Source organism: Flavobacterium sp. CG_23.5 (genome assembly GCF_017875765.1).
Lineage (GTDB): Bacteria > Bacteroidota > Bacteroidia > Flavobacteriales > Flavobacteriaceae > Flavobacterium.
The window spans coordinates 1305172-1766544 of the sequence record NZ_JAGGNA010000001.1 but is presented as its reverse complement, the minus strand read 5'-3'; the positions used below and the strand labels follow the sequence as shown (position 1 = coordinate 1766544).

The 461373-nt window shown below is 34.0% G+C and carries 411 protein-coding genes, 6 tRNA genes and 1 riboswitch (1 of these 418 only partly in view); of the genes, 245 read left to right on the top strand and 172 right to left on the bottom strand.

Annotated elements, in window-relative coordinates; all coding sequences use genetic code 11:
- Both H4V97_RS07585 and H4V97_RS07580 read left to right on the top strand, forming a co-directional pair.
- Nucleotides 1-610: the 3' portion of a hypothetical protein gene (locus tag H4V97_RS07585; RefSeq protein WP_196849460.1), read on the top strand. 203 nt of this gene lie to the left of the window's left edge; the window shows 610 of its 813 coding nt (coding positions 204-813); its start codon lies off the left edge, out of view; its stop codon occupies nt 608-610.
- Between the two features lie 125 nt (nt 611-735).
- Nucleotides 736-1851, top strand: a complete 1116-nt coding sequence (locus tag H4V97_RS07580) for an ATP-binding protein (RefSeq protein ID WP_196849459.1) — start codon at nt 736-738, stop codon at nt 1849-1851.
- Nucleotides 1852-1891: 40 nt separating this feature from the next.
- Here H4V97_RS07580 and H4V97_RS07575 read toward each other — a convergent pair whose 3' ends face one another.
- Nucleotides 1892-3919: a M3 family metallopeptidase gene (locus H4V97_RS07575; RefSeq protein ID WP_196849458.1), complete on the bottom strand. Its 2028-nt coding sequence runs from the start codon at nt 3917-3919 to the stop codon at nt 1892-1894.
- A gap of 214 nt (nt 3920-4133) precedes the next feature.
- On the opposite strand from H4V97_RS07575, the gene H4V97_RS07570 reads away from it, so the two are divergent.
- On the top strand, nt 4134-4805 hold the full coding sequence (locus H4V97_RS07570) for a hypothetical protein (protein ID WP_196849457.1): 672 nt from the start codon (nt 4134-4136) through the stop codon (nt 4803-4805).
- A 53-nt stretch (nt 4806-4858) separates the two neighbouring features.
- On the opposite strand, the gene purE is transcribed toward H4V97_RS07570, so the two are convergent.
- The 4 genes from purE to H4V97_RS07550 all read right to left on the bottom strand — a co-directional run bounded on the left by purE (nt 4859) and on the right by H4V97_RS07550 (nt 10202).
- On the bottom strand, nt 4859-5344 hold the full coding sequence (purE, locus tag H4V97_RS07565) for a 5-(carboxyamino)imidazole ribonucleotide mutase (RefSeq protein WP_209550290.1): 486 nt from the start codon (nt 5342-5344) through the stop codon (nt 4859-4861).
- A 118-nt stretch (nt 5345-5462) separates the two neighbouring features.
- Nucleotides 5463-6629 (bottom strand): 5-(carboxyamino)imidazole ribonucleotide synthase, encoded by a 1167-nt coding sequence (locus H4V97_RS07560; protein ID WP_209549380.1) that lies wholly within the window; start codon nt 6627-6629, stop codon nt 5463-5465.
- Between the two features lie 114 nt (nt 6630-6743).
- Nucleotides 6744-8387, bottom strand: coding sequence for a DUF1501 domain-containing protein (locus tag H4V97_RS07555; protein WP_196849455.1), 1644 nt, complete (start codon nt 8385-8387; stop codon nt 6744-6746).
- Nucleotides 8388-8549: 162 nt separating this feature from the next.
- The gene (locus tag H4V97_RS07550; RefSeq protein WP_196849454.1) at nt 8550-10202 is read right to left on the bottom strand and encodes a DUF1800 family protein; all 1653 of its coding nucleotides are present in this window, start codon (nt 10200-10202) and stop codon (nt 8550-8552) included.
- Between the two features lie 267 nt (nt 10203-10469).
- On the opposite strand from H4V97_RS07550, the gene hpt reads away from it, so the two are divergent.
- The 4 genes from hpt to obgE all read left to right on the top strand — a co-directional run bounded on the left by hpt (nt 10470) and on the right by obgE (nt 14103).
- Complete coding sequence (gene hpt, locus H4V97_RS15850) at nt 10470-11000, top strand: hypoxanthine phosphoribosyltransferase (protein ID WP_231385407.1); 531 nt, start codon at nt 10470-10472, stop codon at nt 10998-11000.
- A gap of 15 nt (nt 11001-11015) precedes the next feature.
- Nucleotides 11016-11588, top strand: a complete 573-nt coding sequence (locus H4V97_RS15845; RefSeq protein WP_245345214.1) for an adenylate kinase — start codon at nt 11016-11018, stop codon at nt 11586-11588.
- 166 nt (nt 11589-11754) lie between these two features.
- Complete coding sequence (locus H4V97_RS07540) at nt 11755-13029, top strand: hemolysin family protein (RefSeq protein WP_209549379.1); 1275 nt, start codon at nt 11755-11757, stop codon at nt 13027-13029.
- Nucleotides 13030-13101: 72 nt separating this feature from the next.
- Entirely contained in the window at nt 13102-14103 is a 1002-nt protein-coding gene (gene obgE / locus H4V97_RS07535) for a GTPase ObgE (protein ID WP_209549378.1), read from the top strand.
- A 72-nt stretch (nt 14104-14175) separates the two neighbouring features.
- On the opposite strand, the gene lysM is transcribed toward obgE, so the two are convergent.
- Nucleotides 14176-14634: a peptidoglycan-binding protein LysM gene (lysM, locus tag H4V97_RS07530; RefSeq protein WP_209549377.1), complete on the bottom strand. Its 459-nt coding sequence runs from the start codon at nt 14632-14634 to the stop codon at nt 14176-14178.
- Nucleotides 14635-14869: 235 nt separating this feature from the next.
- Here lysM and H4V97_RS07525 point away from each other — a divergent pair, with 235 nt between their 5' ends.
- From H4V97_RS07525 to H4V97_RS07490, 8 genes are all read left to right on the top strand, one after another.
- A complete protein-coding gene (locus H4V97_RS07525; RefSeq protein ID WP_209549376.1) occupies nt 14870-15565 on the top strand; it encodes a tetratricopeptide repeat protein in 696 nt (231 codons plus the stop codon).
- Between the two features lie 62 nt (nt 15566-15627).
- Complete coding sequence (locus tag H4V97_RS07520) at nt 15628-16983, top strand: UDP-N-acetylmuramate--L-alanine ligase (protein WP_209549375.1); 1356 nt, start codon at nt 15628-15630, stop codon at nt 16981-16983.
- Between the two features lie 18 nt (nt 16984-17001).
- Nucleotides 17002-17460, top strand: a complete 459-nt coding sequence (locus H4V97_RS07515; RefSeq protein WP_209549374.1) for a GNAT family N-acetyltransferase — start codon at nt 17002-17004, stop codon at nt 17458-17460.
- Nucleotides 17461-17471: 11 nt separating this feature from the next.
- Nucleotides 17472-18167: a RadC family protein gene (gene radC, locus H4V97_RS07510; protein ID WP_196849447.1), complete on the top strand. Its 696-nt coding sequence runs from the start codon at nt 17472-17474 to the stop codon at nt 18165-18167.
- Between the two features lie 53 nt (nt 18168-18220).
- Entirely contained in the window at nt 18221-18724 is a 504-nt protein-coding gene (locus H4V97_RS07505; RefSeq protein WP_209549373.1) for an antitoxin Xre/MbcA/ParS toxin-binding domain-containing protein, read from the top strand.
- Nucleotides 18724-19182 (top strand): RES family NAD+ phosphorylase, encoded by a 459-nt coding sequence (locus H4V97_RS07500; RefSeq protein ID WP_209549372.1) that lies wholly within the window; start codon nt 18724-18726, stop codon nt 19180-19182. The genes H4V97_RS07505 and H4V97_RS07500 overlap by 1 nt, the downstream gene beginning before the upstream one ends.
- A gap of 11 nt (nt 19183-19193) precedes the next feature.
- The gene (locus H4V97_RS07495) at nt 19194-19880 is read left to right on the top strand and encodes a YjjG family noncanonical pyrimidine nucleotidase (protein ID WP_209550289.1); all 687 of its coding nucleotides are present in this window, start codon (nt 19194-19196) and stop codon (nt 19878-19880) included.
- A 2-nt stretch (nt 19881-19882) separates the two neighbouring features.
- A complete protein-coding gene (locus H4V97_RS07490) occupies nt 19883-20623 on the top strand; it encodes a hypothetical protein (protein ID WP_209549371.1) in 741 nt (246 codons plus the stop codon).
- 74 nt (nt 20624-20697) lie between these two features.
- Here the strand turns inward: H4V97_RS07490 and H4V97_RS07485 are convergent, their stop codons facing one another.
- Nucleotides 20698-21975 carry a replication-associated recombination protein A gene (locus tag H4V97_RS07485; RefSeq protein WP_209549370.1) on the bottom strand — a complete coding sequence of 426 codons (1278 nt, stop codon included), beginning with the start codon at nt 21973-21975 and terminating at the stop codon, nt 20698-20700.
- A gap of 263 nt (nt 21976-22238) precedes the next feature.
- Here H4V97_RS07485 and H4V97_RS07480 point away from each other — a divergent pair, with 263 nt between their 5' ends.
- A complete protein-coding gene (locus H4V97_RS07480; RefSeq protein ID WP_196849442.1) occupies nt 22239-23015 on the top strand; it encodes a rhomboid family intramembrane serine protease in 777 nt (258 codons plus the stop codon).
- Between the two features lie 42 nt (nt 23016-23057).
- Here H4V97_RS07480 and rlmB read toward each other — a convergent pair whose 3' ends face one another.
- The 8 genes from rlmB to H4V97_RS07440 form a co-directional block, all read right to left on the bottom strand.
- Nucleotides 23058-23792, bottom strand: a complete 735-nt coding sequence (gene rlmB, locus H4V97_RS07475) for a 23S rRNA (guanosine(2251)-2'-O)-methyltransferase RlmB (protein ID WP_196849441.1) — start codon at nt 23790-23792, stop codon at nt 23058-23060.
- A 72-nt stretch (nt 23793-23864) separates the two neighbouring features.
- A complete protein-coding gene (locus tag H4V97_RS07470; RefSeq protein WP_209549369.1) occupies nt 23865-25310 on the bottom strand; it encodes a SusD/RagB family nutrient-binding outer membrane lipoprotein in 1446 nt (481 codons plus the stop codon).
- A 4-nt stretch (nt 25311-25314) separates the two neighbouring features.
- Nucleotides 25315-28521, bottom strand: a complete 3207-nt coding sequence (locus H4V97_RS07465; protein WP_209549368.1) for a SusC/RagA family TonB-linked outer membrane protein — start codon at nt 28519-28521, stop codon at nt 25315-25317.
- Nucleotides 28522-29090: 569 nt separating this feature from the next.
- Nucleotides 29091-30542, bottom strand: a complete 1452-nt coding sequence (locus H4V97_RS07460) for a SusD/RagB family nutrient-binding outer membrane lipoprotein (RefSeq protein WP_231385405.1) — start codon at nt 30540-30542, stop codon at nt 29091-29093.
- Between the two features lie 3 nt (nt 30543-30545).
- Nucleotides 30546-33803, bottom strand: coding sequence for a SusC/RagA family TonB-linked outer membrane protein (locus H4V97_RS07455; protein WP_209549367.1), 3258 nt, complete (start codon nt 33801-33803; stop codon nt 30546-30548).
- Between the two features lie 1141 nt (nt 33804-34944).
- Entirely contained in the window at nt 34945-36585 is a 1641-nt protein-coding gene (locus tag H4V97_RS07450) for a SusD/RagB family nutrient-binding outer membrane lipoprotein (RefSeq protein WP_196849437.1), read from the bottom strand.
- 12 nt (nt 36586-36597) lie between these two features.
- Nucleotides 36598-39810: a SusC/RagA family TonB-linked outer membrane protein gene (locus H4V97_RS07445; RefSeq protein ID WP_209549366.1), complete on the bottom strand. Its 3213-nt coding sequence runs from the start codon at nt 39808-39810 to the stop codon at nt 36598-36600.
- A gap of 85 nt (nt 39811-39895) precedes the next feature.
- The gene (locus tag H4V97_RS07440; RefSeq protein WP_209549365.1) at nt 39896-41605 is read right to left on the bottom strand and encodes a hypothetical protein; all 1710 of its coding nucleotides are present in this window, start codon (nt 41603-41605) and stop codon (nt 39896-39898) included.
- A gap of 181 nt (nt 41606-41786) precedes the next feature.
- On the opposite strand from H4V97_RS07440, the gene rpsL reads away from it, so the two are divergent.
- The 33 genes from rpsL to carA all read left to right on the top strand — a co-directional run bounded on the left by rpsL (nt 41787) and on the right by carA (nt 60548).
- Nucleotides 41787-42170, top strand: a complete 384-nt coding sequence (gene rpsL / locus H4V97_RS07435) for a 30S ribosomal protein S12 (RefSeq protein ID WP_007136570.1) — start codon at nt 41787-41789, stop codon at nt 42168-42170.
- Nucleotides 42171-42243: 73 nt separating this feature from the next.
- Nucleotides 42244-42720, top strand: coding sequence for a 30S ribosomal protein S7 (gene rpsG / locus H4V97_RS07430; protein ID WP_035668130.1), 477 nt, complete (start codon nt 42244-42246; stop codon nt 42718-42720).
- A gap of 10 nt (nt 42721-42730) precedes the next feature.
- The gene (gene fusA, locus H4V97_RS07425; protein ID WP_196849434.1) at nt 42731-44887 is read left to right on the top strand and encodes an elongation factor G; all 2157 of its coding nucleotides are present in this window, start codon (nt 42731-42733) and stop codon (nt 44885-44887) included.
- Between the two features lie 11 nt (nt 44888-44898).
- Nucleotides 44899-45204: a 30S ribosomal protein S10 gene (rpsJ, locus tag H4V97_RS07420; RefSeq protein ID WP_011963470.1), complete on the top strand. Its 306-nt coding sequence runs from the start codon at nt 44899-44901 to the stop codon at nt 45202-45204.
- A 154-nt stretch (nt 45205-45358) separates the two neighbouring features.
- Nucleotides 45359-45976, top strand: a complete 618-nt coding sequence (rplC, locus tag H4V97_RS07415; RefSeq protein ID WP_196849433.1) for a 50S ribosomal protein L3 — start codon at nt 45359-45361, stop codon at nt 45974-45976.
- A complete protein-coding gene (rplD, locus tag H4V97_RS07410; protein ID WP_035668126.1) occupies nt 45976-46605 on the top strand; it encodes a 50S ribosomal protein L4 in 630 nt (209 codons plus the stop codon). Before rplC ends, rplD begins: the two co-directional genes overlap by 1 nt.
- Nucleotides 46606-46611: 6 nt before the next feature.
- Nucleotides 46612-46902 carry a 50S ribosomal protein L23 gene (rplW, locus tag H4V97_RS07405; protein ID WP_035668124.1) on the top strand — a complete coding sequence of 97 codons (291 nt, stop codon included), beginning with the start codon at nt 46612-46614 and terminating at the stop codon, nt 46900-46902.
- A 6-nt stretch (nt 46903-46908) separates the two neighbouring features.
- The gene (gene rplB, locus H4V97_RS07400) at nt 46909-47733 is read left to right on the top strand and encodes a 50S ribosomal protein L2 (protein WP_196849432.1); all 825 of its coding nucleotides are present in this window, start codon (nt 46909-46911) and stop codon (nt 47731-47733) included.
- A 6-nt stretch (nt 47734-47739) separates the two neighbouring features.
- The gene (gene rpsS / locus H4V97_RS07395) at nt 47740-48018 is read left to right on the top strand and encodes a 30S ribosomal protein S19 (RefSeq protein ID WP_196849431.1); all 279 of its coding nucleotides are present in this window, start codon (nt 47740-47742) and stop codon (nt 48016-48018) included.
- A 6-nt stretch (nt 48019-48024) separates the two neighbouring features.
- Complete coding sequence (gene rplV / locus H4V97_RS07390) at nt 48025-48435, top strand: 50S ribosomal protein L22 (RefSeq protein ID WP_007136561.1); 411 nt, start codon at nt 48025-48027, stop codon at nt 48433-48435.
- A gap of 6 nt (nt 48436-48441) precedes the next feature.
- Nucleotides 48442-49203, top strand: coding sequence for a 30S ribosomal protein S3 (gene rpsC / locus H4V97_RS07385; RefSeq protein ID WP_073210367.1), 762 nt, complete (start codon nt 48442-48444; stop codon nt 49201-49203).
- Between the two features lie 19 nt (nt 49204-49222).
- The gene (gene rplP / locus H4V97_RS07380) at nt 49223-49648 is read left to right on the top strand and encodes a 50S ribosomal protein L16 (protein WP_007803637.1); all 426 of its coding nucleotides are present in this window, start codon (nt 49223-49225) and stop codon (nt 49646-49648) included.
- Nucleotides 49649-49661: 13 nt separating this feature from the next.
- Nucleotides 49662-49853, top strand: coding sequence for a 50S ribosomal protein L29 (rpmC, locus tag H4V97_RS07375; protein WP_196849430.1), 192 nt, complete (start codon nt 49662-49664; stop codon nt 49851-49853).
- 17 nt (nt 49854-49870) lie between these two features.
- Nucleotides 49871-50131: a 30S ribosomal protein S17 gene (gene rpsQ / locus H4V97_RS07370; protein WP_066081027.1), complete on the top strand. Its 261-nt coding sequence runs from the start codon at nt 49871-49873 to the stop codon at nt 50129-50131.
- A 2-nt stretch (nt 50132-50133) separates the two neighbouring features.
- Nucleotides 50134-50502, top strand: coding sequence for a 50S ribosomal protein L14 (rplN, locus tag H4V97_RS07365; protein WP_026717863.1), 369 nt, complete (start codon nt 50134-50136; stop codon nt 50500-50502).
- A gap of 11 nt (nt 50503-50513) precedes the next feature.
- Nucleotides 50514-50828 carry a 50S ribosomal protein L24 gene (gene rplX, locus H4V97_RS07360; RefSeq protein ID WP_188049962.1) on the top strand — a complete coding sequence of 105 codons (315 nt, stop codon included), beginning with the start codon at nt 50514-50516 and terminating at the stop codon, nt 50826-50828.
- 2 nt (nt 50829-50830) lie between these two features.
- On the top strand, nt 50831-51382 hold the full coding sequence (rplE, locus tag H4V97_RS07355) for a 50S ribosomal protein L5 (protein ID WP_104000021.1): 552 nt from the start codon (nt 50831-50833) through the stop codon (nt 51380-51382).
- A 3-nt stretch (nt 51383-51385) separates the two neighbouring features.
- Nucleotides 51386-51655: a 30S ribosomal protein S14 gene (gene rpsN / locus H4V97_RS07350; protein ID WP_007136553.1), complete on the top strand. Its 270-nt coding sequence runs from the start codon at nt 51386-51388 to the stop codon at nt 51653-51655.
- A gap of 124 nt (nt 51656-51779) precedes the next feature.
- Nucleotides 51780-52178, top strand: coding sequence for a 30S ribosomal protein S8 (rpsH, locus tag H4V97_RS07345; protein ID WP_099713442.1), 399 nt, complete (start codon nt 51780-51782; stop codon nt 52176-52178).
- A 16-nt stretch (nt 52179-52194) separates the two neighbouring features.
- The gene (gene rplF / locus H4V97_RS07340) at nt 52195-52737 is read left to right on the top strand and encodes a 50S ribosomal protein L6 (protein WP_196849429.1); all 543 of its coding nucleotides are present in this window, start codon (nt 52195-52197) and stop codon (nt 52735-52737) included.
- A gap of 11 nt (nt 52738-52748) precedes the next feature.
- On the top strand, nt 52749-53099 hold the full coding sequence (gene rplR, locus H4V97_RS07335; protein ID WP_113636694.1) for a 50S ribosomal protein L18: 351 nt from the start codon (nt 52749-52751) through the stop codon (nt 53097-53099).
- A 6-nt stretch (nt 53100-53105) separates the two neighbouring features.
- Nucleotides 53106-53633 carry a 30S ribosomal protein S5 gene (rpsE, locus tag H4V97_RS07330; RefSeq protein ID WP_073210380.1) on the top strand — a complete coding sequence of 176 codons (528 nt, stop codon included), beginning with the start codon at nt 53106-53108 and terminating at the stop codon, nt 53631-53633.
- Between the two features lie 12 nt (nt 53634-53645).
- Nucleotides 53646-53828, top strand: a complete 183-nt coding sequence (gene rpmD / locus H4V97_RS07325; RefSeq protein WP_027310825.1) for a 50S ribosomal protein L30 — start codon at nt 53646-53648, stop codon at nt 53826-53828.
- 11 nt (nt 53829-53839) lie between these two features.
- Nucleotides 53840-54292, top strand: coding sequence for a 50S ribosomal protein L15 (rplO, locus tag H4V97_RS07320; protein ID WP_066081007.1), 453 nt, complete (start codon nt 53840-53842; stop codon nt 54290-54292).
- 13 nt (nt 54293-54305) lie between these two features.
- Entirely contained in the window at nt 54306-55652 is a 1347-nt protein-coding gene (gene secY / locus H4V97_RS07315) for a preprotein translocase subunit SecY (RefSeq protein WP_196849428.1), read from the top strand.
- Between the two features lie 3 nt (nt 55653-55655).
- A complete protein-coding gene (infA, locus tag H4V97_RS07310; protein ID WP_007136545.1) occupies nt 55656-55871 on the top strand; it encodes a translation initiation factor IF-1 in 216 nt (71 codons plus the stop codon).
- 12 nt (nt 55872-55883) lie between these two features.
- Nucleotides 55884-56000 carry a type B 50S ribosomal protein L36 gene (gene ykgO / locus H4V97_RS07305; protein WP_008992256.1) on the top strand — a complete coding sequence of 39 codons (117 nt, stop codon included), beginning with the start codon at nt 55884-55886 and terminating at the stop codon, nt 55998-56000.
- Nucleotides 56001-56002: 2 nt separating this feature from the next.
- Nucleotides 56003-56377: a 30S ribosomal protein S13 gene (gene rpsM, locus H4V97_RS07300; RefSeq protein ID WP_209549364.1), complete on the top strand. Its 375-nt coding sequence runs from the start codon at nt 56003-56005 to the stop codon at nt 56375-56377.
- Nucleotides 56378-56385: 8 nt separating this feature from the next.
- Nucleotides 56386-56769, top strand: coding sequence for a 30S ribosomal protein S11 (rpsK, locus tag H4V97_RS07295; protein ID WP_024981527.1), 384 nt, complete (start codon nt 56386-56388; stop codon nt 56767-56769).
- A 91-nt stretch (nt 56770-56860) separates the two neighbouring features.
- On the top strand, nt 56861-57466 hold the full coding sequence (gene rpsD / locus H4V97_RS07290; protein WP_196849427.1) for a 30S ribosomal protein S4: 606 nt from the start codon (nt 56861-56863) through the stop codon (nt 57464-57466).
- Between the two features lie 21 nt (nt 57467-57487).
- Nucleotides 57488-58480, top strand: coding sequence for a DNA-directed RNA polymerase subunit alpha (locus tag H4V97_RS07285; RefSeq protein WP_196849426.1), 993 nt, complete (start codon nt 57488-57490; stop codon nt 58478-58480).
- A gap of 63 nt (nt 58481-58543) precedes the next feature.
- Nucleotides 58544-59032 carry a 50S ribosomal protein L17 gene (rplQ, locus tag H4V97_RS07280; RefSeq protein WP_209549363.1) on the top strand — a complete coding sequence of 163 codons (489 nt, stop codon included), beginning with the start codon at nt 58544-58546 and terminating at the stop codon, nt 59030-59032.
- A gap of 415 nt (nt 59033-59447) precedes the next feature.
- Nucleotides 59448-60548, top strand: coding sequence for a glutamine-hydrolyzing carbamoyl-phosphate synthase small subunit (gene carA / locus H4V97_RS07275; protein WP_209549362.1), 1101 nt, complete (start codon nt 59448-59450; stop codon nt 60546-60548).
- A 103-nt stretch (nt 60549-60651) separates the two neighbouring features.
- Here carA and H4V97_RS07270 read toward each other — a convergent pair whose 3' ends face one another.
- Entirely contained in the window at nt 60652-61989 is a 1338-nt protein-coding gene (locus H4V97_RS07270; RefSeq protein WP_209549361.1) for an erythromycin esterase family protein, read from the bottom strand.
- Between the two features lie 401 nt (nt 61990-62390).
- On the opposite strand from H4V97_RS07270, the gene eno reads away from it, so the two are divergent.
- From eno to ctlX, 4 genes are all read left to right on the top strand, one after another.
- The gene (gene eno / locus H4V97_RS07265; protein WP_209549360.1) at nt 62391-63683 is read left to right on the top strand and encodes a phosphopyruvate hydratase; all 1293 of its coding nucleotides are present in this window, start codon (nt 62391-62393) and stop codon (nt 63681-63683) included.
- Nucleotides 63684-63837: 154 nt separating this feature from the next.
- Nucleotides 63838-65121: a citrate synthase gene (locus tag H4V97_RS07260; RefSeq protein ID WP_196849421.1), complete on the top strand. Its 1284-nt coding sequence runs from the start codon at nt 63838-63840 to the stop codon at nt 65119-65121.
- A gap of 63 nt (nt 65122-65184) precedes the next feature.
- Nucleotides 65185-66099 carry a dimethylarginine dimethylaminohydrolase family protein gene (locus H4V97_RS07255; protein ID WP_209549359.1) on the top strand — a complete coding sequence of 305 codons (915 nt, stop codon included), beginning with the start codon at nt 65185-65187 and terminating at the stop codon, nt 66097-66099.
- Between the two features lie 75 nt (nt 66100-66174).
- Entirely contained in the window at nt 66175-67110 is a 936-nt protein-coding gene (ctlX, locus tag H4V97_RS07250; RefSeq protein WP_209549358.1) for a citrulline utilization hydrolase CtlX, read from the top strand.
- 50 nt (nt 67111-67160) lie between these two features.
- On the opposite strand, the gene H4V97_RS07245 is transcribed toward ctlX, so the two are convergent.
- The gene (locus tag H4V97_RS07245) at nt 67161-67787 is read right to left on the bottom strand and encodes a MarC family NAAT transporter (RefSeq protein ID WP_209549357.1); all 627 of its coding nucleotides are present in this window, start codon (nt 67785-67787) and stop codon (nt 67161-67163) included.
- Between the two features lie 156 nt (nt 67788-67943).
- Between H4V97_RS07245 and H4V97_RS07240 the strand changes: the two genes are divergently transcribed.
- Nucleotides 67944-68309 carry a CoA-binding protein gene (locus H4V97_RS07240; RefSeq protein ID WP_209550288.1) on the top strand — a complete coding sequence of 122 codons (366 nt, stop codon included), beginning with the start codon at nt 67944-67946 and terminating at the stop codon, nt 68307-68309.
- Between the two features lie 346 nt (nt 68310-68655).
- Here the strand turns inward: H4V97_RS07240 and H4V97_RS07235 are convergent, their stop codons facing one another.
- A complete protein-coding gene (locus H4V97_RS07235; protein ID WP_209549356.1) occupies nt 68656-70164 on the bottom strand; it encodes a sodium:solute symporter in 1509 nt (502 codons plus the stop codon).
- Nucleotides 70165-70308: 144 nt separating this feature from the next.
- Between H4V97_RS07235 and recR the strand changes: the two genes are divergently transcribed.
- The 16 genes from recR (at nt 70309) to rffA (ending at nt 89663) form a co-directional block, all read left to right on the top strand.
- Nucleotides 70309-70929, top strand: a complete 621-nt coding sequence (gene recR, locus H4V97_RS07230; protein WP_209549355.1) for a recombination mediator RecR — start codon at nt 70309-70311, stop codon at nt 70927-70929.
- Between the two features lie 70 nt (nt 70930-70999).
- Nucleotides 71000-71791: a polysaccharide biosynthesis/export family protein gene (locus tag H4V97_RS07225; RefSeq protein WP_209549354.1), complete on the top strand. Its 792-nt coding sequence runs from the start codon at nt 71000-71002 to the stop codon at nt 71789-71791.
- A 15-nt stretch (nt 71792-71806) separates the two neighbouring features.
- The gene (locus tag H4V97_RS07220) at nt 71807-74275 is read left to right on the top strand and encodes a polysaccharide biosynthesis tyrosine autokinase (RefSeq protein WP_209549353.1); all 2469 of its coding nucleotides are present in this window, start codon (nt 71807-71809) and stop codon (nt 74273-74275) included.
- 26 nt (nt 74276-74301) lie between these two features.
- Nucleotides 74302-75285 carry an SDR family oxidoreductase gene (locus tag H4V97_RS07215; RefSeq protein WP_209549352.1) on the top strand — a complete coding sequence of 328 codons (984 nt, stop codon included), beginning with the start codon at nt 74302-74304 and terminating at the stop codon, nt 75283-75285.
- Nucleotides 75286-75766: 481 nt separating this feature from the next.
- Complete coding sequence (locus H4V97_RS07210; protein ID WP_196849412.1) at nt 75767-77158, top strand: UDP-glucose 6-dehydrogenase; 1392 nt, start codon at nt 75767-75769, stop codon at nt 77156-77158.
- A 92-nt stretch (nt 77159-77250) separates the two neighbouring features.
- The gene (locus H4V97_RS07205) at nt 77251-77715 is read left to right on the top strand and encodes a UpxY family transcription antiterminator (protein ID WP_209549351.1); all 465 of its coding nucleotides are present in this window, start codon (nt 77251-77253) and stop codon (nt 77713-77715) included.
- 534 nt (nt 77716-78249) lie between these two features.
- Complete coding sequence (locus H4V97_RS07200; RefSeq protein WP_209549350.1) at nt 78250-79533, top strand: nucleotide sugar dehydrogenase; 1284 nt, start codon at nt 78250-78252, stop codon at nt 79531-79533.
- Nucleotides 79534-79564: 31 nt separating this feature from the next.
- Entirely contained in the window at nt 79565-79990 is a 426-nt protein-coding gene (locus tag H4V97_RS07195; protein ID WP_209549349.1) for an adenylyltransferase/cytidyltransferase family protein, read from the top strand.
- Nucleotides 79991-80016: 26 nt separating this feature from the next.
- Nucleotides 80017-81021, top strand: coding sequence for a mannose-1-phosphate guanylyltransferase (locus H4V97_RS07190; RefSeq protein ID WP_209549348.1), 1005 nt, complete (start codon nt 80017-80019; stop codon nt 81019-81021).
- 458 nt (nt 81022-81479) lie between these two features.
- Nucleotides 81480-82439 (top strand): GDP-L-fucose synthase family protein, encoded by a 960-nt coding sequence (locus H4V97_RS07185; protein ID WP_209549347.1) that lies wholly within the window; start codon nt 81480-81482, stop codon nt 82437-82439.
- Between the two features lie 81 nt (nt 82440-82520).
- Nucleotides 82521-83609 carry a GDP-mannose 4,6-dehydratase gene (gene gmd, locus H4V97_RS07180; RefSeq protein ID WP_209549346.1) on the top strand — a complete coding sequence of 363 codons (1089 nt, stop codon included), beginning with the start codon at nt 82521-82523 and terminating at the stop codon, nt 83607-83609.
- 208 nt (nt 83610-83817) lie between these two features.
- Nucleotides 83818-84897, top strand: a complete 1080-nt coding sequence (locus H4V97_RS07175; RefSeq protein WP_209549345.1) for a hypothetical protein — start codon at nt 83818-83820, stop codon at nt 84895-84897.
- 255 nt (nt 84898-85152) lie between these two features.
- Nucleotides 85153-86517: a lipopolysaccharide biosynthesis protein gene (locus H4V97_RS07170; protein WP_196849404.1), complete on the top strand. Its 1365-nt coding sequence runs from the start codon at nt 85153-85155 to the stop codon at nt 86515-86517.
- The gene (locus H4V97_RS07165; protein ID WP_209549344.1) at nt 86486-87799 is read left to right on the top strand and encodes a glycosyltransferase; all 1314 of its coding nucleotides are present in this window, start codon (nt 86486-86488) and stop codon (nt 87797-87799) included. Before H4V97_RS07170 ends, H4V97_RS07165 begins: the two co-directional genes overlap by 32 nt.
- A 5-nt stretch (nt 87800-87804) precedes the next feature.
- Nucleotides 87805-88533: a GNAT family N-acetyltransferase gene (locus H4V97_RS07160; RefSeq protein WP_209549343.1), complete on the top strand. Its 729-nt coding sequence runs from the start codon at nt 87805-87807 to the stop codon at nt 88531-88533.
- The gene (gene rffA / locus H4V97_RS07155) at nt 88530-89663 is read left to right on the top strand and encodes a dTDP-4-amino-4,6-dideoxygalactose transaminase (protein WP_196849401.1); all 1134 of its coding nucleotides are present in this window, start codon (nt 88530-88532) and stop codon (nt 89661-89663) included. Before H4V97_RS07160 ends, rffA begins: the two co-directional genes overlap by 4 nt.
- A 241-nt stretch (nt 89664-89904) precedes the next feature.
- Here the strand turns inward: rffA and H4V97_RS07150 are convergent, their stop codons facing one another.
- Complete coding sequence (locus H4V97_RS07150; RefSeq protein WP_196851626.1) at nt 89905-91074, bottom strand: IS4 family transposase; 1170 nt, start codon at nt 91072-91074, stop codon at nt 89905-89907.
- A 438-nt stretch (nt 91075-91512) separates the two neighbouring features.
- Here H4V97_RS07150 and H4V97_RS07145 point away from each other — a divergent pair, with 438 nt between their 5' ends.
- From H4V97_RS07145 to H4V97_RS06960, 38 genes are all read left to right on the top strand, one after another.
- The gene (locus tag H4V97_RS07145) at nt 91513-91809 is read left to right on the top strand and encodes an acyltransferase (protein WP_209549342.1); all 297 of its coding nucleotides are present in this window, start codon (nt 91513-91515) and stop codon (nt 91807-91809) included.
- Between the two features lie 89 nt (nt 91810-91898).
- Nucleotides 91899-93152: a hypothetical protein gene (locus H4V97_RS07140; protein WP_209549341.1), complete on the top strand. Its 1254-nt coding sequence runs from the start codon at nt 91899-91901 to the stop codon at nt 93150-93152.
- Nucleotides 93134-93874 (top strand): glycosyltransferase family 2 protein, encoded by a 741-nt coding sequence (locus tag H4V97_RS07135; protein WP_196849398.1) that lies wholly within the window; start codon nt 93134-93136, stop codon nt 93872-93874. Before H4V97_RS07140 ends, H4V97_RS07135 begins: the two co-directional genes overlap by 19 nt.
- Nucleotides 93871-94752 (top strand): glycosyltransferase family 2 protein, encoded by an 882-nt coding sequence (locus tag H4V97_RS07130; protein WP_255549179.1) that lies wholly within the window; start codon nt 93871-93873, stop codon nt 94750-94752. Before H4V97_RS07135 ends, H4V97_RS07130 begins: the two co-directional genes overlap by 4 nt.
- 77 nt (nt 94753-94829) lie before the next feature.
- On the top strand, nt 94830-95738 hold the full coding sequence (locus tag H4V97_RS07125; RefSeq protein ID WP_196849396.1) for a sugar transferase: 909 nt from the start codon (nt 94830-94832) through the stop codon (nt 95736-95738).
- Nucleotides 95735-96892 carry a glycosyltransferase gene (locus tag H4V97_RS07120; protein ID WP_209549340.1) on the top strand — a complete coding sequence of 386 codons (1158 nt, stop codon included), beginning with the start codon at nt 95735-95737 and terminating at the stop codon, nt 96890-96892. Before H4V97_RS07125 ends, H4V97_RS07120 begins: the two co-directional genes overlap by 4 nt.
- 73 nt (nt 96893-96965) lie before the next feature.
- Nucleotides 96966-97715 (top strand): WecB/TagA/CpsF family glycosyltransferase, encoded by a 750-nt coding sequence (locus H4V97_RS07115; RefSeq protein WP_209549339.1) that lies wholly within the window; start codon nt 96966-96968, stop codon nt 97713-97715.
- A gap of 81 nt (nt 97716-97796) precedes the next feature.
- On the top strand, nt 97797-99215 hold the full coding sequence (locus tag H4V97_RS07110) for an undecaprenyl-phosphate glucose phosphotransferase (RefSeq protein ID WP_209549338.1): 1419 nt from the start codon (nt 97797-97799) through the stop codon (nt 99213-99215).
- 458 nt (nt 99216-99673) lie between these two features.
- Nucleotides 99674-100465 (top strand): polysaccharide biosynthesis/export family protein, encoded by a 792-nt coding sequence (locus tag H4V97_RS07105; RefSeq protein ID WP_209549337.1) that lies wholly within the window; start codon nt 99674-99676, stop codon nt 100463-100465.
- An 8-nt stretch (nt 100466-100473) separates the two neighbouring features.
- Complete coding sequence (locus tag H4V97_RS07100; RefSeq protein WP_209549336.1) at nt 100474-102849, top strand: GumC family protein; 2376 nt, start codon at nt 100474-100476, stop codon at nt 102847-102849.
- A gap of 629 nt (nt 102850-103478) precedes the next feature.
- The gene (locus H4V97_RS07095) at nt 103479-105920 is read left to right on the top strand and encodes an SLBB domain-containing protein (RefSeq protein ID WP_209549335.1); all 2442 of its coding nucleotides are present in this window, start codon (nt 103479-103481) and stop codon (nt 105918-105920) included.
- A gap of 242 nt (nt 105921-106162) precedes the next feature.
- Entirely contained in the window at nt 106163-107227 is a 1065-nt protein-coding gene (locus H4V97_RS07090) for a lipopolysaccharide biosynthesis protein (RefSeq protein WP_196849389.1), read from the top strand.
- 332 nt (nt 107228-107559) lie between these two features.
- Entirely contained in the window at nt 107560-107967 is a 408-nt protein-coding gene (locus tag H4V97_RS07085) for a sugar 3,4-ketoisomerase (RefSeq protein WP_209549334.1), read from the top strand.
- Nucleotides 107960-108388, top strand: coding sequence for a sugar 3,4-ketoisomerase (locus H4V97_RS07080; protein WP_196849387.1), 429 nt, complete (start codon nt 107960-107962; stop codon nt 108386-108388). The genes H4V97_RS07085 and H4V97_RS07080 overlap by 8 nt, the downstream gene beginning before the upstream one ends.
- The gene (locus H4V97_RS07075) at nt 108372-109364 is read left to right on the top strand and encodes a 3-oxoacyl-ACP synthase III family protein (protein ID WP_196849386.1); all 993 of its coding nucleotides are present in this window, start codon (nt 108372-108374) and stop codon (nt 109362-109364) included. Before H4V97_RS07080 ends, H4V97_RS07075 begins: the two co-directional genes overlap by 17 nt.
- Nucleotides 109365-109379: 15 nt before the next feature.
- Entirely contained in the window at nt 109380-110066 is a 687-nt protein-coding gene (locus H4V97_RS07070) for an SDR family oxidoreductase (RefSeq protein ID WP_196849385.1), read from the top strand.
- Nucleotides 110063-110995, top strand: coding sequence for a hypothetical protein (locus H4V97_RS07065; RefSeq protein ID WP_209549333.1), 933 nt, complete (start codon nt 110063-110065; stop codon nt 110993-110995). Before H4V97_RS07070 ends, H4V97_RS07065 begins: the two co-directional genes overlap by 4 nt.
- Nucleotides 110992-112098, top strand: a complete 1107-nt coding sequence (locus H4V97_RS07060; protein ID WP_209549332.1) for a DegT/DnrJ/EryC1/StrS family aminotransferase — start codon at nt 110992-110994, stop codon at nt 112096-112098. Before H4V97_RS07065 ends, H4V97_RS07060 begins: the two co-directional genes overlap by 4 nt.
- A 38-nt stretch (nt 112099-112136) precedes the next feature.
- Nucleotides 112137-113597 (top strand): O-antigen translocase, encoded by a 1461-nt coding sequence (locus H4V97_RS07055; RefSeq protein WP_209549331.1) that lies wholly within the window; start codon nt 112137-112139, stop codon nt 113595-113597.
- Nucleotides 113594-115096, top strand: coding sequence for a hypothetical protein (locus H4V97_RS07050; RefSeq protein WP_209549330.1), 1503 nt, complete (start codon nt 113594-113596; stop codon nt 115094-115096). Before H4V97_RS07055 ends, H4V97_RS07050 begins: the two co-directional genes overlap by 4 nt.
- Nucleotides 115097-115113: 17 nt before the next feature.
- Nucleotides 115114-115746 (top strand): acyltransferase, encoded by a 633-nt coding sequence (locus H4V97_RS07045; protein WP_245345212.1) that lies wholly within the window; start codon nt 115114-115116, stop codon nt 115744-115746.
- Nucleotides 115747-115914: 168 nt separating this feature from the next.
- Nucleotides 115915-116760, top strand: a complete 846-nt coding sequence (locus tag H4V97_RS07040; protein ID WP_209549329.1) for a hypothetical protein — start codon at nt 115915-115917, stop codon at nt 116758-116760.
- 28 nt (nt 116761-116788) lie between these two features.
- Nucleotides 116789-117712 (top strand): glycosyltransferase family 2 protein, encoded by a 924-nt coding sequence (locus H4V97_RS07035; RefSeq protein ID WP_209549328.1) that lies wholly within the window; start codon nt 116789-116791, stop codon nt 117710-117712.
- Nucleotides 117713-117912: 200 nt separating this feature from the next.
- Nucleotides 117913-119082 (top strand): glycosyltransferase family 4 protein, encoded by a 1170-nt coding sequence (locus H4V97_RS07030; RefSeq protein WP_209549327.1) that lies wholly within the window; start codon nt 117913-117915, stop codon nt 119080-119082.
- Nucleotides 119083-120270: an EpsG family protein gene (locus tag H4V97_RS16015; protein ID WP_209549326.1), complete on the top strand. Its 1188-nt coding sequence runs from the start codon at nt 119083-119085 to the stop codon at nt 120268-120270.
- A 19-nt stretch (nt 120271-120289) separates the two neighbouring features.
- Nucleotides 120290-121027, top strand: coding sequence for a glycosyltransferase family 2 protein (locus H4V97_RS07020; RefSeq protein WP_245345211.1), 738 nt, complete (start codon nt 120290-120292; stop codon nt 121025-121027).
- A gap of 225 nt (nt 121028-121252) precedes the next feature.
- Complete coding sequence (locus H4V97_RS07015) at nt 121253-122359, top strand: glycosyltransferase (protein ID WP_209549324.1); 1107 nt, start codon at nt 121253-121255, stop codon at nt 122357-122359.
- Entirely contained in the window at nt 122359-123258 is a 900-nt protein-coding gene (locus H4V97_RS07010) for an NAD-dependent epimerase/dehydratase family protein (protein WP_209549323.1), read from the top strand. Before H4V97_RS07015 ends, H4V97_RS07010 begins: the two co-directional genes overlap by 1 nt.
- A gap of 102 nt (nt 123259-123360) precedes the next feature.
- Complete coding sequence (rfbC, locus tag H4V97_RS07005; RefSeq protein ID WP_209549322.1) at nt 123361-123909, top strand: dTDP-4-dehydrorhamnose 3,5-epimerase; 549 nt, start codon at nt 123361-123363, stop codon at nt 123907-123909.
- 213 nt (nt 123910-124122) lie between these two features.
- Entirely contained in the window at nt 124123-124980 is an 858-nt protein-coding gene (gene rfbD / locus H4V97_RS07000; protein ID WP_209549321.1) for a dTDP-4-dehydrorhamnose reductase, read from the top strand.
- Nucleotides 124981-125133: 153 nt separating this feature from the next.
- Nucleotides 125134-126183, top strand: coding sequence for a dTDP-glucose 4,6-dehydratase (gene rfbB / locus H4V97_RS06995; protein ID WP_209549320.1), 1050 nt, complete (start codon nt 125134-125136; stop codon nt 126181-126183).
- Between the two features lie 24 nt (nt 126184-126207).
- Entirely contained in the window at nt 126208-126606 is a 399-nt protein-coding gene (locus tag H4V97_RS06990; protein ID WP_196849370.1) for a GxxExxY protein, read from the top strand.
- 20 nt (nt 126607-126626) lie between these two features.
- A complete protein-coding gene (gene rfbA / locus H4V97_RS06985) occupies nt 126627-127496 on the top strand; it encodes a glucose-1-phosphate thymidylyltransferase RfbA (protein WP_196849369.1) in 870 nt (289 codons plus the stop codon).
- Nucleotides 127497-127616: 120 nt separating this feature from the next.
- Entirely contained in the window at nt 127617-128570 is a 954-nt protein-coding gene (locus H4V97_RS06980; protein ID WP_196849368.1) for a UDP-GlcNAc--UDP-phosphate GlcNAc-1-phosphate transferase, read from the top strand.
- A 63-nt stretch (nt 128571-128633) separates the two neighbouring features.
- On the top strand, nt 128634-129209 hold the full coding sequence (locus H4V97_RS06975) for a sugar transferase (protein WP_196849367.1): 576 nt from the start codon (nt 128634-128636) through the stop codon (nt 129207-129209).
- Nucleotides 129210-130015: 806 nt separating this feature from the next.
- On the top strand, nt 130016-131155 hold the full coding sequence (locus H4V97_RS06970; protein WP_209549319.1) for a DegT/DnrJ/EryC1/StrS family aminotransferase: 1140 nt from the start codon (nt 130016-130018) through the stop codon (nt 131153-131155).
- A 288-nt stretch (nt 131156-131443) separates the two neighbouring features.
- Entirely contained in the window at nt 131444-133300 is a 1857-nt protein-coding gene (locus tag H4V97_RS06965; protein WP_410505219.1) for a polysaccharide biosynthesis protein, read from the top strand.
- Between the two features lie 4971 nt (nt 133301-138271).
- Nucleotides 138272-138562 carry a GIY-YIG nuclease family protein gene (locus tag H4V97_RS06960; protein ID WP_196849364.1) on the top strand — a complete coding sequence of 97 codons (291 nt, stop codon included), beginning with the start codon at nt 138272-138274 and terminating at the stop codon, nt 138560-138562.
- 853 nt (nt 138563-139415) lie between these two features.
- On the opposite strand, the gene H4V97_RS06955 is transcribed toward H4V97_RS06960, so the two are convergent.
- Complete coding sequence (locus H4V97_RS06955; RefSeq protein ID WP_209549318.1) at nt 139416-140153, bottom strand: tyrosine-protein phosphatase; 738 nt, start codon at nt 140151-140153, stop codon at nt 139416-139418.
- 907 nt (nt 140154-141060) lie between these two features.
- Between H4V97_RS06955 and H4V97_RS06950 the strand changes: the two genes are divergently transcribed.
- The 6 genes from H4V97_RS06950 (at nt 141061) to H4V97_RS06925 (ending at nt 146827) form a co-directional block, all read left to right on the top strand.
- Nucleotides 141061-142752 (top strand): hypothetical protein, encoded by a 1692-nt coding sequence (locus H4V97_RS06950; protein ID WP_231385402.1) that lies wholly within the window; start codon nt 141061-141063, stop codon nt 142750-142752.
- 815 nt (nt 142753-143567) lie between these two features.
- The gene (locus H4V97_RS06945; protein ID WP_196849361.1) at nt 143568-143717 is read left to right on the top strand and encodes a hypothetical protein; all 150 of its coding nucleotides are present in this window, start codon (nt 143568-143570) and stop codon (nt 143715-143717) included.
- Complete coding sequence (locus H4V97_RS06940) at nt 143701-144204, top strand: DUF6169 family protein (protein ID WP_196849360.1); 504 nt, start codon at nt 143701-143703, stop codon at nt 144202-144204. Before H4V97_RS06945 ends, H4V97_RS06940 begins: the two co-directional genes overlap by 17 nt.
- Before the next feature lie 1186 nt (nt 144205-145390).
- On the top strand, nt 145391-146146 hold the full coding sequence (locus tag H4V97_RS06935) for a hypothetical protein (protein WP_209549317.1): 756 nt from the start codon (nt 145391-145393) through the stop codon (nt 146144-146146).
- A 1-nt stretch (nt 146147) separates the two neighbouring features.
- Nucleotides 146148-146570 (top strand): DUF5675 family protein, encoded by a 423-nt coding sequence (locus H4V97_RS06930; protein WP_209549316.1) that lies wholly within the window; start codon nt 146148-146150, stop codon nt 146568-146570.
- A gap of 2 nt (nt 146571-146572) precedes the next feature.
- Nucleotides 146573-146827 (top strand): hypothetical protein, encoded by a 255-nt coding sequence (locus H4V97_RS06925; RefSeq protein WP_209549315.1) that lies wholly within the window; start codon nt 146573-146575, stop codon nt 146825-146827.
- A 609-nt stretch (nt 146828-147436) separates the two neighbouring features.
- Here the strand turns inward: H4V97_RS06925 and H4V97_RS06920 are convergent.
- From H4V97_RS06920 to H4V97_RS06910, 3 genes are read right to left on the bottom strand one after another with little or no spacing between them, the layout of a single operon-like run.
- Nucleotides 147437-148426 (bottom strand): HipA domain-containing protein, encoded by a 990-nt coding sequence (locus tag H4V97_RS06920; RefSeq protein ID WP_317196493.1) that lies wholly within the window; start codon nt 148424-148426, stop codon nt 147437-147439.
- A complete protein-coding gene (locus H4V97_RS06915; protein ID WP_196849356.1) occupies nt 148423-148749 on the bottom strand; it encodes a HipA N-terminal domain-containing protein in 327 nt (108 codons plus the stop codon). Before H4V97_RS06915 ends, H4V97_RS06920 begins: the two co-directional genes overlap by 4 nt.
- 12 nt (nt 148750-148761) lie before the next feature.
- On the bottom strand, nt 148762-148965 hold the full coding sequence (locus H4V97_RS06910) for a helix-turn-helix domain-containing protein (RefSeq protein ID WP_196849355.1): 204 nt from the start codon (nt 148963-148965) through the stop codon (nt 148762-148764).
- A gap of 744 nt (nt 148966-149709) precedes the next feature.
- Between H4V97_RS06910 and H4V97_RS06905 the strand changes: the two genes are divergently transcribed.
- Nucleotides 149710-150006: a hypothetical protein gene (locus H4V97_RS06905; RefSeq protein WP_196849354.1), complete on the top strand. Its 297-nt coding sequence runs from the start codon at nt 149710-149712 to the stop codon at nt 150004-150006.
- Between the two features lie 326 nt (nt 150007-150332).
- Here H4V97_RS06905 and H4V97_RS06900 read toward each other — a convergent pair whose 3' ends face one another.
- The 4 genes from H4V97_RS06900 to H4V97_RS06885 all read right to left on the bottom strand — a co-directional run bounded on the left by H4V97_RS06900 (nt 150333) and on the right by H4V97_RS06885 (nt 155467).
- Nucleotides 150333-150629: a hypothetical protein gene (locus tag H4V97_RS06900; RefSeq protein WP_245345210.1), complete on the bottom strand. Its 297-nt coding sequence runs from the start codon at nt 150627-150629 to the stop codon at nt 150333-150335.
- Between the two features lie 52 nt (nt 150630-150681).
- A complete protein-coding gene (locus H4V97_RS06895; protein ID WP_209549314.1) occupies nt 150682-151449 on the bottom strand; it encodes a hypothetical protein in 768 nt (255 codons plus the stop codon).
- A 72-nt stretch (nt 151450-151521) separates the two neighbouring features.
- A complete protein-coding gene (locus tag H4V97_RS06890) occupies nt 151522-151851 on the bottom strand; it encodes a hypothetical protein (protein WP_245345209.1) in 330 nt (109 codons plus the stop codon).
- Between the two features lie 1954 nt (nt 151852-153805).
- On the bottom strand, nt 153806-155467 hold the full coding sequence (locus H4V97_RS06885; RefSeq protein WP_209549313.1) for an AraC family transcriptional regulator: 1662 nt from the start codon (nt 155465-155467) through the stop codon (nt 153806-153808).
- A 381-nt stretch (nt 155468-155848) separates the two neighbouring features.
- Between H4V97_RS06885 and H4V97_RS06880 the strand changes: the two genes are divergently transcribed.
- Complete coding sequence (locus H4V97_RS06880) at nt 155849-156532, top strand: hypothetical protein (RefSeq protein ID WP_209549312.1); 684 nt, start codon at nt 155849-155851, stop codon at nt 156530-156532.
- 143 nt (nt 156533-156675) lie between these two features.
- On the opposite strand, the gene H4V97_RS06875 is transcribed toward H4V97_RS06880, so the two are convergent.
- The gene (locus H4V97_RS06875; protein ID WP_245345208.1) at nt 156676-157377 is read right to left on the bottom strand and encodes an RteC domain-containing protein; all 702 of its coding nucleotides are present in this window, start codon (nt 157375-157377) and stop codon (nt 156676-156678) included.
- On the opposite strand from H4V97_RS06875, the gene H4V97_RS15835 reads away from it, so the two are divergent.
- Complete coding sequence (locus tag H4V97_RS15835; protein WP_245345207.1) at nt 157376-157534, top strand: hypothetical protein; 159 nt, start codon at nt 157376-157378, stop codon at nt 157532-157534. The two genes, H4V97_RS06875 and H4V97_RS15835, sit on opposite strands and share 2 nt — an antisense overlap.
- Before the next feature lie 658 nt (nt 157535-158192).
- On the opposite strand, the gene H4V97_RS06870 is transcribed toward H4V97_RS15835, so the two are convergent.
- Nucleotides 158193-158480 (bottom strand): helix-turn-helix domain-containing protein, encoded by a 288-nt coding sequence (locus H4V97_RS06870; protein WP_209549310.1) that lies wholly within the window; start codon nt 158478-158480, stop codon nt 158193-158195.
- 1153 nt (nt 158481-159633) lie between these two features.
- Here H4V97_RS06870 and H4V97_RS06865 point away from each other — a divergent pair.
- Genes H4V97_RS06865 through H4V97_RS06855 form a run of 3 tightly spaced genes read left to right on the top strand, consistent with a single transcriptional unit; the run spans nt 159634 to nt 166704 of the window.
- A complete protein-coding gene (locus H4V97_RS06865) occupies nt 159634-162657 on the top strand; it encodes a SusC/RagA family TonB-linked outer membrane protein (protein WP_209549309.1) in 3024 nt (1007 codons plus the stop codon).
- A 10-nt stretch (nt 162658-162667) separates the two neighbouring features.
- Nucleotides 162668-164065: a RagB/SusD family nutrient uptake outer membrane protein gene (locus H4V97_RS06860; RefSeq protein ID WP_209549308.1), complete on the top strand. Its 1398-nt coding sequence runs from the start codon at nt 162668-162670 to the stop codon at nt 164063-164065.
- A 2-nt stretch (nt 164066-164067) separates the two neighbouring features.
- Nucleotides 164068-166704 (top strand): alpha/beta hydrolase family protein, encoded by a 2637-nt coding sequence (locus H4V97_RS06855; RefSeq protein ID WP_209549307.1) that lies wholly within the window; start codon nt 164068-164070, stop codon nt 166702-166704.
- Between the two features lie 65 nt (nt 166705-166769).
- Here H4V97_RS06855 and H4V97_RS06850 read toward each other — a convergent pair whose 3' ends face one another.
- The 3 genes from H4V97_RS06850 to H4V97_RS06840 form a co-directional block, all read right to left on the bottom strand.
- The gene (locus H4V97_RS06850) at nt 166770-167048 is read right to left on the bottom strand and encodes a DUF6520 family protein (protein ID WP_209549306.1); all 279 of its coding nucleotides are present in this window, start codon (nt 167046-167048) and stop codon (nt 166770-166772) included.
- Nucleotides 167049-167138: 90 nt separating this feature from the next.
- Nucleotides 167139-168635 carry a MauE/DoxX family redox-associated membrane protein gene (locus H4V97_RS06845; protein ID WP_209549305.1) on the bottom strand — a complete coding sequence of 499 codons (1497 nt, stop codon included), beginning with the start codon at nt 168633-168635 and terminating at the stop codon, nt 167139-167141.
- 96 nt (nt 168636-168731) lie between these two features.
- The gene (locus H4V97_RS06840; RefSeq protein WP_209549304.1) at nt 168732-169646 is read right to left on the bottom strand and encodes an AraC family transcriptional regulator; all 915 of its coding nucleotides are present in this window, start codon (nt 169644-169646) and stop codon (nt 168732-168734) included.
- An 849-nt stretch (nt 169647-170495) separates the two neighbouring features.
- Between H4V97_RS06840 and H4V97_RS06835 the strand changes: the two genes are divergently transcribed.
- From H4V97_RS06835 to H4V97_RS06645, 39 genes are all read left to right on the top strand, one after another.
- Entirely contained in the window at nt 170496-171365 is an 870-nt protein-coding gene (locus tag H4V97_RS06835; RefSeq protein ID WP_209549303.1) for an ABC transporter permease, read from the top strand.
- 258 nt (nt 171366-171623) lie between these two features.
- A complete protein-coding gene (locus H4V97_RS06830) occupies nt 171624-172889 on the top strand; it encodes a polysaccharide ABC transporter ATP-binding protein (protein WP_209549302.1) in 1266 nt (421 codons plus the stop codon).
- A gap of 20 nt (nt 172890-172909) precedes the next feature.
- Nucleotides 172910-173686: an FkbM family methyltransferase gene (locus H4V97_RS06825; RefSeq protein ID WP_245345206.1), complete on the top strand. Its 777-nt coding sequence runs from the start codon at nt 172910-172912 to the stop codon at nt 173684-173686.
- Complete coding sequence (locus H4V97_RS06820; protein ID WP_209549300.1) at nt 173686-174762, top strand: DegT/DnrJ/EryC1/StrS family aminotransferase; 1077 nt, start codon at nt 173686-173688, stop codon at nt 174760-174762. The genes H4V97_RS06825 and H4V97_RS06820 overlap by 1 nt, the downstream gene beginning before the upstream one ends.
- Nucleotides 174759-175463: a WbqC family protein gene (locus H4V97_RS06815; RefSeq protein WP_209549299.1), complete on the top strand. Its 705-nt coding sequence runs from the start codon at nt 174759-174761 to the stop codon at nt 175461-175463. Before H4V97_RS06820 ends, H4V97_RS06815 begins: the two co-directional genes overlap by 4 nt.
- A gap of 7 nt (nt 175464-175470) precedes the next feature.
- Complete coding sequence (locus tag H4V97_RS06810; RefSeq protein ID WP_209549298.1) at nt 175471-176430, top strand: hypothetical protein; 960 nt, start codon at nt 175471-175473, stop codon at nt 176428-176430.
- Entirely contained in the window at nt 176427-177401 is a 975-nt protein-coding gene (locus H4V97_RS06805; RefSeq protein ID WP_209549297.1) for a hypothetical protein, read from the top strand. Before H4V97_RS06810 ends, H4V97_RS06805 begins: the two co-directional genes overlap by 4 nt.
- Nucleotides 177394-177852 carry a GNAT family N-acetyltransferase gene (locus H4V97_RS06800; protein ID WP_209549296.1) on the top strand — a complete coding sequence of 153 codons (459 nt, stop codon included), beginning with the start codon at nt 177394-177396 and terminating at the stop codon, nt 177850-177852. Before H4V97_RS06805 ends, H4V97_RS06800 begins: the two co-directional genes overlap by 8 nt.
- Entirely contained in the window at nt 177842-178591 is a 750-nt protein-coding gene (locus H4V97_RS06795; RefSeq protein WP_209549295.1) for a class I SAM-dependent methyltransferase, read from the top strand. The genes H4V97_RS06800 and H4V97_RS06795 overlap by 11 nt, the downstream gene beginning before the upstream one ends.
- Entirely contained in the window at nt 178588-179574 is a 987-nt protein-coding gene (locus H4V97_RS06790; RefSeq protein WP_209549294.1) for a glycosyltransferase, read from the top strand. Before H4V97_RS06795 ends, H4V97_RS06790 begins: the two co-directional genes overlap by 4 nt.
- A gap of 140 nt (nt 179575-179714) precedes the next feature.
- Nucleotides 179715-180602 carry a glycosyltransferase gene (locus tag H4V97_RS06785; protein WP_209549293.1) on the top strand — a complete coding sequence of 296 codons (888 nt, stop codon included), beginning with the start codon at nt 179715-179717 and terminating at the stop codon, nt 180600-180602.
- A complete protein-coding gene (locus H4V97_RS06780; RefSeq protein ID WP_209549292.1) occupies nt 180599-181747 on the top strand; it encodes a glycosyltransferase in 1149 nt (382 codons plus the stop codon). Before H4V97_RS06785 ends, H4V97_RS06780 begins: the two co-directional genes overlap by 4 nt.
- Nucleotides 181744-182889, top strand: coding sequence for a glycosyltransferase family 4 protein (locus H4V97_RS06775; RefSeq protein WP_209549291.1), 1146 nt, complete (start codon nt 181744-181746; stop codon nt 182887-182889). Before H4V97_RS06780 ends, H4V97_RS06775 begins: the two co-directional genes overlap by 4 nt.
- A 15-nt stretch (nt 182890-182904) precedes the next feature.
- Nucleotides 182905-183846, top strand: coding sequence for a glycosyltransferase family 2 protein (locus H4V97_RS06770; RefSeq protein WP_209549290.1), 942 nt, complete (start codon nt 182905-182907; stop codon nt 183844-183846).
- A complete protein-coding gene (locus H4V97_RS06765) occupies nt 183830-184783 on the top strand; it encodes a glycosyltransferase family 2 protein (protein ID WP_209549289.1) in 954 nt (317 codons plus the stop codon). Before H4V97_RS06770 ends, H4V97_RS06765 begins: the two co-directional genes overlap by 17 nt.
- Nucleotides 184770-185801, top strand: a complete 1032-nt coding sequence (locus tag H4V97_RS06760; protein ID WP_209549288.1) for a glycosyltransferase family 2 protein — start codon at nt 184770-184772, stop codon at nt 185799-185801. The genes H4V97_RS06765 and H4V97_RS06760 overlap by 14 nt, the downstream gene beginning before the upstream one ends.
- Before the next feature lie 2 nt (nt 185802-185803).
- Nucleotides 185804-186736: a glycosyltransferase family 2 protein gene (locus tag H4V97_RS06755; protein ID WP_209549287.1), complete on the top strand. Its 933-nt coding sequence runs from the start codon at nt 185804-185806 to the stop codon at nt 186734-186736.
- Nucleotides 186737-186784: 48 nt separating this feature from the next.
- Nucleotides 186785-187834: an acyltransferase family protein gene (locus tag H4V97_RS06750; RefSeq protein WP_209549286.1), complete on the top strand. Its 1050-nt coding sequence runs from the start codon at nt 186785-186787 to the stop codon at nt 187832-187834.
- Nucleotides 187835-187914: 80 nt separating this feature from the next.
- Complete coding sequence (locus H4V97_RS06745; RefSeq protein WP_209549285.1) at nt 187915-189126, top strand: hypothetical protein; 1212 nt, start codon at nt 187915-187917, stop codon at nt 189124-189126.
- 6 nt (nt 189127-189132) lie between these two features.
- Nucleotides 189133-190170 (top strand): glycosyltransferase family A protein, encoded by a 1038-nt coding sequence (locus H4V97_RS06740; RefSeq protein WP_209549284.1) that lies wholly within the window; start codon nt 189133-189135, stop codon nt 190168-190170.
- 97 nt (nt 190171-190267) lie between these two features.
- Nucleotides 190268-191176, top strand: a complete 909-nt coding sequence (locus H4V97_RS06735; protein ID WP_245345205.1) for a glycosyltransferase — start codon at nt 190268-190270, stop codon at nt 191174-191176.
- A gap of 211 nt (nt 191177-191387) precedes the next feature.
- Nucleotides 191388-192377: a Gfo/Idh/MocA family protein gene (locus H4V97_RS06730; protein ID WP_209549283.1), complete on the top strand. Its 990-nt coding sequence runs from the start codon at nt 191388-191390 to the stop codon at nt 192375-192377.
- A complete protein-coding gene (locus tag H4V97_RS06725) occupies nt 192374-193066 on the top strand; it encodes a cytidylyltransferase domain-containing protein (RefSeq protein WP_209549282.1) in 693 nt (230 codons plus the stop codon). The genes H4V97_RS06730 and H4V97_RS06725 overlap by 4 nt, the downstream gene beginning before the upstream one ends.
- Nucleotides 193067-193068: 2 nt before the next feature.
- Entirely contained in the window at nt 193069-193866 is a 798-nt protein-coding gene (locus H4V97_RS06720) for an SDR family oxidoreductase (protein WP_209549281.1), read from the top strand.
- Between the two features lie 46 nt (nt 193867-193912).
- Nucleotides 193913-194953: an N-acetylneuraminate synthase family protein gene (locus tag H4V97_RS06715; RefSeq protein WP_209549280.1), complete on the top strand. Its 1041-nt coding sequence runs from the start codon at nt 193913-193915 to the stop codon at nt 194951-194953.
- A gap of 1 nt (nt 194954) precedes the next feature.
- Nucleotides 194955-196076 carry a UDP-N-acetylglucosamine 2-epimerase gene (gene neuC, locus H4V97_RS06710; protein ID WP_209550284.1) on the top strand — a complete coding sequence of 374 codons (1122 nt, stop codon included), beginning with the start codon at nt 194955-194957 and terminating at the stop codon, nt 196074-196076.
- 1 nt (nt 196077) lies between these two features.
- Nucleotides 196078-197478 (top strand): UDP-glycosyltransferase, encoded by a 1401-nt coding sequence (locus tag H4V97_RS06705; protein WP_209549279.1) that lies wholly within the window; start codon nt 196078-196080, stop codon nt 197476-197478.
- 2 nt (nt 197479-197480) lie between these two features.
- Complete coding sequence (locus tag H4V97_RS06700) at nt 197481-198041, top strand: serine O-acetyltransferase (protein ID WP_209549278.1); 561 nt, start codon at nt 197481-197483, stop codon at nt 198039-198041.
- A gap of 91 nt (nt 198042-198132) precedes the next feature.
- Nucleotides 198133-199566: an MBOAT family O-acyltransferase gene (locus H4V97_RS06695; RefSeq protein ID WP_209549277.1), complete on the top strand. Its 1434-nt coding sequence runs from the start codon at nt 198133-198135 to the stop codon at nt 199564-199566.
- A 154-nt stretch (nt 199567-199720) separates the two neighbouring features.
- A complete protein-coding gene (locus H4V97_RS06690; RefSeq protein WP_209549276.1) occupies nt 199721-200611 on the top strand; it encodes a hypothetical protein in 891 nt (296 codons plus the stop codon).
- Between the two features lie 64 nt (nt 200612-200675).
- A complete protein-coding gene (locus H4V97_RS06685; protein ID WP_209549275.1) occupies nt 200676-201878 on the top strand; it encodes a glycosyltransferase family 4 protein in 1203 nt (400 codons plus the stop codon).
- Nucleotides 201879-201881: 3 nt separating this feature from the next.
- On the top strand, nt 201882-203423 hold the full coding sequence (locus H4V97_RS06680; protein ID WP_209549274.1) for a glycosyltransferase family 2 protein: 1542 nt from the start codon (nt 201882-201884) through the stop codon (nt 203421-203423).
- Entirely contained in the window at nt 203420-204424 is a 1005-nt protein-coding gene (locus H4V97_RS06675) for a glycosyltransferase family 2 protein (protein WP_209549273.1), read from the top strand. Before H4V97_RS06680 ends, H4V97_RS06675 begins: the two co-directional genes overlap by 4 nt.
- The gene (locus H4V97_RS06670) at nt 204421-205539 is read left to right on the top strand and encodes a glycosyltransferase (RefSeq protein WP_209549272.1); all 1119 of its coding nucleotides are present in this window, start codon (nt 204421-204423) and stop codon (nt 205537-205539) included. The genes H4V97_RS06675 and H4V97_RS06670 overlap by 4 nt, the downstream gene beginning before the upstream one ends.
- A gap of 36 nt (nt 205540-205575) precedes the next feature.
- The gene (locus tag H4V97_RS06665) at nt 205576-206277 is read left to right on the top strand and encodes a class I SAM-dependent methyltransferase (protein WP_209549271.1); all 702 of its coding nucleotides are present in this window, start codon (nt 205576-205578) and stop codon (nt 206275-206277) included.
- Nucleotides 206278-206281: 4 nt separating this feature from the next.
- Nucleotides 206282-207376 (top strand): glycosyltransferase, encoded by a 1095-nt coding sequence (locus H4V97_RS06660; RefSeq protein WP_209549270.1) that lies wholly within the window; start codon nt 206282-206284, stop codon nt 207374-207376.
- 76 nt (nt 207377-207452) lie between these two features.
- Entirely contained in the window at nt 207453-208799 is a 1347-nt protein-coding gene (locus H4V97_RS06655; RefSeq protein ID WP_209549269.1) for an O-antigen ligase family protein, read from the top strand.
- 473 nt (nt 208800-209272) lie between these two features.
- Nucleotides 209273-210667, top strand: a complete 1395-nt coding sequence (locus H4V97_RS06650) for an exopolysaccharide biosynthesis polyprenyl glycosylphosphotransferase (RefSeq protein ID WP_209549268.1) — start codon at nt 209273-209275, stop codon at nt 210665-210667.
- A gap of 573 nt (nt 210668-211240) precedes the next feature.
- Nucleotides 211241-211690 (top strand): endonuclease domain-containing protein, encoded by a 450-nt coding sequence (locus H4V97_RS06645; RefSeq protein WP_209549267.1) that lies wholly within the window; start codon nt 211241-211243, stop codon nt 211688-211690.
- Nucleotides 211691-212141: 451 nt separating this feature from the next.
- Here H4V97_RS06645 and H4V97_RS06640 read toward each other — a convergent pair whose 3' ends face one another.
- Together H4V97_RS06640 and H4V97_RS06635 are read right to left on the bottom strand one after the other, a co-directional pair.
- Nucleotides 212142-213281 (bottom strand): DUF4105 domain-containing protein, encoded by a 1140-nt coding sequence (locus H4V97_RS06640; protein ID WP_209549266.1) that lies wholly within the window; start codon nt 213279-213281, stop codon nt 212142-212144.
- Nucleotides 213282-213842: 561 nt separating this feature from the next.
- Nucleotides 213843-214829: a PorV/PorQ family protein gene (locus H4V97_RS06635; protein WP_209550283.1), complete on the bottom strand. Its 987-nt coding sequence runs from the start codon at nt 214827-214829 to the stop codon at nt 213843-213845.
- A 277-nt stretch (nt 214830-215106) separates the two neighbouring features.
- On the opposite strand from H4V97_RS06635, the gene H4V97_RS06630 reads away from it, so the two are divergent.
- From H4V97_RS06630 to H4V97_RS06615, 4 genes are all read left to right on the top strand, one after another.
- Nucleotides 215107-215817, top strand: coding sequence for a CDP-alcohol phosphatidyltransferase family protein (locus H4V97_RS06630; protein WP_209549265.1), 711 nt, complete (start codon nt 215107-215109; stop codon nt 215815-215817).
- A gap of 858 nt (nt 215818-216675) precedes the next feature.
- A complete protein-coding gene (locus tag H4V97_RS06625; protein ID WP_209549264.1) occupies nt 216676-217008 on the top strand; it encodes a hypothetical protein in 333 nt (110 codons plus the stop codon).
- A gap of 129 nt (nt 217009-217137) precedes the next feature.
- A complete protein-coding gene (locus tag H4V97_RS06620) occupies nt 217138-218001 on the top strand; it encodes a glycoside hydrolase family 25 protein (protein ID WP_209549263.1) in 864 nt (287 codons plus the stop codon).
- A 102-nt stretch (nt 218002-218103) separates the two neighbouring features.
- Nucleotides 218104-218475 carry a four helix bundle protein gene (locus tag H4V97_RS06615; protein ID WP_209549262.1) on the top strand — a complete coding sequence of 124 codons (372 nt, stop codon included), beginning with the start codon at nt 218104-218106 and terminating at the stop codon, nt 218473-218475.
- A gap of 280 nt (nt 218476-218755) precedes the next feature.
- Here H4V97_RS06615 and lptB read toward each other — a convergent pair whose 3' ends face one another.
- From lptB to H4V97_RS06595, 4 genes are all read right to left on the bottom strand, one after another.
- The gene (gene lptB / locus H4V97_RS06610; RefSeq protein ID WP_209549261.1) at nt 218756-219496 is read right to left on the bottom strand and encodes an LPS export ABC transporter ATP-binding protein; all 741 of its coding nucleotides are present in this window, start codon (nt 219494-219496) and stop codon (nt 218756-218758) included.
- A gap of 161 nt (nt 219497-219657) precedes the next feature.
- Nucleotides 219658-220011, bottom strand: a complete 354-nt coding sequence (locus tag H4V97_RS06605) for a carboxymuconolactone decarboxylase family protein (RefSeq protein WP_209549260.1) — start codon at nt 220009-220011, stop codon at nt 219658-219660.
- Nucleotides 220004-220840 (bottom strand): twin-arginine translocase subunit TatC, encoded by an 837-nt coding sequence (gene tatC / locus H4V97_RS06600; protein ID WP_245345203.1) that lies wholly within the window; start codon nt 220838-220840, stop codon nt 220004-220006. Before tatC ends, H4V97_RS06605 begins: the two co-directional genes overlap by 8 nt.
- Complete coding sequence (locus tag H4V97_RS06595) at nt 220840-221805, bottom strand: SIS domain-containing protein (protein WP_209549259.1); 966 nt, start codon at nt 221803-221805, stop codon at nt 220840-220842. Before H4V97_RS06595 ends, tatC begins: the two co-directional genes overlap by 1 nt.
- A gap of 85 nt (nt 221806-221890) precedes the next feature.
- Between H4V97_RS06595 and recQ the strand changes: the two genes are divergently transcribed.
- Nucleotides 221891-224086 carry a DNA helicase RecQ gene (recQ, locus tag H4V97_RS06590; RefSeq protein WP_209549258.1) on the top strand — a complete coding sequence of 732 codons (2196 nt, stop codon included), beginning with the start codon at nt 221891-221893 and terminating at the stop codon, nt 224084-224086.
- Nucleotides 224087-224199: 113 nt separating this feature from the next.
- On the opposite strand, the gene H4V97_RS06585 is transcribed toward recQ, so the two are convergent.
- Nucleotides 224200-224433, bottom strand: coding sequence for a hypothetical protein (locus H4V97_RS06585; RefSeq protein WP_209549257.1), 234 nt, complete (start codon nt 224431-224433; stop codon nt 224200-224202).
- A gap of 207 nt (nt 224434-224640) precedes the next feature.
- Here H4V97_RS06585 and H4V97_RS06580 point away from each other — a divergent pair, with 207 nt between their 5' ends.
- Entirely contained in the window at nt 224641-226203 is a 1563-nt protein-coding gene (locus H4V97_RS06580; protein WP_196849297.1) for an NAD(P)/FAD-dependent oxidoreductase, read from the top strand.
- 83 nt (nt 226204-226286) lie between these two features.
- On the opposite strand, the gene H4V97_RS06575 is transcribed toward H4V97_RS06580, so the two are convergent.
- From H4V97_RS06575 to msrB, 8 genes are all read right to left on the bottom strand, one after another.
- A complete protein-coding gene (locus H4V97_RS06575; RefSeq protein ID WP_196849296.1) occupies nt 226287-226670 on the bottom strand; it encodes a cupin domain-containing protein in 384 nt (127 codons plus the stop codon).
- A gap of 571 nt (nt 226671-227241) precedes the next feature.
- Nucleotides 227242-228201, bottom strand: a complete 960-nt coding sequence (locus H4V97_RS06570; RefSeq protein WP_209549256.1) for a quinone oxidoreductase family protein — start codon at nt 228199-228201, stop codon at nt 227242-227244.
- A complete protein-coding gene (locus H4V97_RS06565) occupies nt 228201-230669 on the bottom strand; it encodes an ATP-binding protein (RefSeq protein ID WP_209549255.1) in 2469 nt (822 codons plus the stop codon). Before H4V97_RS06565 ends, H4V97_RS06570 begins: the two co-directional genes overlap by 1 nt.
- A 363-nt stretch (nt 230670-231032) precedes the next feature.
- Entirely contained in the window at nt 231033-231836 is an 804-nt protein-coding gene (locus H4V97_RS06560) for a CHAD domain-containing protein (protein WP_209549254.1), read from the bottom strand.
- Between the two features lie 117 nt (nt 231837-231953).
- Nucleotides 231954-232166 carry an SHOCT domain-containing protein gene (locus H4V97_RS06555; protein WP_209549253.1) on the bottom strand — a complete coding sequence of 71 codons (213 nt, stop codon included), beginning with the start codon at nt 232164-232166 and terminating at the stop codon, nt 231954-231956.
- Between the two features lie 316 nt (nt 232167-232482).
- The gene (locus H4V97_RS06550) at nt 232483-233802 is read right to left on the bottom strand and encodes an amidohydrolase (RefSeq protein ID WP_209549252.1); all 1320 of its coding nucleotides are present in this window, start codon (nt 233800-233802) and stop codon (nt 232483-232485) included.
- Nucleotides 233803-233998: 196 nt separating this feature from the next.
- Nucleotides 233999-234625, bottom strand: a complete 627-nt coding sequence (gene msrA, locus H4V97_RS06545; RefSeq protein WP_209549251.1) for a peptide-methionine (S)-S-oxide reductase MsrA — start codon at nt 234623-234625, stop codon at nt 233999-234001.
- Nucleotide 234626: 1 nt separating this feature from the next.
- A complete protein-coding gene (gene msrB / locus H4V97_RS06540; RefSeq protein ID WP_209549250.1) occupies nt 234627-235187 on the bottom strand; it encodes a peptide-methionine (R)-S-oxide reductase MsrB in 561 nt (186 codons plus the stop codon).
- Nucleotides 235188-235303: 116 nt separating this feature from the next.
- Here msrB and H4V97_RS06535 point away from each other — a divergent pair, with 116 nt between their 5' ends.
- Nucleotides 235304-236524: an IS4 family transposase gene (locus H4V97_RS06535; protein ID WP_196851623.1), complete on the top strand. Its 1221-nt coding sequence runs from the start codon at nt 235304-235306 to the stop codon at nt 236522-236524.
- Between the two features lie 286 nt (nt 236525-236810).
- Here H4V97_RS06535 and H4V97_RS06530 read toward each other — a convergent pair whose 3' ends face one another.
- Nucleotides 236811-237272, bottom strand: a complete 462-nt coding sequence (locus tag H4V97_RS06530; protein WP_209549249.1) for a GNAT family N-acetyltransferase — start codon at nt 237270-237272, stop codon at nt 236811-236813.
- A 168-nt stretch (nt 237273-237440) separates the two neighbouring features.
- Here H4V97_RS06530 and idi point away from each other — a divergent pair, with 168 nt between their 5' ends.
- From idi to H4V97_RS06495, 7 genes are all read left to right on the top strand, one after another.
- The gene (idi, locus tag H4V97_RS06525) at nt 237441-237968 is read left to right on the top strand and encodes an isopentenyl-diphosphate Delta-isomerase (RefSeq protein ID WP_209549248.1); all 528 of its coding nucleotides are present in this window, start codon (nt 237441-237443) and stop codon (nt 237966-237968) included.
- A 108-nt stretch (nt 237969-238076) separates the two neighbouring features.
- Nucleotides 238077-238496: a 6-pyruvoyl trahydropterin synthase family protein gene (locus tag H4V97_RS06520; RefSeq protein ID WP_196849286.1), complete on the top strand. Its 420-nt coding sequence runs from the start codon at nt 238077-238079 to the stop codon at nt 238494-238496.
- A complete protein-coding gene (locus H4V97_RS06515; RefSeq protein ID WP_209549247.1) occupies nt 238487-238945 on the top strand; it encodes a peroxiredoxin in 459 nt (152 codons plus the stop codon). Before H4V97_RS06520 ends, H4V97_RS06515 begins: the two co-directional genes overlap by 10 nt.
- 59 nt (nt 238946-239004) lie before the next feature.
- Entirely contained in the window at nt 239005-239973 is a 969-nt protein-coding gene (locus H4V97_RS06510) for a type I phosphomannose isomerase catalytic subunit (protein WP_209549246.1), read from the top strand.
- A gap of 68 nt (nt 239974-240041) precedes the next feature.
- Complete coding sequence (locus tag H4V97_RS06505; protein ID WP_196849283.1) at nt 240042-240308, top strand: hypothetical protein; 267 nt, start codon at nt 240042-240044, stop codon at nt 240306-240308.
- A 78-nt stretch (nt 240309-240386) separates the two neighbouring features.
- Nucleotides 240387-240460 (top strand) — tRNA-Thr (locus tag H4V97_RS06500).
- A 128-nt stretch (nt 240461-240588) separates the two neighbouring features.
- On the top strand, nt 240589-241053 hold the full coding sequence (locus H4V97_RS06495) for a hypothetical protein (protein ID WP_209549245.1): 465 nt from the start codon (nt 240589-240591) through the stop codon (nt 241051-241053).
- A gap of 141 nt (nt 241054-241194) precedes the next feature.
- Here the strand turns inward: H4V97_RS06495 and H4V97_RS06490 are convergent, their stop codons facing one another.
- The 8 genes from H4V97_RS06490 to H4V97_RS06455 form a co-directional block, all read right to left on the bottom strand.
- Entirely contained in the window at nt 241195-241905 is a 711-nt protein-coding gene (locus H4V97_RS06490; protein WP_209549244.1) for a DUF4369 domain-containing protein, read from the bottom strand.
- 123 nt (nt 241906-242028) lie between these two features.
- Entirely contained in the window at nt 242029-243891 is a 1863-nt protein-coding gene (locus H4V97_RS06485; protein WP_209549243.1) for a peptidase M61, read from the bottom strand.
- Between the two features lie 49 nt (nt 243892-243940).
- A complete protein-coding gene (locus tag H4V97_RS06480; protein ID WP_209549242.1) occupies nt 243941-244888 on the bottom strand; it encodes an alpha/beta hydrolase family protein in 948 nt (315 codons plus the stop codon).
- A gap of 403 nt (nt 244889-245291) precedes the next feature.
- Nucleotides 245292-245570: a DUF2805 domain-containing protein gene (locus tag H4V97_RS06475; protein WP_066081282.1), complete on the bottom strand. Its 279-nt coding sequence runs from the start codon at nt 245568-245570 to the stop codon at nt 245292-245294.
- A 111-nt stretch (nt 245571-245681) separates the two neighbouring features.
- Complete coding sequence (locus H4V97_RS06470) at nt 245682-246518, bottom strand: sterol desaturase family protein (RefSeq protein WP_209550281.1); 837 nt, start codon at nt 246516-246518, stop codon at nt 245682-245684.
- Between the two features lie 307 nt (nt 246519-246825).
- Nucleotides 246826-247434: an alpha-ketoglutarate-dependent dioxygenase AlkB family protein gene (locus tag H4V97_RS06465; protein WP_245345202.1), complete on the bottom strand. Its 609-nt coding sequence runs from the start codon at nt 247432-247434 to the stop codon at nt 246826-246828.
- A 4-nt stretch (nt 247435-247438) separates the two neighbouring features.
- A complete protein-coding gene (locus H4V97_RS06460) occupies nt 247439-247792 on the bottom strand; it encodes a DoxX family protein (RefSeq protein WP_209549241.1) in 354 nt (117 codons plus the stop codon).
- 352 nt (nt 247793-248144) lie between these two features.
- Complete coding sequence (locus tag H4V97_RS06455) at nt 248145-249041, bottom strand: EamA family transporter (protein ID WP_209549240.1); 897 nt, start codon at nt 249039-249041, stop codon at nt 248145-248147.
- A 134-nt stretch (nt 249042-249175) separates the two neighbouring features.
- On the opposite strand from H4V97_RS06455, the gene H4V97_RS06450 reads away from it, so the two are divergent.
- Nucleotides 249176-251293: a TonB-dependent receptor domain-containing protein gene (locus H4V97_RS06450; RefSeq protein ID WP_209549239.1), complete on the top strand. Its 2118-nt coding sequence runs from the start codon at nt 249176-249178 to the stop codon at nt 251291-251293.
- A 71-nt stretch (nt 251294-251364) separates the two neighbouring features.
- Here the strand turns inward: H4V97_RS06450 and H4V97_RS06445 are convergent, their stop codons facing one another.
- Nucleotides 251365-251757 carry a DUF2721 domain-containing protein gene (locus tag H4V97_RS06445; protein ID WP_196850089.1) on the bottom strand — a complete coding sequence of 131 codons (393 nt, stop codon included), beginning with the start codon at nt 251755-251757 and terminating at the stop codon, nt 251365-251367.
- A 153-nt stretch (nt 251758-251910) separates the two neighbouring features.
- Between H4V97_RS06445 and H4V97_RS06440 the strand changes: the two genes are divergently transcribed.
- The 3 genes from H4V97_RS06440 (at nt 251911) to H4V97_RS06430 (ending at nt 257404) form a co-directional block, all read left to right on the top strand.
- Nucleotides 251911-254085, top strand: coding sequence for a TonB-dependent receptor family protein (locus tag H4V97_RS06440; protein ID WP_209549238.1), 2175 nt, complete (start codon nt 251911-251913; stop codon nt 254083-254085).
- Between the two features lie 14 nt (nt 254086-254099).
- Entirely contained in the window at nt 254100-255215 is a 1116-nt protein-coding gene (locus tag H4V97_RS06435) for a cytochrome-c peroxidase (protein ID WP_209549237.1), read from the top strand.
- A 635-nt stretch (nt 255216-255850) separates the two neighbouring features.
- Nucleotides 255851-257404, top strand: coding sequence for a DUF2254 family protein (locus H4V97_RS06430; RefSeq protein ID WP_209549236.1), 1554 nt, complete (start codon nt 255851-255853; stop codon nt 257402-257404).
- 326 nt (nt 257405-257730) lie between these two features.
- Here H4V97_RS06430 and H4V97_RS06420 read toward each other — a convergent pair whose 3' ends face one another.
- The 4 genes from H4V97_RS06420 to H4V97_RS06405 all read right to left on the bottom strand — a co-directional run bounded on the left by H4V97_RS06420 (nt 257731) and on the right by H4V97_RS06405 (nt 261558).
- The gene (locus H4V97_RS06420) at nt 257731-258240 is read right to left on the bottom strand and encodes a hypothetical protein (protein ID WP_209549235.1); all 510 of its coding nucleotides are present in this window, start codon (nt 258238-258240) and stop codon (nt 257731-257733) included.
- A 70-nt stretch (nt 258241-258310) separates the two neighbouring features.
- Nucleotides 258311-259885 carry an IS1182 family transposase gene (locus H4V97_RS06415; RefSeq protein WP_245345201.1) on the bottom strand — a complete coding sequence of 525 codons (1575 nt, stop codon included), beginning with the start codon at nt 259883-259885 and terminating at the stop codon, nt 258311-258313.
- 227 nt (nt 259886-260112) lie between these two features.
- Nucleotides 260113-260850, bottom strand: a complete 738-nt coding sequence (locus tag H4V97_RS06410) for a toll/interleukin-1 receptor domain-containing protein (RefSeq protein WP_209549234.1) — start codon at nt 260848-260850, stop codon at nt 260113-260115.
- Nucleotides 260851-261165: 315 nt separating this feature from the next.
- Nucleotides 261166-261558, bottom strand: coding sequence for a hypothetical protein (locus tag H4V97_RS06405; RefSeq protein WP_209549233.1), 393 nt, complete (start codon nt 261556-261558; stop codon nt 261166-261168).
- A gap of 56 nt (nt 261559-261614) precedes the next feature.
- On the opposite strand from H4V97_RS06405, the gene H4V97_RS06400 reads away from it, so the two are divergent.
- Nucleotides 261615-261797, top strand: a complete 183-nt coding sequence (locus H4V97_RS06400) for a hypothetical protein (protein ID WP_209549232.1) — start codon at nt 261615-261617, stop codon at nt 261795-261797.
- A 237-nt stretch (nt 261798-262034) separates the two neighbouring features.
- Here the strand turns inward: H4V97_RS06400 and H4V97_RS06395 are convergent, their stop codons facing one another.
- A complete protein-coding gene (locus H4V97_RS06395) occupies nt 262035-262397 on the bottom strand; it encodes a hypothetical protein (protein ID WP_209549231.1) in 363 nt (120 codons plus the stop codon).
- Between the two features lie 73 nt (nt 262398-262470).
- Here H4V97_RS06395 and H4V97_RS06390 point away from each other — a divergent pair, with 73 nt between their 5' ends.
- The gene (locus tag H4V97_RS06390) at nt 262471-262644 is read left to right on the top strand and encodes a hypothetical protein (RefSeq protein ID WP_209549230.1); all 174 of its coding nucleotides are present in this window, start codon (nt 262471-262473) and stop codon (nt 262642-262644) included.
- A gap of 605 nt (nt 262645-263249) precedes the next feature.
- Here the strand turns inward: H4V97_RS06390 and htpG are convergent.
- Nucleotides 263250-265151, bottom strand: coding sequence for a molecular chaperone HtpG (htpG, locus tag H4V97_RS06385; RefSeq protein WP_209549229.1), 1902 nt, complete (start codon nt 265149-265151; stop codon nt 263250-263252).
- A gap of 173 nt (nt 265152-265324) precedes the next feature.
- On the opposite strand from htpG, the gene H4V97_RS06380 reads away from it, so the two are divergent.
- The 3 genes from H4V97_RS06380 (at nt 265325) to H4V97_RS06370 (ending at nt 267563) form a co-directional block, all read left to right on the top strand.
- Nucleotides 265325-265804, top strand: a complete 480-nt coding sequence (locus tag H4V97_RS06380; RefSeq protein WP_196850099.1) for a lipocalin family protein — start codon at nt 265325-265327, stop codon at nt 265802-265804.
- 11 nt (nt 265805-265815) lie between these two features.
- Nucleotides 265816-266511, top strand: a complete 696-nt coding sequence (locus H4V97_RS06375) for an OmpA family protein (protein WP_196850100.1) — start codon at nt 265816-265818, stop codon at nt 266509-266511.
- Nucleotides 266512-266615: 104 nt separating this feature from the next.
- The gene (locus H4V97_RS06370) at nt 266616-267563 is read left to right on the top strand and encodes an ABC transporter ATP-binding protein (protein ID WP_209549228.1); all 948 of its coding nucleotides are present in this window, start codon (nt 266616-266618) and stop codon (nt 267561-267563) included.
- 96 nt (nt 267564-267659) lie between these two features.
- Here the strand turns inward: H4V97_RS06370 and H4V97_RS06365 are convergent, their stop codons facing one another.
- Nucleotides 267660-270101, bottom strand: a complete 2442-nt coding sequence (locus H4V97_RS06365; protein ID WP_209549227.1) for an alpha/beta hydrolase family protein — start codon at nt 270099-270101, stop codon at nt 267660-267662.
- Nucleotides 270102-270401: 300 nt separating this feature from the next.
- Between H4V97_RS06365 and H4V97_RS06360 the strand changes: the two genes are divergently transcribed.
- Nucleotides 270402-271409: a 3-oxoacyl-ACP synthase III family protein gene (locus H4V97_RS06360; RefSeq protein ID WP_209549226.1), complete on the top strand. Its 1008-nt coding sequence runs from the start codon at nt 270402-270404 to the stop codon at nt 271407-271409.
- A gap of 85 nt (nt 271410-271494) precedes the next feature.
- On the opposite strand, the gene H4V97_RS06355 is transcribed toward H4V97_RS06360, so the two are convergent.
- Both H4V97_RS06355 and H4V97_RS06350 read right to left on the bottom strand, forming a co-directional pair.
- Nucleotides 271495-273864 carry a TonB-dependent receptor domain-containing protein gene (locus H4V97_RS06355; RefSeq protein WP_209549225.1) on the bottom strand — a complete coding sequence of 790 codons (2370 nt, stop codon included), beginning with the start codon at nt 273862-273864 and terminating at the stop codon, nt 271495-271497.
- 236 nt (nt 273865-274100) lie between these two features.
- On the bottom strand, nt 274101-278384 hold the full coding sequence (locus H4V97_RS06350; RefSeq protein ID WP_209549224.1) for a T9SS type B sorting domain-containing protein: 4284 nt from the start codon (nt 278382-278384) through the stop codon (nt 274101-274103).
- A gap of 234 nt (nt 278385-278618) precedes the next feature.
- Between H4V97_RS06350 and argS the strand changes: the two genes are divergently transcribed.
- The 5 genes from argS (at nt 278619) to H4V97_RS06325 (ending at nt 283952) form a co-directional block, all read left to right on the top strand.
- Nucleotides 278619-280397, top strand: a complete 1779-nt coding sequence (argS, locus tag H4V97_RS06345) for an arginine--tRNA ligase (RefSeq protein WP_209549223.1) — start codon at nt 278619-278621, stop codon at nt 280395-280397.
- Nucleotides 280398-280449: 52 nt separating this feature from the next.
- Entirely contained in the window at nt 280450-281169 is a 720-nt protein-coding gene (locus tag H4V97_RS06340) for a hypothetical protein (protein ID WP_231385441.1), read from the top strand.
- Nucleotides 281170-281299: 130 nt separating this feature from the next.
- Nucleotides 281300-282649, top strand: a complete 1350-nt coding sequence (gene ffh, locus H4V97_RS06335; RefSeq protein WP_196850107.1) for a signal recognition particle protein — start codon at nt 281300-281302, stop codon at nt 282647-282649.
- A gap of 77 nt (nt 282650-282726) precedes the next feature.
- A complete protein-coding gene (locus H4V97_RS06330; RefSeq protein WP_209549222.1) occupies nt 282727-283617 on the top strand; it encodes a bifunctional 5,10-methylenetetrahydrofolate dehydrogenase/5,10-methenyltetrahydrofolate cyclohydrolase in 891 nt (296 codons plus the stop codon).
- Between the two features lie 44 nt (nt 283618-283661).
- Nucleotides 283662-283952, top strand: coding sequence for a DUF1801 domain-containing protein (locus tag H4V97_RS06325; RefSeq protein ID WP_245345200.1), 291 nt, complete (start codon nt 283662-283664; stop codon nt 283950-283952).
- A gap of 413 nt (nt 283953-284365) precedes the next feature.
- On the opposite strand, the gene H4V97_RS06315 is transcribed toward H4V97_RS06325, so the two are convergent.
- The 7 genes from H4V97_RS06315 to H4V97_RS06285 form a co-directional block, all read right to left on the bottom strand.
- Nucleotides 284366-285100 (bottom strand): sterol desaturase family protein, encoded by a 735-nt coding sequence (locus H4V97_RS06315; RefSeq protein WP_209549221.1) that lies wholly within the window; start codon nt 285098-285100, stop codon nt 284366-284368.
- An 11-nt stretch (nt 285101-285111) separates the two neighbouring features.
- Complete coding sequence (locus H4V97_RS06310) at nt 285112-286356, bottom strand: radical SAM/SPASM domain-containing protein (protein ID WP_209549220.1); 1245 nt, start codon at nt 286354-286356, stop codon at nt 285112-285114.
- Nucleotides 286349-288034, bottom strand: coding sequence for a hypothetical protein (locus H4V97_RS06305; protein WP_209549219.1), 1686 nt, complete (start codon nt 288032-288034; stop codon nt 286349-286351). Before H4V97_RS06305 ends, H4V97_RS06310 begins: the two co-directional genes overlap by 8 nt.
- A 366-nt stretch (nt 288035-288400) precedes the next feature.
- The gene (gene rluF, locus H4V97_RS06300; RefSeq protein ID WP_209549218.1) at nt 288401-289213 is read right to left on the bottom strand and encodes a 23S rRNA pseudouridine(2604) synthase RluF; all 813 of its coding nucleotides are present in this window, start codon (nt 289211-289213) and stop codon (nt 288401-288403) included.
- 101 nt (nt 289214-289314) lie between these two features.
- On the bottom strand, nt 289315-290163 hold the full coding sequence (locus H4V97_RS06295; protein ID WP_209549217.1) for an alpha/beta hydrolase: 849 nt from the start codon (nt 290161-290163) through the stop codon (nt 289315-289317).
- A gap of 39 nt (nt 290164-290202) precedes the next feature.
- Entirely contained in the window at nt 290203-290982 is a 780-nt protein-coding gene (locus H4V97_RS06290) for a zinc ribbon domain-containing protein (RefSeq protein ID WP_196850112.1), read from the bottom strand.
- Nucleotides 290983-290985: 3 nt separating this feature from the next.
- Nucleotides 290986-292083, bottom strand: a complete 1098-nt coding sequence (locus tag H4V97_RS06285) for a Nif3-like dinuclear metal center hexameric protein (protein ID WP_209549216.1) — start codon at nt 292081-292083, stop codon at nt 290986-290988.
- Between the two features lie 135 nt (nt 292084-292218).
- Here H4V97_RS06285 and lpxK point away from each other — a divergent pair, with 135 nt between their 5' ends.
- A complete protein-coding gene (gene lpxK / locus H4V97_RS06280) occupies nt 292219-293256 on the top strand; it encodes a tetraacyldisaccharide 4'-kinase (protein WP_209549215.1) in 1038 nt (345 codons plus the stop codon).
- Complete coding sequence (locus tag H4V97_RS06275) at nt 293228-294040, top strand: purine-nucleoside phosphorylase (RefSeq protein ID WP_209549214.1); 813 nt, start codon at nt 293228-293230, stop codon at nt 294038-294040. Before lpxK ends, H4V97_RS06275 begins: the two co-directional genes overlap by 29 nt.
- Nucleotides 294041-294046: 6 nt before the next feature.
- Here the strand turns inward: H4V97_RS06275 and H4V97_RS06270 are convergent, their stop codons facing one another.
- The 13 genes from H4V97_RS06270 to recF form a co-directional block, all read right to left on the bottom strand.
- Nucleotides 294047-296221 (bottom strand): ATP-binding protein, encoded by a 2175-nt coding sequence (locus H4V97_RS06270; protein ID WP_209549213.1) that lies wholly within the window; start codon nt 296219-296221, stop codon nt 294047-294049.
- 16 nt (nt 296222-296237) lie between these two features.
- On the bottom strand, nt 296238-297242 hold the full coding sequence (gap, locus tag H4V97_RS06265) for a type I glyceraldehyde-3-phosphate dehydrogenase (protein ID WP_196850117.1): 1005 nt from the start codon (nt 297240-297242) through the stop codon (nt 296238-296240).
- Between the two features lie 79 nt (nt 297243-297321).
- Nucleotides 297322-298191, bottom strand: a complete 870-nt coding sequence (gene lipA / locus H4V97_RS06260) for a lipoyl synthase (protein WP_209549212.1) — start codon at nt 298189-298191, stop codon at nt 297322-297324.
- A 454-nt stretch (nt 298192-298645) separates the two neighbouring features.
- Nucleotides 298646-299470 carry an energy transducer TonB gene (locus tag H4V97_RS06255; protein WP_209549211.1) on the bottom strand — a complete coding sequence of 275 codons (825 nt, stop codon included), beginning with the start codon at nt 299468-299470 and terminating at the stop codon, nt 298646-298648.
- A gap of 210 nt (nt 299471-299680) precedes the next feature.
- Entirely contained in the window at nt 299681-300232 is a 552-nt protein-coding gene (locus H4V97_RS06250; RefSeq protein WP_121341089.1) for an RNA polymerase sigma factor, read from the bottom strand.
- Complete coding sequence (locus H4V97_RS06245; RefSeq protein ID WP_209549210.1) at nt 300223-301329, bottom strand: glycosyltransferase; 1107 nt, start codon at nt 301327-301329, stop codon at nt 300223-300225. The genes H4V97_RS06250 and H4V97_RS06245 overlap by 10 nt, the downstream gene beginning before the upstream one ends.
- Nucleotides 301330-301428: 99 nt before the next feature.
- Nucleotides 301429-302043, bottom strand: a complete 615-nt coding sequence (locus H4V97_RS06240) for an FMN-binding negative transcriptional regulator (protein ID WP_209549209.1) — start codon at nt 302041-302043, stop codon at nt 301429-301431.
- 127 nt (nt 302044-302170) lie between these two features.
- Complete coding sequence (gene murB / locus H4V97_RS06235) at nt 302171-303184, bottom strand: UDP-N-acetylmuramate dehydrogenase (protein ID WP_209549208.1); 1014 nt, start codon at nt 303182-303184, stop codon at nt 302171-302173.
- A gap of 42 nt (nt 303185-303226) precedes the next feature.
- Entirely contained in the window at nt 303227-305074 is a 1848-nt protein-coding gene (gene asnB / locus H4V97_RS06230; RefSeq protein ID WP_209549207.1) for an asparagine synthase (glutamine-hydrolyzing), read from the bottom strand.
- Nucleotides 305075-305076: 2 nt separating this feature from the next.
- The gene (locus H4V97_RS06225) at nt 305077-306144 is read right to left on the bottom strand and encodes a glycosyltransferase (RefSeq protein ID WP_209549206.1); all 1068 of its coding nucleotides are present in this window, start codon (nt 306142-306144) and stop codon (nt 305077-305079) included.
- A gap of 9 nt (nt 306145-306153) precedes the next feature.
- Nucleotides 306154-306828 carry a DUF2461 domain-containing protein gene (locus H4V97_RS06220; protein WP_196850125.1) on the bottom strand — a complete coding sequence of 225 codons (675 nt, stop codon included), beginning with the start codon at nt 306826-306828 and terminating at the stop codon, nt 306154-306156.
- Between the two features lie 7 nt (nt 306829-306835).
- Nucleotides 306836-307534, bottom strand: coding sequence for a thioredoxin domain-containing protein (locus tag H4V97_RS06215; RefSeq protein ID WP_196850126.1), 699 nt, complete (start codon nt 307532-307534; stop codon nt 306836-306838).
- Between the two features lie 79 nt (nt 307535-307613).
- Nucleotides 307614-308693 (bottom strand): DNA replication/repair protein RecF, encoded by a 1080-nt coding sequence (gene recF, locus H4V97_RS06210; protein WP_196850127.1) that lies wholly within the window; start codon nt 308691-308693, stop codon nt 307614-307616.
- 232 nt (nt 308694-308925) lie between these two features.
- Between recF and H4V97_RS06205 the strand changes: the two genes are divergently transcribed.
- The 6 genes from H4V97_RS06205 to H4V97_RS06180 all read left to right on the top strand — a co-directional run bounded on the left by H4V97_RS06205 (nt 308926) and on the right by H4V97_RS06180 (nt 315175).
- Nucleotides 308926-309699: a tetratricopeptide repeat protein gene (locus tag H4V97_RS06205; protein ID WP_209549205.1), complete on the top strand. Its 774-nt coding sequence runs from the start codon at nt 308926-308928 to the stop codon at nt 309697-309699.
- 82 nt (nt 309700-309781) lie between these two features.
- Nucleotides 309782-310357, top strand: a complete 576-nt coding sequence (gene ribH, locus H4V97_RS06200; RefSeq protein WP_209549204.1) for a 6,7-dimethyl-8-ribityllumazine synthase — start codon at nt 309782-309784, stop codon at nt 310355-310357.
- Between the two features lie 179 nt (nt 310358-310536).
- Entirely contained in the window at nt 310537-312378 is a 1842-nt protein-coding gene (gene mutL, locus H4V97_RS06195) for a DNA mismatch repair endonuclease MutL (RefSeq protein ID WP_209549203.1), read from the top strand.
- Nucleotides 312375-313118: a rhomboid family intramembrane serine protease gene (locus tag H4V97_RS06190; protein WP_209549202.1), complete on the top strand. Its 744-nt coding sequence runs from the start codon at nt 312375-312377 to the stop codon at nt 313116-313118. The genes mutL and H4V97_RS06190 overlap by 4 nt, the downstream gene beginning before the upstream one ends.
- Nucleotides 313119-313201: 83 nt before the next feature.
- Nucleotides 313202-314065 carry a rhomboid family intramembrane serine protease gene (locus H4V97_RS06185; protein ID WP_209549201.1) on the top strand — a complete coding sequence of 288 codons (864 nt, stop codon included), beginning with the start codon at nt 313202-313204 and terminating at the stop codon, nt 314063-314065.
- 57 nt (nt 314066-314122) lie between these two features.
- The gene (locus H4V97_RS06180) at nt 314123-315175 is read left to right on the top strand and encodes an endonuclease/exonuclease/phosphatase family protein (RefSeq protein ID WP_209549200.1); all 1053 of its coding nucleotides are present in this window, start codon (nt 314123-314125) and stop codon (nt 315173-315175) included.
- Between the two features lie 10 nt (nt 315176-315185).
- Here H4V97_RS06180 and H4V97_RS06175 read toward each other — a convergent pair whose 3' ends face one another.
- The 7 genes from H4V97_RS06175 to H4V97_RS06145 form a co-directional block, all read right to left on the bottom strand.
- Complete coding sequence (locus H4V97_RS06175) at nt 315186-315812, bottom strand: WbqC family protein (protein WP_209549199.1); 627 nt, start codon at nt 315810-315812, stop codon at nt 315186-315188.
- A 20-nt stretch (nt 315813-315832) separates the two neighbouring features.
- Nucleotides 315833-316213 carry a four helix bundle protein gene (locus H4V97_RS06170; RefSeq protein ID WP_209549198.1) on the bottom strand — a complete coding sequence of 127 codons (381 nt, stop codon included), beginning with the start codon at nt 316211-316213 and terminating at the stop codon, nt 315833-315835.
- Between the two features lie 126 nt (nt 316214-316339).
- On the bottom strand, nt 316340-317911 hold the full coding sequence (gene lepB, locus H4V97_RS06165) for a signal peptidase I (RefSeq protein WP_209549197.1): 1572 nt from the start codon (nt 317909-317911) through the stop codon (nt 316340-316342).
- A gap of 57 nt (nt 317912-317968) precedes the next feature.
- Nucleotides 317969-318670: a 4-hydroxy-tetrahydrodipicolinate reductase gene (gene dapB, locus H4V97_RS06160; RefSeq protein ID WP_209549196.1), complete on the bottom strand. Its 702-nt coding sequence runs from the start codon at nt 318668-318670 to the stop codon at nt 317969-317971.
- Between the two features lie 53 nt (nt 318671-318723).
- Complete coding sequence (locus H4V97_RS06155) at nt 318724-319284, bottom strand: DUF5683 domain-containing protein (RefSeq protein ID WP_209549195.1); 561 nt, start codon at nt 319282-319284, stop codon at nt 318724-318726.
- The gene (locus H4V97_RS06150; RefSeq protein WP_196850138.1) at nt 319284-320183 is read right to left on the bottom strand and encodes a ParB/RepB/Spo0J family partition protein; all 900 of its coding nucleotides are present in this window, start codon (nt 320181-320183) and stop codon (nt 319284-319286) included. The genes H4V97_RS06155 and H4V97_RS06150 overlap by 1 nt, the downstream gene beginning before the upstream one ends.
- Nucleotides 320184-320187: 4 nt before the next feature.
- Nucleotides 320188-320955, bottom strand: coding sequence for a ParA family protein (locus H4V97_RS06145; RefSeq protein WP_196850139.1), 768 nt, complete (start codon nt 320953-320955; stop codon nt 320188-320190).
- Between the two features lie 433 nt (nt 320956-321388).
- Between H4V97_RS06145 and H4V97_RS06140 the strand changes: the two genes are divergently transcribed.
- Both H4V97_RS06140 and trxB read left to right on the top strand, forming a co-directional pair.
- Nucleotides 321389-321463 (top strand) — tRNA-Pro (locus H4V97_RS06140).
- Between the two features lie 129 nt (nt 321464-321592).
- On the top strand, nt 321593-322540 hold the full coding sequence (gene trxB / locus H4V97_RS06135) for a thioredoxin-disulfide reductase (protein ID WP_209549194.1): 948 nt from the start codon (nt 321593-321595) through the stop codon (nt 322538-322540).
- Between the two features lie 65 nt (nt 322541-322605).
- Here trxB and H4V97_RS06130 read toward each other — a convergent pair whose 3' ends face one another.
- From H4V97_RS06130 to H4V97_RS06105, 6 genes are all read right to left on the bottom strand, one after another.
- Nucleotides 322606-323439 carry a GIN domain-containing protein gene (locus H4V97_RS06130; protein ID WP_209549193.1) on the bottom strand — a complete coding sequence of 278 codons (834 nt, stop codon included), beginning with the start codon at nt 323437-323439 and terminating at the stop codon, nt 322606-322608.
- 85 nt (nt 323440-323524) lie between these two features.
- Nucleotides 323525-324271 (bottom strand): head GIN domain-containing protein, encoded by a 747-nt coding sequence (locus H4V97_RS06125; protein WP_209549192.1) that lies wholly within the window; start codon nt 324269-324271, stop codon nt 323525-323527.
- A gap of 2 nt (nt 324272-324273) precedes the next feature.
- The gene (locus H4V97_RS06120; protein WP_209549191.1) at nt 324274-325998 is read right to left on the bottom strand and encodes a PspC domain-containing protein; all 1725 of its coding nucleotides are present in this window, start codon (nt 325996-325998) and stop codon (nt 324274-324276) included.
- Between the two features lie 5 nt (nt 325999-326003).
- Nucleotides 326004-326333, bottom strand: coding sequence for a PadR family transcriptional regulator (locus H4V97_RS06115; RefSeq protein ID WP_196850144.1), 330 nt, complete (start codon nt 326331-326333; stop codon nt 326004-326006).
- 56 nt (nt 326334-326389) lie between these two features.
- Entirely contained in the window at nt 326390-327466 is a 1077-nt protein-coding gene (locus H4V97_RS06110) for a M23 family metallopeptidase (RefSeq protein ID WP_209549190.1), read from the bottom strand.
- 17 nt (nt 327467-327483) lie between these two features.
- The gene (locus H4V97_RS06105; RefSeq protein WP_209549189.1) at nt 327484-327939 is read right to left on the bottom strand and encodes a DUF4870 domain-containing protein; all 456 of its coding nucleotides are present in this window, start codon (nt 327937-327939) and stop codon (nt 327484-327486) included.
- A 233-nt stretch (nt 327940-328172) separates the two neighbouring features.
- On the opposite strand from H4V97_RS06105, the gene H4V97_RS06100 reads away from it, so the two are divergent.
- On the top strand, nt 328173-328625 hold the full coding sequence (locus H4V97_RS06100) for a DUF4442 domain-containing protein (RefSeq protein ID WP_209549188.1): 453 nt from the start codon (nt 328173-328175) through the stop codon (nt 328623-328625).
- Between the two features lie 80 nt (nt 328626-328705).
- Here the strand turns inward: H4V97_RS06100 and H4V97_RS06095 are convergent, their stop codons facing one another.
- From H4V97_RS06095 to H4V97_RS06085, 3 genes are all read right to left on the bottom strand, one after another.
- Nucleotides 328706-328915, bottom strand: a complete 210-nt coding sequence (locus H4V97_RS06095) for a hypothetical protein (protein ID WP_196850148.1) — start codon at nt 328913-328915, stop codon at nt 328706-328708.
- A 133-nt stretch (nt 328916-329048) separates the two neighbouring features.
- Nucleotides 329049-340148 carry a PKD-like domain-containing protein gene (locus H4V97_RS06090; RefSeq protein WP_209549187.1) on the bottom strand — a complete coding sequence of 3700 codons (11100 nt, stop codon included), beginning with the start codon at nt 340146-340148 and terminating at the stop codon, nt 329049-329051.
- Nucleotides 340149-340544: 396 nt separating this feature from the next.
- A complete protein-coding gene (locus H4V97_RS06085; protein ID WP_196850150.1) occupies nt 340545-345110 on the bottom strand; it encodes a LamG-like jellyroll fold domain-containing protein in 4566 nt (1521 codons plus the stop codon).
- Nucleotides 345111-345584: 474 nt separating this feature from the next.
- Here H4V97_RS06085 and H4V97_RS06080 point away from each other — a divergent pair, with 474 nt between their 5' ends.
- The 5 genes from H4V97_RS06080 (at nt 345585) to H4V97_RS06060 (ending at nt 350161) form a co-directional block, all read left to right on the top strand.
- Nucleotides 345585-346676 (top strand): alkene reductase, encoded by a 1092-nt coding sequence (locus H4V97_RS06080; protein ID WP_196850151.1) that lies wholly within the window; start codon nt 345585-345587, stop codon nt 346674-346676.
- Between the two features lie 56 nt (nt 346677-346732).
- Nucleotides 346733-347794 carry a class I fructose-bisphosphate aldolase gene (locus tag H4V97_RS06075; protein ID WP_196850152.1) on the top strand — a complete coding sequence of 354 codons (1062 nt, stop codon included), beginning with the start codon at nt 346733-346735 and terminating at the stop codon, nt 347792-347794.
- 326 nt (nt 347795-348120) lie between these two features.
- On the top strand, nt 348121-348627 hold the full coding sequence (locus H4V97_RS06070; protein ID WP_196850153.1) for a hypothetical protein: 507 nt from the start codon (nt 348121-348123) through the stop codon (nt 348625-348627).
- A gap of 84 nt (nt 348628-348711) precedes the next feature.
- On the top strand, nt 348712-349317 hold the full coding sequence (locus H4V97_RS06065) for an HD domain-containing protein (RefSeq protein WP_196850154.1): 606 nt from the start codon (nt 348712-348714) through the stop codon (nt 349315-349317).
- Nucleotides 349292-350161 (top strand): YitT family protein, encoded by an 870-nt coding sequence (locus H4V97_RS06060; protein WP_196850155.1) that lies wholly within the window; start codon nt 349292-349294, stop codon nt 350159-350161. The genes H4V97_RS06065 and H4V97_RS06060 overlap by 26 nt, the downstream gene beginning before the upstream one ends.
- A gap of 324 nt (nt 350162-350485) precedes the next feature.
- Here H4V97_RS06060 and H4V97_RS06055 read toward each other — a convergent pair whose 3' ends face one another.
- On the bottom strand, nt 350486-352024 hold the full coding sequence (locus H4V97_RS06055; protein WP_196850156.1) for a Fic family protein: 1539 nt from the start codon (nt 352022-352024) through the stop codon (nt 350486-350488).
- A 559-nt stretch (nt 352025-352583) separates the two neighbouring features.
- Nucleotides 352584-352657, bottom strand: a tRNA-Met gene (locus tag H4V97_RS06050).
- Nucleotides 352658-352811: 154 nt separating this feature from the next.
- Here H4V97_RS06050 and H4V97_RS06045 point away from each other — a divergent pair.
- Complete coding sequence (locus tag H4V97_RS06045; RefSeq protein ID WP_196850157.1) at nt 352812-353204, top strand: START-like domain-containing protein; 393 nt, start codon at nt 352812-352814, stop codon at nt 353202-353204.
- A 55-nt stretch (nt 353205-353259) separates the two neighbouring features.
- Complete coding sequence (locus tag H4V97_RS06040; RefSeq protein ID WP_209549186.1) at nt 353260-354099, top strand: aminotransferase class IV; 840 nt, start codon at nt 353260-353262, stop codon at nt 354097-354099.
- Here the strand turns inward: H4V97_RS06040 and H4V97_RS06035 are convergent.
- The 5 genes from H4V97_RS06035 to H4V97_RS06015 all read right to left on the bottom strand — a co-directional run bounded on the left by H4V97_RS06035 (nt 354096) and on the right by H4V97_RS06015 (nt 358668).
- Complete coding sequence (locus H4V97_RS06035; RefSeq protein WP_196850159.1) at nt 354096-354656, bottom strand: YqgE/AlgH family protein; 561 nt, start codon at nt 354654-354656, stop codon at nt 354096-354098. The genes H4V97_RS06040 and H4V97_RS06035 overlap by 4 nt on opposite strands.
- Before the next feature lie 118 nt (nt 354657-354774).
- A complete protein-coding gene (locus tag H4V97_RS06030) occupies nt 354775-355047 on the bottom strand; it encodes an HU family DNA-binding protein (RefSeq protein WP_073210174.1) in 273 nt (90 codons plus the stop codon).
- A gap of 179 nt (nt 355048-355226) precedes the next feature.
- Entirely contained in the window at nt 355227-356174 is a 948-nt protein-coding gene (fmt, locus tag H4V97_RS06025; RefSeq protein ID WP_196850160.1) for a methionyl-tRNA formyltransferase, read from the bottom strand.
- Nucleotides 356174-358069 (bottom strand): ATP-dependent DNA helicase RecQ, encoded by a 1896-nt coding sequence (locus tag H4V97_RS06020; RefSeq protein WP_196850161.1) that lies wholly within the window; start codon nt 358067-358069, stop codon nt 356174-356176. The genes fmt and H4V97_RS06020 overlap by 1 nt, the downstream gene beginning before the upstream one ends.
- Nucleotides 358070-358128: 59 nt before the next feature.
- Nucleotides 358129-358668, bottom strand: coding sequence for an AAA family ATPase (locus H4V97_RS06015; protein WP_196850162.1), 540 nt, complete (start codon nt 358666-358668; stop codon nt 358129-358131).
- A gap of 146 nt (nt 358669-358814) precedes the next feature.
- Between H4V97_RS06015 and H4V97_RS06010 the strand changes: the two genes are divergently transcribed.
- From H4V97_RS06010 to H4V97_RS05995, 4 genes are all read left to right on the top strand, one after another.
- The gene (locus tag H4V97_RS06010) at nt 358815-359099 is read left to right on the top strand and encodes a DUF493 family protein (protein ID WP_209549185.1); all 285 of its coding nucleotides are present in this window, start codon (nt 358815-358817) and stop codon (nt 359097-359099) included.
- 90 nt (nt 359100-359189) lie between these two features.
- Entirely contained in the window at nt 359190-359915 is a 726-nt protein-coding gene (locus H4V97_RS06005) for a DUF4290 domain-containing protein (protein WP_209549184.1), read from the top strand.
- A gap of 107 nt (nt 359916-360022) precedes the next feature.
- The gene (gene murA / locus H4V97_RS06000; protein WP_196850165.1) at nt 360023-361333 is read left to right on the top strand and encodes a UDP-N-acetylglucosamine 1-carboxyvinyltransferase; all 1311 of its coding nucleotides are present in this window, start codon (nt 360023-360025) and stop codon (nt 361331-361333) included.
- Between the two features lie 110 nt (nt 361334-361443).
- A complete protein-coding gene (locus tag H4V97_RS05995; RefSeq protein WP_196850166.1) occupies nt 361444-362319 on the top strand; it encodes a cation diffusion facilitator family transporter in 876 nt (291 codons plus the stop codon).
- A gap of 99 nt (nt 362320-362418) precedes the next feature.
- Here the strand turns inward: H4V97_RS05995 and H4V97_RS05990 are convergent, their stop codons facing one another.
- The 3 genes from H4V97_RS05990 to H4V97_RS05980 form a co-directional block, all read right to left on the bottom strand.
- Nucleotides 362419-364905, bottom strand: a complete 2487-nt coding sequence (locus H4V97_RS05990; RefSeq protein WP_196850167.1) for a DUF5686 and carboxypeptidase regulatory-like domain-containing protein — start codon at nt 364903-364905, stop codon at nt 362419-362421.
- A 63-nt stretch (nt 364906-364968) separates the two neighbouring features.
- Entirely contained in the window at nt 364969-365382 is a 414-nt protein-coding gene (gene aroQ, locus H4V97_RS05985; RefSeq protein ID WP_196850168.1) for a type II 3-dehydroquinate dehydratase, read from the bottom strand.
- 73 nt (nt 365383-365455) lie between these two features.
- Complete coding sequence (locus H4V97_RS05980) at nt 365456-366019, bottom strand: porin family protein (RefSeq protein WP_196850169.1); 564 nt, start codon at nt 366017-366019, stop codon at nt 365456-365458.
- Between the two features lie 363 nt (nt 366020-366382).
- Between H4V97_RS05980 and H4V97_RS05975 the strand changes: the two genes are divergently transcribed.
- The 3 genes from H4V97_RS05975 to xerD all read left to right on the top strand — a co-directional run bounded on the left by H4V97_RS05975 (nt 366383) and on the right by xerD (nt 368939).
- The gene (locus H4V97_RS05975; protein WP_196850170.1) at nt 366383-366973 is read left to right on the top strand and encodes a porin family protein; all 591 of its coding nucleotides are present in this window, start codon (nt 366383-366385) and stop codon (nt 366971-366973) included.
- A 141-nt stretch (nt 366974-367114) separates the two neighbouring features.
- Entirely contained in the window at nt 367115-367705 is a 591-nt protein-coding gene (locus tag H4V97_RS05970; RefSeq protein WP_196850171.1) for an outer membrane beta-barrel protein, read from the top strand.
- A 304-nt stretch (nt 367706-368009) separates the two neighbouring features.
- Nucleotides 368010-368939 carry a site-specific tyrosine recombinase XerD gene (xerD, locus tag H4V97_RS05965; protein ID WP_196850172.1) on the top strand — a complete coding sequence of 310 codons (930 nt, stop codon included), beginning with the start codon at nt 368010-368012 and terminating at the stop codon, nt 368937-368939.
- An 84-nt stretch (nt 368940-369023) separates the two neighbouring features.
- On the opposite strand, the gene rny is transcribed toward xerD, so the two are convergent.
- The 3 genes from rny to H4V97_RS05950 form a co-directional block, all read right to left on the bottom strand.
- Nucleotides 369024-370586 carry a ribonuclease Y gene (rny, locus tag H4V97_RS05960; RefSeq protein ID WP_196850173.1) on the bottom strand — a complete coding sequence of 521 codons (1563 nt, stop codon included), beginning with the start codon at nt 370584-370586 and terminating at the stop codon, nt 369024-369026.
- Between the two features lie 209 nt (nt 370587-370795).
- Nucleotides 370796-371089 carry a cell division protein ZapA gene (locus H4V97_RS05955; RefSeq protein ID WP_196850174.1) on the bottom strand — a complete coding sequence of 98 codons (294 nt, stop codon included), beginning with the start codon at nt 371087-371089 and terminating at the stop codon, nt 370796-370798.
- A gap of 8 nt (nt 371090-371097) precedes the next feature.
- The gene (locus tag H4V97_RS05950; protein ID WP_209549183.1) at nt 371098-371388 is read right to left on the bottom strand and encodes a hypothetical protein; all 291 of its coding nucleotides are present in this window, start codon (nt 371386-371388) and stop codon (nt 371098-371100) included.
- A gap of 176 nt (nt 371389-371564) precedes the next feature.
- On the opposite strand from H4V97_RS05950, the gene H4V97_RS05945 reads away from it, so the two are divergent.
- The 3 genes from H4V97_RS05945 (at nt 371565) to H4V97_RS05935 (ending at nt 376588) form a co-directional block, all read left to right on the top strand.
- A complete protein-coding gene (locus H4V97_RS05945; RefSeq protein WP_209549182.1) occupies nt 371565-373262 on the top strand; it encodes a M23 family metallopeptidase in 1698 nt (565 codons plus the stop codon).
- Between the two features lie 12 nt (nt 373263-373274).
- Complete coding sequence (locus tag H4V97_RS05940) at nt 373275-375740, top strand: TonB-dependent receptor plug domain-containing protein (protein WP_209549181.1); 2466 nt, start codon at nt 373275-373277, stop codon at nt 375738-375740.
- Between the two features lie 125 nt (nt 375741-375865).
- Nucleotides 375866-376588 carry a hypothetical protein gene (locus H4V97_RS05935; RefSeq protein ID WP_209549180.1) on the top strand — a complete coding sequence of 241 codons (723 nt, stop codon included), beginning with the start codon at nt 375866-375868 and terminating at the stop codon, nt 376586-376588.
- 24 nt (nt 376589-376612) lie between these two features.
- On the opposite strand, the gene H4V97_RS05930 is transcribed toward H4V97_RS05935, so the two are convergent.
- From H4V97_RS05930 to H4V97_RS05910, 5 genes are all read right to left on the bottom strand, one after another.
- Nucleotides 376613-377314 carry a hypothetical protein gene (locus H4V97_RS05930; RefSeq protein ID WP_196850179.1) on the bottom strand — a complete coding sequence of 234 codons (702 nt, stop codon included), beginning with the start codon at nt 377312-377314 and terminating at the stop codon, nt 376613-376615.
- Nucleotides 377315-377411: 97 nt separating this feature from the next.
- Nucleotides 377412-379241 carry an ABC transporter ATP-binding protein gene (locus H4V97_RS05925; protein WP_209549179.1) on the bottom strand — a complete coding sequence of 610 codons (1830 nt, stop codon included), beginning with the start codon at nt 379239-379241 and terminating at the stop codon, nt 377412-377414.
- Nucleotides 379241-380968, bottom strand: coding sequence for a phospho-sugar mutase (locus H4V97_RS05920; protein ID WP_196850181.1), 1728 nt, complete (start codon nt 380966-380968; stop codon nt 379241-379243). Before H4V97_RS05920 ends, H4V97_RS05925 begins: the two co-directional genes overlap by 1 nt.
- Before the next feature lie 269 nt (nt 380969-381237).
- Nucleotides 381238-382197 (bottom strand): glycosyltransferase family 2 protein, encoded by a 960-nt coding sequence (locus H4V97_RS05915; RefSeq protein WP_209549178.1) that lies wholly within the window; start codon nt 382195-382197, stop codon nt 381238-381240.
- Nucleotides 382198-382201: 4 nt separating this feature from the next.
- Complete coding sequence (locus H4V97_RS05910) at nt 382202-382744, bottom strand: DUF4199 domain-containing protein (RefSeq protein ID WP_209549177.1); 543 nt, start codon at nt 382742-382744, stop codon at nt 382202-382204.
- Between the two features lie 238 nt (nt 382745-382982).
- Here H4V97_RS05910 and H4V97_RS05905 point away from each other — a divergent pair, with 238 nt between their 5' ends.
- The 3 genes from H4V97_RS05905 (at nt 382983) to H4V97_RS05895 (ending at nt 386461) form a co-directional block, all read left to right on the top strand.
- Nucleotides 382983-383234 carry a type B 50S ribosomal protein L31 gene (locus H4V97_RS05905; protein ID WP_039109118.1) on the top strand — a complete coding sequence of 84 codons (252 nt, stop codon included), beginning with the start codon at nt 382983-382985 and terminating at the stop codon, nt 383232-383234.
- Nucleotides 383235-383406: 172 nt separating this feature from the next.
- Entirely contained in the window at nt 383407-384582 is a 1176-nt protein-coding gene (locus H4V97_RS05900; RefSeq protein ID WP_209549176.1) for a GlmU family protein, read from the top strand.
- Nucleotides 384583-384826: 244 nt separating this feature from the next.
- A complete protein-coding gene (locus H4V97_RS05895; RefSeq protein WP_209549175.1) occupies nt 384827-386461 on the top strand; it encodes an ABC-F family ATP-binding cassette domain-containing protein in 1635 nt (544 codons plus the stop codon).
- A 93-nt stretch (nt 386462-386554) separates the two neighbouring features.
- Here the strand turns inward: H4V97_RS05895 and H4V97_RS05890 are convergent, their stop codons facing one another.
- The 5 genes from H4V97_RS05890 to H4V97_RS05870 all read right to left on the bottom strand — a co-directional run bounded on the left by H4V97_RS05890 (nt 386555) and on the right by H4V97_RS05870 (nt 391212).
- Nucleotides 386555-387712, bottom strand: a complete 1158-nt coding sequence (locus H4V97_RS05890; RefSeq protein WP_209549174.1) for an ABC transporter permease — start codon at nt 387710-387712, stop codon at nt 386555-386557.
- A gap of 3 nt (nt 387713-387715) precedes the next feature.
- A complete protein-coding gene (locus H4V97_RS05885) occupies nt 387716-388669 on the bottom strand; it encodes an HlyD family secretion protein (protein WP_209549173.1) in 954 nt (317 codons plus the stop codon).
- A gap of 12 nt (nt 388670-388681) precedes the next feature.
- Nucleotides 388682-390067, bottom strand: a complete 1386-nt coding sequence (locus H4V97_RS05880; protein ID WP_209549172.1) for a TolC family protein — start codon at nt 390065-390067, stop codon at nt 388682-388684.
- A gap of 1 nt (nt 390068) precedes the next feature.
- On the bottom strand, nt 390069-390515 hold the full coding sequence (locus tag H4V97_RS05875) for a MarR family winged helix-turn-helix transcriptional regulator (RefSeq protein WP_245345199.1): 447 nt from the start codon (nt 390513-390515) through the stop codon (nt 390069-390071).
- A 412-nt stretch (nt 390516-390927) separates the two neighbouring features.
- A complete protein-coding gene (locus tag H4V97_RS05870) occupies nt 390928-391212 on the bottom strand; it encodes a GNAT family N-acetyltransferase (protein WP_196850252.1) in 285 nt (94 codons plus the stop codon).
- Nucleotides 391213-391735: 523 nt separating this feature from the next.
- Between H4V97_RS05870 and H4V97_RS05865 the strand changes: the two genes are divergently transcribed.
- From H4V97_RS05865 to H4V97_RS05855, 3 genes are read left to right on the top strand one after another with little or no spacing between them, the layout of a single operon-like run.
- Nucleotides 391736-392398, top strand: coding sequence for an alpha/beta hydrolase (locus H4V97_RS05865; protein ID WP_209549171.1), 663 nt, complete (start codon nt 391736-391738; stop codon nt 392396-392398).
- A gap of 47 nt (nt 392399-392445) precedes the next feature.
- Complete coding sequence (locus H4V97_RS05860) at nt 392446-393339, top strand: lytic transglycosylase domain-containing protein (RefSeq protein WP_209549170.1); 894 nt, start codon at nt 392446-392448, stop codon at nt 393337-393339.
- A gap of 17 nt (nt 393340-393356) precedes the next feature.
- Complete coding sequence (locus H4V97_RS05855; protein ID WP_209549169.1) at nt 393357-393728, top strand: TSUP family transporter; 372 nt, start codon at nt 393357-393359, stop codon at nt 393726-393728.
- Between the two features lie 56 nt (nt 393729-393784).
- On the opposite strand, the gene H4V97_RS05850 is transcribed toward H4V97_RS05855, so the two are convergent.
- Nucleotides 393785-394300 (bottom strand): DUF2892 domain-containing protein, encoded by a 516-nt coding sequence (locus H4V97_RS05850; RefSeq protein ID WP_209549168.1) that lies wholly within the window; start codon nt 394298-394300, stop codon nt 393785-393787.
- Between the two features lie 163 nt (nt 394301-394463).
- Between H4V97_RS05850 and rpmH the strand changes: the two genes are divergently transcribed.
- Together rpmH and carB are read left to right on the top strand one after the other, a co-directional pair.
- Complete coding sequence (rpmH, locus tag H4V97_RS05845; protein WP_007136275.1) at nt 394464-394625, top strand: 50S ribosomal protein L34; 162 nt, start codon at nt 394464-394466, stop codon at nt 394623-394625.
- 156 nt (nt 394626-394781) lie between these two features.
- On the top strand, nt 394782-397634 hold the full coding sequence (gene carB, locus H4V97_RS05840; RefSeq protein ID WP_209549167.1) for a carbamoyl-phosphate synthase large subunit: 2853 nt from the start codon (nt 394782-394784) through the stop codon (nt 397632-397634).
- Nucleotides 397635-397854: 220 nt separating this feature from the next.
- Here carB and H4V97_RS05835 read toward each other — a convergent pair whose 3' ends face one another.
- The 7 genes from H4V97_RS05835 to H4V97_RS05805 all read right to left on the bottom strand — a co-directional run bounded on the left by H4V97_RS05835 (nt 397855) and on the right by H4V97_RS05805 (nt 404519).
- Nucleotides 397855-399306, bottom strand: a complete 1452-nt coding sequence (locus tag H4V97_RS05835) for an ATP-binding protein (RefSeq protein WP_196850193.1) — start codon at nt 399304-399306, stop codon at nt 397855-397857.
- A gap of 306 nt (nt 399307-399612) precedes the next feature.
- On the bottom strand, nt 399613-400506 hold the full coding sequence (locus H4V97_RS05830; RefSeq protein ID WP_196850194.1) for a dienelactone hydrolase family protein: 894 nt from the start codon (nt 400504-400506) through the stop codon (nt 399613-399615).
- Nucleotides 400507-400511: 5 nt separating this feature from the next.
- Nucleotides 400512-401681 (bottom strand): dipeptidase, encoded by a 1170-nt coding sequence (locus H4V97_RS05825; protein WP_196850195.1) that lies wholly within the window; start codon nt 401679-401681, stop codon nt 400512-400514.
- Nucleotides 401682-402183: 502 nt separating this feature from the next.
- Nucleotides 402184-402540, bottom strand: coding sequence for a hypothetical protein (locus tag H4V97_RS05820; RefSeq protein ID WP_196850196.1), 357 nt, complete (start codon nt 402538-402540; stop codon nt 402184-402186).
- A gap of 171 nt (nt 402541-402711) precedes the next feature.
- Nucleotides 402712-403149 (bottom strand): VOC family protein, encoded by a 438-nt coding sequence (locus H4V97_RS05815; RefSeq protein ID WP_196850197.1) that lies wholly within the window; start codon nt 403147-403149, stop codon nt 402712-402714.
- A gap of 13 nt (nt 403150-403162) precedes the next feature.
- On the bottom strand, nt 403163-403840 hold the full coding sequence (locus H4V97_RS05810) for a dienelactone hydrolase family protein (RefSeq protein ID WP_196850198.1): 678 nt from the start codon (nt 403838-403840) through the stop codon (nt 403163-403165).
- A gap of 43 nt (nt 403841-403883) precedes the next feature.
- On the bottom strand, nt 403884-404519 hold the full coding sequence (locus H4V97_RS05805) for a phosphoribosyltransferase (protein WP_196850199.1): 636 nt from the start codon (nt 404517-404519) through the stop codon (nt 403884-403886).
- Nucleotides 404520-404791: 272 nt separating this feature from the next.
- Here H4V97_RS05805 and H4V97_RS05800 point away from each other — a divergent pair, with 272 nt between their 5' ends.
- The 7 genes from H4V97_RS05800 (at nt 404792) to H4V97_RS05770 (ending at nt 411458) form a co-directional block, all read left to right on the top strand.
- Nucleotides 404792-405745, top strand: coding sequence for an ion channel (locus tag H4V97_RS05800; RefSeq protein WP_231385443.1), 954 nt, complete (start codon nt 404792-404794; stop codon nt 405743-405745).
- A 74-nt stretch (nt 405746-405819) separates the two neighbouring features.
- Nucleotides 405820-406716 (top strand): MerR family transcriptional regulator, encoded by an 897-nt coding sequence (locus tag H4V97_RS05795; protein WP_196850200.1) that lies wholly within the window; start codon nt 405820-405822, stop codon nt 406714-406716.
- Nucleotides 406717-406753: 37 nt separating this feature from the next.
- Nucleotides 406754-408223 carry a phytoene desaturase family protein gene (locus tag H4V97_RS05790; RefSeq protein WP_196850201.1) on the top strand — a complete coding sequence of 490 codons (1470 nt, stop codon included), beginning with the start codon at nt 406754-406756 and terminating at the stop codon, nt 408221-408223.
- Nucleotides 408224-408225: 2 nt separating this feature from the next.
- Complete coding sequence (locus tag H4V97_RS05785) at nt 408226-409065, top strand: phytoene/squalene synthase family protein (RefSeq protein ID WP_196850202.1); 840 nt, start codon at nt 408226-408228, stop codon at nt 409063-409065.
- Between the two features lie 28 nt (nt 409066-409093).
- Nucleotides 409094-409534: a sterol desaturase family protein gene (locus H4V97_RS05780; protein WP_209549166.1), complete on the top strand. Its 441-nt coding sequence runs from the start codon at nt 409094-409096 to the stop codon at nt 409532-409534.
- A 167-nt stretch (nt 409535-409701) separates the two neighbouring features.
- Nucleotides 409702-410166, top strand: coding sequence for an SRPBCC family protein (locus H4V97_RS05775; RefSeq protein WP_196850204.1), 465 nt, complete (start codon nt 409702-409704; stop codon nt 410164-410166).
- Nucleotides 410163-411458, top strand: a complete 1296-nt coding sequence (locus tag H4V97_RS05770; RefSeq protein ID WP_196850205.1) for a cryptochrome/photolyase family protein — start codon at nt 410163-410165, stop codon at nt 411456-411458. Before H4V97_RS05775 ends, H4V97_RS05770 begins: the two co-directional genes overlap by 4 nt.
- A gap of 479 nt (nt 411459-411937) precedes the next feature.
- Here H4V97_RS05770 and H4V97_RS05765 read toward each other — a convergent pair whose 3' ends face one another.
- From H4V97_RS05765 to H4V97_RS05735, 6 genes are all read right to left on the bottom strand, one after another.
- The gene (locus H4V97_RS05765) at nt 411938-413356 is read right to left on the bottom strand and encodes an SDR family oxidoreductase (protein ID WP_209549165.1); all 1419 of its coding nucleotides are present in this window, start codon (nt 413354-413356) and stop codon (nt 411938-411940) included.
- 35 nt (nt 413357-413391) lie between these two features.
- The gene (gene folE, locus H4V97_RS05760; RefSeq protein ID WP_196850207.1) at nt 413392-414006 is read right to left on the bottom strand and encodes a GTP cyclohydrolase I FolE; all 615 of its coding nucleotides are present in this window, start codon (nt 414004-414006) and stop codon (nt 413392-413394) included.
- Between the two features lie 38 nt (nt 414007-414044).
- Nucleotides 414045-414728 carry an SDR family NAD(P)-dependent oxidoreductase gene (locus tag H4V97_RS05755; protein WP_209549164.1) on the bottom strand — a complete coding sequence of 228 codons (684 nt, stop codon included), beginning with the start codon at nt 414726-414728 and terminating at the stop codon, nt 414045-414047.
- A 199-nt stretch (nt 414729-414927) separates the two neighbouring features.
- Entirely contained in the window at nt 414928-416412 is a 1485-nt protein-coding gene (locus tag H4V97_RS05750) for a cryptochrome/deoxyribodipyrimidine photo-lyase family protein (protein ID WP_209549163.1), read from the bottom strand.
- Between the two features lie 147 nt (nt 416413-416559).
- The gene (locus H4V97_RS05740; protein WP_209549162.1) at nt 416560-417867 is read right to left on the bottom strand and encodes an ABC1 kinase family protein; all 1308 of its coding nucleotides are present in this window, start codon (nt 417865-417867) and stop codon (nt 416560-416562) included.
- Nucleotides 417868-418527: a TetR family transcriptional regulator C-terminal domain-containing protein gene (locus tag H4V97_RS05735; protein ID WP_209549161.1), complete on the bottom strand. Its 660-nt coding sequence runs from the start codon at nt 418525-418527 to the stop codon at nt 417868-417870.
- Between the two features lie 115 nt (nt 418528-418642).
- Between H4V97_RS05735 and H4V97_RS05730 the strand changes: the two genes are divergently transcribed.
- The gene (locus H4V97_RS05730; protein ID WP_245345198.1) at nt 418643-419560 is read left to right on the top strand and encodes a TIGR01777 family oxidoreductase; all 918 of its coding nucleotides are present in this window, start codon (nt 418643-418645) and stop codon (nt 419558-419560) included.
- Between the two features lie 2 nt (nt 419561-419562).
- Here the strand turns inward: H4V97_RS05730 and H4V97_RS05725 are convergent, their stop codons facing one another.
- The 5 genes from H4V97_RS05725 to H4V97_RS05705 form a co-directional block, all read right to left on the bottom strand.
- Nucleotides 419563-420102, bottom strand: a complete 540-nt coding sequence (locus tag H4V97_RS05725) for a YceI family protein (RefSeq protein WP_196850212.1) — start codon at nt 420100-420102, stop codon at nt 419563-419565.
- Between the two features lie 169 nt (nt 420103-420271).
- Nucleotides 420272-420826, bottom strand: a complete 555-nt coding sequence (locus H4V97_RS05720; RefSeq protein WP_196850213.1) for an acyl-CoA thioesterase — start codon at nt 420824-420826, stop codon at nt 420272-420274.
- Between the two features lie 6 nt (nt 420827-420832).
- Nucleotides 420833-421198 (bottom strand): 6-phosphogluconate dehydrogenase, encoded by a 366-nt coding sequence (locus tag H4V97_RS05715; protein ID WP_196850214.1) that lies wholly within the window; start codon nt 421196-421198, stop codon nt 420833-420835.
- 6 nt (nt 421199-421204) lie between these two features.
- Nucleotides 421205-422575 carry a DNA recombination protein RmuC gene (rmuC, locus tag H4V97_RS05710; RefSeq protein ID WP_209549160.1) on the bottom strand — a complete coding sequence of 457 codons (1371 nt, stop codon included), beginning with the start codon at nt 422573-422575 and terminating at the stop codon, nt 421205-421207.
- A 175-nt stretch (nt 422576-422750) separates the two neighbouring features.
- The gene (locus tag H4V97_RS05705) at nt 422751-423128 is read right to left on the bottom strand and encodes a hypothetical protein (RefSeq protein WP_196850216.1); all 378 of its coding nucleotides are present in this window, start codon (nt 423126-423128) and stop codon (nt 422751-422753) included.
- 342 nt (nt 423129-423470) lie between these two features.
- On the opposite strand from H4V97_RS05705, the gene H4V97_RS05700 reads away from it, so the two are divergent.
- From H4V97_RS05700 to H4V97_RS05685, 4 genes are all read left to right on the top strand, one after another.
- Entirely contained in the window at nt 423471-424703 is a 1233-nt protein-coding gene (locus H4V97_RS05700; RefSeq protein ID WP_245345197.1) for an ectonucleotide pyrophosphatase/phosphodiesterase, read from the top strand.
- 106 nt (nt 424704-424809) lie between these two features.
- Nucleotides 424810-425376, top strand: a complete 567-nt coding sequence (locus H4V97_RS05695; RefSeq protein ID WP_209549159.1) for a pseudouridine synthase — start codon at nt 424810-424812, stop codon at nt 425374-425376.
- A 98-nt stretch (nt 425377-425474) separates the two neighbouring features.
- Nucleotides 425475-425930, top strand: coding sequence for a tRNA (cytidine(34)-2'-O)-methyltransferase (locus tag H4V97_RS05690; RefSeq protein ID WP_209549158.1), 456 nt, complete (start codon nt 425475-425477; stop codon nt 425928-425930).
- A gap of 111 nt (nt 425931-426041) precedes the next feature.
- Nucleotides 426042-427649, top strand: coding sequence for a class I SAM-dependent methyltransferase (locus H4V97_RS05685; RefSeq protein WP_209549157.1), 1608 nt, complete (start codon nt 426042-426044; stop codon nt 427647-427649).
- Nucleotides 427650-427738: 89 nt separating this feature from the next.
- Here H4V97_RS05685 and H4V97_RS05680 read toward each other — a convergent pair whose 3' ends face one another.
- From H4V97_RS05680 to H4V97_RS05665, 4 genes are all read right to left on the bottom strand, one after another.
- Nucleotides 427739-428650 carry a DUF5602 domain-containing protein gene (locus tag H4V97_RS05680; protein WP_209549156.1) on the bottom strand — a complete coding sequence of 304 codons (912 nt, stop codon included), beginning with the start codon at nt 428648-428650 and terminating at the stop codon, nt 427739-427741.
- Nucleotides 428651-428906: 256 nt separating this feature from the next.
- Complete coding sequence (locus tag H4V97_RS05675) at nt 428907-429689, bottom strand: ABC transporter ATP-binding protein (RefSeq protein ID WP_196850222.1); 783 nt, start codon at nt 429687-429689, stop codon at nt 428907-428909.
- The gene (locus H4V97_RS05670; RefSeq protein ID WP_196850223.1) at nt 429689-430720 is read right to left on the bottom strand and encodes a FecCD family ABC transporter permease; all 1032 of its coding nucleotides are present in this window, start codon (nt 430718-430720) and stop codon (nt 429689-429691) included. Before H4V97_RS05670 ends, H4V97_RS05675 begins: the two co-directional genes overlap by 1 nt.
- Before the next feature lies 1 nt (nt 430721).
- Nucleotides 430722-431864 (bottom strand): ABC transporter substrate-binding protein, encoded by a 1143-nt coding sequence (locus H4V97_RS05665; RefSeq protein WP_196850224.1) that lies wholly within the window; start codon nt 431862-431864, stop codon nt 430722-430724.
- Between the two features lie 82 nt (nt 431865-431946).
- Nucleotides 431947-432283, top strand: a riboswitch (cobalamin riboswitch).
- A gap of 106 nt (nt 432284-432389) precedes the next feature.
- Here H4V97_RS05665 and H4V97_RS05660 point away from each other — a divergent pair.
- Nucleotides 432390-434345, top strand: coding sequence for a TonB-dependent receptor plug domain-containing protein (locus H4V97_RS05660; RefSeq protein WP_209549155.1), 1956 nt, complete (start codon nt 432390-432392; stop codon nt 434343-434345).
- 65 nt (nt 434346-434410) lie between these two features.
- Here H4V97_RS05660 and H4V97_RS05655 read toward each other — a convergent pair whose 3' ends face one another.
- Together H4V97_RS05655 and H4V97_RS05650 are read right to left on the bottom strand one after the other, a co-directional pair.
- Nucleotides 434411-435025 carry an N-acetylmuramoyl-L-alanine amidase gene (locus H4V97_RS05655; protein WP_196850226.1) on the bottom strand — a complete coding sequence of 205 codons (615 nt, stop codon included), beginning with the start codon at nt 435023-435025 and terminating at the stop codon, nt 434411-434413.
- Between the two features lie 60 nt (nt 435026-435085).
- Nucleotides 435086-436531 carry a S41 family peptidase gene (locus tag H4V97_RS05650; RefSeq protein WP_196850227.1) on the bottom strand — a complete coding sequence of 482 codons (1446 nt, stop codon included), beginning with the start codon at nt 436529-436531 and terminating at the stop codon, nt 435086-435088.
- Nucleotides 436532-436654: 123 nt separating this feature from the next.
- Between H4V97_RS05650 and H4V97_RS05645 the strand changes: the two genes are divergently transcribed.
- From H4V97_RS05645 to H4V97_RS05625, 5 genes are all read left to right on the top strand, one after another.
- Nucleotides 436655-437164 carry an RNA polymerase sigma factor gene (locus tag H4V97_RS05645; RefSeq protein WP_196850228.1) on the top strand — a complete coding sequence of 170 codons (510 nt, stop codon included), beginning with the start codon at nt 436655-436657 and terminating at the stop codon, nt 437162-437164.
- Entirely contained in the window at nt 437151-437624 is a 474-nt protein-coding gene (locus H4V97_RS05640; RefSeq protein ID WP_196850229.1) for a hypothetical protein, read from the top strand. The genes H4V97_RS05645 and H4V97_RS05640 overlap by 14 nt, the downstream gene beginning before the upstream one ends.
- Before the next feature lie 16 nt (nt 437625-437640).
- On the top strand, nt 437641-438168 hold the full coding sequence (locus H4V97_RS05635; RefSeq protein WP_196850230.1) for a DUF4252 domain-containing protein: 528 nt from the start codon (nt 437641-437643) through the stop codon (nt 438166-438168).
- Between the two features lies 1 nt (nt 438169).
- On the top strand, nt 438170-438706 hold the full coding sequence (locus tag H4V97_RS05630) for a DUF4252 domain-containing protein (RefSeq protein ID WP_196850231.1): 537 nt from the start codon (nt 438170-438172) through the stop codon (nt 438704-438706).
- A gap of 340 nt (nt 438707-439046) precedes the next feature.
- Nucleotides 439047-439214 (top strand): hypothetical protein, encoded by a 168-nt coding sequence (locus H4V97_RS05625; protein WP_196850232.1) that lies wholly within the window; start codon nt 439047-439049, stop codon nt 439212-439214.
- A gap of 233 nt (nt 439215-439447) precedes the next feature.
- On the opposite strand, the gene H4V97_RS05620 is transcribed toward H4V97_RS05625, so the two are convergent.
- The 9 genes from H4V97_RS05620 to H4V97_RS05580 all read right to left on the bottom strand — a co-directional run bounded on the left by H4V97_RS05620 (nt 439448) and on the right by H4V97_RS05580 (nt 449664).
- Nucleotides 439448-439666: a hypothetical protein gene (locus tag H4V97_RS05620; protein ID WP_209549154.1), complete on the bottom strand. Its 219-nt coding sequence runs from the start codon at nt 439664-439666 to the stop codon at nt 439448-439450.
- 117 nt (nt 439667-439783) lie between these two features.
- Nucleotides 439784-441361 (bottom strand): serine hydrolase, encoded by a 1578-nt coding sequence (locus H4V97_RS05615; protein WP_196850234.1) that lies wholly within the window; start codon nt 441359-441361, stop codon nt 439784-439786.
- Nucleotides 441362-441723: 362 nt separating this feature from the next.
- Nucleotides 441724-442953 (bottom strand): MFS transporter, encoded by a 1230-nt coding sequence (locus tag H4V97_RS05610; protein WP_196850235.1) that lies wholly within the window; start codon nt 442951-442953, stop codon nt 441724-441726.
- 7 nt (nt 442954-442960) lie between these two features.
- Complete coding sequence (locus tag H4V97_RS05605) at nt 442961-444166, bottom strand: efflux RND transporter periplasmic adaptor subunit (protein WP_231385446.1); 1206 nt, start codon at nt 444164-444166, stop codon at nt 442961-442963.
- Nucleotide 444167: 1 nt separating this feature from the next.
- A complete protein-coding gene (locus H4V97_RS05600; RefSeq protein ID WP_209549153.1) occupies nt 444168-448499 on the bottom strand; it encodes a CusA/CzcA family heavy metal efflux RND transporter in 4332 nt (1443 codons plus the stop codon).
- Nucleotides 448500-448621: 122 nt separating this feature from the next.
- Nucleotides 448622-449020 carry a hypothetical protein gene (locus H4V97_RS05595; RefSeq protein ID WP_317196492.1) on the bottom strand — a complete coding sequence of 133 codons (399 nt, stop codon included), beginning with the start codon at nt 449018-449020 and terminating at the stop codon, nt 448622-448624.
- A 333-nt stretch (nt 449021-449353) separates the two neighbouring features.
- Nucleotides 449354-449436: transfer RNA gene (locus H4V97_RS05590), tRNA-Leu, on the bottom strand.
- A gap of 43 nt (nt 449437-449479) precedes the next feature.
- Nucleotides 449480-449552, bottom strand: a tRNA-Lys gene (locus tag H4V97_RS05585).
- Nucleotides 449553-449591: 39 nt separating this feature from the next.
- A tRNA-Lys gene (locus H4V97_RS05580) sits at nt 449592-449664 on the bottom strand.
- Between the two features lie 126 nt (nt 449665-449790).
- Here H4V97_RS05580 and H4V97_RS05575 point away from each other — a divergent pair.
- The gene (locus tag H4V97_RS05575; protein ID WP_209549152.1) at nt 449791-450309 is read left to right on the top strand and encodes a shikimate kinase; all 519 of its coding nucleotides are present in this window, start codon (nt 449791-449793) and stop codon (nt 450307-450309) included.
- On the opposite strand, the gene H4V97_RS05570 is transcribed toward H4V97_RS05575, so the two are convergent.
- Both H4V97_RS05570 and H4V97_RS05565 read right to left on the bottom strand, forming a co-directional pair.
- Nucleotides 450301-450801, bottom strand: coding sequence for a phosphoribosyltransferase domain-containing protein (locus H4V97_RS05570; RefSeq protein ID WP_196851500.1), 501 nt, complete (start codon nt 450799-450801; stop codon nt 450301-450303). The genes H4V97_RS05575 and H4V97_RS05570 overlap by 9 nt on opposite strands.
- Before the next feature lie 61 nt (nt 450802-450862).
- Nucleotides 450863-451249, bottom strand: coding sequence for an RNA-binding S4 domain-containing protein (locus H4V97_RS05565; protein WP_196851499.1), 387 nt, complete (start codon nt 451247-451249; stop codon nt 450863-450865).
- Nucleotides 451250-451327: 78 nt separating this feature from the next.
- Here H4V97_RS05565 and H4V97_RS05560 point away from each other — a divergent pair, with 78 nt between their 5' ends.
- Nucleotides 451328-452302, top strand: coding sequence for an FKBP-type peptidyl-prolyl cis-trans isomerase (locus tag H4V97_RS05560; protein ID WP_209549151.1), 975 nt, complete (start codon nt 451328-451330; stop codon nt 452300-452302).
- 73 nt (nt 452303-452375) lie between these two features.
- Here the strand turns inward: H4V97_RS05560 and H4V97_RS05555 are convergent, their stop codons facing one another.
- The 6 genes from H4V97_RS05555 to H4V97_RS05530 all read right to left on the bottom strand — a co-directional run bounded on the left by H4V97_RS05555 (nt 452376) and on the right by H4V97_RS05530 (nt 456490).
- The gene (locus tag H4V97_RS05555) at nt 452376-453329 is read right to left on the bottom strand and encodes a transketolase family protein (RefSeq protein ID WP_209549150.1); all 954 of its coding nucleotides are present in this window, start codon (nt 453327-453329) and stop codon (nt 452376-452378) included.
- Nucleotides 453330-453384: 55 nt separating this feature from the next.
- Entirely contained in the window at nt 453385-454239 is an 855-nt protein-coding gene (locus H4V97_RS05550; protein ID WP_196851496.1) for a transketolase, read from the bottom strand.
- 205 nt (nt 454240-454444) lie between these two features.
- Nucleotides 454445-455008, bottom strand: coding sequence for a ferritin-like domain-containing protein (locus H4V97_RS05545; protein WP_245345196.1), 564 nt, complete (start codon nt 455006-455008; stop codon nt 454445-454447).
- Nucleotides 455009-455239: 231 nt separating this feature from the next.
- On the bottom strand, nt 455240-455560 hold the full coding sequence (locus H4V97_RS05540; RefSeq protein ID WP_209549149.1) for a rhodanese-like domain-containing protein: 321 nt from the start codon (nt 455558-455560) through the stop codon (nt 455240-455242).
- 5 nt (nt 455561-455565) lie between these two features.
- Entirely contained in the window at nt 455566-455850 is a 285-nt protein-coding gene (locus tag H4V97_RS05535) for a rhodanese-like domain-containing protein (RefSeq protein ID WP_196851494.1), read from the bottom strand.
- Between the two features lie 340 nt (nt 455851-456190).
- Nucleotides 456191-456490, bottom strand: coding sequence for an HPF/RaiA family ribosome-associated protein (locus tag H4V97_RS05530; protein WP_209549148.1), 300 nt, complete (start codon nt 456488-456490; stop codon nt 456191-456193).
- A 401-nt stretch (nt 456491-456891) separates the two neighbouring features.
- Between H4V97_RS05530 and H4V97_RS05525 the strand changes: the two genes are divergently transcribed.
- A complete protein-coding gene (locus H4V97_RS05525; RefSeq protein WP_209549147.1) occupies nt 456892-457731 on the top strand; it encodes an alpha/beta hydrolase in 840 nt (279 codons plus the stop codon).
- A 69-nt stretch (nt 457732-457800) separates the two neighbouring features.
- Here the strand turns inward: H4V97_RS05525 and H4V97_RS05520 are convergent, their stop codons facing one another.
- From H4V97_RS05520 to H4V97_RS05500, 5 genes are all read right to left on the bottom strand, one after another.
- A complete protein-coding gene (locus tag H4V97_RS05520) occupies nt 457801-458160 on the bottom strand; it encodes a DUF4157 domain-containing protein (RefSeq protein ID WP_209549146.1) in 360 nt (119 codons plus the stop codon).
- Between the two features lie 39 nt (nt 458161-458199).
- The gene (locus H4V97_RS05515; protein ID WP_209549145.1) at nt 458200-458532 is read right to left on the bottom strand and encodes a hypothetical protein; all 333 of its coding nucleotides are present in this window, start codon (nt 458530-458532) and stop codon (nt 458200-458202) included.
- Nucleotides 458533-458576: 44 nt separating this feature from the next.
- The gene (locus H4V97_RS05510; RefSeq protein ID WP_209549144.1) at nt 458577-459662 is read right to left on the bottom strand and encodes an L-dopachrome tautomerase-related protein; all 1086 of its coding nucleotides are present in this window, start codon (nt 459660-459662) and stop codon (nt 458577-458579) included.
- A 194-nt stretch (nt 459663-459856) separates the two neighbouring features.
- The gene (locus H4V97_RS05505; protein ID WP_209549143.1) at nt 459857-460243 is read right to left on the bottom strand and encodes a YkvA family protein; all 387 of its coding nucleotides are present in this window, start codon (nt 460241-460243) and stop codon (nt 459857-459859) included.
- Between the two features lie 655 nt (nt 460244-460898).
- Entirely contained in the window at nt 460899-461318 is a 420-nt protein-coding gene (locus tag H4V97_RS05500; protein ID WP_196851487.1) for a hypothetical protein, read from the bottom strand.
- Nucleotides 461319-461373 lie beyond the last annotated feature (55 nt).

Genomic DNA, 461373 nt, shown 5'->3' with positions numbered 1-461373 from the left:
AATGCGAAAGGAATTAAAAATAATTGCTTTATTTAGTTTTTGTTCTCTTATAATGGTGGGCTATTATTTTTTTCAGTTGCATCGCATTACTCAAATTGTTGCAATTGCTTTTTTGAGTATCACTTTATTGTATACGCTTCCGTTTTTTCCAAATAAGAGGAATGCCAGAAACTGGGCTGGTGTGAAAATTTATATTGTGGCTTTGTGTTGGGTGGGTGTGACTTTAGGTTTGCCTGTTTTGAATGCTGAAATTGCCATTACTTCAGATTTTTACCTTAAATGTATTCAAAGGTTCATTCTTATTTTTGTGTTGGTCCTTATTTTTGAAATCATTGATTTGGCAAATGATGATCCGCATTTGCAAACCGTACCACAACAAATAGGAGTGAAGCGCACAAAAATATTAGGAATGTTACTTTTGATTCCGTTTTATTTTCTGGAATTTTTTAAAAGTAATTTTGATGAAAATCAATTAGTTGTCAACCTGATATTGGTGATTATGATTTCTCTATTTCTGCTTTTCTCCAATGAAAAACGTTCGAAATATTATACTTCTTTTTGGGTAGAAAGCGTGCCTATTGTCTGGTGGTTGTTGCTTCTATTGTTTTAAAAATATTGATATTGGTGAATACGTTCACCAAAAAATATACAAATTTGGTGAATACGTTCACCAAAAACAATATAAATTTGGTGAATAGGATTTTATTGTAGTATATTTGTTTAAAGTTTATTGCTATGATTATAAGAGATTTAACTTCAGTTGTTCAAAAAAATATAAATAAAGGAAAAGTTATTGTCTTGATAGGACCGCGCCAAGTGGGTAAAACGACATTAATCAATTCCTTATTGAAGGATATTCCGTTTCTATTTCTTGATGGCGATGATGCCGTCGTGTCGGATACTTTGGCAAGTGCAAATACAGAAACCTTAAAAAATATTATAGGAAATTATAAATACGTTTTTATAGATGAGGTACAGCGAATTCCAAATATTGGATTGAAATTAAAAATTATTGTTGATCAAATCAAAGACGTACAGGTGATCGTTAGCGGTTCTTCGGCTTTTGATATCAATCATGTCACCCAAGAACCTTTGACGGGCCGAAAATTTGAATACCATTTGTATGCTATTTCATGGAATGAATTTGAAAGTAATGTGGGTTACATCAAAGCGCAACAGCAATTAGAGTTGCGTTTACTTTATGGAATGTATCCGGATGTGATCAATAATTTTGGTAATGAATACGAGATTTTAAAAAATTTGGTTTCCAGTTATTTGTACAAAGATGTTTTGAGTTTGGCGGGTATCCGGAAATCAGAGGTTTTAGAGAAGATTCTTCAGGCTTTGGCATTGCAAGTGGGTAGCGAAGTGAGTTACAATGAAATTGCGCAATTAGTGGGTGTAGATAAAAACACGGTGAGTACTTATATTGATGTATTGGAGAAAGCTTTCGTAATTTTTAGATTGAATAGTTTTAGTAAAAACATTCGAAACGAAATCAAAGCCAACAGAAAAATTTATTTCTATGACAATGGAGTTCGCAATATGTTAATTGGTAATTTTAATACTTTAGAATTTCGTCAAGACAAAGGAGCGCTTTGGGAAAATTTTCTAGTTTCTGAACGAATAAAAATGCTTTCCTATACGGATAGTTTGGCGAAGCCGTATTTTTGGAGAACAACGCAGCAACAGGAAATAGATTACATCGAAACGAATGCTGATGTGATTAGTGCTTTTGAATTTAAATGGTCTTCGAATAAAAAAATCAAGTTGCCTAAATCATTTCAAGAGGCTTATCAGCCCAGTTTTTTAGTGGTAAGTAAAGAGAATTTCAGGGAGTTTTTGAAATAATAAAACCGAAGCAGGACTACTTCGGTTTTATATCTGAAATCTAAACCAATCCTGATCTTTTCAGCAAAGCGTCTGGAGAAGGTTCTTGCCCTCTAAAGCGTTTGTATAAAGTCATTGGTTGTTCCGTGCCACCTTTGGAAAGTATATTGTCTTTAAATTTTGTTGCCACTTCTTTATTAAAAATTCCTTTTTCTTGGAAATATGCAAAAGCATCTGCATCGAGTACTTCAGCCCATTTGTAACTATAATATCCAGACGAATATCCGCCTTGAAAAATATGGGAAAACGAAACACTCATGCAATTTTCGGCTACATCAGGATATAGAATGGTGTTTTCCATAGCTGCTTTTTCAAACGTTTTTACAGTGGTAATTCCATTAGGATTGTTACTGTGAAAGGCCATGTCCAATAATCCAAAACTAATTTGGCGTAAGGTTGCCATTCCTTCTTGGAAGCTTGAGCTTTCCTTGATTTTTTCCACGAATTCTTGCGGTATAATTTCTCCCGTTTGATAATGATTGGCGAATAAAGCCAAAGCTTCCGGCTCGTAACACCAGTTTTCCATAATCTGGCTTGGCAATTCCACAAAATCCCAATAAACTGAAGTCCCTGACAAACTAGGATATGTTGTATTGGCTAACATGCCGTGTAAGCCGTGGCCAAATTCATGAAACAAAGTCGTTACTTCATTAAATGTCAATAAAGATGGTTTGGTTTCTGTTGGTTTTGTAAAATTACAAACATTAGAAATATGTGGTCTTTCGTTTTTTCTGTCTTTAATGTATTGTGATTTAAAAGAAGTCATCCACGCGCCATTTCGTTTGCCTTTTCTTGGAAAAAAATCAGCATAAAAAATGGCAACCAGTTCATTCTTTTCATCTTTCACTTCGTAAGTGGTCACTTCATTGTGGTATTTATCGATGTCGAAAATTTCAGTAAAAGTGATTCCGTATAATTTTTGAGCAATCGTGAATGCGCCTTGCAGTACTTTTTCTAGTTGAAAATAAGGTTTTAATTTTTCATCATCCAAATTGAATAATTTCTGTTTCAATTTTTCTGAATAGTAAGCGCCATCCCATTTTTCTAAATGATCAATGCCGTCCAATGCTTTGGCGAAAGCGGTAAGCTCAGCAAATTCTCTTTCGGCAGCGGGTTTTGCTTTAACTAATAAATCATCCAAAAAGGATTTTACTTTGTCTGGATTTTGTGCCATTCTTTCTTCCAAAACAAAATGGGAATGTGTTTGATAACCCAGTAAATTAGCTCTTTCATGACGTAATTTGGCAATTTTGAGTACGTTTTCCTGATTGTCGAATTCGTTATTGTGAAATCCTTTCTTTCCTGCTGCTATGGCAATTTCTTTTCGTAGTTCCCTGTTATCAGCATAAGTTACGAACGGAATATAACTTGGGAAATCCAACGTAAAAATCCAACCTTCTATTTCTTTTGATTTTGCCAATGATTTTGCGGCTTCAATAGTTCCTTCCGGTAGGCCTTTTAAATTTTCTTCGTCTGTAATAATTAATTCGTAATTATTGGTTTCAGCCAAAACATTTTCACCGTAAGTCAGTTTCAGTTTGGCTAATTCCGTATCAATTTCGCGCAAGCGAACTTTTTTATCTTCAGAAAGTAGCGCTCCATTTCGAGAGAAATTTTTAAATTTTTTGTCTAATAATGTTGCTTGTTCTGGTGTTAAATTTAGACTGTCTTTTTGTTCAAAAACTGATTTGACCTTTTTGAATAAATCTGCGTTCAAAGTGATGTCATTGCTAAATTCTGTCAATAGCGGTGAAACTTCCTGTGCGATTTTTTGCATTTCGTCTGAGGTTTCTGCCGAGTTCAAATTGAAGAATATGCTCGATAATCGGTCCAGCGCATTTCCGGAAAAATCCAATTTTTCTATAGTGTTTTCGAATGTTGGTAATTCTGCATTGTTTATAATTGCATCGATTTCTGCTTTTGCGGAAGCAATATTTTCAATAAAAGAGGGTTTGTAATCGTCAAGTTTTATTTGGGAAAATGGCGCAGTATCGTATTTAGTATTGAAATGTTGAGTGAGAATATTCATTGTTGAGTCATTAATTTTCTGTTGGTGAAATATCGAATTTTGTATATACAAATGTAGGGATTTATTAAAAAAAAATGGAGTTTCTAATAGGATTGATTTATTGTTAAAATTTATAAAACGTCAGTCGATCTTATGATTAAAAACGCCTACATTGTAAAAAAATGTTAGTTCTCAAACTGACTAATTATAAAAAAGTTACTAAATTAAGTACGTTATGAACTATCATATTACAATAAAAAATGCCTTTAGTGTGGACCAAATTGAAGACTATTGGACTAATGAAGATTATGTGCAGTTGCTGGAAAAATTCGATTATCCAGATGCAGCTGGCGCTGATAAGGAAAGCTTAAGCGAATTGCTTGAAATGGCAATTACCGATTTTGAGCCTAAAGAAGCCGCTGTAATTGTATTGACTTATAAATTAGCAGAGCAATTAAATGAAGGGCAAATACAACAGATTTCTAACGACATGTTTTTAGATAAAGTTTGTGAAGAATATCCGGAAATTGGTCTACATGCAAAATTGTTTCACGTAAATCAATTGCTTTTCAAAGCATATAACGGTAAATTTCCAAATGCAAAAGCTACAATTGTAAAGTGTAGTTTTGCTCCTTTAGAAGAAGAAACTGTGAAGGAGTTAACAAAGGAAGATGTGTTGAAATTGTTAAGCAACGGATTGTCTGACAGCAATCTTATAAAAAGATTGTTTGATCACCAGATGAATCACAATGCTCCATTTCCGGAAGCTGACGACATTCTGTGGGATTTAACCACAACGAATAATGTTGATTTTACAGTAACCACGTCTGAATATTGGTTAAACAGAGATGATATAATTGCTTCAGAATTCGATGGAATTTTGGAAGAAGTGTTGACAGAAGATTAAAGAATTAATTAGAATAAAAATAAAGATAAAAAGCTCCGTCATGGAGCTTTTTATTATTTATTTAGACTTTCAGAGGCAATATCCACGGCTTCTTTTAATCCAGTTTTATATGATATTATTCTGTCTAAGACAATTTTATTGTGGCAACCAATAATTTGTGCCGCCAAAATACCTGCATTCTTGGCTCCGTTTAGCGCAACTGTTGCTACAGGAACACCACCAGGCATTTGTAGAATGGATAAAACACTATCCCAGCCATCAATAGAATTACTCGATTTTACCGGAACACCAATTACCGGAAGAGGAGTCATGGAGGCAACCATTCCAGGTAGATGTGCAGCACCCCCAGCTCCAGCAATAATAACCGAAATGCCACGAGTGTGAGCGTTTTTACTGAAATCAAATAATTTTTCGGGAGTTCTGTGAGCTGAAACGATATCAACTTCTGTTTCGATGTCAAATGCTTTTAAGATGTCTATTGCTTCCTGCATTACCGGCATATCAGATATGCTTCCCATTATTACGGCTACTTTCATTATTTTTTATTTAAAGATTACTACGTCCGTTCGCCCTAGGGCTCGGGTAAAAAATTCAAAGATTGAAAAATTATTTAAAACTCTATTTAGTGTATCACAATTTTTAAATCGCTTAAATCTTTTAATTATTCAATTTATCGCTGATTACTCTTATCGTATTCTTTACATCTTGCGCAATACGTCTTGCTTCTTTTATGTCCTCATTTACTATAGTTACATGTCCCATTTTTCTAAAAGGACGAGTTTGTTTTTTTCCGTAAATATGTGGTGTGACACCATTCCATCCTAATATTTTTTCGATATTTTCATAAACTACGTCTCCTGAAAATCCTTCAGCACCAACTAGATTCACCATAATTCCAGCTACTTTGCTATCGGTATTTCCTAAGGGTAAGTTAAGAATTGCTCTCAAATGATTTTCGAATTGTGAAGTATAGCTGGCTTCAATCGAATAATGACCTGAATTGTGTGGGCGAGGAGCAACTTCGTTTACAAGAATCTCGTCATCTTCTGTTTGGAACATTTCCACTGCCAAAAGTCCAACATGATTGAATTTTTCAGAAACATTCAAGGCAATTGCTCTCGCTTTTTCGGCAACTGTATCATCGATTCGAGCAGGACAAATAACATATTCTACCTGATTTGCTTCTGGATGGAATTCCATTTCAACCACAGGATATGTTTTTATGTCGCCTGATGGATTGCGACAAACGATTACTGCCAACTCATTTTTAAACGGAACCATTTCTTCAGCAATACATTCTACATTAGCTAAATTGTCTAAATCCGAGATTTGTCTAATTACTTTAACGCCATTTCCGTCGTAACCAAATTCCGTACATTTCCATATAAATGGTAATTTTATTTTGGAATCAAGAATTTCAATTATCAAACTTTTTAAATTACCAAAGCGTTTGTAACTTGCTGTAGGAATAGCGTGTTCAGTATAAAAATCTTTCTGAATTCCTTTATTTTGGATACGTTTTAGTGTTTTAGGTGAAGGATAAACTTTCAATCCTTCGTCTTCTAGTTTTACTAAAGCTTCAAGATTAACCAGTTCGATTTCAAAGGTTAAAACATCAACTAGTTTTCCAAAATTGTAAACGGTTTCAAAATTCATTAAGTCGCCTTTGAAAAATTGGTCACAGGCTATTTTGCAAGGTGCTTCATCACTTGGATCAAGTACATAAGTTTGTATATCGAATTTTCGGGTGTCAGATAACAGCATTTTGCCGAGTTGTCCGCCACCGAGAATTCCAAGTTTAAAATCAGAAGAAAAATAATTCATCGTTGTATTGAAATTTATCTGTAAAATTGATTTTACAAAGATACTTTTAAATGAGTAATAATAAAAAAATACGAGTTGTAAAATGGTCGGATAAGTATTTCAGTATTTCGAATATTATCTTCTCACAATTACTTTTTTGGAAAAATTCCCGTTGGTGGTCTCGATTTTTAAATTATAAAATCCTGTCGATAGATTTTCAACATTGATTGAAAGCTGACTGCCGTTTAAAGGATTTTTATATTTTCCAATAAATTTTCCGTCTATTGAGTAAATAGAAACCGAATAAATATCATTGTTGTTTGGCGAATTAATGGTAATCAGTTCCGAAGTTGGATTTGGATAAACGATAACTTCATAGGTATTTTTGAATTCGTTGACAGAAAGTAACTTGTCAGTATAACAGGTTGAATTAACTATATTTTGAGTTTTGATTAAATCCGCTATTTTATTATTTGAAAAGCCGGTATTAGTGGTTTGATTGTAAAAAGTCAAATCTAATGTTTGGTTGCTTGCTCCAAACCAATCTTGAAGAATTGTACTAAAAACTCTTCTGTTGTCATGCTGAACGGTTCGAACTTGATAGTTATTTGCCAAAACGGCTTCAGATAAATTAATATTTGTCCCGGAGATTCCAGGATTTATGGCGCTCCCAAAAACAAACATCGGGGCAATTTCTCCGTGATCCGTGCCTAAGCTTGCATTTTCTCCCGCTTTTCTCCCAAATTCTGAAAAGGTAACTGCTACAACATCATTGGCCATGTTCTGATTATTCAAGTCCGTGATGAAAGTGTTAATTGCCTCTGAAATTTGAGTCAAAAGAGTGGCATGATTGCCTAGATGAGTAGTATTATTTGCAGCTACTTGCATGTCATGAGTGTCAAATCCGCCAACTTTAACTAAATAGACTTTGGTCTGAAGGCCACCTGAAATAAATCGTGCGACTGTTTTTAACTGATTGGATAAGCTAGTGTTAGGATATGTTAATGAATTAGAGCCTGAATTAAAGGAGCTGGAAATAGTCTGCGCATAAGCATTTGTAGAAGCATCATTGTTAATGATATATTGAATTAATCCTCCATATTCGGAATCGGGTATGTTTGCTGGCGGTTGACCGCCTAAACCATTCACCACAGAATAAAATCCAGATAAATCCTGTCCACTAATGTTTAAAGACATACCATGTTCGACTTCTCCATGAAAACCTAATGAATTATCGCTACTGCCAAGTTGAATTCCTAAAGGGAAATTTGAATTTAAAAATTCAGCATAGTAATTCTCAAGAAAACGTCCCGTCCATCCGCTATCTAAATTATTGTTAGCCATGGTGCCATCTCCTCCTGTCAACCATAAATCAGTTGATTTGAAATGAGATTTGTCTTGGGCAGGATAGCCAACGCCTTGAATGATTCTCATAAATCCTTTGTCATATAAGCTTTTGAATCCTATAAGGGAAGGGTGTAATCCTACTTGATCGGTTAATGCCAAAGTTGAATCAAGATTAATGATGCCATTTGTCATTCCAACGTTATTAAGTTTAATGTTAGGACGCAACGTCGCATAAGTATCATACTGATTGATGGGTACAATGGTGTTTAGTCCATCATTAGCCCCAGCTAATTGAATTAAAACTATTTTTTTTGAGCTGGGATCAGGGCAGGATGTCATACCTGCTGATTTGAAAAGAGCAAACACTTCTGTGGGTAACAATGAAAGTACGCTAGCAGTTGAAGTTAGTTTAATAAAATTTCTTCTTTTCATGATATTTGTTGTTTTTGGAATTAAATGAATTAAACTAAAACAGTCGAGATTTGGGGTCTCCTAATATCTTGTACGCTATATGAATTGTTGGGTAATACCAAATGTATTTAAGGTTTAAATTCTCTTAAATATTTTGGATAATAATAAATTTTTTAAATAATACTAAAACATTTGAGATTCGGGGGCTCTTAATATTTTGGTTACTAACAGCTTTAATCGAGACTCGACTACTGAGTTATTATTGGTGCTAATAAAGTTATTCCACGCTTCAGTCCAATAATAATTAGATAGACCTTGCAGGAGGAAAGAATTCATAAAGTAGTTAATACGATCACTGTCTGTTTCTTGGGCGAAAAGTGCGTTGCACAGTTCGGAAGTTAATGTAAGAGGGTTCGAAGGATTTGATACGATTCCAGTGTTTTTTAAGACATCTGAAATGTTTATTTTAACAGCAATATTACTATTACCACTGATCCTATTTACTCCGTCGAGTAAAGATTCTCCTAATCTGTATTTTGCAATTAAGGTTGAAGATGAAATCCAAGTTTTATCAAAAGCAGGAGCTTGATAATAGGCAGCATGTCCGGCAACATTTTCAGGTTCAAATAGAATCATATTGGAACGCACAAAAAAGGTATTGTTGACGAAATACCACCAAAAAACATTATAGAAATTTAATGGATTCGAAGTAGGATCTGGAATTGCGGCTTTTAAATACGTGCATATTTCTGATAATTGCTGAAGGGGAGATTTTATTATTCCACCTATAATTTCATCAGTTGTGATACTATCATCTAAATCGTAAAAATGTTGGCTTTCTAATAATTTTCTAATAATTGGAACAATTTCATATCCATTGTTGTAAAGGTCTTGTGCTAATGGATTTATAATGTCGTTTTCTACTTCTGACGAAATGTTGCTTTTAACGAAATAAGTATATAATTTTCTGCAAATATTTTTTGCTGTAGCCGATTGGTCAAAAACCATCTCAATGTAATTGTCTAATTCGGTATCCATCGAAGAAGCATCACTTGAAGAAGTAATTATTTTGTTGTTAAAAGCACTACTAAATGTTTTAGGACTGGTATTGTGATCTGAGAATTGATTGTACCCTTTTGGAATTCCAGTTTCAGAATCAATTAGAGATCTGTCGGATTTTCTTTTGAATCCCGTTAATATTCTTGCTGTCTGCACAATATCTGATTCGGTATAATTCGTGTAATTTCCGGGTGTAACTTGTGCTCCTTTCCCAATAGTGAATAATTCTAGAAACTCGCGGGCATAATTTTCATTTGGAGAACTTTTCACATTTGAAGTATTATTCAAAAAACAAAGCATAGAATTATTGAGTGTCATCTTTTTTGCTAACTTTTTATAATTCCCATAGGAATAAAATAAAAGCAATCGGATGTAATCGTAGAATTCGGTGGAAGATCCAAAAACCTGTTCGTTTTTTATTACTGTAAAACGGGTAGATAGAAAATGAGAAAGTTTAAATTTTAATGTGGGAGTATTTATGGCATTATACCACCACCAACCAGCTACAAGTACACCTTTACCATATTGGTTAGCAATTGAGGTCGGTAAATTTGCGGATTCGGTCCAAAAACCATCTGGAGCAGTGGTTGGCAAAGGGTCATACGGTAGGTTTAACGCGAGGGGTTTATCAACCAATAATAGATCTAGCGCTTGGCTGGGGGCGAGCTTTGAATATTGGTCTATCAAGGCCTTGGTGTAAACAAAAGTTGCTCTTCGCAACAAATGTTTAGCGTTTTTTACACCTAAAACTGTGGTATTTGGATTTAGTGAAGCCATAATTATACGATTTTCATTATCCTATACTTAAAGTTAGGAATAAATAAATTTGATACACTATTTTTTCGATTAACAGATTGTAATAGTCGTCTAACTGATTGTTTTTTAGTAGATTATATGTTTTTTTTAGGGTTTCGGATACAGATTTTATAATTGCGTTATTAAGATAATTTGTGCATTCAATAAGCTAATTACAAATTAATGTCCAATTAGCAATTGTCAAATCCGAATTCTGTATCTTTGCACATTATTTTAAATAGGATAATAATGATACAACTTCACGATAAACAATTTGTTCCGTTTATTTCCGCTAAAGAAATTGAGTTTGCAATAGCAAAAATGGTTGCTCAAATAGAAGATGATTTTTTTGATGAAACGCCGGTGTTTGTTGGCGTTTTGAATGGCGCTTTCATGGTCGTTTCTGATTTCATGAAATTGTATAAAAAACCATGTGAAGTATCTTTCATAAAAATGGCTTCCTATGAAGGGACTTCGTCAACTGAAGAGGTGAAACAATTGATAGGATTGAACCAAGATTTGACCGGACGCACTGTCGTAATTATCGAAGATATTGTAGACACTGGAAATACAGTAGTTGAATTGAAAGAATTGTTCAAAAAACAAAATGTAAAACATTTTAAAATAGCAACACTTTTTTTTAAACCAGAAGCATATACAAAAGATGTCAAGATAGATTACGTTGGAATTAGAATTCCAAATAAATTTATTGTTGGTTATGGTTTGGACTATAATGGATTAGGAAGAAATTTACCCGAAGTATATAAACTAAAAGAATAACTACCCAACAACATTATGATCAACATTGTTTTATTTGGAAAGCCAGGAGCAGGAAAAGGAACTCAAGCAGAGTTTTTAAAAGAGAAATACAAATTAACGCACATATCCACTGGTGATGTATTTCGTTTTAATTTGAAAAACGATACTGAATTAGGGAAGCAAGCAAGAGTCTACATGGATTCGGGCGATTTAGTGCCTGATGAATTGACTACTAAAATGCTTATTGATGAGGTAAATAAACATCCAGATACAAATGGAATTTTATTTGACGGTTACCCAAGAACAATTTCACAAGCCGAAGACTTAGATGCGTTTCTTACTACAATTGGATCTAAAGTTGCTGCAACAGTAGCACTCGAAGCCGATGATGAAATCTTAATCCAAAGATTATTGGAAAGAGGAAAAACAAGTGGTAGAATAGACGATCAAGATGAAGATAAAATAAGAAATCGTTACCAGGAATACAATGAAAAAACGGCTCCTTTAATGGGGTATTATGAACAACAAGGAAAGTTTCACACCGTCAACGGAATAGGAACTATTCAAGAAATCACTGAACGGTTAAGTGCCGTTATTGATAATTTATAGGAGCAATTTCCAGTTGTACGTTACAATCCCGATAATTTTCGGGACTCGCTTAAAAAACTATTTTTCTAAGCCATAAAAGGTGCTTCCTCTGGTCGCTCTTTTCTGTCAAGAAAAATAAGTTATATAGGCTGCGGGCTTTTCACTACCATCTGGGCTAAAAAAAAACATGGAAATACTAATAATATTTTTTCTAATACTGTTAAACGGAGTTTTCTCCATGTCTGAAATCGCATTGATTTCGGCGAGAAAGAATAGATTAGAAACTGCTGCCAAAAAAGGAAATAAAAGTGCGAAAATCGCATTGGATTTGGCCAATTCACCAAATAAATTTTTATCAACTGTACAAATAGGAATAACCCTAATAGGAATTCTTACGGGTATATATAGCGGTGATAAAATAACAATAAATGTAGAAAATTTTGTAAAAGGATTTGAAATACTAACTCCTTATGCGCATACTGTAGCGGTAGGAATTGTAGTTGTGATTTTAACTTTTTTCTCATTAGTTTTAGGGGAATTGTTGCCTAAAAGAATAGGTTTAAATCATCCGGAAGCCATTGCTAAAGCTGTGGCGTTACCTATGAAAATCGTTTCGATTGTCACCGCACCATTTATTTGGTTGTTGACACATTCAACGGAATTTTTATTAAATGTTCTAAAAATAAAACCCACAGCAGACGGAAAAGTAACCGAGGAAGAAATAAAGGCTATTATCAAAGAAGGTACTGAAGGCGGGGAAGTACAGGAAATAGAGCAAGATATTGTAGAGCGTGTTTTTCATATTGGCGATAGAAAAATTAATTCTTTAATGACTCATAGAAAATCGGTGGTATTTTTACCATTGCATTCTGATAAGAATCAGGTTAAAGAATTTATGCTAAAAGAGCTACATTCCATTTATCCGGTTTATGGAGATAATTACGATGATATTGTTGGAGTGGTAAACCTAAAAAATATTTTCGCCCATTTTGAAAATGAGAATTTCAATTTGGCAGATATAATGACGGAAGCGCCTTTTATGATGGAGCAAACAACTGCTTATATCGCTCTTGAAAACTTCAAGAAAACAGGGATTCATTATGCATTTGTCTCAGATGAATATGGTGTTTTTCAAGGTGTAATTACTTTGAATGATATCCTGGAAGCTTTGGTAGGGGATGCTTCGGACTTTTATAAAGATGACTTTCAATTAGTTGAGAGAGAAGATGGCACTTGGTTAGTAGATGGGCACTATTCATTACATGATTTCTTGACATATTTTGAGTTAGATGAATTGATAAGTGATTATGAAGTGACAACGGTAAGCGGTTTAATAATGACGGAACTTTCTCATATTCCAAAACAAGGCGAAAAGCTGATTTGGCAAAAATTTGAGTTGGAAGTGATCGATATGGATGGCGTGAAGATTGATAAAGTAATGGTGAAAGCATTACAAATGTAAAAATAGTTTACAGGATTAAGGAGCTCAAAATGAGTTTTGAATGTTGTAGTTGAAAATTGAATATTAGAAAAGATGACTGAAGGGAATTTTGTAGATTACGTTAAAATATATGTTTCTTCTGGAAAAGGAGGAAAAGGATCTACGCATTTGCATAGAGAAAAATTTATTGAAAAAGGAGGTCCGGATGGTGGAGATGGTGGACGTGGAGGTCATGTTTTTTTAGTGGGAAACAAAGGTCTTTGGACATTGTTTCACCTAAAATTTGCGCGTCATATAAAAGCTGGTAACGGAGGCGATGGAAGTGGAGACAGAAGTACAGGTGCCGATGGTGATGATAAATACATCGAAGTTCCGTTAGGAACAGTTGTAAAAGATAAAGAAACTGGAGAAATATTATTTGAAATCACCGAAGATGGTGAAAAACAAATACTTTCAAGAGGAGGAAAGGGAGGTTTAGGAAACTGGCATTTTAGAAGTTCTACAAACCAAACGCCTAGATACTCTCAACCTGGATTACCAGGTGCAGAAATGGACGTGATATTGGAGCTAAAAGTGCTAGCTGACGTAGGTTTGGTAGGTTTTCCTAATGCTGGGAAATCAACTTTATTATCTGTGTTGACTTCTGCTAAGCCAAAAATTGCTGATTATCCATTTACAACCTTGAAACCTAATCTTGGGATTGTAGCGTACCGCGATTTTCAGTCTTTTGTAATCGCCGATATTCCTGGAATTATTGAAGGCGCTGCCGAAGGAAAAGGTCTTGGACATTATTTCCTACGTCACATTGAACGTAATTCAACTTTGTTGTTTTTAGTTCCAGTTGACGCACCAGACATTAAAGCAGAATATGATATTTTAGTAAATGAATTGACTAAATACAATCCTGAAATGCTCGATAAAGAGCGTATGGTTGTTATTTCTAAATGTGATATGCTGGATGATGAATTGAAAGTAGAACTGAAATCAGAATTAGATGTGGCTTTTAAAGGTATTCCCTATATGTTTATCTCATCTGTTGCCCAACAAGGATTGACAGAATTGAAAGATAAATTATGGAAAATGTTGAATGACTAAAATGGTTTAATGGTACTATATTTTATAGAAAAGGGCTTCGAATTTTTGAAGCCCTTTTTTTATTAATATTAATTACAAATTTGGTATTCTCAAAACTTGACCGGGATATATTTTGTCTGGATCGGAAAGCATCGGTTTGTTTGCCTCAAAAATCACATTAAATTTATTGGCATCTCCATAATATGTCTTTGCAATTTTTGACAACCAATCACCTTCAACTACTGTATGGTATTTTGCTTCTGGTTCTTTGATTGCAACTTCCATCTGATTATCCACCTCAGAAACTCCTTCTACATTACCCACAGCTAGAGCAATTTTTTCAGCATCAACTTGTTTGTCAACTTCTCCTTTCAGTGTAACCTTTTCCTCTTGTAAATAAACTTTTAAATTTTTGAAAGGCAATTTTAAAGATTGAACATGTGCTAATAAAACATTTGCTTTCAATGCTTCTTTTTCCGCAGCAGGAGCATCTTCTTCTTTTTTTCCAAATAATTTCGCCCCAGCGCCTTTAATAAATGATAATAGTCCCATTGTTTTGATTTTTAAATTAATTAACTACTAAATTAGTTAAAAATACGATTTCAAATTTTCTTTTAATTGATATTTTTAATGAATATTTTAGTTCAAAGTTGTTATAATTTATGTTGTTTAAATTGACTGGTTCATATACCACAAGATTTCTTCAAATTCTTTTTAGAATATATTGATTTTAAATTTCTTATTTTTGGCATAGTTATAAAACAAATGACAATTTAAATGCACTATCATGAAATACTTATTTTTAGTTCTGCTAATGTATTCTAACTCCATTTGGTCTCAATCCAATTTCGATAAAGCAGAAAAATTATTCAAAGAAAATAAATTTGAACAGGCGCAAGCTGTCTTTGAAACTGTTTTGAAAACGAATCCTGCGGATTTAAAAACTATTGAATATTTAGGAGACATTGCAGGTCGAAATAAATCTTGGGATAAGACTATCATTTATTATAAAAAACTTGTCCAGTTAAAACCATCAGAAGCCAATTATCATTATAAATATGGTGGAGCCTTAGGGATGAAAGCCAAGGAATCAAATAAGTTTAAAGCCCTAGGCATGATTGATGAGGTTAAAGGAGCATTTGAAAAGGCAATTGTGCTAAATCCAAAGCATATTGAAGCACGTTGGGCATTAATAGAACTCTATATTCAGTTACCTGGAATCGTGGGCGGAAGCCAATCTAAAGCTATAAAATATTCAAATGAATTATTCCGACTTTCTCCGGTAGACGGTTATTTGTCTAAGGGGCATATTGATGAATATTTTAAAAGATATGCGGTAGCTGAACAACAATATAAAAAGGGAATTGCAGTAGGGAATTCAAAAGTGGGCTATCAAATGCTTGCGAATTTGTATAAAAACAAAATGAAAGAACCTGAAAAAGCAAAATCAATTTTAGAAGAATATAAAAATAGAGAAAGGTAAATAAGTAAGAGTAATGACTTTTAATGTTTTGCAAATTCAACAATCATAAACTATAAACTAAAATGCGTACACATTTTATAGCTATTGGCGGGAGTGCCATGCACAATCTTGCTTTAGCATTACACAACAAAGGATATCAAGTTACAGGAAGCGACGATGCCATTTTTGAACCATCAAAATCAAGATTAGATAAAAAGGGAATTTTGCCTGCCGAATTAGGTTGGTTTCCGAAAAAAATCACAACTGATATTGAAGCGGTAATTCTTGGAATGCATGCAAAGGCCGATAATCCAGAACTGTTGAAAGCACAAGAATTACGTTTAAAGATATATTCATACCCAGAATTTCTATACGAACAATCCAAAAATAAAACACGTGTTGTTATTGGTGGTTCTCATGGAAAAACTACAATTACATCAATGATTTTACACGTGATGCACTATCACAATATTGCAGTTGATTATATGGTTGGAGCACAATTAGAAGGATTTGAAACGATGGTTCATCTAACTGAAGAGAATGACTTTATCGTTCTTGAAGGTGATGAATATTTGTCTTCGCCAATAGACAGAAGACCAAAATTTCATTTATATCAACCGAATATTGCTTTGATTTCCGGTATAGCTTGGGATCATATCAACGTGTTTCCTACTTATGAAAACTATGTGGAGCAGTTTGAAATATTTATTGGTAAAATTACCAATGGCGGAATTTTAGTTTACAATGAAGAGGACTCCGAAGTAAAAAGTGTTGCCGAAGCCGCTACAAATCCCATTCGAAAACTAGCATATCACACTCCTAAGTACACCGTAAGCGATGGTGTTACACTTCTCGAAACTCCCGAAGGTGATATGCCTATAGAGGTTTTTGGAGCACACAATCTCAATAATTTGGCTGGAGCCAAATGGATTTGTCAGAATATGGGTGTTGATGAAGCTGATTTTTACGAAGCAATTGCCAGTTTCAAGGGCGCTTCAAAACGATTGGAAAAAATTGCCGAAAGTAAAACCAAAGTAGCCTATAAAGATTTCGCGCATTCGCCAAGTAAAGTGGCTGCGACTACCAAGGCCGTAAAAGAACAATATCCAAGCAGGACTTTAGTGGCTTGTTTAGAATTGCATACTTATAGTAGCTTGAATGCGGAATTCCTAAAAGAATATGAAGGCTCATTAGAATTTGCAGACGTTGCAGTTGTTTTCTATTCGCCGGATGCGGTAAAAATAAAACAGCTTGAGGAAGTTACCTATGACCAAATTGCAACTGCTTTCAACAGGAAAGATTTAATTATTTATACGAATCCCATAGAGTTTAAAGATTTTTTATTTAAACAAAATCTTGAAAATTCAGCCTTATTATTGATGAGCTCCGGGAATTACGGTGGATTAAATTTTGACGAGGTAAAAGAATTAATTAAGTAATTATTCCATTTGATAAAAATGAATAATAAAATAAGAATCTGCAGAACCACCAGTGAAAATTTAGATTTTGTCAACTTGGTCGCCTCATTAGATCAAAGTTTATGGGAACGTTATCCTGAATTCACATCAGATTATTGGGATAATAATATTTTAGAAATAAATCCCAACGTTGTGATTATTTATTTTGAAGGAAATCCAATAGCTTGCGGATGCTTCAAAAAAAAGGATAAAAATACAATTGAAATAAAACGTATGTTTGTTTCACCAGATGCTCGGGGAATGGGTTTTGCTAAAAGAATATTACAAGAATTAGAAATTTGGGCAAGTGAATTAGGTTATACGATTTCAGTTTTGGAAACTTTATATAAACAAAAAGAGGCCATCGGTTTGTATCAAAAAGTTGGGTACCTAATAGTTGATAATTACGAGCCTTATGTTGGTTTGGAAAATAGTATTTGCATGCAAAAACAAATTTAAAGCGAAAATGAATGTCTGAAAATTCCTTTTTTCCTATAAAGAACTGGTCGGAAGACGACAAGCCACGTGAAAAACTGATGCTGAAAGGTAAAAGTTCTTTGAGTGATGCCGAGTTAATCGCGATTTTGATTGGGTCTGGGAGTCGCAACGAGTCTGCTGTAGGTTTGAGCAAAAGAATTTTGGCAAGTGTAGACAATAATTTGAATGCTTTGGGGAAATTATCCATTACCCAGTTGATTACTTTTAAAGGAATAGGTGAGGCCAAAGCCATTTCAATTATTTCCGCTTTAGAATTAGGGAGACGCAGAAGGGCAGAAGATGCAGTCGAATTGACAAAAATAACCTCCAGTAAAATGATTTTTGAAATCATGCAGCCAATAATTGGAGAATTACCACATGAGGAATTTTGGATTGTTTATTTGAATAATTCTAATAAAATTATTTCAAAATCACAGTTGAGCAAAGGGGGAATCACTGGAACGCTTGTTGACATTAGATTAGTATTTAAAACCGCGTTGGAAATGGGCGCAACAGGGTTAATTTTATGTCACAATCATCCTTCAGGAACTTTGGTTCCCAGTGATGCCGACAAGCAAATTACAAGAAAACTGAAGTTGGCTGGAGAGAGTTTAGAAATTAAGGTTTTGGATCATCTTATTGTGACGGAAGTCAGTTATTTTAGCTTTGTAGATGAAGGGATATTTTAAAAATTTGAATATTCAAGACATTTGACTTATATTTGAAGTCAAATGTCTTTTATATGGGGAATTTAAAAATTAAGTCTAGAGCAGCAATTGACATAGCCGTCAGGGTTTTTGTAGATAAAGTCGAGAAAGACAGAGGTTATAAGCTGATCAATAAAAACATTACCTATAACGAATTTTTAAAAAACAGAATGTTAATCGTTCATTCTATTCGTGAGGGAATTCCTTATCATTTTTTTGACCTTATAAAAGAAAGAACTCCTTTTAATGAAGAGGATTGGGCTACTTTTTTAGGAATTTCTGCAAAATCACTTCAAAGAAATAAAGCCAAAGAAAATTTTGTTTTTAAAGCATTGCAATCAGAAAAAATTTTCGAATTGGCTGAGGTGACCTCATTAGGGAAAGAAGTTTTTGATACAGATGAGCAGTTTTATTCGTGGCTGAAAACACCTTCTTTTGCGCTTGGAAATTTAAAACCAATAGAGTTGTTAAAAGATTCTTATGGCAAAGAAATGGTTGTTAATGAATTGAATAAAATAGATCAAGGAATTTTTGTGTAATGGAAGTTTTTAGATTGACTCGTATAAAATATCCGATTGTTCTATCCGGTAAAGGTGCCTCATTTACTGGAGCTCGCTGGAATTCTAAGGGAACGGAGATGATTTATTGCGCGCAAAGTAGAGCTTTAGCGATGGCCGAAGTCCTTGTTCATTTGTCATTAGCTACCTTACCAAGCGATTTTGTTATGTTGACAATTCATATTCCAGATACTATTTTAGTTGAAATCCTTAATACTAAGAATTTAAAAACGGATTGGAATGTTTTCCCTGGTACATTTGAAACGCCTTTATTAGGGGATGATTTTATTCGCAGAAACGAGGCTTGTGTGTTGAAAGTTCCGTCGGCAGTGGTGAAAGGAGATTTTAATTTTCTAATAAACCCCTTTCATAAAGATTTTGATAAAATTATAATTATAGCTCAAAATGACTTTCCTTTTGATAAAAGAATTTTTAAATAATAAAATTAATGATGCAAAATAATATAAAAGATGTCTTCTTTGATTTAGATCATACGCTTTGGGATTTTGACAAAAATTCTGAATTGACATTTGAGAATATATTCAATAAGAATCACCCAACAATTGAAACTAAAATTTTCATTGAAAAATATGTTCCAATAAATCAAGCCTGTTGGAAATTATACCAATATGATAAAATTACGCATGCGGAGTTGCGTTACAATAGGTTGAAACATTCTTTTGATGCAATCGATTATTTTATTTCTGACGAACAAATTGAAAGTATCGCACAAGAATACATCGATTTGCTGCCAGAAAATAATCATCTTTTCGATGGAACTTTTGAGGTTTTGGATTACCTGCAACAGAAATATAAACTTCATATTATTACCAATGGTTTTGCCGAAGTGCAATTTAAGAAAATAACTAATTCTAAGATTGGAAGTTATTTTCAAACGATTACAAATTCGGAAATGGCTGGCGTTAAAAAACCAAATCCAATTATTTTTGAATATGCGTTAGATTTAGCAAAGGCCAAAAAAGAAAATAGTATTATGATTGGTGACTGTCTTGAGGCTGATGTGCAAGGCGCTCTGGATGCGGGATTAGACGCTATTTTTTTTAACGAAAGTAACGGTCAAGTTCCGCAAAACATCAAACAAGTCAATCATTTATTAGAATTAAAGAAATACTTATAATTATGAAAAAAAGAATTTTATTGCTATTGTTATTTGTTGCGAGTTATGGCTTTTCACAATCGGTTAATGACTATCAAGGTGTGGTGATTCCATTAAAATTTGACTTTATGAAAACCGACAATCAATATCGTCTGGCAACTTTGTCTAAGTTTAATTTAAACAAAGCTGGTTTTGAAGCTTTTTATACAAATGAAGCTGTTTCAAAAGATTACAATGACCGATGTAGTTTGTTGTATTTGGATGTCATAAAAGAAAATGCCTTTTTAGCGACAAAACTGTATATAATTTTGAATGACTGTAACGGGAAAGTTGTATATAAATCTCAAAGTGCTTATACTAAAGAAAAAGATACCCAGCTTGCTTATACAGAAGTTTTGAATAAAGCTTTTCAAGGTATTTATGCTTTGCAGTATAAATATAACGGGACAAATACTAGTAATAAAGTAGCAGACGCACCTGTAGTTTCACAAGTTATTATGCCTACAACTGTTTTAAATGGTTCTAAAAATGTAGAAAATGTTACGAGTAATTTGTTATATGCCCAACAAACTTCTAACGGTTTTCAATTGATTGATAGTACACCAAAGGTGATAATGAAAGTTTTTAAAACGTCAAGTACGAATTGTTATATTGCTGTAAAAGGAAATGTGCAGGGTGTTTTACTTGCAAAAGAGAATCAATGGTTTTTTGAATATTATCAAAATGACAAATTAATCTCTGAGGAAATAGAAGTTAAGTTTTAATTTAGAAGGACGAGCATTAATAATCATTGTGTTTGAAATATAGTATCAATAATAGATAATTAAAGATCTACAATCTAATAACCATATTTATCTTTCCAACGATTTTTAAGAAATTCTCTTATCGAATTTTCTCTTGAATTAGTACCAGGAATATATAATGGTGTTTTACTGATGGCGTCTGGTAAAAATTCCTGTTCCGCAAAGTTATTAGCAAAATCGTGAGAATATTTATACTCATCGCCATATCCTAATTCTTTCATCAATTTGGTTGGTGCATTGCGTAAATGGATCGGGACAGGTAAATCTCCTGTTTGTTTTACTAATTGTTGTGCATTTCCTATCGCGAGATAAGAGGCATTACTCTTTGGTGAAGTGGCTAAGTACACGGCACATTGGCTTAATATAATGCGGCTTTCAGGATAGCCAATAGTGGTAACAGCCTGAAATGTGTTATTCGCCATAATAAATGCAGTAGGATTGGCATTTCCTATATCTTCGCTGGAAAGAATGAGCATACGTCTTGCTATAAATTTTACATCCTCGCCACCTTCAATCATTCTTGCTAACCAATACACTGCTCCATTTGGATCACTTCCTCGAATTGATTTTATAAAGGCAGAAACGATGTCATAATGTTGTTCGCCACTTTTGTCATACAAAACTGTGTTTTGTTGCAACAGTTCAAATACTCGCTCATTTGTGATGATTATTTCATCTTCATCGGATGCATTTACGACAAGTTCAAAAATATTTAATAGTTTACGTCCATCGCCTCCGGAAAGTCTTAACAGGGCCTCTGTTTCTTTAAGTTTTATGTTTTTGGTTGCTAAAAAAGCATCGGTTTTTAAAGCACGTTGTAATAACGTCTCCAAATCATGTTTGGTGAAAGCATTCAAAACGTATACTTGACATCGTGACAATAAAGCAGGAATCACTTCAAAACTTGGATTTTCGGTAGTGGCGCCAATTAATGTTATCCAACCTTTTTCTACTGCTGCTAATAACGAATCTTGTTGCGATTTGCTAAAACGATGAATTTCGTCAATGAAAAGGATAGGATTTCTTGTGGTAAAAAGTCCACCACTTTGTTTTGCTTTTTCAATAACATCGCGGATGTCTTTTACACCGGAATTTATTGCACTCAATATATAAAAAGGGCGCTTTGATTCTTGCGCAATTATTTGTGCCAAAGTCGTTTTTCCCGTTCCCGGTGGTCCCCAAAAAATCAAGGAAGGAATAATTCCTTTTGCAATTTGTTGCGTCAAAGAACCATTAGGACCTACTAAATGGGATTGACTGATGTATTCTTCTAATTTTTGTGGCCGAATGCGTTCTGCAAGTGGTGCTTCCATCTGTTTTTTAAATCTGAAATCTGGATTCGTTAATCATAAATCAAAAATATGACTTTGGTAAAGTTACTATTTTTATTTGGAGCTATTTCCAGCTGTTCACTATATCTTTTTATCTCGTTAAAAAAACGAGATAAAAAGGATGCCATTTCCATCTGGGCTAGGGTTGTATATTTTAAATGTCCTTTTGGTTTTAGTATGACAAAATAGCATTAAATTGCTTTTGGATAAATAATTGATTGTTATTTTTAAACCAAACAGCAAAAATGGATAAGCATTTTAAATTCACCAATTCCGTTATTGGATTACCACTTTTTTTTGTGTTATTCCTATGGTTTGTTTATTGGGTAGAAATTAGATTTGATTTTGATTTTGTTTCGAACGGAATTTTTCCGCGATCTTTTGCGGGTTTGCAAGGTGTTTTGTTTAGCCCTTTCATACATTCGGATATGAATCATCTATATAATAATTCCATACCGTTATTGGTTTTATTAGCTGCGTTGCAATTCTTTTATTCGAAACAAACTATAGCCGTGATATCGTATGGTATTCTGTTTTCAGGAATAATTACGTGGGTAATTGGAAGGGATAATTATCATATCGGTGCAAGTGGACTAATCTATGTGTTGGTTAGTTTCATTTTTTTTAAAGGGATACAAACAAAATATTATCGGTTGGTTGCTTTGTCACTAGCTGTGATCATTATGTATGGTGGGATGGTTTGGTACGTTTTTCCAAAAGTAGATGAAACCATTTCCTGGGAAGGTCATTTGGCAGGATTCATAACAGGTTTTGCGTTGTCACTGTTTTTTAAAACACCAGAGTATAAAAAGGTAATTAAATATGATTGGGAACATCCAAGTTTTAATCCTTTGGAAGATAAATTTATGCAACGTTTTGATACCAATGGAAATTTTGTAAATCTTCCAATAATTGAAGAAAATATAGAGCAAGAAGATCTAAATCCTTTTTTTACATCATGTAGGCCCGTTCAATATGAGGTTATCGCAAATGAAAAAAATGAATTAAAGCCGGAGTCTTAATTCATTTTTTAATTTTTATTAACTAATGGGAAGTGAGAATTTTTAACTTCTCTGTCTAACTGCTTCATATAAAAAAGCACCGCAAGCTACCGATACATTCAAAGAACCAATGGTTCCAAACATAGGAAGTTTTGCTTTTTCATCAACGATTTTAAGAACAGATGGATTTACTCCACGATCTTCCGAACCCATGATAATAGCAACGGGTTCATTTAGAGAAATATCATAAATATTTGTATCTGTTTTTTCTGTAGCGGCTACTGTTTTAATTCCACTAGCTTGTAAAAGAAAAATAGCATCTTTAATATGTTCCACTTTACAAATTGGAATATTGAAAACTGCTCCAGCAGAAGTTTTTACGGTATCTCCGTTTACTGGTGCTGAACCTGCTTTTTGCACGATTATTCCATTGACACCTGTACATTCGGCCGTTCTGATAATAGCACCAAAATTACGTGCATCAGATATTTGATCCAAGATTAAAAATAAAGGTTTTTTTCCGTTTTCAATCACTGATTCTATTAAGGATTCCAAATCAAAAAAGGAAATAGGAGAGATGGTTGCGACTGCTCCTTGATGGTTATTAGGAGTAAGTCTATTTAGTTTCTCAACCGGAACATAAGAAAAGTTTATATTACCACGCTTCATCACTTTCATTAAGTCTTTCATCAGTTCGCTGCTTGCTTCCTTTTGAATATAGACTTTGTCAACTGTGGCACCTGATTGTATTGCTTCAATAATTGCTCTAATCCCGAATATTTGATGTTCTTTTTCCATGGCGCAAAGATATAAAAAAAAACCATCCCGATATTGGGATGGTTTTCAATATAATTATTTAAATAGTTCGTCTTAATGAACAGGTGTTTTAGTTACAATTGTTGGAATCGGGTTTGGTGTATTCGGATTTGCATTGATCTCTACTTGTGGGTATAAAAATCTTTGTGGAGTCCCTGGTATCCCTGCCTTCAATTGAATTCCAGCTAAGTTGTTTGATCTTCCAAAGTCATTGTATGATTCGTAATTGCCCATAAAATAGATATATCTTTCTTGGAATATTTCTCTTAATAAGGCATTTTGATTCGTAATGCTTGGCGAAGGATTTTCAATTCCACCTGCGGCAAAATCGCCAGCAGCATAAGCGGAATAGTTGAAAGTTTCACTATCATAACCTGCATTGTCTATACCAATTGAATATCCAGTATTCAATAATGCTCTGTAGTTGTTGTAAGATGTTAATCCAGCGGCAAAAGAAGTTCTTGCATCTACTTCAGCAATAATTAACAACATTTCGCCATAAGTCACCATTGGCATTGCGGAATCACTTCCGAATTTACCATTAGTACCTCCATAATCTCCGCCATATATGTTTAAACCATATGGAGAAAAATATTCTTCATTGTATGTGAACGCGTATCTTGCTGATTCATCAGTTTTAGCATTTCCTCTATACAAAGGGGCTGAAGGATCTAATAATCTAGCAGCATAACTGTCTCCTGACATATAATCATCTCTGTCGTAAACTAAGAAAGAATAAAATGGGTTGAAACTTTGTAGATAACTGTTCGAAAATATTGCCTTCAAATCATCATCCGCATTGTTTATTCCTAATAATGCATTCGTTCTCGCTTTAGTATAATCTTTCACGTGAAGATAATATTTTGCTTTAAGCGAATAGGCTAATGTGATCCATTTTGACGCATTCCCGGCATAATAAATATCTTTGTCGGAAGGAATGCCTTTCCCTTTAGTGGATTGAAGATTAGTTATAGCATTATCTAGTAAAAGCTGAACACTATTGTATACCGTGGCTTGTGCATCATACTTTGGAGTAAGATTCTTGCCTGTAATATCCAATTCAGAATAAGGAACGTCTCCCCATAAAGAAGTCACAGTTCCAATACAATGCGCTTCAATCACCTGAGTGGCTCCCTTTAATCTAGGGTTTAATTCTTGGTCCGCTTTAGAAATTGCTATTTTAGCTTGAGTAATACAGTTTACATAAGCGTTGTTCCAACTATCATCAAATGTTGAAGCCGTTGATGCATTCCAGTTGTTTAAGGCAACATATTGTCTGTTTTCACCGTTCGCTTGATTCAACCAAATCATCATATCTCTGGTATTTGAACTGGTTTGAAAAAACTGGTCAGCCAGAAGCACACCTTGGAATATATTTCTTGCATCAGCATCAACCAAGTTGTCTGGGTCAACATTCATGTCCTCTACAAAACTTGTACAACTTAGTATTGTTGTAAAGATTAAGAATAGACTGGCTATTTTTATAATATTATTTTTCATGTTTTTAGAATTTTAAATTTACACTAAATATTATAGATTTAGTATTTGGACTGTTGAAATATTGTAATCCTCTACCATTTGATCCTCCCGTAAGATTAGTTTCGGGATCTTGACCAAGTGTTTTATCTTCTGTCCATAACCATAAATTTCTACCTGTTCCCGAAAAAGTCATGCTTTCAAATCCAATTTTTGCTTTTTCAAGTTTTAATACATAAGATAGAGTTAATTCTCTCCATTTTACCCATGAAGCAGATTTAACAAACTGTTCAGCAACTGGTCCAAAACCACCACCAAGTCCAGTATACCATGATTGATCTAGCAGCACATTACCGGCTCCAAAATCTCTAAGATTACCTCTCACAGTTCCTGCAGGAATTAATGAACCAACTGAATTAACTGTAGGTGTCGTTAGGGTTACTTCATTTGCAGTTTCCAATGGTCTACCAAAGTTATTTAAAGCTCCGTTCGTACCATCCCATAGTTGACCGCCAATTGAAGCGTCAAATAAAGTGCTTAATTTAATGTTCTTATAAGATATAGAAGTTCCAATAGCACCTCTCCAATCTGGATTAGGATTTCCTATAACTCCTTCAGCGTTTGCTACAGTTGGGAAGCCATTAGAATCCAATAGCAATGCTCCAGTTGTGTCTCTGTCAAATTTTCCTCCCCAAAGAACACCTAGTGGTTGTCCTAATACTGCACGGGAAGAAGATCCAGTGAATCCATTTAGGAATAAAGATTCGGTGCCTTCTAATTTAGTTACTTTATTAGTGTTTTTACTCCAGTTTCCAAATATATTCCATTTTAGTTCCGAAGAAGAAGAAAGTAGATTAGCATCAAATTCAACTTCTACACCTTTGTTTTGAATAGTAGCAAAATTACCATAAAGACTACTGAAAGTTGAGCTACCGTTTAAAGGAACATCCACTAATAAATCTTTAGTTTCATTGGAGTAATAGGTTCCAGAAAGTTTTATTCTCTTGAAAAATTCTAAATCGACTCCAACCTCAAACTCTGTTTTTATTTCAGGTTTTAAGTTAGGATTTCCCCCTGTTGCTGATCTTTGGAAAGAACCGTTGTAAACTCCTGAATCATATGCGCCACCATACCCTTCAACACCTACGGCCGAATTGAAATATGTTGTTCCAGCATAAGGTCTAGGTATTGAAGCTATTTGTCCAAACGTTAATCTTAATTTACCGTTAGTAAGAACTTCATTTTCGATGTTTTGGGTAAATTTATAAGCAAACTCTGCCGTAGGATAAAAATAGACTTTTAAATTTGGGCTATAAGATGAAGAAGTCTCTAAACGTCCACCCAAAGTCAAGAATAAATAGTCTTTATAATCAAATGCGGTAGAGAAATAAGCTCCGCTTAATTTGGAGTATGTTCGGTCTAAAAAAGTCGTTTTGTCATTGATCAATGCATTGTCGTATGAAAATGAATTATTGTCAAGCAAAAAGTTTTTATAGGTACCACCTCGTTGATCGTAATGAGTTTGAGCAAAATTGACACCAGCTAAATAATTTAGCCCAATATTGTCATTTACTTTTACATCTCCTAATGCCATAATATCAACATTATATTGTTGGAAGTCAGTAACGCTTTCGCTTGCATTACCATTTCCGCCATTTTCTGCAGAATTTTTTGGCCACATAGAAATTCTTTTATCACTATATCCGTCTAAACCAAGTCGGCCTAAAATCGACATCCAGCTAGCTACATCGTGTTTTATTTCAAAACCTGCAATATAGCGATCTATAGTATTTGGGTTTTTCTGAACATTTGTCGTCCATAGTGGGTTGTTGTAACTAGGAGTTAAATCACCTTCAAAAGTTCCAACATCTTGTCGGTATGCTCTTTGACTATTAAAAGAAGGGACGCCGCTTCTAAAATTTGTACCTTTATAATCTCTATTGTCAAAATCAGCAGGAGATCTATAAAGCCCTAAGAAAAGTCCTGCAAGATTAGAACCGGTTTGAACTCTGTTTGAATTTACTGATGAATAACCAAATTTACTTTTAAAACTTGTTTTCTCTCCAATTTTTGATTCAGAAGTGAAATCAATACTTGTTCTTTCATAGGTGGAACCTCTAACAACTCCTTCTTGCTTTGTACTTCCTAAACCAAGATAGAAATTAGTGTTTTCTCCTCCACCACTTATTCCAATATGATTGTCAACGTTTTGTCCGTTACCTATTACTGAATCGTAATTAGAATCATTGAAATTTGCAGTGCTATTCTTTTTCGTAATAGGATAAATAGTGTTTCCGTTATCAGAAACAAAGTACTGACCTGTAGTGTTAAATATGTCTGATCCGCCTATTCTGGTTGAAATTTTATCTCCAAAAGAAGTGGAAGCATTTCTTCGCCATACTCCGTTAGAACCTTGTCCAAAACGATCTTGAAGTTTCATCCTAACATTTACTTTATCAAAAGAAACGCTTGAATTGATATCAACCGATATTTTTCCTTTTTTTCCTTTTTTTGTTGTAATTAATACGACACCATTTGCAGCTCTATAACCCCAAAGTGCAGCTGCAGAGGCACCTTTTAATACTTGAACCGAAGCAATATCATTTGGGTTAATGTCATTCATTCTACTTTGTTGTCCTACTCCGTCTACTGTACTACCAATTTCATCACTCGAAATTGGAATACCATCAATTACAAATAAGGGTTGAGTAGAACCTGTAATAGAGTTTTGACCTCTAATTTGGATGTAGGCTCCAGATCCTGGATCTCCAGAATTCGAAACGATACTCACACTAGATGCTTTGGCAGAAAGTCCTTTTAAAACTGAGGTTTCACCTGAATTAGTTAGAACGTCACCTTTCACTTTAGAAAAAGCGGAAGCATTTTGGTTTTTCTTAACTTCAACTCCAAGTACGTTGATAACAACGCCTTCTAGTTCGATTGAATCATCTTTTAGATTTACATTCAGAGATGTAGAACTAGCAGATGCTTCTTGAGATTTCATTCCAATGTAGGAGAAAATTAGGACTTGACTTGCTGTTGCTTTGATGGAGTATTTTCCATCAAAATCAGTTTGTGTTCCAGATGTAGTTCCTTTCACTAACACACTTACGCCTGGTAAAGGCATACCTGCATTGTCAGAAACAGTTCCTGAAACAGCTCTCTCTTGCGCAAATGTTAATTGCGCCACTAGTACTACAAATAGTACTAAAAATCCATTGAACTTTAGTTTCATTTTCTATTTTTTTTGAATTAGCATAGTAAAAATGCTAATAATTTGTTAATTTTCCTAACATATTATCCTTTATTTTAACTTAGTAGTAATTATTATTGTGATTTTTTTGGGAATATAACTGAAAATAACATTAAAAAGCACAAAAGTTTTTGTTTTGTGATTTTAAAAAAAGTTCAAGTTTTTCGAATTTTTTTTGTAGCCGTTTGTATTGAATAAGTATAGTTTTGGGATTTTACATGGATTGACTGTATGTATAAAGTTGGTCAAAGCTATTTTTTAACGTTTCTCACTCTTCTAATAAGTTTTTGTTTTATGTATTCGCTAAAATAGCATTTGGATCAGCTCATCTTGCAATTTATAAAGTAATTGAACAAGTTTCCAAAAAGGTGGTTTCGTTTTTTAGTTGAATTATTTAAGCGATTGTTGTTAAATAATAATTATTTGAGGCGAGTCATTTTGCAACTATAAAATACCGTTTTAATTGCGTTGGTAATCTTTTGATAGAAAAATAATTGTATAAAAAAACCACCAGCTTTAGGCTGGTGGTTTTGATAAAAATTTCGAAATAATTAGAATTTATCCCAAAAGATTTTTGATGTTAATTTGTCTCCACCAGTAATTTTTGCAGCAGCAGCACTTACGTTAGTTGCGTTTACAGTTGCTTCACCAGCAGGATAAGTTAATCTTGTAGGAACTGATTTTATATCAGCGTAAGTTGTAGCAGGAACCACTAACGCAGGAAAATCTAATCTTCTCCATGTATTCCATGCCTCAAAACCTCTATTATATAAAGCAATCCAAGATTGTTCTCCAATACTTTTTTTCCAAGTTGCAGTTGAAGTTCCATTGTAAGGATTAGCAGCTAAATATACTACTGTCGCAGCTGGGTCAACACCCCAATCATTCATAGAAGCAGTAATTGCGTTATTGTAATGAGTTGCAGCTACACCAGCAGCAGCAATACCTCTTGCCGCAGCTTCAGCTAATAAAAATTCCGTTTCAGAGTTTGTAAGTATAGTCCCTGGGAAAGATGGAGCTAAAAGTGTACTGTTTACTGTAGAGAAATTAGTATAGCTATTAGATGCGCCATAAATACCACCTCTGTATATAGTTGTACCTGGAGCAAATGTGAAATATTTAGCTCTTCTAGGATCTGATAACGTGTTTAATTTGTCAACAAATGTATCAGCGATAACAAAATCTTTTCTACCACTTGCAACTAAATCCACATATAAAGGGTTAGCATTTGGCTGTGCACCTAAATAATTCAAATTAGCGTTGTCACTACTACTTGTTATAAGTCCTGCAGTAATAGCAGCAGTTGCTTGAGTAGAAGCATAAGCAGCATCTACGTCAGCCATATTTATGGCAAGTCTTAATCTAAGAGTATTTGCAAATTTTTTCCATTTTGCAGTATTACCATTATATATAAGATCAGCAGTACCAAAGCTAGATTCTGATGTATTCAATGCAGCTTGTGCTGCGGTTAATCTAGCAATAAGGTCTTTGTAAATGGTTTGCGCATCATCATACTTTGGTAGTGGATGACCTTCGATATCTAAAGCTTCAGAATAAGGTACATCACCAAAACTATCTACTAAAACACTAAAAGTGTAAACACTCATGATTTCAACGATTGCTTTTTTGTTAGCCACAATTGTAGCTTCACTAGCACCAGCAGTAACAACCTTAGTTAGTAAAATATTAGACTCTTTAAAATCTCTAAGAACATCTCTGTAAAGAGTTGTAAAGTGAGTGTCAGGAATAGGTCGTGTAGTCAAATTGTATTGACTTTCATCTGGATAAGTTGTTTCTGTCCATTGCTGAACTAACATTCTGAAAACGTTTCTGTTTACAGAAGAGTTTACCATTTGGTCTACTAAAGTTTTTTGAGCATTTGTAAATAAAAACTCGGGTTTAGCGGATGTTGGATTTTTCGTATCTGTATTTAGTCCGGTTATATCATCAGTACATGATATAGTCAGAGCTAAAAACGAGATTAATAAAACTATTTTTTTCATAATTTAAAATTTAAATGTTACGTTAACACCAACATTTCTTGTTGTTGGTAAAGAACCTACTGAATATCCTGCAGATGAAGCACTAGCACTTAATCCACTTTCTGGGTCAGCGTATGGAAGGTTTTTATCTATTATCCATAAATTTGAACCTACTACGCTAAACTTCATTTCTTGAAGTTTCATTCTTGAAACGAAAGTACTTGGTAAAGAATAAGTAATGTTTACTTCTCTTAACTTAATGAAAGATGCATCGTAAACGAAAGCTTTATTTGGTGCTCTTCTATATCCTGATACGTTACCGTATTGATTTGGAGAAGGCGTTCTTACAGTATTAGGAGCACCGGCAGCGGTAACACCTGGTAAGATTACACCACCACCATTGGCGATTGTATTTCTAATTGGGTTACCCAATTCATTATTACCTGCAGTAACATCATATAAACCAGTAGCTAAACCATAAGATTGGTCAAGAGAGAAAATATCTCCACCTTTTTTCATGTCAATTAAGAATCCAAAAGATATATTTTTATAAGTAAATTTGTTACGGATACCACCTAACCAATCAGGATTTACATCACCAATTACATTATTTGCAGTGGCGTTAATTACGTATCTACCGTTAGCGCCAACTATTCTTTCCCCATTTAAATAAGTAAAATCAGTTCCTTTAAGTACTCCATAAGGTTCTCCTAGTGAAGCATTTAAAGTTACACCACCTTGAAATGAGTTTAATCTTAAGTTTTCAATTCCTGGAGCTAACTTAGTAACTTCATTTTTGTTTTTAGACCAGTTTACAAAAATATCCCATGCGAAATCTTTTGTTTTGAAAGGTGTAACGTTAAGTTGAACCTCAATACCTCTATTTTCTACAGTTGCAGCATTAATATATCTTGCACTGTTACCAGTAGCGGTAGAAAAAGGAACTTGGAAAGCTTCTCCGTTATTTACGTTTTTGTAAGCACTTACTTCAAATCCTACTCTTCTGTTTAAAAATTGCATTTCTAAACCAATTTCTTGAGTGTTAGTTTTAACCGCTTCTAAGTTTGGATTGTTTTTAGTACCAGCAACTGAATATTGTTGATTTGAACCAAAAGGGTCATTCTTAACATAAGTATCTACCAAAGAAAGTCCTGGAGTACCCAATGGGCTTTCAGAATAACCTGCTCTAATCTTACCAAAACTTAACCATGGTTGGTTAATATGGTTAGTGAAAACATAACTTCCAGAAGCAGAGTAACTCCAAATTGCATTTTTTCCAACTGGTAAGCTAGAAAAAGCGTCTCTTCTTGCAGTCGCATCTAAGAAAAAGAAATCTTTAAATCCTAAAGATGCTGAACCGTAGTAACTGTTAACTCCTATGTTAGCTTCTTGCTCTAATGGGAAAGGAACAGTTTGAACAGAATTTGATAAACTGAATAAGTTTGGTACTATAAGTCCACCTTGTGTAGAATTTAAAGTAGAAATAATTCTAGTTCTTACTGCTGTACCTCCAGCAACACCATTAAAACTAATGCTTTCAGAAATGTCTTTTTTGAATGTCAAGATGAAATCATAATTTTGTTCAGAAAAAGATCTTTGGTATTTTTGGTATCCAGAAGTTTCGTCTAATCGGTTTATTCCAAAAAGACCAGCGATAGATCCTGTAGCTCTTCTTTCTTCGCGTAATTCACTATAGGAATCAGTAGATATTTTTGCTGTAGCAGTTAACCAGTCAGCAATTTTATAATCCAATTTAGAATAACCGATAAAACGGTTTCTTTCATCAGATTGGTAATTTTTATATCTGATGAAATACGGGTTATCCCAGTAAATTTGAGTTAAGTCACTTGGATCAGTAAAGTTCCAGTTGATATTTTGTCCACCTGATCTTTCGTAAACTTGTTTCAATTCTTGAACGTCTACGTTTGTTTGCCACCACTGACGGAAATTCGACATGATATTTTCATTATATCCAGTTGAGTTTCTACCTATAGTGCTTTGAGCATTGTAGTTAGCGAAAACACTAGCTGATAATTTATCAGAAAATTTGTGATTAATTTTAGCACTGAAGCTATTTTTCTTCATATCACTGTTTGGAAGAATTCCTGTTTGTTTTGAATTAGTATAATTCAAAACAAAATTTGTAGTGTCATTTCCATCTTCTAACGAAACAGAGTTGTTAAATGAAGTACCTGTTTGAAAGAAAGTTGTTGGATCATTCTTAGCCGCTACCCATGGTGTAGCTTTTCCGAAACTGTCTGACCAAGGTGTAAATGCGTTCCAATTGTACACCATTAATTTTGGATCGAACGCAGCTCCATAAGAAGCATCTTCTGATGTAGGAACAACCAAATCAGGAATACCGTCTCCATTTACATCTCTTTCTAAGAAATATCCAGAAGCATCTTCATAATATGGACCGTATCCAGCTCCATATTTATCTTGATATTTTACAAATGTAGATTTGTCAATAGTGCTTCCAACAAATTCAGAAGAAACTGTTATCCCTAATCCTTTTTTTGCTCTACCTTTTTTAGTTGTAATCATTACAACACCATTACCACCTAAGTAACCATATAATGCAGAAGCTGCTGCTCCTTTTAATATATTTACACTTTCGATGTCTTCAGGATTGATATCCATTGCATTATTACCGTAATCGTAAGTTCCTCCTGCTCCTCCGGTTTGATTTCCTGTACCACCAGTTGCATTAGAGTTGTTGATTGGCATTCCGTCAATAACAATAAGCATCTCATTACTACCAGTTAAACTTTTAACCCCTCTAGATACAATACTAGATGAACCACCAAAGTTGTTGTTTCTTTTGATGTTAACACCTGCTACTTTTCCTGAAAGTTCATTAATGAAATTTCCACTTCCTGCACCTGAATTTAAGTCTTCTGCTTTAACTTCTTGAGTAGCATAACCTAGAGATTTTTTTTCTCTTTTAATTCCTAAAGCTGTTACTACAACTCCTTCAAGTTCTAACGCTCCACTTTCTAATTTCACATTCACAGTTGAAGATGTTGCCATTACTTCGCGAGATTTCATGCCTATGTAGGTAAAAATCAAGACTTGACTTGGTGAAGCTTTGATAGAATATTTTCCGTCAAAATCAGTTTGTGTCCCAGATTTAGTTCCCTTTACTAATACACTCACACCTGGTAAAGGCAATCCTGCATTATCGGAAACAGTTCCTGAAACGGCTCTTTCTTGCGCAAAAGTTAGTTGCGCCACAAGTACTACTAATAGTACTAAGAATCCATTGAACTTTAGTTTCATTTTTAAATATTTTGAATTAGTGCGACAAAAATCTTAATAATTTGTTAACTTTCCTAATAAATGAAACTCTTATTTTACGAGGATGTTGAAATTTAACAGTATCCTTGATTTAATAATTCTAGCTATATAGATATCACAACGGTATTAAATATTTTTAAAATGCTTAATTTTTTTTTAAATTGAAAATCTAGAAATACTTAATTCGCTAATTTATTTTTAATACAAGAGATGTTTTTTATTTGTTAATTTTCTCGATTTTAAGTTTTCCATGGGATATTACGTCCTGCAAATACGCGATTCAAACTGATTATGATTATACGAGATTTGATTGATATAATAGGGACCGATATGGGTTACAGTATTTCACCGAAAGTAGTATTCTAAGAAAATAAGCGAATGTATACAATCCCTTGCAAAAGCATTGGGTAAATATGGGATTATGACCTGTTAAGTCAAAGTGTATTTCTTAGGAAAAATGGAAAAATCAAACCATTTCTAATTGCTCAAAAAACATTAAAACATATGATTTTGAACTTGACCCTAAAGTGAAGCTGTCAAGAAAGTATAATATTAAGTGGGGGAGGGAGTTTTTGCCTTAGTTAAAAAAAATTAATTATTTTTATTATAATAATTAAGCTACCCAAAAAGAGGTGTTAAATTGAAATATTATAACTCAATGTTAGTCTGCTCATTCTTATAAAGTATATATGTGGACAATCATAAGTGTTGTAGCGTTATATATGCGTTTTAGACTGGTAGGTTTATCATTGAAATTGCAGAAGGAATATATGTAAACATAGTGAAGCTAAATCGGCGTATTTTTCAACTGATCAATAAGATAAATTGAAGCTTTAAGTAGATAGTAGTTGGCCTTATAATTTTTCGTGTAACAAACTTTATACTATGAAATTGGAAAGAGAAGATTTTTTTTGTGCAACTTTCCATCCTTTGGTGATACAATTCAACCGTAATTATATGGGAACTTATAAAACAAAACTGCAGCAATGCCTTATTTCCTTTAGATTAAATATTCTGGTTTTGTTTTCTAATAATCCTCGGTAGTTTTTTCAATTTAGACTAGGATTGAAATAAAAAAGGACCGCCATTGCTGGCGGTCCTTTTTCTTGGAATTATTATTATGTTAGTTTCCTAAAGCAGGATCTCCTGATCTCCAGAATGGATTAGAAGGATCTGAATCAGCAAATATTTGTGCTGCTGTTAGCACTGGAACATTTGCTGCATTAGCAATGTACTCAGAAATTGGATAAATTAAACTTCTAGGTTTTCTTTTTTCAGTAGCTGTTGTAGCTAATGGAGTTAAAGGATAACCCGTACGGTTGTAATCAATAAATGATTCAATACCATGAATTCCAGCTAAACCAATCCATTTTTGATACATAATTGCATGTAAATTTTGAGCAAAAGTGTTAGCTACATTAAATCCAAAATTTGGTTTTGTAGCATTTACAGTTGTCAAATAAGTACCTACTGTAGAAGTTAAATATTTAAATGAAGCTTGAACTCCTAAATCAAAGTTTGCAGAGGCTCCTGTAAATAAAGTTGGGTAACGTAACGCAGCTTCAGCTCGCAAGAAATAAGCTTCTTGTAATGTCATTACATAACCATTACTAGATGCATAATCTGAAGTTGCGGAAGCAACAATTGCATTTTCAGGATTTAACAATCCAGTTCCTAGTCTTGCCGGTAAACCAGCGGCACCAGTAGTAGGGAATATATCAACTACATTACTTCCTTGGGTAACCGCTCTTTGATAAGTTTGACCAGCACCATTACCAAAAAGTCTTGTTCTTCTTGGATCCGCAACATTTGGGTAGAATATACCTGAACCAGCAATTATTTCTGGCGCTCCTGTTGTTGTGTAAACTGAGGCAGCATTTAATGCTTTGTATATGTGACCTGACTCCGTTATGAAAGTGCGGTTAGCTAGTGAATTAAGCGCAGAATCAAAGAAGAAAACTCCATAAGTTGGATTCAATTGATCATCATTAGAATCAGAATAACCAGGATTTATAGTAACTGAACTAGATATCAATGAAGCTGAGGCTAATTTAGTTAATCTTGCATTTCTGTAAGTTGCAATAGCACCAGTGTTATTTGACATTCTCAATAACATTCTTAATTCAATAGTATTTGCAAATTGTACCCAACGATTCATGTCACCGTGTAGCATAACATCAAAGCCAGCAATGTCTTCCGATACAGAAGGATCTGATTTTGCAATTAAAGCACGTGCTTCATCTAAACCAGTCAATAACTGACGGTAAATAAATTGATCGTCATTATAAGCTGGAGTTAAGTTTTCAAATCCTTTAAACGCTCCAGTGAAAGGCGCATTACCGTAAAGGTCAACTATGTACTGCATGTAATGAGCTTTCATTATTTTTGCAGCAGCAACTGAATAATTGTACTTTCCAGAAGTATTGGGGTAGTCAATAATTTTTTGAATGTTATTTAGATTCAAATATAGATTATTCCAAATTGGATTGTAAAAAGAGTTGTCAATAGTTAATTGAAATTCTTTACTATAACCTCCTGTGTACGATTGTACATTACTTGCCCACGTGTTCATAAAAACGTTACCTAATTGATTCATCGAAGTAGCTTGTACTCTATACGAACCAACCTGCGATGCGGGCATTAATTTCGCCGGATTTAATTGACTTTCAGACAGACGGTTAGGGTCTGTGTTGACATCTAAATAATCATTGCACGAATACATGACTAAGGCAAGAATCGGCAATATAAATTTTATTTTTTTCATTTTATTTATGTATTAGAATGTTAAGTTTATACTTGCTCCATAAGTTTTAGTTGTAGGATATTGACCAACGTTAGATATACCTAAACCATTTCCTGTAGTGTTTGAAGCTTCAGGATCAGTATATCCTTGGTTTTTAATACCATTACCGTTATTTATGAAAAAGATAAAAGGATCACGTGCGTTAACACCAAATTTGAAAGAAGTAAGTCCAGTGTTTTTCAAAAGTTTAGAAGGTAAATCATATGATAATGATAATTCTTTGATTTTAACAGCAGATGCATCTAAAAGCATAGCTTCTCCAGTTCTGTTATATTGACCTGAAAAATAATCCAAAGCACCTCTGTATGTTCCACCACCATAAGTTGTGTTAAAAGTAGGTGTAGCATTAGTTGTAAATACTCCAGGTGTAGTCTGTTGTACTGAATTTGGAACAATATAACCTGTTTCTCTAGGTTGAGAAGCTGACTCTAAAGTGTATCCTGCGAATGCCATTGTAGCATAGGCTTCAGAATAAATACTGTGTCCTGCGCGGTAATCAGCAACTGCAGTTAATGATAATCCTTTGTAGCTAAATGTGTTAGAAAAACCGATAATGTAATCAGGTGTAGATTTACCTAATTTTTTGAAATCAGTTGTTTTTAATGGTACACCATTAGAATTAACAATAATATGTCCTTGTGGATCTCTTTCGTAAGCAGTACCTTTAATTAAAGGAAATTCTTCTCCTACTTCTGCAAAAACACCAATGAAAGTGTTTGATTGTAAGTTCACGGAGTTTACTCCGTTAGATAATGCTTTAACTACAGTTTTGTAAGAAGAATAGTTAGCTTTTATATTCCAATTAAAGCCATTAGCATTACGGAATGGATTAAGACCTAAATCTATTTCATATCCTTTGTTTTGTAAATCTCCAACATTTTGTAATGAATTAACAAATCCAGAAGGAGTTGAAGCGGTAGCTCTTGTTATTAAGTCACTCGTGTCCGTAATATAATAAGTACCATCAAGTGTAACTCTGTCACCAAAGAAACCTAAATTAACACCGGCTTCTTTTGTAGTATAAAATTCTGGTTTGATATTAGCAGAGGTAGGTGCTTGGTTAAAGCCAAAACCAACTAAATCACCAAAAGGGAAACCAGCAGCTGAAACGCCTGTTGCATTAGTCGCATAAGGGTTAACTGATGTAGTATTTCCTAGTTTAGTAAAACTTGCTGATAACTTCACATAATTTAATACATCACCTTTTAAGTTTTCAAATGCTCTTGTTGGAACAAATGAAACACCTACTGAAGGATAGAAAACTCCATCAGCAACAGTAGAAGATTTGTCGTAACGCGCAGTAGCATTTAAAAACAAATATCCTTTATAATCTAAATCTAAGTTACCAAAACCAGATATACTTCTTCTTCTAGTGATTCCATTTGCTAAAGTAGATGGATTGGATGGACTTAAAACGTTGTTTACATGGTAGTAACCTGGAGTATCTAAATTTGTACCCCCTTGAGTTGAAACTCTTGTAAAGTTGTCTTGCATGTTGTTTCCAACATTAAATTTTAAATTCAAATCTTCAGTAAGATCATAATTAAAATTGAAGATTAAATCACCATAGAATTTTCTCCCAAACGATTGACTTACAAAGTATGAAGATGTTTGTGGTGTTCCTCCCAAAGCTTCATATGAAGAAGCTGTATCACCGAAATCTGAATACGGAGAAAAATCATAGTCTATACCAAGATTGTCAAATCCATCATCGTGAGAGGTTGATTGTGTGTAACGCAATTGTACATTGCTGGTGTAATTAACAGAGATGTTTTTGTTGAATTGATAATTTAAGGCTGCAATACCATTAAATACGTCACTTCCATCATCATTGCGGACTTGTTTTATTACTTGATATGGGTTTCTAGCATAAACAGAGTAGTTACCTTGATGCCCTGAATTTTTAAATTCGGCGATAGGTACATTAGTAGCTGTTTGTAGTAAATCATCAAATAGATCACTGTCAGTTTGTGTAACAGACTGGTTTATGTAATTGATGTTTGCGTCAACTGTGAAATTACCCATTTTTTTACCGCCTTTGAATAAAAAGCTGTTACGTTTCAAACCGTCTCCTTGAACTACGAAGTCAGTAGTTTGTCTGTTTACACTTAATAAAGAATATCCATCTTCATTACCGCCATTGATTGTTATACCGTTTTGTAAAATAGTACCAGTTCTAAAGAAATCCTTAATGTTATCAGAACCTAGTGATTTCCATTCTCTAATGATAAAACGTCCGTCTGCTTGCGGTAATCCAACCGGTACAATAGTTCCAGAGAAAGCAGGATTGTTAAACGCGGGACCCCAGGCTCCATTTTCATAAGGAGAAAATTGAACGCTATTATTTCTTGGATCTGTCGCAGTTGGAAATTTAAAATCGTAGCCATATGCCCACCCTTGTCCGTATTTCGTTTGTCTTTCTGGTAAAAAAGAAACTGTTTGAAAATCTACAGAAGAAGTTAGACTAACGGTCATTTTTGAATTCTGAGTTCCTTTTTTAGTAGTAACAACAATTACTCCATTTGAACCTTGTTCGCCATAAAGTGCAGAACCTTGTTGGCCTTTAATAACATTGACGCTTTCAATAACTTCTGGCGGCAATAGTGCCAAAATAGAAGCAGATGAAATAGCATTGTCGATAACGATTAAAGCTTGATTGCTTCCTGTAAGTGAGCGATTTCCTCTTAATACAATTTTTGTATTAGGGTTAGCGCCATTGCTTGCAGTGTTAATTTGTAATCCCGAAACTTTACCAGCAAGTGCTTGTATAACGTTAGGACTAGAAGCTTGAGTAAGTTCTTTTGCTTTAACTACTTGTTGAGTAGATGTTTGTGCATCTTTTCTCTTTTTAATACCCATTGCTCCAGTAATTAAAACTTCTTCTAATTTTACACTACTGTCTTGCAGTTTAATATTAATAGAATTTGAAGCTCCAACTGTAGCCCTAGACTCAGCCATACCGATGAAAGAGAATATTAAAACCTCTCCCGTTTTTGCTTTGATAGAATACTTTCCGTCAAAATCAGTTTGTACACCCCTTGTTGTTCCTTGAATAAGAACATTAGCACCTGGTAATGGTCCTGTAGCATCGGAAACTACCCCTGTAACAGTTTTCTCTTGTGCAAATGAAAGCTGCATTGTTAACACTACTAATAGCGTAAAAATCCATTTGAATTTTGATCTCATATTAAATTATATTGAATTAGTTATGCGACAAAAATCTTAATAATTTGTTAACTTTCCTAATAAATGAAAAATTTTATTTTTGTGACTAAAATTTTACATTATAACATATGTGAATAATGGTGTTATAAAATTTGAAGTTTTGATTTTTGGTAATCCCGTTAGCTAGCGCTATTTTTAGCCAACCGTTTTTCGTTTGTAAGCCTAATCCTGCGCCAATGCTGAATAAATTCTCTTTTTGCTTTTTTTCGTTTGTAATGGTTTTATCTGTATACATACCGTAATCTAGGATCGAGTGAATGTATAAACTAGGAGACAGTGTATGTCTGTACTCTGTTAATACTGATGATAAAAAATTGGCTTGCAGGCTATTTTCATCAAATCCTCTTATGGAATTTAAGCCTCCGAAACGAAATAGTTCGTTTAATATGTAATTTTCGCTATGCAAATAATAATTTTGAGTCGTTATGTTGATGTTGTTATTTTGGTTTATAGGAAAATTATGCATGGCTTGAAAACTGATATAAAACTGTGTGTTTGTGTCAAGTAAATTGGATGAGTTGTTTCGATTTCTTTTTCCTAGTCCAACGCCTAGGGAAAAAGTTGACTTTTTGTTAAAAGTTAAGCTGTTATTATCAGTTTTTGAATAAGCAAAATTTGAAGTTAAAAATGAATTGTTGTAATCACCTAACAATTGGGTTTTGGTATTTTGAATGTCACTTGATTCGGTAGATTCATAGCCTAAATAAAATCTGGAATTATAATTAATGTAATATCCCAAATCAATTGCTGTTTTTGTATTTTGATAGGTGCTGTCTTGTTTAAAAATATTGATAAGTGCTTTCAGTGCAATTGGCGTTTTGAATATATAGGGAAGTTCAAGATTGGCTCTAAAGGTTTTTTGTTTGTTGCCGTCGCTTTTCCAGTAGATAGAAAATTGTTCTCCAGTGTGTAACGTATTTTCTAAGGTGACATCCAAATATCCGGTAAAAGCTATTTTCTTATTTTCATTGTTTGAAAAACCAATAAATCCATCAAAAGCGTTTGATTTTTTTTTCTCAAGATATACGTAGACCTTAGTAGTGTCTTGGGAAAATAAAATTTCAGGATATTTTATTTGAGTTACAAATCCAAAGTTATCAAAATCATCATGAATTTGTTTTAAGATTTCTTGGTTGAAAGTTTTATCGTGGTATTTTTTGTTGATTTGTTCTAAATGTCCTTTTGGGAAATTGATTTTGTTTTCATTTTCAGAAGTTTTAATTACAATAGCGTTTAAGGTTCTCTGTTTGTTTGTTTCTAAAATCAAATCTGCAAAAAGTATTGTTTTTATATTTCGAATGTTATTGAGTTTTATATTTGCTAAAGAAAATCCTTTTTGTTCTAATTGGCGGATTGTATTATTCAAAAAATCTTCCGTTTCGTTGTATGGAATCACGATTGTGTCTGATTTTGTGTTAGTTGTAATTAATTTTTTTAATTCTGTATTTGTACCTATATATATATGTATAAATTTCACTCGTTTTCCTAAACTAATTTTTGCAGTATAGCTGGAGTCTTTAGTATTTATATTGTCAAGTATTTTGTTTTCGATATATCCTATTTTCGATAGTTTTTCAGATACTCGATTGATTTCGTCTTGCAAGAGCTTTAGGTTTGTTTGTGTAGAAGTGTACTGTAAAGAGTCTATTGTTTTTGTTTCAGAATCAGAAGTTCCTATGATATTTAATTTAAAATTTTGCGCAGAACAAGTCAGACCAAAATTAAAAAGCACAAAAAAAATAGCAAGATGTTTCAAATGAAAATATGTTTTAATAAAAGTAATGCAAATATCTATTGTTTGTAGTAAAAATCAAACTGTAAAATAATCTTGTTGAAAATTAATGGTTTAAGGTTTGTAGAGTAAAAAATATTTTCTACATTTGCAACCCCGTAAAAAGCGGGAATTATATATACATAATAAATTTTTAGTATTAATTATGCCAACAATTCAACAATTAGTAAGAACAGGAAGAACTCAGATAACTAAGAAGAGTAAATCGGTTGCTTTAGATTCTTGTCCTCAAAGAAGAGGGGTTTGTACGCGTGTTTACACTACAACACCAAAAAAACCAAACTCTGCAATGCGTAAAGTAGCGCGTGTACGTTTGACAAATGGTAATGAAGTAAATGCCTACATCCCTGGTGAAGGACACAATTTACAAGAGCACTCGATAGTATTAGTTAGGGGTGGAAGGGTAAAAGATTTACCAGGAGTTAGATATCACATCGTTCGTGGTGCACTTGATACGTCAGGAGTAGCAGGAAGAACGCAAAGAAGATCTAAGTATGGTGCTAAACGCCCAAAAGAAGCAAAAAAGTAATTTAAAAAGTTATTCTTGTGGAGACGTGATTCGTTGCGGGTAAATAAGTATGGCATTTTATTAAAAAAAAGACATGAGAAAAAGAGCGGCAAAGAAAAGACCACTTTTACCAGATCCAAGGTTTAATGACCAACTGGTAACACGTTTTGTGAACAACTTAATGTGGGATGGAAAAAAATCGACAGCGTTTAAAGTATTTTATGATGCAATTGACATCATTGAGTCTAAAAAGCAAGATGCGGAGAAACCATCATTAGAAATATGGAAAGATGCTTTAACTAACGTTATGCCTCACGTAGAAGTACGTAGTCGTAGAGTAGGTGGAGCTACGTTCCAAATTCCGATGCAAATTCGTCCAGACAGAAAGATTTCTATGGCAATGAAGTGGTTAATACTTTATTCTAGAAGAAGAAACGAAAAATCTATGGCTCAAAGGCTAGCGTCAGAATGTTTAGCTGCGGCTAAAGAAGAAGGTGCTGCTGTTAAGAAAAGAATGGATACTCACAAAATGGCAGAAGCTAATAAAGCATTCTCTCACTTTAGATTTTAATTCATAAGAAATGGCTAGAGATTTAAAATATACAAGAAACATTGGAATAGCTGCACACATTGATGCTGGTAAAACAACAACAACTGAGCGTATATTATTCTATACTGGAAAATCACACAAAATAGGTGAAGTACACGATGGTGCTGCAACTATGGACTGGATGGCACAAGAGCAAGAAAGAGGTATTACAATTACATCTGCTGCTACAACTTGTGAATGGAATTTTCCAACTGAACAAGGTAAAGTTTTACCAGAAACATTGCCTTATCACTTTAACATTATCGATACCCCGGGACACGTTGACTTTACAGTTGAAGTGAATCGTTCTTTACGTGTACTTGATGGTTTGGTTTTCTTATTTAGTGCTGTTGATGGTGTTGAGCCACAATCAGAAACTAACTGGAGATTGGCTGATCAATATAGAGTTCCGCGTATTGGATTTGTTAACAAAATGGACAGACAAGGGTCTAACTTTTTGATGGTATGTCAGCAAGTTAGAGACATGTTAAAATCTAATGCTGTTGCAATCACTTTGCCAATTGGTGAAGAAAATGATTTCAAAGGTGTTGTGGATTTAGTGAAAAATCAAGCTATTGTATGGCATGAAGAAGGACTTGGTGCTACATATGATATTGTGCCTATTCCTGAAGACATGATTGCAGAAGTGAAAGAATACAGATCGATTCTTATTGAAGCGGTAGCTGATTATGATGAGACTTTGTTAGAAAAGTTTATGGAAGATGAAGACTCTATTACTGAGGAAGAAATCAACATAGCTTTAAGAGCTGCTACTATGGATATGGCTATCATCCCTATGATTGCTGGATCTTCCTTTAAAAATAAAGGAGTTCAATTCATGTTAGATGCGGTTTGTAAATATTTGCCGTCTCCAATGGATAAAGAAGGTATTGAAGGGATTCATCCTGATGATGCTGATTTATTAGAAGAAGATCAAGTTAAAATATTGCGTAAGCCGGATGTTAAAGAGCCTTTTGCTGCTTTAGCATTTAAAATTGCTACTGACCCATTCGTAGGTCGTTTAGCTTTCTTCCGTGCTTATTCTGGGCGTTTAGATGCTGGTTCTTATGTTTTGAACACACGTTCAGGAAATAAAGAAAGAATCTCACGTATATATCAAATGCATGCGAACAAACAAAACCCAATCGATTATATCGAAGCAGGTGATATTGGAGCGGCTGTAGGATTTAAAGACATTAAAACTGGAGATACTTTGTGTGATGAAAAACACCCAATTATTCTTGAGTCAATGAAATTCCCTGCACCGGTAATTGGTATTGCAATTGAGCCTAAAACTAAAGCTGACGTTGATAAAATGGGTATGGCTTTGGCTAAATTAGCTGAAGAAGATCCAACATTTACCGTTAGAACTGATGAAGCTTCGGGTCAAACGATTATATCAGGTATGGGTGAGCTTCACTTAGATATCTTGGTAGATCGTATGAAACGTGAATTTAAAGTTGAAGTAAACCAAGGTGAGCCTCAAGTTGAATACAAAGAAGCTTTCACAAGAAGTGCAGTTCATAGAGAAACATACAAAAAACAATCAGGTGGTCGTGGTAAATTCGGTGATATCGTATTTAAATTAGAACCAGCAGATGAAGTTGAAGGAAAAGTTCCAAAAGGATTACAATTTGTTAACGCTGTAAAAGGTGGTAACGTTCCTAAAGAATATATTCCTTCTGTAGAAAAAGGTTTCAGAGAAGCTATGAAAACCGGTCCATTGGCAGGTTACCAAGTAGACAGTTTGAAAGTAACTTTAACAGACGGATCTTTTCACCCTGTCGATTCTGATGCGCTATCTTTTGAGTTAGCAGCGAGAATGGGGTATAGAGAAGTTGCTAAAGCTGCCGGAGCTGTTATTCTTGAGCCAATCATGAAAATGGAAGTTATTACACCAGAAGAAAACATGGGAGATATCGTAGGTGATATCAACCGTCGTAGAGGTCAGGTGAATGACATGGGTGACAGAGCAGGTGCTAAAACCATTAAAGCTGATGTGCCATTATCTGAAATGTTTGGATACGTTACAACGTTAAGAACACTTTCATCAGGTAGAGCAACATCTACAATGGAATTTTCACATTACGCTGAAACTCCTGCTAATATTTCAGAAGCAGTAATCAAAAAAGCAAAAGGAAACGCTTAATCTTTAAGAAAATGAGTCAAAAAATCAGAATAAAACTAAAATCTTACGATCACATGTTGGTAGACAAGTCTGCTGAAAAGATTGTAAAAACGGTTAAGAGTACCGGTGCAGTAGTAACAGGACCAATTCCATTACCAACTCATAAAAAACTTTTCACTGTACTACGTTCTCCACACGTTAACAAAAAAGCGAGAGAGCAATTTGAAGTAATGTCATACAAGAGATTAATTGACATTTACTCATCATCATCTAAAACTATTGATGCCTTGATGAAACTTGAATTGCCTAGCGGAGTTGAAGTAGAGATCAAAGTTTAAGTAGCTTACTAGTAAGAAAAGGGCACTTTATTTAAGCGAAAATTATTTTTTAAGATTAATGGAATAAATGTTATACATTTGCACCTCTTAAAAAATAGGATTCGCTTAAATGTTGTGTTCTATATTTATATTTAATAATTAATAATTAATAATTATGTCTGGGTTAATTGGTAGAAAAATCGGCATGACTAGCATTTTCGACGAGAACGGGAAGAATATTCCTTGTACAGTAATCGAAGCTGGACCATGCGTTGTTACCCAAGTCAGAACCAAAGGTGTTGACGGGTACGAAGCGTTGCAACTTGGTTTCGATGACAAAAACGAGAAACATTCCACAAAAGCGGCTTTAGGTCACTTTAAAAAAGCGGGAACTGTAGCTAAGAAAAAAGTCGTTGAATTCCGAGATTTCGCAACTGAACAAAATTTAGGAGATCTTATAGATGTTTCTATTTTTGAAGAAGGAGAATTTGTAGATGTACAAGGTGTATCTAAAGGTAAAGGTTTTCAAGGGGTTGTAAAACGTCACGGTTTTGGTGGTGTTGGTCAAGCAACTCACGGTCAACACAACCGTTTAAGAGCGCCAGGTTCTGTAGGAGCTTCTTCTTATCCATCTAGAGTATTCAAAGGAATGCGTATGGCTGGAAGAATGGGAGGAGACAATGTAAAAGTTCAAAACCTTAGAGTTTTAAAAGTAGTGGCTGAAAAGAACCTACTTGTTATTAAAGGATGTGTTCCTGGATGTAACAACTCTTATGTAATCATTCAGAAGTAATGGAAGCAAAAGTATTAGATTTCAACGGAAAAGATACTGGAAGAAAAGTTCAACTTTCTGATTCAGTATTCGGTATAGAACCAAACAATCACGCAGTATACCTTGATGTTAAGCAATATCTTGCTAATCAAAGACAAGGAACGCACAAAGCAAAAGAAAGAGCTGAAGTTGCGGGAAGTACGCGTAAGATTAAAAAACAAAAAGGAACTGGTACTGCTCGTGCGGGTAGTGCAAAGAATCCATTGTTTAAAGGTGGTGGAACAGTTTTCGGACCAAGACCAAGAAGTTATTCATTCAAATTGAATAAAAGCTTGAAACGTTTGGCTAGAAAATCTGCTTTCTCAATTAAAGCAAAAGAATCAAACATAATTGTACTTGAAGACTTTAATTTTGAAACGCCAAACACTAAAAATTTCATTAATGTTTTGAAAGCTTTAGAGTTAGAAAATAAAAAATCTCTATTTGTGTTGGGTGATACCAATAAAAATGTATATTTGTCCTCACGCAATTTAAAGGGTTCTAGTGTGGTAAGTAGCTTAGAATTAAGCACTTACGCTATCTTAAACGCTAATAATTTAGTGCTTTTAGAGAGTTCTTTAGAGATAATTGAAGAAAATTTAAGTAAATAATAGGATATGAGCATCATAATTAAGCCTATAGTAACGGAAAAAGTAACCAAAGAAAGTGAAGTTTTAAACCGCTTCGGATTCGTTGTTGACAAAAAAGCAAATAAAGTACAAATTAAGAAAGCTGTTGAAGCTGCTTATGGAGTAACGATTTTGAGTGTTAACACGATGAACGTAAGACCGGATAGAACTACAAAATACACTAAAAGTGGTTTAATCAGTGGAAAGACGAATGCAATTAAGAAAGCAATTGTTCAAGTACAAGAAGGAGAAACAATTGATTTTTACAACAATATCTAAGATAAAATGTCAGTAAGAAAATTAAAACCTATTACCCCAGGTCAGCGATTTAGAGTTGTGAATGGTTATGACGCCATTACAACTGATAAGCCGGAACGCTCTTTGATAGCGCCGATAAAAAACTCTGGTGGTAGAAATAGTCAAGGAAAGATGACCATGCGTTATACGGGTGGTGGTCACAAGCAGAGATATCGTATTATTGATTTCAAACGTACAAAAGAAGGAATTCCAGCTACAGTGAAATCGATCGAATATGATCCAAATCGTACTGCGTTTATCGCTTTATTAGCTTATGCTGATGGTGAGAAAACTTATGTTATTGCTCAAAACGGATTGAAAGTAGGTCAGAAATTAGTTTCTGGTCCTGATTCTCAACCTGAAATTGGAAATACATTACCTTTAAGTAGAGTTCCACTTGGAACTGTAATTTCTTGTATCGAATTGAGACCAGGACAAGGGGCTGTAATCGCTCGTTCTGCTGGAACATTTGCTCAATTGATGGCAAGAGATGGAAAATATGCAACAATTAAAATGCCTTCTGGGGAAACAAGATTAATCTTGTTGACTTGTTCGGCTACAATTGGAGCGGTTTCTAATTCAGACCACCAATTAGTTGTATCTGGTAAAGCAGGTAGAACAAGATGGTTAGGAAGAAGACCTAGAACAAGACCTGTTGCAATGAACCCTGTCGATCACCCAATGGGTGGTGGTGAAGGACGTTCTTCTGGTGGACATCCACGTTCAAGAAATGGAATACCAGCTAAAGGTTATAGAACTCGTTCTAAGAAAAACCCGAGTAACAAGTATATCGTAGAACGTAGAAAGAAATAATAAGATATGGCACGTTCATTAAAAAAAGGACCTTTCGTTCATTATAAGTTAGACAAGAAAGTTCAAGAAAACATTGAAAAAGGTGGTAAGGGAGTTATCAAGACATGGTCTAGAGCTTCCATGATTACTCCAGACTTTGTTGGGCAAACTATCGCAGTTCATAACGGTCGTCAATTTGTACCAGTTTACGTAACAGAAAACATGGTAGGTCACAAATTAGGAGAATTTTCACCAACTAGATCTTTTAGAGGTCATGCTGGAGCAAAAAATAAAGGTAAAAAATAAGAAGCAATGGGAGTTCGTAAAAGAGAAACAGCAGATGCGAGAAAAGAGGCTAATAAGTCTATAGCTTTCGCAAAATTGAATAACTGCCCTACTTCACCTAGAAAAATGCGCTTAGTAGCGGACTTGGTAAGAGGTCAGAAGGTAGAGAGAGCACTTAACATCTTAAGATTCAGTTCTAAAGAGGCTTCAAGAAAATTAGAAAAATTGGTTTTATCTGTAATTGCCAACTGGCAAGCAAAAAACCCTGACGCTAATATGGAAGAAGCTGGGTTATTTGTTAAAACGATTACGGTTGATGGTGGAATGATGTTGAAAAGACTTCGTCCAGCTCCACAGGGTCGTGCACACAGAATTAGAAAGCGTTCTAATCACGTAACAATCGTGTTAGGATCTATTAATAACACACAAGCAATTTAATACAAGATGGGACAAAAGACAAATCCAATTGGAAATAGACTTGGTATCATCAGAGGATGGGACTCAAACTGGTATGGTGGAAATGATTATGGTGATAAACTTGCCGAAGATCACAAAATCAGAAAGTATATCCATGCTCGTTTATCAAAAGCTAGTGTATCAAAAGTAATCATCGAGAGAACTTTGAAACTTGTAACCGTTACTATCACTACTGCTAGACCTGGTATCATTATCGGAAAAGGTGGCCAAGAGGTAGACAAGTTAAAAGAAGAACTTAAGAAAATTACTGACAAAGAGGTTCAAATCAACATCTTTGAAATCAAAAGACCTGAACTTGACGCGTATCTAGTTGCTACAAGCATCTGTCGTCAAATCGAAAGCAGAATTTCTTACAGACGTGCAATCAAAATGGCTATTGCTGCCTCTATGCGTATGAACGCAGAAGGTATCAAAGTTTTGATTTCTGGTCGTTTGAATGGTGCGGAGATGGCTCGTTCAGAAGGTTTCAAAGAAGGAAGAGTTCCTCTATCAACTTTCAGAGCTGACATTGATTATGCACTTGCTGAAGCACATACTACTTATGGTAGAATGGGTATCAAAGTGTGGATCATGAAAGGTGAAGTTTATGGAAAGAGAGATCTTTCTCCGCTTGCTGGAATGGACAAAAAACAATCTGGTACTGGTGGAGGTAAAGGTGGCGATTCTCCAAGAGGAGATAGAAAGCCTTTTAACAAAGGTGGAAAACCAGACGCTCGTAAAAGAAAGTAAATTTTTAAACTAAAGAAAAATGTTACAGCCTAAAAGAACAAAATACCGAAAGGTACAAAAAGGTAAAATGAAAGGAAACTCTCAAAGAGGGCATGAACTTTCTAATGGAATGTTTGGTATTAAATCTGTACATGAAGATGGAATGTTCTTAACCTCTCGTCAAATCGAAGCTGCGCGTATTGCTGCAACTCGTTTTATGAAAAGAGAAGGACAATTATGGATCAAAATATTTCCAGACAAACCAATTACTAAGAAACCTCTTGAGGTACGTATGGGTAAAGGTAAAGGAGCCGTTGAATATTGGGCTGCTGTTGTTAAACCCGGAAGAATTATGTTTGAAGTTGGAGGAGTACCTTTGTCAGTTGCAAAAGAGGCGTTACGTCTTGCAGCTCAAAAGCTTCCAGTAAAAACGAAGTTCGTTGTTGCTAGAGATTTCGAAGCATAATCTATATTATATTATGAAACAATCAGAAATAAAAGATCTTTCTGCAGCAGAGTTGCAAGAAAAGCTTAGCCAGACTAAGAAAACATATGCTGATCTAAAAATGGCTCACGCTATTTCGCCAATTGAAAACCCACTTCAAATTAGAAGTGTGAGAAGAGCGGTTGCTAGATTAGCTACAGAACTTACTAAAAGAGAGTTACAATAACTGTAGTCTGCTGAAAGATGGAAGAAAAAAGAAATTTAAGAAAAGAAAGAGTTGGTGTTGTTACTTCTGACAAAATGGATAAATCTATTGTTGTTGCTGAAGTGCGTAAAGTAAAACACCCATTATACGGTAAGTTCGTGTTGAAAACTAAAAAGTATCACGCACACGACGAAATGAACGACTGTAACATTGGAGATACGGTAAGGATTAGCGAAACGCGTCCTTTAAGTAAAACTAAATGTTGGAGGTTAGTTGAAATCTTAGAAAGAGCTAAATAATTATGGTACAACAAGAATCAAGACTAAAAGTAGCAGATAACACAGGAGCTAAAGAAGTTTTAACTATCCGTGTTTTAGGAGGTACCAAAAGAAGGTATGCCTCTGTTGGTGACAAGATTGTAGTTTCTATCAAAGATACAGCCCCTAACGGAAGCGTTAAAAAAGGAGCTGTTTCAACTGCAGTTGTTGTACGTACCAAAAAAGAAGTGAGAAGAGCCGATGGTTCTTATATCCGTTTCGATGACAATGCATGTGTTCTTTTGAATGCTGCAGGAGAAATGAGAGGAACTCGTGTTTTTGGTCCAGTAGCAAGAGAACTTCGTGAAAAACAATTCATGAAAATTGTATCATTAGCACCAGAAGTGCTTTAATTCGTTTTAAGATGATAAAGCTAAAAATAAAATCAGGTGACATCGTAAGAGTAATTGCTGGAGACCATAAAGGTGCTGAAGGTAAAGTATTACGTGTGTACAAAGAGAAAAACAAAGCGATTGTTGAAGGTGTAAACATGGTTTCAAAACATACGAAACCTAGTGCAAAAAGCCCTCAAGGTGGTATCGTAAAGAAAGAAGCTTCTATACAAATATCTAACATCTCTTTAATTGATCCTAAAACAAAGGAGACAACTAGAGTTGGTATTAGAGTAGAAGGAGATAAGAAAGTAAGATTTTCAAAAAAATCTAATCAAGTACTATAGTAATGGCGTATATACCTAGACTAAAAGAAGAATATAAGAGCAGAGTAATCGCTGCTCTTAAAGAGGAATTCGGATACGTAAACGTAATGCAAGTTCCAAAATTGGACAAAATCGTTTTAAGTAAAGGAGTTGGTGCAGCTGTATCTGATAAAAAATTAATCGACTATGCAGTTGATGAGTTAACAAAGATCACTGGACAGAAAGCAATATCTACTATTTCAAAGAAAGACGTTGCGTCTTTCAAATTGAGAAAAGGGATGCCTATTGGAGCAAAAGTTACTTTACGTGGAGAAAGAATGTATGAGTTTTTAGATAGACTTATCACTTCAGCTTTGCCACGTGTAAGAGATTTCAGTGGTATTAAAGCTACTGGTTTTGACGGAAGAGGAAATTATAACCTTGGTGTTTTGGAGCAAATCATTTTCCCAGAAATTGATATTGACAAAGTAAACAAAATATCAGGAATGGATATCTCTTTTGTAACTACTGCGAAAACAGATAAAGAAGCAAAGTCTCTATTGACAGAATTAGGATTACCTTTTAAAAAGAATTAAGACATGGCTAAAGAATCAATGAAAGCCCGCGAGGTTAAGAGAGAAAAAACAGTAGCGAAGTATGCTGAGAAAAGAAAAGCTTTGTTAGAAGCTGGAGATTTCGTAGGTTTGCAAAAGTTACCAAAAAATGCTTCGCCAGTTCGTTTGCACAATCGTTGCAAATTAACAGGTAGACCAAGAGGGTATATGCGTCAATTCGGTCTTTCACGTGTTACATTTCGTGAAATGGCAAATAATGGATTGATACCTGGTGTTAAAAAAGCATCTTGGTAAGACGTAATTTATTACGTACTGATACAGACTTAACATAGTTATGTCTGTATCATTAATATTTATAAATTGGTTTAAGGTTCAATAAGATAGTCTTAAAGAAAACCAAAACCGCAAATTAATACAAATGTATACAGATCCTATTGCCGATTATTTGACAAGAGTTCGTAACGCTGTGGCTGCAAACCATAAAGTTGTTGAAATTCCTGCATCTAATCTAAAAAAAGAAATAACAAAGATCTTATTTGATCAAGGTTATATCTTAAGTTACAAATTTGAAGACAACGCTGTTCAGGGTTCAATCAAAATTGCTTTGAAGTATGATAAAGATACTAAAGAGTCAGTAATTAAAGATATCCAAAGAATTAGTAAACCAGGTTTACGTAAGTATTCAGGTTCTTCTTCCATTCCAAGAATCCTTAATGGATTAGGGATTGCTATTGTTTCTACATCTAAAGGTTTGATGACAGGAAAACAAGCTAAGCAATTAAATGTAGGTGGTGAAGTAATTTGTTACGTATACTAATTAAAAGACTTATAAGATGTCAAGAATAGGTAAAAATCCAATTGTAGTCCCTGCTGGAGTAACTGTAGAAGTTAAAGACGGTATTATTACAGTAAAAGGAAAAAATGGTCAACTTACACAGGAGTTTTCGGACGTAACTGTAACAGTTGAAGACGGTATTGTTCAAGTAGACAGATCGTCTGATCACAAAGACCAAAGAGCAAAACATGGTTTGTACAGATCTTTAATCAATAATATGATTATCGGTGTGACGGATGGTTTTACTAAGTCATTAGAATTGGTAGGAGTTGGTTATAGAGCTTCGAATCAAGGACAAAAATTAGATTTAGCGCTTGGTTATTCTCACAATATAGTTTTACAAATTGCTCCAGAAGTAACTTTAGAAACTATATCTGAAAAAGGTAAGAACCCTATCGTTAAATTAACATCATTTGACAAACAACTTTTAGGTCAGGTAGCTGCGAAAATCAGAGGTTTCCGTAAGCCTGAGCCGTACAAAGGAAAAGGTGTTAAATTTGTGGGTGAAGTATTAAGAAGAAAAGCAGGTAAATCAGCTTAAAAAATAAGATTATGTCATTAACAAAACCTGAAAGAAGACAACGAATTAGATTCAGAATTAGAAAAACAATTAGTGGTACTGCTACTAATCCAAGACTTTCTGTATTTAGAAGTAACAAAGAAATTTACGCGCAACTTATTGATGACGTAAACGGAGTTACTATATTGGCGGCTTCTTCAAGAGAAAAAGAAATAGGTAACGGTACGAACATTGAAGTTGCTACAGCGGTTGGAAAACTAGTTGCTGAAAAAGCTTTGAAAGCTGGGATAGACGTGGTAACTTTCGATAGAGGAGGTTATTTATATCACGGTCGTATTAAATCATTAGCGGAAGGCGCAAGAGCGGCTGGACTTAAATTCTAATATAGTATGTCTAATAGTAAATACAAGAATGTAGAGTTAGTAAAACCAAGTGGTCTTGAATTAAAAGATCGTTTGGTAAGTGTAAATCGTGTTACTAAGGTTACAAAGGGTGGTAGAGCTTTTGGTTTTTCTGCTATTGTAGTTGTAGGTGATGAAAATGGAGTGGTTGGACATGGATTAGGAAAATCTAAAGACGTTTCTGAAGCAATTGCGAAAGCAGTAGAAGATGCTAAGAAAAATTTAGTTAAAATTCCTTTGAATGGAAAATCAGTTCCTCACGAACAAAAAGGTAAATTTGGTGGTGCACGTGTATTTTTAATTCCTGCCTCTCATGGTACAGGAGTTATTGCTGGTGGAGCTGTTCGTTCAGTTCTTGAATCAGTAGGTATTCATGATGTATTATCTAAATCTCAAGGATCTTCAAATCCTCACAACGTAGTGAAAGCAACTTTTGATGCTTTATTACAAATGAGAAGTGCTTATACTGTTGCAAAACAAAGAGGTGTTTCTTTAGAAAAAGTTTTTAAAGGTTAATTCAAGGAAATTATGGCTAAATTATTAGTAAAACAAGTAAGAAGCAAAATCAATTGTCCTCTTACTCAAAAAAGAGGTTTGGAAGCTTTAGGTCTACGTAAAATGGGACAAGTTGTAGAGCATGATTCAAATCCTACAATCCTTGGGATGATAAATAAAGTTAAACACTTAGTTTCTGTTGAAGAAGCTAAATAACAAATACTGTTATGAATTTAAGTAATTTACAACCTGCTGAAGGTTCTACTCACAATCAAAATAAAAGATTAGGTAGAGGTGAAGGTTCTGGAAAAGGTGGTACCTCTGCAAGAGGTCACAAAGGAGCTAAATCTCGTTCTGGTTATTCTAAAAAGATTGGTTTTGAAGGTGGTCAAATGCCACTTCAAAGACGTGTACCTAAGTTTGGTTTTACAAACATCAATCGTAAAGATTACGAAGGTGTTAATCTTGATACACTGCAACTTTTAGTTGACAATGGTGTTATTAAAGATACTGTTGATATGACAGTATATGTTGCTAATCGTTTGGCTACCAAAAATGAAATCGTTAAGATTTTAGGTAGAGGTGAATTGACTGCAAAATTAAAAGTAACCGCTCACAAATTTACTGCTACTGCAAAAGCTGCTATTGAAGCTGCTGGTGGAGAAGCTGTAACGATGTAATTTTTCAATTAATATGAAGAAAATTATAGAATCAATAAGTAATGTTTGGAAAATCGAGGAGCTAAAAAATAGAATCCTAATCACCTTAGGACTTCTTTTAGTTTATCGTTTTGGAGCACACGTTACACTTCCTGGAATTGATGCAACTCAATTAAACAGTTTAGCTGGTCAAACCAAAAATGGTATCGGATCTATTTTAGATATGTTTACCGGAGGTGCTTTTTCTAAAGCTTCAGTTTTTGCTTTAGGAATAATGCCATATATTTCTGCGTCTATTGTTGTTCAGTTAATGGGAATTGCGATTCCATATTTACAAAAGCTTCAAAGTGATGGAGAAAGTGGCAGAAAAAAGATTAATCAAATAACCCGTTGGTTAACGATAGGTATTACTTTAGTTCAAGGTCCAACTTACATTTATAATTTGTACCAAACCCTACCTAGTAGTGCTTTTTTGTTAGGATTTAATTCATTTGAATTCTTATTTTCATCAGTAGTAATCTTAGTGACAGGGACAATATTTGCCATGTGGTTGGGAGAAAAAATTACTGATAAAGGTATCGGAAACGGAATATCATTGTTGATTATGGTTGGTATTCTAGCTAGGTTTCCACAAGCTTTTATGCAAGAATTTACAACTAGAGTAACTAATAATAACGGTGGACCAATGCTATTGGTTATTGAAATTATTATTTGGCTTTTAGTTATTATTGCTTGTGTATTACTAGTAATGGCAGTTAGAAGAATACCTGTTCAGTATGCTCGTCGTACAACATCGGGAGATTACGAACAAGATTTAATGGGTGGAAATAGACAATGGATTCCATTGAAGCTTAACGCTTCTGGTGTTATGCCTATTATATTTGCTCAGGCAATTATGTTTATTCCTGCTGCTGTGGCAGGTTTATCAAAATCAGATGCATCACAATCAATTGTTGGCGCTTTTAGTAATATGTTTGGATTATGGTATAATGTAGTTTTTGCAACTTTAATAGTTGTATTTACCTTCTTTTATACTGCGATTACAGTTCCTACTAACAAAATGTCTGATGATTTAAAGAGAAGTGGTGGTTTTATTCCTGGGGTTAGACCTGGAGTTGAAACTTCTGATTATCTTGACAAGGTGATGTCTTTGATAACTTTTCCAGGTTCTTTATTTCTTGCTTTGATAGCTGTGTTCCCAGCAATTGTTGTAAGTCTTATGGATGTTCAACAATCTTGGGCAATGTTTTTTGGAGGTACTTCATTAATAATTATGGTTGGTGTTGCCATAGATACAATTCAACAAATCAATTCATACTTGTTAAACAAACATTATGACGGTTTAATGAAAAGTGGTAAAAATAGAAAGGCAGTAGCTTAACTTATGGCAAAACAATCAGCAATAGAACAAGACGGATCAATCATTGAAGCATTGTCAAATGCAATGTTCCGTGTAGAGTTAGAAAATGGACATATTGTAATCGCCCATATATCTGGAAAAATGCGTATGCATTACATCAAATTATTACCTGGTGATAAAGTGAAACTAGAAATGAGCCCTTACGATTTGTCAAAAGCAAGAATTACTTATAGATATTAAAGGATATTCACAATGAAAGTTAGAGCATCAGTAAAAAAGAGAAGTCCCGAGTGCAAAATTGTGCGTAGAAAAGGGAGATTGTACGTTATAAACAAAAAGAATCCTAGATTTAAACAAAGACAAGGATAGTTATGGCAAGAATAGCAGGGGTAGATATCCCGAAAAATAAGAGAGGTGTTGTAGCACTTACCTATATCTTCGGATTAGGAAATAGTAGAGCTATTGAGATTTTAGAAAAAGCTCAAGTTAGCCAAGATAAAAAAGTCCAAGATTGGAATGATGATGAGATCGGAGCAATTCGTGAAGCTGTATCAGCATTTAAAATTGAAGGAGAATTACGTTCTGAAGTTTCTTTAAACATCAAACGTTTAATGGATATTGGTTGTTACAGAGGTATCCGTCATAGAACTGGTCTTCCTTTAAGAGGACAAAGAACTAAAAACAACTCTAGAACAAGAAAAGGTAAAAGAAAAACTGTTGCCAACAAGAAAAAAGCAACTAAATAATAAGTAATATGGCTAAAGCAACTGCAAAAAAACGTAAAGTTATCGTTGAATCAACGGGAGAGGCTCATATTTCTGCTACCTTCAATAACATCATCATTTCTTTGACAAACAAAAAAGGTGAAGTTATTTCTTGGTCTTCAGCTGGTAAAATGGGTTTTAGAGGTTCTAAAAAGAATACTCCATACGCAGCCCAAATGGCAGCAGAAGATTGTAGTAAAGTAGCTCTTGAGGCAGGACTTAAAAAAGTAAAAGTTTATGTAAAAGGACCAGGAAACGGACGTGAGTCTGCTATCCGTTCTTTGCATAATGGTGGTATTGAAGTTACAGAGATTATCGATGTTACTCCAATGCCTCATAATGGATGTCGTCCTCCTAAAAGACGTAGAGTTTAATACTCAAATTAATTATAGTATAACATAGGTAGAACGTTGATTATCGAAGGATAAGACCTGAATTCATAATCTCTACCTTAAACAAATTAAAATGGCAAGATATACTGGTCCAAGTACAAGAATCGCTCGTAAATTTGGCGAAGCAATTTTCGGAGACGATAAAGCTTTCGAAAAAAGAAATTACCCACCCGGACAACACGGGATGGCAAAAAAAAGAGGAAAAAAATCTGAATATGCTGTCCAGTTAATGGAAAAGCAAAAAGCTAAATATTCTTATGGAATATTAGAAAAACAATTCAGAAATTTATTCGAAAAAGCATCAGCTACTAAAGGTGTTACTGGTGAAGTTTTATTACAATTGTGTGAAGCAAGATTAGACAATGTGGTTTTTAGAATGGGTATTGCTCCTTCTAGAAGAGGTGCTCGTCAAATCGTTTCTCACAGACACGTTACCGTAAATGGTGAGGTTGTTAATATTCCTTCTTACCACCTTAAACCTGGTGATAAAGTTGGTGTTCGTGAAAAATCTAAATCTTTAGAAGCTATCGAACGTTCTTTATCTAATTCAAGTCATGTTTATGAATGGATTACTTGGAATAACGACGTTAAAGAAGGTACTTTCGTTTCTGTACCTGCGAGACTTCAAATCCCAGAAAACATTAAAGAACAATTAATCGTAGAGTTGTACAACAAATAATAATTGACTTAGTCGAAATTTATGGCAATATTTAATTTTCAGAAGCCCGATAAAGTTATCATGATCGATTCAACCGATTTTGAAGGTAAATTTGAGTTTAGACCTTTAGAACCTGGTTACGGATTGACTGTTGGTAATGCACTTAGAAGAGTTTTGCTTTCAGCATTAGAAGGTTATGCAATTACATCTGTTCGCATTGAAGGTGTAGATCATGAATTTTCTACTATTCCTGGAGTTGTTGAAGACGTTACCGAAATTATCCTTAATCTTAAACAAGTGCGTTTCAAACGTCAAATTGAAGATGTCGATAATGAATCAGTTACTATATCTGTTTCTGGTAAAGATCAATTAACAGCTGGTGATTTTCAAAAATTCATTTCAGGTTTCCAAGTTTTGAATCCAGAACTAGTTATCTGTAATTTAGATAGTAAAATCAAACTGAATTTCGATTTAACTATCGAAAAAGGTAGAGGATATGTTCCTGCTGAGGAGAACAAAAAACAGAATGCTGCAATTGGTACTATTTTTACGGATTCTATTTTTACTCCGGTAAAAAACGTAAAATACGCAATTGAAAACTTCCGTGTAGAGCAAAAAACAGATTATGAAAAATTAGTTTTTGAAATAAAAACTGATGGTTCTATCAATCCAAAAGATGCACTTACTGAAGCTGCTAAAGTTTTAATTCACCATTTCATGTTGTTCTCTGACGAAAGAATTACACTCGAGGCTGACGAAATTGCACAAACAGAATCATATGATGAAGAGTCATTACATATGAGACAATTGCTTAAAACTAAGCTTGTTGATATGGATCTTTCTGTAAGAGCATTAAATTGTTTGAAAGCGGCTGAAGTTGATACACTTGGTGATTTAGTATCGTTCAATAAAAATGACCTAATGAAATTCCGTAATTTTGGTAAAAAATCTTTAACTGAACTTGATGAACTTGTTGCAGTTAAAAATTTAAACTTCGGTATGGATTTAGCAAAATACAAACTAGATAAAGAATAAATTACTTCATATTTTGATCTCCAAAATGGATAGCATCAAGATGAAAGTATAAAAAAACACGTCATGAGACACGGAAAAAAATTCAATCACTTAAGCAGACAGACTGCACATAGAAAATCTATGTTGGCTAATATGGCTTGTTCTCTTATTGAGCACAAACGTATTAACACTACAGTTGCTAAAGCGAAAGCGCTTAAACAATTCGTTGAGCCTTTAATAACAAAATCAAAACAAGATACGACTCACAATCGTCGTATCGTTTTTGCTTACTTACGTAGCAAATATGCCGTAACTGACTTGTTCAGAGACGTAGCAGCTAAAGTAGGTGACCGTCCAGGTGGATACACTCGTATCATTAAAGTTGGAAATCGTTTAGGAGATAATGCTGATATGGCAATGATCGAACTAGTAGATTTCAATGAACTTTACAATGGTGGTAAAAAAGAAGTTAAAAAAGCAAAAAGCCGTCGTGGTGGAAAAGCAAAGAAAGCAGATGAAGCTACTGAAGCTCCAGATGCCGAAACTGAAACTACAACTGACGCTGCTGAGTAATTATGAAAATAATCATTCAATAAAAATCAAGGATAAGCTATTATTAGTTTATCCTTTTTTTTTGACTTTTTTTTTAAATTTTAGGAGCACAACAATATATTTTTAAAAGAACATTTCACCTGTTTTTTGCTATATCTTTTTTGTAATTCTTCCTTTGTCAGAATTTCAAAAAAGGATGCCGCTTCAATCAGGGCTATTTAGAATAGATATTTTTCGTAAGAAGCTTTTCAAAAAGAAATGATCGAGTTCATTAATCCTTTTTTTTAATCCTAGCGTGAATCTGTTTAATAAATATAAATTTTAAAAACATTGCATCCATTGTTTTAATAAATTAAATTTGCACAATATTTAACTACACATGAAACGAGTTTTTCGAGTTTCATGAAACTATTAAAAAATTAATAGAAAACAACGAATGAAATATACAACACGACAAAGCGCCATTCTTCTATTAAGTGACGGAACCATATTCCATGGGAAATCTATTGGAATCAGTGGAACCACTTTTGGAGAAGTTTGCTTTAATACAGGGATGACAGGTTACCAAGAAATATTTACAGATCCATCTTATTTTGGTCAAATAATGGTAGCTACCAATGCACATATTGGAAATTATGGAGTAAATGATAAGGAAATTGAGTCTGAGAGTATTAAAATTTCAGGTTTAGTTTGTAAAAATTTTAGTTTTAACTATTCACGAGAAGATGCTTCGGGGAGTTTAGAAGAGTATTTTATAAAACAGAACCTTATTTGTATATCAGATGTTGATACACGTGCACTTGTAAGCTATATTCGTGACAACGGCGCTATGAATGCAGTTATTTGTACGGATGGAACTTCAATTGAGGAATTGAAAATAGCTTTAGCTAAAGTTCCAGATATGAATGGCTTAGAATTAGCTTCTAATGTATCTACAAAGGAGCCATATTTTTTTGGAGATGAAAATGCAACCTATAAGATATCTGCTCTTGATTTAGGAATTAAAATGAATATCCTTCGTAATCTTGCCAAAAGAGATTGTTTCATCAAAGTTTTTCCTTTCGATTCAACTTATGAAGACATGGCATCATTTAATCCTGATGGCTATTTTTTATCTAACGGACCTGGTGATCCAGAACCTTTGGCAAGTGCCATTCAAGTAGCAAAAGATATTCTTGAAAATAACAAACCTCTATTTGGAATTTGTTTAGGACATCAAGTAATTGGTTTGGCAAACGGAGTTTCGACTTATAAAATGTTTAATGGTCATAGAGGAATAAACCATCCTGTGAAAAATATAATTACAGGAAAAGGAGAAATTACTTCTCAAAACCATGGTTTTGCCGTAAACAAAGAAGAGTTGGACAATCATCCTGATTTAGAAATCACACATCTTCATCTTAACGATGGAACGGTTGCTGGTATGCGTATGAAAAACAAAAATTGTTTCTCTGTGCAATATCATCCGGAAGCAAGCCCTGGACCTCATGATTCTTCTTATTTATTTGATCAATTTATTGAGAATATTAAAGGGTAATAATGTTGTTGAGGATTATTTTATTAAATACAGAATAGTGAAATATTTAGGGATTGGCTTTTATTAAAAAGTCAATCCCTTTTTTTATATAGCTAATATCAGCTTACATACCGAATGGATATGTTTCTGGAATTTGAATTCGATCGGGCTTGATATTTATTGGGTGCAATGCGCTAGTTTCATCAAGAAATATAAAAGCATCGTATCGCTTTGGCAAAATTGTAGGAACATAATTTCCAAATCTTTCATGCTCTGGATTATAAACAACTCCTATTGCTCGATGTCCTATATAGGACGATAAACATTTTTCCTCTTTTATTTTATTCATTATTAGTAATTTGTTTTGTCCTTTGCTTGCAAGATGGAAGGAATGCTCCCAACTGCCTTCAACGGCTTCGGGGACTTTTATTTTTCGCATGGAATCTCCCCATTCTCTGCCTGCAATTACACTTCCTTTATAGGACCCAAACCCTACCGCTATTACTCCTTCAGTTGAATATTGTTCTCTCAATAATTGCCCAACATTTACCATGCCGTCAGCTGCCATATCCGTAGCACGAGCATCACCAATATGTGTGTTGTGTTCCCAAACTATTATTTTAGCTTCCTTTCCATGGAATTGCATAAGCCGTTCAATGGTGGAAACCATATGCTCGTCACGAATATTCCAAGAAGCTGAGCCTCTTTTTATCATGGCTCGATAGTATTTTTCAGCGTTTCTGGCAATGAATGCGTTTTGCTCCGTGCTCAAAACGTTTTCTGCATCATGATTATAATTGGGAACATTTTTTAATATTTCAGTAAGCAGATGAAGTATTTCCTTTTCACATAATTCTGGAACAAATGAGGAGGCTCTCGCATAAGATTGTCCTTCATCTTTGTTGTAAGGTTCGAAACATTCCATTGCTGCTTTTGCGATTGCGAGTGCTTTTGGATCATTTTTTTCTAAATATTGAACGATTGAATTCATGGATTCTCTAAAACTGTATACATCTAATCCGTAAAACCCGATTCTTTTATCAGCCGGAAGATCTACGTTATAGGCTTTGAGCCAATCTATGAATGCTGCTATTTCCCAATTTGCCCACATCCATGTTGGCCATCTTTTAAATTCATTAAGTACATTGTAAATATCTGTCCCTGAATTTGTATATCCTTTTGCAAAACGATTTAATCGATAACAGTCGGGCCAATCGCCTTCTACTCCTACGAAAGAAAATCCCTTTTCCTGAATGAGGCGTTGTGTTATTTTTGCTCTCCAAGTGTAATATTCATGTGTTCCATGAGAAGCATCACCTAGCAGAACATATTTTGCATCTCCAATAAGATCAATCAAAGGATCTAAATCGCTTAAATTTTCTAATGAAGTCGAATTTATTTTTAATAACTCTTCAATTTCCTCAGAATTGTTATGACTGTTTGGTTTTTTAGTTGTTTTCATGGCGAGTTCCTTTTCTAAGTTTATCTAATTTGATCTAAATCAAAAACTTTAGATAATATCCAAAAGAGTATGATTTTACGATCGTAAAAATGAACAACAAAAATAATATAAATTATTGATAATGAGGTATTAAAGTTTTAAATATAGTACTTTTGTAAAATAAAAAGAGATGCATTTAGTTCATTATTTTGCGGTTGCTCTATTGTTTTATTTTTGTGTATTTAATGACTTTGAAACAAGAAAAAGGTATTAAATTGTGTACGATTTTTTTTAAACAAAATATAAACTTTATGTTTTTTAAAAAAAATTACAACGTTTTCGTTAATAAGATTCATTATTTTCATTAAATGAATAGAAAAGATAGAATATATTTGTGTTTTAAAATTTTAAAATAAAATAGTATGAGTATAATTATCAAAATTCACGCAAGACAAATTTTCGATTCTAGAGGAAATCCTACTATAGAAGTAGATGTAATTACAGATAATGGTGTGTTAGGAAGAGCGGCAGTGCCATCTGGTGCTTCTACTGGAGAGCATGAAGCAGTTGAATTACGTGATGGAGGAAAAGCATTTCTTGGAAAAGGAGTTATGAATGCTGTGAATAATGTTAATAGCATAATCTCAGAAGAACTTTTGGGAGTTTCTGTTTTCGAACAAAATGTTATTGATCAAATGATGATTGATTTAGATGGTACGCCAAATAAATCCAACTTAGGAGCAAATGCCATCTTGGGAGTTTCTTTAGCTGTTGCAAAAGCGGCTGCTAATGAATTAGGATTGCCTTTATACAGATATATAGGAGGAGTTTCGGCTAATACATTGCCAGTACCAATGATGAATATCATCAATGGTGGATCTCATTCTGATGCGCCAATCGCATTTCAGGAATTTATGATTATACCAGTAAAGGCTACTACTTTTACTCAAGCGATGCAGATGGGGACAGAAATTTTTCATAGTCTTAAAAAAGTATTACATGACAGAGGACTTTCAACTGCCGTTGGGGATGAAGGTGGTTTTGCACCAAATCTTGCCGGTGGAACTGAAGATGCATTGGATACCATAAAAAAAGCGGTAGAATCTGCTGGATATAAATTTGGAGATGAAATTATGGTTGCTTTAGACTGTGCTGCTTCAGAATTTTATGTAAACGGAAAATACGATTATACTAAATTTGAAGGAGAAACAGGTAAAATAAGATCTTCGGAAGAACAAGCTGATTATTTAGCTGAATTAGCTGCCAAATATCCAATTATTTCTATCGAGGACGGAATGTACGAAGATGACTGGGATGGTTGGAAATACCTAACGGAAAAAATTGGAGACAAAGTGCAATTAGTAGGGGATGATTTATTTGTAACAAATGTGAAACGTTTATCTACAGGGATTGAAAAAGGAATTGCTAATTCAATATTAGTGAAAGTAAACCAAATAGGAACTTTAACAGAAACCATCGCAGCTGTAAATATGGCTAAAAATGCGGGTTATACTTCAGTAATGTCACACCGTTCTGGAGAAACTGAAGATAATACAATTGCAGATTTAGCAGTAGCTTTAAATTGTGGTCAAATTAAAACCGGTTCCGCTTCTCGTTCTGATCGTATGGCAAAATACAATCAATTATTAAGAATTGAAGAGGAACTTGGAAATACAGCTTATTTCCCAGGTAAAGACGCCTTTAAAATAAAATAATTTTCCCATATATTTTTTTCAAAAACCGTTCATCAATAATGAACGGTTTTTTTATTTTATTTAACATATTCATTGTGAAATTCTCTTTTTAATTAGTCTTAAATTCCCTAGATTTGGTAAATTATTATTTTTAAAAGTTTATTTCAATTATATTATGTCGAAAACAGCAATATTAGAGATTGATAGTAAGAAATTTGAACTGCCTATAATCACAGGAAGTGAAAATGAAGTTGCTATTGATATTAGTAAATTACGTGATTTGTCAGGAATAATTACTCTTGATCCAGGTTACAAAAATTCAGGTTCATGTACTAGCGAAATCACTTTCCTAGATGGAGAACTTGGAATTCTTCGTTACAGAGGATATTCAATTGAGGATTTAGCCGGAAAAGGACATTTTCTTGAAGTGTCTTATTTGGTTATTTTTGGTGAGTTGCCTACAGCGGCCCAATTGGAAGATTTTGAAACCCATATAAGAAAATACACTTTAGTCAATGAGGAAATGAAAAACATCATTGATGGATTTCCAAAAACGGCACACCCAATGGGTGTCTTGGCTGCATTGACAAGCGCTTTGACAGCTTTTAATCCGAAGTCAGTAAATGTTGAGAATGAAAAGGAAATGTATGAAGCTGTTTGTAAAACCATGGGTAAATTCTTGGTTATTGCAACTTGGACATATAGAAAAAGCATGGGCTATCCTTTAAATTATTACGATAATACTAAAGGTTATGTAGAGAATTTCATGCGATTAATGTTTGAATTACCTACCGAACCTTATACGCCAAATCCAGTAGTTGTAGATGCATTAGATAAATTGTTTATTCTTCACGCTGATCATGAACAAAACTGTTCTACATCAACGGTTAGAATGGTGGGTTCTTCTCACGCAGGTTTATTTGCTTCAATCTCAGCAGGAGTTTCTGCACTTTGGGGACCTTTACATGGAGGAGCTAACCAGGCAGTTCTTGAAATGCTGGAAGAAATTCACAGAACAGGTGGCGACGCTGATAAATATTTGGAGAAATCCAAAGATAAAAATGATCCATTCCGTTTAATGGGATTTGGTCACAGAGTATATAAAAATTTCGACCCAAGAGCAAAAATTATTAAAAAAGCGGCCGATGAAGTTTTAGCAACTTTGGGTGTTGATGATCCAATTCTTGCCATTGCCAAAAAATTAGAAGAATCTGCACTAGTTGATGAGTATTTTGTTTCAAGAAAATTATATCCAAACGTAGATTTTTATTCTGGAATTATATACAGAGCTTTAGGAATTCCTACTGATATGTTTACAGTAATGTTTGCTATCGGTCGTTTACCTGGCTGGATTGCACAGTGGAAAGAAATGCGTGAAAACAAAGAACCTATAGGAAGACCTAGACAGATTTACACAGGTCATCCTTTACGAGATTTCAAAACATCTGATAAAAGATAAATTCAATTTAAAAAGCTTCACTAATTTGTGAAGCTTTTTTTATATTTGTCAAAATGAAAAAAAATGCTTGAGTTAAATATAAAGAATGAAACTTCAAGACTGCGGGCTGTAGTTTTGGGTTCTGCAACACACAACGGCCCTACACCTAAAGCAGATGAAGCCTATGATCCAAAATCATTAGAGCATGTATTGGCAGGAACATATCCGGTTGAGGAAGATATGGTCAATGAAATTGAAGCATTCAGTACGGTTTTGAAGAAATATAATGTTACCGTTTTTCGTCCTGAAATGATTGAAAATTACAATCAAATATTTACGAGGGATATTGGATTCGTCATTGATGATGTTTTTATTAAGTCAAATATTTTACCAGAAAGAGAACGCGAATTAGATGCGATTCAATATGTGATTGACCAAATGGATCCTAAAAAAGTCGTGCGTCCTCCAGAAGAAGTCCATATTGAAGGTGGTGATGTGATTCTGTGGAATGACTATATTTTTATTGGAACATACAAAGGAAGCGATTACAAAGACTATATTACAGCACGGACAAATGTTCAAGGAGTACAATACATTAAAGATTTATTTCCAAATAAAATTGTCAAAGAATTCGATTTGGTTAAATCAAAAATAGAAGCTAGAGACAATGCCTTACATCTTGATTGTTGTTTTCAACCTGTTGGGAAGGCCAAAGGAATTATTTACAAAAGTGGATTTCGTGAAGAGGCAGATTATTTATTTCTTGTGAACCTTTTTGGAAAAGAGAATTTATTTCACATCACTCGAGAAGAAATGTATGATATGAATTCGAATGTTTTTTCTATTGATACTGATGTTGTCGTTTCAGAAAAGAACTTTACTCGATTAAACAATTGGTTTCGAACTAATGGTTTTACCGTTGAAGAAATTCCATATGCCGAAATTGCTAAACAAGAAGGATTATTGCGATGTTCTACTTTGCCTTTAATTAGAGATTAAATATTTGTTTAAGTTTTAAAGTTTAACGTTGCTCAACATTAAACTTTAAACTATTAAACTTTAAACTAAAAAAACATGAAACAAACTACAAATTCCATATTGATGATTCGCCCTGTTGCGTTTCGAATGAACGAACAAACCGCAGTGAATAATTATTACCAAAAAGTACTAGACGGACTTTTGCCGGCAACTGTAAACGCAAAGGCACAGCAGGAATTTGACGCTTTTGTTGAAAAATTGAGTGCTGTAGGTGTTGATGTAACGGTTGTTGATGATACTTTAAATCCTGATACGCCTGATAGTGTTTTTCCAAACAATTGGATTTCTTTTCACGAGAATGGTGATGTGGCATTATATCCTATGTTTGCCGAAAATCGTCGTGAAGAACGTCGGGAAGAAATTTTGGATATGCTGGAAGACAAAGGTTTTGTAATTAATAACATTGTGGATTACACTTCGGCGGAGGAAGATGGTTTTTTCTTGGAAGGAACAGGAAGTTTACTTTTGGATAGAGCCAATAGTAAAGCTTACTGTGCTTTGTCACCTCGTGCCGATGAAGAATTATTTATAGAATTCTGTGAGGATTTTGATTATGCACCAGTAATTTTTGAAGCTTTTCAAACGGTTGGCGGAGAACGAAAGCTAATTTATCATACTAATGTTATGATGTGTTTGGGAGAAACTTTTGCAGTGATTTGTTCGGATTGCATTGATGACAAGAAAGAGCGCAAAATGGTTTTGGATAATTTAAAAGAGAATGGGAAAGAGATTATTCTAATTACCGAAACTCAAGTGAATAATTTCGCTGGGAATATGCTTGAAGTTCGCGGTGCAAATGATAAAAGATATCTGGTTATGAGTACATCGGCACATCAAAGTTTGACGCCAAAACAAATTACGCAATTAGAACAACATGCTGAAATCTTGAGTTCGAGTTTAGATACAATTGAAGCTTGTGGTGGAGGAAGTGCCAGATGTATGATGGCAGAAATATTCTTGCCTAAAAAATAATTTATATCTCTGACAGGGTTTTGTGCCTTGTCAGAGTTAAATAAATACTACTAAAAATTCCCTTTGATAATATTGATTAGGGCACTCACTATATATTGAATCCCAATTGCAATTACAATAAAACCAACAATTCTGGATATAGCCACAATCCCTGACGCACCAAGTATTTTGGCCAAATAATGAGCACTTCTAAGAATTACAAAGATGGCAATCGCAATCGCTAGAATCGCCAATGAGGAAAATATAACATCACTCGTAGAATGATGTTCCTGATAAAATGCAATTAATAAAGAAATAGATCCGGGACCTGCAAGCATAGGAATGGCAAGCGGAGTCAATGCGATATCATTTCTTTTCTGAGCATCGGTTTCTATTTTTTTATTGATACCTCGTTTCTTATTGAATTTTCCAGAAAGCAATGAAAATCCAGAGCTCACGATGATAATTCCACCCGCTATTCGCAGCGCATCGATACTGATTCCAAAAAAAGTTAGTACATATTGACCTATGAAAAAGGAGATAATGAGAATGGCAAACACATTTATCGCTGTCCATAAAGAAATCCTGGAGCGTTCTTTTAACGAATCATCTTGCGTAAGTCCCACAAAAATAGGAACTGTCCCGATGGGATTTAAAACAGAAAAAAGCGCAGCAAAAAGGTAAATAAACAGATCCATATTGTTGTTGTTAAGATTGCAAAAATAGTCTTTTTTTAAAAGTTGACTCTCTTTTAATGTTAGCTTATTGTTTTCATTGCTTTTGCAACAAAAGCGGATAATTTCTAAATCCTGAACCTTTTTGATTACTTTTGCAAAATACAATTATAGAAAATGATAAAAAATAAAAAAACGCTGGTTCTTGGTGCTTCTACAAAACCCGCCAGATATGCTTTTATGGCGATTGAAAAATTGGTTGAAAAAGGCCATTCCGTTCTCGCTATAGGTCAAAATGCTGGTGAAGTGGCAGGAATTAAAATCCAAACCAAAGCCATTCCGTTAAAAAATATCGATACCGTTACTTTATATTTAAACCCTACGCGTCAACGTGATTATTACAATTATATCGTAGAGGCAAAGCCTAAACGTGTTATTTTCAACCCTGGAACAGAGAATCCTGAGTTTTATCAGTTGCTAAAATTGAATGACATAAAAGTGGAAGTGGCTTGTACATTGGTTTTGTTGTCAACAAATCAGTATTAGTTTTTTTAGAAGCTTTTCCTGCTATTCATTTCAATCTTTTGAACAAAACAGTATTTTTCTAAATATAAAAAGGAGCTTCCGTTGGTCGCTCTTTTTTTATAAGAAAAAATTACTGTTTTTTATCAAAACGATTTCCATTTTTATCAGGGCTAGGAATATTGGATTCAACCTAAAGATTTGGGATTAAAATGGTTTTTGTTTCGTAATTTAATGATTTCTATATTGAAAATTCCAAGTTGAACATTCAAAATTAAAAAACAAGTTTGTATAGTGCACTTGGTACAACCAATTTTTTCTCGAAGCTATGGTCGTAAAAAAATCTCTCTGTGAATCTCCATACAACATTTTAAAATCTAGTTTCCTCTACCGCTGGTTTGCTTATCAACAACAAACCAATAAAAGTAATCAGTCCGTTTACTATAATGAGTTCATTATCGAAAACATATCCAAAAAACAATACTTTTGAATTTTCGCTGATAAAGAAAGTAACCGCCGGAGATAATAAACATATGAACGGCACCAGTTTATCTTTAACGGTTTTCGTTTTTACAAATAATCCGAAACAATACAATCCCAAAAGCGGACCATACGTGTAGGAGGCAACTCTAAAAATCATTCCTACAACAGAGCTGTCATTGACAGAATTGAAAAACACAATAACTAAAAACATTAAAAACGAAAAACTGATGTGGACAAAATGTCTTTTTCGTACAATATTTGGTTTGTTTTGATTTTCTGCCTTGTCCATACCAAGGAAATCGACACAAAACGAAGTGGTCAATGCGGTTAATGCCGAATCAGTTGTAGCAAATGTAGCTGCTGTTAAACCCAACAAGAAAACTACCGAAGGAATCAACGTCAAGTGATGAAAAGCGATTTCAGGAAACAATAAATCCGTTCTTGGTTTTCCGGTAACTAAGTCAGTTGGGACTTCAATTCCGTTTTTATTGGCATAAATATAAAGGAGTGCTCCCACGCTCAAGAAAAATATATTGATAAGAACAAATATACCGGTAAAAGTGAACATGTTTTTCTGGGCTTCCCCAATGTTTTTGCAACTTAAATTTTTCTGCATTAAATCCTGGTCTAATCCCACCATCGCAATGGTTACAAACATTCCGCCCAGAATTTGTTTTACAAAATGGAATTTACTCGACACAAAATCTTCAAAAAAGAATATTTTAGAATAATTACTGTTTTTTACTTCCTCAAAAGCTTCAAAAATATTGAGGTTCAAACTTCTGCAAATAAAGAAAATAGTTAAAAAAACGGAAGTGACCAAAAAGAAAGTTTGTAAAGTATCTGTAATGATGATGGTTTTTAAACCGCCTCGATACGTATAAGCAAATATCAAGGCTAGTGAAATTAATACCGTAACTGCAAAGGGGATTCCATAATAATCAAAAACATAACGTTGCAAAACAATAACTACCAGATACAATCTAAAGGAAGAGCCAATAGTTCTGCTAATTAGAAAAATCGTTGCGGCGGTTTTATAAGAATAAGTTCCTAATCGGCGTTCTATATATCCGTAAATAGAAGTCAAATTCATGCGGTAATATAAAGGAAGTAAGACTTTAGCAATGATTATAAAACCAATGGCGTTTCCTAATACAAACTGAAAATACTTGAATTGTTCACCAGTTGGAGCTCCTACTTCCCCCGGAACCGATATAAATGTCACTCCGGAAAGTGCGGTTCCTATCATTCCAAAGGCTACTAAATACCATTTCGAATTTTTATTGGCTTTAAAAAAAGCATCATTTCCACTGTCTTTTTTACTAACGGCATGGGAAATGTAGAATAGTATTCCGAAGTAAATAGATACAAGTAGTAATATGGTGCCTGGAGTCATTTTGTTTTTTATTTGAAGCCAAAATACGATTTTTTGCTTAATCGGTTATTTGTTCCTTCATTTATTTAGAAATGTGGTAAATCGCAGCTTCGATATAGCAAATAACCGATGGAACAAATGAAGTAATTGATTACTTTTGCACTTATGGAATTTTCTTCAAAATTAATAGAAAAAGCAGTCAATGAGATGTCTCAGTTGCCCGGAATTGGCAAGAGAACGGCTTTGCGATTGGTGTTGCATTTATTGAAACAACCAAAGGAACAAACGGGTTTTTTGGCACAAGCATTAATGACCATGCGCGAAGATATCAAGTATTGCAACAGTTGTCATAATATCTCGGACAGTGTCCTTTGTGAAATATGTGCCAATAAAAACAGGAACCATCAAATTATCTGTGTTGTGGAAGATATTCGAGATGTGATGGCCATTGAAAATACAGGTCAATTCAGAGGGATTTATCATGTTTTAGGAGGTAAAATTTCGCCAATAGACGGAGTTGGCCCCAGTCAGTTAAATATAGCCACGCTTGTTGAAAAAGTAAAATCAGGCATTGTAAATGAAATTATTTTTGCTTTAAGCTCAACAATGGAAGGGGATACCACCAATTTTTATATTTTTAAGCAAATTGGTGATTGTGAAATAATTATATCAACAATTGCTAGAGGAATTTCAGTTGGCGATGAATTAGAATATGCTGATGAAGTTACCTTGGGAAGAAGTATATTACATAGAGTTCCGTTTGAAAAGTCTTTAAAAAATAATTAATGCATTTAATAAATAGCGATTCTTTTTAAATAGTAAATGAAAACCTATATTTGTCGTTAAAAATATTGAAATGAGCAAGACCCAACTCTATTTGTTGCTATGTATTAGTGTGTTATTTTCTTCTTGCATTCCAAGCAAAGATTTAATTTATCTTCAAAAAAAGGATAACTCAAGTGATGAAACGACTATTTCGGCGGTTGAATCAAAACCATACAGATTGCAAACGAATGATGTTTTGAGTATCAGCATAAAAGCAAATGATCCAAAATTAGTTTCTATTTTTAGTACTACAAATCAAGGTGAAACCGGTAAATCAGAAACGGGACTTTATTTTGATGGGTTTACCGTGGATGATCATGGAAATATTAGAATGCCTGTTTTGGGTGATTTAAATGTGATTGGTTTTACTTTGGATGAAATAAGAGTTAGAATAGAGAAACAATTATTAGCAGAGTATTTTAATGCAGCGGCTAATATTTTTGTTACCGTAAAATTAGCTGGATTTCGATATACCATCAATGGCGAAATAGGGAGCACGGGAACCAAAACTTTATTTCAAGAGCATGTAAATGTGATGGAAGCTATTGCAAATGCAGGTGACATAACCATCACAGGAAACAGAAAAGCAGTTACAATTATTAGAAAATCGCCTACAGGAGTCCAAATGCATGATATCGATCTTACGGATATAAACGTAATGAATTCGCCTTATTTTTATTTGCAACCAAATGACTATATTTATATAAAACCACTTAAGCAAAAGACTTGGGGAACTGGTAAAACAGGTATAGAATCGTTGGGGACTATCATAACATTATTATCATTGGCAACGACCACTTACTTTTTGCTATTTAAAAATTAAAACACAATTCAAAAAATGCTAGATATAAAAGATTTTTCAATTTTTGAAGACCAAGTAAGTTTTGACTTTAAAGGATTTTTAATAAAAATAGGAAGTTATTGGAAATGGTTTTTAATTAGTCTCTTAATTACCTTCACAATTGCTTACCAGGTTAACATTCGTAAAGAAAAAATTTATGGAATGGAGACACTTATTTCCGTAAAAGAAGAAACGAATCCCTTGTTTACCTCTACCACTAGCTTAGTTTTTAACTGGGGAGGAACTTCAGATCAGGTTCAAACTATTTCGACCACCTTGCAATCCAGATCGCATAATGAGTTGGTTGTTGATAAACTACAATATTACATCGGTTATTTGGTTCAAGGTAAATATAGAATGGAAGATGCGTATGGTGCAGTCCCTTTTTATGTAAATATTGATAAATCAAAAGGTCAACTAGCTGGAAATTTAATTGGGATTAAATTTTTGAGTGATAATGTTTACGAAATAAGAATACCTTTTGAAAATCAAAATGTCTCATTAATAACCTACTCAAATAATTCTTATAGCAATACTTCAGTCGCCCAAGGTGATTTTGTAAAAAGGTATAAGGTCGGGGAACAAGTATCATTGCCTTTTTTAAATTGGAAATTACAAATAAAAGACAACCCAGGTTTTTATAAAGGAAACGAATACTTTGTGCAGTTTAATAATTTTGACGGAACTGTTTCCGGCTATAGAGGAATAAATGTCAGATCAGATGACAAAGGAGGTTCCATAATTACGCTGGGGATGCAAGGCACCAACAAAGCAAGAATGGTTGAGTATTTGAATTCGACTGTAAAAATGCTGATAAAAAGACAATTAGACAGTAAAAATCAATTTGCGACAAATACCATTGCTTTTATTGATAGTACCTTAATTGCAATGGAATCCCAACTTAAGGAAACTGGAAATGAGCTTAAATCTTTTAGAAAAGGCAAAAATATTTATGACGTAGAAGCAGGTGGAGAAAAATTTTCGGATAAAATCCTTGAATTTGATGTAAAGAAAGATGAAGTAACCCGTAAAATGGCATATTACAATTCTTTAAAATCATATTTAAAAAACAGCGTAGATTATTCTAAACTTCCGGCACCATCAGTAGCGGGTATTGATGATCCCAATGTTGTAATGAATGTTTCCAAATTGATTTCGCTTTCTACTCAAAGATCTGAAATGGCTTATGCAGTTAAAAGTGATAAGATATTTAAAGATTTTGACAATCAAATGGAGGCTGTCAAAAAGGTGTTATTAGAAAACATATCGACAGCCAAAGCTTCTTTACAAGGCGATTTAGCAGTGGTGAGCAGTAAAATTAATGAAGCGGAAAGCACCATAAAACAACTTCCGGATGATCAGCAGGAATTGATTAAGATTAAAAGAAAATATGATTTAAGTGACAATATTTACAGCACGTTTCTTCAAAAACGAAGTGAGGCTGATATTGTTAAGGCGGCAAATTTATCGGATATTCATTTTATAGATCCTGCGAAGGATATTGGCGGAGGGCTTATGGGTCCAAAAACATCTGTGAACTATGTTTTAGCATTGTTCTTAGGAATACTTTTTCCTTTACTGTTTGTATTTATAATTTTCTTTATCAATAATTCTATCCAAAATACGGAAGACATTAGTAAACTAACAAAAATTCCTTTGATCGGAGTGATAGGACTGAATAAAGACACTTCCGATCTAGCAGTTTATGACAAACCTAAATCTGCCTTGTCGGAATCCTTTAGAGCTGTTCGTTCTTCACTTCAGTTTTTATATAAGCAACAACACCTAGATGGAGCCAAGACACTGATGATCACATCGTCAGTGAGTGGTGAAGGAAAAACATTTTGTTCAATAAATATCGCAACGGTATTTGCACTTAGCGGAAAAAAAACAGTTGTTATAGGTCTTGATTTAAGAAAACCAAAACTGTTTGCTGAATTTAATTTATCGAATGAAGTAGGGGTTGTCAATTATCTAATTAATCAAAAAACGGTTGATGAAATTATAAATCATACGCAAATTCCTTATCTGGATGTGATTCTTTCAGGGCCAGTTCCTCCCAATCCAGCGGAAATGATCATGAATGAAAGAATGAAAGATTTAATGAATGACTTAAAGAAAAAATACGATTATATCATTTTGGATACACCGCCGGTTGGACTGGTATCTGACACATTAGAGTTGGCACAATATTGCGATGTAACCCTATATATTGTAAGGCAGAACTTCACCAAAAAAGAAATGATTACGCTTTTAAATAATAGAGTTAAACGAGGAGAGTTAAATAATACCAGTATTATTTTGAATGGTTTTGAAAACAAAGCTAAATATGGAGCAGGTTATGGATATGGTTATGGCTACGGTTATGGTTATGGAACTTATTCAAATGGATATCATGAAGAAGACAAGCCAAAAAATCTTTATGAAAAAATCATTCAAAAATTACGTAAAAAAGCAACTAAATAAATTGATTGTTTTAAACTGAAAAAAAAATGGAAGAATTATCAAAAAGTACCATATTAATTACGGGTGGGGCAGGATTTATAGGCTCAAATCTTTGTGAATATTTTTTGTCCAAAGGACACCAAGTGGTTTGTTTTGATAATTTTGCAACGGGATACCGACATAATCTTAAAGATTTTATAAATAATGCTAACTTTCATTTAATTGAAGGAGATATACGTAATGCGACTGATTGTCAAAATGCAGTAAAAGGCGTCGATTATGTTTTACATCAAGCGGCTTTGGGATCAGTTCCCCGCTCTATAAATGATCCGATTACTACTAATGATGTTAATGTCTCTGGTTTTTTGAATATGCTTGTAGCTTCCCGAGATGCTGATGTGAAACGGTTTATATATGCGGCAAGTTCATCGACCTATGGAGATTCGGTGGGATTGCCAAAAGTGGAAGCCGTAATAGGGAATCCGCTTTCTCCTTATGCAATAACAAAATATGTAAACGAGTTGTATGCTGAGATTTTTAGCAAAACGTACGGAATGGAAACAATAGGTTTGCGTTATTTTAATGTTTTTGGACGAAAACAGGATCCTAACGGAGCTTATGCAGCAGTTATTCCTAAATTTGTAATGCAATTAATGCAGTTGGAAAGCCCTCAAATTAATGGCGATGGGAACTTTTCCCGTGATTTTACTTATATTGATAATGTGATTCAGATGAATGAGTTGGCGATGTCGACAAATAATACTGCGGCAGTGAATACTATTTATAATACGGCTTATGGCGATAGAAATACATTAAATGACTTAGTCCGTTATTTGAAGGAATTCTTGGCTAAGTATGACGAGAGAATCGCTAATGTTGAAGTCGTTTATGGACCCAATAGAGTGGGGGATATTCCTCATTCTTTGGCAAGTATTGACAAAGCAAAAGAACTATTAGGATATAATCCAAATTATTCTCTACAGGAAGGCTTAAAAGAAGCGGTTGACTGGTATTGGAATAATTTAAGATAGGCGGTTAGCAGTTAGTAGAAGATATTTCTATGAAATTGCTGGTTTCGGGATATAGGAGACAAAGAAGATAGAATAAAGAAAATTGACGAAAGAACAGAGAATAAAGAATAGCATCGGTAAAGATCTTACTTCCGCCCTTAAATTGAAAATGTCAAAAAACAACGAAAAAACATAGTGGTAGAGCTCCGCGAGTTGAGCCTAGAAGGCGAACGGCTCGGGGCTCGGAACAGAGTTTTGAGGTAGTTTTTAAGTTTTTAATTTTTAGGCAGTGATTTTTTTGTTACTTTTTTGATCTAGCAAAAAAGTAAAAACATAATTTTAGATTTAATTTGCAGTCGATATTGCTTTAATTAAAAATAACATTGGTGCTTTTTTATTTTGCAGAATTTGAAAATACAAAGCATAAAATAGGAGCGACCAGAAAACGTTGAACGAAGTACAAGAAATTAGAACAAGGAAAATAGAATAAAGTACAGAAGAAATGAAAATTACAAAAATATGTTGCATTGGGGCTGGATATGTTGGAGGCCCAACTATGGCAGTTATTGCCCAAAAATGCCCAGAGATACAAGTTACTGTTGTTGATTTAAATGAAGAGCGAATTGCCGCTTGGAATGATGAGAATATAGATAATATTCCTATTTATGAACCAGGTTTAGATAAAATTGTTGCAGAAGCGAGAGGGAGAAACTTGTTCTTTTCTACCAATGTGGAGAAAGCGATTGATGAAGCTCAAATCATTTTTATATCAGTGAATACGCCTACCAAAACCTATGGAAAAGGAAAAGGAATGGCAGCAGATTTGAAATATATTGAATTGTGTGCCAGACAAATTGCCAAAATTGCGAAAGACAACAAAATAGTAGTAGAGAAATCAACGCTGCCAGTGCGAACAGCGGAAGCAATCAAAAGTATTTTGGATAATACAGGAAATGGAGTTCAGTTTCAAATCCTTTCCAATCCAGAATTTTTAGCGGAAGGAACTGCCGTTCAGGATTTATTAAATCCAGACCGAATTTTAATAGGAGGCGACACAACTTTAGAAGGACAAAAAGCGATACAGGCGCTAGTTGAAGTATATTCGAATTGGGTAGCCGAAGATAAAATATTAACCACGAATGTTTGGTCATCTGAATTGTCAAAGTTGACTGCGAATGCTTTTTTAGCGCAACGAATTTCTTCTATTAATGCGATGTCTGAGCTTTGTGAAAAAACTGGAGCCGATGTTAACGAAGTGGCTAAAGCCATTGGAATGGATAGCAGAATAGGTTCAAAATTCTTAAAAGCCTCCGTTGGGTTTGGAGGTTCCTGTTTTCAGAAAGACATCTTGAATTTAGTTTACATAGCAAAATCGTATGGGTTAAACGAAGTGGCTGACTATTGGGAACAAGTGATTATCATGAACGACCATCAAAAAAGACGCTTTTCGAATAATATAGTGCAAACACTTTATAATACTGTTTCCGATAAAAAAATCACTTTTCTTGGATGGGCTTTCAAAAAAGACACTAATGATACTAGGGAATCGGCAGCAATTTATGTAGCGGATGATTTAATAAATGAACATGCAAAAATTGCCGTATATGATCCTAAAGTGTCCAGAAAGAAAGTACTGGCTGATTTAGATTATTTAGAAACAAGAACTGCCGAAAAGAATGCTGATTGTATACTGTCATTTCAAGATCCATATGAAGCTTGTGAAAATGCCCATGCTGTAGCTGTGCTGACGGAGTGGGATGAATTTGCTCAGTACGATTGGCAACGCATTTATGATGCTATGAAAAAGCCAGCATTTGTATTTGATGGAAGAAATATCTTGAATGGTCCAGCTTTGGAAAAAATTGGATTCGTGTATCAGGGAATTGGATCGTAAATTAGTGTAGAGTGATTCTTTTAGTTGGAACTATTAAAAACTAATAAGATGCAAGGGGTTAATTAAAAAAATATTTCAATATAAAACGCAAGATGAACTGGTACGTAGTATATACAAAACCTAAATGGGAGAAAAAAGTAGCGGAACAATTAAATAAAATTGGAATAGAATGCTATTGTCCATTAATTACTCAAGTACGTCAATGGTCGGATAGAAAAAAAAAGGTCGAAGTGCCTTTATTTAATTCGTATGTTTTTGTACAATTAGAAGAGACTGACAGGAATTTAGTTTTTCAATCAGCGGGTGCGGTTCGTTATTTGTTTTGGTTGGGAAAACCTGCTATTGTTAAGAATGAAGAGATTAGTGTTATAAAAAGTTGGCTTGAAACACCCGATACTTATGATATATCGATTGATTCTATAAAAGTTGGAGATAAAATCACTTTGGAATCAGGTCCTTTCTCCGCCCAAGAAGCTTTTGTTCGCGAGGTTAATAAAACGCATTATGTCCTTGTTTTAGAAACCTTAGGATGTGTTTTGAAAATGAAAATTAAATAAGCACGCTTTTAATTAAGAGATCTGTGAAGTGTCTTACTTCGATAACTTTCCGGTTATATGTCATGACGATGAGGTAAAATATAAAAAATAAGACTCAAATAGTTCAAGCCCTAAAGTTTACGAAATTGTATTTGTAGATTTTGGGCCTTTTGTATTATTTTGTGGGGATGGGCGTAGTCTTTATTTTTTTAAAAGAGGAATGTACTTACTTGGAAAGTGGATAAGAGAAGATTTATTTCTTCTGAATCAGAATTATTTTTATAAGAATATTCCCATCACCTATTTAGGTGATTTTTTTTGTGAAGGGGAAAATAATAATTGCTGTTAAATGCTGAAATACAATACCTTAGTATTTTTTAGGCTTTTTTAACTACGGCCGTAGTTGCTCGTTAAAAAATTATAATACAATAAACCGGCATATTGTAACTATATTTGCAAACTTAAAAAAAAACGATTTGAACCCATTAATGTGGTTTTGAATTGCGTAGCGGTGCATTATAATTAACAATCGTGTCAGATATTAGTTTAAAACAAATGAAATCTAATTTAAAAATAGCAGTAATAGGTCTTGGTTACGTGGGTTTGCCATTAGCACGCTTATTTGCCACAAAACATTCTGTTGTAGGATTTGATATAAATGAAACAAGGGTCGCCGAATTGAAATTAGGAACTGATGCAACACTTGAAATTGATTCGGAATCATTACAAAAAGTATTGCTTGGTAAACCGGGAAGTAATGTTGGACTGTATTGTACTACTAAGTGGGAGGAAATTGGCGACTGCAATTATTATATTGTGACTGTTCCAACACCTGTCGATAAAAATAATCGTCCAGATTTAACTCCGTTATATAAGTCAAGTGAGACCGTAGGTAAAGTATTAAAAAAAGGAGATATCGTTATTTACGAATCTACTGTTTATCCCGGAGTAACCGAGGAGGAATGCGTACCTGTATTAGAAAGAGTGTCCGGATTGAAATTTAATATAGATTTTTTTGCAGGTTATTCGCCAGAGCGAATTAATCCAGGCGATAAAGAACATACCGTAGATAAAATATTAAAAGTCACATCAGGCTCAACACCTGAAATAGGACAAAAAGTAAACGAATTATATCAATCGGTTATTAGTGCCGGAACCCATTTGGCGCCTTCGATAAAGGTTGCCGAGGCTGCCAAAGTAATTGAGAATTCACAGCGAGATATCAATATTGCTTTTGTAAATGAACTGGCTAAAATATTCAATCTAATGAATATTGATACTCAGGCCGTTTTAGAAGCTGCGGGAACCAAATGGAACTTTTTACCTTTCAAACCTGGATTAGTCGGTGGTCACTGTATAGGAGTCGATCCTTATTATTTGGCACAGCGCGCTCAGGAATTTGGATATCACCCCGAGATTATATTAGCCGGAAGGCGCTTGAATGATAGTATGGGGGAATATGTTGCGTCCCAAATTGTCAAATTAATGATTAAGAAAGGAATTTCAGTTAATGGTGCCACTGTTTTAATGCTGGGAATTACTTTTAAAGAAAACTGCCCTGATGTTCGCAATACAAAAATTGTCGATGTCATCGCTGCTTTAACAGATTACGGAATAGCAGTTACTATTTATGACCCTTTGGCTGATCCAGTTGCCGTTTATCACGAATATAAATTAGAAACGACTAAAGAGTTGCCCAATCAAAAATTTGATGCAATAGTTTTAGGTGTTGCACATAGCGAGTTTTTTGACCTTGACCTTACAAAATTGCAAAAGCCGAATGGTCTTTTGTACGATGTTAAAGGCGTTTTGGGAGATCTAGCGGATGGGCGGTTATAAATTTAGCAAAGAATTAAATTACATATCAAAAATGAAAATAGGAATTACTTTCAGTGCCTTCGACTTACTTCATGCCGGGCATGTTAAAATGTTAGAAGAAGCAAAAAGACAATGTGATTATTTGATTGTGGCTTTACAAACTGATCCAACAATTGACCGTCCCGAAAAAAACAGACCTACACAATCTGTTGTGGAGCGCTATATTCAACTAAAAGGGTGCGTGCATGTGGATGAAATTGTGCCTTATACAACAGAACAAGATTTGGAAGATATTTTACGCTCTTTCAAATTAGATGTCCGTATCATCGGAGATGAATACAGAGAAAAAAACTTCACTGGACGCGGCTATTGTGAGGAAAAAGGAATTGAATTGTATTTCAATGTCCGGGATCATCGTTTTTCAAGTAGCAGTTTGCGGAAAGAGGTAGCCGAGAAAGAATTAAGAAAAGTAATTTAGGGTTTTAAACCTTGTATAGATAGAATATGGAAAAGCATTCAATTACACACGTAATACTCACTGGAGGTGTTGGTAGTCGTTTATGGCCATTATCACGCAAAAGTCAACCCAAGCAATATCTTGATATTTTTGATGGTAAATCTTTATTTGAGATGACTGTAGATCGCAACAGTACGCTTGCTGATAAAGTAATGGTTGTTGGTAATATTGATAACTGCCATTTGAGTAAAAAAGTATTAGAGAAATCGAATACAAAATATGTAGATATAATTGAGTCTACCCCCAGAAATACGGCTGCTGCTATTGCTTTTGCGGCTTTTGCATCTGAACCGGATGAGATCTTAGTAGTGACTCCATCGGATCATATTATAGGTGAAATGGAACGCTATGAAGAAGCGATTCAAGAAGCTGTCGAAAAAGCAGTCAACGGTTACATAGTTACCTTTGGTATCGTTCCCACTAAACCGGAAACAGGATATGGTTACATTGAACGTAAAGGAGACAATGTAGTTTCCTTTAGGGAAAAACCAAACCAGGTTTCTGCACGCGATTTTATAGCCAAGGGAAATTTTCTTTGGAACAGCGGTATGTTTTGTTTTAAAGCAGGAGTGCTTTTGGAAGAGTTAAAAATTTATGCTCCAGAGGTTTATGAAAAATCAAAATTAGCTTGGGAAAATAACAGTGATGGAAATTTAGATTTAGCGATGTCTATGGATATTCCATCTATTAGCATTGATTATGCCGTCATGGAACGCTCTAAAAAGATCAAAGTAGTATCTTCTCAATTTGAATGGTCAGATTTAGGTTCTTTTGAATCTGTTTACGATTATCTGATTACTATTGGTCATCCGGTGGATGAAAATGGAAATATGGTGATTGGAACTAACAATTATACTGCTTTTATAGGAGTTAAGGACACTATTTTTGTTCACACCGATACCGCCAATTTAATTTTGAAGAAAGAATTTTCTCAGGATGTTAAAAACGTTTATAATGCTCTTGAACGAGACAATTCGGATTTGTTGAATTAACAAAGAGGTGTGATTTGTTATCTCGACGAGAGATCACAGAAGTAGCTAGATAAGTCAATCTACTTTTTTATTTGAAGATAATTTTTTCTTTTGTCTTGATACAAAAGAAACAAAAAATCAAGCCTCAATATTTTTACACCAAAAATCATCGAACGAATTTCCCTATCGCGACCCCAGCCGCTCGTGTTTCACACTCGACTCGGGGGTCACTCCCTACTGCCAGCGCTGAAATTCTTATCGTTATTTTTTAGAGTAAAAATATAAGGGCGAACAGAGCGAGTGGGTGCGATTAGTGTTTTTATGAAATTGGTATTTTTTTTTTGTCTTGATTGCTCATAAGTTGCTAATTTATTAAAGTTTGTGAATATTCGATTTCAAAAGAAAAAAATATTAAGGGTCATTATTTTTGTTCCCGGTACTTAAAACTAATAGGGACAAGCACATTAAAAATAGAAAAAATGAATAAAAATACTAAAATATATATTGCAGGGCATAACGGTATGGTGGGTAGCGCTATTTGGCGTACTCTTACCGCTAAAGGGTATACGAACTTAATTGGAGCATCCAGTGCAACATTAGATCTAAAAAACCAACAAGCGGTAAAAGACTACATAGCTACCGAAAAACCAGAAGTTATTATTGATGCTGCTGCAAAAGTGGGGGGGATTTTGGCTAACAATGATTTTCCATATCAATTTATAATGGAAAATATGCAAATCCAAAATAATCTAATCGATACCGCATTGCAATCCGGAGTAGCGAAGTTTATTTTTCTGGGAAGCTCCTGCATCTATCCTAAATTGGCTCCGCAACCTTTGAAAGAAGAGTATTTGCTAACAGATTCATTAGAACCAACAAACGAATGGTATGCTATTGCAAAAATTACTGGGGTTAAAGCTTGTGAAGCTATCCGAAAACAATTTGGAAAAGATTATGTCAGTTTGATGCCAACTAATTTATACGGTACTCATGATAATTTTGATTTAACTTCTTCTCACGTTTTGCCGGCGATGATGCGAAAATTTCATGAGGCCAAGGAAAATAATCATGCGCCCGTGACTCTTTGGGGCAGCGGAACGCCGATGAGAGAATTTCTTTTTGTGGATGATATGGCGGAAGCTGTTGTATTTGCTTTAGAAAATAAATTACCGGAGTATTTATACAATGTAGGAACAGGTGAAGATTTGACGATTAAACAATTAGCCGAAACCATCCAAAAAATCACTGGACATCAAGGAGAAATTATTTGGGACAGTAGTAAACCTGATGGTACACCAAGGAAATTGATGGATATTTCTAAAATGCATGAATTGGGATGGAAACATCAGGTGAATCTTGAAGAAGGAATACAGAAAACGTATGATTGGTTTGTAGAAAATATACAAAACGTAAAAAAAATAACACTAATTAACAAATAGTTTCAAATACATACATGCAGCTATTCCCCTCTCCAGAGGGGTTAGGGGTGTGTTTTTCTAGTGGAAATTAAGACAAAAATTATGGACAGCACTACACAAAAAATAGCATTAGTAACAGGAATCACGGGTCAAGATGGATCTTATTTAGCAGAATTATTATTAGAAAAAGGATACATCGTTCATGGTGTGAAACGCCGTGCTTCCTCTTTTAATACACAGCGTATCGATCATATCTATCAAGACCAACATGAAGCCCATGTGAACTTTAAATTGCATTATGGTGATTTGACCGATTCTACTAATATAATCCGAATCATTCAGGAAGTACAACCGGATGAAATTTATAATTTGGGTGCGATGTCTCATGTGAAGGTATCATTTGATTCTCCAGAATATGTGGCGAATGTTGATGGTATTGGGACTTTAAGAATACTGGAGGCGGTACGAATCTTGGGTTTAGGAAAAAAAACTAGAATATATCAAGCGTCCACTTCTGAATTGTATGGAGGTTTCGCTGAAAATAAAAATGAAAAAGGGTTTTATGATGAAAACTCTCCATTTTATCCACGTTCGCCGTATGGTGTGGCTAAAATTTATGGTTTTTGGATTACTAAAAACTACCGTGAGGCTTATGATATGTATGCGTGTAACGGAATCCTTTTTAATCATGAGTCTCCTAGACGTGGTGAAACCTTTGTTACCCGTAAAATTACAATGGCCACTGCTGCTATTGCGAAAGGAAAGCAAGAATGCCTTTACCTGGGAAATCTAAATTCACAAAGAGACTGGGGCCATGCGAAAGATTATGTTGAAGCGATGTGGCGAATTTTACAACAAGATGTAGCAGAAGACTATGTGATCGCAACTGGTGTGACTACTTACATTAGAGATTTCGTTATCATGGCTTTTGCTGAGGTGGGTGTTACGCTGACTTTTGATGGAGAACAAGAAAATGAAACGGCTACAGTAGCGGCATGTTCAAATCCTTTATACCAGCTAGAAATAGGTAAAGTGGTGCTTCGTGTGGATCCTGAATATTACCGTCCTACCGAAGTAGATTTATTGATTGGTGACCCAACCAAGTCTAAAACGCAATTGGGATGGGAGCCTCAGTATGATTTAGCGGCAATGGTGAAGGAGATGATAGCCAGTGATTTGCAATTGTATTAGAGAGAGAATAATACTTGAAAGAGGGTGGTTATACTAATGTAAATTATTTTCAATAGAAGTGCATGAAAAAATAATCACCCGCTTTTGTGATTATTTAAATTTGAACCTACGTAAAATGGGTAGTGCAGTTATTTTGGATGATGCTTATTTTAATGAAAAAGTAAAATATTAGCTCATAGTAAGCCAATATTTTAGAACCAAACAATACATGATAGAAAACTACCTTAAAAGAATTTTTATAATTGCTGTTTTAATTTCTTCTTCTTGTTCTAAAGATGTAACTGATAAAAAAGAAGTAAATACAACTTCAAACACAACTGACATTGATTTAAATCAAATAGATGCTATGAAATTGGGAGTCAAAGTTAGTGCTCCCACTCCTCAACCAGAGAAGTATTTTGACGATTTAATACATCCCTGTGTGCGATTTATCCCTAAAGGCTTCGCTGGACATAAATGGTGGATGATTGCTTCTCCATATAGAGGATATGATTCATCGATTGAAAACCCTATTTTATATTATGGAGATTCAACAGACGAGAGTGTGGTACCTACAAATTGGATTGCAAGTGGAGTAATGGAAGAAACACCAAAAAAAGGTTATAATTCAGATCCAAGTCTTTATTATGACGGAAAAGGTTTGTGGGTGTTTTGGAGAGAAAATTACACTCCATCTTGTTCTGCTAATAAAATGGCTCGTGGTACTTTTGGGAAATATTCTATTGATGGTACAACATTTACAGAGAAAAAGTTTTTTGCCGGAGAGAAATCCAGTACTGAAGATAGTGAAATGTGTCCAATTATTGCTTCTGTCAATGGGCAAGTTAAATTATATGGAGATCATCATCTGTTTACTCCTAATAGAATCCCTCTAGGCTTATCTATTTGGGATTTGCCAGATAATGATTTATTCAAAAATAAATTTGTTAAAACATTAGATGTATTGCCTAAATATAAGTCAGGATTTGATTTTTGGCATTTTGATTTTTTTGAATATAATAATAAATATTATTGTGTGGTATCTCCTGAATCTGCAAATGAAATATTATTAGGTAGAAGTGATGACGGTATCAATTATGTTTTTTGGGATACCCCTTTATTATCAAATACTGGGACGGGGCGAACGTATTTTTATAAACCAACAGCTTTAGTTTATCAAGGGATTTTTTATTTGTGGAATCCTGTAGCTGAAATCGGTGCCACTCCTGCAACCAGTAGAATCTGGATCTCACAAGTTAATTTTGCTGCTTTAATTCGTTTTTTGGATAAAAAGCAAATAAAAATTTGAATCAAGAGTAGATAAGAAGTTTATAAAGGAGGAAGCTATATTTTTAATTATATAAACCAATAATAATTTTATTAATCTTGCCGACATACTATTTGAATACTAGCTATGTAAAGTTTTTAACTTTTAGGTAGTTTCATTCAGTCTGCGCATGAAATAAAAAAATAAGTTCTGGTGATCGCACTTTCTTTCTCAAAGGTGGAAATTTGTGAGGTAATAGTGGAATTAGCATAATAGCGATTTATAATAAAGCCTATAATGAAAAATAAGTTATACAAAATATACGATAAAGTTGGTATTAAAAGTGATCGTACCAAAAATATCAGCAAACATGTCCTATTGTCGTTTATCTACAAAGGAGGAAGCATGTTGGCTAGTTTTCTCCTGGTACCACTTACAATATCTTTTCTCAATATGGAGAATTACGGAATCTGGTTGACTATAAGTTCATTTATAGGGTGGTTTGCTTTTTTTGATATTGGATTAGGTAATGGTTTACGCAATAAATTTGCAGAAGCAAAAGCAAATGGTGATATGACATTAGCCCGAGGTTATGTAAGTGTGGCCTATTTTACAATTGGAGCAGTCTGCGTTGGTTTGATTTTGTTTTTTTTTGTTTTGAACATATTTATTGACTGGACAAAAGTATTCAATACATCCGCGAGTTTGCAAAAGGATCTGAGGATTTTAATGCCCATAGTTTTTGGTTTTTTCTGTTTGCAGTTAGTGGTAAAGTTGATAACTACTATCTATACAGCGGATCAGCATCATTCTATGCAAGGGAAGATTAATTTTTTCATACAAGCGGGATCTTTGTTGTTGATTTGGATTATGACCAAAACATCTGAAAGTTCACTGTTGATTTTCGGAACTATTTTTTCTGTCTTTCCTGTGCTTATTCTTGTTTGGTTCAATTTATTTGCATTTAATACTCGTTACAAAGCCTTTAAGCCAACAGTTAGCTTATGGAAAAAGGAATATTTAAAAGATATTTTTGGTTTGGGTTTCAATTTTTTTATTCTTCAAATCGGTGCTATGATTCTTTTTTCAACCGATAATTTTATTATAATTCAATTATTTGGACCAGCCGCAGTAGTGCCCTATAATATAGCCTTCAAATATTTCTCAATAATAATTATGATTTACTCAATTGTCATTACTCCATATTGGTCTTCTTTTACTGACGCATATAACAGAAATGATTTTAATTGGATAAAAAAATCAGTACAAAATATTCAAAAATTATGGCTTTTAATTCCAATTACTTTAATTATTATGCTTTTAATGGCTAATTGGTTTTACAATTTTTGGTTAGGAACCAAAGTAAAAGTACCCATAAGTTTGTCTATTTCGATGGCTGTTTATGTGTTGGTATTTTCGTATAATATGATTTATGTAAACTTTATTAATGGAGTAGGTAAATTAAAAGCACAATTATGGCTGAGTTTTCTGGTAATCATACTTAATATTCCCTTAAGCATAATTCTTGCAACTTATTTTCAACTAGGTGTGCCTGGAATAATATATGGAAATAGCTTCCTTTTTTTAATATCAAATCTAGTTTTACCTTTACAATACAAAAAAATAATTAATGGAACAGCCAGAGGAATTTGGGACAAATAAAAAATATAATATTGTAATTTTAACGGCATCCCATCCATACAAAGTGTCTGGAATAGTTGCATTTGATTTGATGCAATGTTTAAATCAAAGCGGGTGTAATGTGAAGATAGTCACAAGTTCAAGACTTGAAAAGAAATATGAAAACACAATAACAATCACAGGTACTCTTTTAGGCATTTATCAAAGGTTGAAAAATAGGTTAAAACCTAAAGTTCAAAACGAACATTTATTTGATTCAAATTATTACATGGATGGTATAGATGAAAAAAAATCGACATTTAAAGCAAAAAAAATACTTAAAAAAATTAGTTTTAAACCAGATGCATTTATTTATCTTTTTCCTCAATTTTTTCTGAGTACAAGTGATTTGCATTATTTAAATAAAAAAACCAATGCCCCAATATTGTGGTACATGATGGATATGGCACCAATCACGGGGGGCTGTCATTATGCATGGGATTGTTTGGGTTACACCAAAGAATGTGGACATTGTCCAGGAATATATTCTAACAATAGTAAAGATAAAACAAATCTTAATTGGTTAAATAAATTTGATTTCATTGAAAAATCAAATATTATTCCAATAGCGGCTTCTCAATGGCAATTTGATCAATTAAAGAGAAGTAGTTTATTCATAAATAAACCGCATTATAAAATTCATTTGCCAATAAATAATGACTTATTTAAACCGGGGAATAAATCAGAAGCAAGAAATCAACTGGGTTTACCGCAAGACAAGCAATTGATTTTTTTTGGAGCAGTTAGTGTTAAGGAAATTAGAAAGGGATATAAAGAATTAATAGAGTCATTAATAATATTAAAGAATCAAATTTCAGAGGAACAAATAAAAGACATACACTTAATTATAGCTGGTAGAAATAACGAGGAGATGATTAAAGATTTGCCTTTTAGCCATACCTTTTTAGGGTTTCTTAATTATTCTAATTTAGCTTTGGCATTTCAAGCAGCAAATGTATTTGTTTGCCCGTCGATTGAAGATTCCGGTCCTATGATGATTAATCAATCTATTATGTGTGGAACTCCAGTAGCGTCATTTGAAATGGGAGTTGCGATAGATTTAGTCCATAATGGAGTTACAGGACATAGGGCTAAATTAAGAGATTGCAATGACTTAGCATCAGGTTTAAAAAATATTCTTGAAATGAAAACGGCAGAAAAGGAAAGAATGAGTTTGAACTGTATTGAGTTAAGTCAAAAAATACTTCAACCGAATATAATAGCCGAAAAATTTAGAGAAATTTTATCCAAAAACACGTACTAAAGTTTATGATAATAGAAAAATTAAATTGGGATACCGAGTTTTTTGGAATAAAAGTGGGTCGTATAATCCTTGCTGAAACTGATAACTTTGATCCGGTTTCTTGTGAACAACAAGTAAAAGAAGATGAATTTGAATTAGTTTATATTATAAGTCTTAAGAAAATACTTAATATAGAAAATAAAGAACAGTTGAAACTTAATTTAATGGATGTGCAGATTACTATGTCCAAAAAATTTAATCCTAATGAATATTCAAATATACCTTATGAATTTCGAACTGAATTATCTGAAACTGAATTACAAGAATGTTATCGTATAGCAGAACAAACTGCCACTGTTTCAAGATTTTATAAAGAACCGTTGATTGGACCAGAAAAAACGAAAGAGCTTTATAGAAAATGGATAGACAATGCTCTTGATCAATCTTTTTCAGATGGCTTATTTGTAGAACGGACCAAAAACACTATAGTCGGGGTTCATATTATAAAAACAAACAATACTAATAAGTTAGGGTTGTTTACATTAACAGGAGTTGACGAAAATATTAAACGAATGGGATTGGGAAGTAAATTATGGAATCAATCATTTGGTTATTGGTCAAATACATGTGAATTGGAGTGTATTAACAGTCCTTTCTCACTTCAAAACATGGAATCGTTTAATTTTCATTTAAAAATGGGATTTAATAAACTCGAAGAAATAAAATATATTTACCACTATAGTAATAAATTATGATACCATTTAACAAGCCTTACTTAACAGGTAAGGAAATGCATTACATCTATCAGGCCGTATATTCTGGTAAAATTTCCGGTAATGGAATGTTTACTAAAAAATGTCAGAGTTATTTTGAAAATCGATACGGATTTAAAAAAGTACTTTTAACTACTTCATGTACGGATGCGTTAGAGATGTGTGCGATACTTGCTAATATTGAGCCAGGAGATGAAGTCATTGTGCCTTCTTACACTTTTGTTTCAACAGCATTAGCATTTGTGAGACAAGGGGCAAAAATAATTTTCGCCGATAGCAGAACTGATCATCCGGGAATTGATGAAGATAAACTTGAAGCCTTAATTACATCTAAAACAAAAGTAATTGTACCAGTACATTATGCTGGTGTTGCTTGTGATATGGATAAAATAATGGAGGTGGCAAATAAATACAATTTAACTGTCATAGAAGATGCAGCTCAGGCAGTTGAGTCCTTTTACAAAGGACGTGCTCTGGGAAGTATTGGTCATATGGCTGCTTTCTCTTTTCATGAAACAAAGAATATTAATTCCGGTGAAGGTGGACTGATTGCAATAAATGATGATCGTTTTATAAACCGTTCTGAAATAATTTGGGAAAAAGGGACCAATAGATCCGAGTTTTTTAGAGGTGAAGTTGACAAATATGGCTGGGTAGATACTGGCTCTTCTTTTCTTCCCTCAGAAATAATCTCAGCTTATTTATGGGCACAATTGGAAAATCTTGAAGATATTCAAAATAAGAGAGTCGAAATTTGGGAATATTATTATAATGGTTTAAAAGATTGGGCGAAAAAGCATCAAGTTGAAATGCCATTTATTCCAGAATATGCCACTAACAATGGACACATGTTTTATCTTGTATGTAAAACTGGAGAACAACGTAATTTGCTAATTAGTCATTTAAAGGAAAATAATATTTTGGCAGTTTTTCATTATTTAAGTTTACACAAATCTAGTTTTCATAAAAGCAATAGCATTAATCAAATTTCTGAATTGCCTAACTCAGATGAGTTCACGGAAAGGTTGGTTAGATTGCCTTTGTTTTATGAACTAACAATAGATCAATTAGATTATATTATTGAAACCATATTGAAAGTTCAATTTGATTAGAATGAATTCAAAAGAGGGGTATTAATCAATATTTTAGATTGTGGAAAAAAAAAGTTAAAACAACAAATGATACATAATCAGAATAAAAACATTAGAAGCTTTATCACTACTGTCTGTAAAATGATTAAAGACTCATAATATGCAAAAAATAATTGTTTACTTATCAATACTGTCCTAAATAAATTTCAAGTATAATAAAATTTGCAATTTCATTGGCTTGAGACTGAAAAACAATAGTTTTTTAGAATAGAACCCCTTGTATACTATCAGGAATTTTTTCATGATGATCTTCAAAGGGCTTGTCGAGCCAAAGTTGAAGGTTAATTTTCACAAAAATATTAAGTCTTATAAATGCTACCAAATTCGATAAATGCCAATTGTATAGCGCCATTGCCTTGAGCGCTTTTAGTACAAGAATTGTAATTAGTGCTGTCCATATTTGTATCATTACTGCATTTTCACTTGTTCCAATGAATGATTTTATGTGTAGAAGTTGTTTTATTTCTCTAAAAAATATTTCTATTTGCCAGCGGCTTTTATAGAGTTCGCTAATTGTGTTTGGACTCCATTTAGTATGATTTGTTATCAGTTCAATAGTTTGTTTGTTTAGATCATCCCAAACAACAACTCGTCTTAATTTGTGTGGATATTTTTTTAATGATGCTTCATTTTTAAGCTCAATTATTTCATCTTTTAAAATATGTGAATGTCTATTCTCTGGCAGTTCGTTTTCTTTTAAGGTAGTAAATTGCAGATTTTCTTTGTGTCTAATAACGAAATAAACCTCTTTGCTGTCCCAAACATTTAAAAGCGAAAAATCATTATAAAAACGGTCTGCAACAATCACACTCCCTTTGAGCAATGGGATCTCGTAAGCTCCCTTATTATCAGCAGTTTTTCCATTTGTAATGTTTACGTAAGCGGGTAAATGACCATCATAATCAAGCAAAGTATGCATTTTTACGGCTCCTTTTGCCGTTTTGTATTTGGCCCAATCAAACAAACTTAAACACAAACTTATGGTCGTGGAATCTAAAAGAAAAATTTTACTCTTTATTTTAAACTTTACCTGTTTGAATCGAGCTTGCTGTCCTAAACTATCGAGCAATTGAAAATAGTAATCTTTGAAAAGTGTGTAATCGCGTTTTTTATTCTGATAACTAATCGTAGATTTTGAAGGTGCTCTTTGAACTCCTAGATGATTCAAGTTACCTGTTGCCGAACGAAGTCCGTTACTTATATCACGTACCGATTGACTTTTTGCAAACTGGCAAAACAACATAGATACAAGATGTGACCAACTACTAAATCCTTTTTGATGTTTGTCGCTTTGCTTTTCAACAACAAGTTTATTGAATTTTGAACGATCTAGTTTACTAATGATTTGAGAAAACAGTGTTACATTTGTCATCGAGAATGGCTTTTGTTTTTTGGTCACCTCAAAGGTAAACTTTGAGTTAAAAACTAGCCATTCTTTTTTAATCGTTTAGGACGCTATTGTTTACTTATATAAAAATTTTATAGACCTATTGCATTCTGGGTGTAATCCATTAATTGTATTTGCTCGTTTCATTTGGATTAAACTTTTCTATGGTAAAAAAATGTTGCTACATCAAAAAGTTACAATAAAAGGATTAAAGAACATTGAATCAAATGGGTTGCTCAGGATTGGTACTTCATTTGTTGGATTTGTTCATAAAAATGACTGAACTTACTTGAATATTGCAGGGAAGTTAGTTATTAAAGGAAATTACTCTGTGGGTCGAGGGTGTAGATTTGATATTGGAAAAATGCAACGGTAACAATTGGATCTGGAGGTTATATAAATTGTTTCACAAATCTAATTATTATGCATAACCTAACGATAGGTGATAATTGTACAATATCCTGGGACTGTCAATTTCTAGATGAAGATTTTCATGAAATATGTTATCAAGGAAAAAAGCAACAACAAAATAACTCAATTAGTATTGGAAACAATGTTTGGATTGGTTGTGGAGTTAAAATATACAAAGGTGCAGTTATACCAAGTGGTAGAGTCATTGCATCTAATTCAATAGTGAAAGGTATTTTTACTTCAAAGAATACATTAATTGGAGGTAATCCAGCTAAAGTAGTGAAGGAAGATATTTCGTGGAAACATTAGAAAGATAATTATTATTTTTAAGATGTTCTTAAACCTAGGAGAAGCTCCTCGCAAAATTTTAAATTTATTTTTAGCTTAAAATATAATTCATGAAACTCAACATAAATAAACAAAAAAGAATTGTCTATGTTTTAGTGTTTTTATTGATTGCCTTTTCAACTATTCCAATATTTAGAAATAAATTTATGGAGACAATTTGTTTGGCAATTAGTCTCTTTTTTTTTGGATCATTGTATAAATATAAAGATGTTCTATTTCTAATTAGTTTTCTGTTAATTCTTGAAGTCTATCATTTCCTTAATTTTACACCCAATTACGATTTATCAGTTGTTAGAGTTATAGTATCATCATTTATAATTGGCTTCGGATTTTCAGTTGGCTGCAAGTCGTCTCTTTTAATTACTTATATAAAAATCATCCATTTTTTATCAATTATAAGTTTAATAATCTTCGGTATTTTATTAATTTCTGAATCAGCAATTAAAATAATTGAATCATTTTTTGATCCTATTTTTAGAGTTGAAAACGAGCAATATGGCAATTTGTCATCTCAAGTAAATCCCATATTTTATAATTTTGATTATAATTTTTATTTGATTCGCAATAATGGACCTTTCTGGGAACCAACAATATTTGCAAGCCTACTTATCCTTTCAATTATTTTTAATTTAATTCTATTTAAAAAAATAATTAACAAATATTCAATTGTTAGTTTTATTACACTGATAACCACATTTTCCTCAACGGGATACGTTTCATTTGCAGTTTTAGTTTTAGGTTTAATATTACTTTCAAATAAAATTATTTTAATAAAGAAAATGTTGTTGATGACAGTATTATTAACGGGTTCTTTTATACTGTTTAATAATACAACTTTTTTAAAAGATAAGATCTTTGAAGAATTTATTAACAGGGAAGATGCTATTCAGGATAAAGGGGGAGATTCTCGAATTGCAAGTACGATACTGGACTGGAGAGAGGTTACTGAACAACCAGAGTACTTTCTTTTTGGTAAAGGAAGCGACAAAAGGGTAAGGATTGGGATTAATGATAAAAATGTATTAAGAAATAATGGGTTAACTGCTTTATTGGTTCAAAGAGGTATACTATTTACTGTTTTTTATTTATACGGAATTTATAATTACTTTTATTTTTTATGTTACCAATATGAGAAAAATAAGAAAATGGCAATTGCATTTTTCATATCGATTTTAGTATTATCTACAAGTGAGATATTGTTTGATTTAGTGTTTTTTCACATGTTGGCAATACTCGGATTTATTTTAAAATATGATTTGATTAAAAAAGTCTCAAATAAAAAAATATGCCTAAAATATCAATAATTACCTGTACCTGGAATAGTGAAAAATACTTGGAAGAATGTCTTTTGTCAATTAAAAACCAAACATTTAAAGACTATGAAATAATAATAGTTGATGGTGGTTCGGTTGACCAAACATTAGATATAATTAAAAAATATAATATTGAAAAAGTTTTCACAAATATTAGAGGAGGCGTAAGTAAAGCTATGAATTTTGGAATTAGTCATGCTTCGGGAGATATAATTGCGATATTGCACTCTGATGATTATTATTATTCAAATAACTCTTTAGATTTGGTTGCGTCTTGTTTCGTTAACACTAATTGTGAATGGCTTTATGGCAGTTTAGTACGAAAAAAAAGAAATGGGGAATTCATATTTCAAAAAAATCTACCTTATTCAAAAGAATTTTTATCCTATACATTTAATATTCCACATCCCACAGTTTTTGTAAAAAAAGCTATCTATGAAAAAATAGGATATTTTGATGAAAAATATAAGTATGCTATGGATTATGATTTAATTTTAAGAATAGCTAAAAAATATACGCCATTTCAAATCAATGAAAATATTACTGTCTTTAGAGAACATAATGATAGTTTGTCAACTTCCAACTGGTCTAAAGCACAAATCGAGTCTTTATTGATTCAACAAAAACATGCTGAAAATTGGTCAATTAAAGCAAAAGGCCTTTTTCGTTTTTTGAAAACTAGATTAGCTCGCATGAAAAATAAATTGAAATGATTTCCATTCTTATTTGTACCTATAAAAGACCAATACTATTGCAAAAATGTATTGAATCTGTTATCAACCAAATCGCCAAAATCGAATATGAAATAATTGTTGTTGATAATGATAAGGCTCAATCGGCAAAGGAAGTTGCCGACCGTTTTATTACTCATGTTCAGTATTTTTCTCAACCTGTAAAGGGATTGTCTAATGCACGAAACATGTCTGTTTCTAAGGCTAATGGTGAGTTTATTCTATTCATTGATGATGATGAATATGCAGAAGAGAATTGGTTGTCCAAAATAATAGACTGTCAACAGAAATATAATGCGGATGTTGTTCTTGGCAAAGTAATTTATGAAATACCAAAAGATTTTCCATCATATATCCGAAAAAGCTCATATTTTATTAGAGATACTATTACAACAGGACAATTAGCTACAATTAACCAAGGATATTCTGGTAATACATTAGTTAGAAAAAAACTATTTAAATTAAGGACACCTCCATTCCAAACTCATTTCAATCACACTGGGGGTGAAGATTCTGATTTTTTTAATTTTTTAATTCAACAAAGTGCAAAAATAGTTTTTTGTGATGAAGCAATTATTTATGAAATACAAGATGAAAAAAGATTGGAAATAAGTTGGTTTTTAAATAGAGGATATCTTGGGGGGTATAATTACACTCAATTTTTATTTAAAAACAATTCGTTTTTAATTGCCTTTTTTGTAATAATTAAAAGTTTTTTCGGCGGAATTGTGATTTCTCTTTCTCTATTATTGCTTGCTTTGATAACTCCAAATAAATATTTTATAAAATTCATCTCAAAATTCGGAAATCAACTTGGTAAGTTGGGATATATATTTAAATTAAAATTAAAAAATTACTAGTCAGTTTTTTAGATGTTTTAATTAATAAAAATCTGGTAATTGAGCATTTCGAATTAAATTTAACTCATAATAAAAAATTGGAATCAATCTTAGCTCCCATAGTTCTCTTTACTTACAAACGCCTCGAGACTTTAAAACAAACGGTAGAAGTATTACAAAACAATTATCTCGCTGCAGCATCTGATTTATATGTTTTTTCGGACGCAGCAAAAAGTAAACTAGATATAGAGGCAGTTGATGCCGTAAGGGAATATATTGGTTCAATAAAAGGGTTTAAAACAGTGACAATTTATGAATCTAAATTGAACAAGGGCTTAGCGCAATCAATTATTGAAGGAGTCAATGAAATAATAAAAGAGCATGAAAAGGTTATTGTGTTAGAAGACGATTTAGTCAGCAGTCCCAATTTTTTAAATTATATGAATGAAGCATTAAATTTTTATCGAAACAAAAGTAAAGTGTTCTCAATAACGGGATTTAGTGTTCCAATAAACAATGGACAATCAGAGGCAGATGTTTATTTTGCTTTGCGCTCCTCCAGTTGGGGTTGGGCAACATGGAAAGACCGATGGTCTAGTATTGATTGGGATGTTAAAGATTATTCAGAATTTAAAAAAGATAGTAATTCACGCCGCAATTTTAATAAAATGGGTTCTGATATGTCTGACATGTTAGATCGTCAAATGCAAGGAAGAATTAGTTCATGGGCAATCCGCTGGTGTTACCATCAATTTAAAAACGATTTGTTTTCGGTACATCCTTTTGTATCGAAAATAGATAATATCGGTTTTAATTCTCCTGATGCCAGTAATACAAAAGAAAAGTTCAGCAGGTACCAAACTACATTAGATAAAGGAGAAAAAATAACATTTCAGTTTTCAAAAGAGATTCATTTGGAACCCAAAATTATTAGTCAATTCATAAAACCATTTTCTATATTTAACAGAATAAAATATAAGATTATTAATTTAGTATTCAAACATTGAAAATTCTCCTCATTCATACCCATTATCAATTGCAGGGCGGTGAAGATGCCGTAGTGGAGCAGGAACTGGAATTTTTAAAACAGCATCATGATGTTGAAATTTTGCGTTTTCAAAATTTGTCTATTTGGAAAGGGGCCTTGCAATTCCTAGTCTCTATTTGGAATATTGGAGCTGCCAAAAAAGTAAAGAGTAAAATACGTGAATTTCAGCCTGATGTAGTACATGTACACAACTGGCATTTTGCGATGGGACCGCTTGTATTTCGTGTTATTAATCGCTTGGGTATTCCATTAGTTCATACCGTACATAATTATCGTCTGTTGTGTCCTTCGGCAATTCTTTTAAATGAAGGAAAATTATTCACAAAAAGTTTAAAGGACCCATTTCCTTGGAGTGCGGTGCGTAATAAGGTGTATCGTTCCTCAGCAGTTCAAACTTTTTGGCTCGCTTTTGTCGTCTGGTTTCACAAAAAAATAGGGACTTGGAAAAAGATTGATTCGTATGTGTGTTTGACTCCTTTTGCAGTTGATCTTTTTCAACAATCCAATTTTGGTGTTTCAAAGGAGCAATTTACGGTCAAACCGAACTTCACGAGAATTCCTGAAGTAAGTCAACCCATCAAAAGGGGAGAACATTTTTTATTTATAGGCCGTTTATCCGAAGAAAAAGGAATTGACATATTATTGCATGCTTTTAAGGAATTACCTTTTTCATTGCAAATTGCAGGTGACGGCCCACTAAAAGAACAGGTGGTAAATGCCACAAAAGAATCGTCTAATATTAGTTATTTGGGTAATTTATCCAATGAAAAAGTGATAGAAGAATTGCAAAAAGCACAGGCATTGATTTTTCCTTCTGTTTGGTATGAAACTTTTGGTTTAGTTAATATAGAAGCTTTTGTCAGTAGGACACCAGTTCTGGCATCAAATATCGGAGCCCCTCAATCTTTGATTAGAGATGGCTATAATGGTTTTTTATTTGAACCAGGAAAAGTGAATCGTCTAAGAGAGGTGATTTCTAAATTCAATGCACTTTCAATAATCGAAAAAGGAAAAATGGGTGCAAATGCTTTTGAGAGTTATCAATCAAATTACACTCCTGAATTACAAGAGCACTATTTTGAGTCTATTTATAACCAGGTTTTGAAAAAATAGTCAGTTTTTTTTATCGGTAAAGCTACCTATTATTTCCTTTACACATCCCAACAATTTGACCAAAAATTAAGTAATGAGTAATTCAATACCATCGGTTCCGTTAGTGGACTATTCCATTTACACTGGCAGTCTAAAGGATTTGCTTATAGTTGGTAAAACATTGATCAACACCATCAATCAATATTCTTTTTGTATTGCTGAAACGGATACCTTATTTAAAACTGCCCTGCAAGGATCAGATATTTTATTGCCGGATGGCATGGCTATCGTGGCCGGGGTGCGATTATTAGAGAATAAAAAAATAACAAAAATTGCGGGAGCAGATTTGCATCACTTTCTTTTGGATGATTTAAATAAAAAAGGAGGGACTTGCTTTTATTTAGGTTCTTCGGAGCATACGTTGCAGAAAATTGCAGCGCGTCTTGCCAGAGAATTTCCCAATGTACGGTTTCAAACTTTTTCGCCGGTCTATGCCACTGAATTTTCGACTATTGAAAATACACAAATGCTGGATGCGGTCAATGCGTTTCAACCCGATGTCTTATTTGTTGGAATGACCGCACCCAAACAGGAGAAATGGACATTTCAGCATAAATCAACCTTGGATGCTAAAATTATATGCTCCATTGGTGCTGTTTTTGATTTTTATGCCGGTACTGTAGTTCGGCCGCATTCTTTTTGGATCAATTTACGTTTAGAATGGTTTGTCCGTTTGCTGAAAGAACCTAAACGAATGTGGAAGCGCTATTTGTATTATGGGCCTGTTTTTATAAAATTAATTTTGAAAGAAAAATTAAAACGCATTTTTAAGAGTAAGTATTAGATTTGCCCATACTATGAAACTGAAATTTAAAAATAAACGTAATTATTAAAAAGCGAAACTAGTAATACATTATTCTTTTATATGTCAATACTACAAAATCTATCTACTCATCGACTTTCACGTTATTTTAAACTATGCTTCCTTATCTGGGACATTGTTTTGCTAAATGGGGCAATACTACTTTCTTTCCTGATACGCTTTGATAGTTTGGCTAGATTGGAATTAAAAGAAGTACGAACCGTTACTTTGTTAACCAATTTATTTTGGATTATTATTTTGCTTTTTAAGGATGATTACAGGATCATTCGGGTGGAACGCATAGAAACGATACTACTGCGAATGGTTAAACATTTAACGATTCATATTGCATTAATAGCAGTATTTGTGACGGTGTTGAAATTTCATGAAATTTCTCGTTTGCGTTTGGTTTACTTCTATTTTCTCTTTTTTATCTTGCTTAGTATTTCCCGACTGCTTTTTATGAAGCTTTTAAAGTATGTTCGTTTTAAAGGATATAATTTTAAAAGTGTTGTGATCATTGGAGCCAATGATGCAGGGGTAAATATGCATCGGATTCTGTCCAAAGATCTTACGTATGGGTACAGAATCATGGGTTTTTTTGATGACGCAGTGGATCCTTTTTCCTTAATTCCCAAGCCACTGCTTGGAGGGCTTGATGATGTCGAGGATTTTATTAGTGTGAATAAGGTAGATGAAATGTATATTGCCTTGCATATTGATCATATTAAAAGAATTAACCAATTAACGGCGCTTTGTGAACGTCATATGGTTCGTATTAAATTTATACCTGATTTTCAACAATATACCAGATCTCGTAAAGTGGAAATTACGTTTTACGAGAATACACCGGTATTGATGTTACGTAAAGAACCTTTGGAGGGGACCATTAACTTATTATTAAAGAAAACATTTGATCTGATTTTTTCTTTTTTGGTGATTGTGTTGATTTTCCCGTGGTTGTTCCCTATTCTGGCTGTTCTTATAAAACTAGATTCTCCCGGGCCTGTATTTTTTAAGCAGCAACGTTCCGGAAGAGAAAATGAATCCTTTTTTTGTTTAAAATTTAGAACCATGAAGGGCAATAAATTTTCCGATAAAATTCAAGCAACAAAAAAAGACAAACGGGTTACTAAGATAGGGGCTTTTATGCGCAAAACAAATCTGGATGAATTGCCACAATTTTTGAATGTTTTATGGGGTACTATGTCAGTCGTAGGGCCACGCCCACACATGTTAAAACATACGGAGCAATATTCGGAATTAATCAATAACTATCTGGTGCGTCATTATGCGAAACCTGGAATTACTGGTTGGGCACAAGTAAATGGTTTACGTGGAGAAACAAAAAAATTGATTGAAATGAAAGATCGGGTGGATCATGATATCTGGTATATTGAGAACTGGAGTCTTTTATTAGATATAAAAATTATTTTCCGTACTGTTTTTAATGTATTTAATGGGGAGGAGAAGGCTTATTAGTGGTCAGTGGTCAGTGGTGTTCAGTATTCAGTGATCGGTGTTCAGTCTCAGAGGTCAGTTGTAATCGCACTATAATCGATTAATAGGTATTCAATATTCATTAAGTTAAATTATAATTTTAGAAAAAAAATACAAAAATAAACCCCTTCGAACCCTTCGAACCTTCGACCCTTCGACAAAAGCTCAGGGCAGGCTCAGCTCAGTGCAGGCTCAAAACAAAGTAAAAAGAATGGGATAGCCATTTTGGAGTCATCTTAATTACACCAAACCGTAAATTATATAAAATTTAGATTACTGATGTTTTTTTTTACTAGTCTTGATAAAATTTTTAATACCTATATTTGCAACTTTTAAAAATTAAAACCGTATGAAATGAGCATAAAGATAAATTTGTAGCTAAGACAAATGATGTTATGCACATTACATATGACTTTAAAAAAAACAATAAATATCAACCTATGAAATATTTTCCTATACTACGTAAAACAATTCCGTTGTTTTTGATGCTGTTCCTTTTTTCCTGTGCCTCGAGAAAAGAGTTGGTTTACTACCAAAATATTGATAATTTACCCACCCAAAAAACAAATAGTTTTGAAATAAAAATTCAACCGGATGACTTACTCTCTATAATTGTATCGGCTGAGGATCCTGAGATTGCAGCTCCTTTTAATTTGAAATCGGTAAGTTTGCAAAGTACTGAAAAATTTGACATGGCTGGCGGTCAAGCCACGATGCAGCTTTATTTAGTGGATGCAAACGGCACTATTGACTTTCCGGTTTTAGGAAAATTGAAAGTGAGCGGCTTAACCCGAACAGAAGTGTTAACTATGTTTCATGACAAGATAGCAACTTACATAAAAAATCCGATTATTAACATGCGGATTGCTAATTTTAAAGTTTCTATACAAGGAGAGGTGACACTGCCTGGTACTTATAGTGTTGCTTCTGAAAGAATTACGTTGATTGAAGCTTTAACCTTGGCAAAGGATTTAACCATTTATGGCAAAAGGGACAACATATTAATCATCAGAGAAATAGACGGTTTGAAATCATTCAATAGAGTGGATATTACCAAAGCTGATTTTATTAATTCTCCTTTTTATTATTTGGCTCAAAACGATGTGGTTTATGTGGAACCTAATAAAAGCAGAATAAATGGAGCCGCTGTTGGTCCTAATACCGGGGTAATTATTTCAATTACTTCCATATTGATTACCTTAATTACATTGATTATCACGACAACAAAATAAATTTTAGAATGGGAAATAACGACTTCGACGACGATTTAGAGAATGATTTTGATTTGAAAGCATTTTTTGATAAATATTTGATTCACTGGAAATGGTTTGCATTAGGCGTTAGTCTCTGTTTAGTGATGGCTTTTATATATTTAAGATATACCATACCTCAATATCAGGCTTCAACAACGATTTTGGTAAAGGATGAGAAGAAAGGGGGAATGCTTTCGGAGCTTTCTGCTTTTGCTGATATGGGTTTAGGCGGAGGGATGAAAAGTAATGTGGACAACGAAATTGAAATTTTAAAATCCAGATCATTGGCAGAAAGTACGGTAAAAAAGTTGAACCTTACTATTGCCATAATTGCCAAAGGTAAAGTTGTTGATACAGATATTTACAAAGACGCTCCAATAGAGGTGACTTTGATAAATCCTGAGAATCTATTTTACAAAAATAAAATGGATTTGAATTATAAGGAGTTAAGTTCGAATACGTTTGAATTAAAAAATAAATTGATCAATGATAAGTCAAAAATAACGTTAAATAGTAATAATAAGTTCCATTATGGACAGTTAATTGCTACGCAATACGGGCAAATGATTATTAATAAATCTAAAACAAATAGTACTCACCTGGAAGATAATAGTCGAGAGATTAATATTGTAATAAGTCCGTTGGAAAATGTGGTAAATAGTTTTAGAGGAAGAGTAATGGTAACACCTGTAAGTAAAACGAGTAGTGTTGTTGAGGTTTCCATATCTGATCCTGTGGTAGCCAAAGCGGAGGATTTCTTAGATAATTTGATTGCAATTTATAATGATGATGCTGCCGCAGATAAGAATTTTATATCGGAGAATACTTCGAAATTTATAAATAACAGATTAGCCATTATTACAGAGGAATTGGATGGTGTTGAAAAAAGCGTAGAAAGTTTTAAAACCGCTAATAAAGTGACTGATATTGAATCAGAAGCTAAACTTTATGTGGAAGGATCTAATGAATATGATAAAAAAGGAGTAGAAACTGATATTCAATTGAATGTAGTGTCCTCTATGTTGAATTTCATGAAGAAAAGTTCTAAAGCTGATTTGTTGCCCACTAATATTATCTCTGGTCAGGGAGATGCCAGTAATCTAATTAATTCCTATAATGAACTGGTATTGGATCGCAATAGGATTTTGAAATCTGCTACACTAGAAAATCCTTCAGTCCTTAAAATGGATCAACAAATTGCCTCTTTAAAATCAAATGTAACCACTAGTTTGTTAAGAATGCAATCCAGTTTAAATATTCAAAAAAGAGACTTAAACAATAATGAAGGAATATTGAATTCTAAAATAGGAAGAATTCCTACTCAAGAACGCCAATTTAGGGTGATTGCCAGACAACAAAAGGTAAAAGAAGAGCTTTACTTATATTTATTACAAAAAAGAGAAGAGACTGCAATTTCATTATCAGCTACCGAACCTAATGCAAGAGTCATTGATGCGGGAAAAGCTGTAAAAGCACCTATTTCTCCAAAAAAGAATATTGTCTATTTAGCGTCTTTATTATTAGGATTGTTAATCCCTTTTGGCGTAATATATGCGGATGATTTACTGGACACTAAAATTAAAAGTAGATTGGATCTGGAAGGGAAAACCATGATTCCTTTCATAGGAGATGTTCCTACTTCGGATTCACCGACGGAAATTATTAAATCAGAAAGCAGAACCAGTACGGCAGAAGCTTTGCGAATTATTAGGACTAACCTTGAATTTGTATTGAGTAAAGCGGATGAAAATAAGGCTAAAACGATATTTTTGACCTCTACTTTTCCAAAGGAAGGGAAGACTTTCGTTTCGGCTAATCTAGCAGCCACTTTTGCACTTTCAGGTAAAAAAGTATTGCTGATTGGAATGGATATCAGGAACCCAAGATTAGATGAATATTTTACTTTGCCAGAAAGAGGATTTACTAATTATTTGTCTTCAAAAGATTCAAAACTCGAAGATCTGATTATAAAACAAGATGGTTTCGAAGATTTTCACATTCTGCCAGCGGGAGTAATTCCGCCAAATCCTGCAGAATTGTTGATGAGTAAAAAAGTAGAAATATTGTTCGAAACGGTAAAAGCGCAATATGATTATGTTATCGTTGATACTGCTCCGGTGAGTTTGGTTACTGATACCTTGTTGATTGCTAAACATGCAGATTGTTTCATTTATGTGGCTCGAGCCAACTTTTTGGAAAAACGCATGTTAAACATTCCAAATACATTATATAAAGAACAAAAACTGCCTAATATGTGCTTGCTTCTTAATGATACTGATTCAACAAAAGGCTATGGTTATGGATATGGCTACGGTATAAAAGTTGAAAAAGACCCTTGGTATAAAACACTATTAAAAGGATAAGCCGTTGGGTGTAATTGTTAAAAACGTCAGTTCGAGTGTTTTTTGTGTAATGAAATGAAATAAAACTTCTTGATATGCTTCGCTTCTAGAAGTGACGTATATCGAGAACCGTTTTTAATAACAATTTTTCATGTTCTCGATACACTTTTCTTTTCGAGGCTTCGGGAGAAAATCAATCGAACTTCCGAAAAATTATCATCACAAACTAATTAGACCTATCGGGTTAAAAGGATAGTACTAATCGTTTCTAAATTAAAATAAAATTAAAAGTTTACAAGATGTTTTTATTTTGTAAACTTTTTTCTATTTAACGGTATTATTATTTGTAGAATTTACGGTTTTTTTGTGATTTAGGTATATTTGTGATTACTTTCGCGAAATCAAAGTAAAGTTAATTGTTTAATACCCTGATAGGAACCAAATAAACGTCGTTTTTGTTTTATATTTCCTACTGAAACTATAGATTTTCCTATAATTTTATTCTAGCTTTGTACAAATTTTAAAAAAAAGTGTGCCTAGGATGTGGCTTACTGTGGCGAAGCCATGTGGAGTTCGCAACAATCACGATGGCTTTCAAAATATAATTTCAGATAGAATACGAGAACTAAATTGTAAATTTTAGATTAGACATGAGAAAAATAATTATTGTAGCTGTATTTTTTATAGCCCTTTTTCAATCAGCAAATATGGTTGCGCAAGATTTGTTGAAGAGCACTGATTTGAGTACACTAAAAGTGGATTATTTATCCGATAGTGAAATTGCAAAAATAAAAACGCAGTTACAAACCAATAATGTGACTATCGAACAAGCAGAACCAATGGCTTTAGGTAAAGGAATGCCTGCCTCTGAGTTTGCCAAATTAAAGGAGCGTCTTGCCATGCCAGAGACCAAAAGTGACATCGTTAAAAAGGATATAACTCAAGATGATGAGGATAATGATAGCGAAATAGGTAAAAAATCCGCCAGAAAACAAGAAAAGATTGTCAATACTAAAGTTAAGGATTCTATTAATGCGCTGGTATTTGGTTCGGAACTATTTGATAATCCGACATTAAATTTCGAACCTAATTTGAAATTAGCCACTCCTGTAAATTATATCTTGGGACCAGGTGACGTTTTGCAAGTTAGCGTTTATGGAGTGCAAGAATTTAGTGCCAGTATTCCTGTGAGTGTAGAAGGAAAAGTCACCATCCAGTATGTAGGTCAGATTCCGGTTTCGGGAATGAGTATTGAAGCTGCTACGCAAAAAATCAGAAATGCCTTTGCGAAAGTATATAGCACAATTAATTCAGGACAATCTCAAGTTAGCGTTAGTTTGAGTCGTATCAGAACCATTAAAGTGACGTTGATAGGCAGCAAGCAACCGGGGAACTATTCAATTTCTTCTCTGGCAACAGTCTATAATGCTTTGTTCTTAGGTGGGGGACCAGGCAAGAATGGCAGTTATAGAAATATTGAATTATTGAGAGACAATAAAGTGTATCGAACTATTGATATCTATCATTTTTTAGTGAATGGAGATCAGTCTGATAATGTAGGGTTAAAAGATAATGACGTTATTCGGATTCCAGCCTATAATCAAAGAGTTACGGTTGAAGGACAAGTAAAACGTCCCGGGATATTTGAAATGAAAAGAGGGGAAACTTTTACAGATCTATTGTCTTTTGCATCAGGATTTAACGAGTTTGCATATACTGCATCGGTAAATGTTTTGCAAAAAACAAATAAAGAATTTAAAGTTAGAGATATAAAAGCAACAGAGTTTAATTCCTATACCCCTTTATCTGGTGATGTGTTTACTGTGACAAAAATTTTAAACCGATTTGAAAATCGTATTAAAATTGACGGAGCTGTTTTTAGACCGGATACCTACTCCTTTTATGAAGGAATGCGTTTTTCTGATTTGATTGCAAAGGCAGATGGATTAAAAGAAGATGCTTACAGTAAAAGAGCAAGAATCATCAGATTAAAATCGGATTTGACGAAGGAAATTGTTAATGTAAATTTAGAGAAAGCATTAGAAGGGGATCTTGAAGCTGATATTGCTTTGAAAAAAGAAGATATTGTAACCGTTTATTCCATTTTAGATTTTGTTGAAGAATATAAAATAACCATTGATGGTGAAATCAAAAAACCTGGTGTGTATGATTATCAAGAGGGTTTGACGTTAAATGATTTTTTAGTGCAAGCAGGAGGATTAACCGGATCAGCTTCCAAAAGAGTGGAAATCGCCAGAATGATAATGTCCGAGCAAATTGATGATGCCAATCCCAATAAAGCAGAATTATTTAACATCGAGATTTCTCCAGACAACAACGAACAATCGAAAAATTTTGAGTTACGCCCTTTTGACGTGGTGAACATCCGCAAGATGGCAGTCTATGAAAAACCAGAGATGGTAACGGTGAGAGGCGCCGTGAATTATGCAGGAAAGTACGTTTTAGCAAATAAGAAAGATAGAGTATTTGATCTAATAGGAAGAGCTGGAGGATTAACTTCGGTCGCGAATATGGATGGAGTTAAAATTAAAAGACCTATTCAAGCAAAACAAATTGAGGATATAGAAAACGTAAACTTAAATTTGGGAAAGAAAGATAGTATTCAAAATAAATTGGAAAAAAAATTAAAAGAAGATTTAAAATATGCCACTATACCAGTGGATTGGAAAGCTATTATTAAAAATCCAAAGAGTAGTACAAACGTAACTTTATTCCCAGGAGATGAAATTGAAGTGTCTGCATTTAATGAAGGGGTAAAAGTGACCGGTAATGTGTTGCTGACTTCTGAAATTCCGTATAATAGAGGAAAGGGTTTTGGATATTATGTTAATGCGGTAGGTGGAGTTGATAATAAAGGCTGGAAGAAAAAAGCCTATATTATTTATCCTAATGGACAAGCGGCGGTTACCAGGTCATTCTTGGTATTTAGATCCTATCCAAAAGTCACTCCGGGTTCCCAAATTATTGTTCCTGAAAAACCAGAAGTCAAAAAAATGAGTACGGGTGAATTTGTAAGTATAGCAGGAGTATTGGCTAGTTTAGCAGGCGTAATTATAGCGATATTGAGGTAGTTTTTAGTGTTCAGTGATCAGTAATCAGTGATCAGTTTGCAGTGGTCAGTTTTTAGTGATTAGGTTACAGTATTCAGTGATCAGTGGTCAGTTGTGACTGATCAGAGTCCGGGTTACAGTAACACTAATAGTTAGCAGATCATTTGGTTTGAGTTCAAGCTTAACCGAGACTAATTTAAAACCGACAAGAGGTTTTTATTTGATAAAAAATTAATAAAATACAAGCGTAAAATCTTGATAAAATGAACGAACAAAACGACCAAATTACATTAAAGGAATTAATTGACAAGGGCAAGGATTGGTTCTCTTATTTACTTTCGCAGTGGAAAATACTTTTCCTGATGGTATTTATAGGAAGTGCATTAGGTGTTGCCTATTCCTTAATGAAAAAACCAATATACACTGCGACGCTCTCTTTTGCTTTAGAAGATGAAAAATCAGGAGGCGGATTGGGAGGTGCGTTGGGATTAGCGAGTTCTTTGGGATTAGACATCGGTGGTGGCGGTGGTGGAAGCGTATTTGCAGGAGCGAATTTGACTGAGTTATTCAAATCCCGTTCGATGGTGGAGCAAACCTTATTGGCTCCAGTTGTAGTAGATGGTGATCGTATTTCATTAGCAGAAATGTACGTTAGAAATGAGGGATGGCGAGAAAAATGGAACGGAAAACCAAAATTTAAAAACATTCAATTCATTCCTAATACCGACCGGAAGTATTTTACAAGAGTACATGACAGTATCTTGGGTGTGGTATACGCTGATTTGTCCAAGAATGGCCTAATGGTTGCGCAAAAAGATAAAAAGGTATCCATTATAAGCATTGATGTAGTTTCTACTGATGAATTGTTTGCCAAGTATTTTTCAGAGGCCTTGGCCAAAAGAGTATCTGATTTTTATGTCGATACCAAAAGTAAAAAGTCAAGAATGAATATGGCGATTCTCGAACGGCAAACTGATTCGATTCGTAGGGAACTCAACGGAGCGATTACAGGCGTTGCAGTAGCCAATGACAATACTTTTGGTTTAAATCCTGCTATGAATGTGCGTCGTGCACCGTCGGCCCGCAGACAAGTCGATGTGCAGGCGAATACTGCTATCTTAACTGAGTTAGTGAAACAAACAGAATTAGCTAAAGTTACTTTGCGAAAAGAAACTCCTTTAATACAAGTTGTGGACAGGCCTATTTTACCTTTGCCTAAAGAGAGGTTTGGTAAAGCGAAGGGGATTATTTTAGGAGGTTTTTTGGCTGGAATGCTAACGGTATTGTTTTTGATTATAAGACGAATTTTAAAGGAAATTACTGTATAATTAACGGTCGTTATATTGCATTATACGCTTATAAGTTGTTATGGTAGTTGGTTATTCGTATTGTCTCGAAAAAGCGATTATAAGCAACATCGTAATATTTTTGATAAAAAATGTTTTAGATGACTTTAAATCAACATAGAAATCTTACCCATCTCTTAATTGAGGGAGGATATATTACAATTGCAAATTGAGCGAAATAGCAGTAGTAAATTGAATATAGTATATCGTAATACCTTTGAATCTACGTCAAGAAAAATCCACTTTGGTTAGCGCTATTGGTGCTTTTTCTGACGATTCTTTTGTTATATTAGTAAAATATTTATAATTATTTAATGAGTGATAACATAAAATTAATAGATTTTCCGAAAATACAAGATCCAAGAGGAAATTTAACCTTTTTGCAATATCCTAATCAGATCCCTTTTAAAATTCAAAGGGTTTATTGGACTTATGATGTTCCTGGGGGTGGAATAAGAGGGGGTCATGCTTATTTTAAGCAACATGAAATCATTGTAGCCTTAAGCGGAAGTTTTGATGTTGTGGTTACAAATACTGACGGAACTACTGAAAAGTTTTCATTAAATAGGAGTTATTATGGTTTGTATTTACCACCTAAGACATGGCGGCATATAGAAAATTTTTCTACCAATGCTTTAGCTTTACATGTTTCCAGTGAGCCTTTTTCTAAAGAAGATTACATCAGAGATTTTGAGAATTTTAAAAAGTTGTCGAATGAATAATAAAAATAGTGTTTTTGAGTGTAATCTTTTGCATTTAAATCAAATTGGTGATCGAAATGGTCATATCACCGCTGTTACTAATAATTTTCAAATTCCATTTACTGTAAAGAGAATTTTTTATTTGTATGATATTCCTGGTGGGGAATCCAGAGGGGCACATGCACATAAAGAGTGTCATCAGTTTTTGGTTGCAGCGAGTGGCAGTTTTGAAGTTTTACTGGATGATGGTTTCACTAAAAGACAAGTATTACTTAACAGACCTGATGTAGGGTTGCATATTCCACCAGGAATTTGGGCCTCTGAAATTAACTTCTCCAGTGGTTCCATTTGTCTAGTGCTGGCATCTCATGAATATAACGAGAGTGATTATATAAGGCATTTTGACGATTATAAAACATATATAAATGAAGCAGTTAGTTAGAACAGTTAAGATAATTGGATCAGGAGCTTATGTTCCTGAAAACAGAATTACAAATTCAGAGTTAGAAAAGTCAATTGACACTAATAGTGAGTGGATTTTTGAACATTTAGGGATAAATGAACGGCGAATAGCGGAGGATAACCAATGTACAAGCGATTTAGCTTCATTAGCGGGTGCAATGGCTATTAAAAATGCAGGATTGACTAAAGACGACATTGAACTGATTATTGTAGCTACTTCCACTCCAGACCGTTTGGCACCATCAACAGCTTCTATTGTACAAGATAAACTACAAGCTTATAATGCGGTAGCTTTCGATATATCCGCTGTTTGTAGTGGTTTTTTATTCGCTATGTCAGTAGCATCTCAATATATCGCCAGTGGCGTTTATAATAATGTATTGGTGATTGGTGCAGATACGTTTTCTAAAATTATCGATTGGAAAAGAAGAGATGCCGTTTTTTTTGGGGATGGTGCCGGTGCTGCAGTTTTAACTAGTGCTTCAGAAAACGAAGGTTTTTTAGCCTACCGATTATATACTGATGGAAGAGGTAAATTTGAGTTTACAATTCCCGCAGGTGGTTCTGAATTCCCAGCAAACCAAAATACTATAGATAATAATTTGCATTATTTCCAAATGAATGGGAAAGCAGTTTATGATACCGCCACAAAAGTTTTACCTCTTGCTATAAATCAAGTATTAGCAGATACTAATTTAACTATAGACGACATCGATTTAATGATTCCTCATCAGCCAAGTATTAAAATACTTCAAAAAACTGCTGAAATTTTGGGCTTGCCATTTGAAAAGGTAATGACAAACATGGATAAATATGCGAATACTTCGGGAGGAACTATTCCAATTTTACTGCATGAAACATTACAAGCAGGTAAAATAAAAAAAGGATCAAATATTTTATTTGCTGCCGTTGGTAGCGGTTGGACGTATGGAGCTGCAATTATTAAATGGGCGTAATTTAAAAATAATTTTATGATTATAATAACAGGAGCCTCTAAAGGCATTGGGAAGTATTTAGCCGAAGAATACAGTAAAAAGGATATCAATGTTTTTGGGATATATAATTCTACATTTATAGAAAGTACTCATCCCAAAACAGTGTTTTTTAAGGTAGATACTACGAAGGACGTTGAAATTAAAAGTTGGATTGAAAATAATCAATCTGATTTAAAAGAAATTACTTTAATAAATTGTGCGGGGATTAATTATAATTCATTTGCTCATAAAGCTGATATCCAAAAATGGAGAGAAGTTATTGAAGTTAATTTAATAGGTACTTTTAACATGATTAGTAGTTTGCTCCCTTTCATGAGAGAACAATCATTTGGAAGAATCATAAATTTTGGTTCAGTTGTGGCAGAATTGCCGTCGCCAGGTGTTAGTGCTTATGCGGCTTCTAAATCAGCACTTTTTGGGATGTCTAAATCAATAGCTATAGAGAATGCAAGCAAAGGTGTGACTATAAATAATATTAACTTAGGGTACTCTGAATTAGGGATGATAAGTGAGGTACCGGAGAAATTTTTGGAAGATATCAAAAAAAGAATTCCCTCAAACAAATTATGTAAGCCATCTGATATTTTCAACACTATTGAATATTTACGTAATACGGAATATGTCAATGGTACGGAAATTAACATTAATGGCGGAATTATATGATTTTAGACTTAATTTCTGCTAGAAAAGATATCCTTTTTCATTATTCACCCTATAGCTTTTTTCCGAAGAAAGATCAGGAGAAAATTTTTCAACATAGTATTGTTAAGGGAATTGAAAAAAATCTTGATGATGAAAATGTACAAACTTTGCAAATTGATGTTTTGGGTCATAAGCATGTTTTTATTGTCAAGTTTTTAAAATGGGATTCTGATTATTTTAATCTGCCTACTTATAAGTTATTATATGTTTTATATGCTCACAAGGACTACAATATCTTAAAAAATGCTGTAAAAATTTTCGTAAAGGATTTTTTTAAAGAGAAAGGGCGATATTGCTTCTCTGAAATTCCAAGTGAAGATATTTTCACCATTCAGGCCTTAAACGAAAGCGGATTTAAACTAGTAGAGAATCGATTAACTTATTATTTGGATTTAAAGAATTATATCCATGAAAGATATGACGTACGATCAGCAACAGTAGAAGATATCCCAAATTTAAAAAGAGTTGCTAGAGAAATGCGCAATGATTATGATCGATTTCATGCTGAAACAATATTTGACTTGGGTAAGGCAGATGAATTCCTAGCCACTTATATAGAGGAATCAATAAAAGGATTTTCCGATTTCACTATGGTTCCAGCCGAGTTGGGAGTTCCTGCAGATGCATTTTTAACCGCTAACTATCTTGTTGATGAATGGGATTATATTGGTGAAAAAGTTTCTAAAATGGTTCTTTCTTCAGTTTCCTCACAAACTTGTAAAGGTTGGTATCTTAAATTAATTAGTGAGATGGCCTATCATTTAAAGTCAATTGGAGCCCAATATTCCTTTATGCATCCCGCAACAACTAATAGAGCCGTAATTCATACGTATGAGAAACTAGGTTGTAAATATGGTAAATGTGTACATATATTAACATATACATCATGATTAAATTTTTAGATTTACAAAAGATAAATGCTCAATATGCTGAGGAACTAAAAAAAGTTGCTGCGGAAGTTATAGATAGCGGTTGGTATTTACTAGGAGAGCAAGTAAAACAATTTGAAAATAATTTGAGTTCTTTTCAAGACGGCGGAAATGCTGTTGCTGTTGCTAATGGTCTAGATGCTTTGCGTCTTATTTTTAAGGCATATATAGAGTTAGGTTTAATGAAGGAGGGAGACGAGGTTATTGTACCTGCAAATACCTACATTGCTTCAATATTAGCTATTACTGATAATAAATTGGTACCTATATTAGTCGAGCCAGATTTAAATACCTATAATTTAGATTTGAATTTGATTGAAAGTAAAATTACTTTACGTACCAAAGCTATTATGGTAGTTCACCTTTATGGACGCGTTTGCTGGAGTAAAGAATTAGAAACTTTAGCCGCCAAAAATAATTTAAAAATCATTGAGGATAATGCTCAAGCTATAGGTGCAAGATGGGAAGGAATTAGAACGGGTAATTTAGGGGATGCTGCAGGTTTTAGTTTCTATCCCGGAAAAAATTTAGGAGCATTAGGGGATTCAGGTGCTGTAACGACAAACAATCTAGAACTAGCAAAAGTAGTACGTACGTTAGCAAATTATGGTTCAGCTCAAAAATACATAAATAAATTTCAGGGTTTAAATAGTCGCATGGATGAAATTCAAGCTGCATTTTTGAATGTTAAACTACGTTATTTAGATCATGAAAGTATTCGACGCCAAGAAATTGCAACCTACTATCTTGAAAACATAAACAATAGTAAAATTGTTTTACCAAATCCTGGAGAAAATAATGAACATGTTTGGCATCTTTTTGTTGTTCGCACGCTAAATCGAGATGTTCTACAGGAGTATTTGCAAGAGAATGGTATTCAAACTTTAATTCATTATCCAATTCCTTTGCATAAACAAGAATGTTATTCTTCACTGGCCGATAATTATCTACCTATAACCGAGAAGATTCACCAAGAAGTTTTGAGTTTGCCAATAAGTCCTGTAATGAGTGCGGAAGAAGTGCAAAGAGTGGTGGATGTGATAAATAAATATTTAGTTATTTAGTTATTATGAGTGAAAACCAATCCTCGTACAGGAATATAATGAAAGCGACTTCCATATTTGGGGGAGTTCAAGTCTTTACCATCTTAATTTCTATTATACGGTCGAAGTTTATAGCTTTATTTCTTGGCGCAACAGGTTTAGGGATTGTTGGTTTGTTGAATTCAACAACCAGTTTAATTGGAGGAATTACAAATTTTGGTCTAAGTACTAGTGCCGTACGAGATGTTTCAGTTGCCAACAACAACGGCGATGATATGCGTGTTGGATTGGTGGTAAGTGTTTTAAGACGATGGGTTTGGGTTACAGGAGCTTTTGGAACCTTGTTAGTTTTATTGCTTTCGCCTTGGCTGAGCGAGATAACTTTCGGAAATAGTAATTATATTTGGTCTTTTGCATTGATTTCTGTTACCCTATTATTTAATCAACTTAATATAGGACAATTAGTGGTTTTGCAAGGAATGCAGAAGTTGCAATATTTAGCAAAGGCAAGTCTTGCAGGTAGTTTTTTGGGATTACTTGTTACCGTTCCATTATATTATTTTTTTGGTAACGATGGTATCGTATCTGCTTTAATTATAGCATCTGTTGTCTCTTTTGTTATTTCTTGGTATTTTGCAAATAAAGTTCACATTACTAAAGTTAGCTTGACCAACGAATTAGCTTTTTCTGAAGGAAAAAGTATGTTAAAAATGGGTTTTCTAATTAGTCTTAGCGGTTTGTTGGTAACTGCATCAACATATATAATTCAATTATATATTAGTTATAGAGGAGGAGTTGATCAAGTTGGGTTATTTACTGCAGGATTTTCTATAATAAACACCTATGTTGGATTAGTTTTTACAGCTATGGCAACCGATTATTTTCCCAGACTTTCTGCAGTAGCAAAATCTAATGAATTAAGCAAAAAAACGATTAACCAGCAGGCTGAAGTTTCTATTTTGATTTTAGGACCTATCCTAATTGCCTTCTTAGTATTTATAAAATTGATAATTATTATTTTATATTCTAATACGTTTGTCGCTATCGAGGAAATGGTATTATGGTTAGCGTTAGCTACTTTCTTTAAAGCTACAGCGTGGTCTGTTAGTTTTATTTTGCTGGCTAAAGGAGACACTAAATTATTTTTTTGGAATGAGCTTTTAGCAAACTGTTATGTTTTACTATTTGATTTAGTGGGATATTATTTTTGGGGTTTAGCGGGACTAGGAATATCTTGTTGTGCTACTTATTTAGTTTATTCGTGCCAAGTTATTACTTTAAGTAAAATAAAATATCAGTTTTCATTTGACATTTCCTTTTTGAAGATTTTTTCTATTCAATTTTTATTAGCTGTTTCCTGTTTTGCCGTTGTGAAGTTTGTTGATAAACCATACTCTTATCTCGCTGGTTCAATATTTATATTATTATCCGTCTGGCATTCTTATATCGAATTAGAAAAACGATTAGGACTTAAGATTGCCTTGGCTAATTTTTTAAACAATAGATTAAAAAAAGAATGACCAAGTTAACGCTACCATTAATTCGAAATGTTTTTTGTAAAATAAAATCATTAGCACTTAGAGAGTTTGAAAATAAAAATTATGAGGCTTCATTAAAGCATATCGAAACTGCGGCAGAGATTGCATATAACTTTAATTGGATTTATACTGATGAAGAATTAGAAAATCTATTGATTAATATATCTAATTCAATTATTCTTGAAAAAAAACCATTTATTCCTATTGAAGGAAAAGTTGTTTTTTATGATGTTTTCGCATTAGACAATAGAGGACTTACTCAACAATATTTAAGGGCTTTGATAAGTTGGGGAGTTGAATTGTTATTTATTTTTGAAGGACATGATTTAACACATTCTAAGCAGATAATCAGTGAGATTCAGTCTTATCCTAAAGGAGAATTATTTGTTATAGATAAATCTTTGTCAAGACTAGAAAAAATAAAATGTGTTTATAACAAAATTATTGATTTTAAACCAGAAAAGGCATTTCTTCATTTACAACCTTCTAGTTCAGTTGCTGTAACTGTTTGGAATCATTTTGATGAAGTGACCCGATATCAAATAAACTTGACTGACCATGCCTTTTGGTTAGGAGTTAAATGTATTGATTATTGCTTAGAATTTAGAGATTATGGTTGTACGGTTTCATCTGAGAAGAGAAAGTTGCCTAAAGATAAGTTACTTATTCAACCTTATTATCCAATTTTAGATTGTCAACCATTTATTGGACTTCCATCTCAGATTCCTACTGATTCAATCAAGATTTTCACAGGTGGGTCGTATTATAAAATGTATGGTAAATCAGATATGTTTTTTACATTGTTGAAACTACTTTTCGATTTAAACCCCAAAGTGGTACTCTTATTGGCAGGACATGGAGATGATGCACCAATAAAGAAATTTATCTATGATAATGACTTTCAAAATCGATTGTTTATATTAGGATCGCGGCCAGACATAACTCATGTTTTTGAAAGTTGCGATATTTATTTATGTACATATCCAATTAGTGGGGGTCTAATGGGACAGTATGCAGCAAGATTAGCAAAGCCAATATTATCTTATTCTTCTGATGATTTACGGTGTAATTTTTTAGAAGGGTTTATTAACTTTAATAGCACGTCAAATTTTAAAATTACTCATACTAGCCTTAATTCATTTAAAGTCGAAGCTTTAAAATTGATTGAAAATAAGTCTTATCGAGCTGTTTTAGGTTCACAGAATAAAAAAAATATCATTAGTGTAAAAGAGTTTTCAGAACATTTGAAGAAATTAGTTACTTCGAATAAAATGGAAATTCCTTTCAAACATGAAGTTATAAATTATGTGGCTTTTAGTAATTTATATATTGAGAATGAAAATAATTATTTAAAACAGTTTGATTTTTTTATTGTCAGCCGTTTTAAATTTAACGTCATATTTTTATTTCCTAAAATTGTTTTATCTTTTATTTTTAATCTATCGAACTGGCATCTTTTTTTTAAAAGAATTCTTAAATAATTGACAACGTTTATAAAATGAAGCAAAATATAAAAAAATCAGTATTCAAAATACTCTATTTTTTTTCTTGTATTTTTTCTCGGTCCTTATCGGCTAAATTATCGTTACGATTTAATCAATTATATTCCATGTGGCTATTGAGAGAATTTAACGCAGTAGGCGAAGATTTTTTAATTTCGTCACCATTATATTTACATGGAGGAAAATATATTACTATAGGAGAGGGATTTTCTTGTCAAAAACGATTGCATTTACACGCTTTTGAGGAAGTCTTGGGAGATAAATTCACTCCTGAAATCAAAATAGGAAATCATGTTTCCATACAGCATGATTGTCATATTGGTGCAATAAATAAGATTATCATTGGCAATAATGTTTTGTTGGCAAGTAAAGTTTATATCACTGATCATTTTCACGGTGAAATAACAAAAGAAGCTTTATTACTACCCCCATCGCTAAGAAAATTGTTTAGTAAAGGCCCTGTTATTATTGAAGATAACGTTTGGTTAGGGGAGGGTGTAGTTGTGCTACCTGGTGTAACTATTGGCGAAAATTCGATTGTCGGCGCGAATGCGGTAGTTACTAGATCAATTCCAAGAAATTGTGTCGCTGCTGGGAATCCTGCTCGAGTTGTCAGAGAACTTGCGTAATCAACAAAGCCATCGCTATTTAAAATAAGAAAATAATTTAAGGAAGTATAAAGGCGAATGGTTTTTTAAAAAAAAAAGCCTTTATACAATAATTGATTATTTTAATTGCATTTCATGTGCGTCTTCGCATCTGAATTTTTATATTATACAAAAAAAGTATTTTCCTTCATGAAATTAGCAGCAATAGTAGTTGTTTATTACCCAGATTTAAATGATTTAAAAAAAAATATCCTTCGGTATATTGCTGATGTGGATGTATTGATTCTTTGGGACAATACTCCTAACAGCGGTGACGTTCCAATGTTGATTGATTTGCCCGGATATGAAGAGAAAATACAACAGTTCTCTACTGGGAAAAACGAATTTATTGCTTATCCGCTGAATCAGGCCATTGACTGGTGTATCACGAACCAATATACTCACTTGCTTACGATGGATCAGGATAGTTTATTTGAAGAAGGCAGTTTCGCATTATATAAAAACAGAATACAATTCAATTTGGGAAACAACAACGCTATTTATGGTGTGAATCCAAATAGTACATATGCGTACCAAGATGATTTTTTGCATACCAGCTGGTGTATTACATCTGGTTCCATCTACGATGTTACCGTAATAAATGAAATAGGCGGTTTTAGAGAGGATTATAAAATTGACTGTGTGGATAATGAAATTTGCTTTAGAGCCAATTTACAGGGATACAAAACAGTAGTGGATACCCATTGTATTTTGCATCAGATTTATGGCAATCATCAAAAATCAATTTTTGGCTTTACTACGTTAGGGTATTCTCCTTTCAGGACATATTCTATCTTATGCAATCATATCATGTTGTGGAAGCAATACCCCCAGCAGATAGAAACAATCCTGAAGAAAGAAATTGTTAAAGAGTATTTTATTTACAGATTTGTAAAAGTATTGTTGAGTGAAAATAAGAAAATGGATAAATCAATCGCCTTATTTTATGGTTTTATGGACGGTATTAGAGGCAAAAGAAAAGACAGATTTTGTTAAACCGTAATTTAAAATTTAGCCTTATCAAATGAAAATTACCGTTTCCATCGTAATCGTAAATTATAATACAAAAGATTTACTGGTCAGTTGTATAGATTCCATTTATGAAAAAACAGAAGGGCTTTCTTTTGAAGTACTTGTCGTAGATAATGATTCCCATGACGGATCAGAAGTACTAATCAGAAATAAATTCCCTGAAATTAATTTTATTCAAAGTGGCGCGAATATAGGATTCGGTCGAGCCAATAATTTAGGAATACAAAAAGCAAAAGGGGATTACATTTTTCTGCTTAATTCAGACACTATTTTACTTAATAATGCGATTGCAATTCTTAGTGATTATTTGGATAAAAATAGTTCGGTAGCGGTTTGTGGAGCTAATTTATATGATGCCAATCAGCAGCCAACCGACTCTTTCTGTCAACTAATGCCCGGCATTTATACAGATGCAGATGTTCTTTTTGGGGGTGTTTTTTCAAAACTTCGTTTCGGCAAAAACAGTATTTTTAATCATTCTGATCAAAATTTGATTTTAAATGGATACGTAACGGGCGCTGACATGATGATTCGAAAAAAAGTCCTTGATGAAGTGGGTTTGTTTGATCCGGATTTTTTTATGTATTTTGAGGAAACCGAGTTAACCTCGAGAATAAAAAAACGAGGGTATGCGATAGCATCCGTGCCAGAGGCCAAAATTATACATTTAGAAGGTGCTTCAGAAACGATTAAAGAAAATACCATGCGCCGCATGATAAAAAGCAAATACATCTACTTCGAGAAGACCAATAAAAAGGAATGGATATCTGTTTCTTATCTACTCTTTCTATTGACGGCATGGACAAGAATCGTACTTTTTAAAATCAAAGGCAATCATGAAAGGGATGCGTATTGGGCATCTTGTCTGAAATTAAACCAGTATGAATACCAGCTGTACCGGGAATCTAAAAAATAATCAATGATTAGTGGAGCAGCAACGCAGTTTAATTCAAAATTGATTCGTTCCAAAAAGGTACTTTTGTAACATTTTTTTTTATTGAAGTCCGTTCGCAAATAAAAATTGAAATAAAAATCGGTATTCTAATATACCACTTAACTTTATTTCCTGCCGATGCAGGATTGAAAATATAGTTTTTAAGTTTAACTTCCACACTAATGAATATCTTATATTTCTGTTCGCCTCCATTACTGGATTATTCTGCGGAACAAATAAATGATTTAAAACAACATGTGAATTTGCATGTAATGGTTTGTGTGAGTTTGCAAACCCCCAATCATACCATTTTTAAATTAAAAGATGGTTTTGCTCTCGACGGTATCTATACATTCGATTCGATAAAAGATAAAATTGAAAATATAAAGTTGTTTGAACACTATTTTGCCGGGTGTCAATCCGTTCATTTTGTATTCTTTCCCCCTAAAATAGGAATGAATATCGTACGGATTACTAGAGCGCTTTTCAAACAGCTAAAGCATATAAAACCGCAGATTATTCACTTTGATGATATGTTTGGGAGAATGTTGGCTTTTGCATTATTACTGAAAAACAGAAAGATAGTATTGAACGTGCACGATCCGGTTGCCCACTCAGGGGAACAAAATTGGGGCTATGTGATCATGCGCAAATTTCTTTTTAGTAAGATTGCTGCGTTCGCTACTTTTTCGGAATACAGCAGACTTTTGTTTGAAAAAGTGTTTCATCCTACGGTACCGGTTGCCGATTTACGGTTAGTTCCGTACTATTCGTATGGGGCAATAGGCACTAAAAAGATACCGGAGCTCGATAAGTTGCCCAATGAAAAGTTGCTTTTGTTTTTTGGAAGGCTATCGCCTTACAAAGGAATCGATGAGTTGCTGAGTGCTTTTTCAAAAGTGATTCAAAAATACCCGGATATCAAACTGGTCATTGCCGGAAATGGAAATTATTCCTATCAGTTGCCGGATGAATTAGTCGGTTCGTCTTCACTGATTACCATCAATAGATTTATTGACGATAGTGAAATTAAATCTTTGTTTGAGCAAGCTGATGTTTTAATTTGTCCGTATCGGGATGCTACTCAAAGCGGAGTTTTGATGACAGCTGCTGCTTTTAAAACACCTGTAATTGTGTCTAATGTGGGGGCACTTTCTGAATACATAAAAGACGGAGGGAACGGCTATGTATATGATTTGAAAGATGAAACGGGTCTGGAAAATTGCATATTGCAAATTCTATCGGATTCCAAACCAATTGACACGCTTGGTTTAGTTCCAGATAATGCCGCCGTTTCCAGGAATAGCAAATTGCTTGTAGACCTATATACTCAACTTTTAGCAAGCAATTAAATGATTCCATACATTTTATTTTTTAGCTTTCTTTTTATTATTTCATTGTTCAATTTAATAAAGATTGAGTCCTTTGAAAAAATAGAGAAATTACTTTTTTTTATTTTTTGGTTCGTCCTTGTTTTTTTTATTGGGTTTCGTTATAAGATGGCCAATGACTGGTATAATTACAATACAATAATTCGGGGTATCGAACCATTTTGGGATGTTTTATCGGGAAATGCGACTAATTTTCAAGCGGAAAAAGGGATTGAGTACGGATTTAAGATTTTAATTTCCCTAATTAACATGGTTTTTGATCCGGAGACGAGCAGTAGCCTACAGGCTTTAACAGTATTGGTTTCCGTCTTTTGCTACACGGTATTGTTTTATGTTACTTGGAAAGAAGATACGATAACCTATAAATTTTTATTTTTAGCGACGTTCATTTCCTTTACTATGTTTCGGGAATTTGATATTTTAAGACAATCCATCGCCTTCTATATTTTTCTATTGAGCATCAAATATATTAACAACAGTTTTTTTAAATTTTTTCTTTTAAATGTTTTGGGGTCCTTATTTCATGTTAGCGCATTAATATTCATACCCTTGTATTTCGTTTTTAAAATTAAATTTAGCAGAATCTTTATATTGTTGCTTTTGCTTTTGCATTTGGTCACAATGATCACCCATTTTTCCTTTGTTACTACTATATTGGAAAGATTAAGTACCTATTTTCCCGAATTGATCTTTGCACAAAAACTGTATTTAAATTCTACAACGGCCGAAGCACAAAGTTCCATAAGTATTGTCGGGATGCTATATGCGATTTACCTTTTATTACTTTTTGTTAATTATGAGAAAATTGATTTTAATAATTATAAATTGAGATTCTTTATCAACTCCTTTTTTATTTTTATAATTATCAATATTTTTTTCTCGGACTCCAAGGATATTGCAGATCGTTTTTCATATTATTTTTATTTAGGAGTAGCTTTTGTTTTTGTTTATTTAATTAAATTTATCCCAAAGGCACTCTATTTTCCCTATGTTTTATTAATATTAATTTTTCCGACCATTCGTTTTTCCAGAATTATTTCCAACCCAATGACTAAAAGTGTGCTAGTTCCCTATCGCAATTACTTTTTTGTTACACCTAGTGAGGAGGATAATCTTTTGATTAAGTGGAAAGAAAAGAATGAGGAATAATAGCATAAAAATGAAGAATATGAAAATTTCAGTTTGTATGGCCACCTTTAATGGAGAGAAATTTATTAAAGAACAAGTACAAAGTATAATCAAACAATTGTCTGCGACCGACGAAATAATAATTTCTGATGATGGGTCTACTGATGAGACCATTAACATCATTTCTGCTTTTTTAGATCCAAGGATTCGATTGGTTCAGAACGATTCCAGCCAATTCAAACCCAATAAACAAAGCAGATCCTATCAGGTCACCAGAAATTTCGAGAATGCACTTAGCTATGCTACGGGAGATTACATTTTTTTATCTGATCAGGATGACGTCTGGGAAGAGGATAAAGTCGAAGGATGTCTTTTACTGTTAAAAGATAAAAAAATCAATCTTATTGTTCATGATGCCAATGTTGTGGATGAATCGGATAACGTGATAGCTCGGTCCTATTTTGAAAAAGTAAAGTCACAAAAGGGTTTTTTCAGAAATATTATCAAAAACTCCTATTTAGGTTGCTGTATGGTGTTTGATCGGCGTATATTGTTGAAGTCGTTGCCATTTCCAAAAGATCTTATTGCACATGATATGTGGATTGGCCTTATCGCTGAAAAAAATGGTAAGGTGGCTTTTGTAGATAATAAATTCATTAGATACAAACGGCATAGCGCTGCTGTAACTGCTTCAGGGATGAAAAGTGATAACAGTCTGAATTTTAAAATAAGATATAGAGTCCAGTTTATACTGCAGTATCTTAAAAGTTTTGTTTAAAACGGAAAAGATGAGCCATTATAATTTAATAACGATGTATTTTTGCCTCTGTTTAGGTCAATAATTTTTTTATTTTAGCGAATAAGAAATGTAGTTTAAAGAAAAAAGAGAAAAGGGCCAAAAGTTACCCGTCTATAAGCAGCTTATTCGAAAGGGAAATCTTGGATCATTAGATCTTAGTGCATCGAATGAGGGAATAGTAATAAAAAATAGTTATCCTACGTCATGAAAATATTGAACATCGTAAAATATTACGATCCCTGTCAAGGTGGTATGGAATCAGTTGTTAAAAATATAGTAGAAGGGATTGTTGCCATTTCAGATGCAACAGATTTCACAGTTTATTCCAACAACCATTTAAGGAATTACCGCAAGGAGACGAATCAATTAAATAGGATTACAGTCACCAAAGAAGCGACACCTCTTTACCTAAAAAGCCAGCCTCTCAATTTAAGATATCCTTCCTTAAAGAAATTAATCAAGGACCATAATGTAATCCATCATCATTATCCTTTTCCAACGATGGAGTTCACTTTACTTAGGTATCTAAAAAAAATGGATGATAAGAAATTCATAATCACTTGGCATGCCAATATTAAAAATTCCAGATGGAGTTGGATAGAAAAGGTCTACAACCCAATGATTAAAAAATTATTGGATAGAGCGGATTCAATAGTAGTAACATCACCGCAATTATTTGAAGCATCCGATATTTTAAAAAAATACAGAGAGAAAGTTACTGTTATTCCACTGAGTTTTGATCCCAAATATTGCTTGTCTGAACGCAAAAAATATCCCGAAAATCGATGTTTTAAGTTGCTTTTTGTAGGAAAATTAAGGAAGTACAAAGGCGTAGAATATTTAATAAAGGCAATCGAGACTTTGAATGTAAAACTAACTGTTGTTGGTAATGGCGAAGAGCAGGCAAATTTAGAAGAATTAGTAGACCGCTTAAAGATCAGAGATAAAGTTTGTTTCATTGCCAACGCAAATGACGAAAAATTAGCGCAGGTATATCTTTCTTCCGATTTATTTATTTTGCCTAGTATTAACGAAGCAGAAGCTTTTGGCGTTGTTCAATTGGAAGCAATGGCAAATGGGCTGCCAGTAATCAATACTCGTTTAGATTCAGGTGTTCCTTTTGTTTCCTTACACGATTATTCCGGAATTACAGTGGAACCGGAAAATGCGACAGCTTTACAATTGGCAATAGAAAAAATAATAAATGATAAACCATTGTATGAACTTTTTTCCGCAAATGCTTTAGAAAGGGTGAAACTTTTTTCGAGAGAGAAGATGTCAGAAGCTTATTTACGTTTATATACTAATTAATGCGAAATACAATTATAATAACAGGTGCCTCAGGCTTTGTGGGACAGAATCTTCAGCAGTATCTGAAAGGATTATATGATATACGCGCTATTAGTGTTCGTTATATTCCTAATCAGGCATTTAATTTGAAGGCAGATGCGGTTATTCATTTGGCCAGCAAAGCACACGATTTAAAAAAGGTTTCTAATCCATCCGATTATTATGAGGCTAATTATGAATTAACCAAACAAGTGTTTGACGCTTTCCTACAATCAGATGCCACCGTTTTTATATTTTTAAGCACAGTGAAAGCAGTTGCTGATACAGTGCAGGGAATCTTAACGGAAGATGTTGTTCCGAATCCAAAAACTCATTATGGCATATCCAAACAGCAGGCAGAACAGTATGTAGAATCTCAGGAATTACCATTAGGGAAAAGAGTTTACATCTTACGACCCTGTATGATTCATGGACCCGGCAACAAAGGAAATTTGAATGTGTTGTATCAATTAGTTTCCAAAGGATTACCATGGCCATTAGGGGAATTCAAAAATGAGCGTTCGTTCCTGAGTGTCGAAAATCTTTGTTTTGTAATAAAAGAATTATTGGAGAATGAGGCGGTTCCTTCTGGGATTTATAATGTTTCAGACATTGAAGCGCTATCTACCAATGAATTAATTCACTTATTAGGGCAAAGTTTAGGAAAGAAAAATAAGATTTTGAATATCCGTTCTTCTTGGATACGAAAAATTGCCAAACTAGGTGATACTTTGCATCTACCACTCAATTCCGAACGTTTACAGAAATTGACAGAAAATTATGTAGTTAGCAATCAAAAAATTGTAATTGCAATCGGGAAGCCTTTGCCCATTGAATCCAAAGAAGGTTTGTTAAAAACATTTGATTCATTTAAAAAATAAAAGCATAGTATTTGCCAGACTAAACAATAATTCTCTTTTTTTGTCTAATAAATAATTGCACAAACGAAAGTAACCTTAGTTTTAATAAAATAAAATAATACAATGACCATTGAAAAAACAGCCATAAAAGATTTATTAATTATAACACCAACTGTTTTTAATGACGAGCGTGGTTATTTCTTTGAAGCCTACAACCAAGCCAAGTTCCATGAAAACGGGATCATGTATCAATTTATACAAGACAACCAATCGTTCTCGCAAAGGGGCGTGATTCGCGGTTTGCATTTACAGATTAATCCTTTTGCGCAAGCTAAATTAGTCCGTGTATTAGAGGGAGAAATTTTAGATGTTGCCGTAGACTTGCGTAAAAATTCAGCGACTTATGGAAAGCATTTCAGTGTGGTTTTGAGTGCGGACAATAAAAAGCAATTGATGGTTCCTCACGGATTTGCTCATGGTTTTTCGGTGTTAAGCGAAACGGCTTCTGTCCTTTACAAGGTGGACCAATTGTACCATAAAGACAGCGAAAGAGGGATTCGCTTTGATGACCCTACTTTGGCAATCGATTGGCAGATAAATCCAAGTGAAGTGATTGTTTCCGAAAAGGATTTGGTATTGCCGGGGTTTGATGCAATTGATTGGGAGTTTTGAAAAGAGTTTAAAGTTTAAGGTTTAAAGTTGTCGGTTGGATTGAGCATTTTTAACCGCAAAGTCCGCAGAAAAGATGCAAATAATGCAAAGTCTGTGTCACCTGTTGTTAAACGCAAAGAACAAAGGAAATTCAAAAGAGAGAAATAGAAAAAAAATAAAAAAAACGATACTGTTTCGTGCTAAAAAATAAGACGAAAGCATACTACACAAATAATGAAAAAAATTTTAGTAACAGGAGCAACCGGACAATTGGGTTCGGAATTGGAGGTGTTGTCCAAAAATTATGGTCAATTTGAATGGTTTTTTGCCGACAGAACGCAAGTTTCATTAGATGATTTGTCAGTTTTGGGAAATCAGTTAGAAAAGATAAAACCGAATATTATTTTGAATTGCGGTGCGTACACAGCAGTCGATAAGGCAGAAACTGAAAACGATTTAGCGGATGCCGTAAATCATTTGGCTGTGGCAATAATCGCCACCTATGCCAAAGAAAATAATGCAAAATTAATTCATGTTTCTACTGATTATGTTTTTGACGGTACGTCCGCCACTGCCTTGACTGAGGAAGCAAAAACAAATCCTATCAATGTATATGGTGCAACAAAATTAGCAGGAGAAAAGGCTTGTTTGGAGGCTAATCCAAATGCCATCATTATAAGAACTTCATGGGTCTACAGTAACTTTGGGAATAATTTTGTGAAAACCATGTCTCGGCTGATGCAAGAAAGAGACACTTTGAATGTGGTCAATGATCAGGTCGGAAGTCCAACCTATGCGGCCGATTTGGCGCAAGCCATCATGACTATTGTTACCCATAGTAAGTGGCAACCCGGTATTTATAATTTTTCAAATGAAGGAGAAATTAGTTGGTCCGAATTCGCTTTAGCAATTAAAGAAATTGGCCATTTTGACTGTAATGTCAGTGGAATCCCATCATCAGCTTATCCTACACCGGCGAAACGACCTGCCTATTCTTTATTGGATAAAAGTAAAATAGCAAATGCATATGGTGTTGAAGTGCCTGATTATAAAGCGAGTTTAAGAAAATGTATGGAATTGCTGAAAGGGTAAATTTTTAAGGTTTAAAGTTTAAAAGGTTTGAAGTTTAAGGTTTGACGTTGTAAAGAAGTTTACGGCTAAAAATTGTGATTAGGAATACAAAATTTCAAAGGATATTAATGTTTTAATTTCTGAAAAAGAATAGAAATAAAAAAGTGTAATAAAATGAAAAAAATATTAATTACTGGAGGAGCAGGATTTATTGGCTCGCATGTCGTGAGACGTTTTGTAAACAAATATCCGGAGTATCAGATTTTTAATTTGGATGCACTGACTTATGCCGGGAATTTAGAAAATATAACAGACATTGAGGCTGCACCCAATTATACTTTTATAAAAGGGGATATCGTTGATGCCGATTTTATTGATGCACTTTTTATGGAACATCAATTTGATGGAGTATTGCATTTAGCTGCTGAATCGCATGTGGATCGTTCCATTACTGATCCATTAGCATTTGTAAAGACTAATGTGATTGGTAGCGTGAATTTATTGAACGCTGCCAAGATGATTTGGAAAGATAAGATGGAAGGGAAACGATTTTATCACATTAGTACTGATGAGGTTTATGGCAGTTTAGGCTCCGAAGGATTGTTTACTGAGACTACTGCTTATGATCCCAATTCTCCTTACTCCGCTTCTAAAGCCAGTTCAGACCACTTTGTCAGAGCGTATGGAGAAACCTATGGTTTGCCTTATGTACTGACTAATTGTTCCAATAATTACGGTCCTTTTCATTTTCCTGAAAAATTAATTCCGTTATTTATCAATAATATTATTCAAAACAAACCTTTGCCAGTTTATGGTGACGGGAAATATACCCGCGATTGGCTTTTTGTGGAAGACCATGCCGTTGCGATTGATTTAGTTTTTCATGAAGGAAAAAATCACGATACTTATAATATTGGGGGTTTTAACGAATGGCAAAACATTGATTTGGTGAAATTGCTGTGTAAAATAATGGATGAGAAATTAGGAAGAGCAGCAGGCACTTCTGAACAACTGATTTCCTATGTAAAAGACCGTCCGGGGCATGACTTGAGATATGCCATCGATGCCTCAAAGATTAATAAGGAACTGGGATGGAAACCTTCTGTTACTTTTGAGCAAGGATTGGAAAGAACTGTAAACTGGTATTTGGATAATGAAACGTGGTTAAATAATATAACTTCTGGGGAGTATGCCACTTATTACGAAAAACAGTACACGAATTAATTCGAATTAATCCGAATTTCACTAATGGATGCTACAAATAAAATACTTTACAAAGAAGAAAGCTTCGTCATCATTGGGGCTTGCATGAAAGTTCATCGTTCATTAGGGGCAGGATTCTTGGAGGCAGTCTATGAAGAAGCATTGGAAAAAGAATTTCAAATTCAAAAAATTCCGTTTAAAAGGCAAGTGAAATTGGACTTATATTACGACAATCAGAAATTGAAAAAGCAATATAGATCAGACTTTGTTTGCTATGATACAATTATTTTGGAAATAAAAGCAGTATCACAAATACCAATCACATTTTATGCACAATTGAAAAATTATTTAAAATGTACAAATGTGGAATTAGGCATGTTGATCAATTTCGGCATGCCTTCATTAACTTATAAAAGGATGATTAATTTGAAAAATTCGAATTAATTCGTAAAATTAGCATAACTATGAAAGGAATTATATTAGCTGGAGGGTCCGGAACCCGTTTGCATCCTCTGACACTTGCCATGAGCAAGCAAATGATGCCTGTTTATGACAAACCCATGATTTATTATCCATTATCTACTTTGATGATGGCGGGGATAAATGAAATATTAATAATTTCGACACCTCACGATTTGCCTAATTTCAAAAAATTATTGGGAGACGGAACTGCAATAGGCTGTCAATTTAGTTACGCAGAGCAAGCTATTCCAAATGGGCTGGCACAAGCATTTGTTATTGGAGAAGAATTCATAGGGAAAGACAGTGTGGCGCTAGTTTTAGGTGATAATATTTTCTTTGGATCCAATATGGATGAATTGTTGAAATCCAATACGCAACCCGATGGTGGAGTTGTTTTTGCCTATCACGTTTCGGATCCGGAACGATATGGTGTGGTGGAATTTGACAAAAACATGAAAGCACTTTCGATTGAAGAAAAACCAACGGAACCCAAATCAAATTATGCCGTACCGGGTTTGTATTTTTATGATAATTCGGTGGTGGAAATTGCTAAAAATATTAAGCCAAGTCCAAGAGGTGAATATGAAATCACGGATGTTAACAAGGTATATTTAGAAAAAGGGACATTGAAAGTAGGTATTCTTAGTAGAGGAACTGCGTGGTTAGACACCGGAACTTTTAACAGCTTAATGCAGGCAGGACAATTCGTTCAGGTTATTGAAGAGCGCCAAGGTTTGAAAGTAGGTTGTATAGAAGAAATTGCTTGGAGACAAGGTTTCATAACCGAACAACAACTAAAAGACCTGGCTGAGCCATTGATAAAATCGGGATATGGAGCGTATCTTTTGGGATTGTTGAAGTATAAATTGTAGGTTTTAGTGTTCAGTGTTCAGTGTTCAGAGATCAGTATTCAGTAGCAGTTTGCAGGGATTAGTGTTCAGTGCTCCGTTTTTCAGTTTTCGGTTTGAGATTATTATATAGCGTTAAAAAATATGGTTTATATTGCATTACTATTTTTATTGATTGGTATTGAACTTATTTATTTCAAAATTGCAGATAAATACAATATTATAGACAAACCCAATTCCAGGTCCTCCCATACTACCATTACTTTAAGAGGTGGTGGGATTATTTTTCCGATAGCCATCAGTATCGCTTTTTTTTTGGGATACGTTTCGTGGCCAGTTACACTGGCAGTACTAGTGGTTGCGGTCGTAAGTTTTATCGACGACATCAAGCCCTTATCCCAGTTGCCAAGATTTGCATCACATGTTATTGCCGTAGGTTTGGTTTTTTATGATTTAAACTTGTTTTCTCAAGCATTATGGGTGCTTCCCATTGTGTTTGTATTAATGATAGGGTGGGTGAATGCCTTTAATTTCATGGATGGGATCAATGGAATAACCGTTTTATACGCACTTATAGCCATTGTAAGTTTCGCTTTTTTACCTATAAATGAAGCGAGTTTACCCTTATTGATTACCATGGGATTATCCTGTTTTGTTTTTGGACTGTTTAATGTTCGAAAAAAAGCCAAAACATTTGCAGGTGACGTGGGAAGCATCAGTATGGCACTCTTCTTGGGCTACTTGATGATAAAAACAATAATTGGAACGGGACAATTTGCCTACATCCTTTTCTTTTCTGTTTACGGAATTGATGCAATCATCACTATTATAAATAGATTAATAAAAAGAGAAAATATTTTTCAACCGCATCGTTCTCATTTGTACCAATATTTGGCCAATGAAAAAGGATATTCCCATGTTTTAGTGTCTGTTATTTATGCTGTACTTCAATTGGGAATCAACGCAATTGTTATCTATACGGATGGTAAGGGCGTGATGTCTTTATATTTTGCTGGGGGAATTTTACTGCTGTTAACCCTTGTTTATTTAATGGTTCGCGGTGTAATTGTTCGTCAATTGATGCTAAGAAATTCTTAGTTCAAATTCTTAGGATTTGCTTTATCTATCGCAATTTTTATTGCAATTTAAACTTTTAAAGGTATGACGAAGCGAATTTTCGATATCCTTTTTTCACTGATTATACTCCTTTTATTTTTTTGGGTACTAATAATCGCCTGGCTACTGGCAATTATTGACACACATACCAATGGAATTTTTCTACAAGTGCGAATTGGTCAATACGGCGCCAAATTCAAAATTTATAAACTTCGTACCATCCAAGTTGACTTAGCTTCAGAAAAGAGGACCATATCCAGCATAGGTAAACTACTTCGAAGATATAAATTAGACGAGTTGCCACAACTGTTGAATGTTTTGAAAGGAGAAATGAGCATAGTAGGGCCAAGACCCGATTTACCCGGTTATTATGACGTATTGGAAGGAGAGAACCGAAAAATATTGGAATTAAAACCTGGTTTGACCAGTCCGGCGGCTTTGAAATACAGCCAGGAGCAACACTTCTTGGAACAACAGGAAAATCCTTTGATTAGTAATGATACTATTATTTTTCCCGATAAAGTAAAACTGAATTTAGCCTATTATTACAACCGAAGTTTTTGGGGAGACCTCATGATTATTTTAAAGACCGTTGAGTTTATTGTTTTTGGAAGTAGGTAAAACAAAAAGGTTGGGTATAATTATTGTAATTTGCCCTGTGTTTTTATCGAAACGTCCCTTTGAAAACAACTTAAAAACCCTAAAAGTAAGCGATTAGTGTTTTTTTTATTGGTCACAAAAATAGTTAAAACTATGCACTCTAGTGCATTTAGCTTTAGCTTCTGCAACTATTTTCTACAACAAATTAGACAAATTAGCACGAATTAATTTGTGAAAATTTGTGTAATTACTTCGTCTGTTCGCTATCGCTCGGGTCGTGGTAAAATTTTAACAGTACAGACTTTCAGTCGGCCAAACCAAATATATGGACTTTCCTTCCATAGTGGTTTAGTTAAGCTTTAAAAATCACTACCAATGACGCTTTTTTAAAGGTAAGTAATTTTGGTTTCCAGGAATTATAATTTTCTTTTTTGCTTGATCAAAAAAGAAACAAAAAAATCAAGTCTACACACCCTCGTCGGTCAAATTTATTTTCGAATGCTAAAAGAAAAAAACTCGTCCTTCGTCCTCAGACAGCTTTTCTTTTTACGCATCCTTCAAATATTTGACGCTCGACTGCGGATGCGAAGGACGTTTGGGTCTCGTAAATAATAGCGATTTGGCTAAACCGATTCAAAATTTTAAATGTTATTTTATATTGCTTTTTTTGCAAAAAATTCTGCCTCGAACTGACGATTATCCTTTTGAAAACCATTGTTGAATTAAAGAATAATACGATTGTAAAGGAGTCTATCTTAAGGAAAGCTACAACGCTAGCGAAATTTTTCTTATTTTAACTTACCATAAATTCCATATTTTTGATGAATATGTCAAAAGATAAAATCTGGCTTTCGACTCCGCACATGGGGGGAAGTGAACTTAAATACATACAGGAAGCATTTGACACTAATTGGATAGCTCCAGTGGGTTCGAATTTGACTTTTTTAGAGCAAGATCTCGAAAATTATTTGGGTTCTGGACATGTTGCCGTTTTAAATTCTGGTACTGCAGCCATACATCTTGGTTTGATTCTCCTGGGAGTGCAGACAGGAGACTTGGTTCTATGCCAAAGCATGACTTTTTCGGCTTCCGCCAATCCCATTATTTATCTGGGTGCCACTCCTGTTTTTATTGATAGTGAGCCTGAAACTTGGAATTTATGTCCAATTGCTCTTGAAGAAGCTATTGTAGATAGTTTGGCCAAAGGAAAAAGACCCAAAGCAATAATAGCAGTTCATTTATACGGAATACCGTATCAAATTGATGAAGTGAGAACGCTTGCCAATAAATATGAAATTCCTATTCTTGAAGACAGTGCAGAAGCGCTAGGGAGTAGTTATAAGGGGCAAATGTGTGGGACTTTTGGAGATATAGGCGTTTTATCTTTTAACGGGAGTAAAATAATTACTACCTCAGGCGGTGGAGCTGTTGTAGTTAAGTCCAAAGTAATTAAGGAGAAAACTATTTTTTTAGCCACACAAGCTAGGGATAAGGCACCGCATTATCAGCACAGTGAGATTGGATATAATTATCGAATGAGTAACATTTGTGCCGGTATTGGTCGCGGACAAATGGAAGTGTTGAATGATCATATTGTATTAAAACGAGCGATACATGAATTTTATGTCGATTTATTTAAAAATATAGAAGGAATCAGCGTTTTTATCGTGCCTAATGATAATTTTTTTGCAAATTATTGGTTGACTACTATTTTAATACATCCTTTGGAAACCAGTGGAATAGATAGAGAAATGGTACGATTGGCACTAGCTGAAGAGAATATTGAATCACGACCGTTGTGGAAACCTTTGCATTTGCAACCTATTTTTAGTCAGTATCTTTATTTTGGTACTACAGTTGCCGAAACTCTGTTTGATAATGGCCTCTGTTTGCCTTCCGGCCCCCAGCTTTCACTGGAGGATCAAAGCAGGATAAGAGCAGTTATTTTTAAATTATTCAAGAAATAAAAAAGGCTTTTAATTCCTGAATATGATATAGTTTTTGACTGATAATAAGAGATGTAACCCATCTCTTTTTTTGTTTTTTTAAATATTAAATTAAATTGAATCAATTAGATTTTTTTTTCCATTCATTAAATGTTATTTTTGGGGTACTAAAAGGCATTAATCTTAAAAATAAATACTTTGAGTACTAATAAATATTTTGATTCAGAGCCCTTAACTTCTCCTTTTTTTTCAAGGAAAAATTTAAAATTCAGTATTCGTAATTTAGGTTATTTACCCCGGTGGATAATTGTGATGATAGATTTCTCTGTTCTGCTATTGTCGTTTTTTTTTACGATCCTAATTTTTAGAGGAACAGGACTAGATTATATTATCACACCGCATAGTATTGTCTTTGTATTATCTTTTTTTATAGTAAATATTTTCTTTTTTTGGTTATTCAGGACCTATTCAGGAATTATTAGGCACTCTTCATATATTGATGCCGTGAAGCTGTTGTTTTCGCAAATGGCGGTGCTCGTTATCTTTCTTTTTTTTAATTTTTCATACGAGTTTTTATATGGCCAAAAAGCATTTTTAAACACAGCTTTTTTTATAAATATAGTGCTTTCTTTTTGCGGATTGTTTGTATATAGGGTTATAATAAAACAAACGTTCGAGCTTTATTTTTCAGAAATTGGAACCGAAAAACTGATAAGAACTATCATTTACGGTACGGATGCCAATGCGATATCAGTAGCGAATGCTTTGAAGTTTGAAACACCAACCCGATTTAAAATTGTTGGGTTTGTAGACAGGAATAATCAAAATGCTTCCAAAAGGATGCTGGATTTACCCATTTTGGTTCAAAAGAAAAAATTACCCACTTTAATGCGTTCGATAGGTGCCGAAGGCGTTATTATTGCTGACAAAAGTTTATCTAAAGAAGAACAATTGATTATTATAGATCAATGTCTGGAATTCAATTACAAAGTATATAATGTTCCCTTAATTACCAATTGGGAAAATCAGAAAGAGATTTCTCAAAAAGTAAAAACGATACAAATTGAAGATCTTCTCGAAAGAAAACCAATTGTTCTCGACAGTAAGTCAATTTCGAAGCAATTGAAAGATAAAACTATTTTGATTACAGGTGCGGCAGGATCAATAGGAAGTGAAATTGTAAGACAAGTGCTGGTTTTTAATCCAAAGAAAATTATTCTGGTCGATCAGGCTGAAACCCCGTTGCACCACTTGAAATTAGAGACAGAAAGTATAAACACAAATGCAAAAATAAGAACAGTAGTTGCTGATATTAGAAATAAAGAGGCGATGGACCGGGTTTTTAAAACGTATATGCCGCAAGTTGTTTTTCATGCTGCTGCGTATAAACATGTACCATTGATGGAGGAAAATCCTTCTCAGGCCATTCTTACTAATATAGAGGGAACCAAGAATATAGCTGATTTGTCGTGTTTGTATAAAGTTAAAAAGTTCGTAATGGTTTCTACTGATAAAGCCGTTAATCCCAGTAATGTGATGGGGGCCAGTAAAAGGATAGCCGAAAAATACGTACAATCTTTACAGTCTAAAAATCAGAATTCAGAAGATAAAACGACTACAAAATTCATCACCACTCGTTTCGGAAATGTTTTGGGTTCTAATGGATCAGTGGTGCCTTTATTTACCAAACAAATTGCCGAAGGCGGACCGGTTACCATTACGCATCCTGACATAATTCGGTATTTCATGACTATACCAGAAGCTTGCCAGTTGGTTTTGGAAGCAGGAGCTATGGGTAACGGAGGAGAAATTTATATTTTTGACATGGGGAAACCAGTTAAAATTATAGATCTCGCCAATAAGATGATCAAGTTGGCAGGATTTGTACCTGATAAGGAAATCAAGATTGAAATAGTTGGTTTGCGTCCAGGGGAAAAATTATATGAAGAATTGCTGAATGATACTTCCAAAACCTTGCCTACCTATCATGAGAAAATTATGATTGCACAGGAAATTCACGATGAATTTGAGAATTTAAATTTCGATATTGAAGAGCTGATTCATAAGGCTAACTTTTTTGGTAATGACGATATCGTACTTCAAATGAAGAAAATCGTCCCTGAATTTGTAAGTATGAATTCTACTTTTCAATTATTGGATAAATAAGAATATAGATTGGGTTTAGATAAAAAGTCTGCAAAGAATTCTTTCTTTACAGACTTTTTATTGTTTTAAGGTTTGTGAAAAAACACTCGATTCTTTTTACCAGCGAAAGCTTTCGGAATTTGTTTATTATGATTTTACTGCAAGTTTAAGTTTAGCTTCACGATCACTCGAACTGTTCTCGATACGATTTAAAAGCTTCATGATTTCACTTCACTTGACTTCTACTTTTAGCTTTTCAATCACTCGAACTGTTCTCGATACAATTTAAAAGCTTCATGATTTCACTTTACTTTACCTCTACTTTTAGCTTTTCAATCACTCGAACCGACGCTTCTATAAAAAACTTTGAGCAGGCTTTACTTAATGAGGCAGGAGAAATGTTGTCGGTATCTATTTTTTTCCTAATTCACGCTCGTCTCTTCGAGTGTTTTTGGCTTGAAGAAATATCTTTTGAAAATAACTTACAATAAGCCAAAAATGTTTCGAGAAGTTTTTTTTGACCAACTGTTCTCGATACGATTTAAAAGCTTCATAATTTCATTTTACGTGACGTCTAATTTTAGCTTTTCAATCACTCGAACTGACGCTTCGATAAAAACTAGGTGCAGACTTTACCTAATGAGGCATGAGTAATGTCGTCGATGCTGATGTTTTTCCTAATTCACGCTCGTCTCTTCGAGTGTTTTTGGCTTGAAGAATTATAATATGGAAAAACAGCATCATAAGCCAAAAATGTATCGAGAAGTTTTTTTGACCACCTGTTCTCGATACGATTTAAAAGCTTCATGATTTCATTCTACTTGACTTCTACTTTTAGCTTTTCAATCACTCGAACTGACGCTTCGACAAAAAACTTTGAGCAGACTTTACTTAATGAGGCTTGAGAAATGTTGTCGACACCTATCTTATTTTTTGAAACCACAGTCGTCTCTTCGAGTGTTTTTGGCTTGAACAATTATTCTTTGAAAATAACTTACAATTAGCCAAAAATGTATCGAGAAGTTTTTTTTGACCAACTGTTCTCGATACGATTTAAAAGCTTCATAATTTCATTTTACGTGACGTCTAATTTTAGCTTTTCAATCACTCGAACTGACGCTTCTATAAAAAACTCGTTGCAGACTTTACTTAATGAGGCAGGAGAAATGTTGTCGGTATCTATTTTTTTCCTAATTCACGCTCGTCTCTTCGAGTGTTTTTGGCTTGAAGAAATATCTTTTGAAAATAACTTACACTAAGCCAAAAATGTATCGAGAAGTTTTTTGACCAACTGTTCTCGATACGATTTAAAAGCTTCATGATTTCACTTCACTTGACTTCTACTTTTAGCTTTTCAATCACTCGAACTGACGCTTCTATAAAAAACTCGTTGCAGACTTTACTTAATGAGGCTTGAGAAATGTTGTCGGTATCTATTTTTTTCCTAATTCACGCTCGTCTGTTCGAGTGTTTTTGGCTTGAAGAATTATCTTTTGAAAATAACTTACACTAAGCCAAAAATGTATCGAGAAGTTTTTTTTGACCAACTGTTCTCGATACGATTTAAAAGCTTCATAATTTCATTTTACGTGACGTCTAATTTTAGCTTTTCAATCACTCGAACCGACGCTTCTATAAAAAACTTAGAGTAGTTTTCGCTTGAATAGGCTTGAGTATTGTCGTCGATGCTGATGTTTTTCCCAATTCACGTTCGTCTCTTCGCGTGTTTTTGGCTTGAAGAATTATCATGTGGAAAAACAGCATCATAAGCCAAAAATGTATCGAGAAGTTTTTTGACCAACTGTTCTCGATACGATTTAAAAGCTTCATAATTTCATTTTACGTGACGTCTAATTTTAGCTTTTCAATCACTCGAACTGACGCTTCTATAAAAAACTCGTTGCAGACTTTACTTAATGAGGCTTGAGAAATGTTGTCGGTATCTATTTTTTTCCTAATTCACGCTCGTCTGTTCGAGTGTTTTTGGCTTGAAGAATTATCTTTTGAAAATAACTTACACTAAGCCAAAAATGTATCGAGAAGTTTTTTGACCAACTGTTCTCGATACGATTTAAAAGCTTCATGATTTCACTTCACTTGACTTCTACTTTTAGCTTTTCAATCACTCGAACTGACGCTTCTATAAAAAACTCGTTGCAGACTTTACTTAATGAGGCTTGAGAAATGTTGTCGGTATCTATTTTTTTATTAATTCAATCCCGTCTCTTCGAGTGTTTTTGGCTTGAAGAATTATCTTTTGAAAATAACTTACACTAAGCCAAAAATGTATCGAGAAGTTTTTTTTGACCAACTGTTCTCGATACGATTTAAAAGCTTCATAATTTCATTTTACGTGACGTCTAATTTTAGCTTTTCAATCACTCGAACCGACGCTTCTATAAAAAACTTAGAGTAGTTTTCGCTTGAATAGGCTTGAGTATTGTCGTCGATGCTGATGTTTTTCCCAATTCACGTTCGTCTCTTCGCGTGTTTTTGGCTTGAAGAATTATCATGTGGAAAAACAGCATCATAAGCCAAAAATGTATCGAGAAGTTTTTTGACCAACTGTTCTCGATACGATTCAAAAGCTTCATGATTTCACTTCACTTGACTTCTACTTTTAGCTTTTCAATCACTCGAACTGACGCTTCGATAGAAACTCGGTGCAGACTTCAATTAATGAGGCTTGAGAAATGTTGTCGGCACCTTTTTTATTTTTTGAAACCACAGTCGTCTCATCGAGTGTTTTTGGCTTGAAAAATTATTTTTGAAAATAACTTACACTAAGCCAAAAATGTATCGATAAGTTTTTTGACCAACTGTTCTCGATACGATTTAAAAGCTTCATAATTTCATTTTACGTGAAGTCTAATTTTAGCTTTTTAATCACTCGAACCGACGCTTCTATAAAAAACTTTGGGTAGGCTAGACTAAATGAGACTTGAGTAATGTCGTCGATGTTTATATTTTTTCTAATTCACGCTCGTCTCTTCGAGTGTTTTTGGCTTGAAGAATTATCTTTTGAAAATAACTTACAATAAGCCAAAAATGTATCGAGAAGTTTTTTTGACCAACTGTTCTGGATACGATTTAAAAGCTTCATGATTTCATTTTACGTGACGTCTAATTTTAGCTTTTCAATCACTCGAACCGACGCTTCTATAAAAAACTTTGGGTAGGCTAGACTAAATGAGACTTGAGTAATGTCGTCGATGTTTATATTTTTTCTAATTCACGCTCGTCTCTTCGAGTGTTTTTGGCTTGAAGAATTATCTTTTGAAAATAACTTACAATAAGCCAAAAATGTATCGAGAAGTTTTTTTGACCAACTGTTCTCGATACGATTTAAAAGCTTCATGATTTCACTTCACTTGACTTCTACTTTTAGCTTTTCAATTACTCGAACTGACGCTTCGATAAAAACTCGGTGAAGACTTTACTTAATGAGGCATGAGAAATGTTGTCGGTATCTATTTTATTTTTTGAAACCACAGTCGTCTCTTCGAGTGTTTTTGGATTGAACAATTATTCTTTGAAAATAACTTACAATTAGCCAAAAAAGTATCGAGAAGTTTTTTTTGACCAACTGTTCTCGATACGATTTAAAAGCTTCATGATTTCATTTTACGTGACGTCTAATTTTAGCTTTTCAATCACTCGAACTGACGCTTCTATAAAAAACTCGTTGCAGACTTTACTTAATGAGGCTTGAGAAATGTTGTCGGTATCTATTTTTTTCCTAATTCACGCTCGTCTGTTCGAGTGTTTTTGGCTTGAAGAATTATCTTTTGAAAATAACTTACACTAAGCCAAAAATGTATCGAGAAGTTTTTTGACCAACTGTTCTCGATACGATTTAAAAGCTTCATGATTTCACTTCACTTGACTTCTACTTTTAGCTTTTCAATCACTCGAACTGACGCTTCTATAAAAAACTCGTTGCAGACTTTACTTAATGAGGCTTGAGAAATGTTGTCGGTATCTATTTTTTTCCTAATTCACGCTCGTCTGTTCGAGTGTTTTTGGCTTGAAGAATTATCTTTTGAAAATAACTTACACTAAGCCAAAAATGTATCGAGAAGTTTTTTGACCAACTGTTCTCGATACGATTTAAAAGCTTCATGATTTCACTTCACTTGACTTCTACTTTTAGCTTTTCAATCACTCGAACTGACGCTTCGATAGAAAATCGGTGCAGACTTCAATTAATGAGGCTTGAGAAATGTTGTCGGCACCTATTTTATTTTTTGAAACCACAGTCGTCTCATCGAGTGTTTTTGGCTTGAAAAATTATCATGTGGAAAAACAGCATTATAAGCCAAAAATGTATCGAGAAGATTTTTTTGACCAACTGTTCTCGATACGATTTAAAAGCTTCATGATTTCACTTCACTTGACTTCTACTTTTAGCTTTTCAACCACTCGAACTGACGCTTCTATAAAAACTCGGTGCAGACTTTACTTAATGAGGCTTGAGTAATGTTGTCGACAGCTATCTTATTTTTTGAAACCACAGTCGTCTCTTCGAGTGTTTTTGGCTTGAACAATTATTCTTTGAAAATAACTTACAATTAGCCAAAAATGTATCGAGAAGTTTTTTTTGACCAACTGTTCTCGATACGATTTAAAAGCTTCATAATTTCATTTTACAAGACTTCTACTTTTAGCTTTTCAATCACTCGAACTGACGCTTCGATAGAAACTCGGTGCAGACTTTACTTATTGAGGCATGAGAAATGTTGTCGACACCTATCTTATTTTTTGAAACCACAGTCGTCTCTTCGAGTGTTTTTGGCTTGAAGAATTATCTTTTTAAAATAACTTACACTAAGCCAAAAATGTATCGAGAAGTTTTTTTTTGCAATCGCTATTGATCAAATTTTACAGTAAAGGTTTTAAAGTATTATCTTCACTTTAAATCGCGACAGTTTTCTAAACAGATGAACTTGCGTTATGGATAATGATTTCCTAATTGTTTTTAAAGCGGATACTATGAAGCAATCCTTTGTTTACATTTTAAAATGTTCTGATACTAGTTATTATACTGGGGTTACTAGTAATTTGACAAGTAGGATTTTCAAACATGATTCGGGATTTTATCCTGACAGTTATACTTGTAGTAGAAGACCATTGCAGTTGGTGTTTTATTGTGAATTTACAGATATTAATCTGGCCATAGAAACGGAAAAACAAATTAAAAAATGGTCAAGAGCTAAAAAAGAAGCTTTAATTAATGGAGATTTTGATGCTTTGGTGAATCTCGCCAAGAAAAAATTTAATTAAGGTCTTTTCAATCACTCGAACTGTTCTCGATACGATTTAAAAGCTTCATGATTTCACTTTACTTTACCTCTACTTTTAGCTTTTCAATCACTCGAACTGTTCTCGATACGATTTAAAAGCTTCATGATTTTATTTTACAGGACTTCTACTTTTAGCTTTTCAATCACTCGAACTGTTCTCGATACGATTTAAAAGCTTCATGATTTTATTTTACAGGACTTCTACTTTTAGCTTTTCAATCACTCGAACTGACGCTTCGATAGAAACTTTGTGCAGACTTTACTTAATGAGGCATGAGAAATGTTGTCGGTATCTATTTTTTTATTAATTCAATCCCGTCTCTTCGAGTGTTTTTGGCTTGAAGAATTATAATGTGGAAAAACAGCATCATAAGCCAAAAATGTATCGAGAAGTTTTTTTTGGACAACTGTTCTCGATACGATTTAAAAGCTTCATGATTTCACTTTACTATACTTCTACTTTTAGCTTTTCAATCACTCAAACTGTTCTCGATACGATTTAAAAGCTTCATGATTTTATTTTACAGGACTTCTACTTTTAGCTTTTCAATCACTCGAACTGACGCTTCGATAGAAACTCGGTGCAGACTTTACTTAATGAGGCATGAGAAATGTTGTCGGTATCTATTTTTTTACTAATTCACGCTCGTCTCTTCAAGTGTTTTTGGCTTGAAGAATTATCTTTTGAAAATAACTTACAATAAGCCAAAAATGTATCGAGAAGATTTTTTACCAACTATTCGCAATACGATTTCAAAAATAGCTAATTGCAATTTTTAATTCCGATAACTATCGGAACTTACGAACCAATGCAATGGAAAAAATATGAGCTACTAAACCTTAAAAAATTGATTGTTGGCAATCGCTTCCTTTAGTGGAACCAAGTCTTTTAGTTTTACTTTTTGATCAAATGAAGCAATGTGTTTGTCGTGATGCACATCAGAACCCACATAAGTGTACATTCCTTTTGCCAGAAGTTGCTCGGCTATTTTAGTAATTTCGGCGCCATAATAACCCACTACCGACAATAAATTTAGCTGGAATAAACACCCCGCTCTTTTTAGTTTTACGTACTCATTGAAATTGTTATGATAAAATAAGTAGCGTTCTGGATGGGCTAGCACTGGTATATATCCCGCCACCTGCAAGTCAAATAATATAGAATACAGTTGGATTGGGGCATTGATATAAGACATTTCAACTAATACATAATTATCTTTTAGCGTCAGTAATTCGTGTGACTGAAAAAGCTGCACAAACTGATCATCCATCAAATATTCTGCGGCGGCGCTAAAAGGAACAGTAATATTATTTTTCTCCAATTCCAAAGCCGTAGTTGCTTTCTTAGATAGGATTTGCTCGTGGGTATTATCCCAAACATATTGAATAATATGTGGAGTGGTGATAAACTGGGAAACGCCAAAACCTTGGAGCGCTTGTGTGAGGCGTAAAGTATCTTCAAAATTTCTCGCGCCATCATCAATGCCAGGCAAAAGATGCGAGTGAATGTCAATGTGCCCCTCAGGAATGAGGTCCTTTAGTACCGGTTTTGATTTGAAAAGTGTAAACATGATGCAAAGGTAGAAAAAAGTTATTAGTAATTAATGATCAGTCTCAGTGTTCAGTCTCAGTGTCCAGTGATCAGTATTCAGTGATCAGTGTTCAGTGTTCAGTGTTCAGTGATCAGTGTTCAGTATTCAGTGTTCAGTGCTCAGTCTCAGTGGTCATTAATTAGTTTTCAGTGCTCAGTCTCAGTAATCAGTGGTTAGTGCTCAGTCTCAGCGTTCAGTCTCAGCGTTCAGTAATCAGGGGTTAGTGTTCAGTCTCAGTGTCCAGTGATCAGTATTCAGTGATCAGTGTTCAGTGTTCAGTATTCAGTGTGCAGTAATTAGTATTCAGTGCTCAGTCTCAGTGGTCATTAATTAGTTTTCAGTGCTCAGTCTCAGTAATCAGTGGTTAGTGCTCAGTCTCAGCGTTCAGCCTCAGCGTTCAGTAATCAGGGGTTAGTGTCCAGTCTCAGTGTTCAGTCTCAGTGTCCAGTGATCAGTATTCAGTGATCAGTGTTCAGTGCTCAGTCTCAGTAATCAGTGGTTATTGCTCAGTCTCAGCGTTCAGTAATCAGGGGTTAGTGTCCAGTCTCAGTGTTCAGAGATAAGTTTTATTGAGGATTTTGATACGCAATTAAGGTATTTGTGCTGCATTTTCTTTATCAGGATGTTTTTTTTCGTTTTTGTTATAGAAATCCTATGAAAACTAACGTCAGCTATAATTCATTCGGTACAGCTGATACTGCGGCTGGTGTTTGAGTTTGTTTTACTTTTTCCAATAGCAATGCAGTACTATCGTAGCCTTTGAAGATGTATTTTTCAAATTAGTATGCACCATCAAAAAATTCAAAATTATAAGTCATTGTTTACAATTAAATACTAATTTCGGGCAAAGAAAATTTATATGTTGCGTTCCCCGTTATTAATTTTAATGTTTTTGCTTTCTATCGTATCGTGTCAAAAACGTTTAGATACAACTATTGATACTTCTAAAAAACAAGTAAGCGCAAAAAAAATCCAAGGCCAGAAATACTCAGCATTAGGAGATTCCTTTACTAGCGAAAATAAATTAGATAGTGCTTTCTACTATTATAATAAATCTACAGAATTATTTAAAGAGGAGGGCAGCAGCTCTTACATTGCCTATAATCTTATTGGAATGGCTCATATTCAGCAGACTTCCGGTGATTATTACAGCAGTGAAGAAACATTGACGGAGGCTTTACCCTATATAAATAATGATTTACAATATCAAATGGCTGCAAATAATTTATTTGGTATTGCAGCAGCAGAGCTGATGAATTACGATGATGCCGTTCGTTATTATTCCACCATTTTAAAAACAGCCAACGATTCTGTATCTAGATTTACAGCTCTCAATAATATTGCCACAGTTTATATAGAGCAAAAAAAGTATAGAAAAGCGATAAAAATTTTAGAACCATATGTGAAATCCCATTTTTTAGATACGCTTCAGAATAAAAAAGCTAGAATTAATGACAATCTGGGATTTGCTTTTTACAAAGACAATCAGATTCCAAAGGGACTGGCATTAATGAAGCAGGCTTTAGTAATCAGAACCGAAATTAAAGACTCCTATGGAAGTATAGAAAGCTATTTGCATTTAGCTGATTTTTATAAAAATAGAAGCTATCAAAAATCTAAAGAGAATGCCCTGCAAGGGTATAATGCAGCCACAAAATATCAGAGCATAGACGAACGATTGGAAGCCTTGGCTTTTTTAATGTCGCATAATCCAGAAAATGGAGTAAATAGTTACGCCACATTATTTATAAATCTAAACGACAGTATTAAAAAAGTGCGCAACAATGCCAAAAATCAATTTGCTAAAATCAAGTATGATTCCAGAAAAGCGACTTTAGAAAATATAATATACAAGGGACAAAGAGCCGAAACACTCTTCCAACTTGAAACACAAAAAAACGAAAAGTACCTACTCATTTTTGGACTCATTTTGTTGCTCTTCGCTGTCGTTGGGCTAGTCAATTATTACCAAAATAAAACCAAACGGGAACGCTTCGAGGCGAGTTATAATACGGAAACCAGAATTGCTAAAAAACTCCATGACGAACTGGCCAATGATGTTTTTTATGCGATGACTTTTGCCGAAACCCAAGATTTACAAAATCCCATTAAAAAAGAAACGCTTTTAGACCATTTGGACAAAATATACGGCAGGACACGAAATTTCTCCAGAGAAAATAGCCCTATAGAAACGGGAGCATCTTTTGAACATAATTTAAAACAAATGTTAAGTAGCTACAAAAGCAACAGTACCGAAGTGATTATCAAAAACGGAAATTCCATAGACTGGTCAAAAGTGCAAACCGAAAAAAAGATAGCGCTGCAAAGAGTCTTGCAAGAACTGATGATCAATATGAAAAAATACAGCCAAGCCAGTTTTGTGGTCATTGGTTTCGATGCAGAACACCATACGATAAAAATTGACTATTCAGATAATGGAATAGGCTTCTCGGAAAAACTAATTTTGAAAAATGGCCTTCAAAATGCCGAAAACCGTATTCAGGCCGTAAATGGAACGCTTACTTTCGATTCTCAAACCAATAAAGGCTTCAGAGCTGAAATTGTACTTCCAAAATAATACAAGAAAAGAGGTGCGCAAAAGTTTAATCTTTGGGCTTTTTTTTTGCTATATCCTAAATGATAATAAATAGGACTATCCACTGAGCAGACTCAAGCAGAAAATGGCACACAGTTAACACAGATTCAACGGATAAATGCGGATTTTTGATAATATTAATCTGTGGTAATCTGTTACAATCTGTTACAATCCGAATAATCAGTGGCTCTTTTTTGTTTTGCTATCGACTAAATAATAATATCCAGTTGGGAGTAATTATACAGAAAAGACATTGAATCGCTAAACATAAAATTTAACCACATAAAATCATAGAAAAAAGAGTTGAATAGACCAATTATTGGGTTCACATAGCTATGTTTTCTTTGTGTAAAGTGAAACGACTTTCAAAATCGAAAAAAAACTATGTTTCTATGTGTTAAAAAAAATCAAGAATGAATTACATCCAACTAGTTAATAATAGAAAATAGTACAGTCCCGTTTTTTAAGGGAGGTTAGCGTTGCGTTCTTTTTTATCCCTCTCGTCCTAGTTTGAAACTACAATCTGGTGCTTGCCTGCGACGAGTGCCTATTTACATTAGGATATAAAACGTAGCGTGTGCTACGCGGTTAATTACCAGAATATTTCAACTGTTACATTACAAAAAAAACACTATTGCCCGTTCTATATTTGAGGGATGGAAAGTTACTATTGATAAAGAAATTTTAGAAGAACATGCTTTTAAGTAATAGAGAGTGCTTATAATGAATGATTTAATTATAAAAATAAGTGATGGAGATGTTAATTAACTTTGTGAATGTTGTAATATCTTTGTAAAATGAACAAGAAAGTTATCAATAAAGAAACAATAATGAAATCTGTAGCCAAAATGGTTTCAGATAAGTCAATGGTTCGTTCATTCTTGAAAGGTAATACTCCTATTGAAGCATTAACTCAAAAAGGAATTAAGTTTGCCAAACCTCTATAGTTATACCTTCGACGAATTCACAAGCACTTATAGTTTTATCACCAAAAATAATATTTTATATAGGATTGCTTTTTTAGTGGATGAAACTCTAAATTCTATTTCAGCTAGCGATATATTAATTGAAAATGTTTATCAAATTGTAATCGAAAAGGTTAGCGATGAATTAGAGCCATTCGACAACTTGGTGTCCAAAACTATTGAAAATATAGTTTGTGCTTTTTTTTCTAATATGAATAATTCTCTAATTTATATTTGCTCAGACGACCACGGGAAAGGAAAAATTCGCTTTACTGTTTTTGATAGGTGGTATAGAAATAGCTCATTTAATCAATTTGTTACTAAAATTGATAATATTATATCCTTTGATTCTGAAGGAATAAATTATAATTTATATACTTCATTCCTCTATCATAATGACAATCCGAATATTGAATATATAGTTGCGACTTATAATGACATTGAAAAAGTGCTAAATTCTGGCAAATAAAATTCTACATTTGGGATCGTAACATATATTGTATTGCAGATATTTTAATATTTCAACAATTGATTTTCTTTAAAAGAGTAAAGGAAGTTAGTAAAAAAGAGGTTCAAGAATTTCTTAAAAAGAAAGAAATTAGAAATAAAAAAGATGTCCCCCTAGTCTACGAGTGGTCGGAAGAAATTCCGGCCACTTATGTTTTAAAGACTTTTGAAGGATCCCCTCCTAAAAATAGTATCATTATTGCTGTAATAAGTTCTCTTAGTTCCATTACAAATCTTCTCTTAACTGTTTTGTAATCAAGGTTATTGGCTTTTTTATAAATTAAGATAAGCATCGATACAATTAAAGTCATATAAACCATTACTTCTATTCCATTTTTGCTGAGCGATACCAGGTGACTAAAATTGAGTTCTTGTTTTTTGTATTCATTTCATGAATGTTTATTACCGGGTGCAAATTGAGCTTTTTTGTTCATAATAACATACATTATTCTATTCTTTTATGATGAATGGTAAATAAATTGGTTAGGGAGTCCTTCTGCATAACTTGCTATTCTGTATGCTGCAATAGCAAAATAGTTTCGTTGTATTAAAAAGTTATTGCATCAAGATGAATTTATGGGAGAGAACTATTATTTGAACAACTTGCTGAACTTCTTATTGAACCCGTATCGCTCGATTTCGGAAGTGGTGCAGACTCTTTTAATTGCCTTAAACCTTTATCCGACTATACAACGTACCACATGTTCCATTTGAAGCCCTGAATACACACAAAATTCCTCAATGGAAATTAGTTGGTGTGGTTCTTTATTCAAGTTGGTTTTGATCTTATTCAGATACAACCTTGCTTGTCGGTATGTTTTACCTGTAATCCGTTGTACATCTTTTGGATAAATACATACCCTGATGTTACTTGCAATCACACTTCTTGTTTTAATGTATTAGCTGCCCCTATTGTTCTTATTTGCCACAATATTGGGTTTTACTTTTGTAAATATATGAAAAACAATTGTTTAATAAGTGACTAAAGTAGGTAATTATGTACCTTTTAGTACCGTTATGGACGCTGGCTTTTTGAAATGTGGATTAATTAATGAAAACTTTGTTTAAAATCATTCAAGATTTAGTTGCAACGAATATTCGGAATGAGAGAGTAGTTGGATTATTTTAAATTTAAATTTTAACAAATTATGGCAAGACAGAAAGGGATTATTAAATTAAAAGGGACTATCGGGGATATTACTTTTTACAAAACCAAAGACGGGCATTTGGCTCGGGAGAAAGGCGGAATTGAAGCCAGTAGAATTGCAAGTGATCCGGCGTTTCAACGAACACGTGAGAATGGCGCTGAATTTGGCAGGGCAGGCAAGGCAGGGAAAACGTTGCGAACCGCCTTTCGAACGTTACTTTTAAATACGGCCGACAATAGAATGGTGAGCCGTTTGACCCAGTCCATGATTAAAGTAATCCAAGCAGATTTAGTAAATGAACGTGGATTGCGTAATGTAATTGATGGTGAGGCGGAATTGCTTGCGGGCTTTGAGTTCAATATTGGTGGGAAATTGGGAACCAGTCTATTTGCTCCTTTTGTTGGGACAATTGATCGGGTTACCGGTGAAATTTCGGTTGATTTGGCATCCTTTGTTCCAGCGAATATGATTGCAGCTCCAGGAGGAACAAGCCATTTTAAAATTATTTCAGCTGGTGCTGCTATTAATTTTGAAGCAGAAACTTTTGTTGTGGCAAGTTCAGAAACGGCAATAATTCCTTGGGACAACACGCCTACGGCTGTTATCCAGCAGTTGAATGCCGTAGATCCAAACAGCGTAAGTCCCCTGTTTTTGGCACTTGGAGTGGAGTATTATCAAGAAGTGAATGGCCGAATGTATCCATTGAAAAATGGGGCTTACAATCCATTGGCTTTGGTTTTAGTAAGCGGATTGTAAAATGGTTATAGTACTATCCAGAACTTATTTCCCTGATGGAACAAATGGTAAACTCGAATGCGAGGGTAAATTTATTTGCAACACCATTGAATTGCCATGGAAGAAAAATGAGAAGAAAGTTTCTTGCATTCCGGAAGGGAAATATTGTATCAGAAAGCGGTACAGCGACAAATTTAAGTGGCATTTGGAAGTGATGAATGTGGAAAACAGAAAAGGGATTCTGATTCATCCGGCAAACAATGCCCTTTTAGAATTAAAGGGCTGTATCGCTCCCGTAACGAAAATTTCGGGAGCAGGTTTAGGTTTGATGTCACGAAGCGCCTTTTATAAATTAAAAGAGTCAATTTATAAAAGGTTAGACCGGGAGGAAGACGTGTGTTTAATTGTTCAACCAGCCTGCAGCGAGCAGGTCTTAAAATTGTAATTATGAATATAGTAAAAAGAGCGAAAGCTCCAACGCCAAAATTTTTCAAAGTGCTTCGAAATATTGGATTGGCATTGGTAGCAGTGGGCGGAACTATTCTGGCCGCACCCATTGCGTTGCCTGTTGTCTTGGGCTCCGTTGCCGGTTATTTAACTGTTGTAGGCGGCGTACTTTCGGCAGTAAGCCAGATAACCACAGGCAATGAAGATGCCCTTACTCCTGCGACAGGAATTAGGGCTGCCGATAGCAAAGTGTAAAATCAATGCATATTGATATTTCCACCAAAATAAATACCGCTGGCGGTGTCTTTTTGAGTTTGGTACCGAATTTAAATTCGGACGATATTTTGAGAACTGCGGTGTTGGCCGCGATTGGAGCAACAGTCAGTTTTATAATATCAATGCTACTCAAATGTATAATTAAGAAGCGCAAACATTAGTTTGACTTGAATTGCAATGATTTGAAGTTGAACAAAATTAAAGTCCATTCCGTGTAGTGCGGTTTGGGCTTTTTTTGTTTTGCTATCAACCAAATAATAATAATAATAATAATAACCTGATGGGTGTAATTATCTACAATGTCAGTTCGAGTGTTTTTTACGAAATGAAATGAAGCAAAACTTCTCGATATGCTTCGCTACTCGAAGTGACGTGTATCGAGAACCGTTTTTAATACTATCAATCTGTGATAATCTGTTACAATCCGTTTAATCAGTGGGCTATTTTTGATACTATCAATCACCTAAATAATAATAATAATAATAATAATAATAACCTGATGGGTGTAATTATCTACAACGTCAGTTCGAGTGTTGTTAACATGTGCTGATAAGTTTGGAAGTAAGAATTTGTTAAGTCAAAAATGTCTTATCCTTTCATTAGTTGTATTAAACGACCTTGGTAGGCTTGCAAATAATTTCTTTTTGTAGTATCACTGAGAAAAGATGCTGCTATCATTTTTTTTACAAATTCTGATTTTGAAAGCATAAGTTCCATAATTTCATTGAAAATTTTCACATTGATTTCCGCCTGTTCTGATAATTTGGCAAATTGCTGACTCATTTTTCCTCCTGCTAGATTTCGCGGTAAAAGCCCGTCATCTAGTGCAAAGTCTTTATCCTCAATATGAATACGACTATTCAATAGATCATAGGCAGGACTTAATCGATAATCTCCCATTGGGGTTTCAAGCAAAGAAAAATTTTTAAAGTGCGCATCTCCATTTGAAAACAGATAATTAAAAATAAGTATTTTTAAAAGTTTAGGAGCTTCTAATTTGTATGCCGGTAAATGTTTTTGCATTAGTTGAAATAACTCTAAATAGTTTCCTAAATACTTATAATGCTCTCCATGGGTTTGTGGTGTTCTTCCGGACAAGGACGCAAAATCTTCTTGTGCTAGTTTAGTGCTGTCTTCTTTTATGTCAAATCGCTTGGTAATATAGGCAGGAGCTCCATTTTTAAAGAAGATTAATGCATTTTCAGCTGTTTCTATTCCGTAGATTTGACGGGCAATTTGCATGGTTAGGTGTTCATTGGCTGGCATCTGATCCGGCCTTTTACCTATGGAGGGAATTGGTTTTAGAATATAAGCACCACGTTCCTCTTCCTTTGCAAGTCGTAATTTGTTCTTATCCAGTAGAACAGAGAATTTTTCCTGAACCCCTGAAATGGACATCTGTTTTCGATTTTCTTCAAAAAGTTTATCCGTTTCAGGATTGGATGCTGGTGCATCATAAGGTAATATATGATACACTTTTTTACCCTGAAATACTCTTTTCAAGCAGGTTCTATTATAGGTGTCAAAACCTTCTGCTAAGGTTCCAGGACAATATTTTATTTCAGCTAAACTCATCATTTTTCTGTTTTAACAACTCTGACTGCTCCGATACTGTCGTATTTTGCGACAGTCATCAGTAAGCCGAAATAATCGTCATTATCTATTCTATTGTACTTGCATACTACTTGTTTATTAGATCCTTCCGGTAGCATGTTGTAAAAAAAAGGGAACAAGAATTTTGAATTAAATTCTTGCTGGTTTTTAGGTAAAGTAAGACTGATACCGGGCTTATTGGGGTCTGCCATCCAATTATCATTATAACGGAATGTAAAAGAACCGCCATCGTGTTGCATTAAGATGCCAGCTTCTTCCTCTTTATATACTATTGCTGCTTTTCTCATTAGCGATCTGATCTATTTTTTAATTTTTAAACTGATTTCTAAGCCTAGCACATCAGCCAGTTTTTGTAACGTATGCAGTGTAGGGTTTCCTTTTCCACTTTCAAATTGTTTTAATGTTCGTAGACCAACACCTGATAACTCGGCTACCGTTTCTTGGGTAACCTGAAGCATCTGTCTTCGCTCTTTTATGGTCTTTATTAATTCTTCAAAGTGCATTATATGGCTTTTTTTTATGTAAATATACATTTTAAATGTGTATTTACACAACAAAGTGCACTAAAGTGCATTTTTTAATGGAATTAGCTATTGTTGATTTGTTTTTTAATCAAATAGAGCATTATGTTGCACTTTTTGGGTTTGGAATTGAATTTTCTGTTTATTTTCAGTATAGGTGCTAACCACACTTGGCTGCTAGTTTGGGGAGTTGAGTAGGCAGACCAATAAAAAACACACCACTAACCCCTCTAACTCCCTATATTATTTTGTTTGGAGTCGTTGAATCTTCGCTTTCAAGAGGGGAATGAACCTGGTTAAACGGAGACGTTTAGACTCCAATATGCGCACTAAAGACGAAAATGGCACACACCCTTCGTCAAGCTCAGGATGACAGACACAGATGCAACGGATAAACGCAGATTTTTGATAATATCAATCACCTAAATAATAATAATAACCTGATGGGTGTAATTATCTACAACGTCAGTTCCGTTTATCCCGAACTTGTTTCGGGAAGTGTTTTTTACGAAATGTAATGTAGCAAAACTTCTCGATATGCTTCGCTACTCGAAGTGACGTGTATCGAGAATCGTTTTTAATACTATCAATCTGTGCTAATCTGCTAAAATCCTTTTAATCAGTGGATTATTTTTGTTTTTCAATACTTTAAATATGAATCAACTGTATTATTTCATAACTTTATACGTGTAAAATTATTTTGTTTAACTCCTAATTTTTGTACCCATGTATATCGTTCGTGAAATCTTTTATCTCCAATTTGGCCGTTATAAAGATGCCAAAGCTTTGATTGATGAGGCTACACAAGGCGGATTGTTTCCACAAACAACCGGAAATCGGGTTTTAACCGACTTTACGGGAGAAAGTTACCGACTGATTTTTGAATCGTCTTATGTCGCACTTGCGGATTTTGAAAAAGAACTCGCAAAAGACATGGGTACTGCGGATTGGAAACAATGGTATGAAAAATTCAAAGTCTTGGTTCGCCATTCTGAAAGGGAAATTCTCAAACAAATTTCCTGATTTATATTGCCAATCCCGATAGTGGATTTGCACCCGAGCGAGCTTTTCAGCCCTTTCTTTTATAAAACACGTTTTCTATTATTGTGCTGTTCCTCTTATAACCGCACTTCACTCATTGGGCTAACTATTGTGTGTAAATCCGAGAGGACGGGGTGAGTGAAGTTATGGTGTCAAATCTTCTTAGTTGCTCTCTAAATTTGTTTCTCGAATACTCTTATTAATCCAATTAATAAAATCATTATTTCGTGAATCGTCAACCGAAATCAGAACAATCGATTCACGAAACACCGATTCACGAATCCTCGATTCACGAGCAATCGATTCCCCTACTCAGCAGAAAAGTCAATTAGGTGTACACTGCTGCCTTTGTAAGGATTGAATGAGGGTTCGTATCTAAGGAATCCTTTTTCATTTAATTCTCTCCTGAATTTCTGATAAGTAGCTTTAGAATAAATTTTACTGCTTTGCATCACCTCATCTCTGGTAATGGTAATAGGATTTTGAAACCGATTTACGTTCCAAAATTGAAATAAGACCATGTATAAACTGATATGGGTAGGGTTGAGGTTCTGATCCTGCATAATACGGTCAAAGAATTCAGTAAGGTGTTTTAAGTAGTTCATGAGATAGTATGCAGTGTTGAGTAATCCGTGTTAAGTAATCCGTGATCAGGTATTAGTTTTTTTGCGGCTTTTGATACCCTATTAGTGTTATTGTGTTGTATTTTCTATGTAAGAATTTTTGTTTTTTGCTCTCTTGTTTTAGAAATCCTATGAAAAGGAATGTCAGGTGTAATTCATTCCCTACAGGTGCCAGTGTGGATAGTGTTATCGTTTGTTTTTCTGCTTCTTTATCCAGTATCAATTCGTTGCTGTAGGAGGTGTGGAAGGTGTCGTTTTCACAATCCCAATTGGCTGTGGCAATTGCTAAATACACATGGGTGGCTTCTGAAGGCCAATCTAAGTGCTCGCTTGCCAAGAAGTCAGTCAGTGTTATTGTTTGGCTTTGCTGATGCCACTGTTCCTTTATTTTAAGAACTTGGCGTAAGGCCCTTAGTTTGTTGCCCTCAAAAAATAACAACATTGATTTGCCCTCACTGGTTTTTAAACCTTCCGAGAGGGTTCTTTTTCCTAATAGATTGGTGGTGTCTTCTTGAAGAATACCGAATAGAAGTTTATTTACCCTACCTGCGAAGCTGCCATCCTTGGCGAGGTTGTTGAACTGTACTGCCAACTGGCGAAAAATAATTGATTTTTTTGCGCAGTGCCCGAATTCCTTGCCATGGTTGCGAATACGATCATATATGGGATTCTTATTGAACTCTAGGGATGTTAAGCTAGCTTCTCGTTTTGATCGTGCATAATTATTTCCATCGGCAGTTACTACAAAGTTGATATCATCGATTGTTCCTTTTATTAAAAAAGGAGCTATTACTTTTGCCATTTTTTTAGTTGATTTTTAGTTGATTTTAGGGAGAGGTTTTATTCGTCAGCCAGAGGAGAGGGGAGTTTTTTTTCAAAATTTCCTGCTACTACTTTTTCTTTTATTAATGGGTTCGCTTGCTGAAAAATCGATTAGGTATACGCTGCTACCTTTGTAAGGATTGAATGAGGGTTCATATCTAAGGAATCCTTTTTCATTTAATTCTCTCATGCATTTGTGGTACGTAGCTTTAGAAGCGATCTTGCTAATTTGCATTACCTCATCTCGAGTTATACTAATTGGATTTTGAAAATTGTTTGTATTCCAGAACTGAAATAGTGAAAGGTATAAACTGATATGAGTAGGGTTGAGGTTCTGGTCTTGTATGATGCGGTCAAAGAAACCAGTGAGATGGTGTTTCATGTAATTCATGTGGTAGTGTTTGGTTTTTTAGTATTTGGTTTTTAATGATCAGTATTCTGTGATCAGCGGTCAGTATTCAATAATCAGTGATCAGTGATCAGTGGTCAGTTTTTAGTGTTCCGTCTTTAGTAATCAGTGATCAGTTTTTAGTGATCAGTAATCAGTAATCCGAGTACTGTGTTACATGTTGAGGTTTAGGATTCTGAGTGGCGTTTCATTAACGACATAAAATTACATTTGACGAGATTACTTCGTCAATACGGGCATGCTGTCAAGTCCTCCTTTGTCCGTGTGATAATGATAATAATACGGTTCTTCTTGTAAGGATTTGATTTGCCATAATAGATTTTCTTAAATTGTTATGGTGTAAAATTGTTGGAATTAATTGTTTTTATATCACAAGGTGGTTCACAAGTTGTGAAAGAAAAGTCGGGTTGAGTTAATAATTTATTGGAGTTCGTGAATCTATGATTTCAAAAGAAACAGATAATGAAGCCTGTGCTGTTGTTACATGTTTTTTGTTTATTGAAAGATTCTTTTCTTTTGTCATGATTACTCACGAGTTAATAATTTATTGGGGTTCATGAATCTCTGATTTCAAAAGAAACAAAAAATATTCATGGGTTGTTTTTTTCTTTTGTCTTGATTACTCACGAGTTAATATTTAATTGGAGTTCGTGAATCTTTGACTTCAAAAGAAACAAAAAATATTCATGGTTAATATTATTTTTGTGGTATTCATGAATCTTCGATTTCAACCTCAATATTTTTATACCAAAATCATCGGACAAATTTCCCTATCGCGACCCCAGTCGCTCGTGTTGCACACTCGACTGGGGGCTCACTCCTTGCGGCCAAAGCTGAAATTCTTACCGTGATTTTCTGCTGTAAAAATATAAGGGCGAATATAACGAATTGTTGCGATTGCTATTTTTATTACTAAAGAGTTAATGATTTATTGGAGGTCGTGAATCTATGATTTCAAATGAAACAAGTAATAAAGCGTATACTATCGTTACACGTTTTTTGTTTATTACTAAATTCTTTTCTTTTGTCTTGATACAAAAGAAACAAAAGATCAAGCCTCCATATTTTTACACTAAAAATCATCGGACGTATTTCCCTATCGCGACCCCAGCCGCTCGTGTTTCACACTCGACTTGGGGGTCACTCCCTGCTGCCCGCGCTGAAATTCTTACCGTGATTTTTTAGTATAAAAATATAAGGGCGACTCTAGCTCAGTTTAAAAAAAATAAATGTTCTCTCAAAGAGAAACCGCTCGCGTGTTCCCCTCTAGAGAGGGGTTAGGGGTGTGTTTTTTCGGTTATAAATTCCTTAAAGTTACATAACATCAGGAATGTAATCCTTAAAAGTATTGGGGCGAGTAGAGGATAATTTGTTGCTATTGCTATTTTTGGTAATGATTAAAATCTTTACTTTTTTCCTTGAAAGTAACAAAAAAATATTCATGGGTTGTTATTGTTTTTTTGTATTCATGAATCTTCGATTTCAAGCCTGAAGTGTCGTTACACGTTTTTTGTTTTTAAGAGATTCTTTTTCTTTTGTCTTGATACAAAAGAAACAAAAAATATTCATGGGTTATTATTGTTTTTTTGTATTCATGAATCTTCGATTTCAAGCCTGAAAATAAAAAGCTTAAAAACGATTTTAATTATTTACCTAACTGCCACTGGCAGTCCTCCTTTTAATTTCAAATATTCCGCACCCCGAGCCGTTCGTCCTGCGGACTCAACTCGCGGAGTGCTTCCATTTCACTTCGTCGTTGTTTTTCTATGCTTTTTATTTAAGGGCGAGTTAAAAGTGGACGTTTAAATGGATAGTACTTTATTACTCGACTCGGGGGTCATTCCCTGCTGACAGCGCTGAAATCTTTACCATGATTTTCTACTTTGGCAACAGCAAGGGTGTGAGGAAGTACAAGTTTTAGGGCTATCTATGGATGAAATTGATCTCGTAATTTACTAATGAAGTAGGTGGGGGATAGGCCTGTTCGATTATTGAATGCGCGTGTAAAGATTTGGGTAGAACCGAAGCCGGATTCTTCACCTAATGCCTTATTGGTATAATTGCGATATTTGTTTTCGTTTTTGAGTAATTCTATAACATGATCGATCTTTAAATCGCTGATATAGTCAATGGTTCTTTTGCCTCGGTAGCGTGCAATAATTTTTGAAACGTATTTCGTGTTGGTGTTTAATAATGAAGCTATTTTTCGCAAATTCATGTCTTTTTGAAGGTATTTTTTATTGTGTTCAAATTTTTCAAGATTTTTTAGAATTCCCATAACCACTTCAGCGCTGATATCCAGTTCCATTTCTTTACTGTCATTGTCCGAAACTAATGATCTGACCTTATCGGGTTTGCGATTCATTAACTCTTCAAATAATCTTTTATTTCTAAAATGCCTAAAAGTTAGAAAAGCAATAACTAAAGTCATTATAATAATGATACTAAATCCCGCAACTGTCCTGTATTTCATTGACTGCTCAATATCACGTTTTGTTTGAAGTAATTTTTTTGTGTCGTATTCCTTGTGTATTTTTCCTGAAAGATATTTGTAGTCCTGACTGAGAACGTGGTCTACTTTTAAAAGAGCACTGATGTAGTATAACTGTAATTCCTTGTTGTTTCTCTGGTGATAATAGTCAATTAATATTTCATACGCTTCCCGTAAATCCGGACGTATGTAATTTTGCTTTTGAAATGCCTCATTTATTTTTTTGAAATAAGGCAACGCTTTTTCCTTAAGATTTTGTGACCAGTAGCTTTTACCGATGTAAAAATACGCCACCGTTTCGTTTGCAAAGTCCTTATTATGTCTCACTGCAGGTAACGCCATTGTTAATTTCTTAATCGCATCACTATAATTGTGATTGAAATACTGATTAATCCCTTCGGAATGGATGAAGTAGGACTGCATTTCTGAATTTTTAAAGCGTAGACCAGCACGCAGTCCCATCTGATTTGTCTGGCTGCACAGCTTATATTTACCCGTCAAGTTATAACAGAGTCCTAGAGAATGAAGCGAATTTAGATACGCACGGTCATCTTCTTCCTTAAAATATTTGACGCATTCTTTAAACAATGTTATTGCCTCATCGTAAAAACCAAGGTAATATTTGATTTGACCAATAACATATTTTACTTTATAAATAAGGTATAGGTTATATGTCTTTGAAATATATTTATCTGCTATCAGGTAGCTATCGAGTGCCTTCATGTGTTCTTTACGATCATAATGCACAATACCTTTTGTCATGTAGACTGATCCGATTAATTCAATGTCGGCTGTTTTTTTAGCCGCTATCACCATACTATCGGCATATCTAAGTTGTAATTTTTTATTGCTTTTATATATCAAGGTTTTATAGGCCAGTGCCATTTGACCAAAGTTTCTCTCCCTTTTTGCCTTTGTTAGCCATGATTTTGTATAAAGACGCTCTTTGATGCTGTCTCGTTCTTTATATAATATGTTTTTGTTAAAATATTCATAGCTTTTGGCTTCAAGACTGTCCGGAATGACAAAATTCTTTTGCTGTGCATTTGCATAATAATAAAAGCATATCCATATTATAAGAAAGTATTTTTTTGTCATTATTGAAAGAGATTGGGGTTTACTGATTAGAAAATCCAGGATTAATAAACTTGATTACTTAATTCCTGAAAAATAAATGTAACTAAAATAGTTTAATCGATGCTGGAATCGTCCTAGTAAATAATTTTTTTGCCTTGTTGAGTGTAACTAATTGTTTGTCTGCTGTTTATTTTAAATTTTGCTATGTTCAATTCGGGAATTTCATAGCATAGATTCCCGAATTGAATAGGTGTTGGCTTGTCGGAGGAAACATGTGCCCTTAGTTTTGCCTTGAATTCAAACGGTTTTGTTATGAGCAAAACCAACACCTTGTTCAGATTATCCCGGGAGAAATGAACTGATGAAAAAAGTAATCAGTAACATTTAAAAACATTAATAAAGATGAAAAAAATCTATTTATGCCTTAACACATTAATCTGCATCTCCTTTTTAGTAACACTTGATTCCTGCACTACCGATACTTCTAATTTATCGAGTGCAGCGCCAAACAGTTTTGGTTCGGACAAGGAGATCAATTATTATAATTCAAGAAAAGGTGATGTAATGCCCGCTAACAGCGAGAATCCTTATGACACGGCTGGGCGGGTTCCCACTGAATTATCTGAGACTAATGCAGCAGAAAATTCAATAATTGATAGTGATGGCTCTATTGTTCATGCCCCTATTGCTGTTAATAGTTTAAGAGGAGCCGACTATGATCCTAAACTATCGGGTAAGGCAACTTTTATCAATTCGGATAACAGAACTAATTTATTTGAAGTCATCGCCACTTCTAATATGTCTTCAACTGGCAAATTCATTCTTAGTGATTTTATCCATTCTTTTCAATTTCTATCAAAGAAGGAAGACCGCTATGTAGTACTTTATGACTTTGTTGTTAAATTCGAAAGAGGTATCCTTAGTAATCCTCTGCTGACAGAAATGGATAAAAAAATTATCCTCACTGCTTCGTCAATTGTCCGATGCTCCAGTTATGCGTCTAAAACAGAATCAATAGAGGCGATTGACCCGGACTGGACTAAACTTATAACACATCTTATTGGTGAAACTGGTAGTGCTGATTAAGAAGCTGAAGTGATACGGTTGGCAATTGTAAATGCTATTATGTTTTAGTATTAGCCATGATTGTATTTGACTTTTGTTTCCATAAAAATGCCCCCAAATAGTGTCTAACTTTTTGGGGGCATTTCATTTTTGAGTAGCCTTTTTTAATTCTCATCTGCATCGTCCATACGGATTATCAGCTTATTTTTGAGCGTATTCAGAAATTTTGTTCTGTCGGATTTCCTATTTCGGATTTCGAGAAAAACCCTATTGAACTGACCCAAATCAATAGAAAAAGTGTATTCGAAAAAGCTTGCAATTTCTTTGAGTCCAGATGTTCCGTTATTAATAGCACCTTCCGTATGCAGTGCATAGATCAGTTCAATCAACTCTACTTTTGATCCTGTCCACTTTTGGCTTTTATGCAATGAAGGAGGGGCAGTGCTACTTTTTTTCTTATTTTCCAATTTTTCAAGTTCTGATTCGAAGTAGGATTTAAGTAAATCATTGGCCATTATTTTTGCCAATTTATAGTCATGTGAAGTAGAAAAACGAGGATCTGCCTGAAAGTAAAAACTATCGAGTGTCAATTTTACATCGTATTTGCCTCTTATAAAATACGTAGCATCGAGGCATTGATTATTGGTGCGGTAGTAGCGGTAAAATTCCTGATTTTCATCAAAAAAGACTTTTAGTTTAAGGAGTTCTGCTTTATAATATTTGCGTATTGTTTTTTGAGAACCCAATGGCTTGTTGGTTTCGATAGTATAGATTTCGTTGTAATAAATCAGTTTACTGGCAAACTTTGGTTTGATGTTTCGAAAGAATTCTATTTCCTCCTTCTTATTTAACAATTTATATTTCATGAAAAATTTTTTTAGTTTCTCTAAGACAATAACTATACTTTTTATTGCCAATTCAGCGCATAGAATCTGGTTTTCTGTTTCCAGATGGATTACTATTAATCTATGTTCTAATTGGGATATCAATGATTCAGAAAACAATTTCATTATTGCTGTTTAAGATTTACAATTTGACTGATTCAGTAATTGAATCGGAAGGCAAATCTATTTGATGGTTGCTCAGGTTGCAAATGATGTGGTGTGCTATTCCCGAATTGAATAGTGAAATTCCCGAATTGCATAGTGGTTATAATTTGATTTTTTAGTGTCTATGATAATTGCTTGAGTAGTTTTAAAATAAACAGTGATAGTTAGGGAATACAATTCCGCGTTGTTGGGGTTGAATAGAATTTAGGTTGTGCACTTTGTGAAGCGGGGAGACCTAGAAGAGCAGGTATTTCGAGGGTCTGGTTTTTCGCTATCCGCGTTATAAACGCTCTGTTTTATCTTTCCAAAAATACTTGGTACTCGATGCAATCGAGCACCAGTGGGATTCCCATAATCCCGTATACAAAAAAAGACACTTCATAGCATCTTTCATTTCTTCCTCCAACTATCATTATAATGCCTATTCCTCGTATGCTCATAAAATTTACCTCTTAAGTAAAGGCCTACAATCCATATAACAATTAGCCCTATTATTTCATACCATTCCATCCTTATTATAGATTTGATTAAGTATCAAACCTATAGCTTTATTGAGATAGCTACAAATAGTATAGTGTGTGATTCCTGAATTGAACACTACAGTTTAAGTGGTTTCCATAAAAAAAAGATGCTTAGGCATCTTTTTTTATTTTCACGGTTTTGTACTTTTCAAGATCAAAATTAAATAGCTCCTTGATTGTGACATTAAGTCCTTTACAAATCATCAATAAGGTTTCTAATTTAGGGTTAGTTTCACCTCTCTCTATTTCTCCAATCGTTTTTTTTGTAACATTTGCTATTAGCCCTAATTCTTCCTGAGAAATTGGTTTCTTGTTAATGGGATTTAAAATCTTTTGTCTAAGTTCGTTTATTCTAATTCCGAGAGCTATCTTTTCTAATGTGAAATCGTCGTTATTCATAAAAGTAAATTTCATTTTTAAAAAAGAAAATAAAGGACACCTGTAGGTTACTTATTTAAATTAATTTTATATATTTGTCTTACGAATACATCATAAGATGTATTTTTGCGATTCTTCATGTAAAATATTTGAAGCATTCGCTTTGAATCTCGTTATCAAAAACTGGTAATTTTAGCACACGAGATGATAGGTACGATGCTCACGTCCCATGGCGTGGGCTCACTTATTCGTGTGCGGGTATACCAGTACCTTGATAGCGTTTAAGCTGAGTTCCATGCCATTTTTTTATGGCTATACCTCAGCTGGTTCTAAGCCAATCTTCCTCATTTTCATAGTCTCACATTGATTTGTTAACCAGTCTAACCACTAAAACTATGCGCCTATGAGTTAAAAACTATTCCTAATTTAAGCCCTTCGACTGTACTTCGGCTTCGCCCAGTATGGAATTATCAAGGAGACACAACTATAATGCTTAAAAAATACCTGCACCGAAACACCTTTTGAATAAAATGGACATAATTTAATTTGAGTTAGTTATCACAAGGTGCAGGTTATTTTTAGTCACTTACAAACAAAGAACTTAACCTTTTAAACAAGTAAATAATAACATGAAGTACTACATACAAATAAGGGCTGCATTAATTGTGGCATTCATAACGCTTATATGCCTTTGGCTTTATGGTTGCAGTAGTTTTATCTAACATACGCTGTTATCATTGTTATTAGTATTTAATCAGTTGGTATCATCAAAAACGGTTCTCGATACATTTTTTGCTTCATTTCATTGCACAAAAAACACTCGAACTGACGTTTTTGATACATTTTTTGCTTCATTTCATTGCACAAAAAACAGTCGAACTAACTTTTTTGATACTTACGCTCAATGAGTTTTTATTTTTACTCGGAATTCTGACGAAATTTCCAGTCTAATGAGAAACCCCTGAAGGTTCTTTGAATAAAAAAGCCAAGTGAATTTAATTTTAAATTTATGAGCTCTTAAAAATCTTAAATAAAACAGCTTGCCTATGATAGAATAGTAATAGTGCGATTGCTTCGTGCCTCGCAATGACAAAAAAGGCCCTCCAACCGTCTCGACAACTGCATAGAGGACCATCGCTAACAAAACTAACGTTTCATTTAACTAACCAATATTATGAATAAAAATTCAATATTTAAGGGTTGGGCGGCACTTTATTATCCAATACTTTTTGGATTGTATCTGTACTGTCTTCCCGTTATGGCTCGAACACCATTGCCCATACCCATTCCTCAACAGCAAAATATTACTGGAATCGTAACTGACAGTCAGGGTGTATTGACCGGTGTTACTATATCCTTAAAGGGAAAATCGACTACTACTGTTACCAATTATGACGGTACCTACAGTCTCACTGCTAATGCTACGGACACTCTTATTTTTTCTTTTATAGGGTATAAAACCTTGACTGTTCCGATAGCGGGACGTACTACCGTTAATGTACGTCTTCAAGAGGATGCCACCCAACTGCAGGAAGTGAAAATTAATGCGGGATATTATAGCGTAAAAGAAAGCGAACGCACCGGCAGCATCGCTAAAATCACATCAAAAGATATTGAAAAACAACCTGTGGCCAATGTACTTGCTACTATGCAAGGCAGAATGGCCGGGGTGGATGTTGTGCAAACAACAGGTGTGCCGGGTGGTGGTTTTGATATTCGAATTCGTGGACTTAACAGTTTGCGAAGTACTGGAAATGCTCCGTTGTATATTATTGACGGGGTACCTTTTGCCTCGGATGCGATAGGGGATGCACAGACTTCCTCGACGTTGCCGACAGCAACCAGTCCGCTTAACAGTATCAATCCGAGCACTATTGAAAGTATAGAAATATTGAAAGATGCTGATGCTACGGCTATTTATGGTTCGCGTGGTGCTAACGGAGTGGTGCTCATTACCACTAAAAAAGGGAAGGCGGGGAAAAGTCAATTTACAGCCAGTGCCAGTACCGGAATAGGTCAAGTGACCCGAATGCTTGATCTGCTACATACCGAGGATTATCGTGCTATACGCCAACAGGCATTTGCCAATGACGGGATTACTGATTACCCTTATAATGCTTATGATGTTAACGGTACTTGGGATTCTACAAGGTATACCGATTGGCAAAAGGAACTTACTGGTGGTACTACTACAATTAAAACACTACAAGCAGCTGTTTCTGGGGGCTCGGCACAGACCCATTTTTTGGTTAGCGGGAATACCTATACACAAAGCACGGTTTTTCCCGGTGACTTTTATTATAAAAAAGGAGGCGTGCATGTGAGCTTAGACCACGAGAGTGAAGATAAACGTTTTAAAGTGGTGTTTTCTGGCAGTTATGATGTGCAACACAACGATCAACCGGCAGCAGACCTGACCCGAATATCGCGGAACCTTGCACCTAATGCACCTGCACTTTATGATGCTGAAGGCAACCTGAATTGGGAAAACAGCAGTTGGGAGAATCCTTTAGCAGCTCTTCACGCCGAGGCTTTGGCCAAGACCAACAGTCTAGTAGCGAACAGCACATTCTCCTATCAACTGCCTTATAATTTCACAGCTAAAACCAGCCTTGGTTTTACGGACCTACATCATCATGAAAGCCGTACTGATCCTTCTTCCATCTATGACCCTGTATATGAAGCAGGACCTGAATATTCGGCTATATTTCTCACTACGACGGGGCGACGCTCTTGGATAGTGGAACCACAATTGAACTGGCAGCACAATTTAGGTCACGGTAAAATTGATGTGCTTTTTGGAGGGACGTTTCAAAATCAGCTAAGTGACAGATTGATACAGTATGGTTCGGGTTTTACTAGCAACAGTTTACTCTATAATCTGGCTTCTGCCAGTTTCAGCAAAACTTACTATGACGATGAAACGGTGTATCGCTACCAAGCTTTCTTCGGGCGAGTAAACCTGTCGTGGAAGGATATGTATTTTGTGAACCTGACCGGTCGTCGTGACGGTTCGAGTCGTTTTGGTCCCGGAAAGCAGTTTGCCAATTTTGGTGCGGTAGGTGCTGCCTGGTTATTCTCATCAGCAAACCTACTTAAAGAACACTTGTCCTTACTGAGTTTTGGAAAGCTACGTGGTAGTTATGGTGTGACGGGAAATGACCAGATAGGTGATTACCAATATCTTGATACTTACCAGTCTTCAGGCAATGTATATGACGGAACAGTAGGACTGCAACCGATGCGATTGTTTAATCCTAATTTCAGTTGGGAGAGCAACCGAAAAATGGAAGCTGCTATCGAACTTGGTTTTCTAGGGGATAGAATCTTTACGACTGCGAGTTGGTACCGCAATCGTTCCTCGAATCAACTTATAGGAATGCCGTTGCCAGCCACAACCGGTTTTACCTCCCTGCAATCAAATCTTGCCGCTACGGTGCAAAATACAGGACTCGAACTGACCTTGCGCACTGTGAACGTTCAAAAGGATGCTTTTGGATGGACTACGAGTTTCAATATCACCGTGCCTAAAAATAAGCTGATTGCTTTTCCGGGATTAGAAGCCAGTACTTACCGAAACCAATATGTTATTGGAGAATCTATCAACATTCAGAAATTGTATCACTATACCGGTATTAATCCGCAGTTAGGAGTTTATGAATTTGAGGATGTGAATGGTGATGGGATTTTATCTTTTGCTGACGATGCACAGACGTTTAGGGATTTCAGCCGTGAATATTATGGGGGATTGCAAAATCAATTGCGGTATAAACGATTTCAATTGGATTTTCTTTTCCAATTTGTAAAGCAACTTAATTGGAATGCGGCTTCACCGTATTCGGCTCCGGGTGCTTTTGGCAATCAACCCACATCTATATTGGGCAGTTGGCAACAGGCTGGCGATAGCGGACCGAACCAAATTTACACCACAGGATTGAACAGTAATGCCGTGAATGCATATGGACGCTATGCTAACAGTGATGTGGCAGTGAGTGATGCATCTTATGTACGCCTTAAAAATATTGCTGTTTCTTATGACGTGCCCACTACTACTATAGGTTTGCAATGTAGACTATTCCTGCAGGCTCAAAATCTGTTGACGCTAACCAGCTATAAAGACGGCGATCCAGAGTTCAGAAGTTTTAATTATCTGCCTCCTATGCGCATTATCAGTTTTGGAGCCGAATATAAATTTTAAAAAAGAGACCATGAAAAATATACTTATTATTATCCGATGCTTTAGTCGTGCTTTTCCCTGTCTATTGTTAGGTATTGCTTTCTCCTGCAATGATTTTGTGGATGTAGCGCAGCCTAATTCCCAATTGATCGGTAAAACAGTTTTTGAAAATAATACTACTGCTACCGCAGCGATGAAAGACATATACGCTAAAATGAGAGACAGCGGGCTACTGACTGGAAAACCTTTAGGGCTATCGAATTTATTGGGGCAGTATACCGATGAATTAGTATGCTATCAGACAGGAGCCTATACCGCAGAACCTTTTTATAATAATGCTTTGACCGTTACTAATGGTTTTGTTCAGGAAATGTGGACGACCACTTATAGTCAAATATATGCTGCCAATGCCGTGATTGAGGGCGTTACCGCTTCGGCAGCACTTACTGCTACACAAAAGCATGCACTTATAGGTGAAGCACTTTTTGTTCGTGCGTTGCTACACTCGTATTTGGCGGGTGTTTATGGAGCATGTCCGTATATCACCAGCACAGACTATCAGCAAAACAGTATTGTGCACCGTTTGCAAGCAACAGCAGTTTATGGACAATGCATAACTGATTTGGAACAGGCTGCAGTCTTATTGCCTGAAAACTATGTAAGTACTGATAGGGTCAGACCTAATAAGTGGGCAGCTACTGCACTGCTTGCCCGAATGCATTTGTATACTGGACAATGGGCACAAGCTTCTAATGCTGCCTCGGCTGTATTAAATGAAGATGGATTGTATGTATGGGAAACGGATTTGGATAAAATATTTTTAAAATCGTGCAGCAGTACTATTTGGCAATTTGCTTCTGGCGGTGGTTATGCCAATACTCAGGAAGGCGGTTTATTTATTTTTACTGCAGGACCACCTCCAACTGTAGCATTACGTACAGAACTGTATGATTCTTTTGAAGTTGGAGACCAACGAAAAAAACATTGGATTCGACCTATTACTGATGGTACTACTACTTGGTATCACGCTTATAAATACAAGCAAAATAATAGTTCAACAACAACGACCGAAAATTCGGTACTGCTGCGACTTGCTGAGCAATATTTGATTCGAGCTGAAGCACGTGCCAAGCAAGGAGATTTGATCGGCGCTAAGGAAGACTTGAATTTTGTCCGCATTACTGCGGGACTTGGCAACACTACCGCGCTGACCAGTACGGAAGTTGTGGATGAGATAATCCAAGAACGACGCTTTGAATTTTTTACTGAAACCGGGATGCGCTTCTTTGATTTGCAACGTACCGCAAAATTAGATACTGCTTTATCCCCTCTAAAACCGGGATGGAACAGTACTGACAGTCTTTGGCCTGTACCACAGTCGGAATTATTGATTAACCCTAATCTTGCTCCGCAGAATGCGGGTTATTAATTATGAGAACATTATTTTACAACAATAGGTTTTATACAGCTTTAGTGCATCTATTTATTTTAGGTATTGTCTTTTTTTCCTGCTCTGTATTGGGGCAGGTTACGCCCAAAAAGAATCTTACTGAACAGGATTACCATTTGTGGAGTACTATGGAAATGCAAGCAGTCTCTGCCAAAGGCGATTGGGTGAGTTATCACTTTGCTTATGAGAGTGGGAGTGATACGCTCGCGGTAAGGAATAAAGAGGCTACAAAAACCCATGCTTTTGCGAAAGGGTATGATGGTAAATTTGCTAAAGATAGTTGGTTTGCCTGTATGCTGCCTGAAAAAGTACTTACGGTAGTGAACCTTAAAACCGGTTTGACCCGACAAATAAAAGGGGTAACACAATATGCTTTTTCGAATGATGGGGCAACATTAATTTATTTGAATGATTCGAATCAACTTACTATTGGGAGCCCTGCTGGGAGTGCTAAAGACGAATTCAACGGAGTAAGTGGATTTGTACTTAATCCGGCAGGCAGCAGTATGGTTTATACTGTAACCGGAGAGGAGTCGTCGCTACATTATTATTCCTTTGCGGGTAAAGGTGATTTTAAAAAACTAGCTACAGATGGAGCAGCGACGTTTGAAAATATCGTGTGGCAAGGAAAAGGAGCCTCTTTTGCTTTTGTGAAAAACTACAAAGATACGCTTGATTTTCGTCATGGCAAGAACTTATATTTGTATCGCCTATCAGAAAATAAATTATATAGTTTTGATGCTAATCTCCTGCCAACTATTCCAAAAACCAGCACAATTGAATCTCCGATTTGGACCCATTTTAGGATTTCTGATGATGGTCAACGGGTGTTTTTTTACATTACGGAAGGCAGCACGGGTACTGAAAAACCACAAGTACAGGTATGGAATGGCAATGATGTCTGGACTTATCCCCAAGCGCAAATAACGGGACGCTTTGATAAAACATCGAAATGTGCCGTTTGGTGGCCGGATAATGGACGCTTTTTGCAGTTAACTACGAATGAGCAGCCTAAGCTAATGCTTAACGGTGACCAGGAGTACGCTATTACTCATAATCCTATGGGAGAAAAACCCCAGTTTGATTATTTGAATACCACCGATTGGTATTTAACCAATTTGAATACCGGTAAACAAACCCTCTTTTTGGAAAATCTAGTCTGTGACTTAGGTGAAATCACACCCTCTTATAGTGGTAAGTATGTTGCCTATCGCAGCGATAAACACTGGTGGGTTTATGAGATCGCTACAGGAAAACATATAAACATTAGTGCCGGCATGGTGCCAATGATTTATGATGCATCGTATGACAGAGCAGGAGTAAAGCCTGCATATGGTATTGCCGGTTGGACAGCTGATGATGCGTCAGTAATCATTTATGACGAATATGATTTATGGTCAATCAATCTGAAAGACTTGAAAACAAAACGACTTACCAAAGGCAGAGAGCAGCAAATTGTATTTCGCCTTTCCTATCCTTTAGGGCAAATAGACCGGCTTATGAATTTTGATGGGTTTACTTTTGCACTACTTGATTTGGAAAAGGGTTTGTATCTTAAGGCATTTGGAAAGTTTACCAAACAATCGGGATATTATCATTGGGATATGACGGAGAAGGCGTTAGTATTTGAAGCAAAGAATATTACTCAGCTTGGTTACACTAATACCACTAAAACATTATACTATACAATGCAAGACTTTAATGTGCCACCTACTATCATGGCATTAGTAGAAGCAATACCATTTCCGAAGTTGGTTGTAAATAGTAATCCACAACAAGAAAACTATCATTGGGGCAAATCACAACTTATTAGTTATACCAATTCAAAAAACAAGAAACTTCAAGGTGCTTTATATTATCCGGCTAACTATGACCCAGCAAAAAAATATCCTATGGTCGTTTATATTTACGAAAAACTGAGTCAACATTTGCACACTTATGTGAACCCCACTTTGTATAATACCTACGGTATCAATACAAGTAATCTGAATTCTCAAGGTTATTTCGTGCTGCATCCCGATATATCTTTTGAAATGGGTGATGTAGGAATCAGTGCTACTGATTGTGTTGTTTCGGCTACCAAAGCAGTCATTGCCATGGATTTAGTATTACCTAATAAAATAGGTTTGCACGGTCATTCTTTTGGGGGCTATGAAGCGGACTTTATTGCTACTCAAACCGATATTTTTGCCACTGTTATAGCGGGTGCCGGAATATCTGATTTGGTAAGCCATTATCTTTTGAATGGCAGGAATACTGGTAGACCTGAAATATGGCGCTATGAGAATGATCAATGGCGTTTGGAAAAGTCGCTGTATGAATATACGGAAGGGTATTTAAGAAATTCACCGGTAATGCATGCACAAAATATTAAAGCTCCTATGTTGACTTGGAGCGGAGCGGAAGATCAACAAGTGCCTTATTACCAAAGTATTGAATTTTATAATGCGTTGCGACGATTAGGGAAAAAGCACATCATGCTTATATATCCTAAAAATGATCATGTTTTAAGTCAATTTGAGAGTCAGAAAGATTTTACACAGCGGTATGAGAAATGGCTTTCCACTTATCTAAAAGATGCCACGGCTCCAGATTGGATTATGAAGGGTATGCAATAGTAATTTATTATTAATGAAAAAGCAGTTCCTGGGTTAGGAACTGCTTTTTTTGACTGCTTAACTGTTTAGTTAGGTAGTCTCCATAACTGTACCGCACAGTGTGTAGCATCAGTTATTCCAAAAACTTGTGCCCCGCCCGTTTGGGTTTCCGTACACAATACCGCATTAGGTACATCCGTGCAGTTGTTTTTAAGCACACAGTTAGGACCCTGCTTGATGTAACCTGGAAAAGTGCTTAGCACACCAGATTTGGTTACAGCTTTTTTAGAGGCAGTGGTTGCGAACGCTCCGGCTGCCGCAACGATAAATAACGCTGCTGACAAAAACAATTTTACATTTTTCATAATGTTAAAATTTAAAGTTATTTTTTTGATCTACTTTTTTCTACAGGTGTTCGATCTGATTCCTGATACCCGAAAGGGTATTTCTTTATATTATCTTCTGACTGATTTATCGATTTGATATACTACCAGTGTTTTTTCAAATAAGAAGTAAATTCGATTTTTTACAGCATACATTGCTTGCGGCTTTTTTTCATTGAGATGATATACATAGAAGCTATAATCGTACACATTATTTTTTAGGTCATATACATCAATTACTGAAGTTTGTTTCCATAGTGTCAGTGATTCAAATCGACCACGGAGATTTGAATTGACAAATAACTGGTTGCCTGACGTACTACTTAACTTATTGACCATTAGCGGAGGTTCCGCCATTTTTCGGTCGCCATTACTTAGTGTTGCCACTTTAATTTTGGCAAAACTGGTTGTGTCAATTGTGTTGCCTCGATAGAGGTCTTTCATGTTTTTATCAGCTACTATAAATTGATTGCGATAATAGTAGGTATAAATAAGTTTTTGATTTTCGGAGTTGTACCGTAACATACCATCACAATCAAAGATTCCGTCTATTTGTTTTTGAAGGAGTCCGTTACCCCATAGTACTTTAGTTTTGTTATTTGAAAACAACATAGCCCCGAGAATGCTCTCACCGGTTTTAGGGCTTTTGCCGCGAAAGACTGCTGCCGACGCATCGATAGGTTCAAATGCTGAAAAATATGTTTTAGTATCTGGTATTTGCTTTGCTTTCCAGTCGGCTATTTTGCCTCTGAAAATACAGGGAACCGTGCCGTCTGTCAGGTAAAAATAGGGTGGCCTTATACGAACCAGTGCGGCTCTGTATGGCAGGTCATAATTATTCAGGTCAATTCGATAATTGCCTACGACTTTCAGATTCTTGTCTATAGCCACTATGGATAGGGGTGATGCGTAGTTACCTAAATACACAACCTCATTTGCGATTCCTGCAAAGTAGTTGCCATCATATTTTAAATTTAACTGCGCTAGTTTACTATAAAGATGTGGCGGATATCGGCGAACAAAGTTGTTTTCCTGATGGATAATCTGTTCTGATTTTAGAAATAATACAAGCACTATACCAACTGCAAAAAGGCTTGTTGCGATAAGAACCAGTCCACATCGTGGTTTCCACGCTTTGTTTTGTTGACGTAACTGCATAGATGATACGATTGCAAAAGCAGCTAGAAGGCAAAAGATAAGATTGAATGTTAGATGTTGGTTCCAAGTCATTTTTTCAAGTATCCCACCACAGGAGCAAGGCACAAATTCACTGTAGTGCAGTATGATGAAGATATAGGCAGAGAACATCACCATTAGGGTGAAAGAAGCGACCAAGGCAGGGAGTTTAGTATTCTTAAACATCAGCAGAGCTGCGATTAATAGTTCTAGTGAAGGAATAGACCAAGAAACCCAACCGGCAAAAGCACTTATCAACGGTGATTGCCCAATTTGTATGGTGAAACTTTCATAATCTAATAATTTACTAAACGAAGCATAGGAGAAGAGGATAATAAACAAGTAGCTTATAATGTCGATGTAGTTTTTTCTGATGTTGTTCGTGACTTTCATTTTTAGTGCTTTTGATTTAGTAAAGTTCTGTAAATGAAAATCTTGTAAAATGGTAATTTGGGAATATCAGTATGCAAATACTAAATTGTATTATTATTAGTATTTGTTTTCGGAGTTATTATTATTATTATTATTATTACGTTTTAAGTCGCTTGGGGAATAATTGAATCGCTTTTTAAAAGCCTTGTAGAAGTTGGTGTAGTCATTAAATCCAATAATAAAAGCGATTTCTTTTAAAGTGATGCTAGTTTGCAGGATTAAAATTTGTGCTCGTTTTAGTCTCTCGTCCATGTAAAACTGATATATGCTGGTGTTAAAGAAATGCCTAAAACTATCTTTTAATTTGAATTCATTTACAATGAATATTTTTGACAATTCCTTTGTACTTGGTAATGGATCCTCTAAATGGTTCAAAATGTAATCATATACATTTTGAATAAGTACTGCGTCTGATAGGTGCTGGTCTATGTTGGTTGTTTCTGGCAGGATGTCCTGAAGAATGGTCGTAATTAAACTGACAATAATCGTATTGTTATATAATTGCCTAGAAAAGGTACAATAGGAGGGAACGAAGTGTTGAGTTGGCGTAATGAATAATAATTGAACGGCTGTGTGTACCTCTTTGTCGGATGGTGCTTCAGCCGTAATGGCTTCCCATGATGGTAAGGATTGTTTGGCAAGTATTTCGTGAAAACCTAATTTGAGAAGTTTTTCCGGCTTGTATCCTAAAATTGAAGGGACTTCTTCGCTGAAGTTCTCGATTGTAAATGTTCTGTCTAGAATAATTGTAGCTTGAACTGAGCTTTGTTGTTTGTACGGTGGATTTATATAACCCAACTTTGAGATTAACAACTCCATTTTTTCGGCAGTAGTATTGAGCATGACTGCCACTTCATCCAATTGATTATTCTCAGGATCTCTATGCATCCTGAATATGAAGTTGCCAGATGCCATTTCGAACAGCATCTGATATATGTTTTTTACTTTTTGTTGGACTGACTGATTGTTCATGTCATTATAGAAATTGAAGTAGCGTATCCTGTGGAAAGAGGAACAAAACTATATAATGTAATTTTTATTTGCTAAAAGTATAGTGTGCAATTCGGGAATTGAATAGGTGTTTTTGAGAAGGTATTCAAAGGGAATTCTCGTTTTATTCCTCCCGAAGCTTCAAGACTAAAGGGAGACGAAAATTTGGAAATATCCTTTTATAGAACCATTTGAATTTTCGAATGCGATGTCTCTCGGTACCGTCAGTTCGAGGCAGAATTTTTTTATAAAAAAGCAATATAAAATGGCACACAGCTAACACGGATTCAACGGATAAACATCGACTGTAATAAGATCAATCTGTGCTAACCTATTAATATCCTTTAAAGCTGTGGACTTTTTTGTTTTGCTATCAACTAAATAATAATAACCAGTTGGCTGCAATTATACAGAAAAGACATTGAATAGCTAAACATAAAATTTAACCATATAGAAACATAGAAAAAATGTCAATAGCCCAATTATTGGTTTTACCTAGCTATGTTTTCTTAAATAAAGTGAAACGACTTTCAAAATCCAAAAAAAAAAACTATGTTTCTATGTTTTAAAAAAAGATCAAGAATGAATTACATCCCACGGGTTAATAATAAATAGTACGGTCCCGTTTTTACCGGAGGAAGCGTTGTGTTCTTTTTTATCTGTCAGAAAAATAGGGTTTTGTATACTGATTGCCCCTCAAAAACAAAAAGAATACACTTAGTGCGCTACTTATATAGATTCATAGCCAAAATTGTTATATTTGTCAACTTTCTATACCACAAATTAAAAAAATAAAGATTATACCCAATAATAGCCGCTTAGCATACCTACATGAATAACCACGATAATATAGATAACAATTGGCTTTTTGAGATAACTCCTAAAAATAAGTTCTTCTCCCTCAATCTCAAAGAAGTATGGCAGTATAGGGATTTGCTGCTGCTGTTTGTAAAAAGAGACGTGGTGACGGTTTATAAACAAACGGTTCTCGGTCCACTTTGGTACTTGATCCAACCGTTGTTTACCTCAATTACTTTTACGATTATCTTTAATAATTTGGCAGGAATTGATACTGGAACTGTTCCTCCGTTCTTGTTTAATTTAGCAGGAATTACAGTTTGGAATTATTTTACGGCATGCCTAACAGGAACCTCAAATACTTTTGGTGCTAATGCAGGAATATTTGGCAAGGTATATTTCCCCAGATTGATTGTGCCTATTTCCATCGTGATCTCCAATTTAATTAAATTTGGAATCCAGTTCTTCATTTTTATCGCTTTTTATATTTATTATTACTATCAAGGAGCTTTAGTTAGTTTGAATGCGACTGCCGTATTTTTTCCTTTACTTATTGTCTTGATGGGGGTTTTAGGACTAGGATTAGGAATGTTTATTTCGTCTTTGGTCACCAAATACAGAGATTTTAGTTACCTGATCAGTTTTGGGGTGCAATTGTTGATGTATTTATCTGCAGTGATGTATCCTATGGCATTGATTAAAGAAAAATTGCCTTCGTATGGATGGTTAGTGCAATACAATCCGTTAGCGTATATTATAGAAACCACACGATATATGTTGTTAAATGTGGGACAGATTTCTGTTTTTGGGTTGTTATATACTTTTGCGGTAACGGTTATCGTATTTTTGGTGGGAGTATTGATTTTTAATAAGACGGAGAAGAGTTTTATAGATACGGTGTAGTCCTCCACTCTCCCGATAGCAAACGGGACCCTCCGAAAGAGGGGCAGTTAAACAAGTGCTTTTAAAAGAGAGATTGTCGCAACTAATAAAATAAATAAGTTTAGTCTCTGATGTCAATGTTTATTGGGATTTAGAATGCGAAGCGGTAGCCGGGTTTTTAGATAATTCTGTTCTCCTGAGAAGTAAAGCTTCAGTAGCGAATCCTAAAGATTGATTCGCGAGCATCAATTTGCGAAAATAGAATAACGAATAAATATAATGAGTAAAAATATTATCCTAAAAGCCGAAAACATCTCCAAGCAATACCGCCTGGGACAAGTGGGTACCGGTACGCTGAGTCACGACTTGAACCGGTGGTGGTATCAGGTGCGCGGCAAGGAAAATCCTTATTTGAAAATAGGTGATGTTAATGATCGCAGTAAGAAAGGTAGCAGCGATTATGTGTGGGCATTACAGGACATTAATTTTGAAGTAGAACGGGGTGAAGTTTTAGGCATCATTGGTAAAAACGGAGCGGGAAAATCTACCTTACTCAAAATATTATCAAAAGTAACTGCACCCACAACAGGAATTATAAAATCTAGAGGGCGCATTGCTTCTTTGCTCGAAGTAGGAACAGGATTTAATGGCGAAATGACCGGCCGGGAAAACATCTTCTTAAACGGAGCCATTCTGGGCATGACCAAAAAAGAAATCACCTCAAAACTCGACGAAATCATTGATTTCTCGGGTTGTGAGCGCTATATAGATACGCCGGTAAAACGCTACAGTTCCGGTATGACCGTGCGTTTGGCTTTTGCCGTAGCCGCATTTCTAGAACCGGAGATTTTGGTGATTGACGAGGTTTTGGCAGTGGGCGATGCCGAGTTCCAGAAAAAAGCCATTGGGAAGATGCAGGATATTTCTAAAGGAGAAGGAAGAACGGTTTTGTTTGTGAGTCATAATATGGCAGCAGTGAAGAGTTTGTGTACGAAAGGGTTGGTTTTAAAAAATGGATCAACTGTTTTTGAAGGAAATATAGTAAATGCAGTTGCTAATTATTTAAGCGGCGATTCAGAAAGTTTAAATCATAAAAAATTTGGGGATAATTACGATTTTAAAACGTTTAAATTGCAAGAAATTTTTATAAATCCAAAAGATAAATCATCGGACGATAATTTAGATGAAGAACAAGAAATCGAATTTAATACTAGAATTATCATTAAAGAAAATGCAGAAAGATTGCATTTAACGTACGTAATAAAAGGAGATGAAGGAGACGCTTTGTTTACCTTTTCTAATGTTTATTCCGATATGAAATTAGTAAATGGGGAGAATAATCTAAAATGCATTTTCCCAAAAGGGTTTTTGAACATTGGAAATTATTTCATGGATTTATATATTATCGAAGATGCTAAAAGAACACTCTTTAAGGAATCTGATATTATGAATTTTACGGTTCAAGAGGGGCATAGGGAAATAGGAGCTTGGCTGGGAAAAGAACCCGGTTTTATAAAGCCTATTTTTACATGGGATCAAATTTAATAAGGCATAAAAATAAAATCTTGAAAAAAACAATAAAAAAAGTCCTGATTAAACTAATAAATCCCTTTGTAACAAAGCTAGGATATATTAGAGGAAATAGTATTCAAAAAAGCCCTGTCGATAAGTTTAATAAAAACAAGTTATTGAGTATATTATTTAATAATCTAAAAGTAATAGGGTTTACCCCAAAACATATTGTGGATGTTGGCGCTAATCACGGAACTTGGACAAGGGAAGTATTAACATATTTTCCAGAGGCATATTATACATTGTTAGAACCCCAACATTGGTTAAAAGATTCCTTTCAGGATATTTTAGATACCAATGCTAAAGTTCAGTTTCATCCCGTTGGAGCAGGTGCGAAAGAAGGATCTTTTCAATTTACGATAGTGGATAGAGATGACAGTTGCTCTTTTAGATATAGCCCAGCAGAAGCAGAAGCATTAGGATTCAAGCAAATTGAAATTCCTGTGGTCACTTTGAATGCATTATTGGCAGAAAGTAAATTGCCCGTGCCGGATATTATAAAAATTGACGCCGAAGGATTAGATATCGAGGTGTTGAAAGGAGCAACTCGCTTCTTTGGTAAAACCGAAGTCTTTATGGTAGAAGCAGGAGTAGTAATTAAAGAATTTGACAATAGTTTTTTGAAAATGATTAACTTTATGGATGAAAATGGATATCGCTTGTTTGAGATAACCGATATGAACAGGCCTTTACAAACCCAGGTTTTATGGTTGGTAGAATTGGTATTTATAAAAAAAAACGGAATAATTGATTCACAAGTACTGTTATAATGATAAACGTAACGAAGACTTTTTTGCCGCCCATTGAAGAATATACGAAGCAAATACAGCGTGCTTGGGATCAGAAATGGATAACGAATCGTGGCCCGCTAGCCATAGAATTAGAAACTAAATTAAAAGAATATCTCAATACTTCCAATATTATTAGTACTACTAATGGTACCATACCATTGCAAATAGCTTTAAAATTATTAGGCAAGAAAGGCGAAATAATAACCACACCCTTTAGCTATGTGGCTACGACAGCAGCAATAGTTTGGGAAAATTGTACACCTGTTTTTGTAGATATTCATCCAGAATATCTCACTATTGATGAAACAAAGATTGAAGCAGCTATTACGAATAAAACAACAGCTATTTTAGCGACGCACGTTTTTGGAAATCCTTGTGCTATTGAAGCGATCGAAGCGATTGCGAAAAAGCATAATTTGAAGGTGATTTATGATGCCGCTCATGCTTTTGGCGTAACTTATAATGGGCAATCGTTATTTTCTTATGGCGATATAAGTACTTGCAGTTTTCACGCCACCAAATTGTTTCATACAGGGGAAGGTGGGGCTATGTTTGCCAATGATGCTAACTTATATCACGAAATGTTTTATAGCCATAATTTTGGTCATAACGGACCTTTGGCTTTTTATGGTGTCGGAATTAATGCTAAAATGTCGGAATTACAAGCCGCAATGGGATTGTCGGTTTTTCCCTATATGGGAGCAATTTTAACGGAAAGAAAGAAAGTAACAGATTATTACAATCAAAACCTTAACTTTTTAAAACTGCAATCGTTAAAAATTAGAGCAAAGACACGATGGAATTATAGTTATTATCCTGTAATTTTTGAAGATGAAAAGGTATTGCTACAAGTTCAACAAAACTTAAATGAAAATCAGATTTTCCCAAGACGTTATTTTTATCCATCCTTGAATACCATAGAGTATGCCAAAGGAGATGTAATGCCAATTTCTGAAAGCGTCGCTTCGAGAGTTCTTTGTTTGCCGTTATATGTTGGACTGGAAGAATCAAATTTAGAATCAATAGTTTCTATCATAAATACGATTCTGAAATGAAAGTGGCTATTATGCAGCCTTATTTTTTACCTTATATAGGTTACTTTCAATTAATCAATATGGTGGATGTTTTTGTTATTTATGACAACATTGAATACACAAAAAAAGGATGGATTAATAGAAATCGAATTTTAGTAAACGGAAAAGATGAAATTATAAGCTTACCTATAAAAAAGAGCTCCGATTATCTGCATATTAATCAACGGGTTTTGTCAGAAACTTGGGAAAAAGATAAATTAAAATTACTCAATAAAGTAAAAGCTAACTATAGGAAAGCACCTTACTTTGACGAGGTTATTCCTTTAATGGAAGAATGTATGGAATTCGATGCGATTAATTTATTTGACTTTATTTATCATTCGCTGACTAAACTTTGTAAAAGATTTGATATTAACACTGAAGTTGTTGTTTCTTCTGAATTAGATATTAATCATAATTTAAAATCTTCTGAAAAGGTAATGGAAATTTGCAAGTTCCTAACAGCGGAGCAATATATAAATACAATAGGAGGATTAGGATTATATTCTAAAGAAGACTTTTCGAAGAATGGTATTGTCTTAAATTTTATAAAAACAAATTCGTTCATTTACAAACAATTTGATAGTGAATTCATAACTTTTTTATCTATCATTGATGTGATGATGTTTAACTCAAATGATACTATCAAGAAATTCATAAACAACGAGTTTATACTAATTTAAGGCTATTATGTCGCAATTAAAATGGAGAAAATTAGGATTGGTTTTCAATCCCTCTGAACAAAATACTCCGGACTGGATGAATGAGTTTGCACAAGCACCTCATGTGCTTCATTTTGACGGTTACATCAAGGTATATTTTTCTTGTCGACCAAAACCCGATGAAAACGGACAATACGTAAGTTATTCAGCATACGTCGATTTAGACGAGAATTTTTGTGTTTTAAAAATAGCACAACAACCTATTTTTAAATTAGGTGCATTGGGAACTTTTGATGAATTTGGTACCTATCCGGTTTCTGTGATTAAAAATGAGGAAGAATATTGGGCTTATTATGCTGGTTGGACTCGTTGTGAATCGGTTCCTTTTAATGTTGCGATAGGTTTTGCAAAAAGCAACAATGGAGAACAATTTGAAAAAATCGGAAGCGGTCCCATTATTTCTTATTCTCAAAATGAACCCTTTGTAATTAGTGGTCCAAAGATCAGGAGATTTAATAATAAATGGTATTTGTTTTATATTGCAGGAAATAAATGGATTTTAGACAATGGAAAGCCGGAGCCAATTTATAAAATACGTCTTGCAATTTCTGATGACGGAATTAGTTTTAAAAAGGTAGACATCGACTTAATAACTAGTGAAATAGGAGAAGATGAAGCGCAAGCCAGCCCAGATGTAATTTATAAGAACGGAAAATATCATATGTTTTTCTGTTACCGAGGAAGTAAAAATTATAGAGGAAAAGAAAATGGTTATCGTATTGGTTATGCTTCGTCAATAGACTTAATCAACTGGAATAGAAACGATGAACATGTTGGTATTGATGTCTCTGAAGAAGGTTGGGATAGTGAAATGATTAGTTATCCGCATGTTTTTGAATTAAACGGAAATACGTATATGTTTTATTTAGGAAATCATGTAGGGAAGCAAGGATTTGGAGTGGCTGTTTTAGAAAATGAATTGCTATGATTTGGAAAAAAAGAGGGAAAATTATTGATCCAACTCAAATTCACTTGGGCAATGGGTGTACAGAATTCGCACAATCGCCACAAACAATAGTGTTTGATGATTTTGTGAGAATATATTTCTCTACAAGAAAACGAGATGCTAAAGGAGCGTATTTAAGTCTGATTTCTTATATTGACATGGATCTAAACTTGGAAAAAATTATTTTGTTTTCAGAAAATGAGGTGATTGGCTTGGGTGAATTAGGAACTTTTGATGAACACGGAATATTTCCTATAAATCCCTTTAAAGAAGATGATAAAATCTATGCCTTTACCTGCGGATGGAACCGAAGAATTTCTGTTCCAGTTGAGACATCCATTGGAATTACGCAGAGCAATGATAATGGAAAAACTTTTCAACGTTTAGGAAATGGGCCGATCTTATCATCATCATTGAAAGAGCCAGTTTTGGTTGGCGATGGATTTGTTCAAAAATATAATGAGATGTACCATATGTGGTACATTTTTGGTACAAAATGGATACCAAAAACAGAAAGCGAACCTGTAGCTAGAGTTTATAAAATAGGTCATGCAATTTCAAAGGATTTATTAAATTGGCAAAAAGAAGAAGGCAAACAAATTATTGCAGATGTCTTAAACCAAAATGAATGCCAGGCTTTGCCTACAGTAATTAAAATCGGGAATACGTATCATATGTATTTTTGTTTCAGAGAAGCAACAGATTTTAGGGATAATTCAAAAAGAAGTTATAAATTAGGATACGCTTATTCATCGGACTTAATTCATTGGACAAGAAACGATAGTTTGTCAGGGATTACAATTTCTGAAAACCCAAAAGAATGGGATTCTGAAATGATGTGTTATCCTCATGTTTTCAGCGTTAAGGATAAAGTTTTTTTACTTTATAATGGTAATGATTTTGGAAAATATGGTTTTGGTTTTGCAGAACTTATAAATGATGAAAATGAATGATGAAATAAAATTTTGTCAAAATTGTTCAACTACCGATGATATCTTTATTCATTTGAAATTATGCGACGCTCAATTTGTACCGTATTTAAGTTCGAAAGTGATTTTAAAAGAATATTCAGAAAAATTATTTAATAAAGCCGTACGATTTGAAGCTTGGAATAAAACAACCTTAATTGGTTTGGTAGCAGCTTATCTAAATCCAGTAGATAGTTTTTTGTATATAACTAATGTAAGTGTGACGCCGGATTATCAAGGAAAAAGTATAGCAAAACAATTGCTGCTTTCATCCATTCTTTTTACAAAAGAAAACAATCTCAATTTCATCGAATTAGAGGTCAATAAAAACAGTATAAACGCAATTAATTTATATAAAAAACTTAATTTCGAAAATTTAAAAGAAGATTCAGAAAGTTGTTTTTTAATTTATAAAATAAGGAGGAATGAACAATAATAGAGATTATAATAAAGAACTGCAAGATACGGAATACCATAAATACGCTTATAATTTCGATTTTGATGTGATGCATCCTTTTATGCTGAAAACGTTTATTCCATTTTTTAAAGATGGAAATTTTTTAGAATTAGGAAGTTTTAAAGGCGATTTTACAAGAAAATTTATACCTTATTTCGATGATATTACTTGCGTTGAAGCATCTAATGAAGCTATTGCAATTGCACAGATTGAGTTTGGTGATAAGGTGAAGTACATAAATTCACTCTTTGAAACCGCAATATTACCCGCAAAATATGATAATATAGTAATGACTCATGTTTTAGAGCATATAGATGAACCCATTGCCGTTTTAAAACGTATTAATGACGAATGGTTATCCGATAATGGTCGTTTTTTTCTGGTTTGCCCTAATGCCAATGCACCATCACGACAAATTGCTGTGAAGATGGGACTGATTTCGCATAATTCAGCTATTACGCCTGCTGAAAAAGAGCATGGACATCACATAACTTATACTTTAGATACATTAGAGCGTGATGCAAAAGCAGCGGGCTTAAAAGTGGTAAGTCGCTCAGGAATTTTTTTTAAAGCCTTAGCTAACTTTCAATGGGATCGTTTGTTGCAAACTGATATAATTTCTCAAGAATATTTAGAGGGTTGTTATGAATTAGGTCAGCAGTATCCTGATTTGTGTTCTAGTATTTTTTTAATGTGCGAAAAAGGAAATAAAATATGACTAGTCCATTGTTATCAGTATGTTTAATTACCTATAATCATGAGAACTATATAAAGCAAGCTATTGATGGGATATTGATGCAACAAGTAGATTTTAATTGGGAATTGATAATTGCAGAAGATTGTTCTACTGATGGCACACGAGAGATTCTTTTAGAATATAAAGAGAAGTATCCAGATTTTATAAAATTAATTTTACAAGAAAAAAATGTTGGTCCAGCTAAAAACTTTTTAGATTTAATACAAACTCCGAAATCAAAGTATATCGCTTACTGTGAAGGTGATGATTATTGGACGGATCCCTTAAAAATTCAAAAACAAGTTGATATTCTGGAATTAAATGAAAATATTGGTTTAGTTTGCAGTAAAGTTAAACATTACAATCAAACTTCAGGAGATTTTATTGAAATTACTCCTACGTTTGTTAAAGCGAGTAACGACGTTATTGCATTAATGTTGAAAAGTAAATTCATATCCCTTTCCGCTTCAATATTTAGAGCGTCAGTTTTATTTAAAGTTATTGATGCCATTAGAGTTGAACTTGAAACTGGAATTATTGGAGATACCCGGATTTTATTAGAAACGGTCTATCAATCTGAAGTTTATTTTTTAAATGAAGTAACTGCAGTTTATAGGATTTTAGAGGGTAGTGCAAGCCATCCCAATGAGGTAAATAAATATATTTTGGCAATAAAGGATTCTTATTTGTGTAGAAAAGAGTTCGTTGTTAGAAATAATTTAAATAAAAAATGGCTTTCGGATTCTATATGTAACACTAATAGAGGATTAATTAATCAAGCTTTCGTTGCTAAAAAATATTCAGACAGCATGAAATTTCTAGGTAGTATTTTAATAATAGATACTTTAAAATATTGCCGTTTTAATGTATTTGTGAAAAAAATAAAATTAGATATTTGGATGAAATTAATGTTATCATTAGTAGGCATTGGTTTATTACGACAAAAATTAAAAAAATCAAATTAAAGGTACTCTTTCTTTTTTTACTCAGCATCAAATTAATTTGTTTCAAATAAAAGTATTTAGGTTGTAATCGAAACACAGTAGTTAAGCTTAAGATGTAATTTATTCTAAATTCTTAACATAAACACAAAATAAAGTAAACAATGAATACACCATTGCTATCAGTATGTTTAATTACATATAATCATGAAAACTATATTCGTCAAGCAATCGAAGGTGTTTTAATGCAAAAAGTAAATTTTGATTGGGAATTAATTATTGCTGAGGATTGTTCAACTGATAGAACAAGAGAGATTATTCTGGAATACAAGAATAAGTATCCCGATTTCATAACATTAATTTTACAGAGAAAAAATGTCGGTCCAGCTAAAAATTGGTCGAATTTACTTCAAACTCCAAAATCAAAATATATTGCTTATTTTGACGGTGATGATTATTGGACCGATCCTTTAAAATTGCAGAAACAAGTTGATTTTCTAGAGGTAAATGAAGGCTATGGTATTTGCTTTCATAATGTCGAACAGCAAAATTTTTTAAATGAGGAGATAACGAAAATTATTCCGGGATATCACGTGAATAAAATTTTAAGTATCGAGGATTATATATTAGAAAATAAAACAGCAACTTGTTCTATGGTTTTTAGAGCTAATTTTTTTAAATCTATACCAAAGTGGTTTAATGAGCTGCCTTATGGAGATTTAGGGTTAGTTTTGACTGTGTTAAAAAACAGCAATAAAAAAGCTATGATTCTCTCTGATGTTATGGGTGTTTACAGGTTGCATGCTGATGGAGTACATGGTAAATATTTGAAAAACAGTAGGGAGATAATTAAAACAAGTATTCAGCATTTAGATTTTATAAAAAAAATAGAAAAGTATTTGCTTTTTGATAAGGAATACAAAGTGGATATATATTTAAAAAAGAAAATGACACTTGTGCATTTAATTGATTTTTATAAAAAAAATAATATTTTTAAATATTTAATGTATCGGTTTACTTTATTCATTCTAAAATTAAAATCAAAATTTTGAAAAAGATACTATTCACATCATTAAACGACCATGTGCCTTGGGGAGGTAGTGAAGTATTATGGACCGAAGTTGCACAAAAACTTTCGGAAAAGTATCAAGTAGTGGCATTAGTGAAAAAATGGAGTAATACACCAAAGCAAATGCAAAATTTAGAAGAATGTGGAGTGAAAATTTGTTATAAGCCTATTGTTGAATCTTTAACTTTTAAACAACAGTTTGTAGAAAAAATAAAGAGCAAGTTTGGTTTAAAAAAAACGAAACAATTAAATGATTTAGAAGTTGTTTATGACATAAAATCATTTGAATTAGTGGTTATTTCATTAGGGAATCATTCCGATGGCAAGTTAAGACAATACACGGATTACTTGCGTACTAGAAGAGTCCCCTACGTAATTATTGTCCAGTTAGTGACAGATTTGCGATATTTAGACGATACTAGTATTTTGCAATTAAGTGAGGCGTATGTTCATGCGAAAGCCGTTTGTTATTTATCCGATGACAATTTAGAGAAGATCGAATTGCAGTTTGGGCTATTGTTAAACAATACATTAAAAATAAATAACCCTTTTTTTTATAAACAGAATTATGTTGCGCCAGATCAGCAGCAAGTTTACCATGTGGCCTGTGTAGCAACTTTAACTACATTTCACAAAGGACAGGAGTTGCTTCTCAAAGCACTTGCACAAGATAAATGGAGATTTCGTAATATTTGTTTTAACTTCTATGGAACTGGTGCTAATGAAATTCAATTAAAAAATTTAATTACGCTTTATGATTTAGATAATATTGTCAATTTAAAAGGGTATGAATCGGATAACAATAAAATTTGGAAAAAAAATGTTGCTTGTATTATGTTATCTAGAATGGAAGGGCAGTCTTTGGCCATGTTAGAAGCCATGTCTTTTGGGCGAATGATAATAAGTACAAAAGTAGGTGATGCTGCAAGGCTTATTAAACAAAATGAAACTGGTTTTTTGATAGATGCTCCAACTGTATCCTTAATTAATATTACTTTAGACGAAGCATGGGAAAATAGAAAAAATTGGATTGAAATGGGCATAATATCTAGAAAACATTTATACGATATAATTAAAAAAGATCCGTTAATTGACTTTTCTGAAAAGTTACAAAGTCTAATAAATTGAAAAGAATATTGTTTATATCTAATACCGCATCCAGAACAGGTGCGCCCTACGTTTTACTGTTACTTCTTAAATGGTTGAAAACGGAGCGTAAAAACTTGAAAATTGATGTTGTTTTTTTAGAGGGTGGAGATTTAGAACAAGATTTTACTGAATTTACAAGCAATATTTATAATTATGCTGATGCAAGTCTAAAAATAGGCTTCATACCTAAACTGTATTCTTACATTAGAAGAAAAGTTTTAAGAAAAGGAAGTAGGAATGAAGCTTTTATAAAAAATATTGCTAAAAAAAATTATGATATTATTTATGCAAATACAATTGCTTCTGTTGTTTTTGCAACAGCCATTAAAAAGAGCAGTAAAAATAGTCCTAAATTAATTGCTCATATACACGAATTAAATACTACAATAAAGGAGTATTTACCCAGTTTTGAAAAACATATACCACTAATTGATCAGTTTATCTCAGTGTCGAATTTAGTAATGCAAAACTTAAATTTAAGGTGGAATATTGATCCTTCAAAGAACCATTTAGTTTATGCATTTTCGGATAAAGTTTCGCAAAAGTCTACAAGTTTCTCCTCATTGATTGATGGTGATAGCATATTTGAAATTGGTGCTTCAGGACAAGTAAATTTTAGAAAAGGTTATGATTTATTTATTCAAGTAGCCCTATTTATTAAAAAAGAATACCCAGATCTAAAAATTCGTTTTACTTGGGTAGGTTATATTTCGTACTTGCAAAGATTAAATATTGAGGCAGATTTGGAAAAGGCCAACCTCAAAGAAGTTGTGTTTTTTGTTGGAGAACAAGTTAAGCCAGAAACTTATTTTGAGCAATTTGATGTTTTTTTGATGACTTCACGCGAAGATCCTTTTCCACTGGTCTGCATCGAAGTGGGAAAAATGGGAGTGCCTATTATTTGTTTTGAAAAAGCAACAGGGACTTCCGAAGTAATTAATAATGGCGGTGGTTTTGTAGTGCCTTATTTGGATTGTGTTGCTATGGCTGAAAAACTGCTTTTGTATTACAACGATGATGTATTGAGAAAAAAAGATGGAGAACTAAATAAAGTGAATTTTTCCACTTATACATCAGAAATAATGGCTGAAAAAATATTTAAACACATTGCCGAAATATAGATATTATCTTGTACTATGGGAATAAATGAGAAAAAAGAAATTATAATTGCGATAGTTATTCCTTATTACAAAATCACTTTTTTTGAAAAGACCTTAGAATCATTAGCAAATCAGACAGATAAGCGTTTTAAGGTTTATATTGGAGATGATAATAGTCCACAGAATCCTATGTCTTTATTAGTAAAGTATGAAGAAAAAATTAATTTCAGCTACTGTAAATTTGAGGATAATTTAGGTAGTATATCACTTGTGAAACAATGGGATCGTTGTATTGCTTTGTCCTGTGATGAAGAATGGGTTATGGTACTTTGTGATGATGATTATATTAGTTACAATCATATTGAAGAATTTTATAAAAATGTTCAAGTAGCCGAAAATTTAAATATTAAAGTAATTCGTTATGCTACATGTGTTAATGAAAGTAACGGTGAAATTTCCAATGTTTATGATCATCCGATAGTCGAAAGTTCGACAGATTTTTTCTTTAGAAGAATAACAAATGCAACACGAAGTTCATTGTCTGAATATGTATTTAAAAAGAGTACTTATGAGCAATATGGTTTTTTTAATTATGCCTTGGCTTGGCATTCAGATGATCGAGCATGGCTTGAGTTTTCGGAATTTAAATATATCTATTCTATTAATACAGCTCAAGTGTATTTTAGACTGAGCGAGGAAAATATTTCCAGAAGTGATTTTAAGATAAAAGAAAAAAACCAAGCTTCTTTAGCATTTTATAACTTTCTTATTTTTATACATATTTATAAATTTAAGCGTCTTCAACGTAAAGAACTCTTACTCGTTTATGAGCAATTTATTTACAAGATAAATAAAGTAAATTTTAGTTTTTTTGTTAGTGTTTTTACATTGTTATTTATTAATTTATATTTTGTCCAATCCTTAAAATTTGCTAGACGACTTTTAATCCATTTAAATAAAAATGTTCACAGTTCCTAAAATTTCGGTTATTATCCCAGTTTATAATAGGCAGCATTTGCTATCCTATACTTTAGACAGTATCATTGAGCAATCTTTTACGGATTGGGAATGTATTCTTGTAGATGATCATAGCTCCGACGCTTCTTTTGAGGTCATGGAAGAATACCAAAAAAAAGATGTGCGTTTTAAAGCCTTTAGAAGACCCAACGAATTAAAAAAAGGAGCGAATGCATGCAGAAATTTTGGATTCACAAAATCAACAGCTCAATTGATTAAATGGTTTGATAGTGATGATATAATGCTTTGCAATCATTTAGAAATTGCCTGTCAAGTATTAACTGAAATGAAATTGGATTTTGTAGTTACAGATACTGTAAATTTTGATCATGATACGAATGCACTTTTAGACAAACCCTATTCTTTTGATCGAACTAAAGAGAGTATAACTGCTGAAAACCTTGCGCAAATAAGAATTGGTTGGATAACAGACGACTTCTTAGGTAAGCGTGAAATTGTTAATTCAATAAAATTTAATGAAAATATTGTCGATGGTGATGAATATAATTTTTTTATAAAAGTATTGCAGAATGAAGTCAAAGGAGATTATGTAAATCAAATTTTAACGCATAGAAGAATGCATAATGAATCCATCTCTTTTATAAATAAACAAAATGATATTGAATACCAATCAATAGTGGCTAATATAAAATATCAAACTGCAAATGATTTGGTAGTCTATGATAATAAAGTGTTAATTCGTTGGTTTTTAGCTGGTTATATGAGAATTTCTTTTGATTTAGCAATTGCAAGAGTAAAACCTCCTTATGAAAAAGAGGCTTTCAAACTAATTTCTAAATACCATTCTGTAAGCAAGGCGATTGCTTTCTTTATAGCAGTATTTTTAGGAAACCATTTTAAAAAAGGATATAATATAATGAAATATGCAAGAACATAGAATAAAATACAATCCTCTTGTATCAATTATTCTTCCTGTTTATAATGGGGGAAAATTTTTGGCGCAATCTATTGAGAGTTGCTTAAATCAATCTTACAAAAACATTGAATTAATTATTGTATATGAGCATTCGATTGATAATACCTTAGCAATCACAAATAAATATGCATCTCTAGACAGTAGGGTTAAACTTATTATTAATGATGACAAAAAGAACTTACCAGCTGCATTAAATATTGGGCATTATGCAGCAATAGGTGATTTTTTTTCTTGGACTAGTGATGATAATATTTATGAGTCGGATGCGATTGAGTTTATGCTAGAAGCATTATTTGATAAAAGAGTTGATGTTGTCTATAGTAATATGATTGTCATTGATGAAGCAGGAGAAAAGTGTAGAGATTTTAATTTTCTTAATTTTGAAAACACAATATTCAGAAATTACATTGGTAACTGTTTTTTATATAAGAAAGAAGTTTTTGAAAGAAACAAAGGGTATGACGAAAATTGTTTTTTAGTTGAAGATTATGATTTTTGGTTAAGAGCAGTTGCACATAGTCGTTTTTATCAATTTAGAGAAAAACTATATAGGTATAGAAAACATGATACAAGTTTGACGCATCAAATTGCATTTAATGATGAGAAAAAACAACTCTGGAATGAGAATGTAGTTAAAATGTATGAGGCTTTTTCTAGACTTTTTTTAGAAAAGGATTATGTGGTAATGATGGACTTTTTAGCAAAATCTTTAAACTATCAAAAAATTCCATTTGAATGGATAGTTGAAAATGAAAGTACAATTGACTTGTTCAAAGAGAATCTCTCTAAGAATATTAATTTCCAAAATAAAACTTTAATTGAAAAATTATTTTTAGAAAAAATAATTGAAATAATGACAGCAGATTCAGGAGTGAAAAGTAATTTTTCTAAGTCCATTTATATAATAAAACAGTACGGTTTGTTTTTAGATAGAAAAGCGATTAAAACCTTAATTAAATATTCTTTTTTTAAAAAATAACGATGCCAACAGTTTCTATAATTCTTGCCACTTACAATAGAGCAGAATATATCCTTGAATCTTTACAATCAATACAGAATCAAACTTTTTTAGATTGGGAATGTCTCATAATAGATGACGGTGGAATTGATAACACAGCACAACTTTTAGAACCTATTTTAAAAGAAGACCATCGGTTTCAGTACTTAAAACGAACAGAGTATTATCAAAAAGGATTACCTGGGAGTAGAAATTACGGATTGGATTTAGCCAAAGGGGATTATATTATTTTCTTTGATGATGATGATATTGCACATCCTCAAAATTTAGAACTATGTGTGAAGGAATTGTCTGATAAAGATATTTCTTTTTGTAGATATATTCGAGATGTTTTTTGGGGAAATTTTGACTATAATTTTGACTATTCAAGAGAATACACCTCTTTTTTTATTGACAAGAGAGATATTAATAAAATATTAAAAAATGAATTACAGTTCAATTCTTGTGCAGTAATGTGGACAAAAGAGTGTTATATTCAACATCGATATACAGAGCATTTAAAATACGCAGAAGAATGGGAAGTATATGCTAGAATAATTACGTCAGTAAATAAAGGAATCTCAATTAATAAGGCACTGTATTTTGGTAGGAAACATGAGGAGTCTATTACAGGAGATTTTGGTAATCGAAAATCAGCAAGTCTTGTTTCTTATGCAGATGCCATAGAATTAGTAGTTGATAATTTAAGAAAGAGGAAATTGTTATCTAATGAAATAATTCGTTATTTTATTCAAATAGCTTTAGACTACAAAGAGTATAAATTATTTCCCAGAATACTGTCTTGTTTGCAATTATCAACATTGGAAAAGTGGAGATGGGAATTTTTTTATTTCCAATTACCGCTTCGATTGTATTTTTACAATATTTATATAAAATGGAAAAAAAAGAGAAAATAAAAATTTCAAGAAAGCTTCTGTAAAGAATATATAATATGAAAATCAAATATGATTAAATATATACCAGGATTAAATGGAATTCGTGCCATTGCAGTTTTTCTTGTAATTCTTTCTCATCGCTTTCCTGTAGGACATATTGTTCATGTTTTTCCTTTGGGAAATTATGGTGTTGATTTTTTTTTTGTGTTGAGTGGTTTTTTAATTTCTCGTAGCCTTTTATTTCAAATTAGTAATAAGGAGAATCGCATACCACATTTGAAAATACTTAAAAGATTTTTCATTCGAAGATGTTTAAGGATTTTTCCTATTTATTATTTGTTATTGCTATTTATGTATTTAACGGGTGGCATAATTGGAAATCAATTTAGAGAAAATATTTTGTGGTATGTGTTTTACGGTGCCAACCATTTAAATTATAATGAAAATAGATGGTTTGGTTCATTAGCTCACCTTTGGTCACTTTCGGTCGAAGAACAGTTTTATATATTTTGGCCGTTGTTGTTATTGTTTGTTTTCAAAAAGCGAATATTATTATTGATAGAATTACTTATTATTGTAGGAACTTGCGCTCCTTTTCTCTATAATGGATTGGGAAATATCCTAACAATATCCTGTGTTAATGCGTTTGGTATCGGTGCTTTACTTGCCTATGTCGAAATAATTAGGCCGGATTATGAAATACTATTTGTTAAAATTTCGAAACTTATTTTCCTTCCATTGGTGTTGTTGGTTTGCATACATAATACGGTTGCTGCAATACCTTATTTTTCGGAACGTTTGGCTATATCATTATTGGCAGTAACGATTATTGGATCCTGTAGGTATAGTACTAAAAATACTTTGGTCACTTATATACTCGGTAATAAAGTTTTAAATTTTATTGGAATTATAAGTTATGGGATATATTTGTATCATAATATAGTTCCCAAATATTGGGTTTGGGGACTTCAAAAAATGAGTTGGGTTACGCCCGCATCAATTAATAAATTTTCATATTTAGAATTTATTATTCAAACGAGCTTCATTATTGGGATTAGCTATCTCTCTTGGATTATAGTGGAGAAACCAATATTGAGGTTAAAAGAAAAAATAAAATAGAGTTTAAAGTTTTGATACATAGCTTTAAGACATTGAATAGTGATAATATGTTTGTATATCAAATGATAATAAAATTTTAAATGAAATTTCTGGTTATAGCACAAGATATGCGGGTATCGGGTACAAGTGAAGGGATTGTTTCCCGCTCCTTTGTAGCAAAATTGCGACTAGCGTATCCGGAGTCCATCATTGATGTATTGTATTTAAAAAATCATCCTAGTGAAGATCGTCTAGATTTATTACCTATAAATTCAATCGAAACTCATATAATCAATTTGAAACCTCCTTTTATTACTAAATGGTTGAATCGATTTTCTTGGCGACTTTTTAATATTTCTTTGTATGATCGATTCGTGCATAAGTCGTATGGCGTCCACATTTCAAAAGTAAATCACGAATCTTATGACCATGTTTTTATTCGAAGTTCTGGTCTAAATTTCGAAACGGTATTGGGGGCTAAAGATTTACCTATACTAAAAAAAGCAATTATTAATTTTCATGACCCCTATCCTTCGTTTTGGTACGCAGGAGCGAAATGCACTTTAACTAATATGGAACTATTTAGATTAAAAGAAATGCATAAAGTAGTGTCACAAGCACGAGTTTGCATGAGCCCATCCCAGTATTTGTCAGAGGACATGAGTTTTCTGTATGGATCTAGAAAAAAATTTTACACATTGCCTCATCAATTTTGTTCCACTGTTTTTGAATTATCAGATACGACAAAAGTTTTGAAAAAAAATAGAAAAGTCACCTTATCCTATCAAGGAGGTTTGATGTTTGGCCGCGATATTGAAGTCGTGTTAGATGCTTATCAGGCATTAGTTTTTAAAAATGATTCCATAAAAGAAAACACAGAATTTGCCTTACGTGTAAAAACGTCTAATTTTACTCAATTGAGTACTAAATATAAAGAATGCCAAAACATTATTATTATGGATTCCTTAAATTTTTCCAACTCCTGCTATGAACAAATGTATGAAGCGGACATTAATATAATTCTAGAAAATGGTCCCATCTATAGCAATACATTGGTTGGCAAAGCACCTCTTCTAGCTTCGTTTTCAAAATCTGTTTTTGTTGTTTCTCCAGAGCGAAGCGAGTTAAGACAAATTATAAAGAATCCAATTTTTATTGCCAATATGTGGGATATAAGTGATGTTCAATTAAAATTAGAAGCACTTATTCTAGATAGATTATATTCTAATGAGTCAGTGCAGCCGTTTAAAGATTATTTTAGTGATGCCAATTTTAAAAAGTGCTTAAAGAATGTTTTAATGGAGTATAATTAATTTAAAATGCGTGTAGGCTTAAATCCACATAAAGATAAAATACAAGAGGTTTCGCCCTATCTTCATCAGGTAGTTGTCCCTGTTTTCATACCACATCAGGAGGATTATTTTAAGGATAGTTTTGCTATTTTGCAACTTTGTTTGAATTCGCTTTTTGCTACAGTTCATAATAAAACCTATATCAGTATTGTTAATAATGGCAGCTGTGTTAAAGTAAAAGAGTATTTAGACACCTTGTACAAACAACTAAAAATTCACGAAGTCATCCACACGGATAATATAGGTAAGCTTAATGCTATAATTAAAGGTGTTGTAGGAAATACTATAGAACTTGTTACCATCACAGATGCGGATGTATTGTTTCTACCCAATTGGCAATGCGAGACTGCCAAAGTATTTAAAGCGATGCCGAAGGCTGGAGTAGTGGGTATAGTTCCTCAATTTAATATGTTTAAGTACAATTGTGGAAATGTAATTTTTGATAATTTATTTTATAAAAAGTTAAAATTCATCCCAGTAAAATCAGTAACTGGAATAATTAATTTTTATAAAAGTATTGGGTGGGATAATAGCTATAATAAAGATTTTTTAAAGTACAGTTTAGGCTTAGAATATAAAGAAGTAAAGGTTTATGTGGGTTCTGGACATTTTGTTGCCACCTATAAAAAACAAATGTTTAACGAAACACAGTCGTACTTTAATTTTAAACTTGGTGGTAACTCTGAGAACTATCTCGATACTTTACCATTGAAATATGACTATTGGAGAGTGACTACTTATGATAATTATGCCTATCATATGGGAAATAAATTAGAAGGGTGGATGTCAAAAATAGAATATGGAGATGACAATAAAAAGGAAGTTGTTTCTGGCTTTGCCCAAAGTGAATTAGCGAGCTCATTTTTAATTTTTTTAAAGAATAAGATATTTCTTAAGGTTTTATTTAATGATTCAATTTCAAAACTGTTTTACAGGTTGAAAAAACTACCAAAAGAAATTGCAAGAAATTACAATAAAATTGTGCCAATACTAAAATCAAAATAGAATTGTGCATTACAATTTTGATTCTAAATATTTTCCAAAATAAGAATGAATAATGTAAAAAAACGGTTTGTTTATAATGGTTTCAACTTAAAAAATAATGTGCGAAAAAAAAATTTCTATTCTAATAAGTACTAAAAACAGACGTGAGGATTTGATTGTCACGCTGCGAAGCATAGAACATTTATTAGTTCGCGAAGATTTGGAATGTCGGATTTATGATGATGGTTCGAATGATGGAACCTTTGATTATGTAAAACATAATTATCCAAATATTTCAATTCAAAGAAATAGTGTTTCAAAAGGATACATGTATTGTAGAAATACATTGTTAAATCAAACAAAAGCTAAGTATGCTATTTCTCTAGATGACGATGCTCATTTTATAACACAAAACCCATTAGAATTAATTCAACTTCATTTTGATTCTAATCCTAAATGTGGCTTGATTGCCTTTAGAATTTTTTGGGGTGCGGAACAGCCAGCTAGCCGTCTTTCTAACGAGACAGTAGAAAGAGTTCAAAGCTTTGTGGGTTGTGCTCATGCATGGAGAATAGAAGCTTGGAAAGAAATACCCAATTATCCCGAATGGTTTGTTTTTTATGGCGAAGAAGATTTTGCCTCTTATCAGTTGTTCAAAAAGGGATGGGAAGTTCATTATTTGCCCAAAGTGTTGGTTAACCATCGAGTAGAGATGAAATCCAGAAAAAAAAATATAGATTACTCAATTAGGTTACAAAGATCACTTCGTGCAGGTTGGTATTTGTTTTTTCTGTTTTACCCAATTCAAAAAACCCCAAGAGTTTTTTTCTATTCTGTTTGGAAACAATTACAGTTAAAAGTTTTTAAAGGTGATTTTAAAGCTTTGCAAGCACTATTTTTGGCATCAATAGATTTAGTTTTTTCAATTCCAAATATAATTAGAAACAGTAATCGATTGACTTCGGAAGAATTTAAAAATTATAAAAAATTAGCGCCAACTAAAATTTATTGGACTCCATCAGATTAATTGTTATTAAATATATAACTACGAACGAAAACCATAGTGATAATTTGGCGTGTTGAGGTTTCCAAATATTTATAGAATAACGATGTCTTATTTTAGGAACTATTCTTAGTGGTAAATTATATATTGTTTGTTAAAACTAATCATAAAATTAGGAATAATTTTTTTCTTGTGTGGATGAATTAAGAAGGCTACTTTTATTTTAAAATATAATATGAAAATTTTAATCATTGGAACCGGTTCTATTGGGATGAGACATCTACAAAATTGTCTTACCATTGACCGTTCAATTACAATTGATGTTGTAAGTAGAGGTAAAACTTCACTAGAAGGCCTTCCTGAAATCAAGATTTTCAACACTATTGCAGAGGCTTTTGACCGTGACAATTTTTATGATGCAGCCATTGTGGCTACTCCAACTTCATTGCATATTGAAAATTGTATTGATTTGATTCACTATGGCTTAAAAAAAATTTATGTTGAAAAGCCAATTGCTCCCAATTTAGAGGATATTGAAACATTAATGACGCTTTCAAAGACAGAAAAAGTGTCAGTTTATGTAGGGTTTGATTTGCGTTTTGATATAGGTTTAAATAAAGTAAAAGAGTTATTAGGGAAAAAAGTGATTGGGAATTTAATTAGTTTTCAAGCTGAAGTAGGTCAATATCTTCCTGATTGGCGTATTGGAACCAATTATAAAGAAGGGATGAGTGCCAAAACAGAACTTGGAGGGGGCGTAATGCTTGATTTAATTCATGAATTCGACTATTTATCATGGTTGCTCGGCGGCTTCCAAAAAGCATATGGATTGAATCAGAGAATTGATCACTTGGATATTGAAACCGAAGGAATTTCAGTTAATATAATTCAAACCAACGAAGGGGTTTTGGGGGTGCTATCGTTAGATTATATTCAAAAGAAATTAAACAGATTTTCAAAATTCATTGGTGATAATGGTACTATTGAGTGGAATTATGTCACAGCTGAAGTAAAATGGAGCTGTCATTCGGATTTAGAACAGTACTATTTTGAATATAAGAATGTTGAAAGAAACGATCGGTTTATAGCTATTTTGGACGCTTTTTTAAAAGCAAGACCAGAAAATTTTGACAGCAGATTGACACCTTTAGAAGAGGGAATTAGCTCGTTAGAAACCGTTTTGGCGGCCAAAAATTTTAATAATTCAGTAAAAAGCAAAATATGATTTTAGGATCCATTTGTGTTAGAGGAGGATCAAAAGGAGTTCCCAAAAAAAACATCAAAATATTGAATGGTAATCCTTTACTGTTTTACACTGTCGATTGTGCCACTCACTCTATGTTTCTCAATGATATTGTCGTTTCATCAGATGATGACCAAATGCTCGCAATCGCAAAGAACCTCGGGATTAAAAATACTTTTAAAAGACCTGACGAATTAGCTACTGATAAAGCCTCAAAATGGGATGTTTTTATTCATTTAGTCGAGGAATATGAAAGTAAAACTGGTAATATAGTGGAGTTTTTAGTAGATTTGGATGTAACGGTTCCTTTGCGAAAGCCAGAGCATATAGATGGTGCCATAGCAATGATGCAAAATAACAAGGTGGATGTTGTCATAACAGGCTATGAACCCGAAAGAAATCCTTATTTTAATATGATGGAAATTACGGAAGGGAATTATGCTGAAATCGTGAAAAAATCAGAAAAACCAATTGTTTGCAGACAGGACGCTCCTTTGGTTTATAGTTTAACGCCAGCAGTATATGTGATCAGGAAGCAGGCACTATATGATTTCAAACATTGGTCGGATGCTAAATGCATGATTTATGAAATTCCAAGAAAAAATGCCGTAGATATAGACACCGATTTTGATTTTGAATTGGTGGAGTTTTTAATGCAAAATAAGAAATAAGAATGGCGAAAAATTTATTTGATTTAACCGGTAAAATAGCTTTAATAACTGGCGGAGCAGGGTTACTCGCTACAGAACATGCCATTGCACTTCACGAATATGGCGCTAAAATTATTTTCACAGATGTAAATTTTGAAATTTGCAATGAAAAAGCAATAGTACTAAAAGAACAAAATATTGATGTTGAAGTTTTAAAATTGGATGTAACTTCTAAAGAAAATTGGATAGAAGTAACTAAACAAATTATCAGCAAATTCGGAAGAATCGATATTTTGGTCAATAATGCAGGTTTCACTAACCAAAACAAAACAAGTTCTTTTGACAAGGAATTCGAAAATTTTCCATTAGAAGATTGGAATGCCATTATGAATGTCAATCTGACGGGGGCTTTTTTAGGGTGTCAAATTGTGGGTGCAGAAATGCTGAAACAAGGGAACGGAAGTATTATCAATATTGCCTCCTTATATGGCGTTGTAAGTCCTAATCATAAAATTTACGAAGGAACAGAAATTAGACAGCCCGTTGCGTACAGCGTAAGCAAAAATGGAGTGATAGCGCTGACAAAATATGTGGCGACATTATGGGCTAAAAAAGGAGTTCGAGTCAATTCGCTTACACCCGGAGGGATTTTTAATAATCATGATGGTCTGTTCCTAGAAAGATTCGAACAATTAAATCCTATAGGAAGAATGAGTCAAAAAGAGGAATTAAGAGGAGGCATTGTCTATCTTGCTTCTGATGCCAGTTCCCATGTGGTTGGTCATAATCTGATTATTGATGGCGGATGGACAGTTTGGTAGAAATGAAAAGATAGCAAAGATTAAAAAACAACAATTAAGAATACAAATGAATCCATTTATAGAAATAGCAGGGCGAAAAATTGGGATTGATTTTCCTCCCTTGATCATTGCCGAAATTGGTATCAATCATGAAGGGTCTTTGCAAATTGCCAAAGAAATGGTAGATGCGGCGCATCGTGCTGGAGTTGAAGTGGTTAAGCACCAAACACATATTGTGGAGGACGAAATGAGTGGGGCCGCCAAAAAAGTAATACCAGGTAATTCAACAGTTTCCATATATGAGATTATGGAACGTTGTTCACTCAATGAAGAAGATGAATTGGCACTTAAAAATTATGTAGAAGGCAAGGGAATGATTTTCATTTCTACCCCATTTTCCCGTGCGGCAGCTGAGCGATTGAAAAAATTTGATATTCCAGCATATAAAATCGGTTCGGGGGAGTGCAATAATTATCCCCTCTTGGAGCATATTGCAGCCTTTGGGAAACCAGTTATTTTGAGTACAGGAATGAATACTATTGAAAGCGTTCAAAAAGCAGTAGCTATATTTGAGAGACATCATATTCCGGTCGCCTTATTGCATACCACTAATTTATACCCAACGCCCATTCATTTAGTTCGGTTCGGTGCCATGACACAACTGCACAAGGCATTTCCGAATAAAGTTTTTGGATTGAGCGATCATACTTTAAATAATAATGCCTGTCTCGGCGCAGTGGCACTTGGTGCCAGTATTCTGGAACGCCATTTCACCGATGCAATGCAACGTAACGGTCCGGATATTATTTGTAGTATGGATGAAAGTACCTGCTCAGAACTAATCGTTTCCTCAAATGAAATATGGCAAATGCGTGGTGGTCAAAAAAAACCAGCCATAGAAGAACAAGTAACTATTGATTTTGCATTTGCAACAGTTTGTTCGATAAACTCCATTAAAAAAGGAGAAAAGTTTTCGACAGAAAATATTTGGGTAAAGCGTCCTGGAACCGGAAAAATTAAGGCAGAACATTTTAAGGACTTGATTGGGAAAGTAGCTACGAGAGCAATTGAGAATGATGAACAATTAGATTTTTCAGATTTTGAGTAAAATAAAAAGAATAATATTCCTCACTGGTACACGAGCCGATTTTGGTAAAATAAAATCACTAATTTCAATTATTGAAAAGCAGCAAGGTTTTGAAGTTTTTGTGTTTGTTACAGGAATGCATTTGCAAAAAGAATACGGCTATACGCTTATTGAGATTGAAAGGTGTAACTTCAAAAATGTTTATACTTTCGAGAATCATACACATGAAACTACTATGGATTTGACGCTGGCTAAAACAATAGAGGGACTGTCGTGCTATTGCAAAGAGATTAGTCCAGATTTAATAGTAGTGCATGGAGATAGAGTAGAAACTCTAGCGGGTGCCATAGTAGGTTCTTTAAATAATATATTGGTTGCGCACATTGAGGGAGGAGAAATTTCAGGAACGGTAGATGAATTAATGCGGCACAGCGTCAGTAAATTAAGTCATATTCACTTTGTTTCGAATCAGGAAGCTGCCAAAAGATTGCTACAAATGGGTGAAATTGAATCTTCGATTTATACGATTGGTTCTCCTGATATTGATATTATGTTTTCGGATACGTTACCTACCTTAGAACTCGTTAAGAATTATTATCAAATTTCGTTCGATTCCTATGCAATTGTTATGTTTCATCCCGTTACTACTGAGGCTAATGAGATGCAGAAATATACCGATAATTTTATTACAGCTTTATTAGGAGATTCACATAATTATGTGGTCATCTATCCTAATAATGATTTAGGCAGCCAAGGTATTATTGAGAGTTATAAAAAATTGAGTAAAAATCCTCGATTTAGGGTTTTTCCATCGTTACGATTTGAGTATTTTCTTAGCTTGTTAAAAAATTGCCAGTTTATTATAGGAAATAGTAGCGCAGGGATTAGAGAGGCTCCCTATTATGGCATTCCAATAATAAACATAGGAACACGCCAACAAAACCGAACGGTACATGCTGATATAATTAATGTTGATTATAATGAAAAGAATATTGCATCGGTATTAGAAAAAATTGATTACAATGAAGTGTCACAATCAGATACTAGTTTTGGTCACGGAAATAGTGCTCAATTATTTCTGGAATCAATTGCAAATCAGGATATTTGGAGGGTTAATCATCAAAAACAATTTAGAGATAATTAAAATGGGTACCAATAAAATATTTATTTTACTTCCGGATGGTATAGGCTTACGTAATTTTGCTTATTCGAGTTTTCATGAAATTGGGATTGAAAAAAAATTTGATGTTGTTTTTTGGAACAACACTCCGTTTAAGTTATCAGATATAGGTTTTAAAGAGATTAAAATCCATAATTCAAAATCTCATGTAGTAACTGATATATTCAAGAGTGCGCGACAACAAATTGAATTTAATATAAGTAAAAACAAAACTAATGATCTTGTATATGACTCTTATCGATTTCCTTTGCCATATAATACTTTAAAAAAAGCAATTAAAACCATTGCTATAAATAGTTTAGTTTTAGTTAATTCTTCTCACAAAGGGTGGATGCGTATTCGAAATAAAATCAACAAAAAAGAAAGAGAAACACTTTTTTACCAGCAATGTTTAAAAGCATTACAAGAGGAAAAACCTACTTTAGTTTTTTGTACAAATCAGAGGCATACTGCAACGATTGCTCCTATTCTCGCTGCCCAGGATTTAGGAATACCGACTGCCACTTTTATTTTTTCTTGGGATAATCTGCCTAAGGCCACTATGGTTCTCGAAACTGATTATTATTTCGTGTGGAGCGAACACATGAAAAAAGAGTTGCAGTTTTATTATCCTTATATTAATGGAGAGCAAGTTTTTATTACTGGAACCCCCCAATTTGAATCCCATTTTAATACTGTAAATTTATTGTCACGAGAACAGTTTTTTAAGCAGAATGGATTGGATTTGAATAAAAAATATATTTGTTATTCAGGAGATGATAGTACTACTTGTCCTGACGATCCGCAATATCTTGAAGATGTGGCAGTTGCAATTAAAAAACTTAACAAAAAAGGATATTCACTAGGTGTCATTTTTAGACGCTGTCCTGTTGATTTTTCAACGCGATTTGATAAAGTATTAAATGAATACAAAGAGTATATTGTTCCCTTGGCTCCCAAATGGGACAGAGAAGGGGAGGAATGGGGAGCTATCTTGCCAACTCCCAATGATATTTCATTGCAAATGAATACAATTGCACATACAGAAATGGTAATAAATTTGGGATCTTCAATGGTCTTTGATTATGCAGCTCATACTAAACCTTGCGGTTATATTAATTATGATGTGCCGCATAAAGTAAATAAAGACTGGTCGGTTAGAAATATTTATAAATTTGTACATTTTCGTTCTATGCCAAACAAAGAGGCTGTTTTTTGGTTGAACAGTGCAGATGAAATTGTGGCTAAAATAGAGGAAATGCTAAGTGATAAGTCTAGAAAAGTAGTGTATAATGCACAAGAATGGTTTGAGAAAATCAATCAGCATCCTGCACAAGATGCCTCTAAACGCATTTGGGAAGCTATTGCCGAAATTTGTAAAAAATAATTATGCTGCTACAAACTATTTTATCGGATTACAAACGATGTGGTATTAATACTATTGGATTTGCTGTGTTATTTAAGACTTTTATTATCATGCCTAATCCAGGTTTAAAGTTTATGACTATTTTCCGTTTAACACAATATTACCGCAAGAAAAATAGAATTTTATTTTATTTTTTCTTTCTCTGGTTGCGAAGATTAAAAGTGAAATACGGGTTTGATATTTCTTACCGTACCCAAATAGGTAGTGGTTTTTATGTCGGACATTTTGGAGGAATAGTCATTCATGGCGATACCATTATTGGTGATAATTGTAATATCTCACAAGGGATTACTTTTGGGGTAAGTAACTATGGAGCCCATATAGGTGTCCCTAAAATAGGGAATAATGTTTTTGTAGGCCCGGGAGCCTGTGTTTTTGGGAATATTACTATTGGTAATCATGTCACAATTGGTGCTAATACAGTAGTGACTGAAAATATTCCTGATTATTTCACCGCAGTCAGTCCAAAGATGATCGTAATAGATAAAGATTTGTCTCCTTTTTACATACATAATATTGATTAACAAGTAAAATAGCAGTTTTGATAATTCCAGCAACGCTATATTGAATATCGCAGATGTCTAAGTGACTGTCTAATTAAATTTTTGAATAAACATGTTTTTTAATTCCTTTGCCTTTGCCCTTTTTTTACCGATTGTATTTCTATTATATTGGTTTATTTTTAATAAAACGAAGAGCACTCAAAATGCGCTTCTGATTGTAGCGAGCTATTATTTTTATTCGTGTTGGGATTGGCGGTTTTTGTTCTTATTGGTTTTCTCTACGTTTTTAGATTATTATACCGGTATTCGAATTGAAAAAGCAAAAAAAGAAAGTTTCCGTAAATTTTGGTTTTGGTTGAGTATTAGTCTGAATCTGGGCTTTCTGGGTATTTTTAAATACTATAATTTTTTTGCCAGTTCCTTTGCGGAATTACTAAATGGTTTTGGATTGCATTCCAGTCCTTTGTTGCTCAATGTAGTTTTGCCAGTAGGAATTTCTTTTTATACGTTTCATGGATTATCGTACGTAATCGATATTTATTTAAAAAGAATAAAAGCCGAATATAATTTTGTCGATTATTCGTTGTTTGTTAGTTATTTCCCGCTTTTAGTGGCTGGTCCTATCGAGAGAGCCACGCATTTATTGCCCCAAGTAAAGGTGAAAAGAGAATTTGATTTTGCGAAAGCCAAGGAAGGAGTATGTCAAATCATCTGGGGATTGTTTAAAAAAGTAGTCATTGCGGATACCTGTGCCACCTATGCCAATGCTATTTTCGATCATTATCAATCCATGAATTCGCTGTCGTTGATTTTGGGAGCCTTTTATTTTTCCTTCCAAATTTATGGTGACTTTTCGGGTTATTCGGATATGGCTTTGGGAATGTCTAAGCTGTTTGGAATTGATTTGTTACGTAATTTTAATTATCCCTATTTCTCAAGAGATATTGCTGAGTTTTGGCGCCGATGGCATATTTCCTTGTCTTCGTGGTTCCGGGATTATGTCTATATTCCGTTGGGGGGAAGCAAGGGCAGTAAGGCCAAACAAGTTCGGAATGTGTTCGTGATATTTCTGTTGAGTGGCTTTTGGCATGGCGCCAATTGGACGTTTCTGGCTTGGGGATTTATCAATGCCTTGTATTTTTTACCTTTATTGTTACTACAAAAGAATCGTTCAAATATAGAGACAGTACAATTGCAATGGAATTTTAGTTCCTTAAAAATTGTTTTGAGTATAGTCAGTACTTTTTCGATTACTTGTTTGGCTTGGATATTTTTTAGGGCAAAATCAATTGCCATAGCTTTTGATTATATAACGCGAATTTTTACAGACCGAAAATTTGTTTCGCAATATTTGGAAAATGAAAGATATAGTTATGAATTGCTGCTATTGGTTTTTGCTTTTATTGTCGTGGAGTGGAACAGTAGAACGACTATTGAACCCATTTCGGGGAAGTATTCCTGGTTGAAATTAGCATTATGTATTGCAGCAATTATCACATTGGGAACGTATTCAGATTATAAAGAATTTATTTATTTTCAATTTTAAGAGAAGGAGTTTTTTAACCATATAAGTAATATAAGGCCATATAAGTTGTTGTTGTTTACTTATTGTTGTTTTCTTCAATGAACGTACATTTCGTATAGGTTTAATTTTAATGATAGGACATTATTCCTTCAAAGTTTTCAGAATAACAGTTAGTATGAAAAAATTTATATGTTTTACCGCTCTTATTTTAGCAACAATATTAGTGCTATTAGTTGTTTTAGATGTAGTATATACAGGAGTTTATTTGCAGTCTTCAAATCGAGGAAAAATTGACAATGTTTACAATTCAAATGCTCGGAATTATGATGTGGTGATTTTGGGATCTTCCAGAGCCAACAATCATTTCGTGACTCAACTCTTTGAAGATAAAGGACTCAAAGCCTTTAATTTTGGCATGAGTGGTTCTCATTTGTTTGAAGCCTCGTTGCTATTGAAATTAATGGTGGAACGAAAGTACACGATAAAAAACATAATTATAGATGCCGATTTGGATATTTCTAACGAAAAACGATCGGAGGGCGTTTCGGCCAAATTCTTGCCTTATATTCATAGTTCTAAAATTATAGAACAACATTTTTCGGGAGAAGAAGATTTTTGGAAATTATATTATATTCCATTTTACCGGTATTTGGAATTTGATGCTCCTATAGGTTTTCGGGAGATGTATAAAACAGCAAGAAAAGAACCAACGAATACTTTAAAAAAGGGAGGTTTTCATGCACTAGGGAATAAAAAGGGTAATATGAAAAATGATATTACCGCTTTAAAACCCATACACAATAAATACTATGAAGAAATAAGACGCATTTGTACGGCCAATAATATCAGACTAATTGCTGTGATGACGCCTATGTGTACTAATGTAAAAGGCTTGGATTATTTTGAAAAGGTGCAGCAAATTTATCCTGAAATTTGCAATTATGAAAATGCGGTAGAGGGTGATCAGTATTTCTCTTCCTGCGGTCACATGAATGAAAAAGGAGCAAGAATGTTCACGACAAGAATTATAAAGGATTTTTTTGATAAAGGGACTAAAAGGCATTGAGCAACTAAGGTCCTTATGCTCTAAATCTGCAATCAAAAACCGTTAATCTTCAATCAAAAATCAAATGAAAATAGCGTTCTTAACCCCTGAATATCCTCACGCTAATACTGGCAGTTCTGGAGGCATTGGTACGAGTATCAAAAACCTGGCGATGGGATTGATGCAGCAAGGATGTTCGGTGCGTGTTTTAGTGTATGGTCAAAAAGAAGAAAATAGCTTCGATGATAACGGTATTTGTGTTGAACAGATAAAAAATGTAAAATTCAAGGGATTGTCGTGGTATCTTACACAAAAAAAACTAGAACGTATCATCGATACATTATACCAGAATAAGGAAATCGATTTGGTAGAAGCGGCAGATTGGACAGGAATTACTTCTTTTATTACTCCTAAAAAATGTCCCATTGTTATTCGGTTAAATGGTTCGGACACTTATTTTTGTCATTTAGACCAGCGCCCGGTGAAATGGATTAATAAATTTCATGAAAAACGGGCCTTGGAAAAAGCGAATGGACTGCTTTCGGTAAGTCAGTTTACAGCCGATTTGACTAATGAAGTTTTTGGTTTAGAAAAACAATTTACTATCATCCCTAATGGAATCGATACCACCTTATTTCATGGTAGAGAAACTGCGGAAAATAATTGTTTGCTATTAAATAATAGCACTATTATGGTAAAGCCATCCTTGGGCGGTTGGGGGGTAGGGAATATACTTTATTTTGGAAGTCTTATTAGGAAGAAAGGATTGCTGGAGCTGCCTTTGATTTTTAATGAAGTAGTTCGAAAAAATCATGAAGCTAAATTGATTTTGGTAGGAAAAGATGTTTCCGATATTATATCTGGAAATTCTTCTACTCGGAAGATGATGCAGGAATTATTCACTCCGGAGGCCTTAGCCAACGTTGTTTATATGGGTGTCGTTCCGTATGAGGAAATAAAAAAACACATTGATGCAGCGGCGGTATGTGTTTTTCCAACATTTGCAGAAGCTTTGCCGGTTTCCTGGATCGAGGCAATGGCGATGGAAAAAGCAATAGTCGCTTCCAAAATTGGTTGGGCAACGGAGGTAATTGATGATGGTATAAATGGTTTTTTAGTTCATCCTACCGATCATGTGGAATACGCCAATCGAATTATAGAATTACTTGATAATAAAGGATTGCAAAATGATTTTGGTGTAGCAGCACGAAAAAAAGTGATTGAAAAATTTAGTGTTGAAATAGTAGCACAACAAAGTTTGTTATTTTATAAATCCTTAACAAAGTAAGTTTTGATTGTAGTATATCATTTGAATTCAAAAATTACTGAAGTAGCAACATCGGATAATCAAACAATAGAATTTGATTTTAAGGGAACTATTGCCGATGGATTGCATATTTTAGCACAACAATTTCCTTCTGAAATAATAATTTGGTGTAATGCAACGGCAAAAGAGCAGCTCAATTTAGAAGTAATTCCAGCTTTGTTGCATCACAATAAAATGATGTTATCTTATTCTGCTGACAGTTTTAATTTTTTAGATCGAAGGATAGGATATGTTGAAGAGTCTTTATTTATTAATATTAATAAAAAGGTGTGCTACCCTACCTGGCAAATGAGCAGTTTTGTCGGCGTCGTGCATGCGTCTGTCGTAAATGCGATACGGAATAAAGTGGAGAGGGATGCTGATTTTGATTATTATTTAAATTCTATTGCGAAAGTAGCAATGCCACTTGGATTGTTATGCTATTCGGAGCCCCAACTTTTAAAACAGCAGCAAAGAATAACTTCGCATCAGGCATCAAGCTACACGCTTTTTCGTTACATAAAACAGCATTATAAAACAAGATGGATTTTTTTATTGCTTATAAATTTAATGGTTCACGAAAGGAAGTTTCCTTTAATTCCAATGATTTTTTCTTTTTTTTATAAAAATAGAAAAAATGTAAAGATCAACTTGGAAGGTATAGTAGTCGAATCCTCCAGAAGACTCATTGATATTGCAACGATAGATGTAATTATTCCAACTATTGGCAGAGCAAACTATTTGTATGATGTATTGATTGATTTTTCCAAACAAACCCTATTGCCTCATAAAATTATTATTATCGAACAAAATCCAGAGCCATTAAGTAAAAGTGAATTGGATTATATTTATGAAGAAAAGTGGCCATTTAAGATTCAACATTTTTTTATTCATCAATCAGGGGCCTGTAATGCCAGAAACTTAGCATTAGATCAAACGGAAAGTGAATGGGTTTTTCTAGCCGATGATGACAATCGTTTTGAACCTAATTTATTGAAGGACATATTTGATAATATAAAAAAATATGGTAGTCCCGTAGTTACAACTTCATATCCTCAAAAAAACGAATCCAAAATATTTTTAAATATAATACAGTGGCCTACTTTTGGAGCAGGGAATAGTGTAGTTAAAAGAAATCTGTTAAATAAAGTTAGATTCAATATGGGTTTGGAATTTGGTTACGGTGAAGACAGTGATTTTGGGATGCAATTACGGAATCAGGGATATGATGTTTTGTATTTACCTAATCCAGAAATTTTACATTTAAAAGCACCCATTGGTGGTTTTAGGACAAAGCCAGTTTTAGAATGGCATCAAGATATCATTCAGCCCAAGCCATCACCAACCGTAATGTTGTATATTCTTAGAAACAATACCACCGAACAATTTTTGGGATATAAAACAACGTTATTTTTTAAGTATTATCGCCATCAAAAGATTAAAAACCCATACCGCTATTTTATTCATTTCAAGAAACAGTGGAATCAAAGCGTTTTTTGGGCCAATCATTTAAAAACAAGAACATGAAGTTTTCTTTAATTGTCTGTACTTATCTACGACCTTTACCATTGATGAAATTATTGCAATCAGTACAGATACAAACGCTTTATCCAGACGAAATTCTAATTATAGATGGTTCCACAAATAAGGAAACCACACTTGTCCTTAAAGAGAATAATTTTAAAAATCTAAGTTATTTTCTTGTTTCAAAAGAATATAGGGGACTTACCAAACAAAGGAATTATGGAATTGCTAAAGTAAAGCATGATATCGATATAATTTGTTTCCTAGATGACGATATCGTTTTGGAGCAAGATTATTTTGAGCAATTATTAAAAACCTATGAACTGCATCCCGAGGCTTTGGGTGCGGGAGGGTATATCATAGACGAAACTAAGTGCGAATTTGTTGGAAACGATTATGAGCCTACAATTAATGAATTTTATTTTGATGGATGGAAACGCAAAGACGGCAGCCGATTTATAATGAGAAAAAAGTTGGGATTAGACAGCGATTGCCCTCCTGGTTTTTCAACTTTATATTCGCATGGACGAAGTGTTGGCTTTTTGCCGCCAAGCGGAAAAATTTATGAAGTGGAACAATTGATGGGAGGAGTTTCTTCGTATAGAAAAAAAATCTTTGAAACACTACAATTCTCCACTTATTTTGAAGGCTATGGCTTGTATGAAGATGCTGATTTTTCTATCAGAGTAGCAAAAACTGGTAAATTATATTCAAACACAGCTGCTCGATTACATCATTGTCATGAGGCTTCCGGAAGACCCAATCAATATAAATATGGGAAAATGGTAGTGCGAAACGGTTGGTATGTTTGGAGAGTTAAAAACCCAAACCCCTTACTGAACGCAAAAATAAAATGGAATTCCATTACTATACTATTGACATTGATTCGATTTAGCAATGCAGTAACAACAAATAAACGAAAGGAAGCATTAACGGAAGCCTTGGGTAGAACTGTTGGCTGGTGGAGTTTATTGTTTAATACGCCAAAAGTCAAAAAACAATGACTTTTGTTATCATTACTCATGTTCCTCACCTCATGGAAGGGAATCGATTTTTTGCTTATGGGCCATATGTTCGCGAAATGAATATTTGGTCGAAGCAGGTGAACAAACTCACTGTGGTTGCACCAAAATCTACTATCGTTAAGTCGGCTATTGACGGTGCTTATGAGCACCCAAATATTGAATTCATTGCCGTTGAAAATTTTGATATTTTAAGTTTGAAAAGTGTTTTTAGAACTGTTTTTAAGACTCCTAAAATTGCTTGGAAAATAGTTCAAGCGATGAAAAAAGCGGATCATATTCATTTACGATGTCCGGGGAATATAGGTTTGTTGGGATGTTTGGTTCAAATAGTGTTTCCTAATAAGCCCAAAACTGCTAAATATGCCGGGAACTGGGATCCGAAATTCAAGCAACCTTTAACCTATCAATTGCAAAAATGGATTTTGAGCAATACTTTTTTAACGAGAAATATGAAGGTGCTGGTGTATGGGGAATGGCAAGGAAGTACTAAAAATATAAAATCATTTTTTACAGCCTCTTATTATGAAGCGGAAAAAACTCCTATTTTGAACAAAGAAGTTACCACACGGATTTATTTCATTTTTGTAGGGACTTTGGTACTAGGTAAAAATCCTTTGTATGCCATTCAATTGGTGGAAGTATTATCAAAAAAAGGATATGAGGTTCACTTGGATTTATATGGGGAAGGAATTGAACGTGCCATTTTGGAAAAATACATTAGTGCACATCGATTAGAAAAGATAGTTTCATTGAAAGGAAATCAAACATCAGAAACAATTAAAAGTGCCTATCAAAAGAGTCATTTTGTAGTTTTACCATCCGATAGTGAAGGTTGGCCAAAAGTGGTTGCCGAAGGAATGTTTTGGGGGTGCATTCCTTTAGCGACTCCAGTATCCTGTGTGCCGTTTATGCTGGATTATGGTAAAAGAGGATTGTTGTTGCAAATGGATATTGAAATGGATTTAAAACAAATTTTAACTTATATATCAAATAAAGAAAAGTACACATCAACTGCTATTTCTGCGCAAAAATGGTCGCAACAATATACTTTAAATTTGTTTGAGCAGGAAATTAATAAATTAATGACAAATTAGTGTATATTGCTTTTTTCTCTAATAAAATAAATTGATATGTATTCAGAAGGTATTTATTTTGAAAACCCAAACCGCCATAGTGAGGATGCTATATATAAAGTAAAATCGATTAAAAAAGTATTATTTAACTATTTAAAAACTAATAATATTCAGCTATCCTCCTATGCAGATGTGGGTTGTGGTTCAGGAGAAATAATTAAGTTATTAGGGATGGAATTAAAAATGAATTTTCAGTCTCTTCAAACTCTAAAAGGTTTTGATGTCTCTCCGCATGTTAAAAAATTAAATTATGATAATGTTGAATTTTTATTTCAAGATTTCACTAAATCAACTGAAAAATTTGATTTAGTAACCTTAAATGATGTCTTTGAACATGTACCTAATCCAATATCTTTTTTGACCGAAGTTGGGAAAAGAGCAAAATATGTAGTTATGCATATCCCATTGGAGGATTGCTTATCCGTAAATGTTAGAAATTTACAAAAGAAAAAAATTAAAGATCCAGGACATTTGGTTTTTTTGAACGTTAATTCGGCTTTTAACCTAATAACATTTTCGGGTTTGAAAATTGTGGATTACGATTATTCTATTGATTCAATTAATGCACCCTCAAATAACACTACTGTTTTGCAAAAAATAGCATACCCGTTTAAATATAGTCTTTTAATGATAAATCCATATCTGTTTTCTAAAATTTTTGGGAGTAGTTTAATTGTTATTGCTGAAGGAATTTTATAAAAAAATGGAAAAGAATTATAAAATACTTCAAATTGTGGATTCATTAGATATTGGTGGGACCGAGCGAATGAGTGCCAATATTTATAATGCACTCACTTCTAGTAATATTCAGAATTATCTGGTTGTTTCTAGAAATATTGGCCCTATTTATAATTTTATTAATGAAAAAGATAATGTGGTATTCTTAAACAAGAAAGGTGTTTTAGATTGTTTTGCATTTTTCAAACTTTTCAAATTAATTTCAAAATATAGACCATCCATCATTCATGCACATCAAACTTCAATTTATTGGGCTTTTATATTAAAATCACTAATTCCGGGGATAACTGTTATTTGGCATGATCACTGGGGTTTTAGTGATTTATTAAAAGATTCTGACAGGAAAATCATTAAGTTTTTTTCTTTTTTAATGGATGGAGTGATTTGCGTAAACGATAAAATCAAAGACTGGAATATTCAAAATTTAAAAATAAATAAAAAGTACATTGCTTATATTCCAAATTTCCCGTTGATTCAGGTAGATCAAAAAAGCCACAATGAAATTCCAGTAATTTTGTGTTTAGCCAATATTAGAGACCAAAAAGACCATCTTAATTTAATTGCAGCATGCGCATTGTTGAAAGATGAAAATATTAAATTTAAATTGCATTTAGCGGGTTCATTAGAAGATAAAGAGTGGGTTGAAAAAGTTAAAAAAAAGGTGACTTTGTTAAACCTTAACAACGATGTTGTTTTTTTAGGTCCTGTTATAAATATTTCTGAACTTTTAAGTAAAGCAGACGTGGGGGTGCTTAGCTCTGTAAGCGAAGGATTGCCAGTGTCGCTTTTAGAATATGGTTTAGCAGGATTACCTGTCGTTTGTACAGACGTCGGCCAATGCAAAGAAGTACTGGGGAATGGAGAATTTGGCTGGGTTGTACCCTCTAAGTCACCACAAGAATTAGCAATTGCGATTAAAGAGGCGCTTTCGGATAAAATAGTAGCAAATAAAAAAGCAGAAGGTTTAAATCATAACATTATTAAAAATTATGGCTCTACAATGTTTATGGAGAAATATTTTAGTTTACTTAACAAAATTAATAATTCGGATGTACAATAAATTGATTTTGACATCTGCTTCGTATTTCTAGTTTTATATTATAGTCTATGATACTTATTAGTAAATATAGTTACAAATGAAAAAAGAGGATCTTTCCTATCTCTATTTAATTCTTTTCCATGTTGCTATTGGTGCAATGGGATACCTATTGCCTTTTACCACTAAAATATATGGTTATTCTATTTTTATATTTGGAGTATTGTACATTATCAAAAAGCAAAACAGGAATAATGAAGCACTTATTGTAGCTGCTTATGTAGTCGGCAGTGAAGTTTTCTTAAGGATGACTGGTGGTAATCCATTATATGAAATTACAAAATATGGGGTGATGGTTTTTATTTTCATCGGAATGTATTTCAGTGGATTCTCCAAGGGGGCTGCGCCCTATTGGTTGTTTTTGTTATTGTTGGTTCCTAGCGTAGTGTTGTCTGTATTTGTATTAGATTTTGACACTGATATTAGAACAACGATAGCTTTTAACATTTCGGGTCCGGTATGTTTAGGAATAGCATCATTATATACTTACAGGCGTAAACTGCCAGCAGAGCAAATGAACGACATACTGCTCAGTATGGGGCTGCCTATTATTAGCTGTATGATCTATTTAACATTTTACACCCCTGATATTCGGGATGTCATTACAAGTACACAATCTAATTTTGAGACTTCGGGGGGGTATGGTCCGAATCAGGTGGCAACTGTTTTAGGGTTAGGAATGTTTATTTTTTTCTCCAGAGTTATAATAGAATCCAAAACAAAATTTCAAGTAGTGATTAATTTAATACTTGCTTTGAATATTGCTTATCGCGGTATGATTACTTTTTCCCGTGGGGGAATGATTACAGGATTTCTAATGATTGTACTTTTATTACTATTTCTATATTTTAAGTCCAATTATAGTGGCCGAGTGAAACTGAATTATATTGTTGTCTTGATGACATTAGCGCTTATGGCTACTTGGGGTTATACCTCTTTTCAGACGGGAGGGCTCATCAATAAACGGTATGCCAATCAAGATGCGAAAGGAAGAACGAAGGAAGATAGATTTACCGGTCGTGAGGAAGTGGCTAAAAGTGAAATTGATATGTTTTTGAAGAATCCTATATTTGGTGTAGGCGTTGGAAAGGGTACTGAAGTTCGTTTAGCTGAAACGGGAACCAGTGTTTTATCCCATGATGAAATTACCCGTATGTTGGGAGAGCATGGTTCTTTGGGGGTTATGGCCTTATTGATTTTATTTTTTACCCCGCTGGTTTTGTATTTAGAAAATAAGTTCAATATGTATTTGTTGTGTTTTGTTTTGTTCTGGTTGTTGACGATTAATCATGCCGCTATGCGGACCGCAGCACCTGCCTTTGTCTATTCGCTGTCTTTGTTGAATGTGCAGCTAGGGAGTCCTACAAAAGTTAAAAAGGAAGAGTGAAGATTAGAAGCGTATTAAGTATTAGGTATTAAGTATTAAGTTGATGTCTCGAAAATTTAGAATTTGTTGATTCGTATCTTCGATAGTGTATTTTTTTTTTTTGCACCCTTTAGTCCCGAAGCTTCGGGAGGGGAAGGCAAAAAAAGAAATTCAGCTATTTTAGTTTTGCTTCTTCATAATTTTCGTTTTACCCCGTCCCTAAAGGGAGCCGAAAATTTAGGACTTATGTTTTACTCCATCCCAATTTTCGTTTTACCCCTCCCGAAGCTTTGGGACTAAAAAGAGTCGAAAATTTGGAGAGTGTTGATTTATAAGTTGGATTTTGTATTTCTTTTTTGTTCTATTACATTGCTAATTCTCCACTAATAAATAAATTACTTCGTTAAAAAATAAATTTGTTAAAAAAATTAACATTTCTTCGAATGATATGAGTTCAAAATGGCTAAATTGCAGCTCAAACCAGAATTAGAAACATGTTATCAATAGACAAAATGCATTTTGAAATATCAGAAAGGAAGATGATTCTTCGTCTTTTTGATGTTTTAGGTGTCTTGACAGCGTTGTTTATAGTAGGCTATTTTTTTAATTTTGACTATTTCAGCAGTATCACAACCAATCTTTATTGGACTTTAGTTTTAGCGATTTACCTCAGTCTTTTTGGCACTATATTCGAAATGTATAACCTTCAAGTGGCCAGTAATCAATTTCAAGTATCCAGAAGTTCTCTTCTTACTGCCACAACCACGGTTTCCATCTATTTGCTTACCCCTGTTTTTACTCCTGAATTGCCTTCCAAAAGAATACAAATTTTCTTGTTTTATTTAGTTGTCTTTTTGTCGTTATTTTTTTGGCGTATGATTTATGTGAAGTTTCTAGCCTCTAATAGGTTTCTTCAAAATGCCTTATTAATATGTGATCAGGAGCAGGTGGAAGAGTTGATTTTAGGATTGGAAAACATAGACCCACATTATAAAATCATTGCGTTCGTTAGTGCCGATGCTGCCCAAGAGAATATGACGGACTACCAATATGTACAACAAATTAAGAGAGACGATTTGTTTTCATTTGTCAAAGAAAATTCGATTTCTGAAATTGTGATTGCGTCCCAAAAAACAGAAGGGATCACTACTGAATTGTACCAACAATTACTTCAATTATTAGAGACCGGAAATATTATTAGGGAGTATACTCAAGTGTACGAAAGCAAGACACAACGTATTCCGGTGCATTATATGTCGAAAGATTTTTACCGCTATTTTCCTTTTAGCAGAAGCAATAACAATAAACTATATTTATTAGTGGTGCGACTTTTTGAAATAGGTATTTCCATACTTGGATTGACTGTTGGCCTGATTTTGTTTCCAATAATAGTACTAGGTAATGCGATAGGAAACAGAGGGAAGTTGTTTTATACCCAAGAAAGAGTTGGTCGAGATGGGATTGTGTTTGAAATTTTAAAATTCCGTACGATGATCAGTAATGCCGAAACTAACGGAGCGGTTTTTACCACTGTCAATGATTCAAGGATAACTGGTTTTGGAAAATTCTTACGGAAAACCAGGATAGATGAATTTCCCCAATTTATCAATATTCTTAAAGGCGATATGGCCGTTATAGGTCCGCGTCCCGAACGTCCTTTTTTTGTTAAGGAAATAGCTGAAGTAATGCCTTTTTATGAAACCAGACATATTATAAAACCAGGTCTTACCGGTTGGGCACAAGTAAATTATTCCTACGGCGATACCATTAGCGATAGTTTAATTAAGTTGCAATACGACCTTTATTACATTAAACATAGGAGTATTTTCTTGGATTTGAGTATTGCTTTTAAGACCATTACGACGGTATTGTTTTATAGAGGACAGTAGATTTATTATCTATTATTATTATTATTATTATTATTATTATTATTTATTAAGAGGTAACGAAATAATTTATTTTATTAAATCTGTCCATACAATCGTAAAACTTCCTTCTTCAATATTCCAAATTCCATGTTCAAAATTTACGGATAATGTTGAATAGTTAATATACAAATTATGCGATTTTAAAGGACACACCCCTAGCAGCTATAACTCCCTATATTATTTTGTTTGGAGTCGTTGAATTTTTGATTTCAAGAGGGAATGCGATTTCGTAAATCGTTTCTTTATGTTTCTCATATTACATAGTTTTAAAACCTAAAAGTTATTTAAATAAGTCACTCCACTTCTTAATTCCCCTCCTGAGAGGGCCTAGGTGTGTATTTTTCAAAAAGCATTCTTAAAATCTAAAAGTAATTTTAAAGAAGTAATCCCACTTCTCAATTCCCCTCTTGAGAGGGGCTAGGGGTGTGTTTTTTCTTGAGTTAAATAAAATAATCAGTTAGAGACTGTCTTTTTATTTCCATCTACACAAACACATCACTAAAAAAACTATTTTTATAAGGATAAAAATAGTCTATGGCGAAAAGAAAAATAATACCATACAACGCAAAATTGATAGCATTTGCAAAGAAACTTAGAAATGATTCTACTGAAATAGAGATATTTCTTTGGTTAAAATTGAAGGGGAAGCAAATGTATGGCTACGATTTTCATCGTCAAAAGCCTATCGATAATTATATTCTGGACTTTTTTTGTTACGAATTGATGTTGGGAATAGAGGTAGATGGTTATTCTCATGAGTTTCTAGAAGTATATAACAAAGATACATTGAAAGAAAAGCGAATGAATCAATTAGGAATAACTGTTTTACGTTTTAGTGATGAACAGGTTTTGAGGGATATGGAAAACGTATTGCGTGCTATTGAGTTTTATGTTTTTGAATATGAGAAAAAAATTGTAGCTCCACCTATCGGACACACCCCTAGCCCCTATAACTCCCTATATTATTTTGTTTGGAGTCGTTGAATCTTCGATTTCAAGAGGGGAATACGATTTCGTGATTGTATTCTTTCTGGTTTTCATAACAAATAGGGCTAAAAAGAAAAAGCATTTTAAAGAAGTAATTCCACTTTTCAATTCCTCTCAAGAACATGTTGCGGGTGTGTTTTCAAAAAGTATTCTCTAAATGTAAAAGTAATTTTAAAGAAGAAATTCCACTTCTCAATTCCCCTCTTAAGAGGGGTTAGGGGTGTGTTTTTCAAAAATCATTTCAAAATCCAAAAGCATTTTAAAAAAGTAATTCCACTTCACAATTCCCCTCTTGAAATCGAAGATTCAACGACTCCAAACAAAATAATATAGGGAGTTAAAGGGGTTAGGGGTGTGTTTTTCAAAAAGAGTAGATAATCCAAAAATTATCTAAATCAATACTTCCACTTCTTTATTCCCTCTCTTTTGGAGAGGGTTAGGCTGATAATCATATAATTATGGGAACTCGTTTTCTATTTTGAATCGCCAATCTCACTAATAATACTGCACTGGTAATTACGAGAGGCAATACAATCATAAGATGCGCTTTGTTAATCATGATAACCAAATAAATCAACAACGATAAAAGATTGAATAACGCCAGATTGTAAAGCCATTTTCTATTTTTAGTATGGTATAAATAAAGAAGGGACAGTAAGATTGGGTTAAACAGTAACATATTATAATTATAGGCTAGTTCCTGATGAAACGAATAAAATCCCGCAAACAGAAAGAATACTCCTAATAGGGCCATAATAGTAAGATAAAAAGCAGCTACACTTTTCTTATTTATTAAAATAACAAAACCAAGAAATAAAAGATACGTATATACATTATTCCACCAAGAAGTATTCATTTCTTTACCAAATTCAAGTATGGTTTTGTTTTCTCGGGCAAGCGGTTGATTTTGAAAAGAGACCTTTTTTAAACTTTTCTGTAATTCAAACGGTAGGAAGATTTGCGTTCCCAACTCATCTACTTTTTTTCCAAAAATAATGCTGGTACCTAATTTTTCATAAAAATGATTGTCAAAATAAGGATAGAGTATGGTTCTGTATGTAATATCGGTGTCCGTTTTTTTTACAATGGCAACGGTATCCAGTGTTTTATTGATAATGTCAACGACCATAGACGTACAATTTTTATCAATAAATTTATAAGTGTAATGACTTTCTCCAGAAGCCAAAGAAGTATTCAAATTATCAAATAATTTTTGTTTTAGATTTGGCGCAATGTTTAATTCCTGCTCGTACACAGATCTTTTTTCGTACTGGTATTGATTGATGAAATCGGCATAGGAATTGGCGACAGCAAAATATTGTAAATCTCCTTTTATGAATTTCAATACAAAATTAGGAGTGCCAAAATCAAAAGCACCATAATTATATACGACGTCAATATTGTTGAAGGGATCGCTTATGCGAATCGCCGTATGTCCAAAAAGCGAATAGGATTCATTCCCGGTTCCGCAAGTAATTACGCTGACATGCCCCTCTTTTGACAGTAAAAGGTTTTGTCCAAAACTATAGTTTACAGTTAAAAACAAGAGTATAAAAAAGGAAATTTTCTTTAAAGAAGTTATATTCATTTGGGAATAGTATTAAATAGGAACACTTGTAACACAGAGTGAACAAATTTACATGGATTTTTTAGTTCAGCAAAAGTTAAGTGGAATTTTACTAATTGTTTTGTGTAAATCAGTATCGTAAATAAAAGATTACGTGAAGTTCGCTACTAGTTACTTGTAGTTTTCACCGCTAATACGCTAATTATTTTTAAACAAATAGAAGCATAGGTTTTTTATTTTCAAAGACAATATAAGTGCGTTTCACTTTTTATATATTCATCGGAATCAAGGATTTAAGTACCTTTTATTGTGCCGTTAGCCACTAGATATCGGTAGAATTTCAATTTAAAATTTGTTCGCGTGCCGTAGGTACGCAACTGCTATTGTTTTTGTTGCGTACCTACGGCACGCTAAATTCGTTTCGATTTCTTTATCCACCAAAATGTAGTGCCCAATGGCAAATTTCAACCCTTAATTCGCATGACACATTATTATGTATTGTTGTACCGCTAATGCGTTAATTATTTTCTTTTTTTTAATTAGTGAATTGGCGGTAGATTTTGTTTTATACGGGACAACAGTTTAATTTCTAAAAAGACTTAAATCCACTTTTACCGAAAAAATATTCGAATACAAAGCAGTACTTTGGTTGCCTAAATCGGTTAGGGCATAATCTACTTGAATGCCTTTGTATTTAAATCCTAATCCGATATTAGGTTGAAAACCCACTTTTTCGCTGTTATCCAGTTGTTGCACGTTTTGGAAATTCCCTACGCCTGCACGCAAGAAAACCAAATCGGTATAGCCAAATTCAAATCCTATCGCGGGATCAATACTGACAAAATCAGTGGAGATAACATCATTGGTTTTGGTAAAGCGCATGTTCATATTGGCAGCAGCCAAAATACTGTAATCATAATGTATAATAAATTTCTTGGCTATTCCCAATTGTGCTTTTGGAGCAGTAATCTCCGTGCTTTCCGGTAATTCCTGATTTTGACCAGGGATGGCATCGGAAATTTTTTTGTATTCGGCCTCGTCAATATTCCAAACATTGTAGGTAGTTGTAATGTCGCGGAGCATTAATCCAAATTGCCAATTATTTTTTTCGAATTGTAAACCGGCGTCAAAACCAAAGCCCCACGAATTGGCAAATTTCCCGATGATTCTTCGGATCACTTTAGCATTTACGCCGTATTGAAATCCCGGAACCGGTAATTTTCGGGCGTAGGAAAACGTAAAACCATAATCGGCAGTAGAAAAAAGACTGATTCGGTTGTAGTCAATATTACCTTGGCTGTCAATCAATTCGGTTGTATTTAAAATATCATCTACACCAAAACGGATTAATGAAATTCCCCAAGCACTTCGGTCATCGATTGGACTGGCGTAGGCCATATAATCGTATTGGGCAATGTTAGCAAAATAATTAGCATGCATTAACGATATTTGGTGATCCTCAAGATGAATTAAGCCCGCAGGATTCCAATAGCCAGAATTTACGTCATTGGTGGATGCAACAACGGTATTTGACATGCCTAATGCAGCGGCATCAACGCCAATATTCATAAACTCGTTAGAGTATTTTCTGACGGCTTGACTGTAAGTAGAAATGCAAACCGACAGCAACAGAAATAAGAAAGCTTTTTTCAAAGGAACTTTTTTTACAGACAGAAAGTCTGTTTAATTTTTATCAAAAATATAATTTTTTACTGAGCTTATTTCTTCCTTTTGTCAAATAAATGGTAAAGTGGAAATCGCTGTTTAAAATCTCTAGTAAAAAACGTACTTCTCATTCACTTATTATGTTAAATTTGCCAACATTGAAACGCTAAACTGTCGAACTATGAATATTAAAAAGCACATCCCGAATTTAATTACCTTACTCAACCTTTTTTGTGGCTGTATTGCAATCGTTTTTGCCTCAAGACAGGATTTTGAAATGGCTTTTTATTTTGTTTGTCTTGGTATATTTTTAGATTTTTTCGATGGTTTTTTTGCCAGATTGTTCAAAGTTTCGAGCCCGCTGGGTTTACAATTAGATTCTTTGGCAGATATGGTAACCAGTGGCGTAGTGCCTGGATTTGTTATGTTTTTTTTGCTTTCAAGCAGTCAACATGAGATTTCAGTTCATCCTATGATTCCTTATTTGGGGTTCATTGTTACTTTAGGTTCCTGTTATCGCTTGGCTAACTTTAATATCGACACCCGTCAAACAGATTCTTTTATAGGCTTGCCAACGCCCGCGAATGCACTTTTTATTCTGAGTCTGCCTTTGGTTTTGAAATATTCAGATTCTATATTCACACTGGAAATTTTGACTAATCAATGGATTTTATTTGCCATAACGTTATTAAGTGCTTATATCCTGAATGCGGAGATTCCTTTATTTTCTTTAAAACTTAAAAAGTTTAATTTTAAAGACAATGCACTTCAAATTGTGTTTTTATCTCTTTCTCTATTGTTGTTATTTTTCTTTCAGTATTTAGGGATTCCGTTATTGATTATACTTTATATTTTACTGTCGGTGCTAAATAATAAAATGGCAATAAAGTAGTCCGTTGGTTTTTGATGGTTTTTTCTTCAGTTCATTATTTTTGGATGCATTTTTGTTTTATTTTACGGCACAAAAAAAAACTACCATTGACGTTTTTTTGAAAGTAAAAAATCATGACTTACTAATTTTTCCTTTTGTCTTGATTACTCACGAGTTAATAATTTATTGTAGTTCGTGAATTCATGATGTCAAAAGAAACAAAAAATATTCATTGGTTATTATTTTTTTTAATTTTTTCTTTTGTCTTGATACAAAAGAAACAAAAAGTCAAGCCTGAATATTTTTATCCCAAAAATCATCGGACGAATTTGCCTATCGCGATCCCAGCCGCTCGTGTTTCACACTCGACTCGGGGGTCACTCCCTGCTGCCAGCGCTGAAATCCTTACCGTGATTTTTTGGTGTAAAAAGATAAGGGCGGGTAGAGGATCAGTTGTTACAAACTATTTTTTATCTGAACATCATTTTTTCTTTTGTCTTGATTACTCACGAGTTAATAATTTATTATAGTTCGTGAATTCATGATTTCAAAAGAAACAAAAAATATTCATTGGTTATTATTTTTTTTAATTTTTTCTTTTGTCTTGATACAAAAGAAACAAAAAGTCAAGCCTGAATATTTTTATCCCAAAAATCATCGGACGAATTTGCCTATCGCGACCCCAGCCGCTCGTGTTTCACACTCGACTCGGGGGTCACTCCCTGCTGCCAGCGCTGAAATCCTTACCGTGATTTTTTGGTGTAAAAAGATAAGGGCGCGTAGAGGATCAGTTGTTACAAACTATTTTTTATCTGAACATCATTTTTCCTTTTGTCTTGATTACTCACGAGTTAATAATTTATTGTAGTTCGTGAATTCATGATTTCAAAAGAAACAAAAAATATTCATTGGTTATTATTTTTTTTAATTTTTTCTTTTGTCTTGATACAAAAGAAACAAAAAGTCAAGCCTGAATATTTTTATCCCAAAAATCATCGGACGAATTTGCCTATCGCGACCCCAGCCGCTCGTGTTTCACACTCGACTCGGGGGTCACTCCCTGCTGCCAGCGCTGAAATCCTTACCGTGATTTTTTGGTGTAAAAAGATAAGGGCGGGTAGAGGATCAGTTGTTGCTATTGCTATTTCTTCATGTCTTCAAATATTTGACGCTCGACTGCTGAAGTTAAGGACGGTTGAATCTCGTAAATAATAGCAATTTGATTTATAATTTAATAAAAACATAGAATGTCATTTTATATTGCTTTTTTTGTAAAAAATTAGGCCTCGAACAAAAGTTCTGAATAATTGTACCTAAAGATTTAATAAAGTAGTTTTTTGCATGAGAAAAAAGATAGTCAGAAAGCGAACTGTATCGATTCGTAAACCAAAAAAGAAAGCGTCTGTTTTCTCTGCCAAGGGTATACGTTTATCGATTGCTGCTTTTTTTTTGCTGGTTCTTATTGGAATTGGATATCATTATCGCAATGGAATAGCCTATTATTTCAGTTTTAAATCGGATAAAATTCTAAAGGAAGAAGCCGAAGCGAAACGTATTTCAGATGTTCGAAATTTTCAGGTTCTGGAAAAAAGTGACGGAAAGAGTATCGGTTTGGATGTTTCTGAATACCAAGGTAAAATTCAATGGTCTTATGTGGACACTTTAGAAAATAAATATCCTTTAGACTTTGTGTTTATCCGTGCAACCGTGGGAAAAGACAGAAAAGATCTTCAGTTTAAGCGGAATTGGCTTGGCGCCAAAAAAAATAAAATGATTCGGGGCGCCTATCATTATTACCGTCCCAATGAAAACTCTATCGAGCAAGCGGAGCTTTTTATTAAAACGGTTACACTTCAAAAAGGGGATTTACCACCTATTTTAGACATTGAAAAATTACCTAAAAACCAATCCTTAGACAGCTTGAAACTAGGTTTGAAGCGCTGGTTAAAAGCGGTGGAATTGCATTATAAAGTAAAACCTATCATTTATACCGGTGAAAAATATTATGATGATTTTTTAAAGGATGAGTTTAGTGACTATCTTTTTTGGATTGCCAACTATAATTTTTACAGAGAGAAAATTGATTCCGACTGGTTGTTTTGGCAATTTACTGAAAAAGCAGCTGTCCCTGGAATAAAAGGAAATGTTGATGTTAATATTTACAATGGTGATTTAGAGCAGTTGCGGTTTATTACGGTGGAGTAGTTTTTTAGTGGTCAGTGATCAGTGTTTAGTGATCAGTATTCAGTGATCAGTAATCAGTGTAGAGTAACCAGTAAATAATAATCGGTTTTAAATAACATAAGTATGAAATTCCAAGATTTATTAGCATATCAGAAATCATTTTCATTAGCGATGAAAATTTTTGAAATAACAAAACTATTTCCAAAAGAAGAAATGTATTCTTTAACGGATCAAATTAGGCGTTCTTCAAGAAGTGTACCTACTAATATTTCAGAATCTTACAGGAAAAGGGTGTATCCCAGAAGTTTTCATAGCAAATTAACCGATTCGGATGCTGAAAATTCTGAGACTCAAGTTTGGCTAGAATTTTCTCTTAAATGTAACTACTATATAAATGAAAGCATTTACAATGAATTGATAAACGAAAGCAATGAAGTTGGAAAACTAATAAATTACATGATTTTAAATCCTCAAAAATTTGGGGTAGCCCTGTAGGAAAGTATGTAGTAATCAGTATTCAGTGATCAGTATTCAGTGATTAGTATTCAGTATTCGGTTTTTAAAAAAAATGTTAGTTGAACAGTAATTAGTGAATACTTTTTTAGAGATGAACACTTTGTCAAAACTGAACACTTTCTCAGGCCTGAACACTGAACACTGATTACTGACCACTTTTTTAGAGCTGATTACTGTCGCAGAACAGAAGACTGAACACTTTTCCTTTATCAGGCCTGAACACTGAATACTGAACACTTTCTCCTCTCTGACACTTTTACTAAAACTCCAGCTTCTTCTTTCTCAATTCGAAGTTCTGTCCAAGGTATACACGACGTACCATTTCATCTTCAACTAGTTCTTCAGGAATACCGGCTTTTAGGATTCCCCCTTCAAACATCAAATAAGTTTTATCTGTAATCGCCAGTGTTTCTTGTACGTTGTGATCGGTGATTAGAATACCGATGTTTTTATTTTTTAGTTGGGCTACAATTCGTTGAATATCTTCCACGGCAACGGGATCGACACCGGCGAAAGGTTCATCAAGTAATATGAATTTGGGGTCGGTGGCAAGACAACGGGCAATTTCGGTTCGACGACGTTCTCCACCCGAAAGTAAATCACCACGATTGGTGCGAATATGTTCTAAACTAAACTCGTCAATCAAGCTTTCCATTTTGGCAACCTGCTCTTCTTTTGATAGTTTAGTTAATTGTAACACACTCAAGATATTGTCTTCGATACTTAATTTTCTGAAAACAGAGGCTTCCTGTGCCAAATAACCTATTCCCTGCTGGGCTCTCTTATACATTGGATAATCGGTAATATTCAAATCATCGAGGAATATGTTGCCCGAATTTGGTTTTACCAATCCAACAATCATATAAAAGGAGGTCGTTTTCCCGGCACCATTTGGACCCAAAAGACCCACAATTTCACCTTGGTTCACTTCCACAGAAATGCCTTTTACAACACTTCTTCCTTTATAGGTTTTTACAAGATTTTCGGCTCTTAATTTCATGATTTTAATTAGATAATTAGATAATTTGAAAATGAGATAATTTAAATTATAGAATTTAGATTTCCCGTAATCATTAAGGTTTATAACTTGGAACCAGATTTTAAACAAATAAAAGGATAAATAAATAATCCTATCAACTAATTAACAAATTGTTACATTTTCTAATTATCTGATTGGCTTTCCAATGCTTCCCAGAATTCGTACGCTCTGCGTAAATGAGGAACAACGATAGTTCCACCTACAAGTGTAGCGATTCCCATAGCTTCCATCATTTCTTCCTTGGTTACCCCTTCTTTGAAACTAGTTTCCAAGTGGTATTTAACACAATCATCACAACGCAAAACCGCTGATGCGACTAATCCAAGTAGTTCTTTGGTTTTTACATCTAATGCGCCCGCTGCATAGGCATTGGTATCCAAATTAAAAATTCGTTTTACAATTTTATTATTGTCAGCCAATAATTTTTCGTTCATCTTAGAACGGTAGTCGTTGAATTCTTCTATAATATCAGACATTTTCTATTTTTTTTTGATTACGTACAACAAGTTTTGAAATTAAGATGCTTGCTTCATATATTAATAACATCGGTATCGCGACAATTGTTTGGCTAACCACATCGGGCGGCGTAACAATTGCGGCAACAATAAGTATTATAATTACAGCATATTTCCAGTATTTCCTTAAAAATGTGGGTGTTACTAAACCCAATTTTGTTAAGAAATAAATCATTATTGGCATTTCAAAAAACAATCCGCTTGCTAACACCGATGTTTTCACCATTCCTAAATAGGAATCCAGAGTAAATTGGTTTTTTACAATGTCACTTACAGTAAATGTAGCCAAAAAATTGACGGACATCGGGATTACTACATAATACCCAAATAAAACTCCTAAAAAGAAAAGTAATGACGAAATGAATATAAATATTTTAGCATTTTTTCTTTCTTTTTCATACAAAGCGGGACCGATAAATTTCCAGAGTTCAAATAAAATATACGGAAAACTCAAAATAAAACCTGCCAGAAGACACATCCAGACAAACATATTTACCTGGCCCTCCATTTCTGTGTTTTGAATGATAAAAGGCATTTCGGTGATACAAATACTATCTGCAAAACCTAATTGATGCGATAAATCACAAAAAAAAGTGTAGGTAATAAAAGTAGGTCTTGTAGGTCCAAATATGATAATATCAAATAGATAATCACTTATGAAATAAGTAAGAAAAGCCATTACTATTACAGCTATTGTACTTCGGACCAGCAACCATCTTAATTCTTCAAGATGGTCTAAAAAGGACATTTCATTTAAATTTTTCTTCTCTTTAATAATTTTTTTTGTCATTATACTATTCCCTCTTTTAAAATGTCATGTAAATGCAATACTCCTTTGTACTCGCCATTGTCAATGACAACTAATTGTGTTATAGAAAAATCTTCAAGTATATTCAATGCATCTACAACCATAGCTGTAGAAGCGATTAATTTTGGGTTTTTAGTCATAATGTCTTTGGCAGTCAATTCAGTGAAGGAATCTCTTTCATTCAACATTCTTCTAATGTCACCATCGGTAATAATTCCGATGACCATATTATCCTCGACCACTGCAGTTACTCCAAGACGCTTTTCTGAAATTTCGAAAATTACTTTTTTGATAGGTGCATCCGGACTCACTGAAGGTTTTAAAGTGTGTTCCAACATGTCTTTTACACGAAGTAATAATTTTTTGCCAAGAGCACCTCCAGGGTGATAAATCGCAAAATCTTCTGGTTTAAAATGGCGCATTTCCATCAGGCAAACGGCCAAAGCATCGCCCATCACTAATTGTGCAGTGGTGCTATTTGTGGGTGCTAAGTTGTTCGGACACGCTTCTGCATCAATCGTGGTATTCAAAATAAAATCGGAACCTTTGGCAAGAAAAGAGGTCATATTTCCGGTGATAGCAATTAAAGTATTACCAAAGCGTTTCAATAGTGGAACTAAAACTTTTATTTCTGGACTATTACCACTTTTTGAAATACATATTATCACATCTTCGTTTTGAACCATGCCTAAATCACCGTGAATGGCTTCAGAAGCATGTAGAAAAAGTGATGGCGTTCCAGTGGAATTGAATGTGGCGACCATTTTTTGAGCAATAATGGCACTTTTTCCTATACCGGTAACCACTAATCTCCCTTTGCAATTAAAGATACTTTGGGTGGCGCTAATGAAGTTTTCATCAAGATAATCAGTGAGTTTTGCAATAGATTCACTTTCAGATATAATGGTTTTTTTGGCACTCGCCAAGATATTTTCTTTAGTTATCAAAACAGAATGTTTAAAATTTGTAGGTTTAAAAGAAATTTGTATCTTTATGTGATGCAAATTTAGACAAAATACCACATAATCAAGAATGAATTCAAACGAAATTGACATACACAAAGAATTAAAAAAATATTTTGGCTTTAGCCAATTTAAAGGATTACAAGAACAAGTTATTAAAAGTCTCCTTAATAAGCAGAACACCTTTGTGATTATGCCCACTGGAGGAGGAAAATCACTCTGTTACCAACTACCCGCTTTAATTCAAGAAGGAACTGCTATCGTGGTTTCTCCTTTAATCGCTTTGATGAAAAATCAAGTGGATGCCATTCGAAGTTTATCTTCTGAAAATGGTGTTGCTCACGTTTTAAACTCTTCACTTACCAAAACCGAAATTGCTCAGGTTAAAAAAGATATCACTTCTGGCTTGACAAAATTGTTATATGTTGCCCCTGAATCCTTAACAAAGGATGAATATGTGGCTTTTCTACAAACCGTGACTATTTCATTCGTCGCTATAGATGAAGCCCATTGTATCTCAGAATGGGGACATGATTTTAGACCGGAATACAGAAATCTAAAACACATTATTAAGCAATTAGGGGATGTACCTATTATTGGTTTGACCGCTACGGCTACACCAAAGGTTCAGGAAGATATCCTTAAGAATCTAGATATGACTGATGCTACTACTTTTAAAGCATCATTCAACAGACCCAATTTATATTACGAAGTACGTACCAAAACGAAAAATATTGAATCGGATATTATTCGTTTCATAAAACAGCATAAAGGCAAATCAGGAATTATTTACTGTTTGAGCCGTAAAAAAGTGGAAGCCATTGCCGAAGTTTTACAGGTAAATGGGATAAGCGCGGTTCCCTACCATGCTGGACTAGATGCGAAAACTCGTGCCAGACATCAAGATATGTTTCTTATGGAAGATGTTGATGTGGTGGTAGCAACAATCGCTTTTGGAATGGGAATTGACAAACCGGATGTTCGTTTTGTTATTCATCATGATATTCCTAAATCTCTGGAAAGTTATTATCAGGAAACTGGTCGTGCTGGTCGCGACGGGGGTGAAGGGCATTGTCTAGCCTATTACTCCTATAAAGATGTGGAGAAATTAGAAAAATTCATGTCGGGTAAACCTGTTGCTGAACAGGAAATTGGATTTGCTTTATTGCAGGAAGTGGTGGCTTATGCCGAAACGTCTATGTCCAGAAGGCGATTTTTACTGCATTACTTCGGAGAAGAATTTGATGATGTAAATGGAGAAGGAGCTGATATGGATGATAATGTCAGAAACCCCAAAACAAAGGTGGAAGCCATAGATGAAGTGGTGAAACTATTGGAAGTAGTTCGAGATACAAAACATTTATATAAATCAAAAGAAGTGGTGTTTACGCTGATTGGTCGTGTAAATGCAGTTATAAAGGCACATAGAACCGATACGCAATCTTTTTTTGGATGCGGTTCAGACCATGATGAAAAATATTGGATGGCTTTGCTTAGACAAGTTCTTGTGGCTGGCTATTTATCTAAAGACATTGAGACTTATGGAATCGTAAAAATCACCGATAAAGGATTGGATTTTATTAAAAACCGCGAATCCTTCATGATGTCTGAAGATCATGAATACAATGAAACCGAAGACGAAGCAATAGTAACTGCAGCGAAATCGACAGGAGTTGCTGATGAAGCATTGATGGGTATGTTACGTGACTTACGTAAAAAAGTGGCTAAGAAATTATCGGTTCCGCCGTTTGTAGTTTTCCAAGACCCGTCACTTGAGGATATGGCACTTAAATATCCTATTTCTGTGGATGAATTAATCAATATTCACGGTGTTGGGGAAGGGAAAGCAAAAAAATATGGTAAGGAATTCCTAGAACTAATAAGTCGTTACGTGTCAGATAATGATATTATCAGACCGGATGATCTAGTGGTTAAATCTACAGGAGTAAACTCGGTAAATAAATTATACATTATTCAAAATATAGACAGAAAATTATCACTTGATGATATCGCTTCCGCAAAAGGATTAAAGATGGACGATTTGATTAAAGAAATGGAACAAATTGTCTATTCCGGAACCAAATTGAATATAAAATATTGGATTGATGATATGCTGGATGATGATCAACAAGAAGAAATTCACGACTATTTTATGGAATCCCATTCCGATAATATCGAAGAAGCACTCAAAGAATTTGAAGGAGACTATGATCTTGACGAATTGCGACTGATGCGAATAAAATTCATCAGCGAAGTGGCTAATTAGTGGTCAGTTTGCAGTCGCAGTGATCAGTTTGTAGTCACAGTAATCAGTGTTCAGTCGCAGTGTTCAGTTTAGTAATTAGGGGTTTCTGCAATCTGATGACTGATTACTGTCAACTAAAAAAGTTCTCCGCGGTGCGGTTTTAAAGCATCGCGAACTTGAATCATATTTTCATCTGTGACCACCATGAAAGCGATGGCCTGCATTTCGCCTTGAATTTCAAAACCGGTAATATTTAAAGGCAATTTTTCAATTGCAATGTATTCTTTCAAATGAATTTCGTGGTGTTCAGCTGTTTTTGCAGCAGCGGGTCCGCGAAAATCCCATATTAATTTTATTTTTCTAGACATTTTTCTCTAAGATTAATCGGTTAACGGTTTAACGGTTTTGAAGGGACAAAGTTACAAAGTCTAATTCGAAAAAGAAGCAATTTGAAAAATTGAAAACGGATTCTGCTTTCCATAAGAAGAAGTCAGTTCAAAATACTACTTTTGTATTCTGGATTATTTCAGACATTTTTTAAAGTCTAATAATCTAAAATCGAACAATCAATTAAAATGCCTCAAGAACTTCTATTACAAGTTACTCCCGAAATAGCCGCAAACGACTTGTTGCTAAAAGATTATTTATCCAAACAAATTAAGGTTGCCGTTAAGGAAATCCAACATGTTTCTATATTGAAGCGATCTATTGATGCGCGTCAAAAAGCGATAAAAATGAATTTGAAAGTGGCTATCTATCTGAACGGAGAACCTTTTCAAGAGCATAAAATTCAACTTCCCGATTATAAAAATGTTTCAGCAGCTCAAGAAGTCATTGTTGTAGGTGCCGGACCAGCGGGTCTTTTTGCCGCTTTGCAATTGATAGAATTGGGTTTGAAGCCAATAGTAATTGAGCGCGGAAGGGATGTTCGAGGTCGTCGACGTGATTTGAAAGCTATTAATGTGGATCATCTGGTAAATGAAGATTCTAATTATTGTTTTGGCGAAGGTGGTGCAGGAACCTATTCGGACGGGAAATTATACACGCGTTCCAAAAAACGTGGCGATGTAACGCGGATTCTGGAGTTGTTTGTTGCTTTTGGGGCTTCAGCCGATATTTTAATTGAAGCGCATCCTCATATTGGAACCAATAAATTGCCTCAAATTATTCAGGATATTCGGGAGAAGATAATCGAATATGGCGGACAAGTTTTGTTTGAAACCCGCCTAACTGATATTTTAATAAAAAATAATGAAGTGCAAGGTATCGTCACTCAAAAAGGAGATACGATTCTTGCCAATAAAATTATCTTGGCCACAGGGCATTCTGCCCGTGATATATTTGAATTACTGGACAGAAAGCAAATTTTTATCGAAGCAAAATCTTTTGCCTTGGGCGTAAGAGCCGAACATCCACAATCGCTAATTGACAGTATTCAATACAGTTGTGATTATCGTGGGGAACATTTACCACCAGCGCCATATTCGATTGTGAAACAGGTAAATGGTCGCGGAATGTATTCTTTTTGTATGTGTCCAGGTGGTGTGATTGCACCTTGTGCCACAAGTCCGGGAGAAGTGGTGACTAATGGCTGGTCTCCGTCAAAAAGGGATCAAGCTACCGCCAATTCTGGAATTGTAATCGAATTAAAACTGGAGGATTTTAAGCCATTTGCCAAATTTGGTGCTTTGGCAGGTATGGAATTCCAAAAAAGTATTGAGCAACGCGCTTGGCATTTGGCAGGCGAAACCCAAAAAGTTCCTGCCCAACGAATGATTGATTTTACTCAAAACAAAGTGTCGTCAGAAATTCCTAAAACATCTTATGTTCCCGGAACTACATCAGTAGAAATGGGTCAGGTTTTCCCTGGTTTTTTAACTCAGATATTGCGCGAAGGCTTTACTGAATTCGGAAAATCCATGCGCGGTTACTTGACTAATGAGGCGATACTTCATGCCCCAGAAAGCAGAACATCTTCCCCAGTTCGTATTCCTAGAGATCCATTAACCTATGAACACGTTCAAATAAAGGGTTTGTATCCATGTGGTGAAGGGGCAGGTTATGCGGGAGGAATTATCTCAGCCGCGATTGATGGAGAAAAATGCGCTTTGATGATAAAAGAGAGCATCGGGAAATAATTTTTTTCAAAAATAAAACGTTTTATCTTAAAAAGTAAGTAGCCTAATGCAGGCTGCTTACTTTTTATTTTTAATATAAATTGTTATTTTTTCATAACAGGTTTTATTTCAGTCACGACCAGTTTTACGGTATTCTTTCCAATGTTTTTCCCCATATGAGTAACAGGAGCAATATACAGCACATCTCCCGATTTCATTTTGACAATTGTTGCCGGTTTGCCTTTTTCGGTAATCTGTAATGTTCCATCGGTTAAGGCATAAATGGTGTGTTGCGGATGGCTGTGCCATGCCATTGTTTGACCTGGAGCAAATTCAACAGACATGACCCTTACTTTATCATTCTCCAGAAGGATTTTTTTATACACTTTCGGATTTACTTTCATTGGATCTTGTGCGTGCATGACTGTGCTCATCATTAGGAATAATCCAATAAGCAGTGAGATTGAAATCGTTTTAATTGTTTTCATTTTAGTTGTTTTATTGATTAAACATAGTTGGGCAATGTTTGTGTTGCCTCTTTTTTAAAATATTTTCACATTAATTTTATAATGGAAATAGAATTATACAGTATAATAAATTTATTTTATAAGACAAGACCATTCTGATTAATTAGAAAATAATAGATGCCGTTATTAAAGTAGGTTTGAATTGAGGCTTATGGGGTTTTGCCTTTTTTGATAATTGTTGCGTTTTTGTTTTAATAGGTATTGTCAGTGCAGTAGACAGCTCCTTTTTTAGGACTACTAATTTACGAAAAAATAGTGAACTAGAAATATTTAAACAAGTTTTTGTTTTGTAACTAATTGATTTTTAATTAAATATATCTATTTTTTTAGATTTTAAAATTATTTAAGTTCAATTGGTACACTTGAAATTATATTTTTGAAAAAAAAAGTTTTTTGCAGGATTTGCGTGAGGGATAGTAGTGGAAATCCTCCCGATTTTTCATCGGGAGATTGCAACGGATAGCCCGGCTCGCTTTTTTCAGCGAGACACGCCCAAAATAATATTTATATGATAGTTCTCGAATTCTAATTTTTATGGAATCAGAATTATTTTACCGGTACTTTTTCTGCTTTCTAGGTAATCATGTGCTTTTTTGCCTTCTGAAAGTTTAAAAACAGTAGGAGGAGCGATGGTGATTTCTTTGTTGTTAATCCATGTAAATAGCTGATGTGCCCTTTTGATGCGTTCTTCTTTGGTATTCAGGTAACTCCATAAGTCACCGCCGGTTAACGTTTTTGAAGAATCCATTAACATTCTTGGGTTCACAAAATCAGGATCGCCGCCAGCCATACCAAAAAAGACGACTTGTCCACGCGCTTTGGTTACTTCGAAACTATCGCTCAAGGTGCTGCCAATACTATCATACACTACATCCACTCCATTTGGACAAAAGGACACAACGTGTGTTTTCCAATCGTCCGAATATAAAAACACTGCATCGGCTCCGTTTTTCAATGAGGTTTCTGCTTTCTCGGCAGAAGAGGTTAATCCAATAACTTTTGCTCCCAGTAATTTGCTTATTTGCGTTAGAAATTGACCAACTCCACCTGCAGATGCATGAATAAGTACGGTTTCTCCTTTTTGAGTTTTATGACTATCGGTTGCCAGATAATGGGCTGTTAATCCTTGTAATAGAATGGTTGCGGCAGTTTCAAAAGGAATTGTATCAGGTAATGGAATAACATGGGCAACAGGGACAGCCACTAATTCCGCATTGGAAAAAGGAGAGTCAGCGAATGCAATTCTATCTCCAATTTTAAAACCGCTTTGATTATTAGCATCCACAACAATACCCGCTCCTTCATAACCTGCAATGAATGGTGGATTTCCTTTAAGATGGTAATTTCCTTTTCGGCGGTATACGTCTGCGAAGTTCAAGCCAATAGCTTTCATTTCGACTAATATTTCGTCGCTTTTAAGTATTGGGTTTGGGATATCAATATATTCAAGAACTTCAGAAGTACCAAAAGTTGAAAAGGTTAATGCTTTCATTATTTTATGGTATTAGATTCTTTTAAACAGCCAATGATTTTATTGTATAATATTTTTTCGTCGATGGGTTTGGATACATAATCGTTCATTCCAGCCGCTTTACATTTTTCAACATCTACAGAAGTCACATCTGCGGTAAGTGCAATTATGGGGATGTTCGAATTTAGCTCATTACGTATGTATCTTGTGGCTTCAAAACCGTTCATGACTGGCATTTGTAGATCCATCAGTATAATGTCATAGGTGTTTTTTTGTAGTTTTTCAACAGCTTCTTTACCATTATTGGCCATGTCGATTTCATAGCCAAAGTCCAACAATATTATTTTTATTAAAAGTTGATTCAAAGCAATGTCTTCTGCCACAAGCACTTTTACTTTGCCGGTTGTTCTTGTTTCCTGAGGGATTTCTTGGAAAAGTTTGACTTCTTCTTTTATTGCTTTGACTTCTGATTTTATTTTGTCAAAAGTTAAAACAAAGCTAAAGTCAGATCCTTTACCTTCTTCACTATTAACAGTGATTGTTCCTCCCTGAAGTTCTACAAGTTGTTTGGTAATTGCCAGACCGAGACCCGTTCCTCCAAAGGAGTTGCTGGTTCCAACTGTTGCTTGTTCGAAATTATTAAAAATATCAGCGAGTCTGTTTTTAGGAATTCCAATGCCTGTATCAGTAATTAGGAATTCAATAGTTACTTTTTCAGTATCCTGATCTACCAATCGTAAACATATCGCTATTTTTCCTTTTGAAGTAAACTTTACTGCATTACTCATCAAATTCAAAATAATTTGGCGTAAACGCATGGGGTCACCTATTACATTTAACGGAATAGTAGCATCATATTCATGATGTAATTCTAAATTTTTTTCCACTATTTTAGCTTCAAAAAGATGTAGCATGGTAGCAATAGAATTGGACAAACTAAAGGCTGTTTTCTCAAAAGTCATTTTTCCGGCGTCGACCTTGGCAATGTCCAGAATGTCATTAATTAATACAATCAATGCATCTCCTGATTCTTTAATCGCGTTGATGTATTCTTTTTGCGATTCATCTAAATCAGTTTTTAAAACCACATTAGTAAACCCAATAATGGCGTTCATTGGAGTTCTGATTTCATGACTCATATTAGACAAAAACTGTTGTTTTGACTTAACCGCTTCCTCCGCAATTTTAGTTTTTTGCTCTGCTTTAATTTTTGCTTCAATCAGTTCATTTTTTGCAGAAACTTGCGTGGTGACGTCAGACGCTATAATGGTAACGCCAGAAACAGTTTTATCTGCTTCATGATATGGTTGATAGACAAAATTGAAATACTCATTGACTATTTTGCCATCTCGTACTAATGGTACAGGGAGTTCATAACCGTAAAAGGGAATTCCTGTTGAATATACTTCATCGAGCAGTAAAGGGAATGAGAGGTCTTTGAGTTCGGGTAATATATCGATAAATTTTTTACCTTCAACGTTGTTTCCCTTTCCCCAGATTTCTTTTATACTAGCATTTGCAAGAGTGACTACCATATCTTTACCTTTCAATATTGCTATGGCAAAAGGCGATTCCATCAGCATCATATTGTACCGTTTTTCGCTATCTTCAATTTTCTTTAGTGCTTTTTTTTCAATATCAAGTTGTTCTTCTAATACTCTTTTTTCTTTAGACTGTAACGCAAATCCCAATCTTCGGACCTCTGTAATATCTTTAATTGTAAAGAGAAGTAATTGTTTGTCTTGGTTTTTTTTAATAATTGGATTTGCGTTTACTAACATTGATTTTTCACCAATGTGAGGAAATGTAATTTTAATTTCTAAATCATCAACGTTTGCTTTATCAGTAGCAGTTGTTTGTAGTAATTCATGGATTTCGGGTATGTCCCAGATTCCATTTTCTAATTCAAATATGGATTTACCCTTGGTTGCTTCTTTGGTAACTAAGAATTTTTTGTAGAATGATTTGCTGGCTGATTTTACCTTAAAATCTTTTTTCAAAACCAACATGGTTTCATGAATGGTAGCAATAATTGCTTTTGAAAAATCATACGATTCCCTCAACTTTTGATTGGTGGAAGTAAGTTCTTTATTTTGGGTGACATCTTCAACGCGATGGATGATATACTTTACATTGTTATTTTTGTCGAGGATTGGAGAGTTAACAGGGCTCCAAAATCGCTCTTCAAATTCACCACCTTCCGATTCCGGTTTTCTGATATCGTGTTTTTGGATTTGCATTATATCGGTAACCTTGCTTTTAAGAACCTGAATCAGAGAAGCTTTCACATTGGTAATTGCTTCTGAATTTTTATTGCTGGGATTATCAGGAAATACATCAAACATATTACGGCCGACGATGTTTTTTCTTTCCGTCATTGTGACTTTTAAATAAGCGTCTGTTGCAGTTACAATATTAAATTTAGTGTCTAAAACTAATAACAATGCTGGCGACTGTTCAAATAAATCTAGATAATCATTTTCGTCCATAAATAGCGCAATGTTGATTTGAAAATATATTTATTTCTTAAAATGGTAATTAATTCGATCTCCTCGAACAGTAGTGTCCCAGTTTTTTCGACTTGCAAAGTTGCGAAATTCAAACCCAAATGACATGTATTATTTTAATAAATCCAAGGTCTTAAAAAAATGATTTAAATACAAGTGCAAAAACCCTATAATTTCTATTTATTTTTTCACAAAAAGTAGTTCATTAAAATCGGGTTTTTAGGGTGTGTTTCAAAATATTATAGTGCTATTGTAAAATAAAAAAAGAGGAGATAAAATGCTTTACTGGACGCTTCACTAACATCTTGCCATTCGATTGCAAGTATATTTTATGATTGTTGCATTTTATTTAGTCTTTAGGTTTTTGAAAAAATCTGGATAAGGTAAAGCTGTATTTATTTTCGTGAATAGCAATTCGCTTTTAGAAGTAAATACTAGTATAATATTGTCAAGTTTATTAATCTCTTTGGAACTTATTACATCAGAAGCAATGGTTTTTTTCAAGTGTTCGGTAATAACCGTGTAATCGTGCCATTCTCCTAATAATTCAGGTAGAATATTGTTTTTTCGAATCAACTTAATTTGTTTATCTGAGTTTAGGCTTTGTTGATTATATAGATACGCTTTTAACCGCTTCCGTAATTTATGTATTTTTTTAATTTCTAAATTGTTTTGGCTGAGCAATTTCTCAATTTTAGTTCTCTTTTTATACCTGTAATTATTTAGCTTTTTTTTATTTATCTTGGAGAGAAAGGGAAGAATTTTGCGATATTTATTGTTTAGTTTTTTTGTGAACGCCTTATTTAAAATCGAAAAAAAATGGGTCTGTTCTTTTATCTGATTTTTCTTCAAGTGAGTGCTGTACTCGACGGGTAAATGGGTAGTAGAATGCTCTTTTATTAGGGATTCTTCAATTTGGAGTTCTCTTACTTTCCCACCCTGTTTAAAAATTAATTTAAAGGGTTTGAAGATTTTATTTCGTTTGAATTTTTTTGTACAATAATCCAGTAAATCAAATAAAGCTTTCAGCCTTTTAATTTCAACCCTTAATTTATGAAAAGTATCGGGCGAATAAGATTGCTGTTTTTGCTCCAAAAGAAAATTAATAACACTCGTTCTTTTTTTAAAATATTTTTTTAGTGTTTTCATTTTTTGGAAAATAGATTTTAATTATTTTATTTTCAAAAGGGAAAAATGAAGATTCTGTTATCACGTTGCAGAAATTATTAGATTTTCAGAGTATGCTATTAATTGATTAAATATAGATTAATTTCCTTCTAAAAATTTCTTCTTTTCCTCAAAGTCTTCTTTGGTAATTTCTCCCTGTGCAAATCTTTTTTTTAGGATATCCAATGGTGTTTCAGTTTTTGTTCGTTGACCAGGAAGGTTATATGGAGTGGCAAATATCCAGATTAAGATGATAATCCAAAAAATCCACCAAAAGAAATGCATTCCCCAAAAGTGATGTCCATAGTGCATGATGAAATATTTTATAAATTACATATAAAGATATGAAATTCAGTGTTGTATGTATATTTTTGGAGATATTATCTGTGTTTTAAAGGAATAAAAAAACGGTTTCGAAACAAAAAAACGCTTTAATTTTTTTGTTTCGGAACCGTTTCTGAACAATTTTTGATTTTTAATCATTCGTTAAAAAAGATTATGCTTTTGGTACTGGAGGCGGACCATCACGCAACATGGCTTTCCATACTTCTTTATTCAGGATTGTTATTAATTGTAGTTTCTTTACTAGATTGTAATTTTTTAGAAAAGCATGGGTTAAGAATCAATTTTATTTAGTTGATCTGTCTTTTGATTGCATTTCCATATAGTCTACAGTAAGATTTGAAAGTACTTTCATTCCCAAAACAAAACCACTTTCGTCAATATAAAAATCAGGGGTATGATGCGGAGCAGTTTCAGAGATTGGTTTGCCTTTTGGAGCGCCTCCTAAAAAGAAGTACAGACCCGGTATCTTTTCCTGATAATAGGAGAAGTCTTCGGCACCAGTTACGGCAGGTGTAATATAGACATTATCTTTACCTGCTGTTGCTTCTAATGTTGGAACCATTTTCTCTGTCAATAATGGATCATTGTAGGTAATAAGCGTTTGGTTAGTTATATTTATATCGGCAGAGGCTCCTGCACTTTCAGCAATTGAATTCACTACTTGTTTTAATCTGGAATGCATCATATCCTGCACTTTTGGATCTAGAGAGCGAATTGTTCCTGTCATCGTAAGTTCTTCTGGAATAACATTACTTCTTACTCCGGCATTGATTTGTCCAACACTAATAACAGCCGCAGATTCGGTTATGTTTACATTTCGGCTGACAATAGTTTGGATTCCCATTACGATTTGAGCCGCAGTGGTAATGGGGTCGATACCCAGCCATGGGTAGGCTCCATGTGTTTGCTTACCTTTTATTTTTATTGTAAACCAATCTGAAGCTGCCATCGTTCCTTTGGTGCGGTATTTTATTTTTCCCACTTCTGTTTGGGCATTGATATGCAATCCAAAAATAACGTCCACTTTAGGATTCTCTAAAACGCCTTCTTTGACCATTAGTTTTGCACCGCCTTCTTCACCTTCAGGTGGACCTTCTTCGGCTGGTTGAAAAATAAATTTAACGGTTCCTTTTAATTCGCTTTTCATGGAAGCCAAAATTTCGGCAGTTCCCATTAAGATAGCAATATGAGTGTCATGTCCGCAAGCATGCATAACCGGTACTGTTTTTCCATTGTATTCGCCTTCAGCTTTAGAAGCAAAAGGAATATTTACTCGTTCTTTTACTGGCAAAGCATCAATGTCTGCTCTCAGGGCGACAACGGGACCTGGTTTTCCTCCTTTTAGAATACCAACAACACCTGTTTTGGCTACTCCAGTTTGCACCTCAATGCCAAGAGAACGAAGATGAGCGGCAATTTTCTCGGCAGTTTTAAATTCTCTATTGCCTAATTCAGGATTCTGGTGAAAGTCACGTCGCCATGAAATAACTTTTGATTCTAAGGACTCGGCTTTTTGACCAATCTTACTTTTTAGTGCTGTATTTTGTGCAGAAGCCAAGCAAACAAAAGAAAATAGCGTTGCAGTGAATATTGTTTTTTTCATGGTTGGTGAATAAATAGTAAAATTAAATGTTTAAATATTGTTGTTTTGACAAATTGTTTCAGGAAAACATATACATTTTGTTAAAAACAAATATATCAATTAATAGTTTGCAGTTGAGGTAAATGGATAAACTAAACTTCAATTTAAAAAAGAATATAAAAAAAACCGAAAATTTCTTTTCGGTTTCTGTCTCATTCTATTTTTTCTTTTTCAATCGGTCTTTAAAAAGCTTTTCGAATTTTTCCATTTTGGGTTGAATGACCATTTGACAATACGGCTGACTTTTATTGTTAGCATAGTAATTTTGATGGTAGTCTTCTGCTTTGTAAAACGTGGTCAACGGCTCTAGTGCCGTTACTATAGGATTTTCATATATTTTTCCTTTTTTCAGCGCATTCATGATTGCTTGTGCCGCTATTTTTTGTTCTTCATTTTTGTAGAAAATGGCAGAACGGTATTGCGTCCCTACATCAGCACCTTGACGATTTAATGTCGTAGGATCGTGAACGCTAAAGAAAACTTTGAAAATTTCATCTAAAGTGGTAATGTTTCTATCATAGGTGATTTGCACCGCTTCGGCATATCCCGTCCTTCCAGAGGAAACATCTTCATAAGATGGATTAACCATTTTTCCTCCTGCAAACCCAGAAACCGCCGATTTTACTCCATTTAGATTTTCATAAACCGCTTCCACACACCAGTAACAGCCTCCTGCCAAAGTTATGGTTTCAAAATTAGATTGTTTTGCCGCTTTGCCGGTTGTAGTGTTTTGTCCAAACATACTTAGTGATGTGAATAGACAAATTAAAAATAGATTTTTCATATTATTTCGTATCAGGTATAAAGTCTAGAGCGATAGAATTCATGCAATATCTTTTTCCGGTTGGAGCGGGTCCGTCATCAAAAAGATGTCCTAAATGACCACCACATCTACCACAAAGGGATTCAGTTCTTTCCATTCCGAGTGAATTGTCGGTTTTGTAAACGACACTGTTTTTGTTGTCTTGTTCAAAAAAACTTGGCCAACCACAACTGCTTGAAAATTTAGCGCCAGAGCGAAATAGTTTATTTCCACAGGCTGCACAATAATAGGTTCCTTTTTCATCGGTGTTCCAATATTTCCCTGTGAAAGGTCTTTCGGTATCCGCATGACGTGTTACTTCATATACATCTTCGGGTAATACTTTTTTCCATTCTGCATCCGTAAGATTGAGTTTTGTAGCGTCCGTATTGGAATAAAAGGGATTTCCCGGCTTTTTAATTGGACTTTCCATACTAGTAGATTTTTTTGTGTTATTTTGTTTATTTGTTGTTTGCGCAGAGACATTGAACATAAATAGTTGAAGCAAAAATAGTATTCTTAAAAAATGGTTTTTTGTTTTCATAATGAGGTAATATTTATTTTTTTAATACTGTAAATCATTGTTGTCCGATAAAAAAGAAGCCAAATTAATGGCTTCTTAAAATAATCGTAATTTAGAGTTGCAAAATTCAAATAACGATGGGTAAAAATAAGTATTTTTCGAGTAAATCTGTTTTCGGACAGCTGATTTCTTTAATAGATGATTCGATGATTAGCAAAGCAGTTAAAAAGTATGATTCAGATAGGTATGTCAAACATTTCAAATGCAAGGATCATTTGTTTAGTATGGTTTTTTGCTGTTTAGAAAAGTGTAATTCATTGCGTGAGGTTTCTGGGGGAATGGTAGGTTTATCAGGTAAAGAGGAAACAGTTCGAATTAATCATCTTCCCAAAAAGAGTACTTTGGCAGACGCAAACAAGGGTAGAAAAGTAGAATTTTTTCAAGAAATTTATAACAATCTGCTCGAGAAACATAGCTTTGTTTTATCGGACAGTCGAATTGAGATAGCCTTAGGGAAAAAGATTAAAATTGTTGACAGCACCACAATAAGCCTGTTTAAAGACATCTTAAAGTGTGTTGGAAGAAAGTCTGCTGACGGAAAAAGCAAGGGCGGAATCAAGTCGCATACTGTGATAAATGCCGATGAAAAAGTTCCCAATTTAGTTTGGTTTACACCTGCAACAACTCACGACCATCAGTTTTTAGAAAAGCTAAAATGCGATGAACATACTGTTTATATATTCGATAAAGGATACATTGATTATAAGGCTTTTGCACATTTTTCCGAACAAAATACAGGTTTTGTAACTCGAATAAAAGACAATGCAAAGTACGAAGTAACCCAAAAGAATGACATTCCAGGGAACATTCACAGCGGTGTTTTATCAGACGAAATTATTGAGGTTGGAGTAAATAATGAAAGTGGTAAAACCAAATTGAAATTAAGAAAAATAAAATACTATGACAGAGAACACAAAAGAAGCTTTGAGTTTATTAGTAATTTGTTTGAATTTAGAGCAGACACAATAGCGGCACTTTATAAAATAAGGTGGCAAATAGAATTGTTATTCAAACAAATCAAGCAAAATTTCCCGCTAAAATATTTCTTAGGAGACAATGAAAATGCTATTAAAATTCAAATTTATTGCGTCTTAATAGTAAATCTCTTATTAGGAGTTATAAAGAAAAGTCTAAAGAGACAATGGTCTTTTTCAAATTTAGTAAGTTTTTGTAGAATTCATTTATTCAACTATATTCATCTAACTAAATTTTTAGAAAGTCCCGAAAAACAATGGAAACTCGACGGGGACGACGATGTTCAATTAGGTTTGTTTGATGATTATTTGGCTACGGGATAAAATTCGATAAATGAAACTAAAAATTATATTTTTTCATTTATCAAATTCTCAAGACAGTACTCAAAAACAAGCTAAAGCAGGCTAAAACCTCGTGAAGTGCCAAAATAAATAGAAAAATAAACGTTCCGTGATTTTTTATCGGACAACAATGACTGTAAATATAAAGTGACTTTAAACTTTAAAATGTCTCTTACTTTACAAATGAACAGCGATTTAAGTAAGTTTTAACTATTGTTATTTGCGATTACAAATCACTTTTGGATTTATTATTAACAAAACTGTAGTTTTACAAACCGATACGCATGTTTACCAAGTGTTTTTTGAAGCCCACTTTTTCATAAGCCTTCATTGCCGAAGCATTTTCGTTGTAAACATCTAAGCGGAGTTCAAATATATTTTGCGAACGGCACCATTCTTTTAGTCTTTCAATGATTTTAGAATTTACACCAATTCCCCGGTAATTCAAATCAGTGTACATAAATCCCAGATAGGCGTAGGTTGCGTGATTTAAATACGGCTGTGCGCTCTCTATACGGGCGTACCCGGAACCGATAACCTCCAAATCAATTTCGGCAACCAACACTTCGATATTAGAAGCTGAAATCATTTTCCCAATATCATAGTAGTGAATTTTTTCGTCTTTTAAGGTGGGGTCGAAGGGACGTTCGGCAGTGATGATTCGCTGTTCGAAGGCAAGGAGTTTCTTTAAATCAGTACGGCGGGCTTTTCGAATGGTTATTTCGTGCATTGTATTATTTATCTTAGACTATCAAAAGTACAAAAGAATCCTCAAATGGTTTACATTGGGTTTTATATGGAAGATATCAAAACAACAGAACTTCAACAACTCGAAAGAGAACGTTAAAGCGGCTTACAATAATTATATTTTTGTATTTTTGTAAGGCTAAAAATACATATGAAAGAAGAAAACGTAATATTAGTTAACATAAACGATGAGCAAATTGGATTAATGCCAAAACTTGAAGCGCATGAAAAAGCTATTCTACATCGGGCTTTTTCGGTTTTTATTTTAAACAGTAAAAACGAAATCATGTTGCAACAAAGAGCACATCAAAAATACCATTCTCCATTATTATGGACCAATACCTGTTGTAGTCATCAGCGGGAAGGGGAATCTAATATTGAGGCTGGGACGCGAAGATTGTATGAAGAAATGGGTTATAAAACGAAACTTAAAGAACTTTTTCATTTTATATACAAGGCGCCATTTGATAACGGTTTGACGGAACACGAACTCGACCATGTTATGATAGGATATTATAACGATAGTCCGGTAATTAACGCTGAAGAAGTTGAAGACTGGAAATGGATGAAAATCGAAGATGTAAAAACAGACATGGAAATTCATCCTGAAATATATACTGTGTGGTTCAAAATAATTTTTGATGAGTTTTATCATTTCTTGGAAGACCATAAAATGTAAAATAATAATATTGCAGTTCAAAGATTTATTAACATTAAATAAAAGACTTTAAATAATGGGTTTCGCAAACTTGCGGAATCTGAAATTTGAAATCTGAAATTTGAAATTATGAGAGTAACGATTTCGCGAAAAGCCCATTTCAATGCGGCGCACAGATTATATAGGAAAGACTGGACTTTCGAGCAAAATGACGCAGTTTTTGGCAAATGCAACAATCCTAATTTTCATGGACATAATTACGAATTAATAGTAAGTGTTACTGGGCCAATTGATCCAGAAACAGGTTTTGTCATGGATGTAAAATTTCTAGCAGACATTATTAAGGAAGAGGTTGAGAATCAGTTTGACCACAAAAACTTGAATTTAGATGTTCCGGAATTTCAGGATTTAAATCCAACAGCAGAAAATATTGTGGTTGTGATTTGGAATAAAATCAGAAAAAAAATCGAATCTGGATTCGAGTTAGAAGTGGTTCTTTATGAGACACCCCGGAATTTTGTAACTTATAAAGGGGAGCAATGGAATTAAAAGTAGGTGATAAAATCCCCAATTTTAAAGCAAAAGATACTAACGGAAATGATTTTGACAGCCAAAATTTAGTTGGACAAAAACCAATAGTTATTTATTTTTACCCCAAAGATAATACTCCCATTTGTACTGCTGAAGCCTGCAGTTTTAGAGATCAATATGAAGATTTTAAAGATCTAGGTGCGGAAGTAATAGGTATTAGCAATGATAGTATAGATTCGCATCAAAAATTTGCAAAGCAATATCAACTCCCTTTTATCCTTTTGTCAGACCCTGATAAAAAGATTAGTAAACTTTTTGGAGTTTCATCGGGATTGTTTGGGATACTCCACAGAAGAGTGACATTTGTGATCGATAAAAATGGAGTTGTTCAAATGATTTTTGATAGCATGCTGGCGCAAAAGCACATTTCTAAAGCGCTGGAAACTATTAAAAGATTAGTATTATAAAGTAATAAAATTGGATTACGGCTAAGTACTGAAATCGGCAAAATTTGTAAATAAAAAACATGAATTCAAAAATATATCCTTTACAATTTGAACCCATCTTGAAAGAAAGAATTTGGGGTGGTGAAAAATTAAAAACGGTTCTTAACAAACCGATTACTTCAAAAATCACAGGTGAAAGTTGGGAATTATCTACCGTAGATGGTGATGTTAGCGTAATTGCGAATGGAGAATTGAAAGGAAAATCATTGACGGAGATTATTGATGAATCACCAAATGAAATTTTGGGCTCGGATGTTTATAAAAGGTTTGGAAAACAATTTCCGTTGCTTTTTAAATATTTAGATGCTCGGGAAGATCTATCCATACAAGTCCATCCAAATGATGAGTTGGCTAAAAAACGCCATAATTCTTTTGGAAAAACAGAGATGTGGTATGTGATGCAGGCTGAAAAGGATGCTCGAATAATAGTAGGTTTCAAAGAGAAATCAAATCCCGCCGAATATTTAGAAAATGTAAAAAATAATACCTTACTCCAAATTCTTGATGATGTAAAAGTAAAATCAGGAGATGTTTTTTTTCTGGAAGCCGGGACCGTACACGCTATTGGCGCGGGATTATTGGTGGCTGAGATTCAACAAACTTCGGATGTTACTTATCGCCTTTATGATTTTGACAGGGTAGATGCGAACGGAAACGCTAGAGAATTACATGTTGATTTAGCGTTGGAAGCAATAAACTTTAATAAAGTAGATACTTATAAAAGATATACCGAGGAAATTAATCAATCCAATTCTGTTGTGGATTGTCCTTATTTCACCACTAATTTTATTCCGTTAGATGGAAAAATTACCGTTTCTAAAACGGAAGAAACGTTTACAGTCTATATGTGTGTGGAAGGTACATTTGAAATAGAATATAATGAATATAAGTTTCATTATAAAAAAGGGGATACCGTTTTGCTTCCCGCGGCAATGAATTCGTTCATTGTCAATGGGAAAGCTTCGATTTTAGAAATTTACATTTCATAGTCGGTAATATAAAGATAATGTGTACTTTTGCAGACGCAAATTAAAAATCCAAATTAAAAAAGATAAAAATGGCAAACGTTAAAAATTTAAAAAAAGACATCAACTACGTTTTAGGAGATATTATTGAAGCAGTTTACTTGTTCGAAATTTCTACAACTGGAAAACCAACAACAGAAACTAACGCTTTAATTGACGAAGCTATCGCTGCTTTTGACGGTTTAATCACAAAAGTGAACGCTAAAAAAGTGGAAGATAAAAAAGCTCACTTCAAACAAATTAATGTTGAATTGGAACAAACTGCTAATCAATTGATTGCTAAAATCAACGAATTGTAGTCAAAAAAAAAGCAAAAAAAGTTTGAATTTGTTTTGGAAAATAGAAATTCAAGCTTATATTTGCACCCGTAATGAGTCGCCAGCGTAGCTCAGTTGGCTAGAGCAGCTGATTTGTAATCAGCAGGTCGTGGGTTCGAGTCCCTCCGCCGGCTCTTAATAAAACCACCTAACTTTTGTTAGGTGGTTTTTTGTTTTTGAATGAAATTAATAATTGTATCCTGTTTGTGATATGTCGTATTTTTTTTGTTAAATTTGGAATCTAACCTAAAATATATAAACGATGGAAGAGTATTCAGTTATTGAAAATTTCGAAATGAAACTAAGTGAGTCTGCAAAGGACTTTTTTAAGGAAACAGCAAAGTGGGCGTACTTTTTATCTATTCTTGGTTACATAGGAATTGGTTTTATTATTCTTGCCGGATTATTTGCTGGGGCACTATTTTCTGCGATGGGGAAGGTTAATCCTGCGATGGGAATGATGGGTTCTTCTTTTGGGATTGTAATGGCTTTTGTTTACTTTGCAATAGCTCTACTTTATTTCTTTCCGATATACTATTTGAATAAATTTGCATCAAATGCTAAAACAGCATTTAAAAACAGCGATTCCGAGACATTAACTACTTCTTTGGAATATTTAAAATCACACTATAAATATATTGGAATTATGATGGTAGTTGTTTTTTCGTTGTATGTTTTAATGTTTGTCGGGATGATAATTGCTGGAATTGCCGCTAGTCAAACTTAGACAGTTAAAAATTGTTTCTAATTGAATTAAGATTGAATTTGTAGATTTTTATTCAGTCCTATTTTTATATAAACCTAAAAACCATCTTGTCAATAACAAGATGGTTTTTTAATTCTATTTCTTTATCAAAAAATCGTTTAGTTATTTCTGATTTTTTATTTCGGCAACATATTTAGTCAATTTTTTTCCATAAAGTGATTGAGCTACTTTAGGAGACATTGATTTTTGTATCGTATCTAAATATTTAACATTGATGTCGTAGATGTCTGATAAAGCAATATAAGGGGCTACTTCATAGTTTCTGTTGTTTAACGCAAAATTGGTAGCAAATAAATATCGTCTTTTGATATTGGAATCCTGCTTAGCGCTGATGCTATCAATTGTTTTTGCGTTGTTGCTTTTAATAGCGTTGAATTTTTGTTCAACTAAAGTAAGACTTTCATCTTTAAAACGACTGTTTATCTTTTTATAGTCTTCATATAATTCATTGTTTTTAGATCCTGTGACTTTTGCGCCAGAAAGATAGGCATCTAAACTAGTTTCAATATTGATATTGCCCGGTTCAGCAAAAAAAAATAAATTATTGTCCAAAGAATTGCTTACGCCTCTGTCAAGAAATAAATAAAGCATCTCAGGAGATTTTAAATCGATATTACTTTCAAATGCGGAACTTCCATCAATATTAATGGTGTCAATTGCAACAAGAGTAGTATCAACAACTCTTTGAATGTAGAGCGTTCCTTTTTTTAATCCTTTTATATTTCCGGTAATATGCAAGTTAGTTTTTGATTCATTTTTGCTACAAGATGATAATAGTACAAGCGTAACAAATGCGATAATAGATTTTTTCATTGTTGTTTTTATTTTGGCGCAAAATAAAGAAAATTGTTGGAATGATTTGGTAAGTGCTTCAAATTTCACAAAAAAAAATCCCAATCTATTTCTAAATTGAGATTTTCTGATATTTTTTAAAATTTAGCCTTTAAACCAAGCTTCTTTTAATTTGCTTTTGCTCGCATCAGTTGCTTTAAGACCCGCTTTTTCTTCATAAGGAAGTTTTATTTTTCCGTTGATTACCTGTTGCTTACCATCACGTTTTATTTTTACTGAAATGGCATCATTTTCTTTCCAAGTTTGACTTGCGGAAATCATTTCATAAATATTGTCCAACGTGTATGGTTTTTCATTAATTGCCATTAAAATATCGCCTCCTTTAAGACCCAGACTTTTATAAAAGTCGTTTAGTTCTATATTAGGAATGATAAAAATTTCTTTCGTTTGTTGATTTACGGTTATGTATGGAGATTGTCCTTTCAAGAAAACATTACCGGCTATTTTTTCAGTAGAGTTTGTTACTCCAACTTTTGCAAGATACGTTGCATAAGGAATTGGAGTTGTTCCAGAAACATAAGTAGTTAAAAAAGTACCTACTTCAGGATAAGTTAATGCTGTGATCTTTGCAAAAAGTTCATCGTCGTTAAATGGTTTGGTAGGGCCATATTCGTTTGATAATTTTTGCATTAAATCAAGAATCCCTCTTTCGCCATTGCTTTTTTCTCGAATTATGATGTCCAAACACATCCCGATAAGCGCTCCTTTTTCGTATACGTTCAAGTATTGGTCTTTGTATGGTTTTGTTAATACATTAGCACTCATAGTGGTAAATGACATGGTGTCGTTCAGTGTGCTAGCTCTTTCAATTTTTTCAGCCATGCGAGTGTAAAACTCATCTTCGTTGATTAACCCTTGGTTTATTTGGAAAAGATTAGCAAAATATTCTGTTACTCCTTCATACATCCATAAATGTTGTGACATTTTAGGCGCGTTGTAATCAAAATATTGAATCTCTTTAGAATGGATTGATAAAGGGGTCACGATGTGAAAAAATTCATGTGAAACCACATCTTTCATCGATTTTACTAATTCATCTTTTGGCATAATTTCAGGTAGTACTACCGTTGTTGCCGTAGGATGTTCCAAAGCTCCAAATCCTTTGGCGTCATTTTCCTTCATCGTTGATAAATATAACAAAACACTGTATTTTTTAGTGGAATTTATTTTTCCTAAAAAATGTTTTTGTGCAGTCATCATCGTTTTCATTTCTGGAGTAATGCTTTCAGCAGTGTATTTTCCTGTAGGGGAATAAACAGCAATTTGTATGTCCATTCCATCTACATTAAAAGTAGTGTAGTCCGGTTTAGCATACATGATTGGGTTTTCAACTAATTCAGCGTAACGAGACATTACAAATGTGTCACTTGTATTGCTTGCATCTTGATCTGTCATGGACGTTGCACCCCAAAGTGTTGCCGGATGAGAAATGGTCACTTTATAAGGTGATGACATGTAATTAGTAAAATAACCCACAAAACAATGGGTGTTAAGCATTATGTTTTTACCGGCATCAATATTAGACCCTGCAGGTGAAAAAATTTCATCATCACCAAATTTTTTCCCAGTTTCGGTGTCAAAGGAGTCGTTTACCAAATAAGTAATTTTATCCAAGGTTTTTGCATTGGCAATTGACCAAGAATTAACATCTGTTTTCTTTACGGTCAAAAGATTTCCTTTGGTGTCATACGCTTTTAAATCATCAATATATCTGCCGTAGTTGTCCTCTGAATAAGTTCCTGGAACTGTTTTAGGAATTTGATACGTAATTTCATCAGTTGTAATTGACGGAGCATCCACGGTAACCATCACCTTGTCATCCTTAATGTCATTCAGATTAATGCTTACTAAAACGTCTTTTTTTGTCGAAGAGGAAACGGAAGTACCTGCTGTTTTACAGCTCCAAAGTACAGAAGCGAATGCAAATGCAAAAATTATTTTTTTCATTGTTATTTTATTTTAACGATTAGTCTTTTTTCTATCGAATTGTTACAGCTTATAACGATTTTATGAAAAGATTGATAGCTGCCACTAATTTTTCGGCTACTTGTAAATTTGGATCTGAATACGATTTCATATTCTCCGTATCGTCTCCCTTTATTTCTTTGAAAACATGATTCATGTCTTCAATAATGACAAGTTGAGCTTCAGGTTTGGCTTTTTTTAATAATTCAGCTTCTGAAACGGTTACTTGCAAATCTTTAGTTCCATTAACTAATAGCACCGGAATTTGAAGTTTTTTGATTTCGTTTTGTGGATTGTATTTTATCCAAGAAATCATATAAGGTTGAACGCTTTCTCTAAAAAGGGAAGCTAGCATTTTATTTTTTAATTCGAATGTTTTTCCGCTTTTCAAAATTTCAAGATCTGCTTGTACTTCATCTTTTAGAAAAGGAGCCTGTTTTTCTATTTGCTCTATTAAAACGGCATCAATTGTTCGTCCGGCTCCTGCCAATGAAATATAAGCATCGGCTTTGCCATTCGCAGCGACCATTCCTATCAATGAACCTTCACTGTGACCAGCTATTGTGATTTTGTTGTATTTTTTTTGATTTTTAAAGAAAGCTAAAACGTCTTTAGCATCATTTATAAAATCATCAAAAGAAAGGTCTTTTTCGTTTATAGTCCCAGCGGCCATTTGGGCAATAATCCTTTTGTCATAGCTGAAAACTGCAATATCATTTTTAGCTAAATCTTCTGCTAAATCTTTTAAAGAATTATTGGTCATTCCTTTTTGATTTCCATCTCTGTCAGTGGGACCGGAACCCGCAATTAGAATAACGAGATTTGTTTTTTTATTCGCTTTTAAGGGGGAATATAAAGTTCCTTTTATCAGAGGATTGATCGTGATTTCTTTTTTGTCAAAAGAAATAGCCTCTTTTTTTTCCTGAGAAAAACAAAGTGTAGAAAATAAAATTAAGAATGAGAATAATGTTGTTTTCATATTATTTAGTGTTTAATAAATTCAATGTTTCTATTGGGTTTTCCACCTCAACGATTAATTTCTTGAAATACTGGTCTTTTAATTCTACAATTAAAGCATTTTTTTTATTCATGACGTTCCAAAAATTTCTGCCTTTTTTATAAAATGTTCCAGCAGCTATTAAACCAGGGTTCGGTACCGGGCATTCTAAAACCTTTCCAAAAGGTAAAATCGTCTTGGTCCTGATGGACTCTTAGTATGTTTGCTTTGGGAACTATAATTTTACTTTCCATTGCCCAAATTTTGTGCAAACCTTTTATTTCAAATATGAAATTCTCCTCTTTTAATGTTACTGATACCACTATTTCCAGATTATAATTAACGATGGGATAAAAAAAACTCCTGAATTACAGGAGTTTCGTTTTTAGTCAAGTTTGTTTTTTATATAATATTTCCCATCCAAATCTTCGTCAAAATCATCTATTTTAACGGGTTTTGGTTTTGGTTTATTTGCAGTAGCTTTCTTTTTCCACATTTCAAATTTTTCTGCAGGCATCTTCTTTTTCATGATCTCCAAAATCTCTTTTTCAGCCAAACCAAATTCTTTTTTGATAATTTCAAAAGGATTTTTTTCTTCTAGAGCCATTGTAACAAGTTTTTCTGTTTGTTCCCAGTTCAATTCTTTGCGGTTACTCTTTTTCATCACGTGAAAATTAATTCAAATAAGTTGTTAATGATTAATAAATTACATTTCTAATTATCATCCAATATTAAGAAAAAATATAATTACTTCTTATCAAAATTATGCTTTTTTTTATTGTTTTTTACTCTTTTCTGTTTTGTGTTGTTTTTGAAACGGTATTTTCAATAAGTTTTTTAAATTATTATGTTCTTTAGGCATTGGATGAGTATCTATTCCATAGATTATTTCTTCTTTTGGAAGCGTCATAAAAGTACCAAAAAGACGGTCCCAAACCGAAAAGATATTTCCGTAATTGCTATCCGTATAGGGTAAAACATGATGGTGGTGAACTTTATGCATATCAGGAGAAACGATAAAATAACTCAAGAAGGTATCTAATTTTTTAGGAATAGAAATGTTAGCATGGTTAAATTGTGTTGCCACGACTGATAAGGTTTGATAGAGGAAAACCAGCCACATTGGGCTTCCTACAATAAAAACGCCCAAAGTTGTAAACGTAAAACGAATAATACTCTCTCCTGGATGATGTCTGTTGGCCGATGTAGTATCCACCCATGTGTCCGTATGATGAATTAGGTGAAAACGCCATAAGAATTTAGCTTTGTGTTCGACTAAATGCACCAAATAAGCACCAATTAAATCCAATAGGAGCAATCCGATTAAGGTATAAAGCCATAAAGGCATTTGAGGCAGCCATTGTAAAATTCCAAAATGATTTGCGATGGTCCAATCAGCGGATTTTAATAAAATAAAAGCCAAAAAGAAATTTATGATGATAGTTGTTAGCGTCAAAAAAATATTGATACTCGCATGATGCCATTTTTTGTAACCAAAATTAAAAAGTGGAAAAGCATTTTCTATCAGCCAAAAAATGGTGATACCGCTAACCAAAATTAAACTTCTATGGGAAGAAGGTATTGTGGAAAAATAAGAAACAATATCATTCATAGTCAGCAGTATTTGTTTCAAATGTAATAATTTTTTATGACTGTGCGCTAAACGAACTCGTACTAATTACTTACTTTCAACAACAATGAGAATAAGAGATTAAGAGTCAATGTTGCCAAAAAATCTTAAAGAAAATTACTGAAGGTCGCGAATGCCGCTTGATATCTTTATTACTTTATTCTAAAAAACGCAAAACCTCATTGTAAAAACAGAGCAAAGCCGGCATCTCTTAACCTCACAGTTTAAAAATTATAATGTTTTTTTTGTATTAGTAACGGACAGTCTTATTATTTTTGATTTAAAACGATTATTTGATTACACGAAATGTCAAATTTATTCTCGGTTCTACAGGTTTAGCGGTTTTGGGAATTTGATGTTTCCAAAAATGCTGTGTCGTCCCTTTCATAATCAATAAACTTCCGTGTTCTAGAACGATACTTTTTTTCTGGTCTTTGTCGGAATTGTGTTTCAATTGAAAAGTACGTTCGCCACCAAAGCTGACCGAGGCAATCACGGGATTTATTCCCAATTCCTTTTCATTATCGGCGTGCCAGACGTTGCTGTCTTTTCCGTCGCGATAGTAATTGAGTAAAACGGCAGTGAATTTTGCATTGGAAACAGTTTCAACTTGTGATTTTATCTTTTGCAAAAGCAAATTCCAAGGGTGCGGCTGCATTTTTATATTCGAGTACGAATAGGATTTCCCCTCATTTCCGTATAAAGCAGTTAGTCTGGGCTGTAAATGCTTCTTGCCATACACAGTAATTTCGTCTTGTTGCCAAGGAATGGTGCTTACTAATTCAGCATAAATCGCATCAGCCTCTTTTTTGTCAAAAAAAGTGGGATAATAAACGACCTCTGCATATGGCAGATTAAGATCGATTGGATCGGGACTATTGTCAAATAAGGATTTCAACTTTTTAGGTATAAATATAGGCCCAATAAATTAACCCTAATTGCAATGGCATGCGTAATAACAAAACCCATTTAGGCAAGCCCATACGTGCTTTTTCATCAAAATACATATACAGATGCGTTGGGAAAATAGCAATCAACAAAGCGATTACTCCCCATGCAGCGTAACTAGAAAGAACAGGGATACACAATGCGATTCCTAAAAATATTTCGGCGAGACCGCTTATGGTATTTAATAATTTTGGGTTTGGGAAGTACGGAGGAATGATTTTTAGATATAAACGCGGATTTCTAAAGTGGTTCATTCCAGCCAATATGTAAATAAAAGCCATTACATAGAGATGCCAAGGTAAATTCATAATTGAGTTATTTATTACGAATTTATAAAAATTTAACTGAAATTAATGCAATTATTACTTTCAGTGTCATTCGCTACTTCAATAAAAAACATTTCACTCTATATAATAACTGTCAAAATATTGAAACAATGAGATCTAGAGATTTAGAGATGTTGGCTTTGTTATGCTTTAGCAATGAGTTTTTTGTAAATAAATCAGTAAAGATTTCCAGCAGCATTTCCAACATGTACTGATTTTATGTAAAAAAAGTTTTGACTATAATGACTCTTAATCTCTTACTCTCCTTGTTAATGATAATAACAAAAAGTAAAGCTCGCTTTAGTGGAAAGTAATAATTACTCTTTTAATATAATCAGTTTTGTTTTTTAAAGTTGACATTCATAATGACAATTGCCAAAATGATCAAAACTATTCCAAACCATTGAATTGCATTTACTTTTTCATTCAGAAGAAAATAAGCCATCATTACCGAAACTGGAAGTTCCAATGCGGAGACAATACTTCCCAGTCCAATTCCAGTTAAAGGAAAACCGGCATTAAACAATAAAGGTGGAATTACAGTCCCAAAAAGAGCCAAAACAATTCCCCATTTCATGAAAATTCCAAAATTAAAAGGAGTAGTTTGTGTTGCAATCGCAAAACCAAATATAATTATTGCGCCACCCAATAACATATATAAACTGCGTTGCGCCGGTGAAACATGAGTTGCCACCCGATTAGCAGTAAACATTGTTGTTGTGAATGATGTTGCGGCCAGAAGCCCTAAAACGATTCCGCGCCAGTCTAACGTCACTTTGTTTTCAATGAGGTTTGTAGCAAGTGCGGTCCCAATCAAAACGATTAGTACCGATATGATTTTTTGAGTGGAAGGTATTTTTTTTTCTAAAATCATTTCGAATAAAACACCCATCCAAACCGTTTGCATCAACAAAATGATGGCAATCGAAACAGGAATGTACTTAATAGCCAAATAATAAAATATGCTGGTCATTCCTAATGAAGTTCCGGCTAACATTAATTGACCTATATTTTTCTTAGAAGCTTTAACGACTTCATTTCGTTTTTTTGCTTTTTGAAACAGATTTATAAGTAGCAAGCCAAGTAATCCATATACAAATTGAGCCGTTGTTACTTCTGGAGTGGTAAAACCTTCGCCATAAGCCATCTTTACAAAAGTAGCCAGCATTCCATAACTCGTGGCGCCCAGTCCTACTAAGAAAACTCCTTTTAATACATTATTCTTTGTCATTTTTTTCAATTTTAAAAAGCGGGCAAAGATATATGAATTTATTTAGGACAGATTTTTTTTGTACTAAAATTATTCTAAAAAACTGTAACAAATAATATCTTACAAAGTCTTACAGCAAAATCAAATAGAAAATTATGCGAAAATTAGGTCTAATAGCCATGATAACTTTTGCGGGCGTATTTGCAGCTTCTGCTCAAACTACTTCTGAAAAAGCCACCGAAAAAACGACTGAATTAAATGAGGTTACTATTATAACAACCAAAAAAGCGATTGAACAAAAAGCGGATCGCACCATTTTTAATTTTGCGGACCAACCTAATTTAAACACGGGTTCTGTTTTAGAAGGAATTAAAAAACTGCCGGGATTAATCGCCTCGGATATTGCAGGAATGATGTATCAGGGAAAACAATTGGACGTTTTTATGGATGGTAGACCCCTTAATATTTCTACTACTGAACTGAATGCTTTTTTAGAGGGAATGCCTGCAAATGCGATTGAAAAAATCGAAATTATTACACAACCGGGAGCTGAATTTCCAGCTACTTCTGGCGGTGCGATTTTAAATATTATTACCAATAAAAATGCGAAGAATTACCTGAGTGCGACCTATACTAACAGCACGAGTTTTACGAGTTATGATGATGTACGTTGGAGAATGAACAACAGCCTTTTGTTGAGTGCCAAAAATAAATATTTTGGATGGCAATTAAATGTGGGCCAAAATTACAGAGAAAGTGCGGTCTGGACTTCCCTCGAGAAACAAGAAAACGGCATGAATTCGTTACTTTCAAAAACGGATGCAGATCGTACAGGAAGAAATAATTTTATAAAATCGGCCTTAACATTTGATATTGGTAAAGACCGTTTATTGCTGAATTACGATGTAACTAAAAATAATAATGACAGCAATACATTAGGAAACGGGCCTGGTTTTAGCACTAATGATGCCTCCAAGAGTACCGGCTTGCGCCAAGATGCGGTTGTTACGTATCAGAAGAAATTTGAAAACACCGCTAAAAAGCTGGAGTTTAAATTCAATTATAATAACAATACCAATGATTTTGAATTAAGTCCGGTGGGTAATTCGGCTTCAACTTTAGTGAATTCATCCAACCAAAATTTGTATAATGCAAAGTTTGATTATTCGCAACCCATCAAGTTGTCTGATGAAGGAAAAGTAAGTTTTGGTGGATTGTATGAAGAATTACTTTTTGATGCAGCAAGCAAGGGAGTTAGTAATTTAGAGTATAAACGTAAAACCGCCGCATCTTATTTTGAGATTCAAACTAAATTTGATAAACTAAATTTTATTTTGGGTGGTCGAGCCGAAGATTACAATATCACGGGTAAAACAGACCTCGCAGTATTAAGTGCTTTCAAGCAATTTAGATTTTTTCCAAATGCAAGTGCGCAGTATAATTTTAGTCGTTCGATTAATTTCAATGTGAATTACAATAAAAAAATTACGCTGCCGAGCACCTCAGCATTGAACCCAAACAATACGAACTATCAAAATCCGAATGTAGATTATTCCGGTAATCCTAACTTACAACCTACGATTTTTGATAATTACGAAGTAAAATTAAGTGCTTTTGATTATGCGTTTGTCAGTTACAATATCAGTTCAGCAAAGAATCAAGTGATTAACAGAGTGACACTTGATAATGATTTGGTAATCAATACTAACGAGAATATACCTGAGGTGAAGATTCATAATTTTAGCGTTGGGATGCCAATTCCGTATATGTTGTTTACCAAAGGGCTGGCCGAAACCATGAAAATGAATGTGAATCCCGATACGATGAACTTTTTGTATGTGTATGCGGGTTACCAATACCACCAAATTCCAAATGTAGATACTAATGGCTTCTGGATGTTTAACTTCATGTCGCAGATTGTGTTGCCAAAAAAGATAAAATTTGTGGCCAATTACAACTATATTATCCCAAAAGGAAATTATTTTTATTTCATAGCTGTTGAACCAATTAGAAATTCATTAGACCTTACTTTTTCTAAAAAGTTCTTGAAAGACCAATTGACACTTTCTATTTATGCGGATGATGTTTTGAATACCAATAGAAATGCTTTCAATGCCTTTCAAACGCCATTGTTAATCAGTAGTAAACAAGATACGAGAAAATTTGGCTTTAGCCTGAATTATAAGATTCCAACTAAAAACAAGTTGGTTAAAGAAAATCCTAATTTATTGAATAAAGAGAAGAAGGAAGACGACGGGATTTTAAATCAGTAGCGTTTTTCAACAAACTAAAAAAGAGCTGTAAATCAATTTTACAGCTCTTTTTTTATATAGATTTTAAAACATTATTTCTGAATCAGATCACTTAAATGCAATCGTAATGCATCGACTGAAATATTAATTTCCCAAAACGATAATCCCAACGAAATAAGTAAACAAAGCAAGCTCAATCCAAAAAGATAAATTCCACCCACTTGTTGCTCTAAAAATAATAATAACATTGTAAATACCGATAAAAATAAACTCAACACACCCGCCATTTGCATATAGCGGATAAGGGTTAATCGCAGGTTCAGATTTTTTATTTCCAACAAAATCATTTTGTTTTCTTTCTCTTTGTATGTTTTTTTCAATCCTCTAACGATAGTGGCGACAGTCAAAAACCGGTTGGTGTAGGCCAATAATATTAAAGAAGTGGCGGAGAAAAGCAGGGCAGGGGTTTCGATGTGTAAAGTCATTTGTATCTATTTTTCGGTTTTTTGATGGGATAATCTCTGTGTTTTCAAAGTTCTTATTTTTTGATAAAATTTCGTTAAAATAACTCTATTTAAAATTAGTTTAAATAAGAATAGTTTTTTATTTTTGCCACCGTTTAATCAATCTAAATAAAAATGAAGAATATTTTGCTCCTTATCATGCTTCTAGTATCGTCAATTGGAATTGCACAGATAGCGCCAAAAGACAGTATAAAAAACCTTGATGAAGTGATTATAAAAGGTTATAAAACGTTAAATGGAATTGGCCATTTTTTGGACGAGAAAGATGGAATAATATACGCTGGAAAAAAAACAGAGGTAATTGTCATTGACAGTTTGGACGCTAACAAAGCGATAAACAATACCCGTCAAATATTAGGTAGAATTCCAGGATTGAACATCGTAGAAACGGAAAGCAGCGGATTTACTGCCAATGGAATTGCAACACGCGGATTAAATCCAATACAAAGTATTGAGATGAATACACGTCAAAATGGATATAATGTAAGTGCCGATACTTACGGATATAATGAAGCGTATTATTTACCTTCAATGGAATCTGTTACAAGAATAGAAATGATTCGCGGCGCTGCATCTTTACAATTTGGCTCGCAATTTGGCGGTATGGTAAATTATGTCTTGGATGATGCACCACTTAATAAACCTTTCGAATTTAAAACCGCACAAACCATAGGCAGTTTTGGCTTGTATAATTCGTTCAACTCTATTGGTGGAAACTATAAAAAGTGGAGTTACTACAGTTATATTCAATACAGAAAATTAGATGGTTACAGACCAAACAGTGAGCAATGGCAGTTATCGGGTTTTGGGAAAATGCAATACAATGCTTCTGATAAATTGAAATTTGGAGTAGAATATTCTATACTTCGAAATAAGTTAAAAATGCCGGGCGGACTTACTGACGAACAGTTTCAAAACGATCCGCAACAATCTACGCGCACAAGAAACTGGCTAAAAACCCCTTGGAATATTGTAACGGCTTTCGCCAATTATACTCCGTCTGAAAACACTAAAATTAGTTTAAAAACATCGTACCTCTTTAGCAACCGATCTTTGGTTTGGAGAAATGAAGATGGGGGTCCAGAAGCTGATGACACTATTGATCCAGCTACTAATCAATATGTACCGCGAGAAGTTGGGATAGAAAATATGAATAACGTGACCACAGAATTGCGTGTTTCTCAAGTTTATGGGTTAGGAAATCAAATGTCAACTGTTGCCGGAGGTTTAAGACACAGTTATGCTTGGTTCAAAAGATTAGGCGGTGGTGAGGGTACTACAAATTCAGATTTCGATTTGTCAATCAATGGAGATTGGGGTTATAATTTTGATTTAACCACCACTAATATTGCTCCTTTTGTTGAGAATATCTTTAGAATTAATGACAAATTTACGATCACCCCAGGGGTGCGTTTTGAGTATTTAAATACGACGGCTTTGGGATATAAAGTTGAAGAAAACGACAAGTTAAATACAGACCAAAGCAGAAATAGGTATTTCGCTTTGTTTGGTACTGGTGCCGAATATAAGCCCACAAGAAACACCTCTATTTACGCTAATATCAGTCAATCTTACCGACCTATTAGTTATGCTGAATTAGAGCCTCTTGGCATTTCTTCTTTCGTAGACCCAAATTTGAAAGACGCAAAGGGATACAATTCTGATTTTGGATATAAAGGAACCATCAAAAACTATTTAAATTTTGATGTTAGCGGATTTTTTATGGCTTATAACGACAGAATTGGTGTTGTTTTAAGAACTGATCCAACGACAAATGAAGATTATACGGTACGAACTAACATTGCCAACAGTGTGCACAAAGGAGTGGAAAGCTACATTGAGTTTAATGTTTTAAAATACTTGAATGAAGATTCAAAATATGGATTGAGTATTTTTAATTCGTATTCTTATATAGATGCGAAATATAAATCAGGGGAGTTTAATGGAAAACGTGTTGAGGCTGCTGCCAAAAACATTAACAGAGTTGGAATCATTTATAACAGCAAAAGATTGTCTTCTACTTTTCAAGTGAATTATGTTGGTGATGCTTTTGGCGATGCCTCAAATGCCGTAAAAAGTGACGATCCCATTGCTGGATATCTTCCTTCGTATACTGTATTGGATTTTAGCGGAAACTACAAGATCAATAATTTCCTAGTTAAGTTTGGCGTAAATAATATTGCTGATAAAGCCTATTTTACAAGAAGAACAGACGAATATCCTGGACCTGGAATTATTCCTGCAACTGGGAGAAGTTTTTATTTAGGATTTAGTGCCCATTTCAATTAATTAGATTAAAATTCATGAAAAATATAGTAATAACAAAAATAGGTTTTGTCCTAAGAATTATCGTTTTAATGGCAGTTTTAGTCTCATGCGAAAACGAAAGGGATTATAGTTTTATTACTCCAATTGATAAAGTTGCCTTGGGAAAAAAGCTGTTTTTTGATCAAAATCTTTCTAACCCAATTGGACAATCTTGCGCTACCTGCCATAATCCTCAAACTGGTTTTAGCGATTTGAATCATAATATTGTTTCAGAAGGCGCAGTTAATGGTCTTTTTGGAAATAGAAATTCCTCGAGTATTGCCTATTCTATGTATTCCCCTACACTGCAATATGATGCAACGGAAGATACTTATTTTGGAGGATTCTTTCTGGATGGTCGCGTACATACGTTGCAAGAGCAGGCTAAGAAGCCGTTTATGAATCCTTTAGAGATGAATATAACTAATCCTGCGATGTTGGTTAATAAATTGCAAAATGCTGCCTATTATAATTTGTACTTATCCGTTTATGGTGCTGAAACGAATACGGATAAAATAGTTAACAATATAGCCGATGCAATTGCTGCCTTTGAAAAGTCATCGGAGTTAAATCCTTTTACATCAAAATTTGATTATTATCTAAAAGGTCAAGCAACGCTGACGATGCAAGAAGCCAGAGGAATGGAACTTTTTAAAAATGAGAAAAAAGGAAACTGTGCCGCCTGCCACATTATAGATCCCGATGAAGCCAGTGGAAAAGTATTGTTTACTGATTTTACGTATGATAATATTGGGGTTCCCAAAAACCCAAATAATCCTTTTTACAATCTGCCTGTACAATTTAATCCTGATGGGAAAAATGCCATCGATTTAGGATTAGGAAAAACCGTAAATGATGCCAGTCATAACGGAAAATTCAAAGTGCCTACCTTACGGAATGTTGCGATTTCAGCGCCTTATTTTCATAATGGTTTTTATAATACGCTAGAGGAAGTTATGCATTTTTATAATAAGAGGGATGTAGAGTCTTTTCCAGCAGCTGAAATTCCGGAAACGGTCAATCACGATGAACTTGGAAATTTAGGTTTAACGGATCAAGAAGAAAAAGATATTGTCGCTTTTATGAAAACGCTAACGGACGGGAATAAATAATATTGGAGTAACAGTTTTATACCGTTTGCATATTCAATATAGTCCAATTTCAATGTACTATTTTCATATAGCAACGGCATTATGCCACACTTTTTTGGACTATTTCACATTTCAAATTGGTATTATTTATTAGGCTGAATTTTGATTATTGTCTAAAGCAAAAAAAACCTGCAAGTCCCGATACTTCGGAATCACTTGCAGGTTTTTTGTTGAATAAAATAATATAACAGAATTTACACGAGCAGTTTATTTCTCTTTTCTCTGGTGCTCGTTTTCAGCGAGTACCTACTTATTTTGAAGTAGTAAACAAAACGTTTGCAACGTGAATCATTTATTTTGTTGTTTTTGTAGCGTTAAGATATTCTTTAGTAAAATATTCTAGAAAAAAATATAACCCTTTTTATACGTTGCTTTGTTTTAATTACCCGCGTTGCAAACCAGCGCTAGAGCGTAAATAGCATCTTGTGAATAGGAGAATCCTAATCCGAAAACTTTTATTAAAGGATGAAATCAATAGAATTTGTAGTCGTTTTTATCAAAATTAGCGCTGCTAGTGCAAACGAAAACATTCATTAGTAATCAATATTTAAATTATAGACAGATTTGTGGTAAATTTACTATTTGAAAATTAGACCATGACACAAAAACGTACACAACAAATTAAGAATATATTTAATTATCAAGTAAAAGATTTAGGAACGTTTATGAGTGGAATTTACGCCCTTATGATTGGTACTATTCTCTTGACAGTTGATTATACTATTAATTTTGGATTGAATTTTAGAATGAACGAAGTTCAAATTTACAGTCGGCTAATCTCTGTTTCCAATGTTTTAATTTCTATTCTTATTGGGATTTCATTAACAACTTTTTCCGTAATTTTTGTGGTTATGCAATTGGCATCTTCTCAATTCTCACCTAGAATTTTAAGACATTTTTTGTCAAATGATATTAAGATGCAAAAATTTATCGGATTGTTTATTGGTACGATTTCCTTGTGTGTTCTACCGCAATTAGCGTCTGTAATCTTTCACCAAACACCTTTTCTTTTAACACTTTCTGTGGGCTCTCTTCTCGCTTTTTATTGTTTGACATGGTCTTATCCAAATATGATTACCTATTTAAGTATAAACATGAATGTTTCCAGTATAACGAATCGAATAAAATGTGAAATGATTCAGGAAATCAATGTGTTGTATCAGGAAAATTGGATTTTCGGAAAAAATTTGCTTTACAAACGTTCGAAAATAAACCCTGATAAATTCAAAATACAAATTGTAAGTCCATTTGAAACGGGTTATCTGGATAGTGTGAATTACAAAAAACTGGAAAAAGTAACGGAATATATCATTAATTCTGATGTGGGATTATTTTTTGAAAATGCTTATCAAAAACCGATAATAGGAGAATTCATTATGAAAGATACCACTGCGCTTATGGTATTAGTTTTTAATGAGGAACTCAAACAGAATCAGATTATTAGTTTGAAGAAGGAAGTTGGAGCGATTGTCAGAAATACTTTTAAAGTTGAGCTTTTTAGGAGCCATACACAAGATGTGAATTTTGGTGTCAGAAAATTGGTAGACATTGCCATAAAAGCCATTTCTCCTGCGGTCAATGATCCCACTACCTGTTTGAATTGTATAGACCACATAGGGGAAATAGCAAAAGAATTAGCAGTAAGAGAATTTCCTTCTACGGATTCAAGGACTTTGGGATTAAAAAAAATGCAAGTAAATGAATTTAATTTTGAAGAATTTATTGACTTTTGCTATGATCAGATTTTTCAATGGGGAAAAGAAGATCCAACAGTGGTTAAAAGAATTGTTAGATCGATCAGGGTTATTTTGCCATTAGTTGAAAACCCTTTCAATTTGAAAATCTTAATACAACAAGTCGAAGAAATGGAATTGCTTGAAATTTATAACTTGTCGCATTACAAAAATGGAAGGTTGAAAATTTCCAAGGAAAAATTAGTTACTGTAGAGATGGAATTGTCGAAGTTTAGACAAAAAGCAAAATTTCATATCAAAAGGCTAGAGCAAAAAGGAGTACTCGATCATTATGAGATGAATCGCTATTCTGATAATTTAGAAATTATAAATGCTGAAATTGAGGCGATTAAATATCTTAAAACCTACAAAATTTTAGATGAATCTATTTATGAAAATGGAAATGAAATAACATAAAAAAAGCCCGCCAGTTTTCACTAGCAGGCTGTGGATTGTGTTGATTAATCCGATCGCTCTTATTTTACAGACAATCGCTAGCGCAGTTTTGCAAACTGTGCCCATTTCAATTGGCGACTAAAATAAATCTAAAAAAACCACCTCTAATTCATTTTCTAATGCAGCATAATTTCTTAAAGAACTAAAATAAGCATCTTCGGTTGTTGTGGCTTTGTACTTTGTAGACATTTTTTGTGTTATTTGTATTGTTTGCTCAACTTTGTAGGCACTGTTTGCAAAACCGCGCTAACGAATGTGGTATATCGGCGCGATCGGGGGGGTAGTAGTTACTCTTCGAGTTCATCTTCAATTTTTAATAACTTATTAAATCTAAAATCAACTAAATTCCCTTTTTGAGTACTTTTTTTACCTTTAATGTCGGTTGTTTTATTATTTTTTAAGTTAGTAATTTTTATTCCAATTGACATTTCATTTTCAACCGCATAATAAGTGTCATATATAACATATTTATAATTTCCATTTATAAACTTTATGTAATTCAAATCCATTCCTTCATTTTGAATTCCACCACCACGTAAATAAAATGCATATTTGAATTTATCCCAGCTAGCTTTAGTTTTTTCAGGAAACTCAAATTCAATTTTGTTTTTCGTCCCAAATCTGTAAATGATGTATTTATCGTTTTTGTCTTTTGCTAAAACGAGTTTTTTTCCATTTTGAGTTTCAAAACCGTAGATTAATTTCTCATTCGGCAAAAGATATTTTTGTGCAAAGATTAAGTTAGTAAATACTAACATTAAAAATACAATTAAATTTCTATTCGTCCTTTCAGTCATAAATGTGATTTTATATAGGTTTCCGACTATTACCGCCAACGTCAGTTCGTCTAAAAACCTTCAAAGTTTCTCAAACTGCGTTGTGAGTTTGTAAATATAGTTGATTTGTCGTACAAAAGAAAGTCTCTTTAAAAAGAGGCTGACAATGATTCGTCAATAATTTCAAGTGGCAAAAGGCCTTTAAATAGGCTTTAATAGAGTTGAAAAACACGGTCAATACTTTTAGATACTGCTTTAACTCATTTGGATCAATCAAGTTGAAAATTCTCCTGAGATTATAGGCTGTAAAAATCAATCCCACATCGGCAGAGGCGTGTTTTATGGTTTTCTTGGTCATGATATAATAAAAATCCCATTGCCGTTTAATAACTCCGTAGGGATGCTTCACAATGGCTTGTCGCCTGCGATAGATTTCATAGTTATTCTCGATTCGAACTTTGTTTTCGTAAATTAAGTCGGCATATTGGGAGCGTTCTATGAGTCTTCCTTTAACATTTTTAGTGCATTTCTTAAAGAGTTCGCAATTCAAACAGGCACTAGTTTTATAATGCTTCATTTGGGTTATTGATTTCCCGTTTTTTTTGGAATACCAATTCCCATTAGTGGTTAGGATTTCATTAGCGGGACACGTATAAGAATCAGTGTCTTTATTGTATTTAAAATGTTCTACATCAAAAGCAGTATCGGGTGCATGTGCGGCAACCCCTGGAATGGCAACCAAGACAGCAACGCCAAGTTTATTAGCATACTCAAACTCGCTTCCGGTGTGATAGCCTTTGTCATAAATTGCGGTAAAATTGTTATGTCCCAAAATGACTTTACTACGGCGCAGCATGCCTCCCATAGCTTTTGAATCATTTTCATTAGTGACCTTAAAATCAATCGGGATATTGTGCAACGCATCTACTGTTGTTTGTACAGTATAGGCCACTTCAGAGATATTATTTCGAGTCATTATTTGTCGACTATCAGGATCTGAAGTAGAGATTTGGGTAATACCGGTTGTCTCAATTGTATTCTTGTATTGAATGTATTTTTGTTTTTGGATAGTATGTTTTCGAACCTTAGTTTCTATTTTTTTCTTTTCAGTTTCATCGCCGTCCGCTTTTGCTAAAGCCAGATTGTATTCTTCTAATCTAGCATCGATATAAGCAATATGCCGTTCTATTTTACTGGGATTAAAATTGTTTTTCTTAGAGTTTTGGGCTCTAAGTTTAGTACTGTCACCTGCGACAAGGCTTCCGCCAATAAGTTCAAAATGGGAAGCCATCTTCACAGTTGCTCGAAAGACACGCGCAATGGCTTTGGGATTGTCTTTTCTGAAATTGGCGATGGTGTTGTGATCTGGAACAAGTGCTTTTAGCAACCACATGAGTTCAATGTTGCGGGAACATTCTTTTTCGAGAGTTCGCGACGAACGCATGCGATTGAGATAGCCGTAAATATAAAGTTTGAGTAAATCCGAAGGATGATAAGCAGGTCTTCCGTTTTCGACAAAGTCGAAAGCAAAACCAAAATCACTCAATTTTAAACTATCCACAAAAAGGTCGATGAGCCTAATTTCATTGTCTTGCGCAATGGCCTCTTCTATCGACGAGGCAAAAAGCGGGAGTTGGTTTCTGTTGGTTCCGTTGATGAATTTCATACTTAAATGTACAAAAAATCAATCGTATTACAAAATATTTTGAAAGATTTTTAATACAAATAAGTTAGCGAGAGCTAAAGAGGTTATTAGACAGTTTGACGTTCTGGCGCTACAAGCGGTTTGCGGGTTTTGAAACTGAGTATTTTCGGCTAAACGAAAATAGGATTAAAAAACGCTAATTCCACTAAATCCGCAAATCGTTTGTAACGGCTGTTAGTGGTAGTTTTTTAACTTACTAATTTATTTTCATAAGCATAAAGAAGACCTTTGTCTGTTACACAAACTAATGAGTTATCTCCAAACCATTTTGCATAGCCTGAATTAATTAATTTAGTTACCGCTATTTTAAATAAGATTGGTGAAATACTCAATTTGACAATTATATATTGTGAAGAAGCATAACTTGATATTCCTTGATTTTCAATAATGGTGGCTAAAACTGTATTTAATAGTTTTGCATCATCTTCAAGTTTTTCTTTTGCCACGGGTTTAAATGGATTATTTCCAATTGGAGGTTTCTCAAATAGTGGAGAACTATGAATAGTTCTTACTAATTCGTCATAACAAAACTCAAAATCATCAAGTTTAGAAAAATCTATATACAATTTACTTTTCAAAAACGTTGGCACTTCCTTTTTAGGATTTTGTCTGATGATAGGTATAATTTTATTGCCATCAATATTTTTCATTAAATTAGAAGTGATAATCATTTTCTCATAACCAACTCCACCTTGTCCCTTGTTAGCTTTTTCAACATATTTTTCCGTGCATACCATTATAACTTTATCGGAGGTGGATAGGTGAGTTTCCATAAAATGCGGAAGATCAGCGCCAGGCTGAAGTTCAAACTGATCCAATATTGCATCAATACCATTATTTCGGAGCCTTGTCGCTAATTCAAGCGCCCATTTTTTATGCTCTTGTGTATCGTGAGAATATGAGATAAATGCTTTTGGAATGCTCATAATTTTGTAAGTATATGTTTATTCTGCGGTAAAATTACCACTAACGTCTTGTCGCTTTGCGATGTGGCGGATTTAGAAGCAGATTACTTTCTGTTTTACAGAAAAGTTCTAGCGAAAACGACAATTCCACTGAACCCGCCATAGCGCAAAACGGCTGTTGTGCTACGGCTTTATCGCCTTTCCAATTTCGGTTTGGTTTCGGTACAAATTTATATTATAAAATTAAATATTATTTTTTACCCAAAGGAGCAATATATTGGCGATTCAAGTTAGATGATGGAACGTTTTTAGAAATAAGAAAATCATATGATGGCATTACAAAGGATTTGAAATAATCATTTTAGACGGTTGACTTTTGTTTTCTATTTCTTTAGCTATTTCCAAATATTTTATAATGTGTTCTTGTTTCCATTCCTTTTTTTGGAGTGAAAGATATTCATCTAAGGCAGTATCAAAATTATTTTCAAAATCAGTTAACTTTAATGAAAAACCTAAATCTACTTTGTATTGTAGAAATCCAATATAATCACCAAAACGACTAATAAGATATTGATTTTCATTTTTCTGCTGTATTGATAGTAATAGATTTTTTGCTTTTTCTAAACCATAAACTAAACCAAAATTATGAATTACCAATTCATTTTCCATTGCTATTCCGTGAGTCACGTTGTCAATTTCAACGATTCTATTTACTAAAAAACATATCATATTTATAAATTAAATTATTACTAATCAGCGATTCTTCTGAATTGCAAAAAAAAAAAATGCCAACACCACAAGATATTTTAAATAAATTGCTTTTTCATTTCGATAATATTAAAGCCTTAATGGATAAATATCCAGACGCAATTCATATTTTTAAAGACAAGGAATATGTTTATCGATTAGAAGTTAATATTGATTTGTTAGAAATTCCTCCAGAGGGAGATAATCTGATTGAGAAATAACTTTTTCTATGTTACTGTAAGCACTTTTCCCTGCGACTATATTACAAATGCAATACACTGTATATCCATCATTAACTTTCTTTATATCTAAAGAAGTAATTGAAAAAGGATTAGAGTCGCCAGGAGGAGTAATGGGTTTCCCTATTAGGATTTCGGAATAGTATTTGGTTATAGATTCGGCTTCCTCTTTAGTAAATATTCTCATAGTATTTTCTGTTTTTGGTTATTTAAATTGCGTTAGTATAAATTAAACTCTCTAAATATAAAAACATATAAAGCAATTAATATTATGGCTTTTAATTCAATTCCAAGCATCATTTTATTCGTTTCGTCATCAACTTTATTTTTACCAATTCCTTTAAATAATTTTATTCCTTCAACTAACAAAAATGCTAATAAAGGTAAATTATAACCAGTAAAATTTAACCAAATGAGATTAATTCCAAACCAAACAAGAAGTCCACCAATAAATAAAGATGTTGATGTACCAATTTTAAGTTTTCCTAATATTACACCGATTAAACTAATTGGAATAAAGGTAATAGCAAAAATTTGTACTAAAATCAAAACAACATAAGACCATAATATTGTATAATTCATAATTATTATTAAAGGTTAAAAGTTAAATTACTAATCAGCGGTTCTTCGGAACCGTACTAAAACAAAAAACAAAATGTCAGATACATATAAAGGAATACTAAAAACAGAATATCAAGAGCTATTGCAAACTAAAAAAAAAGCAATTTTAGAATTACTTAAAGGCGTTAATTTCGAGCAAATAAGAGATATACTTGAATTAGTTTCAAATGAAGTAGAAGAGATTAAATCACAATCTATATTACAATAGTGCCTTTTTAATCAGTTCTTGTATTTCAGAGATTGGCTTATCAGTACTTATTTTAGTTCCGCAACTTAGAACTATAATATTACCTCTGTTTTGAGAATCGTGTATGCAAGTTATTTGAGAAATATTAATTACGTAATCTCTTTGCTCTTTAGACATGATGTAAATTGTTTTCATAGTATTTTCTATTTTTCGTTATTTATGTTCGTTTCGCCAAGATGTTGCACAACTAGTATATAGGCGAAATAAAACTTCGTATATACACCCAATTCTGGGTAGATTGGCGAAGTTTTGTTTCGCTTTATTTGTTTTTCAAATATATTAAAAAATTCTTACAAATAGTAATGGCTGGAAATGATCTTATAAAAATAAAAACGGAATAATTAGCCCAGATTGTCCCGAAGCTTCGGGAGGCATCCTTTTATCCTGATTTTTTTCGGGATAAAAGATATAGAGGAAAGCAGGACAAAACATCTTATGAAAACCAATCATTCTGCTCCATAAAAAAAGCTGCCCAAGGTTGGACAGCTTTTAGTATATTGGATATTCCGAAGCAAGTTCGGAATAAGCGATTCACACCATTTTACTTCATAAAATTGGTTCTCTGCTTACTTAATCATTTCAAAACTTCTTTTTACGAAAGTAGTTAAAGCTTCCCCTTTTAATAAGTTTTGCGACAATTTAGCCAAGTCTAACGCCTGTTTTACCAAGTGTTCTTGATTTGACTTGTCTTCTGTATTCAGTATGGTTGCTGCCAATGGAGAATTTGTATTCACCACTAAATTGTACATTTCCGGCATATTCCCCATTCCAAACATTCCGCCACCACCAGACTGGCTCATTTCTTTCATTCTACGCATGAATTCTGGTTGCGTGATGATAAACGGCGCCGCTTGGCTATCCATAGCTTCCAGTTGTACGCTATAGGTTTGTTTTGGAACAAAGTTTTCTAAAACAGTTTTCAAACTAGTTTGTTCTTCTTCGGATAATTTAGAAATTGCAACTTCGTCTTTCTTGATTAAATTATCAATATGATCTGAATCGACACGTACAAAAGTTAAGTCTTTATTATCTGACTCTAATTTTTGAATTAGGTGCGAGATTATTGGAGAATCCAATAGTAAAACTTCATATCCTTTCTCTTTTGCAATTTCGATATAAGAGTGTTGCGTTTCTTTATTTCCAGCATATAAAACAACTAGTTTTCCGTCTTTGTCTGTTTGATTTGCAGCCAGTTTTTCTTTTAATTCTTCCAGTGTGTAATATTTATTATCTACTGTGGGATATAAAACAAAAGCACTTGATTTCTCATAGAATTTATCTTCAGAAAGCATTCCGTATTCTAAAACGATTTTGATATCGTTCCATTTTTTCTCAAAATCCTCACGGTTTTCGTTGAATAAAGATTTTAGTTTATCAGCAACTTTACGCGTGATATAATTGGAGATTTTCTTCACTGCAGCATCCGCTTGCAATCCAGAACGAGAAACGTTCAACGGAATATCCGGAGAATCGATAACTCCTTTTAACATCGTTAAAAATTCAGGTACAATTCCTTCTACGTTATCAGTAACATAGACTTGGTTTTGGTACAATTGAATTTTATCTTTCTGAATTTGTAAATCAGAACCTAATTTTGGGAAATATAAAATACCGGTTAAGTTGAACGGGTAATCTACATTTAAATGAATGTGAAATAATGGTTCTTCAAATTGCATTGGGTACAATTCGTGGTAGAAATTTTTATAATCTTCATCCGATAATTCCGTTGGTTGTTTAGTCCAAGCTGGATTTGGATTATTGATGATATTGTCTACTTCAACTTCTGTAAACGCTTTGTCTACATCTTCTGCAGCAACTTCTTCCCCTTTCTTTTGTTCAATTTTTTCTGTTTTTGTTCCAAATTTAATTGGAATAGGCATGAACTTATTGTACTTATTTAACAGACCGTTAATTTTAGAATCTTCTAAAAACTCTAATGAATCTTCGGCAATATGCAAAATAATTTCTGTTCCACGAGTGGTTTTATCCGCTGGCTCAAGTGTAAATTCAGGGCTTCCATCACAGGTCCAATGTGCAGCGGGTTCGTCTTTGTAAGATTTGGTGATGATTTCCACTTTTTCGGCAACCATAAAAGCAGAATAGAAACCAAGACCAAAATGACCAATAATTCCAGAATCTTTAGCTGAATCTTTGTATTTGTCCAAAAATTCTTCGGCACCAGAGAAAGCAACTTGGTTGATGTATTTTTCCACTTCATCGGCAGTCATTCCTAAACCTTGATCGATAATATGTAATTTCTTACCTTTTTTGTCAATTTTGATTTCGATAATTGGATTACCGTATTCTACTTTGGCTTCGCCAATGCTTGTAAGATGTTTTAATTTTAATGTTGCGTCAGTTCCGTTTGAAATCAATTCACGTAAGAAAATTTCGTGATCGCTGTATAAGAATTTCTTGATTAAGGGAAAGATGTTTTCTACCGAAACATTAATTTTACCTGTTGTCATAGTTGATAAGATTTAAGTTAATGAATACGATTCTTTCAAATAGAATACCAATTATAATGGAGGTGACAAATTGGCGTAACTGTTAATTATGATACATAATTAAATAATTTTGAAACTATTTTGTTTTACTTGATTTGTATCTTTGTTCTAATATTAATACAAATATTTAAAAGATGAAAAAAGTTATTTTATTATGCACATTAGCAGTTTTGATGTTTGCATGTAAGTCAACATCAGTGACAAGTACAAATACAGATACTAAAGCTCAGGTTGCAATGAAAGGAAACTGGACAATTAGTTCTGTAACGTATCCAGGTTCTGAATATATTAAAGTTAATTCATTTCAAATCGCTGATTCAGGATGTTTTGAAGGAAGTATGTGGAAGTTTGTTTCCAACAACAATAAAGGAAATGTGACTTTGTCAAAAGCAGGTTGTACTTCATTTAGCTCACCAATCACCTGGTTTGTTAATAAAGACGGTCAATTTATTTTGAAAGTTCTTGATGCTGGTATAAAAGCCAAAAAAGTTAGAGAAGGTTACATCCTTAGAGTTGCAAACCAATCAGACGGTTCTTTTCAGTTGATTGATAAAATCGATGTAGGAGGAAAAATGACTGATGTAGTGTACCAATTTCAAAGAGTTAATAAATAAAAAATATAGATATGAAAAAGATTTCAATAGTTGCAATGGCAACAATAATGATTATGGGTTCAATGTTCACTAGTTGTGAATCATTAAAAAACACGAATAAAGCACAAAGAGGTGCAGGAATAGGAGCAGTAGGTGGTGCAGTACTTGGTGGTATTCTTGGGAATAACATTGGAAAAGGTGGTAATGGTGCCCTTGGAGCTGTTTTAGGTGGTGTTGTTGGTGGAGTTGCCGGTGGAGTTATTGGTAACAAAATGGACAAGCAAGCAAGAGAAATTGATGCAGCACTTCCAGGAGCTGAAGTAGTTCGTGTAGGAGAAGGAATTAAATTAGTTTTGAATGAAAATGCAGTGCGTTTCAACACTAACAAATCGTCTTTAACTGCAGCGGCTCAAGCTAATTTAGATAAATTGGTTCCTGTTTTTAAAGAATATCCTGATACAAATATTACTATTTACGGATATACTGATAATACGGGTACAGCAAGTTATAATTTAAAACTTTCTGGACAAAGAGCGGCATCAGTTAAAAGTTATTTAGCAGGTAAAGGTTTGTCAACAAGTAGATTTGCTGTTACTGGTTTAGGAATTGCTGATCCAATTGCATCAAATGATAATGAAGCAGGAAGAAGTCAAAACCGTCGTGTTGAATTTGCAATTACTGCAAACGAAAAAATGATAAAAGACGCCAATGCTGAAGTGAAAAACTAAGGTAAAATATACATTAAAAAAAAGCTGTTTCGTCAAGAAACGGCTTTTTTTTTGCCTTATTTTTTAATTTTTACGTTGTAAATTTGCACTCTTAAATAAAGAAAATGCTTGAAATAAAAGATATTTCCTTCACCTATATTGATAAACCAGTTATCGAGAATGTTAGTTTTACGATTACCAAAGGTCAAAATATTGCGGTTATTGGCGAAAGCGGTTGCGGTAAAAGTACCTTGCTAAAACTCCTATATGGTTTGTATGATTTAGACAAAGGGGAAATTCTATATAATAAAAAACCAATTCTCGGTCCCAAACGCAATTTGATTCCAGGAGAAGATTATATCAAATATTTGGCTCAGGATTTTGACTTGATGCCGTATATAACCGTTGAAGAAAATGTAGGAAAGTTTTTGTCGAATGTTGATAGGGATAAAAAACAGGCGCGTGTTCAAGAACTTTTGGAAATGGTCGAAATGACCGAATTTGCAAAAGTAAAAGCCAAATACCTTAGTGGCGGACAACAACAAGGAGTAGCCTTGGCCAGAGTATTGGCAGTAGAACCAGAAATAATTTTGCTGGATGAACCGTTTAGTCAAATTGATACTTTTAGGAAAAATTCCTTGCGTCGGAATTTATTTCGTTATTTAAAAGATAAGGGAGTCACTTGTATCATAGCCACGCATGACAGCACCGATGCCTTGTCTTTCTCCGATGAAACCATTGTGATGAAAAATGGAAATGTGATTGCAAAAGATTCATCGAAAGGTTTATATGAAAATCCTCCCAACAAGTATGCAGCCTCCCTTTTTGGGGAAGTAAATGAGTTGAAATTATCACAATTGATCGTACTTGAAACCGAAGAAGATGCGGCGCTTTTGTTATATCCACATCAATTGAAAGTGGTCGATAACGGAATCATGAAAGCAATTGTTAAACAGTCTTATTTTAAAGGAAGCCATTATTTGATTAAAGCTGCTTTTGAACGACGAGCCATTTTCTTCGAACATGATTCGGAATTAGAACTAAATGAGGAAGTCACATTGATGCTCGCATAAAAAAGGAAACCCCAAAACTGATAAAGTTTTGGGGTTTCTTGTTTTATAGTATCTCGTTTTGAAATTGTGAATCACAAGAGAGAAAACGTTCTTAATTTATAAATTTTTAGGCGTTTTTGTTTCCTCGCCATTTTTCAAATACTTTTCTAAAAATTGGTCTTGTTCCCAAAGCAAATGCAAAATATTTTCTTTGGCTACATAACTGTGTGCTTCTTTTGGTAAAATTACCATTCTTGCAGGAGCGCCAAGTCCTTTTAAAGCTTGAAAATAACGCTCCGTTTGCAAAGTAAACGTTCCAGGATTATTATCGGCTTCACCGTGAACTAATAGCATTGGTGTTTTCATTTTGTCAGCATTCATAAAAGGCGACATGGTGTTGTAAACCTCTGGAGTCTCCCAGTAGTTGCGCTGCTCGCTTTGGAATCCAAAAGGAGTTAAGGTTCTATTGTAAGCACCACTTCTGGCAATTCCGCAAGCAAAAAGTTTAGAATGAGTCAATAAATTAGCTACCATAAATGCGCCATAAGAATGACCTCCAACAGCGACTTTTTTCTTGTTTATATACCCAAGTGCATCCACTGCATTTATTGCTGCTTCGGCATTGTCCACTAATTGTGACATAAAATTGTCATTTGGTTCTGTAGTTCCTTCCCCGATAATTGGGAAAGACGCATCGTCAAGAACTACATATCCTTTAGTCACCCAATACACAAATGATCCGTAATAAGGGAAAGTGAATTCATTTGGGTTTTGATTGCTTTGTCCCGCTGATTTTTTGTCTTTGTATTCTGTTGGATAAGCCCAGATCAATAGTGGCAATTTTTCTTTTTTTACTTTATCATAACCTTCCGGTAAATACAAAGTTCCTGATAATTCAACACCATCTTTACGCTTGTATTTGATTACTTCTTTACTCACATTTTTGATGCTTTCAAAGGGATTTTTGAAAGTGGTTATTGGAGTGAGACTGTTTTTTTGTTTGATGTTTCTAAAGTAATAATTTGGATAATCATTTTTAGATTGGATTTGAACTAATATCTCTCCTTTTTTGAAATCTTCAATCTCCAATAAATCTTCTTTTTTGTCTTTATAAGTTGAGGTATAGAGACGTTTTGGTTGTAATGTTTTTAGATTGAATTCATCAATAAAAGGGAATTGTCCGTCTTTCGTAAATCCATCGCCTATTCGATAGGCATTATCATTTTCTATTGCCAATACGTATTTATTGTATTGGTTTTTTTTGGTTTCAAAATTCCCAGGGTCTGAATAAATATCTTGTGAATTTCTATCCGAAATTGTTATTGGTTTTTTGTTTAAGTCGGATGGATTTATCAAATACGTTTTGGTGTTTCGAGTGTCATACCATTCATCAGAAACAATGGCTACGTTATCATTTCCCCAAATTACGCCACTGTAGCGTTGTGGTGTTTTTACCAAAGAAGTTGCAACGCCATCAAAAGGAGCATTCCAAAGAAAAACTTCATCTCTAAAATCAACTTTATTCGCTTGGTCACCTTCGTCCAAGGCTACAACATACGATAAGGTAGCTGGTTTGTCATTTCTCCAACTCATTTCTCTTTTTCCTTTGCGAACCGCCATAAAACCTTTTGGCATTATTTCGTTAAGCGGTACTTCATTTACTGTTTTTATTTCAGCGCCATTTGTATCATAAACAACTGATTTTAATGGAAAACGACTCAAAGGAACAATATAAGAAAATGGTTTTTGAATGGTGGTCAGCATCAAATAATTACCATCTGGTGAGAAACTTTCTCCGGCATACATATTGGCGTTTTTAAATAAAGTTGCTGTTCCGTTTAGCTGCACTTTATACAATTCAGAAGTAATGATGTTTTCAAAATTGATTTCGTCATTTTTGTTTTTCAACATATCTGGGTAGGTTCTGTTTTGTGATTTTGAACCCGTTGCATTTGAAATTATCGGACCTGTTGGCAAATCTTTTTTGGCATCCAATAATGCCGCTCTATTTTTTGGAAGCATTTTCACCAAAATAGTTTCGTTGTCGTTGAACCAAGTGAATGGATTTCCAAGATTGGCATTTACGTTAGCTTCGGTCAATTTTTTTGCTTTTGCGGAAGCGACGTCCAAAATCCAAAGTTCCACACCAGTATTCGTCGAATGAGAGAATGCAATTTTCTTGTCATTTGGCGACCACGATATATTACTAATTCGAGGATTGGAAGGCAAGCCGGAAACTTGAATTTCTTTGGTGTCTTTTATTTTTCGTAATTTGATGTTTGTGATATAGGTAACCGTGCTCGAAATATTTGTTACCGGATTAATGCGCAAACCGCCTAATCGTAATTCTTCTTGATTTAAATCATCTAAAGTTTTATAGGTATTTCTATAACTCAAAAGCATGTATTCTTTTTTGGTATCCATTGACACCGAAGGAGCTCTTTCGTAATCGGCTAAATCTAAAATGGATTTAGATGGTTTTTGGTAGCTCAAATTTTCTTGCGCAAATGCGGTTAAGCCAAGGCCAAGAAACGATAATAAGGTAACTTTTAATTTCATAGTTTGAAATATTATCGATTAATAGTAATGCAATTATTTAATTTGTCTAAAATAATTGAAATTTGTTACAATTTAAAATAATGTTTCTTTAACGGCATAGCCCTGATGGAAGCGGCATCCTTTTCCTGTCCCGTCGCGTCTTTTGGGACGAGACTGAACAGGAAAAGATATAGCGTACAGCAGGAAACAGCTCCTGAAAAAATATATAATTGATAATTTGTTAAAAAAGCGGTACTTTGTGGGTCTATATTTTAAAGTATAGTTAAATTTGCAGTCTTATTTTAATGAAATAACAATAGTATGTACCATTCAAAAATAGCGGGATTAGGATTTTACGTCCCATCAAATGTTGTTACCAACGACGATTTGTCGAAAATTATTGACACTAATGACGAGTGGATTCAGGAAAGAACAGGAATTCAAGAGCGAAGACACATCATAAGAGGAGAAGATACGACGACTTCAATGGGAGTAAAAGCGGCTGAAATTGCGATTGAGCGATCAGGAGTTGCCAAAGAGGATATTGATTTTGTGGTTTTTGCCACTTTAAGTCCTGATTATTATTTTCCTGGCCCAGGAGTTTTGGTACAACGTGATTTAGGTTTGAGAACAGTAGGTGCTTTAGATGTTAGGAATCAATGTTCGGGTTTTATATATGCTTTGTCTGTGGCAGATCAATATATTAAAACTGGTATGTATAAAAATGTGTTGATTATTGGTTCTGAAGTGCATTCAACAGGACTAGATATGACTTCTCGTGGTAGAGGAGTTTCGGTGATTTTTGGTGATGGAGCGGGAGCAGCCGTTTTGAGCAGAGAAGAGGATTTGACTAAAGGAATTTTATCTACTCATTTACATTCCGAAGGACAGCATGCAGAGGAATTGATTGTAAAAGCACCAGGAATGGGTGACCGTTGGGTTACTGATATCCTTGCTGATAATGATCCAAACGATGAAAGTTATTTCCCTTATATGAACGGACAATTTGTATTTAAAAATGCTGTGGTTCGTTTTAGCGAAGTAATAAATGAAGGTTTACAAGCCAATAATTTGCAGGTTTCAGATATTGATATGTTGATTCCACATCAAGCGAATTTAAGAATTTCTCAGTTTATTCAGAAGAAATTTGGATTGACAGATGACCAAGTGTATAATAATATTCAAAAATACGGAAATACAACAGCAGCTTCTATTCCTATTGCTTTGACTGAAGCTTGGGAACAGGGAAAAATTAAATCTGGCGATACCGTGGTTTTGGCTGCATTTGGTAGCGGATTCACTTGGGGAAGTGCTATTATAAAATGGTAGTATAGCTTAATTTTATTTTTTAAAACAAAAAACCCGGAGTTGGCAAACTCCGGGTTTTTCTTTGTAACAAATTATTTAAAATAATTTATAGAAGCCCACCACTACCTTGGGTTTCATTTTTGTCACGTTGTTTTCTTTGTATGGCTTTGTTTTTTCCGCTTCCAAAACGGTAATTGAATCCTACATAAGCGGTTTGACTTTCCCAGTTGAATTGTCCTTGCTGTCTTTTTGGTTTGCTCCCTTCAAAAGCGAAGTTCATGGTATTGAAAACATCACTGAATCGGGCTGTTATGGTTCCGCTTCCTTTAAGAACAGTGTAGCTGGATCCCATATCGATTTTCCACATAGGTTTTCTTTCAAATTGTAATCCTAAATCGCGGCCTCTATACATTCCTGATAATTGAAGGCGTAAATTTTTGGAAGGTTTAAAGGTGTTGCTGATACGAGTGTTGAACGTAGTAACATCTACCTCTACAAATTCATTGGCAACAATTCCTTTAGTCTTTTTGTTGTAGGCATCAAAACTAATGTTAGCACTCCACCATTTTTTAAAATCTAGATTTCCTGAAATTTCAAAACCATAAGCATTGTTGTCGTTGAGGTTGGCGTATGACAAAATTAATTTAGAGGAATTATTGGGATTTTCAAATAATGTTCGGGTAATCTCGTCGTTTATTCTTCTGTAAAATACTCCTGAAGTTATCGAACCTATTTTTGTTTTTCTAGTGTAATTCAACTCGTATGAATTGGTAAACTGTGGAAAAAGGTTAGGATTTCCCTCAGAATCAATTTGAGGCGTACTCCATTCGCGTATTGGATTTACTTGGTCAATACTTGGTCTGTCAACACGTCTTGAAACACTAAAATTGAAGGTGTTTTTATCACTTTGGTTATAATTGATGAATCCTGAAGGATACAGCGTAAACAAATCGTCGTTGAAAGTTGCATCGTTCTCATTTACCTTTTTAAATAAGGCTTTTGCATTGTATTTTTCAAATCGGGTTCCCGCTTGAGCACTCCATTTTCCCCATTGTTTTGATACGGTTGCATAAGCTGAATAAATATTCCTGTCATAAGCAAATTCTGAATTATAAGAATTGTCTTTTAGGAAATTATTGCGGGTGTTTTCAATTCTGCTTTCTAATCCTAATTCCAGTTTGGCGGTTTCTGATAAAGGATTCGTATAATCTAAATTGATTAAGGAGTTGTTTCCTTTATTGGTGATATAATTTGTAGCCGGCGTATTGAAAACAGCATTTTCCTTGTTATTGTCTTTGCTATAATTTACTTCAAGTTCCAGATTATGACCTTCTTTTTTGAATGTCTTTTTATAATCTAAATTGTAAGTTTGGGTGTAATTATTATTTTTATTGTCAAATAGTTGCGTAATATCTGATTTTGCGGGATTTACAAAATCGACGGACACGACTGAATTTCCAGTTCCGTTATACATATTTTGGTTCGTATAAAAAGAGATTGTATTTTTTTCATTTAAATAAAAGTCAAAACCTACTTTCGCTAAATGCGAGGTATTATTATTTATGAAACTAAATTTTTGAAAATCTTCTTGGCCAGGCTCAGTTGTTTTTAAAAATCCACGATTGGATTGTTTTCCTGTATTCAACCCGTAATTTCCATATAAATTGAATTTTCCTGTGCGATAATTCATGTCGAAAGAGGAGTTTAATTTTGGAGTTTTACCAAAAGTTACTCCATTATTTACACTTCCGTTAAATCCAATTTTACTGTTTTTATTCAGTACAATATTGATGATGCCACTCATTCCCTCTGGATTGTATTTAGCCGAAGGGTTTGTGATTAATTCAATTTGTTTAATGGAACTGGAAGGAATTTGTTGCAATATTTGTGATGCTTCGATGGTCGTTGGCTTTCCGTCAATTAATATTCTCACGTTTGAATTCCCACGAAGAGAAATGGCATTCGTTTGTGGATCAATACTTACTGATGGAATATTGTTCATGATTTCGGCGGCAGTTGCTCCGGCGGAAATTAAATCTTTACCCACATTAATAATTTTCCGATCTATTTTTTGTTCGATAGTCGATTTTTCATTTACGATTTCTACCCCTTTAAGCTCTATAGCATCTTCTTCGAGAGATATGGTATTCAGGTTAACGTTTTTAACCTCAGGGGATAATGAAATTGATTTAGTAACTGTTTTGTAGCCAATAAACTGAATTTCTAAAGTATAGTTTTTTAACGGCAAATTTTTTATTAGAAACATTCCCTTATCAGAAGTTATACCTCCCGTAAGTACTTTGTTTTCTTCTTTTACCACAATGTTGACATAGGCGAGTGGTTCATTGCTTTTCTTATCGATTACTTTACCAGAAATACTTCCTGAATTTTCCAGAAGTGTCGGTTTGACCGAATTTTGTGCTTGCATCGAAATCACTGTTCCGAATATGCAGGCTAAAATTAATTTAAGATTCATGATTGATTTTTTTGATTAAAAATTTGATTGATGATAATGCAAAGGTATGTATTTATTTTAAATATATGCATTACATAGTACTGTTTTATGCAAAATATATATTTTTTTAAAAAGAAATATTTAAAAGTTACCTAATAGACTATGAATGTCCAATTTTGTTACATTATTTTTTATTTTTTTTTATAAAAAAAAAGACTTTCGATTAGGAAAGTCTTGAAGCAGGAATAGTGTAAAGCCTATCTTTTCAATGAAAAATGAGATCGATACTCTTTTAAAACCTCATTTTCTGAATAAGATATAGAAAACCAGTAATCATCTGCCGGTAATGCGTAACCATTAAATGTTCCATCCCAACCTGGACCATTTGGGAAAAGTTGTATTAAGAATTTTCCGTAACGATCAAAAATAAATAATTTAGGATTGTCTTGATTTGGCAGTTCTGTCACGTTCCACGTATCGTTGTAGCCATCACCGTTTGGTGTGAAATATTTTGGAGCAAATACTAATTTAGCCAATATTGGTATTGTTGATCCGCAGCCGTTAGCATCGCTAACACTTATTTCATGCACTCCTGAACTCACATTTGTAAATATGTTACTTTTTTGAGGAGAATTTCCATCTAATGAATAGAGAAAATTAGTTCCATCGCCCAAACTTGGTACTGCATTTACAGTAATTGTTTGATTATCGGAAAACCAACCCTCAGTAGTAAATGAGATCGAAGCAGGTGGTGCAGATTCAATAACAGTAAAAGGAATAGGTTCTGAAGGGCAACCGAATATCGATAAATCGGTGACAATTAAAGTATAGTTTCCAGGTTGGTTCGTTGAAAAATCAGAAGAGGAACCTACTAAAGTACCATCTTCTTTTTTCCATTCAAACGAATATCTAGGTGCGCTAAATCCACTTATAATATGAGAATCTGTGATTGCTCCAGTTTCAAAATCATGGCAAATAGCAGGGACGGTAAGTATTGGTTTTGGTTTTGAAATGATCGTAATTACCATGGGTTTTTCGTCAGTACAGATTACAGTTGCTGTGCTTCCAACTTCAGCATAAGCATAGATGGTTGTTGAGGAAGTAATCAAATCTCCGGGAAATTTTTCTGTATTTGAATTGCCTGGACCGCCTGACTTTGTGAAATATCTGTTTATTGGAACAACCAATGGCGGTAGTGCGTATGATTCACATCTGGTTATAGGAGCTATTGGATTTATCACGGGACTTTTGTAAATTGTAACTATAAAATCGTCTTCATCAGAACAGGTATTTCTAGTATTGTCTTCCGCATAAACATACACAGTGGTTGTGGTATTTATTGGACTGTATGGAGGAATTAATTTCACACCGCTACCATGAGGACCGCCAGTGTTTGTGTAATAATCACCAAGTCCAACAATCGTAGGTAGCGAATAAGAATTACAGGCATATTGATCTGGAATGGGATTAACCAAGGTAACTAAAACAGATATGCTATATTCTGAAAAACAGGTATTTGGTGCGGCGGCTAAAGCATAAACATATATCGTTTTGGAATTTGAAATTATGGTACCTGGTGGTAATATCGGGTTTGTAGGTGAAGGACCTCCAGGAAATTGATAATATTCTCCATTAATTAAATCATCAAGAATATACCCTTGTCCACATTGTATTACTTCCACAGGTCTTGCATCAATTAATGGAGATGAATTAACAATAACAAGAAACTCTTCTTCAACATAACAAGGCCCTGTTGCGGCTTTGTCATAAAAATATACTTTTTGGGTTGAGGTTATTGGTAATCCTACCGTTAACATTATCCCTGTTCCCAATGGACCTGTGAAATAATTTCCAGTATGTGCAACTGTCGGTAAAAAATAGACATCACATTGTGGTGCCGTGTCCGGTATAAATGGTAACGGAGGAATGTTTACCGTAATAGTAAATTGCAAATTGTCAGTGCAATTTTGTCCTGGCACGTAGTACCAAAGAGTAGTTGTCGCATTAATTGAAGTTCCCGCCGTTACGAGCAATCCTCCGCCGGAAGCGGCAGTTCTGTACTCACCAACTATTAATTGTGGCAAAATATAAGCAGAACAAGAATTTACATCTATTGGTGGTGTAACGCTATTAATGCCTATAAATACGGTAAATGTTTTTTCGGAAAAGCAATTTGTCGGTGTTGTAGCGGTTTCTTTGAAAACGTAGATTGGCGTTGTAACTGTAATAATAGTTCCTGGGGGAATTATCGGTAAACCTTTATTTGGTCCTGAGTAGTAGATGCCTCCGTTTGGATCAACCGGCAGTGTGTAAGAATTACATCCGAATTGGTTTACATATTCGGGTAATAGTGTAAATGGAATAATTGTGGCTGTAAATGATTTTTCTTGAGTACAAGATGGCGTTACAGTGGTATCTTCAAACCAAACATAAATGGTATTTAAACCAGCGGTATTTATTACTGATCCCGCAGCTAATTGGGTATTACCAATAGTATTTGTGCCTCCTGATTGCTTAAAATATTTGGCGTAAGCTAAAGCAGGTAATCTATATTCCGAACAATAAGATCCGGATGTAGGTGATATTGCATTCAAATCTGATATAGTAACGGTAAAAGAATCCTGATTGGAACAACTTCCAGATTGATTGAAAACATATATTGTTGATGGAGTAGTGATGTTGTTCCCCGCGAAAAGCTGTGTCCCAGTTCCATTCGATCCTGTCCAATATTGTGCCCCGGTTTTTGTTAAAACAGGCAGGATATAGGAACTGCATACCACTACATCATTTAAAATGTCAACTTCTGGGATTGGAGTTACAATCAATTTAAAGCTAGTAGTGACGTAGCAAGCGGGATTCGAAATATTTTGCAGTCTAACCCACAAAGTACTATTTGAGGTTATGAGAATATTGCTTGCATTCGGTGTGATAATATCGGTGTTGGTGTTTGCTCCATTTAAAGTAGAATGAAAAGACAAAATATTATAGGTTTGGTTTTGTAGACCTAGGATTGAATTTTTTGGGGTAGTTAGGTCAAAATTCGCTTGTGGAGGAAAATCTGTTGTGTTTCTGGCACAAAGAGTAATATCATTTGGAATACTCGAAATTTTTGGGCTAGGAACAATTTGCAATTGAAAGGATCGTATTTCATAACATGGTAAAATGGAGTTTTCAATTCGGACATAAATTATTTTTCCGTTTGCAGAACTTGTTATGGTGTGCGGACTTGAAATAGCAGCGATATCGCCAACAGCATCAGCATTGGAAAGATGATAAGTAATAGTTGTTCCAGCGGGTAAATCATCTAAAATTCCTGCAGGAGTTGTTGCTTGGTTGTTACCTGCTCGTATAATGCTCGTATTTTTTGTTAGATCAAAATCATAATTGGCAGCTCCGGTATCGCAGGCATAAATATTTGGTACAGAAGAAATAACTCCTAAGGCAGGGTAAATTCCAACACTTATTTCATCTGTGACTTCGATACAACCAGGTTCAGTATAACTCACACTGTAATTGTGAATTCCGGAACTTATTAACGGAAGAATTGAATTCAAATCTAAAGTTTGTCCAGTTTGAGCTGGAGAAAAATCAACGCCTTCCAGTTTCCATGTAAAGGTTGTACTTGGGCTTAATCCATTCGCTGATAATATAGGTAATGGACTTCCGGGACAAATTGCTTTATTGTTTGCTAAAGTATAATCAAGACCAAGTATATCCTGACCAATATTAAAAGTATTCGCATTTAAAAATATAGCAGAATCATATCCTGTATTGTTGCTGCCATCAGCTATAACTAATTTTATTCTATAAGTGTGCGTAATATCTAATCCTGATGCCGAAGCTAGCATAGGTATGGTTTGTCCATTAAAATTTATTGCCGGGCCAAAACCACCTCCGTTGAAACTTCCGAAAAAACTAGGATTTGCAGAGGGACAATTCGAATTGTAGGTACTATTTCTGATTGTTTGAACCGAAATTGGTGTATTTGTATTTGGAATTACGGCTAAATTTATATTGGGACCACCAGTAGTCACGTCCTTTAAAAGAAAAGCAAATGCATCCGAGAAATTACATTGGGAGGTGCCATATTCTTCTGAAGCGAATAAGAACGAGAAATCAAAATTTGGTGTTTTTGGTTTAAAATCAAATTCTATGAAACTCGCATTTATGGAATTTATAGTAATGCCAGATTGCGATAGTAAATTAGCCTCTAAGTCAGCATCGCCGGTCCATGCAGCATTTCCATCACTTAATATAGTAGTGTTAGGACCTGGCACTTTATTGACATCGCCTGAGGTCAATACTACGCCATTTTTAAATGGGAAATTAGGATTGATATTTTCAAAATATCCTATGCTATTGGATGAACCAAAGGAAGATCCTGTTTTTGAATTAACATTAGTTCCTGAAACGCAAGGAGAATTTATTAGTACTTGGTTTACCAATTGATCGGCTGAATAAGTGGTCGTGTTGATAGTTACTGATTGAGAATAATTTTTCACAGTAAAAAACAATAGCAATAAAATCAATGTTTTTTTCATCTAAATGAATTTTTTACTGTTAAACTTGTATATATAACGTTATGTAAGCTAAATAATTATTTATTAGACAGTGATTGAGGATGATTTTTATTTTAGTTAATTATACGCTTTTTATTCTTTTTTTAAATTATTAAAATTATAAAAAAAATGTGTTTTTTCTTCATATTCTAATGTATTTTATAAATAAAAAAATTCTAATTAAATACTATCTTTGCGACCTCAATAAATTGTAAAATGAATCTGCAAGAAGTACTTATTCCAAATATAAAAAAAGCTGTTAACGAATTATTCAGTGTAACTTTAGACAAAGTCGAATTTCAAACCACTCGTAAGGAATTTGAGGGAGATATCACGATGGTAATTTTCCCATTGTTAAAAGTCATCAAAAGTAATCCCGTAGAATTAGGAAATAAAATAGGAAATTATTTAGTTGAAAACTTAGCCGAAGTGAGCCGTTTTAATGTGGTTTCAGGATTTTTAAATATTGTAATTTCCGACGAATATTATTTAACTTTCTTTAATGAAATAAAAGACGATGCCAAATACGGTTTCGTTATTCCATCTCCCGATGAAAAAGCGGTAATGGTAGAATATTCTTCGCCAAACACTAATAAACCTTTGCATTTAGGTCACGTTCGTAATAATCTATTAGGATATTCTGTTGCCGAAATTATCAAAGCTTCAGGTAAAAAAGTATATAAAACCCAAATCATAAACGATAGGGGAATTCATATTTGTAAGTCGATGTTGGCTTGGCAGAAATTTGGAAACGGACAAACTCCGGAATCAACAGGTTTAAAAGGAGATAAATTAGTTGGTAATTATTATGTAGCTTTTGATAAAGCGTATAAAACAGAGATTGCTCAATTGATGAGCGCAGGTAAAACAGAAGAAGAGGCCAAAAAACAAGCGCCAATAATTCTGGAGGCTCAAGAAATGCTATTGAAATGGGAAGCTGGTGATGAAGAGGTGATTTCGCTTTGGAAAACCATGAATAGTTGGGTTTATGATGGTTTTGCCATTACCTATAAAAATCTGGGAGTTGATTTTGATTGTTTTTATTACGAAAGCAATACCTATTTATTAGGTAAAGACGTTGTTCAGATTGGTTTAGAAAAAGGAGTATTCGAAAAAGATCCTGATGGTTCTGTTTGGATTGATTTGACCGATGAAGGTTTAGATCGAAAAATTGTGCTTCGTTCCGATGGTACAGCAGTATATATGACTCAGGATATTGGAACAGCGATACAACGTGTGAAAGATTATCCAGATGTAGGTGGTATGGTTTACACTGTTGGTAACGAACAAGATTATCACTTTAAAGTATTATTTTTAATTCTGAAGAAATTAGGTTTTGAATGGTCTAAAAACCTATTTCATTTGTCATACGGAATGGTAGATTTACCTTCGGGAAAAATGAAAAGCCGTGAAGGAACCGTTGTCGATGCTGATGATTTGATGCAGGAAATGACAGATACAGCTCAAAAAATTGCTGAAGATTTAGGGAAATTGGACAATTATTCTGCTGAAGAAAAAGCTAAATTATACAATACGATAGGACTAGGAGCTTTGAAATATTACATTTTGAAAGTGGATCCTAAAAAACGAATCCTTTTTAATCCGGAGGAATCAGTTGATTTTGCTGGAAATACAGGGCCGTTTATCCAATACACCTATGCCAGAATTCAATCTATAATTCGAAAAGCAAATTTTGATTTTTCTAATAAATCAGAAATAGTCACACTTCACGAAAAGGAAAAAGAATTGTTGAAACAACTGGAATTATTTCCTGAAGTGATACAAAATGCGGCTCAAAATCACAGTCCTGCACTACTGGCAAATTATACCTATGATTTAGTGCGAGAATATAATTCATTTTATCAAGCAGTACCTATTTTAGGTTCGGATGTGGCGAATGAAAAAATATTCAGAGTACAACTTTCTAAAAAAGTAGCAGATACGATTGCCGCTTCGTTTCGACTATTAGGGATCAGTGTACCAGAAAGAATGTAATAATGGCATGCCTTTTGCGTTATGAATTAATTAACAATTTAAAAATACCATTATGAAAAAAATTTCAATTTTAGCATTACTTGCACTTGTAATAAGTTCTTGTACAAATGATTCCACTTCGGGAGGTAATGTAACATTAAAGGCTTCCGCAGTTTCCTCAACAGGTAAGACCTCTTTAACTGCACGAACTACAGCAACTTCTACAGTAGTTATAACCGACTTTAAAATTAATATTGGGAAGATCAAATTTGAAACCGATATGGAAGATGCGATGTACAGTATGGATCCAAAGCATGATGACGTTAAACTTCATGGACCTTTTTTATTGGATTTGCTTGATCCTAACTTAACCTTAAGTCCTTTTATTACTTCTGTAAATGTTCCGAATGCAAGATATGAGGAAATCGAATTTAAGTTCGAAAAATCAACATTAGTTGGTGAAATGAATGGTAAGACTTATTTGATTAAAGGAACTATTAATGGGAAACCATTTATTATCTGGAGCGACAAGGATGTGGAACATGAATTGGATTTTGAAGACCACAACAAAGATTTCACGATCAATGGTAATGATATATCTTTGAACATTAAAATACATCTTGATACTTTAATGGCGAGATTAACTACTTTGGCAAACCAAGGCCTATTGTTAGATACCGATGGAGATGGAGTTATCGAAATTAGTACTGCTAGTGATGATAGTCACAATGATATTGGGGATTTGATAAAAGATTTACTTGAAAATGAAGCAGATTTAGATGACAAGGATTAATTAAAAAATATTTTTATTTTATTCATAAAAGAGGCTGTCTTAAGAAGACAGCCTCTTTTTATTTATAATAGTATTTAAACTTCAAAATCAAATGCTTAAATTTGCACCTTAATTAAAGAGAAATAAAATTATGTTCGATAATTTAAGCGATAAGTTAGATAAAGCCTTCCATATATTAAAAGGTCACGGAAAAATTACAGAGGTAAATGTTGCCGAAACTTTGAAAGAAGTTCGTCGCGCATTACTTGATGCCGATGTCAACTTTAAAATTGCTAAAGATTTTACTACTAAAGTAAAAGAAAAAGCAATTGGACAAGACGTGTTAACTACACTTCAGCCAGGACAATTATTAGTAAAGTTAGTCAAAGATGAGCTTACGGAATTAATGGGTGGTGATGTTGCCGGAATCAATCTATCTGGAAACCCAACCGTTATTTTAATGGCGGGTTTGCAAGGATCTGGGAAAACAACATTTTCTGGTAAACTAGCGAATTATCTTCAAACGAAAAAGAATAAAAAACCACTTTTGGTAGCTTGTGATATCTATCGTCCTGCGGCAATTCAGCAATTATATGTTGTTGGAGATTCGATAGGTGTTGAGGTTTATTCAGAGCCAGAAAATAAGAATCCTGTTGAAATTGCTCAAAATGCAATCAAACATGCGAAAGCAAACGGGTTCAACGTTGTGATAGTCGATACAGCGGGTCGTTTGGCAGTTGATACGGAGATGATGGACGAAATCGAACGCGTTCATAAAGCAATTCAGCCACAAGAAACCTTATTTGTTGTTGATGCAATGACAGGTCAAGATGCGGTAAATACTGCTAAAGCTTTCAACGACATATTGAATTTTGATGGTGTTATCTTAACGAAATTAGATGGTGACACTCGTGGAGGAGCTGCTATTTCAATTAAATCAGTAGTTAACAAACCAATTAAATTTGTTGGTACCGGCGAAAAAATGGATGCGATAGATGTATTTTATCCTATTCGTATGGCAGAACGTATCCTTGGAATGGGAGATGTTGTGTCTTTGGTAGAAAGAGCACAAGAGCAATTTGACGAAGAAGAAGCCAGAAAAATCCAAAAGAAGATTGCCAAAAACGAATTCGGTTTTGATGATTTCTTATCTCAAATTCAGCAAGTAAAGAAAATGGGTAATATGAAGGATTTGGTTGGAATGATACCGGGTGCTTCAAAAGCAATGAAAGATGTTGAAATTGAAGATGATGCTTTCAAACATATTGAAGCTATCATTCACTCGATGACTCCTGCTGAGAGAAGTAAACCAGCAATTATTGATGTTAAAAGAAAAGCCAGAATATCAAAAGGTTCCGGAACCAAAATAGAGCAAGTTAATCAATTGATGAAACAGTTTGAGCAAATGAGTAAGATGATGAAAATGATGCAAGGACCAGGAGGGAAAAACCTCATGAAGATGATGGGCGGAATGCAAGGCGGTATGCCAGGAATGAGATAAAATGAGTCAAAAGTCGAAAGTCTTAAGGTTGTAATTACTTTAAGACTTTCGACTTTAAAACTTTAAACTAAATTAAAATGCAACTACTAGACGGAAAAAAAACAGCAGAGGATATTAAAGGCGAGATCGCTGCCGAAGTGCAAAAAATGAAAAATAATGGGGAGAAAGTACCTCACTTAGCAGCAGTTATTGTAGGTAACGATGGAGCGAGTTTAACTTACGTGGGAAGCAAGGTAAAAGCATGTGAACGAGTAGGTTTTGAATCGACTTTAGTGAAAATGCCAAGCACCACATCGGAAACCGAATTGCTTAAAAAAATAAAAGAATTGAACGAGGATCCTAATATTGATGGATTTATAGTTCAGTTGCCACTTCCCGACCAAATTGATGAGCAAAAAGTATTGATGGCAGTTGATCCAAGTAAAGACGTTGATGGTTTTCATCCTGAGAATTTTGGAAAAATGGCTTTGGATATGAGCACTTTTATTCCTGCTACTCCTTTTGGAATCCTAGAGTTGTTAGAAAGATATGGAGTGGAAACCAAAGGGAAACATACTGTTGTGATAGGACGTAGTCATATTGTAGGAAGACCAATGAGTATTTTGATGGGTAGAAAAGGGTTTCCTGGAAATTCAACAGTAACCTTGACGCATAGTTATACCAAAAATATTGCTCAAATAACAACCCAAGCAGATATTATCATAACCGCTTTAGGTGTTCCGAATTACCTAAAAGCCGAGATGGTAAAAGACGGTGTCGTTGTAATCGATGTGGGTATTACCAGAGTTGCTGACGAAACAAATGACAAAGGATATGTGATTACTGGTGACGTAGATTTTGAAAATGTAAGCAAGAAAGCAAGCTTTATTACACCTGTCCCGGGAGGAGTAGGGCCTATGACCATCGCGATGCTGCTAAAAAACACGCTTTTGGCAAGAGAGATGAAAATTTTAAAGTTAGGGAAATAATAAAAATACAAAGCCTATTCGTCCGAATAGGCTTTTTTTTAATTATGGGAAATCCACAAGGAATACAGTTTGAAAGTGTAAATGAATTTCTGGATAATTTATCGGAAGAAGAACTGGAAATTGTTCTTTTTTTGCAAAAAATTATTCTTGAATGTATGCCAGATTGTAAGGAGAAATTGGCTTACAATGTTCCTTTTTATTACCGCCATTCCCGAATTTGTTATATTTGGCCTGCTTCCATTCCTTGGGGAAAAGTTGAAAAAGGCGTAGCGATTGGTTTTTGTAAAGGGATTTCATTTTTAGACGAAACTTTCGAAACCACAAAATTTGCTTAAAAGCTAACTTTCAATTCTGTTAAAGAAATTGATGTTCCATTATTGAAACAGCAAATTTATGAAGCAATTTTAGTAGATAACCAAATCGTTAAAGCGAAACGTAGAAAGATTCAGTAAAGTAAATTTACAAATAGAAAATAATTAGGCTTAATATTCAAACACGAATTTCACTAATTTGTACAAAATAATTTGTGTGAATTAGTGAAATTCGTGTTTTACTTTTAAATATTGCCGATTTTCTGGATGCTAATAATCGCCTCGTCCTTTAAATCTTGGATCATCTCTTTTGATGAATTCCGTTCTTCTTTTTGCCGGTTCCGCTTTGGGTAAACTCGCTTCTTCGGTTTTGGTCAAAGGTTCGAGGAGGTTTATCAGTTTTATTACTATAAGCAGAAAGAAAAATCGGTTAATTTTTAATTCTGATTTTCTTTATATGATCCCATCATTCGATCCCAAAAGGAAAAATACAATCCATAATTAAATCCACCTCCTATTTCATGATGTAAATCATGATTTTTGCTTGTGTTTTGCCATTTCCAAATAGAGAGATTCGACTTTTTTTTGGAAATTATTTCATAGCCCAAATGTATCAGAACGTTATAGATGGTCATGAAAGAGAGAAACATTACTAGTGCTAATGGATGCGTAGGTATAATAAAAATGATTAAGGGAATTATTCCTAAAGAAATCAGTGCCTCTGCAGGATGAAATGCAAAAGCGGCCCAAGGTGTGGGATTATGAGATTGGTGATGGATTTTGTGGAATTTGAAGAGCCATTTTGATGAATGGAGTAATTTATGTGTCCAATAAAAATAAGTGTCATGCAAAACTATCATAAATAGAACGCTGCCTAGTAAATAAAAGAAACCATAATCATTTACGTCATGATATATTTTTGTAATTCCCTTTTTGTACCAATACAATACAATACCGCTTGTTCCGCTGTAAATTAGTAAAGTGAGAAAAGAAAATAAGATTTCATTTCTCAGCTGTTTTCCTTCTGGAAATTTTTGTTGAATTTTCAAATGAGATAGTTTCTTTTTTTTCCAAATGTAAAATATAAAATAAGCTGTTCCCGCTATTAGGAAATACCTAAAAATTAAAATAATGGCTCCGGCCATCCAGCTATTTTCATTGAAGAAAAACATAAATTAGTTTTTTAATCATTTTTCGAATAAAAATTGGGACATCCTGAATTTTGTAAATGCAGGATTGATTTGTCGAAATCTGTATCTAAAACATTCCCTGTTTTTGTCTGACAAAATGGGCATGCGTTAATATCACCGTCTGTGTCAACATAAAAACTGCGATTTCCTGCACCGAAGCAACGCTGATGTCTTTGATAATAGCCATGGTAACTAATGAGCGGGTAATTTTTATATTTTGGGTCATAATTCATATCTAAATAAAATTTTTCCAAAAGTCCAATTTGCTCATTTGATAGTGAAACGTCTTTCCCGAGATAATGCCCAACAGCTTTAGGTTCCAATATTTGAATGAATGAAACACCCATTTTCCTAGCAAGTTTAGCATAAGTCATCAGGTTTTCGTGAGTTGAAAAATCTTTGGTAACACAAAGAGATAAGGCAACAACCAATTTATTATTTATTGCGTTTTGAACCCCGTTTTCAACCCAATAATAAGCCTCTTTAAATCCGCGAAAGTTGTTGTGCTTTTCGGGGTCAAAATGATCTAAGCTAATCATGACGCCATTCAAGCCTGCTGATTTTAATTTTTTTGCGTTTTCATCTGTTAACTTAAGTCCTGAAGTTAAAATCCAAAATTCGGTTCCCTTTTTGGCACTGTTCAAAAGATCTACTAATAAATCAACTTTTAAAAGCGGTTCTCCTCCTGAAAAATGAATTTGGCTGACACCTCGTTCTTGAATTTTGGCAACAATGCTTTTCAGTTGTTCTGGAGTGAGTACTTCTTTTTTGTTTATATTTTCCCATTCATAACAATGTTCACATTGGAGTGCACATTTTTTGGTAATAGCAACAATAACACTGATAAAACGATTGACTTTTTGTTTAACCGGAACAATATGATTCATCTCGGATGCAATAAAATTTTTGAAAGCAATTCCATTCCAACCAGGTGTGAAAAGCCCCCAATAATATCTTTTATCCACATTAGCCAATTTGTAAATGCGGCGCTGTCCAATGGTTTTTCTTCTAAGTCTTATTAACGCTAATGGTACATAAAGCCAGTTCCAAGGATTATTATAGCTTTTTATGGCAACACCAATGATTGTTAAACGATAGGATAATTGTACAAGTTCCTTTCTCAAACCTGAAATTAGCGTTTGTCTTTTTCCTGTTTTTTGAATTTCCGTCGATATTATTTCCTCTTCATTAAGAAAAGGAACCGAAATGCTTGGACTGATAGAATTATTGTTACTCATGATTAAACACTATTTCAGACAAATTTTTAGTTCCAGTAAATTGATAATATTCTTCTTTGGAATATTTTGATAGTGCGCCTTTTTCTCGAAAAGTTTTCAGTTTTGAAAAATTTGGAATTCCAGAATAATTCCGGATGTATTCATAATAGCCTCTGTTTTTTAAGAAAACAGTTTGACGTTCTCCCTTTTTATGAGCTTTGACACGATATTTCAAGACTACTTCATTTCCAATATTGGGTTGAATCAAGTAATTCTTATCTTCCTTGTCTAATAAAGCAGTTACATTTTTTCCGTTCTCATCAATCGCCGAAAACGGACTTATATATTGTGGCTCCAATATGCTATTTTTACTGTAATCGATGGCCGCATAATCCACTTCCCAAAACATAAAACCACATTCGAGTTTTAGTTCTATTTTTTTAGCGTTTATTTTCTCCAAATCAATTGGTATAATTAAATCCCGGAAAGCCATTGGCCCAGCCGGATTAATTTTTTCAATTAAAACCCAATCCTTGTCTGACTTAAGATAAACCGATAATGGAATGCCCTGATCATTTCTCCATTGGATATTTTTTTCTGCAGGAACATTGTGTTGTTGTTTTTGGAATCGATTAAAATAGAAACCAAATTGCTCATTAAATTTTCCGTAAACGAGATCCAACCATAACGAGTTTTTAGCCGATAAGACTAATTTTGCCTGCTTGGAATAGTTGATATTGTCAAAGGATAAAATGATATTATTCCATTGATCATCCTTTGATCTTTCATGGTCAAAGAGGTATGAAATGTTGTCTTTTTTCAACGAGGGAGCCGCATCAAAAGTTGCGCCATCAATTGTTACTTGTTGGGGATTTATTGTGTTCGAAAAGGAATGTGGTTTTCCGTTTTGATCCAATAAAACTGAGGTGTTTTCGGCATGGTTCAAAACCACAAGCTGAGCCAAATCAGTGTACTGAATCTCTTTTAATTCGTTAGATATTTTAAGAGTATATTCCGCATTTTGTGGGATGAAATCAGGAAGCGGAAGATAGTCCGTACGTTCAAGATTCGGAAGAATCGCACCTGGATAAAGTTCGCCAGTGAAGGTATAGGCGTCGCCATTTTTTATATAAACAAAAGGACAGGAACTTTTAAGAACAGCGACAAGAATGCCAACTAGGGCTAATCCTGCAAAAGTAAAGCCCAAGATACTCAGCACTTTTTTACCGGTATCTGGTACATAAGCTTCCATTTTTTCGATGTTTGAAAAAGGAATGATAACTTCGCTAGTTGTGTTTTTATCTAAATTTTCTTTGGTGTAAAAATGAAGTTCGAATGCCTTACTTGATTTGTAACTTTGTTTAGATATTTTTTTCCCTTTATAAGAGAGCAATTTATGGTATTCATTTAATTCTTGAAGTGAACCTGTAATTTCTTTTTTGTCTTCATTTAACACTACATTATTTAAATGCCAAGTGTCACTGCCGGAATGAATAATTACATAGCGGTCATTTTTATTTATGGATCTGTATTTATTGACAAAATTATCTGAGTTAGTAGGTATTTGTTTAGTCTTGTAAAAGGTGCAACCAACAGTTAAATTTAAGAAGGCAAAAATCATTATTACTGAAATAATTTTGCTCCTTTTTCTTATTACAAACATTAATGAAAAATCGAGTGTTCTTTGTTTATTTTTCATAATATAGAATTTAAGATTAATTCATATTGTGCTGAAAATCAAAGAAATGGGTAAGTAAATTTAAGCAATATAAAGTTATACTGTTTTAAATTTTTAGTAATTTTTTTAAAATATATAGATTACCATACAAAAAACAAAAGAAATTTACTATATTTTGTTTCGAATAATTCGAAAAAGATATCAAAATGTAAATAAAATCCGGAGACGGAAAATAGTTGTACTATGTTTTGTGTCTTTTTTTCGGGTTGAATGTGCTAATGTTTGGAAAGATTCCATAAAATTTTTAAAAGAGGATATAACCAAGTTGGCCATATTGCATCAAATTAAAGTCAAGAGTAAGAAAAATAGATTTTCTTTGGATAACAATCAATAATCCCCTCTTTTTTTAAATCTCGGGTCATCTTTTTTAATGAATTCCGTTCTTCTTTTTGTAGGTTCCGCTTTTGGTAAACTGGCTTCTTCTGTTTTACTGGAAGGTTCAATAAGTTCGTTTAATTCTTTGATTTCAGCATCAGTCAAATCGCGGTATCTTCCCATGGGAACATCAAGCGAGATGTTGATGATTCGGATGCGTTTAAGAGCTATAACTTCGTAGCCTAAATACTCACACATTCTACGGATTTGACGATTTAAACCTTGTGTAAGCACAATTTTAAAGATGTCTTTACTGATCTGCTCGACCTTACATTTTCGGGTAACGGTATCCAAAATCGGAATTCCATTTCCCATTCTTTCTATGAAGCGATCGGTTATCGGTTTGTTTACCGTTACAGTATAATCTTTTTCGTGATTGTTTCTGGCGCGTAATATTTTATTAACGATATCACCGTCATTAGTCATGAAAATCAATCCTTCACTGGCTTTGTCTAATCGCCCAATCGGGAAAATACGTTTTGGATAATTGATGTAATCTACAATATTGTTGCGAACGTCTAAGTTCGTGGTACATTCGATTCCTACGGGTTTATAAAAAGCGAGGTAAACGGGTTTTTCGTTTTTCTCACGAATCAATTTTCCATCAATACGCACTTCGTCATCAGGGGAAACTTTTGTTCCTAACTCAGGTACAACTCCATTTATAGTCACACGTCCTTCGTCGATTAGTTTATCGGCTTCGCGACGGGAGCAATATCCTGTTTCTCCAATGAATTTGTTGAGGCGTTTTAGATTTTCTTCCATAGTGCAAAAGTAATACTAAATTGTTTAATCGTTTATGTGAGTATTTGTTTATTTGAAAAATTAAGAAAGCAGTAAAATATTTTACAACTGTATTATTGTAGTTATTCTGTTTCAAATAAAAAGTGGTAGACTTTCTTGTATAATTCATCATCATGCAGGCTATGCCCCAACCCTTTTGTTTCTATAAAAACTGCATTTTCCCATGCGCCTGCAATTTTTTTGCCTTCTTCAAATAAAACAACTGTATCATTAATATCGTGAGCGATTAAACCTTTGGTTTTTATTTTGGAAGCGAAAAATTTTCCTGAAAAATGTTCTAATTTAAGTTTGAATTCTTTTAAGTAGTGATCTTCTAAACCTTTTGAAATTCTAGAATTTAGACTCAACATCGAAATGTAATTATAGAGTATAATTTTAAAATCGCTTGGAGAGCCTAAAATCACCATTTTTTCAATATTGTTGTTTTGGTATTTTGCTTGGTAGTACAAACAAGTTTTGCCGCCTAAAGAATGTCCAATTAAGTATTTTGGATTAAATCTTTGCACAGCAATGTCTATAAACTTGGCATATTGCGGAATATTAAATTCTTTTCCACTTGATAAACCATGTGCAGGTCCATCGATGGCAATTATGGTGCTTCCAGATTTTTGTAAATAGGGTAGTATATTTTCCCAGCGTGAAGCATTACTTTCCCAACCATGAACCAAAAGGATAATAGTGTCATTCCCTTTCCAAGTATAGGTTTGGAAATAATGTTCGTCGTATTGAAAAGTTTCGGTTTGAGCTTCCTGAAGGATTTTAGGGAGATTGTTTTTTGTTAATCTTCCTTCTCTAGGTTCGCTAAAAAGAGCGTAAGCTAATTTCGTAGCTTTTTCAGGAAATACAAAACTCAAAAAGTTTATATATAATCCAATAGATTTAGTGTAAACGAAATATAATTTTTTTTTCATAATAAAAAAGTCCCGATGTGAATCGGGACTTAAATAGAATTAAAACTTAGAAAATAATTTTTCCATTTTTTCTTTTTCTTCGTCAGCCAATACACTGTCGACTAATATTCTTCCTGAATGTTCATCAGTGATGATTTTCTTTCTTGAAGCAATTTCTACTTGTGTCTGCGGTGGAATTGTAAAGAATGATCCTGCAGATGCACCTCTTTCAATAGAAACAACAGCTAAACCATTGCGAACACTTGTTCTGATTCTAGTGTACGCTTTTAATAATCTTTCTTCGATTAAAGCTTGATATTCCCCTGATTTTTCAGTTAAAAAAGCTTCTTCTTTAGCAGTTTCAGACATGATTGCGTCTAATTCTGACTTTTTATGTTTCAAGTGATTAGATTTAGTTTCTAATCTTTCTTTTGACTGAGAAATTACTTCTTTCTTATGTTCGATTGAAGCTTTCATTTCTTTAATTTGTTTTTCAGACAATTGAATTTCTAATTCTTGAAATTCAATCTCTTTAGTCAACGAATTAAATTCTCTGTTGTTACGAACGCTTTCTTGCTGTTTTGTGTATTTTTTGATTGCCTCTTTGTGCTCATCAATTGCATTCTTTTTTGCTTTGATTAGATCTTCGATAACTTCGAGTTCACTTTTCAATTTTTCTGAACGCGTGCTTAAACCGGCAACTTCATCTTCTAAATCTTCCACTTCTAGAGGAAGTTCACCTCTTACGTTTCTAATTTCGTCAATTCTAGAGTCAATTAATTGTAAATCGTAAATTGCTCTTAACTTGTCCTCAACACTTAATTCTTTCGTATTCGCCATATTCTATAAGTACTTAACTGGATTTGAATTTTCTTCTGATAAAATAACTGCAAAATTAAGGATTTTTTTCCGAAGATAGTCAACAATATAATTTTTTGTATAGCGTTCGCTTTCAAAATGTCCAATATCTGCCAATAAAAGTTGATTTTCGGCCTCATAAAACTGATGATACTTTAAATCCGCCGTTAAAAACACATCGGCTCCAGCCTGAATAGCATTTTTTATGGCAAAACTTCCAGCTCCTCCAAGCACGGCTATTTTTTTTACTTCTTTTCCTATAAAGTTGGAATGACGAATACCATCAGACTGCATTTTCTCTTTTACAAACAGTAGAAAATCTTTTTCCTTCATTGGATTTTTCAATTCGCCAATCATTCCTAAACCAATATTTTGATGTTTGTTTTGTAGCTCATAAATTTCATAAGCTACTTCCTCGTATGCATGACTTTTAAAAAGTGCCTTTAGAATTTTGTTTTCCAAATGTTTTTCGAAAGTCACTTCGATTTTGATTTCGTCGCCTTGAACAAACTCAAATCGTTCGCCCATTTGAGGATTACTGTGCTCATTTCCCATATAAGTTCCAATTCCTTTTGAATTGAAACTGCAATCTTCATAATTTCCTATACTTCCTGCTCCGGCATCGAATAGGGCATTGCGAACCTGTTCTGCATTTTCGGGAATGGTATAAGTCACTAATTTCCGAATGAAATTTTGCTTCGGAATCAGTACTTTTGTGTTTATTAAACCCAATGCATCACAGAAAATTTTATTAACGCCATCCTGATGATTGTCCAAAGCGGTGTGAACGGCATATATGGCAATGTCATTTTTTATTGCCTTAATTACTGCTCGCTCCACATAATTCTTGCCTGTTATTTTTTTTAATCCGGAAAATAATATGGGATGAAAACAAACCACCAAATTGCATTTTTTAGCGATTGCTTCCTCAATTATATTTTCTAAAGCATCATGACAAACTAAAACGCCTGTTGCTTCTGACTCTTGATCGCCAACTAATAAACCTACATTATCAAAATCTTCGGCATAGGCGAGTGGCGCCATTTCTTCGAGTACAGAAATTATTTCTTTGATTTTACTCATCGTTTAGTTTTTTTGGTATTCGTAATCTCTGATTTCATAATATCAGATTTTTGATTTTTTATTTCTGGATTTTCTAATAAACAAATTAACGAATAAACAAATCAACTTTAAAATAAAATATTCTACTTTCGTACAATGAATTTACTGCGAAAAATACTGTTTCCATTTGCCATTTTATATGGCGTGATAACGAGTATTCGGAATTTTCTTTTCGACAAAGGTGTTTTGAAAACGTATGCTTTTGATTTACCCATTATCGCTGTTGGAAATCTGAGTGTTGGCGGTACAGGAAAAACACCGCAAATTGAATATTTAATTCGGTTATTTTCGGATAAATATAAAGTCGCCACATTAAGCAGAGGATATAAAAGACAATCTAAGGGATTTATTTTGGCTGATGAAACAATTAATGCGCGGGTTCTTGGCGATGAGCCTTTTCAGTTTTTCGAAAAATTCCCAACCATCCAAGTTGCCGTTGATGCCGATAGAAAAAATGGAATAGAGCAATTGCTTTCGCAAAAGATTAAACCAGAAATCATTTTGTTAGATGATGCTTTTCAACACCGGAAAGTAAAAGCGGGTTTCTATATTTTACTCACTTCTTATGGGGATTTGTATTCTGATGATTTTATTTTACCAACCGGAAATTTGCGCGAAAGCAAAACCGGAGCAAAAAGAGCCAACGTGATTATTGTGACCAAATGTCCTTTTAATCTTTCGCCGGAAAAACAGAATGAGATTAGAAACAAATTAAAACTTTCAGTAAACCAAGAATTATACTTTACTTTTATAGCCTACGACAATTTTATTTATGGGAAAAACCGAAAGATAAACGTAAATGAAATTCAGTCTGCTTCAAAATTATTAGTGGCAGGAATCGCCAAGCCCGAGCCATTTTTCGCCTATTTGCAAGATGCCAATGATGTCTGTTTATCTTTTCCAGACCATCATAATTTTACCGATAAAGATATTTTAGAAATTAAAAATTTAGCTCAAAACAACATCATTATTACTACCGAGAAAGATTATGTGCGATTAAAAGGAAGTTTGCCAAGCGAACAACTTTTCTATTTACCGATACAAAGTTCGTTCCTTTCCGGTGCCGAAATTTCAGGCGAAAATTTTGATAAAACCATTACAAATTATGTGGGAACAAGTACAAGAAACCGTTAGTTATATTAAAGAAAGAATTGATTTTACCCCAGAATATGGTGTGATTTTAGGTTCAGGATTAGGGAGTTTTACAGATGAAATGAAAGTAGAATATACCTTGCCTTACAATGAAATTCCAAATTTCCCTGTATCGACTGTTTTAGGTCACAAAGGAGCTTTAGTTTTTGGAACCATTGGGAAAAAGAAAGTAGTTGCAATGCAAGGAAGATTTCATTTTTATGAAGGATATTGCATGACTGAAGTTACTTTCCCGGTTCGAGTAATGAAATTTTTAGGCATAGATAAGTTAGTTGTTTCTAATGCATCCGGTGGTGTAAATCCAAATTATAAAGTAGGTTCAATTGTTCTTATAAAGGATCATATCAATATGACGCCTGAACATCCATTACGAGGAAAAAATGACGAGCGTTTTGGACCTCGTTTTGTCAATATGAGCGAACCTTATTCGAGAAAGATGATTACTAAGGCAAAAGAAATAGCGCTTGATTTAAACATTGAAGTTTTCGATGGCGTGTATTTAGGACTTCAAGGACCAACTTTTGAAACCTTAGCGGAATATAGAATGGTAAAAATTCTTGGTGCAGACTGTGTAGGAATGTCAACCGTTCCAGAAGTAATTGTCGCACGTCACATGGACATTGAGACATTCGGGATTTCTGTTATTACGGATATGGGAAATGAAGAAAATATAGATTCTATTTCACATGATGAAGTACTGGAAGCCGCGAAAAAAGCAGAACCAATGGTTCGAAGCCTAATTAAAGAATTGATTGTAAAATATTAGATAGCCCTAAACATAATTTGCAATTACGCTGTAAAATTCTTCAGGAATGAATGGTTTTGTGATAACATCATTCATTCCAAACGATAATAACATGTCACGATTTTCATCCAATGATATTGCAGTTAGGGCGATTATTGGTGTTTTTTGATCAAATTTTCTAATTCGTTCAGTTGCTATAGTACCGTTTATACCCGGTAAATGAACATCCATTAGAATTAAGTCAAATTTATTGTTTTTAGCTGTTTCAATCGCCTCTTCACCGTTGTCAATTATGTAACAAATTATTCCTTTGTTTTCGAGCATTTTTGCTGAAATCATTTGATTAATTTTATTGTCCTCCACCAAAAGTATTTTTTTATTCGCTAAAATAGAATCATCATATGTTTTACGTTTTTCTTCTACTTTCAATAATTCAGAGCCTTTTTTAAATTTTAATTCAAAGGAAAAAGAAGATCCTTCTCCCACAATACTTTTCAGGCGTATATGACCGCCAAGAGTTTTAATTAATTTCTTTACGATTGTTAAACCTAAACCAGTTCCTCCGTATTTCCGATTTACCTCTATCGAGCCTTGCGAAAAACTATCAAAAACACTTTTTAATTTGTCTTCAGGAATTCCAATCCCGGTATCAACTATTTCAAAATATACAGTAGCATGGTCATTCTCTAATGATTTTAGTTTAGTAATTACATTTACAGTACCATTTTTAGTGAATTTTAGCGCATTGTTAATCAAATTCAGGATTATCTGTGATAGTTTTGTGGGATCACCAATCAAATAATCAGGAATTGAATGGTCAATTTCAAGGTTGAATTTGTTGTTTCCTACTGCTGCTATTTCTTTTAAAGAGTTTTGTATATCTTCTAATAATTGTTTAAGATTAAAATTGATATATTCAATTTCAATTTTATTAGAATCGATTTTGTTTATTTCTAAGATTTCATTTATAAATTTTGTCAAGTAATCGCCTGAAAATTTTAATGAAGTCAGATATTTCATTTGAGACCTCTTTGGCTTTTCTTCCAATAATAAATGAGCGATACCATTTATAGCATTGAGTGGTGTACGAAGTTCATGGCTTACCGTGGATAAAAATTCAGATCTTGCATTGGAGGCTTTTTCTGCTTTGTCCTTGGCAATTTCTAATTCTTTATTTTTTTCTTTTAGCATTAGATTGGATTGTGTTCTAATGATGTTGTTTTTATATAATGATAAACTCAATAAAGACAAAATAGAGATTAGGGCAATGGCGAGGATACTAATTAATTTAGAGAATTTATTCGCTTTTTGCTGCTGCTTATTTTGATTGCCAATTTGTACAATTTCTTTTAACCGTTCGGACTCTTTAAATTCATTGTAATCATCAATGCCAAGTCTTTCGTTATTTAAAATTGAGATGCTCTCTTTCAAATTAAGATGTTGTTTCAAATACGAATAGGCGTTGTTTTTATCTAACATTTTTTCGTAAACAGAACTCAATGCGAGTAAAATATTCGATTTTTGGTCAGAATTGTTATTCCTAGCATTATTTTCTAATGCTTTATTGAGATAATTTAAAGCTAAATTGTATCTTTTTTTGGAAGCTTCAACCGTTCCTATTTGGTACAAAGCTTCAGTTCTGGTATCCAGTATTGCCCCATTATACGGTTTTGCAATTATGGTTTTGAATATTGCCGAAGCTAAATCATAATTCCCTTTTGATTTACTTATAATCCCTTTCTGCAGATACAGCAGGTTGTTTATTTGGGCAGAATCAGAGCTTTTTAAATTATTAATTATTGATTTGGTATTATTAAAATAAATTTCGGCGTCCTTAAAATTTCTTTTTTCAATATAACTCAAGCCTAGATAATAAGTCGCGTATGCATAATTCGAACTTGGTTCTAATTTTTTGTAGAATGAAATGCTTTTTTGAAATGATTTTATAGCGTCGTTATATTTTTTTAATTCAAAATATAGTTTTGCTAATTTAAACGTTTGATCAGCTTGCGTTTGGACATCCCGACTTAATTTAGCATAATTTATAGCTTTTTGTGTATAAAATATGGCCTGTTGGTATTTATCGGATTTGATATTTGAAGTGGTCAAATTTTTGTAATACGTAAGACTATCTGTTTTCTCATTAGTTTGAGAATACAGAAATGAACTGCAAAAAAAGATAAAAACGAACAATTGCTTCATGTATAACTGAATTGTTTTATTTTTTATTTTTACTTTCTACCAAAAGAATTAAATCAATTATTCTGGATGAATATCCTATTTCATTATCATACCAGCCAACTACTTTTACCATTTTATCAATAACGGAGGTCAGTTGTGCGTCAAACAAACAAGAATTTCTATTACCAATAATATCCACGGAAACGATTGGATCTTCTGTGTAATCGAGAATTCCTTTTAAATTAGTTTGTGCCGCAACCTTGAAAGCGGCATTTATTTCTTCTATAGTAACCGCTCGTTTTACATTGAACGTTATATCCGTCAAAGAACCATCTGGAACGGGAACTCTAATACCACAACCACCTATTTTCCCCTGCAATGTAGGAAAAATTTTTGTTAATGCTTTAGCCGCTCCAGTTGTTGTAGGAACTATAGACTGACTAGCACCACGAGCCCTACGCAAATCCTTGTGCGGTTGGTCATGTAAGCTCTGGTCAGTCGTGTAAGAATGAATGGTAGTGATATATGCTTGTTCAATACCGCAAAGTTCATCAATAACTTTCATCATTGGTGCGGCATTATTTGTAGTACAACTTGCATTAGAAACAATGGTTTCAGTGCCGTCAAGACTATTTTCATTCACACCCAGAACAACAGTTTTTATAGAGTCTACTTCAGAAGGTGCGGAAAGAATGACTTTTTTTGCACCAGCTAGAATATGAGCATTTAGATCATCAAAAGTCTTGTACTTACCGGTCGATTCCACTACGTAATCAATGTCTAAACTTTTCCAATCCAAGTTTGAAATCTTTTTTTCATGAAAAAACAAAAAATGGTTTCCATCTATAATAAATCCTTTTTCATCGACAGTTACCGCATGAGGCAAAACCCCGTGAATACTGTCATATTTCACTAAATGGGCCATTGTTTTGGTGTCAGCAATATCATTTATGGCAATTACTTCAATATCGGGATGGTTTAAAAGCAGGCGAAATAAATTTCTTCCAATTCTTCCAAAACCATTAATGGCAATTCTAATCATAAGTCTTAAAGTCTTAAAATCCTAAAGTCCTAAAGTCAATATGTCAAGCCTTTCGACTTTCTGACTTTAAGACATTCGACTATAATATGTGTTTTTGAGCTTTGTAAGAAGAGCGAACTAATGGGCCGCTTTCTACATGACGAAAACCCAATTCCAACCCAAATTTCTCATATATCTCAAATTGATCTGGCGTTATAAATTCTTTTACAGGCAAATGTTTTTTACTGGGTTGCAAGTATTGACCTATCGTTACAATATCGACATTAGCTTCACGCAAATCTCTCATCGTTTGAAAAACTTCCTCTTCTTTTTCGCCAAGTCCAAGCATAATTCCAGATTTAGTTCTGCGAATACCTTTCTCTTTCAAGTATCTCAAAACTTCTAAACTTCGGTCATATTTTGCCTGAATACGTACTTCACGAGTCAGCCTGCGAACGGTTTCTACATTATGCGAAACTACTTCGGGATTGGCTTCTATAATTCGATCAATATTTCTTTCGATACCTTGAAAATCAGGAATCAAAGTTTCCAAAGTAGTGTTGGGATTCATTCTACGAATAGCTTTAACGGTTTCAATCCAAATAATGGAACCACCATCTTTCAAATCATCTCTATCCACGCTGGTAACTACAGCATGTTTAATATTCATGATTTTTATAGAACGTGCCACTTTTTCTGGCTCATCCCAGTCTACGGTTTCAGGCCTTCCGGTTTTTACACCACAAAAACCACAAGAACGCGTACACACATTTCCTAAAATCATAAACGTTGCCGTTCCTTCTCCCCAGCATTCGCCCATATTTGGACAGCTTCCTGAGGTACAAATCGTATTAAGACTATATTTATCAACTAAGCCACGAAGCTCTGTATATTTTTGGCCAATTGGGAGTTTTACCTTCAACCATTTCGGTTTTCCTATCGGTAAAGTATTTTCTAAAACAGTTTCCATATATCAATTTTCAAAGCGCAAAGATAATGAATGTAGTCTATTTGTGGATTCGTTTATATGTTTATTTGAAGCAAGAGCTATTAAAGCATGAGGAGCAGATTTTTTTGAATATTTTAATTAATAGTTGTCCTGCTTTCGCCTTTATCTCTTCGTCCCGAAGCTTCGGGACTACGAGGATATCGGCTCTATCAGGGCTAGATTAGTACTTTTTGTTGTATTTAGATAAAATTTAAAAAAGTTAGATGTGATATTCAAAAAAAGCTTCAAAATTAAATGAAGCTTTTGATTTTTTAAATAAATTTTGTTCTTTATCCTTTACAAACAGAAAGAATGTTTTTAAATTTCACGTTCAAAATTCAAAAGTCCAAGTTGATTATTCGACCTTATTTTAAATTTTGAACAAAGAACAAAGAATTTTGAATTTTGAAGTTTTCAGGATATTTACAAAATCCAATTAATTCATCTGTACCGTAATGGGCAAGTTGTAGGCAGTTCGGACCGCTTTTGAACCAACCATTCCCGGAGACCATTTTGTTCGCAACGATTTCAATACTCGAATGGCTTCTTTACCTAAACCGTAACCTGGATCATTTTTCACCTGAATATCCGTCATGGCACCATCTTTTTCAATGACAAACGATACATAAACACGAATGACGTTTACGCCTTCGATTTCTGGTTTTTCAAAATTATTTCCAACATACGAGTAAAATTTATTGATGCCTCCTGGAAATTCTGGAAGTTTGTCAAGCGCAACACTGGCCACGACAGTATCTCCCGGATCGCCAGCACTTGCATTTTCTGTTGCCGTTCCCGCTGCAGAGGTTGCATTTATTCCCACGACTGCTGTACCATCGGTAATTGCGCTTGCTGTACTTGTGTTTTGTGTATTTTTTATAATTTCTGGACTAGCTTGTGATGCTTCAACAATAATTGGATTGACAAGTTGTTTGCTTTCAATTGGTATTGCTGTATTTGCCGTTTTAACTTCAGGAAGAATCGGCTTGTCTATTTTCTTAATTTCATTTGGTGCTATTTCGATTATTTCAATCGGTGTCATAAATTCGGGAATAGGAATTGTGATCCTGTTGTCTGGATAAAAATGATTAATAACAAGAGGAATACTCAATGCGGAAGCTAATAATAATAGTCCCATAAAAAGTGCAAATAGGGATGTTTTAGTGCTTTCCTGACGTAATTTATACGCTCCATATTCTTTGTTTCTGTGCTCGAAAACAAGGTTTAACCAGCTGGTTTCGTAGATGCTTAATTTTGACATGGTTTATGGATTTAATGGTTAAGTAGCATTTAAATCATAAGCAATGGGTGTTTTATTTAACAACGTAAATAACAGGAATTTTAGTATATAAAGTGCAAAATTTTTTAGTTTAATTGTTTAGGCGTCTAACTGTTGAATCGTTTTAACCTAATAAGCGAATAACGGATTAACCAAATAAACGATTAACCAAATAACCGTTAACCTATTAAACTATCTTTTATTCTGAATAATTTCTGCCAATAGTTTCTTGGCGCGAAGCAGTTTGATCTTTACATTACTCAAAGGTTCGTCAATTTTATTGGCGATTTCCTGATAACTCATTTCCTGAAAATAGCGAAGTTGAATTACTTCCTGATAATGCGGTTTTAATTCTTTGATGAATTGTAGTAACTGTGAAAGGTTTTGCTCTGTAATCAATTCATCTTCTGCCGATGGAGTCGTATCAGCAATATTGTAGGCTTGCTGGTCTTGTTCATCTGTAATTTCGACAAAAAGACTCGATTTCTTTTTTCGCAATAAATCGATGTGAACGTTTTTTGCAATAGCAATAAGCCAAGTATTAAACTGAAATTCCGAATTATAAGTGGCTATTTTGTCAAAGGCTTTGGAAAACGTCTCGATAGTAATATCTTCGGCATTGGTTTCATTTTCAGTGCGTTTAAGCATGAAACCATACACTTCATTCCAATAATAATCCAATAGAAAAGTGAAGGCAACTTGGTCACCTTGTTTTGCTTTTTCTATTTGTTTGTTTATTTCCAATGTACCGGTTTTGAGAATGTATTTGTTATAAAGATATTAATTTGCGTGACTATAAGTACTAATTCGATTATTGGATACCAATATACCACATCTTTTTCTTTTAATTTCCCGGCCGAAAATCCAATAACAATCCAAGATACTAAATAACGTAAACCAAATAAACTTAGTACTATTATCCATTGAAACTGAAAGGCCAGTAATAGTATCGTAAGTAAAATAAAAAGTAGTTGCGAACAATAGAAAACGCCTAATTGAAATTTATCGAATTTCTTGTAATAGTTTGCTGTAGCAATATGTCTTCTTTTTTGTATAATCCAGTCTTTGTAAGTCGTTTTTGGTTTAGAATAAGTGAAACTTTCGGGTGTATAGGAAACGGCTGTGTTTCTCGCATTTGCGACTTGATTAATGAACAAATCATCATCACCGGAACGAACTTGCATGTGCTCAATAAAACCATTGGCACTGAAAAACTCTTCTTTTTTATACGCTAGGTTTCTACCCACGCCCATATATGGATGACCTATTTTTGCCCAAGAAAAATATTGAATGGCGGTGAGCAAAGTTTCAAAACGAATGATTTTATTCAAAAAAGAATTAGCTACTTTTTCATATTTACCATAACCCAAAACAATTGTTTTTTGCATCGTAAATTGAGAGCTCATCGCTGTAATCCATTCTTTTGATGTTGGATAGCAGTCGGCATCAGTGAATAATAAATATTCTTTTTTTGCAGCTTTGATTCCTAAAGTCAATGCGTATTTTTTGTTGCCCCAAAAGGCTTCGTTGTTTTGCACTTTCACCAAACGTACATTTGGATATTGTTTTTCAAAACCTTCAAAAAGAGCCAATGTATCGTCGCTCGAAGCATCGTCAATTAAGACAATTTCAAAATCAGGATAATTTTGTTCAGCTAGTAACGGAATAAAATTTGTTACGTTTTCTTCTTCGTTTTTGGCACAAACAATAACCGATATCGGAATTCTTTTGGGTGTTATCTTTTGCGCTTTTGCGAAAGAAAATTTTCCAAAAATAACCAAGTAATACAAAATCTGAACGGCAACAATAAAAATAAAAAAGTAAAGAATAATAATAAGCATCTGAGTTTAGTGAGTTTTTAGTCCCGAAATTTCGAGAGAGCGCAAAGGTATGAATACAATTATGAATTTTTAATCATAAACTGTGAATTTTGAAAGAATTTATCGGGGGCATTTCTTCATTTCATTTGCGACAGCAATGGACTGATTTATGTTGGTTTTTTCCAACTCAGAAATGATATTTTGATAGTTTTTATCATCACGATTTTGAGACATTTTTTTTGTGGCTTGAATCTCATCAATTTCGATTTCAAAAGCGACAATTCCGCGACTTTGCATCATCGTTTTCTGGGATAAATCTTCTATGCGAACCGGGTTTTCCGAATTCTGTTCGTATTTATCGACTAGTTTTTTCAGCGATTCGATTACTGCATCGCCTTCAATAATTTTTATTCTTCCGTAAACATGAACCGCAATATAATTCCATGTTGGGACATTTTCGTGATCGTACCACGAAGGAGAGATGTAAGAATGTGGTCCCGAAAAAACGGCTAATATTTGGTCGTTTTCCGTGAAACCTTGCCATTGCGGATTTTCTTTAGATATATGTCCTTCTAAAATTGTTTTACCTTCTTTATTCGTTTGCAGTTCTAACGGAATGTGAGTCGCCCACAATTTTCCATTAGTTTGATTGATTAGAATGCCAAAACTATTTTGTTTCAAGAAAGCAGTTATGTCTTCTTGATTTTCGTTTTTGTAAATATCTGGGATGTACATGGTGATTTGTGATTTTGGATTAACGAATTTTAAAATACTATTTTGGTATGCACACTCTCAGATCTGCAATCTATATTACGGCTTTTACTGCAGCTGAACATTACGACCGAATACTGAATACTGAAACCTATATCACATTTACTTCGGCTTCAATATGAATTCCAAAAGTCTTAAAAATAGTCTCCTGAATATTCTTTGAAACATTCAAAATCTCTTGTCCCGTTGCATTGCCGTAATTGACTAAAACCAATGCTTGATTTTTATGTATTCCGGCATCACCAAAACGTTTTCCTTTGAAACCGGCTTGTTCGATCAACCAGCCAGCGGGAACTTTTACTTCCGTTGGGGAAACATCATAATATTTCATTTCTGGAAATTGTTGATGAATTTTTTCGAAATCAGATTTTAAGAGAATAGGGTTTTTAAAGAAACTACCGCTATTTCCCAGTTCTTTTGGATCGGGTAATTTGCTTTTACGAATTGCTATCACCGCATTGCTCACGTCCTTTAAACTTGGATTTGTGATGTGGTTTTTTGCCAATTCAGCTGTAATGTCGCCGTAAGAAATATTGATCTTATGATTGCGTTTTGTCAATTTGAAAACAACAGAAGTAATAACATATTGATTTTTCGCCTCGTTTTTGAACACACTTTCTCTGTAACCAAAATGACAATCGTCTTTCACGACGGTTTTAATTTCTTGAGTTTCTATATTCATTGCTTCGCAGGAAACAAAAGTATCTTTGATTTCAGTACCATAAGCACCGATGTTTTGAACGGGAGTGGTACCCACATTTCCGGGAATTAAAGACATGTTTTCCATTCCGCCAAAATTTTGGTCGATTGTCCAAAGAACCAATTCATGCCAGTTTTCTCCAGCTTGACTTTCGACCCAGACAAAATCATCATTTTCTTTGATAATTTTTTTTCCTTTCAAATCAATATGAATAACCAGTGCGTCAATGTCCTGTGTCAAAAGCATATTGCTTCCGCCACCCAAAATAAATTTTTTCTGTGCTTTGTTTTCTTCTAAAATATGTTTCAATTCGTCAATAGAATGAACGGCGACGAACTGTTTTGCTTTGGCTTCAATGCCAAATGTATTGTATTTTTTTAAAGAGAAATTATATTGTATTTCCATGAAAGAGTTAGCTTTTGTGAATCCTAAATTCAAAAGTAAGGATTAAAATTTATTTGCGTAAGATTTCATCCAGATATGCATCATGAAGAGCGGCATAATATAAGGAGTCATAGTAACATCCCCTTTTTGTAAATTCTGAACCATTTTTTTAATATTTATATTTTCAAAATAGGGATTTTGAAACAGCTCACTTTTCGAAAAAGATTCTAATTCTTCCTTAAAGGCAGGGCTATTTGTAATATAATCACCCCAAGGAGCGCTTAGACCTACTTTTCTAAATTTTAGAATTTCATCTGGTAAACGTTCTTTCATAGCTGATTTGAGAATGAATTTCCATTTCTTGCCCGCAAATAACCATTTGTCCTCTAATGAGCCCAAGCCAATGACTAATCTTGGATCTAAAAATGGTTCTCGGCATTCAATGGATGCACCCATTGTGCAGCGGTCATTTCTGTCCAGCAGCGAACATAAGTAAGTATGTTGATCAAAATACAGCGCTTGTCTTCTTAAATTATCCGGGTATAAAGATTTTGCTTCTTTATAAATTTGTTTTCTGTATTCATTTTTTGGAAGTGTGTTAATTCCATAAATTTCCTCAATATCTTTTGGATAAATATTAGAGCCATTAAACATCACCAGTTCTGATTTTTTACTAATTTGCGCATAACGCGTTAACTTTTCATAACGAGGCTTATTTGTAAATAGGTCCAAATTACCAATTGTTGCAATTGAATTCAACAATGATGGATATTGTAAAGCTTTATATCTCACATAGCCACCCATTAATTCATCAGCACCTTCACCGGAAAGTAACACTTTTACTGATGGTTTTGCCATTTGTGAAACCGCTAAAAGATGTGGTTCGCTCAAATGCATAATAGGTTCATCCTGAAAATAAGTGGCGCTTAACAATTTATCGTAGAGATTTTTATCTTCTAATTGCATCGTGTGAAAACCATAATCAAATTTCTCAGCCATCATTTTGGCTAAGTGTGATTCGTTATGTTCCTTTTCTTTAAAACCAATATTAAAAGTTTGAATGTCTTTGTAATTTTGATGATATAATGAAGCCAAAATGGAGGAAGAATCCAGTCCGCCGCTTAATAAAACACCAACAGGAACGTCACTTACCATTCTTAATTTTATGGAATCATCAAATGTTTCACGAAACCATTCAACTGGATTTTTTATTTCAGGCTGATTCTGTATTTCCTTTTTTAGATTCCACCATTTTTCAGTCGTGACTTTTCCACCTTCGTGAATGGTCTTTATATGTCCAGGCAATACTTTTTTTACGTTTTCGTATAAAGTATTTTCGCCGGCAACAAATCGATTAAATATATATTCTTCTAATCCGTCTTGTGCCATCTTGAGAGGCACTCCGGCTGTAAATAGTGCTTTTTGCTCCGATGCAAAATAGAAGGTTTCATTGTAAAATGAATAATACAAAGGTTTAACACCCATTCGATCCCGCACAACAGTAAGCTTTTTTTCTAATTTATCCCAGATTGCAAAGGCAAACATTCCGTTAAGACGGCTGAGCATTTTTAAACCATGTAATTGAAATAACTTTAACAAAACTTCAGTATCCGAAGTAGTTCTGATATCAAATCCGTTACTTATTAATTCGGGATAGAAGTCCTTAAAGTTATAAATTTCACCATTATAAACGAGTGCGTATCTGCCATCATCGGAAAGAAAAGGTTGGTGTCCGGCAGTGGAAACATCAAGAATTGAAAGTCTTCGGTGTCCTAGTCCAATATTATTTTCAATAAATAATCCTTTGTCATCAGGTCCGCGATGCTCCAGCGAATCACGCATCTTTATCAGAATGCGTTCGTCCACTTTTTTTTGTGATTGTAAATGCAAGATTCCATTAATTCCACACATAGTTACTTGGGGCTGTTTGTGTTGATTAATTGGTGGTATTTATCAGCAATAATTTTCATGTTTGTATTGTAATTGGCATTTTCTTCCACAAATTTCCTGTTTTTCAGAACAGCTTTATTTCTATGTTCACTATTTTCAAATGACCATACTAATTCTTCAGCGAGTATTTTGAAATCATCAACGGGAATCAATAGACCGTTTTCTCGGTGGGTAATCCAACTTTGATTTCCTATTATATCGGTTACAACTGGATAACAATTGCAGGCCATTGCTTCAAATAAAGAGGCTGAAACTCCTTCTGTTATTGGCATGCTGATATAAATATTAGATTGTTGTAATAATTTTGGTAATTCTGTATTTGGAATTCTTCCCGTGAAATGGACTTTCTCTTCTATATTTAATTTTTTTGCTAATTCTTTTAAGTATTGAAGTTGAGTTCCATCTCCAATAATAGTGAGTAGGAAATCTATCCCTTTTTCTTTTAAAATAGCAAAAGACTTTAGAATAATCTCATGACGGTATTCCGGCAATAAAGAGCGGGTTACAATGGCGCAAATTTTTTCGGGATCAGAATTATTTTTATTTTCGAATTTTGCCAAATCTATTCCTTTTGGTAATACCAAAACTTTATTCATATCTACATTGGCTTTCCGCATCGAAATTGTCATTGCGGGGCCCCAAGCGTGGATCAAATCTGCTTTTTGAAAGGCATAATGTTGAATAAGCCTTTTTAATGGTAATGAAATGGAATTTTCAGGCCACAAATCGGTTCTGCCTTGTTGCGCTATTGCGACAGGTTTAACTCCGGATAAGGCAGCAAGAAATCCATAACTGGTGGTTCTTTCGGCAATTACCATATCTGGTTGATGCAATTTGATAACCTTCTTTATTTTAAAATAAGCTAATTCAATTTCGAAAACCCTTAAAATTCGGTTATGAATACAATTATTTGGCATTTTTAATTCCCAAGTGATAATTTCAAAATCGCCAAATTCTTTCAGACCATTCATCCATGTGATGGCATCCGCTCTGTAGGATTCCCCTAGAAAAAGTATTTTCTTTTTTGTCATCGGTATAAATTATTCATCAGAAGTTAGCGCCCTATTGATAAAATCATTTAGCGGTTTTAACGCAATGAGTTTTTTACTCATTACTGCGACAAAATCTTTTTTTGTTATTTCCGAAATATCAATTCTTTGAGAGGATTCAAAACTTTTCAGTTTGAGAAATTCAATAGCTGGATGTTCTTTTTCGTATCCTCGCGGTGGGTTTTTTAATGTATTTTTTTCATTTCGATCAAAATCTTTAAACTCTTTTTTGAAATTTTTCTCGTCGAGAATTGCTTCTAAATCATCGTGGAAATAGGCAATTTCTTTGCGCATTTTTTTCAAATCTTCTGCTTCGGGACAATATAATCCACCAGCAATAAAACTGGCTCCTTTTTCTAAATGAAGATAATAACCTGAGCGATTGACGCCTTTTGCTCCCGAAGAAAGCCAAACGCCCAGATGCGATTTATAAGGAGTTTTGTCCTTTGAAAACCGAATGTCGCGATTGATTCTGAAAGTACAATTTTTGACTTCAAGCATTTCTAGCGAGGGATCCAATGGCTTCATAGCATCAAGTAAATCGCCAACTAATTGTTGATAATCTTTTTTGAAAGCTTCGTATCTTTTTTTATTGTCCAAAAACCAATCTCTATTGTTGTTGGCTTTTAAATCATCCAGAAATTGTAACGTGTCTTTTGAAAGCATCTAAAAATTATTGTAGTTGTTTTTTTAACTCTTCTTCACTAATAAAACCGGAATGTTTCCATTTCACTTCCTTATTTTCATATAATAATAAAGCAGGAAGTTCACTGATTTTCAATTTGGTCATCATGGTTTTATTCTCGTCTGCATTCAGTCTGACTATAGTAACTTTATCTGCTAAATCTTTTTGCATTTGTAAAAGATAGGGAGCCATTTTTTTACATGGAGCGCACCACTCTGCATAAAAATCAATCAACACTTTCTTATCGGTGTTTATTAAGTCGCCATATTGCTGAGGACTCATCCCGATAATTTTATCATTAGGTTTAGACAATCCTGCCGCATCCCATTTTAGCATTCCACCTTGTAATTCATAAATAGAAGTAAAGCCCAATTCATCTAGTTTTGCAACTGCTGGTTTGCTTCTTCCTCCACTCTTACAATAGACAAAAACTGGTTTTGTTTTATCAAAAGTAGTCGCTTTGACATCGAAATCATTCCCATTCCAATTTACGTTAGCGGCATTATTAATATGTCCGGAGGAATATTCTTCTGGAGTTCGAACATCAAGGATTTGTGCATTGTTAGTTGTTGCAATTTTTTCAGCAAATGCTGCAGGTTCAATAGTTTTTACATTTTTGGAAGTTTGTCCGTTACACGATAGAACAAAAAATGATATAATCAGCAGTAATATTGGACGAAATTTCATTGGCAGTACGGTTTAAATTTGTGTAGGCTAAAGTAGGTAATTTTTCAATTTTCGAATCGTATAAACTCTTAAATTAAAGTTATAAGTTGAAGATTTTATAGCTCTGATGTGTTGATTTTACAATAGTTTCAGTTCGTTCTGGGTGTGTATCTGAAATAAATAGCTGTCCAAAGGTATCGCTATTGACCATTTCAATGATTTTAGCCACTCTGCTTTCGTCTAATTTGTCGAATATGTCATCGAAAAGCAAAATAGGTTTTACCCCACTTTGTTTTTTTAAAAATTCAAATTGTGCTAGTTTTAAAGCAATCAAAAACGATTTTTGTTGGCCTTGTGAACCAAATTTTTTGATAGGATGATTGTCTATTTCAAATGATAAATCGTCTTTATGAGTTCCTACGCTTGTGTAATGTAAAGCCCGGTCTTTATTGATGTTTTCCTGTAAAAGTGTCAATAAATCATTATCGAATAAATGACTTTCATATACTAATTGCACCGTTTCTTGTGAACCAGTTATCGCCTGATGATGCACATTGAAAATTGGGATGAACTCGTCTATAAATTCTTTTCTTTTTTCGAAAATATATTTTCCAAAACTAGTAAGCTGCTCATTATATATGGAAAGCGTATCGTTTTCAAAAACATGATTTAGGGCAAAATATTTCAGTAGTGCATTGCGTTGACTCATCACTTTTTGGTATTGAATGAGTTGTTGCAAATAATGGGAATCCAATTGCGAAATAACGCTGTCCATAAACTTTCGTCTCGTTTCGCTGCCTTCCACGATCAAATCCCTATCAGCAGGTGAAATAATCACTAAAGGGATGAAACCTATATGATCTGAAAATTTGTCATAGGCTTTACCATTGCGTTTTAATATCTTTTTTTGTCCTTTTTTTATACTGCAAACGATTTGTTCGTTTCTTTCGTTTTTTTCAAATTCAGCATCAATTACAAAGAACTCTTCACCGTGCTTGATATTTTGTATCGCTAATGGATTGAAATAGCTTTTTCCATAAGCTAAATGGTAGATTGCATCGAGCACATTAGTCTTTCCGATGCCGTTTTTACCTACAAAACAATTTATTTTGGCATCAAATTCGAAATTTGCCTCTGAAAAATTCTTATAATTGAATAGTGAAATCTTTTTTAAATGCATCTCTAAGGCTTGCTGATATTGAGAACGTTGATGTTTTTCAACTTGTTTTTTAAAGTTGGTGCAAATTATTGAAAAATATCGATAAAAATGGCTTTTCCATTTTTTCTATGGAAATTATTTTGGCTTTGGAAAGAAAGAATCGCCTATTACATTTTTTTTAAATATAAAAGCATATTTTTTGTGTGGGTTTGAATAAAAATTTTATTTTTGCGATTCACTAAATTAAAAATAAATGGCTACTTACAGTAAAAGAGGATATAAAGCACCAAAAGAAAAAGAAGTTAAAGATACAGTTGAAGAAGTACAGGTGGACGACAAAGACAGCGCAACGGCGGGTGTTTTTTCTAAATTAGATGAAACGGCTTCAAAAACAGAGGATTGGGTTGCTAGAAATCAAAAAGTAATTATTGGATTAGTTGCCGGTGTTGCTTTGTTTACAGTAGGGTATTTAGCGTATCAAAAATTTATTGCTTCGCCAAAACAAGATGAAGCTGCTAACGAAATGTTTGTTGCACAACAAAACTTTCAAAAAGCTACAGACGGTGTGGCAAGTGATTCATTATATAAATTGTCTTTAAATGGTTCTGAAGGTAAGTTTGGTTTTATAAAAATAGCAGACGAATATTCTGGAACTGATGCAGGAAACTTAGCTAATTATTATGCAGGTATGGCTTATTTAAATACAGGTAAATATGCTGAAGCTATTGATTTTTTGAGTAAATTTAACTCAGAAGATATTGTTTTAAATGCTATGGCAAAAGGAGCAATCGGAGATGCTTATGCACAACAAAATAAATCAAAAGAAGCTTTAGAGAATTATGTGAAAGCAGCTGAATCAAACAAAAATGATTTTACAACTCCACGTTTCTTATTAAAAGCAGGTAAAACTGCTTTAGCCTTAGGAAATAAAGAAGACGCTTTGAAATATTTTACAGATATTAAAGATAATTATGAAGCAACTCCAGAAGCTGCTTCAATTGACGTTTTAATAGGATTAGCACAATAAAGAGTATTCAGTAATCAGTAACAATAGGCAGTTTATTATGCTGCCTGAATACTGAACACTGAATACTGAAAACTAAAAAAATATGGCTACCGTAAATAAAAATTTATCCGACTACGATAAAAATTCAATCCCAAATGCGAAAGATTTTCGCTTTGGGATTGTTGTTTCAGAATGGAATGATTCTATAACTGAAGGTCTTTATAAAGGAGCAATCGAAGCGCTTTTGGAAAACCAAGTTCCATCCCAGCATATCATTCGCTGGAATGTTCCTGGGAGCTTTGAACTTATATATGGTTCGAAGAAAATGTTGCAAACACAGAATGTTGATGCAGTAATTGCTATTGGGTGTGTGATTCAAGGGCAAACAAAGCATTTTGATTTTGTTTGTGAAGGAGTAACACAAGGGATTAAAGACTTGAATGTTCAAACAGATATTCCTGTTATTTTTTGTGTCTTGACCGATAACACAATGCAACAATCCATTGATAGAAGTGGTGGGATTCATGGGAATAAAGGTACCGAAGCTGCTATTGCGGCCATAAAAATGGCTTATATTCGTCAACAATCTTCATTGTCACATCAAATAGATAATCAACATTTATTGTCTTCGGGAGCGATTCGAATAGAAGAAGGATCGCCTTTAGAGCTAAAGGAATAAACGATAAAATCAATAATTATAAACCTATACTATCCTTTAAAATAGTATAGGTTTTTTGTTTTTTTTATGATTAAGTACGCTACAAAACCCAATAGAAATTCATTAAATTTGTACACTTTGGTTGTACATAAACTTTATCCCGAAGTTTCGGGAATTTAAACTTCAAACAATATTTTTTAATGTCGAGTATCATTCAATTACTTCCTGATCATGTTGCCAACCAAATTGCTGCTGGAGAAGTTGTTCAAAGGCCCGCTTCGGTGGTGAAAGAATTACTTGAAAATGCCGTAGATGCAAGAGCAACAGATATAAAATTGATTCTTAAAGATGCAGGGAAGGCATTGGTACAGGTTATTGACAACGGTCTTGGGATGTCAGTCACGGATGCGCGTTTGTGTTTTGAACGTCATGCCACTTCCAAAATCCGTCAGGCAGAAGATTTATTTTCATTACATACCAAAGGTTTTCGTGGAGAAGCACTAGCATCCATTGCAGCAATTGCGCATATGGAAATGAAAACCAAGCAGGACCAAGAGGAGTTAGGGACACATATAGTTATTGAAGGCAGTAAGTTTGTTTCACAAGATGTAGCGGTTCTGCCAAAAGGAACTTCATTTGCAGTCAAAAATTTATTTTTTAATATTCCTGCGCGTCGAAATTTTTTAAAATCAGATACGGTGGAATACCGTCATGTTATTGACGAGTTTCAACGAGTGGCTTTGGCGCACCCAAAAATACATTTTACGTTTTATCACAACGGCAGCGAAATGTTCAATTTACCTCCTTCGACATTAAGACAAAGAATTGTCAATGTTTTTTCTGGTAAAACCAATGAGAAATTAGTGCCAGTTCAAGAAGAAACAGAAATTGTGAGTATTCAAGGTTTTGTGAGTAAACCTGAATTTGCGAAAAAGAATCGTGGAGAACAGTTTTTCTTTGTCAACGATCGGTTTATTAAAAGTGGTTATTTACATCATGCGGTCATGGCTGCTTATGATGGGATTTTGAAAGATGGTGCGCAACCCAGTTATTTTTTATATTTAACAGTTCCGCCTAATACGATAGATATTAATATTCATCCGACAAAAACCGAAATTAAGTTTGACGATGAACATGCTTTATATGCGATATTAAGAGCGTCTATTAAACATAGTTTAGGGCAATTTAATGTAGCGCCTGTTTTGGATTTTGATCGGGATTCTAACTTGGATACGCCTTACCATTACAAAGATTTAGAGGGCGCAACGCCAACTATTCAAGTCGATGGTAATTTTAATCCGTTTTCTGATGATAAGCCTAACAAACATTTTTCTAATTATAAAAAGCCGGAATCGACAGCAAATTGGGAAAGTTTGTATGTAGGTTTAAAGCAAGAAAGTGATGAAATAGGACATATTACTTTTGAAAATGAAGAAGTAACTTCTTCTTTATTTAATGATGAAGAGGTAGAACATGCTGTTCACAAAACCTATCAAATTCATAAAAAATATATTGTTACTTCTATTAAATCCGGGATGGTAATTGTGGATCAACAGCGGGCACATCAACGTGTTTTATATGAACAGTTTTTAGTAAACATGACCGTTCTTCAAGCATCAAGTCAGCAGTTATTATTTCCTTTGAACTTGTTTTTCTCGTCAAGCGAAATGGAACTTATTGCAGAATTACAATTTTCATTAATGAATACAGGCTTTGTTTTCGAAGAAAATAATACAGATCATGTTGTCATTTCAGGAATTCCCGTTAATGTTACGGAGAGCGAAGTATCCATTGTTTTGGAACAATTATTAAGTGATTTACAGGATGGAATTCCAGAAAGCAGTTTTAGTCAGAACGATACGATTGCTAAATCAATGGCTAAAAGTTTAGCGGTTAAAACAGGAACCCATCTTACAGAAAAAGAACAAGAAAACTTGGTAAATGGGCTTTTTGCCTGTAAAGAACCCAATGTTTCCCCATTTCATAAACCCACTTTCATCACGATGCGTGTGGAAGATTTAGATAAAAAATTTGCAATATGAGAAACGTTACAGAAACGGTTAAGCAATTAATCATTATTAATATTTTATTCTTTGTTGGAACCCTCGCTTTAGGTGATATCGCTTATAAATATTTGGCATTATATTTTCCTGAAAACCCAAGTTTTCAATATTGGCAACCTATTACTCACATGTTTATGCATGGAGGATTGATGCATATTTTCTTTAATATGTTTGCCTTATATTCGTTTGGATCGGCATTGGAAAGTGTTTGGGGAAGTAAAAAATTCTTGTTTTTTTATGTTTCTTGTGGTTTGGGAGCAGCTTTGCTGCATACGGCAGTGAATTATTACTATTTTCAAGATGGTTTAAATACTTTGATGGCACAAGGTTTTTCTAAAGCTGAAATTTTAGCCGTTTTGAACGGTAAAAATAACCAACAAATTATCGCTCTTTTGAATAGTGCTGATATGCTAAATTTTGTTAGCGCTTATGTTGGTACTGCGGTTGGAGCATCTGGTGCTATTTATGGAACTATTGTCGCATTTGCTTTTATGTTTCCAAATGCGGAATTGGCGTTAATGTTTATTCCTGTTCCAATTAAAGCAAAGTATTTTGTACCAGGTATAGTTTTAGTAGATTTGTATTTAGGAATATCTGGAAAATCAATTTTTGGCGGTGGTGGAATTGCTCATTTTGCCCATGTTGGTGGTGCTTTATTTGGATTTATCATAATGTGGTATTGGAAGAAAAATCAATTCAATCAAAATCGTTGGAATTAATTTAGAAAGTAGGTGAGGACATAATTAAGCTTAAAAATAAATATAGAGTTACGAAACATAATTCCTAATAGAAAAAACAGGTAATGAGTATTATTGATGATTTGAAATTGCAGTATAAATTAGGTGGAATAGCCCAGCGGTTAATCTATTGGAACGTGTCTTGTTTTCTTATTTCATTAATCTTTTTCTATCAATTTAAGGTTGGTGCATTCTATTTCCCTAGTTGGATTGCACTTTCGTCAGAGCCATCTAATTTTATTATGGCACCATGGACTTTTCTAACCTATGCTTTTTTGCATGATGGATTTTGGCATTTGTTTTTTAATATGATGGTTTTAAATTTTTCGAGCACTTTATTTTTAACTTTTTTTTCGCCTAAACAATTTCTAGGATTGTATCTGTTGAGTGCTATATTTGCTGGAATTGCTTTTGTTTTAGGGTATTACTTTCTAAATACTAGTGCTTCGATTGTAGGTGCTTCAGCAGCAATTATGGCTATTTTAGTGGCTGCCACGACGTATCATCCTTTGATGAATGTTCGATTATTGCTTATAGGTAATTTGAAATTATGGCATATCACCTTTGTGATTATTTTGTTGGATTTAATGCAATTTAGATTAGAAAATACTGGCGGACATATTTCTCACCTCTCTGGCGCTTTATTTGGTTTTATTTTTATTAAATTGCTTGAAAATGGAATTGATTTAAGTAAAATAGTGACACGTATTTTTGACTTTTTTGCAAATTTGTTTAGCAAATCTTCGTCAACACCATTCAAAAAGGTGCACAAAAATTATAGCAGGCCAATGGAAAGAAGTGGCTCTAAAATCATAACAAAAGACAAGGCACAGCAGCAAATAGATGAGATTTTGGACAAAATAAGCCAGTCGGGTTATGATAGTTTGACTAAAGAAGAAAAAGAGTTTTTATTCAAAGCAGGAAAGTAATATTGTTTAAATTTTAATGTTGCAGTAACTTTAAACTTCAGACACAAATAAAAATAAATGAAAAACCTCTCGTGGTTCAATAAACTAATGTTTTTTTTGAATATAGTGCTAATACTATTAACATTTATAGCCTATTCTTTGCCGTTTTTGGCACCTAAGTCGTTCCCATTACTCTCTGTTTTAACGCTATTTATGCCGTTCTTTTTTATTGCGAATGGGTTGTTTTTTATTTATTGGCTGCTGCAATTCAAAAAACGAATGATTTTGTCGGGACTAGTACTTTTGATTGGAATTACGTTTATTAATAAATTTTATAAATTTTCTTCTACTGATTTCCCTGTGCTAGACAAGGATTTTACGGTAATGAGTTATAATGTTCGTTTATTTAATGTGTTTAAATGGATAGATAGAGATAATGTTCCTGCTGAAATTCTAGAATTTGTAAATGAAAAAAACCCTGATATTTTGTGCATACAAGAATACTCTTCTTCAGCCAATATAGATTTTAAAATATATCCACACCGATATATTTTTACAGATGGAAACCAAATTAAAACAGGACAAGCTATTTTTTCTAAATTTCCCATTATAGATCAAGGAAATATTACTTTTCCAAACTCTGGTAACAATGTTATTTTTGCTGATATTAAGAAAGGAAAGGATATTATCAGAGTGTATGATATGCATTTGCAATCTATTAAAATTACACCAGACGTAAATGAAATTGATGAACACATAGACGCTATCAATCAGAAAAAATCACAACAGCTGTTCATAAGGATTAGTAAAGCTTTTAAACAACAGCAAGAGCAAGCTGAGATTTTTATGGAGCATAAAAAGGATTGTAAGTATCCAATAATCATTTGTGGAGATATGAATAACAGTGCATTTTCTTATGTTTACCGAAGTATAAAAGGAAAATTGCAGGATAGCTTTGAAGAAGCTGGTAAAGGTTTTGGTGCCACGTATAAATTTAGATATTACCCTGCAAGAATCGATTATATTTTTGCAGATGACAAAATGAAAATTAAAAAGTTTGAAAGCTTTCCTGAATTTATAAATTCGGATCATTTTCCGGTAATGGCAAGAATGTCATTTGAAGGAGAGTAATTTTTGAAAACTATAATATAATCAGCTCTTGTTTTTTTAAATAATCTAAAGCATATTTACCTTCATTAAATAACAAATCAAGTACACTAAGATTGTTGATAAATCCATGTTTATCGTCAAAAACCTGGGTGTAACTTTCAAAAAGGGAAGAATCTTTTTTTCCATTTACCAAGGCTCTGAAGTCTTTAAACTCATTTGGATCCACTTCGTGAAAGTATTCTGTGGTTGTGGAATAATCCAGTTTCATTCGTAAACATTTCGATACAATTTCTAAAATTTGAAAATTCAAATCCAATAAAAAGGTATGCTTTTTTTCGAAAATTGGACGCAAGTCATCTTCAAAAAACTCAAAGAAGGGCGAACTTCTGTAGGCCGCTTCTAATGATTTAAAATGTTGTTTTTGCCAATCAAAATCAGGTTCTATTTGAATATCTTTTGTTTTTTGATGGCTTTCTTTGGAATGCTTCACAGGAATATTCAATAGTTGAATCCCATTTGGACTATAGATATACGTTCTGTTGCGATTGGTTTGTTTTTGAAAGTTATCCGCTACCTCAAACACTACAATCTCCGCTTGCGCTAGAGCAGCAAAATGGCTTATCGAAGGGAAATAGGTAGGATGGAGTAAAGTGTCCATTTGGTTATTCGTTAATTTGGTTATTTGTTTTTTTCCGTTGATTTTTCTATTTGATAATTTCGAAGACCATTTAATTTGTTTGTTACACTTTCAATATTTTGTCTTAATTTTAAATACTCATCTTCAATAATAATATTTAACTCAAAAGATAATATCAACTGATTTAAGACTTCAATGGCTGAACTAAATGCCATTGTTGTGAAATGTGCCTTGTCTTTATATGAATTTCTTGCAGAACCTTCGGCAATATTTGAACATATAGAAACTGATGCTCTTCTTAATTGTGAAATTAATCCAAATTTTTCTGAATCAGGATAAGTTGAAGTTAATATGTAAATTGATTTAGCAAATTCTTTTGCTTCCTTCCAAACCTCTAATTTCTCAAATGAATAAGTGTACATTTTATTTGGGGACTTGTTAAGTAAATTCCTAAGTTATTTGAAACATATTTGATGTTTATTTTTATCTAATGACTAAGATATCTTTCGGTCTATGCAATCAAATAACCAAATTAACGAATAACCGAATTAAACTTTTTTCTCTTTTCTCTTTTTCCAGAAATATTCTCCTATAAAGAAAGCGACTAAACCAAACAAGAATAATTTAAAATAAGATTGTGGTTGTCCTTCACCGCTAACAGTTGTAAAAACTCTGTCCCAACGAATTTTATTTAAACCTTTACCATTAGTGTCCCAGCTCATCCAGATAAAAATAGGTTTTCCTACAATGTGATCCTCGGGCACATATCCCCAATAACGGCTGTCTTCTGAATTATGGCGATTGTCTCCCATCATCCAGTAATAATTTTGTTTGAAGGTGTAGTTTTTAATGATTGCTCCATTCAGTCTTATTTCGTCACCAGTAACTTTTAAGTCATTTTTGTCACCATTGCCATTCTTCTCATACTCCGTAATTATTCTTTTGTAAAATGGTAAGCTTTCTGCAGTCAAGGCGACTGTCTTTCCTTTTTGAGGAATGTAAATTGGACCAAAATTATCACGATTCCATTTATGTATATGAGGAAATATTCCTTCTTCGATACCTTTTGAAATTTGTCTTGTGACAGATACTATTCCGGGTACATTTTTCAATCGTTCAGCTCCCGCTGCGGTAAGTGCATTTAAAAATAAGGTATCTCTTAGTTCACTTTTAAAACCAGCTTGATCCGTAGCAACATCCATATCTTTCAATAGATATTCAAAATCAATAGGTGTTTTTTTATCCAAAGCTACGGCATATGAATATTGTGGTCTTGCTCTTTCGGGCATAACCATTAATTTATTATTGATATAAACAATTCCATCTTTTATAGACAAACTATCGCCAGGAACTCCCACACATCGTTTAACATAATTCGATTTTTTATCTACAGGTTTGAATGCATGTCGTTTTGATGTGTCAAAAAATTTATAAACGGTATCAACAGGCCAATTGAACACTACGATATCTGTTCTTTCTATCGTTTGAAAACCAGGTAATCTCAAGTAAGGTAATTGTGGCCAGTTTAAATAAGATTTTCTTTTAGTTAATGGAATAGAGTCATGTACCATTGGTAAAGCAACAGTGGTCATAGGAACTCTAGCTCCGTAATTCATTTTGCTGACAAAAAGAAAGTCACCAATCAACAACGATTTTTCTAATGAAGCAGTAGGGATGGTGTAAGGTTGAATAAAATACGTGTGAACTAAAGTAGCTACTATCACCGCAAAAAGTAAAGAACTAACGGTGTCTGCTGTTTTATTCTCAGGATGTAAACTTCTGTCTGCGTTATACTCTAATTTTTGGGTATAATTAATGTAATAAATGTAGAATCCAAAAGTAATTATTCCTAAAAAACTATCTAAAGTAGATTTTTTTCCAAAACTTCTTAAAGTCTCTACCCAAATAATAGGAAACATTATCAGATTTATGATAGGAATAAAAAGCAAAACTGTCCACCAGGTTGGGCGACCGATAATTTTCATTAAAACAATAGCATTATATACAGGAATGGCAGCTTCCCATCGTTTTCTACCGGCACTTTCATATAATTTCCATGTCCCTAAAAAGTGAACTATTTGTACAAATAGGAAAAAGACAAACCATTGATATAATGTCATAATTTTAGATTTTTAATTTTGATTGCTTGAATATGCTTACGCTCTTTTAATTAGAGTTTATTTTAAGTTTAAGACGTCTTTCATTGTAAAAACACCATGTTTTCCCGCGAGCCATTCAGCTGCGATGACAGCGCCAAGTGCAAAACCTTCTCTATTGTGCGCTGTGTGTTTGATTTCTATGGCGTCTACAGCTGAGTTATAGGTTACAGTATGTGTTCCGGGAACATTTCCAATTCTTTTGGCGTCGATATGAATCTGGTTAGCTTCAGGGTTTTCTAAGGTCCAGTTCGTGTATGAACTGTTTTCTATCACGCCTTTTGCTAATGATATCGCAGTTCCACTGGGAGCATCCAGTTTTTGAGTATGATGAATTTCTTCCATCTCTACTGAATACGAATCAAATTTTGACATTATTTTTGCCAAATATTCGTTGAGTTCAAAGAAAATATTTACGCCTAGACTAAAGTTCGAACTAGAGATAAATCCTCCGTTTTTTGCTGCACAAAGCGCAACCATTTCATCATAGTGTTCTAACCAACCCGTAGTTCCTGAAACAACTGGAACATTTGCGTGAAAACAATTTGATATATTATTGACTGCAGCCGAAGGAACACTAAAATCGATAGCGACATCTGCATTAGAAAGACCTTCAAAAGTGTTATTTTCGTCTTTTTTCAAAACGATTTCATGTCCTCTTTCTGTGGCAATTCTTTCGATTACCTGACCCATTTTACCGTATCCTAAAAGCGCAATTTTCATTTGTGTGTTATTTGTGATTAAAAAAAGTAGAGAGTTAGCAACTATTTTACTTTTTAAAAATGGTAGTTAAGTGTTAGTCCAACATTAGTTTTAAATGTTACATCATTGGGATAAATAATAGGTCTAACAGATAAGTTTTCATCAACATTGAATTGTAGTAGGGCGGCGTCCACATTGGCATCCACAATATTTAATGCGTAAAATGCCAAGGTTACTAGAGCTGATAAATCTCGATTTCTTTGATAAAATTTCTGGCCGGCAATCAATCGGGTTTTATCTAAATAACTAAAATTATCATCCGTGTATCCTTCCAGTCTTCTTTTGTAAGCGTCTCTGTATTGATGGTATTTTTTATTGTTATCGATGTAAAAATACAAACTGGTTCCAATAGCTCCATAAACAATAGGAATCTTCCAGTATTTTTTATTGTAAGCTTGTCCTAAACCTGGTAATATAGCCGAGTAAAAGGCCGCTTTAGCTGGTGTCAAAGGATCTATGTCATTTGATTTCAAAGTGTCTTTAGCCACAAGAACTGCATCAGTTTTTGTTTGGGCAAAAACAGTTGCAGTTCCTACAGTAAAAAAGAATAGAACTATGAAAATGATTTTATGCACTACTCGTTTATTAGTTTAATTATTCTGTTGAAATCTTCTTCGGAATGAAATGGAATTGTAATTTTCCCTTTTCCGTTACCCGCTACTTTGACATCGACTTTTGTACCAAAATAATTGGTAAAAGTGTTTTTTTGAGTCTCGCCAATTTCAAATGTGGCGGCTTTAGTTTTACCTGCAGGTTTTGGTTTTAAACTTTCCTGGTAGTTTTTTACCAAAGTTTCTGTGTCTCTAACTGAAAGATTCTGACTTACGATTTTTTGATAAATATCAGTCTGAATATCTTGGTCTTCGATATTGATTATCGCACGACCATGACCCATACTGATAAATCCATCACGAATCCCAGTTTGAATAATTGGATCTAATTTCAAAAGTCTGAGGTAATTGGCAATCGTAGAACGTTTTTTACCCACTCGTTCACTCATTTGTTCTTGAGTCAATTGAATTTCGTCAATCAAACGCTGGTACGAAAGCGCAATTTCTATTGGATCTAAATCATGGCGTTGAATGTTTTCAACCAAGGCCATAACCAGTGATTCATTGTCATTTGCAATTCGAATATATGCGGGAACAGTAGTCAAACCAACCAAAGTGGAAGCGCGAAGACGACGTTCACCTGATATTAACTGGTATTTGTTAAAGTCTAATTTCCGAACAGTTATAGGTTGAATAACGCCTAATTCTTTAATAGAAGTAGCTAATTCTCTCAATGATTCTTCATTGAAATTACTTCGAGGCTGAAACGGATTGATTTCGATAGCATCTATTTCAAGCTCAATAATATTCCCTACAACTTTATCTGCATTTTTATCGTCTACAGATTTTATATCGTTTTCCGGATCTTTTAATAATGCTGATAATCCTCTTCCTAATGCTTGTTTTTTTATTGCTTTTGCCATAAAACTATTTACTGTTTTTCTTTATAACTTCTTGAGCAAGATGTAGATAATTTGTAGCTCCTTTACTTGTAGCATCGTAGTTTATAATGCTTTCGCCAAAACTTGGTGCTTCGCTCAACTTAACATTTCGCTGTATAATAGTGTCAAAAACCATATCGTTAAAATGTTTTTGAACCTCTTCAACAACTTGGTTTGATAAACGCAATCTGGAGTCAAACATCGTCAATAATAGTCCTTCAATGTCTAAATCTGGGTTATGAATTTTTTGGATACTTTTTATGGTATTCAATAATTTCCCTAAACCTTCCAATGCAAAATATTCACACTGAATTGGAATAATCACGGAATCAGCAGCCGTCAAGGCATTTAATGTAAGCAATCCTAAGGATGGAGCACAATCGATTATAATAAAATCGTAGTCATCTTTAACACTTTCCAATGCTTTTTTAAGCATATATTCCCTGTTCTCTTTGTCAACCAATTCGATTTCGATGGCAACAAGATCAATATGAGAGGGTATGATATCTACATTTGGAGCCGAACATTTTATAATGGCCTCTTTTGGGGTATTACTGTGTTCTAAAATTTGATACGTACCAATCTCAACAGATTCTACATCAATTCCCAAACCGGAACTGGCATTTGCTTGAGGATCAGCGTCAATTAATAGTACTTTTTTTTCTAAAACGCCTAATGAAGCAGCAAGATTTACAGACGTTGTAGTCTTCCCAACTCCCCCTTTTTGATTAGCAATCGCAATGATTTTGCCCATTTATTTTTCTAAATTTTGAACCGTAAAAATACAATTAAATATGGTTTCTAAAAATCTATTTTGTTAACATTTGTTAAAGCTTGATTAGTCGCTATTTGACAGATTACCTTTTTATAAATAGATACGATTTTCCGGAGCTATTCCAGCTGTTCGTTTCAATCCTTCGCATTGAGGCTTGACCTTCTCCTTTTTTTATAAAGCCATAAAAGAAGCTTTCTTTGGTCGCTCTTTTGTGTCAAGAAAAAATCTGGAGAAGCTCAGCGAAGCTTTTCACTGTAATCTAGGCTAGGGGAATTGGTGCATAAATTGCATAGGGGGAAAAGCTCGAGAGAGTTATTTTTTTTGATTATTTTTTTACCAAATTATTTTTATTTCTTATTTCATAAATAGTCTTTGAATAAGCAAAAAATAGTTCTATATTTGCACTCGCTTTCGGGGTGTAGCGTAGCTCGGTTATCGCGCCTGCTTTGGGAGCAGGAGGCCGCAGGTTCGAATCCTGCCACCCCGACTAAAAAATCCTTTCTGTCTCCACAGAAGGGATTTTTTTATTGTAGAATAACAAAAACTGATTATTTCGGTTCTGTAATCCAGTAATTATCACTTATTTTTGTACTGTTTAAAATCATAAAATCATACTATGTCTGATACAATCGAAAAAATTAAATGTCTTATTATAGGTTCTGGTCCTGCAGGTTATACTGCTGCAATATATGCCGCTAGAGCAAATATGAATCCTGTTTTATACCAAGGAATGCAGCCTGGAGGGCAACTAACAACAACTAACGAAGTGGAAAATTGGCCTGGTAATCCTGAAGGAATAACTGGTCCGGAAATGATGGTGCAATTACAAGCGCAAGCGCAACGTTTTGGTACGGATGTGCGTGATGGTTGGGCCACCAAAGTTGATTTTTCAGGCGATATTCATAAGGTATGGATCAATGGTACTAAAGAATTGCATTGTGAAACAGTAATCATTTCTACTGGTGCTACTGCTAAATATTTGGGTTTACCTTCTGAACAACATTACTTAAAAATGGGTGGTGGTGTTTCTGCTTGTGCCATTTGTGATGGATTTTTCTATAGAAATCAAGACGTAGTAATTGTTGGCGCAGGAGATTCAGCGTGTGAGGAAGCACATTATTTGTCAAAACTTTGTAAAAAAGTGACGATGTTAGTTCGAAGCGAAAAATTCAGAGCTTCAAAAATCATGGAAGAACGCGTTCGCAAAACAGAAAATATTACGATCCTGATGAATCATGATACTGTAGAAGTTTTAGGTGATGAACAAGTCGTTACGGGTGTGAAAGCACTAAATAAATCTACAGGTGAAACGTTCGATATCGAAGCCACTGGTTTCTTTGTTGCTATTGGTCACAAACCCAACACAGATATATTTGTACCTTTTATTAAATTAGACGAAACGGGATACATTATTAACACACTTGGATCTTCTAAAACTAATGTTGATGGTGTTTTTGTTGCCGGTGATGCTGCGGATCATGTGTATCGACAAGCAATAACTGCGGCAGGAACAGGTTGTATGGCCGCATTAGACGCTGAAAGATATTTAGCTGCCAAAGAGTAAATAAACTATAAAAGTATAGCGTAAAAAAAAGTCCCAATTCATAAAATTGGGACTTTTTTGTTTTATTATTTTGCTTTCTTGAGCAATTTGGCTTCGCCACTAAATTGTCGCATTTCTATTTTGGGAGTACCCAAAAGTTGAATTTCGGAATTTCCGGTAGCATCTATAATTACGTTAGTTTCTACAAACAAACTACCAGAGGAATAACTTTCTGTTGTCACTTCAGCATTTTTAACGAAAAGTTTACTTCCCTTCAAGGTTGAATTATTGTCCAATCGAACTGTTGCATTAATTGCATTACCTTCAATTGCTGCATTTGATTTTTGGTACAAATCAATTTTCAAATCAACAGTAGTGATTAAAGATTTCAAAGCCGCATTTTTACTTAATTCGATTGTTGCTTTTTCTGATTTTAGATTGAGTTCCATTTTGGTTTTGTCATCTGCCTGTAAAAGAAAATTCTTAGTATTGACATTCAAAAAAAGTTTTGAATAATCATAGGCTTTAAAGGTGACGTCGTCCAATTGAATTTCTTCTATTGCGTTTATTATTGCTTCATTTTTTGAAGTAATTAGATTTAAATCCTTGGTATACGTTACTCTTACCATTAACTTCTTATAACCTACAGCTTCTTTCGTGGTATAAATTCGGAGTGTATTGTCTTTTAAATCAAGAGCAATAATTTCGTGAAGATTTTCATCTGCTTCAATTTTAATTGAATTCTTTTCACCACGCTCGAGATATACTTCAATATTATCGTCTATTTCTAGTTCGTCGAAATCACCAATGTCTTTATTTTCGACAGTTACCGTTTTTGAACCTTTTAATTTATCTTTCTTTTGTGCCAAAGTTAAAGTGGTAGACAACACGAGTAGGAATATAGCAAGGTGTTTTTTCATTTGGATTTTTATTAGTATTGTACAAATATAAAAAAATCATCCACTTTTGATGGATGATTTATCTTGTTTCTGTTAAAATAGATGTCTATTCTTCGGAAACACTTCCGCCAGAACTTTCTGCTTTCGTGATTTTTTTTGGAACATGATTGTAATCAATCGAACTTCCGCTTGATGCTTTTGCGTTCAGGCTCACTATTGGATGCACGTTTGTAGAACTTCCGCTTGAAGCTTGAGCCGTTATATCATTGGCAAATAATTTGGCAGCATCTATCTCGCTTCCGCTGGAAGCTGCCGTCTCTAGACTTAATGCTTTTCCATTAATGTTAATGGAACTTCCGCTTGATGATTCGCAAATAATAGAATCCACTTCCAGCGACACTTCAATTTCACTTCCGCTACTGGCTTTTATTTTGATAGTCTCGCCTTTTAAAACGTTGAGTGATTTTATGTTAGCGCCACTAGAGGATTGCAATTCTTTGATTTCAGGAAGTTTTACAGTAATTTTTTTCGATTTAGATTCATCGATATTTTCATCTGTTTCAACAATTAAAACCCCGTTTTCGACCTTGGTTATAATATGTTTCTGTAAATTTTCATCAGCTTCTACGGTAATTGATTTTGTTTCAGACTGTACCAAAACAACATCAAGACCATTACTGGCTTTAACACTGGTAAAATTTCCATTGGCACTTCGGGTTTTTGTAGTAACATTTCCGTTTCCATCGATTCCGTCTCCTATATGGATTGAATGATTGAAGTTACACGATGCAAATAGCAAAGCAGTTAAGGTTACAATTATGAATTTGGTGATTAACGTGATTATTTTTATCATGACTATTTGGTTTTAATGATGATACCGTCTTTGTTTATTTTTAATTCCTTAAATCTTTTTTTTGAATCGTTAATAGTATCACCATTTACAGAAACACCGTTTTCGTTAATGATAATTGATGTTTGGGTACTATCACTTTCTTCAGCAACATCATTGTGTTCATTTTCTTCTGCTGGACAATTCAAGCATTTTACTTTAGAATCTTCCACTTTGTAAATATAATTGTCAGAACTATAATGTAAATTAAAGTAATCATCATCTGAGCGATCGTAATTTTGAACACTTGAATCCACTTTCAATAAAGTACCTGTAGGTAAAAACAAAGTGATTTCTACTTCTTGATCACGATATTTATTCTTTAAATCGCTTAATAGATAATTATCTAAAATTAATTGGTTTCCTACTATTTTGTAGCCATATTTAATTTCTTCTGCTCGTTTTTTGGCTTCGAATAATGATTTTCCTTTCGCTTCTTTTTCTATTTGAATATAAGGAATTTTCTCATCCGTCTTTTCTATCTTGAAACTTACTTGGTTAGAATAGATTATATCTGAATTTGTTGAATCTTGTGTTATCTTGAAATCATTACGATCATCAAGGTTTTTGGCATAATAATCATTATATTTAAATTTAATGGAAAGAGTGTCATTTGGCTGCAAAATAATGTTTTGTTTCTGAACAACTCTCCCGTCAATCGCAAAAGCGGAGGCTTGTTTTACACCAATAGAAATCGACAATGCAATTGATATTAACCAAAGCGCTAACAACGTATATTTCGCAATGTTTCCAATAGATTTCATGTTTGGTGCTAATAATTTGAAACCTAATAATGTTAGGAAAAAGAATGGAATTCCCACTGCAAAGAACATCAATAATCCAAAAGCCCAAATAGGATAATCCGTAAAGTTTCCGGCTTCAATAAATCCCTGCCAAGGGAAGTCAATAAAAGCGTTAGATCCCAATGTAAAAACTCCAATTAGCAATAAAATAAGTACTGTAAATCCAGTTATGATTAAAATCACACCAAGAAATTTTGCGAAAACTTTGAAAACACCCAATATAAAATCTCCTAAAGAACTCCCAAATTTTCCAGCTCCAGTTTTTATCTGATTTCCAAATTTGTCGTAATCGGCATTTTTGAATTTGTCAGAAACATTTTCAAATTCTTCTCTCACTTTTTTTTCGATGTTCGAAATTGTAACTGGCTCTCCATTCATTTCAAGTTTTTCAGATGTGGTCACTGCTTCAGGAACTACAATCCAAAGGATGATGTAAGCAAGAATTCCAGTACCAAATCCCCAAACTAACAAAATCAATGCAATACGAATCCAAACCGTTTCGATTCCAAAATAATGACCTAATCCGGCAGCAACACCACCAATCATTCCTTTTTCTTTATCTCTATATAGTTTTTTTGTTTGACGAGTGTCATTACCGTATGTGGAAGCATTTTGATTTTCTTCTTCAATAATGTAATCTTCAGGTTGCCCCATCACAGCAATAACTTCATCTAGATCTTTCAAGCCTATTACATGTTTATCGCTTTTTTGTTTTTCGGTCAATAATTCCGAAACACGCATTTCAATATCTTTAATGATTTCCTCTTGTCCTGATGATTTAGATAAAGAACGTTTTATTGCGTCAAAATAACGCGTCATTTTCAGGTATGCATCTTCATCTATATGAAAGAACATTCCGCCTAAGTTAATATTTACAGTCTTGTTCATGGCTATTATTTTTGGTTTGTTATTAGGTTTACAGCATCGGAGAGTTCGGTCCAAGTGCCATTAAGTTCGTTTAAAAATGTTTGTCCTATTTCGGTTAGTCCATAATATTTCCTTGGGGGACCTGATACCGATTCTTCCCAACGATAGTTGAGTAATCCGTCATTTTTCAAGCGGGTAAGAAGCGGATAAATTGTTCCTTCCACGACTAATAATTTTGCGTTTTTCAAAGTGTCTAATATTTCCGATGTGTATGCCTCTTTTTCTTTTAATACGGATAAGATGCAAAACTCGAGAACACCTTTGCGCATCTGGGCTTTTGTGTTTTCAATGTTCATAATTCGTTTTTTTTGATTTTTGTGTTGATTAAACTATTCATTTTTTGATTGATGATTTATTTTTTTGTATTTGAAATAAAAATATCTCCGGTATTTACCGTTCCGTATTTTATATTTTGCTTAGTATTTCCTAAAAGTATGCTGAAATCTGAGAAATAAGAAGGTAAACCTTCGGCATTGGCTCCGCTTGTGTTGCGTACTTCAAAATGCAGGTGTGGCATAAAGGCACTTCCGGAAGTTCCAATTTCACCAATTTTTTGGCCTTGCTTCACTTTGTCTCCTGTTTTTAATGTGGAACTGTTTTGTTTCATGTGTCCGTAAACAGTAAATAATTTATCTCCATGTTGAATGATTACATAATTTCCAAATAATTCCATTTGATTATTTTTTAATTCGCCCATATCAAATTGTTTATTATCAAGTTTTGATTTCTCTACCGCTACGATTGTTCCATTGGCAACAGCTAGTATATCAGTTCCAAATGAAAACCAGTCATTATCCTGGAGGCCATCAGTCTTAAACATTTTTCCGTTAGCATCCACTTTTGCGAAATCATAAGCATAGCGCATGAAATTTGTCGAAAACCCAAAGTTCTTAATTGGTGCAAATTCATAATCAAACCTGCGATGATGCGCGTTATAATCATGGCCGTCATAAACCAAGGTTGTATTTTTCACAGGAAGGATAAAGTCAACTGCTTGTTTATAATTTTTCGGAATTACAGTGTGTTCAATTGAAATGCTATTATTAAACGTAAAAGTATATACCAGTTTTTCTGTAATGTCATTAGGAATTACGGGAAAAGGATTAAAGATGTTAATTATTCCAACTCCGTTTAATTCTTTATTAGGAATCATGTTAATGCTTGGCGCTGTACCATTATTGTCTAAAAATTTTTCTTTCAGCAACTGGTTGTTTTTATCGTAAATGCGCAAAAGGACTTTAGTTAGTTTCAAGGTGTCGGCTGTTTTGTTTTCAATGACGAAATCAAAATTAATCACAGTTTGGCTGTCTACAAACTCTTTTAGCGGAACAGCAGGCTTATGTTCGATTTTTATTGTCTCCTGAGCCCATACACGAGAATTTATGTTAATTAGAACTATTAAAATCAGTATGTTAGATATTTTTTTCATTTTTTAAATTCTTAAAATTATTTAATAAAAGGAATCGATATTGGATATTTATATTTTTCTCCATTTGATGTTTTAATAGCCGCGTAAATAATTAAGAAAAATTCAGCTACTTTCAATAGAAGAAAAAGAAAAACAGCCACTAGACCTACCGTAATAATTCCGATATTATCTCCTATATTAAAATTGTTGATAATGTAATCATTATCATTTGCAATTGCATTAAAAGGAATGTTACTGAAGACCGTAAATATAAAAATGGGAACGGCTACCATGATAAGAAGCAAAGAATACAATAACAAACTCAATTGAAAATTAAGAACTTGTTTTCCGTGAAAATCTATAAATTCCGATTTGTCTTTTTTTGAAGTCCAAATCAAAATTGGAAAAATATAATTTCCAAATGGGAAAAAATATTGAGTTAAGGCACTCAAATGTGTAAATGTAGCGGTGTTCTTTTCGGTAGTTGTTTCCATTTTTTTTAATTGTTGATTTTGATTGATTTGCCAGTTCGTCTTTTAGACTCTTGTGATGATTGAAAATTCCAGGTTCTTAATAATTTAGGTCACCTAGTAATTTCTTATACAAATATATGTCTAAAAGAGAGTATCTTGTTTCGCATAGTACCAAAAATTAACAAATATTTAACAAAATATTTTTATATGTACGCATAGTATTTTTTCGTATTTTAGCAAAAAAACCACTACTGATGAGACTTACAGCTTCTAAACTTAATAAATTTCTACTGTTCAAATTACCATCCGCATTTATATGCGGCGTGAGAGTAAAAGAAATAGACCAAAATAAATGTGTAGTATCCGTAAAGCATCGTTGGATTAATCAAAACCCGTTCAACTCCATGTATTTTGCTGTGCAAGCCATGGCCGCAGAATTATCTACAGGGGCTTTGGTGATGTTTCAAATTCAAAAAAGCGGTAAGAAAATCTCGATGTTGGTAGCCAATAATAAAGGGAATTTTACCAAAAAAGCTACCGGAAGAATTACTTTTACATGTGATGATGGTCATCTTATTGAGAAAGCGATTCAAGAAACGATTGCTACTGGAGAAGGACAAACCTTCTGGATGAAATCTATTGGAACTGATGAAAAAGGAATCCAAGTTTCTGAAATGGATTTTGAATGGAGCGTTAGAGCAAAATAAAAAATGCAATTATACTGGATATATATTATAAAAAACGCCTCTAAATTTAGAGGCGTTTTGCTTAGATAAGGTTTAACGGATTATGCTTTAGAAGCACATTTTTTTCCATCCGATTTACATTTGGCTTGGCATTTTTCGATTTCTATGGCGGTCATTTTGTTAGCTTTTGAATCTGTTTTAACACAACATGATTCTTTTTTTGCTTTTTCTTTGACCACCGGTTTGGTATCTTGAGCACTAACAATACTTGTGAATAAAGCCATTGCTAAAATTAGTCCTATTTTTTTCATCTTTATTAAAGTTAGAATTGTTTATTTTTATTGAGATTCTTTCATCAAATATAAATAGAATAACTGATATCCATTTTAAAATTATGACTAATATTTCGTCAAAGTGTACGCTTTTATCAATGGACTTAGTTTTTTACTTTATGAGTATTTTTTTGTTGAACACTCCTTTCGTCGTTTTGATTTTTACAATATAAACTCCTGCAGGCATATTTTTAATTGGAATTTGAATGTTATTTTGTTTTTGATCTGCCACATTCCAATTGGTAATCGATTGCCCCAAAATATTGAAAAGATAAACGGTGTTGATTGTTGCGTCTATAAAATTGTTCTTGATGTTTAGAATTTTATTGTTATTTGTGTAGTAAGCCATAATACCTCCCGTCAATGCTTTATCGTCAACTTTAAGTGATTTATTTGTAAATCGTAGAGAGAACCTGTTGCTGTAATCACCAACTGCAAGAGCAATTGTAAAACTATTTTCTCTAATGTTGTGATACGTTCCAGTTAGGTTGTCATATAAATAAATTTCAATATCGGAAGATACATTTTCGAGTGCATCAATTTTCACACTTATCTTTCCTTCAGTAGCAATTATAACTCCTAAAGGAATTATTTGAATATCGTCAAAATTTGGAACCCCTTGAATAACATATTGACTATTGCTAATTTCCCAGAACATGTCATCTCCATCTAAATCAAACATTGGCGCATCATAACCAATATCAAATTGATTGGTACTATTTGGATCTGCTCCAACTAATAGTTGTCTGTGTGCACCTTTTGAAGAGTCAAAGCCTAATCTAATTTTTGCTCTTGTATCTGAATCTTTTGTTTTAGTTGCTGTACTTGTTTTCATAAAAAGTGAGTTTCCGGTACTTTCCTTCATAAATGCACGTTGGCTATTTTTAAAGATTATGGGGCCGCCTTGAACAGTAGTGGGAATTCCATTTCCCGTTGCAATATCTGAATCGATATAGCCGTCAATAAAGAAACCTTGTGCGACCGGTACATATTGTTGAGGTATTTTTGAACCAGTCGATCCATTATTTACTGTAAGCGGATCGTTCGCAATACCTTTAACACCTCCCATTAAGCTGTAAGTTGCATAACCTCCTTGATATTCAGCAAGTAAATGATTATTTGATAAACCGAAATGATCCCAAAAATAGAGTGCCCCGCTAAAAGCATTGCCATCTGTTCTTCTGCAGCCTATACAATCTTTTAAATTGTCTTTTATAAATTCATTGGCATCAAGTGCTGACGGATATGGATTTCCTACTAAATAAGTTTGTTCTATAGTTAATCCTAATGTGATTGTTCCTGAGTTAGGTTTGCCTGCAAAAACATAGTTTTGTAAATCGGTGATGGCGGCAGTTCCACCTGTTCCTTTCATCGTAAATCCTTCTCCGATATTTAAGGTTCCGGTATTAGCTAAATATTTCCATAGATTATAATTATCTAAATTTGAATTTGCACCAGGAGTTAAAGAACTGTATGACCATATCCAGCGGTTGCTTATTTTTATAGGATTTGATAAGATTCCATCTGCATAACTCACACCATCTCCAAAAGCAATAATTTCTTGATTAAAATTTGAGATAGAGATAACATTCGTTATATCTGTACCATCCCTTAAAATACCACCGATAGAATAGTGAGTTGCATCAGCACCAGAACTCACAGGAGAAGACCAATAATTGTAATTAAAACTATTTCTTTGACCTTGTTGATCTCGCAAAAGTACTCCTGAACCGGCGATAGGATTTGCTGTTATTGCTTCTTGAACTAATTGAGCTTCTCCGGTTAAACGCAAATCACCACTTGTCAGCGTGACAAGATTTTTAACGGTTAATTCAAATCCATCAATTACGCTAATTCCTTTAGCCCCGCCAGTGTTATTGGTGGTTAAATTATAAAACGTTTCATTGTTTTTTATACTACTATTTATGTTTTGTATTTGACTAGCAGTCGCGCCATTAAAGGTAACAGTTCCAGTTCCAGGAGTGAAAGTTCCGCTGTTTCTCCAGTCACGACTAATTTGTAATTCAGAATTATTGGTGGAAACCACAGTAACTGAACCATTACTATTTATTATCATGTCTCTGGCACTTGCAATCCCACCGTATAATCCCGCATACGGAGAAGTTTTATCAATGACAGGCAATCTATTACCATTGGCTGCAGTTGGAAGAATGTTAGCGTCTACGGTAAATGATGGTAATCCCTGTTCCCAGTTTTTGCAATCAAACCAGTCAGTGCTCGCAAGTCCTGTCCACCAGCCGGCTCTACCCGTAATAACTTGTACATTTGCCGCGCCGGTTATTCCTCCAGCGAAAGGTGTACAATTTTTATCATTTAAGGCCGTAATTGTGTAGGTAGCATTTGCTTTAACATTAGCGACAGTAAAGTTGTAAGGACTTGTCATTATTCCAGTTACGGTTGTTGCGATTGATCCGTTACTGTATGTTACGGTCCAAGGAGCAACACCTGTCAAAGCAACGCTAAATGTAGCAGTTCCATCATAACAAATAGTTTGGTCAGGAAATATATTTGCTGTTGGACGTTTATTAACAATTACCGTTACTAAAGTTGTTCCTTCATCGCCATAACTGGTGCAGCCATTAAGAAAGGAGGTCACCGCATAAGTAGTTGTTACAGGCGGAGTAACGGTAACATTAGTTGTATTGCTAACGCTAATAATTGCTCCTGTATTTTGGTTTAACCATTGGGAAGTTAACTGCGGATCCGGTGCTTGAGGAATTTTAACGTTGTCGATAGCCCATGTGCTACCAATATTGGAAGCCTGTTTACCTGCATTGTTTACTGTTCCATGGAAGAAAAATTCTATTTTTAAATTTGTATATCCCAGGTAAGGATTTAAATCTAAACTCATTTTATTTGCAAGGGTCGTAAACTGATTTTTAGGAGCAAGATTACCAGTCAAACTGGTTAAGAGCACAGAGAATGTTGCCCCGCCATCTAATGAAAGTCTAACTTCTGCATAGGCTCCAGGGTCATTTAATTTGTAAGCATGATCGAAAGTTAAATTGGCCGATGTCAATCCTACAAGATCAAATGTAGGAGTTCGTAAGAAGGAGTCTCGATTACCGCGAACAATAGCAAATTTACCATCGCCTGAATCATATTCATCGCCAGCATTTCCATTTGTTTCCGAAAAACCGTTATTTACTCCATTGTCGCCATTGGCAGGAAAATTTCCATTATCGACCGTCCAGCCATCTGGATTAGCGGTATTGAAAAGACCTCCAGAGGCTAGATTTTGACTGCTGGAGAAGCCACTGCTAGAGGTTAATTGTGTGGATTCTCCTTCACATATTGTAGAAGGAGTTGCACTTACTGGTGATGGTTTAATATTTGGAATAATAAATAATGTAGAGATTCCAGAGTTTACAATTGTACAAGAGCTATTTTGAATTACTGCCCTAAAGATGGTGGTCGCAGTTATTCCAGTATAAGTATAGGTTAAACTTCCTGCATTACCTTGTGGAGTCCAAGTGCCTCCTGCATTGGTAGAGGTTTCCCATCGCACGACAGTACCTACCTTTCCATTCAAGGTAATGACTCCATTAGAAAAATGGCAATCAGTTAGTCTAATGGTTCCATTGCCCACATTACTAGGGTTAGTAGTTGACGATATAGTAGTTGTACCACCTACAGTAGGCGCATTCACAGTTACATCAACGGTAAAAGCTGCTGCTGTACAAGTGTTTGCAGTAGGAGTAACAGTATAACGAATAATTCCTGCTGTTGTCCCTGTATTAGTTAAAGATTGGGCAATTGTATTTCCCGAACTATTACTAAATCCGGTAATCGTTCCACCATTTGGCGTAGAAATAATAGCTGAAGTCCAGGTATATGTTGTACCGCTAACAGTTGAGTTTAGTGCTACATTAGTTGCTGAACCACTACAAATCGTTTGAGCTGTTGCTGAACCTGTTGGTTTTGGGTTGACGGTAACATCAACTGTAAAGGGTGATCCTGGACAGGAGTTCGCCGTAGGAGTAACTGTATAACGAATACTTCCTGCAGTTGTACCACTATTGGTTAAAGTCTGTGCAATCGAAGCTCCTGATCCGCTACCAAACCCGCTTATTGATCCACCAGTTGGGGTAGTTTGACTTGCAGCGGTCCAAGTAAATGTTGTGCCTCCCGTACTTGGGTTTAATATTACATTAGTTGTTGAACCACTACAAATTGTTTGAGCAGTTGCAGAGCCCATAGGATTAGGATTAACAGTTATGCTTCCAGTCAATGAACTATTAACGCAACTACCGGCCGTTGATATGGTATAATTAAATGTTCCAGCTACCGCGGAAAAACCACTAATTGTGTAAGCGCTAGCAGCAGCATCGTATGACCCACTAAAATTAGCCGGTCCTGGATTCCATGCAATGGTAGGAGTGGAGCCTCCATTACTTATGGTATATTTGATTGGAATAATTGGAGAATTTATACATTTTGTTTGATTATCTGATCCAGTACCTAAGTTCAGGCTGATCGTTGCATCTGCATTAACTGTGATGGTTCCACTTGCAGAAGCGTTACTACAAAGTCCTTGTGTTGTTATCGTATAACTAAAAGTTCCAATTGCAGAAGGAGTACCACTGATTGTAAAAACTCTAGTTCCGGAATTGTATGAACCGGTAACACCAGCTGGTAGTGCACCAGCCGTAATGGAAGCATTAGTTCCACCACCTCCAATAGCGTAACTAATATTGAGTACAGTATTGACACAATTTGTTGGATTGCCTGAACCTGAAGCCGATGATAACACAATGGTTGAATTGGGATTAACGGTAACATCAACGATGAAGGCTGCGCCTGAACAAGAGTTTGCAGTAGGAATAACAGTATATCTAATAATTCCTGCCGTTGTGCCAGTATTGCTTAAAGTTTGCGCAATTGTATTTTGAGTACCATTGCTAAATCCAGATATCGAGCCGCCCGTTGGAGCAGTTTGAATGGCTGCTATCCAAGCATACGTTGTGCCAGTAACAGTCGAGGTTAGCGCTACACTTGTTGTTGAACCACTGCAAATGGTTTGAGCAGTGGCAGAACCTACCGGCGCGGGATCTACTGTTACGTCAACTGTAAAAGCTGTTCCTACACAGGAGTTTGCAGTAGGAGTAATCGTATAGCGGATAGTTCCTGTAGCTGTTCCTGTATTGGTTAAAGATTGGGCAATAATATTTCCCGAACTATCGCTAAATCCAGTAATCGTACCACCCGTTGGAGGAGTTTGAATAGCTGCTGTCCAAGTAAATGTTGTGCCTATAACAGTTGAGTTTAACGCCACATTTGTTGCAGAACCACTACATATAGTTTGTGTCGTGGCAGATCCTATTGGTTTTGGATTGATTGTTAATGTTACTGCTGCAGATTGTATCGACGTGCAAGTATAACCTGAAGGCCCATAAATCACCACATCATAATTGCCAGCTGTTGCCACTGTTGCAGTTGAAACGGTGAAAGTAGGTGCTGTAGCACCTGCTATGTTTACGCCATTTCTTCTCCATTGATAAGTCAAAGGGTCGCCGCCAGCATTTGCTATAACTGAGAAAGTAACATTCGGAGTGTCTTCACATACAGTTTTTGAAATTGGCTGAAAGGTTATGATAATGGATTGATCAACATTCAACGTTACTTGGTTAGAAGTAATAGCTGCGCAAGGTGCGATCCCGCTAACAATTGCATAGTACGGACCGTCATCAGTTAAAGCAGCTTGTGCAAAATTTAAAATATTAGTTGTAGCGCCAGTTATATTAGCCGAATTTGCAACGGCTACTCCGCTACCTACAGTTCCTTTATACCATTGAAAAGTTAATCCGTCTCCGCTAGCTACTATGCCAAAGGTTGCAGGGTTGGAAACACAAACACCTACATTAGATGGCTGAGTATTGATAGTTACTTGTCGGTTTATAATCAGAATCGAATTGTTTGATGTTACCGGAGTACAAGGACTCGTTCCCGTAATTACTACATTATAATTATTGGCAGCATCAGTAGTTTGTAAATTAGATAGGGTTAAAGTAGGTGAGGTTGCACCAGCTATGTTGGCTCCGTTTACCAAATTAGTGCTGCCTTTTCTCCATTGGTATGCTAAGCCTGCACCTGTTGCATTTACGCTTAAAGCGGCTGTACCACCTGAACATAAATTTTGGGTTGCTGCAGGTTGGGTTATAATTGAGACCGCTTGGTTAACGACCACTGTTGCATTATTTGAAGTCAATGGTGTGCATGGTGCAGTTCCCGTAATTATCACGTTGTAATCAGAAGCCGCATCACCGCTAACTATTGGATTTATAGTTAATGTAGCTGTTGTAGCACCTGAAATAGTACCTCCATCAGTTAAATTAGTAGTTCCTTTTCTCCATTGATACGTTAAACCTGTTCCTGTGGCAAGTACATTAAGACTTGCTGCTGTTCCTGAACAAACGATTTGTGTTGTTGTAGGTTGAGTACCAATGGCCACAATTTGATTTACCAAAAGGGCCGAAATATTTGAAGTAACTGCCGAGCAAGGTGCCGCACCACTTACCACCACAGTATAGTTTGCAGCATCAGCGATGGTAACATTTGTAATCGTTAATGTCGATGAGGTTGCACCAGTTATTGTGCCTCCATCTACTAGATTAGATGTGCCTTTTTTCCATTGGTAATTTAAACCTGTTCCGGTTGCGATCACGCTAAAAGTGGCTGTACTACCTGAACATAAAGTTTGTGTTGATGAAGGTTCGTTTGTTATTGCGACTGCTTGGTTTATCACCAATGCTGCATTATTTGAGGTCAAAGGATTACAAGGAGCTGTTCCGGTAATGACTACATTATAATCAGAAGCGGCATCACCGCTAACCGTTGGATTTATCGTTAAAGTAGCCGAATTAGCACCTGTAATGGAACCTCCATTTGATAGGGGAGTAGTTCCTTTTCTCCATTGATACGATATACCTGTTCCTGTCGCTACTACATTAAAACTTGCTGATGTCCCTGAACAAACGGTTTGTGTTGCGGCTGGTTGAGTCCCAATGGCTACTATTTGGTTTACTGAGATGGCCGATACATCTGAAGTAATTGCTGAACAAGGAGCTGCTCCGCTGACAACTACAGTATAGTTTGCCGCATCAGAAGTGGCAATATTTGTCAAAGTTAAAGTTGATGAAGTTGCACCAGAAACTGTACCATTATCTACTAGATTAGTTGCCCCTTTTTTCCATTGGTAAGTTAAACCAGTACCTGTTGCAGTTATGCTAAAGGTGGCCGTACTTCCTGAACATAAAGTTTGCGTTATTGCTGGTTGGGCAGTTATCGCGACAACTTGGTTAACGACCAGTGCTGCATTATTTGAAGTCAAAGGGTTACATGGAGCCGTTCCTGTAATGACTACATTATAATCAGAAGCTGCGTCTGCAGTAACTGTTGGATTGATAGTTAAAGTTGCCGAAGTAGCTCCTGTAATGGTCCCTCCATTTGATAAATTAGTAGTTCCTTTTCTCCATTGATACGTTAAACCAGCTCCTGTTGCTACTACATTCAAACTTGCTGATGTTCCCGAACAAACGGATTGAGTTGTTGCAGGTTGAGTCCCAATGGCAATTATTTGGTTTACCAAAAGGGTCGAAATATTTGAAGTAACTGCCGAGCAGGGAGCAGCGCCACTAACTATTACTGTATAATCTGCCGAATCTGCTGCTGTTATATTTGTTAAAGTTAATGTTGATGAGGTTGCTCCAGATACGTTGCCTATGTTTCCTAAATTTGTTCCTCCTTTTTTCCATTGATAGGTTAAGCCGGAGCCAGTTGCGCTAACACTAAAAGTAGCTGTACTTCCCGAACATAAGGTTTGGGCTGTTACTGGTTGAGAAGTTATGGTGACCTTTTGGTTTACGGTTAGATTAATTGTAGCCGTTCCAGCTACATTGGGGCATCCACCACCGGTAGGCGTATTAGTAGTAATCGTTAAAATGTCACTACCAATTGTTATAGCAGGAGTGTAAGTTGCACTTACTAAAATCGGATTGGTTGTAGAAGTAACAATATTTGAAAAAGTCCCATTTTGAGCAGTCCAAGTTCCGGAGGTTGCATTTCCCGTTAAGGTTCCAACAACCGAAATTGAACCATCTGAACAGACAGATTGTGTAGCTGACGGCACAGTCACTCCATTGAAGCTATTGACATTAACAACTAGATTACTTGAAGGTCCACTATTTCCACAGGGATTATAAGCTGTTACAGTAATATTATTATTTCCTAATGTAGCATTTGTAGCCACACTGACCGTTATTTGAGAAGTTCCTGCGCCCGACGTTATTGAAAACCCTGTTGGTAAATTCCATACATATGTTTCTCCACCTGACATATTAACTGGTATGTTATATACTAATCCAGTGGCTGGAGGACAGATTGCAATGGGGCCAGAAGGTTTATTGTCCTTATTATTTCCATTTCCCACAGTTGGAGCCGCAGTATATACTGTCATAGTAATACTATTACTTGTCGCTGTTGATCCGCAAGTAGCACTTGAAGTCATAAACACAGTTATCACTGAGCCTGCAGCCAGAGAGCTAGTGGTATAAGTTGAACTTGTAGCCCCTGTTATAACGGATCCATTATTTTTCCACTGATATACGGGAGTTGGCCCACCATTTACTGGCGTTGCCGTAAATGTAACGCTTGCTGCAGCGGTTGAACAAATTGATGTGGATGTAGATGTAATAGTCACAGAGGGTACTATAACGGTGTTAACATTGATCGTTCCAGTCGCTGTGGTCTGATTGCAAGTTCCTGTAGTTGTCACCGTGTAAGGAAAGGAGCCACTAACTGTAGGTGTTCCGTTTATTGTGTATGTTCCGCCACTATAATTGCCATTTACTCCGGTTGGTAAGCCTGTTACGGTTGCTCCAGTTCCCCCACCAGTGATAGCATAAGTAATCGTACTGATTGTGGTATTAATACACCGGGTTTGATTGTTTGAGCCTCCTGCTGAGGAAAGAGCGATTGCTGCATTTGGACTTACTGTAATTGTTCCAGTTGCTGTTGCTTGAACACAAGCACCTGCGGTCGTTACCGTATAGGGAAAAGAGCCACTCGCTGTGGGTGTACCATTTATTGTAAATATCCCCCCACTATAATTAGTTGTCAGTCCTGCAGGTAAGCCAGTAACGGTTGCACCAGTTGCTCCACCGCTAACTGCAAATGTGATATTGGTAATCGCGACGTTAATACATTTTGTTTGGTCATTTGAACCTGCTCCAGATGTTAAATTGATTGCTGCATTAGGAGTAACAATAATGGTTCCCGTGGCTGTTTTTTGGGCGCAAGTCCCAGTAGTTGTTATTGTATAAGGAAAAGATCCGCTTGCTGTGGGTGTACCGCTTATTGTAAATGTACCGCTATTAAATACACCTATTATACCTGCCGGTAAGCCCGTTACTCCAGCCCCAGTTCCTCCACCACTTACGGCAAATGTGATGGTAGTTATTGCTGTATTAATGCATCTCGTTTGATTATTCGTGCCTGCGGCGGAAGTTAAAGCGATTGCTGCATCTGGACTGACTGTAAGTGTTCCGCTTGATGTTGCTTGAACACAAGATCCTGTGGTTGTCACTGTATAAGGAAAAGTTCCACTAACTGTAGGAGTTCCGGCAATTGTGAAGGTGCTTGCACTAAAGCTTCCTGATAGTCCGGCAGGGAGTCCTGATACAGTAGCTCCGGTTCCTCCACCACTTATATTATAGCTAATATTTGTTAGTGCAGTATTGGCACATAAGGTCTGATTATTTGTGTTAGCTCCTGAAGTCAAGCTGATGGCTGCATCTGGATTTATCGTAATTGTTCCTGTAGCTGTTGTCTGCGTACAGGTGCCTGTAGTGGTCACAGTATAACCAAAAGATCCAATTGCTGTAGGTAATCCACTTATGTTAAAGTTTCCTCCACTAAAAGTACCATTTACTCCTGCAGGTAGTCCTGTTACAATTGCTCCAGTTCCTCCACCACTTATCGCAAATGAAATAGTACTTAGCGGAACGTTTATACATCTGGTTTGATTATTAGTACCTGCTCCTGATGTCAAACTAATTGTTGCTATAGGATTGACCGTTATTACACCAGTTGCTGTTGTTTGGACGCAGGTACCAGTTGTTGTAACTGTGTATGTAAAAGAGCCACTTGTTGTGGGTGTGCCGCTAATTATAACTACTCCTCCACTAAAACTGCCTGTTAAACCTGCGGGCAGACCAGTCACGACTGCTCCAGTTCCTCCACCGCTAATTGTAAATGTAATAGACGAAAGTAGCGAATTAGCGCATAAGGTTTGACTGTTGCTGCCGACTCCAGACGTTAAACTGATTGCAGCATTTGGATTGACTGTTACTTGAATAGCGTTACTAGTTACCATCGAAGGTGAGGGGCATGTGGCAGAAGAAGTAACGTCCAAAGTAATGTTATCATTATTCGAAAGTGCGTTTGAAGTAAATGAGGCGCTGTTTGCTCCAACTGGGATTCCATTTATACGCCATTGATAGGTGGGGTTTAGCCCTCCATTATTTAAATTGTCAACATTAAATGTGACAGCAGTTCCAATACAAAATGTTGTTTGTGTAGCTGAGATAGTAACCGATGGAACAAGCAAAGTATTTACAGTCATCGTTAATATATTGCTTGTGGCGGTAGGAGGTGAGGGACAATTCGAAGTGGAAGTCATAACCACTTTTACCTGATTTCCATTTGTTAAGGCAGAAGTTATATAAGTTGCGCTATTAGTTCCAACTGGAGTTGCACCAACGTACCATTGATAGGAGGGAGTTGTACCGCCATTAACTGGGGTTGCTGTAAAGGTAACGGAAGTTCCTGCACAAATAGTGCTTCCAGTGTTGGCTGCGATTGAGACTGCTGGAACTAAAATTGGATTAACCGTAACAGTTGAGGTATCAATATAAGGGGAAGGACATCCTACCGCTATGATATTGTAAGTGGTTGTTGAAGATGGAGTGACGATAAAAGTAACATCCGCTCCATTTCCTGTTTTAGTTGCAATAATAGAAGTGCCAATTCTTAATTGATAATCTTGCAAGTTTACACTACCAGTCAAAATTATTGAAGCACTTTGTCCGCTACAAATTAGATCATCCGATACGTTTCTTTCAGCGCAATCTTGCCCAAAACAATAAAGACTACTTAGAAACAATAAAATTATAAGAAAGTATTTTTTTTTCATGACACCTACGATTTAGAATCAAACAATTAATGATCTATAAAATTCACTAAGTTGATACTAAGTCAATTTTATAAATAAAATAATATTTATAGTAGGTGCATTATTTCCATTAAAAAGAATAGAAGCGGATTTAATAATTTTATGGTTTAATTCGTTAAAATTATTTTTCTAATGTAAAATATAGATTTGGGCTTATCTACCTTAAAGTTAGGTGATTAAAATTTAATTTTAGATTTTTAAAATCTATTTTCGATTAAAGTATTTTTTCTATCGATGAAATACTTTTTTTAAGAATAATTAGTTTCTTTTTTCGGACATTTTATTTACGCTAAATATGTATAACAAAAAAACTGCCTTAAGGGCAGTTTTTTACTTGTAAAAGGTTTGTTTTAATACTTATGGGATAATTATTTTCTTGCTAAAACCTCCTTGTGACGTTTGAACTTTGGCAATGTATATACCTGAACTTAAATTTAAAATAGGTAGTTGAATATTTTGCTCATTTTGATTTTCAATTTCCCATGTGGCAATTGACTGCCCATTCATATTATATAAAGTTACTTTTTGAACACTTGTGATTAATGATTTATTACTGATCTCTAAAACATTTTTTTTCTGAAGATGTGTCATTTTTACATCATCCGTTTCTTTGTCTTCCTCTGTGTCTTTTGTGTCTTTTTCTTTTTTAATTTTTTCTTTAAAACATAATGAAAAACGATCATTATTCTCACCACTTAAAATCAAAACTTCATATTGTTTTTTTCGAATGTCGTTATAGGTGTTGTTTTCCGAATCATAAATAAATATTTTTTCATTTTTGTCAAAGTTTTCTAAACCATCAAGCATGAATTTTACTTTTCCGTCAGTATCAGCTTTCACACCAATAGGATAGGAGCTGTTTCTATCAAAGAAGCCTTCTCCTTGAATTACTAATTGATCCTCACCATTCAAAAAATACATGTCGTTAGGAAAGTAATCGAAATTATATCCGTCATAGCCATTATCAATTTCTGAAGTTGCTTTCTCATCCATGAATCCTAATAATACTTGGCGGTGATAATTATTATTGGAATTATAACCCAAACGAATTCTTTTGTAAGTGTCTTTTTGTATTATATCATTATTATTGTTATTCCAAATTTTGTCTTTCGTAGCAGTAGATTTAAACATCATATTAGAGACACCCACTTCATCTTCTTTATGAAATCCTCTTTGGCTATTTTTATAAGTAATAGGGCCTCCTGAACCAATATTTCCATATACAAAAAAGCTTTGTCCAACGGGAATAAATTGATTTGGAATACCTCGAGTACTAGACCCTAAGCCACTTATGAAATCGACCCCTACTGAGGTTGAAGGAACTCCACCTGTTAAATTTCTTTCCGCATAACCACCTTGATAATCTCTTAGAATATGGGTGTCGTTAGTGGTATACTGTTCCCAAAAATATAAAGTACCATCCATAGAACTTAAATTATCATTTATGAATGCATTAGCATCCATGGCCGAAGGATAGGGATTTCCGGTTAAAAGCAACTGATCAGCACTTACACTATTTGAAGCAATTGTTCCATTATTTGGTTTTCCTACGAAAGTATAGTTTTGGGTACCGGATAGCGATCCACTTCCTTTTAACGTAAATCCTTGCCCTACTCGAAGCAAACCTGTTTCCCCAATTTGTGACCAGTTAGCATAAGCATTGGCGGAATTGTCAAATTTATAAATCCAATATCTAGCTAGGCTAATAGGGGAGCTCGCGGAACCATCATAACCACCAATCCAATTTATAGTTTGTGGGGTTGTAGTACTTCCGTCTTTCATAACACTTGTAACCGTATAATCAATATTGTTGGCACTTGTGTTTATCGGACTCACTGGAGAACTCCAATAATTATAGTTGTATTTGTTTGATTGTCCTTGTTGGTCTCTCTCTATTGATCCAGCACTTAAAACATCTAGAATACTGCCGTCGGTTTGTACTAATTGTGATTTTCCGACTAAATCTATTTTACCATTTAATTTTAAATAGTGTGATATTTCTATCTTATTATCATTATTTGCTCCTAGGGTGTTACTCCCAACTATTAATCCTAATACAGTTTTGTTGCCAATAGTGGTAATATTATTATCAGTTTTAACAATATTCCAATCAACAAAAGTGGAGTTATCAACGCCCTTTGTATTCGGAATACTCCATACATTGCCATATGTCCATGTACTAGTGTTTTCCCATGCATTATTTGTTGAAGAAGTGTAAGGTAGCGGAGCTGTTTCAGGCTGTGCTGTACCAATACCAATTAATCTACCGTTGCGTGTGTTGGCTGTTTTGTCTATTAAATATCCCCCGATAAGGTCACTTTGTTGAATCATTTGATAATATCCAGCTAGATTTCCCCAAGTTAATCCTGAAACGGTTAGTGGTACAGTTGATCCAAAAACATTGGTGCTATTATTTTCAATTTTTTGATTCATCATCTGATGCGTTTGCGCTTCTGTCAAAGCCACATTCCAAACTCGAAGTTCTTGCATCCAGCCAGTAAAATAATTAGTTGGAAGATAGGGATAAGTGGTACCTTGAATCATTGCGCCCAAAATACATTTTGAACTTGAATTTGCAGTTGGATTAGATCCAGTTACAGCAGCATGAACAATCACGCCATCAATATAAAGTTTATAAGATGTTCCGTCAAATGTAACGGCTACATGATACCATCTTCCTGTAGTGACAGGAAAAGTAGACGGTATAGAATTACCATTGTTCCAATTAAATGAAATCGTGTTATTAACCAACCTTAAATCATAACCGTCCATTAAAGTGATCGAATTTCTCTTAGAAAAAATAGTTTGAATATTTCCATTTGTAGCTCCTGGTTTAATCCATGTTTCGATACTAAATGCTCCACTGTTTAAATTAAAATTGTTACTGAAATTAACGTTATCATCTATTCCATCAAAATCCAATTTATTGCAAAGACCAATGCTAATCTGCACATCGTCAGTAACCTCAGGGCATCCTCCACTACTTGAGATTGTCCATCGGAGCGTATAAACTCCAGTATTTGGACTGTAAAATTCCGATGCGGGGCTTGTTGAGTTGGAGAAAATTTCTCCACCACCAGAAGGGCCGCTAACAATTGACCAGCTTCCGCTTGTTCCACTTGTAGCAGCTAATTTTACTGATTCCAATCCACAAGAAGGAGTTAAATCCGCACCTGCAAGTGTTGACGTGCAAGAGCTTGTATTTATCGCTACTTTTATTGATCCGTCAATTGGTAAATGGCAAGAGGAGTTATCATATCCTTGGAAAAAATATTTTGTAAATGAAGAACCGGATATTGCACCTGTCCCAATTATTGTTCCTTTTTCTAAAGAAACCAACGGATTGCAACCAGCATTTATTAAAACACTGCAGTCATTTGTAACATTGAGGGTAAAGCTTAAATCGGCATAGACATATTCTGGATGACCAGATGTGATAGGTAATGTACCTAAATTCCAAATAATTTTGTTTGTTGCTGAATCATAATAGGGAGCTGTACCTGGGCTAAAACCGTGAAAGGTGTGGTAAGTAATAGTTCCTCCTGTATTGAAAATTGCGGTTGTTGGAATGGGAATTGTGATTATGGTATTATTCGTGGCTTCGGTTCCTTCATTTGTAATATTGAGAGAATAGTTAATGGTTTGGCCAGGTAATGCATTTAAAATAGGAGGGTTTGTAACATTGTTAATCGAATTTACACTTATTAGCCCTTTTGGCTCGGGGATATAGGCATCTACTGACATTGCAAATCCAAATATGGTAAATACGTCAGAAGAGGATCCGAATCTAAAAGTAGTGGCGGTTTGGTTATTAGCAATCACTGAATTTAGAGAGTTTGGGATTGTAAACATACTAAAGTCAACTCCTGTATTGTTTTGTAAAATTGGATTGCTTTTTCCTACAACCGGTACTGGGAATATAGACGAATTGAAGAAGTTGTTAGTTGAATTTCCTGAGTGATTTAACGTTAAGTAATTAGTATTATTATATGTTTTGTTGGGATCAGCGGTAAGTTTTTGTACGGCTAGATAATCACCGGTTAATGCAATATCTCCTTCAGCAGCCATAACACCCAATTTCATATTTACCGGTCCGGACCCTACTGTGGTAAATCCCGAAACAGGAATGTTTCCATATTCACCCCCACCTGAAAGTTGTCCGTTTACAAAGGCGTATCCGTCAAAAACAGTTACAGCTCGGCTCTTCATTAACGGATTTTCATAAATAACAACCATTACCCAACCTCCTGATAATCCTGGATTAGCATTCGTTCCTTCTGTTAACGCGATGTCGGCAACAGTATAAGCTCCAGGACCATATGTTTTTACATAGTCAGTTATTTCTTGGTAACCGATAAAAATTCCGCTTTGAGAAGCTCCAGGAAATCGGATATCCGAATTAACTCCATTAGGCTTTGCCGTTATAGTTGTATAAGCGGCAGCGCCTGGTCCCTTTATAGAAATTACTTTTTTGTCATAATTTTTCGTGACGGAGTTTTTTGTCACTGAAAACGTCTCATTTGCATCATCTGATTTTCCAGTCCAATATAATCCTGCATAAAGGATGGTTGAACAAGATTGGTTAGCGCTATTTTCTCCTGAATTAGATATTTCAAGAGTAGCCATAGAAGAATTTAAAGTAGAAGAATTACCATCAATATCAACATATTTCATTGACTTGCCTTCGTTATCAGTATTCGTTCCGTAAGTAACAAGAGTTAAGTTGGTGTTGCCTACCATGGTAAAATCACCCTTGACATTATAAATAGTTTTGGCAGGTGTGGCAGCAGAAGTTCTTTGGGAAAAATTAACTTGAGGAGATGTTAGGGTTTGTGCATTAATTACAACATTGGGTACAAGCAACATCAAAATTAATGTGAATAATATAATTAATTTTCGATTTCTTAAAGTAATTTTCTTCATGATTTTCTTCTGTTTAATGTTGTGTTTTCTTTAATATCAAAAAATAAAATATTCTTTTAACAGGTTTAAATTTAAATGTTTTGTTTTTTTTAATAGATTAAAAACGTAAAAAATCGATGAAATGCATAAAAAATAAAATTATGTAAGTTTAATAATATATAATGATAATTATTTTGTGAATACTTTAACGTGGGTGTTTTTTAATTTAATTACATATACTTTGTGGTAAACAAGGTCAATTTTTAGTAACGTAAGCAAATAATAAAAAAATATAATTTGGGATGTTCAAAACGAAATTTGCTATAAAAAATAGATAAGAAGGTAAGATTTAGAAATTGTTTTTAAAATTTCCTTTTTTGATTATTGATTTCAAATTGATAATTCAATCAACGAATTCTACTAATAAACAAAACGATATTGCATTTTTAAAAATATTTTTAAATATCTTTATACTAAATATTTAAGATAAAAAACATGAAAACATACGAATTATTTTCGCCAAAAACATTGGGTTCCGTCAGTTTGAAAAACAGAATTGTAATGGCACCTATGACGCGATGCAGAGCAATTGACAATATTCCTAACGAACTGATGGCAGAATATTATACACAACGTTCAAATGCAGGATTGATAATAACGGAAGGAACATCTCCATCACCCAACGGTCTTGGATATGCAAGGATTCCGGGTGTTTTTAGTGAGAAACAGGTGGAAGGTTGGAAAAAAACGACAAAGAGTGTCCATAAAAACGGCGGAAAAATAATTGTTCAACTCATGCATTCTGGACGAATCAGTCATCCGCTTAATATGCATAAAGATACCCAGATACTTGCTCCCTCTGCAGTAAAAGCAGCTGGACAAATGTGGACCGACTTAAAAGGATTACAGGACTTTGTCACTCCAAAGGAAATGACAGTTCAAGAGATTCTCCATGCCAGAACTGAATATGTTGCCGCTGCCGAAAATGGGCTATTTGCTGGCTTTGACGGCGTAGAATTACATGGAGCGAATGGCTATCTTTTAGAAGAATTCCTGTCGCCTATCAGTAATATTCGTCAAGACAATTACGGTGGAAGTATCGAAAACAGGTGTCGTTTTGTACTTGAAGTGGTTGCTGCCGTTGCAAATGCCATTGGAAAAGAAAAAACAGGCATTCGTTTATCTCCCTATGGAGCGGCTAGTGATATGCCGCATTATCCTGAAATTGATGCTACTTATGATTATTTGTCTAAAGAGTTAAACAAATTAGATATTGCCTATATTCATCTTGTAGATCACTCCGCTATGGGTGCTCCAGCTGTTCCTTTGGAAATAAAAAAATTGATTCGAAACAATTTTAAAAACACAATTATCCATTGTGGCGGCTACGATAAAGAAAGTGCGGAAACGGTTATTGAAAGTGGGCTTGCAGACCTGGTAGCTTTTGGGCGACCATTTATTAATAATCCAGATCTTGTTGAAAGATTTAAAAACAATTGGCCTTTATCGCAGGATCTCAACATGGATTTATTTTACACAGCCGATGAAAAAGGATATACTGATTATCCATTTTATAAAATTGATTAAATAGCACGTTTACTTTTTTAAAAAATAGATATAGAAACCTTCAGATAAAAGTTGAAATGAAAGACATCACCCAATTGTTAAATTTATTAGGTAAGGACAAAGAGTTCTTATTGAATCATGTGTGTAAAACAGTTTTAAAAGACCAGATTCATTTGCCTAATCCGGCACACGTAGATGCTAATTTTTTGCAGAGTAATCGCAATGGGCAAACAATCCGAAGTTTAGCGCAACTGTATCAACACGGAAGGCTTTCAAATACAGGTTATCTTTCAATTTTGCCCGTAGATCAAGGTGTGGAACATACTGCCGGAAGTTCTTTTTCTCCAAACCCCATTTATTTTGATCCGGAAAACATTGTAAAATTAGCCATTGAAGCGGGCTGCAATGCCGTGGCTTCTACCATGGGAGGACTAGCAATGTTGTCTAGAAAATATGCGCACAAAATTCCATTTGTGGTCAAATTAAATCACAACGAATTAATGACTTACCCCAATAAATATGATCAAATTATGTTTGGTAGCGTTAAAGATGCTTGGAATATGGGGGCAATTGCTGTGGGGGCGACCGTTTATTTTGGCTCTGCCGAATCCGACAGACAAATCATCGAAATTGCAAAAGCTTTTGAAGAGGCACATAATTTAGGAATGGTGACAATTCTTTGGTGCTACACCAGAAATGACGGCTTTACCAAAGATGGAATCGATTACAGTACGGCTGCTGATATTACCGGACAAGCCAATTATTTAGGCGTTTCCATTCAAGCAGATATTATCAAACAAAAAATGCCAACAAATAATGGTGGATTTACGGCAGTAAAATTTGCCAAAACAAATCCTGCGATGTATACTCAATTAGCTAGCGATCATCCTATAGATTTATGCCGATATCAAGTACTGAACTGTTATTCTGGGCGTATTAGCCTAATTAACTCAGGAGGAGAGTCAAAAGGAGAAAGCGATTTGGCGGAAGCCATAAAAACAGCGGTAATAAACAAACGTGCTGGTGGAGCAGGTATGATTATGGGACGAAAAGCGTTCCAACGACCTTTTAGTGAAGGGGTGGAACTGATAAATGCGGTACAGGAAATATACTTGGCCAAAGAAATTTCTATTGCCTAGTTTTTATATAGACTCGAAAATTGGATTAATATTAAAAGAAGGCTTTGAGTTAAATTCTCAAAGCTTTTTTTTGTTGCAGTAAGAACAACATCTGAATTATGAACCTTTAGTACTTCGGAATAAATATAGTTTTTGAATTCATTTAAAAATTAAATTTAGATGCCAAAATTCATAAAAAAAATTCAATTTTAGAAAAGTATTGACATAGATTTTTATTTACATTTATTTGTAAGATTCTTACAATTAAAGTGTTACATTTGAAACATAGTGCTTGATAATCATCATGCAAAAAAATATTATAAACCGTTTACGAAATTCAACTAAAGATGAGAAGAGGTTTACTAGTTGCGATTTTATTATTCTTTGCCATACAATTTCAGTTAAAAGCACAGGAAATAACAGTTATTCTGCATCCATTGGTTGGAGCGACTATTGATAAAATAGAAATGGATAAATACCAGATTTTTACTGACTATAGGAATCCCGATATAGAATATTTCATTGTGAATACACATAATGAAATAATCAATTTAATTGGTATGAAGGAACAACAAGTCATTTTTAGAATAGAAATTGGTACTGCCTATTTTTCAGTTCAAAGAGAAAACATTGAAAAATTGAACAAATATTATACCTCATTACCTAAGAATGATTCAACTTCATTAATCATTAATAGAAAATTTCATATAAATAATGAAGCTTTAAATGTGAATCAAAAAATTGTTACTCCTGAATTAATTAAAAGTATTAAGGAGAGCAAAAGGCAAAAGCAATCGCAAGAGCAAACGAAGGAAAACGAAATAAATAGGTCAAAAGGATTCAGAAATAAATAAAAGTATGGCCTGCTCATTATAAAATAATTGCATATCACAATTATTTAAATCTTTTGTAATATATTAGCTATAGATATAAAAATCATGCAGCATCTACCTGAATGTCAACTTATAATGGCCAAATTAAAAAAAGATTTGCCACCGCATATTCACTATCATACCATTGAACATACTATGGATGTATATGACCGTGCCCAATTTATTGCAAAAGAGGAAGGTGTTTCTCACTCGGATATAAAATTACTCCTTATCGCTGCTATTTACCATGATGCCGGATATCTAAAACAAAACGAAGATCATGAGCTGATTTCATGTCAAATGGTGAGAGAATATTTACCACAATTTAGTTACAGTGTTGATGACATTGAGAGAATCTGTACTCTTATTATGGCAACAAAAATTCCACATAAGCCTAAGACACATTTGGAAGAAATAATTTGTGATGCCGATTTGGATTATCTGGGCAGAGATGATTTTTTTACAATAGGAGAAAAGCTTTATCTTGAATTTTTAGAATTAGGGAAAATATTTACTCGGAACGAATGGAATACGATTCAGGTTAATTTCCTTCAGCAGCATCATTTTTTTACATCAACATCCATTAGTTTAAGACAAACTATAAAAGATAAAAATCTGAATATTTTAATTCAAAAAACTAGTATTGATGAAAAAAATAGTTTCCCACAATGATATCTCTGATATGCTATATACGGTTACCGGTATTCTTTTTTGTGGTTTTGCACTAAAAGGTTTTTTGGTACCAAATCAGTTCTTCGATGGAGGAATAACTGGTATATCATTGTTACTTCACGAATTATACCATTGGAATATTGGGTATATTATTGTACTTGCTAATATTCCGCTTATCATTTTGGGGGCTTTTCAGATCAACAAAAAGTTTGCTATTCGAACATTTGCGGCAGTTATTGGCTTGGCACTTTGTTTGCACTTTCTTCCCTATCCTCAAGTTACCTCAGATAAATTGCTTGTATCTATTTTTGGAGGTATATTTATGGGCCTTGGCGTGGGTTTGGCAATGAGAGGGGGATGTGCTTTGGATGGAATCGAAGTTTTGGCTTTATACACGGTAAAACGAATCAGTTTTACCATAAGCGAGATTATACTTGGAATAAACATTATTATTTTCTTAGTCGCTGCCATAAAACTCGGACTTCCTGTAGCGCTCTATTCTATATTGACCTATTACACAGCCTCTCGTACCATAAATTTTGTTGTTGAGGGAATTGAAGAGTATACAGGGGTTACTATAATTTCAGGAAATAGTGAAATAATAAAGGAAAAATTGGTGATGGGTCTAGGGCGAGGAATAACTATTTACAAAGGAGAACGAGGATTTTTAAAAGAAAATTTTAGCCAAAGCCATCCCGTTGACATTGTATTTACCGTTGTCACCAGAATGGAATTAAGGCGATTAAAAAACATGGTTCATGGCATTGATCCCAAAGCTTTTATATTTACCAGCATCATAAAAGAAGCAGCGGGAGGTATACTGAAACGCAGGGCAAGGCATTAGGGTGTTTATCTTAACTCTAATTCCTTATTCTTGAACAGTGATGTTATAACTATTTCAAATGAAAAAACCCTTAAACAATTGTTGTTTAAGGGTTTGTAAGTAGCAGAACGGGATTTGCACCCGTGACCTCAGGGTTATAAATCCCAGATTTGTGATTTTTTAAATATATAAAACGTTGGTAATTAAATATTAGTTTTATTGGTAATCTTGTTTTGACTAGTCTTAAGATCATTTCGTCACTCTTTTTCGTCACTCCTTTATTTGTGGAAATAGTAAGGCTAAAAAGTTTGTTAAAACAAGTTTTAGCTAGAGTTGTGATGAAAATTAATTATTAAAAATTGAAATATAATTTTCTTCAATTTCTTTTATCTCAATTTCAGATAGGACATTAAACTCTTTTTCTAGAGCTCTTTTTGAAAGTATCCCATTATTTTGTTCTAAAGATCGAATGAGTAATGCAACTGTTTTGTCTGGCATTTGAAAGATATCATCCAAATATTTTTTCATAGCATCGTATTTCTGTAGATAGTTTACCTCATTAGGAATTACATTTACAATAGTATCATTAACACAATCAAATAAGAATTCTGCTTGTTTAGTTGCGTCAAAATAACGGTAATAATCAATTGTTTCGTTCAAAACGGCTACATTATTAGATTCTGTCGTTCTCCATTCTATAAAGTCCAATAATGGATGTGAATAAGATTCTAATACTATTCTATAATCGTCAATATGATTTAAAATAGAAGCAGACACCGGGAAGATTATTCCTTGTTGTGCAAATTGCATTTTGGTTAAAATATGATGTATTATATATCGGTGTATTCTTCCGTTGCCATCTACAAAAGGATGAATAAAAACAAATCCAAAAGCTATTTTTGCAGCTGCCAAAACAGCATTAAAGCCAGTTTCTTCAATGTTTTTATAGGTTGCAATTAATCCGTCCATCAATTTTTCAATATCTTGCCATTTTGCTGAAATATGTTCTGGCATTGGTTCTCCACTAACTCGGTCATGTTCCCCCACAAAGCCCCCTTCGTCCCTATAACCCATTTTTAGGAAACGACTATTTTCTATCACTATTTGTTGTAATCGCAATAGTTCTTCTTTCTCTAATGGTTTTGAACCTGCTTGACCTATGGCTTTTCCCCACCTAATTGCTCTATTATTAGAGGGGGTTTCTCCTTCTATGGTAAAAGATGCTTTGGAATCTTTTAGCAACAAAAATGCTGATGCTCGTTGTAGTACGTCTTTGTGAATTGCGTTTAAATAACTATTTTTTTTATTGGAAAGATCATCAGCTATATAATCATTCAATTTTGGAGTTTTAAATATTAGCGGACAAAAATCAACAGTACCAGGTAAGTTGTTTTTTATACGATGTCGGCTGGAATTTGTACTTATAGGCAAAGCAAATTGTTTATCCTCATCAATTAGGATAACGAAATTTCCTTTATTTAAATCTGGAATTGGAAGTGACTTCCCCATAAGCCATTCGTATAAGAACCAGACTTTACGGCTGTATTGTCCTTGCGGTTCTATTTGTACCAATGAAGTTATTGTTTCTTCTGATAGTTGTTCAAATAGTTTTTTAAAAAACAATAAATTTATTCCTTCGTATTTTAAAGCAAATATCAATTGTTTATACAGTGAGTCTTCCGGTTCGTGACGTGAAGTAAGCACCTGCCAATGATTAGTTGTGTATTGACGTTTTTTAGGACTAATTAATGATAAACGATTTGGGAATGGCACAGCCAGAGTTAAAGCCTCTATTAAGGCACCATAACCTACCAGTATTCCTTCTTCAGGTGCTTTACGACCGTGAAAAACACTTATTTTTAGTGAAAATTGATTAGTAATCATGTGTATTGGTGAAAATTGATTATTCAAAAATAAGTGAAAAATACTTATATCCGGTGAAAAGAACTTTTTTTTTATCAATTTAGAGAAAAAACACTTATTGTTATGGATTTAATTATGTGAAATGAATATAACTAAAATTTTAGCAACCGTTTAGATAATTGCGATTCAGTTCTGAATGATAAATTATATAAAAAACTGTAAAAATCTTAATTGTAAAATTGAATTATTCTTGATACAATTCAGATTTGGAAATAGTCTTGTTTAGTTTGAATGAAATAATTTTATCAAAACTGTTTTATTTATGTAAAATATTAAGTTCAAGTAAGTCTATCCAAATAATAAATCCTTTCTTTCAAAAAAGGGTCTGAGTTTAAAAAACATAATACTCTTAAAAAGGCTGAATAGTAATATTCCTGACGTATGAAAGGTGTATTGTTCACGTTATTAACGTGATAACTCGTTCTTTTTTTTAAATTCGTCACTCCAATTCGTCATGGAGTGACGAATTTATTTAAATGAAAAAACCCTTAAACAATTGCTGTTTAAGGGTTTGTTTTCGTAGCGAGGACGGGATTTGAACCCGTGACCTCAGGGTTATGAATCCTGCGCTCTAACCGACTGAGCTACCTCGCCAAATGTTCAAAGAATAACCATCCCTGAACGCGGGTGCAAATATAAAAATAATATTAGAGCATACAAGCATAAATCAAAGAAAAAAAAATATTTTTAAAAACGCTTTTTTTTCGAATTTATATTCTATATATTTCAGAAAAATTAAATGTAGCTCATGGATCAAAAAGTACGTTACGAAATCGAGTTCCCCATAAATTCGTCACCCCAATTGTTATATCAGTATATTTCAACACCGTCTGGTTTGTCTGAATGGTTTGCTGATAATGTGAATTCGCGTGGTGAATTTTTTACTTTTATTTGGAATGACTCCGAAGAAAAAGCTAGACTTGCTTCTAAGAAATCAGGTGAGAAAGTAAAATTCAAATGGGTCGATGAAAATAATAAGGATACGGAATACTTTTTTGAGTTGCATATTTTGGTAGATGAGTTAACTAAAGATGTTTCCTTAATGGTGGTTGACTTTGCTGAAAAAGATGAGGTGGACGAAGCTACTCAACTATGGGAAAATCAAGTTTCAGACCTTAAACATCTAATAGGTTCTGTGTAGTATAATCCTATTTTATAACTTATATTTGCCCTAAACAAAATTTAGGGCTTTTTTTATGATTAATTTTAATGGAATTATAGTGTCACAAGATGCTAATATATTAACACAAAACCGCGCTTTCTTATATGGTGATGCTGTTTTCGAAACGGTTAAAATAATAGATAATAAAATTCTATTCTTAGAAGATCATTATTTTAGACTGATGTCTTCTATGCGAGTGATCCGAATGGAAATACCGATGAATTTCACGATGGAATATTTCGAGGAGCAAATTCTATCCTTGGCAAAGAATAATTCATTATTGGATTCGTCACGTGCCAGAATAACTGTTTATAGAAATGATGGAGGGTATTATTTACCGCTCAGTAATAGTGTTTCTTTTTTGATTCATGCAGTAGCTTTAGAAAACACCTATTATTCAATTGAAGATAAGGAATATGAAGTAGATCTGTACAAAGATTTTTACGTGACCAAGCAATTACTCTCTTCTATAAAAACAACCAATAAAATCATTAACATAACGGGAAGTATTTATGCTAGTGAGAATGGCTTGGATAATTGTATTCTATTGAATGACAGTAAGAATGTCATTGAGGCATTACAAGGAAATATTTTTATGCTGATTGGAAATAAACTAATTACCCCGCCGGTTTCAGAGGGTTGTCTGAACGGCGTAATGAGAAAACAGATTTTAGGATTGGCCAAAAAAATATATTACATAGTAGTCGTTGAAGAGGTAATTTCTCCATTTGACCTTCAAAAAGCGGATGAATTATTTATTACTAATGTGATAAAAGGGATACAGCCTATCACTAAATATCGCAAGAAAAACTTTACTACGAAAGTAGCAAATCAATTACTGCAATTGCTTAATGAAGCAATCAGTGTAAATTAATTCAAATAAGGGTTTTCGGGAGCATTTGACCAAATAAGGTATTCTCCTCCTAATTCTCTTATTTGTTCTTTCCAAAAATGAGTGGCTGATTTACCAATGATTTTATTTTCATAGTTATTTTCAGCAATGATCCATGAATTTTCTTGCATTTCAGATTCTAGTTGGTTTTCATCCCAACCTGTGTAACCAAGGAAAAAGCGAATGTTATCTTTAGTGACCTGACCGTTGTTAATCAGTTTTTTTGTAGATTCAAAATCACCGCCCCAATAGATTCCATTTGAAATTTCAATACTGTTTGGAATCAAATCTGGAATATTGTGTATGAAATATAGATTGTCTTGTTCTACCGGACCACCATTATAGATTTTAAACCTCGCGTAAATTTCGGGGATTAAATCATTAATTGTATATTTCAATGGCTTATTGATAATAAAACCAACAGATCCTTCTTTATTATGATCTGCTAATAAAATTACGGATCTATTAAATGATAGATCGCCAACTATGGAAGGCTCTGCTATAAGGAGATTTCCTTTTCTTAATTTTTCTGAGATCATGACGTTGTCTTTTACTATATTAAATTTAAGAATAATATTGTGAAATTACCAAATAAACTCGATAAAGTGCATAAAAAAACCTTCCATAGGAAGGTTTTATTATATTGGAAAACTTAAACTAGTTTACTGCTCCTTCTAATTCTGCACCAGCTTTAAATTTCACCACATTTTTAGCAGCGATTTGAATAGTTTTTCCTGTTTGAGGATTTCTACCGTCTCTAGCAGCTCTAGCTGAAACTGACCAAGATCCGAAACCTACTAAAGATACTCTTCCACCTTTTTTCAAGGTACCACCTACATTTCCTAAAAATGACTCTAAAGCTAATTTTGCAGCAGCTTTTGTAATTCCTGCTTCAGCAGCCATAGCATCGATTAATTCTGATTTGTTCATAATAAATAGTTATTAATTGTTGGTTAAAAAAAATTGTTAATACACAAATTTAGTAGGAAATACGTTCCTTGCAAGTGTTTTCTCTATTTTTAGTTCGTTTTGTTGATAACTTATTTTTTTTGTTCATAAAGCAACATTATTAGTGCTTAAATCATCGATAAACTCCCATTTTACTGACGTTAATAGGCTTTTGCATTTTCGGTAAAAGCGATTCCGTTTAGTAATTCGGCAGTTGTCATCCTTTTTTTTCCAGGAAATTGCAAATTTAACACTTGGATGAATCCGTTTTTTACAGCAACTTTCATTTCTTTTTTGGTACAAATTATATGGCCTACGTCATAGGAATGATCTTCTGAAATTATTTTTGCTTCATATATTTTCACATTCCACTCTTCATTTTTATCGCCAAAGAAACACCAGGCAGCCGGATATGGACTCAAACCTCTTATTAAATTATTAATTTCGGAAGCTGATTTTGTCCAATCTATTTTGCAGTTTTCCTTATTTAGTTTGTATGCGGTTTTTATATCGGAATCGTCTTTCTGAATAATGGTCGTTACATTTCCTTTTTCAATCATTTCCAAAGTTTCGATAACGGTTTTGCTTCCTAGATTCATTAATCGGTCATGCAATTCTCCAGCATTTTCACTTTCCCCAATTTCAATTTCCGAACTTAGAATCATGGCTCCCGTATCAATTTTATCGTCAATGAAAAAAGTGGTCACGCCAGTTTTTGTTTCTCCATTTATAATTGCCCAATTGATGGGTGCGGCACCGCGATAATTGGGTAGGAGTGAAGCGTGAAGATTGAAAGTCCCCAGTGAAGGCATTTCCCAAACTACTTTTGGTAACATTCTAAAAGCAACTACTATTTGTAAATTGGCATTCAAAGCTTTTAATTCGGCTAAAAAAGTTTCGTCTTTAAGATTTGTAGGTTGCAGTAAAGCCAAGTTGTTTGCTAATGCATATTCTTTTACAGCAGAGTATTTTATTTTTTGTCCACGACCGGCAGGTTTGTCTGCCGCTGTGATAACGCCAACAACTTCATAGTTGTTTTTGATTATGGTATCCAGAATTCCAACTGCAAATTCAGGTGTTCCCATGAAAACAATTCGTAATTTTTCCATTATGATCTTAAAGTATATTTATTGTTTGGTTTTACAAGTATGGTGTTATTATCTAATAAATGTTGCAATACAAAGATAATATCGTCCGGCTTATTTTTAGTTTTATCTTGTATTTCTCTGGAATTTAAATTTTCAGTTTGTAATAAAGTTATTATTGCTGCAGAAAGCGAATTAATATCTGGTTTGCGTTGTTTTTTTGTTATACAATAGGAACAAATACCACAATCCGTAGTTACTTTTTCGCCAAAATAATTCAAAATCAATTTACTTTTGCAAACTTTTTTCTCATTGATATAATGGAGTACAGCCTTGAGTTGTTCCTTTTTTAATAGGTTTTGATTTTCTAAATATTTAGAAACTCTATTAATGGTTCTTTCATCTTCGCGAACTTCGTTGAAAATTAAAGTGGCATCATTATTTTTCGAATGATATTCTATAATGTCTTTTTCCTTTAATTTTTTTAAAACCGCTTGTATTTCTGCAACAGCATGATTCGATTTTTTTGCAATCAAATCTAAATTAAATGCCGTCTGCATCTCATAAATTCCGGGATAGGTTCGCAATATTGCCAAAATTATTTCTTCGTCATTAGGATTCAAACTCATGTACCTAATTACTTCTTTGGACGGAATTAGAAACTGAAGCGTAATTTTTTCAGAAAATTCTTGAGATAGACTAACAATGCCTTGCCTGTCCAGAAATTGCATAGCATTGTATGTTTTCAACGTAGGAAAGCCATATTTTAAACAAAAATGATTCAAATTGAAAGTGAACTGTTCATTGATTCCTTCTCCATATGCGATTTGGAAATAATTACAGAGCTTGACATACATTTGATTCAAAAACTGTTTGTCAGGCAGAATATTTATAAATTGATTTTCAGTTTGCAAGATATCCGAAGGACTTGTTAATAAAATAGCATATGCTTTTTCACCATTTCTTCCCGCTCGTCCCGCTTCTTGGTAATAATTTTCTAAATTTTCGGGCAGTTGAATATGAATCACCGTTTTTACATTGGCTTTGTCAATTCCCATTCCAAATGCATTTGTGGCAACAATGACCTGTACTTCATCGTTCATCCACAACTGCATATTTTTATCTTTTTCTTTGGACGTAAGTCCGCCGTGATAGTAAGTGGACTTGAATCCTAAAGACTGTAATTGGGATGAAATGTCCAAACATGATTTCCTGTTTCGTACATAAATTATAGAAGGTTCCGGATTTTTCTTCAGTATTTGTTCTATTCTGAAAAGTTTGTCCTCTACTTCAAAAACCATATAAGCGATATTTTCCCTTGCAAATGATTTTTGGAAAACTTGAGGATCATGTAATCCTAATTCGTTGATGATGTCTTCTTTAACTTTTGGCGTAGCTGTTGCGGTCAAAGCCAAAAAAGGGACTTTTGGGAAATGTTTTTTTAGCGAGGAAATCTTCAGATAAGCAGGTCTAAAATCGTGTCCCCATTGTGAAACACAATGTGCTTCATCGATTGTAATTAAGTTGATAGGAAGGTTTTTTATTCGTTCCAATATCCAATCCGATTGTAATCGTTCCGGTGATAAATAAAGAAATTTATAATTTCCGAATTGGCAATTGTCCAAAAGGTCAATCATTTCCTCCGATTTTATACCGCCAGTAAGCGCTATGGCTTTTATATCCCGCTTTTGCAAATTGGCGACTTGGTCTTTCATTAGGGCAACCAAAGGTGAAATAACTAAGCAAATTCCGTCGTTCATCATCGCAGGAATCTGAAAACAGACTGATTTTCCGCCACCAGTTGGCATTAAAGCAAAAGTATCTTGGCCACTTAAAACGGAATTAATAATTTCGTTTTGCAGCGACCTAAATTTATCATGTTTCCAATATTTTTGAAGAATAGCTACTGCTTCTTGCATAGATTACGGGTTTCGTTTCGTCGAAAACATTCCAAATTTAAAAATCCAAAATTTAAAAATTATCTGGAAATTTCATCTAAGATAAACAGAATTCTGTTATCTACGGTATCTTTTGGCACTTCTATGAGTTCGTAGCCGTAATTTTGATAGGTTTCAGCAAGATGAGAATAGATGATTTTAGCTTGTTCGAAGTTCTCATAACGTTCACCATCGCTAATGTATATGTCTTCCCAAGGCGGAAGAATGAAAATTTTTGAATAGATATGTTCTTTGCAGGCATCATCAAAAAAATCAGGATAGGTATCGCCGATGTAGTGCATATAAGCCAAAACATCTGGAATTCCCCGGTCGATAAATACAACGTCGTGAGGTTCTTTTGAAGCATTTTGAAATTGCTTTTTTCTTCCTTCAAGCAGTAGTTCGCTGAATAGTAGCGGTTGTTCAAGAAATAATTGTTCGATTCCTTGTTTTTTTGCTTCCAAAGTTACTTCCCGAGAGATTTCGGGATAACAACAATGTCCGTTCGCAATTAATCCGTCTATGATAGTACTTTTGCCTGTTCCAGGACCGCCAATGATAACTATGATTTCTTTCTGCACTTTTAAAAAATAAGGCGCAAATTTACTTAAACTTATTGGGATTTAAAAAAATGATTCGTGTTAAAATGATATTAGACAAAAAATCATAATTCATAATTCATAATTTACTTTTGAAACCGTATATTTGCCTTTATTTTTAAAAGAAAATGGATAAAGAGACTGAAGAATTTTACGATAGATTAAAAGTGGAGTTGGATTTAGCTAATACTTGGCCGGCTTTGTACTTATTTAAATTTATTGTGCCTACTGAAAATGATAACGTGGAACGTGTTGAATCAGCTTTTGATTGTATGGGTGCAGTTATTAAAACAACAAGGTCCAAGACTGGTAAATTTACCAGTATATCTGTTGATGTTACTGTGAAAGACTCACAAGAAATAGTTGATAAATACCTGGAAGTTTCTACAATTAAAGGTATTGTTTCCCTTTAAATACAAGATAGTTTTTAGATGATACATTCGAATGATTGTTAATCTTTGGAGCTAAGTGTCATGCAAAATCAAAAAAATATACATTCGAATATGAATTCAAAATATATTAAGGAAAACTCGAACGATGTTGTTCACCATTTGGAATATAATGCGGAACGATCGCATTTAATTATTCCAGAATACGGACGTCATTTGCAAAAACTAATTGATCAGGCAACTAAAATTGAAGATGATGTCGAGCGAAACAAGGCGGCAAAATACATTATTCAAGTAATGGGAAGTTTGAATCCTCATTTACGTGATGTTCCTGATTTTCAGCACAAGCTTTGGGATCAGATTTTTATCATGTCCGATTTTAAATTGGTTGCTGATTCTCCATACCCAATTCCATCTCGTGAAGTGTTACAACTAAAACCCGATGTATTAAAATATCCTCAAAATTTCCCAAAATACAGATATTACGGCAACAACATAAAATATATGATTGATGTAGCCAATAAATGGGAAGATGGTGAAATGAAAAATGCATTGGTGAAAGTTATCGCTAATCATATGAAAAAATCCTATTTGAGTTGGAACAAAGACACGGTAAAAGATGATGTTATTTTCGAACATTTGTACGAGCTATCCGATGGGAAATTGAATTTAATTCAGAGTACTGAGGAACTATTGAACACTACTGATTTATTACGAACAAATAAACGGGTGTCAAACAAAATTTTGCCTGTTGGGCAACCAAAAATTCTTAGTAACAAGAATTTAAAAACTGGAAAGACCAATCCGGTACACAAAAACCAAAACAGAAAACCTTTGTAAGTCAGTTTTAAATTAGGAGTTATAAGTTATGAATTTTTTTTGCATTAACTTTTAGCTCGTAACTTTTTAACTCATAACTAATAATTTATAACTCATAACTGTAAAAAATGGGAATTTTTAAAATAGAAGGTGGCATTCATCTTAAAGGAGAAATCACACCACAAGGAGCTAAAAATGAAGCATTACAAATTTTGTGTGCTGTTCTTTTGACTTCTGAAAAAGTAACAATCAACAATATTCCTGATATTATTGATATCAACAAATTGATTACGCTTTTAGGAAATTTAGGAGTAAAAATTCAGAAAAATGGATCAGGATCATATACTTTTCAAGCCGACGATGTAAATGTTCAATATTTAGAAACCGAAGCTTTTAAGCAAGAAGGTGGATCTCTTCGTGGATCCATTATGATTGTTGGGCCACTTTTAGCTCGTTTTGGCAGAGGATATATTCCAAAACCTGGAGGAGATAAAATAGGTCGTCGAAGATTAGATACCCATTTTGAAGGTTTTATTAATCTGGGAGCGAAATTTCGTTACAATAGAGAAGATCATTTTTATGGCGTTGAAGCTGCAGATGGATTGACAGGAGCTGATATGCTGCTAGATGAAGCATCTGTAACCGGAACAGCTAATATTGTGATGGCTGCCGTTTTGGCAAAAGGAAAAACAACAATTTATAATGCAGCATGCGAACCTTATTTACAACAATTGTGTAAAATGTTAAACTCCATGGGAGCTAATATTACTGGTGTTGGGTCTAATTTATTGACTATTGAAGGAGTGGATAGTTTGGGCGGTTGTGAGCATAGAATTCTTCCTGATATGATTGAAATTGGTTCATGGATTGGATTAGCTGCCATGACTAGAAGTGAAATAACAATTAAAAATGTAAGTTGGGAAAATCTTGGTGTTATTCCAAATACATTCAGAAAATTAGGGATTACGCTAGAACGCAGAGGAGATGATATTTATATCCCTGCTCATGTTGATGGTTACGAAGTGAAAACCGATATTGATGGTTCTATTCTTACTATATCAGATGCACCTTGGCCTGGATTTACTCCGGATTTATTGAGTATCGTTTTAGTAGTTGCCACACAAGCCAGAGGAGATGTATTGATTCATCAAAAAATGTTTGAAAGCAGATTATTCTTTGTCGATAAGTTAATCGACATGGGAGCAAAAATCATGTTGTGTGATCCGCATAGAGCGGTTGTTATGGGACATGATTTCAAATCACAATTGAAAGCAACCACAATGTCTTCACCAGATATTCGTGCGGGAATTTCATTATTGATTGCAGCGCTTTCGGCAAAAGGAACTAGCACTATTCAAAATATTGAACAAATAGATAGAGGATACGAGCGTATTGACGAACGATTGAGAGCTATTGGAGCCAATATTATTCGAGCATAAACTCATTATTATACTAAGGTCGTTTAAGTAATCCTAATAGATTTTGAATACATAGATTCAATTAGGTTTATTTAAACGATTTTATTTTTTTTTAATTTTTAAAAAGAATCATGTCAAACGAACAAACTGCAATACAGGCCACTTATTTTAGTATCGTTGGAAATATAAGTTTGGCAATCATAAAGGGCTTAGCTGGTTTTTTCGGAAATTCGTATGCTCTCGTTGCAGATGCAATCGAATCTACGACTGATATTTTTGCATCATTTTTGGTCTTATTTGGAATTAAGTATTCAAATAGACCAGCGGATAAAAATCATCCTTATGGACATGGTCGAGCAGAACCGTTAATCACTTTTTTGGTGGTAGGTTTTTTAATTACTTCAGCTACAATCATTGCTTATGAAAGTATTGGCAATATTAGAACGCCACATGATTTGCCACATTCGTGGACACTTTATGTACTTGCGGCGATAATCATATGGAAAGAGTATTCTTTTCGCGTGGTTATTAAAAGAAGTATTGAGACCAATAGTTCTTCGCTTAAAGCTGATGCTTGGCATCATAGAAGCGATGCTATAACATCTGTAGCTGCATTTATTGGAATTTCTATTGCTCTAATTATGGGCAAAGGGTACGAATCTGCTGATGATTGGGCTGCACTTTTTGCGTCTGGATTTATACTATTCAATGCCTATTTAATTTTTAGACCTGCCCTGGGAGAAATCATGGACGAGCATTTGTATGATGATCTCATTGAAAAGATAAGACAAGTGTCGCTCCAAGTGGAAGGGATTATTGATACCGAAAAATGTTTCATCAGAAAAGCTGGTATGCAATATCATGTTGATTTACACGCAATTGTCAATGGAAATATTACTGTAAAAGAAGGGCATGATTTAGCTCATCAACTAAAAGATACTTTGAGAGAAAAATTACCTGAATTGGGCCACGTTTTGATTCATGTGGAACCTAGTGAAGAACATTAAAGTAGACCTAGAAAGGAAAGTTAATAGAGGCTGTGTTTCGTAAAAAAAGGAGCAGATTTTTAAAATCTGCTCCTTTTTTTATTAAAACTTAACCAAAAACTACTCCAAAATATTTAAAAATTTAAGACCAAAAACTACTCCATCGCCTTTATAACCGTTTTGGTAAGAACGAACATAATCAACTCTAAACAGTTTGAATTTTCCAAAACCTAGATTGTCCAATCCAACAGTTACTTCCGTGTATGGTTTGTTATTTGGGGTAGAAAGTGCATGAGCACCCAGAATCAAAGTGGATTTTAGCTTATTCAACAAAGGGATTTTATTCATGATATACCCTTTGTCGTTGTATTCGCCATGCGCTTCAAAATAGCTGTCATTGGTACTGTTTGAATAATAAGGCAGTAAGTTGAAAACATTCAAATAACGTTCGGTTTGACCTATGTGCGTTTGGTTTCCGTTGAAATGTTTGTAGTCTATAAAAGCAATATTATCCGCATTCAGAAACTTTCCTGCTTTAAGATTCAACCCTAAAACTCCTTTATTTCCCAATGTGAAATCATAGGTTAATCGTGTGTTGAAATGGTCAAACTCGTATTTCTTGTCATTAGCTGCAAATGCTTTTTCATACCCTAAATAAAGGGTAGGATATTTTTCATTTCTAATATTAAATTTTCCGTCTGGACGAGAAGAATACTTGTTTCCAAAATTGATTTTTGCAAGTAAATTAGCTTTCGTTAAATGGTGTTTTTCAAAAGCCGGACTAGTAAAATCATTCGGAGCTAAAGGGTTATTCGAAGTATATAAATCAGACTTGTTAAAATAAGAAAAATCAGTATTGTTAAATAAAGGTTTGCGTTGCTGATATTCTATTTTTCCTCCTAGGTTCACTCCATTTGCAATGTCTTGACTGTACCCTAATCCTACAGATTCTAAATTATACAATTTCATATAATTATTTTTGAATGCTAATGAACTTATTGTGTTTATAGCTTTGCTGATGGGAGCATTCGGATTGAATTGCTTGATGGAACTTCCGCCTGTCAAATCGAAAGTTGCGTAATTCATTTTGTTGAATCGATGAATGAATTGTCCCGTTATACGCAAGCGATCTTCCGCAAAACCGTAATTTAGTTTAGTACTTATTGAGGTGTATTTTCCTTGGTATTCTTGGTTTTTCCAGTTGGTATATCGAAACCCAGAATCAAAATTATAACCTTGTACGGTATTAAAACTTAGTGACCCTATGTTTAATAAACCCTCATAACTAAGACTGTATTTGTCTGTACTGTTCTTATAAGTATAACCGCTGAGTAATTTCATTAGTTTAAACTTATTCTCTTTTGCATCTATTGAATCTAGATATTTTTCAGAATGTCTAACCTTGTAAATACTGTCTTTTCTAATATAATCCGTACTTTCTTCGATTGTTAATGGAATGGGTCTGTTGGTATTCCAGAAAAGGCTGTCTTTTTTATTGGCATTTATTTCGATGCGTGTAATTTCATTTGTAAAAGTTTTTTTAGCAAAAGAATTTATAAATTCATAATTACTATATACATAATTGAATTTTCCATTAAATTTTATACCAAAAGCACCTGCAGTAAAATCGAGACTTTGCGTATTTTTTGCCCAAATTCTACTGTTTTTATTGTAACTGAAATTTTGTTTCAGGTTCATAACATCAATGAACTCTTGATGCATTCGATACCCTTTTATATCCAAATCTACCGCGTAAATAGCCCAGGAATCGTCAACTATGTAAATGTAGCCTTCAAAAACCGGTTCGTTATCACGTTTGGGACTTACTTTTATTTTATTTATAATTTGGGTATTTTCATCAACAAACGTTCCTTCTAATTTAAATTTGTAATAGTTAAAAGCATTATCAGCAATGGGGGAAATCATATTAATACCAAACTTTATGTTGTTTTCATAAAAGTCATAGAACGACGAACGTGCAGTATTATAACTGTAACCTTTATCATTTCCGCTTACTTTTGAAGCGGTAACTACTTCTTTTAAATTATTTGGTTTTTCAAAAGTGATTTTAGAAAATGTTTCCGACAATGAAATAATTCCTGTTCCAGTTGAATCTAAAGCGCCATCTAAATCGCCAATTTTTTGACCAAATATTTTTTTAGGGGCATTTTTTAATTTGAAGATTCCTCTGGAATAAAAATCGGCTGTAAAACGAGCTGTATTTTCCGTATTTTCTTTTTTGCCGGCAATCGCATTTTTTATGATGGCATTAGCAAGATTATTTTTGGTGTTAATTACAACTTCGTTTAGCGAGAAACTTTCCTCTAGCATTTTTACGTCCAAAGTATAAGGTAAAGTTCCTCCTGTAATGGCTCGTTTTTGGGTTTTAAATCCCAAATACTGAAAGACTATCTTGTTTTTACCAACTGATTTTATATTTAGTTGGTAGTTTCCTTGCTCATTAGAGGTGGTACCATTATAGGTATTTTCTTCAAATACACTGACAAAGGGTAATGGATTTCCTTTATCGTCAGTGATGATTCCTTTGATTTGGGCATTGGAATAAAGAGATAAGAATAATAATAGGAACAAGTAAGCATTCTTCATAAAAAATATTTTCTTAGTAAGACGCTTAATTGTAGGTAATGTTACATGATTGTTCTGTTGAAACTATAAAAAAGACTGTATGGCCAATTCATAACTTTTTAATCCGAAACCTAGAATAACACCTTTTGCATTTCCGGAGATATACGATTGATGTCTGAAACTTTCACGCGAAAAAGTATTTGAGATATGAACTTCAACAACCGGTGTGGTAATGGCTTTTATGGCATCGCCAATACCTACAGATGTATGTGTATAAGCGCCAGCATTAAGGATTATCCCATCAAATGAAAAACCAAATTCCTGAATTTTATCAATTAACTCCCCTTCTATATTGCTTTGGTAATATGTAAATTCAATGGTTGGAAATTTTATTTGTAAAGTAGTAAAATACTCTTCAAAAGTTTGATTTCCATATACCTCTGGTTCACGTTTCCCTAAAAGATTAAGATTTGGTCCGTTAATGATACTGATTTTCATTGTAGTGTTTTTTGTAAAAATAAAAAAACCGTTCCATATATTGGAACGGTTTTAGAAATAAATATTTTATTTCTTAGAACTTAATACCTGCGGAAATTTGAACAACAGAGTTTTTTACTTCAGCATCTTTTGAAGCATCCGTTAATCCTAAACCGTATCGTCCTTGAATAAAAAGATTCTTAGTAATATTTAGGCCTAAACCTCCAACTACCGCAAAATCAAAAGTGTTTGCATCTTTTACGTCAAAATTGTTTCTTTCGCTCAATAAAAATGAAGCTTGTGGACCTACTTCAAGGCTGACGAATTTATTCAGATTGATTTTTGCTAAAACCGGAATCGATAAATAGCCTAATTCATTTCTAAATTCTTCAACTGCATTTTTGTAAGTCGCTCCTTGAGTAGAATATAATAATTCAGGTTGTATAGCGAAACTGTCTACAAGTTTTATTTCTGCAATTAAACCGGCATGATAACTTGTGATTGCTGAAGTATTGTAATTAGTGCTATTTACTGTGATATCAGATCCTGTTTGATTCGCGTAATTCACTCCCCCTTTAATTCCAAATTTAACTAACTGTGCCTGCATTTGAAATGAAGCGGCTACGAGTACAATGGCAACTAAGATTGTCTTTTTCATAAAATGGTATTTTAATTTTTATTAATTATTTAAACTTAAAACTCGGTATTTGAACAATTATTGCTCATTATTATTATTAAACAAATTGTTGTTATAAATTTATAAAAAGAACAAAAATAAAGATTTCGGTAGAGTCCTGAGTAGTATTTTTTTTATTAATACTATGTAAAAATACCAATTTTTAGGATTGTTTTTTTATGTTAATACATTTTTCGTGCCAAAAAACAATGATTAAATCTTACTATTTAATGTTAAAGGTGTATTTGAACTTAATAGTTTGATAATTAACTAGTTTGTGTTTTATATAACATATTTTAGAAGTAAAATTTTTTACATTTGACCCTACATTTTAAATAAAAGATCATGAAAAAAATTACTTTAACAATTGTTACGATATTTCTATTTGGTTATGTAAATGCACAACAAAAATCGGAAATGTCTTTTGGAATTAAAGGAGGCTTAAATATTGCTTCAATTTCTAATATTGACCAAGACGGTGTTAATTCAAAATCTTTAATAGGGTTTCATGCAGGATTTTTTGCTGAATTTATGATAAGTGACAATTTCGCACTGCAACCTGAATTACTTTATTCTGCTCAAGGAGTTAAATTAGACTCTTTTGGTGACGATGGGGATTTGAAATTAGACTATATAGTTATTCCGGTAATGGCCAAATATTATGTAGCAGATACTTTTAGTCTTGAATTTGGACCTCAAATTGGATTTCTAGTATCGGCCGAAGCAAAATCCGGTGGAGTATCTGAGGATGTTAAGAATGATTTTGAATCTACGGATGTAGGATTGGGTTTTGGTGCCAATTATGATTTCGCTGAAAAATTTATGCTTGGTGCTCGTTATAATTTAGGTTTAACACGATTACAAAAAGATGTGTTTCCAGGAGAATCAGAGTGGAAAAATTCTGTTTTTCAAATTTCTTTGGGTTACAAATTCTAACGATCAAGTAAAATATTATTTTAAACCTTCTGTCACAACGGAAGGTTTTTTTATGGGTAAAACAATTTTTTAATAGATTTTGATTTTTAACATTTATTATTATTTTTGTAGTAAAAATTTTAAATTTTAATTATAATCAAAATGAAAAAAATAATTTTAGCAGTAGTTGCATTTTTAGTTTTTACAAATGGATATTCTCAAAAGGAAGGTGGATTCAGAGTTGGTTTAGATTTTGGATTTGTTCCATCAAATGGAGGAGCTGGATTATTGTTCTCTATTGAGCCAAAATATAATATAAAAGACAACATGAATGTGGGTTTGCGAATAGGAGCTGCCGCGATAGTTAGAGATGTATATGATTCGGGTAGTACTACAAGTGCTAAGGTTTCTGCTAATGGTTCTTATGTTGCTACTTATGATTACTACTTTAATAGATCTGAAAAATCTTTCGTACCTTATTTTGGAGGTGGTTTGGGCTATTATAGTATAGCAAATGTTGAGTTTGATACCGCAAATAGCGCAGATAATACTGCAATAGCTGCAAGCGGTAAAATGGGAGTATTAGTGAGAGGTGGTTTTGAGTTGGGAAAATTTAGAATGGGTTTAGAATATAATATCGTTCCCGAATCTACTTTGCAAGATATAAATGGTAATAATAAAGGAACAGTACCTAACTCCTATCTTGGTATTCATGTAGGTTTTTACATTGGTGGTGGAAAATGGGGTAAATAAAATTTATTCTTAGGACTATTTATCTCTTATTTTTGAATTCAATTATAAAATATTTTAAAACATCTTATTTAGGCTAACGTCTGTACAGAAATTTAAAATAGGACACGGATAACACCGATTAAGGAGATTTATACTGATTTTTAAGTTGATATTAAAAAGTTAAACACGAATTTCACAAATTTGCACAAATTGATTCGTGCAAATTTGTGAAATTCGTGTTTAATATCCTATCCAATTTTTGTGTTCACACGGTAGCTTATTTAGGAGGTTTTTTTATGTCTAAAAAAGTCTTTACTTTGTCTACATGAATTGGAATTTATACATTAAAAGCTATCAGTCGTACTTGAAAATCGAACGTGGTTTGTCAAAGAATACTATCGAAAATTATACCTTCGATATTGACCGATTGTGTCAATTTCTTGATGAAAATGGAATTATTGTTTCGCCTATAGAAATAGGTGAAGAGACGTTGCAGCAATTTATTTATAGCGTTTCAAAACAGGTAAACCCGCGTTCACAAGCCAGAATTATTTCCGGATTAAAAAGTTTTTTCAGCTATTTAATATTTGAAGATTATCGGACCAATAATCCTTTAGAATTGATTGAAACACCAAAAACAGGACGAAAGCTGCCGGATGTATTGTCTACGGAAGAAATTGATGCACTGATCGCTGCAATTGACTTAACATCAAATGAAGGAGAACGTAATCGCGCTATGCTGGAAACACTTTACGGTTGTGGGCTTCGAGTTTCGGAATTAGCGGCGTTAAAAATTTCAGATTTGTTTTTTGAAGAGGGATTTGTTAAAATTACAGGAAAAGGAAATAAGCAACGTTTTGTACCTATTGGGGATTTGACGCAAAAATACATCCAAATTTATAGAAATAATAATAGAACACATCTTAGTATTCAAAAAGGATTTGAAGATACATTGTTTTTGAATAGAAGGGGGAAACAGTTGACTAGAGCAATGATTTTTACAATCATTAAAGATTTAGCGGTCAAAATAAATTTGAATAAAAATATAAGCCCACACACTTTACGACATTCGTTCGCTACTCATCTGCTGGAAAATGGAGCTGATTTGCGTTCCATTCAGTTAATGCTTGGACACGAGTCAATAACGACTACCGAGATTTATGTTCATCTTGATAGAAAATTTTTGACAGATGTAATTAACACTTTTCATCCCAGAAAGAATCCCCTCGCAGTCTCCCCAAAGGGTAGGGGGTAAAGCAAAAAAAAAATGATTAGCCTTACCGCTAATCATTTTTTTTTAAAGTATGAATCGTCTCCTTCGGGGAAGGTTAGTATGGGATTACTTAGCAATATTAACTGCTCTTGTTTCTCTAATTACAGTTACCTTCACTTGACCTGGATAAGTCATTTCAGTTTGTATTTTTTGAGATATTTCAAAAGATAAAGTAGCAGCATTGTCATCAGAAACTTTTTCGCTTTCTACAATAACGCGAAGTTCTCTTCCAGCCTGGATAGCATAAGCATTTTTCACGCCGCTAAATCCGTAGGCTACTTCTTCTAAGTCTTTTAAACGTTGGATGTAAGAATCCAAGACTTGTCTTCTTGCGCCTGGTCTTGCACCTGAAATCGCATCACAAACCTGAATAATCGGTGATAATAAAGATTTCATCTCTATCTCATCATGGTGAGCTCCAATAGCATTACAAACTTCCTCTTTTTCACCATATTTTTCAGCCCATTGCATTCCTAGTAAAGCGTGAGGTAAATCACTTTCAGCATCTGGAACTTTACCTATATCGTGCAATAAACCAGCTCTCTTGGCTAATTTTACATTAAGACCTAATTCTGCTGCCATGATTCCACAAAGTTTAGAAACTTCACGGGAGTGTTGCAATAAATTTTGTCCATAAGAAGAACGGTATTTCATGCGACCTACAACTTTAATCAATTCAGGATGCAATCCATGAATTCCTAAATCGATAACGGTACGTTTACCAACTTCTATAATTTCATCGTCAATTTGTTTAGCTGTTTTAGCAACAACTTCTTCAATACGTGCTGGGTGGATACGTCCGTCTGTTACTAGTTTATGTAGTGCCAAACGTGCAATTTCTCTACGAACAGGATCAAAACAAGAAAGAATAATCGCTTCTGGTGTGTCATCTACAATGATTTCTACTCCAGTTGCAGCTTCTAAAGCTCTAATATTTCTACCTTCACGACCAATAATTCTACCTTTAACATCATCTGATTCAATGTTGAACACTGAAACACAGTTTTCAACTGCTTCTTCAGTTCCAACTCTTTGAATAGTATTGATGATGATTTTCTTCGCTTCTTGTTGCGCTGTCAATTTTGCTTCTTCAATAGTATCTTGAATATGCGACATCGCTTTGGTTTTTGCTTCTGCTTTTAAACCTTCTACCAGTTGGTTTTTCGCTTCTTCAGCAGATAAACCAGAGATAACTTCCAGTTGTTGCAATTGACTTTTGTGTAGTTTATCAACCTCTGTTTGTCTTTTGTCAAGAATTTCTATTTTAGAGTTGTATTCTAAAGTTTTTGATTCGAAATCATCATTGACTTTTTTAGCTTTTGATAATTCATTAGAAATTTGAGATTCTTTGTCTCTAATTCTTTTTTCGATTTCAGCTACTTTCTTATCACGAGACAATATAACTTGCTCGTGCTCTGATTTTAATTCAATAAATTTTTCTTTTGCTTGAAGTATTTTATCTTTTTTTATGTTTTCTGCTTCAAGATTAGCATCTTTTAAAATTGATGAAGCTTCTTTTTTAGCGTTTTTGATTAAATTAGAAATATTGCTTTTTTCAATTATTTTGGCTATTCCAAAACCTCCTACAATACCTATAATTCCTGAAATGATGATCGTTACTATGTCCATGTTTGTTAAAATTTATATATAAAAAAAGCCTACATTAGTGAGATTGAATAAACTCTGAATGACAAGTTTTGAGCTAACTCACTGTTCAAGTTTCCTCGCCGAAGCGTGGCATGCTTTAGAAGTGATGATTTGCTCATTCTAAAATGTTAGTGTTGAGTTTACCAAATGTGAACTAATGTAGGCAGTATCTTAGTCTTTGTAAAGAACGTTTAATTGTCGAGATATTGATCTAAAATCGCATTGATTTTTTTAATTCTTTCAATGGTTGCTTCGCCATCAATTGAATTGTCAATTTGTTTTTGTTCTGATTGTGATGCAAATTGTAAAGCGCACATGGCTAATACATCTTGCTTATCACGTACAGCATAATTTTCTTCAAACTGCTTTATCATCACATCAATTTTCTTTGAAGCGCTTCTAAGGCCTTCTTCCTGAGACAAATCAACCGTTAATGGATAGACTCTGTCTGCAATTGATATTTTAATTTTAAGCTTTTCGTCCATATCTTTTATTAATCTGATAGCTGTGCTATACAGTAGTCGATTTCGCGAATTAATGAATTTATTTTAAGCTTTGTATCTCTTTTGTTTTCGTCACTGCCTAGTAATGCGTTGGCCATTTTGAGTGTTTCACACTGCGTTTTTAGCGCTTCAATCTCTTGTGATTGTGTTTGTATGATCTGTGCAGCTTTTGTTAATTCAACTTTTAAATCTTGACTGTTTTTCTCTAAACTTTTCATTTTTATGAAAAGTTTTTCAACCTTATTTTCAAGAGTATCAATTATTTCTGCAATTACACTCATTATATTCCTAATTCATTACTTAATCTTACAAAGTTAGTATTCCTTTTTATTTTTGCAATATTTTATTGATTTTTTTACGTTAAAAAAATCAATTATATGTAATTCAGTATGTTGTGATTTGATTTTTTTCTGATTTTTATTAACTGCTTTTTTTTACCTTAGCAAAAATCTATTCAATGAAATTTTTTATTTATTTATTTTTCTTCAGCAGCGCTCTTTTTGCTCAAGCAGATTACCCAAAAGACTATTTCAGTCCACCACTAGATATTCCCATGCAACTTTCAGGTAATTTTGGGGAATTGAGACCCAATCATTTTCATGCAGGTTTTGATTTAAAAACAATGCAAAAGGAAGGGTTAACTGTTCACGCTATTGCAGATGGGTATATTTCTCGAATTAAAATATCAACTTTCGGGAATGGAAAAGCAATTTATATCACGCATCCTAATGGTTATACTTCTGTTTATGGCCATTTACAAAGAGCCAATGAAGCGATAGAAAGTTATATAAAGAAAACCCATTACAAGGAACGCGCATTTGAAATTGAAATGTTTCTGAAACCGGATGATTTGCCTGTCAAGAAAGGTCAGTTGATTGCTTTTTCTGGTAATACAGGAGGTTCTGAAGGGCCACATTTGCATTTTGAAATTCGAGATACTAAAACGGAAAAAGTTATAAATCCCATGTTTTTTGGTTTTGATAAAAATTTTAAAGACACGAAAAAGCCTGTCATTTCAAATCTTTATGTTTATCCAGTAGACAATAAAACTACGGTTAATCATTCAAAGCGTCCAGTGTTACTGAATTTATCATTGCAAAAAGACGGAACTTATTTGTCTGAGAAGGTAGTTTCTAATGGGAAAATAGGGCTGGGGATTGCAACTTTTGATTATGACGATGTCTCGTTCAATAAAAATGGAGTATATAAGGTACAGTCTTTTTTAAATGGGAAACCAAATTTCGGCTATCAATTTGACACCTATTCTTTTGATGAAATGCGATATGTAAATGCGCTCATTGATTATTCCAAGTATAAAAAAACAGACCAGAGGGTTCAGAAATTATTCATGAAAAATAAATATGGACTTAGTGTCATCAAAAGTGATGAAAATAATGGAATAGTTACAGTGCTTCCAAATTTAAAGTCTGTTTGTCGCATTGAAATTTCTGATTTTTTTGGAAATAAAAGTACTATTTCGATCCCTATTCAATATGATCTATTAACAACCATTATTGAGGAAGAACCAATTGTTTCAAATTATTTTGTGAAGGCAAATAAAGACAGCAATTTTGCTAAAGATAATATGTCAGTTTTCTTTCCTGCTGGAACTTTTTATGATGATTTCAATTTAAATTTTGATGTAAAAAATGATATGTTATTTCTTCATGAAGATATTGTTCCGGCTCATACTAATTTTACCATTTCGATTGAAGATAAAAAATACACAGAGGCTCAGAGAAGCAAACTATTTATTGGTATGATTGAAGGGAAAAAAATAAGCTATTTCCCTACCCTTCGAAAGGATAGTTTATTTACTGCAAAATCCAAAACATTAGGTCAGTATGCGTTGGTTCTCGATACGATTGCTCCCAAAATCTCGATTGCTAAATCAATTGAGGGAAAATGGGTAAGTGATCAAAAGTCGCTTCAACTGATTATTAGTGATAGTTTATCTGGCATAAAATCCTATAATGGTTACTTAAATGGAAACTGGATATTATTGGAGTATGATAATAAAACAAAAAAAATAACCCATAATTTTAGAGATGGAATTGTGGCTGAAGGGTCCAATGATTTAAAAGTGGTTGTAATTGATAATGTAGGAAATTCGACTACCTTTACAACTCGTTTTTTTAGAAGTCAAAAAAAATAAATACCATTTCATTTGAGTACAAATAGATTAATACTTGTTTTGCTTTTTATCTGTGTGGGGTTTTCCCTGACTGCACAAACTGCTCGAATAAAAGGAATTATTTTGGATTCCAATAATAAACCAATTGATAACGTAAATGTTGTTTGTCTAAGCAAAGCAACACAATCCAATACGAATGGATTCTTTGATTTAGCCGTTCCCGCTAATCAGAAAGTGATTGTCATTTTTACTCATATTTCGTTGAAGAAGACGACTCTTTCAGTTCAATTAAAACCGAATGAAGACTATGAATTCAACTTGGTGATGAATGATCGCGAAGAACAAATGGGAGAAGTTATCGTGGTTTCTAAAAACAAGAAAAGAGTTCAGGGAATTACTACTATAGAACCAGAAGTTATCAGGAAAATACCTGGAGCAAATGCAGGAATTGAAAATATTTTAAAAACCTTGCCGGGTGTAAATTCTAATAATGAACTGAGTACGCAATATGCGGTTCGTGGTGGGAATTACGACGAAAACTTAGTATATGTTAACGAAATTGAAGTGTATCGGCCCTTTCTAATTCGTTCGGGACAACAAGAAGGATTAAGTTTTACAAATACCGACTTGGTACAAAATATTGATTTTTCAGCAGGTGGTTTTCAAGCAAAATTTGGAGACAAACTATCGTCAGTTTTGGATATTACCTACAGGAAACCGACAAAATTTGGTGCTACTCTTGAGGCTAGTCTTCTTGGCGGAAGCCTTGCAATAGATGCTGCTTCCAAAAATAAAAAATGGACTGCTATTACTGGAGTGAGGTATCGTAACAATAGTCTTTTGGTTAAAAGTCAGGAGACACAAACTAATTTCACTCCTTCGTTTGTTGATATTCAAACGAATGTAAACTATCAGGCGTCAGATAGATGGCAATGGAGTTTTCTGGGTAATATTTCGCAAAATAAATATCAATATCAGCCATTGACTCGTCAAACTAATTTTGGGACACTGGATAAACCTATGGCGCTTTTAGTGTATTATGAGGGGAAGGAGAATGATAAATACGATACTTATTTTGGAGCAATAAAGTCTGTTTTTAAAGTAAATGACAATTTTACTTTAAAATTTATTGGATCCGTTTTTCATACCTTGGAACAAGAACATTTTGATATTTTTGCACAATATCGATTAGGGGATGTAGATTCGAATATTGGATCGGAAACCTTTGGTAATGTTAATTATTCTAAAGGAATTGGGTCACAACTGAATCATGCCCGAAATGATCTAGATGCAGTTATAGTGAATACTGAGATGAAAGGAATTTATGATTGGAAAGAAAACCAATTGGAGTGGGGAATCAAATATACACGAGAATCCATTAGAGATCGAGTTGTAGAGTGGGAAGTGATTGATTCAGCAGGTTTTTCTATCAACCCTCCAATTAAAATTTTGCCAAAAAATGACCAGCCGTATTCTTCTTATACAGGGCCTCTTGTTCCCTACCAAAATGTGAGAGCCACTAATTTTAATACAATTAATAGATTTTCAGGTTATGCGCAATGGAGCCGTAAAGATAAAATAGGATCAAGTGAAGTTTGGTATAATGCAGGATTGCGAGTTCATAATTGGGAAGTTTTAGGAGACAATATAGCAGGGAAATCACAGATCACAATTAGTCCGAGAGCTCAATTCGCCATAAAACCGAGTTGGGAGAAGGACATGGTTTTTAGGCTTTCGGGTGGATTGTATCATCAACCACCATTTTATCGGGAATTGCGAGATGCCGATGGAGTAGTGCAGCCCGATATTAAAGCACAGCAGTCTGTACATATTGTTTTGAGTAATGATTACAGTTTCAAAATGTGGAATCGTCCTTTTAAATTGGTCTCTGAACTATATTATAAATCGTTGACGGATGTAAATACCTATACAATTGATAATGTTCGCATACGATATGCTGCTACCAATAATGCGAAAGCCTATGCGCAGGGATTAGACGTGCGATTGAATGGGGAGTTTGTTCCGGGAACCGAGTCTTGGTTAAGTTTTGGCTATCTAAAAACAGAAGAGAATAGCGCTGATAAAGGATATATTGCAAGACCAACAGATCAAAGACTGAAATTTGGACTTCTGTTTCAAGATTTTATGCCAAATATTCCAAGTGTGAAAATATATCTAAATTTGGTTTATAATACCGGTTTGCTAGGAGGTTCACCATCATATGCAGATCCTTATTTGTACCAAAACAGATTAAAAGATTACCGCAGAGCCGATGTCGGATTTTCTAAAGTACTTATTAATGATAAAACTAATGTTAATAGAAGTTGGCTGAAAAGCTTCAAAGAATTAGAAATAGGGTTAGAAATTTTTAATCTTTTTAATAATCAGAACGCAATTACAAATACTTGGGTTCGCGATGTATATTCGAAAAATCAATATGCAATTCCTAATTATATGACAACCAGAGTTTTTAATGTAAAATTAAACGCGCGCTTATAAATCAGGGGAAATACCTGAGTTTTAATATTAGTTTAAAGCTTTTCTGCTTTATAAATCATTCAAAGAATACCAAAAGCATTTTTAAAAATGATTACATTTGAATTTATTTTTAATACTATACCATCATGAAAAAATTACATATCGCCTTATTGGGAATAACTGTTTTGTTTTTAGCAAGTTGTAAAGAAGACTCAGAAAAACCAAAAGTAACTTACGATGGTTCGAATAAAGAAAAAACAACGGTGAAAACCGATGCTGCTTCAATTGCAATTGCTGATTTACCTATCCAAATGCAAGGAACCGATTATTTGATTCATCCAGTTGGGGATTTAAGCATACGTGAAAAAGGAATTAAAACTAGATACGGATCTTCAAGCGTGAATGATTTGAGTTTTACCATATCTAATTATGGAGAAAATGAAATTACGGGGTTTTTGCAGAATTTAAAGTTTCAACGAATCGATTCGGATTCCATTAAAGCATTAACTGATAAACCGGTTTTAATTCAGACTGCGACCTATTTAAAATCAGTTTCTGATAGAACCAAAAACCAAATTATGGTCTACACAATGGTTGATATGGACACCAATAAAGATGGGAAATTAGACACCGGTGATATCAAGGCATTGTATATTAGTCAAATAAGTGGAGATAAGTTTACTAAAATATCACCTAGTTTTCAGGAATTAATAGATTGGAATTTGATTGAATCTAAAAACTGTTTGTATTTTAGAACCGTTGAGGATACAAACAAAAATGGACAATTTGACAAAATGGATGTAGTTCATTACAATTATATCGATTTGTCTAAAAAAGAATGGAAAGTTATAAGTTATGAGCCAGTTTAATTTTTTTTAATTTAAATTCAAATATTAAATTAAGATATCACTTTCCAAATCAGATTTTTCGATGGTAAAATCGAATCCCAATTGTTTCACTAATTGAATAACGAGATTCTTATACCAGTTTTCAGATTTTGGATGGATATAGATTTTTTCGATTAATTGGTTGATGTCAATATTGATTTTTAAACCCTCATTAATTTTGATGTTGTTTTCGGCGATATCTGTAATAATCCGAACTTCACGCTCATATTGAAAACTTTTTCGTTTAAATAGGAATGGGAAAAACATATCGTCAAACGGAATATACTCCTTTTTGTAATCGATATAGTTGACTTCACCAATGTACTGATCAAAATTTGTTTCGGGATTAAGCGCATTTTGAAGTCTTCCAATTGTAGATTGAATTGCTAAACCCTCACTATTCTGGGTGAATATCTGCCACATCGCAAAGGATTCATATTCATTGATGTGCCAGCTGCTGATAGCCACTTTTTCCCGATGACTTTTATAATAATTCAAAAAGTCAGGGTTATCAATGGAAAGTTTTCTGATTTCTTCAAATGTGGGCTCGCTAAAAGTGCCTTCGTATTGATCCTCAAATTTATCAGAGCGTGACATGAATAATTTCTCAGACATCAATAAATCCAAAAATTTTGACAAATCGAGGTATTTCCAAACTATTGTATTTGGATCTTCGGGTAGCTTTATATTTGGATTATTGAGGAACATTTTATTTAGTTAAGAAATTAAAAAACTGAAAAATCTAAAAATTTTCATTCATGACGAAATCGTAAATCTTAAATCAAAAAACGGCAATCTTAAATCATCATTCAAAAGATTGCAGGGTTACTAATTTATTGTAGGTGCCATTTAATGCAATTAGTTCATCATGTTTGCCTTGTTCTACAATTTTTCCTTTTTGCATTACTACAATTAAATCTGCTTTTTGAATTGTCGAAAGACGGTGCGCAATAACAATAGAAGTTCTGTTTTGCATCATGTTTTCCAACGCTACTTGTACAAATTTTTCGCTTTCAGTGTCCAATGCTGATGTGGCTTCATCCAAAATCATGATTGGTGGATTTTTCAAAACCGCACGAGCAATGGATAATCTTTGTTTTTGTCCTCCGGAAAGTTTGTTTCCGCTGTCGCCAATATTAGTATGAATTCCTTTTGGTAAATCTTTAACGAATTCATAGGCATTGGCAATTTTCAAGGCTTCGATAATCTCTTCATCGCTTGCATCCGTTTTACCTAATGAGATGTTTGCTTTTATCGTATCATTAAATAAAATACTGTCTTGCGTTACTAGTCCCATTAAACCGCGAAGTGATTGCAAATCGAGATCTTTTATGTCTATTCCATCAATAGCAATTGTTCCTTCATTTACATCGTAAAAACGAGTTAATAAATTGGCAATGGTACTTTTTCCGCTACCAGATTGTCCCACAAGAGCCACCGTTTGTCCTTTTTTAACTTGAAGTGAAAAATGCTTTAACACATTCTCATCTTCGTATTTAAAGTTGATATCTTTGATAACGATGCTGGTGTCAAAAGTATTTTTTTCAATGGCATTTTCTTTTGAAGTGATTTCATTTTCAACTTCCAAAACTTCAAAAACCCGTTCTGCAGCGGCTAAACCATTTTTCACTGCATAAGAGGCCTTAGAAATAGCTTTGGCAGGAGTAAGGATATTGAAAGCCAATGTTAGATACACGATAAATGCAGCTCCTTCAAGGGTTTTGTCTATAAGTACTAAATTTCCTCCGTACCAAAGCAAGGCGGCAATGGTCGTAATTCCTAGAAACTCACTTAATGGCGTTGCCAAATTATTTTTGTCGCCTATACTGTTTGATAGATTCAACAAACGAGTAACTGAATCGTTAAATCTGGCTTTGAAATTAGTTTCTGCATTGTAACTTTTTATAACTTTCAAACCGCCTAAACTTTCATCTACGATGGAAATAAGGAAACCGCTTTCTCTTTGTGCTTCCATAGATTTTTCCCTTAAATTCTTAGCTATTTTTGAAATGATTAAGCCAGAAATCGGAATGAAAACTAAAACAAATAAGGTTAGTTTTACACTAATAAAAAACATGGTCACTATCGCAAAAACGATAGTTAAAGGCTCTTTTACGACTAGTTCCAAAACGGAAAAAAAAGAGTTTTGAACTTCATTGACATCGCCAAGCATACGAGCCATAATATCCCCTTTTCTTTTTTCTGAATAATAGGATATGGGCAATTCAATTATTTTGTTATACATGGACTTTCGTAAATCTCGTAAAACCCCATTTTTGAGGTGCATGATATGATGCGAGGCCAGATAATTGAATAAATTTTTGAACAAAAAAGTGATAATAACCAAAGAAACCACTAATAAAAGCGCATACTGAGGACTATTGTCTTTTGTTAATTCTGAAATTTTGTAATACAAAAAATCAGTTGCAAATTCTTTTATATTGCCAATTCCCGAGTATATAGGCTCTTTCTCTACTATTTTGGTTTTGCCAAAAAGGACCTGCAGTACAGGCAGTAGTGTTAACATGGAAATGGTACTAAATAAGGCGTACAAAATGTTGTATACCACATTCCAAATGATGTGAGTTTTATACGGTTTTGTAAAGGGAATTAATTTTATTAAATTTTTGTCCATTAGTTCAATTGCATTGCAATAATAATATTTTTTATTTTCTCGTTCAAAACGCTTTCCACTTCCTTGAAATCTTCCACAGAATCCAATTCGGTATTTACACTGATGTAAAATTTAATTTTTGGCTCGGTGCCGCTTGGTCTGGCACAAATTTTAGAACCATCTTCCGTGTAATAAATTAAAACATTCGATTTTGGAATATCCATTTTGGTTTCTGAACCGTCCAATAAATTCTTAGCCACAGAGGATTGATAATCTTCCAGCATAATTACTCTTTGTCCGTTAATTTCTTTCAATGGATTTTCTCTCATGTCAATCATCATCTGATTGATTTCCTGCAAACCATCCATTCCTTTTTTGGTCAATGAAACTAAATGTTCTTTGTAGAATCCGTTATCAACATATAATTTAAGCAATTCTTTATAAACAGTGCTTCCTTTTGCTTTTGCCTGAGCGGCAACTTCACAAATCAATAAAGTAGCGGCAACTGCGTCTTTATCACGAACCGCATCGCCTACCATATATCCAAAACTTTCTTCGCCACCACCAATGAATTCCAACTCCGGGAAATCCTTAATCATTTTGGCAATCCATTTAAACCCGGTTAATCCTACTTTACATTCTACGTCGTAATTCGTGGCTAATTCCATCATCATTGGAGTAGAAACGATGGTAGAACCCACAAATTGTTTTCCGTTAATTTTTCCCGCTTTTTTCCATTGTTCCAGTAAAAAAGCAGTCATCAAAATCATCGTTTGGTTTCCGTTCAACAAAGTCATTTGTCCTTCGTTATTTCGAACAGCAACACCCAAACGATCGCAATCAGGATCTGTCCCAATAACAATATCCGAATTCATTTTGTCAGCCAATGCTGTTGCCATTGACAATGCTTCCGGTTCTTCAGGGTTTGGAGATTTTACCGTTGGGAAATCACCATTTGGAACTCTTTGTTCTTCAACAATATGCACATTCGTGTACCCAGCTTGCGCTAAAGTATCAGGAACTAAAGTGATAGAAGTTCCGTGCAAAGAAGTGAAAACAATGTTTAGATTTTCTTTGGCTTCAGCCGAAGTATCAAAACTTGCATTTGCAATCGAGGATTTTATAAACGCTTTGTCAATATCGGTATCAATATAATGTATCAAATCTTCATTGGCAGAAAACTTGATTTCATTGTAATTTAAATGTTCAATGGTATCAATAATGGCTTCGTCTTCCGGAGGAACAATTTGCCCACCATCTTCCCAATACACTTTGTAACCATTGTATTCAGGCGGATTGTGAGAAGCAGTAAGTACAATTCCGGCTTGACAACCTAAATGTTTAACGGCAAATGACAACTCGGGCGTAGGTCTCAAATCCGAAAACAGATAAACCGCAATCCCATTTGCAGTAAAAACATCAGCAACTACTTTTGCCAAGGATTTACTATTATGACGACAGTCGTAAGCGATTGCCACCTTTAATTCTTTATTTGGAAAAACTTTGTGCATGTAATTTGAAAGACCTTGCGTGCTTTTTCCAAGCGTATATTTATTGATTCGATTGTTCCCAACGCCCATAACACCGCGCATTCCGCCGGTTCCAAATTCTAGATTTTTATAAAAACTTTCTTCCAGTTCTGCAGGAGAAGTGGTCATCAATTCTTTGATAGCTATATGAGTTTCATTATCAAATGTTGGTGTAAGCCATTCGTTTACTGCGTCCAAAATGTTTTGTTTGATATCCATTTTATAGATTTTTTTAGTTTCTAAATTTTTACTTTAAAATTTCAAAATAGTTATCTTGTTTAACAATTTTGATGTTTTTTAGGAGCTGTTTCCTGCTTTGCGTTTCAATCTTTTTCTCGGTAAAAACCTCAAAAAAGGATTTCCGCTGCAATCAGGGCTAGCGATTTGTTGTAACGAAAAAATATTTTATTTATATTTCGATTCTTGCCCGAGTAATCTTTGTGAATCAATCTGCAAGAACTATAAATATATGCCTTATTTCTTGAGGATTATAAAAAATTCACCTCACTAGAAACTTTGTATCGCTCCTCATTGTTTTTTGTTCGCAAAATTATCTCGCCAAGAAATCCTGCCAAAAATAATTGAGTCCCTAAAACCATAGTGGTAAGCGCAATATAAAACCAAGGATTGCTGGTTACTAAATTATAGCGCATATCATTATACATATGGTATAGTTTTGAAATGCCAATATATCCTGCAAGCATAAAACCAATGATAAACATCAAAGAACCCATGGCACCAAATAAGTGCATCGGTCTTTTTCCAAAACGGGAAAGAAACCAAATAGTAATTAAATCAAGAAAACCATTGATGAAACGTTCCATTCCAAATTTAGTTTCACCATATTTTCTCGCTTGGTGCTGTACTACTTTTTCGCCTATTTTTCCAAAACCAGCATTTTTTGCCAAAACTGGAATGTATCGGTGCATTTCACCCGATACTTCAATGTTTTTTACCACAACATTTTTATAAGCTTTGAGTCCGCAATTAAAATCATTCAATTCCACACCCGAGGTTTTTCTCGCTGCCCAATTGAACAATTTAGAAGGCAGGTTTTTTGCCATCACCGAGTCGTAGCGTTTCTTTTTCCAACCGGAGACCAAATCAAATTTGCCATTGACAATCATTTCATATAATCCAGGAATCTCTTCCGGACTGTCTTGCAAATCGGCATCCATGGTGATGATTACATCTCCTTTTGCTTTTGCAAAACCAGCATGTAAAGCCTGTGACTTTCCGAAATTTTTCATGAAACGAACCCCTTTAACTTGTGGGTTTTCTTGAGCAAATCCTTCGATAATATTCCAGGAATCATCCGTGCTTCCATCATCTAGGAAGATAATTTCATAAGTGTAATTATTCACCTGCATCACTTTTATGATCCATGTGTACAATTCTTTAAGCGATTCCTCTTCGTTGAGAAGCGGTATGAGTATTGATAAATTCATTAATTTAGAAGCTTTGAGGATTTTCGTTTTTTAGAATTGCACCAATAATTAGTGAATAAATTAAACCAAAGAAAGAATACATCGCTATGGTAACTGGAAAAACAAATAGAGGGTTCATGAATTTTTTCATCAAAGAAATCCCGCTTTCTAATTGCTCGGCAGTCATTGATGAGTTTTGTTGTAGCATGGCTTCTTTTGTAATACTTGCCATTTCGTTTATAAAATCAGGAAATATAAGATTAAAAATTACGTTGAAGAGCGCATAGATAATTCCAGCTATAAAAGTGATTGAAACCCCAGTTTTTAGACATTCGCTAAAAGAAATAAAACCATTATTTATATTTTTCTTGTAATTATTGCATCCTATATATATAAACAGGATTGGCAATATTAAATAATTAGCAAGATTCACAATCAATCCTACACTTGTTCCAACTAATGATTTCATTCCAATGATATACATAATCACAAATTCTAAAATCATAACTACACCAAACAAAATTCCATATAAAATTCCGGATTTTGCCGGCGATATATTATTTTCCATAAAGACTTTATTAATTAATCCACAAATATAACAATTCCCAATATATAGCGGTATAAAAATCGCTTTTTACAATTATATAAAAAAAGTCAGGCAAAGATTTGATTATTGGAAAAAAATTGTAAATTTGCAAACTCAAAATAATAATGTAAAACAAAAAGTTATAATGAGTTTATACCTTTTCTGTTAGAGGAAAAGCTTCAAGACAAGTTATAATTAACAAATAAAAAAGATTAACAAGATGAAAAAAGGAATTCACCCAGAAAATTACAGATTAGTTGCATTTAAAGACATGTCAAATGACGAAGTTTTTATTACTAAATCTACTGCAGATACAAGAGAAACATTAACAGTTGACGGTGTTGAATACCCAGTTGTGAAAATGGAGATCTCTAGAACTTCTCACCCTTTTTACACAGGTAAATCTAAACTTATTGATACTGCAGGACGTATTGATAAATTCAAAACTAAATACGCTAAACACGTTAAATAATTTTAACTCGTTTTTTAAAATATTGCCTTCCTCCCGAAACTTCGGGATGAAGGCTTTTTTATTTTTATCTACTTGAAAACTTTGTAACTTTGGTGCCAATAGTATTAAAACGGTAACTAGTTTAAATTAATTTCGATTCAACAAATAACCGAATCAACAAATAAACAATTTTATGAATTATATCCTTTTTGACGGACCTTCTAGAAATGCACTTTTACCTTTTACTTTCACGCGTCCTGTTGCTGATATTCTTATTGGAATTATGACGATTCGTCAAAAATGGGAAATGCGTTTAGGTTCTACTACGACTACATTGACAGAGGAATATTTATCTGAAAAATTTCCAATGGTAGAATTAGAAGAAAATGTAATGATAAATGCTTCCTTTCTTCCTAATGATGTTTTGGTGGAAATGGTGAGTAATCTGGAATCGAATCAGGCTATTTTCAAAGGAGATGAAGTAATTGCTTTTTATACAAATGAAGATCAGGAAGCAGTAGATTTTGATACTTATGAAATTATAGAATACCAAGACGAATGTTTAACTGTAGAAAATACTTGGGATATTTTTTCCAAGAATGATGCGGCAATTCGAGAAGATTTTGAATATTTAACAGAAGATAGAAGATCACAGCCCATCCCAAAAAGTGTCAACGTCATCGCTCCTGAAAATATATTTATTGAAGAAGGAGCAATATTAGAATTCGTTACTTTAAATGCTTCTGTGGGTCCTATATATATAGGTAGAGATTCCGAAATCATGGAAGGTTCTGTAATTCGAGGTCCTTTTGCCTTGTGCGACAATGCCGTCGTAAAAATGGCTAGTAAAGTTTACGGAGCAACCACTGTAGGTCCGCATTCCAGAATTGGTGGTGAAGTAAATAATTCAGTGTTGTTTGGGTATTCTAATAAAGGACATGATGGATTTTTAGGTAATTCTGTTCTTGGCGAATGGTGTAACATTGGAGCGGATAGTAATAATTCGAACTTGAAAAATAACTACGAAGAAGTGAAATTGTGGAGTTATGAAACCGAAGGATTTGCTAAAACTGGACTTCAGTTTTGTGGATTGATGATGGGAGACCACAGTAAATGCGGCATTAATACCATGTTCAATACAGGAACGGTAGTAGGAGTGAGTGCTAATATTTTTGGCAGTGGATTCCCTCGCAATTTTGTACCCAGTTTTTCTTGGGGTGGTGCTTCCGGTTTTACGACTTATATCACCAAAAAAGCTTTTGAAACGGCTCGATTAGTGATGAGCCGCAGAAACGTTGACTTTGATGAAAGAGAAGCTGCCATTTTGGAACATGTTTTTGAGGAATCAAAAAAATGGAGAAAAGAATAGCAGTAGGATTTAAAATGAATTTCTAATCAATCCGAACCATTTTGTCATTTCGACAAAGGAGAAATCTCACTTGGGATTTCTCCTTTGTCGAAATGACAATTTTAGTTTTATCGATTCCTTAAAACTTTCTAATCTACAAATTGTCTAATTATGTATTTAAACTATCTTTGCAACTTCAAAAAAAAGGGTTTAATTGGACAATGATAACTTTAAACTTTTAAGCCTTAAACTTTAAACAAAAATAATGATAACAGTTAACGATATATCCGTGCAATTTGGTGGAACAACGCTTTTTAGTGATGTTTCTTTTGCCATAAATGAAAATGATAAAATTGCCTTAATGGGTAAAAATGGAGCTGGAAAATCAACGCTGCTTAAAATTATTGCAGGGCAAAGCAAACCTTCAACGGGGAATATTTCAGCACCAAAAGATGCTGTTGTGGCTTATTTGCCTCAGCATTTATTGACTACAGATGGTGCGACTGTGATGGAAGAAACTTCGAAGGCCTTTGGTGAAATTTTTGGTATGAAAGCGGAAATTGACGAAATCAATGAGCAATTGACTATTCGTACCGATTATGAAAGTGATGCGTACATGAAGTTAATTGAAAGAGTTTCTGATTTAAGCGAGAAATTCTACGCGATTGAGGAAGTGAATTATGAGGCCGAAGTTGAGAAAATATTAGTTGGTTTGGGTTTTGTACGTGAAGATTTTAATCGTCAAACTACGGAATTTTCAGGAGGTTGGAGAATGCGAATTGAACTGGCCAAAATCCTTTTGCAAAAACCAGATTTGATTTTGCTGGATGAACCCACCAATCACATGGATATTGAAAGTATTCAATGGTTAGAGGATTTCTTGATTAATTCAGCCAAAGCGGTTGTGGTTATTTCTCACGATAGAGCTTTTGTCGATAATATTACCAATCGTACGATTGAAGTGACAATGGGAAGAATCTACGATTACAAAGCAAAGTATTCTCATTATTTGGAACTTAGAAAAGACAGACGTATTCATCAGCAAAAAGCATACGATGAACAACAACGGATGATTGCCGATAATAGAACTTTTATAGACCGTTTTAAAGGGACTTTTTCTAAAACAGATGCCGTTCAGTCTCGAGTTAAGATGTTAGAGAAACTGGTTATAGTGCAGGTTGACGAAGTAGATACATCGGCATTAAAATTAAAATTTCCTCCTGCAGTACGCTCTGGACAATATCCTGTAATTGTTAAAGATTTGTCTAAATCATACGGAGATCATGTGGTTTTAAAGGACGCTAATATCGTTATTGAAAGAGGCGAAAAAGTAGCTTTCGTAGGTAAAAATGGGGAAGGAAAATCGACGATGATTAAAGCAATCATGAAAGAAATTGAAATTAATGGAGGTAGTTTAGAAATTGGTCATAATGCACAAATTGGTTATTTTGCCCAAAATCAAGCCTCTTTATTAAATGAAAATGCCACTATTTTTGAAACCATCGATGATATTGCTGTTGGTGATGTTCGAACAAAAATTAAAGATATTTTGGGAGCTTTCATGTTTCAAGGTGATGATGTAACCAAAAAAGTAAAAGTGCTTTCCGGTGGAGAAAAAACACGTTTGGCAATGATAAAATTATTGTTGGAACCCGTGAATTTATTGATTCTGGATGAGCCTTCGAATCACTTGGACATGAAAACTAAAGATATTATCAAAGATGCCTTGCGTGATTTTGACGGAACTTTAATACTAGTTTCTCACGATAGAGATTTTCTTGATGGATTGGCGACAAAAGTTTTTGAATTTGGAAACAAAAGAGTAGTGGAGCATTTTGAAGATATTACCGGTTTCTTGGCACACAAGAAAATGGATAGCATGAAAGAGATCGAGAAATAGTGTTCAGAAAATAGATTTTGGGTAGCAATTTAAAGATATACAAAAAGGCATAAGTGAATTCTTATGCCTTTTGTGTTTCATAAAGTACGGTAATTAAATTTCCTTTAGGATTTGTTTTCGCTTGAAATATAGAGCGATATAGGCCAAAATACCACAAACTAAACCTATCACAATCATATTCCAAATAGATCCATAAGTTTGCGAAAGTGTACCATTTTCGATAATTAAAATCCGGAAAGCTTTCAAGAAATGGGTTAAGGGAATGCAATTGGCTATGCCTTGGACCCAAACTGGCATTTGACTTAATGGCCAGGTAAAACCACTTAAAATAAAACTAGGTGTAGCAATTACCATTAAAATCTCGGTTGCTTTTAGCTGGTTCGGAACTAAAATGCTGACTAAAATTCCAATGAAGCACACAGAAATTACAAATATTCCTGCCACAAACGTAAGCGGAAGCAGATTGTCATAGAAAGGAATCCTGAACCATAAAGTAAATAACCAATATAATAGCCACAGTCCGAAACTCATAATTAAATAGGGAATAATTTTCACGCTCATTAATTTTAGTAACGAAGGGCATTTTTCAACTAATTCTTTGAAGGTGTCATTCTCATATTCTGACGCAAAAGCCAACGCTAAACCCAGTAATAAAACTTGTTGCAAAACAGCTGCTAATACGCCAGGCCAAAGAAAATACATGTAGTTTGTGCTTCGGTTGTACTTTTTTATGAATGTTGTTTTAAACGGTTCGTATTGTGTTGCAACCAAATTTTCCGGTATTCCTTGTTTGCGCAATGTTTCAATTTGGACTCCAGCTTTTAATGTTCCTAAGCAAACTTGCAAAGCCGTAGAAGCATAATTGGCAGTTAAAACATTTGAGGCGTTTACGATCGTAACAATTTCAGGATATTTTTTTGTCAACACCATTTTTTCGAATCCCTTTGGAATAATCACCACGCATGCCGCTTCTTTTTCTATGGCGATTTGGGAAAGATTATTTTGGTCGTATAGTAATGAAGTGATATTAAGTACTTCATTATCGTCAAACATTTGCAGTGCTTTTGAGCTCATTTCGGTGCGATCTTCATCGACCACAATAATAGGCAAATCAGTTACTTTTCCCTTGCCATAAACATAGCCTAACAAAATACCATAAAGCAATGGTGCTCCAATAAAAAGCAATCGTAGTACTTTATTCTGCCAAAAGAGTTTGAATTCTCTTTTGAGAAGTGACAAGAAGTTTTGCATAATTTATAGGGATAAAGTTACTGTGGTTTTTGTAATCAAGTCTTTTGCTTCTTCGCCATTAGAAGGGGTTATTTTTATTTCAAACAAACTTTCCTGCATTTCATAATCAGGATAAGCAGTTGCAATATTTCCGTAAGCTCCCAATTGTTTTACGGTGGTGACAATTCCTTTTATGTCGTTCTTTTTATAGGGAACATGAACTGTTATTTCCTGCCCTTTTTTTACTTTATCCAATTGGCTTTCCACAACGGTAAAACGGAAGTAAATACTATCAGTTATATATCCGTTAAATAAGGTATATCCCGGTAATGCCAGCTCTCCTAAGTTTAGAGTGATGGTTTCGATACTCATATCTTGGGGAGCAATAATGTAGCGCTCTTTGTCAGCAGTTTCTACTTCCTGCAATGCGCCAATGGCCTTGTCTTGTTGGCCAAGAGCCATAGTTTGCTGCTCGATTCGTCCGCCTTTTTTTGCTTCGTCTAATTCTGCTTGCACAGCTGAATATTGTGCCTGTGCTCCTTGATATTTCGCAAAGGTTTCATCGTAGGTTTGTTGAGAAACCAAGGAATCTTTGAGCATATTACTTAATCGTTTTATAGATTTTTGCGCAAATTCATATTGTTCTTTCAGACCTTGTTTTTTGGCTTCAAGTTGTTTAATTTGGTTTTCAGTTGCTCCTTTTACAGCCATATTGTACTGTGCTTTTGCCGAAGTAACTGCGCCTTCTGCCTGATTCTTTTTTGCGTCAACTTCTGGAATATCAAGGATAGCAAGTGTATCTCCTTTTTTTACCAAATCGCCTTCTTTTACAAATATTTTTACAATTTTGCCGGGAATCTTACTGACTACGGCAATTTGTTCTTTTTCTACTTTTCCTTGAATTTGACCTTCGTTTTTTGATTTTCCACAACCAATAAATAAAGTTGTGATTGCCACTAAAGTGATAATTTTTTTCATAGATTCTTACTTTTAATTTGATATATGTTTTGTTAATTCACCTGTGGCTATAATGGTTTCAATAGCTGCTAATCGCTGTTCTATTAGTGTGTTTATTTTGTTTAACGATGACTTATAAGAATCATTTTCGGCTTCTAAACGCTCAGAGATATTTATCAGGCCTTCTTTATATTGTTTGATGGCTAAGTTCAAATTGTTACTGGCGATTTTCTCTTGTTGCGATGCTATTTCTATTTTTTGATTCAAAACAGAATAGTTTACAAGGTTGTTTTCCAGAAGCAATTGTAATTTTTCTTTGGTATCATCAATTTGGTTTTGTACTTGTTCTATGTTTATCTTGGCTTCATGAACTTTGTGTTTTCTTTCAAAACCGGCAAATACTTCCCATTTCATTCCTGCTCCAATCATCCAATTTGGACTTATTGTCAATTCATTTAGGCCTAAATACAGCGCAGCATTTATGCCAGTAATTATGGGGGTTGTCGTATTTGCATTAAATAGACTAGAGTGCGTGACTCCTCCAAAAGCGCCTAAAGTGGGAAGATAAGTGCCTTTTTCTTTCTTTAGCAAATATTCGTACGCCAATTTGAATGATTCTAAGGCTTTGATTTCCTGTTTGTTTTCGGTACTTAATTTTTCATCCGTAATTATATATGGAACCAAATTATATTGAACATTATTTATTTCTGAATCTGTATAGCCAGTGAGATAGCGGATTTTTCTATAGACTAATTTGCGTTTTCCCTCCAGTTCAATTCTTTTAGAGCCCAATTCTAATGAAGCTAATTTTATTTTATCTCTGTCATAAGGAATAGCAAGACCCTGTTCGATAGCTTTTGAAACTCTTTTGGTTTCTGTTTGCAATCTTTTATCACTGTCATTTATAAGTTTTTCCACTTCATTTAATAAAGCGATTTGGTCAAAAGTATTAATGACGTCTTTTATAATGACGTCTTTTTCTGATTCTTTGAGGTATTCCGTTCCGATGGCCTTTTGTTTCAGCGCCTTGGCACCGTTAGGAATTTGCATACCGCTAAATAAAACGGTTTTTGCCATCAAACTTCCATTAAAAATGTTTCCATAATTATCGAAAGTTGATTTGCCTTCAAACAGCGGATTATTAACGATGGGGACAGTCGTGGCGGGAAGATCTATCGTAGTTTTATTATCAAAATAAGAATAAATAGCACTCGCTTCAACGGTTGGGATGTATTTATTCCAAACGCTCTTTTCCTGAAGGTTTAGTTTTTCGATTTCGAGTTCTTTATTTTTGATAGAACTATTCTTTTCAATTGCTTTATGAACCGCTTCTTGTAAGGATGTTGAAACTTCTATTTGAGCATAGCTCGTCGCAATTGAAAATAGCAGAAGGATGGAAAGGGCTAAATATTTTTTCATCTTATTTTTTTGTTTCTAAATTATCATAAATCTGTAAGAAAGTCTCTTTTACTATTTGAAGCCTTTCAGGTTCAATGTCTTTTACTGCCTCTTTAAGAGTTTGATTGACTACATTCAATACTTCTTCTTCAATTGATTTTCCCTTGGGTGTGAGATAAATTAATTTCAATCGTTTGTCATTGGTATCAGGATGTCGTTCTACTAGGTTTTCTTTTTCTAAATTATCAATTAAGCGAGTTATCCCAGGTTTGTCTGTGGAGGTTTGATTTGCTAAGGTTTGCTGTGTACAGCCGTCATTTTTCCATAAAACGCCCAAAATCGTCCACTGTTCTCTAGTTAATAGGATATTATTTTTTCTAAAATTAGCCAGTAAGGCTCTGTTAAAAGCAGAGTGAGTTCTTCCTGATAAAATAGTATACAGATTTTCAATAGAAAAAATAGTTTCCATAATAAGGTTGTTTAAACAACTACAAAGGTATTGAGATTTTCTGTATAATTGTTGGTTTTATTTTTTTATTTTAAATGAACAATTGAATTAGACTTTAAAGGTCTAATTTCATTGAATCATCCTGAATTTTTTATAGGGTTATTCATGTAACTATTCGTTTATCAGTACGATTCTATTTCAAAGAGGTATGGTTACGTATTCTGATTTCAATTACAAAAGTTTAAAGTATTTAATAATCAATTTAAGTACAAAAATATTTCTTGAATTATTGTGTAGTTTTTTGCATATCCACTCAGCCCGACTAGGCAGCAAGGTTTATCGTTGGCTAAAAGGAAGTAACAAAATGTGTTATTAATTTTGTTTTATGCATTTAAAGAAAAAGCGACTGTATTTTAGGATACAGTCGCTTTTTTTATAGTCTTATTCCGGGAGGGAGTAGCTCTTTATAAACAGGATTTTTTTTGAAAAATACTACTATTTTAGGAAGGATTGGAACGACTTTAAATTTTCGTTCAATGGCAATTCCCATAATGTTTTTGAGGAAATTGGTGATGAATTCTTCGTCTTCAAATGAATCAGGGGTGTTGATTTTTGTTAAAAATATCTTTTTTTCCTGAAAAGAATATTCCACTGAAACTAATCCTTCTTCTACTGTAGTTTCAAATTGTCTTGCAAAAGCATTGTCTTTAATTTCCATCGTCATATCCGTTTCCATATATTAATTGTGATTTATTGGTGTTTCTACCAAAATTATTTAATCTGTACGGCATCTTTTGCCTTTAAACCCTGATATAAAATCAAGTTGTCTTTAGCCAAGAAAAGATTTACTTTGTTGTGAGTACTGGATATTTAATATGAAGTATTGGTGTTGCTTTCGAAAATTTTTAAATAAAAACATTTTGCGATAAGCCCAAAGTAATTTATTTTTTTAAAACCTTTCTTTAAAGAATCTTTACAAAGGTATTGATTTGGTTTTCAATATCAAATGATTTTGAGGCGTATCTTGGCGTAACTCCTTCTTTGTCAGTAAATGTCCATAGTCGCGGCATTAAGGTAACTAAAATCAGTTTTGCGTTTTAATTGAATTTTATGGGTTTTATAGTCATAAATTATTGATAATATAAAGCGAAAATTCAAACAGGTTTGAATAAAAAAATTAATTTTATAAAAAAATCGAGATAGTAAATTGGAATGCTGTTATAAAATCGTTAAAAGCTATTATGAGTAAAATACCTGTTTATTTAATGCCAGGATTAGCGGCCAGTACTGCAATTTTTGAGCGAATTGTTCTTCCTGAAGATGTTTTTGAAATTCATCTGTTGGAATGGGAAATTCCTTTAGATAAGGAATCGTTGGCCGATTATGCCAAGAGAATTGCAGAGAAAATAAAACAACCAAATCCAGTTTTAATTGGAGTTTCGTTTGGTGGTATTTTAGTTCAGGAAATGGCTCGCTATATTGAGGCCAGGAAAGTAATTATTATTTCGAGTGTAAAAAGTAATTTGGAATTCCCAAGAAGATTGAAAATAGCCAAAACTACTAAAGCGTACAAACTAATTCCGATGAGTCTGCTTTTAAACATAGAGAATTTGGCTAAGTTTTCTTTTGGTGAAAAAATCAATAAGCGGTTGAAATTGTATGAAAAATTTCTTTCGGTTCGTGATATTGGTTATTTGGAATGGGCTGTTGAAAAAGTTATTCTTTGGGATAGAATCAGTGTTGATGAGAATGTAATTCATATACATGGCGATATGGATGATGTTTTTCCTATAAAATATATTAAGAATTGCATCGTTGTAAAAGGCGGTACCCATGTCATGATTTTGAATAAATACAAATGGTTGAATGAAAATTTACCGGCTATTATTTTAAATTCAAAGTAGAATGCGGACTGATTATTGTGACAATGCATAAAATAAAAAAGGAAAATATGGAAATGATAAAAAAAGTTGGAATAATTAGTATAGTGATTTTTGTAAGTGGACTATTTGTTTTTGCAACAACATATGATTCAAAAGATAAAATCAATAAACAAGGAATTTCTACATATTTTCCTGAGAAACTTGACTTTGCCGGTGAAGAAACACCTTTAAAATTATCGGATGTTAGAGAGCGTCTCGATAGAGAATTGCTGATAAATATCAATTCGCAAGCATCGACTATTCTGAATATAAAAAGAGCCAATCGTGCTTTTCCAGTTATTGAACCTATTCTTAAAAAAAATGGTATTCCGGATGATTTTAAATATTTGGCAGTTATAGAAAGTGGTTTGGTTAACGCCGTTTCTCCCGCAGGAGCGCGAGGAGTGTGGCAATTTATGCCTGAAACGGCCAGAGAGAAAGGAATGGAAGTTACGGATAATGTTGATGAGCGATATCATCTTGAAAAATCGACAGAAGCAGCTTGTAGCTATTTTTTGAAAGCCAAAGCGAAATTTGGAAGTTGGACAATGGCTGCGGCTTCTTATAACGGAGGAATGACGGGTGTGCAAAAGCAAATTGATATTCAAAAAGTAACTAATTATTATGATTTACTGCTTACGGAAGAAACGTCGAGATATGTTTTTAGGATTCTTACTTTGAAAGAAATAATGAAAAACCCTATAAAATATGGATTCACAGTACTTCCTGGAGAGATGTATGAAATTTTGCCTACCAAAAAGATTGAAATCGACAGTTCAATAACGGATCTGGCAGCCTTTGCAAAAGAGCAAGGAATTAATTATAAGATTTTGAAAATACACAATCCTTGGCTTAGAGAAACTAAATTAATAAACGATACGGGCAAAAAATATCAAATCGAAATTCCATTGAAAGGATATTAATTAACATAAAAGAAAGTATGAAAATGACAGCAACAACGGTTTTAATATTGATTGGCATTGGGTTAACAGCGGGAATTTTAAGCGGATTAATAGGTATTGGAGGAGGAATTATAATTGTCCCAATGCTTTTACTGATTGGTCTGACCCAACAACAGGCACAAGGCACAAGTTTAGCGGTAATGTTGCCGCCAATTGCTTTTTTGGCAGTATTAAATTATCATAGGGCCGGACAAATTGAGTGGAAATATGCGATAATCATTTCTGCACTGTTTATTGTTGGAAGTTATTTTGGGAGTAAAATAGCAATTAATCTTAATCCCAAAATATTAAAAAAGGTATTTGGAGTAGTATTGTTACTTATAGCCGGAGAAATGCTTTTTAGTAAATAAAAAAAAACACCAATCTAATGGTGTTTTTTTTATGGAATTGATAACAATAAAGTAACTTATATTTTTTTCATCTGATCTTTCATCATTGTGATTTGATCTTTCAACATATTCTGCTTGTCTAATTTTTTAGCTTCATTCAATAGAGTATTCGCTTCAAGCTTTCTTCGGCGCGTCATGGCAACTCCGGCTAAATTTAATTTGGCTACAGCCAAGTCCATATCCATTGATAATCCCAATTCGATTGCTTTTTTGAAATATTTTTCTGCTTGATTGATATTTGTTTGCGAAAGCATGATTCCGTGCAAGTAATTAAAGTATCCCTGTTGTTTTTGTACTAAAGCAGTTTCGGGATTTTTGATGTAGGCTAGCCATTTTTTGGCGCCCTCAAAATCCTGTTTTCTTAATTTTAAGAAGGCAAGTAAGATAAATTCGTTTTTGAAGTAAAGAAAAATAGGAATTGCACTCAATAATATAAGGAATATACCGTTGCCGATATTTCCATCTGTAATTTGCCAAATCCCTGTCGCTATTATTAATCCAGCGATAATAAGTTTAATATTTCTGTGAAACATAGTGTGATTATTTTAAGATCACAAATATAGTAAAATGAATTGAAAATATTTTTACAAAACTGCTTGCGAGAAAAAAAAGTCTTTGTATATTTGCACTCGGTTTTAGAATAACAGTTATTCGAAATAGGAAGACATATAAATAAGATTTTAAAGATACAAAGCAATGAGCAAAAGAACGTTTCAACCATCGAAAAGAAAAAGAAGAAATAAGCACGGATTTATGGACAGAATGGCTTCTGCAAATGGAAGAAAAGTTCTAGCGCGTAGAAGAGCTAAAGGAAGACATAAATTGACTGTTTCTTGTGAACCAAGACACAAAAAATAATGTTTTTATAAACATAAATAAGGCGTTACTTTCTTTAGTATCGCCTTTTTTTATACCTAGTCGTTAAAAAAAAATTAAGGCTCGGATTTAAAGTCTTAAAGTTGAGTAACTTTAATCTTTGAAAAAAATAACTACACAACACAATACAACACTACAATGCCAAAAGATACATCCATAAAATCAGTTTTAATAATAGGTTCAGGTCCTATTGTTATTGGTCAAGCATGTGAATTTGATTATGCGGGATCACAATCTGCTCGTTCTATCCGTGAGGAAGGAATTGAAGTTATCCTAATCAATTCCAATCCGGCAACCATTATGACCGACCCATCCATGGCCGATCATATTTACTTGAAACCCCTAACTACTAAATCAATCATTGAAATTCTTAAAGCACATCCTCAAATCGATGCTGTTTTGCCTACAATGGGTGGACAAACGGCGCTGAACTTGTGTCTTGAAGCCGATGAAAAAGGAATTTGGGCTGATTTTGGAGTAAAATTAATCGGGGTTGATGTAAACGCAATTAATATTACCGAAGATAGAGAGCAGTTCAAACAATTGCTAAAAAAGATAGGCGTTCCATCTGCACCGGCTGAAATATGTACTTCTTACCTTAGAGGAAAAGAAATAGCGCAGGAATTTGGTTTTCCATTAGTAATACGTCCTTCGTTTACGCTTGGTGGTACCGGAGCTGCTATTGTATACAAAAAAGAAGATTTTGACGAACTTTTAACCAGAGGTTTAGAAGCATCACCTATTCATGAGGTGTTGATTGACAAAGCTTTAATGGGGTGGAAGGAATATGAGTTGGAACTTTTGAGAGATAAAAACGATAATGTTGTGATTATCTGTTCTATCGAAAATATGGATCCAATGGGAATTCATACTGGAGATTCCATTACGGTTGCGCCGGCAATGACGTTATCCGATACGACTTTCCAAAGAATGCGTGATTATGCCATTTTGATGATGCGCAGCATCGGAAATTTTGCAGGAGGTTGTAATGTGCAGTTTGCTGTTTCGCCTGACGAGAAAGAAGATATTGTAGCGATTGAAATCAATCCTCGTGTGTCTCGTTCATCCGCTTTGGCATCAAAAGCAACGGGTTATCCTATTGCAAAGATTGCGTCAAAATTAGCGTTAGGTTACAACTTAGATGAATTGCAAAACCAAATCACCAAATCAACTTCGGCTTTGTTTGAACCAACCTTGGATTATGTGATTGTGAAAATTCCACGTTGGAACTTTGACAAATTCGAAGGAGCTGACAGAACTTTGGGACTTCAAATGAAATCCGTAGGGGAAGTAATGGGAATTGGTCGTTCGTTCCAAGAAGCTTTGCATAAAGCCACTCAATCATTGGAAATCAAAAGAAATGGTTTAGGTGCGGACGGAAAAGGATATAAAAATTACGAACAAATTATCGAGAAACTGACTTTTGCTAGTTGGGATCGTGTTTTTGTGATTTATGATGCCATCGCTCTTGGAATTCCATTGAGCCGTATTCATGAAATTACTAAAATCGATATGTGGTTCTTAAAACAATACGAAGAACTTTATACTTTAGAGAAAGAGATTTCAAATTATAAAGTAGATACTTTACCAAGAGAGCTTTTGCTTGAAGCGAAACAAAAAGGTTTTGCCGATAGACAAATTGCACACATGATGGGTTGTTTGGAAAGTCAAGTACATACGTTACGAACTACGATGAACATCAATCGTGTATTCAAATTAGTGGATACTTGTGCGGCGGAGTTCAAAGCGAAAACGCCCTATTACTATTCGACTTTTGAAGCCGAAATAGAAAAAGCGGACGGAACGCGTTACGTGGACAACGAAAGTATTGTTACTGATAAAAAGAAAATAATTGTTCTTGGGTCAGGCCCAAATAGAATTGGACAAGGAATCGAATTTGATTACTCATGTGTGCATGGTGTGCTTGCCGCCAAAGAATGTGGCTACGAAACCATCATGATCAACTGTAATCCAGAAACGGTTTCGACTGATTTTGATACAGCCGATAAATTGTATTTCGAACCAGTTTTTTGGGAACATATTTACGATATTATCCAACATGAAAAACCAGAAGGGGTTATCGTGCAATTAGGAGGACAAACAGCCTTGAAATTAGCCGAAAAACTATCTAAATACGGTATTAAAATTATAGGAACGAGCTTTGATGCTTTGGATTTAGCCGAAGACAGAGGACGTTTCTCTGAGTTGTTAACCGAATTGAAAATTCCTTTCCCACAATTTGGAATTGCAGAGACGGCTGATGAAGCTTCTGCTTTAGCTGACACGTTGGACTTCCCGTTATTGATTCGTCCTTCTTATGTGTTGGGTGGTCAGGGAATGAAAATTGTAATCAACAAGCAAGAACTGGAAGAACACGTTATCAATTTATTGAAAACGATTCCAGGAAATAAACTGCTTTTAGACCACTATCTTGATGGTGCGATAGAAGCGGAAGCTGATGCGATTTGCGATGGAGAAAATGTGTACATCATAGGAATTATGGAACACATTGAACCATGCGGAGTGCATTCTGGCGACAGTAACGCGACTTTACCACCATTTAACTTGGGTGAATTTGTGATGCAACAAATAAAAGATCATACCAAAAATATAGCGTTGGCTTTGAGAACGGTTGGTTTAATCAACATTCAGTTTGCGATAAAAGATGATATCGTTTATATCATTGAAGCGAATCCTAGAGCGTCTCGTACGGTTCCATTTATTGCAAAAGCATACGGAGAACCATATGTGAACTATGCGACTAAAGTAATGTTAGGCCACAATAAAGTGACTGATTTTACCTTCAACCCACAACTGAAAGGATTTGCCATCAAGCAACCGGTTTTCTCTTTCAGCAAATTCCATAATGTGAATAAAGCATTAGGACCAGAAATGAAATCGACAGGAGAAAGTATCTTGTTTATTGATGACTTAAAAGACGATCAATTTTACGAATTGTACTCTAGAAGAAAAATGTATTTGAGTAAATAAAAACTTGAATTATTGATATTTAAAAAGCCCCGTTTGGGGCTTTTTTTGTGGGAAAGTGTTTTGTGTTAATGGCTCGTTATTGTTATTGCAAAGTCGGAGACATTTGCCTCAACGAATTCTAGATTTTGGCAATAGTTTAATATGTCAAATAAAAAATTGTTGAATTTCAGTTGTTTGTGTTTTTAAAGTCATCAATTATCAAATAACCATCAAATAAGAATTATGCCCAAAAAGGCACGTATTTTTTATATTTTCTTGAATTGCTTTCGGGATCATCTTCTTTGATAATTTTTGCAAGTAAAGCTTCTTTTATAATTCTAGACGCTATCGCAGCATTTTTATCTTCAATTTTAAATCTATCTCTTAGTGATTGGTTAGTCATTTTATCATTTGAAACATATCTCAAACAACAATGTTGATAACAAGCTCTTACTTTATCTTTTTTATCCATTTGATTTAGAGTTTTATAAGAATACATAATTACTCTGGTATGCTTCTCTTGAATAAGTATTTCTGGAGCAGGAAGTTGATAAATTTCATTATAAGATATTACTTTATCAATTCCACTTCCTTTTTCTTCACATATTCCTAATCTTCTCATTAAATCTGCAAGGGTATCGTTTCTAGACTGGTATTCATCAATAAACCTCTCTGGAGTAATTAACGGAATTCCGGGATTTGTAATTTCTATCCTATCTGAGAATATTTCAACCATAGGAAATCCTTTTTCTTCAAAATCTTGGTGGATTATTGCATTAGCTAATAATTCTCTCACAGCAATTTCTGGATACATTCTTTTATCATCTCGAAATGCTTTACCTATTTCTTCATTTGCTGGTAGTTGACTATTTACCCAATCAATTAATCCTTGATAACCTGATACATATCCTTTGCCTCCAATTTGCTCACGAATTGTTTCAATCTTATTATTGTTTTTGTAAACTATTACTCTGATTGCTTTTCTTTTTAAATCAGGGAAGTCTTCTAAGTTTTTAGCGAATAAAATGGCACCTAAATTTGTAATTGAGTATTTAGTAGTTTTCTTAATGATTAAGTTTTCTGAAATGAATTTATCGATTACTCCTTTTCTATTAGATGGATAAGGAAGTTTCAGTAAATCAAAATAAGTTTGAGTATCAAGTAAAGAAATGATTGTATCGTCATCAACATTTTCTTTAGCTAATTGCAACTCGAATTTATCTTTGGTTTTTCTATTCCAAATTTTCGCTTCTTTTTCTGGAAAATCTTTAAGTAACCTAGTATAACTACCAATCCTGATATAAGCTTGATTAAGGAACTTGACGGGACGATTAATAGACGCAGGAATAACAAACATACTAATTCTGATATTCTCTGAATAAAAAAATTCATAAGTTTTAAAATCAATACGAGGATCTAGACGTTGAATTATCCAATTTTCAAGTTCCTCTTTTCCTTGAGTTGCCGATTTTACTTTAAATGTTGTTCCCTTAATTGTATGGGTTTTGTCTTCGACTCCAAAAATTAAAAACCCATTTTGTTTATTATTTAAACAAGCACCATTTGCTAAGGCTGAAATTCTTTCTCCTATTTCTTCATTAGAATGAAAGTTCAACTTGAATTCAACCCATTCGGTTTCTTGAGAAAAGGTTACAAGCTCTTTTATTAATGATTTTAATTCGATTTCTTCCATATTGTCAAATAAGTGTCAAATAAGAAACCCTTTAATATAGGGCTTTGTTTACTGATCAGATGTAAATATACATTTTTTAATCAAATAAGATATTGCATTTTTCTCGATTTTAAAATCATTATTAACATAAAAAACAACTCCTACATCAACTCCTATAATTTTTCAAGTTAACTATAAAACTATTTGTATAAAAAAAACTGATTAAATTTCCCTAAGTTAATATTTATAGATTATTTCTTTGAAATAGCCTCTAATGAAATAAAAAATGCCCCAATCTAGGAACTTTTACATATCAAAATACTGAACTTATTTCTTCTTCAATTTCACCTTGAAAAAATCAATAGTTCTTGTCCATGATAAAGTGGCGGCTTTTTCATCGTATCTCGGCGTGGTATTGTTATGAAAACCATGATTCACTCCGGGATAGAAATAAGCAGTATGTTTTACTTTGTTCTTTTTAAGGATCGCTTCAAAAGCAGGCCAACCTTCATTTACTCTGCTGTCTAAACTGGCATAGTGTGCTAGGATAGGCGTTTTTATTTTCTCGGCCTCGGCTGCTGTGGGTTGTCCGCCGTAATAAGGAACTGCGGCACACAAATCTGGGATTTTGACCGCCATCATATTGGCAATCCAACCGCCAAAACAAAATCCTACCACACCAATATGTCCATTACAATCTTTGTGTGATTTTAGGTATTCATAAGCTGCAATAAAGTCTTCGAGCATTTCTTCACGGGTACGTTTTTTTTGTAATTCTCTTCCCGCATCATCATTTCCAGGATAACCGCCCAAAGGAGATAACGCATCGGGTGCCAAAGTAATGAATCCTTCCACGGCGGCTCTTCGTCCTACATCTTCAATATAAGGGTTCAGTCCGCGGTTTTCATGTACTACTATGATTCCCGGCAGTTTCTTTTTGGTTCCCGTGGGTTGAGATAAAAGTCCTTTGATTTTTCCTCCGCCTTTGGGAGAATCGTACGTGATGTATTCTGATTTCAGCCTTGGGTCTTCTGGCTTGATTAATATAGAATCAACGTAATTGGGTGTCATAAAACTAAGAAGCGAAGGAAGCGTGAGCGTTCCCACCGCAAACAACGATAATTTCTGTACGAACTGTCTCCTATCCAGTTTATTATGAGCGTAGTCATCGTATAAGTCAAATACTTCTTGACTGATGTCTTCTTTGGTTAGTTTTTTCATCGTTTTTAGTTTACTTCATTTGCTTTTAGAACTCTCAGAAAATTTCCTCCTAAAATCTTGGTGATATCTTTTTGGCTATAGCCTTTTTCTACCAAAGCTTTTGTAATCAGGGGATAGGTAGTAACATCATCTAATTCTTGAGGGGGAGATTCAATGCCATCAAAATCAGAACCGATACCTACATAATCGATACCAACTAATTTTATGATGTATTCTATATGTTGCATAACTGATGAAAAAGGCGTTCGTAGTGGCTCAACCTCATTTTTATACTTCATAAAAAGAAGTTCTTCTCTTGCCTCTTCTGTCATACCACTTTTTGTCATAGCGTCATTTTCGATAGCATGCTTTTCAATAAAGGCCTCTTTACTTTTCATGTAGTTGTTGTCTAAAAACCCGGAATAAAAATTTACCTGAATAACCCCTCCATTTTTGGCAACAGCTTTTATTTGTTCATCGTTTAAATTTCGTTGGTGTTGGCATAAGGTGTAAACAGAACTATGCGATGCAATTACTGGTTTTGTGGTGGTTTTCATTACATCCCAAAAAGTGGTTAATCCTACATGACTAATATCAACCATCATACCCAAGGCATTCATTCTCTGTATTACTTGTTTGCCAAAGTCAGTCAAGCCTTTATGATTCAAATCTTTGTTGAAAGTTTCGTCAAAGGCACTCGTTGCCCATGGTGTCGAATTATTCCAAGTCAATGTCATGTATCTTGCGCCACGATGATACAAAAGATCCAATTTATTTAAATCATTTTCAATTATGTGTCCGCCTTCAACGCCAAACATAGCCGCTATTTTGTGCTGTTTTACGACTTTATATAAGGCTCTGGTATTGGTTACTTTTACAATTTTATCGGGATTGCGTTTCGCAACTGCATCCAAAGCATCCATTTGTTGATTTGCGTAGGCAAAAGGATTTACTTTGTCTCCGTCGCAAAATACAGAAAACACCTGTACATCAAGTCCGCCTTGTCTCCATCGTGCCAAATCACTATGGGTCTTTCCTTTCAAGTCGGTATCAAAAACAAAACCTTTATCTACCGTTTTGGTTAGGATATCATTGTGCGAATCTATAAGAATGGCTCTGTCATGGATTTTTTGGTATGATTGAGCAATGATTTGCTGTGTCAATAGAATACTAATCAACATTATTTTTATTCTCATTTAGCCAATTTTTAAATTTTCAATTACTAAAGATACTTTTTTTGCCAATACAATAGCGCTAATAAAATTTTAGATGCAGCGTTACAGTTTTCTCTTTCAGCAAGTTCCATAATGCGAATAAAGCATTAGGACCAAAAATGAAATCAACAGGAGAAAGCATCTTATTTAATGATGACTTGAAAGACGACCAATTCTACGAATTGTATTCCAGAAGAAAAATGTATTTGAGTAAATAAAAACTTGAATTTTGTATATTAAAAAAGCCTCTTGATTGAGGCTTTTTTATGCGGTAATGTTTTCCGAATGATTTGTGTGTGGCATATAGTGGATCCACAATTCGCACCTATTCCTACTTTCCTTTAAAACAAATTTGCTCTACTTTGCTTAAATTGTGAGCGCGGAACATTATTTTTTGTTAAACACATATATGTCAATGATTTGTATAACAAAAAAAAGCCCGAATGTAAAATTCGGGCTTTTCTTCAACTTCTTGGTTAACAGTCTAAATCCTGATTAAAAATCTTGTCGACGTTTTTGTATTATTTTGATCATAAATATCAATCAAAATGTAGGTATCCTTTGTGATACCAGTTATTAAATACGAGTAAGGGTAGCTGTTTTTATTTTTTGCTGTTGTATCATCAATGATAAATGGAGTAGTATCCCCTTCTTTTGTAACAATCACCTTTAATAACGAAACTGATGACGTAATAGTTCCAGTAATCGTATATTGTCCATTGACAGCTTTTCCTTCTGATTGTGTAAATGCAATCGCTGGCGATGATGTTGGTTCATCTTTACTACAACTTACAATTGATAGTACAATAATTAAAAATGCGAGTATTCGTTTCTTTGTCATAAAATGTTTATTTAATTGAGATTAAATGCTTTACCTTTTGTTTTATTTTAAGGTTAGTTTATTCAAATCTAATCAATTATTAATAGGTCAAGTTAATATCTGTGAATTATGAAAATATTAAAAGTTTTTTTAATATATTTTAAAATTATTTGAATAAAAAAGCAAGTAAATTTATTTCGCCTGATTTTCTTCAAAACTTACCATCCAATTCACGCCAAATTTATCGGTGAACATGCCGAAATAAGCGTCCCAAAAAGTATCTTCCATCGGCATCCCCAAAGTTCCGTCAACTGAAAGTGTATTGTACAGCCGGTCAGCTTCTTCTTTATTTTCGGTATTAATGGAAAGCGAAAAATTATTCCCGAAAACAGTTGTGCGTCCAAAATATTCAATATAGTGATTGCCCATCAAGCTGGTCTCTTTACTTATGGGTAGTGAGATATGCATTATTTTTTCAGCATCTTCAGTAGAAATTTGGGTACTGTCATGCGAAGGCATGTCTTTATATTTTCCAAAATAAGAATACTCGCCGCCAAACACTGATTTGTAAAAATCAAAAGCTTCCTTACAATTTCCATCAAAGACTAAATCTAGATTTACTGTTGCCATTGTTCTCTATTTTTTAATATTTATTTATTTTAAATTTAGACTCGCTGTTAATTGTCCTTTTTTTCAAATATCTTTTATACCAGCTAATGGCTAAGTCCGCCACCTCCTGCAATTTTTCTGGTTCTTCAAAAAGATGCGTAGCTCCTGGGATAATTTTTATTTCTTTTACCGATTCTAATTTATCAAAGGCCATTTTGTTCATTCCAATAACCGGAACGTCAAGCCCGCCAACAATCAATAAGGTGGGAGCAGTCACCAAAGGCAATTCTGTAATCGCCATGTCAGGACGTCCACCTCTTGATACCACCGCTTTTATACTGTCTTTAAAATATGCCGCAGCTCTCAATGCAGATGCCGCGCCGGTACTGGCACCAAAATATCCTATTGGTAACCCTTTTGCATTTTTGTTTTCCATCAGCCATTCGGTCGTTTCTATCAATCGGCTGGTCAGTAAATCAATATTAAAGCGGTTTTCATAGATTTCGTCCTCTTTCTCAGTAAGTAAATCAAACAAAAAAGTGGCTATTTTATTTTGCTGCATCAATTCAGCGACCATTCTGTTTCGGGTACTAAACCTGCTGCTGCCACTTCCGTGAGAAAAAATAACCAATCCTATGGTGTTTTCTGGAATCACTAAATCACCCTTTAAAATCACAGAAGATAAAGCGATGTCTATTTCTAATTTATTCATGAATTGTACATTTTGAAATGAGCGAGATTAAATAGTTGCATTTTTATTCTGCGGGTTTAGGTAGCTGTAGCATTTGAATCACTTCCTCATCTTCTACTTGTGTGAACTCTTGATAAAATCCTCCCACTCCTCTAAACTGTTTTGAGGCAATAATATAAATAAATTCGTCTGCGCTGTCTTCGAATTTAGTCACGGTATCATAAGGAACAACAGGCACGGCCACGATAATTTTTGCCGGATTCTTTTTTCGCAACATTGCTATGCTTACTAAAAGGGTGTTTCCTGTCGCGATTCCATCATCCACTAAGATGATGTTTTTTCCATGGATATCCAGAGGTTCACGATTGCCCATATAAAGTTTGTACTTTTCCTTTAATAGTTTTCGTAGCCTAATTGTTTCCTGATCAATATACGCTTGATGAACATCAGGATGTTTATCTATAATCATGGAGTTCATTGATACGGCTCCAACAGCAAATTCTTTATTATACGGATGCCCTATTTTTTTCGAGAGTACAATATCCAATGGGAGATGTAAATTTTTGGCAATTATTAATCCAATGGGTACTCCACCTCGAGGAACAGCAAGAACTATGGCATTGCTATTCTTATATTTTTTTAACCTCTCTGAAAGTAGTACAGCAGCCTCAATTCGATCTTCAAACATCTCGTCATACATAACTGTAGGTTTTATATAATTAAAAATCAGTATAATAAAGGTACTGATTTTCAAGTAGTTTGGTTATTTTTTACGTTTTTTTATAAATGTTTTTGTAATTTAAAATTGAATTTAAGTTTGGAAAGATCTTCAGGAGTTTTTCATGTTGGTTGCTTCAAAAAAAGTGAATATTATGACTCATCAGGTTTAATTTTTTTAAAAAAAAGCGTCTTTCTTTTGAATTAGATTTTAACTAATTTTACTATGAACTAATTATAAAAAACAAATCTCTTTTGAAAAATATAAATGCTAAAGCAAAAGCGGATAAGAACACAGGTTTCGGAACTAACGCAAACAGTTATGGTGGTCGTTATGTGAACAAAAATGGTACAGCAAATGTGGAAAAACGAGGAATGCATATTTTGCACCGAATCAGTTGGTATCACACAATGATTGACATGGCTACATGGAAATTTATGCTTATTATTTTAAGTTTCTATGTTGGAATTAATTTTATTTTTGCGTCGATTTATTATGGAATCGGAATTGAGCATTTAAATGGAATTGCAAATAATGATAGTGAATGGGTCAAATTCGGGCAAGCTTATTTTTTTAGTGCACAAACCTTTACTACTGTTGGTTACGGGCATATTAGTCCTTCCGGTTTTTTGACCAGTGCGCTTTCTGCGGCTGAAGCACTTTTTGGACTATTGAGTTTTGCAATTGCTACGGGTTTATTTTTTGGTCGATTTAGTAAACCTACTGCCTTTTTGAAATTTTCAAACAACGCATTGATTGCGCCATATGGAGAAATTACGGGGTTGATGATTCGAACTACGCCTTTTAAAAATACTAATTTCACCGATGCTGAAGCCAAAGTAACGCTAGGAATGAGCGTAGAGGAAGATGGAAAATTAATTAACAAATTCTACTCTTTAGCTTTAGAAATGGAGAGAATTAATGCACTAACTTTAAGTTGGACTTTAGTACATCCCATTACAGAAGACAGTCCACTATTTGGTTATTCCAAAGAAGATTTTAGTAACACGAATGGAGAAATAGTTGTTTACATTAAAACCTTCGACGATATGTTTAGTAATACCGTGGCAACTCGTACTTCCTATACTTTTGCAGAAATAGTATTTGGGGCAAAGTTTGAACCCATGTACGGCAGAAGTGATGATAATTCTAAGACTATTCTGAATTTAGATAAATTAAATGCATTTAAAAGCGTCACTTTGGAATAATACTATAGTTTTTAAGTTATTTGAGATTTATAAGTAAATTTATTTTACATTTGTTTATTAAATTTAGGTAAACGATGAACAATGTAAAAAACGTATTCAGCATAAAAGATCTTGAAAACCTTTCAGGAATAAAAGCGCATACAATACGAATTTGGGAGAAAAGATATGACATACTTCAACCCATGCGAACAGATACCAATATTCGATTATATGATTTGGCCAGTTTACAAAAACTGTTGAATATTACTTTGTTGCATGATTATGGATACAAGATTTCGAAAATTGCAACCTATCCTCAGGATAAAATACCTTCGCTTGTTCGCGAAATAATTTCAAGCAAAACAGCCAAAAGTCACGCAATCAGTGCTTTCAAAATGGCAATGATGAACTTTGACCAGGAATTATTTTTTACCACCTACAATTGGTTAATTGCGGACAAATCATTTAAAGAAATATTTCATGAAGTCTTCATTCCTTTGATGAACGAACTGGGATTATTATGGCAGTCTGACACAATATCCCCCGCGCACGAGCATTTTATTAGCTACTTGATAAAACAAAAACTGCTGGTAAATACGGAAAAACTGCAAGTTTTAAAACCAACTAAATTAGATAAAGTTTTTGTCCTCTCGCTTCCATTAAATGAAATACATGAGTTGGGTTTGATGTATTTGCAATACGAAATTTTATTGCACGGTTATAAAGCAATCTATCTTGGCGAAAGTATGCCTATTGAAAATTTGAAAGATTTAAAGAAGCATTTTGATTCTATTGTTTTTGTTTCTTATTTGACGGTTCAGCCTGAAAAAGATGTGGTAAATGAATATGTTGCAAAAATGACTGTCGAACTATTAGATGATACTAACGAATTATGGTACATTGGCAGAATGGTTGAATTTATTAAAAGAGAAGAACTTTCGGAGAAAATTTCAATTTTCACTTCGATGACTGAATTAATAAATCATATTTAGTTATTTTGTTTAATCTTTTCGTATATTTGCTAAACAAATGAAAAAAACAATTACAATTATAGGTTCCGGATTTTCAGCTATGGCAGCATCGTGCTATTTAGCGCAAAGCGGACATGAGGTTACGGTTTACGAGAAAAATGGTAGCATTGGTGGTAGAGCTCGACAGTTAAAAAGAGACGGTTTCACTTTTGACATGGGTCCAAGTTGGTATTGGATGCCAGATGTCTTTGATCGTTTTTTTGCTGATTTTGGAAAGAAAACAACAGATTATTATGAGCTGATAAAATTGTCTCCGGCGTATAGCGTTTATTTTGGAATCAATGAATTTATTGCCATCGCAGATAATCTAGCAGAAATTGAGGCGACTTTTGAGTCAATTGAAAAAGGAAGTGGGAAAATTTTGAATAAATTTATCTCTGAAGCCAAAAGTAATTATGACATTGCCATAAAAGAGTTGGTTTATCGTCCGGGAGTTTCGCCTTTAGAATTAGTAACGGTAGAAACTACTATGAAAGTAGGACAGTTTTTTAGTAACATCAGTAGAGATGTTCGAAAGAAATTTAAAAATGAACGGTTAATTCAAATTTTGGAGTTTCCGGTATTGTTTCTGGGAGCCAAACCATCAGACACACCATCATTTTATAGTTTTATGAATTACGCCGATTTTGGTTTGGGAACTTGGCATCCAAAAACAGGAATGTTTGACGTAGTTCGAGCCATGGAAAGTTTAGCCAGAGAATTAGGGGTGACTTTTCACACAAATTCAAATATCGAAAAAATAATCGTCCAAAATAAAACGGCAAAGGCGATTGTAGTAGATGGTAAAATGATTACTTCTGACCTGATTTTGAGTGGAGCGGATTATCATCATACCGAAACATTACTAGATGAGCAACACCGAGCCTATTCAGAAAAGTATTGGGAAAGCAGGGTTTTCGCGCCTTCCTCATTACTATTTTATGTTGGCTTTAATAAAAAAATTGAAAACGTTTCACATCATGCCTTATTTTTTGATGTTGATTTTTATCAGCATGCCAAGGATATTTATGATGAACCACAATGGCCAAAAGAGCCTCTGTTTTATGCTAATTTCCCTTCGCTGACTGATAAAACAGCCGCGCCAGAAGGAATGGAATCTGGATTTTTTCTAATTCCGCTTGCTCCTGGAATCGAAGATACTGAGGCATTACGGGAGGAATATTTTGATAAAATAATTGATCGTTTTGAGGCTCTAACGCAACAAAGTATAAAAAATAACATTATATTTAAAGAATCTTTTTGTAAAAATGATTTTGTTTCAGAATACAATTCGTACAAAGGAAATGCCTACGGAATGGCAAATACTTTACTACAAACTGCTTTCTTGAGACCAAAGCTTAAAAGTAAAAAGGTTAAAAATTTATATTTCACCGGTCAATTGACCGTTCCTGGTCCTGGAGTGCCTCCAGCATTAATCTCAGGAAAATTAGTTTCAGATTTGATAAACAAGCAATTTTTAGATCAATAAATATGAAAAAATTATTTGATGATGTATCTTTCAAATGCAGTAAGTTAGTTACTAAAAACTATAGTACTTCATTTTCATTGGCAGTTTATATGCTTTCGCCAAGTATTCGAGATGCGATTTACAGTATCTATGGTTTTGTGCGTTTTGCAGACGAAATTGTAGATTCATTTCACGGTTACGACAAAGAGAGCTTAATTAATGATTTCGAAAAAGAATATTATAAGTCCTTTAATTTGGGGATAAGTTTAAATCCTATTTTGAACTCGTTTCAGCATACCGTTAAGCAATATAATATTACGGATGATATGATTCAAGCTTTCTTAAAAAGTATGAAATTGGATTTAATCAAATCCGATTATAACAGTAAATCAGAATATGAAGATTATATTTATGGCTCGGCTGATGTTGTAGGACTAATGTGTCTTAAAGTTTTTGTGGCCGGAAAAGACCATCGATATGAAGAATTAAAAATGGAAGCAATGCGTTTAGGTTCCGCTTTTCAGAAAGTTAATTTTTTGCGCGATTTGAAGGATGATAATTTGATTTTAAACAGGAATTATTTTCCTGGAGTGGATTTAAATTCATTTGATGAAAAGGCTAAAAAAATGATTATAAAGGAAATTCAGGAAGATTTTGATGTGGCTTATCAAGGAATTCTGAAACTGCCTATCGAAGCTAAATTCGGGGTGTATACTGCATTTGTTTATTATAAAAAGCTATTGAAAAAGTTGGAAAACACGCCGTGTCATGAAATTGGTAACGAAAGAATTCGAGTTTCTAATTATACAAAAGCGGGACTTCTAGCTAAGTCATTCGTGTCCTACAAACTTAAATTGGTTTAAATTTTTTTACATTTAAATAAAAATAATAATGATTTCTTTTTTAATTTTTCTTGGAGTTTTCCTGATAATGGAATGTGTTACTTGGCTAACCCATAAATACTTAATGCATGGTTTGATGTGGTATTTTCATGCGGATCATCATCAGCCTAAGTATGCCAATATATTTGAACGAAATGACATCTTCTTCGTGATTTTTGCCTTGCCAAGTATTGTCCTTTTTTACTTTGGTGTAGAAGGTGGCGTGAATTATTTATTTTTCATCGGTTTAGGAATTACGTTTTATGGTTTCTGCTATTTTACTATTCATGATGTATTGATTCACCAGCGTTTCAAGTGGTTCAAGAACACTAATAACAAGTACTTAATTGGCTTACGTAAAGCGCACAAAGTGCATCACAAACATTTAGGCAAGGAACACGGTGAGTGTTTCGGAATGCTATTTGTACCATTCAAATACTACAAAATCTAGTAATTCCGTTTGGGCGTGTCCCCGCTTTCACTAGCGTTACAGCGGGGTCGGGCAATCCGTTCCCGCTTTTTTTGTACCGCCAAAAAAGGCGATACAAAAAAGAGCTCCACTGCTGTCCCTCACGCGAGCCCATCCATACGACACTATTTATCTCTAAAATACCAACCATGAAAATATACAAACAAGAAACTGTCCAACACGTAAATGCAACTGTAGAAGAATGTTGGGCTTTCTTTTCCAATCCGAAAAATCTTCAGAAAATCACACCGGAAGGAATGGGTTTTGAAATCACTGATTTTGACCAGAAGTCCATGTATCCAGGTCAAATCATTCAATATAAAGTAACGCCGCTTTTTGGGATTACATTATCGTGGATGACGCTAATTACTTGCGTTAAAGAAAATAGCTATTTTATTGACGAGCAAAAATTTGGCCCCTACAGTTTTTGGCACCACAAACATTTCTTTGAAGCAACACCAAACGGAACCAAAATGACCGATGTGGTACATTACGGATTACCACTTGGCTTCTTGGGTCGAATCATGAATACACTGCTAGTTAAAAATAAATTAAAATCCATTTTTGCTTATCGTGTAACTAAAGTGGATGAAATGTTTAATTCGAAAAAATGATTAAGCAAGAAGTAGCGCTATTTTGGTTCAGACGAGATTTGCGACTGGATGATAATGTGGGTTTATACCATGCTTTGACCTCTAAATATCCCGTAGTTCCTATATTCATTTTTGATGAGGCCATTTTAGACAGTTTACCAAAAAACGACGCGAGAGTGAATTTCATATATGAGTCTCTTTCGAATATAAATGCTGAATTACAAAAAATTGGAAGTTCCCTTTTGGTAAAAAAAGGAAAAACAATGGATGTTTGGCAATCGCTTCTCCAAGAGTTTGATGTAAAAGAAGTTTTCTTCAATAAAGATTATGAACCTTACGCCATCAAAAGAGATTTAGCTATTTGCGAAGTATTAAATTCAAATAACAGTGCTTCATTTTTGTTCAAAGATCAAGTGATTTTCGAAGAAAAAGAAATCACAAAAGCGGATGGATTGCCTTATACGGTTTACACTCCTTTTAAAAATAAATGGCTGGAAAAATACAAATCACTTGCTCCGGTTCAGGAATATGAAACTTCAGATAAATTTTCTAATTTCTATAAAAGTAATTTTGCTTTCCCTAGTTTAGAAGAAATAGGGTTTGAAGAAAGTACTATAAAAGTGCGACCTCATAATTTAAAATACGTTGGTAATTATCAGGATATACGTGATTTTCCAGCTTTGGATAAAACAACTTATCTATCTCCACATCTGCGTTTTGGTACCGTTAGCATTCGAAAATTAGTTAATTGGGCAGTGCACAAAAATGACGTTTTCTTGAGTGAATTGATTTGGAGAGAGTTTTTTATGCAAATACTTTTTAGTTTTCCAAAAGTGGTTACGCACAACTTCAAATCGGCTTATGATGGCATTCAATGGCGCAACAACGAAGAAGATTTCAAGCGCTGGTGTTCTGGTAATACAGGTTATCCCATGGTGGATGCCGGTATGCGAGAATTAAATGAAACCGGATATATGCACAATAGAGTGCGTATGGTTGTGGCGAGTTTTCTAATTAAGCACTTACTGGTCCAATGGCAATGGGGAGAAGCTTATTTTGCCCAAAAATTATTGGATTACGAATTGTCTTCTAATGTTGGAAACTGGCAGTGGGCAGCCGGAACTGGTTGTGACGCAGCGCCTTATTTTAGAGTTTTTAACCCTGAAATCCAACTTAAAAAATTCGACGAAAAAGGGATTTACATTCGGAAGTGGATAAAAGAATTTGATTTAGGTTATGGTGAACCTATGGTAGATCATGCGTTCGCAAGAGACAGAGCCATTGCTACCTATAAATCTGGAATATTGAAGTGATTTAAAAAAATAGATTAACCATATAAGGGATATAAGTTCATTTAAGTTCGAAATTAGATTGCAATTCTCTATTAATGTTAATTGATTCGAAAACAACTATAAACAATATAATGCTAGCCAGTTTAACGTGAATGAACTTTCATTTTCATATTTGGTTGAAAATATTTTGCTTCAGTTTTGTCATTCCGAGGAACGAGGAATCTCATTAAGCATAATAAACTACAAGTGAGATTACTCATTCCTTAAAATCACAAATTCGTCTAGTCCTAAAAAAGCGCAACTTAAATGAACTTTCATTTCTTATATGGTTCAAAATATTTCACCAATTTTTTTTATTGCTACAACGGGGATGGGTTTTCTTAAGTTTGATTAGTTACGAGTGAGTTTCCTCGTTCCTCGGAATGACAAATTATACGAATAAGAATCTAACTCAAATGAACTTACACGTATATGGTTTAGACATTTGCGTACCGAGAGCATCACTTTATCAATTTATTCAGCATTCCATTAAAAATAAATCCGTGGAAAGGCAAAACGGAGTACCAATATAAATTTCCCCAAATTCCTTTAGGTTTAAAAGTGGCGGCTTGATACAATGTATTATTTATAATTTTGAATTCGAGCCAGGCTTGTCCGGGGAGTTTCATCTCGGCATATAAGACTAACTTTCCCTCTTCTTTGTTTGCATATAAAACGCGCCAAAAATCCAAAACATCACCGCTATGAATATCATGTCGGTTTGTTCTTCCTCTTCGAGAACCGACACCGCCAAAAAGTTTGTCAATAAACCCCCGAATTCCCCAAAGCCAATCTCCATAATACCAACCGGATTCTCCACCAATAGACCAGATTTTATCAATCGTATATTCTCGATTTTCAATTTCTTTTTTACGTCTATCAATAAAACAGTCTTTCTTTGGCACTTTTAAATATTCGGAAATATTGCTGCTAAACCTGCCGCTGACCAGAGAATCTTTCCAGCTTGACGCTACTTTATCTTCATCTACTTTTATTAAAGCTCTTGACAACGCTTGTTCGTACGTCATCGGTTTTACATGTAATAAGTCATTTATTCGAGTGTCTTTGCAAATAACCTCGACTTTCATGCTGCTTACTAAAGCGGAGGCGAGTTTAAAAGAAGTGGAGGTGATGAAATACAACCAATAGGAAGATAATTTAGGAGTCATTACAGGAACGGTCCAAATCCATCTTTTTAATTTTTTTGCTTTGGCAAAACCCAACAACATTTCTCTATAGGTGAGAATATCAGGTCCACCAATGTCAAAACTTTGATTGTAAGTGACAGGATTCAGCAACGATTTAGACAAAAATTCAAGCACATCAGGAATTGCAATGGGCTGACATCTGGTATTGAGCCATTTGGGCGCAATCATTATAGGAAGTTTATTCACCAAATCCCTAATTATTTCAAACGAAGCACTTCCGGAGCCTACAATAATTCCGGCTCTAAGTGTGGTTGTTGGAACTGTACCGGTGTTTAAAATTTTTTCGACATTTTTTCTGGAAGCCAAATGTTTGGACAAAGAATCATCATTGACTATACCGCTAAGATAAAGTACTTGTTTTGCATTAGTCTGATTGATTCTTTCAACAAAATTTCTAGCTGAAATACCTTCTAATTCGTCAAAATTATTTGAGGAACTTGACATAGAGTGCATCAAATAATAGGCTGCATCTATTTCGATTGGGATTATTGATAAAGTTTCTTTTTTTAGAAAATCAATTTCAATAACTTCGACATTCTTTTCAAATTCTTTTGGAACATAAAACCTATTTTTATCTCTCACGCAACAAATTACATGATGTCCCTGCCCAATTAAAATGGGTAAGAGTCGTTTTCCAATGTATCCTGTCGCACCAGTTAAGAGAATTTTCATAGGTAGATTGTATGTTGTTATTAGAATTATTAAAGTTAGCTTAATTTATTGGAAACAAGACTAATAAACTCTTTTCTTGTTTTGTCTTTTTCGAATGCTCCTGTAAAAGAAGAAGTGGTAGTAACCGAGTTTTGCTTCTGAATCCCACGCATTTGCATACACATATGTTGTGCTTCAATCACAACTGCGACTCCAAGCGGATTTAAGGCTTCTTGAATACAATCTTTTATTTGGTCTGTCAAACGTTCTTGTACTTGCATTCTTCTGGCAAATGCATCCACAATTCTTGGTATTTTGCTTAATCCCACAATTTTTCCATTTGGAATATAGGCAACATGTGCTTTTCCAAAAAACGGTAACATATGGTGTTCACACATTGAATATACTTCTATATCTTTTACTATAATCATTTGTTTATGATCCTCAGTAAATAGAGCAGATTTCAAAATTTGCAATGGGTCCAGTTCATAACCGTGAGTCAAATACTGCATGGCTTTAGCCACTCTTTCGGGTGTTTTTTCGAGTCCTTCGCGGTTGACATCTTCTCCTAAATTTTCAATGATAGTTTTGTAATTATCAGCCAATATGGCTGTTACTTCAGTATCATATTGTTCGATTTTCTCGTAGCTTTTTGTTTTGGATAATATCATTTTGTGTTTTTATTAATTTTAAATAATCAGTTTTTTTTCTAAATTTTGAAGGTTACAATTCCATAATCCATTTCAAAGACCTGTCCTGAAATTGATTTAGCTTTTTCCGAAATCAGGAAATTTGCCATTTCAGCCACTTCTTCGGGTTTTAAATATCCTTTCATAGGGTGACGTTCGACCATGTTTTCTTTCATTCGGTCATTCCTTAAAATATTTGCCGAAAGTGACGTTTCGGTAATCGTGGGAGCAATGGCATTGATGCGTACTACCGACGCCAATTCTGCTCCCAACGATTTTACTAATCCTTCAACTCCAGCTTTTGCAGTAGTAATACTAGCATGAAATGGCATTCCTAGTTTTGCTGCAACGGTGCTGAATAAAATAATAGATGGATTAGTCCCTTTTTTTAAAACTGGTAAATATTTCTGGATGGTTTTTACGGCTCCAATAACATTGATTTCAAAATCATTTCTAAAATCATCGATACTCAAACTTGCTATCGGTTTCAAATTAATGGAGCCAGGACAATAAATTAAAGTATCAATGTTTTCAATTTCAGGAAGCTCATCCTGTAAAACATTTAATGAATGATGAATCAAATTAGGATGTGAAACCTCAGGCGAATTTCTACTTATATTATGAACCAAATTAGTTTCTAATTGCTGCAGCAAAATGGCATTTCCAATTCCTTTGCTTCCGCCAATGATTACAATGTTTTTCATGTTTATTTGTTTAGTCTATTTTATCGTAGAAATTTTATTATTGTTACTCTGTCTTTGCTTCGAACATTTAAATCTTCCTTAGCTAGAAGTTCTTTATTTTTGATGTTTCGTTTTTCTTTCTTGTACGCGCTCCCCGAAACCATTTCTATTATTCGCACTATATCTAAAGGAGTTAACTAACTTTTTTTATCATTTTATATTAATCGCTATCGCCAATATCCGCCATGGTATGTAAACTTAAAATTCTAAAACTTTCTTCTTTTGCTAAGGGATTTTTTTTAATTCCCCATAAATAATCACTAGCAAATTTGCGCGTTCGTTCTATATTTACAATTTGTTTTGGATAATCAATTCCAATATCAAAATTGTGGAATTTTTGATCTAAAAAAGTCATTTTTGATGGGTCGTGAATGAATTGTATTGGTAAATTTTTTAATTCGGGAACCCATTTTTTTATAAACTCGCATTCTGGATCGTGCTCCAAACTGTTTTTAATTGGGTTGTAAATTCGTAACATATTGACTCCAGTTTCACCTGCTTGCATTTGCAATTGAGGAAAATGAATTCCGGGCTCGAAATCTAAAAACATTTTTGATAAATGCTGGGAGGCCTCTTGCCAAGGTTGCCACAAATTATGAGTAAAGAAAGAAACCAGCATGGCTCTCATTCTAAAGTTCAAATATCCCGTTTCGTTCAAACAGCGCATAGATGCATCAATTAACGGAAATCCCGTTTGTCCTGTTTTCCATGCAATGATATAGTTTTCGTTTATTTTCTTTTTCAAAGAATGAAACCCTTTATTCACACTGCCAAATTCCATGGTTTCTTCCATTTCAAATTTTTGAATGAAATGAGCTTGCCAGGTAAGTCTCGAAATAAAGGAATCGATTTGTTTTTTATTGGAACAAGTCAATCGGAATGTGGCCGCTTTTTGCAATACTTGTCTGCTCGAAATATTCCCCCAAGAAATGTAAGGAGATAATCTACTGCAACTTTTTCGCGATAATAAAGGCTTTGAAATATTTTGGCTGTAATTGAAATACCGATCATCAAAGAATGACTGTAAATATTTATGGGCCATAGTTGAACCTCCTTTTTGAAAAATAGTATCAGGAATGGTATCAAGATTCTGCTTTTTCAATATATTTTCCAATGTATTTATGGCTTCAAGGTCTAAGAAGTTCTTCTCACCCGAATCAAAAATAAATTGAGGTTCATTCATGTAATTTTCCCATTTTGATACCCAGTTGCTGCGGTCTTTTAACTTTCTAAAAATACCGTTGTTAGTATTTTCAATCCAGTTGATTTGATTGTTTTTGCAAAAACGTTTAAAACTTTTATCTCTTTCGTAGGTGATTTTTAAACCGGTTTCCTGATGTGAAAAAACAGTGTCAATTTTATAAATTTCTTGAATAATATTAAATGTTTCAACTACTTCTGATGAGATGCTTAGGATTTTAGTATTCGAATTTTCCAACTGGGTATTGAGTGCAACAATCGACTGCTTAATAAAATTCCAATGTCTTTCACTGTAATGGGTATCTTTTTTCAAAGATTTTTCAAATACATATAGCAATAATGTAGGTTGACCAGTTTGTATGGCATTGTGCAGTGCTTCGTTGTCTTGCAAACGGAGGTCTCTTTTAAACCAAACTATATTTATATGTTTTCTATTTGTACTCATTGTTGATTTCCACCTTATTTTTCTTCGGCATTTTTTGCTACACTATTTATTTTCGTAACAATCGCTCTCCCTTTTCCCGCTTAGTAATATAGCGGTTGCAAACTATACATTCTTTTTCAGGCAAATTCCCTTTTTTATATTGTTTTGCTATTCGTACTTTTTATATTGATTCACCACAATTGTGGCTTTCAAGTCAAACATCAAATTATACAAGCCAAAGAAAGTTCTATTCATATAAATGAAATGTTTCGATCCACGATTGCCATTCATTTTTCGCAAATTGGTATCTTTTGCAAATCGTTCTCCTAATTTGGCTATGTTTTCAAAAAAGGCTTCGTCTGAAAAATCAAAAGTTTCTTCTTGAAAAGGTTTGGTGAATAGCGATAACAAATCATAAAACATCTCAGTGAAGTAGATTATTTCTTCTTTTGAATCATCAGTTCTGAGGATTTCTAATTCGAATAGTTTTTGATTGAATAACTTTTTGTTATCTATCACTTTTTTACTGATTAATTCAAAATAGGGAATGTAAAAATCATTTGGAATTTTTTTCATGCATCCAAAATCTAACGCGACTAACTGATTTTTTTCATTGATCAAAAAATTGCCCGGATGTGGATCAGCATGAACTTTTTTCAAAACATGAATCTGATACATATAAAAATCCCATAATGCCTGACCAATTTTTTCGCCAGTTGCTTGATCTGTGTTTGTTTTGGTGAATTCAGATAAATGTCTGCCTTCCATCCAATCCATGGTGATAATCTTATCCGAAGAATACTCCGGGTAATACTCTGGAAACACTAAATTTTTAATTTTCTTGCAGGCTTTAACGACTTCTTGACTTTGTTCTAGTTCCAATAAATAATTAGTTTCCTCAATTAATTTATCTTCTACTTCTTTAAAATATTTATCCGAGTCTTTACCCTGAAGATTAAACATCCTAATTGCTATTGGTTTTACCAAGGCTAAATCAGAAGAAATGCTATTGGCAACACCTGGATACTGAATTTTTACAGCTAATTTTTTTCCGTTCTTTACGGCTAAATGAACTTGTCCAATACTCGCCGCATTGACAGAATTAGAATTGAATTCATCAAAGATTTCGTAAGGTGTTTTACCGAAATTAGTTTTGAATGTTTTTAATACTAAAGGAGCTGAAAGTGGCGGAACTGAAAATTGTGACAATGAAAATTTCTCTACATAAGCCTGTGGTAAAAAACTTTTGTCCATGCTTAGCATTTGGGCAACTTTCAAGGCACTTCCTTTCAGGCTTTTTAAACCGTCATAAATATCTTCGGCGTTATCTTCATTTAACTTGTCACGAGTCAAATCAGAATTCACCATTTTTTCACCATAATATTTCAAATAGTTTACGCCTACTTTTGCACCAGTTTGCATCAGTTTAGTGGCCCTTTCAATTTTTGTCGTTGGGATATAATCTATCGTTTTCATTTATTTGTTGTATATTTTTTCTTTGAAAATAAATTTTCCAAAGTCAATTAAGCTATCAATAGGTGCGATATTCATCAATTCAAAGGATGCTTTAACAGATTTTTCAATGTAAATATCTGTTTTTTCAAAAGCCGGAGATGAATCATCTATCCAAAATTTCATCGTCAATAAAAGTTGGATCCACAAAGACTCTTGTATCGCTTTTTCCTGAAAATTTTGAAAACGTTCAATTTGTGTTCGCTCTTCATCCGTTATAATTTCCGAAACATATTTTTTGAAGCCAGTTCTAAGACCGGAGAGCTGCATAAGTTTTTTCAATTGATTAGTTTGGTCTTTCAAAATCATTACTACATAACTTCTGTTAGCAGTTAGTAATTCGAAAAAAGTAAAGTAAAAACTAAGCATTTTACTTTTCATATCATAAGTCTCGTAATCACTATTTTTGTTCAGTAATTCTACTGTTTTGTCCAAAAACATTTTGAATATTTCTTTTTCTATACTTTCAATAGTTCCAAAAAATGAATAAAACTCTGTTTCAGTAAAACCATTTGTTTTGGCAAAATGATAGACTGATTTAGGTTTTTCACTATTATCAAGCACATAATTCATGTACAATGAAACTATTTTGTCCTTTGTTATTGTTGATTTTTTAGTAGCCATTTTTATTAAATTTCTAATTAGAGTATAAAAGTACAAAATGTTTAATCATATTGTGTTAATGTTAAACAAAATTTAATATATTTTTTACATCAATATAAATGAGTAGCTTTACCGTATGATGAAAAAAAATGTATTAATAAGCGGTGGTTCTGGATTTATAGGGAAACATTTGACACAATTACTAATTGAAAGAGGATATAGTGTTTCAATTTTAAGCAGAAGTAAAAGACAAAATACTTCGGAAATTTCTTATTTCAAATGGGATGTCTCAACTCAATTCATTGACGAAGACGCTGTTCTTAACGCAGATTATGTGATACATCTGGCAGGGGAGAATATCGCAGAGAAAAGATGGTCTCAAAAACGAAAAGAGGCTATAATAAATAGTCGGCAACAATCGACTCAACTAATTTATTCGGTTCTTAAAAAACATAATAAAAAACTGGATGCTTTTATTTCCGCTTCGGCAATAGGAATTTATGGAGCTGTAAATGGGGAAGAAATTTGTACTGAGGACTCACCTTTGGCCAATGATTTTCTGGGTTCCACCTGTCAAAAATGGGAGGAAGGGCTTGATTTTATTGAATACTTAAACATTCGAACTGTGAAAATTCGTACCGGTTTAGTGTTGGGCAGAGATGATGGTTTTTTAAAAAAACTAATTCCTATTTTTAAGTGGCGACTTGGCGCAGCATTAGGTTCAGGAAAGCAATATATGCCATGGATACATGTTGATGATTTATGCAATATTTATTTTCAAGCTATTATTGATCCAACTATGAATGGTCCTTTTAATGCAGCGATTAATGACAATACAAATAATAGTATTTTCTCTAAAACCTTAGCGAAAGTTTTTGGTTACAAGATTTGGTTACCTAATGTACCTGCTTTTATATTAAAAACAGCAATGGGTGAAATGTCAAAAATTGTTTTAACAGGACGAAGAGTTTCATCTGATAAAATTGAAAAAACCGGTTTTCATTTTAAATTTAAAAATCTGGAAGAAGCAATTAAGGATTGTTTAGCAAAATAGGATTATTGTAAAACACAACGGATTTGTGTATTAACATTTTTAGCTATTTTGCTTCGCACTATATAAGGAATTTCAATTTTGAAATCATCGGTATTTAATGGGAAATTAGAAATAAGTTCAATTCCTTCGGCTACTTTTTTAATGGTTGCCGAAACTACAATTGCTTTTGATTTTCCATGAATAGTAATTTTACCTTTTATCTCGTACTCTTTCGAATTTGAGTCGATATTCTTCAAGTCAAATCTTTGAATTAGGCCTTTGAAAATAGCTTTTGGATAACGGGCACTTTCCATATAATTATTATTGAAGTGTTCCTGCATCAAACTTCTTTCAAATTGAAATTTTTTGATGTAGGCCAAACAAGTTATCTCGCCCGTTTTCGTAATCAAAACGCAAGATGTATTATCATTTATGGCTTTTACTTCTTCAAATAATGGTATCGAAGCTTCAAAATTAATAGTGCCCTTGTCCGAAATTAATTTTTCTTGGGCCAAGGTTGTAATAGATACAAAAATCAAGAAAAGGAGGGTAGATTTTTTCATGATTTAGATGAGTTATAGTTATCTTAAAGTTACGAAAAAAACGGCGAAAAAGTTCATTAAATTGGAAGAAATTATTTGATTTAAATCTATATTTTATTCCCATTTTTGAAAAAAGTATATTGGTTTATTCCTTTCTTTTTAATTTTACTATTTAGATCAAAAAAAATTATTATGCCTTTTTTAATTCTAGCAAAACATTGTATTTTTCTAAACTTTCCAAGCTTTCTTTAGAGCTGTAATCAAATACTTCTTCATGATAATCGCTTTCTTTTTTTAATGCTATCAATTTTAAGCAATTATGAAATCGCCTTACTTCGTTTAGATTAGAAATAATTAAACCTGGGACAGGCATACTTTTGCCTTCTTTATCTTTGGATACCATTGTAAAGTACGAGGAATTACAATGTTTTATTTTTCCGGTTTGAATATTTTCGGCTTCTACTCGAATGCCAATAATCATAGAACTGTTACCCACATAATTCACACTGGCTTTCATAGTTACCAGTTCCCCCACTTCAATCGGTTTTAGAAAATTTACCGTATCTACCGATGCCGTTACGCAATAATTTCCTGAAAACTTTGAGGCGCAGGCAAAAGCAATTTGATCTAATAATGATAAGATATAACCACCATGAATCTTGCCACTAAAATTAGTATGAGATGGCAACATCAATTCTGAAATGCTAATATTAGAGGAGGCCACCGTTTTAAAAGTAGTATTCATCGGTGTTTATTTTTGATTGAAAGGTGAAACTTCCTTTTCTACTGAGGTGATAAAATAGCGCGTATCTCCCCACCATGAAAACGTTTTATACCGTTCCACATAAGTCACTTTAACATAATTACCCTGTAATACTTTTAGGTCTTCAATTACTTTTTTTTCACTGTCTAAAACCGAAAATGAAAATATTTGGGTACCAGAAATTCCTTGGCTCAATTCTCCTTCCCATGTTTTTAAAACTACACCTTTATGGCTTAATTTTGTAAGTTGCCCGGAACGGATTCCTTCGCTAAAGGGAACATAATAGATAAAAGCAAAATAACTGATAAGGCCTACAGCAGCAACCGCTAAAATAATGGTAAGTATTTTTCTCATTTTTGTTTAATTTAATAATTGGTTTTCGTCTTTTTCAGCTCTAATTAATATGCTCTCGGGAAGTGCTTTTTTGGCTTTGGCTCCCATTTTTTTCAATTTCTCCACGCTTACAATCAGGTTACCTTTTCCTTCCACTAATTTATTCATGGCGCCACTGTATTCTATTTTACTTTCGTCAATTTTTTTACCAATTTTGATTAAATCAGCCACAAAACCTTCGAATTTATCATACAAAGCTCCTGCTTGTCTTGCAATTTCCAATGCGTTTTCCTGTTGTTTTTGGTTGGTCCACATACTGTCAATTGTGCGTAAAGTGGCCAGCAAAGTAGCAGGTGTGACAATTACGATATTTTTCTCGAATGCTTTGTTGTATAAACTAGTGTCTTCGTTTAGCGCCATCGCAAATGCCGGTTCGATTGGGATAAACAGCAGCACGAAATCAGGACTTTCTATTTGATATAAATCGTGATAGTTTTTGTTACCTAATTGGTCCACGTGGCGTTTGATGGAGTTTACGTGTTCTTTTAAGAAACTAATTTTTAAATTGTCATCTTCTTCGTTGATGTATTTTTCATAAGCGGTAAGCGATACTTTCGAATCGACAATCATTTTTTTACCGTCAGGCAAATTAATTACGACATCGGGGAAAACACGGTTTCCATCTTCCGCAGTATGACTGACTTGCACTTCGTATTCGCGTCCTTTCTCCAAACCTGATTTTTCTAAAACACGTTCCAAAACTAATTCGCCCCAATTCCCCTGCATTTTGCTGTCGCCTTTCAAAGCTTTGGTCAGGTTGATGGTTTCCTTGCTCATTTGGATATTCATTTCTCTCAAACCAAGGATTTGTTGGCGTAAAGCCGCATGATAATCAATACTTTCTTTGTGCGTGTCTTCGACTTTCTTTTCGAATAAATGAATTTTATCTTGCAAAGGAGTCAAGATATTTTTCATATTTTCTTTGTTCTGTTCGGTAAATTTATTTGATTTTTCCTCTAATATTTTATTGGCTAAATTCTCAAATTCCTTAGTAAACTTTTCCTGTAGTTTTTCTACTTCTTCTTTTTGCTCTTTGTTGCGTTCCCAAAGATTCTCAAAATCCACTTCTTTTTTCGAAAGCTGAATCGCCAGACTGTCTTTCTCGTTACGAATGATTTCTTTATCAGAATTAGTTGTTTCCAATTGTTTTTCAAAACTGAATTTGTCAGTAAAGATTTGTTCTTTTTGTTGATTAAACTGGGAATTTAAAGCGATTAATTTCTCTTCCAGACTAATTTTTTCCGACTGGAATCGGGCAGAGAAAATGAGTTTTCCTATGAAAACGCCAATGGCGAGAGCAACGATAAAAATCAATAAAAAAGGAAGCATATTAGACATAGAAATATTTTTGTTAAAAAAGTAAAAGTAAGGAATAATATCAATTTTAGGATTTAAAAGATATGTTTTAAATATTTTTTTATTTGCCAAAATCAGTCTTAATTATCAACTTTACAAAAAAAAAGCCAATAAGAAATTACATTCCTATTGGCTTTTCAAAAAACAAAACAAACGGTTATTCATCCAGCTTTATATTTCCTCTATCCTCTTTATTGTCAGGATGTTCGTTGGGATATCTATTTGCTGTAATATCAGAGTTGTGGTCTTCATTTTCAACAGTTCGCATTACTTCTTTTTCTGTGGAAACACCCCGACTCAAACTTTCGTTTTCATTCCATGTTCGTTCCTCGGGTTCAGGGATAGAAGCAATTGTCCCATCAACATTACGCGCTCTTTGAACAATTTTTTCGTTGCCATTGGCATCTATTTCTACTTCTTCTTTAAGATTTGATGTGGATGGATTATAGTCTTCAGGCAAGTTTTCGCTGCTAAATCCTTCATTTATATTTTGCTTATTATTGGTCTTTTTTGAACCTAAATCTTTGCTTTCCATGATATTTAATTTTAGTTATTACCTTAGTAATTGTTTATAATATTACGCCTTTTAAATGGGCTAATGCAATCATTTAACATAGCTTTTGGTTTGTGTACATCAATGTCATGTTGCTGTACTTTATATCAAATCAAAATAAAGAAACAATACAAGGAACAATTCAGAGCTTTTTTTCGGGAGAAGATTTTTTTTGAGTCGCTTAAAATTATAATCTTAGATTCTTTAAGAAAGGATTGGGACTATATAAAGACTAAAGATAAGATTAGGGTCTAAATCATTGACAGTATATTAACCCCAGAGTTGAAAGTTAACGATATATTTGTTGCGATTTAAATTTATGAAATGAAAAAGAAACTACACATTAAGACTAATAAATCATTTATCAAAAACATTTGTTTATGTTTTATGTTGGGTTATTTTGGAATGGCTACAGCGCAAAGTTCTACAAAACCGTATGTGGTCATGGTTTCTCTAGATGGTTTTAGATGGGATTTCGTTAAACATTTTAATTTGCCTAAGTTAACGAATATTGCTCAGGCTGGTGTACAAGCCAAATCGATGAAGCCTTCGTACCCCACTAAAACTTTTCCCAATCATTACGCTATAGTGACGGGTTTATATCCGGATCATCATGGTATAATAAATAATAGTTTTTATGATCCACAGCTGGAAAAAATATTTTCCTTGTCCAGTGATGCCAAAACCGACCCTCAGTTTTACGGTGGCAATCCCATCTGGAATGTTGCTGAACAGCAAGGAGTAAAAACGGCTTCTTTTTACTGGCCCGGTTCTGATACAGGGAAGAAAAGCCCCAGTATCTATAAAAAATATGACGACAAAGTTCCTTATGCTGTGCGAATTGACACGGTGATAGACTGGCTAAATCTTCCGGAGAATGAGAGACCTCACTTGATTATGCTTTATTTTGATGAGCCAGATCATACGGGACATAATTTTGGTCCCTTGTCTTTAGAAAATAAAAAAATGGTAACCAAGATGGATTCTGTTATTGGGGTTTTGACTAATAAGTTGGATGCATTACCTATTGGTAAGAAAATTAATTTAATCGTCGTTTCAGATCATGGGATGGCTGACATAAATGATACTAAAAAAGTGGCTATTTTAGATTATTTAAAACCCAATTGGGTTGGCTATCAGCAGGTGATCAATCCAATTATGAGTCTTGAAGCCAAAGCGGGATATAAAGATTCTATTGCTCAAGCATTGACAAAAGTACCTCATATTAAATTTTGGGCCGCTAAGGATTTACCTAGAAGGTTGCATTATGGAAGTAATCCTAGGGTTTTAGATTTCGTTGTGGAAGCTAAAAAGAACTATAGTTTGGTCACCAATATGAGCCAAATAATAAAAGGAGGAACCCATGGATATGATAATAACAACAAAGATATGCACGCTATTTTTTTTGCAAAAGGACCTAACTTTAGAATTGGAAAAAAGATCGGTACTTTCCAAAACGTGAGTGTATATCCTTTGATTGCTCATATTTTAGGTCTGCAGATCGAAAAAGTGGATGGTGATTTTAAAGAAGTAAATCAGATGTTACGTAAGGAATAATTTTTTTGTTTAGTTGTAGTTCTGTATTGTAGTGGGGTAATTTTTTATACGAATACAAAAAGGAAATGGTAAATTTGTAACCAATTATTATTTTTAAAATGACAATATGAAACAGCATCATTTCATTATTCATAAGCCTTACGGTTATTTAAGTCAGTTTATTTATGAGCTGAAACGCAAAAAAAAACTGTTGGGTGAATTGTATGATTTTCCAAAAGGAACGATGGCAATAGGTCGTCTCGACGAAGATTCAGAAGGATTGTTGTTGTTGACCACGGATGGTATGATGAGTGAAATCATTAGAAGCAAAAAAGTTGACAAAGAATATTACGTGCAAGTCGATGGGATTATCAATCAACAAGCTATTGACGAAATGCAAAATGGCGTGGAAATTGGTTTTAATGGAACCAAGTATATTACCAAACCCTGCAAAGCATCTTTAATACATGAAATTCCTGCCTTTGGAGCCAGAGGAAAAAAAATCAGGGATGAACGTCATGGTCCAACTTCCTGGGCTTCGATTACGGTCAATGAAGGCAAGTTTCGACAAGTACGAAAAATGTCGGCTGCTGTAGGTTTTCCTACTTTGAGATTGGTTCGCGTCCGAATAGGGAATGTCCATCTCAATGATTTGCAGGCCGGAGAAGTAATTGAAGTGGAAGATTTTCAATAAAAAATCAATTTCAATTTCAATGGCAAAATCAACTATTTAATCAACGGCGTCAATCAAAAATCAGCAATCGTAAATCAGCAATCAAAAATCTTTTAAAAATGTTAAACATCGTTTTAGTAGAACCCGAAATACCAAATAACACCGGAAACATAGGTCGATTATGTGTAGGTACGGAAAGTCGTTTGCACTTGATTCATCCTTTTGGATTTGTTATCAATGATAAAAATTTGAAGCGTTCCGGGTTGGATTATTGGGTATACCTCGATATAACGGAATATCAAAATGTAGCCGATTGGAAAGCAGAGATTCCTGATTTATCTCGAGTTTTTCTGATGAGTTCCCACGCTTCAAAATCCTATTTGGAGAATGATTTTGAAGATGGAGATTGGTTGGTTTTTGGGAAAGAAAGTAAGGGCTTGAGTGAGGAAGTTTTAAATCAGTTTCCGAATCATTTAACCATTCCCATGTCACCACTCATTAGAAGTTTTAACATCGCTAATTCTGTCGCGTTTGTCATTGGCGAAGCAAAAAGGCAAATAGCTTGTAAAGTGTAAGTTGAATATTTTAAATTGCAAGTAGGAAGATTTTTTTGAAGTAAATTTTATATATTTGAGTAAGACATTCCCTGATTTGGCAGTGTTTTTTCTGCCTTTAAATTTACTTTTATGATTGATAAAGTTATTCTTAGAAATACCATTTTTAAACATTTAGATGGCTTGGTTACGGCGCCAGTTGCCTTTGCTTTACATAAAAGTGGAGTGCTATCTTATATTTTTGATAAAAAAGAAGCCACTCTTGCCGATCTCACTGGTCATTTCAACGCAAATGAAGGCTATCTAAATGTAGGGTTGCGTGTTTTATGTTCCCAAGGATTCCTGAATTATCATGTCAATAACGCTGTAGACGAGATTAGATTTTCGATTAATGATAAAAGTGAAACTGCTTTTTCTATGTTTCATTTGTACGAAGATGTGGTTGATTTATTGCATTTCTCGATGCGATTTCATCCTCGATTATTCGAAGAGGCGCCTTTTGAACGTTTGAGAGTTATTTTCGAAAAATATAAAAATAATTATGGGATTTCATTCTTGAATGATCCTCAGACAAATACCATTCAACATCAGATTTTAACGCATATTGAAGGATGTTTAGTAGGGCCTACATTAGTTCGCCTTGGCATGAGTGGCATGTTTCATAAATATTTTATGGAGATTTCCTTCCGTCCCGAGGAATTTCATAAATCCCCCGAAAATTTCAAAATCATACTCGATTTCTTTGCCCATTTAGGTTGGTTTACCCAAAAGAATGGAAATTATCAGTTTACGGAAACAGGTCTGTTTTTTGCCAAAAGAGCCACAGCTTATGGAGTTACTGTTTCGTATTTACCTACTTTTAGTAAAATGGACGAGTTACTTTTTGGTAATCCAAATGTATTGCGAAATGTTGCCGAAGGAGAGGACGAAATTCATGTGGACAGAGAAATGAATGTGTGGGGAAGTGGCGGTGCGCACGACACGTATTTTAAAGTAGTGGATGAAATTATCATTAAATTATTCAATTTGCCAATAGAGGAACAACCCAAAGGAATTCTGGACATGGGTTGTGGAAATGGCGCTTTCCTGCAACATATTTTTGAGGTTATCGACAGGCAAACTTTGCGTGGAAAAATGCTTGATGATTATCCGTTATTTCTCGTTGGCGCCGATTATAATGAGGCGGCTCTCAAGGTAACTCGTGCGAATTTAATCAAAGCGGATATTTGGGCCAAAGTAATTTGGGGGGATATTGGTCGTCCGGATGTATTGTCTAATGATTTGATGGAAAATTATGCTATCGATTTGAAAGATTTACTGAATGTGAGAACCTTTCTAGATCATAACCGAATTTGGGAAATGCCAAATGATAGTAATAAAGATCGAATAAGCCAATCTACGGGAGCTTTTGCACATAGAGGAGCCCGAATTAATAATAATTTAGTAGAAGATAATCTATTGGAACATCTTAATAAATGGTCTCCATATGTTCGAAAATTTGGTTTGTTGATGATCGAATTGCATACCATAGCTCCTAATTTGACAGCTGCTAATCTCGGGAAAACGGCCGCTACTGCTTATGATGCGACACATGGTTTTTCGGATCAATACATAGTCGAAATTCCTGTTCTGCATAAAATAGCTGCTGAAGCAGGACTATTTCCGGATTCCAATTATTTTAAAAGATTTCCCGATTCAGATTTGGCGACGGTTAGCATTAATTTATTGAAAGGAAATTGATGAACCGATTTTATGTTAAATGCAATAATTGGATTAGAAATTATTAAAAAAAATAAATGAGGAAGTCTATTCAACTTCCTCATTTAAAATTAATAGGGGGTAGCTGCTCTGGCTAAAAAATCGCTTAAAGTTATTTTAATATTTCCAGTCTTAGAATCTCGATAAATATTATATCTTGATGGATAATTTCCCGCTTTTTCAAAAAGTTTTGGTTGCGAATAAGCCGCGCTAAAATCTGGATTTGCGGATAAATATTCCCGGGTAACCATTGGCTCAACAAAAACGATTTTCCCATCATAGGTGCCATAAACCATAACTTTAGTGAAAGGTAAATAGTTAAATGGAATAGGTAGCCAATGTTTTCCCATTTGTCCATAAACCGCACCTTGACCAGGTGGAGTAGCATATCCCAAAGGCATATAACCACCAGTAGTAATGGTAACAGGGCTATTTGTAGTACTCGTTGTGGTGGGTGGATAGATGTTAAATGCGGCATCAGCCGGACAGGAACACCAATCTGGAATCGCTAAGCGCTCTTCATTAGAAATTGTATAGAAATGAAAATCGAAATGTGGAGAATTGAATTCAGTATTTGTTGGGCCTCCACCATGGCCGTGGTTTTGCCAATTAAGCACTATGTGTTTAAAAGGGGTTAATTGCTTTGCTTTAATATGCAATGGAAGAACAATGGTTGGACCCTCTACACCCGGAGCATAATCCGGAAGTCCAGTTAAAGCTCCGGGAGACATTTCGATACCGATTTCATTTGGCAATCCTGTATCTTTTCTCACGCTAATCCAGGAACGCACACTGTCATTTCCAACAGCAACTTTAGGTCCTTTGAATACATTGAGTTTGTCCGAGCTCCATTTTTCGATAAAAGTTCGGGGTGTGGCTTTCAGTGAGTCATCGTTCAGCAACTCATCTTGAGCGCAGGAAAAAAGCAAAAATAATGACCCCAAAACGATAATTTTTTTTGGCATTGTAAACAAATTTTCCATGATTAAAAATTTTAAAAGGTTATTTTTAATGATGTAGATAAGTTAAGATTTGGGGAGATTAAAACGAACAACAAAAATACAATAAATATTATAACTATCTGATTAGTAGCGTTTAATTATTTAAAAATTAACAAAAAAGGTACTTTTGTCTGCGTTACAAAAAGCTGTATATTTATGGTAAAATGGATAAGCGGCATTTCTATGAAGAAAAGTATTTTTTATCACAAATTGACTTTGGAATAAAATGGCGGTAATATTAAATAATCATAAATTTTCCTTTATCGGCGTCAAAAACAATATGTTCATCTTTGAATAAGGTATTAAAACTTCCTTTTGCGATAAAATTACAAGGCTCGTCTTGAATTACTGTTTCAGGCGTCATAATAATCATTTCATCGCTCAACTGTATAGCCATATCGATGTCATGAGTAGAAAATAAAATGCATTTTCCAGTTTCGTGCGTGAGTTTTTTAAGTAGTTTAAAAAGGCTTACCTTGTGTAATAAATCGAGATGAGTTGTAGGTTCATCTAAAATTATTAGCGGTGTATCTTGTGCCAAAGCACGTGCAATCAATACTTTTTGTAATTGCCCATCACTGATTTCATAATGTTTTTTAGCGGCTAAATGGCTGATTTGTGTCAGTTCCATCGCTTCGTTCACTTTTACAATATCCGTATCAGTTAATTTTCCAATCCAATTGGTATAAGGCTGTCTTCCTAAAGCAATTAGTTCAAAAACGGTCAAGTTACTGGGAGGCAATTTTTCGGTTAGGACCACACTTAGATTTTGTGCCAAGGTCAAGGCGTCTATTTCGTGAATGTTTTGGCCGTTGAGCAAAATAATTCCGGAAATTGTTTTTTGAATTCCGGTTATCGTTCGTAAAAGCGTAGATTTTCCAATACCGTTTGCACCAATTAAGGCAATAAGTTTCCCTTTTTCTAAAGACAAATTAATATCTGAAGCAACAATTGATTTTTCTTTTTTATGAGAATATCCAATGCTGATTTCTGAAGCTTGTAAGATGATTTTGTTTTCCATTAGTTCATCATTTTACGTTTCCTAATTAATAACCAAATTACAATTGGCGCCCCAAAAATCGAAGTCACAGCATTGATTGGCAAAGTAATATCACTGCCGGGAAGTTGAGAAATACTGTCGCAAATCAACATGATAATAGCCCCGAAAAGCAGTGTGCTCCAAAACAAAACAGTATGGTTGCTGGTTTGGAAAACTAATTTGGCGATATGTGGCACGGCCAATCCAATAAAAGCAATAGGTCCGGCGTATGCGGTAATACTTCCGGCCAAAATACTGGTGGCAAAAATGATGATAAGTCTTGTTTTTGCATAGTTCAAACCCAAACTTCGGGCGTAGTTTTCACCCAAAAGCAAAGCATTCAAAGGCTTAATGCTTAAAAGACTTAATAATAGACCTACAGCCACGCATATGGATAAAATTAGAATTGATGTCCAAGACAAATTGCCGAGGTTACCCAAGGACCAAAAAGTGAATTTTTGTAATTGTTCAGCGGTACTGAAATAGGTTAGGGTTCCAACAATAGCGCTGGTCAAACTGCCAAACATTAATCCTACAATCAAGATGGCCATAGTGTCTCGCAGCCGATGTGAAACCGCCAAAACTGCCAATAAAACTAAAAAACTACCCAAACTTGAAGCTAAAACGATTCCATAAGAGGATAATAATATCGTCGCTATAAATTCAGGTAAAAAAGCGGCGCCTAAAATAACCATAGCCACACCTAAACTAGCTCCTGAACTTAAACCTAGAACATAAGGCCCTGCAAGCGGATTTCGAAATAAGGTTTGCATCAGCAACCCACTAATGGATAAGCCCATTCCAACCAGAATTGCAGCAACAGCTTTAGGTACACGATAATTGATTATGATATATTCCCATGCTTCTTTACTGGAATTTCCTCCGGTTAAACTATTAAAAACTTCTTTTATAGGTATAGAAACTGATCCTAAACTGATGTTGACCAGAAACAAGAAAACTACTCCGATGGCTAGGAAGATAAAGAGAAAAATATTTCGGTTTGTATCAGTCAATTTATTCTAATTTCTGAAAGAAAAAAAGTTGGTGATTTGGCAACAATTCAGGATGAAAAATTTTAATCAAATCTTTCAATACCCAGTCGGGGCGGGTAGGAGACCATTCGAAATATAAAATCCCGCCTTTTGCGCCTTTATTTATACCGTACGAATATACTTTTTTATTTTTAAATGATACAAATTGACTGTAATGTGGATTGCTGTCACTCATTTGTTTCAACGAAGAAAAATCGCCCGGAGCAATCCAGAAATCAGCATTTTGTGCCTTATCTAATATAGTTTCAAATGGTAATGGTAAACTGCCAGTTCCTTTACTATCAGCCCATAAATAGTTGGATTGCGCATCTTTCAAAAATAAAGCAGCCCAACTTTCGCCTTGAGGAACATACCATTGTTCTTGAAACATTGCACCGCTGAGAACCGTCGGTTTTGAGGTTGCTTTTTTGGCTATAGCCAAAGTGTTTTTGTATTCTTTTTCGATTTCAGAAAAGAGGGTATTCGCTTTAGAATCTAATCCATACAAAGCGCCAAAAAATTTAATCCATTCGGCTTTTCCTAGTGGAGATTGTTCGGTCCAATCGCCATTGAGCATTACCTTTAAACCACTTTTTTGTAAATTATCCAGCGTTGGATTACTGTTGTTTAAACCAAAACTGACAATCACATCTGGAGCCATGTCAATAAGAACTTCAGTGTTTAGCGTTTCATTTGTACCAACTTCTCTAACTTTTCCCGTATCAATTAATTTTCTGGTTTTCTCAGAAGAAATATAATCTGTATTAGGAAAACCAACCAAAGTTTTTTCCACACCCAACATTTCCAAAGCTGGAATGTGTGTTGTTGAGGTAACTACAATCGATTTTATTGGAACAGAAATAGCAGTAAATTGTTTTAAACTGTCGGGAATGATTCCATTTTTTTCTTGTAAAACATAGGTGAAATTTTCTTTGGCTTCAGGCCAAGGACTGGTAATTTTAACTATTGAATAGCCTTTGTATTTGTAGATTTCTAAGCCTTTTGCATAGTGAACTTCATTTTTTGAAGAAGTAATTATAGCATTGGAAGTTTCCTTATTTTGCTTGCATCCACTAAAAAAAATGACAAATAAAAAGAAGGTGAATTTTAAAAAAATTGTTTTCATAACATGATTTTCAAGAATTGCAAAGGTATATTTAATACTTTTTAAAAATCAAATTTTATTTTTTATTCAAATGATAAGGTTATATTTGTCGCCGTATTGAGGTTGCTGTTTTTGTTTTTCAAAACGGCACTAAAAGGGAATCAAGTGCAAATTTAGGAATTATGAATTTAGATTGAGGATTTTAAATCCCAAATCCCAAATCGTAAATCCCAAATTAAAAATCTTGGGCTGTACCCGCAACTGTAAGCTATAAAGCTTGTTGTTATCTACAAAACCATTGTTCAAATAAATTAGAATTAATGATTTAGGAATTAGGATTAAATAATCCTTAATGAATAAATCTAAAATCCTAAATCAAGAATGAGAAGGTAAACAACAAGACGCAAGCCAGGAGACCTGCCTATTACATCGAGTATCAAACTTTCGGGAAAAAAGGTTTGGGTATGGGTAATTCTATGCTTTTCTCCCACTTTTTAGTCATGTAGCAGTTTAAAAAATCGGACTGTTACTAAATGTTTTATTAAAATGAACAATAAAATCGTTCGTATTAGTGCGTTATGCGTGCTAATAACTTCTTGTGCTTTTGCGCAAAAAAAAGAAACTATTTCAACTCAAAATGAATTGAATGAAGTAGTAGTTTCCGACTCCAAATTTGCTTTAGCAAAGGAAAAATCAGGAAAGGTGATTACTAAGATCACAGCTGAAGACTTGAAAAAAAATGCTGGACAAAGCATTGCAACTATTCTTAACACGGTTGCCGGTTTAGAGATTAACGGAAGCCACAGTGTAGCGGGGAAAAATTTAGGCTACTACATTCGGGGAGGAAAGAACAATCAAGTACTTATTCTTATTGATGGAATTCCTTTAAACGATGCTTCGGGAATTAGTTTTGAGTATGATTTACGTTTGCTTCCCGTTGATCAGGTAGAAAGTATTGAGATTATGAAAGGAGCTGCAAGTACTTTGTACGGTTCTGGCGCTGCGACTGGTGTAATCAGTATTACTTTGAAAAAATCAGGTAAAAAAGCCATTGAAGGAAATGCGTATTTGAACATTGGAACAAATAATACAGCATCTACCAAAAAAACTTCCGCACAGGATTTTAATCAAGGTTTTTCAGTAAATGGCAATGTGAAGAAAGTCAATTATTTTGCTTCTTTGAATAGTACTGAGACCAACGGAATTTCTCAAATTGCACCACCAAATCCAAATGCAAACTATGAAGAGGATGGTTTTTCGCGGATCAATTATTTAGCAAAACGGGGGTATAAAGCAACGGATAAATTGACGCTGGATTTCTTTGGTAATTATGACCGAATCAAAAATGATTATGATTATTCTTTTGATAATACAGGTTCTAATGACACGAATTTAAATACTACAAAGTCTGAACAATTTCGTTTTGGTTTTGCACCAAAATACAAGTACACAAAAGGAGATTTTGTACTGAATTCAAGCTTTAACAAAATAGTTCGTGCCTATAATGATTTTGACACCTATTCAAATAAAGCAGGATTTTCACAATACGATTCCAGAAGCGTGAATGTGGATGCCTATAATAAATATGAAGTTACGCAATCCCTATTTTTTGTTACTGGTGCTCAATATCAGTTTCATGACATGAATAGTGTAACGCCTTATGGGAATATTGCTAAAGAGAAAACCAAATTTAATATGATTGATCCTTACGTTACAGGGGTTTTTAATTCTGATTTTGGTTTGAATCTAAATATTGGAGCGCGTTTAAATATCCACAGTCAATATGGAAATCAATTGGTGTATAACGTCAATCCTTCTTATGATTTCAAATCGATTCCATTAAAGATTTTAGCTTCCTACAGTACAGCGTTTGTGACACCTAGTTTGTACCAATTGTATTCCGAGTATGGAAATGCAGATTTGACACCAGAGAAAAACAGTACGATTGAAGCCGGCTTTGAAACACACTTTTTGAATAAAAAAATCCGATTGAACGCAGTAGGTTTTTATCGTGAACAAACAAATTTTATTGGATTTTATTCCAATCCGGTAACATTTAAATCAAATTACATCAATATTGATGGAATGAATAAAGCAAAAGGTGTGGAAACCGAAGTCTCTTTTGCCTTGAGCGAAAAAATAAAGTGGAATTCTAATTATACGTTTACACAAGTTGATACTGCATTAGACCGACTAATTCCTAAGCATAAAGTCAATTCGTCGTTGGATTTTCAAATAAATAGCAGTCTGTTCTTTAATGTGAATTATCAATATGTGGATGGCAGAAAAGATGCGTTTTTTGATGGAAACACTTATGAAACAAAAAAGATTGTTTTAGGATCATATCAATTAGTAAATTCGTCCGTACGATACGAATTGATAAAAAATAGGCTATCCGTTTTTGGTGCGGTAACTAATATTTTAAACGCTGATTTTGTAGAGAATGTTGGTTATAGTTCCCTTGGTAGAAACTTCAAATTAGGATTGAATATCAAATTATAATGCAATAAAGTAGAGAATCAAAAAAGGCTTTCAGTGATGAAAGCCTTTTTTAAGATGTATTGTTTTTATTTCATTTCCGAAATGAATTCTGAAATGGAATTTGCAATTTTATTTTGCTGCTGGTCATCAATCAAATATTTCTTGTCATTCTCATTTGTTAAATAACCCAGCTCAACAATTACGGCCGGAACATCTGATTTTTTAAGGATGTAGAAAGGACCGGTTTTTACAGCTGATACTTTGAAATTAGTATTTTTTGAAAATTTATCGTTTAGCTGATTGGCAATTGCATGTGATTTTTCAAAAAATTCAGTTTCTTTTGCCACAAAAAACTCTAAACCGGATGTTTTGTTATTTAAGCTTGCATTTACATGCAGGGATAAAACTAAATTAGGTTTTAGCTTATTAATAAAATCAGTTCTATCTTGAAGTGATAAAGATTTATCATCATTTCTGGTAAAATGGATTTCTACATTTTTATTGGAAGATTTAATTTTATTAGTGACTTGCTCGACAATTTGTTTTTCAGAAATAGCGTTAGCGGTTACTCCAAAATCATCTCCACCGTGTCCTGCATCAATTACCACAATTATTTTTTTGGGCTCTGCGGGTGTAGGATTCATAAAGGCAAAAGAAGTAATTGCAGTCAAAATCAAAAATAATTTTGTTGTGTTTTTCATTTGTATTTCTTTAAAATATTGACAGTCAATTAATAACGGGTAAATCTATCTTTTAGTATGTTATTTTAAAGATTGCAAGAGCCCTTCAGGTGCTTTGTCAAGATACATTTGGTTTTGTAATCCATTTATAGATTTTACATCTGTAAAATATTCGAAATCTTTTTCCGGACTTTGTCTTAGCATTTTTACTGTTCCTGTGATTTTTCCAATTGCAGTACTTAATAAAGGCTCCGTTGTGTTACCAAGAATATCTAGATTGCCTAAGTTCTCTTTCAATTCATAAGTAGGTTTCAATCCGTTGAAGTAATCACCAAAACCTGCGGAATTTACAATTTTTAAAACAATAGGTTGCATGGCATAGCGATGATTCGGGTTTCTATTGTCTTTGCCAAAAGTAGGCGAGTCATATAATGTAACTGAACCCACATTTTTTCCAGTAGTTATGTCGCCAATTTGTACAACCTCCATATACGGTTTCAATCCATTAATCACCAACTCACTTGCCGAAGCGGTACTTTTTGTGGTTAAGATATAAATTTTAGTCAAATTCAAACTATTAATAGTAGTAGATCCTATTTTGTCCGTAAAATTGTTTTTTAACGCATCCGGGTTATTGGTTTCAAAATAGCTGTTGATTTTTGGATTCCATTGTTGTTTTGCAAATATCTGCCCAGTATATTGTCCCGTAATCATACTTGCTAAACGGGTAGCTGTAAGAACTGAACCACCTGAATTATAACGTAAATCAAGAACTAAATCAGTAATTCCTTGCGATTTTAGTGTGCCAAAAGCATCGTTTAACTGATTGTCATAATCGGCATAAAAACCATTATACATCAAATAGCCTATTTTATGAGTGCCTGAAGTGATTACGGTATTTAGTGAAATGGGATTTTCAGCTAAAACTGTTTTGGTCAATGAAACCGTTTTTCCGTTTGGGGTAATTGCTCCATTATTATAATCGGCAAGGTTTAACGTATAACTTTCGGCAGCAAGTAAAGTTTGATAATTACTTGCGGTAAGTTGAGTTCCGTTTATTGCGTAAAAGATTGCTCCACGCTTGATGTCTTTGGTTGATGCATCTGAACCAGGAATAATATATCTTACCCAACCAAATATTTCAGTAGTGCTTCCGGATTTATATCTTAAGCCATAATCGACTCCAGTATTTTTAGTAGTTCCTTGCAGTACTCCTTCTAATTCTAAATAATCACTTACAATCCAGCTGAATCTATCAATAGATTTGTCAACTCTTAAAGCATCAAATAAACTTTCGGGAGTTGAATAACCTGACAAAAAAGTATTCAGTTCTGCCTGTGAGGCAAAACGGTCGTCAGATAGATTAGGGACGTCAGCTTGCCATAAATAGTATTGGTTTAGTCCTTTCCAAATAAAATCTTTGATAGCAAGATCCTTTGGTGTAGCGACATCATCCATATCTTGACAGCCTTGGAAAGTAAAAACCGCTAAGAATAATAAAAGCGTAAATTGGAATATTTTTTTCATGTTTGGGGTTTCAATATCTAATATAAACGTAAAAATACTAACTTTAGTTTTATTTTCTCTTCTTTGTAACAAAAAGAAACATGTATCGTCTTTATAATATAACCGCTTTAATAAATACTCTTTATGAACCAAAATGAGTTTGTGCAGCTAACCAATCCATTCAAAGACAAAGTTTTTAGACTGGCTAAGCGATTGCTGACAAGCACGGAGGAAGCCGAAGATGCTACTCAAGAAGTTTTGGTAAAGTTGTGGAGTAAAAATGGAAGTTTGGATGGTTTTAACAGTGTAGAAGCTGTTGCGATGACAATGACAAAAAATTATTGTTTAGACCAATTAAAATCAAAGAGAGCAGGAAACCTAAAAATCGTTCATACTAATTTTACTGATAGAGAGCCTAGCTTAGATAAAAAAGTAGAAGATGTTGATAGTTTAAATTGGGTGGAAAAAATAATCAACCAGTTACCGGAACAGCAGCGAATACTAATTCAGATGCGGGATATAGAACAATATGAATTTGCGGAAATCGCAAAAATAGTGGAGATGAATGAAACAGCCGTTCGCGTGGCACTTTCAAGAGCAAGAAAAACGATAAGAGAAAGCATGACAAAAACGCACAATTATGGAATTAAATAAAATAGAAATACTAGTAGAAAAATACTTTCAAGGGGAAACCAGTATTGTTGAAGAAAATGAATTACGTACTTATTTTTCTTCAGTGGATGTTGCGCAGCATTTAGAACAATACAAGCCTATGTTTGGTTATTTATCTCTTGCAAAAGAACAAAAGTTGAGACAAGAAATCGCCTTACACGCAATCCCTAAGTTTCGAGAGGAGGGTAAAAAACGTAATGTAGCGTGGTTATCAATTGCCGCTTCTGTTGTTGTTTTGTTGGGAATAGGAACGTATGTGTTTTATAATTATGATAATGCAAGTGAGAAGCAAGATTTAGGAACGTATGATGATCCTGAGGTTGCCTTTAGACAAACACAAAAAGCATTAGACTTATTATCAAAACATGTAAATGTTGGCATAGAAAGTGTAAAGTATGTTGAAGAATACCAAGAATCAAAAGAATTAATTTTTAAACAATAAAATAAAAAATAGAAAAATGAAAAAATTTATAATAACATTAGTAATAGTATTAGTTTCAAGTCCATTTTTTGCTCAAGCGGCTTTTGATAAATTCGACGGACAAGACGATGTGACTTCAATTATTGTCAACAGAAAAATGTTTGACTTGATGAGTAAAGTAAAAGTTGATGCTTCTGACAAAGAAACACAACAATACATGAATTTGATAAAAAAATTAGACAACCTTAAAGTTTTTACAACCAAAAGTACCAGAGTAGAAAATGAAATGAGAGCTACAGCTGAGAAGTACATAAAAACTGCCGGACTAGAAGAGTTGATGCGCGTAAATGACAGCGGTAAAAACATTAAAATATTGGTAAAGTCGGGAGCGACGGACTCTAAAATTAGAGAACTCCTGATGTTTATTGAAGGAGCGAAAAATGACAATACCGTTTTAATGTCTTTGACCGGTGATTTCGATTTGAATGAAATTTCGATTCTTACGGATAAAATGAGAATTCCTGGCGGGGATGATTTGAAGAAAGCAACAAGAGGTAAAAAGTAAGATGAAATCTTTTTATACCATAGCGCTACTCTTCAGCTTGTTTTTGATCAGTTGCAACTCCGAGCCTACATTGCAGAAATACTTTGTAGAAAATTTAGAAAACAAGAATTTCATTGCTTTGGATGTTTCTCCAAGTATATTGAATGTGGATAAAGCCAAACTATCTGCGGAGCAAAACGGAGCTTTGAAGTCCTTTGAAAAGATGAATGTATTGGCTTTTAAACTGAATGGAGCCAACAAAGCGCAATTTGAAGTGGAACGCGCTAAAGTAAATTTGATTTTAAAGGATAAAAAGTACCAACAGCTTATGAAGTTTGGTTCCGGTAAAGAAGGTGCTTCTGTAAGTTTTGTGGGTACAGATGAACATATAGAAGAGTTTGTGCTTTTCGCCAATAGGAAAGAAACGGGTTTTGCAGTGGTTCGAATTCTGGGAAAAGATATGAATCCCAATAATATTATGACGATGCTTTCGGTTTTAAAAGAATCTAAAATCGATATGGAACAGTTAAAACCTTTGCAGGAACTGCTTAAAAAATAGAATGACTTTCATATAACTATGAGCGTCTCGGTAATTTACCGAGGCGCTTTTTTTGTGGTAATCATTTAAAGATAAGATTCGATGATATTTGCCTATAATGCATTTTTAAATAAGTTTTAAAAGATATATAATATAAGTTAAACGCTGTTTGTGAGGTGTTTATGTGTCATTAAATACGAAATTGGAGTTGTAGGAATCTTAGTTTAATTAATAAACGCAATAGATTAAATTTTTAAAAAAATCACTAAAAGTTGGTATTGTCTAAACAACATTATACTAGTTCCTTTGTATTAAAATAGATTTTTAGTATTGTATTTATAAATTCATTATTGTTTAAAAAATGGCTGTAACTGAAGATAGAATTGGAAATAGTGATCTAATAAGAAAAGAGTATAAAAACAACAAACTATTTTTATATTTAGGTACCTTTTTTATTATAGCTGCGGGTTTATCTATTGGAATTTTAATAGTGATGGCTCTTTTAGCAAAGCTTGAAGGAAGCTATTGAATGTCATCAGCTAAAATATAATGAGTTGTAAAAGTATTTCTTTCGTCTTTTCAACAAAGTTCCGCTTCAAAATAAAAAGTAGCAATTAAATAGATATTTATCCAATGTAAAAGCGTCCAGATTTTGGACGCTTTTTTATTTTTTCTTATTGAATATTTGTATTGAAATTGGCAGTAACCATTGGAATTCACTTAATTTATTATTTCTGTGTTTTAGCCTATTTTTCCATTCTATTAACCGATGTATTTAGAGGTTTTGAACTTCCCAATAATACTGCGTTGAGTAAATTTTTTTATGGTGAATTTTGTTCCCGGATTTTCTGGTATTTTACGGGCAACTCCTTTGTTTTTATTAGTGTTTTCTTTGATCAAAATTATTTGGTCAAACAGGACTTTTTCATTTTCAATATCAATAAGTTTTCCAGCTTTGATAACTTTTATTTTTGATGACACAAATGATTCTAAACCAATTCCTTAAAAGGCTATGATAACTAAGATTTTTTTTATTAAAAATTTAAAATTAAGTGCGATGCGATTCCCCGCGACTTGTTGCTGTTAAAAGCTGGCTTTTTATTTTTTTACCCGTTGCAAGTCCAAATCCTGAAAGTCAAAACTAAAATCGATAGCAGGCGAAATACCTTTCATCTTTATGCTTTGTGCTTTCCCAACCTCGTCTAAACTAAACATGGCAAAAGCGTCACAAGGCATATCCTGGTATTCCCATTTAATAGCAAAAGTGTTTGCTTTATAAAAACTCATTGGTCCGTTTAGTTTTGGTGAACGATATGATTTGAACCATGGTTGGTCTCCCTTTAAAAATATTTCAATTTTGCCAAACCAATTGTCTTCATATATCCCTACATAATCTTGTAGATTAATTTTGGTCTTTTTCGCTAACTCAACTTCTTTCCATACGTTAGAAGTTATTGAATCGGCATTGCTTTTTCTGCTCGCAATAATTTTGGCGTATTTTTCTACATAATCAATTTTATCCAATTCCAGATAGCTATCGACAATTGTATTGACAACTGCCGAAAATAGTGCGCCACCGCCATTTTCAGTATTCGTTAGTACTACGATGCCTAAATTCTTATCCGGAATTAAACTTACTTTTGATAACATGCCGGGCAATCCACCGGTATGCGAAACACTTAAATTTCCTTTGATATCAGTCAAATCCCATCCTAAACCATAACCCGCAAAATGTGAATTGTACCTTGGGTTAGAGTTCGCATCCAATACAGTATGAATTTTCCACATTTCTTTTTGTCTTGCTACGGTAAATAGTTGTTTCTCTAAATTGACGCCGTACTTGCCTTTATTTAACTGCATAATCATCCATTTTGACATATCATCAACATTAGATAATATACCGCCTGCTGCTCCGTTTATCATCTCTTGAAAGGTAGCAATCTTTCTTATACTACCGTTTCCAATTCCTTCAGTGGAATGTGGTACTGCCAAATTTGTTTTATCTTTCATAATCGTAATTGTAGAATAGGAATTATTCATTTGCAAGGGTGTCATAATTCTTGTTTGAACAAATTGCTCCCAACTCTTTCCACTTATTCTCGAAACTAATTCGCCAGCCACAAAATAGAGTTGATTGTCATAGTCAAACTGCGTTCTAAAAGCAGAGACCGGTTTGAAATATTGGAAACTCGTCAAAACATCCTTTATAGTGAAGTTGGAACCATCAGGGAAACTATTTAAATCTCCTACTCCTAGACCCAAACCACTGCGATGGCATAACAAATCTTCAATTGAAAAATTCTCGGTTACATAATCATTATACATCTTAAATTCTGGTAGATATGTTTTCACTTTATCTTTCCATGATATTTTTCCTTCATCAACTAAAATTGCCAAAGCCGCAGTTGTAAATGCCTTACTGTTGGAAGCAATCTGAAAATTGGTATATGCGTCAACTGGAAGTTTTGTGTCGATGGATTTTACGCCATATCCCTTTTCGTGAATGATTTTTCCATCTTTGACAATTGCTACAGCAACTCCAACAACTTTGAATTCCTTCATTGCTTTTTCTACCAGTGCATCTACTTCTGATGTAGTAATTTGAGCCGATAAATTGGTACTTAATAATAATGCACTAATTGTAAATAATAAGAGGTACGATTTTATTTTTTTCATAATTCAATATTTGGTTTTCTGGTTTGGTTGTAATGTTCGGCTGCTGCTAACTTGGACATAGGACCAGCAAAATTATTCTAAGAATGTCTTTTGATGTGTACTTATTTGATAAGCAATAGGTTGGTTGTTTCAAATATATAGAAAAGATACTACAAATAGACAAATTGATGTGTTATTTTATTTGCAGAAACACGGGAGGGTCAGATATTTTTTCTAGATTTTATAGTTTAGGGATTTATAGTGGCAAATAAGCTTAAAAATTCCAACATGTCATTTTATAGCGCACTGTGGTAAAAAATGCTATTTCGAAAAGACGTTTTTTTAATTAAAACGCCAATTTTGAAAATTAAGTAAATTCTTGATTATACTGATTCCTTTTTTCTACTAATCACAAATAAATAGAAACAAAGTATTGTTAACAGGAGTAATGTTCCCATTCCTCCAATAAAAAAATCATTATTTTTGAAATAAGTACCAGTAAAACCTGCTATCGGATAACCAATTGCCCACCACAGATGTGACCATGCAAAATGACTTCCATACACTTTGCCTTGCTGCTCTAAATCAATATTCTCAGCAATCAAAATTTGTGATGGCATTTCCGTAAAGCTTTGTCCTAATCCTGCAATTATCCAAAAAACCAATAAAACTTTAAACGGTACATAATTGGCAAATGAAATCGAAAGTGCTAACATAAATGCTCCAAAAAGCAACAATTTTGTTTTCGTTTTTGTTTTATCAATCGCATTGGCTGAAAATGCTGCTATTGTTGCTCCAATCCCAAAAGCGGTCATAGCCCAACCGTATTCTATATTGGTTAATTGCAAATCGCCTTTGATGTGTCCTATCGTATTTACCAATAATTGCGCTCCTGCTATTGCCGCAACTAATTCTATTAATAGAGAAAACCGAATTGACCTATTTTTAAATAGTAATGTAGTTCCATTTTTAATGTCTTTCCAGATGTTTAAGAAAGGGGAAGGCGATTGAATTTTATCGTATTTCAAAGATTGCATTGGAATTAAGAACACTAAAAATGTGGAAATTACGAACGTAAATCCATCGAAAAAAAACAATTGTCTTGAACCAAAAAACACGGCCAGACCTCCTGCTAATCCTGGTCCAAGTATGCCTAATAATTGCCAAGTTCCGTTGGAAAGTGCGATTGCATTTCCGTAGTTTTCCTTTTTACAAATCAGTTGCGGAATACTCGCTTTGTATGCCGGTGTGAAGAATGCATTGAACACATTGAGTAGAAAAATAAGTACATATACTTGCCATAATTCTTTAACAAATGGAAATAAAAACACAATTACAATTCGGGCCAAATCAGCACAAATCATGATCCATTTTCGGTTAAATCGGTCAGCGATTACACCTGAAAAGGAACCAAAAATGATAAAAGCAGTTACTCGCAAGGTCAATGCTGTCGCTAATATTTGTGCCGATTGACCACCGCCAAATTCAAATGCCAAAAGTGCGATTCCTACCCATGTAAACGCATCGCCCAAAAGACTTATAGTTTGCGCCACATATAATTTTGCAAATAGTGGTTCTCTAAGGGATTTTAATGGTGCTGTTATGTTTATCATTTTAGTATTAATCTTCTACATTTTTTATTTTCATCAAAATGGCGTACGCCCCTTTTATCACAATATTTTTACCTTTAAGATCGTCGTTTGCAATAAGTTCAGTAAAACCATTTTCGGTATTTCCCGTGTTCACTTCTTTCATTTCAAATTGCTTATTTCCTTTAGCAACAAAAATGTAATTTTTATTTTCAAAATTCACAACGGCATCCGATGGTAAGACATTAGAAAGTTGGCTGTTTAATTCTATTTCGGCATTCATATACATTCCTGGCAATAGAGCTTTGTCATAATTTGTAAAATGACAGTGTATTATGGTACTTTTATTCTCAGAAAAGTCCTGACCTATTAGAATAATTTTACACGGATAAGTTTTGCTAGGATTTGTGTTCGTATAAGCAACAAGGGATTGCCCAATAGTTAATTTATTAATGTCTTTTTCAAAAACGGTTAGTGCTAAATGGATGTCTGTTGGATTTACAATTTCAAAAAGAATATCACTCGGGCTAACATATTTACCAATATTTACATTGACTTTAGAAACATATCCGCTTATTGGTGAATAAATATTGATGCTTTTTGAAATGGATTTCGTCGAAACATTATTCGGATTAATCCCTGCAAATTTTAGTTTCTCTCCATAGGATTGCACTATCACCGAAAGTGAATTGTATTCGGCTTGTGCTTGTTGATAGACCTTGTCGCTGCTGGCTTTGCTTTGATTGAGTTCTTTTTGTCTTTCAAATTCTGCTTTGGCATAGCCAATTTTTGCTTTCGCCAAGAGATAATCTTCCTGCAATTGAATGTATTGTTGGTCTTCAACTACGCACAATACCTGACCCTTATTCACATACATTCCTTCGAGTAATTTGGTGTTTTTCAGATAACCACCCATTGGTACACTAATGGAAACTAAATTTTGTGGTGGCACGTCGATTTTTCCGTTTAACTTTAGCGTTGCCGATATTTCTTTTTTCTCTATTTTTCCAGTTTGAATACCAGCATTTTTTAGTTGCGCATCGCTTAGTGTCGTCGTGTTCTCGGTGGTTGGTTTGGCTTCAACTTCGCTTTCTGTTTTTTTATTTCCACAAGAAGAAAGAATTAAAACGGCCGTAATTGTTATAAATAGATGTTTACTTACCATTTTAATATTGTTTTTTTTGTGTTCGTGACCCGAGCCTAAAAGGCGAACGGATGTAATAATCTTTGATGTCATTTTATTTTGATATTAAATTCAGTAAAATAATGATGGTTTGATTTTCTTTTCTGACCGCTTCAATATAATTGCTTTGAATTGCTGTGTTTTGATTGATTAGCATTACCCATTCCAGATAATTGATGTCGCCATTAATGAATTTCTTATTGGCCGCATTGGTTATCAAATCCACATTTTTCAAGGCCTGATTTTCATAGTACAATACGGTTTCTTTGTCCTTTTTATATTCATTAAGCAATTCCTGATACTGATTTTGCAGTTTTAATTTTTCATTAATTAAACTATTTTCCGCGATTTGAGTATTTATTTCGAAGGCCTTTTGCTTGTTCGGTATAGCCGAATTAAATAAAGGCAAAGCAATTCCAAACTGACCGTAAATTCCGGTGTTACTATCTTGAAAGCTAGTATTGGTTTTAAAAGATTGCCAATAAACACCGCCAATAAATTCAGGTAATCTTTTCGATTTTTCTAAAGAGACGAGCGCTATATTGTTTTTGACTTCTTGCTCTTTTAATTTTACACTCGGATGATCTGTAATTGTTCTTTCATCCTCACTTCCATTATATTCCATTTTGAAAATAGGGGCAAAAGGGATAAAATCGGTCTCTGCATTTAACAAATAGTTGAACTGCAATTGAAACATTTTATAATCGCTTTGTATTTCCTTCAACTGCAGTTTTATTTGTCCCGATTGATTTTCGGCAGTTGCTTTTTCTAAAATGTTGCTTTCTCCTTTTTCGAAACGAAGCATCGATTTTCGTAAAAATTCAGAAAAAATACTATCACTTTTTTGCAGTAATTTTTCTTTTTCCTGTAGATAAATTATTTCATAAAATACGGTTGTAACTTGATTTGTCAATTCCTTTCGCTGCAAATCTTCATTCCACTGTCCCATTTTAGCCTCTTCCACTAAAAGCTGTTTTTGTCTTTTATAAACCGTCGGGAATTTTATGTTTTGTGAAATTCCGATTTTCATATCATTCATAGCACTGTTAAACTGTCCATATTCTCCAATAATTCCTGTATCTGGAATATCATAGCCCGTTTTGGTCATTTTTTGTAGATAGGCTGAATTTAGCTTTCCATTTTTGATTTTTACATTATTTGAAAGCGCGGTTTCAATGGCCTTCTCTAATGTAATTTTTTCTTGTGCAGTTCCATTTTGAAAAATGAAAAATAACCCAATTGCTAGTATTGTTGTAATGGATTTTATCTTCTCTGTTTTTAATTTTATTCCTTTTTCGAACATAATATATAAAATTGGTAAAACAAATAAGGTTAAGAAAGTGGCGACAATCAATCCGCCAATTACGACTGTTGCCAATGGTTTTTGTACCTCGGCACCGGAACCATTGCTCAATGCCATTGGCAAAAAACCAAGTGAGGCCACAAGAGCTGTCATAAGAACCGGTCGTAAACGTATTTTAGTCCCTTGTAAAACAATTGCTTTTAAATCAGTCTCTCCTGATTTTTTGATGCGATTAAATTCGGCAATTAAAACCAAACCATTCAAAACGGCAACTCCAAATAAGGCAATAAAACCAACGCCGGCACTAATACTAAATGGCATTCCTCGCATTGCCAAAAAGAATATTCCTCCAATCATTGACAACGGAATAGCCGAATAGATCAATAGTCCTTGTTGTACCGATTTAAAGGCAAAGTACAAAAGAATAAAAATTAAGATTAGCGAAATGGGAACTGCAATTAGCAGTCGGTCTTTTGCGGCATTTAGATTTTCAAAAGCACCACCATAAGTAGGATAGTAACCCGCGGGGAAATTTATTTTTGTGGCAACTTTTTCTTGCAATTCTTTTACGATACTTTGTACATCACGACCACGAACATTAAAACCAACCACAATTCTACGTTTGGCATCTTCTCTTTGTATTTGATTTGGTCCTTCAGTAATTGCAACTTTTGCCAACTGTGATAATGGAATTTGTACACCGTTTGGCGCAGGAATTAATAAATTTTGAACATCTGCCAAGTCTTGTCTTTTTTCTCCTGCCAAGCGAACCACTAAATCAAATCGCTTTTCATCTTCGTAAATTAATCCTGTGCTTTGTCCTGCAAATGCAGTGTTGACTATTCGATTAATGTCTTCAATGTTTAAATCATATTGTGCAATGGCAGGACGATCGTATTCAATTACAATTTGAGGCATTCCCGTAACCGTCTCGACATAAAGGTCAGAAGTGCCTTCAACGGTATGGACGATCTTTCCTAATTTAGTAGCATATAAAGCCAATGTATCTAAATTTTCACCATATATTTTACAGACTACATCTTGTCTTGCACTTGTCATTAATTCGTTAAAGCGCATTTGAACTGGATATTGAAATCCATAGGAAACACCGGGGACTGCTTCGAGTTCTTTGGCCATTTTTGCTGATAATTCATCGAAGGTGGATGCTGATGTCCATTCACTTTTGTCTTTCAAAATTACCATCATATCACTGGCGTCGATAGGCATTGGGTCGGTTGGGACTTCACTGCTACCAGTTTTACCCACTACTTTTTGTACTTCTGGGAATTTATCCAATAATATTTTGGCACCTTGGGAAATTGCCGTCATTGAAGTTTGTAAATTACTACCCGGTAAAACCCTTGTTTCTACCGCAAAATCCCCTTCTTCGAGTGACGGCATAAACTCGCCACCCATAAACGAAAGTGTAACGATAGCTAAAACGAATAAAGCTAATGTTGTTCCTATTATAATTCTTGGAATTCCCAATGCTTTAGTTAAAAGAGGTTGATAGAAATTTTCTAATTTTTCCATCATTCTATCGGAGAAATTTTGTTTGTGTGTAATTTTTTTACTTAAAAATAAAGAAGTCATCATTGGAATGTAAGTCAGTGACAAAACAAAAGCACCGAACAAAGCAAAAGCGATGGTTTGTGCCATTGGTAAAAACATTTTGCCTTCAATACCGCGTAACGTGAAAATTGGAATGTAAACAATCAAAATTATTAATTCGCCAAAAACGGCTACATTCCGCATTCTTGTTGACGTTTCTAGAACCACACCATCCATTTGATTTTGAGTTATTTCTCCATTCTTCTTACTGTGTAAACTAAACAAACAGGCTTCCACAATAATTACAGCGCCATCCACAATTAGCCCAAAATCTAATGCACCTAAACTCATTAAATTTCCGCTTACGCCAAATAAATTCATCAGGATAACTGCAAACAACATCGCTAACGGAATAACCGAAGCAACGATTAATCCTGCTCTTACATTTCCTAAAAAGAAGATTAGGACAAAAAGCACAATTAATGCGCCTTCGATTAAGTTTTTTCCAACAGTTGAAATGGAATTGTTGACCATTTTTGTTCGGTCTAAAAAGGGTTCCACAATCACGCCTTCAGGTAGGGTCTTTCGAATTTGTGCAATTCGTTCTTTAATGTTTTTTATGACAATATTACTATTTGCGCCTTTCAGCATCATAACGACCGCGCCCGAAACTTCTCCTTTGCCGTTGTAGGTCATTGCTCCGTAACGAATGGCACTTCCAATACGAACATCTGCAACATCGCGAATAAATAAAGGGCTACCGGTAGTGGTATTTTTAATAGCAATATCTTTTATGTTTTCAATCGTACTAATTAATCCTTCACTTCGGATGTATAAAACCTTTGGTCCTTTTTCGATATAAGCACCGCCTGTATTTTGATTGTTTTTTTCTAAAGCGGTGAAAACATCCGCAATAGTAATATTAAAGGATTGTAATTTATTTGGGTCTATGGCAATTTCAAATTGCTTTAATTTTCCACCAAAACTGCTTACCTCCGCAACTCCTTCAACTCCTAATAATTGGCGGCGAACAATCCAATCTTGAATGGTTCGTAACTCTGTTACATCATATTTTTTCTCGAAGCCAGGTTTGGCTCTTACCACATATTGATAGATTTCCCCCAGACCAGTAGTTACAGGCGCTAATGTAGGTGAACCAATACCTTTTGGAATTTGGTCTTTTACAGCACTTAATCTTTCGGTTACTTGTTGCCTTGCCCAATACACATCAGTTGCATCATCAAAGACAATGGTTACAACTGACAATCCGAAACGTGAAAAACTACGAATTTCTTTTAATCCAGGAATATTACTATTCGCTTGCTCGATTGGAAATGTTATTAGTCTCTCAATATCGGTTGCGCCCAACGATGGTGCAGAAGTGATTACCTGCACCTGATTATCGGTAATATCCGGAACGGCATCGATGGGTAATTTTGTAAATTGATAACAACCGTAACCAATAAGAGCAACTGTAAATAGCCCGATGATGAGTTTGTTTTTTATAGAAAATTCTATGATTTTATTCAGCATAACTTTTAAAATTAATGAAATGGATACAAAGTACCATTCGCGATAAATAGCAAACAGCATTTCAAATAAGAAATCAGAAATACCTAGGATATCTCCAATTAATTATTAAAAATAAAAAATCATTAACTCAATTTAGGGGGGAGCCAGATACAGGCAAAGACATCTGAAGTATAAAATTCCTGACAAAATGGTACCGTACTATTTATGAAAATAATAGTTGGTTCGCAAAATGAGAACACTGTAGGATTTTCAAAATCCAATACCGTATTAAGGGAAGAATTTAATGTTTTAAAAGGTAAATTTTGATGATTGTCATGATCATCTTTGTCAGAATGTTGTTGATTATTATTGTAATGGATAATTATAAAGTCACTAAATGAAATATTGGGTTCATTATCATCATGGTCGTGATGCTCTAAGAAGTGGTGTATTAAGTTGGGTAATTTCAATAATTGCCCCATCTCTGTGTTGGCACACAAAAAGACAAGCAGAAATGATATGGCAATAGTTTTTCGTAACACGGTACGAATATAATTATAAAGTTTGTTTTTTTTGATTTTTCATCCGCTTATCTTTTGTTCTTAATACCAAAAGTCTAGGATTGAGATAAACTCCGCTTTTTATTTATTCGTGACCATGTTTGGGATTGACTTCGTCTTTCCGAACAAAGATCCGCTTTGAAAATAAAAATGCTTCAAAAATAATTTCAAGTAAACTTTATGATTTTTCATGACTTTGTTATATGTAGAGATTGACCTCGTCCTTCTCAACAAAGCTCCGCTTTGAAAATAAAATACCCAAATTAAATAGTTAAAACGAGCTTTACTATTTAATTTGGGTATTTTATTTATTCGTGACCACGGTGGGATTTGAACCCACACGCCCTTGCGAGCACCAGCCCCTCAAGCTGGCAAGTCTACCGTTTCTCCACGTGGCCTAAAAAAAGAAAAGGTCATTCGCCATGGCGAACAACCTTTTAGTGACCCGACTGGGGCTCGAACCCAGGACCCCATCATTAAAAGTGATGTGCTCTACCAACTGAGCTATCGAGTCAATGCTTTCAAGGAAATTATGTGTTGATCACTAAAATTGTGACCCGACTGGGGCTCGAACCCAGGACCCCATCATTAAAAGTGATGTGCTCTACCAACTGAGCTATCGAGTCATATTCTTTCCTTGAATGCGGGTGCAAATATAAGGACTTATTTTGGAGTTTTCCAAGCTATTTTATTATAAATTTGTCTTTTTTTATCAATAAATCTTAACGCCTTAATTTATAAGGTTTTATTCTATGAGAAAAATTATATTATTAGGCTATATGGGTTGCGGGAAGTCCACTATTGCTAAAACGCTATCAAAAATCATCGGAATGCCGTTTGTCGATCTGGATAAATATATCGAAGACAAAACAAATTTGTCTATAAATGCGATTTTCGAAAAGCATGGCGAAATTTATTTTCGAAAACTGGAACATACGTCTTTCCTAGAATTATTGAATTCTTCTGAGCCTATTATAATTGGATTGGGTGGCGGAACGCCTTGTTATGCCAATAATCACGAGTTGTTAAAAGGTGAAAATGTATTGTCCTTGTATTTGAGAGCATCCATAGAGACTTTGTTCAACAGATTGTCCCTTAATAAAAGCAAAAGACCCCTTATTGCCCATAAAAGTGATGAGGAAATGAAGGAGTTTATTGCGATGCATCTTTTCGAAAGAAGTTTTTACTACAATCAGGCACAATATAAAGTGAATGTTGATGATAAAACAATTGATCAGGTAGTACTTGATATTGTTAGTATCTTAGCTTAAATAAGCATAACTGTTTCCGTCTTCGTCAAAAACGACTTGAACATGCTCCAGTAAGGATGTAGAAAGAGATATTCCTTTAAAATCAGCTTTCACAGGGTACTTCTTGTGATTTCTGTCAACAAGGACAGCAGTTTTGAATTTTTTCAAAGGAACGTCTATGAAATGTCTTACTGCATAAATTAATGTGGTACCGGAGTTTAAAACATCATCCACAAGTATCAAACCTTTATTAGCATATTGTTCTTTGTCTAATGAGGTGTGAATGGGTAATTCGGGATTTTGTTTGTTAATTTGAACTTCGCAAAGCGAAACTTTAAGTGAAGAAATGGTTTCTAAAGCTTGTGCAATCTTTTTGGCAAAAGTAAAGCCGTTAGTTGCAATTCCTGCAATGACTATTTCTTTCTCGTCTACAAATGTTTCGTAGATTTGGTAAGCAATCCTTTTTATTTTGTGTTCAATTTCTTGATTCGTTAAGATGATATTTTTGTTCATTGTTTTTGTTTAAAAGTTTAAAAGTTTAAATTTTCTGAATAATTTTAGATCCCAAACTTTTTTAATCTTCTTCATCAGTTTTAATTTCGTTTCCAAATTCGTCAATATCTCTTCGATCTTTTTTGGTCGGTCTTCCCGTTCCATTTTTTCGATAATGCTCTTTCGATAATTTTAATAATTCTAAATGAGCATAGGCTTCGGAAGGCGTTTCGTTTTTTCGATAAATGTCGACAAGTTTAGCACCAACCCGATTTTCCGGAATATCCAGTACGGTGATGATTTGTGTGATTTGGTCTTTCCTGAATGTGATTTTATCAGTAGGAAAAACCTCCTTAGAGGGTTTGGCAACAAGCCCATTTACGGTAACATGGTTCTTTTTGCAAGCTTCCGTAACCATATTTCTGGTTTTGTAATACCGCATGCACCATAAATATTTATCTATTCTCATAAATTTTCTAAAATCGGAGTTAAATAGTTTACAAAAATCAATCAATATTGTATCTTGCGCACTTAAAAATCAGCTATAATGAACAAATTTAAGTATTATTTTATTCTATTAATTACAACTCTCTCTTTATTTTCATGTTCGAAGAATGATACTGCTACGGTTGAACCACTTAGAGATTATGCAATACAAAATACTTCTGATATGACCGTCATAGAAGAATATCTAAATACCAACTATATTACCGTTACAAATAATCCTGGCGCTCCTGATGATCAGGATGTAGTATTTACAAAGATTCCTGTTGGAGGAAGTCAACCATCTGTTATGTCTTATAAAAACAACACTGGTTTTCCTAAACTTTTGAGTAAAGATGTAGTTCTTAATAATATTACTTATAACTTATATTATTTAGTTTTGAGAGAAGGGGTAGGAGAATCACCTTGTAATGTTGACGGTGTGTTAGCATCGTACAAGGGAAATTTTTTAGAGCAAATTTCTACCTCGGGTGTTACAACACTGACTACAACTCAATTTGAAGAAGTTAAGTATCCACAACAAATGTTGAGTTTATTCAGTACCATAGTAGGATGGGGGGAAACTTTTCCACAATTTAAAACGGGAGACAAACCTATTTTAAACGCAGATGGAACGGTATCTTTTACTAATTTCGGAGCTGGAGTAATGTTCATTCCTTCAGGATTAGCCTATTATGCCTCTGGAAGTGGAACGATACCGGCTTATGTTCCTTTGGTATTCAGTTTTAAATTATACGAAATTCAACGTTTGGATCAAGATGGTGATGGAATTCCATCTTATCTAGAAGATATAAACGGAGATCGTTATGTAAGAGCTTTAGCTACTGGCGTTGTAAATCCCGATGATACTGATGGAGATGGTATTGCGAACTTTGTTGATGTTGATGATGATGGCGACAATTATACAACTAAATTAGAAATTAAAAATCCAGCAACAGGAATAGCTTATCCATTTGCAAGTATTCCAACTTGTACTTCAGGAAAGAAAAATTATTTAGATCCTACTTGTCATCCATAAAGTATAAAAATAAGCAGGTAAAAAAAATCCCGTTCAAATAAATGAACGGGATTTTTTTATGATTAAAAAGGAGTTATTTTCTTTTAATAACTCTTTCTACAGCTTCAACAATCGCTTGATTGTTCAATTTGTATTTATCCATTAATTGCTCTGGTGTTCCAGATTCTCCAAAACTGTCATTTACCGCAACAAACTCTTGTGGAGCTGGATGGTGTAATGCCAATACTCTAGAAACGCTTTCGCCAAGACCACCTAGAATGTTGTGCTCTTCAGCAGTAACAATACATTTGGTTTTTGCCAATGATTTCAAAATCGCTGCTTCGTCAAGTGGCTTGATTGTATGAATATTGATAACTTCAGCCGAAATTCCTTTAGCTTCTAATGCTTCAGCAGCAATTAGCGCTTCCCAAACTAGATGTCCTGTAGCAACAATAGTTACGTTAGTTCCTTCGTTTAAAAGTATTGCTTTTCCAATTTCGAAAGGCTCATCAGCTGGCATGAAATTAGGAACTACCGGACGACCAAAACGCAAGTAAACTGGACCATGGTGATCTGCAATTGCTAATGTAGCCGCTTTAGTTTGATTGTAATCACAAGTATTGATTACAGTCATTCCCGGTAACATTTTCATCAAACCTATATCTTCAAGAATTTGGTGTGTTGCGCCATCTTCTCCTAAAGTTAATCCTGCATGTGAAGCACAAATTTTCACATTTTTTTCAGAATAAGCAACTGATTGACGAATTTGGTCATACACTCTTCCTGTAGAAAAGTTAGCGAAAGTTCCTGTAAAAGGAATTTTACCACCAATCGTTAATCCTGCTGCGATTCCAATCATGTTTGCTTCAGCAATACCAATTTGGAAAAAACGCTCTGGATGATTTTTCTTGAAGTCATCAAATTTTAAAGAACCAATTAAATCCGCACAAAGTGCAACCACATTTTCATTCTTTTGACCTAACTCAGTCATTCCCGCTCCAAAACCCGAACGAGTATCTTTACTTCCTGTATTTGTATATTTTTTCATTTTTCAATTTAGATTTTTGGCAGTATTCTATTGAACACTAATTACTGAACACTTCCTAATAGTCTGAATTACCTCCAGTATTATAATTTTGTCCTAAAGCATTGTCAAGTTGCGCATCATTTGGTGCTTTACCGTGCCAAGCGTGAGTATTCATCATAAAATCTACTCCGTTACCCATTTCAGTATGCAACAATACACAAACCGGTTTTCCTTTTCCAGTTCTTGTTTTAGCATCTGTCATACCTGCAATGATTGCTTCAAGGTCGTTTCCTTTTTCAATTTCCAAAACATCCCAATCAAATGCTTCAAATTTAGCGCGAATACTTCCCATTGCTAAAACTTCATCAGTAGTTCCGTCAATTTGTTTTCCGTTTAAATCGATTGTAGCAATAATATTATCTACCTTTTTTGCAGAAGCATACATAATTGCTTCCCAGTTTTGACCTTCTTGTAACTCACCATCTCCGTGAAGCGTGTAAATAATATGGTTGTCACCATTTAATTTTTTAGCTTGAGCGGCACCAATTCCTACTGATAATCCTTGTCCAAGAGATCCTGACGCAATTCTCACTCCCGGTAAACTGTCGTGAGTAGTTGGATGTCCTTGTAATCTTGAATTGATCAAACGGAACGTTGCTAATTCAGAAATTGGGAAATACCCAGTTCTAGCCAAAACGCTATAAAATACAGGAGAAATATGTCCGTTAGAAAGGAAGAAAAGATCTTCTCCAATACCGTCCATATCAAAACCTTCTTTACGTTCCATTAGATTTTGGTACAAGGCGACAAGAAATTCAGTACAGCCAAGAGATCCTCCAGGATGTCCTGAGTTGACTGCGTGTACCATTCGAAGAATGTCTCTTCTGACTTGGATAGTTAAATCGTTTAATTGTTGTGTGTTAGGCTTCATTTTGTGTGTAAAAGTTAAACTGCTGCAAATGTAATTTTTATTTAGGGTTAAGGCAATAGTTTTTTTGAATATTTAACGTCGATATAAATCATGAAAGTTAGTTAAAAACAGCAATGAAATAAGCTACAATTGGCCATAAAAAAGCCTGCATGAAGCAGGCTTTTTTTATTGAAAACAAGTCGTAATCAATTATAATTAATTCAAATTAGTGTTTCATACTTAATGATGCTGCTTGTTTATTAATTGCCGATAATGCAATTCCAGTTAACGCGGCATCTGTTTTTTTCTGTTCATTGAGCGTCATAGCCAGCATTTCTGCGGCTTTACTTTCACCTAGTGTTTGAGCAAAGGCATGTAAAGTTCCATAAGTAGCAATTTCATAATGTTTAACCTTTTGTCCCGCCGCAATGATTCCTGCGTCGCGTACATTTCCTAGTTTGGTTGCTTCCATTGTGACATTGCTCTCTTTTATTAATCCTTCCATTGCTTCACATTTTTTCGCAGTCGGTTTTATTCCGGTTACTTCAAATATTTTTTCTAAACGGGAAACGTGATGTTCTGTTTCAGTTAAATGATTTTTTAAGGCAGTCACTAATTCTGGAGAGGAAGCATTACTAACCATTTTTGGTAAACTTTTACTCAACACTTTTTCAGCAGAGTAAATGTCTTTTAAACCAACTTCAAATAATTCTCTCAAGCCTTGAGCTGCATTTGCTTTTGCTTTTACAACTTCTTTTTCGCTTTCTTGTTTATTCATTTTCGATTCCATAACAGTTGTTTTTAAATTAATAACGTTAAACTGAGTTGTAGTCAAGGAGACTATTCACTTATCGTTTAAGTTTTATAAAATTAAACAAAAGAACGTTCAAATAACTGTTAATTAACGATTTGTAAATAGGAATAGTTTTGTTATACTAAAAATATATAATTAGTGTCTTTAAAAAATACGCTTATTAATTACCGTTTTGGAATCTAGATTTTACTTTTCACGAAAGTTCTTTTACGATTTTATTTTGTTTTGCAGGCTGCTCCATCCACCTCCATTATACACCTGTGAATAACCATTTGATTTCAGAATACTTTTAGCAGAAGCACTCCGCATTCCCGAAGCACAACAGGTAATAATTGTTTTGTTTTTATCTTTTAGTTTAGCTAAGTTGCTACTTAACATATCTACCGAAATGTTAATGGAACCATTAATGTGTCCTCCCGAGAATTCCCCTTTGCTTCGTACATCCAGAATAATGGCGCCTTGTTTTACTAAAGTGGCATAGTCAACTTTTGGTCCAAAACCCAATATTTTTTTGATTGTATTTATCATTTTATTTAAGTGGTTTGTGATTGAAAGTAATTTACATCTAGCCATGAACCGCCATTATAGCAATCAATTCCCTTTTGTGAAAGAAAATGTTGCGCTTGTCCACTTCGGTTTCCTGATGCGCAACAAAGTATTAATGGTGCTTTTAAATTCTTTAATTCTTCCATTCTTTCCTGTATTTCTCCCATTGGAATATTAATGGAATCTGCGACATGACCGCCCATGAATTCTTCATGTGTTCGTACATCTACGATGGTGCATGCTTTTTCTTTAATCAAGTTTTCTATTTTCATTTTTTTCGATTTTAAAAATTAATTTTTTATTGCTTGCGCAAAAACCAAACTGTTTTTGATGTAATCATCGGTTGCAAAGTCAAGTGATTCTATTTTTATTTAAACAAAAGTAATAGAACAAGAAGCGCTGTACAGTAACTTTTGTTACACAAGATAAAATTTAATCCATTTCATTTTTTTTTACCAATGAAAAATGGAGTGCAAATTTGTATTAAGATTTTGTTCTGCTGCGCAAAATAGGATTGAGTCTTGAATTTACAGTAAAGCTGAAATCATCACTAGTATTAAGGCAGTTTAAAAGCAGGAAACTTTATTCTTGGTAATTTTGGATTATAGTACACTAGAAAGTTTGTAGTTCACTTTTTCGTTTATGCAATTGTATTTCTAGATCTCTAATACTTTCTGCGATTGCCACTTCAAAAGATTCATTATCAGCGGAAGCAAATAGCAGAACACCGGGACAACTTAAAATAATTTCGCATATTTTGCCTTTACCATAAGTGACTTTATCTTCTTTGAATATAACATTTGCCCGAATTACCCAATCAAAATGTTTGGTAATAAGTTCCAGTTTTTCGGTCACTAATTTTTGCGCGGTATTATTTTTGTTTGTTCGAACAAATTGAGTAATTATTTCCATGATTCCTGTTTTTTTTATAATTTGTGCGATTGTTTTTTGGTTGCTAATAATTAAAAAATAAGACCAATCCAGACATTGAAAAAAATCTTTTGGAATGAAAATTTCTATTTTGTGTAGGTTCTTACAAAATGAATTTTTTTACTTTGGGGCAGTACCCAAATTTACGAATTAAATTCAAAAAAGAATAATTTTGAATGTTAAACAAACTAAAAAAGCGTTGGCTAAATTCAGTTATAACTAAAAATAGTCATCAATTTACGACAGCAAAACAGATAAAATTAATGCTCAATTCTTTAGTAATTTACAGGTAATTTTTTTTTAAAATTAATACTACTAACACAATATTTTTAAAAATTAGTTGCTGGATTTTATACATTAAATTAATATATTTGTAAAAAAAAATGCGTTTTTCACTTGGTTTCCTACTACTTTTAAATGGTGTCTTTTTAGTAAGTTGCAGTTCTAAAAAAATTACTGACACTTCTTATTTATCCTCTTCAAAAGCGAAAGAGACAAATATTCCACAATTAAATATTTTTGTACCTAAAAATACAAAAGGATCAGCAAGTCCCGTTTTAATTTTCGTTCATGGCGGAAACTGGAACAGTGGACGAAAAGGAACCTATGATTTGCTGGGTAGAAATTTTGCAAACAAAGGAGTGATTACCGTTATTCCGGATTATACTTTGAGTCCGGCGGCTGATTATGATACAATGACCAAGCAAATTGCAGCGGTGATAAAATGGACCAAAGACAATATTAGCAAATACAATGGCAATCCAAATCAAATCTTTATCACTGGACATTCTGCGGGTGGACATCTTGGCGCTTTGGCTGTTATGAATCCAAAATACGGAATTGATCCGAAAAGTATTTCAGGTATAATCTTGAATGATGCTGCAGGTCTCGATATGAAGAATTATTTAGAACAAAATCCTCCAACTGCCGAAAATGATTACGTAGCGACTTGGACAAAAAGTCCTGCCAATTGGAGGGAAGCTTCCCCCATTTATTTTTTAGACAAAAACACACCTCCTTTTTTGATTTATTTTGGGGATAAAACCTATAACTCTATAAAAACGGCTAACAAACGTTTTCTCGATGCTTTGCAGCCTTACCAAGCGGGCGTAGTTCCCATTCGTCTGAATAAAAAGCACATTCCGATGGTGGTTCAGTATTTTTGGCCCTGGAGCGACCGTTTTGATGAAGTTGTTGACTTTATGAAATTGCATACAAAGTAAAAACCATTTGGATAAGAATGGTTTTAAGGGAACGTTAATTTATTTTTGGCTGTAAGCGCAAAAAATAATTTAGTGATCAAGTTTTTCTAAATTAACTGACGCTTGCACTCCCATTATATCAGCCTCTTCTTCCAATGCACTTTCGGTAGTGATCATCACATTATCTTTTACTTGCATAGTTGCTTTTACCCGGCCTTTTTGCTGTTGTACAACATGCCATACTTCATGCGGCAAATGCTTTTCTTGTCCCGGAGCTAGATGGATATCTGTTCCTTTGGCATAAGCCAGTGAATTCAACTGCGCTGGTTTGTCAGAATTGTAATGTACTTTCACCTGATCCATTGACATCCCTGAGAGATTTTCTATGCCTGATTTTAGATTATCGGGTAATCCAGTTTTGTTTTCTTTTTTTTGTATCCTTTCTTTCATATTTATATTTTGGATTCCTTTTTTAATTGAATATTTGAATCAGCCCGAAATTAACCGATAAATCAGTAGGATTAGAATGGGAACGAAAAAGGTGGTGTAGATCAACTTATTATGTTTCGCTAACCAGTTTGGTAAAAAAATATCGAAATTATCTTTTGTTGAATCCGAATATTTGCGGGCAATTACGGTTATCGGACACATTCTTTTAAAAAGCAACAAAACGAGTCCTTCCATCAGGATCAGTCCAATGCAAATCCAAACCCATTTGTCAATTTTATTTATAAGAACGGAGTACAATAAATAAAATAAAACAACATTGAAGAAGACCCAAATAACGGTATGGATTATTTTAATGATGGTTAGTTTATCCATGGCCAGATTTCTTTTAAAGCAATTGTCGTTTTATTCTTTATTCTTTAATTTTTAGATAATTCTATTTTATTCAAAGTAAAAGTCATAGTTGAAATATCGCCTGTAACTTCATTAATTCTAGAGTTGGTGAAATACAAATCGTGGTTATAAATACTAAATGTATCCGCCCATCTAATTTTATCGCCTACTACAAGAATATGGATGCTGCCATCTTGTTTTCGGTACATGATTTTGTTGTTTTCTAAATCAGCAAAATATAAATTGCCATTTTCGTCGAGTATCATTCCATCTGGTGCCGATGTTTTTGCCACTAATTTAACTGATTTTTCGACTTCATTATTGTTTGCATTGGCTAATACTTTTGTACTTACGGAATATAAACTGTAGCCTGTTAATGCATGAAAATAGAGTACGTCATTTTTAGTATCCAATGCAATTCCGTCAGAATTAACAGTGTTTTTCCATTTTTTGTTGTTGAAAGTCAAATAGGATTGCTCCGCTTTTGTGGAGAAATGGTTGTCTAAAACTCTGGTAGATTTCCCAGAAGTTATATCCAGTACAATTAAACCGGCTCTGCCAGAATCAGTACAATAGATTTTATTGTTTTTTTTATCCACACGTAAATCGTTGATATAAGAATTCGGATAATAACTATCTTTTTGTAGCAGATAGGTTTTCTCCAATTTATTATCACTTAAATTGAAGACAAAAAGTCTTGGAGCATCTAAAACGGTACCAAATAATGGATTACGGGTGTCTAATACATACAATTTGTTTTCAAAAGCAATAACTGATTGGACTCCAATAAATTTTTGGTTTTCAACGGCGCTACCAATTTCCCAAGAATTCCATTCTTTGTTGGGATACGGTAATTTTTGATTGTCTTTGGTAATTTCAACCACGGAATTTTTAACACCTTTTCTCCATCGGGGGAAGTTTACAAAAATCCTACCTGTTGAGCTGACAGTGACACCAGTAATTTGCTGCCCCTTAAATTCAGCCACTTGTTGAACTTGTTTAGTAACAGTGTCAGTTTGTTTTGAAGTTTCGGCGTCTATTTTTTTGGTAGTTGTTTGTTTACACGAAATTACCACTATAAAAACGGAGAGTAAATAAAGAATATTTTTCATTTAAGTTGAAGTTTATAAGTCCAATACAACCTATTGGGATTGTGGGTTAAATTTGCATAATGTGTTCGGCAGCAAGTTCGTTGAGACTTAATTAGCCTACTATTTTTCTGTAAGTTACAAATATAAATAGTAGAAAGTGGTTTCCGTTTGCAAAATACAGCAATGTTTTTAAAGCCAGCTGGGCCACAAGTGCATCATTTATAATAGTGGATTTTTACAAAATTATAAATAAAATAAGCACAAGTTAACCACGCGCAACATATAAATAGTAGTACCATCCAATTCAATTTCCATTTTTCTTGTGGCTGATTTTGGACCTTATCTTCCGCATCTGCCCAAACCGCTTTTGGGACTAGTTTTATGGCAAAAGCGATTAGTATTGGGACAATTATAATATCGTCAACCAAACCTAGAACAGGAATGAAGTCAGGTATGAGTTCTATAGGGCTAAATAAGTACCCTAAGGTAATCCAAATAAGTATTTTTGCTGTAATTGGCGTGCGTTGGTCCTGATATACAATTTGTAATATGCGAGCTTGTTGTTTTAATTTGGAAGCCCAAACTTTAATTTTTTTAAGCATAATTTTCTGCGTTTAAATTTGCACAATAGGAGCACATTGCAGGCGACTTCCCGGATTCGCAAGAAGCGACCTTTTTTTATTTAAGAAGTTCCTGCACTGCTTTTTTTTAGGAATCAATTTAACATACGCCAACATTTTACCAAATTAGGTCCATGAAAATGGCATCATTGATTTTTTCTAAACGTTGTTGAATGGCGTAAAGCAAGGTAAACCATAATCATTAAAAAAGAAGCAATCCAAAAAATAGTTTTTTCATTAGTTTTTGATAAGGGTGTCTGTAATAAACTAATTACGGCATAAATAATTAAAATAGCCCTGACAAAACATGGAATTTAAGATTCCGAAAGCTAACATGAAATATAAACGACATGCAAATCTCATCATAATTCGTTTTCTCCTTTTTTCTTGATTTGATAATTCAATGGCAAAAGTATCACCAAACATCAGGGTAAATATTGCATCCGACTTTGGTCCAAACATAAAAAAAACGGGGGGTTCCTAATGATCTTATGTTTCTCCATAATACATGCAGGTAAATTACGTGGAAAATACTACACATCAAAGTGTTACCTATAATGGGATGTCATATTAGAAACTATAGCAAAACCTCTACTAGCGTCGAGTATTTCAATTCGGGAATTTAAAGTCTTGGTATTCAGTTGTTAAAGCTAGATTTCTTTAAATTGGCAAGTTGAATAAAGACTATTAGAAAAAAAATAAAAAATACCCAGTCATTTATACCGTATATTGAATAAAATATTCCTGCCAATACATCTTTTTTATAAACATCATAAACGTTATTATTCAGGATCCAATTTATCCAGATATATCCATAAATGAACTTTTCAATTGCAAAAACTCCCACGAGCCATTTTACATTATGGTAATTCTTTGCCACCGACATATATGCTAATCCCCAAATAAAAATCATCAGTAACCCAAAATTGGACATTACTGTTGGATCAAATTCAGGAATTATCGTGTTTGTAAATAATTTCGAAAAAATTAGTACCGTTGCGTTCATTAATCCAGCAATAATGAATCCTTTTGTAATTATCGAATTTTTAATTATCATAGCTCAACTAATTTATTATTTAGATTTATGTTTTTTTAAGTAGTCTAAGTACTGA

Coding starts and splice junctions, on each gene's coding strand:
- H4V97_RS06800 (WP_209549296.1), top strand. CDS start 177,394: ATGAATGATGAAATAAAATTTTGTCAAAATTGTTCAACTACCGATGAT.
- H4V97_RS07050 (WP_209549330.1), top strand. CDS start 113,594: ATGACCAAGTTAACGCTACCATTAATTCGAAATGTTTTTTGTAAAATA.
- H4V97_RS05520 (WP_209549146.1), bottom strand. CDS start 458,160: ATGAAAGAAAGGATACAAAAAAAAGAAAACAAAACTGGATTACCCGAT.
- H4V97_RS06835 (WP_209549303.1), top strand. CDS start 170,496: ATGAATAACCACGATAATATAGATAACAATTGGCTTTTTGAGATAACT.
- H4V97_RS06770 (WP_209549290.1), top strand. CDS start 182,905: ATGGGAATAAATGAGAAAAAAGAAATTATAATTGCGATAGTTATTCCT.
- H4V97_RS06950 (WP_231385402.1), top strand. CDS start 141,061: ATGTTTTTGCTTTCTATCGTATCGTGTCAAAAACGTTTAGATACAACT.
- asnB (WP_209549207.1), bottom strand. CDS start 305,074: ATGTGTGGAATTAATGGAATCTTGCATTTACAATCACAAAAAAAAGTG.
- H4V97_RS15845 (WP_245345214.1), top strand. CDS start 11,016: ATGATCAACATTGTTTTATTTGGAAAGCCAGGAGCAGGAAAAGGAACT.
- H4V97_RS06890 (WP_245345209.1), bottom strand. CDS start 151,851: ATGAAACACCATCTCACTGGTTTCTTTGACCGCATCATACAAGACCAG.
- H4V97_RS06900 (WP_245345210.1), bottom strand. CDS start 150,629: ATGAACTACTTAAAACACCTTACTGAATTCTTTGACCGTATTATGCAG.
- H4V97_RS06470 (WP_209550281.1), bottom strand. CDS start 246,518: ATGAATGATATTGTTTCTTATTTTTCCACAATACCTTCTTCCCATAGA.
- H4V97_RS05995 (WP_196850166.1), top strand. CDS start 361,444: ATGTCAAACGAACAAACTGCAATACAGGCCACTTATTTTAGTATCGTT.
- H4V97_RS05635 (WP_196850230.1), top strand. CDS start 437,641: ATGAAAAAATTTATAATAACATTAGTAATAGTATTAGTTTCAAGTCCA.
- H4V97_RS07040 (WP_209549329.1), top strand. CDS start 115,915: ATGAAATTAGCAGCAATAGTAGTTGTTTATTACCCAGATTTAAATGAT.
- H4V97_RS06185 (WP_209549201.1), top strand. CDS start 313,202: ATGAGTATTATTGATGATTTGAAATTGCAGTATAAATTAGGTGGAATA.
- H4V97_RS06440 (WP_209549238.1), top strand. CDS start 251,911: ATGAAGAATATTTTGCTCCTTATCATGCTTCTAGTATCGTCAATTGGA.
- H4V97_RS06975 (WP_196849367.1), top strand. CDS start 128,634: ATGACGAAGCGAATTTTCGATATCCTTTTTTCACTGATTATACTCCTT.
- rplN (WP_026717863.1), top strand. CDS start 50,134: ATGGTACAACAAGAATCAAGACTAAAAGTAGCAGATAACACAGGAGCT.
- H4V97_RS05655 (WP_196850226.1), bottom strand. CDS start 435,025: ATGAAAAACACAACAAAATTATTTTTGATTTTGACTGCAATTACTTCT.
- H4V97_RS05920 (WP_196850181.1), bottom strand. CDS start 380,968: ATGGATATCAAACAAAACATTTTGGACGCAGTAAACGAATGGCTTACA.
- H4V97_RS06290 (WP_196850112.1), bottom strand. CDS start 290,982: ATGGCGAATACGAAAGAATTAAGTGTTGAGGACAAGTTAAGAGCAATT.
- H4V97_RS06730 (WP_209549283.1), top strand. CDS start 191,388: ATGAAAATTTTAATCATTGGAACCGGTTCTATTGGGATGAGACATCTA.
- H4V97_RS07170 (WP_196849404.1), top strand. CDS start 85,153: ATGAAAAATAAGTTATACAAAATATACGATAAAGTTGGTATTAAAAGT.
- H4V97_RS06815 (WP_209549299.1), top strand. CDS start 174,759: ATGAAAGTGGCTATTATGCAGCCTTATTTTTTACCTTATATAGGTTAC.
- rfbC (WP_209549322.1), top strand. CDS start 123,361: ATGACCATTGAAAAAACAGCCATAAAAGATTTATTAATTATAACACCA.
- H4V97_RS05805 (WP_196850199.1), bottom strand. CDS start 404,519: ATGTATGACGAGATGTTTGAAGATCGAATTGAGGCTGCTGTACTACTT.
- rpsH (WP_099713442.1), top strand. CDS start 51,780: ATGTATACAGATCCTATTGCCGATTATTTGACAAGAGTTCGTAACGCT.
- H4V97_RS07175 (WP_209549345.1), top strand. CDS start 83,818: ATGATAGAAAACTACCTTAAAAGAATTTTTATAATTGCTGTTTTAATT.
- murB (WP_209549208.1), bottom strand. CDS start 303,184: ATGGAAATACAATATAATTTCTCTTTAAAAAAATACAATACATTTGGC.
- H4V97_RS06065 (WP_196850154.1), top strand. CDS start 348,712: ATGCAGCATCTACCTGAATGTCAACTTATAATGGCCAAATTAAAAAAA.
- lysM (WP_209549377.1), bottom strand. CDS start 14,634: ATGGGACTATTATCATTTATTAAAGGCGCTGGGGCGAAATTATTTGGA.
- H4V97_RS05765 (WP_209549165.1), bottom strand. CDS start 413,356: ATGAAAATTCTCTTAACTGGTGCGACAGGATACATTGGAAAACGACTC.
- H4V97_RS07445 (WP_209549366.1), bottom strand. CDS start 39,810: ATGAGATCAAAATTCAAATGGATTTTTACGCTATTAGTAGTGTTAACA.
- H4V97_RS07055 (WP_209549331.1), top strand. CDS start 112,137: ATGAAAGCGACTTCCATATTTGGGGGAGTTCAAGTCTTTACCATCTTA.
- H4V97_RS06110 (WP_209549190.1), bottom strand. CDS start 327,466: ATGAAAAAAATATCTAACATACTGATTTTAATAGTTCTAATTAACATA.
- H4V97_RS06450 (WP_209549239.1), top strand. CDS start 249,176: ATGCGAAAATTAGGTCTAATAGCCATGATAACTTTTGCGGGCGTATTT.
- H4V97_RS06150 (WP_196850138.1), bottom strand. CDS start 320,183: ATGGCAAAAGCAATAAAAAAACAAGCATTAGGAAGAGGATTATCAGCA.
- H4V97_RS06115 (WP_196850144.1), bottom strand. CDS start 326,333: ATGAACATTGAAAACACAAAAGCCCAGATGCGCAAAGGTGTTCTCGAG.
- H4V97_RS06505 (WP_196849283.1), top strand. CDS start 240,042: ATGGCAAACGTTAAAAATTTAAAAAAAGACATCAACTACGTTTTAGGA.
- H4V97_RS05955 (WP_196850174.1), bottom strand. CDS start 371,089: ATGGACGAAAAGCTTAAAATTAAAATATCAATTGCAGACAGAGTCTAT.
- H4V97_RS06930 (WP_209549316.1), top strand. CDS start 146,148: ATGGTTATAGTACTATCCAGAACTTATTTCCCTGATGGAACAAATGGT.
- H4V97_RS05725 (WP_196850212.1), bottom strand. CDS start 420,102: ATGAAAAAATCTACCCTCCTTTTCTTGATTTTTGTATCTATTACAACC.
- fusA (WP_196849434.1), top strand. CDS start 42,731: ATGGCTAGAGATTTAAAATATACAAGAAACATTGGAATAGCTGCACAC.
- H4V97_RS06315 (WP_209549221.1), bottom strand. CDS start 285,100: ATGTTTTTCTTCAATGAAAATAGCTGGATGGCCGGAGCCATTATTTTA.
- H4V97_RS07470 (WP_209549369.1), bottom strand. CDS start 25,310: ATGAAAAATAATATTATAAAAATAGCCAGTCTATTCTTAATCTTTACA.
- rplQ (WP_209549363.1), top strand. CDS start 58,544: ATGAGACACGGAAAAAAATTCAATCACTTAAGCAGACAGACTGCACAT.
- H4V97_RS05900 (WP_209549176.1), top strand. CDS start 383,407: ATGAATTATATCCTTTTTGACGGACCTTCTAGAAATGCACTTTTACCT.
- H4V97_RS05650 (WP_196850227.1), bottom strand. CDS start 436,531: ATGAAAAAAATATTCCAATTTACGCTTTTATTATTCTTAGCGGTTTTT.
- H4V97_RS07135 (WP_196849398.1), top strand. CDS start 93,134: ATGCCTAAAATATCAATAATTACCTGTACCTGGAATAGTGAAAAATAC.
- H4V97_RS06755 (WP_209549287.1), top strand. CDS start 185,804: ATGCCAACAGTTTCTATAATTCTTGCCACTTACAATAGAGCAGAATAT.
- H4V97_RS06560 (WP_209549254.1), bottom strand. CDS start 231,836: ATGAAAACACTAAAAAAATATTTTAAAAAAAGAACGAGTGTTATTAAT.
- H4V97_RS05695 (WP_209549159.1), top strand. CDS start 424,810: ATGAAACAGCATCATTTCATTATTCATAAGCCTTACGGTTATTTAAGT.
- H4V97_RS07200 (WP_209549350.1), top strand. CDS start 78,250: ATGAAATCTAATTTAAAAATAGCAGTAATAGGTCTTGGTTACGTGGGT.
- H4V97_RS06085 (WP_196850150.1), bottom strand. CDS start 345,110: ATGAAGAAAATTACTTTAAGAAATCGAAAATTAATTATATTATTCACA.
- H4V97_RS06130 (WP_209549193.1), bottom strand. CDS start 323,439: ATGAAAAAACACCTTGCTATATTCCTACTCGTGTTGTCTACCACTTTA.
- msrB (WP_209549250.1), bottom strand. CDS start 235,187: ATGAAAACAAAAAACCATTTTTTAAGAATACTATTTTTGCTTCAACTA.
- H4V97_RS06630 (WP_209549265.1), top strand. CDS start 215,107: ATGAATATTAAAAAGCACATCCCGAATTTAATTACCTTACTCAACCTT.
- H4V97_RS05935 (WP_209549180.1), top strand. CDS start 375,866: ATGAAAAAATTACATATCGCCTTATTGGGAATAACTGTTTTGTTTTTA.
- H4V97_RS05780 (WP_209549166.1), top strand. CDS start 409,094: ATGATTTCTTTTTTAATTTTTCTTGGAGTTTTCCTGATAATGGAATGT.
- H4V97_RS06735 (WP_245345205.1), top strand. CDS start 190,268: ATGTGCGAAAAAAAAATTTCTATTCTAATAAGTACTAAAAACAGACGT.
- H4V97_RS05785 (WP_196850202.1), top strand. CDS start 408,226: ATGAAAAAATTATTTGATGATGTATCTTTCAAATGCAGTAAGTTAGTT.
- H4V97_RS05880 (WP_209549172.1), bottom strand. CDS start 390,067: ATGAAAAAATATTTAGCCCTTTCCATCCTTCTGCTATTTTCAATTGCG.
- rplW (WP_035668124.1), top strand. CDS start 46,612: ATGAGCATCATAATTAAGCCTATAGTAACGGAAAAAGTAACCAAAGAA.
- H4V97_RS05550 (WP_196851496.1), bottom strand. CDS start 454,239: ATGAAGCCTAACACACAACAATTAAACGATTTAACTATCCAAGTCAGA.
- H4V97_RS05705 (WP_196850216.1), bottom strand. CDS start 423,128: ATGGAAAGCAAAGATTTAGGTTCAAAAAAGACCAATAATAAGCAAAAT.
- mutL (WP_209549203.1), top strand. CDS start 310,537: ATGTCGAGTATCATTCAATTACTTCCTGATCATGTTGCCAACCAAATT.
- msrA (WP_209549251.1), bottom strand. CDS start 234,625: ATGAAAAATCTATTTTTAATTTGTCTATTCACATCACTAAGTATGTTT.
- H4V97_RS07495 (WP_209550289.1), top strand. CDS start 19,194: ATGCAAAATAATATAAAAGATGTCTTCTTTGATTTAGATCATACGCTT.
- H4V97_RS07030 (WP_209549327.1), top strand. CDS start 117,913: ATGAATATCTTATATTTCTGTTCGCCTCCATTACTGGATTATTCTGCG.
- H4V97_RS06480 (WP_209549242.1), bottom strand. CDS start 244,888: ATGAAAACAACATTATTCTCATTCTTAATTTTATTTTCTACACTTTGT.
- H4V97_RS07140 (WP_209549341.1), top strand. CDS start 91,899: ATGAAACTCAACATAAATAAACAAAAAAGAATTGTCTATGTTTTAGTG.
- H4V97_RS06420 (WP_209549235.1), bottom strand. CDS start 258,240: ATGACTGAAAGGACGAATAGAAATTTAATTGTATTTTTAATGTTAGTA.
- H4V97_RS05875 (WP_245345199.1), bottom strand. CDS start 390,515: ATGGAAACTATTTTTTCTATTGAAAATCTGTATACTATTTTATCAGGA.
- H4V97_RS07090 (WP_196849389.1), top strand. CDS start 106,163: ATGAACGAACAAAACGACCAAATTACATTAAAGGAATTAATTGACAAG.
- rplV (WP_007136561.1), top strand. CDS start 48,025: ATGGGAGTTCGTAAAAGAGAAACAGCAGATGCGAGAAAAGAGGCTAAT.
- H4V97_RS06190 (WP_209549202.1), top strand. CDS start 312,375: ATGAGAAACGTTACAGAAACGGTTAAGCAATTAATCATTATTAATATT.
- H4V97_RS06820 (WP_209549300.1), top strand. CDS start 173,686: ATGATAAACGTAACGAAGACTTTTTTGCCGCCCATTGAAGAATATACG.
- H4V97_RS07205 (WP_209549351.1), top strand. CDS start 77,251: ATGAACTGGTACGTAGTATATACAAAACCTAAATGGGAGAAAAAAGTA.
- rpsN (WP_007136553.1), top strand. CDS start 51,386: ATGGCTAAAGAATCAATGAAAGCCCGCGAGGTTAAGAGAGAAAAAACA.
- H4V97_RS06055 (WP_196850156.1), bottom strand. CDS start 352,024: ATGATTACTAATCAATTTTCACTAAAAATAAGTGTTTTTCACGGTCGT.
- H4V97_RS07010 (WP_209549323.1), top strand. CDS start 122,359: ATGCGAAATACAATTATAATAACAGGTGCCTCAGGCTTTGTGGGACAG.
- H4V97_RS07245 (WP_209549357.1), bottom strand. CDS start 67,787: ATGGATCTGTTTATTTACCTTTTTGCTGCGCTTTTTTCTGTTTTAAAT.
- H4V97_RS06990 (WP_196849370.1), top strand. CDS start 126,208: ATGGATGCTACAAATAAAATACTTTACAAAGAAGAAAGCTTCGTCATC.
- H4V97_RS06945 (WP_196849361.1), top strand. CDS start 143,568: ATGAACAAGAAAGTTATCAATAAAGAAACAATAATGAAATCTGTAGCC.
- H4V97_RS05775 (WP_196850204.1), top strand. CDS start 409,702: ATGAAAATATACAAACAAGAAACTGTCCAACACGTAAATGCAACTGTA.
- H4V97_RS06245 (WP_209549210.1), bottom strand. CDS start 301,329: ATGCTTATTATTATTCTTTACTTTTTTATTTTTATTGTTGCCGTTCAG.
- H4V97_RS06435 (WP_209549237.1), top strand. CDS start 254,100: ATGAAAAATATAGTAATAACAAAAATAGGTTTTGTCCTAAGAATTATC.
- H4V97_RS06120 (WP_209549191.1), bottom strand. CDS start 325,998: ATGAACAAGACTGTAAATATTAACTTAGGCGGAATGTTCTTTCATATA.
- H4V97_RS06180 (WP_209549200.1), top strand. CDS start 314,123: ATGAAAAACCTCTCGTGGTTCAATAAACTAATGTTTTTTTTGAATATA.
- H4V97_RS07015 (WP_209549324.1), top strand. CDS start 121,253: ATGAAAATATTGAACATCGTAAAATATTACGATCCCTGTCAAGGTGGT.
- H4V97_RS06475 (WP_066081282.1), bottom strand. CDS start 245,570: ATGAAAAAGAGTAACCGCAAAGAATTGAACTGGGAACAAACAGAAAAA.
- rpsK (WP_024981527.1), top strand. CDS start 56,386: ATGGCTAAAGCAACTGCAAAAAAACGTAAAGTTATCGTTGAATCAACG.
- rplO (WP_066081007.1), top strand. CDS start 53,840: ATGAATTTAAGTAATTTACAACCTGCTGAAGGTTCTACTCACAATCAA.
- H4V97_RS07580 (WP_196849459.1), top strand. CDS start 736: ATGATTATAAGAGATTTAACTTCAGTTGTTCAAAAAAATATAAATAAA.
- H4V97_RS06350 (WP_209549224.1), bottom strand. CDS start 278,384: ATGAAAAAAACATTGATTTTATTGCTATTGTTTTTTACTGTGAAAAAT.
- H4V97_RS06605 (WP_209549260.1), bottom strand. CDS start 220,011: ATGTCTGATATTATAGAAGAATTCAACGACTACCGTTCTAAGATGAAC.
- H4V97_RS06020 (WP_196850161.1), bottom strand. CDS start 358,069: ATGCAAGAAGCAGTAGCTATTCTTCAAAAATATTGGAAACATGATAAA.
- H4V97_RS05730 (WP_245345198.1), top strand. CDS start 418,643: ATGATGAAAAAAAATGTATTAATAAGCGGTGGTTCTGGATTTATAGGG.
- H4V97_RS06640 (WP_209549266.1), bottom strand. CDS start 213,281: ATGAATATAACTTCTTTAAAGAAAATTTCCTTTTTTATACTCTTGTTT.
- H4V97_RS05980 (WP_196850169.1), bottom strand. CDS start 366,019: ATGAAAAAGACAATCTTAGTTGCCATTGTACTCGTAGCCGCTTCATTT.
- H4V97_RS06695 (WP_209549277.1), top strand. CDS start 198,133: ATGTTTTTTAATTCCTTTGCCTTTGCCCTTTTTTTACCGATTGTATTT.
- H4V97_RS07115 (WP_209549339.1), top strand. CDS start 96,966: ATGAGTAATTCAATACCATCGGTTCCGTTAGTGGACTATTCCATTTAC.
- rplX (WP_188049962.1), top strand. CDS start 50,514: ATGATAAAGCTAAAAATAAAATCAGGTGACATCGTAAGAGTAATTGCT.
- obgE (WP_209549378.1), top strand. CDS start 13,102: ATGACTGAAGGGAATTTTGTAGATTACGTTAAAATATATGTTTCTTCT.
- H4V97_RS05565 (WP_196851499.1), bottom strand. CDS start 451,249: ATGAGAATAGATAAATATTTATGGTGCATGCGGTATTACAAAACCAGA.
- H4V97_RS06215 (WP_196850126.1), bottom strand. CDS start 307,534: ATGAAATTTCGTCCAATATTACTGCTGATTATATCATTTTTTGTTCTA.
- H4V97_RS07100 (WP_209549336.1), top strand. CDS start 100,474: ATGGGAAATAACGACTTCGACGACGATTTAGAGAATGATTTTGATTTG.
- H4V97_RS06805 (WP_209549297.1), top strand. CDS start 176,427: ATGATTTGGAAAAAAAGAGGGAAAATTATTGATCCAACTCAAATTCAC.
- H4V97_RS06430 (WP_209549236.1), top strand. CDS start 255,851: ATGACACAAAAACGTACACAACAAATTAAGAATATATTTAATTATCAA.
- H4V97_RS06555 (WP_209549253.1), bottom strand. CDS start 232,166: ATGCACTATGGACATCACTTTTGGGGAATGCATTTCTTTTGGTGGATT.
- H4V97_RS05535 (WP_196851494.1), bottom strand. CDS start 455,850: ATGAAAATAGAAAACTTGATTAAAGAAAAAGCATGCACCATCGTAGAT.
- rfbB (WP_209549320.1), top strand. CDS start 125,134: ATGAAAAAAATATTAATTACTGGAGGAGCAGGATTTATTGGCTCGCAT.
- H4V97_RS05530 (WP_209549148.1), bottom strand. CDS start 456,490: ATGGAAATAATTACTCAATTTGTTCGAACAAACAAAAATAATACCGCG.
- H4V97_RS06915 (WP_196849356.1), bottom strand. CDS start 148,749: ATGAGAAAAGCAGCAATAGTATATAAAGAGGAAGAAGCTGGCATCTTA.
- H4V97_RS16015 (WP_209549326.1), top strand. CDS start 119,083: ATGATTCCATACATTTTATTTTTTAGCTTTCTTTTTATTATTTCATTG.
- H4V97_RS06275 (WP_209549214.1), top strand. CDS start 293,228: ATGTGGGAACAAGTACAAGAAACCGTTAGTTATATTAAAGAAAGAATT.
- H4V97_RS07460 (WP_231385405.1), bottom strand. CDS start 30,542: ATGAAAAAAATAGTTTTATTAATCTCGTTTTTAGCTCTGACTATATCA.
- H4V97_RS06665 (WP_209549271.1), top strand. CDS start 205,576: ATGTATTCAGAAGGTATTTATTTTGAAAACCCAAACCGCCATAGTGAG.
- murA (WP_196850165.1), top strand. CDS start 360,023: ATGGGAATTTTTAAAATAGAAGGTGGCATTCATCTTAAAGGAGAAATC.
- rny (WP_196850173.1), bottom strand. CDS start 370,586: ATGGACATAGTAACGATCATCATTTCAGGAATTATAGGTATTGTAGGA.
- H4V97_RS06490 (WP_209549244.1), bottom strand. CDS start 241,905: ATGAAAAAATCTATTATCGCATTTGTTACGCTTGTACTATTATCATCT.
- recR (WP_209549355.1), top strand. CDS start 70,309: ATGGAATTTTCTTCAAAATTAATAGAAAAAGCAGTCAATGAGATGTCT.
- ykgO (WP_008992256.1), top strand. CDS start 55,884: ATGAAAGTTAGAGCATCAGTAAAAAAGAGAAGTCCCGAGTGCAAAATT.
- H4V97_RS06030 (WP_073210174.1), bottom strand. CDS start 355,047: ATGAACAAATCAGAATTAATCGATGCTATGGCTGCTGAAGCAGGAATT.
- H4V97_RS07075 (WP_196849386.1), top strand. CDS start 108,372: ATGAAGCAGTTAGTTAGAACAGTTAAGATAATTGGATCAGGAGCTTAT.
- eno (WP_209549360.1), top strand. CDS start 62,391: ATGAGTATAATTATCAAAATTCACGCAAGACAAATTTTCGATTCTAGA.
- trxB (WP_209549194.1), top strand. CDS start 321,593: ATGTCTGATACAATCGAAAAAATTAAATGTCTTATTATAGGTTCTGGT.
- H4V97_RS05860 (WP_209549170.1), top strand. CDS start 392,446: ATGGAAATGATAAAAAAAGTTGGAATAATTAGTATAGTGATTTTTGTA.
- rplE (WP_104000021.1), top strand. CDS start 50,831: ATGGCGTATATACCTAGACTAAAAGAAGAATATAAGAGCAGAGTAATC.
- H4V97_RS06060 (WP_196850155.1), top strand. CDS start 349,292: ATGAAAAAAATAGTTTCCCACAATGATATCTCTGATATGCTATATACG.
- H4V97_RS05890 (WP_209549174.1), bottom strand. CDS start 387,712: ATGCAAAACTTCTTGTCACTTCTCAAAAGAGAATTCAAACTCTTTTGG.
- H4V97_RS07095 (WP_209549335.1), top strand. CDS start 103,479: ATGAGAAAAATAATTATTGTAGCTGTATTTTTTATAGCCCTTTTTCAA.
- gap (WP_196850117.1), bottom strand. CDS start 297,242: ATGATTAGAATTGCCATTAATGGTTTTGGAAGAATTGGAAGAAATTTA.
- H4V97_RS06125 (WP_209549192.1), bottom strand. CDS start 324,271: ATGATAAAAATAATCACGTTAATCACCAAATTCATAATTGTAACCTTA.
- rpsL (WP_007136570.1), top strand. CDS start 41,787: ATGCCAACAATTCAACAATTAGTAAGAACAGGAAGAACTCAGATAACT.
- H4V97_RS06175 (WP_209549199.1), bottom strand. CDS start 315,812: ATGGACACTTTACTCCATCCTACCTATTTCCCTTCGATAAGCCATTTT.
- H4V97_RS05755 (WP_209549164.1), bottom strand. CDS start 414,728: ATGAAAAACATTGTAATCATTGGCGGAAGCAAAGGAATTGGAAATGCC.
- H4V97_RS06905 (WP_196849354.1), top strand. CDS start 149,710: ATGTATATCGTTCGTGAAATCTTTTATCTCCAATTTGGCCGTTATAAA.
- H4V97_RS05630 (WP_196850231.1), top strand. CDS start 438,170: ATGAAATCTTTTTATACCATAGCGCTACTCTTCAGCTTGTTTTTGATC.
- H4V97_RS06405 (WP_209549233.1), bottom strand. CDS start 261,558: ATGATATGTTTTTTAGTAAATAGAATCGTTGAAATTGACAACGTGACT.
- H4V97_RS07480 (WP_196849442.1), top strand. CDS start 22,239: ATGGATAAGCATTTTAAATTCACCAATTCCGTTATTGGATTACCACTT.
- H4V97_RS06705 (WP_209549279.1), top strand. CDS start 196,078: ATGGGTACCAATAAAATATTTATTTTACTTCCGGATGGTATAGGCTTA.
- H4V97_RS06725 (WP_209549282.1), top strand. CDS start 192,374: ATGATTTTAGGATCCATTTGTGTTAGAGGAGGATCAAAAGGAGTTCCC.
- H4V97_RS05735 (WP_209549161.1), bottom strand. CDS start 418,527: ATGGCTACTAAAAAATCAACAATAACAAAGGACAAAATAGTTTCATTG.
- H4V97_RS06565 (WP_209549255.1), bottom strand. CDS start 230,669: ATGGACGAAAATGATTATCTAGATTTATTTGAACAGTCGCCAGCATTG.
- H4V97_RS05510 (WP_209549144.1), bottom strand. CDS start 459,662: ATGAAAAATATTCTTTATTTACTCTCCGTTTTTATAGTGGTAATTTCG.
- H4V97_RS07500 (WP_209549372.1), top strand. CDS start 18,724: ATGGAAGTTTTTAGATTGACTCGTATAAAATATCCGATTGTTCTATCC.
- H4V97_RS06255 (WP_209549211.1), bottom strand. CDS start 299,470: ATGTCAAAATTAAGCATCTACGAAACCAGCTGGTTAAACCTTGTTTTC.
- H4V97_RS05555 (WP_209549150.1), bottom strand. CDS start 453,329: ATGAAAAAATATACAAATACAGGAAGTAAAGATACTCGTTCGGGTTTT.
- H4V97_RS06740 (WP_209549284.1), top strand. CDS start 189,133: ATGCGTGTAGGCTTAAATCCACATAAAGATAAAATACAAGAGGTTTCG.
- rfbD (WP_209549321.1), top strand. CDS start 124,123: ATGAAAAAAATTTTAGTAACAGGAGCAACCGGACAATTGGGTTCGGAA.
- H4V97_RS06515 (WP_209549247.1), top strand. CDS start 238,487: ATGGAATTAAAAGTAGGTGATAAAATCCCCAATTTTAAAGCAAAAGAT.
- H4V97_RS06090 (WP_209549187.1), bottom strand. CDS start 340,148: ATGAAAAAAAAATACTTTCTTATAATTTTATTGTTTCTAAGTAGTCTT.
- H4V97_RS06535 (WP_196851623.1), top strand. CDS start 235,304: ATGGGTAAAAATAAGTATTTTTCGAGTAAATCTGTTTTCGGACAGCTG.
- H4V97_RS05640 (WP_196850229.1), top strand. CDS start 437,151: ATGGAATTAAATAAAATAGAAATACTAGTAGAAAAATACTTTCAAGGG.
- H4V97_RS06360 (WP_209549226.1), top strand. CDS start 270,402: ATGTACCATTCAAAAATAGCGGGATTAGGATTTTACGTCCCATCAAAT.
- fmt (WP_196850160.1), bottom strand. CDS start 356,174: ATGGAAAAATTACGAATTGTTTTCATGGGAACACCTGAATTTGCAGTT.
- H4V97_RS06845 (WP_209549305.1), bottom strand. CDS start 168,635: ATGAAAGTCACGAACAACATCAGAAAAAACTACATCGACATTATAAGC.
- H4V97_RS07270 (WP_209549361.1), bottom strand. CDS start 61,989: ATGAAAACAACTAAAAAACCAAACAGTCATAACAATTCTGAGGAAATT.
- H4V97_RS06410 (WP_209549234.1), bottom strand. CDS start 260,850: ATGAGCATTCCAAAAGCATTTATCTCATATTCTCACGATACACAAGAG.
- H4V97_RS05930 (WP_196850179.1), bottom strand. CDS start 377,314: ATGTTCCTCAATAATCCAAATATAAAGCTACCCGAAGATCCAAATACA.
- H4V97_RS07520 (WP_209549375.1), top strand. CDS start 15,628: ATGCGTACACATTTTATAGCTATTGGCGGGAGTGCCATGCACAATCTT.
- H4V97_RS05865 (WP_209549171.1), top strand. CDS start 391,736: ATGAGTAAAATACCTGTTTATTTAATGCCAGGATTAGCGGCCAGTACT.
- H4V97_RS05615 (WP_196850234.1), bottom strand. CDS start 441,361: ATGAAAAAAATAAAATCGTACCTCTTATTATTTACAATTAGTGCATTA.
- H4V97_RS06655 (WP_209549269.1), top strand. CDS start 207,453: ATGAAAAAAGAGGATCTTTCCTATCTCTATTTAATTCTTTTCCATGTT.
- H4V97_RS06520 (WP_196849286.1), top strand. CDS start 238,077: ATGAGAGTAACGATTTCGCGAAAAGCCCATTTCAATGCGGCGCACAGA.
- H4V97_RS06485 (WP_209549243.1), bottom strand. CDS start 243,891: ATGAAAAAAATAATTTTTGCATTTGCATTCGCTTCTGTACTTTGGAGC.
- H4V97_RS06070 (WP_196850153.1), top strand. CDS start 348,121: ATGAGAAGAGGTTTACTAGTTGCGATTTTATTATTCTTTGCCATACAA.
- H4V97_RS07550 (WP_196849454.1), bottom strand. CDS start 10,202: ATGGCTTCACTAAATCCAAATACCACAGTTTTAGGTGTAAAAAACGCT.
- H4V97_RS07570 (WP_196849457.1), top strand. CDS start 4,134: ATGAACTATCATATTACAATAAAAAATGCCTTTAGTGTGGACCAAATT.
- H4V97_RS06650 (WP_209549268.1), top strand. CDS start 209,273: ATGTTATCAATAGACAAAATGCATTTTGAAATATCAGAAAGGAAGATG.
- carA (WP_209549362.1), top strand. CDS start 59,448: ATGAAATATACAACACGACAAAGCGCCATTCTTCTATTAAGTGACGGA.
- H4V97_RS07160 (WP_209549343.1), top strand. CDS start 87,805: ATGATAATAGAAAAATTAAATTGGGATACCGAGTTTTTTGGAATAAAA.
- H4V97_RS06045 (WP_196850157.1), top strand. CDS start 352,812: ATGGATCAAAAAGTACGTTACGAAATCGAGTTCCCCATAAATTCGTCA.
- H4V97_RS05950 (WP_209549183.1), bottom strand. CDS start 371,388: ATGAGTGTAATTGCAGAAATAATTGATACTCTTGAAAATAAGGTTGAA.
- H4V97_RS06715 (WP_209549280.1), top strand. CDS start 193,913: ATGAATCCATTTATAGAAATAGCAGGGCGAAAAATTGGGATTGATTTT.
- H4V97_RS07285 (WP_196849426.1), top strand. CDS start 57,488: ATGGCAATATTTAATTTTCAGAAGCCCGATAAAGTTATCATGATCGAT.
- H4V97_RS06625 (WP_209549264.1), top strand. CDS start 216,676: ATGATTTCAAAAGAAACAAAAAATATTCATTGGTTATTATTTTTTTTA.
- H4V97_RS05970 (WP_196850171.1), top strand. CDS start 367,115: ATGAAAAAAATAATTTTAGCAGTAGTTGCATTTTTAGTTTTTACAAAT.
- H4V97_RS05540 (WP_209549149.1), bottom strand. CDS start 455,560: ATGATAAATACAATCAAAAAAATATTGGGTTTTGGACCAAAAGTTGAC.
- hpt (WP_231385407.1), top strand. CDS start 10,470: ATGATACAACTTCACGATAAACAATTTGTTCCGTTTATTTCCGCTAAA.
- H4V97_RS06635 (WP_209550283.1), bottom strand. CDS start 214,829: ATGAATATTGGCGTTGATGCCGCTGCATTAGGCATGTCAAATACCGTT.
- rpsE (WP_073210380.1), top strand. CDS start 53,106: ATGTCTAATAGTAAATACAAGAATGTAGAGTTAGTAAAACCAAGTGGT.
- H4V97_RS06795 (WP_209549295.1), top strand. CDS start 177,842: ATGAACAATAATAGAGATTATAATAAAGAACTGCAAGATACGGAATAC.
- H4V97_RS05625 (WP_196850232.1), top strand. CDS start 439,047: ATGGCTGTAACTGAAGATAGAATTGGAAATAGTGATCTAATAAGAAAA.
- H4V97_RS07490 (WP_209549371.1), top strand. CDS start 19,883: ATGAAAAAAAGAATTTTATTGCTATTGTTATTTGTTGCGAGTTATGGC.
- rlmB (WP_196849441.1), bottom strand. CDS start 23,792: ATGGAAAAAGAACATCAAATATTCGGGATTAGAGCAATTATTGAAGCA.
- H4V97_RS06010 (WP_209549185.1), top strand. CDS start 358,815: ATGGATAAAGAGACTGAAGAATTTTACGATAGATTAAAAGTGGAGTTG.
- H4V97_RS05740 (WP_209549162.1), bottom strand. CDS start 417,867: ATGAAAACGATAGATTATATCCCAACGACAAAAATTGAAAGGGCCACT.
- H4V97_RS06745 (WP_209549285.1), top strand. CDS start 187,915: ATGAAATTTCTGGTTATAGCACAAGATATGCGGGTATCGGGTACAAGT.
- rmuC (WP_209549160.1), bottom strand. CDS start 422,575: ATGTCTAATATGCTTCCTTTTTTATTGATTTTTATCGTTGCTCTCGCC.
- H4V97_RS06095 (WP_196850148.1), bottom strand. CDS start 328,915: ATGAAAAAAATAGGACTAATTTTAGCAATGGCTTTATTCACAAGTATT.
- H4V97_RS06700 (WP_209549278.1), top strand. CDS start 197,481: ATGCTGCTACAAACTATTTTATCGGATTACAAACGATGTGGTATTAAT.
- H4V97_RS06370 (WP_209549228.1), top strand. CDS start 266,616: ATGCTTGAAATAAAAGATATTTCCTTCACCTATATTGATAAACCAGTT.
- H4V97_RS05770 (WP_196850205.1), top strand. CDS start 410,163: ATGATTAAGCAAGAAGTAGCGCTATTTTGGTTCAGACGAGATTTGCGA.
- H4V97_RS07215 (WP_209549352.1), top strand. CDS start 74,302: ATGGAAGAATTATCAAAAAGTACCATATTAATTACGGGTGGGGCAGGA.
- dapB (WP_209549196.1), bottom strand. CDS start 318,670: ATGAAAATTGCGCTTTTAGGATACGGTAAAATGGGTCAGGTAATCGAA.
- H4V97_RS05815 (WP_196850197.1), bottom strand. CDS start 403,149: ATGGCAACAGTAAATCTAGATTTAGTCTTTGATGGAAATTGTAAGGAA.
- H4V97_RS07575 (WP_196849458.1), bottom strand. CDS start 3,919: ATGAATATTCTCACTCAACATTTCAATACTAAATACGATACTGCGCCA.
- recQ (WP_209549258.1), top strand. CDS start 221,891: ATGAATTCAAACGAAATTGACATACACAAAGAATTAAAAAAATATTTT.
- H4V97_RS06325 (WP_245345200.1), top strand. CDS start 283,662: ATGGGAAATCCACAAGGAATACAGTTTGAAAGTGTAAATGAATTTCTG.
- H4V97_RS06100 (WP_209549188.1), top strand. CDS start 328,173: ATGAGACTTACAGCTTCTAAACTTAATAAATTTCTACTGTTCAAATTA.
- H4V97_RS06575 (WP_196849296.1), bottom strand. CDS start 226,670: ATGAAAACAATTAAAACGATTTCAATCTCACTGCTTATTGGATTATTC.
- H4V97_RS07195 (WP_209549349.1), top strand. CDS start 79,565: ATGAAAATAGGAATTACTTTCAGTGCCTTCGACTTACTTCATGCCGGG.
- H4V97_RS06920 (WP_317196493.1), bottom strand. CDS start 148,426: ATGATGAGTTTAGCTGAAATAAAATATTGTCCTGGAACCTTAGCAGAA.
- H4V97_RS06830 (WP_209549302.1), top strand. CDS start 171,624: ATGAGTAAAAATATTATCCTAAAAGCCGAAAACATCTCCAAGCAATAC.
- H4V97_RS07450 (WP_196849437.1), bottom strand. CDS start 36,585: ATGAAAAAAATAAAATTTATATTGCCGATTCTTGCCTTAGTCATGTAT.
- H4V97_RS06310 (WP_209549220.1), bottom strand. CDS start 286,356: ATGAGTAACAATAATTCTATCAGTCCAAGCATTTCGGTTCCTTTTCTT.
- H4V97_RS05600 (WP_209549153.1), bottom strand. CDS start 448,499: ATGCTGAATAAAATCATAGAATTTTCTATAAAAAACAAACTCATCATC.
- H4V97_RS06875 (WP_245345208.1), bottom strand. CDS start 157,377: ATGAAATATAAATTGTTAAATAAGAAGGAGGAAATAGAATTCTTTCGA.
- H4V97_RS05910 (WP_209549177.1), bottom strand. CDS start 382,744: ATGGAAAATAATATATCGCCGGCAAAATCCGGAATTTTATATGGAATT.
- H4V97_RS05945 (WP_209549182.1), top strand. CDS start 371,565: ATGAAATTTTTTATTTATTTATTTTTCTTCAGCAGCGCTCTTTTTGCT.
- H4V97_RS06455 (WP_209549240.1), bottom strand. CDS start 249,041: ATGACAAAGAATAATGTATTAAAAGGAGTTTTCTTAGTAGGACTGGGC.
- H4V97_RS07465 (WP_209549368.1), bottom strand. CDS start 28,521: ATGAAACTAAAGTTCAATGGATTTTTAGTACTATTTGTAGTACTAGTG.
- H4V97_RS06400 (WP_209549232.1), top strand. CDS start 261,615: ATGCCAACACCACAAGATATTTTAAATAAATTGCTTTTTCATTTCGAT.
- rpsQ (WP_066081027.1), top strand. CDS start 49,871: ATGGAAGAAAAAAGAAATTTAAGAAAAGAAAGAGTTGGTGTTGTTACT.
- argS (WP_209549223.1), top strand. CDS start 278,619: ATGAATCTGCAAGAAGTACTTATTCCAAATATAAAAAAAGCTGTTAAC.
- H4V97_RS06365 (WP_209549227.1), bottom strand. CDS start 270,101: ATGAAATTAAAAGTTACCTTATTATCGTTTCTTGGCCTTGGCTTAACC.
- secY (WP_196849428.1), top strand. CDS start 54,306: ATGAAGAAAATTATAGAATCAATAAGTAATGTTTGGAAAATCGAGGAG.
- H4V97_RS06855 (WP_209549307.1), top strand. CDS start 164,068: ATGAGAACATTATTTTACAACAATAGGTTTTATACAGCTTTAGTGCAT.
- H4V97_RS06445 (WP_196850089.1), bottom strand. CDS start 251,757: ATGACTTTACACATCGAAACCCCTGCCCTGCTTTTCTCCGCCACTTCT.
- H4V97_RS06685 (WP_209549275.1), top strand. CDS start 200,676: ATGAAAATAGCGTTCTTAACCCCTGAATATCCTCACGCTAATACTGGC.
- rplD (WP_035668126.1), top strand. CDS start 45,976: ATGGAAGCAAAAGTATTAGATTTCAACGGAAAAGATACTGGAAGAAAA.
- H4V97_RS06675 (WP_209549273.1), top strand. CDS start 203,420: ATGAAGTTTTCTTTAATTGTCTGTACTTATCTACGACCTTTACCATTG.
- H4V97_RS06305 (WP_209549219.1), bottom strand. CDS start 288,034: ATGAAAAATAAACAAAGAACACTCGATTTTTCATTAATGTTTGTAATA.
- H4V97_RS06220 (WP_196850125.1), bottom strand. CDS start 306,828: ATGCTTTCAAAAGACACGTTACAATTTCTGGATGATTTAAAAGCCAAC.
- H4V97_RS06035 (WP_196850159.1), bottom strand. CDS start 354,656: ATGATCTCAGAAAAATTAAGAAAAGGAAATCTCCTTATAGCAGAGCCT.
- H4V97_RS07225 (WP_209549354.1), top strand. CDS start 71,000: ATGAGCAAGACCCAACTCTATTTGTTGCTATGTATTAGTGTGTTATTT.
- H4V97_RS05790 (WP_196850201.1), top strand. CDS start 406,754: ATGAAAAAAACAATTACAATTATAGGTTCCGGATTTTCAGCTATGGCA.
- H4V97_RS05575 (WP_209549152.1), top strand. CDS start 449,791: ATGAGAAAAATTATATTATTAGGCTATATGGGTTGCGGGAAGTCCACT.
- H4V97_RS05750 (WP_209549163.1), bottom strand. CDS start 416,412: ATGAGTACAAATAGAAAACATATAAATATAGTTTGGTTTAAAAGAGAC.
- H4V97_RS07035 (WP_209549328.1), top strand. CDS start 116,789: ATGAAAATTACCGTTTCCATCGTAATCGTAAATTATAATACAAAAGAT.
- H4V97_RS05660 (WP_209549155.1), top strand. CDS start 432,390: ATGAACAATAAAATCGTTCGTATTAGTGCGTTATGCGTGCTAATAACT.
- gmd (WP_209549346.1), top strand. CDS start 82,521: ATGGACAGCACTACACAAAAAATAGCATTAGTAACAGGAATCACGGGT.
- H4V97_RS07260 (WP_196849421.1), top strand. CDS start 63,838: ATGTCGAAAACAGCAATATTAGAGATTGATAGTAAGAAATTTGAACTG.
- H4V97_RS07525 (WP_209549376.1), top strand. CDS start 14,870: ATGAAATACTTATTTTTAGTTCTGCTAATGTATTCTAACTCCATTTGG.
- ffh (WP_196850107.1), top strand. CDS start 281,300: ATGTTCGATAATTTAAGCGATAAGTTAGATAAAGCCTTCCATATATTA.
- infA (WP_007136545.1), top strand. CDS start 55,656: ATGGCAAAACAATCAGCAATAGAACAAGACGGATCAATCATTGAAGCA.
- H4V97_RS07065 (WP_209549333.1), top strand. CDS start 110,063: ATGATTTTAGACTTAATTTCTGCTAGAAAAGATATCCTTTTTCATTAT.
- H4V97_RS05505 (WP_209549143.1), bottom strand. CDS start 460,243: ATGCTTAAAAAAATTAAAGTTTGGGCTTCCAAATTAAAACAACAAGCT.
- H4V97_RS06075 (WP_196850152.1), top strand. CDS start 346,733: ATGAAAGACATCACCCAATTGTTAAATTTATTAGGTAAGGACAAAGAG.
- H4V97_RS05610 (WP_196850235.1), bottom strand. CDS start 442,953: ATGATAAACATAACAGCACCATTAAAATCCCTTAGAGAACCACTATTT.
- H4V97_RS06615 (WP_209549262.1), top strand. CDS start 218,104: ATGAAATTCCAAGATTTATTAGCATATCAGAAATCATTTTCATTAGCG.
- H4V97_RS06645 (WP_209549267.1), top strand. CDS start 211,241: ATGGCGAAAAGAAAAATAATACCATACAACGCAAAATTGATAGCATTT.
- H4V97_RS05830 (WP_196850194.1), bottom strand. CDS start 400,506: ATGAAAAAACTAACCAAAGAAGACATCAGTCAAGAAGTATTTGACTTA.
- H4V97_RS06355 (WP_209549225.1), bottom strand. CDS start 273,864: ATGAATCTTAAATTAATTTTAGCCTGCATATTCGGAACAGTGATTTCG.
- H4V97_RS06580 (WP_196849297.1), top strand. CDS start 224,641: ATGCCTCAAGAACTTCTATTACAAGTTACTCCCGAAATAGCCGCAAAC.
- H4V97_RS07020 (WP_245345211.1), top strand. CDS start 120,290: ATGAAAATTTCAGTTTGTATGGCCACCTTTAATGGAGAGAAATTTATT.
- H4V97_RS06765 (WP_209549289.1), top strand. CDS start 183,830: ATGTTCACAGTTCCTAAAATTTCGGTTATTATCCCAGTTTATAATAGG.
- H4V97_RS06040 (WP_209549186.1), top strand. CDS start 353,260: ATGATTAATTTTAATGGAATTATAGTGTCACAAGATGCTAATATATTA.
- H4V97_RS06925 (WP_209549315.1), top strand. CDS start 146,573: ATGAATATAGTAAAAAGAGCGAAAGCTCCAACGCCAAAATTTTTCAAA.
- rpsD (WP_196849427.1), top strand. CDS start 56,861: ATGGCAAGATATACTGGTCCAAGTACAAGAATCGCTCGTAAATTTGGC.
- H4V97_RS06495 (WP_209549245.1), top strand. CDS start 240,589: ATGGAAGAGTATTCAGTTATTGAAAATTTCGAAATGAAACTAAGTGAG.
- H4V97_RS07150 (WP_196851626.1), bottom strand. CDS start 91,074: ATGACAAATGTAACACTGTTTTCTCAAATCATTAGTAAACTAGATCGT.
- H4V97_RS07110 (WP_209549338.1), top strand. CDS start 97,797: ATGTCAATACTACAAAATCTATCTACTCATCGACTTTCACGTTATTTT.
- H4V97_RS07085 (WP_209549334.1), top strand. CDS start 107,560: ATGAGTGATAACATAAAATTAATAGATTTTCCGAAAATACAAGATCCA.
- H4V97_RS05720 (WP_196850213.1), bottom strand. CDS start 420,826: ATGAATACTACTTTTAAAACGGTGGCCTCCTCTAATATTAGCATTTCA.
- H4V97_RS06910 (WP_196849355.1), bottom strand. CDS start 148,965: ATGCACTTTGAAGAATTAATAAAGACCATAAAAGAGCGAAGACAGATG.
- H4V97_RS06970 (WP_209549319.1), top strand. CDS start 130,016: ATGTCAAAAGATAAAATCTGGCTTTCGACTCCGCACATGGGGGGAAGT.
- rpsJ (WP_011963470.1), top strand. CDS start 44,899: ATGAGTCAAAAAATCAGAATAAAACTAAAATCTTACGATCACATGTTG.
- lptB (WP_209549261.1), bottom strand. CDS start 219,496: ATGAAATTAAGAGCCGAAAATCTTGTAAAAACCTATAAAGGAAGAAGT.
- H4V97_RS06225 (WP_209549206.1), bottom strand. CDS start 306,144: ATGACAAAAAAGAAAATACTTTTTCTAGGGGAATCCTACAGAGCGGAT.
- rpsG (WP_035668130.1), top strand. CDS start 42,244: ATGAGAAAAAGAGCGGCAAAGAAAAGACCACTTTTACCAGATCCAAGG.
- H4V97_RS05715 (WP_196850214.1), bottom strand. CDS start 421,198: ATGAGAAAAATACTTACCATTATTTTAGCGGTTGCTGCTGTAGGCCTT.
- H4V97_RS05500 (WP_196851487.1), bottom strand. CDS start 461,318: ATGATAATTAAAAATTCGATAATTACAAAAGGATTCATTATTGCTGGA.
- ribH (WP_209549204.1), top strand. CDS start 309,782: ATGGCTACCGTAAATAAAAATTTATCCGACTACGATAAAAATTCAATC.
- H4V97_RS06460 (WP_209549241.1), bottom strand. CDS start 247,792: ATGAATTTACCTTGGCATCTCTATGTAATGGCTTTTATTTACATATTG.
- H4V97_RS06080 (WP_196850151.1), top strand. CDS start 345,585: ATGAAAACATACGAATTATTTTCGCCAAAAACATTGGGTTCCGTCAGT.
- H4V97_RS06145 (WP_196850139.1), bottom strand. CDS start 320,955: ATGGGCAAAATCATTGCGATTGCTAATCAAAAAGGGGGAGTTGGGAAG.
- H4V97_RS06550 (WP_209549252.1), bottom strand. CDS start 233,802: ATGAAAAAAACAATATTCACTGCAACGCTATTTTCTTTTGTTTGCTTG.
- H4V97_RS06240 (WP_209549209.1), bottom strand. CDS start 302,043: ATGTACATCCCAGATATTTACAAAAACGAAAATCAAGAAGACATAACT.
- H4V97_RS06895 (WP_209549314.1), bottom strand. CDS start 151,449: ATGGCAAAAGTAATAGCTCCTTTTTTAATAAAAGGAACAATCGATGAT.
- H4V97_RS05820 (WP_196850196.1), bottom strand. CDS start 402,540: ATGACAAAGAAACGAATACTCGCATTTTTAATTATTGTACTATCAATT.
- H4V97_RS05560 (WP_209549151.1), top strand. CDS start 451,328: ATGAACAAATTTAAGTATTATTTTATTCTATTAATTACAACTCTCTCT.
- H4V97_RS07455 (WP_209549367.1), bottom strand. CDS start 33,803: ATGAAACTAAAGTTCAATGGATTCTTAGTACTATTAGTAGTACTTGTG.
- H4V97_RS06865 (WP_209549309.1), top strand. CDS start 159,634: ATGAATAAAAATTCAATATTTAAGGGTTGGGCGGCACTTTATTATCCA.
- H4V97_RS05915 (WP_209549178.1), bottom strand. CDS start 382,197: ATGAATTTATCAATACTCATACCGCTTCTCAACGAAGAGGAATCGCTT.
- idi (WP_209549248.1), top strand. CDS start 237,441: ATGAAAGAAGAAAACGTAATATTAGTTAACATAAACGATGAGCAAATT.
- H4V97_RS05665 (WP_196850224.1), bottom strand. CDS start 431,864: ATGAAAACAATTTTTTTAAAATTCACCTTCTTTTTATTTGTCATTTTT.
- H4V97_RS07515 (WP_209549374.1), top strand. CDS start 17,002: ATGAATAATAAAATAAGAATCTGCAGAACCACCAGTGAAAATTTAGAT.
- H4V97_RS06170 (WP_209549198.1), bottom strand. CDS start 316,213: ATGTACACTTATTCATTTGAGAAATTAGAGGTTTGGAAGGAAGCAAAA.
- rpsC (WP_073210367.1), top strand. CDS start 48,442: ATGGGACAAAAGACAAATCCAATTGGAAATAGACTTGGTATCATCAGA.
- H4V97_RS06790 (WP_209549294.1), top strand. CDS start 178,588: ATGACTAGTCCATTGTTATCAGTATGTTTAATTACCTATAATCATGAG.
- H4V97_RS05645 (WP_196850228.1), top strand. CDS start 436,655: ATGAACCAAAATGAGTTTGTGCAGCTAACCAATCCATTCAAAGACAAA.
- H4V97_RS06860 (WP_209549308.1), top strand. CDS start 162,668: ATGAAAAATATACTTATTATTATCCGATGCTTTAGTCGTGCTTTTCCC.
- H4V97_RS06530 (WP_209549249.1), bottom strand. CDS start 237,272: ATGCACGAAATAACCATTCGAAAAGCCCGCCGTACTGATTTAAAGAAA.
- H4V97_RS06380 (WP_196850099.1), top strand. CDS start 265,325: ATGAAAAAAGTTATTTTATTATGCACATTAGCAGTTTTGATGTTTGCA.
- H4V97_RS06660 (WP_209549270.1), top strand. CDS start 206,282: ATGGAAAAGAATTATAAAATACTTCAAATTGTGGATTCATTAGATATT.
- H4V97_RS06840 (WP_209549304.1), bottom strand. CDS start 169,646: ATGAACAATCAGTCAGTCCAACAAAAAGTAAAAAACATATATCAGATG.
- rplB (WP_196849432.1), top strand. CDS start 46,909: ATGTCAGTAAGAAAATTAAAACCTATTACCCCAGGTCAGCGATTTAGA.
- H4V97_RS07220 (WP_209549353.1), top strand. CDS start 71,807: ATGCTAGATATAAAAGATTTTTCAATTTTTGAAGACCAAGTAAGTTTT.
- H4V97_RS05680 (WP_209549156.1), bottom strand. CDS start 428,650: ATGGAAAATTTGTTTACAATGCCAAAAAAAATTATCGTTTTGGGGTCA.
- H4V97_RS06390 (WP_209549230.1), top strand. CDS start 262,471: ATGTCAGATACATATAAAGGAATACTAAAAACAGAATATCAAGAGCTA.
- lepB (WP_209549197.1), bottom strand. CDS start 317,911: ATGACATTATATCAATGGTTTGTCTTTTTCCTATTTGTACAAATAGTT.
- H4V97_RS05905 (WP_039109118.1), top strand. CDS start 382,983: ATGAAAAAAGGAATTCACCCAGAAAATTACAGATTAGTTGCATTTAAA.
- lpxK (WP_209549215.1), top strand. CDS start 292,219: ATGAATTTACTGCGAAAAATACTGTTTCCATTTGCCATTTTATATGGC.
- H4V97_RS06750 (WP_209549286.1), top strand. CDS start 186,785: ATGATTAAATATATACCAGGATTAAATGGAATTCGTGCCATTGCAGTT.
- H4V97_RS06960 (WP_196849364.1), top strand. CDS start 138,272: ATGAAGCAATCCTTTGTTTACATTTTAAAATGTTCTGATACTAGTTAT.
- H4V97_RS07070 (WP_196849385.1), top strand. CDS start 109,380: ATGATTATAATAACAGGAGCCTCTAAAGGCATTGGGAAGTATTTAGCC.
- H4V97_RS05570 (WP_196851500.1), bottom strand. CDS start 450,801: ATGAACAAAAATATCATCTTAACGAATCAAGAAATTGAACACAAAATA.
- H4V97_RS06375 (WP_196850100.1), top strand. CDS start 265,816: ATGAAAAAGATTTCAATAGTTGCAATGGCAACAATAATGATTATGGGT.
- H4V97_RS05810 (WP_196850198.1), bottom strand. CDS start 403,840: ATGAATAAATTAGAAATAGACATCGCTTTATCTTCTGTGATTTTAAAG.
- rplR (WP_113636694.1), top strand. CDS start 52,749: ATGTCATTAACAAAACCTGAAAGAAGACAACGAATTAGATTCAGAATT.
- ctlX (WP_209549358.1), top strand. CDS start 66,175: ATGAAACAAACTACAAATTCCATATTGATGATTCGCCCTGTTGCGTTT.
- aroQ (WP_196850168.1), bottom strand. CDS start 365,382: ATGAAAATCAGTATCATTAACGGACCAAATCTTAATCTTTTAGGGAAA.
- carB (WP_209549167.1), top strand. CDS start 394,782: ATGCCAAAAGATACATCCATAAAATCAGTTTTAATAATAGGTTCAGGT.
- H4V97_RS05685 (WP_209549157.1), top strand. CDS start 426,042: ATGATTGATAAAGTTATTCTTAGAAATACCATTTTTAAACATTTAGAT.
- rpsM (WP_209549364.1), top strand. CDS start 56,003: ATGGCAAGAATAGCAGGGGTAGATATCCCGAAAAATAAGAGAGGTGTT.
- H4V97_RS05675 (WP_196850222.1), bottom strand. CDS start 429,689: ATGGAAAACAAAATCATCTTACAAGCTTCAGAAATCAGCATTGGATAT.
- H4V97_RS05525 (WP_209549147.1), top strand. CDS start 456,892: ATGCGTTTTTCACTTGGTTTCCTACTACTTTTAAATGGTGTCTTTTTA.
- H4V97_RS07080 (WP_196849387.1), top strand. CDS start 107,960: ATGAATAATAAAAATAGTGTTTTTGAGTGTAATCTTTTGCATTTAAAT.
- H4V97_RS07255 (WP_209549359.1), top strand. CDS start 65,185: ATGCTTGAGTTAAATATAAAGAATGAAACTTCAAGACTGCGGGCTGTA.
- H4V97_RS06850 (WP_209549306.1), bottom strand. CDS start 167,048: ATGAAAAATGTAAAATTGTTTTTGTCAGCAGCGTTATTTATCGTTGCG.
- H4V97_RS07540 (WP_209549379.1), top strand. CDS start 11,755: ATGGAAATACTAATAATATTTTTTCTAATACTGTTAAACGGAGTTTTC.
- rpmC (WP_196849430.1), top strand. CDS start 49,662: ATGAAACAATCAGAAATAAAAGATCTTTCTGCAGCAGAGTTGCAAGAA.
- H4V97_RS05855 (WP_209549169.1), top strand. CDS start 393,357: ATGAAAATGACAGCAACAACGGTTTTAATATTGATTGGCATTGGGTTA.
- recF (WP_196850127.1), bottom strand. CDS start 308,693: ATGCATTTAAAAAAGATTTCACTATTCAATTATAAGAATTTTTCAGAG.
- H4V97_RS07165 (WP_209549344.1), top strand. CDS start 86,486: ATGGAACAGCCAGAGGAATTTGGGACAAATAAAAAATATAATATTGTA.
- H4V97_RS07560 (WP_209549380.1), bottom strand. CDS start 6,629: ATGAATTATTTTTCTTCTGATTTTAAACTTGGAATTCTCGGTGGCGGA.
- H4V97_RS05690 (WP_209549158.1), top strand. CDS start 425,475: ATGTTAAACATCGTTTTAGTAGAACCCGAAATACCAAATAACACCGGA.
- H4V97_RS05895 (WP_209549175.1), top strand. CDS start 384,827: ATGATAACAGTTAACGATATATCCGTGCAATTTGGTGGAACAACGCTT.
- rfbA (WP_196849369.1), top strand. CDS start 126,627: ATGAAAGGAATTATATTAGCTGGAGGGTCCGGAACCCGTTTGCATCCT.
- H4V97_RS06205 (WP_209549205.1), top strand. CDS start 308,926: ATGGCTACTTACAGTAAAAGAGGATATAAAGCACCAAAAGAAAAAGAA.
- H4V97_RS07060 (WP_209549332.1), top strand. CDS start 110,992: ATGATTAAATTTTTAGATTTACAAAAGATAAATGCTCAATATGCTGAG.
- rplP (WP_007803637.1), top strand. CDS start 49,223: ATGTTACAGCCTAAAAGAACAAAATACCGAAAGGTACAAAAAGGTAAA.
- H4V97_RS06690 (WP_209549276.1), top strand. CDS start 199,721: ATGAAAAAATTTATATGTTTTACCGCTCTTATTTTAGCAACAATATTA.
- xerD (WP_196850172.1), top strand. CDS start 368,010: ATGAATTGGAATTTATACATTAAAAGCTATCAGTCGTACTTGAAAATC.
- H4V97_RS06395 (WP_209549231.1), bottom strand. CDS start 262,397: ATGAATTATACAATATTATGGTCTTATGTTGTTTTGATTTTAGTACAA.
- H4V97_RS06295 (WP_209549217.1), bottom strand. CDS start 290,163: ATGAAAAAAAAATTATATTTCGTTTACACTAAATCTATTGGATTATAT.
- H4V97_RS06105 (WP_209549189.1), bottom strand. CDS start 327,939: ATGGAAACAACTACCGAAAAGAACACCGCTACATTTACACATTTGAGT.
- H4V97_RS07130 (WP_255549179.1), top strand. CDS start 93,871: ATGATTTCCATTCTTATTTGTACCTATAAAAGACCAATACTATTGCAA.
- htpG (WP_209549229.1), bottom strand. CDS start 265,151: ATGACAACAGGTAAAATTAATGTTTCGGTAGAAAACATCTTTCCCTTA.
- H4V97_RS07505 (WP_209549373.1), top strand. CDS start 18,221: ATGGGGAATTTAAAAATTAAGTCTAGAGCAGCAATTGACATAGCCGTC.
- H4V97_RS07185 (WP_209549347.1), top strand. CDS start 81,480: ATGAATAAAAATACTAAAATATATATTGCAGGGCATAACGGTATGGTG.
- H4V97_RS06415 (WP_245345201.1), bottom strand. CDS start 259,885: ATGAAATTCATCAACGGAACCAACAGAAACCAACTCCCGCTTTTTGCC.
- H4V97_RS06005 (WP_209549184.1), top strand. CDS start 359,190: ATGAATTCAAAATATATTAAGGAAAACTCGAACGATGTTGTTCACCAT.
- H4V97_RS06570 (WP_209549256.1), bottom strand. CDS start 228,201: ATGAAAGCATTAACCTTTTCAACTTTTGGTACTTCTGAAGTTCTTGAA.
- rpmD (WP_027310825.1), top strand. CDS start 53,646: ATGGCTAAATTATTAGTAAAACAAGTAAGAAGCAAAATCAATTGTCCT.
- H4V97_RS06785 (WP_209549293.1), top strand. CDS start 179,715: ATGAATACACCATTGCTATCAGTATGTTTAATTACATATAATCATGAA.
- H4V97_RS06955 (WP_209549318.1), bottom strand. CDS start 140,153: ATGTTTACACTTTTCAAATCAAAACCGGTACTAAAGGACCTCATTCCT.
- H4V97_RS06510 (WP_209549246.1), top strand. CDS start 239,005: ATGAATTCAAAAATATATCCTTTACAATTTGAACCCATCTTGAAAGAA.
- rpmH (WP_007136275.1), top strand. CDS start 394,464: ATGAGCAAAAGAACGTTTCAACCATCGAAAAGAAAAAGAAGAAATAAG.
- H4V97_RS06885 (WP_209549313.1), bottom strand. CDS start 155,467: ATGACAAAAAAATACTTTCTTATAATATGGATATGCTTTTATTATTAT.
- H4V97_RS06285 (WP_209549216.1), bottom strand. CDS start 292,083: ATGAGTAAAATCAAAGAAATAATTTCTGTACTCGAAGAAATGGCGCCA.
- H4V97_RS05870 (WP_196850252.1), bottom strand. CDS start 391,212: ATGGAAATTAAAGACAATGCTTTTGCAAGACAATTTGAAACTACAGTA.
- H4V97_RS06810 (WP_209549298.1), top strand. CDS start 175,471: ATGTCGCAATTAAAATGGAGAAAATTAGGATTGGTTTTCAATCCCTCT.
- H4V97_RS06980 (WP_196849368.1), top strand. CDS start 127,617: ATGGTTTATATTGCATTACTATTTTTATTGATTGGTATTGAACTTATT.
- H4V97_RS07210 (WP_196849412.1), top strand. CDS start 75,767: ATGAAAATTACAAAAATATGTTGCATTGGGGCTGGATATGTTGGAGGC.
- H4V97_RS05850 (WP_209549168.1), bottom strand. CDS start 394,300: ATGTTTCACAGAAATATTAAACTTATTATCGCTGGATTAATAATAGCG.
- H4V97_RS05605 (WP_231385446.1), bottom strand. CDS start 444,166: ATGACATCAAAGATTATTACATCCGTTCGCCTTTTAGGCTCGGGTCAC.
- H4V97_RS06870 (WP_209549310.1), bottom strand. CDS start 158,480: ATGAATAACGACGATTTCACATTAGAAAAGATAGCTCTCGGAATTAGA.
- radC (WP_196849447.1), top strand. CDS start 17,472: ATGTCTGAAAATTCCTTTTTTCCTATAAAGAACTGGTCGGAAGACGAC.
- H4V97_RS07045 (WP_245345212.1), top strand. CDS start 115,114: ATGAAGCAAAATATAAAAAAATCAGTATTCAAAATACTCTATTTTTTT.
- H4V97_RS15835 (WP_245345207.1), top strand. CDS start 157,376: ATGAAAAATTTTTTTAGTTTCTCTAAGACAATAACTATACTTTTTATT.
- H4V97_RS07555 (WP_196849455.1), bottom strand. CDS start 8,387: ATGAAAAGAAGAAATTTTATTAAACTAACTTCAACTGCTAGCGTACTT.
- H4V97_RS05700 (WP_245345197.1), top strand. CDS start 423,471: ATGAAAAAGAAACTACACATTAAGACTAATAAATCATTTATCAAAAAC.
- H4V97_RS05835 (WP_196850193.1), bottom strand. CDS start 399,306: ATGGAAGAAATCGAATTAAAATCATTAATAAAAGAGCTTGTAACCTTT.
- H4V97_RS06760 (WP_209549288.1), top strand. CDS start 184,770: ATGCAAGAACATAGAATAAAATACAATCCTCTTGTATCAATTATTCTT.
- rplC (WP_196849433.1), top strand. CDS start 45,359: ATGTCTGGGTTAATTGGTAGAAAAATCGGCATGACTAGCATTTTCGAC.
- H4V97_RS07145 (WP_209549342.1), top strand. CDS start 91,513: ATGCATAACCTAACGATAGGTGATAATTGTACAATATCCTGGGACTGT.
- H4V97_RS05925 (WP_209549179.1), bottom strand. CDS start 379,241: ATGGACAAAAATTTAATAAAATTAATTCCCTTTACAAAACCGTATAAA.
- rplF (WP_196849429.1), top strand. CDS start 52,195: ATGTCAAGAATAGGTAAAAATCCAATTGTAGTCCCTGCTGGAGTAACT.
- H4V97_RS05825 (WP_196850195.1), bottom strand. CDS start 401,681: ATGAGAATAAAAATAATGTTGATTAGTATTCTATTGACACAGCAAATC.
- H4V97_RS07190 (WP_209549348.1), top strand. CDS start 80,017: ATGGAAAAGCATTCAATTACACACGTAATACTCACTGGAGGTGTTGGT.
- H4V97_RS06620 (WP_209549263.1), top strand. CDS start 217,138: ATGAGAAAAAAGATAGTCAGAAAGCGAACTGTATCGATTCGTAAACCA.
- H4V97_RS06670 (WP_209549272.1), top strand. CDS start 204,421: ATGACTTTTGTTATCATTACTCATGTTCCTCACCTCATGGAAGGGAAT.
- rpsS (WP_196849431.1), top strand. CDS start 47,740: ATGGCACGTTCATTAAAAAAAGGACCTTTCGTTCATTATAAGTTAGAC.
- H4V97_RS06585 (WP_209549257.1), bottom strand. CDS start 224,433: ATGTCTAGAAAAATAAAATTAATATGGGATTTTCGCGGACCCGCTGCT.
- H4V97_RS07105 (WP_209549337.1), top strand. CDS start 99,674: ATGAAATATTTTCCTATACTACGTAAAACAATTCCGTTGTTTTTGATG.
- H4V97_RS06270 (WP_209549213.1), bottom strand. CDS start 296,221: ATGAAGCAATTGTTCGTTTTTATCTTTTTTTGCAGTTCATTTCTGTAT.
- H4V97_RS07485 (WP_209549370.1), bottom strand. CDS start 21,975: ATGGAAGCACCACTTGCAGAACGCATTCGGCCACAAAAATTAGAAGAA.
- tatC (WP_245345203.1), bottom strand. CDS start 220,840: ATGACAAAAAAAATTATTAAAGAGAAGAAAAATTTAAATGAAATGTCC.
- rffA (WP_196849401.1), top strand. CDS start 88,530: ATGATACCATTTAACAAGCCTTACTTAACAGGTAAGGAAATGCATTAC.
- H4V97_RS07235 (WP_209549356.1), bottom strand. CDS start 70,164: ATGACTCCAGGCACCATATTACTACTTGTATCTATTTACTTCGGAATA.
- H4V97_RS06880 (WP_209549312.1), top strand. CDS start 155,849: ATGAAAAAAATCTATTTATGCCTTAACACATTAATCTGCATCTCCTTT.
- H4V97_RS06330 (WP_209549222.1), top strand. CDS start 282,727: ATGCAACTACTAGACGGAAAAAAAACAGCAGAGGATATTAAAGGCGAG.
- H4V97_RS06935 (WP_209549317.1), top strand. CDS start 145,391: ATGGCAAGACAGAAAGGGATTATTAAATTAAAAGGGACTATCGGGGAT.
- lipA (WP_209549212.1), bottom strand. CDS start 298,191: ATGGAAACTGTTTTAGAAAATACTTTACCGATAGGAAAACCGAAATGG.
- H4V97_RS05990 (WP_196850167.1), bottom strand. CDS start 364,905: ATGAAGAATGCTTACTTGTTCCTATTATTATTCTTATCTCTTTATTCC.
- folE (WP_196850207.1), bottom strand. CDS start 414,006: ATGATATTATCCAAAACAAAAAGCTACGAGAAAATCGAACAATATGAT.
- H4V97_RS05795 (WP_196850200.1), top strand. CDS start 405,820: ATGAACAATGTAAAAAACGTATTCAGCATAAAAGATCTTGAAAACCTT.
- H4V97_RS06720 (WP_209549281.1), top strand. CDS start 193,069: ATGGCGAAAAATTTATTTGATTTAACCGGTAAAATAGCTTTAATAACT.
- H4V97_RS05515 (WP_209549145.1), bottom strand. CDS start 458,532: ATGGATAAACTAACCATCATTAAAATAATCCATACCGTTATTTGGGTC.
- H4V97_RS05885 (WP_209549173.1), bottom strand. CDS start 388,669: ATGAAAAAAATTATCACTTTAGTGGCAATCACAACTTTATTTATTGGT.
- H4V97_RS05975 (WP_196850170.1), top strand. CDS start 366,383: ATGAAAAAAATTACTTTAACAATTGTTACGATATTTCTATTTGGTTAT.
- H4V97_RS05545 (WP_245345196.1), bottom strand. CDS start 455,008: ATGGAATCGAAAATGAATAAACAAGAAAGCGAAAAAGAAGTTGTAAAA.
- rluF (WP_209549218.1), bottom strand. CDS start 289,213: ATGGAAGAAAATCTAAAACGCCTCAACAAATTCATTGGAGAAACAGGA.
- H4V97_RS06340 (WP_231385441.1), top strand. CDS start 280,450: ATGAAAAAAATTTCAATTTTAGCATTACTTGCACTTGTAATAAGTTCT.